This window comes from Photobacterium sp. GB-72, from assembly GCF_003026095.1.
Classification (GTDB): Bacteria; Pseudomonadota; Gammaproteobacteria; order Enterobacterales; family Vibrionaceae; genus Photobacterium.
Genome location: NZ_PYNV01000002.1, coordinates 1 through 461,373 on the forward strand (window position 1 = coordinate 1; position 461,373 = coordinate 461,373).

Annotated in this window: 374 protein-coding genes, 9 tRNA genes, 4 pseudogenes and 1 riboswitch; of the genes and pseudogenes, 220 read left to right on the forward strand and 167 right to left on the reverse strand. The window is 39.9% G+C overall.

Annotated elements, in window-relative coordinates:
* Window positions 1-3: 3 nt before the first annotated feature.
* From C9J40_RS03335 to C9J40_RS03350, 4 genes are all read right to left on the reverse strand, one after another.
* Window positions 4-88, reverse strand: a tRNA-Tyr gene (locus C9J40_RS03335).
* A 68-nt stretch (window positions 89-156) separates the two neighbouring features.
* Window positions 157-241: transfer RNA gene (locus tag C9J40_RS03340), tRNA-Tyr, on the reverse strand.
* A 66-nt stretch (window positions 242-307) separates the two neighbouring features.
* A tRNA-Tyr gene (locus C9J40_RS03345) sits at window positions 308-392 on the reverse strand.
* A 68-nt stretch (window positions 393-460) separates the two neighbouring features.
* Window positions 461-545: transfer RNA gene (locus C9J40_RS03350), tRNA-Tyr, on the reverse strand.
* 180 nt (window positions 546-725) lie between these two features.
* Between C9J40_RS03350 and C9J40_RS03355 the strand changes: the two genes are divergently transcribed.
* The 5 genes from C9J40_RS03355 (at window position 726) to C9J40_RS03375 (ending at window position 7,469) form a co-directional block, all read left to right on the forward strand.
* Entirely contained in the window at window positions 726-1,811 is a 1,086-nt protein-coding gene (locus C9J40_RS03355) for an efflux RND transporter periplasmic adaptor subunit (RefSeq protein WP_107245715.1), read from the forward strand.
* Complete coding sequence (locus tag C9J40_RS03360) at window positions 1,811-4,936, forward strand: multidrug efflux RND transporter permease subunit (RefSeq protein ID WP_107245716.1); 3,126 nt, start codon at window positions 1,811-1,813, stop codon at window positions 4,934-4,936. Before C9J40_RS03355 ends, C9J40_RS03360 begins: the two co-directional genes overlap by 1 nt.
* 225 nt (window positions 4,937-5,161) lie before the next feature.
* Complete coding sequence (gene rluF / locus C9J40_RS03365) at window positions 5,162-6,235, forward strand: 23S rRNA pseudouridine(2604) synthase RluF (RefSeq protein ID WP_107245718.1); 1,074 nt, start codon at window positions 5,162-5,164, stop codon at window positions 6,233-6,235.
* A 121-nt stretch (window positions 6,236-6,356) separates the two neighbouring features.
* Window positions 6,357-6,668 (forward strand): PTS fructose transporter subunit IIB, encoded by a 312-nt coding sequence (locus C9J40_RS03370; protein ID WP_107206025.1) that lies wholly within the window; start codon window positions 6,357-6,359, stop codon window positions 6,666-6,668.
* Window positions 6,669-6,785: 117 nt separating this feature from the next.
* The gene (locus tag C9J40_RS03375) at window positions 6,786-7,469 is read left to right on the forward strand and encodes a PTS sugar transporter subunit IIA (protein ID WP_233220298.1); all 684 of its coding nucleotides are present in this window, start codon (window positions 6,786-6,788) and stop codon (window positions 7,467-7,469) included.
* Here C9J40_RS03375 and C9J40_RS03380 read toward each other — a convergent pair.
* Complete coding sequence (locus tag C9J40_RS03380; protein WP_107206027.1) at window positions 7,466-8,308, reverse strand: helix-turn-helix transcriptional regulator; 843 nt, start codon at window positions 8,306-8,308, stop codon at window positions 7,466-7,468. The two genes, C9J40_RS03375 and C9J40_RS03380, sit on opposite strands and share 4 nt — an antisense overlap.
* 282 nt (window positions 8,309-8,590) lie before the next feature.
* On the opposite strand from C9J40_RS03380, the gene manA reads away from it, so the two are divergent.
* The 3 genes from manA (at window position 8,591) to aroC (ending at window position 13,370) form a co-directional block, all read left to right on the forward strand.
* Window positions 8,591-9,790 carry a mannose-6-phosphate isomerase, class I gene (gene manA / locus C9J40_RS03385; RefSeq protein WP_107245721.1) on the forward strand — a complete coding sequence of 400 codons (1,200 nt, stop codon included), beginning with the start codon at window positions 8,591-8,593 and terminating at the stop codon, window positions 9,788-9,790.
* Window positions 9,791-10,195: 405 nt separating this feature from the next.
* On the forward strand, window positions 10,196-12,100 hold the full coding sequence (locus C9J40_RS03390) for a fructose-specific PTS transporter subunit EIIC (RefSeq protein ID WP_107245723.1): 1,905 nt from the start codon (window positions 10,196-10,198) through the stop codon (window positions 12,098-12,100).
* Between the two features lie 184 nt (window positions 12,101-12,284).
* Entirely contained in the window at window positions 12,285-13,370 is a 1,086-nt protein-coding gene (gene aroC, locus C9J40_RS03395; RefSeq protein ID WP_107245724.1) for a chorismate synthase, read from the forward strand.
* A gap of 80 nt (window positions 13,371-13,450) precedes the next feature.
* Here the strand turns inward: aroC and C9J40_RS03400 are convergent, their stop codons facing one another.
* On the reverse strand, window positions 13,451-14,071 hold the full coding sequence (locus tag C9J40_RS03400) for a trimeric intracellular cation channel family protein (RefSeq protein ID WP_107206460.1): 621 nt from the start codon (window positions 14,069-14,071) through the stop codon (window positions 13,451-13,453).
* A 316-nt stretch (window positions 14,072-14,387) separates the two neighbouring features.
* Here C9J40_RS03400 and C9J40_RS03405 point away from each other — a divergent pair, with 316 nt between their 5' ends.
* The 6 genes from C9J40_RS03405 to C9J40_RS03430 all read left to right on the forward strand — a co-directional run bounded on the left by C9J40_RS03405 (window position 14,388) and on the right by C9J40_RS03430 (window position 20,005).
* Complete coding sequence (locus C9J40_RS03405; RefSeq protein ID WP_107245726.1) at window positions 14,388-14,945, forward strand: elongation factor P hydroxylase; 558 nt, start codon at window positions 14,388-14,390, stop codon at window positions 14,943-14,945.
* An 8-nt stretch (window positions 14,946-14,953) separates the two neighbouring features.
* Complete coding sequence (locus tag C9J40_RS03410; protein ID WP_107245727.1) at window positions 14,954-15,214, forward strand: YfcL family protein; 261 nt, start codon at window positions 14,954-14,956, stop codon at window positions 15,212-15,214.
* Between the two features lie 22 nt (window positions 15,215-15,236).
* Window positions 15,237-16,295 (forward strand): LPS O-antigen chain length determinant protein WzzB, encoded by a 1,059-nt coding sequence (locus C9J40_RS03415; protein WP_107245729.1) that lies wholly within the window; start codon window positions 15,237-15,239, stop codon window positions 16,293-16,295.
* Window positions 16,296-16,404: 109 nt separating this feature from the next.
* A complete protein-coding gene (locus C9J40_RS03420; protein WP_107245730.1) occupies window positions 16,405-16,845 on the forward strand; it encodes a phosphotyrosine protein phosphatase in 441 nt (146 codons plus the stop codon).
* Between the two features lie 177 nt (window positions 16,846-17,022).
* Window positions 17,023-18,396, forward strand: a complete 1,374-nt coding sequence (locus C9J40_RS03425; protein ID WP_107245732.1) for an MBL fold metallo-hydrolase — start codon at window positions 17,023-17,025, stop codon at window positions 18,394-18,396.
* Window positions 18,397-18,706: 310 nt separating this feature from the next.
* The gene (locus tag C9J40_RS03430) at window positions 18,707-20,005 is read left to right on the forward strand and encodes a glycoside hydrolase family 18 protein (protein WP_107245733.1); all 1,299 of its coding nucleotides are present in this window, start codon (window positions 18,707-18,709) and stop codon (window positions 20,003-20,005) included.
* A 72-nt stretch (window positions 20,006-20,077) separates the two neighbouring features.
* Here the strand turns inward: C9J40_RS03430 and mnmC are convergent, their stop codons facing one another.
* Window positions 20,078-22,135, reverse strand: a complete 2,058-nt coding sequence (mnmC, locus tag C9J40_RS03435; protein WP_107245735.1) for a bifunctional tRNA (5-methylaminomethyl-2-thiouridine)(34)-methyltransferase MnmD/FAD-dependent 5-carboxymethylaminomethyl-2-thiouridine(34) oxidoreductase MnmC — start codon at window positions 22,133-22,135, stop codon at window positions 20,078-20,080.
* 332 nt (window positions 22,136-22,467) lie between these two features.
* On the opposite strand from mnmC, the gene fabB reads away from it, so the two are divergent.
* The 11 genes from fabB (at window position 22,468) to purF (ending at window position 38,097) form a co-directional block, all read left to right on the forward strand.
* Complete coding sequence (gene fabB / locus C9J40_RS03440) at window positions 22,468-23,682, forward strand: beta-ketoacyl-ACP synthase I (RefSeq protein ID WP_107245737.1); 1,215 nt, start codon at window positions 22,468-22,470, stop codon at window positions 23,680-23,682.
* Between the two features lie 205 nt (window positions 23,683-23,887).
* Window positions 23,888-25,054, forward strand: a complete 1,167-nt coding sequence (locus C9J40_RS03445) for a nucleotide sugar dehydrogenase (RefSeq protein WP_107206054.1) — start codon at window positions 23,888-23,890, stop codon at window positions 25,052-25,054.
* 19 nt (window positions 25,055-25,073) lie between these two features.
* Window positions 25,074-26,249: a 4-phosphoerythronate dehydrogenase gene (locus C9J40_RS03450; RefSeq protein ID WP_107245738.1), complete on the forward strand. Its 1,176-nt coding sequence runs from the start codon at window positions 25,074-25,076 to the stop codon at window positions 26,247-26,249.
* Window positions 26,246-27,259 (forward strand): aspartate-semialdehyde dehydrogenase, encoded by a 1,014-nt coding sequence (locus C9J40_RS03455; RefSeq protein ID WP_045127745.1) that lies wholly within the window; start codon window positions 26,246-26,248, stop codon window positions 27,257-27,259. The genes C9J40_RS03450 and C9J40_RS03455 overlap by 4 nt, the downstream gene beginning before the upstream one ends.
* Window positions 27,260-27,508: 249 nt before the next feature.
* On the forward strand, window positions 27,509-31,741 hold the full coding sequence (locus C9J40_RS03460; protein WP_107245740.1) for a FimV/HubP family polar landmark protein: 4,233 nt from the start codon (window positions 27,509-27,511) through the stop codon (window positions 31,739-31,741).
* A 195-nt stretch (window positions 31,742-31,936) separates the two neighbouring features.
* Window positions 31,937-32,722 (forward strand): tRNA pseudouridine(38-40) synthase TruA, encoded by a 786-nt coding sequence (gene truA / locus C9J40_RS03465; protein ID WP_107206058.1) that lies wholly within the window; start codon window positions 31,937-31,939, stop codon window positions 32,720-32,722.
* 141 nt (window positions 32,723-32,863) lie between these two features.
* Window positions 32,864-33,793: an acetyl-CoA carboxylase, carboxyltransferase subunit beta gene (gene accD, locus C9J40_RS03470; protein ID WP_107245741.1), complete on the forward strand. Its 930-nt coding sequence runs from the start codon at window positions 32,864-32,866 to the stop codon at window positions 33,791-33,793.
* A gap of 190 nt (window positions 33,794-33,983) precedes the next feature.
* Window positions 33,984-35,243 carry a bifunctional tetrahydrofolate synthase/dihydrofolate synthase gene (gene folC, locus C9J40_RS03475; protein ID WP_107245743.1) on the forward strand — a complete coding sequence of 420 codons (1,260 nt, stop codon included), beginning with the start codon at window positions 33,984-33,986 and terminating at the stop codon, window positions 35,241-35,243.
* Between the two features lie 51 nt (window positions 35,244-35,294).
* Window positions 35,295-35,951 (forward strand): cell division protein DedD, encoded by a 657-nt coding sequence (dedD, locus tag C9J40_RS03480; RefSeq protein WP_107245744.1) that lies wholly within the window; start codon window positions 35,295-35,297, stop codon window positions 35,949-35,951.
* A gap of 62 nt (window positions 35,952-36,013) precedes the next feature.
* The gene (cvpA, locus tag C9J40_RS03485) at window positions 36,014-36,505 is read left to right on the forward strand and encodes a colicin V production protein (protein ID WP_006646399.1); all 492 of its coding nucleotides are present in this window, start codon (window positions 36,014-36,016) and stop codon (window positions 36,503-36,505) included.
* A gap of 74 nt (window positions 36,506-36,579) precedes the next feature.
* Entirely contained in the window at window positions 36,580-38,097 is a 1,518-nt protein-coding gene (purF, locus tag C9J40_RS03490) for an amidophosphoribosyltransferase (RefSeq protein ID WP_107206062.1), read from the forward strand.
* A 414-nt stretch (window positions 38,098-38,511) separates the two neighbouring features.
* Here the strand turns inward: purF and C9J40_RS03500 are convergent, their stop codons facing one another.
* Window positions 38,512-39,396: a LysR family transcriptional regulator gene (locus tag C9J40_RS03500; RefSeq protein ID WP_107206063.1), complete on the reverse strand. Its 885-nt coding sequence runs from the start codon at window positions 39,394-39,396 to the stop codon at window positions 38,512-38,514.
* Window positions 39,397-39,712: 316 nt separating this feature from the next.
* On the opposite strand from C9J40_RS03500, the gene C9J40_RS03505 reads away from it, so the two are divergent.
* The gene (locus C9J40_RS03505) at window positions 39,713-40,765 is read left to right on the forward strand and encodes a response regulator (protein ID WP_107206464.1); all 1,053 of its coding nucleotides are present in this window, start codon (window positions 39,713-39,715) and stop codon (window positions 40,763-40,765) included.
* 53 nt (window positions 40,766-40,818) lie between these two features.
* Here C9J40_RS03505 and C9J40_RS03510 read toward each other — a convergent pair whose 3' ends face one another.
* Window positions 40,819-42,207, reverse strand: a complete 1,389-nt coding sequence (locus C9J40_RS03510) for a peptide MFS transporter (RefSeq protein WP_107245746.1) — start codon at window positions 42,205-42,207, stop codon at window positions 40,819-40,821.
* Between the two features lie 454 nt (window positions 42,208-42,661).
* On the opposite strand from C9J40_RS03510, the gene rfaH reads away from it, so the two are divergent.
* Together rfaH and galU are read left to right on the forward strand one after the other, a co-directional pair.
* Window positions 42,662-43,159: a transcription/translation regulatory transformer protein RfaH gene (gene rfaH, locus C9J40_RS03515; RefSeq protein ID WP_107245748.1), complete on the forward strand. Its 498-nt coding sequence runs from the start codon at window positions 42,662-42,664 to the stop codon at window positions 43,157-43,159.
* Window positions 43,160-43,246: 87 nt separating this feature from the next.
* Complete coding sequence (gene galU / locus C9J40_RS03520; protein ID WP_107206066.1) at window positions 43,247-44,152, forward strand: UTP--glucose-1-phosphate uridylyltransferase GalU; 906 nt, start codon at window positions 43,247-43,249, stop codon at window positions 44,150-44,152.
* Window positions 44,153-44,307: 155 nt separating this feature from the next.
* Here galU and folD read toward each other — a convergent pair whose 3' ends face one another.
* On the reverse strand, window positions 44,308-45,165 hold the full coding sequence (gene folD / locus C9J40_RS03525; protein WP_107245750.1) for a bifunctional methylenetetrahydrofolate dehydrogenase/methenyltetrahydrofolate cyclohydrolase FolD: 858 nt from the start codon (window positions 45,163-45,165) through the stop codon (window positions 44,308-44,310).
* A gap of 296 nt (window positions 45,166-45,461) precedes the next feature.
* Here folD and C9J40_RS03530 point away from each other — a divergent pair.
* The 8 genes from C9J40_RS03530 (at window position 45,462) to C9J40_RS03565 (ending at window position 55,209) form a co-directional block, all read left to right on the forward strand.
* Window positions 45,462-45,538, forward strand: a tRNA-Arg gene (locus C9J40_RS03530).
* 469 nt (window positions 45,539-46,007) lie between these two features.
* Window positions 46,008-47,306, forward strand: coding sequence for a trigger factor (tig, locus tag C9J40_RS03535; protein WP_105059697.1), 1,299 nt, complete (start codon window positions 46,008-46,010; stop codon window positions 47,304-47,306).
* 105 nt (window positions 47,307-47,411) lie between these two features.
* Window positions 47,412-48,035, forward strand: a complete 624-nt coding sequence (gene clpP, locus C9J40_RS03540; protein WP_005369103.1) for an ATP-dependent Clp endopeptidase proteolytic subunit ClpP — start codon at window positions 47,412-47,414, stop codon at window positions 48,033-48,035.
* A 109-nt stretch (window positions 48,036-48,144) separates the two neighbouring features.
* Entirely contained in the window at window positions 48,145-49,425 is a 1,281-nt protein-coding gene (clpX, locus tag C9J40_RS03545) for an ATP-dependent protease ATP-binding subunit ClpX (RefSeq protein WP_107206068.1), read from the forward strand.
* 192 nt (window positions 49,426-49,617) lie between these two features.
* Window positions 49,618-51,981, forward strand: a complete 2,364-nt coding sequence (gene lon / locus C9J40_RS03550) for an endopeptidase La (RefSeq protein ID WP_105061295.1) — start codon at window positions 49,618-49,620, stop codon at window positions 51,979-51,981.
* Window positions 51,982-52,200: 219 nt separating this feature from the next.
* On the forward strand, window positions 52,201-52,473 hold the full coding sequence (locus C9J40_RS03555) for an HU family DNA-binding protein (RefSeq protein WP_005369098.1): 273 nt from the start codon (window positions 52,201-52,203) through the stop codon (window positions 52,471-52,473).
* Between the two features lie 411 nt (window positions 52,474-52,884).
* On the forward strand, window positions 52,885-54,777 hold the full coding sequence (ppiD, locus tag C9J40_RS03560) for a peptidylprolyl isomerase (RefSeq protein WP_107206069.1): 1,893 nt from the start codon (window positions 52,885-52,887) through the stop codon (window positions 54,775-54,777).
* A gap of 138 nt (window positions 54,778-54,915) precedes the next feature.
* The gene (locus tag C9J40_RS03565; protein ID WP_107245752.1) at window positions 54,916-55,209 is read left to right on the forward strand and encodes a ComEA family DNA-binding protein; all 294 of its coding nucleotides are present in this window, start codon (window positions 54,916-54,918) and stop codon (window positions 55,207-55,209) included.
* Between the two features lie 44 nt (window positions 55,210-55,253).
* On the opposite strand, the gene rrtA is transcribed toward C9J40_RS03565, so the two are convergent.
* Entirely contained in the window at window positions 55,254-55,790 is a 537-nt protein-coding gene (gene rrtA / locus C9J40_RS03570) for a rhombosortase (RefSeq protein WP_107206071.1), read from the reverse strand.
* A gap of 46 nt (window positions 55,791-55,836) precedes the next feature.
* Here rrtA and C9J40_RS03575 point away from each other — a divergent pair, with 46 nt between their 5' ends.
* Entirely contained in the window at window positions 55,837-56,448 is a 612-nt protein-coding gene (locus C9J40_RS03575; protein ID WP_107245754.1) for a tRNA-uridine aminocarboxypropyltransferase, read from the forward strand.
* Between the two features lie 50 nt (window positions 56,449-56,498).
* Here the strand turns inward: C9J40_RS03575 and C9J40_RS03580 are convergent, their stop codons facing one another.
* The 3 genes from C9J40_RS03580 to C9J40_RS03590 form a co-directional block, all read right to left on the reverse strand.
* Window positions 56,499-57,866 carry an anti-phage deoxyguanosine triphosphatase gene (locus C9J40_RS03580; protein WP_107245755.1) on the reverse strand — a complete coding sequence of 456 codons (1,368 nt, stop codon included), beginning with the start codon at window positions 57,864-57,866 and terminating at the stop codon, window positions 56,499-56,501.
* Window positions 57,866-58,450, reverse strand: coding sequence for a 5'-deoxynucleotidase (gene yfbR / locus C9J40_RS03585; RefSeq protein WP_107245757.1), 585 nt, complete (start codon window positions 58,448-58,450; stop codon window positions 57,866-57,868). The genes C9J40_RS03580 and yfbR overlap by 1 nt, the downstream gene beginning before the upstream one ends.
* Before the next feature lie 147 nt (window positions 58,451-58,597).
* Entirely contained in the window at window positions 58,598-59,812 is a 1,215-nt protein-coding gene (locus C9J40_RS03590) for a pyridoxal phosphate-dependent aminotransferase (RefSeq protein WP_107206075.1), read from the reverse strand.
* 392 nt (window positions 59,813-60,204) lie between these two features.
* Between C9J40_RS03590 and C9J40_RS03595 the strand changes: the two genes are divergently transcribed.
* The 5 genes from C9J40_RS03595 (at window position 60,205) to menE (ending at window position 66,541) form a co-directional block, all read left to right on the forward strand.
* Window positions 60,205-61,542 carry an isochorismate synthase MenF gene (locus tag C9J40_RS03595; protein ID WP_369918718.1) on the forward strand — a complete coding sequence of 446 codons (1,338 nt, stop codon included), beginning with the start codon at window positions 60,205-60,207 and terminating at the stop codon, window positions 61,540-61,542.
* Complete coding sequence (gene menD, locus C9J40_RS03600) at window positions 61,533-63,260, forward strand: 2-succinyl-5-enolpyruvyl-6-hydroxy-3-cyclohexene-1-carboxylic-acid synthase (protein ID WP_107206077.1); 1,728 nt, start codon at window positions 61,533-61,535, stop codon at window positions 63,258-63,260. The genes C9J40_RS03595 and menD overlap by 10 nt, the downstream gene beginning before the upstream one ends.
* On the forward strand, window positions 63,244-64,053 hold the full coding sequence (gene menH, locus C9J40_RS03605; protein ID WP_107245760.1) for a 2-succinyl-6-hydroxy-2,4-cyclohexadiene-1-carboxylate synthase: 810 nt from the start codon (window positions 63,244-63,246) through the stop codon (window positions 64,051-64,053). Before menD ends, menH begins: the two co-directional genes overlap by 17 nt.
* Window positions 64,054-64,142: 89 nt before the next feature.
* Complete coding sequence (menC, locus tag C9J40_RS03610) at window positions 64,143-65,117, forward strand: o-succinylbenzoate synthase (RefSeq protein WP_107245761.1); 975 nt, start codon at window positions 64,143-64,145, stop codon at window positions 65,115-65,117.
* Window positions 65,105-66,541 (forward strand): o-succinylbenzoate--CoA ligase, encoded by a 1,437-nt coding sequence (gene menE / locus C9J40_RS03615; RefSeq protein ID WP_107245763.1) that lies wholly within the window; start codon window positions 65,105-65,107, stop codon window positions 66,539-66,541. Before menC ends, menE begins: the two co-directional genes overlap by 13 nt.
* A 73-nt stretch (window positions 66,542-66,614) precedes the next feature.
* On the opposite strand, the gene C9J40_RS03620 is transcribed toward menE, so the two are convergent.
* From C9J40_RS03620 to C9J40_RS03630, 3 genes are all read right to left on the reverse strand, one after another.
* Window positions 66,615-68,489, reverse strand: coding sequence for an MFS transporter (locus C9J40_RS03620; protein ID WP_107245765.1), 1,875 nt, complete (start codon window positions 68,487-68,489; stop codon window positions 66,615-66,617).
* Between the two features lie 17 nt (window positions 68,490-68,506).
* Window positions 68,507-69,100, reverse strand: coding sequence for a TetR/AcrR family transcriptional regulator (locus C9J40_RS03625; protein ID WP_107206082.1), 594 nt, complete (start codon window positions 69,098-69,100; stop codon window positions 68,507-68,509).
* Window positions 69,101-69,299: 199 nt separating this feature from the next.
* Window positions 69,300-69,704, reverse strand: coding sequence for an NINE protein (locus C9J40_RS03630; protein WP_107206083.1), 405 nt, complete (start codon window positions 69,702-69,704; stop codon window positions 69,300-69,302).
* 299 nt (window positions 69,705-70,003) lie between these two features.
* Between C9J40_RS03630 and C9J40_RS03635 the strand changes: the two genes are divergently transcribed.
* Window positions 70,004-70,876 carry a Tim44 domain-containing protein gene (locus C9J40_RS03635; protein WP_199188049.1) on the forward strand — a complete coding sequence of 291 codons (873 nt, stop codon included), beginning with the start codon at window positions 70,004-70,006 and terminating at the stop codon, window positions 70,874-70,876.
* Window positions 70,877-71,127: 251 nt separating this feature from the next.
* Entirely contained in the window at window positions 71,128-71,373 is a 246-nt protein-coding gene (locus tag C9J40_RS03640; RefSeq protein ID WP_107206085.1) for a TIGR02647 family protein, read from the forward strand.
* Window positions 71,374-71,399: 26 nt separating this feature from the next.
* On the opposite strand, the gene C9J40_RS03645 is transcribed toward C9J40_RS03640, so the two are convergent.
* Window positions 71,400-71,648, reverse strand: coding sequence for a zinc/iron-chelating domain-containing protein (locus tag C9J40_RS03645; protein ID WP_006646428.1), 249 nt, complete (start codon window positions 71,646-71,648; stop codon window positions 71,400-71,402).
* A 265-nt stretch (window positions 71,649-71,913) separates the two neighbouring features.
* Between C9J40_RS03645 and C9J40_RS03650 the strand changes: the two genes are divergently transcribed.
* Window positions 71,914-72,360, forward strand: a complete 447-nt coding sequence (locus C9J40_RS03650; protein WP_107245768.1) for a YcgN family cysteine cluster protein — start codon at window positions 71,914-71,916, stop codon at window positions 72,358-72,360.
* Between the two features lie 51 nt (window positions 72,361-72,411).
* Here the strand turns inward: C9J40_RS03650 and C9J40_RS21970 are convergent, their stop codons facing one another.
* Window positions 72,412-72,561 carry a hypothetical protein gene (locus tag C9J40_RS21970; protein ID WP_158259539.1) on the reverse strand — a complete coding sequence of 50 codons (150 nt, stop codon included), beginning with the start codon at window positions 72,559-72,561 and terminating at the stop codon, window positions 72,412-72,414.
* An 87-nt stretch (window positions 72,562-72,648) separates the two neighbouring features.
* Here C9J40_RS21970 and C9J40_RS03655 point away from each other — a divergent pair, with 87 nt between their 5' ends.
* The 8 genes from C9J40_RS03655 to C9J40_RS21975 all read left to right on the forward strand — a co-directional run bounded on the left by C9J40_RS03655 (window position 72,649) and on the right by C9J40_RS21975 (window position 82,641).
* Window positions 72,649-73,386, forward strand: a complete 738-nt coding sequence (locus C9J40_RS03655; protein WP_146144953.1) for a hypothetical protein — start codon at window positions 72,649-72,651, stop codon at window positions 73,384-73,386.
* Window positions 73,387-74,337: 951 nt separating this feature from the next.
* Entirely contained in the window at window positions 74,338-75,048 is a 711-nt protein-coding gene (locus tag C9J40_RS03660; protein ID WP_107245771.1) for a hypothetical protein, read from the forward strand.
* A gap of 326 nt (window positions 75,049-75,374) precedes the next feature.
* On the forward strand, window positions 75,375-76,970 hold the full coding sequence (locus C9J40_RS03665) for a tyrosine-type recombinase/integrase (protein WP_107245773.1): 1,596 nt from the start codon (window positions 75,375-75,377) through the stop codon (window positions 76,968-76,970).
* Window positions 76,967-78,829 (forward strand): hypothetical protein, encoded by a 1,863-nt coding sequence (locus tag C9J40_RS03670; RefSeq protein WP_107245775.1) that lies wholly within the window; start codon window positions 76,967-76,969, stop codon window positions 78,827-78,829. Before C9J40_RS03665 ends, C9J40_RS03670 begins: the two co-directional genes overlap by 4 nt.
* A gap of 3 nt (window positions 78,830-78,832) precedes the next feature.
* On the forward strand, window positions 78,833-80,815 hold the full coding sequence (locus C9J40_RS03675; protein ID WP_107245777.1) for a hypothetical protein: 1,983 nt from the start codon (window positions 78,833-78,835) through the stop codon (window positions 80,813-80,815).
* The gene (locus C9J40_RS03680; protein WP_107245778.1) at window positions 80,812-81,270 is read left to right on the forward strand and encodes a hypothetical protein; all 459 of its coding nucleotides are present in this window, start codon (window positions 80,812-80,814) and stop codon (window positions 81,268-81,270) included. Before C9J40_RS03675 ends, C9J40_RS03680 begins: the two co-directional genes overlap by 4 nt.
* A 627-nt stretch (window positions 81,271-81,897) precedes the next feature.
* The gene (locus C9J40_RS03685; protein ID WP_107245780.1) at window positions 81,898-82,275 is read left to right on the forward strand and encodes a hypothetical protein; all 378 of its coding nucleotides are present in this window, start codon (window positions 81,898-81,900) and stop codon (window positions 82,273-82,275) included.
* 189 nt (window positions 82,276-82,464) lie between these two features.
* Window positions 82,465-82,641, forward strand: coding sequence for a hypothetical protein (locus tag C9J40_RS21975; RefSeq protein ID WP_158259540.1), 177 nt, complete (start codon window positions 82,465-82,467; stop codon window positions 82,639-82,641).
* Window positions 82,642-83,843: 1,202 nt separating this feature from the next.
* On the opposite strand, the gene C9J40_RS03700 is transcribed toward C9J40_RS21975, so the two are convergent.
* The 5 genes from C9J40_RS03700 to C9J40_RS03720 form a co-directional block, all read right to left on the reverse strand.
* Complete coding sequence (locus C9J40_RS03700; RefSeq protein ID WP_158259541.1) at window positions 83,844-86,252, reverse strand: AAA family ATPase; 2,409 nt, start codon at window positions 86,250-86,252, stop codon at window positions 83,844-83,846.
* A 561-nt stretch (window positions 86,253-86,813) separates the two neighbouring features.
* Entirely contained in the window at window positions 86,814-87,797 is a 984-nt protein-coding gene (locus C9J40_RS03705; protein WP_107245785.1) for an MBL fold metallo-hydrolase, read from the reverse strand.
* 197 nt (window positions 87,798-87,994) lie between these two features.
* Complete coding sequence (locus C9J40_RS22325) at window positions 87,995-88,120, reverse strand: neutral zinc metallopeptidase (RefSeq protein ID WP_233217760.1); 126 nt, start codon at window positions 88,118-88,120, stop codon at window positions 87,995-87,997.
* A 91-nt stretch (window positions 88,121-88,211) separates the two neighbouring features.
* A complete protein-coding gene (gene dusC / locus C9J40_RS03715; RefSeq protein ID WP_107245787.1) occupies window positions 88,212-89,150 on the reverse strand; it encodes a tRNA dihydrouridine(16) synthase DusC in 939 nt (312 codons plus the stop codon).
* A 79-nt stretch (window positions 89,151-89,229) separates the two neighbouring features.
* Window positions 89,230-89,907: an NAD(P)H-binding protein gene (locus tag C9J40_RS03720; protein WP_107245788.1), complete on the reverse strand. Its 678-nt coding sequence runs from the start codon at window positions 89,905-89,907 to the stop codon at window positions 89,230-89,232.
* Window positions 89,908-90,151: 244 nt separating this feature from the next.
* Between C9J40_RS03720 and C9J40_RS03725 the strand changes: the two genes are divergently transcribed.
* Complete coding sequence (locus C9J40_RS03725; RefSeq protein WP_107245790.1) at window positions 90,152-90,805, forward strand: SEC-C metal-binding domain-containing protein; 654 nt, start codon at window positions 90,152-90,154, stop codon at window positions 90,803-90,805.
* Complete coding sequence (locus C9J40_RS03730; protein WP_107245792.1) at window positions 90,805-91,212, forward strand: (deoxy)nucleoside triphosphate pyrophosphohydrolase; 408 nt, start codon at window positions 90,805-90,807, stop codon at window positions 91,210-91,212. Before C9J40_RS03725 ends, C9J40_RS03730 begins: the two co-directional genes overlap by 1 nt.
* A gap of 69 nt (window positions 91,213-91,281) precedes the next feature.
* On the opposite strand, the gene dsbB is transcribed toward C9J40_RS03730, so the two are convergent.
* Together dsbB and nhaB are read right to left on the reverse strand one after the other, a co-directional pair.
* Window positions 91,282-91,797, reverse strand: coding sequence for a disulfide bond formation protein DsbB (dsbB, locus tag C9J40_RS03735; protein WP_107246047.1), 516 nt, complete (start codon window positions 91,795-91,797; stop codon window positions 91,282-91,284).
* 144 nt (window positions 91,798-91,941) lie between these two features.
* A complete protein-coding gene (gene nhaB, locus C9J40_RS03740) occupies window positions 91,942-93,528 on the reverse strand; it encodes a Na(+)/H(+) antiporter NhaB (RefSeq protein ID WP_107206091.1) in 1,587 nt (528 codons plus the stop codon).
* A 521-nt stretch (window positions 93,529-94,049) separates the two neighbouring features.
* Here nhaB and fadR point away from each other — a divergent pair.
* From fadR to C9J40_RS03760, 4 genes are all read left to right on the forward strand, one after another.
* Entirely contained in the window at window positions 94,050-94,901 is an 852-nt protein-coding gene (gene fadR / locus C9J40_RS03745) for a fatty acid metabolism transcriptional regulator FadR (RefSeq protein ID WP_045084018.1), read from the forward strand.
* Window positions 94,902-95,092: 191 nt separating this feature from the next.
* Window positions 95,093-95,935 carry a winged helix-turn-helix domain-containing protein gene (locus tag C9J40_RS03750; protein ID WP_233217759.1) on the forward strand — a complete coding sequence of 281 codons (843 nt, stop codon included), beginning with the start codon at window positions 95,093-95,095 and terminating at the stop codon, window positions 95,933-95,935.
* A gap of 83 nt (window positions 95,936-96,018) precedes the next feature.
* The gene (locus tag C9J40_RS03755; RefSeq protein WP_233217659.1) at window positions 96,019-96,420 is read left to right on the forward strand and encodes a hypothetical protein; all 402 of its coding nucleotides are present in this window, start codon (window positions 96,019-96,021) and stop codon (window positions 96,418-96,420) included.
* A gap of 146 nt (window positions 96,421-96,566) precedes the next feature.
* Window positions 96,567-97,178, forward strand: a complete 612-nt coding sequence (locus C9J40_RS03760; RefSeq protein ID WP_107245798.1) for an outer membrane protein — start codon at window positions 96,567-96,569, stop codon at window positions 97,176-97,178.
* Window positions 97,179-97,258: 80 nt separating this feature from the next.
* On the opposite strand, the gene C9J40_RS03765 is transcribed toward C9J40_RS03760, so the two are convergent.
* From C9J40_RS03765 to C9J40_RS03775, 3 genes are all read right to left on the reverse strand, one after another.
* Complete coding sequence (locus C9J40_RS03765) at window positions 97,259-98,788, reverse strand: SpoVR family protein (RefSeq protein WP_105059722.1); 1,530 nt, start codon at window positions 98,786-98,788, stop codon at window positions 97,259-97,261.
* A 93-nt stretch (window positions 98,789-98,881) separates the two neighbouring features.
* Window positions 98,882-100,153, reverse strand: coding sequence for a YeaH/YhbH family protein (locus C9J40_RS03770; RefSeq protein WP_105059723.1), 1,272 nt, complete (start codon window positions 100,151-100,153; stop codon window positions 98,882-98,884).
* A 29-nt stretch (window positions 100,154-100,182) separates the two neighbouring features.
* Window positions 100,183-102,117 (reverse strand): PrkA family serine protein kinase, encoded by a 1,935-nt coding sequence (locus tag C9J40_RS03775; RefSeq protein WP_107206095.1) that lies wholly within the window; start codon window positions 102,115-102,117, stop codon window positions 100,183-100,185.
* A 527-nt stretch (window positions 102,118-102,644) separates the two neighbouring features.
* Here C9J40_RS03775 and C9J40_RS03780 point away from each other — a divergent pair.
* Window positions 102,645-103,025, forward strand: a complete 381-nt coding sequence (locus C9J40_RS03780) for a VOC family protein (protein ID WP_107206096.1) — start codon at window positions 102,645-102,647, stop codon at window positions 103,023-103,025.
* Window positions 103,026-103,062: 37 nt separating this feature from the next.
* Here the strand turns inward: C9J40_RS03780 and C9J40_RS03785 are convergent, their stop codons facing one another.
* Window positions 103,063-103,935 (reverse strand): D-hexose-6-phosphate mutarotase, encoded by an 873-nt coding sequence (locus tag C9J40_RS03785; RefSeq protein ID WP_107206097.1) that lies wholly within the window; start codon window positions 103,933-103,935, stop codon window positions 103,063-103,065.
* 240 nt (window positions 103,936-104,175) lie between these two features.
* Window positions 104,176-105,171 carry a type I glyceraldehyde-3-phosphate dehydrogenase gene (gene gap / locus C9J40_RS03790; protein WP_105059727.1) on the reverse strand — a complete coding sequence of 332 codons (996 nt, stop codon included), beginning with the start codon at window positions 105,169-105,171 and terminating at the stop codon, window positions 104,176-104,178.
* Window positions 105,172-105,504: 333 nt separating this feature from the next.
* Here gap and msrB point away from each other — a divergent pair, with 333 nt between their 5' ends.
* Window positions 105,505-105,891 carry a peptide-methionine (R)-S-oxide reductase MsrB gene (gene msrB, locus C9J40_RS03795; RefSeq protein ID WP_107245799.1) on the forward strand — a complete coding sequence of 129 codons (387 nt, stop codon included), beginning with the start codon at window positions 105,505-105,507 and terminating at the stop codon, window positions 105,889-105,891.
* 140 nt (window positions 105,892-106,031) lie between these two features.
* On the opposite strand, the gene C9J40_RS03800 is transcribed toward msrB, so the two are convergent.
* Window positions 106,032-106,805, reverse strand: coding sequence for a DUF2989 domain-containing protein (locus C9J40_RS03800; RefSeq protein ID WP_107245800.1), 774 nt, complete (start codon window positions 106,803-106,805; stop codon window positions 106,032-106,034).
* Between the two features lie 313 nt (window positions 106,806-107,118).
* Here C9J40_RS03800 and C9J40_RS03805 point away from each other — a divergent pair, with 313 nt between their 5' ends.
* Window positions 107,119-107,418, forward strand: a complete 300-nt coding sequence (locus C9J40_RS03805) for a YeaC family protein (RefSeq protein WP_107206100.1) — start codon at window positions 107,119-107,121, stop codon at window positions 107,416-107,418.
* 2 nt (window positions 107,419-107,420) lie between these two features.
* Here C9J40_RS03805 and C9J40_RS03810 read toward each other — a convergent pair whose 3' ends face one another.
* The 3 genes from C9J40_RS03810 to sppA all read right to left on the reverse strand — a co-directional run bounded on the left by C9J40_RS03810 (window position 107,421) and on the right by sppA (window position 111,362).
* Entirely contained in the window at window positions 107,421-108,104 is a 684-nt protein-coding gene (locus C9J40_RS03810; protein ID WP_107245801.1) for a glutathione S-transferase family protein, read from the reverse strand.
* Window positions 108,105-108,250: 146 nt separating this feature from the next.
* A complete protein-coding gene (ansA, locus tag C9J40_RS03815) occupies window positions 108,251-109,264 on the reverse strand; it encodes an asparaginase (protein WP_107206102.1) in 1,014 nt (337 codons plus the stop codon).
* Window positions 109,265-109,514: 250 nt separating this feature from the next.
* Entirely contained in the window at window positions 109,515-111,362 is a 1,848-nt protein-coding gene (sppA, locus tag C9J40_RS03820) for a signal peptide peptidase SppA (RefSeq protein WP_107206103.1), read from the reverse strand.
* A gap of 243 nt (window positions 111,363-111,605) precedes the next feature.
* Here sppA and C9J40_RS03825 point away from each other — a divergent pair, with 243 nt between their 5' ends.
* From C9J40_RS03825 to C9J40_RS03835, 3 genes are all read left to right on the forward strand, one after another.
* Window positions 111,606-113,618: an NADPH-dependent 2,4-dienoyl-CoA reductase gene (locus tag C9J40_RS03825; protein WP_107245802.1), complete on the forward strand. Its 2,013-nt coding sequence runs from the start codon at window positions 111,606-111,608 to the stop codon at window positions 113,616-113,618.
* 274 nt (window positions 113,619-113,892) lie between these two features.
* Window positions 113,893-115,035: a polysaccharide export protein gene (locus tag C9J40_RS03830; protein WP_255418993.1), complete on the forward strand. Its 1,143-nt coding sequence runs from the start codon at window positions 113,893-113,895 to the stop codon at window positions 115,033-115,035.
* A gap of 27 nt (window positions 115,036-115,062) precedes the next feature.
* Complete coding sequence (locus C9J40_RS03835; protein ID WP_107245803.1) at window positions 115,063-117,219, forward strand: polysaccharide biosynthesis tyrosine autokinase; 2,157 nt, start codon at window positions 115,063-115,065, stop codon at window positions 117,217-117,219.
* A 70-nt stretch (window positions 117,220-117,289) separates the two neighbouring features.
* Here C9J40_RS03835 and C9J40_RS03840 read toward each other — a convergent pair whose 3' ends face one another.
* Window positions 117,290-118,483 carry a YjbH domain-containing protein gene (locus C9J40_RS03840; RefSeq protein WP_233220295.1) on the reverse strand — a complete coding sequence of 398 codons (1,194 nt, stop codon included), beginning with the start codon at window positions 118,481-118,483 and terminating at the stop codon, window positions 117,290-117,292.
* Window positions 118,484-118,508: 25 nt separating this feature from the next.
* On the opposite strand from C9J40_RS03840, the pseudogene C9J40_RS03845 reads away from it, so the two are divergent.
* The 24 genes and pseudogenes from C9J40_RS03845 to tsgA form a co-directional block, all read left to right on the forward strand.
* Window positions 118,509-119,405: pseudogene (locus C9J40_RS03845) on the forward strand (polysaccharide export protein); the annotation flags it as partial.
* A gap of 64 nt (window positions 119,406-119,469) precedes the next feature.
* Window positions 119,470-121,637 (forward strand): annotated as a pseudogene (locus C9J40_RS03850) (polysaccharide biosynthesis tyrosine autokinase).
* A 614-nt stretch (window positions 121,638-122,251) separates the two neighbouring features.
* Window positions 122,252-123,340 carry a UDP-N-acetylglucosamine--undecaprenyl-phosphate N-acetylglucosaminephosphotransferase gene (wecA, locus tag C9J40_RS03855; protein WP_107245805.1) on the forward strand — a complete coding sequence of 363 codons (1,089 nt, stop codon included), beginning with the start codon at window positions 122,252-122,254 and terminating at the stop codon, window positions 123,338-123,340.
* 36 nt (window positions 123,341-123,376) lie between these two features.
* Window positions 123,377-124,459, forward strand: a complete 1,083-nt coding sequence (gene rfbB, locus C9J40_RS03860; protein WP_107245806.1) for a dTDP-glucose 4,6-dehydratase — start codon at window positions 123,377-123,379, stop codon at window positions 124,457-124,459.
* On the forward strand, window positions 124,456-125,355 hold the full coding sequence (gene rfbA, locus C9J40_RS03865) for a glucose-1-phosphate thymidylyltransferase RfbA (RefSeq protein WP_107245807.1): 900 nt from the start codon (window positions 124,456-124,458) through the stop codon (window positions 125,353-125,355). The genes rfbB and rfbA overlap by 4 nt, the downstream gene beginning before the upstream one ends.
* Window positions 125,336-126,733 carry an NDP-hexose 2,3-dehydratase family protein gene (locus C9J40_RS03870; protein ID WP_158259542.1) on the forward strand — a complete coding sequence of 466 codons (1,398 nt, stop codon included), beginning with the start codon at window positions 125,336-125,338 and terminating at the stop codon, window positions 126,731-126,733. Before rfbA ends, C9J40_RS03870 begins: the two co-directional genes overlap by 20 nt.
* A gap of 2 nt (window positions 126,734-126,735) precedes the next feature.
* Window positions 126,736-127,710, forward strand: a complete 975-nt coding sequence (locus C9J40_RS03875; RefSeq protein ID WP_107245812.1) for a Gfo/Idh/MocA family protein — start codon at window positions 126,736-126,738, stop codon at window positions 127,708-127,710.
* Window positions 127,697-128,239, forward strand: a complete 543-nt coding sequence (gene rfbC / locus C9J40_RS03880) for a dTDP-4-dehydrorhamnose 3,5-epimerase (protein ID WP_107245813.1) — start codon at window positions 127,697-127,699, stop codon at window positions 128,237-128,239. Before C9J40_RS03875 ends, rfbC begins: the two co-directional genes overlap by 14 nt.
* Window positions 128,240-128,241: 2 nt before the next feature.
* Window positions 128,242-129,153, forward strand: coding sequence for an NAD(P)-dependent oxidoreductase (locus C9J40_RS03885; protein ID WP_107245815.1), 912 nt, complete (start codon window positions 128,242-128,244; stop codon window positions 129,151-129,153).
* Complete coding sequence (glf, locus tag C9J40_RS03890; protein WP_107245817.1) at window positions 129,132-130,340, forward strand: UDP-galactopyranose mutase; 1,209 nt, start codon at window positions 129,132-129,134, stop codon at window positions 130,338-130,340. The genes C9J40_RS03885 and glf overlap by 22 nt, the downstream gene beginning before the upstream one ends.
* Before the next feature lie 38 nt (window positions 130,341-130,378).
* Window positions 130,379-131,716 carry an O-unit flippase-like protein gene (gene wzx, locus C9J40_RS03895; RefSeq protein ID WP_107245818.1) on the forward strand — a complete coding sequence of 446 codons (1,338 nt, stop codon included), beginning with the start codon at window positions 130,379-130,381 and terminating at the stop codon, window positions 131,714-131,716.
* The gene (locus tag C9J40_RS03900; protein ID WP_107245820.1) at window positions 131,706-132,725 is read left to right on the forward strand and encodes a glycosyltransferase family 2 protein; all 1,020 of its coding nucleotides are present in this window, start codon (window positions 131,706-131,708) and stop codon (window positions 132,723-132,725) included. Before wzx ends, C9J40_RS03900 begins: the two co-directional genes overlap by 11 nt.
* Before the next feature lie 807 nt (window positions 132,726-133,532).
* Window positions 133,533-134,540: a hypothetical protein gene (locus tag C9J40_RS03905; protein WP_146144954.1), complete on the forward strand. Its 1,008-nt coding sequence runs from the start codon at window positions 133,533-133,535 to the stop codon at window positions 134,538-134,540.
* Window positions 134,537-135,514 carry a hypothetical protein gene (locus tag C9J40_RS03910; protein ID WP_107245823.1) on the forward strand — a complete coding sequence of 326 codons (978 nt, stop codon included), beginning with the start codon at window positions 134,537-134,539 and terminating at the stop codon, window positions 135,512-135,514. Before C9J40_RS03905 ends, C9J40_RS03910 begins: the two co-directional genes overlap by 4 nt.
* On the forward strand, window positions 135,504-136,373 hold the full coding sequence (locus C9J40_RS03915) for an alpha-1,2-fucosyltransferase (RefSeq protein WP_107245826.1): 870 nt from the start codon (window positions 135,504-135,506) through the stop codon (window positions 136,371-136,373). The genes C9J40_RS03910 and C9J40_RS03915 overlap by 11 nt, the downstream gene beginning before the upstream one ends.
* Complete coding sequence (locus tag C9J40_RS03920; RefSeq protein ID WP_107245827.1) at window positions 136,366-137,112, forward strand: glycosyltransferase; 747 nt, start codon at window positions 136,366-136,368, stop codon at window positions 137,110-137,112. Before C9J40_RS03915 ends, C9J40_RS03920 begins: the two co-directional genes overlap by 8 nt.
* Window position 137,113: 1 nt before the next feature.
* The gene (locus C9J40_RS03925; RefSeq protein ID WP_107245829.1) at window positions 137,114-138,208 is read left to right on the forward strand and encodes a glycosyltransferase; all 1,095 of its coding nucleotides are present in this window, start codon (window positions 137,114-137,116) and stop codon (window positions 138,206-138,208) included.
* A gap of 8 nt (window positions 138,209-138,216) precedes the next feature.
* Window positions 138,217-139,398, forward strand: a complete 1,182-nt coding sequence (gmd, locus tag C9J40_RS03930; RefSeq protein ID WP_107245830.1) for a GDP-mannose 4,6-dehydratase — start codon at window positions 138,217-138,219, stop codon at window positions 139,396-139,398.
* Window positions 139,399-139,403: 5 nt separating this feature from the next.
* On the forward strand, window positions 139,404-140,366 hold the full coding sequence (locus C9J40_RS03935) for a GDP-L-fucose synthase (protein WP_107246051.1): 963 nt from the start codon (window positions 139,404-139,406) through the stop codon (window positions 140,364-140,366).
* 2 nt (window positions 140,367-140,368) lie between these two features.
* Window positions 140,369-140,824, forward strand: a complete 456-nt coding sequence (locus C9J40_RS03940; RefSeq protein WP_107245832.1) for a GDP-mannose mannosyl hydrolase — start codon at window positions 140,369-140,371, stop codon at window positions 140,822-140,824.
* A gap of 18 nt (window positions 140,825-140,842) precedes the next feature.
* Entirely contained in the window at window positions 140,843-142,249 is a 1,407-nt protein-coding gene (locus C9J40_RS03945; RefSeq protein ID WP_107245834.1) for a mannose-1-phosphate guanylyltransferase/mannose-6-phosphate isomerase, read from the forward strand.
* A 2-nt stretch (window positions 142,250-142,251) separates the two neighbouring features.
* On the forward strand, window positions 142,252-143,676 hold the full coding sequence (locus C9J40_RS03950) for a phosphomannomutase (protein WP_304590044.1): 1,425 nt from the start codon (window positions 142,252-142,254) through the stop codon (window positions 143,674-143,676).
* A gap of 200 nt (window positions 143,677-143,876) precedes the next feature.
* Window positions 143,877-144,095: pseudogene (locus C9J40_RS03955) on the forward strand (GDP-mannose 4,6-dehydratase); the annotation flags it as partial.
* 234 nt (window positions 144,096-144,329) lie between these two features.
* Window positions 144,330-145,520 carry an MFS transporter TsgA gene (tsgA, locus tag C9J40_RS03960; RefSeq protein ID WP_107245837.1) on the forward strand — a complete coding sequence of 397 codons (1,191 nt, stop codon included), beginning with the start codon at window positions 144,330-144,332 and terminating at the stop codon, window positions 145,518-145,520.
* A 106-nt stretch (window positions 145,521-145,626) separates the two neighbouring features.
* Here tsgA and C9J40_RS03965 read toward each other — a convergent pair whose 3' ends face one another.
* The 18 genes from C9J40_RS03965 to C9J40_RS04055 form a co-directional block, all read right to left on the reverse strand.
* Window positions 145,627-146,481, reverse strand: a complete 855-nt coding sequence (locus C9J40_RS03965; protein ID WP_107245839.1) for a MurR/RpiR family transcriptional regulator — start codon at window positions 146,479-146,481, stop codon at window positions 145,627-145,629.
* Between the two features lie 37 nt (window positions 146,482-146,518).
* Window positions 146,519-147,208 carry an N-acetylmannosamine-6-phosphate 2-epimerase gene (locus C9J40_RS03970; protein WP_199187017.1) on the reverse strand — a complete coding sequence of 230 codons (690 nt, stop codon included), beginning with the start codon at window positions 147,206-147,208 and terminating at the stop codon, window positions 146,519-146,521.
* 2 nt (window positions 147,209-147,210) lie between these two features.
* Window positions 147,211-148,761 (reverse strand): maltose/glucose-specific PTS transporter subunit IIC, encoded by a 1,551-nt coding sequence (locus C9J40_RS03975; RefSeq protein ID WP_045151991.1) that lies wholly within the window; start codon window positions 148,759-148,761, stop codon window positions 147,211-147,213.
* A 450-nt stretch (window positions 148,762-149,211) separates the two neighbouring features.
* Complete coding sequence (locus C9J40_RS03985) at window positions 149,212-150,468, reverse strand: aromatic amino acid transport family protein (RefSeq protein ID WP_107245842.1); 1,257 nt, start codon at window positions 150,466-150,468, stop codon at window positions 149,212-149,214.
* A gap of 275 nt (window positions 150,469-150,743) precedes the next feature.
* Window positions 150,744-151,859 (reverse strand): alanine dehydrogenase, encoded by a 1,116-nt coding sequence (ald, locus tag C9J40_RS03990; protein ID WP_107245843.1) that lies wholly within the window; start codon window positions 151,857-151,859, stop codon window positions 150,744-150,746.
* 557 nt (window positions 151,860-152,416) lie between these two features.
* Window positions 152,417-153,859, reverse strand: coding sequence for an NADH-quinone oxidoreductase subunit N (locus C9J40_RS03995; RefSeq protein ID WP_107245845.1), 1,443 nt, complete (start codon window positions 153,857-153,859; stop codon window positions 152,417-152,419).
* Window positions 153,846-155,348 carry a NuoM family protein gene (locus C9J40_RS04000; protein WP_107245846.1) on the reverse strand — a complete coding sequence of 501 codons (1,503 nt, stop codon included), beginning with the start codon at window positions 155,346-155,348 and terminating at the stop codon, window positions 153,846-153,848. The genes C9J40_RS03995 and C9J40_RS04000 overlap by 14 nt, the downstream gene beginning before the upstream one ends.
* An 18-nt stretch (window positions 155,349-155,366) precedes the next feature.
* Complete coding sequence (nuoL, locus tag C9J40_RS04005) at window positions 155,367-157,247, reverse strand: NADH-quinone oxidoreductase subunit L (protein WP_107245847.1); 1,881 nt, start codon at window positions 157,245-157,247, stop codon at window positions 155,367-155,369.
* Entirely contained in the window at window positions 157,247-157,570 is a 324-nt protein-coding gene (gene nuoK, locus C9J40_RS04010) for an NADH-quinone oxidoreductase subunit NuoK (RefSeq protein ID WP_005368949.1), read from the reverse strand. Before nuoK ends, nuoL begins: the two co-directional genes overlap by 1 nt.
* The gene (locus C9J40_RS04015) at window positions 157,567-158,100 is read right to left on the reverse strand and encodes an NADH-quinone oxidoreductase subunit J (RefSeq protein ID WP_107245848.1); all 534 of its coding nucleotides are present in this window, start codon (window positions 158,098-158,100) and stop codon (window positions 157,567-157,569) included. Before C9J40_RS04015 ends, nuoK begins: the two co-directional genes overlap by 4 nt.
* A 14-nt stretch (window positions 158,101-158,114) precedes the next feature.
* Entirely contained in the window at window positions 158,115-158,651 is a 537-nt protein-coding gene (gene nuoI / locus C9J40_RS04020) for an NADH-quinone oxidoreductase subunit NuoI (RefSeq protein ID WP_369750685.1), read from the reverse strand.
* Window positions 158,652-158,673: 22 nt separating this feature from the next.
* Window positions 158,674-159,651, reverse strand: a complete 978-nt coding sequence (gene nuoH / locus C9J40_RS04025; RefSeq protein ID WP_045062688.1) for an NADH-quinone oxidoreductase subunit NuoH — start codon at window positions 159,649-159,651, stop codon at window positions 158,674-158,676.
* Entirely contained in the window at window positions 159,651-162,017 is a 2,367-nt protein-coding gene (gene nuoG / locus C9J40_RS04030) for an NADH-quinone oxidoreductase subunit NuoG (protein ID WP_107245850.1), read from the reverse strand. The genes nuoH and nuoG overlap by 1 nt, the downstream gene beginning before the upstream one ends.
* Before the next feature lie 2 nt (window positions 162,018-162,019).
* A complete protein-coding gene (gene nuoF / locus C9J40_RS04035; protein WP_107245851.1) occupies window positions 162,020-163,303 on the reverse strand; it encodes an NADH-quinone oxidoreductase subunit NuoF in 1,284 nt (427 codons plus the stop codon).
* Window positions 163,303-163,869, reverse strand: a complete 567-nt coding sequence (nuoE, locus tag C9J40_RS04040; protein ID WP_107245853.1) for an NADH-quinone oxidoreductase subunit NuoE — start codon at window positions 163,867-163,869, stop codon at window positions 163,303-163,305. Before nuoE ends, nuoF begins: the two co-directional genes overlap by 1 nt.
* An 86-nt stretch (window positions 163,870-163,955) precedes the next feature.
* Window positions 163,956-165,653, reverse strand: a complete 1,698-nt coding sequence (gene nuoD, locus C9J40_RS04045) for an NADH dehydrogenase (quinone) subunit D (protein WP_107245854.1) — start codon at window positions 165,651-165,653, stop codon at window positions 163,956-163,958.
* On the reverse strand, window positions 165,653-166,204 hold the full coding sequence (locus C9J40_RS04050) for an NADH-quinone oxidoreductase subunit B (RefSeq protein WP_105059766.1): 552 nt from the start codon (window positions 166,202-166,204) through the stop codon (window positions 165,653-165,655). Before C9J40_RS04050 ends, nuoD begins: the two co-directional genes overlap by 1 nt.
* Window positions 166,201-166,575: an NADH-quinone oxidoreductase subunit A gene (locus C9J40_RS04055; protein WP_006646494.1), complete on the reverse strand. Its 375-nt coding sequence runs from the start codon at window positions 166,573-166,575 to the stop codon at window positions 166,201-166,203. The genes C9J40_RS04050 and C9J40_RS04055 overlap by 4 nt, the downstream gene beginning before the upstream one ends.
* A gap of 1,114 nt (window positions 166,576-167,689) precedes the next feature.
* Between C9J40_RS04055 and C9J40_RS04060 the strand changes: the two genes are divergently transcribed.
* The 4 genes from C9J40_RS04060 (at window position 167,690) to mnmH (ending at window position 172,344) form a co-directional block, all read left to right on the forward strand.
* A complete protein-coding gene (locus tag C9J40_RS04060; RefSeq protein ID WP_107245856.1) occupies window positions 167,690-169,339 on the forward strand; it encodes an APC family permease in 1,650 nt (549 codons plus the stop codon).
* Between the two features lie 116 nt (window positions 169,340-169,455).
* A complete protein-coding gene (locus tag C9J40_RS04065; RefSeq protein ID WP_107245858.1) occupies window positions 169,456-170,004 on the forward strand; it encodes an NAD(P)H nitroreductase in 549 nt (182 codons plus the stop codon).
* Window positions 170,005-170,218: 214 nt separating this feature from the next.
* Window positions 170,219-171,253, forward strand: coding sequence for a selenide, water dikinase SelD (selD, locus tag C9J40_RS04070; RefSeq protein ID WP_107206122.1), 1,035 nt, complete (start codon window positions 170,219-170,221; stop codon window positions 171,251-171,253).
* On the forward strand, window positions 171,253-172,344 hold the full coding sequence (mnmH, locus tag C9J40_RS04075) for a tRNA 2-selenouridine(34) synthase MnmH (RefSeq protein WP_107245859.1): 1,092 nt from the start codon (window positions 171,253-171,255) through the stop codon (window positions 172,342-172,344). The genes selD and mnmH overlap by 1 nt, the downstream gene beginning before the upstream one ends.
* A 68-nt stretch (window positions 172,345-172,412) precedes the next feature.
* Here the strand turns inward: mnmH and C9J40_RS04080 are convergent, their stop codons facing one another.
* Window positions 172,413-173,192: a glucosaminidase domain-containing protein gene (locus tag C9J40_RS04080; RefSeq protein WP_107245861.1), complete on the reverse strand. Its 780-nt coding sequence runs from the start codon at window positions 173,190-173,192 to the stop codon at window positions 172,413-172,415.
* 166 nt (window positions 173,193-173,358) lie between these two features.
* Between C9J40_RS04080 and C9J40_RS04085 the strand changes: the two genes are divergently transcribed.
* Window positions 173,359-175,344, forward strand: a complete 1,986-nt coding sequence (locus C9J40_RS04085; RefSeq protein WP_107245863.1) for a DNA topoisomerase III — start codon at window positions 173,359-173,361, stop codon at window positions 175,342-175,344.
* 55 nt (window positions 175,345-175,399) lie between these two features.
* Here the strand turns inward: C9J40_RS04085 and C9J40_RS04090 are convergent, their stop codons facing one another.
* Window positions 175,400-177,019 carry a sensor domain-containing diguanylate cyclase gene (locus C9J40_RS04090; RefSeq protein ID WP_107245865.1) on the reverse strand — a complete coding sequence of 540 codons (1,620 nt, stop codon included), beginning with the start codon at window positions 177,017-177,019 and terminating at the stop codon, window positions 175,400-175,402.
* A gap of 280 nt (window positions 177,020-177,299) precedes the next feature.
* Here C9J40_RS04090 and C9J40_RS04095 point away from each other — a divergent pair, with 280 nt between their 5' ends.
* Window positions 177,300-177,575 (forward strand): hypothetical protein, encoded by a 276-nt coding sequence (locus C9J40_RS04095; RefSeq protein WP_107206127.1) that lies wholly within the window; start codon window positions 177,300-177,302, stop codon window positions 177,573-177,575.
* A gap of 58 nt (window positions 177,576-177,633) precedes the next feature.
* On the opposite strand, the gene C9J40_RS04100 is transcribed toward C9J40_RS04095, so the two are convergent.
* Together C9J40_RS04100 and C9J40_RS04105 are read right to left on the reverse strand one after the other, a co-directional pair.
* Window positions 177,634-179,517: a DUF3413 domain-containing protein gene (locus tag C9J40_RS04100; protein WP_107206128.1), complete on the reverse strand. Its 1,884-nt coding sequence runs from the start codon at window positions 179,515-179,517 to the stop codon at window positions 177,634-177,636.
* Between the two features lie 51 nt (window positions 179,518-179,568).
* A complete protein-coding gene (locus C9J40_RS04105) occupies window positions 179,569-179,787 on the reverse strand; it encodes a YejL family protein (RefSeq protein WP_045083319.1) in 219 nt (72 codons plus the stop codon).
* A 75-nt stretch (window positions 179,788-179,862) separates the two neighbouring features.
* On the opposite strand from C9J40_RS04105, the gene yejK reads away from it, so the two are divergent.
* The gene (gene yejK / locus C9J40_RS04110; RefSeq protein WP_107206129.1) at window positions 179,863-180,876 is read left to right on the forward strand and encodes a nucleoid-associated protein YejK; all 1,014 of its coding nucleotides are present in this window, start codon (window positions 179,863-179,865) and stop codon (window positions 180,874-180,876) included.
* Between the two features lie 326 nt (window positions 180,877-181,202).
* Window positions 181,203-183,203: a methyl-accepting chemotaxis protein gene (locus C9J40_RS04115; RefSeq protein WP_107245867.1), complete on the forward strand. Its 2,001-nt coding sequence runs from the start codon at window positions 181,203-181,205 to the stop codon at window positions 183,201-183,203.
* A gap of 51 nt (window positions 183,204-183,254) precedes the next feature.
* On the opposite strand, the gene C9J40_RS04120 is transcribed toward C9J40_RS04115, so the two are convergent.
* Window positions 183,255-183,866 (reverse strand): HAD family hydrolase, encoded by a 612-nt coding sequence (locus tag C9J40_RS04120; RefSeq protein WP_107245868.1) that lies wholly within the window; start codon window positions 183,864-183,866, stop codon window positions 183,255-183,257.
* Between the two features lie 275 nt (window positions 183,867-184,141).
* Here C9J40_RS04120 and C9J40_RS04125 point away from each other — a divergent pair, with 275 nt between their 5' ends.
* Window positions 184,142-184,537 (forward strand): nitrous oxide-stimulated promoter family protein, encoded by a 396-nt coding sequence (locus C9J40_RS04125; protein ID WP_233217614.1) that lies wholly within the window; start codon window positions 184,142-184,144, stop codon window positions 184,535-184,537.
* A gap of 113 nt (window positions 184,538-184,650) precedes the next feature.
* On the opposite strand, the gene C9J40_RS04130 is transcribed toward C9J40_RS04125, so the two are convergent.
* The 3 genes from C9J40_RS04130 to nhaC all read right to left on the reverse strand — a co-directional run bounded on the left by C9J40_RS04130 (window position 184,651) and on the right by nhaC (window position 187,758).
* Entirely contained in the window at window positions 184,651-185,772 is a 1,122-nt protein-coding gene (locus C9J40_RS04130) for a M20 family metallopeptidase (protein WP_107245870.1), read from the reverse strand.
* A 128-nt stretch (window positions 185,773-185,900) separates the two neighbouring features.
* Window positions 185,901-186,152, reverse strand: coding sequence for a hypothetical protein (locus C9J40_RS04135; protein WP_107245871.1), 252 nt, complete (start codon window positions 186,150-186,152; stop codon window positions 185,901-185,903).
* 154 nt (window positions 186,153-186,306) lie between these two features.
* A complete protein-coding gene (gene nhaC / locus C9J40_RS04140) occupies window positions 186,307-187,758 on the reverse strand; it encodes a Na+/H+ antiporter NhaC (RefSeq protein ID WP_107206133.1) in 1,452 nt (483 codons plus the stop codon).
* Between the two features lie 714 nt (window positions 187,759-188,472).
* Between nhaC and asd the strand changes: the two genes are divergently transcribed.
* Complete coding sequence (asd, locus tag C9J40_RS04145) at window positions 188,473-189,588, forward strand: aspartate-semialdehyde dehydrogenase (RefSeq protein ID WP_107246053.1); 1,116 nt, start codon at window positions 188,473-188,475, stop codon at window positions 189,586-189,588.
* A gap of 74 nt (window positions 189,589-189,662) precedes the next feature.
* Here the strand turns inward: asd and C9J40_RS04150 are convergent, their stop codons facing one another.
* From C9J40_RS04150 to sodB, 3 genes are all read right to left on the reverse strand, one after another.
* Complete coding sequence (locus C9J40_RS04150; protein ID WP_107245873.1) at window positions 189,663-192,755, reverse strand: efflux RND transporter permease subunit; 3,093 nt, start codon at window positions 192,753-192,755, stop codon at window positions 189,663-189,665.
* Window positions 192,742-193,899 (reverse strand): efflux RND transporter periplasmic adaptor subunit, encoded by a 1,158-nt coding sequence (locus C9J40_RS04155; protein ID WP_107206135.1) that lies wholly within the window; start codon window positions 193,897-193,899, stop codon window positions 192,742-192,744. The genes C9J40_RS04150 and C9J40_RS04155 overlap by 14 nt, the downstream gene beginning before the upstream one ends.
* 232 nt (window positions 193,900-194,131) lie before the next feature.
* Window positions 194,132-194,716: a superoxide dismutase [Fe] gene (gene sodB / locus C9J40_RS04160; RefSeq protein WP_107206136.1), complete on the reverse strand. Its 585-nt coding sequence runs from the start codon at window positions 194,714-194,716 to the stop codon at window positions 194,132-194,134.
* Between the two features lie 330 nt (window positions 194,717-195,046).
* Between sodB and C9J40_RS04170 the strand changes: the two genes are divergently transcribed.
* Window positions 195,047-195,385, forward strand: coding sequence for a Grx4 family monothiol glutaredoxin (locus C9J40_RS04170; RefSeq protein ID WP_107206138.1), 339 nt, complete (start codon window positions 195,047-195,049; stop codon window positions 195,383-195,385).
* Between the two features lie 109 nt (window positions 195,386-195,494).
* On the opposite strand, the gene C9J40_RS04175 is transcribed toward C9J40_RS04170, so the two are convergent.
* The 4 genes from C9J40_RS04175 to rnt form a co-directional block, all read right to left on the reverse strand.
* A complete protein-coding gene (locus C9J40_RS04175; protein WP_107245877.1) occupies window positions 195,495-196,817 on the reverse strand; it encodes a Na+/H+ antiporter family protein in 1,323 nt (440 codons plus the stop codon).
* Window positions 196,818-197,097: 280 nt separating this feature from the next.
* Entirely contained in the window at window positions 197,098-199,494 is a 2,397-nt protein-coding gene (locus C9J40_RS04180) for a VolA/Pla-1 family phospholipase (protein ID WP_107245878.1), read from the reverse strand.
* Window positions 199,495-199,531: 37 nt separating this feature from the next.
* On the reverse strand, window positions 199,532-200,794 hold the full coding sequence (locus C9J40_RS04185; RefSeq protein WP_107245880.1) for an outer membrane protein transport protein: 1,263 nt from the start codon (window positions 200,792-200,794) through the stop codon (window positions 199,532-199,534).
* Window positions 200,795-201,068: 274 nt separating this feature from the next.
* The gene (rnt, locus tag C9J40_RS04190; RefSeq protein ID WP_107245882.1) at window positions 201,069-201,734 is read right to left on the reverse strand and encodes a ribonuclease T; all 666 of its coding nucleotides are present in this window, start codon (window positions 201,732-201,734) and stop codon (window positions 201,069-201,071) included.
* A 228-nt stretch (window positions 201,735-201,962) separates the two neighbouring features.
* On the opposite strand from rnt, the gene C9J40_RS04195 reads away from it, so the two are divergent.
* Complete coding sequence (locus C9J40_RS04195) at window positions 201,963-202,856, forward strand: OmpA family protein (protein ID WP_107206143.1); 894 nt, start codon at window positions 201,963-201,965, stop codon at window positions 202,854-202,856.
* Between the two features lie 68 nt (window positions 202,857-202,924).
* Here C9J40_RS04195 and C9J40_RS04200 read toward each other — a convergent pair whose 3' ends face one another.
* Entirely contained in the window at window positions 202,925-203,368 is a 444-nt protein-coding gene (locus C9J40_RS04200) for a DUF2753 family protein (protein WP_107206144.1), read from the reverse strand.
* A 34-nt stretch (window positions 203,369-203,402) separates the two neighbouring features.
* Window positions 203,403-204,017 carry a superoxide dismutase gene (locus C9J40_RS04205; protein ID WP_107245884.1) on the reverse strand — a complete coding sequence of 205 codons (615 nt, stop codon included), beginning with the start codon at window positions 204,015-204,017 and terminating at the stop codon, window positions 203,403-203,405.
* 180 nt (window positions 204,018-204,197) lie between these two features.
* Between C9J40_RS04205 and C9J40_RS04210 the strand changes: the two genes are divergently transcribed.
* Complete coding sequence (locus C9J40_RS04210; protein ID WP_107245886.1) at window positions 204,198-204,647, forward strand: hypothetical protein; 450 nt, start codon at window positions 204,198-204,200, stop codon at window positions 204,645-204,647.
* Window positions 204,648-204,713: 66 nt separating this feature from the next.
* Here C9J40_RS04210 and nth read toward each other — a convergent pair whose 3' ends face one another.
* From nth to rsxA, 7 genes are all read right to left on the reverse strand, one after another.
* Entirely contained in the window at window positions 204,714-205,349 is a 636-nt protein-coding gene (nth, locus tag C9J40_RS04215; RefSeq protein WP_107245887.1) for an endonuclease III, read from the reverse strand.
* A gap of 152 nt (window positions 205,350-205,501) precedes the next feature.
* Complete coding sequence (locus tag C9J40_RS04220) at window positions 205,502-206,200, reverse strand: electron transport complex subunit E (protein WP_107206148.1); 699 nt, start codon at window positions 206,198-206,200, stop codon at window positions 205,502-205,504.
* 1 nt (window position 206,201) lies between these two features.
* Window positions 206,202-206,834 carry an electron transport complex subunit RsxG gene (rsxG, locus tag C9J40_RS04225; protein ID WP_107206149.1) on the reverse strand — a complete coding sequence of 211 codons (633 nt, stop codon included), beginning with the start codon at window positions 206,832-206,834 and terminating at the stop codon, window positions 206,202-206,204.
* 14 nt (window positions 206,835-206,848) lie between these two features.
* The gene (gene rsxD, locus C9J40_RS04230; protein WP_107206150.1) at window positions 206,849-207,895 is read right to left on the reverse strand and encodes an electron transport complex subunit RsxD; all 1,047 of its coding nucleotides are present in this window, start codon (window positions 207,893-207,895) and stop codon (window positions 206,849-206,851) included.
* A gap of 2 nt (window positions 207,896-207,897) precedes the next feature.
* Window positions 207,898-210,474 (reverse strand): electron transport complex subunit RsxC, encoded by a 2,577-nt coding sequence (gene rsxC / locus C9J40_RS04235; RefSeq protein ID WP_107245889.1) that lies wholly within the window; start codon window positions 210,472-210,474, stop codon window positions 207,898-207,900.
* A gap of 2 nt (window positions 210,475-210,476) precedes the next feature.
* Window positions 210,477-211,061, reverse strand: coding sequence for an electron transport complex subunit RsxB (rsxB, locus tag C9J40_RS04240; protein WP_105059814.1), 585 nt, complete (start codon window positions 211,059-211,061; stop codon window positions 210,477-210,479).
* Window positions 211,061-211,642: an electron transport complex subunit RsxA gene (rsxA, locus tag C9J40_RS04245; RefSeq protein WP_045083337.1), complete on the reverse strand. Its 582-nt coding sequence runs from the start codon at window positions 211,640-211,642 to the stop codon at window positions 211,061-211,063. The genes rsxB and rsxA overlap by 1 nt, the downstream gene beginning before the upstream one ends.
* Before the next feature lie 395 nt (window positions 211,643-212,037).
* Here rsxA and pepE point away from each other — a divergent pair, with 395 nt between their 5' ends.
* The 4 genes from pepE to C9J40_RS04265 all read left to right on the forward strand — a co-directional run bounded on the left by pepE (window position 212,038) and on the right by C9J40_RS04265 (window position 218,169).
* Complete coding sequence (gene pepE / locus C9J40_RS04250; RefSeq protein ID WP_107245890.1) at window positions 212,038-212,775, forward strand: dipeptidase PepE; 738 nt, start codon at window positions 212,038-212,040, stop codon at window positions 212,773-212,775.
* Between the two features lie 1,161 nt (window positions 212,776-213,936).
* Complete coding sequence (gene uvrB / locus C9J40_RS04255; protein ID WP_107206153.1) at window positions 213,937-215,964, forward strand: excinuclease ABC subunit UvrB; 2,028 nt, start codon at window positions 213,937-213,939, stop codon at window positions 215,962-215,964.
* A gap of 402 nt (window positions 215,965-216,366) precedes the next feature.
* Entirely contained in the window at window positions 216,367-217,809 is a 1,443-nt protein-coding gene (luxO, locus tag C9J40_RS04260) for a quorum-sensing sigma-54 dependent transcriptional regulator LuxO (protein WP_107206154.1), read from the forward strand.
* The gene (locus tag C9J40_RS04265; protein ID WP_107206155.1) at window positions 217,810-218,169 is read left to right on the forward strand and encodes an Hpt domain-containing protein; all 360 of its coding nucleotides are present in this window, start codon (window positions 217,810-217,812) and stop codon (window positions 218,167-218,169) included. It begins immediately after the preceding gene.
* On the opposite strand, the gene yvcK is transcribed toward C9J40_RS04265, so the two are convergent.
* The 3 genes from yvcK to C9J40_RS04280 all read right to left on the reverse strand — a co-directional run bounded on the left by yvcK (window position 218,131) and on the right by C9J40_RS04280 (window position 220,154).
* Window positions 218,131-219,027 carry a uridine diphosphate-N-acetylglucosamine-binding protein YvcK gene (gene yvcK / locus C9J40_RS04270; protein WP_107245893.1) on the reverse strand — a complete coding sequence of 299 codons (897 nt, stop codon included), beginning with the start codon at window positions 219,025-219,027 and terminating at the stop codon, window positions 218,131-218,133. The two genes, C9J40_RS04265 and yvcK, sit on opposite strands and share 39 nt — an antisense overlap.
* A 111-nt stretch (window positions 219,028-219,138) precedes the next feature.
* The gene (locus tag C9J40_RS04275; RefSeq protein WP_107206157.1) at window positions 219,139-219,714 is read right to left on the reverse strand and encodes an LON peptidase substrate-binding domain-containing protein; all 576 of its coding nucleotides are present in this window, start codon (window positions 219,712-219,714) and stop codon (window positions 219,139-219,141) included.
* A 212-nt stretch (window positions 219,715-219,926) separates the two neighbouring features.
* Entirely contained in the window at window positions 219,927-220,154 is a 228-nt protein-coding gene (locus C9J40_RS04280; protein ID WP_107206158.1) for a hypothetical protein, read from the reverse strand.
* Window positions 220,155-220,338: 184 nt separating this feature from the next.
* Window positions 220,339-220,507, forward strand: a riboswitch (molybdenum cofactor riboswitch).
* On the opposite strand from C9J40_RS04280, the gene moaA reads away from it, so the two are divergent.
* The 11 genes from moaA to C9J40_RS22200 all read left to right on the forward strand — a co-directional run bounded on the left by moaA (window position 220,481) and on the right by C9J40_RS22200 (window position 230,095).
* Window positions 220,481-221,485, forward strand: a complete 1,005-nt coding sequence (gene moaA, locus C9J40_RS04285) for a GTP 3',8-cyclase MoaA (RefSeq protein ID WP_158259265.1) — start codon at window positions 220,481-220,483, stop codon at window positions 221,483-221,485. It overlaps the preceding riboswitch by 27 nt.
* A 90-nt stretch (window positions 221,486-221,575) precedes the next feature.
* Window positions 221,576-222,055, forward strand: coding sequence for a cyclic pyranopterin monophosphate synthase MoaC (gene moaC, locus C9J40_RS04290; RefSeq protein ID WP_005368821.1), 480 nt, complete (start codon window positions 221,576-221,578; stop codon window positions 222,053-222,055).
* Window positions 222,052-222,297 (forward strand): molybdopterin synthase sulfur carrier subunit, encoded by a 246-nt coding sequence (gene moaD, locus C9J40_RS04295; protein WP_107206160.1) that lies wholly within the window; start codon window positions 222,052-222,054, stop codon window positions 222,295-222,297. Before moaC ends, moaD begins: the two co-directional genes overlap by 4 nt.
* Window positions 222,298-222,300: 3 nt before the next feature.
* Window positions 222,301-222,744 carry a molybdopterin synthase catalytic subunit MoaE gene (moaE, locus tag C9J40_RS04300; RefSeq protein ID WP_105059821.1) on the forward strand — a complete coding sequence of 148 codons (444 nt, stop codon included), beginning with the start codon at window positions 222,301-222,303 and terminating at the stop codon, window positions 222,742-222,744.
* Between the two features lie 529 nt (window positions 222,745-223,273).
* Window positions 223,274-223,438, forward strand: coding sequence for a hypothetical protein (locus C9J40_RS04305; protein ID WP_199187014.1), 165 nt, complete (start codon window positions 223,274-223,276; stop codon window positions 223,436-223,438).
* Between the two features lie 458 nt (window positions 223,439-223,896).
* Complete coding sequence (locus C9J40_RS04310) at window positions 223,897-225,528, forward strand: ABC transporter substrate-binding protein (RefSeq protein WP_107206162.1); 1,632 nt, start codon at window positions 223,897-223,899, stop codon at window positions 225,526-225,528.
* A gap of 84 nt (window positions 225,529-225,612) precedes the next feature.
* The gene (gene oppB / locus C9J40_RS04315; protein WP_107206163.1) at window positions 225,613-226,533 is read left to right on the forward strand and encodes an oligopeptide ABC transporter permease OppB; all 921 of its coding nucleotides are present in this window, start codon (window positions 225,613-225,615) and stop codon (window positions 226,531-226,533) included.
* A 16-nt stretch (window positions 226,534-226,549) separates the two neighbouring features.
* Window positions 226,550-227,461: an oligopeptide ABC transporter permease OppC gene (gene oppC / locus C9J40_RS04320; protein WP_107246055.1), complete on the forward strand. Its 912-nt coding sequence runs from the start codon at window positions 226,550-226,552 to the stop codon at window positions 227,459-227,461.
* A gap of 76 nt (window positions 227,462-227,537) precedes the next feature.
* Entirely contained in the window at window positions 227,538-228,503 is a 966-nt protein-coding gene (locus C9J40_RS04325) for an ABC transporter ATP-binding protein (protein ID WP_107206164.1), read from the forward strand.
* Window positions 228,503-229,492: a murein tripeptide/oligopeptide ABC transporter ATP binding protein OppF gene (oppF, locus tag C9J40_RS04330; protein ID WP_107206165.1), complete on the forward strand. Its 990-nt coding sequence runs from the start codon at window positions 228,503-228,505 to the stop codon at window positions 229,490-229,492. Before C9J40_RS04325 ends, oppF begins: the two co-directional genes overlap by 1 nt.
* 381 nt (window positions 229,493-229,873) lie before the next feature.
* Window positions 229,874-230,095 (forward strand): OmpA family protein, encoded by a 222-nt coding sequence (locus tag C9J40_RS22200; RefSeq protein WP_255418311.1) that lies wholly within the window; start codon window positions 229,874-229,876, stop codon window positions 230,093-230,095.
* Window positions 230,096-230,169: 74 nt separating this feature from the next.
* Here C9J40_RS22200 and purB read toward each other — a convergent pair whose 3' ends face one another.
* The 4 genes from purB to C9J40_RS04355 all read right to left on the reverse strand — a co-directional run bounded on the left by purB (window position 230,170) and on the right by C9J40_RS04355 (window position 234,393).
* On the reverse strand, window positions 230,170-231,537 hold the full coding sequence (gene purB / locus C9J40_RS04340) for an adenylosuccinate lyase (protein WP_107245897.1): 1,368 nt from the start codon (window positions 231,535-231,537) through the stop codon (window positions 230,170-230,172).
* Window positions 231,538-231,634: 97 nt separating this feature from the next.
* Window positions 231,635-232,252: a high frequency lysogenization protein HflD gene (gene hflD, locus C9J40_RS04345; protein WP_005368793.1), complete on the reverse strand. Its 618-nt coding sequence runs from the start codon at window positions 232,250-232,252 to the stop codon at window positions 231,635-231,637.
* Window positions 232,253-232,264: 12 nt separating this feature from the next.
* A complete protein-coding gene (mnmA, locus tag C9J40_RS04350) occupies window positions 232,265-233,380 on the reverse strand; it encodes a tRNA 2-thiouridine(34) synthase MnmA (RefSeq protein ID WP_107206167.1) in 1,116 nt (371 codons plus the stop codon).
* A gap of 362 nt (window positions 233,381-233,742) precedes the next feature.
* Window positions 233,743-234,393 (reverse strand): pseudouridine synthase, encoded by a 651-nt coding sequence (locus C9J40_RS04355; RefSeq protein ID WP_107206168.1) that lies wholly within the window; start codon window positions 234,391-234,393, stop codon window positions 233,743-233,745.
* Between the two features lie 140 nt (window positions 234,394-234,533).
* On the opposite strand from C9J40_RS04355, the gene icd reads away from it, so the two are divergent.
* A complete protein-coding gene (gene icd / locus C9J40_RS04360) occupies window positions 234,534-235,787 on the forward strand; it encodes an NADP-dependent isocitrate dehydrogenase (protein ID WP_107206169.1) in 1,254 nt (417 codons plus the stop codon).
* A 470-nt stretch (window positions 235,788-236,257) separates the two neighbouring features.
* On the opposite strand, the gene cspD is transcribed toward icd, so the two are convergent.
* Complete coding sequence (cspD, locus tag C9J40_RS04365) at window positions 236,258-236,479, reverse strand: cold shock domain-containing protein CspD (protein ID WP_005368784.1); 222 nt, start codon at window positions 236,477-236,479, stop codon at window positions 236,258-236,260.
* 224 nt (window positions 236,480-236,703) lie between these two features.
* Between cspD and clpS the strand changes: the two genes are divergently transcribed.
* Window positions 236,704-237,024 carry an ATP-dependent Clp protease adapter ClpS gene (clpS, locus tag C9J40_RS04370; RefSeq protein WP_006646582.1) on the forward strand — a complete coding sequence of 107 codons (321 nt, stop codon included), beginning with the start codon at window positions 236,704-236,706 and terminating at the stop codon, window positions 237,022-237,024.
* Between the two features lie 47 nt (window positions 237,025-237,071).
* The gene (gene clpA, locus C9J40_RS04375) at window positions 237,072-239,339 is read left to right on the forward strand and encodes an ATP-dependent Clp protease ATP-binding subunit ClpA (protein WP_105059833.1); all 2,268 of its coding nucleotides are present in this window, start codon (window positions 237,072-237,074) and stop codon (window positions 239,337-239,339) included.
* A gap of 140 nt (window positions 239,340-239,479) precedes the next feature.
* Here clpA and infA read toward each other — a convergent pair whose 3' ends face one another.
* The 6 genes from infA to trxB all read right to left on the reverse strand — a co-directional run bounded on the left by infA (window position 239,480) and on the right by trxB (window position 245,982).
* On the reverse strand, window positions 239,480-239,698 hold the full coding sequence (gene infA / locus C9J40_RS04380) for a translation initiation factor IF-1 (RefSeq protein ID WP_005368778.1): 219 nt from the start codon (window positions 239,696-239,698) through the stop codon (window positions 239,480-239,482).
* 200 nt (window positions 239,699-239,898) lie between these two features.
* Window positions 239,899-240,588 carry an arginyltransferase gene (locus C9J40_RS04385; protein ID WP_107245899.1) on the reverse strand — a complete coding sequence of 230 codons (690 nt, stop codon included), beginning with the start codon at window positions 240,586-240,588 and terminating at the stop codon, window positions 239,899-239,901.
* A 3-nt stretch (window positions 240,589-240,591) separates the two neighbouring features.
* Window positions 240,592-241,305, reverse strand: a complete 714-nt coding sequence (aat, locus tag C9J40_RS04390) for a leucyl/phenylalanyl-tRNA--protein transferase (RefSeq protein WP_107245901.1) — start codon at window positions 241,303-241,305, stop codon at window positions 240,592-240,594.
* Window positions 241,306-241,427: 122 nt separating this feature from the next.
* Window positions 241,428-243,149, reverse strand: coding sequence for a cysteine/glutathione ABC transporter ATP-binding protein/permease CydC (cydC, locus tag C9J40_RS04395; RefSeq protein WP_107245902.1), 1,722 nt, complete (start codon window positions 243,147-243,149; stop codon window positions 241,428-241,430).
* A complete protein-coding gene (gene cydD, locus C9J40_RS04400; protein WP_107206173.1) occupies window positions 243,142-244,914 on the reverse strand; it encodes a cysteine/glutathione ABC transporter permease/ATP-binding protein CydD in 1,773 nt (590 codons plus the stop codon). The genes cydC and cydD overlap by 8 nt, the downstream gene beginning before the upstream one ends.
* Before the next feature lie 117 nt (window positions 244,915-245,031).
* Window positions 245,032-245,982, reverse strand: a complete 951-nt coding sequence (gene trxB, locus C9J40_RS04405) for a thioredoxin-disulfide reductase (protein ID WP_107206174.1) — start codon at window positions 245,980-245,982, stop codon at window positions 245,032-245,034.
* An 885-nt stretch (window positions 245,983-246,867) separates the two neighbouring features.
* Between trxB and lrp the strand changes: the two genes are divergently transcribed.
* The 5 genes from lrp (at window position 246,868) to serS (ending at window position 254,505) form a co-directional block, all read left to right on the forward strand.
* Window positions 246,868-247,362, forward strand: coding sequence for a leucine-responsive transcriptional regulator Lrp (lrp, locus tag C9J40_RS04410; RefSeq protein ID WP_005368765.1), 495 nt, complete (start codon window positions 246,868-246,870; stop codon window positions 247,360-247,362).
* A 427-nt stretch (window positions 247,363-247,789) separates the two neighbouring features.
* Window positions 247,790-250,909 (forward strand): DNA translocase FtsK 4TM domain-containing protein, encoded by a 3,120-nt coding sequence (locus C9J40_RS04415; RefSeq protein ID WP_107245904.1) that lies wholly within the window; start codon window positions 247,790-247,792, stop codon window positions 250,907-250,909.
* A 98-nt stretch (window positions 250,910-251,007) separates the two neighbouring features.
* Window positions 251,008-251,625 carry an outer membrane lipoprotein chaperone LolA gene (gene lolA, locus C9J40_RS04420; protein ID WP_107206176.1) on the forward strand — a complete coding sequence of 206 codons (618 nt, stop codon included), beginning with the start codon at window positions 251,008-251,010 and terminating at the stop codon, window positions 251,623-251,625.
* Window positions 251,626-251,713: 88 nt separating this feature from the next.
* Window positions 251,714-253,069, forward strand: coding sequence for a replication-associated recombination protein A (locus C9J40_RS04425; RefSeq protein ID WP_279615362.1), 1,356 nt, complete (start codon window positions 251,714-251,716; stop codon window positions 253,067-253,069).
* Window positions 253,070-253,197: 128 nt separating this feature from the next.
* Complete coding sequence (gene serS / locus C9J40_RS04430; protein WP_107206177.1) at window positions 253,198-254,505, forward strand: serine--tRNA ligase; 1,308 nt, start codon at window positions 253,198-253,200, stop codon at window positions 254,503-254,505.
* 45 nt (window positions 254,506-254,550) lie between these two features.
* Here the strand turns inward: serS and C9J40_RS04435 are convergent, their stop codons facing one another.
* From C9J40_RS04435 to metG, 3 genes are all read right to left on the reverse strand, one after another.
* A complete protein-coding gene (locus tag C9J40_RS04435; RefSeq protein WP_233217624.1) occupies window positions 254,551-255,444 on the reverse strand; it encodes a hypothetical protein in 894 nt (297 codons plus the stop codon).
* Between the two features lie 150 nt (window positions 255,445-255,594).
* A complete protein-coding gene (locus C9J40_RS04440) occupies window positions 255,595-256,908 on the reverse strand; it encodes a dicarboxylate/amino acid:cation symporter (RefSeq protein WP_107206179.1) in 1,314 nt (437 codons plus the stop codon).
* A 451-nt stretch (window positions 256,909-257,359) separates the two neighbouring features.
* On the reverse strand, window positions 257,360-259,405 hold the full coding sequence (metG, locus tag C9J40_RS04445; protein ID WP_107245905.1) for a methionine--tRNA ligase: 2,046 nt from the start codon (window positions 259,403-259,405) through the stop codon (window positions 257,360-257,362).
* 243 nt (window positions 259,406-259,648) lie between these two features.
* On the opposite strand from metG, the gene apbC reads away from it, so the two are divergent.
* The 5 genes from apbC to yhjD all read left to right on the forward strand — a co-directional run bounded on the left by apbC (window position 259,649) and on the right by yhjD (window position 265,797).
* Window positions 259,649-260,740: an iron-sulfur cluster carrier protein ApbC gene (gene apbC, locus C9J40_RS04450; protein WP_107245907.1), complete on the forward strand. Its 1,092-nt coding sequence runs from the start codon at window positions 259,649-259,651 to the stop codon at window positions 260,738-260,740.
* A gap of 143 nt (window positions 260,741-260,883) precedes the next feature.
* The gene (udk, locus tag C9J40_RS04455) at window positions 260,884-261,528 is read left to right on the forward strand and encodes a uridine kinase (RefSeq protein ID WP_107206182.1); all 645 of its coding nucleotides are present in this window, start codon (window positions 260,884-260,886) and stop codon (window positions 261,526-261,528) included.
* A gap of 124 nt (window positions 261,529-261,652) precedes the next feature.
* Window positions 261,653-262,246, forward strand: coding sequence for a dCTP deaminase (gene dcd, locus C9J40_RS04460; protein WP_107206183.1), 594 nt, complete (start codon window positions 261,653-261,655; stop codon window positions 262,244-262,246).
* A 230-nt stretch (window positions 262,247-262,476) separates the two neighbouring features.
* Entirely contained in the window at window positions 262,477-264,669 is a 2,193-nt protein-coding gene (locus C9J40_RS04465; RefSeq protein ID WP_107245909.1) for an AsmA family protein, read from the forward strand.
* 168 nt (window positions 264,670-264,837) lie between these two features.
* Window positions 264,838-265,797: an inner membrane protein YhjD gene (gene yhjD / locus C9J40_RS04470; protein WP_107245911.1), complete on the forward strand. Its 960-nt coding sequence runs from the start codon at window positions 264,838-264,840 to the stop codon at window positions 265,795-265,797.
* Between the two features lie 42 nt (window positions 265,798-265,839).
* Here the strand turns inward: yhjD and C9J40_RS04475 are convergent, their stop codons facing one another.
* The gene (locus C9J40_RS04475) at window positions 265,840-266,166 is read right to left on the reverse strand and encodes a hypothetical protein (RefSeq protein WP_107206186.1); all 327 of its coding nucleotides are present in this window, start codon (window positions 266,164-266,166) and stop codon (window positions 265,840-265,842) included.
* A 207-nt stretch (window positions 266,167-266,373) separates the two neighbouring features.
* Here C9J40_RS04475 and C9J40_RS04480 point away from each other — a divergent pair, with 207 nt between their 5' ends.
* The 4 genes and pseudogenes from C9J40_RS04480 to C9J40_RS04495 all read left to right on the forward strand — a co-directional run bounded on the left by C9J40_RS04480 (window position 266,374) and on the right by C9J40_RS04495 (window position 270,811).
* Window positions 266,374-267,426 (forward strand): metal-dependent hydrolase, encoded by a 1,053-nt coding sequence (locus tag C9J40_RS04480; RefSeq protein WP_107245912.1) that lies wholly within the window; start codon window positions 266,374-266,376, stop codon window positions 267,424-267,426.
* 59 nt (window positions 267,427-267,485) lie between these two features.
* A pseudogene (locus tag C9J40_RS04485) lies at window positions 267,486-267,897 on the forward strand (anaerobic C4-dicarboxylate transporter family protein); the annotation flags it as partial.
* Between the two features lie 385 nt (window positions 267,898-268,282).
* The gene (gene codB, locus C9J40_RS04490) at window positions 268,283-269,524 is read left to right on the forward strand and encodes a cytosine permease (RefSeq protein WP_107206188.1); all 1,242 of its coding nucleotides are present in this window, start codon (window positions 268,283-268,285) and stop codon (window positions 269,522-269,524) included.
* Window positions 269,525-269,533: 9 nt separating this feature from the next.
* Complete coding sequence (locus C9J40_RS04495; protein WP_107245914.1) at window positions 269,534-270,811, forward strand: cytosine deaminase; 1,278 nt, start codon at window positions 269,534-269,536, stop codon at window positions 270,809-270,811.
* A 67-nt stretch (window positions 270,812-270,878) separates the two neighbouring features.
* On the opposite strand, the gene C9J40_RS04500 is transcribed toward C9J40_RS04495, so the two are convergent.
* The 6 genes from C9J40_RS04500 to rne all read right to left on the reverse strand — a co-directional run bounded on the left by C9J40_RS04500 (window position 270,879) and on the right by rne (window position 279,187).
* Window positions 270,879-271,313: a phosphate-starvation-inducible protein PsiE gene (locus C9J40_RS04500; protein WP_107206190.1), complete on the reverse strand. Its 435-nt coding sequence runs from the start codon at window positions 271,311-271,313 to the stop codon at window positions 270,879-270,881.
* A 154-nt stretch (window positions 271,314-271,467) separates the two neighbouring features.
* Entirely contained in the window at window positions 271,468-272,073 is a 606-nt protein-coding gene (cobO, locus tag C9J40_RS04505; RefSeq protein ID WP_107206191.1) for a cob(I)yrinic acid a,c-diamide adenosyltransferase, read from the reverse strand.
* Window positions 272,074-272,082: 9 nt separating this feature from the next.
* The gene (locus C9J40_RS04510) at window positions 272,083-272,910 is read right to left on the reverse strand and encodes an adenosylcobinamide-GDP ribazoletransferase (RefSeq protein ID WP_107245916.1); all 828 of its coding nucleotides are present in this window, start codon (window positions 272,908-272,910) and stop codon (window positions 272,083-272,085) included.
* On the reverse strand, window positions 272,907-273,935 hold the full coding sequence (cobT, locus tag C9J40_RS04515; protein WP_107245917.1) for a nicotinate-nucleotide--dimethylbenzimidazole phosphoribosyltransferase: 1,029 nt from the start codon (window positions 273,933-273,935) through the stop codon (window positions 272,907-272,909). The genes C9J40_RS04510 and cobT overlap by 4 nt, the downstream gene beginning before the upstream one ends.
* 160 nt (window positions 273,936-274,095) lie before the next feature.
* Window positions 274,096-275,652 (reverse strand): SulP family inorganic anion transporter, encoded by a 1,557-nt coding sequence (locus C9J40_RS04520; protein WP_107206194.1) that lies wholly within the window; start codon window positions 275,650-275,652, stop codon window positions 274,096-274,098.
* A gap of 241 nt (window positions 275,653-275,893) precedes the next feature.
* The gene (gene rne, locus C9J40_RS04525; protein ID WP_107245919.1) at window positions 275,894-279,187 is read right to left on the reverse strand and encodes a ribonuclease E; all 3,294 of its coding nucleotides are present in this window, start codon (window positions 279,185-279,187) and stop codon (window positions 275,894-275,896) included.
* Between the two features lie 436 nt (window positions 279,188-279,623).
* On the opposite strand from rne, the gene rluC reads away from it, so the two are divergent.
* Window positions 279,624-280,568 (forward strand): 23S rRNA pseudouridine(955/2504/2580) synthase RluC, encoded by a 945-nt coding sequence (gene rluC / locus C9J40_RS04530; protein ID WP_107206469.1) that lies wholly within the window; start codon window positions 279,624-279,626, stop codon window positions 280,566-280,568.
* Between the two features lie 77 nt (window positions 280,569-280,645).
* Here the strand turns inward: rluC and C9J40_RS04535 are convergent, their stop codons facing one another.
* A complete protein-coding gene (locus tag C9J40_RS04535) occupies window positions 280,646-281,227 on the reverse strand; it encodes a nucleoside triphosphate pyrophosphatase (protein WP_107206196.1) in 582 nt (193 codons plus the stop codon).
* 459 nt (window positions 281,228-281,686) lie between these two features.
* Here C9J40_RS04535 and yceD point away from each other — a divergent pair, with 459 nt between their 5' ends.
* From yceD to C9J40_RS04615, 16 genes are all read left to right on the forward strand, one after another.
* The gene (gene yceD / locus C9J40_RS04540; protein ID WP_005368721.1) at window positions 281,687-282,205 is read left to right on the forward strand and encodes a 23S rRNA accumulation protein YceD; all 519 of its coding nucleotides are present in this window, start codon (window positions 281,687-281,689) and stop codon (window positions 282,203-282,205) included.
* A 20-nt stretch (window positions 282,206-282,225) separates the two neighbouring features.
* Window positions 282,226-282,396, forward strand: a complete 171-nt coding sequence (gene rpmF / locus C9J40_RS04545; protein ID WP_005368719.1) for a 50S ribosomal protein L32 — start codon at window positions 282,226-282,228, stop codon at window positions 282,394-282,396.
* A 9-nt stretch (window positions 282,397-282,405) separates the two neighbouring features.
* The gene (gene plsX / locus C9J40_RS04550; protein ID WP_199187011.1) at window positions 282,406-283,431 is read left to right on the forward strand and encodes a phosphate acyltransferase PlsX; all 1,026 of its coding nucleotides are present in this window, start codon (window positions 282,406-282,408) and stop codon (window positions 283,429-283,431) included.
* Window positions 283,432-283,436: 5 nt separating this feature from the next.
* Window positions 283,437-284,393 carry a beta-ketoacyl-ACP synthase III gene (locus tag C9J40_RS04555; protein ID WP_107206198.1) on the forward strand — a complete coding sequence of 319 codons (957 nt, stop codon included), beginning with the start codon at window positions 283,437-283,439 and terminating at the stop codon, window positions 284,391-284,393.
* Window positions 284,394-284,513: 120 nt separating this feature from the next.
* Window positions 284,514-285,443, forward strand: coding sequence for an ACP S-malonyltransferase (fabD, locus tag C9J40_RS04560; RefSeq protein WP_107245920.1), 930 nt, complete (start codon window positions 284,514-284,516; stop codon window positions 285,441-285,443).
* 26 nt (window positions 285,444-285,469) lie between these two features.
* On the forward strand, window positions 285,470-286,204 hold the full coding sequence (fabG, locus tag C9J40_RS04565; RefSeq protein WP_107206200.1) for a 3-oxoacyl-ACP reductase FabG: 735 nt from the start codon (window positions 285,470-285,472) through the stop codon (window positions 286,202-286,204).
* Window positions 286,205-286,361: 157 nt separating this feature from the next.
* Window positions 286,362-286,595, forward strand: coding sequence for an acyl carrier protein (acpP, locus tag C9J40_RS04570; protein ID WP_005368712.1), 234 nt, complete (start codon window positions 286,362-286,364; stop codon window positions 286,593-286,595).
* Window positions 286,596-286,684: 89 nt separating this feature from the next.
* Window positions 286,685-287,923 carry a beta-ketoacyl-ACP synthase II gene (gene fabF / locus C9J40_RS04575; protein ID WP_107245922.1) on the forward strand — a complete coding sequence of 413 codons (1,239 nt, stop codon included), beginning with the start codon at window positions 286,685-286,687 and terminating at the stop codon, window positions 287,921-287,923.
* A 111-nt stretch (window positions 287,924-288,034) separates the two neighbouring features.
* On the forward strand, window positions 288,035-288,844 hold the full coding sequence (gene pabC, locus C9J40_RS04580; RefSeq protein ID WP_107206202.1) for an aminodeoxychorismate lyase: 810 nt from the start codon (window positions 288,035-288,037) through the stop codon (window positions 288,842-288,844).
* The gene (mltG, locus tag C9J40_RS04585) at window positions 288,838-289,857 is read left to right on the forward strand and encodes an endolytic transglycosylase MltG (RefSeq protein ID WP_107245924.1); all 1,020 of its coding nucleotides are present in this window, start codon (window positions 288,838-288,840) and stop codon (window positions 289,855-289,857) included. The genes pabC and mltG overlap by 7 nt, the downstream gene beginning before the upstream one ends.
* Complete coding sequence (gene tmk, locus C9J40_RS04590) at window positions 289,854-290,483, forward strand: dTMP kinase (protein WP_107245926.1); 630 nt, start codon at window positions 289,854-289,856, stop codon at window positions 290,481-290,483. The genes mltG and tmk overlap by 4 nt, the downstream gene beginning before the upstream one ends.
* Before the next feature lies 1 nt (window position 290,484).
* Window positions 290,485-291,447: a DNA polymerase III subunit delta' gene (gene holB / locus C9J40_RS04595; protein WP_107206205.1), complete on the forward strand. Its 963-nt coding sequence runs from the start codon at window positions 290,485-290,487 to the stop codon at window positions 291,445-291,447.
* Between the two features lie 56 nt (window positions 291,448-291,503).
* Entirely contained in the window at window positions 291,504-292,280 is a 777-nt protein-coding gene (locus C9J40_RS04600) for a TatD family hydrolase (RefSeq protein ID WP_107245927.1), read from the forward strand.
* A 618-nt stretch (window positions 292,281-292,898) separates the two neighbouring features.
* Entirely contained in the window at window positions 292,899-294,407 is a 1,509-nt protein-coding gene (locus tag C9J40_RS04605; RefSeq protein WP_107206207.1) for a PTS transporter subunit EIIC, read from the forward strand.
* 831 nt (window positions 294,408-295,238) lie between these two features.
* Window positions 295,239-296,855 carry a PTS transporter subunit EIIC gene (locus C9J40_RS04610; RefSeq protein WP_107245929.1) on the forward strand — a complete coding sequence of 539 codons (1,617 nt, stop codon included), beginning with the start codon at window positions 295,239-295,241 and terminating at the stop codon, window positions 296,853-296,855.
* Window positions 296,856-296,877: 22 nt separating this feature from the next.
* Window positions 296,878-297,333, forward strand: a complete 456-nt coding sequence (locus C9J40_RS04615) for an RDD family protein (protein ID WP_233220296.1) — start codon at window positions 296,878-296,880, stop codon at window positions 297,331-297,333.
* 40 nt (window positions 297,334-297,373) lie between these two features.
* Here C9J40_RS04615 and C9J40_RS04620 read toward each other — a convergent pair whose 3' ends face one another.
* The 3 genes from C9J40_RS04620 to C9J40_RS04630 all read right to left on the reverse strand — a co-directional run bounded on the left by C9J40_RS04620 (window position 297,374) and on the right by C9J40_RS04630 (window position 300,132).
* Window positions 297,374-298,273, reverse strand: coding sequence for a lysine exporter LysO family protein (locus tag C9J40_RS04620; RefSeq protein WP_107245933.1), 900 nt, complete (start codon window positions 298,271-298,273; stop codon window positions 297,374-297,376).
* A 223-nt stretch (window positions 298,274-298,496) separates the two neighbouring features.
* Window positions 298,497-299,420 (reverse strand): HDOD domain-containing protein, encoded by a 924-nt coding sequence (locus tag C9J40_RS04625; protein WP_107206211.1) that lies wholly within the window; start codon window positions 299,418-299,420, stop codon window positions 298,497-298,499.
* Between the two features lie 124 nt (window positions 299,421-299,544).
* Window positions 299,545-300,132 (reverse strand): LON peptidase substrate-binding domain-containing protein, encoded by a 588-nt coding sequence (locus C9J40_RS04630; protein WP_107245934.1) that lies wholly within the window; start codon window positions 300,130-300,132, stop codon window positions 299,545-299,547.
* 305 nt (window positions 300,133-300,437) lie between these two features.
* On the opposite strand from C9J40_RS04630, the gene C9J40_RS04635 reads away from it, so the two are divergent.
* Window positions 300,438-301,037 (forward strand): TfoX/Sxy family DNA transformation protein, encoded by a 600-nt coding sequence (locus tag C9J40_RS04635; RefSeq protein ID WP_107206213.1) that lies wholly within the window; start codon window positions 300,438-300,440, stop codon window positions 301,035-301,037.
* An 88-nt stretch (window positions 301,038-301,125) separates the two neighbouring features.
* Window positions 301,126-302,031, forward strand: a complete 906-nt coding sequence (gene dsdC / locus C9J40_RS04640) for a DNA-binding transcriptional regulator DsdC (RefSeq protein ID WP_107245936.1) — start codon at window positions 301,126-301,128, stop codon at window positions 302,029-302,031.
* Between the two features lie 80 nt (window positions 302,032-302,111).
* Here dsdC and C9J40_RS04645 read toward each other — a convergent pair whose 3' ends face one another.
* On the reverse strand, window positions 302,112-303,104 hold the full coding sequence (locus C9J40_RS04645) for a 2-hydroxyacid dehydrogenase (RefSeq protein WP_107206215.1): 993 nt from the start codon (window positions 303,102-303,104) through the stop codon (window positions 302,112-302,114).
* 213 nt (window positions 303,105-303,317) lie between these two features.
* Between C9J40_RS04645 and C9J40_RS04650 the strand changes: the two genes are divergently transcribed.
* From C9J40_RS04650 to udp, 8 genes are all read left to right on the forward strand, one after another.
* On the forward strand, window positions 303,318-304,634 hold the full coding sequence (locus C9J40_RS04650) for a DUF945 family protein (protein ID WP_107245938.1): 1,317 nt from the start codon (window positions 303,318-303,320) through the stop codon (window positions 304,632-304,634).
* A gap of 226 nt (window positions 304,635-304,860) precedes the next feature.
* The gene (locus C9J40_RS04655) at window positions 304,861-305,277 is read left to right on the forward strand and encodes a CBS domain-containing protein (RefSeq protein ID WP_105059872.1); all 417 of its coding nucleotides are present in this window, start codon (window positions 304,861-304,863) and stop codon (window positions 305,275-305,277) included.
* 110 nt (window positions 305,278-305,387) lie between these two features.
* A complete protein-coding gene (locus C9J40_RS04660) occupies window positions 305,388-306,905 on the forward strand; it encodes an MATE family efflux transporter (RefSeq protein WP_107245939.1) in 1,518 nt (505 codons plus the stop codon).
* Between the two features lie 336 nt (window positions 306,906-307,241).
* Complete coding sequence (locus C9J40_RS04665) at window positions 307,242-308,657, forward strand: DASS family sodium-coupled anion symporter (RefSeq protein ID WP_107245941.1); 1,416 nt, start codon at window positions 307,242-307,244, stop codon at window positions 308,655-308,657.
* 36 nt (window positions 308,658-308,693) lie between these two features.
* A complete protein-coding gene (locus C9J40_RS04670) occupies window positions 308,694-310,019 on the forward strand; it encodes an ATP-binding protein (RefSeq protein ID WP_107245942.1) in 1,326 nt (441 codons plus the stop codon).
* Window positions 310,020-310,029: 10 nt separating this feature from the next.
* A complete protein-coding gene (locus C9J40_RS04675) occupies window positions 310,030-310,503 on the forward strand; it encodes a response regulator (protein ID WP_107206220.1) in 474 nt (157 codons plus the stop codon).
* Between the two features lie 130 nt (window positions 310,504-310,633).
* A complete protein-coding gene (locus C9J40_RS04680; protein WP_107245944.1) occupies window positions 310,634-313,213 on the forward strand; it encodes a zinc/cadmium/mercury/lead-transporting ATPase in 2,580 nt (859 codons plus the stop codon).
* Window positions 313,214-313,608: 395 nt separating this feature from the next.
* On the forward strand, window positions 313,609-314,376 hold the full coding sequence (gene udp / locus C9J40_RS04685; RefSeq protein ID WP_005368660.1) for a uridine phosphorylase: 768 nt from the start codon (window positions 313,609-313,611) through the stop codon (window positions 314,374-314,376).
* Window positions 314,377-314,503: 127 nt separating this feature from the next.
* Here the strand turns inward: udp and C9J40_RS04690 are convergent, their stop codons facing one another.
* On the reverse strand, window positions 314,504-314,983 hold the full coding sequence (locus C9J40_RS04690) for a hypothetical protein (protein WP_107206222.1): 480 nt from the start codon (window positions 314,981-314,983) through the stop codon (window positions 314,504-314,506).
* A gap of 292 nt (window positions 314,984-315,275) precedes the next feature.
* Between C9J40_RS04690 and C9J40_RS04695 the strand changes: the two genes are divergently transcribed.
* The 4 genes from C9J40_RS04695 (at window position 315,276) to C9J40_RS04710 (ending at window position 318,348) form a co-directional block, all read left to right on the forward strand.
* Entirely contained in the window at window positions 315,276-316,139 is an 864-nt protein-coding gene (locus C9J40_RS04695) for a hypothetical protein (protein ID WP_107206223.1), read from the forward strand.
* Window positions 316,140-316,241: 102 nt separating this feature from the next.
* On the forward strand, window positions 316,242-316,496 hold the full coding sequence (locus C9J40_RS04700) for a hypothetical protein (RefSeq protein ID WP_107206224.1): 255 nt from the start codon (window positions 316,242-316,244) through the stop codon (window positions 316,494-316,496).
* A 113-nt stretch (window positions 316,497-316,609) separates the two neighbouring features.
* Window positions 316,610-317,269, forward strand: a complete 660-nt coding sequence (locus C9J40_RS04705; protein WP_107206225.1) for a hypothetical protein — start codon at window positions 316,610-316,612, stop codon at window positions 317,267-317,269.
* A 170-nt stretch (window positions 317,270-317,439) separates the two neighbouring features.
* On the forward strand, window positions 317,440-318,348 hold the full coding sequence (locus tag C9J40_RS04710; RefSeq protein WP_107206226.1) for an aldo/keto reductase family oxidoreductase: 909 nt from the start codon (window positions 317,440-317,442) through the stop codon (window positions 318,346-318,348).
* A gap of 65 nt (window positions 318,349-318,413) precedes the next feature.
* Here C9J40_RS04710 and C9J40_RS04715 read toward each other — a convergent pair whose 3' ends face one another.
* Together C9J40_RS04715 and C9J40_RS04720 are read right to left on the reverse strand one after the other, a co-directional pair.
* Complete coding sequence (locus tag C9J40_RS04715; protein ID WP_107206227.1) at window positions 318,414-319,586, reverse strand: Card1-like endonuclease domain-containing protein; 1,173 nt, start codon at window positions 319,584-319,586, stop codon at window positions 318,414-318,416.
* Window positions 319,587-319,862: 276 nt separating this feature from the next.
* A complete protein-coding gene (locus C9J40_RS04720; RefSeq protein ID WP_107206228.1) occupies window positions 319,863-320,513 on the reverse strand; it encodes a LysE family translocator in 651 nt (216 codons plus the stop codon).
* 271 nt (window positions 320,514-320,784) lie between these two features.
* Between C9J40_RS04720 and C9J40_RS04725 the strand changes: the two genes are divergently transcribed.
* The gene (locus tag C9J40_RS04725) at window positions 320,785-333,900 is read left to right on the forward strand and encodes a retention module-containing protein (protein ID WP_107245946.1); all 13,116 of its coding nucleotides are present in this window, start codon (window positions 320,785-320,787) and stop codon (window positions 333,898-333,900) included.
* A gap of 86 nt (window positions 333,901-333,986) precedes the next feature.
* Here C9J40_RS04725 and C9J40_RS04730 read toward each other — a convergent pair whose 3' ends face one another.
* The gene (locus tag C9J40_RS04730; RefSeq protein WP_107206230.1) at window positions 333,987-334,181 is read right to left on the reverse strand and encodes a hypothetical protein; all 195 of its coding nucleotides are present in this window, start codon (window positions 334,179-334,181) and stop codon (window positions 333,987-333,989) included.
* 260 nt (window positions 334,182-334,441) lie between these two features.
* On the opposite strand from C9J40_RS04730, the gene C9J40_RS04735 reads away from it, so the two are divergent.
* The 4 genes from C9J40_RS04735 (at window position 334,442) to C9J40_RS04755 (ending at window position 341,570) form a co-directional block, all read left to right on the forward strand.
* The gene (locus C9J40_RS04735; protein WP_107245947.1) at window positions 334,442-336,715 is read left to right on the forward strand and encodes a peptidase U32 family protein; all 2,274 of its coding nucleotides are present in this window, start codon (window positions 334,442-334,444) and stop codon (window positions 336,713-336,715) included.
* Between the two features lie 21 nt (window positions 336,716-336,736).
* Window positions 336,737-337,159, forward strand: coding sequence for a GNAT family N-acetyltransferase (locus C9J40_RS04740; protein ID WP_107245949.1), 423 nt, complete (start codon window positions 336,737-336,739; stop codon window positions 337,157-337,159).
* A 242-nt stretch (window positions 337,160-337,401) separates the two neighbouring features.
* Entirely contained in the window at window positions 337,402-338,496 is a 1,095-nt protein-coding gene (locus C9J40_RS04750) for an efflux RND transporter periplasmic adaptor subunit (protein ID WP_107245952.1), read from the forward strand.
* The gene (locus tag C9J40_RS04755) at window positions 338,493-341,570 is read left to right on the forward strand and encodes an efflux RND transporter permease subunit (RefSeq protein WP_107206236.1); all 3,078 of its coding nucleotides are present in this window, start codon (window positions 338,493-338,495) and stop codon (window positions 341,568-341,570) included. Before C9J40_RS04750 ends, C9J40_RS04755 begins: the two co-directional genes overlap by 4 nt.
* A 110-nt stretch (window positions 341,571-341,680) precedes the next feature.
* Here the strand turns inward: C9J40_RS04755 and C9J40_RS04760 are convergent, their stop codons facing one another.
* Complete coding sequence (locus tag C9J40_RS04760; protein WP_107206237.1) at window positions 341,681-344,323, reverse strand: molybdopterin-dependent oxidoreductase; 2,643 nt, start codon at window positions 344,321-344,323, stop codon at window positions 341,681-341,683.
* 575 nt (window positions 344,324-344,898) lie between these two features.
* On the opposite strand from C9J40_RS04760, the gene torC (C9J40_RS04765) reads away from it, so the two are divergent.
* Window positions 344,899-346,077: a pentaheme c-type cytochrome TorC gene (gene torC, locus C9J40_RS04765; RefSeq protein WP_107245953.1), complete on the forward strand. Its 1,179-nt coding sequence runs from the start codon at window positions 344,899-344,901 to the stop codon at window positions 346,075-346,077.
* A gap of 311 nt (window positions 346,078-346,388) precedes the next feature.
* On the opposite strand, the gene yccS is transcribed toward torC (C9J40_RS04765), so the two are convergent.
* Window positions 346,389-348,572, reverse strand: coding sequence for a YccS family putative transporter (yccS, locus tag C9J40_RS04770; RefSeq protein ID WP_107245955.1), 2,184 nt, complete (start codon window positions 348,570-348,572; stop codon window positions 346,389-346,391).
* A 470-nt stretch (window positions 348,573-349,042) separates the two neighbouring features.
* Here yccS and helD point away from each other — a divergent pair, with 470 nt between their 5' ends.
* The gene (gene helD / locus C9J40_RS04775) at window positions 349,043-351,124 is read left to right on the forward strand and encodes a DNA helicase IV (RefSeq protein ID WP_107245957.1); all 2,082 of its coding nucleotides are present in this window, start codon (window positions 349,043-349,045) and stop codon (window positions 351,122-351,124) included.
* 80 nt (window positions 351,125-351,204) lie between these two features.
* Here the strand turns inward: helD and glpD are convergent, their stop codons facing one another.
* The 7 genes from glpD to torT all read right to left on the reverse strand — a co-directional run bounded on the left by glpD (window position 351,205) and on the right by torT (window position 359,474).
* On the reverse strand, window positions 351,205-352,749 hold the full coding sequence (glpD, locus tag C9J40_RS04780; RefSeq protein WP_107206241.1) for a glycerol-3-phosphate dehydrogenase: 1,545 nt from the start codon (window positions 352,747-352,749) through the stop codon (window positions 351,205-351,207).
* 175 nt (window positions 352,750-352,924) lie between these two features.
* Window positions 352,925-353,707: a DeoR/GlpR family transcriptional regulator gene (locus C9J40_RS04785; protein ID WP_107206242.1), complete on the reverse strand. Its 783-nt coding sequence runs from the start codon at window positions 353,705-353,707 to the stop codon at window positions 352,925-352,927.
* Window positions 353,708-353,880: 173 nt separating this feature from the next.
* Window positions 353,881-355,398, reverse strand: coding sequence for a glycerol kinase GlpK (glpK, locus tag C9J40_RS04790; protein ID WP_107206243.1), 1,518 nt, complete (start codon window positions 355,396-355,398; stop codon window positions 353,881-353,883).
* A gap of 49 nt (window positions 355,399-355,447) precedes the next feature.
* Window positions 355,448-356,305 carry an MIP/aquaporin family protein gene (locus C9J40_RS04795; protein WP_107245958.1) on the reverse strand — a complete coding sequence of 286 codons (858 nt, stop codon included), beginning with the start codon at window positions 356,303-356,305 and terminating at the stop codon, window positions 355,448-355,450.
* A gap of 312 nt (window positions 356,306-356,617) precedes the next feature.
* The gene (locus C9J40_RS04800; RefSeq protein WP_107206245.1) at window positions 356,618-357,598 is read right to left on the reverse strand and encodes a zinc-binding dehydrogenase; all 981 of its coding nucleotides are present in this window, start codon (window positions 357,596-357,598) and stop codon (window positions 356,618-356,620) included.
* A 182-nt stretch (window positions 357,599-357,780) separates the two neighbouring features.
* On the reverse strand, window positions 357,781-358,239 hold the full coding sequence (locus tag C9J40_RS04805) for a methylglyoxal synthase (RefSeq protein ID WP_107206246.1): 459 nt from the start codon (window positions 358,237-358,239) through the stop codon (window positions 357,781-357,783).
* Window positions 358,240-358,403: 164 nt separating this feature from the next.
* Complete coding sequence (torT, locus tag C9J40_RS04810) at window positions 358,404-359,474, reverse strand: TMAO reductase system periplasmic protein TorT (RefSeq protein WP_107206247.1); 1,071 nt, start codon at window positions 359,472-359,474, stop codon at window positions 358,404-358,406.
* A gap of 221 nt (window positions 359,475-359,695) precedes the next feature.
* Between torT and torS the strand changes: the two genes are divergently transcribed.
* The gene (gene torS / locus C9J40_RS04815) at window positions 359,696-362,611 is read left to right on the forward strand and encodes a TMAO reductase system sensor histidine kinase/response regulator TorS (protein WP_107245960.1); all 2,916 of its coding nucleotides are present in this window, start codon (window positions 359,696-359,698) and stop codon (window positions 362,609-362,611) included.
* Between the two features lie 466 nt (window positions 362,612-363,077).
* Here torS and fusA read toward each other — a convergent pair whose 3' ends face one another.
* On the reverse strand, window positions 363,078-365,165 hold the full coding sequence (fusA, locus tag C9J40_RS04820; protein WP_107206249.1) for an elongation factor G: 2,088 nt from the start codon (window positions 365,163-365,165) through the stop codon (window positions 363,078-363,080).
* A 416-nt stretch (window positions 365,166-365,581) separates the two neighbouring features.
* On the opposite strand from fusA, the gene C9J40_RS04825 reads away from it, so the two are divergent.
* A complete protein-coding gene (locus C9J40_RS04825; protein ID WP_107245962.1) occupies window positions 365,582-366,031 on the forward strand; it encodes an RNA-binding S4 domain-containing protein in 450 nt (149 codons plus the stop codon).
* 67 nt (window positions 366,032-366,098) lie between these two features.
* Entirely contained in the window at window positions 366,099-367,019 is a 921-nt protein-coding gene (locus tag C9J40_RS04830; protein ID WP_107245964.1) for a M15 family metallopeptidase, read from the forward strand.
* On the opposite strand, the gene C9J40_RS04835 is transcribed toward C9J40_RS04830, so the two are convergent.
* The 3 genes from C9J40_RS04835 to C9J40_RS04845 all read right to left on the reverse strand — a co-directional run bounded on the left by C9J40_RS04835 (window position 367,009) and on the right by C9J40_RS04845 (window position 370,749).
* On the reverse strand, window positions 367,009-367,227 hold the full coding sequence (locus C9J40_RS04835; RefSeq protein WP_107245966.1) for a hypothetical protein: 219 nt from the start codon (window positions 367,225-367,227) through the stop codon (window positions 367,009-367,011). The genes C9J40_RS04830 and C9J40_RS04835 overlap by 11 nt on opposite strands.
* 219 nt (window positions 367,228-367,446) lie before the next feature.
* Window positions 367,447-368,715: a rhodanese-like domain-containing protein gene (locus tag C9J40_RS04840; protein ID WP_233217673.1), complete on the reverse strand. Its 1,269-nt coding sequence runs from the start codon at window positions 368,713-368,715 to the stop codon at window positions 367,447-367,449.
* A 243-nt stretch (window positions 368,716-368,958) separates the two neighbouring features.
* Window positions 368,959-370,749 carry an amidohydrolase gene (locus C9J40_RS04845; RefSeq protein ID WP_107206254.1) on the reverse strand — a complete coding sequence of 597 codons (1,791 nt, stop codon included), beginning with the start codon at window positions 370,747-370,749 and terminating at the stop codon, window positions 368,959-368,961.
* A gap of 231 nt (window positions 370,750-370,980) precedes the next feature.
* Between C9J40_RS04845 and C9J40_RS04850 the strand changes: the two genes are divergently transcribed.
* Window positions 370,981-372,180 (forward strand): META domain-containing protein, encoded by a 1,200-nt coding sequence (locus C9J40_RS04850; RefSeq protein ID WP_233218472.1) that lies wholly within the window; start codon window positions 370,981-370,983, stop codon window positions 372,178-372,180.
* A gap of 118 nt (window positions 372,181-372,298) precedes the next feature.
* Here the strand turns inward: C9J40_RS04850 and C9J40_RS22205 are convergent, their stop codons facing one another.
* Window positions 372,299-372,754 carry an NUDIX domain-containing protein gene (locus C9J40_RS22205; RefSeq protein ID WP_304590043.1) on the reverse strand — a complete coding sequence of 152 codons (456 nt, stop codon included), beginning with the start codon at window positions 372,752-372,754 and terminating at the stop codon, window positions 372,299-372,301.
* 4 nt (window positions 372,755-372,758) lie between these two features.
* Window positions 372,759-373,289, reverse strand: a complete 531-nt coding sequence (mobB, locus tag C9J40_RS04860; protein WP_107245969.1) for a molybdopterin-guanine dinucleotide biosynthesis protein B — start codon at window positions 373,287-373,289, stop codon at window positions 372,759-372,761.
* 279 nt (window positions 373,290-373,568) lie between these two features.
* Between mobB and C9J40_RS04865 the strand changes: the two genes are divergently transcribed.
* From C9J40_RS04865 to C9J40_RS04875, 3 genes are all read left to right on the forward strand, one after another.
* Window positions 373,569-374,060 (forward strand): hypothetical protein, encoded by a 492-nt coding sequence (locus C9J40_RS04865; RefSeq protein ID WP_107206258.1) that lies wholly within the window; start codon window positions 373,569-373,571, stop codon window positions 374,058-374,060.
* A 103-nt stretch (window positions 374,061-374,163) separates the two neighbouring features.
* Window positions 374,164-375,303 (forward strand): endonuclease/exonuclease/phosphatase family protein, encoded by a 1,140-nt coding sequence (locus C9J40_RS04870; RefSeq protein ID WP_107245970.1) that lies wholly within the window; start codon window positions 374,164-374,166, stop codon window positions 375,301-375,303.
* A gap of 120 nt (window positions 375,304-375,423) precedes the next feature.
* Window positions 375,424-376,503: a DUF3541 domain-containing protein gene (locus tag C9J40_RS04875; protein WP_107245972.1), complete on the forward strand. Its 1,080-nt coding sequence runs from the start codon at window positions 375,424-375,426 to the stop codon at window positions 376,501-376,503.
* A gap of 136 nt (window positions 376,504-376,639) precedes the next feature.
* Here C9J40_RS04875 and amrA read toward each other — a convergent pair whose 3' ends face one another.
* Complete coding sequence (gene amrA / locus C9J40_RS04880; RefSeq protein ID WP_107206261.1) at window positions 376,640-377,257, reverse strand: AmmeMemoRadiSam system protein A; 618 nt, start codon at window positions 377,255-377,257, stop codon at window positions 376,640-376,642.
* A 445-nt stretch (window positions 377,258-377,702) separates the two neighbouring features.
* On the opposite strand from amrA, the gene C9J40_RS04885 reads away from it, so the two are divergent.
* The 3 genes from C9J40_RS04885 (at window position 377,703) to C9J40_RS04895 (ending at window position 380,410) form a co-directional block, all read left to right on the forward strand.
* Window positions 377,703-378,020: a glutaredoxin domain-containing protein gene (locus tag C9J40_RS04885; RefSeq protein WP_107206262.1), complete on the forward strand. Its 318-nt coding sequence runs from the start codon at window positions 377,703-377,705 to the stop codon at window positions 378,018-378,020.
* Between the two features lie 58 nt (window positions 378,021-378,078).
* A complete protein-coding gene (locus tag C9J40_RS04890) occupies window positions 378,079-378,285 on the forward strand; it encodes a hypothetical protein (protein ID WP_105059910.1) in 207 nt (68 codons plus the stop codon).
* A 550-nt stretch (window positions 378,286-378,835) separates the two neighbouring features.
* Window positions 378,836-380,410: a BCCT family transporter gene (locus tag C9J40_RS04895; RefSeq protein WP_107245973.1), complete on the forward strand. Its 1,575-nt coding sequence runs from the start codon at window positions 378,836-378,838 to the stop codon at window positions 380,408-380,410.
* Between the two features lie 63 nt (window positions 380,411-380,473).
* Here the strand turns inward: C9J40_RS04895 and C9J40_RS04900 are convergent, their stop codons facing one another.
* Both C9J40_RS04900 and C9J40_RS04905 read right to left on the reverse strand, forming a co-directional pair.
* A complete protein-coding gene (locus tag C9J40_RS04900; RefSeq protein ID WP_107245975.1) occupies window positions 380,474-381,223 on the reverse strand; it encodes a 3'-5' exonuclease in 750 nt (249 codons plus the stop codon).
* Between the two features lie 12 nt (window positions 381,224-381,235).
* Complete coding sequence (locus C9J40_RS04905) at window positions 381,236-383,113, reverse strand: DUF294 nucleotidyltransferase-like domain-containing protein (RefSeq protein ID WP_107206265.1); 1,878 nt, start codon at window positions 383,111-383,113, stop codon at window positions 381,236-381,238.
* Window positions 383,114-383,847: 734 nt separating this feature from the next.
* Here C9J40_RS04905 and C9J40_RS04910 point away from each other — a divergent pair.
* The 5 genes from C9J40_RS04910 to C9J40_RS04930 all read left to right on the forward strand — a co-directional run bounded on the left by C9J40_RS04910 (window position 383,848) and on the right by C9J40_RS04930 (window position 385,448).
* The gene (locus C9J40_RS04910) at window positions 383,848-384,762 is read left to right on the forward strand and encodes a PfkB family carbohydrate kinase (protein WP_107245976.1); all 915 of its coding nucleotides are present in this window, start codon (window positions 383,848-383,850) and stop codon (window positions 384,760-384,762) included.
* Window positions 384,763-384,935: 173 nt separating this feature from the next.
* A tRNA-Cys gene (locus C9J40_RS04915) sits at window positions 384,936-385,009 on the forward strand.
* A gap of 20 nt (window positions 385,010-385,029) precedes the next feature.
* Window positions 385,030-385,105, forward strand: a tRNA-Gly gene (locus C9J40_RS04920).
* A gap of 66 nt (window positions 385,106-385,171) precedes the next feature.
* A tRNA-Leu gene (locus C9J40_RS04925) sits at window positions 385,172-385,258 on the forward strand.
* A gap of 103 nt (window positions 385,259-385,361) precedes the next feature.
* Window positions 385,362-385,448: transfer RNA gene (locus C9J40_RS04930), tRNA-Leu, on the forward strand.
* 90 nt (window positions 385,449-385,538) lie between these two features.
* On the opposite strand, the gene C9J40_RS04935 is transcribed toward C9J40_RS04930, so the two are convergent.
* Window positions 385,539-385,721, reverse strand: a complete 183-nt coding sequence (locus C9J40_RS04935; RefSeq protein WP_005368573.1) for a DUF3012 domain-containing protein — start codon at window positions 385,719-385,721, stop codon at window positions 385,539-385,541.
* A 246-nt stretch (window positions 385,722-385,967) separates the two neighbouring features.
* Between C9J40_RS04935 and C9J40_RS04940 the strand changes: the two genes are divergently transcribed.
* From C9J40_RS04940 to C9J40_RS04960, 5 genes are read left to right on the forward strand one after another with little or no spacing between them, the layout of a single operon-like run.
* Complete coding sequence (locus tag C9J40_RS04940) at window positions 385,968-386,723, forward strand: 5-oxoprolinase subunit PxpA (RefSeq protein ID WP_107245978.1); 756 nt, start codon at window positions 385,968-385,970, stop codon at window positions 386,721-386,723.
* A gap of 9 nt (window positions 386,724-386,732) precedes the next feature.
* Window positions 386,733-387,431 (forward strand): 5-oxoprolinase subunit PxpB, encoded by a 699-nt coding sequence (pxpB, locus tag C9J40_RS04945; RefSeq protein WP_107245979.1) that lies wholly within the window; start codon window positions 386,733-386,735, stop codon window positions 387,429-387,431.
* Window positions 387,419-388,384: a biotin-dependent carboxyltransferase family protein gene (locus tag C9J40_RS04950; protein WP_107245981.1), complete on the forward strand. Its 966-nt coding sequence runs from the start codon at window positions 387,419-387,421 to the stop codon at window positions 388,382-388,384. Before pxpB ends, C9J40_RS04950 begins: the two co-directional genes overlap by 13 nt.
* Window positions 388,385-388,388: 4 nt before the next feature.
* Window positions 388,389-388,955: a gamma-glutamylcyclotransferase family protein gene (locus C9J40_RS04955; protein WP_107245983.1), complete on the forward strand. Its 567-nt coding sequence runs from the start codon at window positions 388,389-388,391 to the stop codon at window positions 388,953-388,955.
* Window positions 388,956-388,992: 37 nt separating this feature from the next.
* Window positions 388,993-389,244: a hypothetical protein gene (locus tag C9J40_RS04960; protein WP_107206271.1), complete on the forward strand. Its 252-nt coding sequence runs from the start codon at window positions 388,993-388,995 to the stop codon at window positions 389,242-389,244.
* Window positions 389,245-389,293: 49 nt separating this feature from the next.
* Here the strand turns inward: C9J40_RS04960 and C9J40_RS04965 are convergent, their stop codons facing one another.
* The gene (locus tag C9J40_RS04965; protein WP_107206272.1) at window positions 389,294-390,088 is read right to left on the reverse strand and encodes a DUF3108 domain-containing protein; all 795 of its coding nucleotides are present in this window, start codon (window positions 390,086-390,088) and stop codon (window positions 389,294-389,296) included.
* 400 nt (window positions 390,089-390,488) lie between these two features.
* Here C9J40_RS04965 and C9J40_RS04970 point away from each other — a divergent pair, with 400 nt between their 5' ends.
* Together C9J40_RS04970 and C9J40_RS04975 are read left to right on the forward strand one after the other, a co-directional pair.
* Complete coding sequence (locus tag C9J40_RS04970; protein ID WP_107206273.1) at window positions 390,489-390,710, forward strand: hypothetical protein; 222 nt, start codon at window positions 390,489-390,491, stop codon at window positions 390,708-390,710.
* Between the two features lie 168 nt (window positions 390,711-390,878).
* On the forward strand, window positions 390,879-391,355 hold the full coding sequence (locus tag C9J40_RS04975) for a DUF2947 domain-containing protein (RefSeq protein WP_107206274.1): 477 nt from the start codon (window positions 390,879-390,881) through the stop codon (window positions 391,353-391,355).
* A 53-nt stretch (window positions 391,356-391,408) separates the two neighbouring features.
* On the opposite strand, the gene C9J40_RS04980 is transcribed toward C9J40_RS04975, so the two are convergent.
* Window positions 391,409-392,248: a pirin family protein gene (locus tag C9J40_RS04980; protein WP_107245984.1), complete on the reverse strand. Its 840-nt coding sequence runs from the start codon at window positions 392,246-392,248 to the stop codon at window positions 391,409-391,411.
* Window positions 392,249-392,487: 239 nt separating this feature from the next.
* Between C9J40_RS04980 and C9J40_RS04985 the strand changes: the two genes are divergently transcribed.
* The 3 genes from C9J40_RS04985 to C9J40_RS04995 all read left to right on the forward strand — a co-directional run bounded on the left by C9J40_RS04985 (window position 392,488) and on the right by C9J40_RS04995 (window position 398,822).
* Complete coding sequence (locus C9J40_RS04985) at window positions 392,488-393,936, forward strand: NAD-dependent succinate-semialdehyde dehydrogenase (RefSeq protein WP_107245986.1); 1,449 nt, start codon at window positions 392,488-392,490, stop codon at window positions 393,934-393,936.
* Window positions 393,937-394,030: 94 nt separating this feature from the next.
* Complete coding sequence (locus C9J40_RS04990; protein ID WP_107245987.1) at window positions 394,031-395,545, forward strand: phosphatase PAP2 family protein; 1,515 nt, start codon at window positions 394,031-394,033, stop codon at window positions 395,543-395,545.
* A gap of 214 nt (window positions 395,546-395,759) precedes the next feature.
* A complete protein-coding gene (locus tag C9J40_RS04995; protein WP_107206278.1) occupies window positions 395,760-398,822 on the forward strand; it encodes an FAD-binding and (Fe-S)-binding domain-containing protein in 3,063 nt (1,020 codons plus the stop codon).
* A 72-nt stretch (window positions 398,823-398,894) separates the two neighbouring features.
* Here C9J40_RS04995 and aqpZ read toward each other — a convergent pair whose 3' ends face one another.
* The 3 genes from aqpZ to C9J40_RS05010 all read right to left on the reverse strand — a co-directional run bounded on the left by aqpZ (window position 398,895) and on the right by C9J40_RS05010 (window position 401,566).
* A complete protein-coding gene (aqpZ, locus tag C9J40_RS05000; protein WP_199188050.1) occupies window positions 398,895-399,584 on the reverse strand; it encodes an aquaporin Z in 690 nt (229 codons plus the stop codon).
* Window positions 399,585-400,101: 517 nt separating this feature from the next.
* Window positions 400,102-400,470, reverse strand: coding sequence for a hypothetical protein (locus C9J40_RS22210; protein ID WP_233217618.1), 369 nt, complete (start codon window positions 400,468-400,470; stop codon window positions 400,102-400,104).
* 211 nt (window positions 400,471-400,681) lie between these two features.
* The gene (locus C9J40_RS05010; RefSeq protein ID WP_107206280.1) at window positions 400,682-401,566 is read right to left on the reverse strand and encodes a LysR family transcriptional regulator; all 885 of its coding nucleotides are present in this window, start codon (window positions 401,564-401,566) and stop codon (window positions 400,682-400,684) included.
* A 158-nt stretch (window positions 401,567-401,724) separates the two neighbouring features.
* On the opposite strand from C9J40_RS05010, the gene C9J40_RS05015 reads away from it, so the two are divergent.
* Window positions 401,725-402,405 (forward strand): cation transporter, encoded by a 681-nt coding sequence (locus tag C9J40_RS05015; protein ID WP_107206281.1) that lies wholly within the window; start codon window positions 401,725-401,727, stop codon window positions 402,403-402,405.
* A 71-nt stretch (window positions 402,406-402,476) separates the two neighbouring features.
* On the opposite strand, the gene C9J40_RS05020 is transcribed toward C9J40_RS05015, so the two are convergent.
* Window positions 402,477-402,956, reverse strand: a complete 480-nt coding sequence (locus C9J40_RS05020) for an NYN domain-containing protein (protein WP_005368538.1) — start codon at window positions 402,954-402,956, stop codon at window positions 402,477-402,479.
* Between the two features lie 221 nt (window positions 402,957-403,177).
* Here C9J40_RS05020 and C9J40_RS05025 point away from each other — a divergent pair, with 221 nt between their 5' ends.
* Window positions 403,178-403,921 (forward strand): YggN family protein, encoded by a 744-nt coding sequence (locus C9J40_RS05025; protein WP_233217620.1) that lies wholly within the window; start codon window positions 403,178-403,180, stop codon window positions 403,919-403,921.
* Between the two features lie 176 nt (window positions 403,922-404,097).
* A complete protein-coding gene (locus C9J40_RS22100; protein WP_198038405.1) occupies window positions 404,098-404,253 on the forward strand; it encodes a hypothetical protein in 156 nt (51 codons plus the stop codon).
* 61 nt (window positions 404,254-404,314) lie between these two features.
* On the opposite strand, the gene C9J40_RS05030 is transcribed toward C9J40_RS22100, so the two are convergent.
* Window positions 404,315-405,280, reverse strand: coding sequence for a phospholipase A (locus C9J40_RS05030; protein ID WP_107206471.1), 966 nt, complete (start codon window positions 405,278-405,280; stop codon window positions 404,315-404,317).
* A 211-nt stretch (window positions 405,281-405,491) separates the two neighbouring features.
* Complete coding sequence (locus C9J40_RS05035) at window positions 405,492-407,858, reverse strand: YgiQ family radical SAM protein (RefSeq protein WP_107206282.1); 2,367 nt, start codon at window positions 407,856-407,858, stop codon at window positions 405,492-405,494.
* Between the two features lie 236 nt (window positions 407,859-408,094).
* Between C9J40_RS05035 and C9J40_RS05040 the strand changes: the two genes are divergently transcribed.
* Together C9J40_RS05040 and C9J40_RS05045 are read left to right on the forward strand one after the other, a co-directional pair.
* Window positions 408,095-408,319: a YhfG family protein gene (locus tag C9J40_RS05040; protein WP_233220297.1), complete on the forward strand. Its 225-nt coding sequence runs from the start codon at window positions 408,095-408,097 to the stop codon at window positions 408,317-408,319.
* 2 nt (window positions 408,320-408,321) lie between these two features.
* Window positions 408,322-408,912, forward strand: coding sequence for a putative adenosine monophosphate-protein transferase Fic (locus C9J40_RS05045; RefSeq protein WP_107245991.1), 591 nt, complete (start codon window positions 408,322-408,324; stop codon window positions 408,910-408,912).
* A gap of 86 nt (window positions 408,913-408,998) precedes the next feature.
* Here the strand turns inward: C9J40_RS05045 and C9J40_RS05050 are convergent, their stop codons facing one another.
* Window positions 408,999-410,258: a mechanosensitive ion channel family protein gene (locus C9J40_RS05050; RefSeq protein WP_107206284.1), complete on the reverse strand. Its 1,260-nt coding sequence runs from the start codon at window positions 410,256-410,258 to the stop codon at window positions 408,999-409,001.
* A 118-nt stretch (window positions 410,259-410,376) separates the two neighbouring features.
* Between C9J40_RS05050 and C9J40_RS05055 the strand changes: the two genes are divergently transcribed.
* Window positions 410,377-411,144, forward strand: a complete 768-nt coding sequence (locus C9J40_RS05055; RefSeq protein WP_107245992.1) for a ribonuclease H family protein — start codon at window positions 410,377-410,379, stop codon at window positions 411,142-411,144.
* 13 nt (window positions 411,145-411,157) lie between these two features.
* Here C9J40_RS05055 and C9J40_RS05060 read toward each other — a convergent pair whose 3' ends face one another.
* From C9J40_RS05060 to C9J40_RS05070, 3 genes are all read right to left on the reverse strand, one after another.
* Window positions 411,158-411,496, reverse strand: a complete 339-nt coding sequence (locus C9J40_RS05060) for a hypothetical protein (RefSeq protein WP_107245994.1) — start codon at window positions 411,494-411,496, stop codon at window positions 411,158-411,160.
* A 109-nt stretch (window positions 411,497-411,605) separates the two neighbouring features.
* Window positions 411,606-412,973, reverse strand: a complete 1,368-nt coding sequence (dcuC, locus tag C9J40_RS05065) for an anaerobic C4-dicarboxylate transporter DcuC (RefSeq protein ID WP_107206287.1) — start codon at window positions 412,971-412,973, stop codon at window positions 411,606-411,608.
* 320 nt (window positions 412,974-413,293) lie between these two features.
* Window positions 413,294-414,172: a LysR family transcriptional regulator gene (locus C9J40_RS05070; RefSeq protein WP_107245996.1), complete on the reverse strand. Its 879-nt coding sequence runs from the start codon at window positions 414,170-414,172 to the stop codon at window positions 413,294-413,296.
* Window positions 414,173-414,330: 158 nt separating this feature from the next.
* Here C9J40_RS05070 and C9J40_RS05075 point away from each other — a divergent pair, with 158 nt between their 5' ends.
* Window positions 414,331-415,539: an MFS transporter gene (locus C9J40_RS05075; protein WP_107245998.1), complete on the forward strand. Its 1,209-nt coding sequence runs from the start codon at window positions 414,331-414,333 to the stop codon at window positions 415,537-415,539.
* Between the two features lie 54 nt (window positions 415,540-415,593).
* On the opposite strand, the gene C9J40_RS05080 is transcribed toward C9J40_RS05075, so the two are convergent.
* Window positions 415,594-416,010 carry a hypothetical protein gene (locus C9J40_RS05080; RefSeq protein WP_107206290.1) on the reverse strand — a complete coding sequence of 139 codons (417 nt, stop codon included), beginning with the start codon at window positions 416,008-416,010 and terminating at the stop codon, window positions 415,594-415,596.
* A gap of 178 nt (window positions 416,011-416,188) precedes the next feature.
* Here C9J40_RS05080 and C9J40_RS05085 point away from each other — a divergent pair, with 178 nt between their 5' ends.
* Window positions 416,189-416,371: a hypothetical protein gene (locus C9J40_RS05085; protein WP_107206473.1), complete on the forward strand. Its 183-nt coding sequence runs from the start codon at window positions 416,189-416,191 to the stop codon at window positions 416,369-416,371.
* A 6-nt stretch (window positions 416,372-416,377) separates the two neighbouring features.
* Here the strand turns inward: C9J40_RS05085 and C9J40_RS05090 are convergent, their stop codons facing one another.
* Window positions 416,378-416,734 carry a hypothetical protein gene (locus tag C9J40_RS05090; RefSeq protein ID WP_107246000.1) on the reverse strand — a complete coding sequence of 119 codons (357 nt, stop codon included), beginning with the start codon at window positions 416,732-416,734 and terminating at the stop codon, window positions 416,378-416,380.
* Between the two features lie 289 nt (window positions 416,735-417,023).
* Here C9J40_RS05090 and C9J40_RS05095 point away from each other — a divergent pair, with 289 nt between their 5' ends.
* Together C9J40_RS05095 and C9J40_RS05100 are read left to right on the forward strand one after the other, a co-directional pair.
* Entirely contained in the window at window positions 417,024-417,692 is a 669-nt protein-coding gene (locus tag C9J40_RS05095; protein ID WP_107246001.1) for a hypothetical protein, read from the forward strand.
* Between the two features lie 134 nt (window positions 417,693-417,826).
* Window positions 417,827-418,015 (forward strand): DUF4250 domain-containing protein, encoded by a 189-nt coding sequence (locus C9J40_RS05100; protein WP_005368511.1) that lies wholly within the window; start codon window positions 417,827-417,829, stop codon window positions 418,013-418,015.
* A gap of 51 nt (window positions 418,016-418,066) precedes the next feature.
* Here C9J40_RS05100 and metR read toward each other — a convergent pair whose 3' ends face one another.
* The 9 genes from metR to C9J40_RS05145 form a co-directional block, all read right to left on the reverse strand.
* Window positions 418,067-418,978: an HTH-type transcriptional regulator MetR gene (gene metR / locus C9J40_RS05105; protein WP_107246003.1), complete on the reverse strand. Its 912-nt coding sequence runs from the start codon at window positions 418,976-418,978 to the stop codon at window positions 418,067-418,069.
* Between the two features lie 380 nt (window positions 418,979-419,358).
* The gene (locus tag C9J40_RS05110) at window positions 419,359-419,808 is read right to left on the reverse strand and encodes an META domain-containing protein (RefSeq protein ID WP_107206294.1); all 450 of its coding nucleotides are present in this window, start codon (window positions 419,806-419,808) and stop codon (window positions 419,359-419,361) included.
* 335 nt (window positions 419,809-420,143) lie between these two features.
* A complete protein-coding gene (locus C9J40_RS05115) occupies window positions 420,144-421,796 on the reverse strand; it encodes a mechanosensitive ion channel family protein (RefSeq protein ID WP_107246005.1) in 1,653 nt (550 codons plus the stop codon).
* A gap of 244 nt (window positions 421,797-422,040) precedes the next feature.
* Window positions 422,041-422,376 (reverse strand): DUF1971 domain-containing protein, encoded by a 336-nt coding sequence (locus C9J40_RS05120; protein ID WP_045084364.1) that lies wholly within the window; start codon window positions 422,374-422,376, stop codon window positions 422,041-422,043.
* A gap of 25 nt (window positions 422,377-422,401) precedes the next feature.
* Window positions 422,402-423,037, reverse strand: a complete 636-nt coding sequence (locus tag C9J40_RS05125; RefSeq protein WP_105059943.1) for an alternative oxidase — start codon at window positions 423,035-423,037, stop codon at window positions 422,402-422,404.
* Between the two features lie 177 nt (window positions 423,038-423,214).
* A complete protein-coding gene (gene pstB / locus C9J40_RS05130) occupies window positions 423,215-423,964 on the reverse strand; it encodes a phosphate ABC transporter ATP-binding protein PstB (RefSeq protein WP_107206297.1) in 750 nt (249 codons plus the stop codon).
* 16 nt (window positions 423,965-423,980) lie between these two features.
* A complete protein-coding gene (pstA, locus tag C9J40_RS05135) occupies window positions 423,981-424,868 on the reverse strand; it encodes a phosphate ABC transporter permease PstA (protein ID WP_107206298.1) in 888 nt (295 codons plus the stop codon).
* Between the two features lie 5 nt (window positions 424,869-424,873).
* Complete coding sequence (gene pstC / locus C9J40_RS05140; protein WP_107206299.1) at window positions 424,874-425,785, reverse strand: phosphate ABC transporter permease subunit PstC; 912 nt, start codon at window positions 425,783-425,785, stop codon at window positions 424,874-424,876.
* Between the two features lie 86 nt (window positions 425,786-425,871).
* Window positions 425,872-426,693 carry a phosphate ABC transporter substrate-binding protein gene (locus tag C9J40_RS05145; protein ID WP_107206300.1) on the reverse strand — a complete coding sequence of 274 codons (822 nt, stop codon included), beginning with the start codon at window positions 426,691-426,693 and terminating at the stop codon, window positions 425,872-425,874.
* A gap of 450 nt (window positions 426,694-427,143) precedes the next feature.
* On the opposite strand from C9J40_RS05145, the gene C9J40_RS05150 reads away from it, so the two are divergent.
* The 3 genes from C9J40_RS05150 (at window position 427,144) to C9J40_RS05160 (ending at window position 430,011) form a co-directional block, all read left to right on the forward strand.
* A complete protein-coding gene (locus C9J40_RS05150; protein WP_107246007.1) occupies window positions 427,144-428,058 on the forward strand; it encodes a LysR family transcriptional regulator in 915 nt (304 codons plus the stop codon).
* 310 nt (window positions 428,059-428,368) lie between these two features.
* Complete coding sequence (locus tag C9J40_RS05155) at window positions 428,369-429,634, forward strand: NupC/NupG family nucleoside CNT transporter (protein ID WP_107206302.1); 1,266 nt, start codon at window positions 428,369-428,371, stop codon at window positions 429,632-429,634.
* 101 nt (window positions 429,635-429,735) lie between these two features.
* Window positions 429,736-430,011: a hypothetical protein gene (locus C9J40_RS05160; protein WP_107206303.1), complete on the forward strand. Its 276-nt coding sequence runs from the start codon at window positions 429,736-429,738 to the stop codon at window positions 430,009-430,011.
* 82 nt (window positions 430,012-430,093) lie between these two features.
* Here the strand turns inward: C9J40_RS05160 and C9J40_RS05165 are convergent, their stop codons facing one another.
* On the reverse strand, window positions 430,094-432,634 hold the full coding sequence (locus tag C9J40_RS05165; RefSeq protein WP_107246008.1) for an Ig-like domain-containing protein: 2,541 nt from the start codon (window positions 432,632-432,634) through the stop codon (window positions 430,094-430,096).
* Between the two features lie 270 nt (window positions 432,635-432,904).
* Here C9J40_RS05165 and C9J40_RS05170 point away from each other — a divergent pair, with 270 nt between their 5' ends.
* From C9J40_RS05170 to C9J40_RS05180, 3 genes are all read left to right on the forward strand, one after another.
* Complete coding sequence (locus tag C9J40_RS05170; protein WP_107206305.1) at window positions 432,905-433,288, forward strand: DUF805 domain-containing protein; 384 nt, start codon at window positions 432,905-432,907, stop codon at window positions 433,286-433,288.
* A gap of 186 nt (window positions 433,289-433,474) precedes the next feature.
* Window positions 433,475-433,717, forward strand: coding sequence for a hypothetical protein (locus C9J40_RS05175; RefSeq protein WP_107206306.1), 243 nt, complete (start codon window positions 433,475-433,477; stop codon window positions 433,715-433,717).
* A gap of 416 nt (window positions 433,718-434,133) precedes the next feature.
* A complete protein-coding gene (locus C9J40_RS05180; RefSeq protein ID WP_107206307.1) occupies window positions 434,134-435,309 on the forward strand; it encodes an amino acid permease in 1,176 nt (391 codons plus the stop codon).
* Window positions 435,310-435,595: 286 nt separating this feature from the next.
* On the opposite strand, the gene C9J40_RS05185 is transcribed toward C9J40_RS05180, so the two are convergent.
* Window positions 435,596-436,162, reverse strand: coding sequence for a C40 family peptidase (locus tag C9J40_RS05185; protein WP_107206308.1), 567 nt, complete (start codon window positions 436,160-436,162; stop codon window positions 435,596-435,598).
* 372 nt (window positions 436,163-436,534) lie between these two features.
* Between C9J40_RS05185 and C9J40_RS05190 the strand changes: the two genes are divergently transcribed.
* Window positions 436,535-437,710 (forward strand): extracellular solute-binding protein, encoded by a 1,176-nt coding sequence (locus C9J40_RS05190; RefSeq protein ID WP_233217619.1) that lies wholly within the window; start codon window positions 436,535-436,537, stop codon window positions 437,708-437,710.
* Window positions 437,707-439,773 (forward strand): GGDEF domain-containing protein, encoded by a 2,067-nt coding sequence (locus C9J40_RS05195; protein ID WP_107246010.1) that lies wholly within the window; start codon window positions 437,707-437,709, stop codon window positions 439,771-439,773. The genes C9J40_RS05190 and C9J40_RS05195 overlap by 4 nt, the downstream gene beginning before the upstream one ends.
* 122 nt (window positions 439,774-439,895) lie before the next feature.
* On the opposite strand, the gene C9J40_RS05200 is transcribed toward C9J40_RS05195, so the two are convergent.
* Both C9J40_RS05200 and C9J40_RS05205 read right to left on the reverse strand, forming a co-directional pair.
* A complete protein-coding gene (locus tag C9J40_RS05200; protein ID WP_005368466.1) occupies window positions 439,896-440,363 on the reverse strand; it encodes an RNA methyltransferase in 468 nt (155 codons plus the stop codon).
* A 111-nt stretch (window positions 440,364-440,474) separates the two neighbouring features.
* Window positions 440,475-440,810 carry a PBPRA1643 family SWIM/SEC-C metal-binding motif protein gene (locus tag C9J40_RS05205; protein WP_107246011.1) on the reverse strand — a complete coding sequence of 112 codons (336 nt, stop codon included), beginning with the start codon at window positions 440,808-440,810 and terminating at the stop codon, window positions 440,475-440,477.
* Between the two features lie 604 nt (window positions 440,811-441,414).
* Between C9J40_RS05205 and zwf the strand changes: the two genes are divergently transcribed.
* From zwf to C9J40_RS05225, 4 genes are all read left to right on the forward strand, one after another.
* Window positions 441,415-442,914 (forward strand): glucose-6-phosphate dehydrogenase, encoded by a 1,500-nt coding sequence (zwf, locus tag C9J40_RS05210; protein ID WP_107206311.1) that lies wholly within the window; start codon window positions 441,415-441,417, stop codon window positions 442,912-442,914.
* Window positions 442,915-442,916: 2 nt separating this feature from the next.
* Window positions 442,917-443,642, forward strand: coding sequence for a 6-phosphogluconolactonase (gene pgl, locus C9J40_RS05215; protein ID WP_107206312.1), 726 nt, complete (start codon window positions 442,917-442,919; stop codon window positions 443,640-443,642).
* Between the two features lies 1 nt (window position 443,643).
* Window positions 443,644-445,092 carry a decarboxylating NADP(+)-dependent phosphogluconate dehydrogenase gene (gnd, locus tag C9J40_RS05220; protein WP_107246012.1) on the forward strand — a complete coding sequence of 483 codons (1,449 nt, stop codon included), beginning with the start codon at window positions 443,644-443,646 and terminating at the stop codon, window positions 445,090-445,092.
* 450 nt (window positions 445,093-445,542) lie between these two features.
* Window positions 445,543-446,592, forward strand: a complete 1,050-nt coding sequence (locus tag C9J40_RS05225) for a hypothetical protein (RefSeq protein WP_146144955.1) — start codon at window positions 445,543-445,545, stop codon at window positions 446,590-446,592.
* A 285-nt stretch (window positions 446,593-446,877) separates the two neighbouring features.
* On the opposite strand, the gene torA is transcribed toward C9J40_RS05225, so the two are convergent.
* The 6 genes from torA to C9J40_RS05255 all read right to left on the reverse strand — a co-directional run bounded on the left by torA (window position 446,878) and on the right by C9J40_RS05255 (window position 454,207).
* Window positions 446,878-449,346, reverse strand: coding sequence for a trimethylamine-N-oxide reductase TorA (gene torA, locus C9J40_RS05230; RefSeq protein WP_107246015.1), 2,469 nt, complete (start codon window positions 449,344-449,346; stop codon window positions 446,878-446,880).
* Window positions 449,347-449,369: 23 nt separating this feature from the next.
* Window positions 449,370-450,548, reverse strand: coding sequence for a pentaheme c-type cytochrome TorC (torC, locus tag C9J40_RS05235; RefSeq protein WP_107246017.1), 1,179 nt, complete (start codon window positions 450,546-450,548; stop codon window positions 449,370-449,372).
* A gap of 42 nt (window positions 450,549-450,590) precedes the next feature.
* Window positions 450,591-450,767 carry a trimethylamine N-oxide reductase system protein TorE gene (torE, locus tag C9J40_RS05240; RefSeq protein ID WP_045153582.1) on the reverse strand — a complete coding sequence of 59 codons (177 nt, stop codon included), beginning with the start codon at window positions 450,765-450,767 and terminating at the stop codon, window positions 450,591-450,593.
* Window positions 450,768-451,196: 429 nt separating this feature from the next.
* Complete coding sequence (locus C9J40_RS05245; RefSeq protein ID WP_107246018.1) at window positions 451,197-452,300, reverse strand: phosphoribosylaminoimidazolesuccinocarboxamide synthase; 1,104 nt, start codon at window positions 452,298-452,300, stop codon at window positions 451,197-451,199.
* 198 nt (window positions 452,301-452,498) lie between these two features.
* Window positions 452,499-453,263, reverse strand: a complete 765-nt coding sequence (locus C9J40_RS05250; RefSeq protein ID WP_107206317.1) for a metal-dependent hydrolase — start codon at window positions 453,261-453,263, stop codon at window positions 452,499-452,501.
* A 236-nt stretch (window positions 453,264-453,499) separates the two neighbouring features.
* Window positions 453,500-454,207 (reverse strand): DUF445 domain-containing protein, encoded by a 708-nt coding sequence (locus tag C9J40_RS05255; RefSeq protein WP_107206318.1) that lies wholly within the window; start codon window positions 454,205-454,207, stop codon window positions 453,500-453,502.
* Window positions 454,208-454,451: 244 nt separating this feature from the next.
* Between C9J40_RS05255 and C9J40_RS05260 the strand changes: the two genes are divergently transcribed.
* The gene (locus tag C9J40_RS05260; protein WP_107206319.1) at window positions 454,452-456,773 is read left to right on the forward strand and encodes an ATP-dependent helicase; all 2,322 of its coding nucleotides are present in this window, start codon (window positions 454,452-454,454) and stop codon (window positions 456,771-456,773) included.
* A gap of 174 nt (window positions 456,774-456,947) precedes the next feature.
* Here the strand turns inward: C9J40_RS05260 and C9J40_RS22105 are convergent, their stop codons facing one another.
* The 4 genes from C9J40_RS22105 to gfa form a co-directional block, all read right to left on the reverse strand.
* On the reverse strand, window positions 456,948-457,097 hold the full coding sequence (locus C9J40_RS22105; protein ID WP_199187010.1) for a hypothetical protein: 150 nt from the start codon (window positions 457,095-457,097) through the stop codon (window positions 456,948-456,950).
* Window positions 457,098-457,392: 295 nt separating this feature from the next.
* Window positions 457,393-458,637, reverse strand: coding sequence for a dicarboxylate/amino acid:cation symporter (locus C9J40_RS05265; RefSeq protein WP_107206320.1), 1,245 nt, complete (start codon window positions 458,635-458,637; stop codon window positions 457,393-457,395).
* A gap of 306 nt (window positions 458,638-458,943) precedes the next feature.
* Window positions 458,944-460,074, reverse strand: coding sequence for an S-(hydroxymethyl)glutathione dehydrogenase/class III alcohol dehydrogenase (locus tag C9J40_RS05270; RefSeq protein WP_107206321.1), 1,131 nt, complete (start codon window positions 460,072-460,074; stop codon window positions 458,944-458,946).
* A 618-nt stretch (window positions 460,075-460,692) separates the two neighbouring features.
* Window positions 460,693-461,262 carry an S-(hydroxymethyl)glutathione synthase gene (gene gfa / locus C9J40_RS05275; protein WP_105059970.1) on the reverse strand — a complete coding sequence of 190 codons (570 nt, stop codon included), beginning with the start codon at window positions 461,260-461,262 and terminating at the stop codon, window positions 460,693-460,695.
* Window positions 461,263-461,373 lie beyond the last annotated feature (111 nt).

The window sequence follows — 461,373 nt, forward strand, 5'->3', positions numbered from 1 at the left end:
AGATGGTGGTGGGGGAAGGATTCGAACCTTCGAAGGCAGTGCCGGCAGATTTACAATCTGCTCCCTTTGGCCACTCGGGAACCCCACCACGGGGTATTGCTTATTATTTGGCTTTCGCCAGAAAAGATGTCAGTGGCGACAGCTTTTCAAATTAGATGGTGGTGGGGGAAGGATTCGAACCTTCGAAGGCAGTGCCGGCAGATTTACAATCTGCTCCCTTTGGCCACTCGGGAACCCCACCACGGGGTATTGCTATATTTGGCTTTCGCCAGAAAAGACGTCAGTGGCGACAACTTTTCAAATTAGATGGTGGTGGGGGAAGGATTCGAACCTTCGAAGGCAGTGCCGGCAGATTTACAATCTGCTCCCTTTGGCCACTCGGGAACCCCACCACGGGGTATTGCTTATTATTTGGCTTTCGCCAGAAAAGACGTCAGTGGCGACAGCTTTTCAAATTAGATGGTGGTGGGGGAAGGATTCGAACCTTCGAAGGCAGTGCCGGCAGATTTACAATCTGCTCCCTTTGGCCACTCGGGAACCCCACCACAAGTGCGGGGCGGATAATAGCAAACATTCGGATCCTGTAAAGACTTTTCTTTTAAATACTGAGTGTTTGCCTGAATTTTCATCAGATTACCAATTGTTGCTTATATTTACATTTCTTGACGTTGCTAAACCGTAGATTCAGATATGATTGCGGCAGGATTATTTATGGTGTGTTGATAATGAAAAAAATGGCCGTAGCAGTATTAGTAACTGCAGTGTTATCTGGTGGTTACTTCTACTTTCAGGGAACCTCTCATGCTGCGCAAGAAAAGAAGGATGCGCGATCAAGCCGTGTTGTGAGTGTCACGACGGGAACGGTCTCTTCTATGCCTATCGCTCAATCACTTTCTTTAACTGGAAAGTTGCAAGCTGAGCACTCTGTAAATATTGCAGCAGAAACATCTGCACAGATTAAAAACATCGAGGTTAAACCAAATCAACGTGTTCAAAAAGGCACGCTATTAATTCAACTTAATGATGACAAAGCAAAAGCGGCTTTTGATGAAGCTCTAGCCTATTTCAATGACGAGCAACGTAAATTAAACGAATTTAAACGCTTAGTGAAACGTGGTGCTATCACTCAAACGGAAATTGATGCGCAGACGACCAGTGTCAATATCGCTCAAGCTCGTTTAAAAGCGGCGCGTGCTGAGCTTAATGATCATATGATCCGTGCGCCTTTTAATGGCACAGTTGGACTCTTTGATTTCAGCCAAGGTCATCGTGTTGCTGAAGGCGTGGAACTGTTGACGTTTGACGATCTTTCGACAATGCGATTAGACATTCCTGTTCCTGAACAATATCTCTCACACCTTGTACCGGGAATGAAAGTTGTCGCAACAAGCCAAGCATGGCCTGATCGTGTGTTTAATGGTGAAGTACAAGCGATTGATTCACGTGTTCAAACCGATTCTTTAAATATCAAAGTTCGAGTGGTATTTGATAACAAAGATAATGCACTGAAGCCTGGCATGCTGTTAGCTGCAGATATAGGTTTTGTCCCACAACCTAAAGCGGTAATTCCAGTTCAAGCGATTGAATACTCAGGAACTAAACGCTTTATCTACCTTGTTGACGATAAACAAAAAGTCCATCGAACTGAAGTGGAGCTTGGTGCCCGTATTGATAATACCGTGGTCGTTAATAAGGGGGTAGAGATTGGCGATCGTATTGTTGTTCAAGGATTAGTGAATATGCGAGATGGAATAAAAGTTTCGGATATAACAGCAACAAAGAATGATTCACAGCATGGAGCAAGTAGTTAATGTGGTTATCAGACATTTCGGTTAAACGCCCTGTTGTTGCCATTGTTTTAAGCTTATTGCTGTGTGTGTTTGGTGTGGTGTCTTTCTCTAAATTAGCCATAAGAGAAATGCCTGATGTAGAAAGCCCTGTTGTTACCGTGATGACTACATATGACGGCACATCTGCGACGGTAATGGAAAGCCAAGTTACTACTCCGATCGAAGATGAGTTGTCAGGTATTAGTGGCATTGACAACATCACCTCGATAACACGAAATGGCATGTCACGTATTTCGATTGAATTTTCGATGGATTGGGACCTTACCGAAGGTGTCAGTGATGTGCGTGATGCGGTTGCCCGTGCTCAACGACGTCTACCGGATGATGCGAGCGATCCTATTGTGTCGAAAGACAATGGTTCAGGTGAGCCTGCCGTTTATATCAATTTATCCTCATCAGAGATGGATCGTACGCAGTTAACGGATTACGCCCAGCGAGTATTGGAAGATCGTTTCAGCTTAATTAATGGGGTGAGTTCAGTCAGTTTAAGTGGTGGCCTGTATAAGGTGATGTACATAAAACTGAAACCTGAATTAATGGCAGGTCGCGGTGTTACCACCAAAGATATTATTGACGCGTTACGTGATGAAAACGTTGAATTACCTGGTGGTGAAGTACGTAATGACCAAACTGTGATGGCTGTGCGAACGGCCCGTTTATATCGCACGGCTAATGATTTTAAATACCTGACAGTTAGAACCACAGAAAATGGTACGCCGATTTACTTAAAAGATGTGGCTGATGTTGCGATTGGTGCAGAAAACGAAAATTCAACCTTTAAAAGCAACGGAGTCGTTAACTTAAGTTTGGGTATTGTCACTATGTCTGATGCTAACCCATTAGAAGTGGCAAAAGATGTTCGCGCAGAAGTCGCGCGAATGCAGAAGTTCTTACCTGAAGGGACAAGTTTAACGGTTGATTATGATGCGACGGTATTTATAGATCGCTCAATCAGTGAAGTGTACAGCACATTATTAGTCACGGGTGCTTTGGTTATTTTGGTGCTTTATGTCTTTATTGGACAAGCTCGCGCAACCTTAATTCCAGCGGTAACGGTGCCAGTATCGTTAATTTCAGCGTTTATTACCGCGTATTTCTTTGGCTTTTCAATCAACTTGCTGACCTTAATGGCATTAATTCTTGCTATTGGGTTGGTGGTCGATGATGCCATTGTGGTGGTTGAGAATATTTTCCATCACATGCAGCGCGGTGAATCACCATTGCTTGCCGCTTTTAAAGGTACCCGTGAAGTGGGGTTTGCGGTGATTGCGACCACAGCGGTACTGGTGATGGTGTTCTTACCGATTTCCTTTATGGAAGGCATGGTAGGGCGCTTATTTACTGAGTTCTCAGTATTGCTTGCGATGGCGGTCATCTTCTCTTCATTAATTGCGTTAACTTTAACGCCTGTAATGGGGAGTAAAATCTTAAAAGCCAATGTAAAACCAACTCGCTTTAACCTATGGGTGAATCGTCAGTTTGATAAGCTTGAAAATGTCTACCGCAAAGGTGTTACGTTTGCGGTTAAAAAACGCTTTATCGCACCGATTGTTGTATTAGCGTGTATTGGCGCAAGTGCCGCGTTGATGAAGGTGATCCCTGCTCAATTAGCGCCACAAGAAGATCGCGGTGTATTGTTTGCCTTTGTGAAAGGTGCAGAAGGTACCAGTTATAACCGTATGATCGGCAATATGGATGAAGTTGAAAGCCGTTTGCTGCCAATGTTGGGCAAAGGCGTATTGAAATCTGTCAGTATTCAATCACCCGCGTTTGGTGGTCGAGCAGGAGATCAAACTGGTTTTGTGATCATGCAGTTAGAAGATTGGCAAGATCGCAGTGTGTCGGCACAACAAGCATTAGGCATGGTGAGTAAAGCACTAACGGGGATTCCTGATGTACGTGTTATTCCAATTATGCCAGGCTTTCGCGGTGGTTCTTCTGAGCCAGTTCAATTTGTGCTCGGTGGCTCTGATTATCAAGAGTTGTTTAAGTGGGCTTCGGAGCTAAAACACATTGCAGAAGACAGCCCAATGATGGAAGGGGTTGATTTAGATTACGCAGAAACCACGCCTGAATTGATGGTTAATATTGATCGTCAACGTGCGGCGGATTTAGGTATTCCGGTTTCAGATATTGCAGAAACACTGGAAGTGATGTTGGGCGGACGAAGTGAAACTACTTTTGTTGAGCGTGGTGAAGAATACGATGTTTACCTGCGTGGTGACGAGAATCGTTTTAATAGCTCTGCTGATCTTAGTCAGATTTATTTACGTGCGAAAAATGGTCAACTTGTCACGCTTGATACCGTTGCTTCGATTGATGAAGTCGCCTCAGCGCAGAAGCTTAGCCATAACCAGAAACAGAAATCGATCACGTTAACGGCGAATTTGTCTGAAGGTTACACCTTAGGGGAAGCGTTGGATTTCTTGGATCAACAAGCGATAGAGAAGTTGCCATCGGATATTACGATTAACTATGCGGGAGAGTCGAAAGACTTTAGAGACAATCAAAGCAGCATTGCCATTGTCTTTGGTTTAGCTTTGCTAGTGGCTTACTTAGTTCTTGCTGCGCAGTTTGAAAGCTTTGTAAACCCGCTGGTGGTGATGCTGACGGTTCCTATGGGGATCTTCGGTGGCTTAGCTGGCTTGTGGTTAATGGGGCAAGGGCTCAATATCTACAGTCAAATTGGTATGATCATGCTTATTGGCATGGTAACCAAGAACGGTATTCTGATTGTAGAATTTGCTAACCAATTGCGTGATAAAGGTGTTGAGTTTGAACAAGCGATCATTGATGCGTCAGTACGTCGTCTGCGTCCAATATTAATGACTGCATTTACGACTTTATTTGGCGCAATTCCGCTGATTATCTCAACGGGAGCGGGGGCTGAAAGCCGTATTTCTGTGGGTACTGTGGTGTTCTTCGGTATGGCGTTCGCGACCTTAGTGACCTTGTTTGTTATTCCTGCAATGTACCGTTTAATGGCAGGTAAGACTAAATCACCGGGTTATGTCGAAAGCTTGTTAGAAAAAGAGCTGCAACATGATTACACAGGGCGTATTAGCCATGGTGATTTACCTAAATAGATGAGCTTTTTATAGAAAACGTTATTAAAGAGTTAGCTTAATAAAAGGCGATAAGGATAAACCTTATCGCCTTTTTATTTACCTTTTTATCGGTGCAAGCTTATGGCGACTACCTCTTTAGTGAGCAATCAGTTAAACTTCTGCATAGATAACTATCGAGTAATTAAACTGCACGTTTGCAGCTTTTTACCCTGATCGTCCTAAAGCCCTTTATAGAAGAAAACCATGTCACAGAATCCAACTGAACAGCAGAGCCCAAAAGGGGTTCGTCTTAATAAATTCATTAGTGATACAGGCTATTGCTCACGCCGTGAGGCGGACAAGCTGATTGATCAGGGACGCGTCACTATCAATGGTCAAAAACCAGAGATGGGCGTACGCGTAATGGATAACGATGATGTGCTTATTGATGATAAGCCACTTCGTAGCAAAGAGCGTCCAATTTATATAGCACTAAATAAGCCAACAGGGATCACCTGTACCACTGAACGTCATATCGAAGGTAACATCGTTGATTTTATTGGTCACCGCAAGCGTATTTTCCCTATTGGTCGTTTAGATAAGCCATCAGATGGCTTGATCTTCTTAACGAATGATGGCGACATCGTTAATAAGATCCTACGTGCGGGTAACTCTCACGAAAAAGAATATGTAGTCCGTGTTGATAAAGTGATCACGCCAGAATTCTTAGAGAAAATGGCATCAGGTGTTGAGATCTTAGATACGGTAACCCTACCTTGTAAGGTAACGAAAGAAACGAATTTCTCTTTCCGTATTGTGCTAACTCAAGGTTTGAACCGTCAGATCCGTCGTATGTGTGAAGCGCTTGGTTATGAAGTGTATAAACTTCGCCGTGTACGCATTATGAACATCACGATTGATGGTTTACCTAATGGTAAGTGGCGTTACTTAACTGATGATGAAATCGGTGAAATTAACCGTTTAATTGCACAATCATCAGGTACTGAAGAAGCATCAAAAGTTGATGCTGAAGGTCGTAAAATTGCTAAAGCCACCGATGCGAAACTTTACGATCACCGCCAGCAAGAAGCGCGTAATGAAAAGCGTGCTCAAGAAAAAGCGTTTAAAACCTACAGTGGTACGGGGGAATTTACTCGTCGTCCTGGTGGTCAGCGTCAAAATCGCCGCAATGAAGAAGGTGGTGAATCGCGCCAACAGCGTGGTCAGGGACGTAATGATAATCGTCGTCCAGCGCGTCCTTCAGATCGTGATTCAAAACCAAGTTTTGGTGGTAAAAGTACTGGCATCAAAAAGTGGAAATCTAAAAGAGAAGATTAATACACTTAAATAGATAAATAACGCCCTTTAGTTTTCTATACATTCTCTAGACAGAGTAGATAGTTTAAAGGGCGTTTTTATTTGTAGTCGTTACTCGCGATGATATTGATAAGGAAAGAGCATGAAAATTGTTGCTGTAACAGCTTGTCCTACGGGGATCGCCCATACTTACATGGCAGCAGATGCGCTAAATAAAATGGCTCATAAAATGGGAATTCAGATCCACGTTGAAACCCAAGGTGCGATGGGGATTGAAGATCAGTTAACACTGCAAGATATAGCTAAAGCAGATTTAACCTTGATTGCTTCAGATATTGAAGTAGAGCAGCGTAGCCGATTCACAGGCAGTAAAATCCATTGTGTTACTATTGAAGAGGTCTTGGTTGATCCAGAAGCTGTGCTAAAACGTTGCCAGCAATTAATTACCCAATAGCAGAGCATTACGATGTTGGAAAGGCGCCTTACGTTCTATTGTGGTCATAGTGGATTACCCCTTTATCAGTTAGACAAATTGAAAAAGCTCGCCAGCTATTTTACTGCCGATGTGCAGGTGTTTAACTTGCAATTGTTACGATCTGAATCGGTAACCAAGCCTCTGCGCGTTTCAACGCTTGCAAGTAAGCCTTATCAATTGTGTCAGCTCGTTATTACAGGCGTGGATGCTGAATTAGCCCTATTGGTGCTGACTGATATTATTCACGAACATGCTTGTCCGTTATTGTTGCCATCGAGCGATAGTAAGGGAAATGCTATTTTAAAACAGCGTATGACAATGCTGGATTTTCCTCTGTCTTTTATCACGCCAAAACAGATTCAAGTCGATAATAATAAAGCACAATTATTAGCAACGATGACGCGCTCGCTGGTGGATGAAAAAGTGATTAAAGTCGATGATTATCAAGAGGTGTTAGCTGCGATAGAAAAACGTGAGAGTATTTCTGCTACTGTAATGGGCAATAGTATTGCGATGCCCCATGTGATGATAGAACCTATTACTCAGCCTGCGATGGTGATTTCTTGTTGTCAGCAAATGAATTGGCACAGCGCACGAGGAGATGTAAGCAAGGTATTGATGATGGTATTACCTAAGCCCTTATCGCGTTCTGTACTCATGGCTTTTTCTCGGTTTTCAAAGCGACTACTACAAGATCGTTATGCAGATGCTTTACGCCAAGCTTCTGATAGTAATGTTATACAAGCGCTGATCATTGAGGCGATGCTAGCGTCTGATTAAAGGCTACGATATTCAGTTGGTGTACGGCCTGTTTTGTTTTTAAATACCCGACAGAAGTAATTCATATCTTGAAACCCGCATCGGGTTGCTACTTCCGCTAAACGAAAATTGTATTTCTTGAGCATAAATTTTGCGCGTTCTAACCGTACCCAGCAGATGTAATCTGCTAATCGCATATGTCCCTGTTGTCTGAATAAGCGCGAGAGGTGATTGGGGGTAATGTTAAAACGATGAGCAATAGATTCTCGGCTGATCGCGCGGTGAAAATTTTCTTGAATATAAATACAAATCCCTTGATAAAGATCTTCACAACGATTTTTTTTCACTCTATCTGGGGTATTGAGCATAGAGCGGCTATAGCTGAGGAGCGCTAACAAGAGGTATTCATCCATTGGTTTTTTCGTTGGCTCTTTTGCCAGCATATTCAATGCCGATAAAATAGGATCGATAGCATGTCCTGTCGCGGCTTGGATTGAGTGTTTTTGCACATCAAAAAAGTGAGGATTGTCTTTGCTTTTGCTGACTAAACTGAAACCAATTTGTCTTTTACCAAACAGTAGGCTCAATACCGAGCATTCCGTATCCCAATTGGGTTTATTCCAACAGTTCGGTGGAATATACAGAGCATCACCCAGCATTAAGTTAATATCTCGAATGCCATACTCACCGTCTTCCAATTGATTCACATATTCGCCTTTAAGCACGAGTTCAAGACGAGGGAAATTCACTTGGTAACTAAATTGTGGCGGTGTGGTGTGATCATTAGCAAACCAAATATGGTTAAAGCTTTCTCGTTCTTCGAGAATAGAATCAATAAGATTAAGAAATACGGTATCCATAATTTGCGTTAAGTCGCCCAATGTTGTGAGGAATTGTGAGTTAGCAATAAATATTTATGGCTATTTTTGTTATAGTGCAGAGCAATATTTCGTAAAACATAACTCACTTAATGGATTATATCGAATAAGGGCTTATGGTGATCTGATTGATGTACCACTTTTTGACTTATGTAACATTTAGCATTGCTTAAATGGCATTCCTCTTAGTTCTTTTCAGATTTGCTAAGTGGAATACGATTTTATCTTCATCGATGCACAACGATAATAAATTTAGGAATGAATATGGCTGGAATTCACCGTCCTGTGTTTTTTAAAATGAATAACGTGATTCAAGATTATGCATGGGGAAGTAAAACCTCGATTGAATCTTTGTTTGGTATCGCAAACCCTGAAGCGAAACCACAAGCAGAATTATGGATGGGCGCTCATGCGAATGGCTGCTCTGAAATTGAAATGCAGGGAAAAGCGGTAAAGCTGTCTGACTTTATTGCAACGGAACCGGATGCGATCATTGGTGTGCAAACCCAGCAACAATTTGGTGAGCTGCCGTATTTATTTAAAGTGTTAGCGGCAGAAAAAGCACTGTCTATTCAGGTTCACCCAAATAAGCAGCAAGCAGAAGTCGGCTTTGCGAAAGAAGAGCAAATGGGCATTGCGCGTAATGCGGCGAACCGTAATTACAAAGATCCAAACCACAAGCCAGAGTTAGTCTTTGCGTTAACACCGTACCAAGCGATGAATGGTTTCCGCCAAATTGAAGATATTGCAGCGCAGTTCAATGCACTTGAAATTACGACTATTAGTGAGCTAGTCGCTGCATTTAATGTAAATCAAACGGAAGCGGGCTTACGTGATTTCTTTGCGGCAATGTTATCGCTAGAAGGTGAGCAAAAAGCTTCAGCGGTAAACGCATTATTGGCTTACAGTGAAGCACATAAAGATCAGCCATTGTTTGCTTTATTATCAGAGTTAGCTGAGCAATACCCTGGTGATATTGGTTTATTTGCGCCGTTAATGCTAAATGTATTAACCCTTCAGCCGGGTGAAGCGATGTTCCTTAGTGCTTGTACGCCACATGCCTACATTAAAGGTACTGGTTTAGAGATCATGGCGAACTCCGATAATGTATTGCGCGCTGGTTTAACGCCAAAATACATGGATGTACCTGAGCTCGTTGCAAACACCTATTTCACGCCAATGACGTTTGATTCATTGTTGTTAGCCCCAACACAAGCAGAAAACGGTTTACATTATGCTATCCCAGTTCCTGATTTTAAGTTCAGTGTTTATAAGCAAGTAGACAACATTAATCTTACTGTGAATAGTGCTGAAATCGTCTTTGCCATTGATGCACCAGTAACATTGACCCATAGTAATGGTGATAGTGTCGTGATAGATAAAGGCCAATCAGTATTTATTCCCGCTTATACTGAGCAGTATCAAGTAACTTGTGTTGGTACTTTTGCCCGCGCTTACAACTAAGCAGATCTAACGTCTTAGCACTTATTTAAAGCGACAGAATATTCTGTCGCTTTTTTTATTTTTGATAGTGTGAAGTCTTTCACTAAAAGTAGGCTGAGATGGAATGTTGGATGTGTGTTATTTCTAGTTGATAAAAAATTATAGCTATAGGTTTTTGTATGTGTTTAAACTTCAATTTAATTTTAATTAATTGATATATAATAATTTTAATCTTTCATTTGTCAGTTTAGTTACGTTTAAATAAAGTGTGTGATAGTTCACATCCTTGCTGTTAGGTTACATTTATCCAGTTAAAGCCTTTTCTGTGCTCTATTTTGAAGCAGCCAAACGCTAGACAATATTCCCATACTCAAATCCATCAAACTTAGTGTGATGGGTGATAAAAATAATTCTTGGGGATAGAACATGATCACTTCCTTGATCAACGAAAGCTTAATTAACCTTAATCTTAAGGCGAAAACCAAAGATGACGTGTTTAATGAAATGGCTGAAATATTGGCAGCGCAAGGGCGCGTTGCTGATAAAAAGCAATTCATTGCTGATGTAAAAGCACGTGAAGAATTAGGCAATACAGGATTTGAAGAAGGGATCGCTATCCCTCATGCGAAAAGTGCAGCTGTTGCACAACCTGCGGTAGCGATTGGCGTTAGCCGTACAGGTATCGAATACGGTGCAGAAGATGGCAAACCATCACAACTGTTTTTCATGATTGCATCACCTGATAACGGCGATAACCATCATATTGAAGTATTAGCTGAACTTTCTTCAAAGCTGATTGAAGATGGTTTTGTTGAGAAATTCTTAGCTGCTAAGAATGAAAAAGAAGCCTTAGCCTTATTACTTGAAGAAAAAGAGCAAGCCGTTACGCAAGCTCAAACAAAAGGTTTGATCATTGGTGTGACTGGCTGTCCAGTTGGTATTTCTCATACTTATCTTGCCGCTGAGGCACTAGAAAAAGCTGGTGCCGAGCTTGGTTATGAAATTAAAGTTGAAACTAATGGCTCGATTGGTGTCAAGAATTCCCCAACAGCTGAAGAAATTGCACGTGCAGAAGCGATTGTTGTCAGTTGTGATAAGCAAGTCGACATGGCTCGCTTTGCAGGTAAAAAACTGATTAAGACTGGCGTAAAAGCGCCAATTAAAGATGCCAAAGGTCTTATTCAACAAGCATTAGTGGCGAAAACTTATGAAGCTGATGGTGATGACACCTCAGACTCTAGCGAAAGCAAAGTCGCACAAACTCGTTCGAACTTATATCGCTATTTGATGAACGGTGTATCGCACATGATACCGTTTGTAGTTACCGGTGGTTTGTTAATCGCATTATCACTGGCCATTGGTGGTCAACCCACAGATGCCGGTATGCAGATCCCTGCGGGTAGTTTATGGCAAAAAGTGCTCGATGTTGGTGTTGTTGCGTTTACTTTAATGATCCCAATTCTTGCGGGTTACATTGCTTTTGCGATTGGCGACCGTCCTGCGTTAGCACCGGGTTTTATCGGTGGTTGGATTGCTAATAACGGTTCATTTTATGACGCAAGTGCGGGTACTGGCTTTATTGGTGCCATTGTTGCGGGCTTGCTGGTGGGTTACTTCGTTCGCTGGGTTGCAACACGTAATTATCATAAGATGGTGCAGCCATTAGTGCCGATTCTTATTGCGCCAATTACGGGTACCTTGTTTATCGCTAGCTTATTTATCTTCGTTATTGGTGCGCCAATCGCTGGATTAATGGATAGCATGAACAGCATGCTTACTGAAATGAGCACAGGTAACGTAGTATTACTCGGTATTGTACTGGGTGGTATGGCTGGCTTTGATATGGGCGGTCCCTTTAACAAAGTCGCGTTCTTGTTCTCTGTTGGTATGATTGCAAACGGTCATACACAGTTCATGGGTGCAATGGCATGTGCTATTCCAGTCGCTCCTTTAGGCATGGGCTTAGCAACAGTACTTGGTCGTAAGTTAAATATCTTTGAGCAATCAGAAGTTGAAGCCGGTAAAGCGGCAGGTGCAATGGGCTTAGTAGGTATCTCTGAAGGTGCAATTCCATTTGCAGCGCAAGATCCGCTGTCGGTGATTCCAGCAAACGTGTTAGGTAGTATGGTTGCTGCAGTGATGGCGTTCTCTTTCGGTATTACCAACAGCGTAGCACACGGTGGTCCAGTTGTTGCTCTACTGGGTGCGATGAACAAACCGGTTCTTGCCCTATTATGTATGGCATCAGGTATGGTCGTTACTGCTCTTGTTGCGGTAACACTTAAGAAAGTACGTAAAGCTAAGGCTGAACGAGCATTAGCGACAGCTTAACCTCTAATTTAAAGAGTTAAATAAAAGCGATAGGTGAAAGCCTGTCGCTTTTTTTGTTTTGGAAAGATGGCACTGGCGGCAATTTGTACACTTGTTCTTGCAATCTATCGGACAACTTTGCACTATGTCTGTATTAGTAAAAATTAAAAATGCATGTAAGCATAGAGATATCACAGAGGAAGTAATGGCAGGAAATACGATTGGACAACTATTTCGCGTCACCACATTTGGCGAAAGCCATGGCTTGGCGCTGGGCTGTATTATAGATGGCTGCCCACCGGGACTCGCATTAACTGAAGCTGATATGCAGCATGACTTGGATCGCCGTCGTCCGGGAACATCAAAATATACCACGCAACGTCGCGAACCGGATGAAGTGAAAATTCTATCTGGCGTTTTTGAAGGTGTAACAACGGGCACATCTATCGGTCTCTTGATTGAAAATACCGATCAACGCTCTAAAGATTACTCGAATATTCAAGACTTATTCCGTCCAGGACATGCTGATTACACTTACCATCAAAAATACGGGGTACGAGATTATCGTGGCGGTGGTCGCTCATCTGCTCGTGAAACGGCAATGCGTGTTGCTGCAGGTGCTGTGGCAAAGAAATACCTAAAGCAAGTACATGGCATTGAAGTACGCGCTTACCTATCACAAATGGGTGACGTAAAAATAGATAAAGTAGATTGGGAGCAAATCGAGCAAAACGCCTTTTTCTGCCCTGATATCGATAAAGTTGAAGCTTACGATGAATTGATCCGTAAGCTGAAAAAAGAAGGCGACTCAATCGGCGCGAAAATTACCGTGGTTGCGCAAAATGTCCCTGTTGGTTTAGGTGAACCCGTTTTTGATCGCTTGGATGCCGATATTGCGCACTCTTTAATGAGTATTAATGCGGTAAAAGGTGTTGAAGTTGGTGATGGCTTTGATGTGGTTGAACAACGTGGAAGCGAACACCGTGATGCGATGACACCGGAAGGTTTTAAAACTAATCATGCTGGTGGCATTTTAGGGGGTATTTCATCTGGTCAAGATGTTGTGGCACATATTGCGCTTAAGCCAACATCAAGTATTACGGTTCCGGGTGAAACCATTACTAAGCAGGGTGAATCAGCGGAAGTTGTGACGAAAGGTCGCCACGATCCATGTGTTGGCATTCGTGCGGTACCTATTGCTGAAGCCATGTTAGCGATTACTTTAATGGATCATCTATTACGTCATCGTGGTCAAAACGCAGATGTTGCTACCGATACACCGAAGATTTAACCAAATAAACTAATTGATATATAAAAGCCACGCCTTGATGTATTCACGTGGCTTTGCTTTATCTAATAATACGTTGAGCTTTAGTGAAAGGTTTCTTCTTTAAACTCAAACACAGGTAAGCTCCAGCTAAAATAGACAGCAGCCATGCGTAGACTAAAACCTGTAATTAAAGTAATGAGTGTGGTGATATCAGGATGGATACCTATATACGACATGGCGTAATACATAATACCTGCAATAAATGCGACCGATGCATAAAGCTCTTTATGTAGCACCATAGGTTTACGGCGAGTGATCATATCACGTAGCAGACCACCAAATACGCCTGTCACTACCGCCGCAACAACACAAATAATTGGAGAAAGCCCCATTGTCATTGCAACTTGGCATCCAATGATACTAAAAACGATTAAGCCGATAGCATCGAGCAAGATAAACACTTTATGAAAACGAACTACCCAACGGGCAAAATAGGTAGTTAAGATCCCTGCAACACATGTGATCACTAAATATTGTGGGTGAGCGACCCAACCTAGTGGATAGTGACCGAGTAAAATATCTCGCACCGTGCCGCCACCAATTGCAGTAGCACTTGCAACCAGCATTACCCCAAACCAATCCATGTGGCGTTTACCTGCTGCTAATGCACCGGTCATTGCTTCTGCAGTAATGCCAATAATGTATAAAATTGAAAGCAGCATGATATTCATCGTCCAAAAAGAAATTGAACTGATTGTATTTGTGATAGTCATCTACTTCTAATGAAAAGAAAATGGTTATACATGAATTTAATTCATCCTAAATTAATAGCTGAGTATTTAAGTTTGTTATGCTTTGAGTAGCGTATTCTTATTTTTATTAGAGTAGTTGACTGAAAAGTAAGCAATAATTGTCATATCATTTATAAAATGACAATAACATGACGTTTGTCATAGTCTGTCACCTTAAGAATATTCGCACTTAGATTCACTGCATTGTATAATCGATAAGTTATGTATTTCAGAAGTTACCATTAGAATGAGACATGATTACAACGACTTAATCGTTATTTTCAATGGGTTATTTTTAGACAGTCTCAATACAGAGTTACTTCTAGGCGGTGAAGAGCCAATTTATCTGCCAGCTTCTAGTGAGCGACAGCATAATCAGATAATTTTTGCCCGTGGCTATTTTGCCTCGGCAATGCATGAGTTAGCACACTGGTGTATCGCAGGTGCTGAACGACGAAAATTAGAGGATTATGGTTATTGGTATGAACCTGATGGACGCTCTGAAGCTGTTCAAGCAGCATTCGAGAAAGTAGAGATTAAACCACAGGCCATAGAGTGGATTTTATCAGCAAGTTGCGGATTTAAATTCCAAGTAAGCTGTGACAACTTGAGTGGTGACTGTGAGCCTGATAGGGTAGCGTTCACGTTAAAAGTACGTGAACAAGTGCTAATCTATTTAGAGTGCGGAGTTCCAGAACGAGCAAAAATGCTATCTGATGCATTTCGAGCTTTTTATGGTATTAAACAGTTAACAGAACAGGATTTCATACAACACGTTCGATATAACGAAATGGGTTGTGTATAGGATAGGAAATGACAATTCAAGAATATGAAGAGAGGCTATTGCAGCTTATCGACGATGGGATAGACACTGCAACAGACGATGAGCTGTTTGCTGGTGGTTATTTGCGTGGGCATATTTCATTAGCGGCTGCTGATTGTGAATCAAAGAATGAATTACAACTATCAGTAATGAAGGAAAAAGTAGGGCAAAGTATTGCTGATGCAAAAAGTGAGCTTTCTCCATCAGATTATGTTCTTGTGTGCCAAATGTGGCAAAAATTTTCGGCTTAGTTTTTAGGTTTGTGGAAAAATAATGAGTGATATTCAAGCTGTAAATAACTCTCCAAGTGATGAGATTGATTTAGTTGAGTTAGTCAAAACAATTTGGCAAGGTAAAGTGACAATAGCTTTATGTACAATTGTGTTTACTATTTGTGCGATTGTTTATGCATTCACGGCTCAGCAGTGGTGGACATCGAAAGCTGTTATAACAGAAGGACAGTACCAAAATACCGCTAATATTCGGAGTCAAATAACAAACCTATATGCTGTCATTAATAACCCTTCAAAAATAAATGCAGTTTTGAGTAGTGGTGCTTTATTAAATGATTACATTACTGAGTTTAATGCTTTTGATAATAAAAAAGCATTTATTGAAAATAATGAGATCATGAAGCAATATGCTGATGAAGCAAAGCTTACTGATGAAAAAAAAGCACTGTTTATCACTCGTTGGGCAAAAAGAATTTCAGCATCACAACCAGATAAAAAAAATCAACCAGGCATTTATCAACTTAGCTTTGAAGCAACATCTTCAAAATTAGCACACGATCTTTTAGTTGCGTACTCAGACGCTATTTCAAATAAAGTTCGTAATGATTTAATTGATGAACTTGATGCTAAAATTTCATACCACCAACAAATTTTACAAGCTAACAAAATATCGTTAGAGGCAAATGCTAAGCAACAGCTAGCAAATGAATTAATCAAAACAAATTATGCTTTAGATATGGCTAAATCAGCTGATGTAACTAAACCATTAGCCGATATGAATAATGGTGAGTTATTCCAAATTGAGCTTGGAACAGAAGCTCTAGCTGAAAAAAGTAAGGTTCTTAAAAAAATTACAGATCTTAGTGTGTTCCAGCCTCAGCTTGGAATTATTCAAACTAAATTAGAGTTACTCTCTAAAATTAAAATGGATCATAATCTAGCCTTACAAAGTGTTCGCTATTTACAAAATACTGATTACCCAATCAGTCGTGATAAGCCAAAGCGTCCACTCATTGCTGTATTAGGTTTCTTACTTGGTATGATGCTCGGTGTTGCAATTGTTTTATTAAAGAGTGCGTTTAATAAAAACGTTAAATAAAATAATTTAACGTAGAAGAAAATTAGAAAATAAATGAAAGGCTAAGTACTATATTACTTGGCCTTTTTGTTTACTTTCGATTATTGAATATAATTAAACGGAGTTAACCATGTTCAACAAAATCCTCGCGGTATGTGTTGGCAATATTTGTCGCTCTCCTTCGGGTGAACGTCTTTTGCAGAAAAAGTTGCCAGCGAAACATATCGCCTCTGCGGGTATTGCAACTCAAAAAAGTGGGTTAATTGGCAAGAGTGCTGATGCGATGGCATGTGAGGTGATGGAGCAATATGATGTTGATTTGTCCCATCACCAAGCACAGCAACTAACGCCTGAACTATGTCATGAATATGATTTAATTCTAGTGATGGAAAAAGGCCATATTGAAGCTGTGACCAATATTGCGCCTGAAGCGCGAGGTAAAACCATGCTATTCGGGCAATGGATTGGTCAGCGTGATATTCCTGATCCATACCGTCAAAGTCGTGAAGCGTTTGAGCATTCATTAATGTTAGTTGAACAAGCCTCACAAGCGTGGGTGGCTAAACTTTAATCTTCCGTTTATAAATATGGTTTATTTATTGAGTCAGTAGTGCGTTATTTGCGTGTTACAAGATTGTTTTTCGTTGATTTCGTGAGCCTGATCCGATTCTAGTTGTTAATATTTCTATCATGGTAATGGCTCTGTCATTATCAAAAATTGGACGAAATATAAACACAAGGAATGTTCGTGGATATTATTCACCATGGAGCAAAAACTGGCGTAACAGGATCGTGCCATGAGTTAGTGATTGGTAATAGCAGCCTATTAATTGATTGTGGTCTGTTTCAGGGTGCTGAAAGTAAGAATAATAAGTTTGATATTGAATTCGATGTTAAACGTATTGAAGCGCTCTTGATCACTCATAGCCATATTGATCATATTGGTCGTATACCATGGTTACTTGCCGCTGGTTTTACCGGTCCAATTTATGCGACAGAAGCAACGGCAGCATTATTGCCATTAATGCTTGAAGATGGTTTAAAAATCCAATTAGGTTTTAACTCTCAGCAATGTCAGCAATTTACACAACTTATTCAGCAAAGAATACGTCCTGTTCCTTATGATTGTTGGGCGAAAGTCGTTTTATTAAATGGAGATAGTGTCTCTGTTCGCTTTCGTCAAGCCGGTCATATTCTAGGTTCTGCCTATATAGAAGTCGAGCTTCCAGAACAAAATACTGTAGTATTTAGTGGCGATCTCGGTCCTTGTAATACACCACTATTAACCGATCCTGTTTCTCCTGAAAAAGCCGATGTGCTTGTGATTGAAAGTACTTATGGTGACAAAGCACTACATGATACCCAGCAACGTGAAGCTCATTTGCGGAAAATTATAGAACATTCATTACAAGATGGCGGAGCAATTTTAATTCCTGCTTTTAGTGTAGGTCGTACACAAGAGCTATTATTTGATATTGAGAATATATTAGCCGATGTGTTAACAGGTTCTAGTCATGATAATACCTATCGACGCTGGAAATCGTTACCCGTGATCTTAGATTCACCGTTAGCCTTGAAGGTGACGGAGCAATATCGCCATTTTCAAGAGTTATGGTCAAAAGAAGCAAAAGATCGACGTTATATGGGGCGTCACCCTCTTTCTTTTGAACAGTGTATTACGATAGAAACACATCAAGATCATATCGAGCTAGTTAATCGTTTAAAGCATTCAGGGGAGCCTGCGATTATCGTTGCCGCAAGTGGAATGTGTGCAGGCGGACGGATTGTTAATTACTTAGAAGCGTTATTGCCAGATTCCAGAACGGATGTCATTTTTGCTGGATATCAAGCAGAAGGCACACTGGGGCGAGCGTTATGTAACGGTGATGAAGTGGTTGAAATACATAATAAAGTAATAGATGTTAAAGCCAATATTTATCAAATGTCAGGTTATTCGGCTCATGCTGCGCAAGATGATTTGGTCAAGTTTGTTGCTGGGATCAATGAGGGTCCCTCTGTGATCCGTGTTGTTCATGGTGATGTTGTTGCGCAAACACAACTGGCAAAATGTTTACAAGACTGTAAGCCCGAAGCCCATATCATTATTGCTGCTCATGAATAGCAATATAATTCGATAGTATTTCTAATGTCTTTATTTTGAGAGTGATTACGCTGTTTGCTCTCAATATAATAAGATGCTTTGTATTGAATAAAATTAATGGTTTAAATTTCATTTCAATTATAAATAAGAGCTGAATCTGAAAAATATCTAAAATTTAGTCTTTACGCTTTTTATTTACCCCTTCTTATCAATATTCAAACTAAGGTAGTCATTACTCTATATTGGCTTATTGTTATCTTAGCTGTTGTTCTGTTTTTATTGTGAAGCTAAAAGCATTAGCCGCTAGTTATAATGATAAATAAGGACATTTATGAAAGCGCTTTTACCTCTTACGATAGCCGCTCTATTAAGCTCTTCAGCCGTTGCCGCTGATCCTCCTGTTGTTGCGGGTTACTTTGCCGACTGGCAATACAATAATGAAGCTAATCCTTATACTGTTAAAGATATTCCTGCAGATAAGCTTACTCATGTTATTTATGCTTTTTTAAGCATGTGTGGTCCACATCAAGGTGCGAGTGATGCGGTACAGAAACAAATTGAAGCTGCATGTCAGGGTAAAGAGCCTTTTAGTGCGGTGATAGTTGATCAAGTATCAGCATTACAGAAAGATTTTGGGCCGACGAAAGCTAAGGTTGCTTATAAAGGACATTTTGCTCAGCTTAAAGATTTAAAAAATGAAAAGCCGGAATTAAAAATATTGCCTTCTTTTGGTGGTTGGACAATGTCTGAACCTTTCCATGCAATGGCGAAAGATAAAGCGTCGATTGAACACTTTTCAAAATCAGCCGTTGAACTTATTGCTCAGTATGACTTTTTCGATGGTATTGATTTAGATTGGGAGTACCCAGGTGGTGGCGGTTTAACAACCTCTCCTTGGAACCCTGATACTAAATTATCGGAAGAGCAGAAAGCATCAGAAAAAGAAGCGTATACCCATTTAGTTAAAACACTGCGTTCTGAGTTAGATAACTTAGAGAAAAAAACAGGGCGTGAATATGAGCTTTCTACTGCTGTTGGTGTAGGAAGCAAAGCTGAGTCGATTGATTGGGCTGCTGTTGCGCCGCACTTAACTAATATGTTTGCGATGACGTATGATTATTTAGGTGGCTGGGGAACACAAACAGGGCATTTAACTAATCTTCATGCAACGGATAATGGTTGGTGGGGAATGGGCACCGATGTCTTTGTGAATAAAATGATTTCTCTGGGGATCCCTGCTGATAAATTAGTTGTTGGTGCGGCATTTTATGGTAGAGGCTGGGAAGGAACCAAAGGATTTGATGGCAAAGCCATTCCGAAAGAGCTTTCTTCTACGCAAGGTGCAAGTTTTGGTACCTCAGCACAAGAGCCTGGTTACTTTATGTATTGGGACTTAAAACGTAACTATACAAAAGCACAAGGCTATATCTCAGGTTATGACGAGAAAGCTGAGGCACCTTACTTGTGGAATGAAGAGAAACAAGTCTTTATTAGTTATGATGATTCACGCTCGGTAAAAGCCAAAGCTGATTGGGTGAAGAAAAACAAGCTTGCAGGTCTTTTTGTATGGGATTTATCTGGCGATGAAAATAATGAACTAATGAATGTTATGTCGGCAGAATTGAAGTAACGGTAAAATAAAGAAAGCGCAATAAGTTATCCGCTAGTAATTAGAGGATAGTCATTGCGCTTTTTTATTAATTTATAGTGCCTGAATTGCTTTGCCTTTAAGTAGCTTTCTAACCCACATGCGACCTGGGTGGAGCGCTTCAAGTACGTCAAGTGGTAGTGGTAGTGGGTCACCACAAATTTGCGATGCTAAGAGTTCACCGAGTAATGGCGCTGAGCTTAATCCACGAGAGCCTAAACCAACAATAGCAAAAAGATTGCTATAGATTGGGGCAGCTTTCGCTGACGTTTGATTATCTCTAAGATCATCGTATTGCTGTAATAAATCATCATAACGACAAACATTACCCACATACGGTAAGTGATCTCGTACTGCACAACGAATACCAACACGTGCTCTGTTGTGAACATCAAAGCCATCGATATCAATTTGTTTAGGCCACTCAACATTAGGTAAGCAGTTTACTAACCGTTGCTTGTTATCTTGTTGGTCGTTTTCATTAAAATTAAGATCAATATTACGACGATCGTAACTTGCTCCAATGCAGTGGCTTTGGGTTTCTGGGTTTATTGGAGTGAGATAGCCGTCATAACAAAGCACCGTTTTTAGCTCGCCCAGTGATGGGTTGGTCGGCACGTGGCTGACTTGCCCGCGTACAGAAGAAGCAGGGATCTGCTGGGTTTGAGGATATTGATTAAAGCGGTGACCATTAGCCAAAATAACCGTGCTATGCCGCGTTTCACTACCATCTGTAAAAGTCAGTTGCCATTGAGTTTTGTTAACTTGTTCTAACTGACATAATTCTTTTTGTGTTTGTAGCGTCAGTTTCCCTTCATTAACGGCATGTTCAATTAACGCTGTGGTTAACTCTTTAGGTGATAACCATCCGCCAAGTGGGTAATGAACACTTTCAAAACCGGTTTCAATACCCGTGATTTGTTTGGTTTGTTCCTTATCGAGATGATGAACAAGTTCAGATGCAAAACCACCATTGATGATATTTGCGAGTTTATGGCTTGATTTATCATCCCACGCCAGTTGAGTTACGCCACACCAGTTATGACTAAAATCGCTGTGAATTGCGGCTTGCTCTATAAGTTGTCGTGCATAGATAAAAGCGCTAGAGAAAAAACGGGATAACTTATCATTATTGCCATTCAATAGCGGGTAGACAGCGCCTTGTCGGTTGCCTGATGCACCTTCAGCAAGTTCATTGTCAGCGCAATATAATGTGACATTTTGACCACGACGAAGCAAAGCCAGTGCGGTAGTTGCAGATGCGATACCACCACCAATAATCGCAATATTTGCGTTTGGCTCTGTCTGTGCTTCACGATTATACCAAGGCATAATATTCGTTTTATGCTGACGTTCAACAACGTGACCTACGATCATGTCACGTTTAGTACCAAAGCCCTTGGTTTTGCGCATATCAAAACCGGCTTCTATTAACCCTCGACGAACAAAGCCCGCAGCGGTAAAGGTTGCTACGCTACAATCTTTGCGTGCCATTTTAACCATGCCGTTAAATAAGTTTTGATTCCACATTTCAGGGTTTTTGCTAGGGGCAAAACCATCAAGGAACCATGCATCCACGATACCCTCATCGCCAACCCATACTTGAGGCATACAATCTTTGATATCACCAAACCAGAGGTCTAAGGTGATCATGCCATCTTCTAATACGATACGATGACAGTCTGCAATAGCGGGTGGGTAATGGGCATGAAGTTGCTCTGCAAACTCAGCAAGTTCAGGCCATGCTTGATGGGCTTTAATCAAATCTTGCTGAGTTACCGGGAATTTTTCAAAGCTGATAAAATGTAGCTCAGTGGTTGTGGCATCAGGGTGTTGAGAGCGGTAATCTTTAAATGCTTTCCATACGGCTAAAAAGTTTAATCCGGTACCAAATCCTGTTTCTGCAATAACAAAACGACGACGGTCACCGTCAATCCAGCGCTCAGGTAAGCCATTTTGCTTAATGAAAACATAGCGCGTTTCTTCTAATCCATTAATGTTGGAGAAGTAGACATCATCAAAGTTATTTGAGACGGGGGTTCCCACATCATTCCAATCAAGAACGGCATTTTCAATTTGTAAGGGGGATTTTTCTTGTTGTGAAGAAGACAAAAGGGAAACCTCTTTTATAACGGACAAACGATTATGAAAAACTTGGTTTAAATATCACCACTTTTAGGCGTAATATAGAAAGAAATGGCAATTTTGAACCGATTGTACCCGAATATCAGGAAAGCTGACCACTTTTTACCACTAAAGCCGTTATAGTCGATAGCTCTGTTATCTCGGTATAACAAACGCCAAACCGCTTTAAGATATGATGTTCCGTTAAGACGGTAAAATTGCTGTTATGAACGCGCATCTTAAAGCCGTTTGGGAGAAAATCCACCGTAGAGAAAGTTCACGGTTAGGCTATATCCAATTAATTTTAGTAGGAAGTCATCATGAAACGAGCCGTAATTACAGGCATGGGCATTGTATCTAGTATTGGTAACAACGTTGCAGAAGTACTAGAGTCATTGAAAACAGGCAAGTCAGGCATTAATTTTTCTGAGCAGTTTGCTGAAATGAAACTACGTTCAAATGTTTGGGGTGATTTGAAAATTAACCCAGCAGAACATATTGATCGTAAAAAAATGCGTTTCATGGGTGACGCTGCCGCTTTTGCTTACCTATCAATGGAACAAGCGGTTGCCGATTCAGGCTTAGCTGAAGATCAAGTTTCTAATGAGCGTACTGGTCTTGTGGCAGGTTCAGGTGGCGCGTCTTCGCATAATCAATACATTGCAGTTGATACGCTACGTGAAAAAGGCGTGAAACGTGTGGGTCCTTACATGGTACCCCGTACAATGTCTTCAACGGTTTCTGCGTGTTTAGCTACACCGTTTAAGATCCGTGGTGTTAACTACACCATGAGCTCTGCATGTGCAACATCTGCACACTGTATTGGTCACGCATTAGAGCTAATTCAACTGGGCAAACAAGACATTGTTTTTGCCGGTGGTGGTGAAGAGCTCGATTGGTCATTAACGATGATGTTTGACGCAATGGGCGCACTATCAACCAAATATAATGATGATCCATCAAAAGCATCACGTACTTATGATGCTGATCGCGATGGTTTCGTGATTTCTGGTGGTGGCGGTATGGTTGTGGTTGAAGAGCTAGAACACGCACTAGCACGTGGCGCAAAAATCTACGGTGAGATCGTCGGTTATGGCGCAACATCTGATGGTTACGATATGGTTGCACCTTCAGGTGAAGGCGCAGTTCGTTGTATGAAGATGGCGATGCAAGATCTAGATGCGCCTGTTGATTACATCAATACTCACGGTACATCAACGCCTGTTGGTGATGTGAAAGAGTTAGGTGCAATCCAAGAGCTATTTGGCGAAAACAGCCCTGCAATTTCTGCAACAAAAGCCATGACGGGTCACGCATTGGGTGCGGCGGGTGTGCACGAAGCGATTTATTCAACATTGATGTTAGAGCACGGTTTTGTTGCACCAAGCATCAATATTGATAACCTAGACGAAGCAGCACAAGGTCTTGATATTGTGACTGAGAAGCGTGATGTTGAACTGAAGACTGTTATGTCTAACAGCTTTGGTTTTGGTGGTACTAACGCAACACTAGTGATTAAGAAATACGAAGCGTAATCGTATTTAATTACTCACCGTTTATATTAAGAAAGAGCCATAAGTGATTATGGCTCTTTTTTTATTCACTCTTTTTCAATAATACAGTGAGATAGTTGTTAGTTATTGCTGCTTTTGTTTTTTTAACATGTTTTCAGTTACACTAAAGTCAGTAGGCAAGGGTTGAATTACAGTTACTTGCACATTTATTCATTGAGGTTAGGTAATGAAAATTACTGTGGTGGGAACCGGCTATGTCGGTCTGTCTAATGCGGTGCTGTTATCTCAGCATAATGAGGTTGTTGCACTCGATATTATTGAAGAGAAAGTTGCGTTAATTAATCAAGGTCTCTCTCCAATTGTTGATACGGAAATTGAAGCGTTTTTACAGCATAAAGTATTGAACCTTGTAGCAACAACGGATGCATCACATGCTTATGATGGCGCTGAATTTGTCATTATAGCGACCCCAACTGATTATGATCCGATCACAAATTACTTTAATACCAGCTCAGTAGAAGCCGTTATTAAAGATGTGATCGAGAAAAATCCATCAGCGACCATGGTGATTAAATCAACCGTGCCTGTTGGATATACTGAAAGTATTAAAAAACAGTTCGGCATTACAAATATTATGTTCTCGCCAGAGTTTTTACGTGAAGGTCGTGCACTGTACGATAATTTACATCCTTCTCGTATTATTGTCGGTGAACGTTCAGAGCGAGCTGAGATCTTTGCAGGACTATTAAAACAAGGTGCTGAAAAGCAAGACATTGCCGTTTTATTTACAGATTCTACAGAAGCAGAAGCGGTAAAATTATTTTCCAATACTTACCTTGCGATGCGTGTGGCTTATTTTAATGAACTTGATAGCTATGCGGAAGCATTAGGCTTGGATAGTCGTCAGATTATCGAAGGCGTAGGTTTAGACCCTCGCATTGGCAATCATTATAATAATCCATCCTTTGGTTATGGTGGTTACTGCTTGCCGAAAGATACTAAGCAATTACGCGCGAATTACCGTGACGTGCCGAATAACATTATTGGTGCGATTGTGGATGCGAATACCACACGTAAAGACTTTATTGCAGATTCAATTATTGCCAAACAGCCTAAAGTGGTTGGGGTTTATCGCTTAATAATGAAATCGGGGTCAGATAATTTCCGTGCATCCAGTATTCAAGGCATCATGAAACGTATAAAAGCCAAAGGTATTGAAGTGGTGGTGTTTGAACCCGTACTGGAAGAAGATGAATTCTTTAATTCGAAAGTCATCAAAGATCTTGAAGCATTTAAAGCGATGTCTGATGTGATTGTTTCTAATCGTATGGCGGTTGAACTTCAAGATGTACAAGAAAAAGTATATACCCGAGATTTATTCGGGGCTGATTAAGTAAAGCAGGGAAGCCGAAATGAAAATCCTTATTGATGAAAATATGCCGTATGCGTTGGCGTTGTTTAGTGAGCTTGGTGAGGTCATCGCCAAACCAGGTCGAAATTTAACGGCTGATGATTTGGTAGGGATTGATGCCCTGATGATCCGCTCGGTGACGAAAGTTAATAACGGTCTGTTAGAAAAAGCCGATAAGTTAAAATTTGTGGGAACTGCAACAGCAGGACAAGATCATGTTGATCAACCGCTATTAGCTGAGCGTGGTATTACTTTCACTGCAGCACCAGGCTGTAACAAAGTGGGTGTTGCCGAGTACGTACTGAGTAGCTTAATGGTATTAGGGCAGCAACAAGGCTTTTCTATTTTTGATCGCACTGTTGGGATTATTGGTGCTGGTAATGTTGGCTCATATTTGGCGAAATGTTTAGATGCATTAGGTATTCGTTACCTGCTTAACGATCCGTTAAAGCAAGCGCAAGGCGATGAACGTCAATTTGATTCAGTTGAAACGCTACTTGCTGAGTGTGATGTCATCACAACCCATACCCCGTTAACTCGCTATGTCGAGTTTCCAACTCATCACTTAGTCAACGACGCTTTTCTAAATGCATTAAAACCCAATGCTATTTTAATTAATGCGGCACGTGGTCCTATTGTTGATAATAGTGCTTTAAAAGCGGCCTTAGTGGCTTCTCATAATGGTACAGGGAAGGCACTTACAGCAGTACTTGATGTGTTTGAGCAAGAGCCATTGGTGGATTTAGAGCTACTACCGTATTTAGCTTTTGCGACACCGCATGTGGCTGGATATGGGCTTGAAGGTAAAGCGCGTGGAACAACCATGGTTTTCAACCGCTTTTGTGAGTTTCTAGGTGTTGATAAGCAGGTAGATGCGAGTGAACTATTGCCTGTTGCGCCAATTCCTCAAGTTGAATTAAGTCGTCAATGGGACGAGGCAAGTTTATTTAGCCTTACCCAATTGGTGTATGATGTACGTAAAGATGACGGTATGTTCCGTCGTCAAATGCAGCTAGCTGGTGACGATAACAGCAAAATGGCCACTGCTTTTGATATGATGCGAAAAAACTACTGGGATCGCCGTGAATATAGTGCAATTACAGTAGCAGGCAAGGCCGATTTTGAGGTAGAGTCGCTGGCTAAATTAGGTTTTACAGTAGTAGAGGTCACTCAATGAGTCAGGAATATGATATCGCAATACTAGGCGCAACAGGTGCTGTCGGCGAAGCTATGGTCGAGGTGCTAGAAGAGCGTAATTTTCCTGTTCGCAATCTTTACTTGCTGGCAAGTGATCGTAGCTCTGGCAAAGTGTTACGTTTTAAAGGTAAATCAATCCGTGTGAAGAACGTGGAAGATTTCGATTGGGGCCAAGTTCAAATTGCTTTGTTTTCAGCAGGCGCTGAAGCATCACGTCATTGGGCGCCTATTGCCACAGATTTTGGTGTAGTGGTTATCGATAACACATCTGAATTCCGTTATGAGTATGATGTTCCGTTAGTGATCCCTGAAGTAAACCCTGAAGCGATTGCTGATTACCGCAACCGTAATATTATTGCAAATCCCAATTGCTCTACGATTCAAATGTTAGTTGCTCTTAAGCCAATTCAAGATGCTTATGGTATTGATCGTATTAATGTTGCGACTTATCAATCGGTATCTGGCTCTGGTCGTAAGGGAATTGATGAGCTTGCCGGTCAAACAGCAAAATTGCTAAATGGTTTGCCAGCTGAAAACAGTGCTTATGACAAGCAAATTGCATTTAACTGCATACCTCATATCGATGAGTTTATGGATAACGGTTACACCAAAGAAGAAATGAAAATGGTGTGGGAAACACAAAAAATTCTTGGCGACTCAAGTATTCGTGTTAACCCAACTTGTGTGCGTGTTTCTGCTTTCTTTGGTCATGCAGAAGCGGTTCATGTTGAAACGCATCAACCTGTTGTTATCGAAGATGCAATTAATCTACTTGAAAATACTGATGGTATTGAAGTCTTCCATGGTACTGATTACCCAACACAGGTAACAGATTCAGTAGGTAAAGATCACGTGATGGTAGGTCGCATCCGTGAAGATATTAGTCACCCATGTGGTCTGAATATGTGGGTTGTAGCTGATAACGTTCGTAAAGGTGCGGCAACAAATAGTATTCAGATTGCTGAAAAGCTAATTGAAGAATATTTGTAAAAGAAATAAAAAAAGGAGCAAGAGATTGCTCCTTTCTCATTTCCATGATCTTGCTGGTAAAACCCTAAGTAGTCACTTGACATACATCGTCAGCTAGCAAAAATTAGCCATAACAACCTTAAGATTTTCTTTATGTTGTCGTTATATGTGTAGTTTGTAGAACATATAAGCAACTCGTATTGTTTCGAAATGCGTTCATTGAATTAACGTTTTCGGCTTATTTATCTCTGCCAGAGAGGAACGCAGGCAGTGTCTGATATCCCTAAGATAGTAAAGCGCTTTATTGTACCGGTAGCTTTCGTTACCATTTCTTCTTATTTGCCTGTGGTGAATGCGAATACTGTTCGGATTATTGGCCCGTCGAATGAGGATGGATCCTATTCGCAAGCGAGCCGAGGTATTGATACACCTGATCTGCGTTCAATTTCGCAGTCTAACACTGCACCACTTTCTACTCGTCGTTATGGCCCTACAGGTGAAAAAGAAACCTTGTGGTCAATCGCATCTCGAAATCGTCCTAATGCTTCAGTATCTGTATACCAAGTTATCGGTGCTATTTATCACGTTAATCCACAAGCATTTGAAAACAGCAATATTCATGGATTGATCCCTGGTAGTACCTTGGTTATGCCAACATTAAGCCAGGTTAAGAACGAGAAAGAGAGCTTGATCCGTCGTCAATTAGAAGCGGATAAAAGACGTGCACCCTATATTAAAGCAAAGCCAGCTAGTCAAAAACGTGTTGTAAAATTAAAGCCTAAGCCTGAAGAACTACAAAAAATACAAGCAGAGCAAGCAGCGAAAAAAGACGTAAAAAGCACACAGCCCGCAGAGCCAGTTGTAAAGCCTGTGGCGGTAGTTGATGAAACGGCTAACTCAACAACAAATGTTCCAGCAAAAACAATAGAGAAAGCGGTAGCGGTAGCAACAACTGCTGCTGTGATTAGTGCAGCGACACCAGCTGAATCAACCGCGAATATTTCTGAAACGCCTAAAACTGAAAACGTTGAAGTTGCTGATGTTGATAATGTAGAAAATACGGCTATTCCTGCCAAGCCTGAATTATCAGAACAGCAAAAAGCGATGACAGATGAGCAAATGACAAAGCTGGTGGAAAGTAACCACATGCTTCGTTTACGCTTAGCGGAAATGCAACAAGAAGTTGATGCATTAAAAGATCAAGTTAAAGATAGCGATGATGTACGCCAAGAACTGCTGACTTTCTTAGAGCAACAAAAACAACTGCAAAATGCGCCACAACCTGTGACACCACCTACTTCAACCTGGTTTGATTCACTGGCTAATAACCCTTGGGCATTAGCTGCTGCTGGTATTATTCCTGGCGGTTTACTTGCTGCATTGCTGGCATTCTTCTTATTGCGTCGTAAAGAAGAAGAGCAAGATGAGGTGAAATCATTAAATGCTCCAGAGGTTTCAGCTGCTGAAACGGCACCTGTTGCCATCCCTCCTATTGATGGTGATGAGCAAGCTCTTGATACTTCAGATGACCTAGATGACCTGTTTGCGGATGATGATCTATTCAATGAGCCTGACTTTACGTTAGATATTGATGATAAAAATGATCCGTCAACTAAAAATGAGAAAGAAGAGGTAAAAGAGTCTGTTACTGAATTTAGCGATGACGCTGATACGAAGACTGAATCAGCAGTTGTTAATGATATTGAATTTGATGAAGCTTTTGAAAATAACTTAAGTAGTAGTATTTCAGTTAAAGGTGATGATGCTATTGGTTTAGAAGACATGGAGCGTGCTCTTGATGAAATGGATAATGAGAGCGAGCCAAGTTCAGATGAAGCCTTAGCGTTAATGTGGGAGAAATCTCTCAATGAATCAGCGAAAAATGAAGATTCTGAAAATAGTCTCGATGATTTTGATTTATCTCAGGATGACTTTGATCTTAGTGATAATGACGATGTTAAGCCATTGCCAGCAGATAACGAAGATGAAGAGTTAGATAATGGCTTGTTAGAGCAATCGTTATTAGATGAAATTTTGCAACAAGCAGAAGAGCAAAGCCAAGACCGCGCTACGTCTGAAATTAATGATGAGTCAAAAGATGTTGAAGTTAAAGCCTCTGAGAATATTGACCAAGATGAATTGGATGCATTATTTGGTAGCTTTGGTGCTGATTTACCTGAATTAGATCAAACTGTTTCAGATGAACTGACGGATGAAACACAAGATGATGAACGTGTTTTTGAAGAAGGTAGTACTGCATTACTTGATGAGTTAGTAGAAGATGATGAATTAAGTAGTGATATTGAACTTGAAGAAGACAGTACCGCATTACTTGATGAGTTGATCTTAGATGAAGATGAACCGGAACAGTCTGATTCAACGATAGAAGTGGCTGAAGACAGTACAGCATTGCTTGATGAGTTGATCTTAGATGAAGATGAACCGGAACAATCTGATTCAACGATAGAAGTGGCTGAAGATAGTACTGAATTGCTTGATGAATTATTAAAAGACAATGATGCTGATATCTCATCAAAACAAGATCACATTGCAATTGATGAATCCAGTACTGAATTATTAGATGAAATTTTATCTGAGCAGTTAGCAGCAGTCGATGAACAAGATGCTCCTAATAATGAGAATCAACATCTTGATGAAATTATCGAATCGCCATCATTCGCTTCTGATCTAGAGCAGAAATCACAGGATGTTATTAATCCTGAAAGTGATGTTGAAAAATATGCACAACAGGAAAAAGACATATCTCTTACTGATGAAAGCAATGCTGATACTTTAGAGCCTGATATATTAGGGTCTGAAGTTGTAACTGAATTGCCTAGTGAAGAAGCACCGAATGATGTTTTCACGTCTGAATTTGCGAGTGACACTCGCGATACGCCATCGAAAGAAGTCCTTGAGTCACAAAATACTGAAGAGCTGCAAACTTTATCGCCAAGTAGTGAACAGAAATTCGATGAGATCTTAGATGATGTTTTAGACGAAGACTTTTATCGTCAATCGCTAGACAGTGATGTTAAGCCATTAACCGTTTCAGATCTTGAACGTGAACTAGATGAGCAAGATGCATTAGCGAGTCATGTTGCAGCAGAGCAACATGAACCGCTAAATGTAGACGATCTTCCTTCTTTTGATGAAGAGGATGCATTAAAAGCATTTGCTGATGATGTGTATGAATCACCACAAGAAGATGCTGTTCATCAAGACGTATTATCACTCGATGATTTACCTGAATTTGATGAACAAGCGGCATTGGATGATCCTGATGCTGAGCCTTTTGACGAAACAGAACTTAATAACGACATTGATGAGCAAATCGCACTTGATAATGTTATTCGTCAATTGCAGCAAGCCGCGGAAGCTGCAGATAAGTATTCACCTAAATCTGAATTATCTCCTGAAAATACAGTAGATTTTGTTGCTGAAACCGCTCCTGAATTACCTGATGAGTCATCGTTACCAGCATCAACGGTTGCTAGTGAAAATGAAGTATCGCCATTTGATACCGCTCAAAGGGATGTTTATCCTTTTGAAAAACTCGATCCAACGACCATTCCAGAGTTTGATGAAGGTGAAGCGCTGCAAGCCTCATTGGATGAACAACATGAGCTTGAGCAATATGAAATTGAACAAGGTTTACGTTTACCCAATGAAGAGCCTATTGAGGTAACAGAGAAGCCAGTTGTATTAGATCAGTTGGATCAAACCATGGTTGATTCTGCAGGTCTTGATATGGATGCATTACTGTTTGATGATTCATTAAATGATAATGCAGGTAATGCAGATAATGAAGGCCCATCTCAGTCAATACAGCCACAAGAGGTTAGTGACAACACGACTGATGTTGAGACTGAACCATTATTAATGGATGAATTACCCAAACAGCAAGTGGATCGCTCTGGGCTGGGTTTAGAAGACGGTGAACGTGATGGATTATTAACGCAAACAGAAGATGAGTTAGAAGCAGATTATACTTTTGACGATGAGATGTCTGATGATGATGCTAAAGTATGGCAAACCTCGGTATCTGAGCCTGAGTTAGCTCAAGAAGATTGGACACAACAACCGCATTTGGTAAAAGACGACGTGAAGTCTGTTTCGTTAGAGTCTGACTTCTCATTACATACCAATGATCTGGAAAGCGTAGCAACCAGTGAGTTACTGGCTGAACAATCTATAGCTGAAAAACCATCTTATATTAGTATTGATGAATTAATGAAAGATGACCCATCGCATCAGCAAGTTGATCCCGATACCAATCCTTTAAATTTAGAGGTAGGGCTTGACGAGTATCCTGATATGTTAGCCAGTATTGGTGACTATGATGTTGATACTAATGGTGAGTATGCAAGTAAACTTGATTTGGCTAAAGCTTATTTAGAAATGAATGATAGCGAAGGTGCTGTTGGTTTATTAGAGGATATTGCGAAAAATGCTGAACAAGATCTTCAAGCAGAAGCCAAAAGATTGCTTTTGAAGTTGTAACATCACTCTTGTTTAAGATAGAACAAGCACGGTAGGATAATTCTATCGTGCTTTTTTATTTTTACTTGCTGCATTATGTTATCCCTATCGCGCTATTCTTTCCCTTATCTTGTGAATTACTTATAATTCGGAACAGTTTCGTAAATTACGTGTTAGTGGTTTACATAGGTTTGATTAATCGAAGTTGAATAAATTATGCGAATAGCTTTAGGTGTAGAGTACGATGGTGCTAAGTATTATGGCTGGCAACGCCAACGTGATGTAGATAGCGTACAAGAGCGTTTGGAAAAAGCTCTCTCTAAAGTCGCCAATCAACCAGTAGAAGTCTTCTGTGCTGGACGAACTGATGCTGGCGTTCATGGCACGGGGCAGGTTGTTCACTTCGATATTAATATTGATCGCAAAATGGTGGCGTGGACGATGGGCGCTAATGCTCATCTTCCTAAAGATATTGCGGTACGTTGGGCGACAGAAGTGAATGAGGATTTTCATGCTCGTTTTACTGCGACAGCACGCCGTTATCGTTACATCATTTTTAATAACGCCTTACGTCCCGCTATTTTAGGTAATGGTGTTAGCCATTATCACGGCCATCTTGATGAGAAAAAAATGCATGAGGCTGGTCAGTACTTACTGGGTGAAAATGATTTTACGTCGTTCCGCGCGGTTCACTGTCAATCTCGAAGCCCATGGCGTAATTTAATGCACCTGAATGTCACTCGCCAAGGCGACTTTGTGATCATTGATATCAAAGCGAATGCGTTTGTTCACCATATGGTACGTAACATCACTGGTAGCTTAATTAAAGTCGGCAAAGGTGAAGAAAAACCAGAGTGGATTGAGTGGCTACTTGCGCAAAAAAATCGCACATTAGCAGGAGCAACAGCCAAAGCTGAAGGCTTGTATTTGGTTGATGTTGATTACCCGAAAGAGCACAATTTACCGCGTGTACCATTAGGTCCGTTATTCTTAGCTGATTGAGTTACAAGGGTTAGCTTGATAAGGTAGTACCAGTTTTTTATCTACAGATTAGTAAGATTGTGTTTTAATCTCTGATCGTTATCCAATGAATTTGTATCTTCGGCCATTGACGGCGGAAGCATTAAAGAATAAAGGTCATTCATGAGCTGGCTTGAAAAGATTCTAACTAAAAGCAACATTGTCTCTTCACGAAAAGTGTCGATTCCTGAGGGCGTTTGGACGAAATGTACCTCTTGTGATCAAGTACTGTACCATGCAGATCTTGAGCGCAATCTAGAGGTGTGCCCTAAGTGTGATCATCACATGCGTATGAAAGCACGTCGTCGTCTTGAAACTTTCTTAGACGCAGATACGCAAGTTGAGATTGCCGCAGAGCTAGAGCCGCAAGATAAGCTTAAATTCCGCGATTCTAAAAAGTACAAAGATCGTTTGTATAGCGCGCAAAAAGCCACGGGTGAAAAAGATGCATTAATCGCAATGAAAGGGGAAGTCTTAGGTCTACCTATTGTTGCATGTGCTTTTGAATTCTCTTTTATGGGCGGTTCAATGGGCTCTGTCGTTGGTGCTAAATTTGTACGAGCAGTGGATGCGGCAATTGAAAATAACTGCCCATTGATCTGCTTCTCTGCAAGTGGCGGTGCACGTATGCAAGAAGCGTTGATGTCACTGATGCAAATGGCAAAAACCAGTGCGGCGTTAGAGCGTTTATCAGCGAAAGGCTTACCTTTCTTCTCTGTGTTAACCGATCCAACTATGGGTGGGGTATCAGCATCCCTTGCAATGCTTGGTGACATCAATATTGGTGAACCCAAAGCACTGATCGGTTTTGCAGGTCAACGTGTTATTGAGCAAACCGTACGTGAGAAGCTACCAGAAGGCTTCCAACGTAGTGAGTTCCTCCTTGAACATGGTGCGATTGATATGATTGTTGATCGCCGTGAAATGCGTCAGCGTGTTGCAGGTCTTGTTGCCAAAATGACCAACCAAGCATCACCGTTAGTTGTTTCTGTCGATAGTAAGCCAGAGTCTGTTGAGGCTCCTGTCCAAGCTGAAGATTCAGAAAACACCTAATTGATTATATTGATTGATGAATATAGAAGCCGTTTAGCTAATCGCTAGGCGGTTTTTTTTTGAGTATGTAATAGCGCTATTGCCATTAACGTGGCGTTTAATCGAATTTATATCGTCATAGGTTTAAGTTATTTAAGATTCGATGGTAAATTATGGCTCAAGTAATTTATAAACAAGTGAATGATTTCTCATGTCAGGATTGACTGCACCACAAGCGACAGCCTCGCTTTCAACATGGCTGAAATATCTTGAGCAATTACATACCAGTGCAATCGATCTTGGATTAGATCGTGTTAAAGCTGTGGGTGAAAAAGCAAATCTTCTTAAACCTGCGCCTTGTGTTATTACTGTTGCGGGTACTAATGGTAAAGGTTCAACCTGTGCCATGCTAGAAGCTATCTTAATTGAAGCGGGTTATAAGGTTGGTGTTTATAGTTCTCCCCACCTTGTACGTTATAACGAACGTGTTCGTATCAATAATAAAGAGCTTGACGACGGTGAACATAGCAAAGCATTTGCAAGCGTTGAAGCTGCGCGGGGTGATATAAGTTTAAGCTTATTTGAATTTGGTACGCTTGCTGCGTTAACACTATTTAAAACACATCAAGTGGATGTTGTTGTATTGGAAGTTGGCCTTGGTGGGCGATTAGATGCCACTAATATTGTTGATCATGATGTTAGCGTGATCACCAGTCTTGCAATCGATCATGTCGATTGGCTTGGTGATAATATAGACGTAATTGGTTATGAAAAAGCAGGTATTTTCCGCTCAGGTAAACCGGCTATTTGCGGCCAACCTCATCCGCCAGCTACGGTTCCTGCTCACGCGGATGATATTGGCGCAGAATTACATCAAGTTGGTTATCAATTTGATTATCAAGTAGCCGATGACCATTGGAACTGGCAGTGTGGTGCATTTGATTTATCTCACTTGCCACTACCTAATTTACCGCTCCCTAATGCAGCCACAGCATTAATGGCTTTAGGAACGGCAGAGCTTGATATCTCGGAAGAGAATATTATTCAAGGTTTAAGTAAAGCTCGATTACCAGGACGTATGCAGCGTGTGAGTGATGATCCATTGATCATTATGGATGTCGCACATAATCCCCATTCAGCCGAGTATTTCGCTCAGCAATTAAACCGAATTAAACAAAAAGAAGGTAAGAAGCATATTCATGCTGTCGTTGCGATGCTTCACGATAAAGATATCGCGTCGACTATCGCAATGATGAAAGATGTAGTAGATCATTGGTATCCCGCTTCTTTAACGGGCCCAAGAGCGGCGACTGCCGATGAAATATTGCAGTATTTACCACCAGATTGTATGGGTTTTGATAAGCCAGAGGCTGCATTTGACCAAGCGCTAACACAAGCTAACCGAGATGATATGGTAATCGTCTTTGGCTCGTTTTACACTGTCGGGCAAATAACGAGTCATTTACGTTAATGAGTGAAAAACACTTTTATTATAAAGTGGTTAAATAGTATAGGAGTCCATGTGGCTAGCCAATTTCAAAATCGACTGATTGGTACCATTATTTTGGTAACCGTTGGCGTGATTTTTCTTCCTGATCTTTTTGATGGGCAAAAACAGCACTATAAAGAGCAGTTCGAAAGCATTCCGTTGCAGCCTAAAATGGGTGATCAAAAGGAGTTTACTCAAATACCTAACCCTGAAACGGTAAATTCGGAGCTACCTAAAGATCCTGTCACAGTAACAGTGGATAATGGTAAAGATACGGTTTCAACATCATCAGGTGATAATAATGAAACCTATACCGTTGAAGAAGACAAAGCACCTCAACCTGAACAGCCTGTTGTGCCCGTTGAGCAACCAAAAACTGTCGTAACCCCCCAACCTGTTGTAAAGCCAGAGCCTGCAGTTGTGTCTGAGCAAGGATTAAAAAATAGTGGCTGGATGATCCAATTAGGTACGTTTGGTAATTTTAAGAATGCCAGCGCACTAGTGGCGAAGCTGCGATTAAATGGTTACCAGGCACATTTATTACCTAAAGATGCGCAACCGGGTCAGTATGTAAAAGTTGTTGTGGGACCAGATCTTTCAAAAGATAAGCTTTTGGCTAAGATTGATAACTTGAAAAAATTAACCGGGTTAAGTGGTAAATTGTATCAATTTAGCCCAATAAAACCTTAAGTAAACGTTTGCGTCTTCATTTTTTCTGTTAGAATACGCATCAACAAGACGAAATACACATGATGATCTGGATTGATTATGTAATTTTAGCCGTGATTGGCTTTTCCGCTTTGGTAAGTTTAATCCGTGGTTTTGTTAAAGAAGCACTTTCATTAGTTATCTGGTTTACTGCGTTTTTTGTGGCGAGTAATTTCTACCCACAGCTTGCGGTTTACTTTACAAACTTTCATGATGAAATGCTTCGCAACGGTAGCGCTATTGCCGTTTTATTTATCGCAACGCTGATTGTTGGCGCGGTAGTTAACTATGTTATTGGTCAGTTAGTACAGAAAACAGGTTTATCTGGTACTGATAGAGTTTTGGGCGTAGTTTTTGGTGGGGTTCGCGGCGTGTTAATTGTTGCGGCAGTATTGTTCTTTCTCGATGCCTTTACAGGGTTTGCAAGTGCTGATTGGTGGAAACAGTCAAAACTCATCCCACAGTTTGGCGTTGTCATTGAATGGTTTTTTTCCTATATCAAACACAGTTCAAGCTTCTTACCTAACATGAAATAGCGCCAAATTAATAGCAGTTACCAAATTTATTCGATTTGGTAACTGTATTTTTATGCACGACGAGGATTTTGGAAATGTGTGGTATTGTTGGAATCGTGGGCTCAACCCCGGTAAACCAGTCTATCTATGATGCACTTACTGTGCTGCAACATCGCGGCCAAGATGCTGCGGGTATTTGTACCTTAGAAAGCAATCGTTTCCGTCTGCGTAAAGCGAATGGTTTAGTGCGTGATGTCTTTGAAGCTAAACACATGCAACGCTTACAAGGTAATGTAGGTATCGGACACGTGCGTTATCCAACTGCGGGTAGCTCTAGTGCATCAGAAGCCCAACCGTTTTATGTTAATTCTCCTTACGGTATTTCACTGGCTCATAATGGTAATTTAACCAACGCAGCAGATATTCGTGAGACCTTATTTGAGCAAGCTAAACGTCATGTCAATACAACCTCAGATTCTGAGATTTTACTGAATATTCTGGCAAATCAACTTGAGCATTGTCCAAGTTATCCTATTAGCCCTGAGGAAATTTTTAAAGCAATCAGTGAAGTTCACCGAATTGTAAAAGGTGCGTATGCGGTTGTTGCTATGGTTATCGGTCATGGCTTAATTGCATTTCGTGATCCAAATGGTATTCGCCCTTTATGTATTGGTAAGCGTGAAGAACAAGGTAAAGCCGAATACATGGTAGCTTCAGAATCAGTGGCGCTTGATGCGGTTGGTTTTGATTTTGTCCGTGATATTGCACCTGGTGAAGCCGTTTACATCACTTTTGATGGGCAATTATTTACTCAGCAATGTGCCGATAATCCACAGTTAAATCCATGTGTATTTGAGTTTGTTTATTTTGCTCGTCCTGATTCATTTATTGATAAAGTCTCTGTTTATGGCGCGCGTTTAGCGATGGGCACCAAGCTGGGTGAAAAGATTAAACGAGAATGGGCAGATATTGATATCGATGTTGTTATTCCTATTCCAGAAACTTCTTGTGACAGTGCGCTAGAAATTGCACGTACGTTAGATAAACCATATCGCCAAGGCTTTGTTAAAAACCGTTATGTGGGCCGTACGTTTATCATGCCAGGGCAACAAATGCGTCGTAAGTCTGTGCGTCGTAAACTCAATGCCATTCGCTCTGAATTTAAAGATAAAAATGTACTGTTAGTCGATGACTCTATTGTTCGTGGTACCACATCAGAGCAGATAATCGAAATGGCAAGAGAGGCAGGTGCGAAGAAAGTTTACTTAGCATCAGCAGCACCTGAAATTCGTTTCCCTAATGTCTATGGTATTGATATGCCAAGCGCTAATGAGTTAATTGCTCATGGTCGCGAAGTGGATGAAATTTCAAATATTATCGGTGCCGATGGTCTTATTTTCCAAGATTTACAAGATCTTGTTGATGCCGTCGCTGAAGGAAACCCTGAAATTAAATTATTTGAAACGTCTGTGTTTAATGGTAATTACGTAACCGGTGATGTGAACCAAAAGTACTTAGAGTATTTAGATTCACTACGCAGTGATGACTCGAAAAAGCAGCGTGAGATTCAGCAAGATTTAGCTAATTTAGAGTTACATAACGAAGGCATTTAAGTCTTATATGTGAGCAAATAGAGTTATAAGCCGGAGTGTAAAACTCCGGCTTTTTTATGGATAAACTCAGGCCCCAAACCATGACTCTATAAGATCACTGGCGATGTGATAATCGCCTGTCCTGCAGTAACAATTGAGCATGCATAAATAAATCCACGCTCTTTATGGATGCGCATTAATGGGGACGGCAGTATTAAGTAAATATACAGAATAAGTCAGTTCTACAAGACTTGAGATCATGAGAAAACTGAGATGCGGAAAGAGTACGCCATTCTTGGTTTTTGGGGGAGGGCAAGGTTTGTAACTGTATGTTTTTTTTATGTGGGTGATTGTTCTTAACAGGATAAAAACAAAATGCCATATTAATGGCTAATATGGCATTTTTCTAAAATATTACGTTATTAATAAATGTTTTTAGTGTTTTTCTAAGTCAAAGTAGTGACTTGCAAAATCAATAAATAGACGTAATTTTTCTGGTTGGTAATCACGGTGATTATAAATCAAATATACATCACGTGGGTTTGCTGACCAGTTTTTAAGTACTTGAGTCACCTCACCAGCTGTAATGTATTTTTCCAGCATAACATCAGGCATTAACGTGATCCCTAAGCCTGCACAACACGCTTTACGTACGACGTTAAGTTCGCTTGCTTCAAAGCGACCTCGTTCATTAATCGTAACCGTTTCGCCGTTGTGGTTGTTTAGACGCCAGCGTAGTAAAGGATTACCCTTCAGTAAAACATGGTCGTGAAGATCTTGAGCATGTTTAGGCTCTGGGTTTTTCTTTAAATATTCAGGGCTAGCAACAAGAATATCTTTTACTTCATTGATACGACGAGCGATCAGTGTTGAATCTCGTTGAGGACCAATACGGAACATAACATCCCAGTCCGTCGGATCAAGTTGATCTGGCTCATTGCTCATATATAGCTGAATGCTAATTGCTGGATGTTCCAACATAAAGGCATTCAATAAAGGTTGAAGCATTACCTTGGTAATATTGGTTGGTGCGGCAATACGTAGCTTGCCCGCTGCACCTTTACACTCTTCACTAATATGTTCAGTCGTATCAAGTAACTGTTGTAGTAAAGGCGCACAGTCATGATAGAACTTTTGACCGGCTTCAGTAAGTGACAGTTTACGGGCATGACGATTAAGCAGGCGAATATTAAGGCCTTCTTCAAGTGCTTGAATTCGACGTGTCAGTGTCGCAACTGGTACCTGGGTTTTTCTAGATGCAGCGGTATAACTGCCATTTTCCACAACCATGCGGAATAAGTTTAGATCGTCAAGTTTCATAAAAAAGTCATTATTGAACGCTTATGATGAGCAATTGTATAACAAAATGAGTCAAATGCATCTCTTTTTCTTTGTTTTTCCTACTGAAATAGTATTTTTATCATGTTTATTATGGTCAATTTACCAAAATAAAGGGGTACGATAATTTGAAGTGTATTACATAAATGAATTTATTTTTATTAAATGTTCATGAATACATATTTTTTGTGGTGTTTTTTCTATGCTTAATAGAGTCGCAAAAATTAGACAGTCTTTAAGGCCTTTAATTTCAGTTTGTAATGTGCCTTAAACTAAGTAGGTATTGGTGGAGGTGGTTTTGCTAGAAGGGAAAGATGTTCTCGTTGTAGAAGACGACCCAGTATTTAGAAATATGATTGTTGGCTTTCTTGAGAGCCAAGGATGCTTGGTGCAAGAGGCTGATAATGGTTTAGAAGGGCTACGTGCATTAAAGGAGCATATTCCTGATCTGTTACTCTGCGATCTCGCTATGCCTGTTATGACAGGTATGGAGTTTGTTGAAGAAGTGTCTATTCAATATCCAATGATACCAATTATTGTTATTTCAGGAACGGGAGCAATGACAGATGTCGCTTTAGCGTTGCGACTTGGTGTTAAGGATTTCTTAATAAAGCCATTAGAAAATATTTTAATGCTGAAATCTTCTATGATATCGGTATTGAAGGGGCAAGACAGTGCGACACATCATCGACAAGATTTTTCTAATCGATGGTTTGATACTACAGAAGATACAGAGCCTGTTGAAGAAGAATTGGAATGGCATATTAAAGATTTGCAAAATAACCCTAAAGCGGCACGTGAGCTATTAGTGGGACTAATGCCTGAAACACAATCGACTTATGGACGATGGCAGTTAAATTATTGTGTTTTACAATCCATTGATTCCCTTCCAGTTATTCTTGATTATACTTGGCTATTAGATGGTCAATTAGCCTTTTACCTTCTTGATACCAGTAGTGGTGATCATAATGCGACGGCAACTGCGTTATTAATTCGTGCTTTTTTTAATGATTATTTACGTAATCAAGGTAATTGTTTAGAAAGCTTAAGCCACTTAGTCACATTGATTGAAAAAGGGATGAAGCACTCAGGTTATGCGTCACCTATCAAGGCTTTGTTTGGCGTATTTGATTTGTCTGATAGATGTTTGCATATTCTTCCTGCAGGTATTGAAGCACAACTTCGAACAAGTGATGCCTCTTTTGAAGTCGCATCAGGTGAATGGCTTGGACGAGAAGCAAGGCACAATATGTTATCGAAGCTAGCATTGTCTCCATCAGGTGGGCGTTTATCGCTAAGCCAATTGGGGCATGCTAGTTTTAGTGTGAACTTTAAAAACATTAAGATGTAAAAAAGGGCAGTGTTAGCAACACTACCCTTAAATGGATTATTATCAGTACGGCATTACGCTTCTACTGTTTTAACCTCTGTTGTTTCGTCATTAGATGAAGATTCTGCACCATGCATCCAATTAATTAAGGTATTGGATAGTAACAGCAGTAATACACCGGCAATCACTGCAGTAATTGCAATACCAGAGAAGATTGCTAGAGGACCGGCTTCACCAATACGTGAACCAATCTCACCTGCAATATAGTTAGCAATGGCGTTAGCACCAAACCATGCACCCATCATTAATGATGCTAAGCGAAGAGGTGCAAGTTTTGTCACCATTGATAAACCAATCGGTGATAAACATAACTCACCTATCGTATGGAAGAAGTATGCACCAATCAGCCATAGCATAGAGGTTTTCACTGTCATATCGCCACCTTGCTCAAGCGCAGCACCGATCATACAAGCAAAGCCTACTGCTAACGAGAACATTGCTAGTGCAAATTTCACAGGTGAGTTTGGCTCTTTCTTACCCAATTTTACCCAAAGAGCAGCAAGAATCGGAGCACAAATAATAATGAAAAATGGATTAAGTGATTGGAACCAAGCTGCCGGCACTTCGAAACTACCAATCATACGGTTTGTGTATTCTTGAGAATAGATATTCATTAAGCCGCCAGCTTGTTCAAAGCCTGCCCAGAATACGATAACAAAAGTACACATCACCATAATTACTTTCAGGCGATCACGTTCAATTTTGGTTAGTGGCTCTTTTTTACCGCTTGCGTTGTTTGCTGCATCACGAATTGCAGCTGGAACAGTACCAATATCACCTAGGTAACGTTGTGCGAAAAACAGTTGGATCAATAGGCTGAGTAGCATACCGATACCGGCACATAAGAAACCTGCTTTCCAGCCATAAATGGCAGAAGCTGTACCTGCAATAACACCGGCAAGTAATGAACCTATGTTGATACCCATATAGAAAATAGTAAACGCACCATCACGACGGTTATCGCCTTCTTTGTAGAGATCACCCACCATGGTTGAGATGTTTGGCTTAAATAAACCATTACCAATGATCAGGAAAGTAAGGCCTAAATAGAAAGCGTTTACAGCATGAGGATCCACGACACTGTGCGGGAGTGCGAGAGTAAATTGACCAATAGCCATTAATACGCCGCCAATAATAATTGATCGACGTTGACCTAAGTAGTTATCTGCAATCCATCCACCAATTAAAGGAGTAAAGTAGACAAGACCGGTGTAAATACCATATAGGCTTAATGCTTCTTGAGTGCTCCAGCCTAAGCCGCCATTGATTGTTTTATCTGTTAAGTACAAAACTAAAATAGCGCGCATGGCGTAGTAGGAGAAACGCTCCCATAGCTCAGTTCCAAATAACAGGAACAAGCCTTTTGGGTGGCCCAATAAGGTACCACTACTATTATGACTCATAGGATTCTCTATATTATTGTGATGGTGTGTTTGCTAATACCGGTAGTTTTATAAAGCACAATATATACGACTGCAAGTTTTTACATTTAAAGAACAAATGACAAACATTTCAACCTATTGAAAAACAAATGGTTGTAGATTTTTTAGTCAAAATTGAAAAGTTAATTTTTAGTATGGTAATTATGTTATTGCTTTTGTTATTATTAATTATTTGGTTTTATATTTTGTTTTTTAATCTTTTTATGGTTCTTTTGTCTGTCTATTTGGGTTGTTCATGAATGTTACAAAGTTTGACTGTGGAATTACTGTAAAAGTGGTGACTGTCTTGGTTTCCATAAATGAGTTGAGCAACAATAAGCACTCAATAAATACTTTATATCCCGAATTAGCCGCAATATAAAAAGTAGCTATTTATGTATATAATAGCGATGAATTTTAATGTTTAGGATTGATGATGAAAGATTGGTATTTGCTTTATTGTAAGCGCAGTGAACAAGAGCGTGCAGTGATCAATCTGGATCGTCAAGGTGTGGATTGCTACTACCCTCAGGTAACAGTAAAAAAAGTGAGCAGGGGCAAACGAATAGAGTCAATCGAACCATTATTTCCAAGTTATGTTTTTGTTCAATTTGATCCTGAAACGGTAAGTTATACGTCGGTGCGATCAACACGTGGTGTGGCTGACTTTATTCGCTGTGGTGCAATGCCACAAAAAGTACGTGAAGAACTTATTTATAATTTAATGATGAATGAAGATAATGAAGAGCATCAACGTTTGTTGTCAATGCTTCCTCAGCCCGGTGAAAAATTAAAGTTAGAGCAAGGTAAGTTTCAAGGTCTTGAAGCTATTTACCAAGAGCCTGATGGTGAGAAACGCTCATTTATGCTGATTAATTTGTTAGGTAAGCCTGTAAAAGTAAGCGTAGAGAACATTGATTTACTTAAAAAATGATCTTTTTTCTGTAAGTTAGAACTCTCTTTTGCATATTTGAAAGCCATCTAATACGATGTTTGCAAACATAATATACTGGAAAAAAAATTGAATACTTCATTAGTGCGTAAAGCTGTTATTCCTGTTGCTGGTCTGGGGACTCGAATGTTACCTGCAACCAAAGCTATTCCAAAAGAGATGCTTCCAATTGTTGATAAACCGCTTATTCAGCATGTAGTGAATGAGTGTGTTGCAGCAGGAATTAAAGAAATTATTTTAGTGACGCATTCTTCAAAAAATTCGATTGAGAACCACTTTGATACCTCTTTTGAATTAGAAGCGACATTAGAAGCGCGAGTAAAACGTCAGCTACTTGAAGAAGTACAAGCGATTTGTCCACCTGATGTGACCATTATGCATGTACGTCAAGGTCAAGCTAAAGGTTTGGGTCATGCAGTATTGTGTGCACATCCCCTTGTTGGTGATGCGCCTTTTGCAGTTGTTTTACCTGACGTAATTTTGGATGATGTTGCGAGCGATTTACGTTGCGATAATATGGCTGCCATGGTGAAAATGTTTAACGAGACTAAAGTGAGTCAGGTGATGGTTGAACCTGTTCCTATGTCTGAAGTGTCAAACTATGGTGTTGCGGATATTAATGGTGTGGAATTACATGCTGGCGAATCAGCACCGATGACAAAGGTTGTTGAGAAGCCTTCAGTTGAAGACGCGCCTTCTAATTTAGCTATTGTCGGTCGTTACATACTTCCAGCTGAAATTTGGGCATTATTAGCCCGTACGCCTGTTGGCGCGGGTGATGAAATTCAATTGACCGATGCTATCGATATGCTAATGCAATCTCAACAAGTGAATGCATTTCATATGTCAGGCGTAAGCCATGATTGTGGTAGTAAAATTGGTTACATGAAAGCGTTTGTTGAGTACGGTTTGCGCCATAATCAATTTGGTGAAGAATTTACAGCGTATGTCAAACAACTAGCTAAAAGCTTATAGTCGACGCCATAAATTGTATAATCAAAAGAAAAAGCGATGGTGTTCCATCGCTTTTTTTATTTATTCTATTTGTTAATAAGAAGAGGACTGCTAATTTAAAATAGCATTGTTTTGGAGAATAAAAGAGCAATAGGTATCACTCTTTTTATTACCAATTATTCGCCGTGAAACTGCTCGCAAGCTAACATAGTATTTTCTATTAATGTTGCGACTGTCATTGGGCCGACACCACCAGGGACTGGAGTGATATGTTTTGCTCTTTGGTTGGCAATATCAAATTCAACATCACCACATAATTTACCATTATCTAATCGGTTAATACCCACATCAATGACGGTAGCCCCTTCTTTAATCCAAGCGCCAGGAATAAAGTTAGGTTTACCTACAGCGACGACAAGGATATCTGCACGACGAACATGGCTCTCAAGATCTTGAGTAAAACGGTGACAAGTTGTTGTTGTAGCCCCTGCTAATAATAATTCGAGTGTCATCGGGCGACCTACAATATTAGAAGCGCCAACAATAATCGCTTCTTTCCCTCGTACCGGAATATTGTAACGTTCTAAGAGGGTCATAATACCTTTAGGGGTACAAGAGCGTAGTTTTGGGATACGTTGACTTAAGCGTCCGACATTGTATGGATGGAAGCCATCAACATCTTTTTCAGGATCAATACGCTCTAAAATTCGTGTGCTATCCATACCAGCTGGTAATGGAAGTTGGACTAAAATGCCATCAATCGTTGGATCGAGATTTAATTCGTCAATAAGAAGTAATAATTCTTCTTCTGAGGCTGTTGGTGGTAGATCGAATGATTTAGAGACAAAGCCGACTTCTTCACAGGCTTTTCGCTTACTACCAACATAAATTTGAGAAGCAGGATCTTGACCTACGAGCACAACAGCTAAGCCGGGTGCACGAAGACCAGCATCTTTACGAGCTTTCACTCTAGCGGCAACTTCCTGTCGAACTGTTTGGGATATTAATTTCCCATCAATAATTTGGGCGGTCATGGTAATCCTTTTTATATAGGCTAAGCATGTGGACGCTATTATTGTGTCAGAAAATGATTACTTTAGCTATAACGCAAACGTTTGCTTTTTGTTTGTTTAATAATGGCGAACAATCTTAAGTGTTTATCGTTGAAGGGAATAGGTATCTACAATTGCACTGAAAAAACTGAAAATAAAACAGATTGCTTTAACTTTAATCGCTTGGCGGTTTAAATCATGAAATTTAAAGTAAACGTATTGACCTAAATGATTAGCAACGTATAATCCTGCCTCGTAACGCCATGTTACACAATGATGCGCCCTTAGCTCAGCTGGATAGAGCACGTCCCTTCTAAGGATGTGGTCGCAGGTTCGAATCCTGCAGGGCGTGCCATTCTCTCTTCTTTATATATAAGATCCAAAATCTAATTCATTTCTAAGCTTTTTTAATACAAAAATCACTCTGTAGTTAGTCTTATAACGGCATAAAAAATGCTTTCTCTGTTACGTCATATTTGCGTTAATTCGACTGTTTTTCCAACATTTGAACCCAAAAAACGCAGAGATCTATGATTATTTTCTCCTTACCCCTTGAAATGTTCGTTATAGACCCTATCTTGTGTTTCAGTTGTAGAGCTAGATAGCAGTTTAGTCTATCTCACCTCGACGCCACCTAAGTGTGTCGTTATAATAACGCGCTTTAATTTCTAAGTTGGATGAGCATATCTGACAGTTTAGAAATAAAGTAAAAGAATTGAGGCGTTATGGTTTTCGAGCCGTAACACGAAAAGGATGCCACCGTCAGTAAATGGCTGTTCGGCAACATCACTCAGAAAGCTGAGTAAGTTTTGAGGTTAAATATAATGCAAGTTACCGTTGAAACCACTGAAGGCCTAGAACGCCAACTAACAATCACTGTTCCTGCTGCAAACATCGAAGATGCAGTAACAGCTGAACTAAAGAAAATTGCTAAAACTCGTCGTTTCGACGGTTTCCGCCCTGGTAAAGCACCAATTAAGATGGTTGCTAAAATGTTTGGCGCATCAGTACGTCAAGACATCCTAGGTGAAGTAATGCACCGTCACTTTATCGAAGCTATCGTTAAAGAGAAAATCAATCCAGCAGGCGCGCCAACATTTACTCCAGTAGAAGTTGCTGAAGGTAAAGACCTAGTATTCAAAGCGACTTTCGAAGTATTTCCTGAGATCGCACTTCAAGGTCTAGATAAAGTTGTTGTTGAGAAGCCAGTTGTTGAAGTAACTGAAGCTGACGTTGATACAATGCTTGATACTCTACGTAAGCAACAAGCTACGTGGACTGAAGTAGATGCAGCCGCTGATGCAAACAGCCGTGTAACTATCGACTTCGTTGGTACTATCGACGGTGAAGAGTTCGAGGGCGGTAAAGCTGAAGGTTTCGCACTTGCTATGGGCCAAGGTCGTATGATCCCTGGTTTCGAAGAAGGCGTTGTAGGTAAAAAAGCGGGTGAAGAGTTTACTGTTGAAGTAACGTTCCCTGAAGAATACCACGCTGAAAACCTAAAAGGTAAAGCTGCAGCATTCGCTATTAAACTTCACAAAGTTGAAGCACAAGAGCTTCCTGAACTAACTGAAGAGTTCGTTGCTAAGTTCGGTGTTGAAGACGGTTCTGTTGACGGTCTTAAAGCTGAAGTTCGTAAGAACATGGAGCGTGAACTTAAGCAAGCTGTTAAAGGTCGCATCAAAGATCAAGTTCTTAACGGTCTTGTTGAGCAAAACGACATCACAGTTCCTGCTGCACTTATCGATCAAGAAATCGAAGCACTACGTCAGCAAGCTGCACAACGTTTTGGCGGTGATGCTAAGAATATGCCTGAACTACCACGTGAGTTGTTCGAAGAGCAAGCTAAACGTCGTGTAGTTGTAGGTCTTCTAGTTGGTGAAGTGATCAAGTCAGAAGAGCTAAAAGCAGACGAAGAGCGCGTTAAAGCAATCATCGCTGAAATGGCTTCTGCATACGAAGATCCATCAGAAGTAGTTAAATACTACGAAACTAACGAACAGCTAATGAACAACATGCGTAATGTTGCTCTAGAAGAGCAAGCGATTGACGCACTTCTAGCTAAAGCACAGGTTTCTGATAAAGACGTTAGCTTCAACGAGCTAATGAATCCTGCTGCTTAATTTGCTGAAATTGATGTAGAGATTTGACATTATCTCAAGTCTTCTGCTAACAATGGTCCGTGTGAGTCATTTCATTCGGGCCATTTATTTTAGGGAAATAACGTTATGAGCTACCAAGAAAAAAACGCCATGTCACCAATTTTGGATGCGCTGGTACCTATGGTGGTCGAGCAGACTTCTCGTGGTGAGCGTTCTTATGATATCTATTCTCGTCTCTTAAAAGAGCGTGTGATTTTCTTAACTGGTCAGGTTGAAGATCACATGGCTAATTTAGTAGTAGCACAGCTACTATTTTTAGAGTCAGAAAACCCAGATAAAGACATCTTCCTATACATCAACTCTCCAGGTGGTTCTGTTACTGCGGGTATGTCAATTTATGACACTATGCAGTTCATTAAGCCAAATGTGAGTACTGTATGTATGGGTCAAGCATGTTCAATGGGAGCATTCTTACTTGCTGGTGGTGCGAAAGGTAAGCGTTACTGTCTACCGAACTCACGTGTAATGATTCACCAGCCATTAGGTGGTTTCCAAGGACAAGCATCGGATATTCAAATCCATGCACAAGAAATTCTAACAATCAAACAACGTCTAAACGGTTTATTGGCTGAACATACAGGCCAACCACTAGAGGTTGTTGAGCGTGATACTGACCGTGATAACTTTATGTCTGCAGAACAAGCTGTAGAATATGGTTTAGTGGATGCCGTGTTGAGTCAACGTGACTAAGTACTTATTTAGCTGATTAACTCTAGATAGTTAACGCAGCAAAATAAGCCGACTTGTTATACACTCAAGACAAGGCAATGATGGGAATACCCCAATAAGAGGTTAGCGAATGACAGATAAGCGAAAAGAGAGTGGTAGCAGTAAGCTATTGTATTGCTCTTTCTGCGGTAAAAGTCAGCATGAAGTTCGCAAGCTGATTGCAGGCCCTTCTGTTTATATTTGTGATGAATGCGTTGATTTATGCAACGATATTATTCGCGAAGAAATTAAAGAAGTGATGCCTAAACGCGATGGCGATGAACTGCCGACTCCGCAAGAAATTCGTAACAACCTAGATGATTACGTAATTGGGCAAGCACATGCAAAAAAAGTGCTAGCTGTTGCGGTATATAATCACTACAAACGTCTACGTAATGGCGATACAACTAGTGAAGGTGTTGAACTAGGTAAGAGTAACATCTTACTTATCGGCCCTACTGGTAGTGGTAAAACACTATTAGCTGAAACACTAGCACGAATGTTAGATGTTCCATTTACGATGGCTGACGCAACCACGCTGACTGAAGCGGGTTATGTGGGTGAAGACGTAGAAAATATTATCCAGAAATTGCTACAGAAATGTGATTACGACGTGGCGAAAGCTGAACGTGGTATTGTTTACATTGATGAAATCGATAAGATTTCTCGCAAATCAGATAACCCATCGATTACTCGTGATGTATCTGGTGAAGGTGTACAGCAAGCATTACTGAAGTTGATCGAAGGTACTGTTGCATCTGTGCCACCACAAGGTGGTCGTAAGCATCCTCAACAAGAATTCTTACAGGTTGATACTTCTAAGATCCTATTTATCTGTGGTGGTGCATTTGCAGGCCTAGATAAAGTTGTTGAGCAGCGTGTAGCAACAGGTACTGGTATTGGCTTTGGCGCAGAAGTGCGTTCAAAAGACCAAGCCGACACATTAAGTGATCTGTTTGAAAAAGTTGAGCCTGAAGATCTTGTTAAATACGGCTTAATTCCGGAATTTATCGGTCGTCTACCAGTCACTGCAACATTAGGTGAGCTTGACGAAGAAGCACTAGTTCAGATCCTTCGTGAGCCTAAGAACGCACTAACTAAACAGTATGCTGCGTTATTAGAGCTAGAGAATGTTGAGCTTGAGTTTCGTGATGATGCACTGGTTGCTATTGCACGTAAAGCAATGGAGCGTAAAACAGGTGCTCGTGGCCTACGTTCTATTGTGGAAGCGGTACTGCTTGATACTATGTATGAGCTACCGTCTCAGCAAGGTGTAAGTAAAGTTGTTATCGATGAGTCAGTAATTAAAGGTGAGTCTGAGCCTCTACTGATTTATGAAAACACGGAAGCACCAGCAGCTGCAGCTGAGTAAGTGTCTAATAAGTGCACATAAAGGCTAAAAAAAGGAGGCATAAGCCTCCTTTTTTATTTTCTGTTACTTCTTTCGTTGAATAATCATGTTTCACCCCCATATACTCAATATAAGCTAACTTTCTAGTCGTATTAAGTAAGTGACTCAATCAGTTACTTAATACGATTAGTATTGACAGGAAGAGAGATGAATATGAACCTGGAGCGTTCTGAGCGCCTTGAGATCCCGGTTCTGCCACTACGTGACGTGGTGGTGTACCCTCATATGGTTATTCCATTGTTTGTGGGACGGGAAAAATCTATTCGTTGCCTAGAATCGGCAATGGAGAACAATAAACAGATTCTGTTGGTTGCCCAAAAAGAAGCAGCGACAGATGAACCGTCAATCACTGATCTTTATGATGTCGGTACTGTTGCAACTATTTTACAGCTATTGAAGCTACCTGACGGTACCGTAAAAGTCTTGGTTGAAGGCCAACAACGTGCCAAAGTTGAAGATTTAGCTGATGATGAGTTCTTTACTGCTCATGCTGAATATCTGGTTACGCCTGAAATGGATGAACGCGAACAAGAAGTACTTGTTCGCACCGCTATCAGCCAGTTTGAAGGCTTTATCAAGCTAAATAAAAAGATCCCGCCTGAAGTATTAACTTCACTTAACGGTATCGATGAAGCGGCCCGCCTAGCAGATACCATTGCTGCGCATATGCCGCTGAAACTGGCTGATAAGCAAAAAGTATTAGAAATCGTTGATATTACAGAACGTTTAGAGTTCTTAATGGCAATGATGGAATCCGAGATTGATTTACTTCAAGTTGAAAAGCGTATCCGCGGACGCGTTAAGAAGCAAATGGAAAAATCTCAGCGTGAGTATTACTTAAATGAGCAAATGAAAGCTATCCAAAAAGAATTGGGTGAGCTTGATGATGCGCCAGATGAGTTTGAAGCGCTAAAGAAAAAGATTGAAGAATCTAAAATGCCAGCCGAAGCTCGTGAAAAAACCGAGCAAGAACTGCAAAAGTTAAAAATGATGTCGCCAATGTCAGCGGAAGCAACCGTTGTTCGTGGTTACATTGATTGGATGCTAAGCGTGCCTTGGTATAAGCGCTCTAAAGTGAAGAAGAGCCTTGCAAAAGCCGAAGAAGTGCTTAATGCCGATCATTACGGCCTTGAGCGTGTGAAAGAACGCATTCTTGAGTATCTTGCAGTACAAAGCCGTGTAAACAAGCTAAAAGGCCCAATTCTATGTTTAGTTGGTCCTCCAGGTGTTGGTAAAACCTCTCTAGGTCAATCGATCGCTGCGGCAACGGGCCGTAAGTATGTTCGTATGGCATTAGGTGGTGTACGTGATGAAGCGGAAATTCGTGGTCACCGCCGTACTTATATTGGTTCTATGCCGGGTAAATTGATCCAGAAAATGGCAAAAGTTGAGGTGAAAAACCCACTTTTCCTATTGGATGAAATTGATAAAATGTCATCAGATATGCGAGGCGATCCGGCTTCAGCGTTGCTAGAAGTGCTAGATCCTGAGCAAAACAGTGCATTTAATGATCACTACTTAGAAGTGGATTACGATTTATCTGATGTGATGTTCGTCGCTACATCTAATTCGATGAATATCCCAGGTCCATTGCTTGACCGTATGGAAGTTATTCGTCTATCGGGCTATACCGAAGATGAAAAGCTAAACATTGCTAAGAACCATTTACTTGATAAGCAAATTAAACGTAATGGTTTAAAAGCGGGTGAGTTGACTGTTGATGATTCTGCGATTATTGGCATTATTCGTTACTACACACGTGAAGCGGGTGTTCGTAGCCTTGAGCGTGAAATATCTAAACTTTGCCGTAAAGCAGTGAAAGAAATTTTACTTAATAAAGACATTAAACACGTTGAAATCAGCCAAGATAATTTAAAAGATTACTTAGGTGTTCAGCGTTGCGACTACGGTAAAGCTGACGAAAGTAATCGCATTGGTCAAGTGACAGGACTTGCGTGGACGGAAGTCGGTGGTGACTTATTAACCATTGAAACAGAGTCTATGCCAGGTAAAGGTAAGTTAACTTATACCGGTTCACTCGGCGATGTGATGCAAGAGTCGATTCAAGCGGCAATGACGGTGGTACGTTCTCGTGCTGAGCGTTTAGGTATTGCAGCTGATTTCTACGAAAAACGTGATATTCACGTTCACGTACCTGAAGGTGCGACACCGAAAGATGGCCCAAGTGCGGGTATTGCAATGTGTACAGCACTTGTATCTAGCCTAACGGGTAATCCTGTTCGTGCTGATGTGGCTATGACGGGTGAAATTACACTTCGTGGTGAAGTTTTACCTATCGGTGGTTTGAAAGAAAAACTATTAGCGGCACACCGCGGTGGCATTAAAACAGTGCTTATTCCCAAAGAGAACGAGCGTGATTTGGAAGAGATCCCAGAGAACGTAATCGCCGACTTGGAAGTACGTCCAGTACGTTGGATTGATGAAGTGTTAACTGTTGCACTTCAGAATAATCCAACAGGTATTGAGCTGGTAAATGCTCAAAATAGTGACCTGTAGCAAAATTACCTAAATAAAAAACGCTTTCAAAGACAAAAGTCCTTGTCAGCGTTTTTTTGTCTGGCTATAAGTTAACTCTAATCCGCGCTAAGCGATGTATTATTAAGGCCTGTTAAGTTTTTATCAATACAATCAGGTCTAGAAACAATTTATTGTCTACTATTCACAGCGTCTCAGTGACGAGTTACGGGTAGGCAAGTTCATTAAGGGGATTTAATCGTGAACAAAACTCAACTAGTAGATAAAATCGCAGAAAGCGCAGATATTTCAAAAGCATCAGCGGGTCGTGCTTTAGACGCATTCATCGAAGCGGTATCAGATACATTGAAAGACGGTGAGCAAGTTGCATTGGTTGGTTTTGGTACTTTCTCTGTACGTGAACGTGCAGCTCGTACTGGCCGTAACCCACAGACAGGTGCAGAAATTCAAATTGCAGCTGCAAAAGTACCTGGTTTTAAACCGGGTAAAGCGCTAAAAGACTCTGTTAACTAAGAAATAGTTGGTTTTTTCTGACTGTTTTGTCATGTTATCATGGCTTAAATATTGCTACTGGAAAGGGTATACTGATCCAGTACAACAAAGGCGCATCGGTTGATGCGCTTTTTTTACTTTATAATGATGCCTATTTGACTAGGGATTTATTGTTTTGTTTCTTAACCAATATAAAGATAAAGAACATTTCATTAGTCAAATCGGTATCAAGTTATCATACTATGCGCTTTGTGGCTTATTGTGTTGGTGCTATCTTTAGTTTAAAAACTAATACAACAGGTTATTTACGTTTTAGTCAGTAACGGCTTAATAATATTGAAGGTTCGGCTATCGCGTTGATACCGATATTTTGTGCACACATTTGTAGTTCGAAACCGTGCCAGATCGAACAAGTAGGAGAGACGGCAAATTATGATGGAGCGATTGCGCGAAGGCGCTAACAGCATCTGGGTTAAGATTATTCTTAGCTTAATTATTTTTTCTTTTGTATTTGCTGGTGTCGGCAGTTATCTGGCGGGCGGTAATGAGCAAGTTGCAGCAAAAGTTAATGGTAAAGAAATTAGTCAGCGTGCATTCGAGCAGGCTTATCAAAATCAACGTAACCAAATGCAGCAACGTTTAGGTGATTACTTCTCAACACTAATGGGTGATCCTGCTTACGTACAGCAACTCCGTAATAGCGTGCTTGAGCGTATGGTTAATGATGAGTTGATTGAGCAACGCGCAACAGAGCTAGGCCTGAGTGTGAGCGATGCTCAAGTTAAGCAAGCGATTGTAGCAATGCCTGCTTTCCAAGTTAATGGTGTGTTCAATAATGAACAATATAATTTAACGTTACGTCGTGCTGGAATTTCTCCTGAGCAGTTTGCAGAGTCAATCCGTAAAGACATGCTACGTCAACAATTCTTAAGCGCATTAGAAGGCAGTGACTTCGCACTTAAAAATGAATTGAATGAACTTCGTAAACTTGAATCACAAGAGCGCGTTGTTCGTACTTTGAAGCTAAACCTTGCAGACTTTACCGATAAAGTAACGGTAACGGATGCAGAAGCTAAAGCTTATTATGATGAAAATAAAACGCAGTTTACACGCCCAGCTCAAGTGAAAGTGTCTTACATTGAACTGTCAGATAAAAATCTAGTGAACAATATTAAGATCACTGATAAAGAAGCTGAAGTGTATTACAACGAACATAAGAGCAAATACAGTACTGCTGAGAAGATTCAAGTTAGCCATATCTTAGTAAAAGGTGATAGTGATGCTTCTAAAGCAAAAGCGGAAGCATTACTGGCTGAGTTGAAAGCTGGTGCTAACTTTGCTGATGTTGCGAAAAAATCATCCGATGATACTTTCAGTGCAAAAGATGGCGGTAAGCTTGATTGGTTCGGTAAAGGTGTGATGGATCCTGCGTTTGAAAAAGCAGCATTTTCATTAGCAAAACCAGGTGATATGTCTGGCCTTGTGAAGTCACCTTATGGTTACCACATTATTTTACTGGATGGTATCGAAGAGCCTAAAGTTAAACCTTTTGCTGATGTTAAAGCGAGCATTGTCGCTGAACTTCAAGAGCAGCAAGTAGCAGAGCAATTCTATAAGCTACAAAGCAAGCTAGCTGAGACAGCATTTGAATCACCAGATTCACTAGATGAAGCAGCAGAAGCTGTAAAGGCTAAGATCATTAAAACAGGCTTTATCTCATTACAAGATGAGACCGGTGTGTTAAGTGATAAGAAAGTGCAAGAAGCATTACAAAGCCCTGAGGTTCATGATGACGGTATGAACTCTGATGTAATTGAGATTGCACCAGAGCATGTTGTTGTGGTTCGTGTTGATGATGCACGCCCTGAATCAGTGCTGCCATTTACTGATGTTGAAGCAAAAGTGAAAACACTATTGGCTCAACAAAAAGGTGAGAAGCAAGCAACTGAGAAGGCGGATTCTATCATTGCAGCATTACGTGACGGTAAGTCAGATGTTGTAGCAAAAGATGGCTTAAGTTTCTCTGGCGATCAAACCATAACACGTTCAGGTCCTGATGCTAATGTTGCACGTGTTGCGTTTACATTACCTAAACCAAAAGATGGTAAAGTGTCTTATGGTGTAACACGTGACAACAAAGGTAATGTTGAAATTATTGCATTAGATAAAGTTGTGAATGTTACACCATCGAAAGATGATGTTGATACTCAGTTTGCAACCCAAGTTGAGAATATGTTTGCTCAACAAGATCTATCAACAACACTTCAGACTTTACGTGAGTCGGCGAAAGTGACTTACCCAATGTTGGACAAACCAGCAAATTAATTGAAATTTACATTTCTATTAACGGGCCGCTATTGTGCGGCCCGTCGTTTTTTTATCTTTTATTTTTAAATAATCCCCTCATCGTCCCGCTTTTCTTTTTATCCTTTTTAAACACTCATACCAATAAAGGATAAAAATATGTTGCCATCTCGCTTGTTTAAAGTTATTTCGTTGGCTGGTGGATTAGCACTCGCCTCTTTAAGTTACGCTGCTGACAATACGCATGAAGGTATTGATATCAAAATTAATATTAACACTGCTAATGTTGAGCAATTGGATACATTACTAATCGGCATTGGTGCTGAGAAAGCACAAGCGATAATTAATTATCGAAAAGTGCATGGTAAATTTGCGAGCGTTGATGATCTAACTAAAGTGAAAGGGATCGGTGAGGCGACTGTCGATAAAAATAGAAAGCGTATTGAATTGTAATTATTAACGTTAACGGGAGCGAGCGTGCTCCCGTATATTGATTGTCATTTAAAGCGATTATATTCAACTTGAGCATTGATTTTTTGCTTGATAAGCAAGGCATACAGTATGCCTGTGATTGCGCCAATCAAATGGGCTTCAGTTGCTACACGAACGCCAATCAATTCTTCAGAACTCACAGATCCTCCAAAGTATTGTTCCCAACCTATCTTAATGATTAGCCCGAGGAGTAAGAGCCATCCCCCCCGCGTTTTTGATTGGATATCACGAATACAACCCCAAGCGAAGATGCCATGTAGTACACCTGAAAATCCAGCATACCAAGTAATACTGGTAGCAAAGAGCCCAATACCTATAGTGAACGATAAAATTAAGATCAATAAGCTATAAGACTTAGCATGAAAATGGGCACGGAAAATATAGCTAATGATTGCAAAGGCGCTAGCATTCATTGCAAGATGCACCCAATTGGTATGCGTGAAATTTCCTGATAGGATCCGCCATAATTCGCCATTGATAATGTCTTGGCGATCCCAAACTAATAATGGCTGACATTGTGGTAATTGAGCTATAACCATCATGATTATCGCAATAACAATATAATTTCGAATAGACAAGGCAACCTCAATGAGTCGGTACTGTGATAACTGTGGTAAAGCAAACAAAGCCTGCATTTGCCACTGGATTAAACCTATTGCAACTCAAACAGAGTTATGGATATTACAACATCCATCAGAAGTTAAACGAGCAATTGGTACTGCAAGAATACTATCACTTTCTTTACCCAATAGCCGACTTTGGGTAGGTGAGGATTTTTCGCAGCATGAGGAATTAAATGCAGCTTTAACTGATTCCGAACGTGATATTTATGTAGTTTACCCAGGAGAGCGTGCGATAGCACTGTCTGATGTAGCAGAGCAGGCTCAGCCATCTCGAAACAACGTGATTATTTTACTTGATGGGACTTGGAAGAAAGCCTATAAAATGTGGCAACTATCGACCAATTTACATCACTTACCGTTAGTCCATTTAGATAATGTAGAGACTGGAAACTATCGTATTAGAAAATCGCCAAAAGAGCAGGGAGTATCAACGGTTGAGGCGGGATATTTAGCATTATCAGTGTTAGAGCCAACATCTTTAAATCTTCAGCCATTGCTTGATACATTCGAAAATATGATTAATTTTCAAATTCAACAAATGCCGCCCGGCGTATTTGATAAAAACTATAAGGGTTAGTTGGCACACAAAAGGGAGCATGGGCTCCCTTTATATTCACCGGTTAATGATTAAAAACCATAACCATTATTGCTGATACCTGTTTCAGAGGTAGGTAAGAATAACGTACTATAAAGACGTTGAGAGAACCCATCCGTCATACCTGAAATGTAATCGGCAATGATCCTAAGCTCGTTATCTTCTTGCTCTTTTGCTTCTAACCACCGCATGCGAGTATTATCTGGTAACAATCGTTCTGGATCAGAAGCAAAAGCTTCAAAGAGTTCCATGATCAATTGCTGCCCTTTATATTCTGACAGTTGTATCTCCGGTTTTTTTACCACATAGATACTAACGAACTGTTTAAGTACTTCTAAAGCTCGCTCCATCGGTTCGGATAAAAAGGCATTCCATTGTAATAATGGCTCATCAAAAAAATCAGTACCGTTTTGAATCGTAGGACTAATGGTTATAGAGGTAAGTAAACCATTGACCAGCGCGCCAATGGCATCTTTGCGCTGATGGTGGCTAGCAAACATCAGCTCGCTGATATCACTTATCCGTTCTTCTAGCCATGGGTCACCACATTCTGCTATTTTTGAGGCAACCGCTTCTTGCCAATCATCACGTGTCACAATCCCCATTACGATGGCATCTTCTAAGTCATGGACACCGTATGCAATGTCATCAGCTAATTCCATGATTGAACAATCTAATGATTTAAAACGTGTCTTACAGGGCTCTTTTGGCGATAAACGCTCACAACGCATTTGTGCAAAGAGGGCTTTATCTTTGTCTGATAACGGGCTTAATACCCAGTCAAAGACCTCTTTATCGTCCACATATAAGCCTTTCGCTGGATACCAGTCTTTTGCTTTAAGGTGACGAAAGTTCACGACATCAGGTGCGCGCTCTGGAGCGGTAGTTTCACTGAGTAGAGCTGGATATTTTAGTAAACCAAGCAAGGTACGTCTGGCGAGGTTCATACCGTATCCTTCGGTATAAGGTTCGAGTAAGGTTACAATACGAAAGGTTTGTGCGTTTCCTTCAAAGCCGCCATGATTTCGCATCATGTAATTTAAAGCGACTTCACCGCCATGACCAAATGGTGGGTGACCGATATCATGTGCTAAGCACAAACTTTCCATTAAACTGGTTGAAGGGAGTAATGATTTAAACTCAGGTTGTTTTAATTTGAGTTGTGCAACAATCCCTGTACCGATTTGGGATGCTTCTAGCGAGTGGGTGAGTCGAGTCCGATAGAAGTCGTGATTACCAGCGCCATGGACTTGAGTTTTTGCTTGTAAACGACGAAAGGCGGCAGAATGAAGAATACGGGCTCGATCGCGCTGAAAAGCTGAGCGATGATCATCACGGCGCATTTTTTGTTCGTTATAAAAGCGTTCTTCCCATATAGGTGAGATAGTAAATTCAGTCATTAACTAATGTCGTCCAAAGTAAGATTAAAGCTATCAGCAAATGTCTCAAGAAAATAGGTCATCTCAGGTGTTTTACGTTGCTCAAGGGTTTGTTCCAATCTTTTCTTCGCTCGAGTAAATTCATGGTTCCCTGCACTGAGCTCTTCAAGGCATTTTATATAAGCGCATAATGTATCGGCTTGTTTAACAATAGCTGCATTTTCAGTATCAATTTTATGGCTATCAAGTAGAGAGGCATAATCATCCTGAAATTCTGCAGGAAGCATAGAAATAAGTCGTTGCTCTGCCGCTAATTCGATTTTCTTATATTCTTCAGCAATCGCAGGGTTGTAGTATTTTATTGGGGTTGGCATATCACCTGTGAGTACTTCACTGACATCGTGAAACATACCTTGCAGTGCGATACGTTCAGGGTTTAGGTTCCCACCAAATTTACGATTTTTAATTAACGCAAGTGCATGAGCGACAAAAGCAACTTGAAGGCTGTGCTCGGAGATATTTTCAGTTTCGACACTTCGCATTAATGGCCAGCGTTGAATTAAACGCATACGAGCAAGGTGAGCGAAGAAATGACTTTTTTCCATGATGATCAATTCTCTTAAACTAAATGTGCTGATGAGCAGCATCTATAGACGTTATGCACTAAAGGTAACAGAAGTTAGGGAAATATTGACAGTTTTTAGTTAATAAAAAGCCCCGGTTTACCGAGGCTTAAGAATTGTTTGTAAAGGTTATTGACGATAGCTATGTAAGAAGCGCTCTAAGCGTCCCATTGCCAGTTCAAGATCATCGACATGAGGTAAGGTTACAATGCGGAAGTGATCCGGTTGTTTCCAGTTAAATCCGGTTCCATGCACAACAAGCACTTTCTCTTGTAGTAAAAAGTCCATTGCCATTTTTTGGTCGTCTTGAATATTAAATTTTTTCTGATCTAATTTCGGGAATAGATACAACGCGCCTTTTGGCTTAACACAAGAAATTCCAGGGATTTGAGTTAATAAATCATAAGCTTTATTACGCTGTTCGAGCAGGCGTCCACCCGGCAAGATTAATTCATTAATGCTTTGGTAACCACCTAATGCAGTTTGAATGGCATGCTGCATAGGTACGTTGGCACACAAGCGCATTGATGACAGCATTTCTAACCCTTCGATGTAACCTTTAGCGCGGTGTCTTGGCCCTGAAATAACCATCCAACCTGCACGGAAACCACACACTCGGTATGACTTTGAAAGGCCATTGAAGGTTACACAAACTACATCTTCTGCTAATGGGGCAATAGAGGTATGTTGTGCACCATCGTATAGAATTTTGTCGTAGATCTCATCGGCGAAAATAATCAAATCGTGCTGACGTGCAATTTCAACCACTTCGATCAGAAAATCTCGGCTATATACCGCACCCGTCGGGTTATTCGGATTGATTAAAACAATACCGCGAGTATTTGGCGTGATTTTTTTCTTTATATCATCAAGATCTGGATACCAATCTGATTGTTCATCACATGTGTAGTGAACCGGTGTGCCACCAGATAATGAGACTGCTGCTGTCCATAATGGGTAATCAGGTGATGGAACCAATATTTCATCTTTATGGTTTAGCAGTGCTTGCATTGCCATAACGATTAATTCAGAGACACCGTTACCGATATAAACATCTTCGACATCAAGATCAAGTAAGCCGCGCTTTTGGTAGTGTTGAACAACGGCTTTACGCGCAGAATAAATGCCTTTTGAATCACAGTAACCTTGGGATGTTGGTAGATTACGGATCACATCCACGAGAATTTCATCAGGGGCATCAAAACCAAACGGTGCTGGATTACCGATGTTTAGTTTGAGTATTTTTTGCCCTTCTTCTTCCATACGCTTAGCGTGTTTCAGAACGGGACCACGTATGTCATAGCAAACATTATTAAGCTTGGATGACATCCCGAATTTTTGCATATGAGGCTTTCCTGATGATTATTAGGTATAACCACAAATTACACTATAAAAGAGGGATATAGGAACACCTTTTAGAAGATAATTATGTAAAATAGTGTTTTGTTTTCTTTTGGCAGAATGAAAATGGCGTGTTTAACTAGAATCAGCAAAGTTGAACAGAGGTTTCTGCTAGTCAGATAAGTAATACAAATGTGTTACTTCATTAGTCAGATGCTTTCTTGTGAGGTAGAATAATACATCATTCTTCTTTACTAAGAGAATTAGCAGTTATTCTCTCTCTTTAGGAAATAAGTGTCTATTCTTAGTAAGGAAAATATGTCTAAGAGAGTGACATATGTATCTTTCAGCCAGGGATGAGCCGTATTGGTGTAATAGAGCTGAGCGAGGTTATCTTGACTGCGTTACAACAAGCCGTTGAACGATTAATTGCTAAATTAGAGCAAGCATCTGCAACAACCCAGCGTATATTGGTTAAATTAGATCTATCAAAACATATCGACCTGATTGATTGGATGGATACACAAGCTTTGTATCCCAAATTCTATTGGCAATCGCGTAATTGCCGAGAAGAGGTTGTCGCGCTAGGACAAATAAAAACATTTACTGATCCTAAAGCCGCTGAGAAAGTGATTTCTAATGAGCAGCGAGTGTGGGGCGGGCGATCTTTTGATGGAAGAACAGAGCGAAATAAACGTTGTCTCTCCTCCTTTTTCTTTTTACCGCTGCTTGAATTAAGCCGTCTGGATAATGAATGGCATATTGCTGTTAATGTCGGTGAAGATCGCGCACGTATTTTGACGGCATTACAACAGTTGATGTTTGATACATCGTTGATCAGTGGTATTCACAGTAAAATTTTAAATCGCAGTTATACGCCAGATTTTTCTGGTTGGTCAAACATGCTGACACGAGCATTAGATGCGATTGAACATAAAGAATTTGAAAAAGTGGTGCTTGCTCGACGAACAAAGTTACAGCTTGATAAACCTGTATCACCCGCTCAATTACTGAAAGCGAGTTGCGCTAATAACAGCAATAGTTTTCACTTTTTACTGGCGCTGGATGAAAAGCATGGCTTTATGGGCTCAACGCCAGAACGTTTATTTCAACGCCATGAACATGCGATACAAACTGAAGCGTTGGCAGGTACGATTGGGCGTGGTAAAGATGATGTAGAAGATCAGCAATTAGCACAATGGTTATTATCTGATAATAAAAATCGCTACGAAAATCGTTTAGTGGTTGATGATATTGTTAATCGATTAGTGCCCTGTAGCCAATCGATGAATGTGTCTCAAACTCCTGAGTTGGTTCAACTACGTAAAGTCCAGCATTTAAAGCGAAGTATTGATGCTGAATTAAATAGTGGCGTCTTTAGTGCAGATCTATTAGAAAATTTACAACCAACCGCTGCGATTGCTGGATTACCTCGTGATCCTGCGCTTCATTTTATTGCTGAAAACGAACCTTTTTCTCGCGGTTGGTATAGTGGTGCGGTGGGTTATATTAGCCAGCAGCATAGTGAGTTTTGTGTGGCTATTCGTAGTGCATTAATCATTGAAGGTGAAGTTCATTTATTTGCAGGAGCAGGCATTGTACCGGGCTCAGTAGCAGAAAGTGAATGGAAAGAACTTGATCGAAAAACATCAACACTCTGTAGTTTATTTGAGCAAGAGACGGATAGCTCGTTAGCTGCTGAAATGGAGTATAAAAGCGCATCATGCAATTAACCTTATCGAATAGTCTTTCTTATAGGGCTGCATTAAATAGTTGTTGGGCTGAGCTGATACTTGAAGAGTTAGTCCGACAAGGTGTTCAACATGTTTGTATTGCGCCAGGTTCTCGTTCCACACCATTGACGTTAGCGGCAGCAAAGCAGTCAAAACTGACTATTCACACTCATTTTGATGAACGTGGTTTAGGCTTTCTCGCATTAGGTTTAGCCAAAGCATCACAAACCCCCATTGCGGTGATTGTGACATCAGGTACAGCAGTCGCTAATTTATTACCTGCCGTTGCTGAATCTGGGCTAACAAAAGAAAAATTAGTGCTGTTAACCTCAGATCGTCCTGTTGAATTACTGCAATGTGGCGCAAATCAAGCCATACGCCAGCATGGTATTTTTTCGCAACATGTAACAGAGTTTGTTGATCTACCCGCCCCTACACTTGATATCTCTCCTAATTGGTTATTAGGCGTGGTTGATGAGTTGATGCATCAACAGCAGTTACGTGGCGGAGCCATCCATTTAAATTGTCATTACCCTGAGCCGCTATATGGTGAGGCGATAGATTTTTCGGCCTATCTAGCGCCAGTTAAAAAGTGGCAGGCAACGGTATTACCGTATTGCCAACATCAACAAGCGACTAGCGCTGATATCGTCATTGATTCAGTGCAATGGCAGCGGTTGTGCGACAAAAAAGGCATAATTGTTGCGGGTAAGTTAGCGACCAATGAACTTGCTGATGTGAAAGCGTTAGCAGCCCGATTAGGCTGGCCATTATTGGTCGATCCTCAAGCTGGAGGCTCGAGCGAATATGCGGGGTTTGATGGTTGGTTACAAAATCCAGCCTGTGCCGAAGTTTTGTCTCAAGCACAAGTATTACTGCAATTTAGTGCACGGATTGTTTCTAAACGTTTATTACAGTTTATTGGCGATCAGCCGTGGGATGATTATTGGTTAATCGATCCACAACAAGGACGTTTAGACCCTCATCATCATTCTGGTTCTCGTATTCAAGCGAATGTGAGCGCGTGGACTTGTGCAGCGCTTCTTGATGAAAAAACATCACCACATAGTGGATGGGCATTACCGTTAGTGGGCGCGTCTAAGCGTTATCGTGAAATAGCGAAGCAGCATTGTGACAATTTATCTGAAATGTCATTAGCGACATTATTGAGAGATTGGCTCGCACCTGATTCTGAGTTGTTTCTCGGTAATAGCATGATTGTTCGACTGCTAGATATGTTTGGTGATTTACCAACTACAGCGACATTTACCAACCGTGGTGCATCAGGTATTGATGGATTAATAGCAACAGCGGCTGGTGTGCAACGCGCTAGAAAAGCACCATTAGTGATGCTATTAGGCGATACGTCATTTTTATACGATCTTAATTCTCTCGCATTATTAAAACAAACTGCATTACCTATGGTCGTGGTGGTTACGAATAATGATGGTGGCGGTATTTTTGATATGTTACCAGTACCAGAGCAGCAAAAAGATGATTTTTATCGTATGCCTCATGGTTTTGAATTTAGCCATGCAGCTGCCATGTTTGGATTTAACTATCAAAGCCCAACAACAGTTGCTGAAGCCCAAACTGCGGTAGTGAATGCACAACAAGTTAACCAGACAACGATCATCGAAATTAAAACGCCTGCTGGAGAAGCTGGGCAGATGTTAAAAGAGATCTTTTCTGAGGTAAAACGTGCGTCTTTACTCTGAAGTATTTGGAAAACGCCCGCAAGCAGGCCAACCCGTGATTGTTTTTCTTCATGGGCTATTAGGCTCAGGGCGGGACTGGCGATTAATTACTTCAGCACTAATGCATCACTATTGTTGTGTAACTATCGATCTGCCTGGGCATGGCTTTAGTGCGTCAGTATCTATGCCACTAGATGATTCTGATATTGGCTTTAAACAGAGTTATCAGGCGATACTCAAAACGTTGGAACACCGTGGTATTCAACGTTTCGTTTTGGTGGGGTATTCGTTAGGTGCGCGACTTGCTATGTATCTGGCAACGCAATTATCAAATGAGGATACCACGAAGCGTGGGCCAAGGTTGCAAGGTATCTTTTTAGAAGGTGGGCACTTTGGATTACCGCTTTTAGACCGTGCGGCGCGTCTTGATAATGATAAAACATGGGCTGCACGTTTTTCTCAACAATCTCTAATTTCAGTGCTGAATGATTGGTATCAACAAACTGTTTTTTCATCACTGAACCATGACCAAAGACAAAGCTTAGTCGCTAAACGTAGTGATAACCTTGGCCAAGGTGTCGCGAATATGTTGCTAGCAACGTCATTATCTAAACAACCATTATTACTCACACCGCTACAAAACTTAAAATTACCCGTTCGTTATGTTTGTGGTGAATATGATGCGAAATTTCGTCAGATCGCTATGCAATCAGAGCTAAGCGTAGAAGTGATCCCTGATGCTGGGCATAATATTCATGTAGAACAACCACATGCATTTACATCTGCCTTATCTGCTTTTATTCAAAAGTTGTAACGAGCCATTGTAATTAAAGTGATTTAATATGCCGTTAGACTAAGGTTTAGCGTGTTTTATGCTCTGGTATTAATTAAAGGTTATCAAGAATGCGCAGCGTTAAGTTATATCGATATCAGTTACCGATGGATTCTGGTGTTATTTTACGTAATCAACGTTTAGTAACACGTGAAGGTTTGGTTGTCGAACTTACTCAAGGTGACAAAGTTGGTGTAGGTGAAATTGCGCCACTGCCTGAGTTTAGCAATGAAACGCTAGAGCAAGCGTTAGATCAAACAAAACAACTAGTTGAACATTGGCTTGAAGGGAAAGATATCCATATCAATGATGCTTATCCCTCTGTTGCCTTTGGTTTTAGTTGTGCAATGGCAGAGTTAGCGGGCGAATTACCTCTTACTGCAAACTATGCGGTAGCGCCATTATGCTCCGGTGATCCTGACGAGTTGATTGAGCGTTTAAATACCGAAAATGGCGATAAAGTCGCTAAAATTAAAGTCGGCATGTATGAAGCGGTGCGTGATGGTATTGTCGCTAATATGTTTATTGAAGCGATCCCTGAGGTTCAGTTACGTTTAGATGCTAACCGTAGATGGACACCGCTTAAAGCACAGCAGTTTGCTAAATATGTGAAGCCTGAAAATCGGCAAGGGATCGCGTTTTTAGAAGAGCCTTGTATTGATCCTCAAGACAGCCTGATTTTTGCAGAGCAAACAGGTATTAATATTGCTTGGGATGAAACTGTCCGCGAGCCTCACTTTGAAGTAAAAGCACAACCAGGTGTTGCGGCAATTATTATCAAGCCCACACTAACTGGTAGCTTAGCCCGTTGTATCGAGCTGGTGGAACAAGCTCAAGCGGTAGGGTTAACGGCAGTGATTAGTTCAAGTTTAGAATCAAGCCTAGGATTAAATCAGTTAGCGCGTTTCGCCCAGTGGCAAACACCCAATGTTATCCCCGGTCTAGATACCATGCAGTTGTTTAAAGCACAATTGGTGACACCTTGGCCGGATAGTGAACTTCCAATGATCTCTTTAGCAGAATTAGACCTAGTATGGCAGAAATAAAACACGATTTTCTAACATGGCCTTGGCAGCGATGGGCTGCAGAACGCCCATCAGATATAGCCATCTCTTTAGGTGATAAAACGCGTGATGCACAAACGTACACCTGGGCAGATGTCTCTTCAAACGTTGATGATTATGCACAAGGCCTAGTTGAGCAGGGCGTTAAGCGTGATCAGCTTGTGGCCGCCATCGCTGATAATTCGATCCAAGTATTATGGCTGATGCTTGCAATTTTTCGAGTGGGGGCACGCTATGTAGGGCTTAACCCGAAGTTGTCTTCTACTGAATTGCAGCAACAGCTAGTGATACTCGATAATGACTATATTTGGTCGGATAGTGAACACGATATAACAGCGCTAACTGGGCAAAATATTGTTCTGCAATTCCCCACTGTTGCACGGATGGTACCTGTGACATGGCAAGAGCATCGTCCAATGACACTGACTTTAACATCAGGTTCATCGGGTGTACCCAAGGCAGTGGTTCATAATGCCGAGTCACATTTAGCCAGTGCTTCTGGCTTGCTGAGTCAAATGACATTCACAGCAGAGGATAGTTGGTTATTGTCATTACCGTTATTCCACATTTCGGGTTTAGCGATTGTATGGCGCTGGTTATATCGCGGAGCATGTTTAGTTATTGTCGATAAGGCACAGCAGCAAAAAGCATTGCATTGGGTGACTCACGCATCATTAGTACCAACGCAATTACAACGTCTGCTTGAGAGTATTGATAATACGGCAGCACCATCATCGATGATGCTAAAACAGGTGTTATTAGGTGGTGCACATATCCCAGTTACTCTCACTAATAAAGCGCACAGTGCTGGTATTAGCTGTTGGTGTGGTTACGGTATGACGGAAATGGCATCAACAATATCGGCTAAACAAGCGAATGAGAGTAGTGGTGTCGGTAACGTATTACCGAATAGAGAATTACTTTTACGTGATGGTGAGATCTTAGTTCGAGGCAAAACCTTGTGCTTGGGGTATTACCGCAACCATACTATTTTTTCTATTTTAGATAACCATGGTCACGACGGGGAATGGTTTGCAACTAAAGACATGGGTGAGTGGCATGATGATGAGCTATTTATTCATGGTCGCGCAGATAACATGTTTATTTCTGGTGGAGAGAATGTTCAACCGGAAGATATTGAAGCGGTACTGTTACAGTATCCAGAGATAGAGCAAGCTGTTGTTTTACCCATTGATGATTATGATTTTGGTCAACGACCGGTTGCTATTGTAAAAACAACTTGTCCGGTGGATGCGGTATTTATTGATCATGTGATGACTTATATGGCTGATAAAGTGGCTGCGTTTAAGCGCCCAATTCGTTACCTAGCTTTACCTGATGGCGATATTTATCAAGGGATAAAACTCTCTCGGACGAAATTAGCCAACTGGTTATCTAAGCAATAATAAAAAGGCGAAGCTAATATCTAGCTTCGCCTTTTTAATCTACTTGTTAGTTAAAATCTAACAAAGAAGAGTGCTATTTTCTATCGCCCCGTAATTGCGTTACTTGTTGATATAACAATTGGCTATTTGCCTCTTGGGAAGATAGACACTCCCCAGCGACGATAGTGACTTGTGACCAGAAACGTTTTGGCCATTTTAATAAAGCAACGCCACCCTCTCGACTAAAATAACTTCCCCATAGCCCCTGCAATGCCACAGGGATCACCGTGACATTCGAACGTTTAATGATTAAATCAATGCCACGCATAAACGGGGCTATTTCGCCATCAAAGGTGAGCTGTCCTTCTGGAAAAACACAAACAATATCGCCATTATCCAAATGTTCTGACACTTTTGAAAAAGCATTACGAATAGATGTACGGTCATTCGCATCGACAGGAATCGCCTTACATGCTTTACAGAAGGATTTGACCAATGGCAGGTTATAAATATCACGGTCCATCAAAAAGCGGATAGGGCGTGGGCAGCTGCCTGCTAATAGTAATGCATCCATGTAGCTGACATGATTACAGACAAGTAACACACCACCTTGTTCAGGAATATTATTCAAATTCTGTTTTTTTACACGATACATCGTATGAGTGATCATCCAAACCACAAAGCGCCAAAAAAAATCAGGGGCTTGGAAGTAGATATAGACAACAACTAATGAATTAACCGCCGCTAAGATTAAGAAGAACTCTGGAATGGAAAGCTTTAAAACAGATAAGAAGACAATGGCTGAAATAGCACTGACAACCATAAATACAGCATTCCATATATTATTTGCTGCAATGATTTGTGCACGTTCATCTTCTTTAGAGCGCTGCTGCATTAAGGCATAAAGCGGAACAATAAAAATACCGCCAGCAATACCGAGTAAAAGCAATGACGCAAAGATTGGCCATAGGCTTGGTGCCGTCATAAACGCCATTAGGCTCTGAGTTTGCACTGTAGTTGCTGGGGCGAGGAAATATAAACCTGAACCAAATAACGTGATCCCTAAACTACCAATAGGTACTATTCCTGGGTCTATACGGTGTTGAGATAAGCGATCACAACACATTGAGCCAATAGCAATACCAATAGAAAATAGCATCAGTAAGAAAGAGACCGAAGCGGCATTACCACCAAGGCTGATTTTTGCATAATTAGGGAATTGGGTGAGATAGCAAGCCCCTAAAAACCAAAACCAACTAATCCCCATAATACATTGGAAAATCGTTTTATCTTGTCGTGCAATAGCCATGGTTGAACGAGTTTGTTTAATCGGTTGCCATTTGAACGTTGTTTTCTTTACCGTAGGTGGCGCGCTCGGAATAGCAAGAGATGTGAGATAGCCTAATATCGCAAAAAAGATCACGGCTCCTGCAGCAATATAGTGAGCGTTATGGCTGTCGGCAATAAAACCTGCGAGCAATGTGCCAAGTAAAATAGCTAAAAAGGTCCCTGTTTCAACCAAAGCGTTACCTGATATTAACTCTTCTGATTTTAAGTGCTGGGGAAGTAAGGCATATTTTGCAGGCCCGAAGAAAGCTGATTGGGTTCCCATCAAAAAGAGCAACACCAGAAGGGCGGAATAACTGTGATAGAAAAAGGCTATTGCAGCAAGGCTCATTATCACAATTTCAGCGAGTTTAACTCGGCGCATGATCATTGCTTTATCGTATTGATCGGCAATAACACCAGCAGAGGCTGAAAATAAAAAGAAAGGTAAAATAAATAATCCAGCGGCAATGTTAATCAGTAAATTAGCACTCAGTGGAAGGGTATCAACAGAAGCGTAAGCGATCAGGATTAATAATATATTTTTGTAAACATTATCATTAAATGCCCCAAGTGCCTGCGTTAAAAAATACGGTAAGAAACGCCGTTTGGTTAGAAGACTCGATTGGGGCTTTGTGGTCATTTACGCTATCTCTATTACTAATTCCACTTATTTAGATAAGTATTTAAAAGGTTATCAATAAGTGCTTTGCCGTCAACAGGCGTCGAGGTAAATAGCTTATCATCAACAGTCAGTAGTGTAATACCGTGAACACCAGCCCAAATAACACGGCTTGTTTCCAGTACTTCTTCTTTAGACATGTTACTGCTAACTTGACCAATCAATGATTCCAACATGCCCGTCATGTTATTGATTCGATCTGATTGCCATTCTGGTAAATCTTCACCATTCATGGTGTGTTGGAAGATTAACTGCCAGCGGTATGGATGAGCAATTGCAAAGTCGAGATAACAATATGCGAGACTACGAAGTGCCTGCTCTGGATTGGTTGCACCTGTTAAACACGTTTGTGCTTCTTGAGATAATTCATCAAGTGTTTGGGCAACTGCGTGTAGTAACAGTAAATTATAGTTACCGAATACATTCACTAATGTACTTGGAACATAGCCAATCATTGCGGCGACTTTACGTAAACTTAGCTCATGGTGAGGGTGCTCATTGAGAAAGTTTTTTACCTGCTCCAGTGTCATGCTTACCAACTCTTCACGAGTATGGTCATTTCTTCTTGCCATGGGTATTACTCTTTGATGTGTTTGCTTATCGTATTTTAAAAACTAACGTTATTAATTATAGAACGGTGTTCAATATTGTTATTGTTATTTAATCGAAACCATCGTTGTTAGGAATTCGATGCCAGAACAAGTTGTGACAATTTATTTCTAAAGATTGGAAATGATATCTTGTCACAACAAAAATCACCAATACTAAACGCTATACAGTTTTATTCTTGGTATTTTCTAAAGATACTTGATCGTTTAACGTCCAAAAATCGATAAGAATACCTATTAGGAAGAACCCAAAGGTACAAAGATAAAGTATCCCTGTGATCCATTTACCCATGTACATGCGGTGGACGCCAAACACGCCAAGAAAAGTGAGCAGTAGCCAAGCGATATTATAATCAATCTCACCACTAGCAAAACGCAAGTCAGACTCTCTGTTCATTGATGGAATTAAGAACAAGTCAATTAACCAGCCAATACCGCATAGACCTAAGGTTAAAAACCAAATAGTCCCTGTTACAGGTTTGCCATAATAAAAGCGGTGAGCGCCCGTAAAGCCGAATATCCAGAGTAGATAACCAATGATTTTGCTGTGAGTGTTATTCTCTTGCATAAAAATATCCATGTTAGTGTTGAAAATATCGTAAGATAAAAAACAACAAAGACTTAACGTGTGATTACTTATAAAAGACCACTTTTGATGGGGAAAGTGCCATAAAAAGAAGAACATTTTTATAAGTCGTTTAAATAAAAAACAGTATACAAAAATATTTAGGCGCTGTATTTAAGAATGATGAGATTATCACCGATAAATGTTAAGAAATAGTAACAATTTCGCAGCCGCTTTGAATTGACATTCTCCGTTATATGGCTACGATGCATACAGGACATGGATAAGGTACTTCAACAATGATGAAACGCTTTTTTGCCGTATTTGCTTTAGTGTTTGTGGTCGCATTGTCGGCACCGCATGCTGAAGCAAAGAAATTCGGTGGTGGTAAGTCGTTTGGTAAAAGTTTTAAAACTGCGCCAATGAAAAAACAACAGCCACAACAAACAGATACTATTCGTAAACAAAACTCACCTGCGTCATCGAGCAAGAAAGGCTTAATGGGCGGTCTATTAGGTGGCTTACTTGCAGGTGGCTTACTCGCTGCTTTCTTTGGTGGTTCATTTGATGGTATCCAGTTTATGGATATTCTCATTATCGGTGTGATTGCATTTGTATTGTTTAAATTATTTAAAGCAATGCGTGCAAATAAAGGCACTCCGATGGGGCATCGTGAATCTTATGCAGGAAACTCTCCTCGACAGCAGCCACAACAAGCACAACAGCAATATCGTCAAGCGACAGGTTCGCAATCTCAACCACAAAATGGTGGTTTTGAGTCAACCGATAGTGATGTGCCATTTAATTTGCCGCCTAACTTTAATATGAATGCATTTTTAAGTGGTTCTCGCGATCACTATCGCATTATTCAAGGTGCATGGAATCATAACGAATTAGCGAAAATCAAAGAGTACGTATCACCTGCGTTATTTGCTGATTTACAAGCTGAACGTGCTAAACTTTCAGGTGAGCAACACACCGAAGTGATGTACGTTGATGCTGAACTTGTACGTGCAGACTATGACGCAAATTCAGCACAGCTAAGTATTAAGTTCTCTGGTCGTTATAAAGATACCCAAGAAGGGATTGAAGAAGATATTAATGATGTATGGCATTTAGAGCGAGATTTAAAAACGCCAAATGCACCATGGTTAATTGTCGGTATTCAAGCTTAATTTAAAAGCCGCTTTTATTAGCGGCTTTTTTATATCTCTCAACAGGTTAGGGCGTTTTTTGTACAATTGTAAACATCCGAAAAAAGAGTTCTAAAATTATGAGCGCGATCGCATTTCACTGATATAAAGATCGTAAGATGTTGATCTTGGCACCTAGTTTTATCACCAGTAACCGCTAGTATTAACTCATGATATTAAATAGGTCAGTCGTTAGACATTGAGATCTAAATAGAGACTAATAAGAGGTCGTTATGCCATACACTCAAGATATTGTTGAAGAAATGAATCTATTAGTGAAATTCCCTATTCATAGCAACATGGAAGGGGTAAAAGTTCATAGTGATGCAAATCCAGCATTGGTTTCAGCTGCTCAACGTTTATATGCGAAAGGATTGGTTACTCAACTGGATGGTGGTTATTTAACACATACTGGTCATCAGGTGGCGGAAAGCGCAAAAATTGCGTTACGTATTCTGACGGGGAAAACGACAGAATAACGCCGTCGCAAGATAGTGAGCATTGATCAAGTCATTTGCTCTAATTCTGTAATTATCGTTAAAGCTTGCTCATTGGTTTTTCCACAAATATCAGGGCAAGCTTTAAAGTGGTGGCATACAGCAGGGCGTTCAGCTTTGCCAAAAAGTTTACATAAATTTTGCTCATTGAGTTGAACGCAAGGGACACCTGCAGGCTTGCCGTTGGGCATTCCTGGTATGCTTGATGAGATACTTGGAGCTATACAGCAGGCACCACAGCCAAGACGACATTCCATCAATCACTCTCTTCATTGTTTAAATTGGCTGCGCAAATTACCACTCCTTATTCATAAGATCAAAATTAAAGAACTATTTCAGCGATATATTTACTTTATTTCTATAAATAATAATAGCTCTCATTTCGATGCTGTTGTTGATTAATAGGTAATTTAAATTTGCAGTTTACCGTCAGGATCGCTATAAACACCGCGCTATAATAAAATAGTAAATGGTAATTTAGCGCTGTTATAAAGCGCGTAACGTGAATTCGGTGTAGGTATCATGACGCATTTTTGGCAAGAAAAAGACTTAGCAACAATGACCGATCAGGAGTGGGAATCACTTTGTGACGGTTGTGGTAAGTGCTGTCTGCATAAGCTTATTGATGATGATACAGATGATATCTATTACACCAATGTGGCATGCAGTTTATTAGATAATAAAACATGTTCTTGTAAAGATTATCCTAATCGTTTTGAATCCGGAGAAGAATGCCTAAAGTTGACTCGTGATCGTATTGATGAGTTTGTTTGGCTTCCTGAAACGTGTGCATACCGTTTATTAGCAGAAGGAAAACCATTACCTGAGTGGCATCCACTGCTCACTGGTTCAAAAGAAGCGATGCATAAAGCCAACGAATCGGTACGCGACAAGATTGTGTACGAAATTGATGTGATTGATTGGGAAGATCACATCCAAAACTTACCTGAATGGGCTAAAAAAAGATAAATAACTTTTAAAGTTGAGAATTTTTTAGTGATTCATACATAACATCCTGACTCACGATAGCTCAATACAAATCAAGAATGCCGCCACTAATGCATACCATTGCAACAGTGGCGGCATTTTTATTGGCTCAATTTCGGTGAAGGTACTTGCCAGCCATACCCATAGTTCACCAGAGACAAGTCCCCCCAACATCAAAGCCAATACAAAGCGGTACCATCAAAGGGCATGGCACAGCATCAACTGGATTAAAGGAACGGTTAGACCCTATTACAAAGTAAGATTAATTAGATGTTTTTATTTTCTTTGCATGTAATTTCATGCAGTGACCTTAATGCTGAAAATAGATATAATTATTTTTTATCAGGAGGTTACAGATTGAGCGGCGAAAATAGAGACAATAAAAAAACAGTTGGTTACATTATTATTTTTTTCTTTGCTGTAGCTGCTATTGCTGGCGGTTTAGCACTATTAATAAAAGGGTTGTTTTCAGGGGCTGAGTTTATATCTTATTTTGTCATCGTATTGTTGATTTATATTGTTTATCCCTTTCGTAAAGACATTAAAGAAATCAGTTTTAAAAGTTTCACTTTGAAAATGCGTGAAGCAGATGGTTTGTTGGAACAAGTTCGTCAAACGATGGTTAGAATGTTTAAGTTAGAGCTAAATGTTCTTATGAAAAATAGCCAACAATCCAGCTTTTTAAGTTGGGAACAGCAGTCTGATAAGTATGTCGATGGACGAATTGATAAATTTATACAATGGTTTAATGCAGTAAATAAAGACGCTTTTAAGCAAGAGCTAAATGTAGAAATAAGAGAAGCGGCAGAATTATTGGCGAAGTTTCAAATAGTTAAGGTTAGAACGCAAGTTGAGTGGGATAACCAACAAATACCTGAAAATTTATTGTCGCCAGAAGATTTAAAAACAGAGCTTAGCGGCTACAAAAAAAGAGAGTTTTTTGATGAAGCTATGACTAACTATATTCGTATTTATAATATTTATGATGAAGCTAGAAAAGACCTTTGAAGTTAAGTTAATTCACTAATTCAAATAGAAAGTTGTAACATGCCACCGACACCAATAGACTGTATATATATACAGTCTGTTTTTTATGCGTGATGATAACCGAAATATATTCAGAGATGGACTTTTGTTCAGTATGTAGACTCAACCGTAGCACGATAACAGAAGGGGATAGGCTGTATTGCTTGCCCTGTTAATCACTTCGGTTTAAGCGATACATTAATATAATAGTGTATTCAAAAATGATGTGGTGGTGTGTGGCCTTTGATAGTCGATGCAATCTAAAGGTGATACACAAAACTAAAAGCTACGATGAAATGAAAACCATAGTAAAAGACCAAGAAGCAATAGCATTAGTCAGTCAATCACTTCTTAATCCACCACAAGCACCTGTCTAAGGTGCTTTTCTTTTATCTGTTACCAATCCATCAAATATTCCAACGTCACGCCCACAGAAGCCACACCGAAACAAAAAGGTCACGGAAATCGCACTACTCCTCCCCTCCCGCACGCTGCATTTTAGAAAAATATTTCAGTTTTGGTTTTCTGCATTTTTAAACGATCAATGATCACGCCCAAATGGGGCGAAGCCTTATGGTTGGCGGGGTGTGGAGGTCAATAGTGGCAAGGGGTTGTGGTGTTTTTGTTGTTTGTGAAAATTTCAATTAATGATCCAATTTTCACTGTTTTTCAGTTTAATGATCACGTTTAATGATCTGTTGTTATTGCTAACTGATTGATTCTAATGGTTGCGGTGTGTTTTTCGTGGTGTTTTTTATCAATTTAATGCTCTAGTTAATGAAAAGCCACCGCAAGACAATACCAGTAATGGCAAGGCTTGCAGCGGTATTTGGTCAAAAAAATAAATTGAAATGAAACAAGTAGTTGCGAGGTGTCGATAGTAACGATATAAAGCGTTGGATTTTTACTTTTATTAACCATGTTTAGGACATTATGGACATTTTTAATTCGATACCCAGTTTTGGATCTTTCTTATTGGGAGCTGCAAGTGCAGGTTTAATCTCATATATAACGTCAAGAAATAAAGAGGCTGGAAAAATAGCAGAAATAAATTCAAAACTTGATGATGTAATACAACAAACTACCGCAATATCAAAAGCAAATGAGTCGGGTAAAATTGAAGCTATTGGAATTAAGTTAGATGAAGTAGTAAAACAACAGGGAGAAATAACCAAAGCGACTAAAAAGATTGAATCTGACATTGATATTGATAACTGGACAAAAAAAGAAAATAGGTCATTACGTAGAGAAAAAATTGAGCTACTTTATTTGAAAATAGAAGAATGTTATCAAGTAAGAATTGAGTTTTTAAATCCGCGTATTAAGCTAGGAACAGAAAAAGAACAGATTAGAGAACAAGAAGAAAAGCATATATATTATTATAAATTGAATACTGATATAGAGATGCTTATTCGATTATATTTTAATGCTGATAATAAATTAGAACCTATTTTATGTGAGTTTAAAAAGAACATCGTAAAGACAATTAATTTTGGTATGGAAAAGCTATTGTCACCTGATGTAATGAGTGACCCAAATAAGCGTGAAGAAGAAGGAGCCTTACAAAATGAGTTTTTAGATATTCGCAGTTATATAATTAATTATTTAATTGAAATTATGAAAACTGAAATAGCAGAAGATTAATAAATAACGAATGAATAATGTAATTTATCTAAGAATTATTAAAATTGGGAATCTAAGAATAACACTAAATAAGACAATAAAGTAATATTCTTTTGTCGCCGATTATGGATTTTTTACTTTTAAAGTTGAGACTTTTTTAGTGTTCCATACATTTCATGCTGTCTCACGACTGCTCAATACAAATCAAGAATGCTGCCACTAATGCATACCATTGCAACAGTAGTCGCATTTTTTGATTGCAAAAATGAACACCCTCATAAATAACTTTTCAAGTTGAAAATAAAACATATACTGTATTTATATACAGTTGTTTGTGCGGGGTGTGTATGTCAGAAAATGATGAAAATCAGAAAAAGGTAATACGAAAAGAGGTAGAAATTTCACCTATCCCTAACTTCGTTTATGAGAAACCATTGGTGTCCATTGATGAGAATGGCAAACCTCAAATTATATACCGAGCCAATGGCAATAAAATCCCCATCAAGAAACTTCCCTTACTCTATATCGCTGGATATGACGACAAAGACAACCTAATCAGCTACCAGCCATTAGACATGGTCAATGAGTTCTTATTGTCGAAAGCAATCGATAACTGTGTGCTTGAACTTGGTACAGATGCACAGGGGCTTGCCCATTACTTCAGCTTTGTATTGGACAAACAGGCTGAGTGGGATACTGAATACGATGAAGGTGACTTTGACCCTCTCTACGATGATCCCCGCCCAGAATGGGATGCTTTTCCCCGTAATAAACAAGAGCGGTTAACCTACCAATATCGAGATGGAATCAAGCAGCTCGCTATTGATGGTGTATTGGCTAAAACAACGGCTAGGCAATATATGAGCAGTGTCGTTGGTTTCTATAAACACTGTCTTCGCCAAGGCATCCGCTTTAATAACCCACCCTTCCAGTTTGAGACCGTGAATATCCATTTCGAGGCGTCTGCATCCAGTATGAAAGCTTACCAACGTAAGCAAGTCCACACGACGGATATGCGGATTAAATTTGCTAAGTCATCTCGCAGTGGCGGCGCAAACCTCAGCAACCTACGCCGTGATCTAAAACCGTTTACTAATAATGAATGGAGCATCTTGCAAACTATATTAATGAAATCCCGTAGGGTGGTTCGTCATGGTGATAATAATAAACTGCACTCACTGCCGATTGAGTTTTGCCTGCACCCAATGATTTGCCGTAATACTGGATTGCGGCGTGAGGAAGCAGCGAGCCTGCATTTGGGACAGATTGTTAACCCTGAAACCACGATTCAGGATGGCAAAGAGGTATTTAAAAAGCCTGTGATGGATCTGGGTGTCGGTGATAAGTACCAATCACTCACAAAGACGGCGGAGGGCTTCGCAGAGAAGAATAAAAGCCGCGTTACCATTATCCCCGCCGCATTGATGAAGATGCTTTACGATTACTCGCAGTCTGAAAGGTATCAAAAGCGCCTTGAGAAATTCAAAGCATGGTGCAAGGAGCAGGTTGAAGCAGGTAATACGCATTTCTTTGGGGGTGACGATGCCATTAACCCTGAACTGGAATACCTGTTTATTACCCAGTCTGGAAAACCCATGTTTACACGGCTACAAGACTTTACTGGGCGCTGGGTGGAAATTCGTAACACTGCAAACCTAACTCAAGGTCTCGACAAACCGATAGTCGGCTCCATACATAATTTACGCTCAACGTTTGCTGTGAATATCTTCAGCCACCTTTTAAATAAAAAGGATGAGTATGGCAACCCGTCAATCACACCCGATGAGGCATTGGATAGGGTATCGGCTTTGCTAGGTCATGAAGATAGGGCGACGACCATGGAATACCTGAAAATAGCACAGGACATGCCCTCTGCCGACGAAATCTACGAGGATGTACTGGACTATATTGGCGCTTTTGATGATTTAGAGGGTTTATTGTGATTCAAGGACGAAAGCGTACCAGAATTAAAATAGAGAAGAACAGAGCACCTATTGTCCAATTAAGCTGGAAAGACATGGTTTTACTCTGTGGTGATAGGCGTAAAGCTCATACTTACCGCTTGCGTTACCTTAATGCTCCGACGGTGAAACAAATTGAACTAGGGAGTGAAGTGTTGGCTAATCGGGATGATATTGTTAGAGAAATACATCAAATGTTAGCCCCTCTGCCTGAAAACCAATCAAAGCAACATCATTTTAGTGGGCTTGTTTACTACTTTCGATATCTTGACAACATTGGTTATCAAGGTGACGCTTTCAGTAATGCCGTAATGATTGATTGCATTAAGCACTTCAATCAATTACGTGATAAAGGAGAGCAGGTATCGAAAGCTTTGCAAATTAAGGATAGTTTATCCTTTCTTTTACGGCAGTGGAGCCGAGAGTCTGACCTTAAAACGCTGCCAGAAGTTTCAGCAAAATCTGCTGCTTTGAATAAAGCGTTTCAAGTGGAATTAGAGCTGAAGCCATTATCCAAGGTATTGGTTAAAGGCGCACTGGCCTTTCAGGAAGCGATTGAGAAAAGTAAATTATTAGATATTCACCCGTTCTTTGATGAAGAGATGTTTTCTGAAAGGGCAAAGTCTCATGGATGGACAGCCCACAAAATTGGCACGAATAGACACGGTTTTAGAGCGTGCATGAAACCTCTGGCTGGAACAATAAAGGGTAGCCAACTCTCAAGTGAACGACTTCATAGACAGGTTTTTTATAATCATGCGTCGCGCAATTGGTTTTTCGTGTTTTCAATGCTGACAGGCATGAATAAATCGGTGCTTGCGAATGTGCGACATAAGGATATTGCATTTAAAAGTATTGGTAGCGGACGGTTTGTATTTGATGGTAAAAAGTTTAGGGCAGGCTATAAAAACTTGGACAATAGCTGTGGCTTTAGTAACCGAACCAAAGAGCTGATTACTCGGTGGCTTAAAACATCTAAAGTGATGTACCAATCACTGGGTATCCCATTGTCAAACGAGATGCCGCTCTGCCCTTTCTTTAGTGCCAGTGGGGAGGTTTGGACTTTCAATGTCAAAGGTTCAAACTTAGCCTACATTAATGCACAGCTTGAGAAGGTATTGGGATTAAGGGTTACTACAAGTCGATTTAGGGCAACGAAATCGGATGTGCTTATGCGAGTAACTGAAGATATCTTCCTTGTTTCACAGGGGCTGAACAATACCGTGAATGTTGTCGCCAAACGTTACTCTAGTGGTGTTCAGGCAGACCATGACAATAACCTCAATGCCACGTTTGGCGCGTTAAGTGCTGCGGCCAAGGGTGAGGAAATTGGTAAGGCCATCGAGGATGCAAAGGTGATGCGCAGCGATATTTTATCAGATTATGATTACAAGAATTTGCGCAGCCGTGAAAGCAAAGAGCAGCCATTAATGACAACGCCCAGTGGCATCAAATGCACGGGGGCAACACCAGAGAAGCTCGTTGCTGAGGCGAGGCGCATGAAGCAGCTAGGTATTGATTTTTCAAAAGATACTGGTCGTTGCACGGATTTTCTTGCCTGCTTTGATTGTGACAGCCACAAACTGGTAGCGTCAGAAAATGATATTTGGCTGATGCTGTCATTTTTAGAGCAAATTGAAGATCTCAAAGAGGTGGTCGCGAGTAATTCCTCACCGAAGGATGAGTATTTCGTGGTGGAAGGTATGCTAAAAAAAGTCCTTGTCAGACTGAAACAAAAAGCACCTAAAAACTACGTTCAAGCAAAACAGAAAGTGGATGACGGCGATTACCACCCGCTTTACCAAAACCGAGCCAGCGCAAACGAATTTTTCAAAGGATAGGGTATGTCTGAAAAACTTATACTGTTCTACCAAGATGTTGATCAAAATCCGTATGTGACGTTTAACTCAGACGGTGAGGGGGTATCCCGAATTTTTGATATCGACTGGAATTTTTATGCTTTAAACCAGAACAAAAAAACAATTTCTTTTAGACATATTGATAAAAAGTACCGTCAAGATATTCAGTCTTGCCTTTATATTCTGATGCAATGGCAAAAAAAGAACTCAAGCTCTGATTCCCATGCAGCTATTAGCACTTTGATAAATACTAGGAATAAATTAAACGCCCTTGTGACCCGTTGGGGGAAAAGTGATTTCAGCTTATTTTCGAGTGAACGAGAATGGAAAAGGTGTACAAAAAAGTTAGAAGGGGTTGGATCAGAAAGTACGTGTAAACACATTGCTTCTGTTATTAACGCGCTAAATAAAGCAGGGGGTGTGACACGTTATGTCCATAAACGAGAGTATATCAAGTGGGTTAATCCTGATGCCGCTGAGGGGCAAGCAATTGCATTTCCTGAAGCAATTCATGTCAGTATTTTGAAAACGGTTGTTGAGTTTGTGGAAACCTATCATCCGTATCGCCATCAGATATCAAAGGCGATGGAAAAGCTGTATAAGTATCAGGATGAAATGCTTAATGCTGAACTTAAAGCGTTAGGTGTAAGTGCTCTAACTGAGAGGCAAATGCATACACTTGTCGCGAGAATGTCTCGGAAAACAAGACAATGGCATGAACGAAAAACTATTCCTAATTTCTCTTTCAATAGAAGGGGAGATTGGTTAGGTACATTGCTCAGGATGTGCTTTATCTGTGTGGGTTTGTTTTCTGCTGCCCGAAAGGAAGAGCTGCTCTCAATGAATAAAGAGAGCTATGATGATTCACTGGCTAATGTACCCAAGGTTTCAGGATTTTCTACAAAGGGAAATAAGGGAGAAAGAACTTATACAACTTGGAATACTGCACCTATCGCAAAACTGGCACTGGAACTAGCTTTTGACTCCACGCAAGCGGCGAGGAGTTATTCGTTAGGAATATTGGATGACGGTTATCAAAATGGTCAGCTAGCCAAAGACAAATATAACGCAATGCGACAAGACCTTGAAAGTGCCTTCATTTCCTCTGATATCCCTTATGACAGCTCGGTATTATTAAATAAATTGTCGCTACAGAACAAGCTTGAAGGCGCTGGTGATGCATTGAATATGAAAGAATTCAACATTATTGCGACCGCCGAAGACGTTGACGAGTTCAACCAGTTAAATCCAAGCCGCGCAGGTAGCTTAAAGGTCGGAGGCGGTTTACCTAAGCTTAGCCCTCACGATTTACGGCGGAGTTTTGTGGTATTTATGGTGAAGAACCGACTGGGCAATGCGCTTACAGTCAAATACCAGCTTAAGCACCGCAACATAAACATGTCCAATTGGTACGCAAATTATTCCGAGCTGACGCGTACCAACCAACTATTGATGGATGCTCAGTTAATGAGTGAATTTGATGAAGCTATTGAAAGTTCAGCGGTCGACGCATGGGATGAGATTTACAACGTATCCAACACCTTAAGCGGTGCAGAAGGTGAACGCATTGCCCAGAGTAAAACAGAGAGGCTGGCACAGGGAGAGGAAATTGTTATGTCCCGAAGTGAGTTGCTCGCTTTGGTAAGGTCTGGTGACAAATCCATTGTGTTGCTTCCTACAGGAGGGTACTGCACCAACCGTAATTGTGAGCGCCTTTGCTCACTGATGGATATTGTTGAAGCCCCCTGTAAGCATAAGGTTGTCACGGATAAGGCGGCCAAAAGGCTTTCAAGGGAGCGGGACAACCTCATTGCTTCTTTCCGAGCAATCAATGAATTTGGGGACTTTGCCAATGAGTTGATTCTGGATGCCAGAAAAAAGAAGATTCAGTCTATTGAACCAACATTGGTCAAGCACAGCATCCCATTTGATAGCTTCAATGATGATATTAAGGCGACGTGGTCATGAAAGTACAGTATAAGGCAACCTGCAAGGCAGAGGGGTTACTGGTTAATGCATTTCAGCGCTTATTAGATGGTAAGCCTCTTTATGTTAAGGCGACGGGCAAGCTCACGCTAAACCGAATCAATAAAGAAGCCCAATTTGGTAATAGCTATGTCCATAAGTTCAAAGAGTTCGTGGCATACGCCAAACCTGTTATCGATGAATACAACCTCAACCGCGATAAGGCGATGACAACAGGTTTAGATATTGAGCTAGATGTCCCTTTGTCTGAGCTTGACAGGCTAAAGCATCAGTTAAAGAAAGCTAATGAGTTAAAAGACAAGTATAGGGTTCAACGAGATAATGCTGTGAAGGCTCGAAAGTTGTTAGAGGCTGAAAATGCTAGGCTTCTTTTCAGGGTGTTTGATCTACAACAAGACTTGTTAGATGAAAACTCAATTGTGATACCAATCAAGTAACGTTCTCATTTAAAGTGAGTGAATGAGACTAGCTTAGGGGGAGTAAGATGTTTCTACCCCAATACGCGTATCACTAAAATTGAAGTATCCCAGCATCATTCAACATTCGCTAAAATTATTTTCATGCGTTTAATGGGAAAAACTGACCTGTAAAGTCATGAATAATGATGGGTTAAGTTTTTACCTGAAAAGAAAATAGAGAAAACCCGACTGTTATATATCGGGTTTTTAGATTTTATTTGAACTTGTAATATGCATAGATGGTGCCAGCAATGCCGCCGAGCGCGAACATTGCGTTTAGATAAGCCAAATCAGAAATCATTTATCTTCTCCATTTCAAAAGTAACTTTGATTTTTTAGACTTGCATGACTCCCCTATCAGGATTAGTGACGCCTAAACTCTAACAGTCCATCGAATTATATTTTTCGACCTATACGCTACTCCCACCAATAAAGGATTGTCATATAAAAATGACATCGCCCCCAGAACAATAGGCCTAAATAAAACAGCCTGTGATATCAAAAGCTCTTAGTTTTCCACATAAAATAGAATTATAGAAAATAAATTGATCAATTAGCTGTGTGTATATACAGTTAATTTACGGCTTTCATCATAAGGAATGGCACATGAAAATTGTTTTATTTGATTGTGATTGTGTTGATATGAGAACTCACACTCTTCATCCGACTAATGGTGTTGAATTTATACCCGTGTCCAATCATCCGAACAGTTTACCTAGATGCCCCAAGGGCTTACGTATAGGTAAAACCGCACCCACATTCAAAAATTCATCAGATTTCTTGCTCATATATTTATTAACCAAAAGGCTAACAAAAATGAGTAGATCACGCCGTGGTGGTGAGCAACACGAAATCACTATTGTAACTAAAGATCGAGCCTTAATTGCAGCCATTCACATGGTGGCAAAACTTAGCAATGCGCGGTGCTATAGCTATCCACGATTACAGGATTTAGAGAGGGAATTTTATGGGCAACAATTTTGAACGATTAGTGAGGGCAAAAGCGTTGAGGCTTGGCATAGATGTGAATACGCTGCTGGATGTTCTCGCGGATAAGGTCGTTGTTACTGCTGATTGCGATGATGATCTGGAGGGGGCGCTTCTAGCTATTACTAATAGGGATATTGATGAATATCTAGCCCTATTTGGACGGAAGTGACAAGGAGATGTGACATGGGAAATGATCTGAAGATTACTATTAATGAGTTGTTGGAGGGTGGGCTAGTTGACGAAGATGTGTTTGCAGAGGGTGTCATAAGCACTGATGGACGCATAGTTATAAAATACGGCGGCTCACTAAAAGTCAGAGCATTTAATTCTCAAGATCAATTGCAATTGCGTCAGAGTTGATGCGAGTAATCGCAAAGACAAGCCATTAGGCTTCTAGGCGTCATTTAATAAATCCGAGGGCGATGCAGTTTCGGATTCATTGAGCCTTTTTCAATATTCATCATGATTTAATGAGTTGTACTCAATTTTTAAACAATACAATCAATCAGCACCACATCAAAAAGTTAACTCCTATCATTTAAGATATTCCAACTCTGATGCGACTTATAGGTCGTAAACTCATGATTTATAAAGGGTATTTACTCGTTATGGATGACAGCAAATGCTTAAGTGAGCGGTGTTAGCATCAAAAAGTTATATCTACACGAAAAAAGTTATATTTGACCTACTTAGAACCATAAAAAGTTAAATTTTCGTCGATTATTTAATTTTTTACGTTTTTGATGTATGTCGATATAAGAAAATTCGCAGAGTAACAATACAGCTATCTAAACGCTTTAGGGGAAACTGATTTCTGAAACCAATACTAGGGGGCAATAACTCATTTTTGCCTCAAACGTTGTTATCGAGTGGTTTACTGCGTTTTTCTGGTAACTCATAATGCTATACATGAGCTAATAAAAAGGTCATGTAAAGTGAGGATAAATGAAGAATACAACCCCACAATCTATCACCACTAATTTTGATAAGTTTCCTGTTGGTACGCACGAGCGCCTAATAAATGGGTATTGGGAGTTGGGTATGATGAGATTTCATACCTTCACTAATGGGTGTGGAGAAGATCTCCAGAATACATACAATCGCATCAACAATGGATTAGGGGTTCAAACGATCTATATCGACCTTCGCTCACTTGCAGGTGAGGATTACAGAAACAAGTCGCAAATCATGGATGTCATCCGAAGTGACAAGCCAACGTGGATCTGGTTTACAATTGTGAGGCGCTTCTAAATCGCTCTCTGGCTGGCTGGCTACGATCAATCCTCACCACATACAACACAGATCATATTCGAGTTACCTTTGTGCTTGATAATCAAGAGCAGTTCAGCAATATCTTCCAGTGTTATTCCGCGCCACTATATCAATCGACTATGGCTCTCGATCTTCAGAAGAGTTAGCTCAGAATTGTCCAGAATCTTCTCAGATGGCACTCCTTAACTCAGGAGTGCCCCAAATTTAGTTTTGGGATAACTGCTCAAAGTTGAAGGCGGAAAAAGTTAAAGCCTCCCAATAAAAGAGGCTTTAAAAGGCCACTCTATTTGTTAGCTGGCATTCAACCCATTATATACAACGTCCAGAATATCTCCCGCTAGGGTTCTGGTGTTCTCTAGCGCATCTCCGCCAATTTCATGCATAGGGGTGTTAAGCGTATCTCTAATAGCACTTAATCGAGCTTCAAGCTCTGTGGTCATGATTCCATGATCCCTTAATGCTGCGGTACAAACAGAAAGGTCAGCTTTAGCGTGCCCCAACTCTCCGAGCTGCTTTTTATATCTATACCTGATTTCTTCTTCAAAGAATGGTCGTAAGTTTGTAAGAATATCAACATTTGTCTCCCTATTAACAAATGCCTTAATCCTATCAAAAGCTATATCGTGTTCAGTAGCCATCATATCGTCTAAATCAACCTCTTCAATAGAGCATGTATCAACACCATGAACTAGCTTTACTGACTTAGCACAGCGTCTAAACTTCTTCACAGCCTTAGAAGCCATTCCTTTATAGTGAGTGGTGATAACTAACTGTTTTACGTTTCGTTGAAGCTCATCAAGCTTGTTTAGAATCAGAGCTATTCTTTCATTGTCAAAACTAGTAACAGGGTCATCCATAACTAGAATTGCTTTAGCTTTTTCTTCTGGATCTAGAGACATTATCTTGGCAAGGAAAATACATAGAGCCAATGCTCTTCGGTCAGACTCACTGAATACAGTATTAATTTTATCCGCAGGGATATCCACGCCCTTAAATCGAACTTTCAAGTCATAAATGACCTGCTGCCCTCTGTTGTTAGGTGTTTTGATTATTTCAAAATTGCTAGAACCTAACTGACGGAAAAGGCGATTAATTTGGTCAAAGTAGGTATCTAAGTAAACACTTTGAGATTGGTCGAGGTGTCGTTTCTGCGTTTGATAACCTGTCTCCAAATCGGCGACTTGTGCCTTTTTTCGTCTAAAAGAATCACAAAGCGGTTCTAGGTTAACTCTCTTTAACGATGCGTTGGCTTGAGTTTGCTGTCTGGTGATATCCATCAACTGCGTGTTTAGCTGTGCTACATCAAGTGAATTCTTATAGCCGTTAAATACTGCATTTATTTGTTCAGTAATTTCCCTGTACTCATATATTGCTTGATTGTAAGCCGTTGAGGCTATTAGCAGTTGATCAAAGCCAACGGCTTCCGCTTGCTCATATGGTGTTGCAAACTTATGTTCTAAGCGAGGAAGCCAAAATTCGGTTGCTTCTTGGCTTTGCGCCATTACCGAATCAAACGAGGTTAAGATATCTTCATGTTTTTGTTCTAATGTAGCAGTCAACGGAGCTAAAGCGGGATTGCCAGTTACTTGAGGTTCAACGTACATCTCAAATATTTGGCGATTGGCTAGGTGTTGTTGGCTCAACTGCTCACGGGTATTTAAGGCAGCAAATGGCTGCCGTAAGCCATTAAGAGTGGTTCTAGTCTGAGAATTAAACCTATCGAATTCAGCGTTAAACGCCTGCTGATAAACTGCAATTAGGCCTCTTGCAGTATCAGTTAACTCTTGTCCGCAAAACGGACAGTCATCTTTTATCTGTATTACCCCCTGTGAAGCCCAGCCTTTGAAAGTAGACGCGTTGTTAACATGACTATCCATGTGATTCTGTAAAACATCCAATGAACCTTGGTGCACATTTTGAAGGCTAGATGCTAGCACTGCATTAATACTTTCAATTACAGGAGTATAGTTAACTTGAACTCCTACGGCTGTGAGTACATTTCGACGCTTTATGCTGTCGATATTTTGGATTGTGGTGAATAGTTGTTGCTTGGTGGTTTCTAGTGCACCAAGATTTGCCTCTAATTGTTCTTTTGTCTGAGGAGGCAATGCAGACGCTACGTATTGAGCTACATTCCCATCTACGTGAGTATTAAGTTGGCTTTCTATGTTGTTAAGGTTACGACGCTCATCTCTTAACTGTCTGTTCATGTCCGCAAGTGCAGTGTAAAGAGCTGTATTGCTCTCTCCTAATATAAAGCTTGTCATATTCTCTGAATTTGGACGCTCTTGCTTCTGACCAGTGATGACATTGCGATGAATAAAACTGTGGTCAAAGACATATAGTTTTGAGCATTCAGGAGCTTTTACTTGCCACTGCTCATTTTCAAACTTTGAAGTTACATTACCTGCTGCTGTAGAAAAAAGAAATTCAACTTTAGGTAGCTTTGTGGGATCGTTAGGGATGGTTTTTCGATCTAATATAAATTCAGGCGAGTCTTCAGCTAGGGAGTGTATGACATCACACAAAGTGCTTTTTCCGTAACGGTTTTCTCCATACACAACTGTCACGTCTGTCAACTCTATACCGCTAGCTCTTGTTTGCGTGTAATTCCCCACGCCTTGAATCAATTTTATTCTTTTTAACATATGCCACCTCAGCTTTTTAGTTGAGTAATTATGTATAAAACCAAAATGCATGTAAATGCACATTAAACGACTAAATCTAAGTGTTATTTATTGATTTAGTTTATAAACATCAGGAAGAACCAGAGGGTATGATATGTTCGTTTTTAAAGAAAGAGGCAGACAATGCTCTTCAATTATAGAATTTTAACCAAGTAACTAGACTTGGTTCTGTCCAACAATGAGCTAGCTATTTTGGTTAGATCATTGTGATCACCAAGCGATTCTGTCGTATTGTAATTACCAAGCGAGTGTGTAGTAGTTAGTGTGGTAGTTGTATGATGCAAGGAGTAGATTTTTCTTGTATTGCAGAGCGCTATTTGGCAACAAAAATGTCGAGAATTGGCTTGATGGGACAGTTGAGAAATTCGTGACTATTTTCTCAGGTTCTGCTTAGGAAAAGGACATTTGTTGAAAAAGTTATGAATCCATTGGAATTACTGGCTTCTCTCATTATTCATAAAAACAAAAGTTAATTCTTGCTGATAACAAACCACCCCTTACGTCGTTGATTTTAAAGATATATATTAAAGGCTCGTTAGATAACGAGCCTTTTTTGTTTATTTTTATAATAATCTAAAGCAGCGTTTTATCGCCTTGCTCAGTGAAAATAAAATTAACACCTAGTTTATTATCTGCATTGAGTTCTTGTTCGATAACGGTTTGTGGATTCGTGCCTTTCTTTAAGCTGTGTTTAATGTGTGTGATGATCACATTAAGATCTTTTAATGGTTGTTCACCACCAACATAGCCTGCCAATGAATCTAATTCTGCGAGTAACCATTTTGGTGTTAAGTGACCAAATAGTAATTTATCTGGTGTGCTATTGCTAAAAGAAGTCTCAATGAAGATCCCTTTTAGTTTCTTTTGCTGAATATACGGTGCAATCTGTTGCCAAATAGTATCTAACGCCGTGCTTTTTTCGACCGCGTCAGGACCAGTATCCCCTAAATAAATGACCACTTCGTTGGCGGCATTTTTAAATAAGAATGCGGTAGATTCTGCGCCTGAATGACTTAATGGAAAGGCTTTTACTTTTAATTCGGTATTGGCAACGGGTAACCACTGGTTGATAGTCAGTGGTGCTAACTCATATTTGCCGAGTTTAAAGCCTTCACCTTGGCTCGTAAAATTAGGCCATGCCTTCCAATTAAAATAATCTTGGCTGATAGTTTGATGAACAGACGGAAGGGCATAAATAGGTTTATTGCTGTCATCTGGCGAAGCAATAATAAGTCCTGCAATATGATCAAGGTGGGCATGACTAATAAAGTAGCCCTGAATTTTCTGGGTTAGGATATAACCTTCTTGGGTGTAAGAGCTGGATATCGGTGCCATCATGTCATTGAATGCATCTTTATTGGTCGCAGCGATAAGCCCATTGACAATGCTACCAGCATCTAAGGTTATGTAATTGTTGTCAGTGTTTGATTTCAGCATAAATGCGGTCAGGTTGCCGTCTTGGATCCCACCTTTAGCGCCAAGTGTAATAACATCAAACCCAGCAAAACTGAAAGATGAATAGCAACACAGTGCAGCCATAATTAAATGTTTGTTCATAAAAATCCATACTGATAAGAAATGGTTTTAGTGCTGATAAACGCTAAAACGTAACTTGAAAGAGTCCTAATACAGCGAGATATATACAAAATACACGGTTGAGAGCAAAGTGATTTTTATAAGAAGTGAGAGATAGCTGAAATAAAATATAGTCTAATAAATAAGTATGCTAATTAGGCTGATTAGTGAGGAAGTGATTACAACGTGTTAAAGGAATTGCATTGACGAGGATCGTCAGTTTGTAGCCTTTTCTTAAACCATTTAATACGTTGTGCAGAGGTGCGATGTGTAAAACCGTCAGGTTGAACGGCATGGCCTGCCATTTATGCACAAGTGTGAAGAATGGGGAGTATTCAATGATGGTGGAAGGTAAAAGAAGACAGCCTAATTAGGTTGGGCTGTCCATTGATGCTACTACTGCTGCGCGCGCTGAAGCACTTCGATGATGGGGGGAGCTTTATTTAAGGCACGGATGTCGGTGAATAATAGTTTGGCTTGAGGGTACTCATGACGCAGGTAAGAGAACCATTGCTTTACTCGGTTAGGGTAGTAAAGCCCTTTATCACCTTTGATCTCAAATTGAGAGTAAACTAAAAGTAAGTCGAGTACTTCTTCCCAACTCATATGCGCTTGGTTATGTTTTACGACATTACCTAAATTTGGCAAATTAAGCGCGCCGCGACAGACCATTAATGCATTTGTATTGGTGGCAGATAGGCATGCTTGACCATCCTGATAATTCCAGACCTCGCCATTAGCAATAATAGGGATAGTGACATTTTTCTTAAGCTGCTTAATATAATCCCATTTAATAGTTTCTGCGCGGTAACCATCTTCTTTAGTACGCGCATGGACTACCATTTCATCGGCACCTGCTTGGGCAATAGCATCTGCAATTTCAAAACATTGGGCAGGATCATCCCAGCCTAAACGTACTTTTGCCGTTAAAGGCTTAACGGGATTGACAGCAGCGCGACAAGCTTTAACTATTTGATAAATACGCTCTGGCTCTTTTAGCAAAACAGCACCACCACGGCTTTTATTGACCGCTTTTGCTGGACAACCAAAGTTAATATCAACACCTGCAGAGCCTAGTGAACATGCACGCTGCGCATTTTCAGCCATCCAGTTAGGATCTTGTCCTAAAATTTGTACCCGCACAGGGGTACCTGAGCGTGTTTTTCCACCTTGACGTAACTCGGGACATAGACGATAGAAAACACTGCTAGGCAATAGGCTATCAATGACACGGACAAATTCAGTGACACAAAGATCGTAGTCATTAATTTCAGTCAGCATCTCACGCATTAAATGGTCTAAGACGCCTTCCATCGGGCCTAAAATAACTCGCATAGTGGTTATAGCTCTGCTCGGTAATTACATATAAGGGGCAAGATTCTAGTGCGAGAGGGTTAATTTGTCACCATTGATTTTAAATAGTGCGGAGTTGATGACCCGAAACAATGGTTTTTTGCTCAAGTTGATGTTGTTGACAAGATAGCGCCATTTTCACCATGCTACGTGCCACGCACTCAGCTGGTATTGGGGAGAAATGCTTTAGGGGACCGACAACCAATGGATTGATCACATCAAACACGTGTTGTAATAATTGCTCGTCAGTACGCATTTCACTGCGCTCACCTTTTAAAGGGCCTGGTCGAATAAAAATACAGTGTTCAAATCCCATTTTAGTGATTGCTTGCTCCATTTTTCCTTTGCAGCGTAAGTAGTGGGAAGGAGAGCGGCTCGATGCGCCAAGACTGGATACGACAATAATGTGTCTAACGCCCAGATTTTTCATTGTGGTGGCGACATCTTTTACCAAATCGAGATCAACTGCTGCAAGTGCCGATTTACTGCCCGCCTTACGTTTTGTCGTACCTAAACAAATGAAGCCATATTGCGGCTGAGGCGTTTCGTGCTCCCAGTTATTTATTCGAAGGAGCGGATCAATGATTTGGTGTAATTTACTGCTGTGAAACGGTAATTCACGACGAGATAGAGCATAAATATGTTTAAATTTTTTATTGGCAAGTAACTGGTGTAAGAGTTCATCTCCAACTAAACCACTCGCGCCAGCAATGATTGCATTTAAATCGTGATTATCCATGGCTATTCCCATCGCATAGATTATAAATGATGACATTTATCTGTAATTAAACAGAATATATGTTTAATTTCGCTGAACTGCATCAAATATCAAGTAATTAGCATAATAAATTTTTAATCAGCACGACTTACATTGTTATCAGAAACAATCAATATTGCGATTTATTCTACTCAATAAGTGATGATATGAAGTTAAAGGATGAGTTCAGGTATAATGGCGATAGAAACTTTTATTGGAAATTATCATGAATACATTAATGACACTCCCAACTGGCTGGGATGGCATGTCTGCTCCTTTTATTGAAGGCGCGTTATTTGCTGCAAATGCAAACCCGAAACCTATGGAGCCAGAGATTTGGTTACCTGTGTTATTAACTGGTGTTGCCACAGAAGATAATGATATAGCGCTTTCAGAAACCGATAAAGTTGCCGTATTAAACCACTTTGAAATGCAGTATCGCACAGTAAAAGCGGGTGAATACCAATTACCAGTAGAGCTTAAATGGCAAGAAAGTGGTGATACAAATGAGGCACTTTCACAGTTTGCTCAAGGCTTTTTAGCTGTTTGGTATTACATTGAACCAAACTGGGAAGAGATGTCGATTTCAGATGGCACAATGCGTATGTTATCAGCATTACTGACAACGCTAATGTTATGTGTTGATGAAGCGGGTACTCTGGAACAAATGGAGCAAGCGGGCGTAACAGGAATGCCTGCACCAAGTGAGCTTTATTCGCAACTACCATTGATGCTAACTGAAGTAATGATGGCTGCGGATCAACTTCAAATTGGCACAGGAGCACAAGCGATTAACCCTTATAAAAATATTGGTCGTAATGATCCTTGCCCATGTGATAGTGGTAAGAAATTCAAACAGTGCTGCGGTAAGTCACATTAATGCAAAAGCTTAAAACAATCGTTGTTGTTGCGGGAGTGATTGAAAAAGAAGGTAAGTACCTACTTGCTCAGCGATTAGATAATGCGAGCCAAGGTGGTTTATGGGAATTTCCTGGCGGTAAAGTTGAAGTGGGGGAATTACCAGAGTACGCATTAGAGCGTGAGCTTATGGAAGAGTTAGCGATCACGACTAAAACACAACAATGGTTGGCTGATAGCGTGTTTGATTACGGTGATAAAATCATTGAATTAAAAGGTTATTTAACTCGATGGTGTGAAGGCGATATTGTATTAAATACGCATCAAGCAATGGTGTGGGTGAGTTTAAACGAATTTAAGCGCTATACATTATGTCCTGCTGATTACCCTATTCTAACCGCCTTAGAACAACATGTATTAACGAAGTAACGACTAACAAAAAAGCGAAGCCTAAATTGTTAGTCTTCGCTTTTTCTGTCTTATTTATTCGCTTCGAACTTAAGCTGATTTCTTACCGAAGAACTGCGCGATAACCATGACAGCCCAAACAATGAGGTTTCCAGCAAAAATAACAACCAACCATTGTGGCATCGTAAGTGTTAAGAAATGCCAAACAATTTTTGCACAATCACCGTATGCTTCAAACATCCAAGGAGCCCAATGATTTATTGGCGCCCAGCTTGGAAATCGGACGAATAAATCACAGGTTGCAAATGGTGATGGGTTTAACTGAAAACCCACATGTTGATAGGCCAATACAACACCACGGTATGCACAATATCCCCAACCGGCTAAACCAATCCAACGGAAAAAGGCATTTTGAGGGGCGAGAAGACCAACAAGAGCGGCAAAACCGATCCCCATCATCGCGACACGTTCATAAACACACATCACACACGGTGCAAGGTTCATTACATGTTGAAAGAATAGGGCACAACCTTCAAAGGTAACAATAGAAAGAAGTAGTAGCAGCCATGCTAAACGTGATTTTGAAAAGGTATTGAGGTATTGCATCATCGATACTCTACGTACTAATTAAGATAAAAGAAAACCCTGAACTATCAGGGTTTTTATATACGTTATGACACTAATCTAACACCAATATTCAATCATAGCTTTATAGAGAAGTAAATCATCTGTCAATTTCGCTATTGTGAATTAGTGAGCAAGTGCAGGTATTGTTGCGGCGGCTGATGATGCATCAGTGATCCAGCCCATGGTATAGAACCAATCTGTCATAGGAACTAGCATTAGCTCAATGCCGGCTAAACCTACGGATGCAAGAACAATAGTGTAAGGTAACGCCATGTATACCATACGACCGTAAGAAAGACGGATAAGTGGTGCAATAGCAGAGGTTAAAGCAAACAAGAATGCCGCTTGACCATTTGGCGTTGCTACTGATGGTAAGTTAGTACCTGTATTGATAGCAACGGCTAACATATCAAACTGACTACGGTTAATAACACCGTTTGTTAGCGCGGTTTTTACTTCGTTAATATATACCGTACCAACGAATACATTGTCTGAAACCATAGATAGCAAGCCATTCGCAATGTAGAACATAGTAAGCTGTGAACTACCTTCAAGGCTTAACACCCAATGAATAATAGGTGCGAATAGCTGTTGATCAATGATGACTGCAACGACAGAGAAGAACACAGCAAGTAGTGCGGTAAAGGGCAGTGCTTCTTCAAATGCTTTACCCAAAGCGTGCTCTTCGGTGATACCAGTAAACGACGTTGCCAAAATAATAACGGTTAAACCGATTAGACCAACCGCAGCTAAGTGCATTGCAAGACCGATGATTAGCCATACTGCAATAGCGGCTTGAATAATTAATTTTGCGTAATCAAGATTAGTACGTGATTTACGTTCTTCATTATCAAAGTCGACTAAGATTTGGCGAACATTTTCAGGTAATTCAGCACCATAGCCACAAATTTTAAATTTCTCAACCAGTGCACAGGTTAACAAGCCACAGAAAAAGACAGGGACAGTAACGGGCGCCATACGAATAATAAACTCACCAAAATCCCATCCGGCTTGATCGGCAATAATTAAGTTTTGTGGTTCACCTACCATTGTCATTACGCCACCTAGCGCGGTACCTACACCAGCATGCATTAGCAAACTACGTAGGAAAGCGCGGTAGTTTTCTAAGTCATCGCGGCTGAGCTCTGGAACGTGATTATCATTGGTATGATCATGATTAGAATGAGGATCTTGCCCTGAAGCAACCTTATGATAAATGCTGTAGAAACCTACCGTTACACTGATAACAACCGCAATAACGGTTAGAGCATCAAGGAAAGCGGAAAGAAAAGCGGCCATCACACAAAAAGCGAGAGAAAGTAAAATTTTAGAGCGGATGCCGATTAATATTTTAGTAAACATGAACAACAAAAGCTGTTTCATGAAGTAGATACCCGCGACCATAAAGACCAGTAAGAGTAAAACTTCAATATTTGCAACAAGTTCATGTTTTACTTGATCTGGGCTTGTCATTCCAATAGCAACAGCTTCTATTGCCAATAACCCACCAGGTTGTAATGGGTAACACTTTAATGCCATTGCGAGAGTAAAGATGAATTCAATTACTAACAACCAGCCAGCAACAAACGGATCAATAAGAAAAAAGACAATAGGGTTAATGATCAAAAAAGTAATGATTGCAATTTTGTACCAGTCAGGTGCCTTACCCAAAAAATTTTTGATAAAGGCATTCCCTAGCGATATAGCCATGTGTTGGATCTCTTTATTATTAGCGCAAAATAGTATGGATCTGATGTTGGCTAAATGCCTTGATTGATCAATCAGCAGGGTAATCAGTCGCTTCTTGCAAAAGATTAATGGTCGAGATTGAGGTATCAAAGTTAAACAAGAATATGGTTCTCGGATGTTTTAACTTTCTTAGGCAGCAGCTTCCATTCGCTCCCAGTTCATCTTTATATAACTCTACCGTTTAAGAGATATTAGTCAATAAGTTAAACAATAATGCAATTATTTCGTTACATTTTCATCTTGAAATGGGAGTTGAATATGTCAGTGTTATAAACCGCACAGTATACAGAAAATATGACTGGAATTGTTAGATGCATTCAAATTCCCTTTTTTTTAGTGATCAGTTTAACAATATCGTTGTATTTTTATACTTCTCTTTCATGTTCATGTCAGAGTTAATAGTGAGGTTTCTTCTAATAAGAAACTAGTGGTATGATGAGTGCAATTATAAAAGTGCATGAAGCGAACTGGATTTTACTTAGATGGTCATTAAGGCAGATAGCCCAGCGACATTTGCTGAGAAATATATTATTGAAAGCATTTGGAATAATCACTTTCCTCAGGGGTCGATTCTTCCTGCTGAGCGTGAACTTTCAGAGTTAATTGGCGTAACTCGAACAACATTACGTGAAGTATTGCAGCGTTTAGCACGTGATGGATGGTTAACCATCCAACATGGTAAGCCAACACGTGTTAATAACTACATGGATACTTCAGGTTTAAATATCCTTGATACCTTAGTGACACTAGATGGGCAGGATGTTCAACGAGTATTAACCGATCTTCTTGCTGCTCGAACTGACATTAGTAGCGTATTTATGCGTTATGCTGTAAGAGGTAATGCAGAAGAATCAAGTCTTCTAATTCAGCATGTCATTGACTCAGTTGAAAGACTTCGAAAAGCATCAAGCTTTGCTGAGTTTATTGAAAACAGCGATGATCGTATTGATCTTATTCAAGAAGTTAAAAAAATCGTAGATAAATACGGCAAAGATGATCCACAGCTTTGTGAAGAAATTTGTTTAGCTCGTGCGTTCAACTATTATGATTATCGTCTATTCCAAGGTATGGCGGGTAAGTCTGGTAATACACTTTATGTTTTAACTATTAATGGCTTACGTAAAATTTATACGCGTGTTGGTGGTTATTATTTTATGAAGCCAGAAGCATGTGAATTAGCATTAAACTTCTACCGCGACATGAAATCATACTGTGATGAAAATAAACCAGAGCTAGTTGCTGATCGTATTCGTTTATATGGACGTGAAAGTGGTGCGATCTGGTATAGTCACCGTGTTGAAATTTCAAAATATATGTACGAAGAAGAGCAATAATTTAAAATTACTGCGGCGAATATTAGACCAAGTGTTAAGCACTTGGTTTTTTTATGCCTGTATTTCTGCTGTTTAAATCAGCATCTTGATGTAAATAGGAATGCTTGAAGGTGAATAACTCGATTGTAAGTTGATTGTATAGTTAGCATAACTAATAATTAAGGATTAATTATGTTAATAAAATGGTTAGTATGGCAAGCAGTGAAGTGTACCGAATTGGTTCCGTAACCTACGACAGTTCCACACGAACTCTTACTCATGACAATGGACAGACAGAGTATTTTACGCCTCGTGTGAGTGATGTATTTTTACTTTTACTGGCGCACCAAGGAAAATGTGTAGAAAAAGAGTTTTTATTATCTCAGTGTTGGGGAGATACGATTGTATCTGAGCAGGCCTTAACGAATGTGATTTCTAAACTTAGAAAAGTATTAGCCAATCATGCTTTAGAGATGATTACGATCACAACCGTCAGTAAATCAGGGTATTTACTTGAAATAAAAAAAAGTTTTATAACTCAATGCCACCAAGAAAGTTGCGATATTACACCTGAACCAGTTTCAGAGGATGATGCTATCGAGAAAGGTGATGATAAGATTAAAGAAATAAAACTGTCATTCTATGCTCATAAACGTTTTTTTTATTTGCTACTTTTTCTGACTGTTGTGTTAGTAAGCATATTTATTTATACAAATAATAAAATACATTCATTACCGTATTTTATTGATACTAAAAATTATAGTAATGAACTCAGTATTGGTAGTAATAATATATATTTCAATAATATCGATAAATATAAGGTTGATAAAGTTTTCTTTATTAAAGATATAAAGAAAGGTGTTTCATCAATATGTGACTCTAAGGTTTTTATACAATTTTATTATAATACGAGAATAGCGAACAATACGGCAGTCGTAGTGTTTATAATTACATCAGATGGTAGAACATTTAATTTTAGAATGTCAAAATTTATTAATGGTAGATTTTCTAAACAGTTAAATGACTATTTGAAGAGTAAAAAAGTAGTATGTTGAAGTATATTAATGCAGTATTAATGGTCGTTGTTTTTCTCCTTATATTAGGTCTTTGTTACTTATTTACAAATAAAGATAATTTAGTGTCAACGACATGGGTATGCGACCAAATAAAGTCGGGGTTTATATCAAAATCTTATACTAAATATAGTCATATATCTGAAAGTATGATCTTAACATTTAGCTCTAAAAGAAGCTTTTTGATTAATGAATTTATACAAGCTCAGGAAGGGGATGATGAGTATAAGCTGATGGAGCTTTATTATGAAGGCGACTATATACAAACGAGAGAACATTTAACCTTGAATTTTAATCGTGTTAGAATTTTAAAAGAACATGATGATCCTAATTTAAATAGAGCCTATAAAGATTATGAAGGCTACAGCATCTATTATCGCTATAAGAGAATAGATAATAGATTGTATTTTTTCACTGATAGCAAAAATGAAGCGTTTGATATGGTTTGTTATACCGACAAGCAGTAACCAATTTAAATGTATCATTATGATTTTGTTTGTTTTTTATGTTGATTTATTTTTAGTGTAGTTAAGGTTTGGTTTTCGTTTGTTTTTTTATACATGATTTACTAAGCTGGGCACCTCTTTTGTAAAGCAGTTTAAAACGTAAAAATATGAAAAAATTATTATTAGTGACACTTATTGGCACACTAACTTCATCTTATGCTTCAGCATCTGAAAACCCATCTAATAAATATAATGGTTTTTATATTGGTGCTGGTGTGGGTACTACTGATTTTCATTATGATAAATCACTTACAAACAGTTTTGAAAATAACCACGAAATTAGTTATTCAAATAAAGCTGATGGTGAAAGTTATAAACTAATTACGGGTTATCAGTTTAACCGCGTAGTTGCTTTAGAAGCGCAATACACGACCTATGGTGATATTAAAAATACATTAGAAGTAAAAGGTCACAAGTTCACTGGTAAAACAGAGCATCAATCTTTCAGCCTAGCTGTAAACTTGGGTTATACCTTTGATAATGGTTTACGCCCTTTTGCTCTTGTTGGTTTAGGTCAAATCTCTGTTAAAGAGCCTGGATTTAAAGATGATGGTGGTTTAATTCGCTTAGGTGCAGGTTTAGAATATCAAATTAAGCAAGTTCCAGGATTAGGTATCCGTGCTGCCTATGAAGCTGATTTCTATACCCTAGAAGCGGGCAATAAAGATTTTGAACAATCTATTGGTTCTTGGTATGTAGGCACAACATATAAGTTTTAATTATTAAATTACCCTAATAAATAAAACGCCACTAAAATTAAAAATTTCAGTGGCGTTATTTTTCACGAGAGATAGAAAATTTAAATCTCAGTATTATATTGTGTCTTAATTGGACAAGTCGCAATGATTTGAGTACGTCCGTCCGGTAATTCTTCTTCTAATGTAACATCAAATCCCCAGAGGCGATGCAGATGTTTGATCACTTCTTTATGGCTATCAGCAAGTGGGATCCGATTATGGGGGATATAGCGTAGTGTTAATGAGCGATCACCGCGCAAAGCAACATTCCATACTTGAATATTCGGTTCATTATTACTGAGGTTATATTGTGAAGAGAGTTTTTCTCTTATCGCACGATAACCTTCTTCATTATGTATTGCACTCACTTCAACATAGTTATGACGATCATCATCGTTAACAGCAAAGAGCTTAAAATCCCGCATTAGTTTGGGCGATAAGAATTGGCTAATAAAGCTTTCATCTTTAAAATTTTCCATCGCAAAATGTAGGGTATCAAGCCAATTAGATCCTGCTATATCAGGAAACCAATGCTTATCCTCTTCTGTAGGATTTTCACATATTCGACGTATATCTTGAAACATAGCAAACCCTAAAGCATAAGGGTTTATACCACTGTAATAGGGGCTGTTATATTCAGGCTGGGCAACAACATTAGTGTGACTATGGAGAAATTCCATAATGAAGCGCTCAGTCACCAAGCCTTCATCATAGAGGTGATTAAGAATCGTGTAGTGCCAAAATGTCGCCCAGCCTTCATTCATAACCTGAGTTTGTTTTTGAGGATAAAAATATTGGCTTATCTTACGTACTATCCGGACTAATTCACGTTGCCAAGGTTCAAGCAACGGAGCGTGCTTTTCGAAGAAATAGAGGATATTTTCCTGTGGCTCAGAAGGAAATCGTGTTTCTTCAATCACGGTTTCTTTTTCGGCTTGAACAGGAATGGTGCGCCATAGAGAATTAACTTGCGATTGAAGGTAATCTTCACGGGCTTTTTGACGAGCCTTTTCTTCGACTAATGATATTTTTTGTGGGCGTTTGTAACGATCCACACCGTAGTTCATTAATGCATGGCAGGAATCAATGAGCTTTTCGACGTCATTGACTCCGTATTTCTCCTCACATTCAGTAATGTACTTTCGAGCAAAGAGAAGATAATCGATAATTGAACTTGCATCAGTCCATGTTTTAAACAGGTAATTACCTTTAAAAAATGAATTATGACCATAACAGGCATGTGCCATTACTAAGGCTTGCATTGTGATGGTGTTTTCTTCCATTAAATAAGCGATGCAGGGGTTCGAATTGATAACGATCTCATAGGCGAGTCCCATTTGACCATGCTTATAGCCACGCTCTGTTTCAATAAAACGCTTACCAAAAGACCAATGATGGTAATTGATGGGCATACCGATACTTGAATAGGCATCCATCATTTGTTCGGCAGTAATGATCTCGATTTGGTTTGGATAGGCATCTAGGCGATAGTGCTCTGCAACTCGCTTGATCTCGACATGGTATTGTTCTAGTAAGTCAAAGGTCCAATCCGGTCCATCGCTGAGTGTTTTTGTTTTTGTCTTTGTATTCATGACTAAGATCCCCTTAAAGCGCGTGATACCGGCCAGAAAGAGTAGCGATATTGTTTCAATATCGCTGACTATCGTTTAGTAAGCTTTCAAATATTAACTTACTTGTTTTTTAAATAGCTCTCTAAATACTGGGAAAATATCATCTACAGTCCGTATGTTTTGCATCGCAAAATTATCATGGCTGTTATGTAGCGCTTCATACTCACGCCATAATGTTTGATGTGCTCGTCGTGTGATTTCTATGTATGAGTAATAACGTGAAAATGGCAATATATGCTTATCTAATAGCTCTCGACAACCGGGTGAGTCATCAGCCCAGTTATCGCCATCAGAAGCTTGAGCCGCATAAATATTCCATTCTTCAGGACGATATCTGTCTTTTACAATATCGTTCATCATACGTAGTGCGCTTGACACAATGGTACCGCCGGTTTCCTGTGAATAGAAAAATTCGTGTTCATCCACTTCTTTTGCTTGGGTATGGTGGCGAATAAAAACAACATCCACATTTTTATAGGTACGGTTTAAAAAGAGATAAAGCAAAATATAAAAACGTTTAGCAATATCTTTTGTGGCTTGATCCATTGAGCCTGATACATCCATCAAACAAAACATCACCGCTTGACTTGATGGTTGCGGTCGGCGTTCATAATTTTTATAGCGAAGATCAAAGGTATCAATAAATGGTGTTCTATTTATTTTTTGTTTCAATGACTCGATTTCTTGCTTTATCCTTTCTTCTTCAAAAGGTTGCGCAGGTTCAGTGTTAAATAATAAAGTGAGCGCTTGCTCTAAATCACGCAGTTTTCTTCTTTTTCCTGCGGTCATTGCGGTACGCCTTGCCAATGAGTTTTGCAAGGTTTTCACAATGGCAATATTGGCTGGCACACCTTGTGATTTATAGCCTGAACGGAAGGTTTTCCACTCGACTATTTTGTTCATTTGGTTTTTTTGTAAATTAGGTAATTCAAGATCTTCAAATAAAAGATCAAGATATTCATCTTTAGATATTTGGAAAACAAACTCATCATTGCCTTCGCCATCAGGACTTGCATCTCCTTTACCAGCCCCACCTTGACCAGCGCCACCTGGCGGTCGCTCGATACGATCACCGGGTGTGAATTGGTCGTTGCCAGGGTGGACAACATCACGTTGTCCACCTTTACCTTGATGAAAGCTAGGTTCTCGGATATCACGAGATGGGATAGTGATATCTTCACCACTATCAACATCCGTGATCGAGCGTTTATTTACCGCATCAGCAATAGATTCTTTTATTTGCTGCTTATGGCGGCGTAAAAAGCGCTGGCGATTAACCGTACTTTTATTTTTACCATTGAGCCTGCGGTCGATAAAATATGCCATAGCTCCCCCTTATTTCATTTGCAGCTGGTTTACGACGATTTACGTACGCGTAAATACCATTCAGACAATAAGCGTACTTGCTTGCGGGTATAGCCTTTTTCCATCATACGAGCGACGAAATCATCATGTTTCTTTTGCTCATCTGTTGATGTTTTTGCATTAAATGAAATAACAGGAAGTAGCTCTTCAGTATTTGAGAACATCTTCTTCTCTATGACTGTTCTGAGTTTCTCATAGCTGGTCCAGTTGGGGTTTTTGCCTGCATTGTTTGCTCTAGCACGTAAAACGAAGTTAACAATTTCATTTCGGAAATCTTTAGGGTTACTGATCCCCGCTGGTTTCTCTATTTTCTCTAATTCGTTATTAAGTGCTTCGCGATTAAAGAGCTGTCCAGTTTCAGGATCACGGTACTCTTGGTCTTGAATCCAGAAGTCGGCGTAGCTGACATAGCGGTCAAAAATGTTTTGACCATATTCGGAGTAAGATTCGAGATAAGCGGTTTGGATCTCTTTACCAATGAACTCGACATACTTCGGTGTAAGGAAGCCTTTTAAATGTTCAAGATATTTTTCAGCAATGTCTTGTGGGAATTGTTCACGTTCAATTTGTTGCTCAAGCACATAGAACAAGTGAACAGGGTTTGCTGCAACTTCTGAATGATCGAAGTTAAAGACCCGCGATAAAATCTTAAAGGCGAAACGAGTTGATAACCCATTCATACCTTCATCGACACCGGCATAGTCGCGATATTCTTGGTAAGATTTTGCTTTTGGATCGGTATCTTTTAGTGTTTCACCGTCATAGACTCGCATTTTTGAATACACACTTGAGTTTTCAGGCTCTTTCAAGCGAGACAGAACGGTGAATCGAGCAAGGATCTCAAGCGTACTTGGTGAGCAAGGCGCGGCTGATAGCTCACTATTTTCAAGTAGTTTTTGGTAGATTTTTATTTCTTCAGAAACCCGTAAACAATAAGGGACTTTGACGATGTAAACACGATCTAAGAAAGCCTCATTCGTCTTGTTATTTCTAAAGGTCTGCCATTCTGACTCGTTAGAGTGAGCAAGGATCATTCCATCGAAAGGTAATGCGGATAACCCTTCAGTACCGTTGTAGTTACCCTCTTGTGTTGCGGTAAGAAGTGGGTGAAGTACTTTTAACGGCGCTTTAAACATCTCAACAAACTCCATTAAGCCTTGGTTAGCTTTACATAGAGCACCTGAATAACTATAAGCATCAGGATCGTCTTGAGAATAATGTTCAAGTTGACGTATATCTACCTTACCAACTAGCGATGAAATATCTTGGTTATTTTCATCTCCCGGTTCAGTTTTTGCGATACCGACTTGGTCAAGGATGGACGGACGCACTTTCACCACTTTAAATTGTGTAATATCGCCACCAAATTCATGGAGTCGTTTTGCCGCCCACGGTGACATGATGGTATTTAAATAGCGTGATGGAATATTGTATTCATTGGCAAGTAGATCACCATCTTCTGATTTATCAAATAAACTGAAAGGGTGATCATTAACTGGGCTACGCTCACCATTTGCCGTTAGAATATAAATAGGCATTTTCTGCATTAAGCTTTTTAATTTTTCTGCTAGCGACGATTTACCACCGCCGACAGGGCCTAATAAATAAAGAATTTGCTTACGCTCTTCAAGCCCTTGGGCTGCATGTTTGAGGTAAGAGACGATTTGTTCTATCGCATCTTCCATACCGTAGAAGTCTTCAAACGTTTTATAACGAGAGATGACCCGATTAGAGAAGAGACGGCTAAGATATGGGTCTTGTGCGGTATCAATCATTTCTGGTTCGCCAATCGCCATCAATAGACGCTCTGCGGCGTTGACGTAGGCGCTGCGATCGTTACGACAAATATCAAGGAATTCTTGTAATGAAAGTTCTTCGTCCTTGGATTCTTCATAGCGATGACGATAGTGGTCAAAAATACTCATGGTATGCCCCCTGAATCGTTCTTTGATCATTTAGACAGGACGAAAATCAACCTCTTTTGCATCCCTTACTGTAAGCCTAGACCGAACTAATCAATTTGCTGTACTGAGTTAATGATTTCTAAATAAAAAATAGCTTGTGATAACGGTTTAAAACTGGATGTTTTTTAACCGTATATTTTTACTATCCTCTTATGGGATGGGTTCTGCAAGCGCTTTTGACGCTAAAATGCTTTTGTTTTTTATTGTTAATATGTAAATCTACTGTTAATTATAGTAATTAATGAAGAATCTTGTTTTTGTGGGTTATGTTGAAGTAAAAAACTATAAAACTTTTTTGTGTTGAATTATTGTTTTGGTCTATTGGCTTTGTTTGGTTTTATTTGTTTTTTTTTGAATTATTGATAGAGAAGGACAATTATTGAGAATTTTTTTGTGTATTTGAGCCTAAGATATTTTTTTTCCACGAAACAGCTTTCTCTGACATAAGCTGAAATGAAGTCCTAAAAATTGTATAGGTAGGTGGCTTTATGACAATTTCACGTGTCGATACTGTTTCCATTCCGGTTTCGGATCAAAATCAGGCTTTGAAGTTTTATCGAGATGCACTTGGTTTTGAATTGATCCGAGATCATTGTTCGAATAATAAAAAACGCTGGCTGCAATTAGCACCAAGAGGTGCAGAAACGACAATCAGTTTAGTGACGCCATTTGGCGGAATGGAAGCAGGTACAGTGCAAGGTTTAGTCGTACAAACGGATGATATACAGCTAACACATAAAGAGCTCAAGCAACGTGGTGTATTATTATCAAGTATTGTTAATTTAGTCGGTGGTAAGTTTGCTACGTTTAATGATCCCGATGGAAATGGCTGGGTATTGATTGAAGCTTCTGCAAAAATGTATGCTTGAACCACGAGCAATAATATTGCCCGTGGTTCGTTTCTAATTAACGGCTAGAAATCGTTGTCACTAAAGTATGTGACTGTTCAGGCGCTAGCTCAATACTTGGTTGGTGGATTGTTGATTCCACGCATACCATAGTTTCAAAACTATTATCAGCCATATCACCCATACTAATGGATAGAGCTTGCCAAGGGTTCCAAATTACAGCAGCATTGTGACCTTCGTTAGTGACCAAAATTTCACGATTATTGTTTTTATCATTAATCGTGATAGTGGCTTCTGGCTGAGTATATACACGATCAGTTTCGCTGTTGAAGGTCAGTGTAGAACCACCTTCACACGCTTTACCTTGCTGTGTGCTATCAAGGTAGTTTGGCCCCATTCCTGTAATATCAATATCGTTAATATTGGCAATATCAAAGTAAGTATGCAATGCGCCGCTGTATGACCATGGTTGATTGTCGGTATTAGTCGATGTCAGGCTTACTTTGAGTTCTTGACCGATTTCAAACGTTAAGACGTTTTTAAACTTATGCGGCCAAATCGCATAGGTTTCTTCATTATCTTCCAGTGCTAGGCTGACAATAACGCCGTTTTCATTTTCACGGTGTTCTAATAATGACCACTGCGATGTGCGGGCAAAACCATGAGATGGGGTACCAGCTTGACCAAACCAAGGCCAACAAATTGGAATACCGCCGCGTACCGCTTTTGACTGATCAAAAATGGCTTTTTCACTTAACCAAATAATGTCTTTTTCACCTTGTGGTTTAAACCATAACAGGTGGCCACCATGCAGTGAAATTCCAGCTTCAGCAAGAGGGTGGATCACTCGAATGATATTAATCCCTTGATATTCACAAACTGTGACGTTGTCGGATAAAGCGTTAACAGTAGAAAGTTGACGTAGGTTCATCTTCATTCCTTAAAAGTTAAAAGCAGGAAGTGCTTATTTGTTTAGCGTTTATTCGTGCATTAAACATTAAGCAAAAAAACACTTATTTTTCGCTTTAAAATATCAAAAAATATGAAAATTAATTTGTTAAAGCAGTGAAGAGTTCTGATCGTTTTTTGTATTGTACTAGATATAAAAAAGGCGCCGCAAAATGCGCCGCCTTTTTAATTGCTTTCAAAGAAAGCGAGCTAATTGCTTACATTACTTAGAGATGTGAGCGATTAGGTCTAGAACTTTGTTTGAGTAGCCGATTTCGTTGTCGTACCAAGATACAACTTTAACGAAGTTATCAGTTAGTGCGATACCAGCTTTAGCATCGAATACTGAAGTTTGAGTTTCGCCAATGAAATCTTGAGAAACAACTTGATCTTCAGTGTAACCAAGAACGCCTTTTAGAGCGCCTTCTGATGCTTCTTTCATAGCAGCACAGATAGCTTCGTAAGATGCACCGTTCTTAAGGTTAACTGTTAGGTCAACTACAGAAACGTTAGCAGTTGGTACGCGGAAAGCCATACCAGTTAGTTTGCCGTTTAGCTCAGGAAGAACAACACCTACAGCTTTAGCTGCACCAGTTGATGATGGGATGATGTTCTGAGAAGCACCACGACCGCCACGCCAGTCTTTAGCAGAAGGACCGTCAACAGTCTTCTGAGTAGCTGTAGTTGCGTGAACTGTAGTCATAAGACCAGATTCGATACCGAACTTGTCGTTAAGAACTTTAGCGATAGGCGCTAGACAGTTAGTAGTACAAGAAGCGTTAGAAACGATATCTTGACCTGCGTAAGTGTCTTGGTTAACACCCATAACGAACATTGGAGTTGCGTCTTTAGATGGACCAGTAAGAACAACTTTCTTAGCACCAGCAGTGATGTGCTTACGTGCAGTCTCGTCAGTTAGGAAAAGACCAGTTGCTTCAGCAACAACGTCAACGTTGATTGCATCCCACTTAAGATCTTCTGGGTTACGTTCAGCTGTTACACGAACAGTTTTACCGTTAACGATTAGGTTACCGCCTTCAACTTCAACAGTACCGTTGAAACGGCCGTGAGTTGAATCGTACTTAAGCATGTATGCCATGTACTCAACATCGATAAGGTCGTTGATACCAACAACTTCAATGTCGTTGCGCTCTTGCGCTGCACGGAAAACAAAACGACCGATACGGCCGAAACCGTTAATACCTACTTTAATTGTCATTACAGTTGCTCCACAACTTAATTTCTAATGAAAGATAACTGGTAGTAAAATTACATAATACTACGTGACCCTGCAAGCAAAAAAATCGTTTATATTGCTTAAAATCAAAAAAAAGATCGGATTTAATTTACATTTCGACTACAACGGCGGTAAATCATACAAATACTGTGTGATTTAACAGCGGCGTAATTTTCAATTTTATATCGCTGATAAATACATTAGACGGTTTTTCTTTAAACTGTGAATTTTTAAAACAGCCATATGTGTTACAGTCTTTATAAATAAAAAATATATTTTGAAAAGTAATATTGAGGGAAAGAAGGGAAGGGTGTGATGAAAAATAAACCTGATACTTATTGGCAAGAGAAATTATCAGCAGAGGCTTATCAAGTTTGTCGACAACAGGCAACTGAACCTCCCTTTAGCGGTACGCTTCTTCATAATCATAAAACAGGTATTTATTCATGTGTCTGTTGTGATTCCCCACTGTTTTCTTCAGCGAATAAGTATGACTCAGGGTGCGGTTGGCCTAGCTTTGATGCGCCTATTGATAACGATTGTATCACTTATTTAGAAGATAATAGTCATGGCATGCAGCGCATAGAAATTCGCTGTAAGCATTGTGATAGTCATCTTGGACATGTTTTTACTGATGGCCCGCAAACAACAGGTGAACGTTACTGTGTTAATTCTGTTTCTCTAATTTTTGCAGATGAATAAAACGTATGAGTGACGGTAATATATAATTATTGACCGTCGCTGAAATAAATATCTAAATATAACGCTTAAAATTAAATAAGTTTAATGATTAAATCTTGTATGTATCAATTATAAAATTATTTGATATTTGCAATAAAATTTTAATTAATCATTTTTCGTTCATAGCTGCCATTTTGTAAATTATCTAAAATATTGACTGCTTTTTTATTTAAAACCTTCTGTTCATCTTCTGTTAATAAAAATAGGTTGGCGATATTTTTGGCCTCGACTACAGGCATATTCATATCATTAGCAATTAATACCCAGATATAAGCTTCCTTCAGTTTTTTTTGCTGCTGAGATAAGGTTGCCAATGATTTAATAATATCTTGGTTTACTGTTTCATTTTTCTTATAGAGTGAAAGTGCATGATGCAGTAATTGATAGGTTTTATCCTTATCTTTGCTGATGTAGTAGCTGGCAAGCGCAAGCTGAAGATCCGGGGTTTCTAACTCCTTTTTACCTTCGAGAGCGAGAAATTGTTGTTGTGCTTGTTCATCACCTTGACTCCAACGGTAGTAAATAATCTCTGGATCGGTCGACAACGATAGCTCTTTGTTTAGGCGTGTTACATTGTTATAGCTATCGTAGAGTGCGTTCATACGAATAGTCTTTCGATCTTTTAGCTCTGTTGGTTCAATACGAGCGGCATATTCCAAGCAAAAAATGTACTTTTGCGTCGCTTCAAGCTCTTTAAATTTTTCTTGGTCGGTTGGATTTTTCAACACATCATAACGTTGCCAAATTAATCCTGTTCGTTGAATACGACATTGACCATCATTGACGTTGAGCTGGGTACACAATTCAGGATAACTTTCACATAAGCTATCTGTGGTACGGTGTCGTTCAAAACAGCCAGTTAATAATAAGCTCATACTGATCGTTGTGATAAGACGTTTAGTACTGTTTAAGAGCAACCTTGTCGGCACTACTCTTTTTGATGTTTCTATAATTGCGGAGTAATACGCCATAGTGACCTACATGTTGGTTACGAATAAGGATAAATATAACGATGTCATTTGTTGTTATCGACGGATGATCTCGAAAATGGTGAATTTATTTTGATAGAGCTATCAACCTGTGATCGCTATTACAGTTTGAGGGGAAAGCGTTGACTGTTATTACGTATTTTATAAGCTACAGCGATGTACTTAAACAAGCCTGTTAGTATCAAAATGAGGAGTGGATATGGATGTGTCGCAATTATTGAAGGCTATGACGCCAGAAGTTTTTGAGCGGATATCAACTGCAGTAGAAACCGGAAAGTGGCCTGATGGTTCAGTATTAACGGCTAATCAAAGAGATTCTGCTATGCAGGCTGTGATGCTTTATCAGTCTCGCCATAATAGTGATGCGCAACATATGACGGTTGCAGCCGGTGGCGAAATAAAATTTAAGAGTAAAGCTGAATTAAAACGTGATTTTGCTACTCAAGGGACTCTTGGAAAGTCGCCAGAGATAGCTCGCTTTGAACATGATGATATCTAACATTAGACTTTATCATGCAGGTTAGGCCATATCATAGCTTCGCAATAGAAACTTTGTAATTGATGATCTTCTTCTGACACAATATTGGCTATCCATGGCTCTTGCTCTATACGGTGTAGATAGTGGTGTAGAGTAGGATAATGGGGTTGCAATCGTAGCCCTGCCATCCATCCCGTTCTAAAAATACTCCAGATACTTATTTCAGCCATTGAGAAATGATCGCCAACATACCCTAGCTCGGGGAGTTGCTCTTCAAGGTAATTCAACACATTAGGAAGATGATGAGTAAGGCATTGAGTCACTGCTTCTCCATCACACGACTTATCTTGCATTTTATCGCGCAATACTTTTTGGTAAAACAAAACGCCACCGAGTAATGACGTGACACGCGTTGCAGCATAAGCTTCAAACCAACGAATTTTCGCTCGTTGTTTAGCGTCGCCCGGATAAAGTGGGGGAACGGGGTAGGTATCGTCAAGATAATGGGCAATAACGGTTGAATCAATGATTGTTGTATCGTTATGTTCAAGTACAGGGACTTTTCCCATTGGGTGGCGTTTGTGCGCAAGCTCTTTTTCTAAAAAGGGGTTGAGAGGTTGGAGTTCATAACGTATCCCTTTGTAATTAAGTGCCAACATGATTTTTCTGACGAAGGGCGAAATAGAGGCACCGTGTAAAATCATCATTGTTTCAACCCATGAAGGTAGATTGCTATTAGCTGTAATTGTAGTTCGGTTGGAAAATTTTGGGGGAGTGGTGTTTTATTTTATGATAGCTAAAAATAAAAAAGAGCCCGTTCGGCTCTTTTCGTTATAAAACAAGTACTGCTAACTTACAAGGTTAACTCACCACGGAGATCTTGCTGCATCAGCGTGCGCATTGTTTCTATCGGTAAATCTTGGCTGAGTAAGTAATGTAATTTAGCCAATGCCGCTTCAGGTGTCATATCATAGCCACTTAGCACGCCAGCATCCGCTAGCGCACAACCCGTTGCGTATCCACCCATATTAACTTTACCTGATAAACATTGGGTTAAGTTCATGACAATCACACCGCGACTCGATGCTTCTTTTAACTGATCAAGCAGCTCTTTATTTTGAGGCGCATTACCTACGCCAAAAGTCAGTAGGATCATCGCATTTACAGGTTGGCGTAGGGTATTACGTATAACCTCTGGTGAGATCCCAGGATACATGGTGATCACACCAATAGGCTGTGGCGTAATGGTGTGAACTTTAAATTCACCGTTCGGTTTTTTATTTAATTCCGTTCCGCTATTAACGGTTATGTTAATGCCTGCTTCTAATAATGGTGGCAAGTTTGGTGAGATAAACGCGCCAAAACCATCGGCATGAGCCTTAGTACTGCGGTTACCACGGATCAGTTGGTTGTTGAAAAATACGGTCACTTCATTGATCGGGTAATTAGCCGCAATGTGTAACGCATTCAATAAGTTGCTTTGACCATCAGAGCGAAGTTCAACTAACGGGATTTGAGAACCAGTGACAATGACAGGCTTATCTAAATTTTCGAACATAAAAGATAAAGCAGAAGCGGTGTACGCCATAGTATCTGTGCCATGAAGGATCACAAAACCATCATACTTTTCGTAATTATCTTTTATATCGTCAGCAATGCGTTGCCAATCCGCAGGTGTCATATCTGATGAGTCGATTAAAGGTGAATACTCATGGATAGTGAACTCAGGCATTTCTGGGCGATGGAATTCTGGCATGCTAGCTAATTGCTTTTGCATAAAACCTGATACAGGAATATAGCCATGATCAGATTTTTGCATACCAATGGTGCCGCCAGTGTAGGCGATATAAATATGTTTTCTTTCCATTTTTAAGCACAGAGTTAACGGTTGGTGTGCGCATTATACGCAAACTGTATGAAGATGCGAGTTAAGCGATTTTTAGAGTGATACTTATTGCATTGAAATGTGAACTAAGATTGATGTGCTTATCTTTTGAGTTATTGCGGTTTTTATCACTAATGTTGATTGGCTGGCTTATTTAAGCGTTTTTGCATAATAAAAAGCTCGACATATCGCCGAGCTTTTTAATTATTGGTTGCTGATAACGTTTTTGTTACTAGTTAACGGTGCTGCAATTTAAGCAGAACGCATAACGACCATTAGGATCGTTAAAGTTACTAAGAGAAGTCAGATCTTTTGCAACTTTAGTCACTGGCGCTAATGCATTTGGTGTGTCACCAAGAACCATTGCCACAACCTGTGCTTTTACTTCACCTGACATTTCTTTAAAGAATTGCTGGATAGGAGAAAGAGGCTGTTGCATCCACACCAATTGGTAATCATCTACTTTAGCGAGCGACACCGCTTCCGTTATTGCAGTATCAAAGTCACCGAGTTCATCGACTAAACCACGTTCTTTCGCGTCCTTACCTGTCCATACTCGGCCTTGGGCAATTTTATCTGCTTGCTCAAGTGACATATGGCGGTATTTGCTGACTAAACCAATAAAGCGCTGGTAGCCATTATCAACCCCAAGCTGGAAAACTTTGCCGACATTTTCAGGTAGAGCACGTGTTACGCCGACACCTGAGAAAGGAGTCGTTCCCACCCCATCACTGTAAACGCCTAGCTTTTCTAAGCTTTTTTCAAATGTGGTTAAAATCGCAAAGATACCAATAGAGCCGGTGATCGTTGTTGGTTGTGCGATAATTTTATCGGCACTTGAAGAGATCCAGTAACCACCTGATGCTGCAACACTCGACATCGAAACAACAACAGGTTTCCCCGCCGCTTTTAAGGCATCGACTTCATTACGGATCACTTCAGAAGCAAAGGCGCTGCCTCCTGGGCTATCGACACGTAAGATCACAGATTTAACATCGTTATCAAAGCGAGCTTTGCGAAGTAGTGCTGCAATCGTGTCACCACCTGCTGTACCTTGACTACTCTTGCCATCAACAATGGCGCCACTTGCAACAACGACAGCTACTTTGTTATTGGATGGTTGTTGATCATCAACCAGCATCGATAAGTAATCGTAGTAGCTGATCTGTTTAAAGCTGTGCTCACCGTTATCACCAAATTCTTTGATTAAGATTTGGCTTAATTGAGGACGGGTTACCAACTCATCAACAAGACCCATTTTTTTACTCAGTTGAGCAAAATCGCCATTAACAGCAGTGAGTTGTTCAACAAAGCTGTTCATTTCAGGCGTCAATGATTTAGCATCGATATTGCGGTTTTTCGCCACATCGGAGGTATAAGCATCCCATAATTGATCTAACCAAACCGTATTGGCTTCTTTTGCTGCGGCTGACATGCCATCACGGATATACGGTTCGACAAATGATTTGTAAGTACCGACACGGAAAACGTGAGTAGTGACATCTAGCTTTTCTAATAATGTTTTATAGTAAAGCGTATAGGTGCCATAACCCGTTAACATGATACCGCCATCAGGTGACATAAAGATCTTATCGGCATAACTTGCAAGGTAGTATTGGCTTTGACTGTAATGACCGCCATAAGCATAAACAGGTTTACCGGATGCTTTAAATTCTTGAATGGCTTTTGCAATGTAACGCAGTTTTGTCAGGCTCGTTTCTGGCATGTTTTTAAGATTTAATACAAGGCCAGTGATAGAGCTATCGGTAGTTGCAGTGCGGATGGCTTCGACAATATCGAATAAAACGTTTTGTTCAACAGGTGGTTGCCCCATCACATCACTAATAACGTTATCTAATGGATTATCATAGTTTTTCTGCTCAACAATCGGGCCTGATAGGTTTAGTACCAGCGCCGATGCTTCTGGCTTTTCAGCGTTATCATCGTTATCACTAAAAGCAAAAATAATGGCACCTACAATCAGTAGGAAAATTAAGTTAAGAATAAACTTACGGGCAAAGTTGATTAACTTCCAGATTGTTCTGAAAAACGCTCCAATCCCTTTGAATATGGCTTTCATGGATGCTCTCTTTAATGATTCTTGAGACATATCGTATCGTACTCATTAACTAATTTCAGTAAATTTACTATTAAGAAGAGATATCAAAACAAGGTATTGAATAAATAGCCGTATTGTTAGTCATCCAAGGCATAAGAAAAGTGCGCGAAAGCACAAATGTTAACTTAATGTAAACAAATGTTTGAAATGGCATAACAGGGTTAATATACTGGTCAGACCATAATAAAAAGAGAAGCAAAAGCCATGGACAATAAAGCATACCCTCATTTGTTAGCGCCATTGGATCTTGGTTTTACTACCCTACGAAACCGTGTGTTAATGGGCTCTATGCACACAGGGCTTGAAGAATCACGAGATGGATTTAAAAAATTATCTGCGTTCTATGCCGCACGTGCGCGTGGTGGTGTAGGACTAATTGTCACTGGCGGTTTCTCTCCCAACTTTCGTGGGCGACTACATCCGTTAAGTGCTGAATTTAGTTCATCACGTGCAGCTCGGGCACATAAAAACATTACAGATGCAGTACATAATGAAGGTGGAAAAATAGCGCTTCAGTTATTACATGCAGGGCGCTATGCAATGTCGCCTTTTGCAGTGAGTGCCTCTGCTATTCGTTCTCCAATTTCTAAATTCACCCCAAGTGAAATGTCTGAACGTCAGATTTTAAAAACCATCAATGCTTTTGCAAAAAGCGCCGAGCTTGCTCGCGAAGCTGGCTATGATGGGGTTGAACTGATGGGATCAGAAGGCTATCTGATTAATCAGTTCATCTGCCAGCGTTCGAACTTTCGTTATGACGATTGGGGTGGGAGTTATGAAAATCGAATTCGTTTCCCACTAGAAATTGTGAAAGCGGTTCGCGCGCGAGTTGGACGTGACTTTATTATTATCTTCCGTCTTTCAATGCTGGATTTAGTCGAGCAAGGCAGTACTCATGAAGAAGTAGTAATGCTTGCAAAGGCTCTAGAACAAGCAGGTGTAACCATTTTAAATACCGGCATTGGTTGGCATGAAGCACGTGTTCCGACGATTGCCACGCAAGTCCCACGTGCCGCATTTGCTTGGGTTACAGAAAGGCTTAAACAAGAAGTCTCTATTCCTTTAGTTACCTGTAATCGTATTAATACCCCACAAGTGGCTGAAGATATTCTATCGTCAGGGCAAGCTGATATGGTATCGATGGCACGACCGTTCCTTGCCGATCCTGATTTTGTCGAAAAAGCCGCGCAAGATCGCGCTGATGATATTAATACCTGTATTGGATGTAACCAGGCCTGTTTAGATCATGCTTTTGTTGGTAAACGTGCGAGTTGTTTAGTTAACCCTCAAGCGTGTTATGAGACCGAACTGGTATTAACCCCGGTAGCACAAAATAGAAAAGTGGCGATTGTTGGAGCTGGACCTGCTGGAATGGCGTGCGCTGTTGCTGTTGCAGAGCGAGGTTTTACCGTCGATGTATTTGAGAAAAATGACCATGTTGGTGGGCAATTTAACCTTGCGATGCAAATACCAGGAAAAGAAGAGTTTAAAGAAACGATTCGTTATTTTACTCGTCGTTTAGAACAAACAGGTGTAAACGTAAAACTTGGTTACACTGCAACAGAAAATGATTTAGCTAACTATGATGAAGTGATCATCGCAACTGGGGTTAAACCACGTATTCCACCTATTCCTGGCGTTGATAACCCGAAGGTGATTGATTATCAAACTTTGATTAGAGATAAAGTACAGTTAGGACAAAAAGTCGCTGTTATTGGTGCAGGTGGTATTGGGGTTGATGTATCTACCATGCTAACAGAGCCTGAAAATCAAAATCTTGATCAATGGCTTGAAGAGTGGGGGATTGATAAAACATTGACTCATGAAGGTGGCTTATTACCGCATGATGAATACATTAGCCCGCGACAAGTATGGTTAATGCAGAGAAAACCGGGCAAAGTCGGTAAAGGTCCGGGCAGAACAACAGGCTGGATCCACCGTAGAACATTAGAAAAACGCGGTGTTGAACTGCTTGGTGGGGTTAGTTATGACAAAATCGATGATGCAGGTTTACATATTACTGTTGAAGGACAATCTCGAATATTAGATGCCGATAATATTGTACTTTGTACAGGTCAAACATCGGTTGAAGAACTGTCAGAAAAGCTCACTGAGCAAGGCATTAATGTTCATGTGATTGGCGGTGCGGATGTTGCCGGAGAGGTAGATGCTAAACGTGTAATTCGTCAAGGTGTTGAATTAGCTGCAAAGCTATAAACAGTAATTAAAGCATTATTGCTCCAAAAGGTGAGGTTTATATCTCACCTTTTTTATATTTTAAAAATAAAAAACTGTAAAAAGCTATTTAAATAGATTTATTACTATTTTTATTTAATTGTCATACTTATGTGTTTTTTTTGATTGTGGGTTATATTTCATTAATTATTATGATGTTGGTCATTAAAAACATACATAAAGACTATGCAATGAGTTTTTATGATTCTTATTTGGTATAGTTGTTATCATTTATTGACTTATGAATATTTAAATAATGCCCTTCTATAGATGTAAAGCTTTACAAAACGTATGTTTAGTTGGTTTTTTTTGTCTGTTTTTTCTCTCCGGTTGCAGTATGCCTGGAATGCATTTGAATATAAAAAATAAAGAGATAAAAAACACTAAAAATGAATCTATTTTGAACAAGGTAAATATTTATTATTTAGATAGTAGTGTGATAAACAAAGTAAGAAAAAAAGAAGTAAAAGCTAAGACGAATGAACAGTTACAAACTGATATAAACAATTATAGTTATATTGTTGGCCCCACTGATGTATTAAATATTACCGTTTGGAATCATCCAGAGCTAACAATTCCGCAAGGACCAGATCGTACACCTGAAGAGGCGGGTACTCGCGTGCATGCTGATGGGCGTATTTTTTATCCTTATGTTGGCTTTATTCATGTTGCAGGACACAAATTATCTTATATACAAAGTGTGTTAACAAAGAAGTTAGCTAGATACATTGAAATGCCACAAATTGAAGTTTCAGTCGCTGCCTATAAATCAAAACAAGTTTATGTAACAGGCTCAGTGAAGCTTCCTGGAGAGCAAGCTATTACAGATAAGGCATTAACATTATTGCTTGCTATTAATAAGGCTAGGGGGTTTAGTGCTGATGCCGATTGGCATGATGTTACAGTAACAAGAAATAATAATGTTATTCATTTATCGGCTTACGATCTTATTCAAAATGGCGATTTAACTCAGAATATTTTATTAAAAAATAATGACATTATACATATAGCTAATAATGACGATTTAAAAGTATTCGTAATGGGGGAGGTGAATAACCCTCAAACGCTTCAAATTGACCGTTCAGGAATGAATTTAACTGAGGCGCTCAGTACCGTTGGCGGGATTAATGAAATTAGTGCTGATGCTGAAGGTGTCTTTGTTATTAGAATGAATAAAGAGGATAAAGAGAATAAAGTTGCAGATATTTATCAACTGAATATGAAAAGTGCAGCAGCTATGATTATTGCCAATCAATTCGAATTAAATCCTCAAGATATAATCTATGTTACCGCATCACCAATGGGAGGGTGGAATAGAGTAATGGCGCAGGTTTTACCAACCATTACAAACTTTACCACACTCACTCAAGGTGTGAATTATTATACGGATCTTAAATAACATGATTAAATTAAGGATGAAATAAGAATGGATAGTAACAGTAATTTAAATTATGATGAGCTTGATTTAATAAATTTATTTAAATCGCTACTTGAATCTTGGAAACTGATTTTAAGTATCACGTGTTTTTTTACTATATTAGGTGTGCTCTATGTGAAGTCAACACCTTTAACTTATCAAGCTGTAGCAAGACTACAAGTAGAGACACAGCATCAGCACTTAGATTTTCACGTGAATGATATTTCAAACTTATTTATATCACAGTCTACAGCAAATACAGAAATAGAAATTATTAAATCTCGTATGGTGCTGGGGAGAACTGTTGATAATCTAAATCTAACGTTATATTCCTCACCCATATTTACGCCTATCATAGGTAAAAAGATAGCGTATTTTTTAGGTGATGTACCTGAGATTAAAGTTTCACTATTGATAACACCTGAAAATGATAATAAATCAAGTGGTAATAGAGGTGGTGAGTATATTGTAAAAATAAGTGATGCTAAGAAAGGGTTATACGATTTCTTTAATAAAAATAATGAACTGATTTTCTCCGGTGAAGTTGGAAAACTAGTAAATAAAAATGGATATCAGTTACTTATTTTACAGCTGAATGGTGAGGTTGGGCAGAAGTTTATCATTAAGAAACTTAATCGTTATAATACGGTATCATCTCTTAGAAAAAGCTTATCTATAAAGGAGTCTGGCAAAGACACGGGTATTTTACAGCTCTCATTAGTAGGTAGCAATCCTCTGCGGATGGAGACTATTTTAAATGATATCGCTAATAATGAGTTGGCACAAAATATCGATCATAATGCGCTAGAAGCAGCTAAAAGTTTAGCTTTTATAGAAAATCAGTTACCTGAAGTTAAACAAGAGTTGGATATTGCTGAAAATAAACTAAATGCATTTAAAGTGTCTAGCGATTCTATTGATATGGATTATCAAGCTAAGTCGACACTTAATATTTTAGCATCAGTTGAAAGTAAATTAATTGATTTGGGTTTCAAAGAATCTGAAATATCTAAATTATATACCAAAGAGCATCCTGCATATGTTTCATTATTACAACAACAAAGGACACTACTAAAAAGAAAAGCTGAATTAGAAAATGAAGTTAGCGCTATGCCTAAAACAAATCAAAAAATAATTACGTTAAATCGTGACGTGATGGCAGCTCAACATATATATATATCGCTTATTAATAAAGTTCAGCAATTAAGAATAAGTCAAGAAAGCACAGTTGGTAGTGTAAGATTAATTGACTCAGCAGAAACGTCACCAGTTCCAATTAAACCTAAAAAAGCCCTTATCGTTGTTCTCACTACCTTACTTGGTGGGATGCTTTCTATTGCAATTGTTTTATTAAAGAAAACTGTTATGAGTGGTATTGATGATCCTCGTCAAATATCATCGTTAGGACTTCCTCTTTATGCAACTGTGCCATACTCCGTTAATCAAAGTAAATTACTTAAAAAAAGTAAAAGCAGTCGTGAATTTAATGAAGAGGGGATGTTACTTGCGTGTCTTTATCCTGATGACTTAGCGATAGAGGCAATAAAATCGTTACGAACAAGTTTATATTTTTCAATATCTACTGCGAAAAATAAGATAATAATGATTTCAGGTTCAAGTCCTGATCTTGGTAAGTCATTTTTATCGAAAAATTTAGCCATAGTATTTTCTCAAGCTAAAAAGAAAGTATTATTTATTGATACTGATATGCGAAAAGGAAAGAGTACTAAAGTATTTAATTTAAAAGGTAAAAATGGACTTTCTGAATATTTAAGTTATCAAGGTAATTTAGATGAAATTGTACAAAAAGCTAATATTGATAATTTAGATGTTATTTCTTGTGGTTGTATACCCCCCAATCCTTCTGAGTTACTAATGGGAAATAGGTTGTCTGAATTAATGGAGTGGGCTAATGAAAACTATGATATTGTTATTGTAGATACCCCATCATTATTAGCTGTGACTGATGCAGCATTAGTTGGTAAGTATGCAGGGGCTAATTTCTTAGTTGGTCGATTTAAAAAGACATCTATACATGAAATTGAAGTAGCAAAAGAGCGATTTAATCATGCTGGCGTAGAGATCACCGGCTTTATACTTAACTCGGTAGAGAAAAAAATCAGTAATACCTACGGATATTATAATTATAGTTATGTTGATAAATAAATATTTTTAACTAGCGAAGTCCTAAATATCCTTAATAAAGAATAAGATATTTATCTTATCCTTTATTATGTTACTCTACGGTTACTTTCACATATTTGATGTATGCATTTCTTAAACGTTGAGTGTTTGCTTTGAAGTAAGCAGGAGAAAGTCGGCCACGGTTCTCATATTGACGAACAATATTATGCTGAAGATCCGATGAAGCCCCTAAACCAGAGTTTAAGTTATTGTGGCTTTCACCGACGCGTGTTTGCAATGAGTATACAAACTGATCGATACCACGTACCTGAGCATAGTTAGGCTTCATATCACGCCAAGGTGTTAATGGGATGGCAATACTAACGGCAACAAAGTCTTCATATTCACTACTACCTTTTGCTTTCGAAGTTAGGTAGTTAATACTTAATTTAGTATCTCCTAACCAGTGACTAGAAGTTACACGTGCACCGACATCACTTTGGAAATATTCGCCTGCTTGAAGGCCTAATTGCCAGTTATATTCTGGAAGTGAATAGGTATAGTTAGCTAATACACTTTGTTTATCTGCAATTTTTCTTCCTCGAGCATCATATTCGTCTTTAGATATGAATTTACTCGCTTCAAAACCCAGCATGTGATCGCCTTGTGGTGAGTACCATTGTGTTTCATTTATCCCTCCCCAGTAGCCGCCCATCATGTAGCCACCACTAAATTGAGTAATGATATTTTGTGGCAGTTTAAATGCTTGATGAAGAAGTGCACGGTCAAGCTTGTTTTCAAACGCTTGCTGATGCCATAAGCCACCTTGGTCAAAATCGTCACTATTATCAATAGGTACCATATAACGCAGATCAACAGCGGCACCTTGCCATAGTGGGGTATAAAGGTTGGCAGCAAGTGCGAGAGAATAATCAAAGAAGCCATATTCTGTTGCTGTTCGGTGATTTAATGCGGGAGATAAAATCACTTGGCTACGACCAAAACCGCTATTCATGGTTTGGTATAACCAAGTCGTTTGGTCAAAGTTAGGCTTTGCACTTATGGTGTTAAAGCTAAGTTGCTTACAAGGGATATCTGATTGAATAAATTCACGATAACATTGTGTTTCCGTGTTTACTGCAAACATTGGTAATCCGTTAGTCAGTAAAATTAGCTCAACACTTTGTTCTTGGTTTTGTTGGACAAGAGCCTTGCCATCTGATTTTTTAATGAGTCGAGCAAGATCACTAAAGGCGCCGTCGCCAGCTTTGCTAGTAATAATACCCAGAGCATCAGCGCGTACCAATCAAATGCTTGAGAATGAATTAAAGCATTATGAGTATCACATTGGTCCGGGAGATATTTTAAATGTCACTATTTGGGAGCATCCTGAACTAACGATCCCTGCGGGCTCTTATCGAAGTGCCAGTGAAGCGGGTAACTGGGTACATGCTGATGGCACTATTTTTTATCCTTATATCGGTAAAGTAAAAGTGGCTGGTAAAACCGTTACCAAGGTACGTAAGGAAATTGCCCGTCGATTAGCCGCTTATATTGAAGCACCATAAGTTGATGTAAATGTCGCCTCGTTTCGTTCTAAAAAAACCTATGTTACGGGTGCTGTAAAAAATCCTGGGCCGCAAGCAATAACCAATATTCCATTAACACTACTTGACGCGGTGAATAAATCGGGTGGTTTAGCAAAAGATTCTGATTGGCGTAATGTAACCTTGACGCGAAATGGCAAAGATCAACAAGTCTCTTTGTACGCTTTAATGCAACGTTGTGATTTAACTCAAAACCGTTTATTACAAGATGGCGACATCGTTCATGTGCCAAGAGATGACGCGCAAAAAGTCTTTGTGATGGGTGAAGTGAATAAGCCGCAGTTGTTAAAAATTGATCGTGCAGGCATGAGCTTAACAGAAGCACTCAGTAATGTGGGTGGCATTAATGAATTAGAAGCCGATGCGACTGGGGTCTTTGCTATTCGTTCTAAAGAAACCGCCAAGCCTAATGATCCTATTGCAGACATTTACCAGTTAAATATTAAAGATGCGACTGCACTTGTTATTGGAACTGAGTTTGATTTAAAGCCTTACGATATTGTGTATGTAACGGCAGCGCCAATTGCGCGTTGGAATCGTGTCATTAAACAATTACTACCGACGATTACCGGATTTAATAGCTTAACTGAAGGTGTTAATCGTTTTGTCTATTTGAAGTAGATAAAACGTCGAATTTAAAACAGCAGTTAAATAAACCTATATTGACTCGAATGGAAAATGATTCATGAGTTTAGCTCAAAATTTAACGAACAAAGCGACACCTAATAATAGTGATGAAATAGATCTTGGTAAGCTATTTGGAATATTAGTTGATAACCGTTGGAATATTATTGTTCTCACCTTACTCTTTACTTTTATTGGTATTACTTACGCACTTATTGCAACACCAATTTATAAAGCCGATGCCTTAATTCAAGTGGAACAAAAAAGTACAGGTATGCCAGCCCTTGGTGGCGATATGGCTGATCTTTTTTCTTCCGAATCAACAGCCACCACTGAAATAGAAATTATTAAGTCTCGTATGGTATTAGGCGAAACCGTCGATAAGCTGAACTTAACGATTGTTGCTACGCCTAATTACATGCCCGTTATCGGAAAAGGCTTGGCAAGGCTTACAGGAGACAGCGAATCTATTGCTATTTCTCGATTCCTTTTACCCGATTCAGCGCTACAAAGTGGTTATGTATTAACGGTTACTAACAGTAAAGACGGTGATTACATGTTAGCAAATGCTGATGGCCGAGAAGTACTAAAAGGACAAGTCGGAAAGCTGGCTGAAAATAAAGGTATTAGCTTATTAGTCACCGATGTGAACGCAAAAAATGATGCGACGTTTACTTTAAGCAAAATTAGCCGACTGGATGCGATTCAAAGCTTACAACGTGATTTATCGGTGAGTGAGCGAGGAAAGCAAACAGGTATTCTTCAGCTTTCAATGACAGGGGAGAATCGCACTAAAATAAAAGAAATATTAAATGACATCAGTCAGAATTACTTTTTACAAAATGTAGAGCGTAACTCTGCCGAAGCTGAAAAGAGTTTAGTGTTTTTAAAGAAACATTTACCTGAAATTAAAAGCCAATTAAATAATGCTGAAGACAAACTTAATCATTATCGTCAATTAAATGAATCAGTTGATCTTAATTTAGAAGCAAAATCAGCGTTAGAAGTGATGGTAAATGTTGAGTCACAGTTAAATGAACTTACGTTTAAAGAAAGTGATATTTCACAGCGATTTACGAAAGAGCCCCCAGCATATATTGCTTTATTGGATAAACGTAAAACCTTACTATCAGAAAAAGCACGCTTAAATAAACGTGTAGAGAAATTACCGAAAACACAACAAGAAATTTTACGCTTAACCCGTAACGTTGAAGTTAATCAGCAAATTTACGTTGAATTGCTAAACAAAGTCCAAGAGCTAAGCATTGTAAAAGCGAGTACTGTCGGTAACGTGCGTATTTTAGATTCAGCACAAAGCTATTCACAGGCAGTGAAACCGAAAAAAGCCTTAATTGTGGTTCTTGCAACACTACTAGGCAGCATGTTGTCGGTTGCTATTGCTTTACTTCGTGCAGCGTTCCATAAAGGGGTTGAAACGCCAGATCAAATTGAAGAAATTGGCTTACCTGTTTATGCTTCAATTCCATTATCTGACTCACAAACCGAGCCACTGAAAAACAAAAAGGTAAAAACTTAACGGTAGAGCAAACCTTGTTAAGTGTTTATAACCCCGCCGATTTATCGGTTGAAGCACTACGAAGCTTACGTACAAGCTTGCACTTTGCGATGATGGAAGCAAAAAATAATGTGCTAATGGTATCAGGCCCTAGCCCTAATATTGGTAAATCGTTTGTATCTGTAAACCTTGCCTCAGTGATTGCAAAAGCGGGCCAAAAAGTATTAGTGATTGATGCTGATATGCGAAAGGGCCGAATGGAAACACAATTATGTACAGATAATAAACCAGGCTTGTCTGATTACTTATGTGGCAAACAAGATTTTAGCCATGTTGTTCGTGAAACGGATGTGAACGGTTTAGAATTTATACCTCGTGGTGATACGCCGCCAAATCCATCAGAGTTATTAATGCACCCACGTTTTAAAGCATTAATTGAGTGGGCAGGGCAGCATTACGATATGGTGATTGTAGATACACCGCCTATTTTAGCGGTAACCGATGCTGCTATTGTTGGCGCCCATGTAGGAACCACCTTATTAGTGGGTCGATTTGAGCAAAATACCGTTAAAGAAATCGAGGTTGCCAAACAACGCTTTGAACAAAACGGCATTGAAGTGAAAGGCTTTATACTTAACGCCATTGTTCGTAAAGCAAGCAGCACCTACGGCGGAAATTATGGCTACTATAATTACAGCTACGACAGTAAGTAGCTTTTTAATAGCTTTAGAAAGTCGTAAGTTGTTGTTGTCTTGTTATGATTAATATCCGTTTGAAAAATGAACGTTTAAATAGAGTTCACTAGTGAAAAGAATGACATAACTATCACTTACAGATAGGATACCTTTCCTTATTGGAAATGATATAATACCCTTAAAAATACGACTGGAAAGATTTAGCTGCTAATTGGTAATAGCATATAACCAATGGGCGGTAGCGTGCCTATATCAGGCTAGTTGGTGGTATTTCTACCCTAAAGCGATTTAGTTTGCTATATGAATTAGGTTGTTTATGAAATTTTTAAGGCCTATTCCCCTAAAAGCCCGAAATCTCAGTTTTTAAGTGATTTTTCAAAACATTAGCCGAAATGCTAGTGTTTTTTTATGTCTCAAATTTGGCAAAAAGCGTCTCATAGCCATCAAAAGTCTGACGATGAAGAATGAAAAAATTCAACTATTAAACTGGAATAACGCCCAAGCATAGGCAATAAAGAAAGACTGAAGCGTCTTAAATACGTGAATAAAGGATATGATTATCTCACCACAAATCATCTCACTAACAGTAAAAAACACAAACCATCTCATTACAAATAGAAGTTGGCTGTCATATGAATAGTGCTTACATCGTTGTCTTTATAACGTCATTCCTTACGTTATTTCTTATGCGAAAGGTCGCCAAAAAGATTGGTTTGGTGGATAAACCGAATGCCCGAAAACTCCATCAAGGGGCGGTGCCTTTAGTGGGGGGGATTTCCGTGTTTTTAGCACTGTGTGCTGTTTTTATCATATATCTGCCTATGAACTTAAATCTGGTGCTGTATCTGTCATGTTCAGGGGTGTTAATTGTACTGGGCGCGCTTGATGATAAGTTTGATTTGAGCTTTAAAATTCGTTTGTTTGTTCAAGCGGGTATTTCGCTAGCAATGATCGTCATTGGTGGTCACAGTTTGCATAACCTCGGTTATTTAATGGGCAGTGAAACCATCGCACTTGGTGAAGTTGCAGGCTCTATCATTACCATTATTGCTGTTATTGGTGCCATTAATGCCTTTAATATGGTTGATGGTATCGACGGTTTATTAGGGGGATTGGCATCGGTGACCTTTACGGCGTTAGGCGTCGTGTTCTTTACCAGTGGTAATGAGTATCTCGGTACGTTTTGTTTACTGATTGTTGCAGCACTAATCCCCTATATTTTATTAAATTTAGGTTTCCTGTTCGGCAAACGTTATAAAATCTTTATGGGTGATGCCGGCAGCATGTTCATCGGCTTTTCTGTGGTATGGATGCTTATTCGAGGCACGCAAGAGCCTAGCATTGATGCATTTAAACCGGTCACTGCACTTTGGTTAATTGCGCTACCGTTAATGGACATGGCAACGATCATGATCCGTCGTGTACGTAAAGGGCATTCGCCATTTAAACCCGATCGTGAGCATTTACACCATATTTGTCAGCGAATGGGATTATCACCGTTAATGACGCTATTTGTAATTTGTTTGATGGCAAGTATTTGTGCGGTTGTAGGTCTTTGGGCAGACATGAATGGCGTTGAAGAATCGACCATGTTTATAGCCTTCTTAGGGCTATTTGCTGTTTATTTTACAGTGATTAACCATATTTGGCGTATTACTTCGTGGATTAATAAGTTACTGGGCAGACCAAGTTCGGTAATATCTACTTCATCCAATAATTAATAATATAAATCAACTAATAATCATTAAGGATAAATTGTGAAAATTTTAGTTACAGGTGGCGCTGGTTTTATTGGCTCTGCTGTGATCCGTCATATTATAAATAATACACAAGACGAAGTAGTTAATGTTGATAAGTTGACTTATGCAGGTAACTTAGAATCGTTACAAGAGGTTGAAGATAGTCAACGTTATAAATTTGAACAAGTTGATATTTGTAATCGAACTGAGTTAGATCGCGTATTTGAACAACACAAGCCAGATGCAGTTATGCATTTAGCAGCTGAAAGCCATGTTGATCGTTCTATCGATGGACCAGCAGCCTTTATTGAAACCAATATTATTGGTACTTATACGATGCTTGAGGCAGCTCGCCAATACTGGAATAGTTTAGATGAAATACGTAAATCAGCTTTTCGCTTTCATCATATTTCAACTGATGAAGTGTATGGTGATTTGGAAGGGACAGATGACTTATTCACAGAAACGACATCATATGAACCATCAAGCCCATATTCAGCATCAAAAGCATCAAGTGATCATTTAGTGCGAGCATGGTTACGTACTTATGGCCTGCCAACAATTGTGACTAATTGTTCAAATAACTATGGTCCGTACCACTTTCCAGAAAAACTGATCCCATTGATGATCTTAAATGCTTTAGACGGAAAGAGTTTGCCTGTTTATGGTAATGGTATGCAAATACGTGACTGGTTATATGTCGAAGATCATGCATCAGCACTTTACACCGTCGTGACCAAAGGTGAAGTTGGTGAGACATACAATATCGGTGGTCACAATGAGAAAGCCAATATTGAAGTTGTTAAAACTATTTGTTCTTTGCTTGAAGAGTTTGTACCTAAAAAACCTAATGGTGTTAAGAAGTATCAAGAGTTAATCACGTATGTTACAGACCGTCCAGGCCACGATGTTCGTTATGCCATTGATGCTTCAAAGATTGAGCGTGAGCTAGGTTGGAAACCTGCTGAAACTTTTGAATCGGGAATTCGTAAAAGTGTTGAATGGTATTTGAATAATAAAACATGGTGGAGTCGAGTATTAGATGGTTCATACAGTCTTGAGCGTTTAGGTACAGCGGTTAATAAGGAAGTGAAGAAATGAAAGGGATTATTTTAGCTGGGGGATCTGGTTCTCGTTTATATCCAATAACTCAAGGTGTATCTAAACAGCTTCTTCCAATTTATAATAAACCGATGATTTACTATCCTATTTCAACGCTTATGCTCGCTGGAATTAGAGATATTCTTATTATAACGACTCCTGAAGATAATGATTCATTTAAACGTCTATTGGGTGATGGGTCAAAATTTGGAATTCGGCTCTCTTACGAAATTCAGTCATCACCAGATGGTTTAGCACAGGCTTTTTTGATTGGAGAGCAATTTCTTGATGGAGATAGTTGTTGCTTGATATTAGGTGATAATATTTTCTTTGGCCAGTTCTTTACTCAATTACTACGTAATAGTGTAGAAACAAATGATGGTGCAACAGTTTTTGGCTATAGAGTAAAAGATCCTGAACGATTTGGTGTTGTAGAGTTTGATAGTAAAAAACAAGTACTATCTATTGAAGAAAAACCTGAGCACCCCAAATCGAATTATGCCGTAACTGGTCTCTATTTTTACGACAACAGTGTTGTAGAAATGGCAAAACAGGTTAAACCTTCAGAGCGTGGCGAACTCGAGATAACGACACTTAACCAAATGTATCTTGAACAAGGGAAATTGAAGACGGAAATATTAGGACGCGGATTTGCTTGGTTAGATACGGGAACTTTTGAAAGTCTTCATGAAGCATCTTCATTTGTTAAAACAGTGGAAAATGTACAAGGTCAGGAAATTGCCTGTATTGAAGAAATAGCATGGAAAAATGGTTGGTTATCCAAAGAATCTGTTCGGGAAAGAGGACTGTCAATGTCTAAAAATGGATATGGTCAATATCTTTTGAATTTAGTTAATACAGATGATTCGAGTGACAATGGCTACTATAAAATATGATAAAAACCATTTGACGGAACTACTTTTACGGTCTTGGTCATTAACTGAGACAAAAATGTCCTCTTTGGCTGAACACTTTGATTGGGTACAAAGACTCAATGATGAAACTAAGGTTGTATTGAAACGAACATCGCTTTCAGAATGTGGTGATTGGTATTATGATGTGGATGTTGGGGAGATCCGTAATTCAAGAGGAACTTTCTTTAAAATAACAGGTGTCAGAGAATCCTTGAATGGTAAGACACATACAGAGCAACCGATTATTTTACAACAAGAAATTGGATTTCTTGGTTTTTTGTGCAAAGAAATTGATGGGGAACTGTATTTTCTTGTACAAGCGAAAATTGAACCTGGTAACGTCAATAAAATACAACTATCCCCGACGATACAAGCAACAAGAAGTAATTTCGAGCAAAAGCATGGTGGTAGACAACCGCAATATCTAGAATATTTTGTAAATGCTAATGATGATAGCGTCTTGTATGATCAAATTCAGTCAGAGCAATCATCTCGATTTTATGGTAAACGAAATCGAAATATTATTGTCATTACGCAAGAAGATATTCAAATTAGTGAACGATTTCGATTCATGACCCTAGGTCAGCTCAAAGCTCTGATGGAAGTTGATAATCTTGTTAATATGGATGCTCGTACAGTGATATCGTGCTTACCATATGATGCACAGATAGTGAGTAACTGGCCGTCTATTTTTACAGATAAAGCATTTTATAATTCTTTAGCAAACTCCAACGAGAGTGAATTAAAGCGAGTCATTCGTCTGTTGAATGACAAAAAAATGTACTCAAATCGAACCAAAGCTCTAGTGAAACTGAATAGCTTGAAAGAGTGGCATTTAGACGATTTTAAGGTATATGGTGTTAATAAAGCATTTAAAGTAGGTTTTTTTGAGATTGAAATTGAAGGTCGAGAAGTAACAAGATGGCATCAACCGTTGTTTGAAGCTATTGGAATGGCAACGCTTGGCCTTTTTACTACTGTCATTGGTGAAGAGAGAAAATTTTTAGTCAAGCTTACCGAAGAAGTGGGGTGTTTTGATGAAGTTGAGTTGGGTCCAACAATTCAAATGGAGCCCAATCATCATTTTGATAGAAGTAATGCTGTTGAATTATTGTTTGAGCGTTTATATAAAGCTGGTGACCAAATTTCACATAATGTGATTCTCTCCGAAGAAGGTGGGCGTTTTTATCATGAGCAGAACAGAAATGTGATTATCGATGTTGATACTAAATACTTGTCAATGCTAGAAATCCCTGAGAATTATATTTGGGTGTCGTTTCAAACATTAAATCAACTAGTGAAATTCAATAATATCTTGAATCTTCAATTACGAAACTTGCTCAGCCTATTGAGGATCTAATTATGTCAATTAATATTGCTATATTGGGCGCTGCGAATATAGCTTTAAACCGATTTATGCCTGCTTTAAAAGCAATTAATTCGATTAATTACTTAGGTGTAGCCTCAAATTCGCAAAATAAAGCGGATACTTTTAAGCAAATGTTTGGTGGGAGAATTTTTGCTTCTTACGATGAGGTAATAAATTGTGCTGAAGTTGATGCTGTTTATATCCCATTACCACCAAGTTTGCATTATGTTTGGGCGAAAAAAGCACTCCTAAATAATAAACATGTATTTTTAGAGAAACCTTCGGTTTTAGAGAAAGAGCATGCATTTGAGTTAGTAGATATTGCCAACAAGCGTGGATTGGTGTTAGTTGAAAATTATATGTTTGAATATCATGCACAGCTTACTAACATAAAATCAATTATAAATGAGGGAAGTATTGGTGAACTTAGATTTATCAACAGCCAATTTAGTTTCCCTTTCCGAGGAGCAGAAGATTTTCGCTATTCGAAATCAATGGGGGGGGGAGCATTATATGATTGTGGTGGCTACCCAATTAAACTTTTAAGTTTATTGATGGGCGATAATATTCAGGTTGAGCACAGTAAACTTAATATTGATGAGCGCTTTGGTGTGGATACTAATGGTATTGTATCACTGTCGAATTCAAATGGCGTTTTAGGGCAAGTATATTTTGGTATGGACGATGTGTATAGATGCTCTGTTGAAATTGTGGGGTCAAAGGGACGTATTGTATCTAACCGAATATTTACAGCTCCCGCGGATAGCGATATTTCGGTTGAAGTAACTGTGAATAATGAAATATCTCAACATACTCTCAGAGATACGCAATTTACCAATATTTTGGAATACTTCAATCAAGCTATAAGTCAAGTTTCACTAAGAAAGCATGCATATACTGGGCTGCTTAACCAAGCAACACTTATTTCACAAATTAAAAAGTATCAGGAAGACCATGAAAATTACTAAAACGGAACTCGATGGTGTACTTATTATTGAACCGAAGATCCACAGAGACGATCGAGGTTACTATTCGGAAATTTATTCTGAGCGAAGTCTTTCTGATAAAGGTATTTCTTTTCGTGCGGTACAAGATAATCATATAAAATCAAAGAAAGGTACGTTACGAGCAATTCACTTCCAAAATAACCCTAAAGCACAAGCGAAACTAGTTCGATGTACAAAAGGTAAAGTGAATGACTTCATAGTTGATTTAAGAAAAGACTCACCGACGTTTAAAAAGTGGATAATGGTAGAGCTCAATGCGGAGAATGGACTCCAAGTACTTATCCCGTCAGGTTTTGGTCATGGTGTTCTTGCGTTGGAAGACGATACAGAGGTCATGTATAAAGTCGATGAGTTATACCATCCAGAGCATGATAGAGCTATCTTTTGGGCTGATCCTGAACTAAATATTGAATGGGGAATAGAGTCGCCGTTACTGTCAGAAAAAGACAAAAACGCACCGTATTTGAAAGATAGTGATGTGAATTATTGATTATGAAAACGATTGTTATTACTGGTGCCTCTGGTTTTGTTGGTAAGGCTTTATGTAAAAAAAATTTGTCTGAAGGCAATCGTGTCGTTGCGATAGTAAGAAAGAAAGATAGCCTTAATGAATTTATTGATAGTCCAAATCTTCTTGTGATTGAAGCATCACTAGAAAATTATAAAAGCCTTGAAAATGATGCTCTTTTTTCTGCCGACGTGTTTTATCATATTGCTTGGGATGGTACATGGGGAAGCGCATTTTCTGATTATGAAAAACAACTAAAAAATGCCATATACGCTTGTGATGCTTATCAATTAGCATCGCGTCATAGAGTATCACGATTTATTTTAGTCAGCACAATCAATGCTTACGAAATTCACCACTATTTACACAATCCTACGAAAAATCCACGTATTGCTTGTATTTATGGTACGGCAAAAATTGCAGCTCAATTGATTTGTAAAACACTTGCACAGCAGTCTGACTGCAAGTTTGTGTTGGCCACTTTACCCTCAATCTTTGGTCCTGGTGATTATTCAGGAATGGTACAAAATATATTGATTAGTAACTTTTTGGATAATATTTCTCCGAAGCTAGTCGAGGGTGAGTTTAAATATGATTGGGTCTATATTGATGATGTTGTAGATATGCTAATGCTTCTCTCATTAGAAGATTTGAAAAGTGACTCTTATTATTTAGGAAATAGTGAACCTGGAACGTTTAAAGATGTGGTTACACAAGTTAGAGATGTTTTAAATCCAAGCGTTGAACTTCAATTCGGTTCATTTCCAGATGTCAATGCAATAGATTATAATTTAATAGATACTAACAGAGTCTATAAAGAATTTGGGTATCTTATCCAATCTGACTTTGAACGCTCGATAAGGGAAACAGCGAAATGGTTACAGAAAAAAAAATAAACGTCCAAGATTTTGATGTTGTAGTTGTCGGTAGTGGGTTTTCGGGTGCTATATTTGCGAGAGAATTAGCTGAAAAGCACAATAAGAAAGTACTCGTTGTTGAAAAGCGTCCTCATATTGCTGGTAATATGTATGATGAATATAACGAGCACGGTATTCTAGTGCAGCAATATGGGCCACATTTTTTTAATACAGATAAAGCTTGGGTACTTGAGTTTTTAAAAAAATATTGCGAGCTGATTCCACATGCTGTCACAGGAAGAAGTGAAATTGACGGTAAATATGTTCAATTGCCTTATAACTTTCAGACAATACAAGATTTGCTACCCTTAAATGAAGCTGAAGAGCTTTACAAGTTAATGAGAGAAGAGTTTTCAGGAGAAGATCGAGTTTCAATCTTCTCTCTTCTTGAAAGTAAGAATAAAAAAATCCACGATTTTGCAGAATTACTGTATGAAAAAGCATTTAAGCCATACACAATGAAGCAGTGGAATCTAACAACAGAGCAAATTGACAAGAGTGTCTTAAACCGTGTGAAGTTTGCATTAAACTTTGACTCTAGATACTTAAATAAAGATTTTCAATATTTACCAAAACATGGATTTACAAAGTTATTTGAGTCTATGTTAAATCATCAAAATATAAAGATAATCTGTGATTGTGACGCATTAGCACATATTTCTATTATTGAAGATACTGCTTATTATGATGGAGAGTATGTTGAATCAATAGTTTATACAGGCCCTATTGATGAACTCTTTAATAGAGAGTTTGGGATATTACCTTATCGTTCGTTAGAGTTTACATATGAAAGTGTAAAGACAACGGAACATTTACTACCATCAGATTTTGTATCATATCCTCAAACTAATACTTTTACTAGAAAAACAGAGTATAGAAGGTTTAACTATGAGATAACTGGTCAAGAGTACACAACGATTGCAGCTGAGCATCCTTTAGAATATAACCCAGATGGTCAGGTAGGAAATGTACCTTACTATCCAACGATTACATCTGATAATTTAAAGTTGCTCAAGAAGTATCAAATTAAGGCAGATTCGATAAATAATTTGATTCTTGTAGGTAGATTAGCTGAATATAAATATTTTAATATGGACTTAATTATTGAAAATGCATTCCATAAGTTTGAATTATGTAAAGAAAGATTTGGTTGGCTAAATAAATAGCAATACATTCTACTATCAAGTATCTGCGAGAATAAAAGTTGATAAAAGATGTAACAAAAAAAGATGTAGCAATAGGTTTCTTTTCTCAGTTATTAACTATCGGCTCTGGAATTATTATAATTCCAATTGCCATAAAATACCTGTCAGCACAAGACCTCGGCTTATGGTATGTGTTTACAACTCTCATCTCATTGGCTTATCTACTTGAATTTGGTTTCCTGCCAACTATAAGTCGTATGACATCATATGTGTACGGTGGTGCAAAAGAATTAAGAGCTCAAGGTATCCCAGAACAAGGGAAAAAACTTGAACTACAAATTCTAAAAGATTTGCTAGAAGCATCAAAACAACTCTATGCACTGGTGGCAATATTGGCCTTCATTGTATTGTTTTTTTTGGGGACTACTTATTTAGATAGTTTTCATGAATTTGGTAAGAATCAAGAAATAGCATGGTATGTTTTTCTGTTTATAAGCGTGATAAACCTATACTTTACGTTTTATAATGGAATAATAATTGGTAGGGGAGAGCAGCAAGTAGTCTATTATATAAATGCAAAATCAAAGGTCATAATGTTAGCTGTATCGACAGTGATGCTGATCAATGATTATGGGTTATTATCAATGGCTATTGGTACGCTGTGTTCAACTTTGTATTCTAGATATGAGCTTAATAAGCATTTATATCGTTCTGATGAAATGCTTGAAATTAAATCAACGGGACTAAAAAAGAAAGAAAACTATATAAGAGTATTATTTAGCGCTTCATATAAGTTGGGTTTGACTAGCTTAGGTGGTTTTCTTATATTAAGAAGTAATATGCTCTTGGCTTCATCATTCTTAGGATTGAAAGTTGCAGCAAGCTATGGTTTAACCGTCCAAGCTATTAATATTTTAAGTAGCGTCAGTTCGATGGTTTTTGAGTTAAATCTTCCCAAATTTAATAGCCTTCAATCTTCTGGTAAGCGTACAAAATTAGCAAGTTTAGTTCCAAAAACTATTTTTTTATCATTGTGTTCTTATACATTAGGAGCGGTGGTTTTATTTTTTATCGGAAGTGAAATACTAACGTTCATTTCTTCAAATACTAATATAGTTGAAAGCTCAATATTATTGCTAATGCTAGTTATGTATTTTTTGGAATTATCACATTCGTTGGCTGCGAGATATCTTACCACTCTAAATATAGTTCCATTTTTAAATGCAACAATTATATCTGGAGTCGCAATTGCTATTTTGGGCTACATTGTTGTAACTGAAACTAATTATGGTTTGTTTGGGTTAGTTGGTATACAGACGCTCGTACAATTATCTTTTAATAATTGGTATTGGCCGTTAGTAATGATAAAGCATTTAAGAGGTAAGCGTGAATTTTGATTTAAACCATAAATTTAATACTTTTGAAAACAACGCTGGAATTAAGTCATCTTTAATCATTGAGAATTGTAAAAGGGAAAAATATGATGTTTCGATAATGATACCTACTTATAATAGGCCTGTATTATTGTTAGAAACACTTTTTTCGGCAATTAAACAAAAGACATCACTGTCTTATGAAATAGTAATTATTGATGATACGCCAGAATGTGTAATCAACAATGATATTATCAGTATAATCAATAATGAAAATAATTGTGCCATTCGTTATTTTCATAATGATACTAATATTGGACTTTTTGGTAATTGGAATAGATGTATAGAACTTGCTCGTGCTGAATGGTTCACTATACTCAATGATGATGATATTCTAGCTGACTCATGGTTAGATGATATGATGGCCTTGAAGGATAATAACTCTTTTGTTGGTTGTCGGTGTAAACGATTTACTGATATTAAAGAAATATCTTCCTATTTTCAGAGTGGTTATTTTAGAAAAGAAAAAGTTAGACATAAAATTGTCCCTATTGAACATTTATTTTTTGGTATGTGGACAAACGGTACATTAGGTACATTATTAAATAAAAAGATCGCTCTAGATATCGGTGGCTTTGATGAGAAATTATATCCAATGTCCGATTGGCATTTTTATTTTAAATATGCGAATGTAAAAAAGCTGAAAATAATTAATGAAAATTTGGTATTTAATCGTTGGCTGGAAAATGAGTCGATGAAGTTAGATGTAGTAAAAGGACAAATTAAAACAAATTTAGAGTTTAGAACTTTTCTATTAAGAAGCGATTTATTAAGGTTAAGCCCTATAAAATACATATCTTACAGGTTTATTGGTCATGTAATAATGGCTAAGGCAATGAGAATAGCAGAGAAAGAATACTCTACATTTTCTTTCTCCAAAGAGTCAAAAAGAATTGGTTTTTCATCTTTATATCTCAGGGTTATTTCTTTTTTTCCATATGGGAAAATAAAAAAGATAATGAATATTTTATAAGGAACTCTCTCTATTTTTTAGTGAGTTAGGTCTAATTATAACCATTGTATATTCGCCAATATGAATAAGGAGGGTGTTTATATTTAAATGCCCACTTTAAAAAAGAGGAGTTAAATTAATAAGAACCTCTTTTTTATTGTTTCTCTTTTTGTTAGGATTATATACTCATTAATTTGAAGCTGCTGACTGAATGCTTGAGTTGATTCTTGTGATAAATAACGTTATTAACCACTATTTTAGGTCTTAATTTATTGTCTCGTAGACAATCTTTAATATGTTGACGAACTATTGTTTCATGGTTCAGAAGTAAATATGTAATCTTTTCAAGATACCAGTAATTACTGTCATGAATAAATGCGTTTATATAGTCACGAACATATTTAGCACGAGTTTTGTATAGGCCATTCTTGTTTTGTTGTTTCGTCAGCAATTCTTCATGTTTTAACCATGACCGTTATTCTATAAAAAATCAATTACCTTTGATGAGCAGGGTATATACTTAGTTATTGACTTTTAATATAAAATTACCTGTTAGAATTATGAGTATTTCTTCTTTCTCGGTATCAAAAGTTTTATGATATCCGTGATAAGTGTATTTAAAAGTACTGCGTGTCAAAATAATTTTTCTGTTTTATGATTTGATTTATATCAACTGTACTTATTAATTGTTTGATAAAACTTTATAATTAATAATCTAACTATTTATTTTCTATCGTTATTATTTTATTCATGTGTCATGTAACTATGGTGTTCGGGATAATTATATCTGATAGGAGAATTCACTTTATATTTATTAGAGAAAATAATTTGGAATTTATAACTATTTCTAATTATGTATTAGTTACTCATGAGACTATTCCTGCTTATTTGGTGTTGTTGACTTATTTTGTCTTTTGGGTGTTGTGTGGCTTAATAGCGGAGAAAAGTAGAATAGGTGCAAGCTTACTTTTTTTCGCCTTTTTTTCTTTAATAAGCATTTTTTATTCTAATAACGGACCAGACAAGGGTAGTTATGCGACTATCTTCCTTCATTTGAAGGATTTTTCTGACGTATTTCATTACACTAACACTATTGACTCACCAGTATATTATATTAGTATGGTTTTTACTAAAATGCTGGGGATGTCATATGATACATTCTTTATTTTTCAGAATCTAATAATAACCTTTGTATTGGCTTATGTTATATCGAAACAAAGACAAGGTGTTCACCTTGCTTTTTATCTGATTTTTAGTCATTTTTTGATACCTTTTTCAGTACGAGGCCATCTTTTAGTTTTAACTTTTCTTTTCATAAATACAAAACAGTCGAAGATATTTTGGTCACCTATCTTATTATTTATACACCCTTTAATTTCAATTTTTCCTTTGCTAGCATTGAATTCAGAAAATATATTGAAGTACAGAAAGCTCTTTCTTATCCTTTTTTTATTAGTTGCATTTCTTTGTACTGGATTTTTTTATTCAAAGATGTATGCATATATAATTGAATCAGCCATCTATGCTAACAAAGTAGCAATTATTCCTTTAGGGGTGATACTTGCCTTATTGCAACTTTACGTATTTTATCCGCCTTTAAAAGATCATGTAAACAGCTTAGAAAAAGTACTATTATTTTTACCTTTGGTTTCGTCTTGTTTAGCTATTTTCTTTCCTATGTTTGGACGACTTGTATTCGCTTTTGATGTTGTTTATATCATGTTGGTTATAAAGTACAGCGTAAGATTAAGCTTTATGAAAATATTTTTATTAACGCTATTTGCATTTGTCAGGTTTGCTAAAAATTATTTGATAATGAGTTATTTTATATTATGATATTTACATTTAAAAATCCCAAAAATTTAGAGGGTACTGGGATTAACTTCCTAAGAACTTTAATATACAAATATATAAAAGGCAGTACTCAAACATCTAGCCTTTTACTTTTGAAGCGGAGGTTTACAAAAAATACTGAAAAGGCAATTTTTTGCCCTGTAGGAGTAAAATGTTTTTTGTCTAAACCTGGTGATGTTATTCTTTTACCAGATGATTCATTCAGATCGATATCAAGTGTCGCGAAGGTAAGGTTTTTTAATAAAGAATACGCTAAAGCAGCATATCAATATGTAAGGTTGTTCTTTTATTTTTTATTATTTACTTATCTTAAAGGCAGAAGATTATTGACTGTGTCCAAAGAAGACCAGCAATCACTACAGAAAAGGTTTATCAGGCATGATATTGATTATGTAAATCATCCAATTCAAATGAAAATAAATAAATGTAAGCCAAAGAGCTTATCATCATATGAATTCAATGATATGTTATTCTTAAATTTACAAGACTTTTATACTTGTTCTCCTCAAAGCTTCTTTACTGAAAATCATGATTGCTTATTTAAATTATCTAAGCTAGGTTTTCACGGTTCTAATGCTAAAAATTGGAGAAAAATTGCAAAAATCAAAGGTTATCATAATGTTACTGATTATGATTTCGTAGAAGATTTTCCAGAATTTATTAAGGGATTTGATATTGTTGTTATGCCTCTGATCGCTGGTGCTGGGGTTAAGAATATTATGCTGAATGCGATATACTTAAACGTTATGGTTTTCGGGACGAAAGAGGCGTTTTCAGGTGTTCCAGAGGAGTTATATAAGCCATTTTTAGTTAATAGCATGAATGATATTAATTATAGAATATTGAATAATTCATCATTTGAATTGGAACGCCATTTTAGTAAATTGAGAAGTTTTATAGTTGATGAACATTGCTTAGACAAATTTGTATCAAAGGTTTTAAAAAATGACATGTAAAGTTTATGTTGATGGTGGTCTTGGAAATCAGCTTTTCCAAGTAGCTTTAGCTATATATTTAAATAAAATTAAAAATAAAGATGTCATACTAGATGTTTCGTTACTTGAAGGTAAAAAACAACATGGCGGTATAGACTTTAGATTCCTTATCGATATCGAAGATTCTATAAAAATAGAGACTGGTGATTCATTAGATACTATTTTGGTATCAAAAGGTTGGGGTGCGAAAATGTTTCGTACCTTTCTCAGAGCTTTAAGAGTTAAAAAAATATCAAATTTCCTATTATATGATTTTGATGCTGAATCAAAATTTAGCTCTATAGATTTTAACTCCGCTTCAAATAATTACCTAGGCTACTTTCAATTCCCTGATGCGGCTTTATTAGTTAAAGATATTATGTGCTCTAAAATTGCTGAACTACGTAATAAGGAGTTGTCGAGTGTCAGTTGTAGCAAATATAAAGATAAAGTCGCAATACATATTAGGCGAGGAGATTTTCTAGAGTCTAAATGTAGAAAACACGGTACAGTTGATATTGATTATATTAATAAGGCTATGAGTTTATTTGGCAAAGAACAAGAGTTTATGGTTTTTTCTGATGATATTTCATGGTGTAAAAGTAATATAAATGCACGAAATGTATCTTTCTCCGATGAGAAGTCTGCGTATTGTGATTTTTTAGCTATGACTCTTTGTAGTTCATATATTTTAACAGCGAGTACATTTGGATTTTGGGCTGCTTTTTTTAGTATAAATTCAGAAAATAAAATGAATGTGGTTATATCGAAAGATTTGTCTGCAAATTTTTTATCAAAAGAAAATACTAATAAATTAACTTGGAAATGTGAGTATGTCTAATTTTTTCAGTGTCATTATGTGTGTCAATCGAGATGATGGCTATTTATCTGAAGCTATAGAAAGCATTCTTATGCAAGATTATGAAAATTTTGAGTTTATAATAGTTGCTAATAATTGCTCTGATGATTTGTGGAATAGTCTATTAATACTAGATGATAGAAGAGTCAAAGCCTTCAGAACAAATGTAGGGCAATTAACATTTAACCTGAATTATGCGCTGGATAAAAGTAAAGGTGATTATATCGTTCGTATGGATGCTGATGATATCTCTCTTCCAGATAGATTAAGTTATCTTAATCATTATTTAGGCACAAGTTCGGAAGTTGATATACTTGGAACTTCTGCTTTGTTTGTTAATGAACTTGGCGAGGAGTTATATTCATATTGCCCACCGTTAGATAACATTAAAATGAAAATGTTGTTTAAGAATCCTTTTGTGCATCCAACAGTTGTTATGAAAAAGAGTTTTCTCATGAAATTGAGAGGCTATTCTGGAGGTTTTCAATCAGAGGATTATGACCTTTGGCTACGAGCACGTCGTGATGGGGACGTGGTATTTAAAAATACGGATAAGATTACTTTAAAATATCGTATTAACCAGAATCAGTCTCGTGGTTCAAAGTTAGCATATGCAGAGTCTGCTTCTTACTTGCTTAGAGAGTTCATTATTGAGCCATCATTTATTAAGTTTTTTTCAATATTTGTTTCTACTTTAAAAGCTTTTATAAGAGGTCAATAAGGTGCTGGTGTTTCATGCGATAGTAAATACATTCACATCTAAAAGATTTGTCGAGCCTTTAGTTAAAGCTGAACAATTAAGGGGGTTAGATTCGCAACTAATTATAGACCCAATTGGAGGGGAGAATAAATTTTTAAAAGAGCTTACTGTCCGCTATAAAATCTTAAGTTTTGATTTTACATTAAATCCTGTTTTTTTCTTTTTACGATTATTTAATCTTGTTAAATTTATTCTTTTAAATAAACCTGATGTCATAGTATGTCACATGACGAAAGGTGCTTTTATTCCCCTCATCGCTTCTCATCTTTGTAGGGTTAATAAAAGAATATACTATAATCATGGTGTGCCATACCCTGCTTATAATGGATTTATGAGGTTTGTATTAAAAACAATTGAACGTATCAATTGTTTTAATTCAACAGAAATTATGACAGTTAATGAAAGTCTTAATGATTATATTCGGCCATTAACAAAGAAGAATATATCATCATCTATCCCAGGCTCAGTTAGTGGAGTGCCTAAAGAATTTCATGACTTCAACTATTCTTATGATAATTTTTTGAACGATTTTAATATAACTGAAGGCTGTAAAACCTTTCTTTATGTTGGTCGTCCTCATAAAAGAAAAGGTTTTCATTTACTATTAGATTGCTTTTCAAAAAAAGAACACCGTAATGATTTTATTTTGTTAATTGCAGGTTGCACTCAAAAGGATATAGATGATTACTTTGGACGCAATATAAAAAACGTAATTGCTTTAGGAGTTATATTAGATCTAAGGCCTTTATATGAAATGAGTGATTTCATCTTGTTACCTAGTTATCATGAGGGGTTTGGTCTGTCAATTATAGAAGGTATGACTCTTGGTTGTGTACCTATAGTATCCTCTATTAAAGAACTTGATTTAGTTTGTGAGGGCATAACATCTTTTCGTTTTGATTTAAATTTGGATGACTTTGAAGTTGCGATTGAAAAGGCGCTGGTATTGGAATCAGATCAACTTAATATATTTAAAGAAGAGGCTATTGGTAGTAGCAAAAAATATAGTGAAGAAATAGTCACAAATAATTACATTAGAATTTTGTATGAATCATAGGATACAACATGTTTAAAAAAGCGTTTATAACTGGAATTACAGGACAAGATGGCTCATACCTTGCTGAGTTGCTGTTAGACAAAGGTTATGAAGTTCACGGTCTGATTAGACGTGCATCTTCATTTAATACAGAGCGTATTGACTCTGCAATAGCACATCACGGGAATATTCATCTTCATTATGGTGATTTAACTGATTCATCGAATCTCATTCGATTAATTAAAGAAATTCAGCCTGATGAGGTATACAATCTAGGCGCAATGTCTCATGTAGCTGTATCTTTTGAATCGCCAGAATATGCTGCTGATGTTGATGCAATGGGGACCATTCGTTTACTTGAAGCCATTCGTATCAATGGTCTTGAGAAGAAAACTCGTTTCTACCAAGCTTCAACATCCGAGTTGTACGGTGAAGTACGTGAAATCCCTCAGCGTGAAACTACACCTTTCCACCCGCGATCTCCTTATGCTGTCGCTAAAATGTATGCTTACTGGATTACGGTTAACTACCGTGAATCTTACGGCATGTACGCTTGTAACGGTATTTTATTCAACCATGAGTCACCACGTCGCGGTGAGACCTTTGTAACACGTAAGATTACGAGAACTATAGCTAACATTTCTCAAGGTTTAGAATCGTGTTTATATTTAGGTAATATGGATGCACTTCGTGATTGGGGACATGCAAAAGATTACGTTCGTATGCAATGGATGATGCTACAACAAGATGTGGCCGATGATTTTGTTATTGCGACAGGTAAGCAAATATCAGTGCGTGAGTTTGTTCGTATGTCTGCAAAAGAAGCGGGTATTGAACTTGAGTTTACAGGTGCTGGTGTTGAAGAGATTGCAACTGTTACTGCAGTTGATAGTAAAAAAGCACCAAACGTTACCGTCGGAGATGTGGTTGTTCGTGTGAGTCCTAAGTTCTTCCGTCCTGCAGAAGTTGAAACCTTGCTAGGCGACCCAAGCAAAGCAAAAGAAAAGTTAGGCTGGACACCAGATATTACCGTTGAAGAAATGTGTGCTGAGATGGTAGCAAACGATATTAATAAAGCCAAACAACACGCTCTACTTAAAGCTAATGGCTTTGATGTGGAAATATCTGTTGAGGATTCATCTTCATTTTCGAAAGCGATTGATGAGCTGTTGGTAAAAGCTCATGGTTTAGCGGGTGATGAAAAAAAGTAATGGCCATGAAAAAACGTATTTTTGTTGCTGGTCATCGCGGTATGGTGGGTTCAGCGATTGTTCGTCAATTATCTCAGCGTGACAATGTTGAAATCATTACGCGTACACGTAGCGAGCTCGATTTATTAAATCAACAAGCAGTCAGTGATTTCTTTGCCGAAGCACGTATTGACGAGGTATATCTCGCTGCAGCAAAAGTAGGAGGTATTCATGCTAATAATACTTATCCTGCTGATTTCATTTATGAAAACTTGATGATGGAATGTAATATCATCCATGCTGCTCACCAAAACGATGTTCAGCACCTGCTATTTTTAGGTTCATCGTGCATTTATCCTAAGTTGGCTGAGCAGCCAATGACCGAATCAGCATTACTTACAGGCACGCTAGAAGCGACTAACGAACCGTATGCGGTTGCAAAAATTGCCGGTATTAAGTTATGTGAATCGTACAACCGTCAATACGGTCGTGATTATCGCAGCGTGATGCCAACGAACTTATATGGTGAGAACGATAACTTCCACCCTGATAACTCGCATGTAATTCCAGCCTTAATGCGTCGGTTTCATGAAGCGAAGTTAAACAACGACAACGAAGTGGTCGTGTGGGGTACTGGTACACCAATGCGTGAATTCTTGTTTGTTGATGATATGGCTGCGGCTTCTATCCATGTGATGGAATTAGATAACGAAACTTATCAAGCCAATACTCAACCAATGCTATCACACATTAATGTGGGTACTGGTGTTGACTGTACTATTCGTGAAATGGCAGAGACCATGGCAAAAGTCGTGGGCTTTGACGGTGATGTGATCTTTGATAGCACTAAGCCGGATGGTACACAGCGTAAATTAATGGATGTGAGCCGTCTTGCTGATTTAGGTTGGCGCTATAGCGTGAGCCTAGAAGAAGGTTTAACGCATACCTATCAGTGGTTCTTGGCAAACCAAGATAACTTTAGGAAGTAATGATGACACAACGGTTAGATACACACACATTCCAAACCGTTGTGGCACATACCCCGCTTATTTCGCTTGATTTAATCGTTGAAAATGCAGAGGGTCAGGTGTTGCTTGGGCAGCGCCTGAATAAGCCAGCACAAGGTTATTGGTTCGTCCCTGGTGGGCGCGTATTAAAAGACGAAACCTTGGCAACAGCATTTTCTCGATTAACGAAAGAAGAGTTAGGGGTAGAGCTACAATTGTCTGATACGGCCTTAATTGGTCCATTTGAACACTTTTATGATGATAACTTCTCGGGTGATGATTTCACCACGCATTATGTTGTATTGGGTTACCGTTTAAAGCTTGATGTACCGCTGACGCAATTACCCAAAGAGCAGCATGGCCACTATCAATGGTTTGATGTGACAACTTTACTTGATGCTGACAATGTTCATTGTCATACCAAGCTTTATTTTATCTAAACAAAAGAAGAACGGATTATGCTTCTACCTGTAATCATGGCAGGCGGCTCAGGTAGCCGTCTTTGGCCGTTATCTCGTACCCTTTATCCTAAACAATTCTTAGCGTTAACCTCGAATGCAACCATGTTGCAGGAAACGGTTAAGCGTCTTGATGGTATTGAGCATCAAGCGCCATTACTGATTTGTAATGAAGAGCACCGCTTTATTGTGGCTGAGCAATTGCGCAAAGGCGGAATAGATAATAGTGGGATCATCTTAGAGCCTGTTGGACGTAATACCGCTCCAGCTATCGCCCTTGCAGCACTTAAAGCCGTTGCCAATAATGAAGACCCATTATTATTAGTATTAGCAGCTGACCATGTTATTCAAAACACCGATGCTTTTTTATTGTCAGTCCAACACGCTAAAGCAGAAGCTGAAAAAGGCAAACTCGTCACTTTTGGTATTGTGCCTACACACCCAGAAACAGGCTATGGTTATATTCATCGTGGTGAGGTATTAAATAATAATGCTTATTGTGTGGATGCCTTTGTTGAAAAGCCTCAATTAGAGACGGCGGAAACATATGTTGCCAGCGGTGAGTATTATTGGAACAGCGGTATGTTCTTATTTAAAGCGTCTCGCTACTTAGCTGAGCTTGAAAAATATGCTCCTGAAATATCGGTTGCTTGTAAGGCCGCAATGCATGATACCAAGTCTGATTTAGACTTTACTCGTTTAGATAGAGACATTTTTATGGAATGTCCCGATGACTCTATAGACTATGCAGTGATGGAAAAGACACGAGATGCAGTTGTGGTGCCAATGGATGCGAACTGGAGTGATGTAGGTTCTTGGTCTGCATTGTGGGAAGTCAATGATAAAGATGCGTCAGGCAATGCGACTCGCGGTGATGTGTTGGTTGAAAACACAAATAACAGCTATATCTACTCACAAGATAAGTTAGTTGCCACTGTTGGGGTTGAAGATTTAGTTGTGGTTGAAACTAAAGATGCGGTACTTGTGGCGCACAAAGATAAAGTGCAAGACGTGAAAGGCATTGTTGGTCAGCTTAAACAAGCCAACCGCTATGAATACTTGCAACACCGAGAAGTGTATCGCCCATGGGGAACACATGATGAAATCGCAGAAGGTGACCGATTCCACGTTAAACATGTGATGGTTAAACCGGGTGAGTGTACTGCTACTCAAATGCATTACCACCGTGCTGAGCACTGGGTGGTTGTGAAAGGGACTGCCAAAGTAATCAATGGCGATAAAAGCTATTTACTGACGGAAAATGAATCAACGTATATTCCTATCGGTTCTCCGCATTCGATAGCGAATCCAGGACAAATCCCTTTGGAGTTAATTGAAGTACGTTCTGGTGCGTATTTATCGGAAGATGATGTGGTGCGTGTTGAGGATTATGGAGTAGGGTACTAATGATGTTAGTGTCAAAAGAGGTTATTAAAGAATCGGGTATTCTATTTGGTACCAGTGGTGCTCGAGGATTAGTTGAACAGTTCACCGCTAATGCTTGTGCTGCTTTTACTCATGCATTTATTACATCTATTCAAACACAGTTTGAATTTCAGCAAGTTGCTATAGCGATTGATAATCGACCAAGTAGCCCGGCAATGGCACAAGCGTGTGCCAAAGCGATTGAGCAGTTAGGGCTTGAGGTTATTTATTATGGTGTGGTACCAACCCCCGCATTAGCATACGTGTCAATGCAAGAGAATATCCCTTGTATTATGGTCACAGGTAGTCACATTCCTTTTGACCGTAATGGTTTAAAATTTTACCGTCCCGATGGTGAAATCAGCAAAGCGGATGAGCAGGCTATTTTAAATGCCACGGCTGAATTCGAATCGATTACAGATTTACCAGTCTTAACTGTAAGTAATAAAGCGGTAAGTCAATATATTCAGCGCTACACTTCATTGTTTGACAGCCAAATGCTGGCAGGTAAACGTATTGGTATTTATGAGCATTCAAGTGCAGGTCGCGATTTGTATGGACTACTATTTAAAGCATTAGGTGCTGAAGTCATTGCTTTAGAACGTAGTGATGAGTTTGTACCGATTGATACGGAAGCAGTATCGGATGAAGATAAGCAAAAAGCGAAATTCTGGTCAAAAGAATATAAGCTTGAGTTTATTTTCTCAACCGATGGTGACGGTGACCGACCATTAGTCGCTGATGAGAACGGTGATTGGTTACGTGGTGATATTTTAGGTTTATTGTGTGCTGATACGATGAATATTGATGCACTAGCCATACCTGTTAGCTGTAATACCGCTATTGAAAGCTGTGAGCGTTTTAACCATGTAACGCGTACAAAAATAGGTTCACCTTACGTAATTGCTGAATTTGATGTGTTATCGAAACGATATGACTCAGTGGCGGGCTTTGAAGCTAATGGCGGATTTTTATTAGGCTCAGATGCTTTAGTTAATAATAAAGCGATTAAAGCATTACCAACACGTGATGCAGTCTTACCTGCACTCATGCTGTTAGCTGCAGCAAAAGAAAAGCCAATATACGAGTTAGTTAATGACTTACCTCTTCGTTTTACACACAGTGATCGCATTCAGAATTTTGCGACTGATAAAAGTTTAGATATTTTAAATAAAGCTAAAGATGATACTTCCCATTTTCTGCTGCAATTAAAATGTGATGAAATTGAAGTTGAATCAATTGATACAACAGACGGATTAAGAATTAGTCTTGAGAGTGGGAATATTATTCATTTCCGCCCATCAGGTAATGCCCCAGAACTTCGTTGCTATGCTGAATCGTCTACAGTTGATCATGCCATTTATTTAGTTAATCATGCACTAGAAAACATTCAACGTATATCTTGTTAAATTTTTACCTAAAAAACAGCCCGATATTAAATCTAATATCGGGCTGTTTTTGTTTTGGATGTTAGTCAGGTTTCGCCACGCCACCAGTGCGTATTAAATTAGAAAATAGACAGCCATCGCAGCGATCAGCGTTAAACATAGGAGCGTAAATTTCAAACAGAAATCGTCAGGCTCAGTTCTCGTTAATATGTTGAACTAAAATCTGTGATGTATTGGAGGCCTTAGTGCCTAATAAACCGTAAGGGGTTAAGGCATACCGTAATTTGATCACTTATGTGGATGATCGTCCTGGTCATGATAAACGCTATGCGATTAATGCATCCAAAATTTTTCAAGAACTTGGCTGGACGCCGCAAGAGAGTTTTGAAACGGGTTTAAGAAAAACAGTCGAATGGTATTTAGCTAATCCATCATGGTAGCTAGCAATGTAATAGCAGTCAAAGAGTAAGTTTTAACCAGCAAATAGTTTGAGTAGTTAGATTAATACTCACTCTGTTGTGTATTGATGGCTGAATAAAAACTGAAAAAATTGGTGTTTAATCGGAGTAAAACCCATAATAAATATTCTTTGTGAGTATAATCACAATTAAGAGTAATATGAATTGATAGCATTCATCATATTATTATCTATTAGAACGTTTTCAGGATTTGCAATGACAAACACAAATCGCAACCTCCTGACATGGATTAGTTTTTTATCATATGCGCTAACAGGCTCATTGATTATCGTCACAGGTATCGTGATGGGGGATATTGCTAAGTACTTCAACTTACCAATATCAAGCATGAGTAACACCTTTACCTTTTTAAATACAGGTATCTTAATCTCCATCTTCCTTAATGTATGGTTGATGGAAATTGTGCCGTTAAAACGCCAGCTCATCTTTGGTTTTTGTCTTATGGTCTTGGCGATATTCGGGCTGATGTTTGGGCATAGTATCGCGATTTTCTCTGGCTGCATGTTTGTATTAGGTGTGGTGAGTGGTATCACCATGTCGATTGGTACCTATTTGATTACCCATATCTATGAAGGTAAGCAACGCGGCTCGCGTCTACTGTTTACAGACTCATTTTTTAGTATGGCAGGGATGATTTTCCCAATAATTTCTGCAGCGGTTCTGGCTCATCATCTTCAGTGGTACTGGGTGTATGTGGCTATCGGTATTATTTATCTAGCGATTTTTGTGCTGACGTTATTTGCTGAATTCCCTGTACTGGGTAAAAAAGACGAAGAAGAATTTGAAGTCATCCCTGAAAAAGAGAAATGGGGCTTAGGCGTTGTGTTCTTAGCGATTGCGGCCTTATGCTACATTCTTGGTCAGCTAGGTTTTGTTTCTTGGATCCCTGAATATGCCACTAAAGATTTGGGCATGTCGATCACCGATGCGGGTCATTTAGTCAGTTACTTCTGGGGCGCATACATGGTTGGTATGTGGATCTTCAGTGCTATTTTGAAAAAGTTCGACTTACAGCGTCTTGTCATGGTGTTATCGGCATTAGCGACAGTATTAATGTATTGGTTTAATAAAGATACTGATGCCAAAACATTACTGTATGTGATCTCTATTCTTGGCTTCTTTAGTAGTGCGATTTACACATCTATTATTACGCTAGGCTCACAGCAGACTAAAGCATCATCACCGAAGTTGGTGAACTTCATTTTACTTTGTGGCACCATCGGTACTATGTTGACCTTTGTGGTAACCAGCCCAATCGTAGAGAACTTTGGCACACATGCGGCATTAGTTACCGCGAACGGTTTGTATGCGGTTGTATTCTTGATGTGTTTCTTAGTCGGCTTTGTCACTAAACACCGTATCCATGGTCACGCTGACGCTGAATAAAAACGTACAGTAAAAAGAATATTGAAAGCCATCGTATGTAAGTACGGTGGCTTTTTTTTAATAGCAAGAATAAAAGCCACTATTGCCAGTTTTAAATATTTTTACATTATCCTAATGCTTTAATTGTCTTCATTTTAACGTCTTGTGCTTTTTGAGGTTCGCGTTGAATGAGGAGTGTATAAATAAGATCGATCATAAACAATTGCGACATAACCGTTCCGATAGAGTCCCCCTGAATGAAAGTTTGATCATCACCGGTGATCAATACATGATCTGCCATCTTTGCTACCGTTGATTGATGACAATGTGTGAGTGCTATCGTTATTGCACCTTCTTCCTTAGCTAAGGAAAGTGATTTGATGATTTCTTGTGACTCGCCTTTATGAGAAATAAAAAAAGCAATATCTTCCTTATTTAACAAGCTCGCACGTATATACATCATGTGGTTGTTGTGGAGTGATTCTGCCTTTAATCCAATACGCATTAACTTTGTGTAGGCATAATTGGCAGCAATACCGGATGATCCGATACCAAAAAAGCAAATGTCACGACAGCGAGTGATTTTATCTACAAGTAATTTTATTTCGTTTGGCTTAATAGGTGATATGGTATCGTTTAAAATTGTATTGAGGTTGTTCTTTAACTTACTAGCGACATCAATAACATCATCTGTTGTTGATAATTCAAAAGAGCCAAGATTAGGATCAATACCGTATTCTTGTTGCGTAGCGTCAACAGCAAGCGCTGTTTTGAAATCTTGGAAGCGATGAAATCCTAACTGACGACAAAAACGTGTCACGCTGGCTTCACCAACAGTAGCCTTTAGGGCGAGATCTGAGATGGAAATAGTGACGACATCATCACTATGCATCAGAATATATTCTGCTAGTTTTCGGCCCGATTTAGTAAAGGTTTCTTGGTTTTTTTGAATTTCTTTTAGTAATGATGTTGTTGAAGTCATAAAAAGGCCTAACAAGGTTAGGCCTCATTGTTATGACCTAACACATTTTAATTTCATCAATAAATGCTGTAGTGATCTGCTTTGGTCGAGTGATTGCACCACCAACAACGACGGAGTAGGCACCTAGCTCAAGGCAGCGTTTTGCTTGCGCCGGCGTACCGACATTTCCTTCTGCAATTACCGGAATAGAAACAGCATCAACGACAGCACGTAAGAATGAAAAATCATGGTTGTAAAGTTTCATTCCTTTCGTTTCAGTAGTATACCCATGAAGGGTAGTGGATACACAATCAAATCCTAATTCTTGTGCCGTTAATGCTTCTTCTAATGTGGCGATGTCGGCCATCAATAACACTGATGGATAGCGCTGTCGAATGTTCTTGATCATCTCTTGAAGTGTCATACCGTCAGGACGTAACCCTAATGAGGCATCAAGCGCGATCATGTCAGGATTCGCTACCATGAGTTCATCGATTTCTTTCATCGTTGCGGTAATGTAAATGGACGAATTGTCGTAATCTCGCTTTAAAATACCAATAACAGGTAATTGCGTAACTTGCTTAATTTCAATGATGTCCTGTGGTGAGTTAGCCCGTATTGCACTGGCTCCGCCCTCTTTTGCCGCTAATGCCATCCGACCCATAATGAAACTGCTATGCAGCGGTTCATCTTCTAATGCTTGGCAAGAAACAATCAGATTATTTTTCACGATTGACAACATATTCATACTTAACATCCTACTGCTTCTTCTACTTCAGTTTTAATAATGGTGACTTGTGGTCCATAGACGATTTGGATCCCATTGCCTTTGATGATCACGGCACGTGCGCCCGTCATTTTTAATAGTGCTTCATTGACGTTTTCACCCTTGATGACGGAGATACGTAATCGTGTCGCACAACAATCAACGTCTTTAATGTTGTCGCGGCCACCCAGTCCTTCGATGATTTTTTCAGTACGTTCAGAGCCTGCAATGTTCTCGATGATGGCGCTGTCATCATCCTCACGACCTGGTGTTTTCAGGTTTTTTCGTTTGATAATGAAAGAGAAACTAAAGTAATAAAGTGCAAACCACACACTACCAATCACCGGAACCATGACCCAGTTTGTCTTTGCGTTACCCTGCAAAACACCAAATAAAATGAAGTCAATAAAACCACCTGAGAATGTTTGTCCAATCGTAATATTGAAGATATGAGCCATCATGAAAGCCAGACCGTCAAAGATGGCGTGGATGAAGTACAAGACAGGAGCGACAAACAAGAAAGCGAACTCTAAAGGCTCAGTGATCCCCGTTAAGAAAGAAGTCAGTGCAGCGGTGAACATCAGACTAGCGACGCGTGTTTTATGCTCTTTTTTAGCACACTTATAGATGGCGAATGCGGCACCCAATAGACCAAACATCATGGTAATGAAGCGACCAGACATAAAACGGGCAGTGCCTTCATAAAACTGTTGTGTATTCGGATCGGCGAGTTGGGCAAAGAAAATACGTTGGGTCCCTTCAACTAGCGTGCCGTCAACGATTAAACTGCCACCTAATGCGGTCTGCCAGAATGGAAGGTAAAAAATATGATGAAGACCAAAAGGACCAAGTAAACGAAGCACAAAGCCGTAAATAAACGTGCCGAGGTAACCAGAAGCATCGACGAGTGAACCCAGCGTACCAATGCCGGATTGGACAAACGGCCAAACAATGTACATCAAGACACCCAGCAAAATAGCACTGAATGAGGTGATAATCGGTATAAAGCGAGAGCCGCCAAAGAAGCCAAGAATTTGAGGTAATTCAATTTTGCTAAAACGGTTATGGAGACTGTAAGTCATCAATCCCACGATGACCCCGCCAAAAACCCCAGTATCTAACACTTGCATACCAAGGATCATACCTTGACCGGCATTTCCCAAGTTTTCGGTAAGAAGTTGTCCATTAAGCACCAATAGCGCATTAATGGTCGCGTTCATGACAAAGTAACCTAATAGCGCTGCAAGACCTGCGGTACCTTTATCACTGCGTGCGAGTCCGACGGCTAAACCAACTGCAAAAAGGACCGGTAAATTACCAAAAATAACAGAGCCGGCACTGGCCATGAGCGTGAAGATACATTGCAGTAACCAAATATCGAGAAAAGGATAAGCTTGCAATGTATTTGGGTTAGAAAGTGCGCCCCCAATACCGAGCAATAAGCCTGCTGCGGGTAATACGGCAATGGGTAACATTAAGGATTTTCCGAACTTTTGTGCTTGTTCAAAAAAGCCATTTTTGATGCGGTCTAACATGGTGAAAAACTCCGTAGAATTAGAATTGTCTTTGCATGTTGCGATAAGTGGAGTTTATTTTCATTTTAAGATGGGGAAAGAGGGACAGCTCACAGTTTTATCTGCGCGCAATTTGCAGTGTAAAAACTGTGATGTAAACACACAAAAAAAGGGGGGGATTAATGGGTATAGTGTATGTTGAATTTATTCAACGTTGCCCGTCAGCAATTTTTATCAATACGTCATGCTTTTTGCCTATTTTAAGACACTGCGATGTCATTAATGTCGTCTCATTTTTCCCATTTTTGAATAAAAGCTGTCACCGTAAGATTTTGATTTTATAGTTATAGATTGTTTTTAAAGGGGATGTGGAGGTAGGGGGGGGACGGGGTAATAGCCTAAGTTATTTAATTGATATATTTATCAGTAAAGAAAACAGCTAACGAATTAGCTGTTTTCTTATCGCACGATTTATACCAAATTATATAGAATCGCTGAGATAGCAATTAAGCCGATAACAGTCACGAAAATATTACTTATCTTTCCGCGATATTTCTTCATTGATTCAACATTTCTAATCGCATACATCGGCAGAATAAATAAAATCAGGGCGATCACAGGGCCTGAAAATGTTTCCATAATACCCAGTACACTTGGATTCTTTACTGCGGCATACCATACAGAGAAAAATAAAATACCAATGGTAAGTTTATTAACAACGTTAGGTTTTAGGTTGGTATGTTTGGCAATGATCCCGCTTAAACTTTCTCGTCCACCAAGGAAGTGACCAAAGAACGATGAGATGATAGCAATACAAGCAATGAAGGGACCAAATGACTCAATCAAGCCGCTTCCAGTCACATTTGCAAGGTAAGACAAAATAGAAATGTTTTGTGCCTTAGCTTCGGCTAATTGAGCGGGGGTTAAGCTGAGCGCACAAGAGAAAACGAAGAATAATACAAAGGTGATTAACATCATCGATGTGTGCTTTAAGATAAAGTCGATACGTTTACCTGCCTGCTCTCCGTAATGTCTTTTTTGGGCAACAGAAAAAGTGGAAATCGCAGCGGTGTGGCTGAATGCAAAAATGGTGGTAGGAATAGCGAGCCATAGAGTTTGAGTAAATGTTTTTGCATCTGGCATATCGGTAAAGTTTGGCATTTGCCAATTAGGGATCATATAAACCGAGATCCCAAATAAGATGAAGACTAATGGATAAACAATCACTTCAAAGGCACGTAATACGGTTTTTTCACCGGCTGTCATCACTCCAATTAGGAGGGCAACTAGAACACCAGATAGCAACACCCGCGACGGTGTAGCCATACCCATCTGATTTACCATAAAGCTTTCAACGGTATTGGTTAATCCCACTCCATAAATCATTAAAATCGGAAAAATAGATAAGAAGTAGAGGAGTGAGATCAGAAAACCGAAGCGGTGACCAAAATGTTCTTCGGCCACATCAGTAAACTCAGCTTTCGAGTTATTTGACGATAAAATAAATCGCGCCAAGCCACGGTGGGCCAAAAATGTCATTGGTCCTGCCAGCAAGGCTATAGTGATCAAAGGCCAGAAACCATTTACACCAATATTGATTGGTAAGAATAATATCCCTGCGCCAACGGCTGTGCCAAATAAGCTTATGATCCAAGTTTTATCGTGTTTATTGAGGGTGAGTTTTTGTTCTGCGTGGGTGGATATTTCAATGTTATTGGAAGTCGACATGTGATTGACCTTATTGGTTAATGTATTTGTTATAGGTTTTTTCATATCGAATACAATGTTAACAAATTGGTAATCTTTGCAGCATTCCAAATAGGAATACTTGTTACTTTGATCGCATTAATATTTTGGTTTGTTTAGATTTTATTTGTTTTTATTTTGCTGCGTGTGATTTTAATGGTTTAATATTTTGTGTTAATGGGGTTTTGAGGACGTAAAAACTCCTGCTGGAGGAGTGAATGAGATAACCAGCAGGAGGAGGGGGGGAATGCTATGAATCACGCGATAGCAGAGTCTGCATCAACGTAAGGTAAATCCAATGATGTTGCTACGCTCTCACAAGTGATTTGTCCACGGTAAACATTTAGGCCATTTAATAGGTGCTTATCGTCTTGTAGCGCTTTTTTGTAGCCTTTATTTGCCAGGTTAACAATGTAAGGCAGTGTTACATTGTTTAGTGCCACAGCTGATGTACGAGCAACCGCACCTGGCATGTTTGCAACACAGTAGTGAACCACCTCATCAACAATGTAGGTAGGCTCGCTGTGCGTCGTTGCATGGGATGTTTCTACACAGCCACCTTGGTCGATAGCAACATCGACAATTGCAGCGCCTGGCTTCATCTTCTTGATCATTTCAGCAGTAACCAGTTTCGGAGCCGCAGCACCAACAACTAGCACACCACCGATAACAAGATCTGCTTCAAGCACATGTTTTTCAATTGAGTCATTGGTTGAGTAAACTGTTTTTAGTTTACCGTTGAACTGTGCATCTAGTTGGCGAAGTACATCGATATTACGGTCAATAACTGTGACATCAGCTTGTAGACCTAATGCCATTTGTGCTGCATTTGCACCTACAACACCACCACCAATAATCACAACTTTTGCTGGTTCAACACCCGGTACGCCACCAAGTAGTATGCCACTTCCACCACGTGACTTCTCTAATGCGAATGCGCCAGCTTGAATAGACATGCGACCAGCCACTTCTGACATTGGTGCAAGTAGTGGTAGACGACCGTTTTTATCTGTCACGGTTTCGTAAGCAATACACACGGCTTTGCTATTAATGAGATCATGCGTTTGCTCTGGATCCGGGGCTAGGTGTAGGTAAGTAAATAGAATTTGCCCTTCGCGAAGCATCGCACGCTCAACAGCTTGAGGCTCTTTTACTTTTACAATCATTTCTGCTTTTGCAAAAACATCAGATGCTGTTGCTAGGATTTGTGCACCCGCATCAATGTAGTCTTGATCGCTAAAGCCAATACCTGTGCCTGCGTTGGTTTCGACAAAAACATGATGACCATGAGAGACCACTTCTTTAACTGACGCTGGGATCATACCTACGCGATATTCATGTGTTTTGATTTCTTTAGGGATACCAATGATCATAATTTAAGCCTTAATATCTGTTGTTTTGTTTATTACTTGTTATTGGAATGATTAATAGGTTAAACAAAATAACCTGAAATGTGTCACTGTTTTTTAACTAATAACCAACAAAAGAAACCAGTTTTTCGTTTGTTTTTGGTGTTAAAAACCAAATTAGACATTCGTCACAGTTGATAGTTTTCTTTGGTGGTTATTTCTTGGTTCTAATAACTGGTTTTTATTTGCTATTGTAGCATTTAGGTCTTTTGGTTATTTAAATTTTGGTTTTTATGACTTTTTATTTTTATGTTTCTTGTGTTTTTGATGTCATTTTTTACTTCTAAAGGAGGTTTTGATTTTTAATATCAAAAATCAACGTTAATTAGTTTTATATTCTGCTTGGCTAGATGAGATTTAATTTTTTGTTGATATAGCAGAGGATTGTACTTTTAGTGATGAGCTTTTTCGCAGGGATTTTGTGAGGGATAGGGCTAATTAAATGAGGAAAGTGTAGCTTGAAAGAAATAAAGAGAAGACATGAAGAACCTCGCTGCTTGTACAGCGAGGTTGCTCATTTGTTAAAACATATAAGTAAGCACTGCTTGAGCAAAGATGCCCAATGCGATAGTGGCAAACGCACCGACACTGATCACCACTGTTGAACCAAACTCTACACTTTCAACATTCGCAGATTGGTTGTGGTGGTGATATTCCTCTTTAGCGAAGAAGGCCAGTAGGATACGAAGGTAGTAAAATACGGAGACTGCAGAAGCTAATGCAGCGAGTACAACCATGCCTAAATATCCGTTGCCAAGTACACTTGCGAACAGGAAGAACTTGGCAAAAAAGCCAGCAGTAGGGGGGACGCCCGCCAATGAAAGCACAGCAATCGCCATTGCAACACCAGCGAGTGGGTAACGTCGACCTAAACCGCGATAACCTTTTAATTCACCCGTTGGGTTATGTTTGTTTAACATTGCAATCACAGCAAACGCGACCAGATTCATCACGGCATAGCTCAGTCCGTAATAAGCGGTAGCATGAACCGCTTCTGATAAAGAGGCGCTACTGTTCGGGATCACACTGGTTAGTGCCATGAGTGCGTAGCCGAAGTGGGCAACGGATGAATAAGCCAGAATACGTTTGATATTGGTTTGGCGGAAAGCCAATAGGTTACCAAACACAATGCTAAATAACACAAAGCCCCAAAGTACAAACGAGATTTGATCCCAAATAGGTTCAATTTGAATCACGAAGTGAATAACAAATGTCAGCATTGCAATTTTGGCGATACTACCAATAAATGCCATCACAGGCGCAGGTGAAGCTTGCAGTGTATCAGCCAGCCAGCTATGAAATGGTGCTAAAGCGAGTTCAAAGCATATGCCTACAAATAGCAACATAAAGCCGATCAATGCGACCATCGGCATCGCGTTAGCACTGGTGAGCGCTTTTGGTATTTCACTAATAACGATAGTGCCCGCACCAAAATAGATCAGTGCAATACCAAACATAAAGAATGCTGCAGCAACAGTGGCTGTGACAGCATACTTAAGCCCTCCTTCGATGGCTCCTTTACGTTGAGGGTTCCATGCGATGAGTGCAAACATTGGAATGGCAATGGTTTCCATTCCTAGGAATGCTGCTAACAAGTTACTTGCTGAGGCGAAGATAAATGTACCGAGTACAGCTATCAGTATCAGGGCGTAAAACTCTTCTGCAACATGCTTGTTGAGGGCTGGGTGGTTTTTAGCCAGTAATATGGTTGCCAGTCCTCCTGCTGCGAATAATTCAAAAGCAACGAGTGTGAAATGATCAATAACCACAAAGTTTTCAATATTCGCACTGTGTCCGAATAAAGAAGCCACTGACAACATGGTCGCTAATAGCACCACAATCGTTCCCATATAAGGGAGTTGTTGGTTGTTCTTACCCGGCAGAACACCTAACAGGAGGACACCTAAAGCACCTAGTCCAAGGATGGCAAAGGGTATTGCACTAATTAACTCATGAGATGACATTGATAACCCCTTCAATCAATGAATATGAACCCGAATGAATGGATGCCAGTGTTTTGGTTGATGACATCATAAGTTGCAGTAAATAGTTCGGATCTAAGCCAACCCAGAATAACCCAATGACAATGATGGATGCTGTTAGCTTTTCTCGTGCTGTCAGATCGATTAATTTACGTTGTTCATTGTCGTCAGAGATTGGCCCTAAGAATGCCAGTCCATAGGCTCTTAAGAAGTAAACCACACCTAACACTATCGAGAATGCAGCCAAGCTTGTCCAAAGAGGTGAGACAGAGAAACTACCTGCGAGGAGTAAGATTTCACCTGCAAAGTTGCCTAATCCTGGAATACCAACACTTGCAGCAACAATAAATAGTAGGAAGACGCCAATACCCGGGAGGACTTTATATAAGCCGCCCATTTCATCAAACTTACCGCTAAACCCGCGCGCTTGAAGCATACGTACAACGGCAAACAGACCTGCTACTGAAAGACCGTGAGCAATTAATTGGATCACTGCACCATTCAATGCTTGAAGTTGCCATGCAAAAATCGCTAAGACCACTAAGTTCATGTGACTGATACTTGAGTAAGCAATCACATTACGGAGATCTTTTTGACGGAAAGCGAGTAGGGCGGCGTATAAGCTACCGATTGCACCAAGTGCCATACCGATATACATCATTTGATGCATTGCTTCAGGGAAGATAGCTAAACAGAAACGCAAGATACCGTATGCGCCGACGTTAGCCATAACACCAGATAGCAGTAGTGATACCGCAGGTGCCCCTTCGCGGTAGGTGTCAGGCGCCCAAAAGTGAAATGGGAAACCTGGGATTTTAATTAAGAAGGCAATTAAGAATCCGCATACAACTGGAATAGCCAATTCACCCGTAATTGGATGGGAAGCTAAGTAGAAGTAATCAAATGTCCATACACCTGTGTTGTTACCATTAATGATGTAAAGAGCAACAAGCGATACAAGCATTAATAAAGAGCCTGTGATGGTCACAAGAACAAATTTTAATGCTGCTTGCTTGGTATCTTTACCGCCCCAGAAACTCAACATGAAGTAAATGGGAATTAACATAAGTTCCCAAAATACGTAGAAGAGCATGAGATCAAGAGCAAGAAATGCCCCCATAATGCCACTGAGTGTTAATAGCATTAGTGGGCCAAAAGCCTGCCAACGATTCACTTGGTGCCAAGCAACAAGCATTGCAACGATGAACAAGGTACAGGTTAAACCAATCAGGCTTAAGCTGATCCCATCCATGCTGACTAAATATTTAATGCCGAAGTCAGGGATCCAGTTGAGGCTTTCTGTCATGGAAAAACCATGAACTTGATGGGTGATAAATATCCAAGCTACTAACATTGACTCAATAATGAGTGTGGTTAATGTCATGGAGCGTGCAATAAATGGCAGCTTACGGCAACTTGAGCCGATAAGTAGTGCAGCTACCATGGGTAAGAAAATCAATAAACTAAGCATATATCAAACCTAAATAGCTCAAACCAAGTAAAAAAGCAGAAGAACAGAACCTGCAATCATCATAATGACATAACGAGAAAGCTGGCTGCCTTGTACATCACTAACGGCTTCGCCTGAGAGAGATAACATTGCCGCGATCCCTTTCACAATGGCCTGATTCAGCACCCATCGTTCAATAACCGTTTCTAGCAGCTTGGAAAGACCTTTGAAGCCACGAATAACCGTTAGTTTTGACAGGTCGTCGATATACCATGCTGAGTTCAGGAATTGACAATTACCGATGCCATGCCCCTGTTTAAGCTCTTGTTTTACTAAGATGTATGCAATCCATACCCCAGCAATAGCGACTAATGAGCCAACAACTTGCAGCATAAGACCTGCAGAGGTTGCAATCTCTGGCGCTGTACCTAGTTGACTGTCAATCCACGGGAGGAATAGGTGAGGGCCAAAAGACCATTCGTTAGGAAACTGCATCCAACCAATAGCGATCGAACCAACGGCTAAAATACCCGTTGAAACTTTCATCTGCCAAGGAAGACCATTATTTTTCAGGTAGCGAGGTTCACTAAATGCTGTACGGTTTTCACCATTGAAGACCATAAAGTACATACGGAAGCTGTAAATACTGGTAAATAATGCGCCCGCTAAACCAAGTGCACCCAGTAACCAACCTAAATAGCCTGTTTCCGTTGCTGCTATGATGGCATCTTTTGAGAAGAAGCTTGCAGTGATGACAGGCAGTGCGGCTAAACTTGCAGAGCCTGCTAGGTAAGTCCATTTAAGCCAAGGCAGTCGTTTGCCGAGACCGCCCATTTTGCGAATGTCATGATCGTGATTAAACATATCGATAATGACACCAGAGCTGATAAATAGCAGTGCTTTAAAACACGCATGAACAATGACGTGGAAAATAGCTAAATCATAAGCACCCACACCTAGCGCAGCAAACATATAGCCAATTTGGCTGATGGTTGAGTAGGCGAGAATACGTTTGATGTCGTTCTGCGCCAGCGCACATGTCGCGGCATAAAACGCCGTAAATGCACCCACAAGTGATACCCACCATGTGACATCAGGGACTAAATTAAAGAGCACATGATTACGTGCAATCAAGTACACCCCAGCCGTTACCATGGTTGCTGCGTGGATCAATGCCGATACCGTAGAAGGACCTGCCATTGATTCAGGCAGCCAAACATGGAACGGGAACTGGGCTGATTTGGCCATACCGCCGAACAAGAATAGAAGACAAATCGCGCCAATTAACCATAAGTTCATCGATTGCTGGCTAGCAATAGAATAGATCTCGTTAAGGTTAACGGTTTTGAACACGGTGAATGTCAGTAAGATACCAATCGCAAGTAAGGTATCGCCAATGCGTGTTACGATGAATGCTTTACGTCCTGAGTACACATTCTTTTCTTTGTTGTAGTAATGAGAAATCAGTCCGTATGAACATAGCCCCATGATTTCCCAACCTGTGTATAGCAGGATTAAATTATCCGCCATCACAAAGAACAACATGCCAGCAACGAATAGATTTAAATAGCAAAAGTAGCGTCTTTCACCAAAATCACGGCGCATGAAGGGAACGGAGAACAAGTGGATAAGAAATCCCACCCAGCTTGTCACTGTCATCATTACTAGCGAGAGGCGATCAACCGATAACCCAATGTTGACGTTCCAATCACCAACAGCCATCCACGTCCATAATTGCTGGTGGAAAGCGGGGTTAAAATCACTGGATAGCCATAGCATGCCAGTGAGTACAGCCGACACTAAGACCGAGAGTGAAGCGAGTATACCGCTGGCACGAGTCGGAAAGTGCTTGCCAAATAAGACAATTAAGGCGGCGCTGAAAAGCGGAGCGGCAGGAATTAACCATAACCATGTATTCATTACAGTTCTCCCTTACTAATTAATGTATTGCTAAGCTGGTTAAGTTTGTCGATACGGGTTGTTTTTAGGTGTTTGTACGACAACATGGCGAGCATCAAAACAACAGAAAGCTCACAGCCTGCTGCAATCATCAAAAAGATAGTAATGATTTGTCCTGTTGGATTTCCCCAATGTTGACCTGCTTCAACCGCGGCTAACGCAACGCCATTAAGCATGACTTCGATACCCATAAGTACGAACAACAGCTGTCGGCGAACAACAACAATGAGGAGGCCAATAATGAACATGGCAAAGGATAAAATTAAGATAGTCAGTGGACTCATGCGTGCTCCTCCACTTTATCATCAGTCTCTGAGTGGCGAACTTTCATTTGTGCCGCGAGATAAATCACAGCAACTAACGCACCAAGTAAGAGCGTTGATAGCGCTTCTATCGCGAGTTTGTAATGAGTAAATAAATCCGCACCAACAGCTTTAGGACTGATGGTTTTGATCGTTTCGATTGTATAGAACTGATTACCGTGATGTAGAGCGATGAAAGCCTCAACTAACATAACGGTGAGTAAGATCACCGGTAAAATGACAGTGCGATTGGCCGTGAGTGGGAAGGTGCGGCTTGTCGGACTCAACATAATGAAGAAGACAAACAACACCATGATTGCCCCGACGTACAAAATAATTTGTAACGCGGCAATAAACGGCGCACCCAATAAATAGAAAATAACAGCCAGTGCGAGTAGCGATGTGGTTAAATACACCGCACCATGCATCGGCTCTTTGACAAACAGTAAACTGATTGCTGCCAATAGCATGATGGCACTACTGGCATAGAAAATAATATTCCAAGTTAACATGAATGATGATGTCCTTATGGCAGCAGAGAGTACACATCGATCGGTGGTTTTTCATTTTCACCATCGCCGATAGCTTTACCTGTAATTGCTACACCTGCTTGCTTGTAGTAATTAAAGTCTGGGTGTTTACCTGTGCCATCAATGAGTAAGTCTTCTTTTTCATAAAGCAGCTTGTCACGAGAATATTTACCCATTTCAAAATCAGTGGTGCATTGAATCGATAGGGTTGGACATGCTTCTTCACACATGCCACAGAAAATGCAGCGACTAAAGTCCAGTTCAAATGTTTTGGCATATCGACGCTCATCTTCTCGCTCAGCCCCTTGAATGGTGATTGCATTAGCAGGGCATACTGAAGAGCATAAATAACAAGCAACACAACGTTCATCACCGTCAGGATCGCGCGTTAATACAATGCGACCGCGCCAGCGTTCAGGTAAGTCTGGTTTTACCTCTGGATAACAAACCGTATCGCGTGGTGCCCAAACGTGCTTAATGGTTGCCGCAAAAGCCCCTGTGACCTCTTGTAAAATCTGTATAACTTTCATGATTGTCTCTCTCTAATGTTGGGGGCTACATCCAGAATGTACCGACAAGGGCGGTCACAATGATGTTGACGATGCCGATTGGAAGTAAGAATTTCCAACCGAATGCCATGAGCTGGTCGTAACGTGTTCGCGGTAAGCTGGCACGCATCCATACAAAGAAGAAAACTAACAGGAAGGTTTTCAATACAAACCATAAGACGCCAACAAGCGGATAGGCTTCAGCCCATGGTCCGTGCCATCCGCCGAGGTACAAGGTTGTTGCCATTGCACCAACGAGGATCACACCTAGGTATTCACCAAGGAAAAACATCGCAAAAGGCATACCGCCATATTCAGTATTAAAACCGGCATTAAGCTCGTTTTCGGCTTCAGGCATATCGAATGGCAAGCGGTGAGTTTCTGCAATACCTGCGATTAGGAATACAAGGAAGCCAACCGGTTGAAGGAGGATATACGGTGTCGTTTGTGCATCAACAATTTGCGTTAAGCTAAAGCTGCCAGCAAGCATCACCACACCCAATACCGCCATACCCATTGCTAATTCATAACTGATTAACTGAGCAATAGTACGAATTGCGCCAAGCATGGTGTATTTCGAGCTTGATGCCCATCCGCCTAAAAAGACCCCATAAGCGTGAATGGAGCTTAATCCCATCAAAAAGAGCAGACCGATGTTTAAGTCTGCTGCCCATGAGATATTTTTACCGATAGGCAGTAAAGCAAAGCTAACAAGAATCGATACCACGACAAGGATTGGTGCTAAAGCGTAGAGCTTTTTGTCGACAAACCCGGGCATGAAATATTCTTTTGTTAGCAGTTTTGCTGCATCACATAGTGCTTGGAATAACCCTAATGGACCTGCTCGGTTAGGGCCGTAACGGTCTTGCAATAAGGCAAGACAGCGACGTTCAAATAGAACGGTATAGCCTGCAACTAAAATCAAACCAAAGATAGTGATAACCATACCGACCAGAATAAAAATCCAGTACTGTAATGAATCCATTAGGCTTCTCCCATCATGATGACCGATGCACTACCAATAATGTTTTTGATTTCCTCCTTTTTATCTACATCAATAAAAAGCTCGGAGGTGCGCTCAAGACACAGTGGTGAAGCAATATCAGCCTGAAGTAGGCGTATATCTGCTTGATTTAAAGCAACTGTGAGGTCAGCAACTTGAGAGGAAATCACCGCAGGGCGTACCAACTTCTGATCACCGCAAATAATAATTAATTGATCACCATTGCTAAGGTTTAGCGAGGCAGCCAGTTTGGGATTTATTGAAGCGGAAGATCCTGGCTTGAGAGAGCGGATTTCAGGCGCATGATCGGCAACATATCCTTCACCAAACCATTTACTCAGTGCAACTTGCGGCTGAGTACTTTGAATTGCAGGTGGATTTGTTTTCTGTTCAAGCGGTAATTGTGTGCACTTAAGCTTGTCTTTTTCGATGATGATCCCGTCATCACCAGCTTGAGGTAGCGTCGGTGCGAGCTCAGTTAACCATTGCTCGATTGTCTCAGGTGATTTCATTAAGGTTTCAATCATGTCATGAGCGTCAATCGTGGCTGTTTTTCTCGCGAAAGCCTTGCTAAAACGCTGTAGTCTACCTTCATAGTTAATCGTCATACCGTCCCTTTCTGGCCATGCTGCGAGTGGCAATAAGGTGTCGCTTAAGTGTGCTGTTTTGGTTAAGACTTTATCGATCACAATCAATTGGTCTAGCTTGTCATGCAATGCATGCCAGTGTGGATGATTGGTATTCAGCGGATCGCTGCCGACAACAACCAATGTCTTTATTTTGTCACTCTCTATTTGCGTCATCAGCTCAGCACATGAGTTTTCTTGTGCTGTTAATGCTGCATTAACAGAGCCGGCACTCGGTAAAGCAATCGCCATTTTGGCTGTAGGTGCAAGTGACTCTGTAATAGTATTAAGTAGAGAGATATCTGTAGTATTAAGCAGTTCAGCCACACCAATAATGACGGGTTTTTCCGCCTGTTTTAGTGTATTGGCAACATCTTTAATCCAGAGATCTTCCACAGCACCATCATGAACAGCTGTGTTAATTTGTGTTAAACAGTCTTGCCATTGGCTTGGTGCTAACGCTTTAACATGGCCTCGCTGAAGTTTATTCAAGGCTGTAACGAGGTGAGAAGGTGTTGCATGTAATACATACACATCTTTTTTAGCCTTGATAACTTGGCGTACCGCAAGATCAAGCATAGGCGCATGTTCAGTGAGCTCTCCTACCACGAAAACCGCATCTGATTGCTCTATATCTGATATAGAAGGCGCATTGTGATTCGCTGCTACAGCGGTTTTCGTCAAGGCTTCTTGTTGCGGTGAAATAAATGGTGAGAACGGCGCATTCATCTCTTTTGCAATAGCTTTCAGTGCCAAGTTAGTCGTGAGATCTTCTTCTACGGAACCTAAAATACCCACATGACCTTCAGCTCTAACAAGGGCTATTTTCAGTGCATCTAGAGGTGACGTTTTTACGACTTTGCCTTGCTCTGATACGTATTTAGGTCTTGAGTACGACTCGGTGCCATGAGACCCATAACGACCACGATCACAGATAAAATAAGGATTTACTTTTGATGCTTCGTTGTTAGGTTGAACGCGTCGTAGGGTTCCTTCACGTCCACCGACTTCGATATTACACCCCACACTACAACCTGAGCAGATTGAAGGCGCTTTTTCTAACATCCATATACGGCTGTATTTACGGCGGTAAACCTTATCGGTAAAAACGCCGGTTGGACATACGCTGACTAAATTGCCTGAGAATGGACTATCGAATGCGCCATCTTCTGTTCGGCGGAAAAGTACGTGATTGCTTGACCCCATTGCACCAAAATCATCACCAAGCGCATAGTCTTGATAAAAGCGTACGCAGCGATAACAGGTCACACAGCGGTTCATGGTTTGGTATACCAACGGACCGAGGAATTGATCCGGCATGGTACGTTTTTGTCCATCATAACGGCGGTAAGCATGGCCGACACTGATGGTTGTGTCTTGAAGGTGACAGTCACCGCCTTCATCACAAACAGGGCAATCATTGGGGTGGTTGGTCATATAAAATTCAACCACGGCTTTTTGGATTTGTTTTGCTTTTGGCGATTTAAAACGAAATTGCTGGCCATCTTGTGCTGGAATGCTACAAGTCATCACGGTACGCGGTTTTTCACCTTCTTTTTGTGGTACGGTTTCCATGGCACAAATACGACAAGAGCCTGCGGCACCTAGTGCTGGATGGTAGCAAAAATAAGGCGTATCGATCCCCGCTTTACGCGCAGCGTCTAACACATTCTGTCCTGGCTCAAATTCGACCGCTTTGTCATCTATATAGATAGTTCCCATGATCAACATGCCTCCGCAGTTAGCTGGTGGTTGTGAGTACAGCGTTGCCCTTCAATATGGGATTCAAAAACATGTTTGAAGTGTTTTAATCCAGTCATGATTGGCATCAGCGCCCCCGGTGCAAGCGCACAGAAGGTATTGGGATAGATGGTTTCACAGAGCTCATGAAGAAGATCCAGATCTTTGGAGGTCGCTTCTCCTGTTTCAAATTTTTTCAATACATGCACGACATACGGCAAGCCATCACGGCAAGGTGTGCAGTAGCCACATGATTCTCTTGCGAAAAATTCGGTCAGGTTGATCATGAAGTCTATTGGACAAATCGTATCGTCCATCACAATGATCCCGCCAGTACCTAAACGTGAACCAACAGTCGCTGGGCCGTCCCAATCGAGGGGAACGTCGAGATGTTCAGGGAGCATGAATTGCGTTGAGGCACCACCAGGTAGAAAACCGACAAGCTCACGATCGTCAAGTAATCCACCTGCGTGTTCGAAAATAAGCTCTCTAGCTGTAGTCCCTAATGGCAACTCAAAGAAGCCAGGCTTTTTGACCGGACCAGACACTTGGTAAATATGGCTTCCTGCGGCATCACCTTTACCTTGAGATTTGAACCACTCGGCGCCTTTATGAACGATCCAAGGAATATGACAGATGGATTCCACATTGTTGACTATGGTTGGCTGTCCCCACAGACCTTTTACGATAGGGAAGGGCGGTTTAGAACGCGGGTTACCACGGTAGCCTTCAAGGGCATTGAGTAGGGCGGTTTCTTCACCACAGATATAGCGCCCAGCACTTAAGTGAACGTCAACATCAAGATCCCAGCCAGAGCCCATGACATTTTCACCCACAAGCCCAGCCGCTCGTGCTTCTTGTACCGCTTTCTCAAGACCTTTTGCCCCTTCGCGATATTCTCCACGAATGAAAACAAATGCTTTGTCTGCACCAAGTATGTAACTACTTGCGATAACGCCTTCTAAAATAGTGTGCGGATCGCGATAAAGCACTTGTCTATCTTTAAACGAGCCCGGTTCTGATTCATCTAAATTCACCACCAAGTAAACGGGGTGACTGGCATCTTTTGCAAGGAAGCCCCATTTCACGCCAGTTGGGAAACCACCACCACCACAGCCACGTAGACCAGATGCTTTTAGTTCTGCCAGTAAAGGCTCTCTTGCTTGACCAATAATAGAATTAAGGCTTTGGTAACCACCATTTTCACAGTACTCAGCAAAATTTAATGGTTTTGGGTGATGAAAGTTGCGTGAAAGTACTAAGTCCATTACATCACCTCCTCATTTGGTTTTGCTGGCGCATCTTGAGGAGTCAGCATCGAAATAATATTTTGGTAATCAGGCTTCTCTGATAGCTTGATCTCTTCTTCTGCTAATTCAGTTAAGATCATTCTCATGCGTTCAGGTGTTAGTTCACCTTCAACACGATCATCATTGATTAGAGCGGCGGGAGCGCGATCGCATAGTCCAAGACAAATACTGGGTAGAACGGTAATGCTGCCATCATTAGCGATCTCTCCTAATGCTTTACCTGTTGCATTTTCTGCCGCTTCTAGCACTTTTTTCGCACCTCGGGTATGGCAAGAAATGCTGTCACAGACACGCATGATATTGCGACCAACAGGACGTCGGCGCAAAAGCGTATAAAACGTAATAAGTTCATCTAACTGCGTTGTTGATAGGTCTGTAAGCTCACTAACAAGGTTGATACTTGGTTTCGTGATATAGCCATATTTATCTTGCATAAAATAAAGACAATAGATGGCACCGGCTCTTTTTTCTGGGTAATGAGCAATATGCTCTTCCAGATGAGCTCTTTCTTGATCTGTTAACATGATTTCCTCACATTGCGGACTTTATTTATGACGAGCGACATTCGCTTATTCGTCTCAACATCTACATGGGATGTTGTTTTTATTGTTTAGCGATCAATATCAGCGAGTACGTAATCGATAGAGCCGATTAAACAGATGATATTGCTCAATAAGTCGCCTTTAGAAACGGCTTTAACGGATTGGAAATGTGTAAATGAAGGTGTGCGGATTCGGACACGGTAAGGGCACCCAGTACCATTACTGATGGTGTGGTAGCTTGTGACCCCTTTAGCGGTTTCCGTTGCGTAAAAGGTTTCAGCAACCGGGAAATTAAAGCCTCTGCCGGTATCAACAAAACTGTGGATCAGGGTTTCGATATCGCGTAATGCATTTTGTTTTCTAGGAAAACCAAAGTTAGGCGCATTGTCAGCAAGGATTGGACCTTCAGGCATACGTGCCGCCGCTTGTCGAATGATCTTCAAGCTCTCAACCACTTCTTGCACACGAAGAACGGTACGGGTGTAGGCATCACCATCTTGGCCAACAGGAACGTCAAAGTCGTAATCTTCGTAACCCATGTAAGGGAAATCTTTACGCATATCGAAGTTAATGCCAGTCGCACGCAAGTTTGGTCCTGTTAAGCCCCAATCAAGTGCCATTGACTGACTGTAAACCGCAATATTTTGGGTCCGTACTTTGAAGATCATTGAGTGGGTCATTAACTTTTCAAGATCGGGGACCAGTTGCTCAATACCTTGGCAAGCCTGTTCAACTTTTTCTTCCCAGCCATCAGGTAAATCTTGAGATACACCACCAATTCTGAAGAACGCAGGGTGCATACGACCGCCACAGATTAACTCGATAACATCGAAGATTTTTTCACGCTCGGTGAAAGCATAAAAGGCTGGAGCCATACCCCCTAGGTTATGCGTGATACTTCCAAACCATACAAGATGGCTCGAAATTCGGAATAATTCGCATAACATAATCCGCATGGTCTTGGCGCGTTCAGGGACTTCAATTCCAGTCATTGCTTCAAGCCCTAGTAAATAGGGCAGTTCACCAGCTACACCACCTAAGTAATCGATGCGATCGGTATAAGGGATGTAGTTATGAAAAGTATGACGCTCGGCAATTTTCTCTGCTCCGCGATGGTGGAAGCCAATTTCTTGATCCAAGTCTTCAATGAACTCGCCTTTCATTTTAACTTTTAGGCGGATAACGCCATCGGTACCGGGGTGGTTAGGGCCGATGTTTAGTACCATGCTGCCATCGTCTTGCTTACCTTGAATATCATAGGACTTCATAACATCATCAAAGTCAGATCCTGCAAGATCGAAAGGTTCATCCATTAAGGTGGCACGACAAGGATAAGACTTACGCAGTGGGTGACCTTTCCAAAAATCAAAAGTTAAGATACGACGTAGATCGGGGTGATCAGTGAATTTAATCCCGAACATGTCATAGACTTCACGCTCATACCAATTCGCGTTAGGCCAAAGCCCAACTACAGTAGGTACTTCAATGGTGTCATTAGCAATGTGTGTGCGAATGGAAATAAATTCCTTATTTTTCACACTCAGCAGATAATAAAACACACTGAGTCCGCCACCACGTTCACATTCATCAATTGCTGAAAGGTCGAACAGCATTTCAAATTGTGAAGAAGCCTCATTTTTTAGGAAATGTAAGGTATCGATAAGGTGTTCTTTTTTTACTTCGAAACTTTCACAACCAATGATTTCGTGGTTTGGCGCTTTAGCACCGAAACGCTCAATGAGTATTTGACGATCGTTATTATTCATTATTCGACCCTCAAACCGAGTGGTTTACGGTTTTTACTTAGCACAGATACTGGGTTAGCTTGAACGTGCTCTTGAAGCATGATCAAACCCTCGAGTAGGGCGTCTGGACGAGGCGGGCAACCAGGGACATAGACGTCAACAGGAAGAATTTTATCGACGCCTTGTACAACACTGTAAATGTCATACATACCGCCAGAGTTTGAACAAGACCCCATTGAAATCACCCATTTAGGCTCAAGCATTTGATCATAAATATGCTTCATTAACGGCGCCATTTTCACAAAGCAGGTACCAGCGGTGATAAGCACGTCACTTTGGCGTGGCGAGCCACGAAGTACTTCAGAACCAAACCTTGCCATGTCATAGCGAGGCGTCGCTGCCGTCATCATTTCAACGAAACAGCATGATGTCCCAAAGTTGTAAGGCCAGAGCGAATGCTTCCGACTATAGGAAATAAGATCATCAACCTTACCAACAATATTGGTAATGATGTTGTTGCCTTTTTCATTCGAGGAATTACCGACGTTAACGGTTTGAATTATATCGCTCATGACTCATACACTCCGATTTGAAAGACACCTTTACGTATCATGTAAATGAACCCTAAAAGTAAAATCACCAAAAAGGTGACGCCAGCAATGACACCCGGTATACCGAGTTGCCAATAGTCGACTCCCCATGCAAAAAGGATTGCGGCTTCTAATTCAAAAATGAGAAACGCAACAGCGATGAGGTAATAACTAATAGAGAAGTTATGCTTTGTTGTTCCAGAGGGTAAAAGACCACATTCGAAAGGCTGTTCTTTATCAAAACGACGACCAAATCCACCTATAGACTTACTAATAAATAAAATGGAAGCGATCACCGCAAAGACGAGAAGGCTGAAGACACCGATCATGATTCCTGGGTTGAAATCACTCATTTGCACTCCTTGTCGAATTTGATGCATTAGCCATCAAACACACTTGATAAACCAAGGTGCTAACAGCGTGAGCTTACATCTCATTCGTATTTCAACATTACTTTCAAAAGAGCTTAATTTAATTGGTCGTTAAACTAGCCCTATCGTTATTTTTATACGTTGCATACTTAGTCACTATTTCTTATTTGAGCATTGTTAAAAATAGACAAATAAATGCAACTAATTGAACCTAGCAGTTACTTTCTGAACAACCACTTAACAAAAAAATGCAAAACCTTTTCATATTTGAAATAAAAAAAATCGGTTTTAATTAATGAATTTTTTATAAAAACATTAAAATTAATATATTCATTGATTTATGTTTGATTAAGTAAGATATAAAGATTTTAGGGGGCGTCTATTTTACTTAATATAAAACATTGTTTGTTTTAAAATTAAAGATATATATTGAATGAATGATTTGTTTTTATATTGAATAAAAGTAAGGGTGATAAATATACCTATCGTTAATTGATATAAAAAATATTTAGGAATATTCCACTTTTAAAAATGAAACACATCAGTATATTTACGTAAATATGTGGTGTAGATCTTAATAAAGCGTTGTGCAATTAATTTTTTTAACGTGAATGATGAGATTTTGCTTCTATCTTTATGTTTTTAATATGGATATTTTTTAATGTTTCTTGATGAGAATTGGGGGGGAACTTTTTCTCATTTTTATAATATTAATAATATGTAGCCTAATAAACATTGAAATAGGGTGTAAAATAAAGTGAAAAAATAAATGTGAAATTTATTTTCCTCGCCAGTAGATTCAATGCTCAGAGAATAAAATAGAAATTTTTAGTTAGTAATGTCGTGTTAGTAAAAGATTGTCGTTATTGACCTACGACTTTATGCAATGCTAAAAAATATAGGAATCGATAAAATATATAAGTAAAAACTTCTGCTTAGTTACCTCTGCTACAGCATTATTAATATGACCACTATAAAACCACTTTTTTATTAATGTTAAATTTGAGAATTTTCACGTTGTATAGCACTGGCTGCTTTAAGTTCTAATAAGAGCAGTTTGTAAAGTCGGTATTAATAACAGGAAGGATAACTATAAATGAATAATAATTTAGAGCTAAAGCCTAAAAGGAAGATGGGCTTAGTATCATTAACCATGACAGGTATTGGCTCGATAATTGGTTCGGGTTGGCTTTTTGGTGCCTATCACGCGGCAAAAATTGCAGGACCTGCTTCACTCGTTTCATGGGTGATAGGCGGTATAGCTGTGTTGGTTGTTGCGTTGACTTATACCGAGGTCGCAACCTTATTCCCTAAATCTGGCGGTCCTGTTCGATTTTTAGAGCTGACTCATGGCTCCATTGTCGGCTACATGGCGGCTTGGGCTACTTGGCTTTCAATTGTGACAGTTATTCCTATTGAAGCTGAAGCTTCGGTACAGTACATGCACTCTTGGCAGTGGGAATGGGCTAAACCTATTACATCAACAATATTTAATGCTCAAACACAAAGTTTGTCGTTCGTTGGGTTACTTATTGCGGCGGGACTCATGCTGATTTACTTTCTGCTTAATTACTGGAGTGTCAGTTTGTTTAGTAAATCTCAGACCAGTATTACGATCTTTAAAATAGCGATCCCAATTTTCAGTGTCGCTTCGATTGTCGCGGCAGGCTTTCATCCGCAAAACTTTACTGCTGTTAATCATTCCTTTGCGCCCTATGGATGGGCTGGATCATTAACGGCCGTAGCAACAGCAGGTATCGTCTTTGCTTATAATGGCTTCCAAAGCCCGATGCACTTTGCTGGAGAATCTAAAAATCCTGGTAAAGATTTACCAAGAGCAATCATTCTGACGCTTATCATCGCTGTATTTTTGTATTTAGGATTACAAGCCGCTTTCATTGGTGGTGTTGAACCATCGGAGCTTGCTGTAAAAGGTTGGAGTTTGGATTTCTCATCACCATTTGCTCAATTAGCGATAGCACTAAACCTTAACCTTGTTGTGATGTTGCTTTATGTTGATGCTTTTGTTTCTCCGTCTGGAACTGGTATTACCTATATGGGGACAACAACGCGGATGCTATTTGCGATGAGTGAGTATGGCCACCTACCAAAATCGTGGTCAAAATTACACCCGAAATATCATATTCCCCGTGCAGCATTGTGGGTGAATTTATTTGTTGGCTTTATTTTCTTATACCTATTCCGAGGCTGGGGACAATTAGCTGGGATTATTTCTGCGGCAACGGTTGTAACCTACATTGTAGGTCCGATGGCGGCGATGTCACTGAGAAAGCTTGCTCCAGATGCTGAACGTCCTGTTCGTTTAAAAGCGTTACAAATCATTGCACCATTAGGTTTTGCTATCTCATCTGAAGTGCTTTATTGGTCTCGCTGGCCGTTGACGGGCAAAGTGATCTTTATTCTACTGCTAGGGTTTGTGATTTATGCTTACTTTCAAAATAAACGCGGTTGGAAAAATATTAAACAACACATGAAGTCGAGTGCTTGGTTACTCGGTTACTTTATCACTATGGTTGTTCTTTCGTTTATTGGCAGTGATCAATTTGGTGGGATCAATATTATTCCATTTGGTTATGATATGGCTGTTGTTGCTGTAGTCAGTTTATTTTTCTTTTACTGGGGAGTTAATTCAGCTTGGTTAACACCAAAATTAGAGCATGAGTTAGCGCAATTGGAAGTGAAATCTGAGCCAGCAAAAGCGCTATTGGTTAAGCACTCTATCTGATATTGCTGCGATAGCCCTCTATATTTAGACAGGTTTAAAAATAAAGGGTTAGAACCTTAATCTCTTGTAGTGTCCATGATACATTTAAAAAATAACTATTTTCATTTGAGGTTGTCATGGACGCGTTATCACTGTTACTCAATCGTCGCTCTATTCCTAAACTTGTTGAACCTGCACCTGAAGGGGAAGTATTGGATAATATCTTTCGTGCGGGTCTGCGTGCCCCCGATCACGGTGGTTTAATGCCATGGCGTTTTATTGTTTCTCAAGGTGATGGATTACAACGTCTTGCTGATATTTTAGTTTCAGCGGCTAAAGCTGATGATCTCGAAGAATTTGTAATTGAAAAAGCATCTAAGGCTCCATTTCGTGCACCCATGGTCATTACGGTTGTCAGTAAGGTAACAGAAGGGCATAAAGTCCCTGTGATTGAGCAACATTTATCAGCAGGTTGTGCGGTACAAGCGATGCAGATGGCGGCGGTAGCACAAGGCTTCTCTGGATTTTGGCGCACAGGTTCATGGGCTTATCATCCCGTTGTACGTGAAGCATTAGGCGTACAAGGTGAAGATATGATCGTGGGCTTTTTATATTTAGGTTCGGCGAATTGTCGTGAAGCTAAACTGCATGAGCGTGACTTAAACCAGTTCGTTGAATATCTTTAACGCTAAAGCATTTCAAAACTATATTTTAAAGAGGTGATACCTATTCGGTGAACAATACCGTGAGGGGGGTCACCTTTTTTAGCTCAGATTGATTATTTTTAACGCTATTTTTGATTTATATCAATGGAAAAATAGCATGATATTCGCTCTAAAGATGACAGGTGTTAGGGGCAGGAGTAGAATCCCTGACTCTTTCCCTTTTTTGGAGCGTGTCATGGAAAATGTTCGCCTAACTCAATACAGTCACGGTGCCGGATGTGGTTGTAAAATTTCTCCCCAAGTTCTCGACACCATTTTACGCACCCAGTTAGCCCCATTCTCAGATCCTAACCTTTTGGTGGGTAATGAAAGTAAAGATGATGCTGCCGTTTATGATTTAGGTAATGGTACAGCAGTGATAAGTACTACCGACTTCTTCATGCCAATCGTTGACGACCCATTTGATTTCGGTCGTATTGCCGCAACGAATGCGATCAGCGATGTGTACGCGATGGGTGGTAAGCCTATTATGGCGATTGCTATTTTAGGTTGGCCTGTCAATATCTTAGCCCCTGAAATTGCGCAACAAGTCATTGAAGGCGGTCGCTCTGTATGTCGTGAAGCAGGGATCTCACTTGCTGGCGGTCACTCTATTGATGCCCCTGAGCCAATTTTTGGTCTTGCTGTTACAGGTATTGTTGATACTGCTCGTGTGAAGCGTAATGACAGTGCTGAAGCAGGCTGTAAGCTGTATATCACTAAGCCATTGGGTATTGGTGTATTAACAACAGCAGAAAAGAAATCTAAGTTGGCTGATGAGCACCAAGGATTAGCACGCGATTGGATGTGCAAATTAAATAAACCGGGCGCAGATTTTGCTGACGTTGCGGGTGTTAAAGCCCTAACGGATGTCACAGGTTTTGGCTTAATGGGTCACTTAACAGAGATCTGTGAAGGCAGCAATTTAAAAGCAAAACTGTGGTTTGATAAAGTGCCCACATTGCCTGGTGTGTATGAGTACATTGAGCAAGGTTGTGTACCAGGTGGTACTGAGCGTAACTTTATGAGTTATGGCGATAAACTTGGTGAAATGACCGATCAGCAAAAAGCAGTATTATGCGATCCACAAACATCGGGTGGCTTATTATTAGCAGCAACACCTGATTGTGAAGCTGAATTAATTGAAATTGCGAAAAAATACGACATTTTGCTGGAAGCGATTGGTGAGTTAGAGCCGATGGATGGCGATACCTTAATCGAGGTTTGCTAATGCAACGTCCCAATTGCGAAGATTTTCGCAGTCTTTTTGTTAATGATACACCGTTAATGGATATGCGTGCGCCGGTTGAGTTTACTCAAGGCGCATTTCCTACTTCTGTTAGTCGTCCTTTGATGACGGATGATGAACGTGCAGCAGTAGGTACATGTTATAAAAATCAAGGCCAACAAGCAGCGATTAAACTGGGTCATGAATTAGTCCATGGCGAAGTAAAAGCAGCACGTGTTGCCCAGTGGAAAGCGTTTTGTGAAGCGAATCCTAGCGGGTATTTATATTGTTTTCGTGGTGGATTACGTTCACAAATCACCCAACAGTGGCTTAAAGAAGCGGGGATTGATTTTCCTTTTATTACTGGTGGTTATAAAGCGCTTCGCCGTTTTTTAATCGATACCATTGATGATATCGCACAAAAGCCTACTGTGATTGTGGCGGGTAATACGGGGAATGGTAAAACCATTATGGTCAATGAGCTTACGAATGGTATTGATCTTGAAGGTGCAGCCCATCACCGTGGTTCATCATTTGGTCGGTTTGTTACCCCACAGCGTACGCAAATCGCTTTTGAAAACGATTTAGCGGTACAAATGCTAAAAAAACACGATCGTGGTGTGACACAGTTTATCTATGAAGATGAAAGTAAGAGTATTGGCTGCGTGATGGTGCCATTATCGCTTCAAGCTGCGATGAAACAAGCATCCATCGCCGTTATTGAAGATCCAATAGATGTGCGTTTAGGCCGTTTATTGGATGACTATGTGATCACGATGCAACATGATTATGTTGCCCATTACGGTGAAGAGCAAGGCTGGATCTTGTTTGAAGAATACCTTGAAAAAGGCATGTTTAATATTCGTAAGCGTTTAGGTCTAGAGCGTTATCAAGAAATACTCGATGCGCAGAAACATGCGATTAACGTGATGCAATCAACGGGATCTGTGTCAGATCATGATGGCTGGTTAGTGCCTTTACTTGAACAATATTATGATCCAATGTACACCTATCAGTTAAGTAAAAAGGCAGAACGTATTGTTTTTCGTGGTGATTATCAAACAGTAAAAGCGTGGTTTGAAGCGCAATCATAATGTGATTGAGAACATGAAATAGAAGCTGATCAGTTAATGCCATCATTAACGATCAGCTTTTTTAATATCTATGAAGAAGACGTGGTTGGAATAAGATCTTTATTTGAGTTTATTAGGTCTAATAAGCGTTGGATGTATTGATGCCCAATTTGCGAATATTCGAGTAAGCCATGAACTAATGCTTGTGCGGTGATCGGTTTATTATCCTGTTGCAGTTTTGCACGAATATTACGCAGTTCACTATAAGCATCATTAGTATTGATGTTATTAAAATAAGATTCTACTGCTGCATGGATAGAAGGAAAACTTTTCACTTCATGATAATGTTCAAGATCAATATCTAATGGCGGAATACCGCACCCTTCGGTAAAGCACCATTCGCCAAAATAACTATTTCCTTTTTCAGCAAAGCGTGATGTTCCCCATGATGATTCTAATGCGGCCTGTGCGAGGACTAATTGTGCAGGTATAACATTAACGCGCTTTAATAATTCTGTTAGCCATTGCTGGGTAATTGTTTTTTTTGGTAATGGCAGATCATATTGCTGACTAAGCGTTGTAATTAAGTCGTTATCTAAATCTATCTTGGCTGGATCTTTACTCAGGAGTTCTAGTTGTTGACGATCTTCTAAGATCTGGTGATTAGTTTCTTCAACAAACGGATATAGATAGTCAAAGAAGGCTTTCTTTTTTTCGTCAATGTTGAGGAAGGCACCAAAGTTTGGTTTATCGGGATGGCTGAAATCATTATGTTCAATAAAATCATGCAATGAGTCTCTCCCAACCCAGAGCAAGCCAAGTAGCAATACAACAGCGAATACGGGGGTCAATGTTTTTAAATTAAGCATTTATCTCTCTTATGAATCGACTGTTCAGTATTGATTAAGACGCATTTTATCACATCTAAGAAACAAAATTAGGCGTTGCCAACTGGTTTTATATCCAGTATTTCTTGCTGCACTGCGCTGTTTTAGGTACAGTTTCAGCATTATTCACTGTCATATAAAGATTTTGATGAGCCGTTTATATATTGCAGAAAAACCAAGTTTAGGTCGGGCGATTGCCGCAGTGCTTCCTCGACCTCATAAAAATAATAATGGTTATATCGAAGTCGGTAATGGCGATATTGTTACGTGGTGTATTGGACATCTACTTGAACAAGTCGAGCCTGATGCTTATAACGAGCGCTATAAAAAGTGGAATTTAAATGATTTACCCATCATTCCTGAAAAATGGCAGCTTATTCCTCGTAAAGCGGCGAAACAGCAATTAGCGGTAATTAAAAAGTTAGCTAAATCGGCTTCAGAAATTGTCCATGCTGGCGATCCTGATCGTGAAGGGCAATTGCTGGTGGATGAGGTGATAGATTACGCTAAATTACCTACGACAAAGAAAAAGACCGCATTACGGTTACTTATTTCTGATCTTAACCCAGCCGCAGTTAAAAAAGCGTTATCTTCTATGCGCAGTAATCATGATTTTGTACCATTGTCGGTATCAGCCTTAGCTCGCTCTAGGGCTGATTGGCTTTATGGTATGAACATGACTCGAGCTTATACTTTACTTGGGCAAAAAGGGGGGTATCGGGGGGTATTGTCTGTTGGGCGAGTACAAACACCGATTTTAGGTTTAGTGGTGCGTCGTGATGATGAGATCGCTAATTTTATTCCTAAGCCTTTTTATGATGTGTTTGCACTTATTCCTTATGCAGAGCAAGAGATTCAGGCGCGATGGCTACCAAGTAAAGCTTGCGAGCCTTATCAAGATGAAGAGGGAAGAATACTCAGTCGGCAGCTTTGTGAAAATGTGGTGAGTCGTATAAAAGGACAAGCCGCGGAAGTCACAGAATCTGAGCGTAAAGAAACCAAGCAAGCGGCGCCTTTACCTTACTCTTTATCAGCATTACAAATTGATGCTGCTAAACGCTATGGTATGAGTGCGGCAGATGTTTTAAGTATCTGTCAGTCGTTATATGAAAAGCATAAAGTGATCACTTACCCACGTTCTGATAGTCGCTATTTACCTAACGATCATTTCAAGCAAGCTGGTGAGGTTTGTGGTGCTATTGCCAATACAGACAATAGCTTATCGAATGCGGTATCTGGCGCAAATACAGCATTAAAGTCCAAAGCATGGAATGATAAAAAAGTGGATGCTCACCATGCGATTATCCCTACGCCAAAAGCGGTGAACCCACAAAGCTTAAGTTCCAGTGAAGCGAAGATCTATCAGCTAGTAGCAAGACAATATTTGATGCAATTTTACCCAGCAGCGATTTATGCGGAAGCGAAGTTAGTCTTTACTATCGCTAACGGGCAGTTTGTAGCAAAAGGACGTCAACTAATGGATGCGGGCTGGCGGGTATTATTAGGGCGAGATGATAAAGGTGATGATAACGATTTGGCTGATAAAGTGCCGCCGTTGACAAAAGGTACGGTATTAACTTGTCGAGATGGTGTAATAAAAGACAAAATGACTGAGCCACCCAAAGCGTTTACGGAAGCGACCTTATTGCAAGCAATGACGGGGATTGCTCGCTTTGTTTCTGATCCATCGTTAAAGAAAATTTTACGTGATACCGATGGTTTAGGCACTGAAGCGACACGTGCTGGGATTTTAGAAATTTTATTTAAGCGTCAGCTATTACATCGACAAGGTAAAACCATTCATGCAACCGAGGCAGGGAGAGGCTTGATTTATGCCTTGCCGAATGAAGCAACCTATCCTGATATGACAGCGCATTGGGAACATCAACTACAGGATATGGCAGATAAAAAATATGCTTATCAACCCTTTATGGGCGCACTAGAGGTACAGATAACAGCCCTGATGGAAAAAGTAAAAGTCTCCGATATTCCACAAAGCTTACGCGATCTAAAGTCACCCGAATGGAGTAAGGGGGGAGCGAAGAGTCGATACTCAAAGAAAACGACAAGTGCAAAATCTTCATCTAATACTGCAGGTAAAACAACGCGAAAACGAAAGCCAAAAGAAAAATAGAAGATACAGAGGACACAAAGTGGTTACGTTATTAAGTCGCCACTTTGTATTGAAACTAGAGTAAGAGTCTGTAACAGTTTCGCCCTTCATCTTTTGCGCGGTACAAGGCTTTATCAGCAGTATTAAATAGCATTTTATAACTACTGCCTTGAGTCGGTACCATAGAGCTCACACCAATACTGAGGGTGACTATCGGATTTTTTTTCGTTTCTGACTCTTCGATCTGCGGGAAAGGCAATGCCATTTCATTCATTGTGGTTAAGATCTTTTTCGCAGAAAAAACAGCGGCTTTACTGTCTTGACCTGGAAGTAATAAAACAAACTCTTCACCACCGAAACGAGCAAATAACGCCCCTGCACGTCTTTCAATATCTGCTAGCCCGTGAGCTATTTTCTTTAAGCAGAGGTCACCGGCGTCATGGCCTAAATGATCGTTATATTGCTTGAAGTGGTCAATATCCATGATTAATAAAGAAATAGGCAACTGATGTCTTTCAGCTCGACGCCATTCATCTGCAATCGACTTATCAAATACGCGACGATTAGCGATATTGGTTAATGGATCAAGACGAGAAATTTTTTCCAGCATCTTATTAACGTTATTAAGCTCTTCAGTACGGGTAAGTACGCGCTTTTCGAGATCTCTATTGAGCCGTTTGAGACGATCTTCAGCCTGATGACGAACGAGATGCTGCGAAATGATAAACCCGTATTGTTTTAATAACTGGTGGTGATAAGTACGGAAAGGGCGACCTGTTAACAGATTATCGCAAGCAATCCAACCTATTGGGGTATCTTCATCCCATAAAGCAATATAGGCACTCCAGCCAAAGCCAACCTGCTTTAAATCGTGATAAAGCGGGGTGTTTTCTTGAACCGCGAGGTATTCTTTTTCTTCAAGTGTTCGTGTTGCGTACCATTGTTTTGGGATCACTGACTCAAAATAATATTCATCTATAGTATTACCAGCAATATCAGTACCATAGGTACCATGCATGCGGTATTCTTTATCAAATAGAAAGACTGCCATACGATCGATTTCGAGTTGTTTTTTTCCTTCATCAACGGCAATAAAGAGCATTTCTTTGATTGATTTTGTTCGCCATAGCATGAAAGAAATACTATGCATAGCTTGGAGTTGCTCAAGTAGTAGATCTTGTTCGTATTGGCTGTTTCTTAATTCTTGCTCTACATGTCGGCGAGAGCTATTTTCTGTTTTAATTGTTGGCGATAAAAGGTTGGCATCAATTTCAGTGGCAAGGAGTGTACACAATTGACTAAATGCCCCAATATCTACTTTCACGGTATGAGGAAAATCTATAATTAGCCAGCCGATACGTTGTTCACGACGTTGTAGTGGCAGCCACACTCGATGAAAACCAGAATTAGAAGTAGTGAAAGGTTGTGTGCTGTTTTGCCCTAAAAGTGATTGGTAAATATCGGCATGTGTTTCTTCTGAAATGACAACAGGTGGAAAACTATACTGGATACCGGCTTCATTCTGCTGCACGAGAGACTGCCAATGTCCTTTATAAGCCACAACAAGCTGGCAATGATGGACGTTAAAAAACTCCATAAGATTACGGCAAGTTAGTTCACATATAGTACGTAAGCTATGCGCATTCCCCCATTGCTTTGTAATGTTTTGATAAAAAAGATCAACGTGCTTCTTCATTAAAGGATATATTCCAATTGAGCCTAATTCATTTTTAATATTATTTTTAATATTTATAACAGTTTATATTTTAACGATTCATTGATAAATAGGCGCGATATAACCCACAAAATTGTACTGTTATTGAAATTAAGCGTTAAAAATGCGATCAGATCGAGGCTTAAACTGTCTTTTTATTTAGACATGAAAAAGTGATTTTCACCACTATACTTATGTGAAATGCAATTATATTTATAGTGAATAATTGTGAAGTGTAAACAATATTAGGTGAGTGTTAATAATGAAGTCTTACCCACTTTTCTTTTATGTTTGTTTATATTTTATATTAACGGGATGCACGACAAGTCGTCATCAACAGCTTTCTGAGTTAGGTTTTACACGCCCTTATCTTGATGGTTATCAAGATGGGTGTCACAGCAGAAAGCTTGATGAAATGATGCATAGAGAGGGGTTTAGACGTGATCCTGAACGAATGGCAAAGCAAGGTAAGTATTTTAATGGTTGGCAAGATGGATTTAACCATTGTTATAGTGATGCAAGGGATGATTACCACTGATAAATAAAAAGCAGCGATTAATTAACGCTGCTTTTTATTTTTAGTTTACGATAAATAATTACTTGTCATTATCTTGATTACGGTTCGGTTCATAGAAACGTTTTAATTCATTCATGACCTGCATTAGTGTTGAAAGCTTTGGTTTGCCTTCGTCTTCTAATTGGTAATTTTTATCGTAGACATTGTAATTACCATATTTATCAACCACGGTTGTTTGTTTATTTTGAACAACGACAATATCAGAATCATCTCCAGCTAATAACCAACGACGAGTATTATTGTTATCAAATAAACTCACACCTGAACTGTAATTTGAGCTCGCTGAAGCGACATTAAGTAATGATTCCATCAGTGTCGGTACCAGATCTAAATTACTGGTTAAGCGTGTCACTTCTTGCGCAGAATGATCTGGCCAGTGAATGATCAGCGGTACTTTTATTTGGTATTGGCTGTAGTTACTGCCAGAGCCCCAAGTGTTGTTACCTGTCTCATTAAATTCAGTGCCGTGGTTAGAGGCAATTACCACGATGGTATTTGCCATATCACCTTTTGCTTCTAACTGAGCAAACACTCGTCCGAGCATTTCATCAATATGATACGCCGCATTACGGTAACTATTTTTGAGCAGCAATGTGGAATCGACCCCTTTTTCATTAATGGCATTGCTGCCTAATGACGGAGTGAAGCGAGGTTTATAATGTTCACCTTCTTTAAACTGTTGAACAGAGGTCAATTCAAGGAAGCTAAACCATGGTTGATTTTGTTTTTGTTTATTTAACCAATGATCCCAATCTTTTATTGCATGAGAATCACTTTCAATGTCATGAGAGTGTCGTGAATCTGTTACTGCCAGTTTAGCATTGGCAAAAATAGCTTCACGATAAATCGGTAAATCAAAATTCTCGCCACTGAATAAACCAAAATGATAACCGCGTTCTTGAAGAGTATTGAGTAATACCGGTGATTTTTTCTCAGCGCGAATACTATTGATATAGCCACTTGGTAAGCCATATAGCAGGCCAAATACGCCAGTCGAATTGCTATTACTTGAACTGTAGTTATTGGTGAAATTCAGATTGTTTTGAGCAAATGCCGTTAAGTTAGGCATAACCGTTGATGTCAACATATCACTGCGTAGACTATCAACCATAATGATCAGAAGATTTTGGTCTGTGCCTTGATCATTAAAACTTAACTTACTGATCGGATAGCGAACAAATTCACTGTTTTGCACGCCTTGCTCTGCACGACGTTTAGCATATTCTTGTCGATCTAATAAACCATGCTTTTCCATGAAGGTTTTTGCCGTCATCGGATAAGAAAATGGGAAATTAGAACGTTGCATCGTAACGGGACGGTATAAATTTGCATCCGCCCAGATGTAAATGAGATGGCTACCTAGAAAGCAAACCCCAAAAACAAGGGCGATAGGACCGCCAACATGTTTGCGGGTTAGCTTTCTAAGTTTGCGCCATACCCACTCTGAGCACATTAGCTCAAAGAGGAAGATGACTGGAACAACGACAAATAGATATTGCCAGCTGGCATTTAATTCTGTCTTATCGCCACTTAACAATAAATCCCATACCAATGGGCTTAAATGTAAATCTACTGTTTGATAAGCATAGGTATCAAGCAATAGGGCGGTTAAACCAACGGTGCTGACTAATACCCCAAATAAACGCATTAAACGTTGCGAGGGGATCAAAAAGCTTGCTGGAAATATAATGAGAATATAAATGCCAAAAACAAGAAAACCGAAATGACCAACCCAACTTAATAAAAGGTAAAGTTGCCCGATCAGCGTTGCTGGCCAGTCTGAATGTGTAATATATCGCGTACCCAATAGCATGGCTGCGATGATATTAAAGAAACTGAACCAATGTCCCCAGCTAATTAGCTGTGAGACTTTCTCTTTGTAGGTATTTCCGCTGGCGACCATAAATGTCAATTCTTCTCAGTCTTCAATGCAAGTTTAATATGACTATTAAACTTAGTCTTTTTTAATTGAGGTCTGCAGAGCTTTAGCAAATTTTTCTGCAATCACTGCGCGTTGAGCAGCCGGCACATTCGCGTTAATAATATTGGTTGCAATATCACCAACAACCATCAGTGCTAATTCTGGTGATGTTTTATGTTTTTCAAGTACATCGAACATGTCATCAATGATTTGTTCAACTTGTTTAGTGCTGTATTTTGAAGTAATTGGCATAAGAAATCTTGTTTAATGTTTACATAAGCGACTTATGATAACCTAGAGTTCACTTTTCTTGAAAACCTTTTCATTATGAGCCTAACACTTTCTAATGTCATTCTTCATCAATTGACAAAAAACGACCAAGATGAACTAGAAATACATCTAAGAAATCAGACTCTTGAGAACGATGCATCGACTGAAGATCTCGTGGCTGAACTCCATCGCATTTACAGCAGTAAGGGGGCGAAAGGTTTTGCACTTTTTGCTCAAGACAGTGAGTTTTCTCATTGGCTGAAGCAATTCCGTCAAGGCGAATTAGATTTCTTAACGTTTTCAGATATGGCGGTTAAGCGTTTACAAACAGAATTGGCTAAATATCCTTTTGCTGAAGCGGGTACGGTTGTGATGGCGGAATACCAGTCATTAGCAACAGATTACCTGTTTATTGGTATGTTACCGACCTGTCACAGTATGAAAGTAACGGAGCAATTAAGTATTAGTGCGACTGACTACCTTGATATTGCCAAAATGGATATTGTTGCGCGTATTGATCTGTCTTCATGGGAAACCGATCCTGAATCTAAGCGTTACTTAACGTTCGCGAAAGGGCGTGTGGGGCGAAAAATTGCAGACTTTTTCTTAGACTTTATGCAAGCAGATGTTGGTTTAGATGTGAAAGAGCAAAACCAAGTGCTGATGCAAGCTGTGGAAGATTTCTGTGCTGATTCACGTTTAGATAAAGAAGAAAAACAGCAATACCGTAAGCAGGTTTATGATTACTGTAATAGCCAACTGCAAGCGGGTGATGAAGTCGCGGTAAAAGAACTTGCAGGTGAATTACCGACCTCAGACGACGGTACAAACTTTTATGAATTCACGTCAAAGCAAGGTTATGAGTTAGAAGAAAGCTTTCCTGCCGATCGCACAGCAATGCGTAAACTTACGAAATTTGTTGGCTCTGGCGGTGGTATGACGCTTAATTTCGACAGTATGTTGTTGGGTGAGCGTATTTTCTATGATCCAGAAACAGATACGTTAACCATTAAAGGCACACCGCCGAATTTAAAAGATCAGCTATTACGTCGTTTAAACTCGGATAATTAATCTTTATAAGCGATATCGGCCATACCATTCTCTTTTTCGTTGAAAGTATGGCCGATGTTGAACATGTTACTCTGTTCTCTATTTACTTATCGTAATACTCAAAAACACGTCTTAATTTCTTCTCACGTTTGATTATTTTCTTTAGCCTCAGCATGGCATTGAAGCGTCAAAATTATGGCGCTTTGTTTTTATATAACTCGTTCTATAAAAAAGCAATTTGCAGTAGATCTCTAAATTCGGATAAATGTTAATTATTTTTATTGTTTCATTTAACAATTTGTAAAATTTAGCTATATTTTATTAATATTTTTATCAGGAGTTTATGGATGAAACTTACGATATCAAGGAAGTTACAACTGAGCTTTGCCTTATTGGCATTGCTTTTTATTGTTTCTTCGGTATTTACCTATCGCAATATATCGACGGTTGAACAATATGCATCTTCTTTGCTGACTTCTGATATACCGACCGTCGATACGAGCCGAGGTATACAGCAATCGGTACAAGCATCGCTATCTTCTATCCGTGCTTATATGTTATTGGGAGGTGATGATCAGCATAGCCAACAATTGAATAAGGATGTTCACAAGACGATTGCTTCTATTGATGAGTCTTTGCCAACGCTTCAAACGTTGATTTCAGCACAAAAGTTCAACACCATTCAAGAACAATGGCAATCTGTTAAAAAATCATTGAATCAATTGCTTGTTTTAAGCCATAGCCGTGAAAATTTACCCGCCCATAACCTTTTCATTAATGAAGCGGCACCTATTGCTGAGGTCGCATTAGATCAGATCCAAAGTTTGATTAATGAAGAGTCCAGTAACCCGTTTGGCGGTGAGAGAAAAAGACTCTTTAAGGTTTATGCTGACAGTTATGTATCACTAGCAAATGCATTGGCTTCACTTCGCGATTTTTTGTTATACGGACAACAAGAGTACTTAGATAAGTATCGAGATCTCATTGAGTCACATAAAAAATCAGTGGCTGAAATTGATAAAAAGTTAGATCGATTAACGGAAGAGCATGCATCCTTATGGGCGCTTTTTAAAGAGATGCAGCAACTTTACTTTCCTTTAGCGGAGAATGTAATAGCACTTCGCCTTTCACCAGAATGGAATAAATCAAATCAACTCATGGCAAATGAGCTGTTACCTTCAGCCGTAGCCCTTGAGCTGAGTTTAGAAACGGTAGTGCAAGCACAGCAACAACGTGCAGATCAAAGCGGGCAAGGAATTAATCAATCAATTCAAAATGTACTAACGACTATGTGTATTGCCATTGTATTAATTGTTAGTTCGGCAATTGCTATCTCAAAGTATATGGGAAATACCATTGGTCGCCGTATTTCATTACTGTCTGAGAGAGCAAAGACGATTGCTTTTGGTGATGTATCTCAACCTCCTCTTAAAGTCGTTGGGAATGATGAGTTGGCCGTTTTAACTGAGTCAATAAATAGAATGAATGCTTCACTGTCAGAAATTGTTTCTGGTGTTACTGATAAAGCTCAACAAGTTGATGTAAGCATGGAAGAGTTGCTGACTTCTGCACATGTCACATCATCGAATGTGGTGCACCAACAAGCGAGCATTGAGCAGATGGGAAACCAACTAGAAGAAATCGCTTCTGCCACAGACAATACGTTAGAACAGGTTACGTTATCGGTACAAAAGTTGTCAGATTCCAAAGGAGAAATTGAGTTAGGGCGTGATGCACTTGAGCAAAATAAAATTACAATGGAAACCTTGCACAACAATATTGCTACGGCGAGCACTCAGGTAACGCGATTAAGTAAAGAAAGTGAAGCGATTGGCCGGGTGACGGAAGTGATTGAAGGCTTAGCTGAGCAGACGAATTTACTCGCACTTAATGCCGCTATTGAAGCTGCAAGAGCTGGAGATCAAGGCAGAGGTTTTGCTGTGGTAGCAGACGAAGTTCGAATGTTAGCAACCAGAACAACCCAATCGACGACAGAGATTAACGATATCATTAATGCGATTCGACACTCTACAAACGCTGTGGTTGAAGAAATTGATAGTAGCCAATCTCTTGCCGATCAAGGCGCGGAACATATTGAAAAAGCAGTGTCACGGTTACTTTCGACCACAAAAAAAATTAGCCAATTAAATGGTCAAATGGAAGAGCTTGCCGCAGCCGCAGAGCAGCAATCACATGCAACAAATTCAATTACCGTACTCATGGCAGATATTACTGATTCTGTAATTCAGGTATCCAATCATAGTCAAAGTGCAGCAGAAACGTCTTCTAAGGTAAAAGAACAAGTTACTGAACTTAATCATCAAATGGCAACATTTGTCACCCACTAAGTCGCTGATGATGATAACTGATTTAACAAGACTATCTTTATGATGGTCTTGTTAGTTCTTCTTTACTGATTGAAATTGAACAAGTAAATCGCTTAGCTCATTTAAAGCTAATGACGCTGCATCACTAAACGCTAACGCCTTACCATGATGGACCAAGCAAGACGGCATCCTAGCGTTATAAGCTGCTTGCAAGTCATAAAAATAATCACCAACGTAAAGTATTTCATTACTCATCAGTCCCCAATCCTTTGCTAATGATTCTAAAGAGGCTGGATTGGGTTTCGGTGGAAAACATTCGCGGGTAATTACACGTTCAACACTGATTTGATTCTGAATGAGTTTTCTGTGGGTTGCAGCCAAGCAGTTTCTGGTAATGATTGCTGTTTTAATCTTATTTGTTTGCAAATATATCAGTAGTTCATGGCAGCCAATCATGGGAAAAGAGCTTTCTGCATCAGTAAGCTCATGTTCAAAAACAATATTATTGGCATGCATCTTTTGATCAGCGTTAAGCGTTTCAATATAACTTAATAAATCGATATCTTGAGGACAGCCTAGTTGTTTGCGTAACTGAGAAAAGTTTATGTTTGAAGTAACCAAGGTGTTATCTAAATCAAAAATAACAGCTTTGATTGTTTTTAAATCGAGAGAAAATGGAATCATAGAATCCTCAACAATATTGATTAGCAACAAAGGTGATAAATGATTAAGAGGTATTACTTTAAGCTATGTACTTTTCCGTCAACAGACATAAAAATTGGAGTATAACTCCAGTTTAAGTATTTATGAAAATGCGTAGAAGGTCATTTTCACATTCAGTTCTTTTTTTGAACAATGTATTAAAGTATGTCTTTTAATCAATTTTTTGGCTCGTATTTCGATATTTGCTTATAAATTTACGATTTCTTGAAAAAATTGATCTTTATCATTGGATCTTTATGGCCCCAGTGGATAATAACGCCACTATGATAGTTCAAAACAATCATTCAGTTCGATCGCAACGTGAACTGAACGCAGTGAAAGCGATGATTCGCCTATATTGTAAAACGTTGCACCGTGGGGCAATTATTTGTCCTGAATGTGAAAGTCTTATCGAGTATGTTGAGGAGCGCGTAACAGGTTGTCGACTAGGTGATGATAAGCCAAGTTGTTCGCATTGTATTGGGCATTGCTACCAATCTGCCAAACGATTACAAATGATCCATGTGTTACGTTGGACATTTCCACGTTACTTATGGCGTCATCCAATTAGGGCTATACAATTTAAATTAGACAATTTACATAGTGCCCAGATATCAGCAGGAAAGGCCGAGATATTCACAAAAACGGGCTAAATCAGGAGTGGTTTAGCAAAGAAAACTTGAACGGGTTGTGTTGTTCTCTACGGGTGGAGTTAGCTACATCCAAAGAGAACAAAAGGCTGCATTGATGCAGCCTTTTGTTGTTTTTACGCTGCTAACTTTTCTAAAATACGTTGTAATAAACGGATACGCGGCTCAATCGAAGTGAGATCTAGCCATTCATCAGCACTGTGGAAACCTGCACCAATAGGACCTAGACCATCTAATGTTGGAACACCTAACACTGCAGTTAGGTTTGCATCAGATCCACCACCGACGGCTTGCCATGTAATATCAATACCCAAGTCTTTACCGATCGCTTCAACTTGTGCCATTAATCGCTCTGTTTGTGGGCTTGGCACCATCGATGGTTTATGCGCTTCACGCTCAACAATAACTGTGATGTTCGGAGTAAAAGGAGTATCACACAGTGCACGAATTTTCTGATCTGCGGCTGCATACTCATCGTTGTCCCAGAAACGTACATCAACAATCGCTTCAGCAAAATCAGCCACAATATTGGCACCAGCTCCCCCTTTAACTACACCCACATTAAAAGTAGTACCAGAAACGAAATTGGTTAGCTCATTGATCGCAATGATCCAGTGTGCCATCTCACTGATTGCACTACGGCCATTTTCAGGTTCATTTCCTGCATGTGCTGCTTTACCATGGAAGCTTAAGCGATAGCGTGCCATACCTTTACGGGCTTTAACTAAAGAGCCGTCAGCGCGAGCCGCCTCAGCGACGAAAACATGCTTTGCATTAACGGCGACACTTTTAAGCCATGCTTCAGAATGTAATGAGCCAATTTCTTCATCTGGGTTCATGCATACACAGATAGAAAGTTTATCTAAGATCTGCTGATCTAAACCACGTAGTGCGTAAACAATATTTAATAACCCTGATTTCATATCAGAAACCCCGGGGCCATAAGCTTTTGTTTCATCGGTTGTCATTGGGCGAGCAGCTGCTGTACCAACAGGAAATACGGTATCCATATGGCCGATCAGCATGGCATCAATATGGCCGGCTTCAGGTTTGTTACGAATTTCTAGGCCAGTTCCTGCAATACCACAATCGACACGTTTAATGTGCCATCCCAGATCTTGGTATTTTGTTGCCATGGTCTCAGCAATAGCATTAATACCGTCAACGGTTAGCGTACCGCAGTCAATATTGATTAAAGGACGAAGTTCTTCTAAGTAAGCATCAAGAGAAAAAGACATATAAAGCTCCAAATAAGGGCTGTGTAATGATCAAAAGGTGAAGAATAAAAGCAAATATGCAGCGCTATTATGAAAAGTTCATGCTATGAAAAGGCTTGCCGTGAAAGGGCCCACGGCAAGTTAAATATTCACACTAAGATATTCATCACAAACATAGCAGCGAAGGCATTTAGCACCGAAATTGCAATCATAACTGGGATATAACGACCTTCAGTACCAATAGGCCCCATGATACGTCCCATGTATTGAACTTGTGAACCCATGAGGTAGATAGCAGGCGCCATAATGACAAGATCTAAATCCGTTACGTCACGATGCGCTATTAAGGAAAAGGTATGAGTATGTACCTGTTTATGCACGGTTTTAGTGAATAAAGACAATGACTACACGCAGCGGGAGGAACTCGAGGTTATTATTGATTTTTTTGTAACGGAAGGAAGGGTTGAACGACGAAATGAGTAATAGGTATAGAAACAAATAAGCCCCATTATATTGGCTAATATAATGGGGCTTATTCTTTATGCTTAATAAATATTATGAAGTTAACTGTTTAACAGCAAGTGCTTCTTCTTCATCATCTTGTGCTAATTGGGCTTCTGATGCTGGTGGACAGCGATCCACAAACCACCCCATGAATGAACAGACAATGGTTACGATAATACAAACGAAACTTAACCACATAAATGGTGCGTATGAGAACGTAGCAACACCTAAAATGCTTGCCATATAAATACCGTTATCACTCCACGGCACCATACCTGAGGTCAACGTACCACCAAACTCAGCGTTACGAGAAAGGTTCTTACGTTGGTAGCCTAGACGGTCGTAATTTTTTGCACAAATTTTAGGTGTAAGGATCAGCGAAACATACATCGCAGAACCAAATACGTTACCTAGAAAAGCAGTAGCAATAGTGGAAACGGATAGGCTACCTGCGGAATTTACGCGTTTTTCAAAAAGACGGGCAATAGTTTGCAGTACACCGACCTTATCTAATAGACCACCAAAACCAAGACCGAAGATGATCACGGCGACTGAGCCAAGCATTGACGACATACCACCACGGTTTAGGATCGCATCAATAAACTCAACACCAGAGCTAATAGAAAATGGTGCCCATGCAGTATTAAAGGCAACTAAAGGATCCATACCTTGGATCATCACTGCCCAAATAATACCCAATAGAGAACCTAGTGTAATAACAGGGAATGATGGTAAGCGTAAAGCCAGTAACACCAAGACAATAGCCACAGGAATAAAAGACAATGGTGAGATAACAAATTGCTTATCCATTGCTTGAATCACTGAATCAACTTGCGTCATATCTACATTGCCTGAGTAGTGGTAACCCACAACAGTAAATAGAATGGCCGTGATCACGTAACTGATCAGTGAGATAGGCAGCATACCTTTGATATGTTCCATGATTTCAACGTTAGACATAGAAGATGCCAAGATCACAGAATCTGATAGTGGTGACATTTTATCGCCGAAGTAACAGCCAGAAAGAACAGCACCAGCAGTCATAGGAGCGGGAATACCTAAACCTTGGCCAATCCCCATCATAGCGATACCTGCCGTACCTGCTGCACCCCAAGAAGTACCGGTTGCTAACGCTGTTAATGAACAAATGATCATTGTTGCTAACAAGAAAATGGATGGGTGGATGGCTTTTAGACCGTAGTAAATAATGGTTGGAACAATACCACCTGCAATCCAAGTACCCACAAGCGCACCAACCGCAAGCAGAATTAATACGGCACCGAGACCATTAGCAATACCTTTTGTGGCGGCTTTTTCTAATGATTTGTAATCATGGCCTAGTTTTATACCTAACCCAATGATAATGAACCAGCCGATGTAGAGTGCTAGTTGAATAGGTAAATTTAACTTAGCGGTAAATGAGAATGCTAGTGCAAGGAAAATACCGAGAGCAACAAGAACTTGCATCAACGAGGGTAGTTTCACGACAGTCTGTTTTTCCATACTTCTAACCTTGTTTATCGTACCTGTAAATGAGCTGCTAGCCCAAAGTCAGTAATGAATATTTCTATACTGGTTAATAAATCACATGCATCACAGCTTGTAACAAACTTCGGCTACTGTAGCAGCTAGCCTTAAAACCGCGATAAATAATGTTTCTATATGTGACCTGAGTCTTTTGCTTTAAAAGATGAGCAAAAGTGCTGCTTTTTTTGTGTTTATTTTGTTAAATAATGGTTTTTATTTTGTGTTTGTATATTGGTTTTATTATTCTGGTTATTTATTTCAAAACATAAAGATAATGTTTAAATTAGTTTAAAAAACCAAAATACATTCAGTTTATAAATAATATATCCAATAAAGTTAGGTTAGAGAGATTATCAGGATAGCTGGGGGTTTTCAAAGATATGTATTTAATTGAATTATATGGTCTTGAATGTTTAATTTCATATTTAGAGTTAAAAACATACATTAAGTACTAGTTTTTAAGCCTTTTTGCTGTTTTATTCTTCTTTGCTGTTGCATTTTTGAACTTATAAAAATAACTAATACCAGTAATAAGAAATTCAAATATCGATAAATTAACAAAGATTGTTACTCTTTTTTGCGATAGTATTTTGAAGTGGATATTAAAATTATGCTTGTTTTTAAGCCTTTAAATCTCTATAGATGGAAACAGCAGCCGTTAAATTACGACAGGGAGTGTAGTAGCAAATGATGAAAGTAGGTTTAGTTGGTTGGCGTGGTATGGTCGGTTCTGTACTGATGCAACGTATGGTCGAAGAGGGTGATTTTAAACTAATTGACCCTGTATTCTATTCAACCTCTCAGATTGGTATTCCAGCGCCTAATTTAGGTAAAGATGCAGGCATGCTGCAAGATGCCTTTGATTTAGAAAGCTTAAAAAAACTTGATGCCATTATTACCTGTCAAGGTGGTGGCTACACTGAAAAAGTGTACCCAGCGTTACGTCAAGCAGGCTGGAAAGGTTACTGGATTGATGCGGCATCAACATTACGTATGAAGCCAGAATCAATTATTACACTTGATCCTGTTAACTTTGATCAAATTCAGCAAGGTATTCACAATGGTACCAATACGTATGTTGGTGGTAACTGTACAGTTAGCTTAATGCTGATGGCTGTCGGTGGCCTATATAAGGCAGGACTTGTTGAGTGGATGACGTCACAAACATATCAAGCAGCTTCTGGTGCGGGTGCTAAGAACATGCGTGAGTTGATCAGCCAAATGGGTGTGATTAACGATTCAGTGACAAGCGAGCTCGCGAATCCATCAACATCGATTCTTGATATTGACCGTAAAGTGGCAGATACCTTACGTTCAAGCGATTTCCCATCACAAGAGTTTGGTGTGCCATTAGCCGGTTCTTTGATCCCTTGGATCGATGTGAAGCGTGAAAATGGTCAAAGCAAAGAAGAATGGAAAGCGTCTGTTGAAACGAACAAAATTCTTGGTTTAGAGGATTCTCCAATCCCAATTGATGGTACTTGTGTACGTATTGGTGCGATGCGCTGTCACAGCCAAGCACTAACATTAAAGCTGAAGAAAAATGTACCGCTAGATGAAATCGAAGAAATGATTGCATCACATAATGATTGGGTAAAAGTTATCCCGAATGATCGTGATGTAACAGTGCAAGAGTTAAGCCCTGCTAAAGTAACGGGTACACTATCGGTACCGGTTGGTCGTCTTCGTAAACTTGCGATGGGTGATGATTACCTGAACGCCTTTACTGTTGGTGATCAGCTACTATGGGGTGCTGCTGAGCCACTTCGTCGTACACTGCGTATTATCCTTTCTGAAAAAGCATAATATTCGTTAGTTGAAAATAAAAAAACGCCTGCAGTGATGCAGGCGTTTTTACTTATAGCAACGTTGATTTAGTGTTATTTTCGTTGACGGAAACCACGGCCACTTAAGATGGTTTTTAGTACGTCTTTTTCTCTTAATCTACTCATCCCGACATAAGCAACTGGAACAAGAAATAGTGAGAAAAATGTGCCGGCGGTTAATCCTCCCACTAAGACCAAACCAATATTTACGCGACCTAATGAGCCAGGACCTGATGCAAATGCCAGGGGTAGAGCACCTAAAATCATGGTTAATGATGTCATTAAAATTGGACGTAAACGTGAGCGAGCACTATGGATTGCCGCCTCAATGGCAGTTTTACCATGCTTACGTTGCTCATTGGCAAATTCAACCAGCAAGATCCCATGTTTAGTGACCAATCCGACTAAGGTTAATAAGCCTATTTGTGAGTAAATATTGAGGCTTTGACCAAAGACCCAGAGGGTCAAAACAGCGCCTACAATACACAAAGGAACGGTAAGAAGGATGATCAGTGGATCAACGAAACTTTCAAATTGCGCAGCTAAGATCAGATAGATGAAAATGAGCGCCATTAAGAATAACGTTTGTGTACCATCTTGTGAGTCCATTAATTCTTTAACCACACCGTCGTAGGCATAGCTCTGTGAGTCATCAAGTAGCTCAGGTACATTTTCATCAATGTAATTACGGACATCACTCGCAGTATAACCTGGCATTAATGTCGCTGTGATCTCAGCACTATTTTGTCCCATATAAGTTTTAAAACTGGACTCAGATGTTACTGCTTTAATTGAAACGAATTCAGACAAAGGGATATTTTGTCCCGATTCTGACGCTACATAAAGCTTATCGATAATATCAAAGTTACCCAGATCTTTACGGTTTACTTGAACGCGAATAGGGTAGGTATAGCCGTCATCAGCCTGTAAGTTTGCCGCTTTCAATGAGCCAAGGAAGGTCGATAGTGCATTGGTTACGTCAGTATAAGCCACGCCTGACAAGATGATTGCGTTACGGTCAATGCGTAAGTCATATCGCAGTTGATCTCGAAGTAATGAGCTTTTAACACGAGTTAAGCCTTTATACTCACTTAACTTTTTAACGATACGGTTAGCCGTATCATTGAGCTTTGTATTATCTCGATTAACGGTTTTAAGCTGCAGTTTCAAATTGGTTGCTGCATTTAGACCATCAGCAGAGCGCACACTAAATGACATACTGTATGCAGACAGAGTACTTGCTGCTTTTTCAGTTAACTCAGCTACGATCTCATCTGCCGGTTTAGTACGTTTGCCCCAAGGTTCGAGTAAAATATGATTGGATGGTGTTGCTTCGATATAAGATAAATTCGCAGCAATATCTTTGTTATCTTCCATAACCGTATTTAGCTCAGAGTTATGCTTAATATGATAACGACGACCGACACCGGTCGGTGCTTCTGAACTACCATCAATAAAGCCAGTATCTTCTATTGGCAACAATACTTGTGGCATCGACCATACCGCAACACCCGAAAGTGCGATAAGTGCCAGTGCAATACCCCCCATCAATGCTTTACGATCAAACCATTTAGATAATTGTTTCGTGTAACCTAGTGATAGTTTGTGAATCTGCTTATCAATTGCAGCAAACCATTTAGGTTGTTGTGCTACCGGTTTAATTAAATACGCACACATCATCGGTGACAGTGTTAATGCAACCATACCTGAGATGATCACTGATGCTGCAAGAGTAAAAGCAAATTGGCGGAACAGATCAGCTGTCATACCTGACATTAAACCAATAGGCAGGTAAACCGCTGCAAGGGTCATTGTCATTGCTATTACTGGGAAGATAATTTCATTACTGCCCTTAATGGCGGCATTAAGCGGTGTTTCACCTTCTTCTATATAGCGATAACAATTTTCAACCACCACGATAGCATCATCAACCACAAGGCCGATCGCAAGAATAATGGCTAAAATAGTCAGCACGTTAATGCTGAAACCAAGAAATGACATTACTGCAAAAACACCAATAATACATACAGGGATAGTGATAATTGGGATTGATGCAATACGCAGTGAACCAAGGAAAAGTACCACAATTACGGATACTAAAACGATAGCTTCAAAGAGGGTATGGAAGCCTTGGTCGATAGATTCTTGAATGAAATCGGCTTGGTTATAGACCATCTTCATTTCTAAGCCATCTGGCAAGTGTTGCTGCATCTTGGTGATTTCAGCTTTTACACGAGCAGCTACATCAACCGGGTTCTCACTTTTCAGTGGTAGCACCTGCAGTGACATTGCAGTTTCACCATTCACTTTAAGTTTGCTTGGTGTCAGGCTATTTTCACCCATTTTGACATCAGCCACATCTTTGATGCGAATGATGTTGCCATCATCGACGCGGATAACGAGATCTTGTACATCTTTAACACTGGTTACTTGAGTCACTGGGTTAATTTGGAAATTACGCGCTTCACCAACGATCTGACCAACTGTGAATGATGAACTGTATGCACTGAGTGTTATTACAATATCAGCGGGCTTAACATTGAGTGCCATCATACGGTTTGGGTTCAGCCAAACACGGACAGCTTTTGCTGCACCACCATACGGTCCATATACCCCACCAACACCTTGAATATGTCTAAACTGTGGTTTGATTTGCTGGCCAATGAAGTCGTACATCTCTTGCGAACTCATCTTCCCTTTATTGATAAAGGTAATAATGTTACTAGCTGAGCCCTTATCACCGGAATCATCGGTAACCGTCGGTTTATCAACCATACTTGGTGGAAAATCAACGATAGCTTCAATGCTACTACGTAACTTATTCATTAAGTTCGCATATTCAACATCAGTAATACCATCGCTAAATTTTACATTTAATGTACATTTACCTTGGGTACAGTCAGTCGTCATAATATCGACGCTTTCTAACCCTGTTGCGGCATTAATTAAATGTGTTGCGACATTTCGTGACATGAAGTCTGCGCTAGCGCCATCAATACTGGCGGTAACCGTTGCTTTAGGCGTGTTGTGATCAGGGAAATATTGAATTGCAAGTTTTTGGAAAGAAAACAAACCAATAAGAATAATTGCAATACTTAACACTGAAGCAAAAACAGGATGTTTAATACAGACTTCAGGTAGTCTCATTGCTCTGCTCCTTCACTGATTTAGTTTTTTCCTGTCCTGCTTTTGCTGGATCGGTTGTTTTCTTTTTTTGCTCTTGTGCAGGTGCATCAGCTGTTGATGCTTGAGTCTTGATGATATTTACTAAAGTTTCATCATCGATTTTTTGATGGCCAGTGACAACAACAATGTCATCTACCTTTAAGCCTTTTTCAACAATTACATAGCCATTATTAAGGTTGTTACCTAAAGTTAGGTAACGCTTAGTAGCAACATTATTTTTATCAACGACCCATACGTAACGATCTTCATTATGAGCAAGAATCGCGTTTTGTGGCGCGACAATTCGATTAGTTCGACCATTAACCATTTGGCTCACTTGAGCAAACATACCGGGTGCTAGAATATGATCTGGGTTTTCGATACGAGCATGAATAGCCACACGCCCCGTGTTTTTATTAACGGCTGGTGCGACGTAATCAACAATACCGTTAAATATCATATCCTTGTATGCTTCAACAGTCACAGTGATGGGCTGGCCTTTTACTGCTTTACCAAGATCGTTTTGGCTAATGGTGTAGGAGACTTCAACAGGGTTGAGGTTATAAATACTTACCAGAGGTGTTGTTGCATCAATCATACTTCCTGCTGATTTAGTGAAGTTGGTCAGTTCACCATCAAAAGGAGCGGTAATGGCATAATCTTTCAAAATGGCTTGTTGCTGGCGGTAATCGGCCGCTGCAAGGTTCGCGGCATCTTGAAGCTCTTCAAAATCTTGCTTAGATAATGCGCCAGGTTGTTTTCTATTTAACTCAGCAACACGTTTTACTTTGTTTCTTGCTGTAGTTAAAGAACTTGCCGCTTTATCTAAATCAGCTTTTGCTTTACTACTATCTAGTTTTGCGATTAGTTGACCTTTTTTAACCACATCACCATCTTTAAAGTTTATGGCAACAAGTTTACCGGGAGTACTGAATGTGAGTTCAGCAAAATCAATCGCATTGATTTTACCTACTTCATTTAATGTAGCGACAAACTCTTTGGTAGAGATAGGCTCGACAGTAACAGGAACTGCTTGTTGTTTCTCGTCATCTTTTGCGTGAGCAAAGTTCGATATTGTTAAAGCCATAAGGGTAAATAGGAGTGGGGATAACTTTTTGTAGTGCACGTCGTATAACTCTCTTATTTCAGGATAAGGGTGTCAATCTTAGTTAATTTATATTAAATAGCCATATGAATTGTCAGTAAATGGTTAGCTTATTATTGCATCTTGGTGCATATCTATTTGGATGTCGGTTATATTTCTAATTTAGCTGATAGGAATTCAGATACAAAAAAGCCGTAAATAGATGCTTCTATTTACGGCTTTAATTTTGGGTTTGCGCTTATTTTATGAGCAATTATGCTGCTAGGTTTTTAGCAACGAAATCCCAGTTTACTAGTGACCAGAAACCATCCATGTAGCTTGGACGTAGGTTGCGGTAGTCGATGTAGTAAGCGTGTTCCCATAGATCAACAGTTAGTAGCGGTGTTACGCCTTCTTCTGTGATTGGGCAACCAGCGTTAGAAGTGTTAACGATAGCTAGAGAGCCGTCAGCGTTCTTCACTAACCAAGTCCAAGAAGAACCGAAGTTGTTGATTGCTGAATCTGTGAATTTAGCTTTGAACTCAGCGAAAGAACCGAATGCTTTTTCGATTGCTGCTGCTACTTCACCTGTCGGTTCGCCGCCAGCGTTAGGCGCTAAACAGTTCCAGTAGAACGTGTGGTTCCAAACTTGAGCCGCATTGTTAAATACACCGCCAGTTGAAGTTTTAATGATGTCTTCAAGTGACTTTTCAGCAAGCTCTGTACCTTCAACAAGGCCGTTAAGCTTAACAACGTAAGTGTTGTGGTGCTTACCGTAGTGGTACTCTAGAGTTTCTTGAGAAATGTGTGGCTCAAGAGCGTTCATTGCGAAAGGTAGAGCTGGTAATTCAAATGCCATTGCTCAATTCTCCATATTGGTTTGGTGGCGTTTGCCACGACATTATTGCTTCCAGTAAGCATCGAGGCTTACTTAATTTATTTTTTGAATCTGACCGTTTTATTTTAGCAAGTTTTTTCTTTATTAAAAGACTTGGCTATAAAAAAAATACCCTATACCTCGTTAGAGGAATCGTCAATAACCTTTTAATTATAAAGGTTAAATGATGCTCTGATTAAAGATTGGATTAAAAGCCGTCGGTTAGGTGCGGGAAAGTATTTTTATTGGTGACGATAACCAAGTAGAATGGTAGGGTTTAAGTAATTACTATTAAAGTTGTACGAGGAAGCTATGGAAACTATCGACAAGATCAAGCAGCAGATCGCTGAAAACCCAATTCTACTTTACATGAAAGGTTCACCTAAGCTACCAAGCTGTGGTTTCTCATCTCAAGCGTCTCAAGCGCTAATGGGCTGTGGCGAAAAGTTTGCATACGTTGATATTCTGCAAAATCCAGATATCCGTGCAGAACTTCCAATTTACGCACAGTGGCCAACATTCCCACAATTATGGATTGAAGGTGAGTTGATCGGTGGTTGTGACATCATTCTTGAGATGTTCCAAAAAGGTGAGCTTCAGCCACTAATTAAAGAAGCAGCAGCACGTCGCGACGCAGCTTCAGCAGAGTAATTCTTCTGTAACGTCAATTGTTTTAAGGTGATATGACTTTGAAGTCTTTCACTTTTAGGCAATAAAAAAACCGCCAAATTCGGCGGTTTTTTTGTCGCTAAGGAAAGGCTTATAGCACCATAGATGCTAACCAACCAAACCCAATTAATGGCAAGTTATAGTGGATGAATGTTGGTACAACCGAATCCCAAATATGATCGTGCTGACCATCCGCATTCAAACCTGATGTTGGACCTAAGGTTGAATCTGATGCTGGAGAGCCCGCATCACCTAATGCCGCTGCAGTACCTACTATCGCAATGGTTGCCATTGGTGAGAAACCAAAAGATAGACAAAGCGGTACGTAAATTGTGGCTAGAATTGGAATGGTGGAGAACGAAGAACCGATCCCCATGGTGACTAATAAGCCCACAACCAGCATTAGCAGTGAAGCAAGAGGTTTGTTATTACCAATCACAGCTTCAAGAGAATTCACTAAGGTTTCAACCCCGCCAGTTGCTTTCATGACGGCTGCAAACCCTGCTGCTGCAATCATAATAAAGCCGATCATCGCCATCATATGAACACCTTTGGTAAACACATCATGGGTTTCTTTCCACTTAATGACGCCCGTGAAAGTAAACACCATAAAGCCAACAAGGCCACCGATGATCATCGAGCCACTGTATAATTGTGCGCCCAGTGCAGCAAAAATAGCGGCAACTGCGACATAGACATGACGCATGTCGATTTCTTTTTTCTCGGGCTCACTGGCAAGAATTTTCTCAACAGAATATTCGCGAGGTTTACGGTAGCTGACAAAGGTTGCAAGAAGTAAACCAAATAGCATGCCACATGCAGGTAGGATCATTGCGACAGGTACTTGACTTGCTACGACATCTAAACCGTTATCGTGTAGGTTTTTTAATAAGATGTTATTTAAGAAAATACCGCCGAAGCCAACTGGCAGCACCATGTATGGCGTAACTAGACCAAATGTCAGTACACAAGCAATTAGACGACGATCTAGCTTCAGTTTGGCAAAGACATGCAGTAGTGGCGGAATAACAATTGGGATGAAAGCAATATGAACCGGAATAACGTTCTGAGAAGAAATGGCAAGTAAGACTAGAATGATAAGAACGCTGTATTTGACGCCTGTTGCAGCCGCGGCGTTATCATGCCCACTGATTTTCTTGATCACTTTTTGTGCTAAGATATCAGTAATACCAGAGCGTGAGATTGCAACGGCAAACGTACCGAGCATGGCATAACTTAGCGCTGTGGTTGCACCGCCACCAAGACCACCTTCAAAGGCTGATACCGCATCAGTGAGAGACATTCCACCAATAAGGCCGCCAACAATGGCACTAAAGGTTAGCGCGACCACCACATTCACTCGCATTAATGCGAGTATCAGCATGATACATACCGCTATAACTACAGGGTTCATAAAGCTTTGATCCATCCGTTTTATTGGGTAATTGTGAACTACACGAGTTTGACTGTTTCAAAGTGAGCACATAATCACAGAAATAGAGGGGTGAAATAACACCGTTTTTATCAGTTTGCTTAATTTTTTGCACATGTCGAGGACAAAATGTGTTTTGCTGCACATTTTATTGAGGTTGTATGATTTTAAATCACTTAAAAGGAGGTTCTAGAATGGATTATCAGGCAATAAAAAGGCTAGCAGAATGCTAGCCTTTGGTGATTTTTGGTAGGTGTATAAGTTAAGGTTGTGAACTTAAAACAGACGTATCTGTGATAGTTAATGTTTTGCCATCACCATTAATAAATGAATGCATTTCTGATTGCATTTCAGTTGTTACAGCAGTATCCGATGATTGATCGAGTAATGATGAATGACTTCCTGCGTTAAATAACACCGCATTCTTCACTAGTGTGCCATTAATCGATGCGGTTGTTGGTGCCAATTGCATCGTTTTTAGCAGAGGCGTAGTGCCTGTAAACGGTGAATAAGGAACAGGAATTTCTGTGCCCGTTACTGTTGTGCCAGGTGGTGTGAGATTAGGGATCGTTTGATCATTTTGTACTTGGGTTAGGTAAACAGAAGCCGTGCTTGGCACTAATAACGAATGGTTAATAGGATCGACACTATCCAGCACTGTTTGTGCGGCATAAGCAAACTGTGTAAATGAGTCATAAATTGTGCTTAGCGTTGCTAATGAGGTTTCACTACCATCACTAATTAATCCCGCTTCATAACCTTGATAACAAAGTGGTATCGGCGCATCACCACATTGGTTTTTAAAGTCAGCATTAGCACTGGCTAAAATATTCCCTTTGATGAGATTGCCAAAACTTCCTGAATTTAAGAGTAAGTAAGGGATCTCAGCGCCAGGATTTGCAAGGGCAAATTGATCAATCGCGAAGAGCTGATCAGCGGCGTCGTTGCCAGTTGGACGATTGGTCACATTTGCCACATTAATCCCAGTCATTGCGCCTAATGAATGACCAACAAAATTAACACTAGCTGTCGGTTTTAATCTTGCTAATGGGCCAAGTGCTGCAAATTGCTCAGGTGTAAGTGATGAAAATTGACTAAATAATCGGGTTATTGATGCTTTTAGATTGATCACATCAATCGTACTTTGACGTAAATTATCACGGGCAACCGTTAGTGCACCAAGGTTTAAATAAATAGATGGATTGTCCGCTGCGGTCACGCCACCGATATCTCGATCACCATGCAATGGAAGGTTAATCGCAAAGATCGCACGGCATTGATCACCTATGATAGTGTCAGCAAGTGCTGATTGAGTTAGGGTATCTTTACTACTTGTTACTCCATGTTGGTAAATGGTAACGCTGTTTGAAGGACAGTTTGTACTATCTGACGGTAATACTAAAGTGTACTCGATTGAGGCAATCGAGCGCAGTTTAGGCACTGGGCTGTAACGGGTGATCAGTCTTGCTTCATCTAACTGTTTACCATCTGGCAGTATGATTTCTGAGCCGAGTAGTGCTGCTAATACACGTTGCTGTGCCGCAGGATCGGTGGCGACATTTGCAAAGTCGGTTGGATCGATGTTGAGCTCTGTAATTTTGGTTTGAACGGCAAGTTTTTCAGCATCTGTACCATTGGTTAGAATATATTGAATTCTTGCAATGCTAGGCAGGCCACTTTGCCAAGGTGTAGTTAAGAATTTATTTGGATCGTTGCTTAAGAAGTAAGGTAAGTGAATCGTACCTGTGAATACTTCCCCTTTACCTAATGGTGTCGGAGTACCAGGAGTGGTAGGTGGATCAATATTAAATAAAGAGGCATCTAAAACCGTTGTATCAAGACTGCTGTCGATTGCTGTGCCTTTCCAAATATCAGACGGTTTACTATTTATCGCTAATGCTGTTGCGGATTTAGCGGCAAAAAGCACATCACCAACAGAGGCTGTAGTAAACCACGATGAGAAAATAATGTTGTCTTTATCAACCCCTACTTGTGCAAAAGCAGCTTCGGTTGCTTGGGTCACTGCTTGAGCGGGAAGTAAGGCTGGAGATGGCGGTGTTGCCGTTGATTTTAATGTGGCGTAAGAGCCGCTGGTACCAACTGGGTTGTTTTGATCATCTTCCAGTGAGTTTGTTACTGCAAACATATAATTGCTCGCAGGATTTAAGGGCTTAAGTAAGACTGCTGTCAATGTATCACCAGAGGCTTGAACAATATAATCTTGCCCTTCAACCAGCTTTATAGGGGCTGTACTATCTGAGGTGTCAGTAGGATCGCCTGATTTTATCAGATAGAAACTTCCAGCCGCACTGTCTGGGTTTAATGGATTACCTGTAAAGTTTACCAAAATCGGTTGACTGGTACTCCAACCATCGGTTGCACCCATAGCAACGACAGGATTAGAGATATCTGTTGGATCTGTTGCGGTACTCTCAATACTTAATGTGCCGTCTTCTTGATCCATCGCTAAATAGGTCGGCGTGACAATAACTGGCGAGCTTGGATTTGAGATAATATCAAAGTTGACTTTTGTTTCTGCATTTAGGCTGTCAGCAGTATCGGGATCAATCGTAGGGGCGCCCGTTGTTTTGCTGTCGCCACCACATCCTGTTAGTCCCAAGCTAGCAGCTATAATGATCGATAAAAAATGCTTGTTCATAGTATTCCTTACTTTCAATTCTTAGTTCAGTCTTGGGTTAAAAAGTGTAATTAGCTTGCGCGGCACCGATGAAAGCATCGCTGGTTGCGGTGAAGCTATCACCTGCTTCAGTAAATGTGCCGTCTTTGCCGTAGACATAACTAACGCCTAGATCAAAACTCAATTGGTCGCTGTATTTATAGCTTGCTCCTGCTGAGTACCAGAAGCGGTCAGTATCTGGAATACTCAATGTTGCTTTACCGCCTTGCTCATCGTAAGCAAAGCCGGCACGTAACGTGATTTGTGGATTAAGATTGTATGTACTACCAATAGCCCAGCGGAATGCATCGTCATATTTTTCTTCTTTCAATAAACAGACACCGGGTAGTTGTCCCCCAAAGTTACATTCACTGCTGGTCGCTTTTAGCTCAGTGAATTTACTCCATTGGGTCCAAAATATACTGTAGTGCAAAGCGAATTGGTTATTGAGTTGGTGAAAGCCTGAAAACTCAGCGGTAGCAGGGAGGGGGGCTGCAAGTTTTGCGTCGATGGTTGAACCACGGCGATTGGCACCGAGAACTTGTCCTGAGTAATCAGTAAAGTCACCGTCAAAATCAAGGTCAACTTGTGAACGGTAAGCTAAGCCAAAACGGTTATTCTCATCAATTTCAAATAGCGTGCCTATATTCCAGCCAAATGCCCATGTCTCTCCTTCCATATTAATGGTTTTGTCGCTGGGTTTTATTGCAGGATAAAACGGTAGTGCATTCTTACCGTAATGGCGGTAAAGCTCAGCATGTGCATAAACAGCACTAACACCAACACCGATACTCCATTGGTCATTGAGTTTATAGGCAACACTTGGGTTTAAGTTTATGGTGAGCAGTGAGGTTTTACCTGCGGATGTGCCGTCATAAAAATCATCAGGGTAATCGGTTGTAACCCCGTAATTAGAGAATAAAGACATCCCCCAAGACAAACGATCATTCAGTGGTTGAACAAAGTAAGTTGAAGGTACAAATGCCAGAGGTGCGACATCTTCGGCTGTTTGTTCACCTACTGGGGCATCATGTGCAGTGACATCAATATTAGGTAAAACAAGACTTCCTTGTGCAGAAATAGCCATTTTATCGAACTTTGTCATGCTTGCAGGGTTACGTGCAAGAACACCAGGGTTATCAGCAATAGCAGCTTCACCTGCAAATGCACGCCCTAAACCCGTTGCAGATTGTTCTGAAACTTGGAAACCAGCCGAGTAAGCCTGCGATGAAAATAATGCAGTGGTTACGGCAATGGTGAGATAACGTTTTTTTACGGACATTATACTGCCTCTCTATATGTTGTTATTTAGCTTCTTATTCGTCCCTGAAAGGAAAAACAAAGATTAAGTACAAGAGTGAGTATAAGACCGGATTTCATTTATGTTAACTAAATGTTACGTGAAAATTAATGCTAATTTCATGTATTTAACATATTTTTAAATTGAGCGTTTAAAACGTTTAATTTAAAAATCTATAAATAAAAAAAGCATAAAAAAAAAGCTCATAAAAATATGAGCTTAGAGAAGAATGTTGCGGTTTAGATGGGCGATAGATTTAGTTGCTATCCATGTCTTCTGTTTGAGGTGCCATTAAAGGCCAGCCACCTAACTTTTTCCATTTGTTAACTATTTCACAAAATAGCTCAGCGGTACGTTCTGTATCATACAGCGCAGAATGTGCTTCACGATTGTCAAATGGGATATTTGCTGTTTGACATGCTTTCGCTAATACCGTTTGACCAAATGCAAGCCCACTTAATGCGGCGGTATCAAACGTTGCAAACGGGTGGAAAGGATTACGCTTTAATTTTGCACGCTCAGATGCCGCCATAACAAAGCTGTGATCAAACGTTGCATTGTGCGCAACCATAATGGCGCGAGAACAATCAGAGGCTTTTTGTTCTTTACGGATCTGCTTATAGATTTCTTTTAAAGCGTGCTCTTCAGATACTGCACCACGTAATGGACTAAAAGGATCACGGATCCCATTAAAATCCAACGCTTCTTTATGTAAAATCGCGCCTTCAAAAGGAGATACATGGAAGTGGATGGTTGTTGCTGGCTTTAGCCACCCATCTTCATCCATTTGTAATGTAACGGCGCAGATTTCAAGTAATGCATCTGTTTTAGCGTTAAATCCCGCGGTTTCTACATCAATGACGACGGGAAAGTAGCCGCGAAAGCGACTTTTTAATGTATTGAATTCGTTATCTTGGCTCATAACACTGCTGTCAAAATAAAGGAATGGGCTATTATGTCAGATCCATCCCTTGATACCAATTTGATCTGATGTATAAACAAAAATGGTCTGTCTCTTTTTTCTTAATGTGAAACGGGTTCTGAATTGTTAAAGCAATGGATGTTATGGTCGATATAAAGAAAGGTTTAATTAGTATCAATTAAAAGTCAGCCTTTATATTTCGAGACGTTAGATTAAGACATTTGGATAATGACATTTCTTATTTTTAAAATATGGCCTAGGTCATTGTATATATTGATTTTATTGTTTTCATTGCCAAGTTTGGCGGGGAAGCAATATATCGCATCGCCTAATCAGTCACAGTGGAATGTTATTGTTGATACGCCGCTAGAGTGTCGCTTGTCACATCATATACCGGGTTACGGTGACGGTGAGTTCGTAGCACGTTCCAGCAAAAAACAATCTGTTGCCTTTGAATTAAAAATGTATCGTCCGATGGGAGAAACACGAAACGTCCGTCTAACTTCTATGCCTGCTCGTTGGATGCCTGGTGATTCAGCCAATACCATGACACGACTTAAATTTTTTAAGCAGTTTGATGGCTATATTCAAGGGAAAACGGTGTGGAATATGCTTGCTGAATTAGAAGATGGGCGAAATCCTACATTTATGTATCAAGATTGGCAGCGACAAAATCGCCCATTAGAGGTTGGATTATCTGCCGTTTCGTTTCAAAAAGGTTATCAATCATTTAGCCAATGTCTGAGTAAGCTATTACCTTATGGATTTGAAGATATCGCATTTTCTGTCCTCCACTATAGTGAAAATAGCGACACATTAAATAAAATATCACAACAACGTCTGGCTCAAATTGCCGACTTTGTTCGCTATTCTGACGATATTGATTTGGTTTTAGTTGCCGCGTTTAATGATTCGATTGCCGGTACTACGGAAAGCCAAGAGATGTCAGAGCGACGAGCTGACAAACTGCGTCAGTATTTTCAATCGTTAGGGTTACCTGCCGAGCGTGTTCAAGTAGAAGCGTACGGAAAGCGGCGTCCTATTGCTGATAACTCAACCCCTATCGGACGAAACTTAAATCGTCGAGTTGTGATTTCATTAGGACAAAGTCCGATTTATTAATCAGTAATGGAAAACTGGATGGGATGGGGCTCGTTATTATTGAATGATGTAACGAGCCTTATTTTTTATTAATGCAGTTTAAAGGAAGCGATGAGCTCACAACTTGAATAGTTGTTAATGGCTTTAACTTGATTCGCAATAGCAGGGTTAGGATGTCGTTTTAAAAAGCTAATCAATGCAGATTGGCAACACCCCAAAGAATTTATATAGCTGTGGCATTGCGTTTGTTTACACTGTGGGATCAATGCAATAACTTGTTCAGAGGCAAGTTGTAAATACTTTAACTCGTAGTCTGGATCGCCATGTTGTCGCCAAAAATTAGCCATGTTATGGCAAGAAACGACTTTCATCGTTAAGAGATCCGTTAGTTGCTCGGTGTCAGTTGAATCTGCCGTGATTTCCTGAGCAATAGATAGCGCGAGTTGATAATGAACAATAGACATCAAAGGGTTATTGTTAGTCTTAGCATCATCAGCCATTAAGGTGTGTCTTTCCCACTCTGAAATATCCATGTCATTATCCTTTGTAAGTGGTAGTGTTTTGCGGTTAGAAAGCCTGTAACGCGCTAAGGTAGTTCATCTCAACTTGTTCCCAATCGACTAAGTGCCACCATGCGTCAATGTAATCAGGACGGACGTTTTGGTAACTCAAGTAGTAAGCATGTTCCCATACATCAAGCGCAAGAATTGGAGTCCCTTGTACTGTTACTGTATCCATTAACGGGTTGTCTTGGTTCGGCGTTGCTGAGATCTCGAGTCGTCCATCCACGACAGAGAGCCAAATAAATCCGGCACCAAAATGATTGGCAGCTAATGTTGAAAATGTCTCTTTAAACTTAGCAAAACTTTCAAAATGGGCATTAATTGCTTCTGCAAGCAAACCTGATGGATGGCGAACGCCTTCGGGTGACATACATTGCCAATAGAGGTTGTGATTATAGAAACCACCGCCATTATTACGCACTGCTGCAGGGTATTGAGATATATTGCTTAAAATGGTCTCAATGGGCTGGTCAGTAAGATCTGTATTTTCAATTGCAGCGATAAACTTATCAAAATAACCTCTATGGTGTTTGCTATAGTGGATCTCAACAGTTTTTGCATCAAGATAAGGTTCTAGTGCATTAAAGCCATAGGGTAGTTTTGGGAATAGATGTTTCATAAATTATACCTAGTAAAAAACGTCAAATAGATACTAATGATAACTATTATCATTATCAACCGCTGTTTTGTATGGATATTAATGAATTTTTAGCTGTGAAATTATGAATTTGATGATTAGTTAACAAAGAATTTATGGTTTTTGGTTATGATTTACATTGTTTAGATAAGGATTTTCGTTATGAATAAAGTTGTTTTAATAGCTGTTGTTGTATTAGTTGCAGTAGGTGTGGGGATTTTCAGTGTGGGTAAATTGACTGAAAAAGCAGCGAATGAGACGACAAAAAAAGTATTAAAAGAAGTAGTGAGTGCTGATTTAGCACCTGTCGCAAAAGCGATTGGTAAGCTAGAAGCCTGTGAATCTGGTGCAACTGCAGAGTTAGAAGCCTTAGGCCATACCGCAACACCATTAGGTCGGAGTTTGGCTTATATTGCTTTAGCACAAAATAGTTATTTGATGGATGATAAAGATAAAGCGCGCGTGGAACTGCAACAAGCGATTGATGCGAGTACTGATAAACCCTCAGCCGAAGAGCGTAATGAGATGTTTACTAAGTTGGGTGAAGGCGCAAAACAAATGGCAGAAAAGCGTAAAGCATTCGGTTTTAAAGTAAACTGTGAACCACTTTAATTGCTGATGATAGCAGTGAAAAGGAGCGATTAAGCTCCTTTTTTATTGAATTAAATTTGTTATTAATCAGATGTCTACCTTATCTTTATACTCACAGAGGTCCTCGATTAGGCAGCTGCCACAGCGCGGTTTTCTTGCAATGCAGGTATAGCGTCCGTGTAAAATTAACCAATGGTGAACATCAACTTTAAATTCTTTTGGCACAACCTTTAAGAGTTTCTCTTCAACTTGGTCGACGTTTTTCCCCATGGCAAATTTAGTTCGATTACAAACTCGGAAGATGTGAGTATCTACTGCAATTGTCGGCCATCTAAATGCCGTATTTAAAACAACATTTGCGGTCTTTCGACCAACTCCAGGTAGTGCTTCTAATGCTTCTCGGTTTTCTGGGATCTCGCCATTATGTTTATCTAAGAGAATACGGCAGGTTTTAATGACATTTTCTGCTTTAGAATTAAATAACCCAATGGTTTTTATATATTCTTTAACGCCGTCAACGCCTAAGTCGTAAATAGCTTGAGGGGTATTAGCAACAGGATAAAGCTTGTCGGTTGCTTTATTTACGCTGACATCGGTAGCTTGAGCTGAGAGTAATACCGCAATCAATAACTCGAAAGGCGTGCTCCAATGAAGCTCTGTTTCCGGGTGTGGGTTTTCAGCGCGTAAACGTTCAAGAATTTGGACGCGTTTTTGATTATTCATTTTCTATTCCAAATAAGGCTTATTGCAATATAAGTAGGGAGTGACAGAGTGAGCATCTGTCATTGCAATTAAGCATTTTACTATTCCATTATTTTGTCGCGATATGTAATAAAAAGAAACCCAATAAGTATGATACTTATTGGGTTTGATCTTTAGTCTACGCTAGTGACGCGAGCACGTTCAACCGTTGGCTTTGATGCTTCTTTAGGCTGTTTTTGTTGACGGCGTTTATCAATTACATTTTTGGCCGCAATCATCAAACCGACACCAAGAAAGGCACCCGGTGGTAACATTGCAAGCAAGAACCCTGAATCAAAATGGAATACTTGGATTCGTAAAACTGATGCCCAGCTACCTAGTAGGCGATCAGCACCATCAAATAAGGTTCCTTTGCTCAATAGTTCTCGCATTGCGCCCAGAATGAATAGCGCAGATGTCATGCCTAACCCCATCCATAAACCATCGAGTACTGCTGGTAATGGTGCATTTTTAGAGGCAAAGGCTTCAGCGCGACCAATGATAATACAGTTGGTTACAATCAAGGCGATGAAGATCCCTAATGATTTGTATAAACCAAAAGTAAAGGCATTCATCAATAACTGTACGCAGGTTACGAGTGAGGCAATGATCATTACAAACACTGGAATACGGATCTCAGAGGGTACCCAGTGACGAATTAAAGACACAATTAAGTTTGAGCCTATCAGTACTAAAGTCGTCGCAAGTCCCAAACCTAAAGCATTTGTCACCGTTGATGAAACGGCAAGTAAAGGGCATAGGCCGAGAAGCTGAACAATGGTCGGGTTATTTAGCCATAAGCCATTTGCCATTAACTCTTTATTAGTTGTCATATCACTCACCTGCACAATCAAGTGGTTGGTTGATGATTTTATCCTGGTTTTGATCCCAGTATAACGAAATATTTTTTACTGCTTTGACGACGGCTCGCGGTGTTATGGTCGCACCTGTGAATTGATCAAATTCACCACCATCTTTACGTACTTTAAATGATGGGTCGTTATCACCATTTACCCGCTTACCATTAAAGCTGTAAATCCAGTTACTAACAGTGGTTTCAATTTTATCACCCAATCCTGGAGTTTCGTTTTGTTGTAATACACGAACGCCAGTGATCACGCCATTCATGTCTAAACCAACAATAATTTTAATTGCGCCGCTATAACCGTCAGGCGCAATCCCTTCAATTGCCACACCAACAGGCTTATTATCTTTTTTAGCGATATAAGCAGGCATCTGAGCCAATGTACCTAAACGCTTATGATCTCTTACTAAAGTACAACTTTTGTAGAGTAAGTTATCGTGGCTTGCTACGGGAATCACTTGGTTTAGAGTATCCAGTAACTGTACCCGCTGCTGCTCTGCTATACGATCTTCTGTTAGGTAGTTCGTCAGGGCTACTAGCGCTGTCGCTAAACACGCAAAAGTGGCAAGAATAGCACCGTTTTTTTTCATTGCATTAAACATGGCTGCTCTCTTAATTAGTGCCCGTAAGTACGAGGACGAGTGTAGTAATCAATAAGTGGTACACATAAGTTACCCAGTAAAACGGCAAAGGCAACGCCATCTGGGAAGCCACCCCATGTGCGGATCAGATAAATCATGACACCGATAAAGCTACCAAAAATTAAACGGCCTTTTACCGTCGTTGATGCTGTTACTGGATCGGTGGCAATAAAGAAAGCACCTAACATGGTTGCACCTGAGAATAGGTGCAACAACGGAGAGCCAGTCGTATCAGGATGAACAATGTAAACAAGGCTACTGATCACAAATAGTGACGTTAGCATAGCAACAGGGATATGCCATTGAATAACACGAAGCTTTAATAAGATTAAACCACCAACAAGGAAGCCCATGTTAATCCACTCCCAGCCAATACCTGCAATCGCGCCGTAAACAGGTTTTGTCATTGTTTCAGCCGTTGTAAACCCTGTGTGTAACGCTGTTTTTAGTGTATCTAGCGGTGTTGCCATCGTGTAACCATCAACTGACATTTTCAGTTGTGGAACACTAAATCCATCTTGAGTAAAGCCAGTAAAGATTGCATAAATACTATCCATAAAGTTAGCTGGTTGTGCACTCAATGATGCTGGTGGTAACCAGGTTGTCATCTGTACTGGGAATGAAATGAGCAGTACGACATAAGCAATCATCGCGGGGTTAAAGAGGTTTTGTCCCATACCGCCATAAAGGTGTTTTGCAATGACTATCGCAAAGAAAACACCAATAACCGTTAACCACCAAGGTGCTAATGGTGGGATTGATAAACCAATTAATACGCCAGTAAGCAGAGCTGTATTATCCCTTAAATAAGGTACAACAGGACGTTTACGCAGTTTTACAATAATCGCTTCAAATATGATTGCAGAAATAGATGCTAATACAATTTGGATCAGAGTACCGAAACCAAAGAAGTAGCATTGAGCAATAACGCCAAATACCGAGCATAATATAACTGTACGCATAATAGCGCTGGTGCTTCGGCGGTTATGGTCATGGGGTGAACTGGCAATATTAAACGCCACGGTTAATCTTCCTCAATGTTTTGTTGTTCTTTGGCGGCTTGTTGTGCCGCTTTTCTTGCTTTAGCGCGAGCGACGGCAGCAGCAACAGCGGCTTTTTTCGGATCAACGTTTTCAGCTTCAACTACAGGTTCTGGTGTTGATTCTGCTTGTGCCTCTGCTTGTTGTGCGGCTTTTCTTGCTTTAGCACGAGCGACGGCAGCAGCAACAGCGGCTTTTTTCGGATCAACGTTTTCAGCTTCAACTATAGATTCTGGTGCTGATTCTGCTTGTGCTTCTGTTTGTTGTGCGGCTTTTCTTGCTTTAGCACGAGCGACGGCAGCAGCAACAGCGGCTTTTTTTGGATCAACGTTTTCAGCTTCAACTACAGGTTCAGGTGCTGATTCTGCTTGTGCCTCTGCTTGTTGTGCGGCTTTTCTTGCTTTAGCACGAGCCACGGCAGCAGCAACAGCGGCTTTTTTCGGATCAACGCTTTCAGCTTCAACTTCAGATTCTGGTGTTGATTCCGCTTGTGCTTCTGTTTGTTGTGCGGCTTTTCTTGCTTTAGCGCGAGCCACGGCAGCAGCAACAGCGGCTTTTTTCGGATCAACGTTTTCAGCTTCAACTACAGGTTCAGGAGCTGATTCTGCTTGTGCCTCTGCTTGTTGTGCGGCTTTTCTTGCTTTAGCACGAGCGACGGCAGCAGCAACAGCGGCTTTTTTCGGATCAACGTTTTCAGCTTCAACTTCAGATTCTGGTGTTGATTCCGCTTGTGCTTCTGTTTGTTGTGCGGCTTTTCTTGCTTTAGCGCGGGCGACGGCAGCTGCGACAGCATCTTTTTTACTGTCATTTTCAGCAGCGGTTTGGTTATTTGCTGTAGCTTCTTTTTCAGCCTTACGTTCACGAGCTTGACGCTTACGCTCTTCACGTAATTTCGCCATTTCACTGTTATCTGGCAGGCTTTCTGAAGTTGCACCTTGTGCTGAAGCTGCTTGTTTTGCTTTTGCTTTTGCAATCGCTGCTGCAACAGCCGGTTTCACTTCTGCTGTATCTGCTTTAGCGGCTGCTGCTTGTTTGGCTTTTACGCGGGCAATAGCGGCAGCGACTGCATCATCACCCCCAGTTTTCGCCATTTCATCACGACGAGAATCAGCCGCTTTTTTAAAGCGGTTTTCACGTTCAGCCTTATCACGTTCCATGCGTGCTTGTTTGGCTTCAAAGCGTTGGCGAGCTCGTTCTGCATTCATTTCATCTTGGCTACGTGCCCAGATCTCAGCTTTTGCTTGGCGATAGTACTGAACAAGAGGGATCTCACTTGGACAGACATATGCACAAGCACCGCACTCAATACAATCTTGCAGATTATATTCTTCACACTTGTCGTAATTTTGATCCTTGGCGTACCACTGTAATTGCTGTGGGAGCAATGATGATGGGCAAACATCCGCACAAGCAGAACAACGGATACATGCCATTTCATAGGTATGTAATGGGAGTTCTTTGCGTTTTGGTGCCAAAATACAGTTTGTTATTTTGGTGATCGGTACATTGGAATGTGGGAGTGTAAATCCCATTAACGACCCACCAATGATCACACGAGGATGTTTTTTATCGGCTTTATAACCAAACTTATCTAACAAGTAGGCAATCGGCGTACCTAACATAGCAAAAACATTACCACGTTTCTTAAAGGCTTCACCGGTTAGCGTAACAACACGCTCAATTAGTGGTTCACCGTCGATAATGGCGCGTTTAATTGCAAAAGCAGTACCTATGTTTTGCATGATAACGCCAACAGAAGTTGAACGTGACTGACTTGGTACTTCTCTGCCTGTTAAAATTTTAACTAACTGCTTTGAGCTACCAGATGGATATTTTGTTGGTACAACACGTATCAGAATGTTGTCTGCTTCGGTGACATGCTGCTCAAGGGCTTTAATCGCTTCAGGTTTGTTATCTTCAATACCGATGATTGTTAGCTTTGGGCTAATAATATGGCGAAGAATACGAACCCCTTCGATCACTTCTTCAGCATAATCGCGCATGAGTCGGTCATCGGCAGTAATATATGGCTCACACTCAGCCGCGTTGATAATTAAAATATCAACATTACCTAAACCGCCTTGAAGTTTTCTTGCGGTAGGGAAACCAGCACCACCTAATCCAGCGATACCACTCAAACGGATTGTTTCGATCAGTTCTGCGGGATCACGATCTTGATAATCGGCATAGGTTTTTTTCTCTCCCCAAGTATCGGTGTGATCTGGGTGAAGAACGATACATAAATCGCTTAAACCTGAAGGGTGAGCAGTCGTACGTTGTTCAATGGCTATTACTGTACCAGATGTAGGCGCATGAACAGGGACACACATTGCAATGTCACCTTGTGTTAGAGCTTGACCTTTTTGTACTTTGTCACCAACAGCAACAATAATGTCACCTTTAGAACCAATATGCTGCTTAAGTGGTAAAACGAGTTCTTGTGGAATGCCAGCACTAACGATAGGTGCTTGATTTGAGATTTTTTTATTTTCAGCGGGATGAATACCGCCGTGGAAATCCCACAACTTACCTTGTTTAATTTGCTCAATGATAGATAGCATAACTACGACTCTACCTTTTCTGTACTCGGTGCATCACTGATATTTACGATTGGAATTTGGTTTAGTTGCCATTTCCAATTATCAGGCGTTTCTTTAACTGGGATCATTTCGATACAGTCAGTAGGGCAGGGAGCAACACAGAGATCGCAACCTGTACATTCGTCTTTGATAACCGTATGCATAGATTTAGTGCCGCCAACAATGGCATCGACAGGGCACGCTTGAATACATTTAGTACAGCCAATGCACATATCTTCATGAATAAATGCGACTTTTTTAATGTTTTCTTCTGTACCTTGGGTTGAATCAGGAACATCAACACCCATCAAGTCAGCTAATTTTTCAATAGTAACTTGACCGCCAGGAGGACACTTATTGATCACATCGCCATTGGCAATCGCTTCTGCGTAAGGGCGACAGCCAGGATAGCCACATTGACCACATTGGGTTTGCGGAAGAATACTGTCGATTTGTTCAACAATAGGATCGGCTTCAACTTTAAATTTAACCGAAGCAAACCCAAGAATTAGTCCGAAAATGGCAGCCAGAATAACGATGGCAATGACTGCGATAAGGATCCCACTCATTACAATTTCACCAATCCAGTAAAGCCCATAAATGCAAGAGACATTAGCCCCGCGGTGATCATCGCAATGGATGCGCCTTTGAATGGCTCAGGTACATCAGCGGCAGCAATGCGTTCACGCATAGAAGCAAATAAAACAAGCACAAGTGAGAAACCCACTGCAGCACCAAAACCATAAATAACGGATTCAATAAAGTTATGACGCTCATTTACGTTTAATAAGGCGACACCTAACACCGCACAGTTAGTGGTGATAAGTGGTAAGAAAATACCTAATAAACGATAAAGCGTTGGGCTTGTTTTATGTACGACCATTTCTGTGAATTGCACAACAACGGCAATGACTAGAATAAAGCTTAGTGTGCGTAGGTACTGAATCCCTAATGGATCCAAAATGTAAGTTTCAACAAGATAAGCACAAACAGAAGCAAGCGTCAGCACAAAAGTGGTTGCTAAGCCCATTCCAATAGCTGTTTCTAATTTTTTAGATACGCCCATAAATGGACATAAGCCTAAAAATTTAACGAGTACAAAGTTGTTAACCAACACAGTACCAATAAGTAATAGGAGGTATTCAGTCATACCGGCTTCATTATTATTAAAAGAGATCTAAACATTATCTGATTTTGTTGGCGTTATAACAACTCCTGTGGTGTAGGGTTTTAGTGATTATTGTGTTTTTCATAAAGATAGATCATGAAATATAAGTTTTTAATTTAGTTACTACGGCTTTGTTTAGCTGTGCGATCAAAAAACACCCACTGCATATGATGTAGAAGTTATCAGTTTTTGGTTTTGTGTTTATTAATTGTTATTTGACTGTATGCCTTAGCCAGAAAGCTTGTGATGATGAGTTAAGTTTTCGCAAAATATGTTTGGATAGCTTGTAAAGCCGTTTTAAACCTCGTTTTATGTAAGGGCACTTGTGATCATCGTGTGAGATGATGGCATCATTGAATGAGCATAGGATAGATGTGATGGATATTTTATTATTGAGTAACGGTAAAATTGCAGGTAATACCCATGTAATGGAATTTGCGGGTGATGCAATTGTTGAGCAAGTTAAGCGAACTGGCGCTAAACATTTTCTTGTTATTCCTTATGCTGTGATTCGATCGAGTCATGATGATCGTGTGGCGATGGTACAAGCGACATTTGATCGTTTAGGTATTGATTGTGTTGCAACAGGTATTCATCAAGCAGCCGATCCAGTTAAAGCCATTGAGGAAGCTGAAGGAATTATTGTAAGTGGTGGTAATACATGGGTTTTAAATAAAAAGCTTCATGACTTAGGTTTAGTTGGACCGTTACGTAAGGCGGTATTAGCGAAAGGTATTCCCTATATTGGTTGGAGTGCAGGTACCAATATTGGTTGCCCAACTATTCGTACCACTAACGATATGCCGATTGTCACCAGTGCAGTGCTAAGCTCACTTAACTTTGTTCCTTTCCAAATAAACCCGCATTATCTAGAAGCGTCGGTTGAAGGTCATATGGGAGAAACCCGTGATGAGCGTATTCAAGAGTTTTTAGAAGTGAATAAGCATGAGCCGGTTGTGGGGATTCCAGAAGGAACATGGCTGCAGTTATTAGATGGAAAGTTAAGCTACCACACAGCAAATGGTAAGCCATTAAAGCTATTCCAGTATGGCGTTGAGCCTGTTTATTTTGAGGAAGGGCAAGATATTCAATTTATGATGGAATATAGCTGTTAATACATCAGACAATATTCTACTAAAGAAAAGCCAGCGTTATGCTGGTTTTTTTATAGTGGTTATGTGGAAGGCTTTCATTTTACAAAATTGCTCCCAGATGCTTATAAAATAATTCTTGATTTTTAGAATAGTAGATTTGACCAGTGTTTAACTTAGTTATCCACAAAAACTGTGGATAAGTGTGTTGATTTCATCTTGTAAACGTATTGGAGAGTGGTAGTTTGCATTCATCACTTTGTTATGTTTGAGAGGGATGATGATAAAAAGGTACTAATTTCAAATACTATTATTGACTAGATGCATATCTATAAGAGCTATTGTTAAGCAGACAGATATTACTGATGGTTGCTTTTCATTGAGCTAAAAAATTGAACAGAATAGGTATAAGCTGTGGATGTAAACGTTAATGTTTAATTGTTTTTTAAAGGTTAACGGTATGAAGCTTAGATGTTTCTTTGAAGGGGAGAGCATAATACGTGTTACAACATGGTCGGTCAATTGATCTGGATTCATTTTTCTGCTTTATATTAATATTTAGGTAATAATTTCATAAAAAGAGATAAAAAAAATCATATATTTTTTAATTTTTTTGCTCATTGTGAAATTCACCATTTAATAATATTAAATACAATATTGTTATTAATTAATGAGTTATGGTTTTATTTCTGCGGTGGTAAACATCAAGATTCTGAAATTCAGAACGACATATAAGCCTGGCTTATTTATCCTTCATTTATATTCACGTGGTAACTTTTACCTTGCCCGCCCTTCGCTTTATGATTCATTCCACATTAAGTTCCTGGATTCGAGTCAGGCATTTAAACTTATGATTTAAGATAAGGGTACTTAATGCCTACACGTCAAATTTAGCTTAACGTTTTGCTTATAAGTTGAGTTAGCTTTTTACAATATAATGTTGTTTGCTTCAATATTAGTTAGTTAAGACCCAAAGGGGGCTATTTACAGACTGTTGTAAATAGTTGTGGTCTTTTATTCTGTGAGTCATGTTTGGTGTTCAAACTCTTAGTATTCACTTAACTAATATTGAAGCTATTTTTTTATCTGCAATTTAGTTTCTTCATCTCAAGTATTTCCAGTAGTTGACATTACTAATGGTCTATCCACAATGTAAACAGTAATTTATTGCTGGATATGTAATTTATGAGCGACTTATTTTCTCTTGCTTCTGAATATTCACCATCAGGCGATCAACCTACCGCTATTGCTCAATTGGTTGATGGTTTAGATTCAGGACTAGCGCACCAAACGTTACTTGGCGTAACAGGTTCAGGTAAAACTTTTACCGTGGCTAATGTTATTGCCCAAGCTAATCGACCGACTTTGATCCTTGCACCAAATAAAACGTTGGCAGCACAGTTATATGGTGAGATGAAAGAGTTCTTTCCAAATAGTGCTGTAGAATACTTTGTATCCTACTATGACTATTACCAGCCCGAAGCGTATGTGCCTACAACGGACACATTCATTGAAAAGGATGCGTCGGTTAATGCGCATATTGAGCAGATGCGACTATCAGCAACCAAAGCATTAATGGAACGACGCGATGTTATTATTATCGCTTCTGTGTCTGCGATCTATGGTTTGGGTGATCCTGATTCTTACCTAAAAATGATGCTACATGTTCGGCGTGGTGATTTTCTTGATCAGCGTGACATTCTTCGTCGTCTGGCTGAGTTGCAATATACCCGTAATGATATGGCCTTTGAGCGCGGTACTTTTCGAGTTCGTGGGGAAGTGATTGATATTTTCCCTGCAGAGTCAGAAAAAGAAGCGATTCGTCTTGAGTTATTTGATGATGAAGTGGAATGTATTTCATCCTTTGATCCCCTGACTGGCAGTATCACGCATCGTGATATGCCGCGTACTACTATTTACCCTAAAACACACTATGTGACGCCACGAGAGAAAATCTTAGACGCGATTGAAGGGATAAAAAAAGAACTGGTTTTGCGCAAAGAGCAGTTTTTAGGAAACAATAAACTCGTCGAAGAGCAGAGAATTAGTCAGCGCACACAATTCGATATTGAAATGATGAATGAGCTAGGTTTTTGCTCTGGTATTGAAAACTACTCACGTTATCTTAGTGGGCGTGCTGAGGGTGAGCCACCACCAACATTGTTTGATTACTTACCTGCTGATGGCTTACTGATCATTGATGAATCACACGTAACTGTGTCGCAAATTGGCGCGATGTACCGTGGTGATCGCTCTCGTAAGGAAAACTTAGTTGAATATGGATTCCGTCTTCCTTCTGCGCTTGATAACCGACCGATGAAGTTTGAAGAGTTTGAATCGTTAGCGCCTCAAACGATTTATGTGTCAGCCACACCGGGTAATTATGAGATTGAAAAGTCGGGTAATGATATAGCAGAGCAGGTGGTACGCCCAACGGGATTACTTGATCCTGAAATTGAAGTACGCCCTGTTGGTACACAAGTGGATGATTTGCTTTCTGAAATACATATTAGAGAGAAAAAAGGTGAGCGAGTATTAGTTACAACCCTTACTAAGCGTATGGCAGAAGATCTCACTGAGTACCTTACAGAGCATGGTGTGAAGGTGCGTTACTTACACTCTGATATTGATACCGTAGAGCGGGTGGAAATTATTCGCGATTTACGATTAGGTGAGTTTGATGTGCTAGTGGGCATTAACTTATTGCGCGAAGGGTTAGACATGCCCGAAGTGTCATTAGTTGCGATTCTAGACGCTGATAAAGAAGGTTTTTTGCGATCTGAACGTTCATTAATACAGACGATTGGTCGAGCTGCTCGTAATATAGAGGGTAGAGCGATTCTGTATGGTGACCGTATTACAGGTTCAATGGCGCGTGCAATTAACGAAACCCAGCGACGTCGTGAAAAGCAAATTGAATATAACCTTGAGCACGGTATTACACCTCAAAAGTTGAATAAGAAAATTGGTGACATTCTTGAATTAGGCGCTCCAAGTTCACGAGGAAAGTCGCGAAATAGAGCGGCAGATCTTCACAAAGTGGCAGAAAGCAAAGGAACGTATTCAGCGCTTTCGCCACAAGAGCTCGAATCACAAATTCAAGTACTGGAAAAACAAATGTACGACTTTGCACAAAATCTTGAATTTGAACAAGCGGCAGAAACACGCGATAAGATCCATAAACTAAGGCAGCAATTTATCGCCAATAGTTAATTGGTTATTGGCTATTTTTCTTGTGGATCTTGAATTTTAGGTAAAAAAAAGCCAACCGATAAAAAAGGTTCGGTTGGCGTCATTGTTTTAGTGAAAAAAATCCACAAACAACGTCAGTTGGCTAGGTTGACTCTTAAATTAAGAGTCACGTTATATAAAGCATGTAGTGTGCCAACTTTTAAAAGTCGTATTTTTTTATACAATCCAGCGTGTTTTCTGTCTTTGGGTAGCACTTATTTGCTTGCGCCACAGCACAAATAAAAACAAATATTCGCAATTTGCGAATCAATTTGCGAGTCAATATGAGATAATTGAAAAAAAAGAAATCTATCCCCCATATTTTTTTCTATTGATTACAATTAGTTTAAGGGGCTTGTTTTAGGAGGAGCAATGGAGAGCAGAATGCAGCAACGCCAAGTATTAATGGTTGAAGATACAGCGTCAGTTGCGGCCTTGTACAAATCTTACTTAAACCCTCTTGGACTTAATGTAAGCATTGTTGGTACAGGGAAGGAAGCACTGAGCTTTATTCAAGATATAATTCCTGATCTAATTTTATTAGATCTCCGTTTACCTGATATGACGGGAATGGAAGTGCTTGAACGTGTGAGAAAAGAGCACGGTAATGTTCCTGTTGTAATAATGACTGCACATGGTTCGATTGATATAGCGGTTGAAGCTATTCGTTATGGCGCACAAGACTTTTTAATTAAACCTTGTGAGGCTGATCGATTACGAATTACGGTAAACAAAGCGCTTAAAGCCGAAAGTAAATCGAATACCAGTACTCAATCCAAGCAATCAGATGGAGCACAATACCAAGGATTTATTGGTAATAGTTTACCAATGCAGGCGGTATATCGCGTTATTGAATCTGCAGCTTCAAGTAAAGCGACGGTATTTATCACGGGTGAAAGTGGTACGGGTAAAGAAGTGTGTGCAGAAGCGATTCATGCAGCCAGCCCACGTCATGATAAACCGTTTATTGCTCTAAACTGTGCTGCTATACCTAAAGATCTCATTGAAAGTGAATTGTTTGGCCATGTAAAAGGTGCCTTTACAGGAGCTTCAACGGAGCGACAAGGTGCCGTTGAAATGGCACATCATGGTACGCTAATGCTTGATGAGCTATGCGAAATGGATCTTGATTTGCAAAGTAAATTGCTACGATTTATTCAAACTGGAACCTATCAAAAAGTCGGTTCATCAAAAATGAGTAGTGTTGATGTCCGTTTTGTTTGTGCAACTAACCGAAACCCTTGGGAGGAAGTGCAAGAAGGCAGATTTCGAGAAGATCTTTACTACCGTTTACATGTTATTCCTATCTCTTTACCGCCGTTACGGGAGCGTGGCGGAGATATTATAGAGATTGCTCATGCATTATTAGGTTTGATGTCGTTGGAAGAAGGTAAAAGCTTTAGTCGTTTTTCTGAGCCAGTTTTACGGTTATTTGAGTCCTACTCTTGGCCTGGTAATGTACGTGAATTACAAAATGTGATCCGTAATATTGTGGTTTTAAATACTGATGATGAAGTCAAACTTGAAATGGTTCCGCCGCCTATTAATTCAATTAACGGTGTAGAAATTGCATCTTATCCTAAGGCTCTACCTGAGAAAGTACAGAGAGAAAGCCTTGCTGATGAATCTATTTATTCACATGATCATCATAAAAATAAAATTGAGCCGCTCTGGGTTGTAGAAAAAAGAGCGATACAATGGGCGATTGATGCTTGCGATGGCAATATTCCAAGAGCCGCAGGCTTACTAGAAGTCAGTCCATCAACGATATATCGTAAATTGCAATCTTGGCAAGACACTAATACCAGTGCTAGGGAGATGGATTAAATGCCAACAACGATAAATTCTGAGACAATTAAACGCCTTGCTGATGAAGTTGGTGAGGACACCGTGTCATTGCTATTAAATGTTTTCAGTGATGAATTAGAACAGTATTCAAAGCAATTATCGGCACATCCTTCCGTTGATCAAATTGGCGAAATTAGCCATGCAATAAAAAGTAGCGCCGCAAGTTTTGGCGCGGACGATTTAGCATTAATGGCACAAGAATGTGAATATCGAGTAAAACAAGGACAAGATGATTGGATGATTGACCATTTGCCTGAATTTAGACAAATGGTCGAAGGTATGGTGGTTGAATATAAGCAACTAGCAGGAAACAATGAGCTTATCAACCGCATGCTTTAACTTGTCTCGGTCATGTCTCCACTCATGATTACTGGATGCAAGATCTTCAATTTGCAGATTAAATTTATTGTTTAAATCTGTATGAAGTTTATCGGTCAAGATTGTATCTATCTTGCGTCCATTCATTGCTCTTTCACACCAATGTAACATGGTCTCTAGTGACATTTTCCCAGCAGGACCATGTTCCTTATCTAGGTTAGTAATAAACACGATTTGTGCGTTACTGTTTTTTAACGCGATACCTAAATCACGTAACAGTAAGATAGGCATAACGCTTGTTAAGAAACTACCAGGGCCGAGTAATATCAAATCAGCTTGATTGATTGCGTTTAAAGCTTCTTTTGTTGCCGGCACTGCGGGCTCAAGATAAAGACGTTTAGGTACTTCTTGTAATTCATCAACACTGGTTTCACCATTTATAATCTCGCCACTGTAGGTAATGGCAGCGAGATCTGATGGGTGTTCTGACATTGGAATGATCTGAGTTTCAACATTTAGCATATCTCGGATCAGATTAATGGCATCAAGTGGGCGAATCGAGAGGTTATCTAATGCTGTAAGCATTAAGTTACCGAGGTTATGACCATTCAACTCACCATTACCTTTAAAACGGTATTCAAAAATCATCGAACCAATCGATGGCTCTGTAATTAATTGATTAATACAGTTACGCATATCGCCCCAAGCAATACCGCCTTGGCAAGCTCTAATACGACCCGTTGAACCACCATTATCGGTTGTTGCGACAATACCCGTTACTTTTGAACCGTAACAAGAAAGCGAGGATAAGATCCGTCCTAGGCCATGACCGCCACCGATGGCAACAATATTCTTTTTCAATTTATCTGCCTTAAGTATAGTGTTGGCTTTTTAATATTGCTTATAAGCGTTCAGGTTATCAAAAAATGTATTGTATTGTATTGCATTTTTTGCTGTGTAAATTACCTGTGGTATCTCACTTAAAATAGATTAGTGGCTTGTTTTAATCATACTCATTAAATAATCGTAAGTATTCAAACAGGTTGGCTTATTGAGTAAATGCTGCTTATCGATAGTAGGTAACGGTAATATTTCTAACCAACGTTGACATAACCAGCTGAGGTTATTGAAGTCTTTGGATTTGTATAGCTCATCAAGATCAGGGAATTTTTCAAACATTTTCTTCAGCCGAATCGCAAGTAATTGTTGCTCTTTATTGATTGCGATTTCTTCCCAGCAGGGTAAAGGCGTCGTTTCTCCCCAAAAAACACCATCGGTTGTTTGTTTTATCGACTGGATCTTAAAGTTATTATGACCTGAAACGGTGAGTTTTATAAACGGGGAGCCTTGCTCTTGGTTGAAATCATCAATCGTGACACGAGTACCGATATGAAATAAATGTTGAGCTTCCTTTCGATTGCTATACATACAAATACCTAACCCATCTTTTGAAGCGAGTGCCGCTTTCAAGGTAGGTGTTTGATCGACTGGCGAGATATAGATTTGCATCCGACCAGTAGGAAGAACATGGCGCTTTTGAAAAAGTAGCGGTAATACTTTAGCCATAAGGAACTCCATAGTAAGATTAGCAATGCCTAGCTATGTAGACAATGCAAAACTAATGCCGACTAAAAGTTAAGGCGTTCACGTGGCTTTATCATTGAGTTCATGAGCTTTTAATCAAAGTGTGTCTGCTCTTGACTTAATTTTAAGTTAATCAAGCTTAATGTTGATTGCAGTTTGAAAATCAACATTTGCAAAATAACATTAGTTCAGTGTTATTTTTGACGCTCAATTATTGATAATGCCGTGTCGGTAGGAAGCAGTTCTAAATGCCCTAACTCATCAAAATACCAACCTTTTATGAGCCCTTTATCACGCATATCTATAAAACCATCAATGACTTGCTGAGCAGCATTTTGTGCTGACTCTGCATCAATACCGTCTTCTCGCTGTAAATAGAGAGCGATATCTTCGATTGAAGCCGATTCCATTATATTTGCCATAATACCCTCACTTTTATTGGTAAATTGTGGCTTAAATTATTAACTAGTATTGTCGTGATCTTACTCGAAAGGTAGAATACAGAGTGTTTTTTTCCAATATTTGTCAAATACGGAAAAACTCTGATACTTTTATATTAAGAAATGCTGTTGTGTAATATTATTTCAAGGAATGATTTGCTTTGCATAACTGCCATAACTCCGAGCATTTTTCACTAAGTTACTAAGTGATGTTGGACATTATATATACGTCCAAAAGTTGATAGGTGATTAATGCCAGTGACGATTTGTCACCAGGGTTTATTTAGAAATGAATTGACCTCCCGTATTTGGAAAGGTGTTCCGTGGCGAAACAATTAGAAGATAGTTTCCATCGTAAGTTTTACTACTTGCGACTCTCTGTTACAGATGTCTGTAACTTCAAATGTACCTATTGCTTGCCAGATGGCTATCATCCAACAGAAAAGAAAAAACCTTCTTTTCTAACATTGGATGAGATTCAGCGAGTTGCATCAGCGTTTGCTGAGTGTGGCACCAGTAAAATACGTATCACAGGTGGTGAGCCGAGTTTACGTCGTGATTTTACTGATATCATCAAAACGGTAGCTGAAATTCCTGGGATCAATAAAGTAGCGACAACCACTAATGGTTATCGTATGGCTAAGCACGTCCACGAATGGCGCGATGCTGGCTTAACGCATATCAATGTGAGTGTTGATAGTCTTGATCCTAAAATGTTTTATCAAATTACCGGTGAGAATATGTTCCATCAGGTAATGGATGGCATTGATGCGGCTTTTGATGCTGGCTTTGAGCAAGTTAAAATCAATACGGTACTTCTTAAAGACCTTAATTCACAAGAGTTACCTAAGTTTTTAGAGTGGATTAAAACTCGCCCAATTCAATTACGTTTTATTGAATTGATGCAAACTGGCGAAATGGACAGTCTTTTTCAAAATCATCACCTTTCAGGGGTGAGTATTCGTAATCATTTGATCGCTAATGGTTGGCTACTGAAAATAAAAGGTAGTAATGATGGCCCAGCACAAGTTTTTTGTCACCCCGATTATATGGGCGAAATTGGCTTGATCATGCCTTACGAAAAGAATTTCTGTCAAAGCTGCAACCGTTTACGAATTTCTGCGAAAGGCAAATTACATCTTTGTTTGTTTGGTGAACAAGGTGTTGAGTTGCGTGATTTACTGGCAAGTGATGATCAAAAAGAATTATTAATTGCACGTATTCAAGCAGGGCTAGGTGAAAAAGCGGTAAGCCATTTCTTGGATGAAGGCAAAACAGGTATGACGCCAAACCTAGCATCCATTGGCGGTTAATTCTGTCTACTTTTCCTAATTTTAGAGAACCTAGTTGAGATAAATATCTCTACTAGGCTTCGTATCGCTTCGTTGAGGAACGATTAAATAATGAATCAATTTACACACATTAATGCATCAGGTGAAGCCAACATGGTTGATGTTTCTGCTAAAGCGGAAACCGTTCGTGAAGCACGTGCAGAAGCTTTTGTTCATATGGCAGCAGAAACGTTAGAGCTGATTGTGTCAGGTCAGCATCATAAAGGTGATGTGTTCGCAACAGCGCGCATTGCTGGCATTCAAGCGGCCAAAAAAACATGGGATCTGATCCCACTTTGTCATCCGTTGCTACTTTCGAAAGTTGAAGTACAGTTAGAAGCGATTCCAGCTGAAAACAAAGTCCGTATTGAGTCTTGCTGTAAGCTAGCGGGTAAAACGGGTGTAGAGATGGAGGCATTAACTGCTGCTTCTGTTGCTGCATTAACGATTTATGATATGTGTAAAGCGGTACAAAAAGATATGGTGATTAGCCAAGTGCGTCTGCTAGAAAAAACAGGCGGTAAATCAGGTCACTTTAAGGTAGAAGCATGATTAAGGTTCTCTTTTTTGCTCAAGTAAAAGAGCTTGTAGGTACAGATAGCCTTGAAATTGATATGGTTTATTCTACAGCTGATGCGCTACGTGAAGCATTGGCAACACGTGGCGATAAATGGCAATTGGCATTAGAATCAGGCAAGTTACTTGTTGCTGTCAATCAAACTATTTGTTCACTAGATACGCCATTAACTGATGGTGATGAAGTCGCATTTTTTCCACCAGTAACAGGGGGATAAGTGATGATTTCTGTTCAGTTTGATGATTTCTCGGTTGCTGATGAATACGAAAAGTTAGCAGAAGGCACAGAAGCTGGTGCCGTTGTAACTTTTATCGGTAAAGTACGTGATTTTAATCAAGGTGATGCTGTGACGGGACTATCTTTAGAGCATTATCCTGGAATGACGGAAAAATCGCTTCAAGAGATCGTTGATCAAGCACACCAACGTTGGCCATTGCTTAAAACACGTGTCATTCACCGTGTAGGTGATTTGGCATTAGGTGATCAGATTGTGTTTGTGGGTGTAACAAGTGCTCACCGTGGCGCAGCTTTTGAAGCGTGTGAGTTCATCATGGATTTTTTAAAAACCCGTGCACCTTTTTGGAAAAAAGAACAAACACCAGAGCAAAGCCGTTGGGTGGATGCTCGAGAAACGGATACATCAGCCGCTGATCGCTGGAAATAGCAAATGAATAAAAGAAAGGAGCCGCAAGGCTCCTTTTTTTTACTTATAAAGCAGTAGATGGTTCTAGGTTATTGCGATTGATCATTCTTCTTGTTTTTATCACGTGTTATCACGCTAGATGGTACATAATTAGGGCGAAAACGTGATGGGCTTGGGCGTGACGCACAACCTACTGGTCTCATAGAATACTCTTTAAAATGGAATTAAGTGGGTTATTCTTTAATATTTTTTAAATAAAGCATAAATACTTTACATTAATAATATTACCCCTCTTTTTTATGTTTTGTATGTAAAATCATGGATAAACATGTCGATATAATAAAACTATCTATCAGTGAAATTGTTAATCATTTTTAGTTATTTAAAAATAAGAAATAAAGTTTTATGGCAGATTAGAGGCGAACTGTGTAGATGTGTGCCATATTTTAAATGCGGTTAGTTATTAAATAGAAATTAGTTGCTGGTGTTAGACCAAGCAGGATAAGTGGTAATTGAGGTCTACTGGCATAGCTTGACAGCGGAGGGTTCAATGAAGCACAGACGCGTATCTAATAAAAAAATGAAACAAATTATGCATGATATTGGTATGACAGATCAGCCAGAGGATAATGAGTCGCAATTGTTATTAGAGCAAAGAGAGCAATCAGTAAGTGACGATAAACAATTGATTCAGTTAGATAGCGAAAATAAGTAATTTCCCCATATTTCCTATAATAGTTGAATAAAAAAGCATCGATAGTATCGATGCTTTTTTGTGCGTGAAACAAAAATGTAAATATAATGTTGCTTTAGTGTTTAGTTTTTTAGGTTTCATAAGCTGCATTTTGGGTTTTTATTGAGTTTATTTACTGCTTATTTGGTTATATGTTGGTTTTATATAGTGTTATTTTCTATTTTTTGAGTGTTTATAGAAATGAAACGTTAATTACATTGTTATTAATAGTATTAAAAACTAATGAATAGTGATCTTATTAGCATAAAGAAGCTTTTAATTGTTAAAATATGGTAAATATATTTATATTCTGGTAACGTTTTGAATAATTCTTCGGTTTGATCGGCCTGTTTTAGGATAAAAACTAGCCAATAAAGCTATTTAGAGTAGCCAAATGAAGAACGTCACGGACGTAATAAACTGATGTATTGGAGTAATGCATGTACAAGAATAAAATCACTCAAGCACTCATGATGAGTGCAAGTTTTGCCGTAGCCGCCACTTCTTTTTCTTCTTTTGCGGCACAAGTACCCTCTGATGTAAAACTTGCTGATAAGCAAGAGCTTGTTCGCGGTAATGGAACCGAGCCAGAATCGCTAGATCCGCAAAAAGTATCAGGTGTACCTGAATCAAATGTTATTCGTGATTTACTTGAAGGGTTAGTAAACCAAGATAGTAAAGGTAACTTAGTACCAGGTGCCGCTAAGTCGTGGGATACAACAGATAATAAAACTTGGATCTTCCACCTTCGTGAAGATGCAAAATGGTCTAATGGTGATCCTGTTACGGCGGATGATTTTGTTTATACATGGCGCCGTTTAGCGGATCCAAAAACAGCATCTCCTTACGCGTCATATATTCAAATGACAACAATGGCAAACGCTGAAGATATCATTGCAGGGAAAAAACCAGCAGATACATTAGGCGTTGAAGCGGTTGATACACATACTTTAAAAGTAACATTGGATAAGCCAGTGTCTTACTTCGCATCCATGCTTGTTCATACTTCAATGAAACCTGTAAATCAAAAAGCAGTGGAAAAGTTTGGCGATGATTGGACGAAAGTAGGTAACTATGTATCTAACGGTGCATACAAGTTAGATAAGTGGGTGGTTAACGAGCGTATTGTACTGACTCGTAATGAGAATTACTGGGATAACAAAGATACCGTTATTAACAAAGTAACGTTCTTACCGATTGAAAACCAAGTTGCTGCAATGAACCGCTTCTTAGCGGGTGAGCTAGATATGACGTACGAAATGCCAAACGAGCACTTTAAACGTCTGCAAAAAGAATACCCACAAAATGTGAAAGTTACGCCATATCTATGTTCGTACTACTACGAATTTAATATGACACGTAAACCTTTTGATGATGCAAACGTACGTAAAGCACTGTCATATGCCATTGATCGTGATGTATTGGCGAAATTTATCGTAGGTAAAGGAGAAACGCCGGCTTACAACTTTACACCATTGGCAACCAATGGCTTAGACGTTGATATGCCTGAGTACTCGAAGCTTGATCCAAAGCAACGCTTAGCGAAAGCAAAAGAGTTATTGAAAGCGGCGGGTTACGACCAAAATAATCCTCTGAAATTTAGCCTGCTTTACAATACATCTGAAAACCACAAGAAAGTGGCTGTTGCGATAGCTTCAATGTGGAAAAAAGGCTTAGGCGTTAGTGCAACGCTAGAAAACCAAGAGTGGAAGAGCTACCTCGATGCTAAACGTCAGGGGAACTTTGATGTTTCACGTGCAGGCTGGTGTGGTGACTACAATGAAGCATCAACATTCCTAGCTATTATGCGAAGTGATCATTCACAAAACTACCCGAAATATTCAAGTGCTGATTACGATAAAGCGATTGATGATGCGGTACTAGCAACAACAGATGCACAGCGTTCTGCTGATTATAAACAAGCTGAAGCAAAACTTGCTGCAGATATGCCTATCATGCCTATCTACCATTATGTCAATGCGCGCTTGGTTAACCCTCAATTAGGCGGTTACCCAATGGAAAACCCAGAAGATAATATCTACTCAAAAGATATGTACTTCACAGCGAAATAATTCGCGCTAAATAAAAATAATAATATGCAGCCTTCGGGGAATGAAGGCTGCTTTTGCACTCACAGCAATTACACGGTAGCGTTTATGTTTAAATTCATAGCTAAACGGATTTTAGAAGCCATACCGACTTTATTGGTATTGATCACAATTTCTTTCTTCTTGATGCGCTTTGCACCAGGTAATCCTTTTTCAAGTGATCGTCCTCTTCCACCTGAGGTTATGGCAAATATCGAAGCGAAATACGGCTTAGATAAACCAGTTTTAGAGCAATACACCACCTATCTTGGCAATATTGTCCAAGGTGATTTTGGTCCGTCTTTTAAATACAAAGATTTCACTGTTAACGAGTTGGTGGCAAAAGCCTTACCTGTATCGGCAAAAATTGGCTTCTTCGCCTTTATTTTTGCGTTAGTGATGGGGGTAGCTGTTGGCACTATTGCGGCGTTGAAACAAAATACCTGGCTCGATTATACAATTATGTCGACAGCGATGGCGGGGGTGGTTATGCCGTCCTTCATTCTCGCACCGGTTCTTATCTACATATTCTCGATTAAGCTGCAGTGGCTACCTGCGGGTGGTTGGCAAGACGGCTCTACAAAATTTGTATTGTTACCGATGTTTGGTATGGCGCTTCTCTACGTCGCCACGTTTGCCCGTATTACTCGTGGTAGCATGATTGAAACGTTAAACAGTAACTTCATTCGTACTGCGCGTGCGAAAGGGTTAAGCTACCCTTACATCGTCATTAAACACGCTTTAAGGCCTGCACTTCTTCCTGTTGTTTCTTATATGGGGCCTGCTTTCGTTGGCATCATTACGGGTTCTGTCGTTATCGAAACCATTTTTGGTTTACCGGGTATTGGTAAGCTATTCGTAAATGCAGCGTTTAACCGTGATTATTCGTTAGTACTTGGTATTACTATTTTGATTGGTTCATTAACCATTATCTTTAACGCCATTGTGGATATTGTTCTCGCAACAATTGACCCTAAGATCCGTTACTAAGAGGCTAATAATTATGATGTTAATGAAAAAAGATAGTGTAGAAGCCTTAGAGAACTTTTCAGAAAACTTGGAAATTGAAGGCCGTAGTCTTTGGCAAGATGCGCGTGTGCGTTTCATGCGAAATAAAGCGGCAATGATTTCTTTAGCGATTTTATTGTTAATTACCTTTGCTGTTATTTTCGGTCCAATGTTTAGCCAGTATGCGTTTGATGATACTGACTGGTATGCGCTACATGCCGCGCCATCACTCGGTGCTGAAGGGCACTTTTTTGGTACTGATAGTTTAGGCCGTGACTTATATACTCGAACCCTGATTGGTGGGCGGATCTCACTGATGGTCGGTATTTTAGGTGCATTAGTCGCGGTGGTGATTGGTACGCTATATGGTGCCGCATCGGGATTCATAGGCGGTCGAACTGACCGTGTGATGATGCGTATTCTAGAGATTTTATATTCAATCCCATTTATGTTCTTCGTGATTGTTTTAGTGACGTTTTTTGGTCGTAACATCATGTTGATATTTATTGCGATTGGTGCCATTTCATGGCTCGACATGGCCCGTATTGTTCGCGGTCAAACCCTGTCTTTACGTGGTAAAGAGTTTATTGAAGCAGCCCATGTTTGTGGCGTGAGTCGCTGGCGTATTATCACTCGCCATATTGTGCCTAACGTCTTAGGTATTGTGGCGGTTTACTCAACGTTACTTGTTCCGTCAATGATTCTGACTGAATCTTTCCTTAGCTTCCTAGGCTTAGGGGTACAGGAACCAATGACAAGTTGGGGTGCTTTACTACAAGAAGGTTCACAAACAATGGAAGTGGCTATTTGGCAGTTGATATTCCCTGCAAGTTTCATGGTTGTGACACTGTTCTGTTTTAACTACGTGGGTGACGGCCTACGTGACGCATTGGATCCAAAAGATAGATAACTGGATGAAGCTGGTTGGCAACACATGCTGCTAGAACAATAAAGTTGATCAGCTTGCTTCATTATAAGGACGTAATATGAGCTTATTAGATGTAAAAGATCTGCGTGTCGAATTTACCACGCCTGACGGTATTGTTACTGCGGTTAACGATCTTAATTTCTCGCTGAACCTTGGAGAAACCTTGGGTATTGTAGGTGAATCAGGTTCAGGTAAAAGCCAAACCGTTTTTGCCATCATGGGGTTACTGGCGAAGAACGGTAAGATCAGTGGTAGTGCTAAATTTGAAGGTAATGAAATTTTAAATATGCCTGAAAAGGCGCTGAATAAAATTCGTGCAGAACAAATCGCGATGATTTTTCAAGACCCGATGACATCGCTAAATCCCTATATGAAAGTGAGCGATCAGCTCATGGAAGTATTAATGCTGCACAAAAACATGAGTAAGTCTGAAGCGTTTGAAGAGTCTGTTCGCATGTTGGATGCGGTTAAGATCCCAGAAGCACGTAAACGGATTGGCATGTACCCGCATGAATTTTCAGGCGGTATGCGCCAGCGTGTGATGATCGCAATGGCGTTATTGTGTCGTCCTAAGTTGTTGATTGCTGATGAGCCGACAACAGCACTTGATGTAACCGTTCAAGCACAGATCATGGAATTACTGAATGATTTGAAGAAAGATTTTAATACTTCAATCATAATGATCACTCACGATCTTGGTGTCGTCGCGGGGAGCTGTGACAAAGTACTTGTGATGTATGCCGGTCGAACGATGGAATACGGTAAGATCAATGATATCTACTATCAACCAAGCCATCCTTATACCGAAGGTTTATTGCGTGCTATCCCTCGTTTAGATACTGAAGGGGAGGAGTTACCAACTATTCCTGGAAATCCGCCGAATTTATTACGTTTACCTACGGGGTGTCCATATCAAGATCGATGTCATCGTGTATCAGCACGTTGTAAACAAGAGTCGCCGATCTTAACTCCGTTCGATGATGGTCGTTTACGCGCGTGTTTTTCTGATATGAGGGCATGGTAATGAGCACAGAAAAGAAATTATTATTAGATGTAAATGATCTTAAAGTTCACTTCAACATTGCAGCAAAATCTGCTTGGCCATGGACACCGCCACTTAAATTAAAAGCCGTTGATGGCATTAATATCCGTATTTATGAAGGTGAAACACTCGGTGTAGTGGGTGAGTCTGGCTGTGGTAAATCCACTTTTGCTCGTGCTGTTATTGGTTTAGTTGAAGCAACGGATGGGCAAGTGGTCTGGCTTGGTCAAGATTTGACAAAGTTGAAGCGTGAAGCTTTGCGAGAGAAGCGTAAAGAAATTCAAATGATTTTTCAAGATCCATTAGCATCATTAAACCCACGTATGACGGTGGGTGAAATTATTGCAGAGCCATTAAAAGCGTTTTATCCAAAGCTTTCAGCTGATGATGTAAAGCAGCAAGTACAAGCGATGATGACTAAAGTGGGTTTATTACCTAACGTGATTAACCGTTATCCTCATGAATTTTCTGGCGGGCAGTGTCAACGTATTGGTATTGCGCGGGCATTGATCTTAAAACCTAAAATGATCATTTGTGACGAGCCGGTATCAGCACTTGATGTATCGATTCAGGCTCAGGTAGTTAATCTACTTAAATCACTACAAAAAGAGATGGGTCTTAGTTTGATTTTTATTGCTCATGATCTTTCGGTTGTGAAGCATATCTCTGATCGTGTGTTGGTGATGTACTTAGGTAATGCGGTTGAAATGGGGGAAAGTGAAGCCCTGTTTGCCGAGCCTCAGCACCCTTATACCAAGGCATTAATGTCTGCTGTGCCAATCCCAGATCCAGAATTGGAACGTAACAAGCATATCGAATTGCTTGAAGGGGATTTACCGTCACCAATGAACCCCCCTTCAGGCTGTGTATTTAGAACCCGTTGCCCAAATGCCACATCATTGTGTGCAGAGCAACAGCCGCAACTAAAAGGTAATGATGTTCATGCGGTGTCATGCTTACATGTAGCGTAAATTGTGTTTAATTACAAAAAGCGGCTTTCTATATAGAAGCCCTTTTTTTATTGGTAATTTTTCAGTTGCTCTGTGATGTTCTTATTTTGATACAGAATATACACAGCGCGTTTTAACGCATTGTTTACGCTTTCATTCTTTGTGACTTCAATGCAATCTGCCGTGATATTCTTCTGTACATTATGCTCGCAAACACGACGTTGATTGATAGTAATGAAAACCGATTGGCCATTAAATTTCAGTACTTAAACCGCAAGCAATAGCGGAAGATAAGAAAATATATTTGTCTTTGATCTCGCTAAAGCGGTTTTAAAATCAGAAGACATTAAATAGTTAGATGTTTTTTTTACTAAAATTCAGTCACTTTAAGAAGATATTTTAATTACAGGTCATACCGATTATCAAGGGAGTGATAGCTATAATGAAGCTTTATCGCTGCGTCGTTCACATGCGATTGAAAGCTATATAAAAGTGCGAATTGATGAAAGTCATTATCAGTTTGAAGTGAAATATTTTGGTGAGAAGAATCCCATCGTGAAAGGACACTGCTTAAAAGCTAATGCATTGAACCGACGTGGTTTGGTGATGTTCACGGAAGTCTAATTGATTAATTCGAGATAAAGAAAAGGCGAGAAAGGTCACCCTTCTCGCCTTTTTTAATCCCGTTTAGAACGACATTATAGCTTGTCAGTTAGCTTAACAGCATCACCAATGTAGTTTGCTGGTGTTAGCTCTTTTAGACGTGCTTTTTCATGCTCAGGTAGGTCAAGACCATCGATGAATACACGCATACCTTCGCCATCAACACGCTTACCACGAGTTAGCTCTTTTAGCTTCTCGTATGGCTTTTCGATACCGTAACGACGCATTACTGTTTGTACAGGCTCTGCCAATACTTCCCAGTTCTTATCAAGCTCTGCTGCTAACGCATCAGCGTTAACTTCTAGCTTGCTAATGCCTTTCAGTGTTGATGTGTAAGCAATAATTGCATAACCACAACCTACCCCTAGGTTACGAAGTACTGTTGAGTCAGTTAGGTCGCGCTGCCAGCGAGAAACAGGCAGTTTTTGTGCTAGGTGACTGAAGATAGCATTCGCTAGGCCAAGGTTACCTTCAGAGTTTTCAAAGTCGATTGGGTTAACTTTGTGCGGCATGGTTGATGAACCGATTTCACCTGCAATCGTCTTCTGCTTGAAGTGACCTAGTGCAATGTAGCCCCAAACGTCACGGTCAAAGTCTAGAAGAATTGTGTTGAATCGTGCGAATGCATCGAATAGCTCTGCGATGTAATCGTGTGGTTCAATCTGTGTTGTGTAAGGGTTCCAAGTGATACCTAGAGAGGTCACGAACTCTTCACTGTATTGGTGCCAATCGATTTCAGGGTAAGCTGAAAGGTGAGCGTTGTAGTTACCTACAGCGCCGTTGATCTTACCAAGAATTTCAACGTTTTCGATTTGCTTGTATTGACGTTCCATACGATACGCCACGTTAGCCATTTCTTTACCCATTGTAGATGGAGAAGCTGGCTGACCGTGAGTACGAGTAAGCATTGGAATATCACGGAATTGATTTGCTAGATCTTTGATCGCATCAATCACGTTACGTACTTCTGGTAGCATCACTTTTTCACGTGCTTCTGTCAGCATAAGCGCGTGAGAAAGGTTGTTAATATCTTCTGAAGTACATGCAAAGTGGATGAATTCGTTAACAGCGTGAAGCTCTGGCACTTCAGCTACTTTTTCTTTTAAGAAGTATTCAACCGCTTTAACATCGTGGTTTGTTGTACGCTCAATCGTTTTAATGCGTAATGCATCTTCTTCACTAAACTCAGCGGCAACACGATCTAAGAATGCGTTAGCTTCAGGGCTGAATGCAGGAACTTCCACAATAGCGTCAGTAGCGGCTAATTTTTGTAACCAACGGATTTCAACGATTGTGCGGTACTTTAGCAGACCAAATTCACTGAAAATGCTGCGTAGTGCGCTTGTTTTACTTCCGTATCGGCCATCTACTGGGGAAACAGCAGTCAATGCTGACAGTTCCATATTGGGTCTCTCCTGATTTATAAGGGTTAAAACAATTTGTTCATCTAGCTAAGGGATTAGCCAAAGCTAGATGTTATGAATATTTACATCGTCGCTTTTAGTTACGCGCAAGCAAGATTTTTGCTTGCTCGATCATTTGCTTACGACCAAACAATAAATGTCGACGCTTACCGCCAACCTGACGCCACAGTACCGCACCACGAACAGCCGCTAGTAATAACGCACGGACTTTATGCTGTACGTGAGATTGTTGTAATTGCGCAGGTGTGCCTGATACTTGGATACGAGGGCCAAGTGGGCTAATAATATCGAGGTAAACACTCGCGATATTACTGAGCATTTGCTCGTCAAGTAGCTCGAAGTGATCACGCTGGCGTTTAAGCATATCAATGCGATCACCAAGCTGAGACATACTATCTCGACGACTTTCCAACTTACGTTCTAATGCCATCACACTGACTAAGTAGCGAGTAATTTCACTACCTGACGTGCTATTGTCGATATCACGCACCATGGACTCTAAGCCCATGCGTAGGTTTTCTTCATTTCCATAGACAGCAATAGTATTGTTTGGTGTTGTTTCAACAATACTATTTAATGTTGCGGCTAGAATATCGTTGTCACAGCTACCATTCTTGGCAACTTCCTGAACCAGTTTTACCGCTTGGCAAATACCAGCAAAGGCGATTGTTCGATCATAAACAGTGTAAGCCACGGTGAAACTCCTTTAAATTCGCTCTTCAATAATGCCGCCACCTAGGCAGATTTCACCGTTGTAAAATACCGCGGATTGACCTGGAGTAACTGCAATTTGAGGCTCATCAAAAATCACTTTAATGGTTTCATCATCCACAGGAATGATGGTGCAAGGAATGTCTTGCTGGCGGTAACGTGTTTTCACCGTACAAGCCATTGTTTCACGAATTGGTTGACGATCAACCCAGTGCAATTGCTTCGCAATTAAACCGTTTGACTTTAGGCGCGGGTGATCTTTGCCTTGGCCAACAATCAATAGGTTGTTTTTAACATCTTTATCAACCACATACCATGCATCTTCGTGACCATTACCACCTTTTTGACCACCAATATGTAAGCCTTTACGTTGGCCTAGGGTGTGGTACATCAAGCCTTGGTGTTCACCAATTTCTTTCCCTTCGTCAGCGGTAACAATTTTACCTGGCTGAGCGGGTAGATATTTGCCTAAGAACTCAGTGAATTTACGCTCACCGATAAAACAGATACCTGTTGAATCTTTTTTCTTCGCTGTAATTAAGCCTTGCTCTTCTGCAATGCGACGAACTTCTGGTTTCTCGAGTTCACCAACAGGGAATAAGCTACGTGCGATCTGCTCGTGACTTAAGGTGTACAAGAAGTAGCTTTGGTCTTTGTTGTTATCTACACCACGTAACATTTGTGGTTTATCGCCTTCCGCTGTCGGGAAGCTACGACGGGTGTAGTGACCCATAGCAATGTAATCAGCTTCGAGTACTTCGTCTGCAAATTCAAGGAATGCCTTAAATTTGATTTCCTTATTACATAGAATATCTGGGTTTGGTGTACGACCGGCTTTGTATTCAGCTAGGAAGTACTCGAAAACGTTATCCCAGTATTCTGCTGCAAAGTTAATGGTGTGCAGAGGAATACCCAGCTTGTCACATACAGCTTGTGCATCAGCGAGATCTTCTGCAGCAGAGCAGTATTCGTCGTTATCGTCTTCTTCCCAGTTTTTCATAAATAAGCCTTCAACTTGATAACCCTGTTGAAGGAGTAGGTAAGCGGATACCGATGAATCTACGCCGCCGGACATGCCGACAATGACTTTCTTTTGGCTGTTATCTGACATATTTCTCTTCAGTCGCTAATTTAGTGTTAAGAGCGTAATTCTAACAGAAAGCATTGAGCTGAAACAGATCGAGAGCAGAATCACACTTCAATAAATAAGTGACATAGCGCAATGCGCTGTCTTGTATCATTGCTGAAATTAAAAAATTACTACTAATACAATGGGTAATAGCCAAATAAGCCGTGAATATAAAGTATAAGTAGACTGTTTTTCTAGTTGCGCAAACGTTTGCTATTTAGGTCGATAATAATAGATATAGTGATGAATGTGTAGTTTTTTTGAAGAGAAAGAGTGTTTTACATTTTAGTTGGTAATCTGTGTGATTTGAGAGAAGAAACAATCACACAGATAAATAGCAGCGTTTACAATTGTTCACTGGTGGCTAATGTGACCTCTCGCCACTCACCAGGTGCAAGATCATTGACCGTCCATTGTGCCATTTGATGGCGAATTAGGCGTAATGTTGGATGGCCGATATGCGCGGTCATACGGCGAACTTGGCGATTACGCCCTTCTTTTAGTGTAATAGCAAGCCATGTCGTTGGAATGTTTTTACGTTCGCGAATGGGGGGATTACGATCCCATACCATTGGTGATTCAATGACTTCAACACCTGCAGGCAGTGTCATGCCGTCTTTTAATTCTACGCCATCACGTAAAGCTTGCAGATTAGCTTCTGTTGGTGCGCCTTCAACTTGTACCCAATACACTTTTGCTTGCTTTGATTTGGGCTGCGTTAACCTAGCTTGTAACACACCATCATTGGTTAAAACTAACAAACCTTCACTGTCTTTATCTAAGCGTCCAGCAGGGTAAACATCTTTTACTGGAATAAAGTCTGCAAGTGTACTGTCACCCGGTTCACCAGAAAACTGGGTCAAAGTGTTAAAGGGTTTGTTAAATAAAATGATCTTTTGTGGACCGCGAGCTCGCTTCGGTTTATTTAATTTTCTTGATGCCCTGCGCTCATTATTGGCACGTTTAGGTTGACGAATCATGGTATTTGGCTTCATAAATACTGCCGTAATGGAGATTTGTAGTATAGACAGGTCTATTATACGTGAAAATAACACAATTGGCGTACCGTTAAAATTTCAAGTATGATTTGCTCGCATCTTACAAAAAGATAACAAATGGACGCTAGGAGATTAAAATGGATAGTAAAGTAGTTGTACCAGTTGAAGGTCAGAAAATTACCCTAGATTCTGATGGTAAATTGGTCGTTCCTAACAACCCAGTCATTCCTTACATTGAAGGTGATGGTATTGGTGTTGATGTAAGCCCTGCAATGATTAAAGTTGTCGATGCAGCTGTAAAGAAAGCCTACGCTGGCGATCGTAAAATTGAGTGGATGGAAATCTACACAGGTGAAAAGTCTACACAGATTTACGGTGAAGATGCTTGGTTACCTCAAGAAACATTAGACTTTATCCGTGAATATAAAGTAGCGATCAAAGGCCCACTGACAACACCTGTCGGCGGTGGTATTCGCTCACTGAATGTAGCATTACGTCAAGAGCTAGATTTATACATCTGTGCTCGTCCTGTTCGTTACTTTGATGGTGTTCCAAGCCCACTTAAGCAACCAGAGCTAACTGACATGGTTATTTACCGTGAAAACTCTGAAGATATCTATGCGGGTGTTGAATTCCAAGCGGGTACTGCTGAAGCGGATAAAGTAATTAAATTCCTACAAGAAGAAATGGGTGCAACTAAAATCCGTTTCCCACAACAATGTGGTGTAGGTATCAAGCCTGTATCTGAAGAAGGCACTAAGCGTTTAGTTCGTGCTGCAATTCAATACACAATCGATAACGATCGTGACTCACTAACGTTGGTACACAAAGGTAACATCATGAAGTTTACCGAAGGTGCCTTCAAAGATTGGGGTTACGAAGTTGCGCTACAAGAGTTCGGTGCTGAACTACTTGATGGTGGCCCATGGATGACTCTAAAGAATCCAAATACGGGTAAAGAAATCATCGTTAAAGATTGTATTGCTGATGCATTCTTGCAACAAATCCTACTTCGCCCTGCTGAATACGATGTTATTGCAACGATGAACCTAAACGGTGATTACGTTTCTGATGCACTTGCAGCACAGGTTGGTGGTATTGGTATCGCACCTGGCGCAAATATTGGTGATGGCATTGCATTATTTGAAGCAACGCACGGTACTGCACCTAAGTACGCAGGTCAGGATAAAGTAAACCCTGGTTCACTTATCCTTTCTGCAGAAATGATGCTGCGTCACCTAGGTTGGGTTGAAGCTGCAGATCTAATTATTAGTTCAATGGAAGCTGCGATTAGCAACAAAACAGTGACTTATGATTTCGAGCGTCTAATGGATGGCGCAACATTACGTAAGTGTTCTGAATTTGCTGATGATATGATTGAACAAATGTAATTTAATCATTACATATAGATATGAGCCCAGCACTGCTGGGCTTTTTTGTATGCAAAAAACACAGTTTGTCTGCTTGTTAGGCATTCAGAGTAATGGTTCGTGCTTAACTTCTCAAAGGTGATATTTGGCTATGAGTCAATGGTTTTCATCGCTGATTATTTCGCATATGATGAAAACAGAGCAGGAAAATTGTTAAAAATATGTTTGTATTTGAGCGGTGGGGAGTGCTTTTTTAGTCATGCACTTTTTATTCATAATATGTTGGTATATTTCTCTGGTACAGAACAAGATTAGCGAATAACCATGTGGTGGGTGTACTTTTAATGTCCATTGAGGCATTGGATCATAGACAAGTAAACACATTATTATTATTGTCTGTTAATAATGCGGTAGATGTTGAGATAGAAGGGACTAAAAATTAAAGGCGAGAGAAACTCACCTTTATTATACACAATGTGGTAGATACAAGATTACTTAGCTTCATCACCTTCAGCGAGGATGATTTCGCTAGCATGATAGCCTTTGGGGCCTGTTTGCACTTCATAGTTAACTTGTTGTCCCGCCTTAAGTGTTCTATATCCTTCCATCTGGATTGTAGAGTAGTGGGCGAAGATATCATCTTCTCCATCCTCAGGGCAGATGAAACCAAAGCCTTTGGCGTTATTGAACCATTTCACTGTACCTGTTGCCATGCTATTACATCCCTCTTGCATTCAACTTCCATTTGGCATTAGCTATATACCAATACATTTGAACATTTGCATACTAATGCGTTTTGATGCAGATTATATCTACTACAGGTAACACTTTAGTAAAAAGAGCAAGTCAGTCAAGTGTTCTTTGTAACATTTTGATAAAATCTTTTTTGTTGGCTTCTCTATAGCCAGCTTGTGAACTAATGAACTAAGATGAAACTATGAGTAAGTTATACGAATGGATTAGCCCTGACTCCGATATTTTAGAAGAGGAAGAGATTCAGGTTAAGCCACCATCGATGTACAAAGTAATTTTGAATAATGATGATTACACACCGATGGATTTTGTGATAGAAGTGTTACAAACTTTCTTCTCCATGGATCTGGAGAAAGCTGCTCAGTTAATGCTAGCTGTACATTATGAAGGCAAAGCTATTTGCGGAACTTTCACGGCAGAGGTAGCAGAAACAAAAGTAGCGCAAGTAATGATGTACGCACGCGAACATGAACATCCGCTGTTGTGTACTATGGAAAAAGCATAATCTTTTTCCGGCACGCCATTTTTAGTGGTTTTTAGGGGAGGTGCCTTATGCTAAACAAAGAACTTGAAGCGAGCCTAAACGGTGCATTCGCCCGTGCGCGAGAAAAGCGCCATGAGTTTATGACTGTAGAACATCTATTGATGGCTCTATTAGAAAATGTAGCAGCTCAAGAGGCTTTATTAGCGTGCCGCGCTGATTTAGACCAATTGCGTCGTGAACTTGATTCCTTTATTGAACAAACTACGCCATTAATTCCGGTTGATGACGAAAGCCGTGAAACACAACCTACGCTAAGTTTCCAGCGTGTCTTACAACGTGCAGTTTTCCATGTTCAATCATCCGGACGTAGTGAAGTTACGGGTGCTAATGTTCTTGTTGCTATTTTTAGTGAGCAAGAATCTCACGCCGCTTACCTACTTAAGAAAAGTGATATTAGTCGTCTAGATGTCGTTAACTTTATCTCTCATGGCACTGTAAAAGACAGTGACAACGATGATGTTAATTCATCAGATATGGGAAATAACGAAGAGCAGCGCGCAGAAGCAAATTCTGAAGATAAGCTAGAGAACTTTGCAACTAACCTTAATCAGCTTGCAAAAGCGGGCGGTATTGATCCATTGATCGGGCGAGATAAAGAGCTGGAACGCACCGTTCAAGTGTTATGCCGTCGTCGTAAAAATAACCCATTATTGGTTGGTGAAGCTGGGGTCGGTAAAACAGCGATAGCAGAAGGGTTAGCATGGCGTATTGTTGAAGGACAGGTGCCAGAAATTATCAAAGATTGCGTGATCTATTCCCTGGATATTGGCTCGCTACTCGCGGGAACTAAGTATCGTGGTGACTTTGAAAAACGTTTTAAAGGAATTTTAAAGCAGTTAGAAAAAGAAGATCATGCAGTGCTATTTATCGATGAGATCCACACTATTATCGGTGCGGGTGCGGCATCAGGTGGTCAAGTTGATGCTGCAAATTTAATTAAGCCGTTGCTAAGTAGTGGCAAGTTACGTTGTATGGGATCAACCACGTACCAAGAGTACAGCAATATTTTTGAGAAAGAGCGCGCACTTTCACGCCGCTTCCAAAAGATTGATGTGATTGAACCATCTCTTGATGATACAACCAAGATATTAATGGGCTTGAAGCCGAAATATGAAGCGCACCATGAAGTACGTTTTACCAATAAAGCAATTCGTGCAGCGGTAGAGCTTTCAGCTAAATACATCAATGAGCGCCATTTGCCAGATAAGGCGATTGATGTGATTGATGAAGCGGGAGCTCGTTGTCGTCTCGCTCCAGCTAATCGCCGTAAGAAAACGGTGAACGTGGGTGATATTGAAGCCATGATTGCAAAGATGGCACGTATCCCTGAGAAGTCGATTTCATCAAGCGATCGAGATGTACTTCAGCATCTTGATGACAAACTGAAGATGCTAGTCTTTGGTCAAGATAACGCCATTGATGTACTCACAGAGGCCATTAAGCTCAGTCGTGCAGGCTTAGGTGCTGAGAATAAACCTGTTGGTTCTTTCTTGTTTGCAGGCCCTACAGGTGTTGGTAAAACAGAAGTGACCGTACAACTTGCACGTACGCTAGGCATTGAACTATTACGTTTTGATATGTCAGAGTACATGGAGCGTCATACTGTTAGCCGTTTAATCGGTGCTCCTCCTGGTTATGTGGGTTATGACCAAGGTGGTTTATTAACGGACGCTGTGATCAAAAATCCACATTCAGTAGTGCTACTGGATGAGATTGAAAAAGCGCACCCTGATGTATTTAATCTACTACTACAAGTAATGGATAACGGTACGTTAACAGATAACAATGGTCGTAAAGCGGATTTCCGTAACGTGATTTTTGTTATGACGACCAATGCGGGTGTGACCGAGACAGTACGTAAATCGATTGGCCTTATTCAACAAGATCATAGCCATGATGCGATGACTGAAATCAAACGTGTATTTACACCGGAATTCAGAAACCGTTTAGACAATATCATTTGGTTTAACCACCTAGAGAAAGATGTTATTGGTCAAGTGGTAGATAAGTTTATTGTTGAACTGCAAGCCCAACTTGATGCGCGTGGTGTATCGATGGAAGTCTCTGAGCGTGCACGTAACTGGATGTCAGATAAAGGTTACGATAAATCAATGGGTGCTCGTCCGATGGCGCGTGTAATTCAAGATAACTTGAAAAAGCCTTTGGCGAATGAATTACTGTTTGGTTGTTTAGTGAATGGTGGTTCTGTACGTGTTGACTTTATCAATGATGAGCTTGATTTCCAATTCAGTAGTGAGATGGAACCTGCGCATTAGTGATTAAATGCGATAAAACTAGAACGCCGCAGGCTACTAAGTCTGCGGCGTTTTTTATCTACGCAAAAAGATTATTTGATAGATAAAATAAAACCCAGCATTTAGCTGGGTTTCACTGCATCGTTAATTTTGAAAGAAAATTAACGTGCGCGGAAGACGATGCGACCTTTAGTTAGATCGTAAGGAGTCAGTTCCACAGTTACTTTGTCACCAGTAAGAATACGGATGTAGTTTTTACGCATTTTACCAGAGATGTGAGCAGTAACAACGTGACCGTTTTCCAGCTCAACACGGAACATTGTATTAGGTAGTGTATCTAGTACAGTACCTGCCATTTCAATTACGTCTTCTTTTGCCATTGAATCCTCTTAGGCTACCAGCCATTCATCTTGATCGGGCTGGATAATGCCTCGAAACTGTTTAAGTGTAAAGTTTAGGTGCTAATTTTACCCTTGCCAGTTGTCTTTGTCAGCTTTTGTTCGCGATTAATACGTATTTTCTACGTAAATTGACTTTTGTTTGATGTGTTCAGTTTGTATTGCTTTAGATTTAAGCAAACTTACTGCCATATACCATCGATAAATTTTTGATGAGGGACAAAACGTGTTTTGTAATTCATTGCCTTACAAGCATCGATTTGAAATCCAGGATATAGCCATTGACGTTTTGATTGACGACAGAACGCTATTTGAAAAAGTACACATAAGGTTCCGAGTGAGAGAGAGTGCTCTGGTTCAAAAAAGCTATACACTGCGCTCAATGCGTCAGGAAATACATCCGTTACAGCAATGGCGATAAGTTTTTCATCTTCATAAACATGTAAAAACGCGGTTGCCATCCAAGGTGCTGTTACAAATTCAAAAAATTGTTCTTTATTGGCTGGAAACATGGATCCTGTGGAATGACGAAGACGGATGTATTTTTCATATAATACAAACCAGTTTTCATCTAGCTCTGTTTTAAATTCAAAGCGAAGCTTTCGCATTTGAGCTTGCTGACGCTTTTGACTTCTTGATGGTGTGAACCTTTGGCAATCAATACGTAAAGGTGTACAAGCTGAGCAAGCAGCACACATAGGTTTGTAAATGGCACGACTACTGCGACGGTAACCTGAGGCTATTAATACGTCGTAGCCTTCGGGTGATAGCCACTGTGGCTCTATTACTACCCCTAAACGTTCTGTTTGATTAGGTAAGTAACTGCAATTAGATTCTGGTGTTAGACCTATTTGTAGTGATAACTGATCCATTGGTTAGGCCTGTGCAATCGGTAAAACGTGAGAAAGATAGGTTTCTACTGGAAGTATAATATCTCGCTGCTGGTAAAGATGGTCTAAAAATAGCGAACGCTCAAAGGTTTCTGCGCCTAAGGATTCAAGGTGTGGATTCATCATCTGGCAATCAATTAATGTACCGCCAAGCTCAGAGAAATAACGACAAAACTGCCATAATGCAATTTTAGATGCATTATCCGCCAATGAAAACATCGACTCACCACAAAAAACAGTTCCTATTGCAACACCATAAAAACCACCTATAAGTTTTTCATTAGACCAGACTTCCACGGAATGACAAATACCTAATGTATGTAGTTTTTGATAGGCTGAAATCATTTCTTCGGTGATCCATGTTTGTTCAGGCCCTCGGCAACTTGCACAGTGGCGAATCACATCATGGCATGCCTTGTTAATCGTGACGGTATAGCCTGATTTACGGAAAAACTTTTTCAGGCTCTTACTTGGCATAAAGGCATGTGGATGAAAAACGCCACGAGGGGTAGGACTCCACCAGAGAAGAGGTTCACCTTCCGAAAACCAAGGGAAAATACCTTCACGATAGGCGGTTTGTAAGCGTTTGGGGCTGAGATCTCCTCCCATTGCCAATAACCCATTAGGTTCTGATAAGGCGTTTGACGGGTGAGGAAACTGGTAAGTGCTGCTATCGATCTCTGGTAAATAAATAGTCATACTTTACTGATAGTAGTGGTAAATCTTAAATGATTATATCGCAGTTGATGGTGAGATGAGACAGATAATAAAAAGGCGATACAGTCAGATATCGCCTTTATTTATTTTAGCTATTACAGTACTTAGATACGATTACACAATTCTGCATAACGACCGTTTTGTGCCAGTAATGCTTGGTGTTTACCGCGTTCGATGATCTCACCTTCATCCATTAAACAGATTTGATCCATTTGATCGAGTCCCACTAATCGGTGGGTGATAAAGAGTACGGTTTTATCTTTTGCATGTTCGAGTAACAAGGCTAATATTTGCTGCTCAGTTCGGCGATCAAGACCTTCTGTTGGCTCATCCATTAGTAGGATAGGCGCATCATGAAGTAGTGCGCGAGCGATACCTAAGCGGCGTCTTTCACCACCAGAGATTTGACGTCCACCTTCACCTAACCAAGTATCTAATCCTTTCTCTTCAAGTAGGGTTGATAGGCCGACTTGAATTAATGCCTCGGTAAATTCAGCATCAGTGCCGTTGGGTTTTGCTAACACAAGGTTTTCACGTAATGAACCATTGAAGATATCAACACGTTGGTTAACCACGGTAATTGCTTTACGTAGAGCACTTTCACTCCATGTTGGAAGTGGTTTGCCATCAATGGAAATTTGACCTTGTTGAGGATCCCAACTACGCGTGAGCAGTTGAAGTAAGGTTGATTTACCACAACCTGTTCGCCCTAGTAATGCCAGTTTTTCACCTTGTTTTAAGTCTATTGATACATTCTTCACAACAGTCTGAGTGCTACCGTAATAGGTGTAGCTGACATTTTCAATCTTTAGCTCACCTTGTGCATCACCGTGGTAACCGTTTGGATCAAAGATCGTATCAGGTGTCGCTTCAATGATTTCATTTAAGCGTTTTGCTGACGTTATGGTTTGCCCTAGGTATTGGAAAGCACCAGCAACTGGCATCATCATCTCAAAGCTTGCCATGGTTGCAAATGCGACCATAGCTACAAATGGATCGGGCGCATGGCCACCAATACCATCAGCAGCAATCCACAGAATGACCACTAAGGTCCAGCCTGTGGCTGCCATCAACATACCATTCGCTAAGCCTGTTAAACTCGCCATTTTGCGTTGAGCTGCAAGCAGTTGGTCTTGCTCTGCTTCTGCTTGTTGGCGGTAACGAGGTTCTGCATTAAACAGCAAGAGTTCTGCATGGCCTTGCAACCAATCGAGTAGTTTTACACGGTAGTTCGCTTTTGCAACTGTCAGTTGCTCACCGTTACGTTTACCTAAGTGGTAAAACAAAATAGGCAATATAAACATTAATGAGAGCAAGATCCCACCAAGCGTTAAGCCAATCGTTGGATCAAACCATGATAAAAATGCGGTAATTGCAGCGATACCTAATACGCCAATCACTAAAGGACTAACCAATCTTAGATAGATGTGATCCATCGCATCAACATCAGCAACTAAACGGTTCAGCAAATCAGCATCACGTAGGTTCGCTTGACGGCCAGGGATCAGTGGTGTGAGTTTCCTAAAGAAAAATAAACGTAGATCAGCAAGGAGCTTAAACGTTGCATTGTGGCTAACAACGCGTTCCCCCCAGCGCCCTGCGGTACGAGCCATAGAGAAACCACGAACCCCAGCCCCTGGTAACATGTAGTTGAATGTTTCTCTCGCTATGGTTAAACCCGCAACAGCAGAAGCGGCAATAAACCAGCCGGATAGGGTTAATAGACTAATAGCGGCAAGAATTGTAGCTAAACCTAAGAGCATACCGAGTGTTAAGCCAAACCAGTGCTTACGGTAAAGTTTTAGGTAAGGGATTAAATCACGCATCGAGATCCCTCTTATCTGTATGGCTTAGCATATCTGCCAGTAAGCCATGTTGACTGATTTCTACGAACGAACCGTTTTGAACAAGTTGGCCATTCTCCATTACAAGAACACGATCCATAGCATGTAGTTGATCTAAACGGTGGCTAACCATCAATGTGGTGTGTTGCTCAACAGCACGACCTAAACTTTCAAGGACTAAGCGTTCACTGTTAGCATCAAGGCTGGCTGTGGGCTCATCTAAAATCCAAAACGCACCTTGTTGTAACATGGCGCGAGCAACAGCAATACGCTGCGCTTGACCTACAGATAAACCACCGGAACGATCACCGACATGATGTTGATAACCTTTTTCTAAGCGATTAATGAATTCGTCAGCGTAAGCTTCTTTTGCTACTTGAGTCACTTTGGCTTGTTCCGCGAATTGATCACCTAATGTGATGTTTTCATAAATCGTACCGTGAACAAGTAACGGGTTTTGACCAACCCAGCTAATCGCTTGACGCCATTCACTGTGGTTAAGCTCTTTCAATTCAATCCCATTAACTTTTATACTGCCGCGATAGGGTAGGAACCCCAATAAGGCGTTTAATAAACTGGTTTTACCTGCACCACTAGGGCCAACCAATGCCACATGCTCATTGGCATTAATATCAAATGTCAGTGGACCTGCAAGCTTTTGACCTTCAGGACTTAATACTTCTAATTCGGTCACTGATATTTGTATTTTCTCTGGCGTTGTTAATGTTTTAGTGCCATCCGTCATTTCGTCTGCTTCAATATTTAGAAACTCAACGATAGATTCTGCCGCACCAATAGCTTGTGCCTTGGCATGATAGAAAGTACCAAGATCACGTAGCGGTTGGTAAAACTCGGGCGCAAGAACCAGAATGAACAAACCAGTAAATAAAGTAATAGGGATACCGTAGTTACCGAAATTTAATTCACCGATAAAAGCAAAACCGAAGTAAACCGCAACAATAGCAACAGAAATAGCAGAGAAGAACTCTAATACTGCTGAAGATAAGAAAGCAAGACGAAGGACTTCCATTGTTCGTTTACGAAGTACGTGTGAAGCGGCATTCAGGTTCTCTGCTTCAGCCTCTGCACGATCAAATAAACGCAGGGTAGATAGCCCTTGAAGACGGTCGTAAAAGTGACCAGATAAGCGTTGTAATGCCTTAAAATTTCGGCGGTTAGCATCTGCAGCACCTAAGCCAACCAGTGCCATAAATAAAGGAACAAGTGGTGCGGTGAGTAAGAATATTAACCCCGCTGCCCAGTTTAAGGGGAAAACGACAAATAAAATAACGACAGGAATAAGAACGGATAGTGACATCTGGGGTAGATAGCGAGCAAAGAAATCTTGCATTTCTTCTACTTGCTCAAGAACAAGACTTGCCCATGTGCCAGCAGGTTTCCCTTTAATATAAGCGGGGCCTAAGTTTTGTAAGCGGTTAAGAATTAATTGGCGTATATGTAACCGTATTTGTTCGCCGCAACGGTAACCAAAAATTTCTCTTCCCCAACTGCATAGGGAACGCAAACCGATAATAACAAATAAACCAATAAATTGATTAATAAGAGAGTATTTATCAGTATGTTCAATAATCAGTTGATGCAGAATACTTGCAAGTAATGCTGCTTGTCCAACAAGCAGTAAACCAGACAAAAAGCCTAATCCAATACTTAGCATAAGCCAGCGTTTTGCTAACTTGCTTTGGGATTTAAGCCATTTGGTTAAATCGCGATGTAATTGTTTATCCATATAAGGGTTTCATTACGGTATTAACGGTGGGTAGCTCATAGTTAAATGGTGAGCATACATTTAACTATGAGATAAACAAACCGCGACTTCATGAGTGGCGGTTTGGACGTTTACTGATTATTGGGCGTCAAGGTAACGTTCTGCATCAAGCGCAGCCATACAACCAGTTCCTGCAGAGGTAATTGCTTGGCGGTAGTTATGATCCATAACGTCACCTGCTGCAAAAATACCTTCAATGCTTGTCTGTGTTGCATTACCATTTAAGCCTGACTGCACTTTAATATAGCCATTTTCCATGTCTAATTGACCTTCAAAAATAGCGGTATTTGGCTGGTGGCCAATTGCAATGAACACACCCATAACCTCTAACTCTTCAGTGGCGTTAGAATGAGTATCTTTAAGACGAAGACCAGTAACCCCCATATCATCACCAAGTACTTCGTCTAAAGTACGATCTGTATGCAGTATGATATTGCCATTAGCGACTTTATCCATGAGACGATCAATCAGAATTTTTTCTGAGCGGAAAGAATCACGACGGTGGATAAGGTGAACTTCAGAGGCGATATTTGATAGATAAAGCGCCTCTTCAACAGCTGTATTACCGCCACCGACAACTGCTACTTTTTGACTGCGATAAAAGAAACCGTCACAAGTCGCACATGCAGAAACGCCACGGCCTTTAAATGCTTCCTCTGATTCTAAGCCAATGTATTTTGCTGAAGCGCCTGTTGAGATAATTAGCGCATTACACGTGTAAGTATTGCTTTCACCTTTTAATAAAAAAGGACGTTGGCTGAAATCCGTTTCAACAATGTAGTCGGTGATAATTTCCGTATTGAATTTTTCTGCGTGTGCTTTCATGCGATCCATTAGCGCAGGACCGGTGAGATCATCAGCATCTCCAGGCCAGTTTTCCACTTCTGTCGTCGTAGTTAATTGACCGCCTTGCTGCATACCAGTGATCATCACAGGGTTTAAATTTGCACGTGCTGCATATACTGCAGCGGTGTAGCCCGCAGGACCAGAACCAAGGATGAGCAGTTCACAATGTTTTACGTTACTCATTTCTTCTCCAGGCTGAATGAGATTATTGTTATTGAGAATTGATTGTAGGTAAATTGCAGACGTAAAGGAAGAGTCGAATTAAGAATAGGTTATTGCTAATTTGTCGTTATATATGAAAAAAAAACGTTAAGTAAAGACAAAGAGGTTAATAAATAAAACGTTACATAGGTCACAAAAAAATACGAAAGAAAATGAATAAGTAAAAAACATAAAATTGAAAAATCAGATTATATTTTTATCGCGTCATTTTTTTATTATCAATTGTTTTATATTTAACCGCGTTAGCTATGTCGAATGTACAGGTTGATGCATAATTTGTTTTTAATCGTTTGATTTTTAATGATAATTTTATTGTTTTTTATTGAGAATAAAAGAAAGAACGTTAGCAAAGAAACATTGATTAAAAAATGGTCGACTAGATATTAGGTGTTTTTATATGGTTAATTATTCATATGATAATGCTCTTTGTCGCAAATAGAATGGAGTCAAAGATACATGTTTTAGGTGTTTTTTATGCGTTTTCGTAGTGATTAATACGAATTTTACTGCTGTTTTACTTTGACAATCATTTCTTATCTGGTAAAAATTTCTATAACTACATAACGATGCGCACCTGAAATTATAGGATAGGCGGGTGATAAATATTCAATTTTTAGCATGCGGCAAGACTGTAGCTGGCAATATTGTGCAAGGAACATGAGCGGGTAGTGAATTATAAAGCTCAAACTGCCATGAAAATAATGTTAAGCAGTCAATTTGTCTAGGTTACATGTCAATTTATAGGTGATTATTGATCATTAATTTTGACTTTTGGCTTATTTGATTCTAAAAATAGATAAAATGTAGTATATTTTTTTGCAAGGAAGTAAGAAGGTGGAATAAAAAATGGTAGATACCAAAAAGAAACCATCCAAGGAATTGGATCGCATTGACCGTAATATTTTGAATGAACTTCAAAAAGACGGCAGAATTTCAAATGTTGAGCTATCAAAGCGTGTTGGTTTATCCCCAACACCTTGTCTTGAGCGTGTACGTCGTTTAGAGCGTCAAGGTTATATCAGTGGTTATACTGCATTGCTTAACCCACAGTTTCTTGATGCTTCATTATTAGTGTTTGTAGAAATCACACTAAATCGCGGTGCACCAGATGTATTTGAACAGTTCAATAAATCAGTTCAAGAGCTTGAAGATATTCAAGAATGTCATCTTGTTTCTGGTGATTTTGACTACTTATTAAAAACACGTGTATCTGATATGTCAGCATACCGTAAGCTTCTTGGTGAAACCTTGTTGCGTCTACCGGGTGTAAATGACACGCGTACGTACGTTGTAATGGAAGAAGTTAAACAGTCAAATAATCTAGTGATTAAAACACGATAAGTGTATTTCTGAGTATAAGCAGAATAAATAAACGAGCGGCTATTTAGCCGCTCGTTTTGTTTGTACGATATGTTAATTTATTCATAGTGGTGGTTAATTGGACAAAAAGTGAATCAAATTGACATAGTGATGAATTTTTTTATCTATTGGGCGTCTAAAATAGCTATCTGTACCTTATTATCTGGGGCGAGAGAAAATTTTTCACTAAAAGCTTTTTCGGTACACAGACAATGCACGCATTTAGTATAGAATAGTAGCATTGAGACAATGACATTGTATTTCTTATATTTAGCTAAACTTTATAGCGCATTTGGCTATAGATATTAGTATTATTCGATGAATGTCTTAGATTTCTGGCAAAATTTTGAGTTTTATAGAGACATCGGAGTTATCCTTGAGGAAAATTAAAGGTAAAAAACTGTCCCAGATGCGTTTGTCAGGTACACAACGCATTGTTGAAGGTTTTTTAATCATCAGTATTTTAGCTGCTATTTATATTATGGTGGCATTGGTAACATTTAACCCTGCAGATCCATCATGGTCACAAACTGCTTGGGAAGGGGTTGTTCAGAATAAAGCTGGCGCGTTTGGCGCTTTAGTCGCTGATACATTCTTCTTCAGTTTTGGTTCATTAGCCTATGTTTTTCCTGCCTTAATAGTCTTACTTGGCTATTATTTATTTCGTCGCCGTTCAAAAAGTTTATCTCACGATTATATGGTTTACGGCACTCGTCTTTTAGGTCTAATTTTATTGCTATTAACTAGCTGTGGTCTTGCGGATTTAAACTTTGACGATATTTGGTACTTTTCATCGGGTGGAGTCGTGGGAGATGTTGTTTCAAACATCTCTATGCCATTGCTTAATGTGCTTGGTACAACATTAGTATTAATGTTTATTTGGGCTATTGGCTTTACATTGTTCTCGGGTATTTCATGGATATCAATTGTTGATACATTAGGTGAGAAGACGCTTGCTTCGTTAACATGGTTTTTAAATAAATTCCGCTCAGATAAACATGAGGTTATGCGACCTTTTGCAACCGAAATCCCTGATGAATCAGAAATGCCTTACATGGCACACATAAGTGACGTTGATGATGAAGATGACCCGTTATTATCATCTTATGTTAATAACGAACCATTAGATAATAATGCAAAAGAAGTCGAATCTTCACCTTATAAGATTGTTCGACCGAATTCTGATGTGACACGTGACCCGTTGTTAGAAACGAGTGAACCTGTTGTCAGCCCGCCCGCGGCACAACCGCAACCAGCTGTTCAACAACCTGTTGTAAGTCAGCCAGTGGTACAACCGCAAACTGCTGTTCAACAACCTGTTGTAAGTCAGCCCGCGGCACAACCGCAACCAGCTGTTCAACAACCTGTTGTAAGTCAGCCAGTGGCACAACCGCAAACTGCTGTTCAACAACCTGTTGTAAGTCAGCCAGTGGTACAACCACAAGCAGCTGTTCAACAACCTGTTGTAAGTCAGCCAGTGGTACAACCGCAAGCTGCTGTTCAACAACCTGTGGTAAGTCAGCCTGTTCAACAGCAACAAGAGACAGTTCAGCAGCCAGCTACTCAGCCTCGTGGTCTTTCGATTGAGGATTTAGAACGTGAACTGGATAAAAATGAAGATTTTACTGTTCCAGTGGATGAGTATACGCAAAGTGCAATTGAAGCGGCTGAATCAGCAGTAACTGCTGCTCCTGCTTATCATTCTTCACAGCAGAATGTTGCTGAACTAAGTCAAGCTGAAGAATCTATGGCTGTTCAACAGACAACACCAGTAGCGTCGCAAGTTGTCGCTCCACAACCAACAACATCACAGCCAGTTCCTGGAAGTGATATTGAAATTGGTGTGCAAGATGGTATGTCTGAACTAGAGCGTGGTGAAGCGGTAGCGTTAACACCAGAACAAAAAGAAAAAGCCGATCAGGAAGCGTTTTTACAAAATATTCGTGATTTACAAAAAGAACAAGCGCATTTGGCTGGATTAGATAATCCGTTTTTAATGCAAACAGAAGTTGATCTTCCGGCGCCAACGTCACCAATGCCGACATTAGATTTATTGCAACCAGCGCGTCGCACTGTGGAGCCTGCTTCTGAAGAAGAGCTGCAAGCGACAGCTGCGTTAATTGAATCTAAGTTAGTTGATTATAAAATTAAAGCGCAGGTGAAAGGGATTTATCCGGGGCCAGTTATTACCCGCTTTGAATTAGATTTAGCGCCAGGTGTGAAAGTCAGTCGCATCTCTGGTTTAGCAAAAGACTTAGCGCGTGCGTTGTCTGTGATGGCTGTACGTGTCGTTGAGGCTATTCCGGGTAAACCATATATTGGTTTAGAGCTGCCGAACAAAGGTCGAGAAACGGTATACATGTCTGAAGTGGTCGCCAGTGAGCGTTTTCAGAATATGGATGGTCCATTACCGATTGTTTTAGGTAGCGATATCGCTGGTGAAGCTGTTGTGGCTGATCTAAGTAAAATGCCTCACTTACTGGTTGCGGGTACGACGGGATCGGGTAAATCAGTTGGTGTAAACGTCATGATCTTGAGCTTACTATACAAGTGTAAGCCTGAAGATTGTCGCTTTATTATGATCGATCCAAAGATGTTGGAATTATCTATTTATGAAGGTATACCGCATCTATTAACGGAAGTCGTAACTGACATGAAAGATGCCGGCAATGCCTTGCGTTGGTGTGTTGGGGAAATGGAACGTCGTTATAAGCTCATGGCGAAATGTGGAGTACGTAACCTAGCGGGCTTCAACGATAAGTTAGAGGAAGCGGCAGCGGCGGGTTTCCCTATTCATGATCCATTATGGCAGCCAGGCGATACCATGGATGAATACCCACCATTACTTGAAAAAATGCCGAGTATTGTGGTTATCATCGATGAATTTGCTGACTTGATGATGGTTGTTGGTAAGAAAGTTGAAGAGCTTATCGCGCGTCTCGCTCAAAAAGCACGTGCGGCAGGTATCCACTTAGTACTTGCTACTCAGCGCCCATCTGTAGATGTTATTACCGGCTTAATTAAAGCAAATATTCCTACGCGTATGGCATTTACGGTATCGACCAAAACAGATTCACGTACCATTCTTGATCAAGGTGGTGCAGAATCCTTGCTTGGTATGGGTGATATGCTGTACTTACCACCAGGTCAAAGCCATACAACACGTGTTCACGGTGCATTTGCATCGGATGATGATGTACATAACGTGGTGAATGATTGGAAAGCGCGTGGTAAACCACAATATATAGATAGTATTCTAAGCTCAGACCAAGGTTCAGAAAGTCTATTGCCGGGTGAAACATCCACTGGTGGTGATGATGATATCGATCAACTGTTTGATGAAGTAGCTGCATTTGTCACTGAAACGCGTCGCGCATCAGTATCGGGTGTTCAGCGCCGCTTTAAAATTGGTTATAACCGCGCAGCGCGAATTGTTGAGCAATTAGAAGCGCATGGCATTGTTAGTCCACCGGGGCACAATTCAAACCGAGAAGTACTAGCACCTGCGCCAGTACAGATCCACGATTAATGAATAAACCGACACCTTGCTGTCAGTAAATTTATAGCGTAATTTAAACCGCTGCGCATAGTATGTTCGGCGGTTTACTTTAATAGAGGTAAGCGAATATGATGAAAAAGTTATGGCTAAGTATATTAGTTGCCGTTCCAATGCTTGCAACAACAAGTGCTTGGGCTACGCCACAACAAGCATTAAGTAGCCGACTTGATAAAGTTAATGCCTTTAGTGCTAACTTTACTCAGAAAGTGATAAGTCCTGACGGTGAAATATTGGTTGATGGGACTGGCGATTTATCCATTAAGCGCCCTAATTTATTCCGTTGGGATACTAAAACACCGGATGCAAGCTTGTTAGTCTCCGATGGTAAAACAGTATGGTATTACAGCCCATTCGTTGAACAGGTCACGGCAATGTGGCTAAAAGATGCAACAGAACAAACACCGTTTGTTTTGTTAACACGTAATAATGAAAAAGACTGGTCGCGTTATAATGTGAAGCAATTAGTAGATACTTTTACCTTAACGCCGAAAGATAAAACCTCTTCGATGAAAGAGTTTATCGTGACAGTATCTAAAGATGGTCAAGTGCGTAATTTCTCTGTAGTTGAGAGTGACGGGCAACGCAGTAACTACACATTATCTAAATTTACACGTACTACACCAGCGGCAGACTTATTTAAGTTTACGCCACCGAAAGGGGTAGAACTGGATGACCAACGTCAATGAAAAAACAATCGATATGATGCTATGAGTTAGCGTGTATGTATTGTTTATCTAAATTGTATAGGTGGCTGTTAGCCACCTTTTTCTGTTTATGGGAGTGGTTATTTTGAATAACTTCAGCCTTGATTTTTCTTCTGATTTCAGGCCGCTAGCCGCAAGAATGCGACCTCGAACAGTAGAAGAATATATCGGTCAGCAACATATTTTGGGGCAAGGAAAACCCTTACGTCGAGCCTTAGAAGGCGGGCAACTACATTCAATGATTTTGTGGGGGCCACCGGGTACAGGAAAAACGACATTAGCAGAAGTCGCTGCACATTATGCCAACGCTGAAGTAGAGCGTGTGTCTGCTGTAACATCCGGTATTAAAGATATTCGAGCTGCAATTGATAAGGCTCGTGACAATAAAATGGCGGGACGTCGCACTATTTTATTTGTTGATGAGGTGCATCGTTTTAATAAAAGTCAGCAAGATGCGTTTTTACCGCATATTGAAGACGGTACTGTAACATTTATTGGTGCAACGACGGAAAACCCATCGTTTGAGCTGAATAATGCATTACTCTCTCGCGCTCGAGTTTATAAGTTAAAGTCACTTGAGGATGATGAGATCTTGCAAGTGATTGAACAAGCATTAACGGATAAAGAGCGAGGGGTAACTGAAACGAATTTACACTTTGCGGATGATATTAAAGAAAAATTAGCTGAGTTTGTTCGTGGTGACGCGCGTATGTCTTTAAATTATCTTGAGCAGCTTATTGATATGGCTGAAGAAGATGATGAAGGCATTAAGCAAATAACGGTCGAATTATTGGCGGAAGTCACAGGCGAAAAGGTTGCGCGCTTTGATAACAAAGGTGATCTTTGGTACGACATGATCTCAGCGGTGCATAAATCAATTCGAGGTTCTAATCCTGATGGTGCTTTGTATTGGTTTGCACGTATGCTCCAAGCAGGCTGTGATCCGCTATATGTGGCTCGTCGCCTATTAGCTATTGCTTCAGAAGATATTGGTAATGCTGATCCTCGTGCGATGCAAGTCGCGGTTTCTGCGTGGGACTGTTACACCCGTGTTGGCGCTTATGAAGGTGAGCGAGCCATAGCACAAGCGATTGTGTACTTAGCATGTGCGGCGAAAAGTAATGCGGTTTACGTAGCGTTTAATCTTGCCAAAGCTGATGCGCGCGAATTTCCCGATTTTGAAGTCCCTCATCATTTACGTAATGCGCCGACCAAGTTAATGAAAGAATTAGGTTATGGTGAAGGATATCGTTATGCCCATGATGAAGCAGGGGCTTATGCGGCAGGTGAAGTGTATCTACCGCGTGAAATCCGTGATCGGGTTTATTACCAACCATCAAACCGTGGTTTAGAAATGAAAATATCCGAAAAGTTGGATTATCTTGCTTCATTAGATGCAAAAAGCCCGTTAAAGCGCTACCAATAATAAGGCTTTTTGGGTATCGTTAAACGACTGGCAGTTCCATGTGAGAACTGCCTTCCTAATTACAGACTATTTTGATAAAAATCGTCTAAATAACGTGCATTTCAGAATATTAAGAGCACAGGATTAGCATGCTAGATTCTAAATTACTTCGAACAGAGCTGGATGAAACAGCTGAAAAACTCGCGCGTCGTGGTTTTAACCTTGATGTAGAAACTTTACGTAACCTTGAAGAGAAGCGTAAATCCCTTCAAGTGAAGACAGAAGAGCTTCAAGCTCAACGTAACTCGCGATCGAAGTCGATTGGTCAGGCAAAAGCGAAAGGTGATCACGAAGAAGCCGAGCGTATTATGGCTGAAGTGGGTAACCTAGGTTCTGAGCTTGATGACGCGAAAAAAGCGTTAGCTGAGTTACAAGCGGAGCTTGATGTTATTACACAATCTGTACCAAACATCCCAGATGATTCTGTACCTGTTGGTAAAGACGAGTCTGAAAACGTAGAAATTTCTCGTTGGGGTGAGCCAAAAGCTTATGACTTCGATGTGAAAGATCACGTAGATCTGGGTGAAATGGCGGGTGGTCTTGATTTTGCGAGTGCTGTAAAAATTACCGGCGCACGCTTTATCGTTATGAAAGGTCAATTTGCGCGCTTACACCGTGCAATTGCACAGTTTATGCTTGATCTTCATACCGAAGAGCACGGCTATACAGAAATGTATGTACCGTACCTAGTAAATGCAGATAGCTTATTTGGCACAGGTCAGCTTCCGAAGTTCGGTGAAGACTTGTTCCATACACAGCCTTTAACTGAAAAAGTAAATGATGAAGAACCTCGCGTTCTATCATTGATCCCAACAGCTGAAGTACCTGTAACAAACATGATGCGTGATACCATCACTGATGAAGCGGATCTTCCTGTTAAGATGACGGCACATACACCATGTTTCCGTTCTGAAGCAGGTTCTTACGGTCGTGATACTCGTGGCCTTATTCGTATGCACCAGTTCGATAAAGTTGAGCTTGTACAAATTACGAAACCTGAAGATTCAATGGCTGCACTAGAAGAGTTAACAGGTCACGCTGAGAAAGTACTACAGCTTCTAGAGCTTCCATACCGTAAAGTGGTTCTTTGTACTGGCGATATGGGCTTTGGCTCATGTAAAACCTATGATCTTGAAGTATGGGTTCCTGCTCAAGAAACGTACCGTGAAATTTCTTCTTGTTCTAACATGTGGGATTTCCAAGCTCGTCGTATGCAAGCACGTTTCCGTCGTAAAGGTGAGAAGAAGCCTGAGCTTCTACACACATTAAACGGTTCTGGTCTTGCTGTTGGTCGTACAATGGTTGCTATTTTAGAAAATAATCAGCAGGCTGACGGTCGTATCGAGATCCCTGAAGTACTTCGTAAGTACATGAACGGTATGACTCACATCGGTTAATCACTGATTTGTCGTTTGAAAACCCAGCCATCGTGCTGGGTTTTTTTATGTCTGCTTGTTGTGATCAAAATTAATGGCACATGTCGTTATGTTTGGAACTGTTATAGCAAGATCATCAGCAATATCATTGATAATAAGATCGAAGAACTGGAAAATAGTGTCTGAGATCTGAATTGAATAAAGATAAAGCTCTTCTTTAAGTTTATTTTTATCTTGGTTATGAAATTGTATTTCATGAAATTTTTGTAGGAGCTTTTCAATAGGCCAAACAGGTGGCGTCTGTTGGCTTATCATCGATATCTGCCCAAGCCTTCGTTGGATCATTTTTACATGCATTTCTAACTCGCGCGCATAGCTTTTGCTTTCTAAAGGACAGTGTTCAATCGTCCAGCGGAATCTATTTAAACTATCCAGTGAATTTAATGTAATAGGCCAAGCGGTTTGATAATGTTCGAAAGTGGTGTCTTTTTCGGCTGTAAGCAAGCTAGAACTAATAACATCATCAATCAGATACATAATGTGTCGAATAATTCTGCCATGTACGGCTTGGCTGCGCTGTAAAGAGTAGTGAGGACAATCTGTAAATAAACGCTGTATTTCTTGTCTCAATATCCGAAACATCGGTTTGTGATTGGTGTCAGCTTGATAAATTAATATTGAGAGTGTTTGCTTTAAAGCATGCCTTTTACGCTTAACAGATTCATGGATCTTATTATCCATATTGTTACTTATAATTTTTTGATGGCAATAGCGGCGGTGATAACGAATGAATTGTATCAGTTCTCTGAGCTGCATTATTTGATCAAATTGTAGTTGTAATTGGGTGTTATTTTTATTTGTTTTCCAAGTGATATATCCAATCGTTAATAGTGAAATAATGGCAGCTATGATCAACCACATAAATAGCCCTTTAATTACTCTTATTCTTTTAGTAAGCAAGCAATCGTCATGCCGTTAATATATTTTAATTAAAACAACAAGTTAAATATGGTGTAACGGTGTCTTGTGAGCTAACTTGGTTCAAGTGCACCAAAATAGTGAAATAAAAAAGGCGCCATAAAGGCGCCTTATACAATGAGAATTACCGAATTATGAGCTTTGCTTTAGAGGATGAAATTTAACTTCTTCATCTTTAACTGCAGCAGCAGGATCATTGAAGCGTTCAATATCAATCTCGTTTTCACTCTTAGCAACAATACATGTTACTACAGAGTCACCAGTAATATTGACAGCGGTACGGATCATATCAAGTAGGCGGTCAACACCCATGATGATTGCAATACCTTCAACCGGAAGACCGACTTGGTTTAGTACCATGGCCAGCATGATCAAGCCGACACCAGGAACACCCGCAGTACCAATAGAGGCTAGTGTTGCAGTTACAATAACGGCAATGTAGTCACCCATGCTTAGGTCAATGTTGAACGCTTGAGCAATAAATACTGTCGCGACACCTTGCATGATAGCCGTGCCATCCATATTAATGGTTGCACCTAGCGGTACTGTAAATGAAGCAATCTTATTATTTACGCCAAGACGTTTGGTTGCTGTTTCCATGGTAACTGGAATCGTTGCATTTGATGATGCCGTTGAGAAAGCAAACATCACCGCATCTTCCATTTTCTTTAGGAAAGTAATAGGGCTTAGACCGGTAAAGATCTTTAGCATCGCACTGTATGTTACTAAACCGTGGATAAGTAGCGCTGCAACAAGGACTAAGAAGTAGTTAATTAGGTTAAAGATTGCATCTAGACCTAATCCTGTAAATAGCTTAGCCATTAGGAAGAACACACCGAATGGTGCAATGTTCATTAGCAACGCTACAAGCTTCATGATCACTTCATTAAGATCTTTGAAAACTTCAGCAATACGTTCACCTGGTTTACCCGCAGCGCTAATTGCGATACCGAATAATACGGCAAAGACAATAATTTGCAGAGTATTACCATTTGCCATAGAGCTTATTGGGTTAGTTGGGAACATACCGACAATAACGCTACCTAGCGTTGGTGCTTCTTTTGCGGCAAATGTTGTTGCTGCGCTTAAATCTGCACCAGCGCCTGGTTGGAAAACATTAGCAAGGAAAAGCGCTAGGGTAATAGCAATGGCAGTTGTTGCAAGATAGAACAAGACTGTTTTACCACCAAGGCGGCCTAATGTTGCAATATCTTTTAATGAGCTAGTACCACAAACCAGTGATACAAAGACAAGAGGTACTACAAGCATCTTTAAGCTGGCAATGAAAATTTTGCCACCTACATCAAACAAACCGTTAACGATGTATTCGTGGATAAAAGAGATATCAGCTAAAAAGGTGCGAATTAAAAATCCTGTTAGAATACCCAGTACCATACCGAGGATCACTCGGGAGGTGAGGGACATTTTTTTCTTTGTCGTTGACATTGAATTTTCCTTATAATTATTCACTCTGTCCATCTATATATCAGAGCCACAAAGAGACTATCAGCACTTCAATGTTTCAACCAAAGCAAAAATACGATCAAATATTAACTATATGGCTTGAGTCACGTTTTTTATATTTATTTAAAGTTAAATAAGGGTAATATTAACTATATTTTAACATTTGAGTGGTTTTTATATCGGGTTGGTCACGCTTTTATCTTATATATAACTCTACCTAGTGGGCGTTGTTTACTCTCATTCTGTAAGAAAATAGTACTACTTCAGAGGATTAAGCTATTTCACTAATATTTATTTTATAAAATTAAAATGTTTTATTGGCTCTTGTTTGAATTTTTATTCTAAAAATATGAGTTTATATCCAGTAGTAATGGGGCGGCGACAATAAAAAAGGGCACATACAGTGCCCTTCTATATATAGGTGAGGTGTAAATTACATTACACGCATACCTGGCTGTGCACCTTCATGTGGCTCTAGGATCCAAAGATCTTTACCACCAGGGCCCGCTGCTAGGATCATGCCTTCAGACATGCCGAACTTCATTTTGCGAGGCTTCAGGTTAGCTACCATAACAGTCATTTTGCCCACTAACTCTTCTGGTGTGTAAGCTGACTTAATACCAGAGAATACTTGGCGCATTTCACCGCCAATATCTAATTGGAATTTAAGCAGTTTGTTTGCCTTTGGTACTTCTTCACAAGATACAATCTTAGCGATACGCATATCAACTTTAGCAAAATCGTCAAATTCGATTTCAGCTTCAATTGGTTCATCAGCTAAAGGGCTTGCTGGCTTTGCAGCGGCTTCAGCAGCGGCTTTATCTGCTGCAGCTTCTTCTTTCGATGATTCAACCATTGCTGCAACGTGTGCAGGATCGATACGATTAAATAGAGCTTTAAACTTCGTTACTTCGTGAGCTGTTAGCGGCTTGGCAATTGTTTCCCAAGTTAGTGTTTCGTTTAGGAATGCTTCACTACGCTCAGTCAGTTTTGGCATGACGGGCTTCAGATAAGCCATTAGCACGCGGAATAGGTTGATACCCACAGTACAAATTTCTTGTAACTCTTGGTCTTTACCTTCTTGTTTCGCAACAACCCAAGGTGCTTTTTCATCAACATATTGGTTTGCTTTATCAGCAAGTGCTGTGATTTCACGAATTGCACGACCGTATTCACGGCTTTCGTATAGTTCACCGATACGATCAGCGGCTTCAACGAATTCTGCATATAGCTCAGGTTCAACGAAATTATCAGATAACTTGCCATCGAAACGTTTAGCGATGAAGCCTGCATTACGAGATGCAAGGTTAACAATCTTGTTTACTACATCACTGTTAACACGCTGTGTGAAGTCTTCTAGATTTAAATCCAGATCATCAATACGGCTGTTTAGTTTGGCAGCGTAATAGTAGCGTAGACATTCTGGATCTAGGTGTTTTAGATAAGTGCCGGCTTTGATGAACGTGCCTTTAGACTTAGACATTTTCGCACCGTTTACTGTTACGTAGCCGTGTACGAATACATTGTTTGGTTTACGGAACCCTGCACCATCTAGCATCGCAGGCCAGAATAGGCTGTGGAAGTAAACAATGTCTTTACCGATGAAGTGGTATAGCTCTGTTGAGCTATCTTTATTCCAGAACTCATCGAAGTTTAGATCGTCGCGCTTGTCACATAGGTTTTTAAATGAACCCATATAGCCAATTGGTGCGTCCAGCCATACATAGAAGTATTTGCCAGTCTCACCTGGAATTTCAAAGCCGAAGTAAGGAGCGTCACGAGAAATATCCCACTGTTGCAGTCCTGACTCGAACCACTCTTGCATCTTGTTCGAGGTTTCTTCTTGAAGAGCACCAGATTTAGTCCATTCTTTTAACATGCTTTCAAATTGAGGCAGGTCGAAGAAGAAGTGCTCAGAATCTTTCATGACTGGTGTAGCACCAGAAACGGCTGATTTTGGATTGATTAAATCTGTTGGGCTGTATGTTTCACCACAGTTATCGCAGTTGTCACCGTATTGGTCTTCGGCTTTACACTTAGGGCATGTACCTTTTACGAAACGATCAGGGAGGAACATTTCTTTCTCAGGATCAAAAAGCTGAGAAATAGTACGGCTAGTAATAAAGCCATTGTCTTTTAGCTGGGTATATACAAAAGATGCTAACTCACGGTTTTCTGGTGAGTGTGTGCTGTGGTAGTTGCTAAAATCAATATCAAAGCCAGCAAAATCAGCTTGGTGCTCTTTGCTCACTTCGGCAATCATTTGCTCAGGTTCCATACCCATCTGCTGGGCCTTAAGCATGATTGGAGTTCCGTGTGCATCGTCGGCACAAATGAAATGAACTTCGTTGCCGCGTAGGCGCTGATAGCGAACCCAAATATCCGCTTGTACATGCTCAAGCATGTGACCTAAGTGGATAGAACCGTTAGCATACGGTAGGGCACAGGTAACCAGAATTTTTCTTGGATTGGCAGCCATAATTACTTATTTCGCTCATGATGGGTAAAAAACGTAGCTGTAAATACTACCTGATGGTTGTCGTTATTCCTAGCATCAGATACGGTTTTATCTGCTTAAAAGCTTGTGAAATCGGGCAGTTTTTATGCTTTGGTGGTAGCATTAAGTAAAACAAGTAAAATTAGCGCAGCAACAAGCTCTTAAATGACTAACTAAAGGTTAAATTGTTGCTCGTTTGATAATAATTATGTGGAGCGTTAACTTATGACTAACGATGTAACTCATCGTTTTCAGAATGTTGCTGATATATGCCAATGGCTAAATCATTTTGAGCATTCTCTTTTGAATTCAGAGTGGGCGGATATGCCCAATGTTGTCTCTATCTCTGCAGATGGTTTAATTACCATCACGATTCCTTTTGCTGCGGCTACATTGGTTAATGAGCTTGAACAGTGGATTGCCAGCGAGCAACATACTGGTGTTATTCCTTCAAATGCGACGTTTAATGTACGCGCAAAAGTGGCTACCTTGGCTGTTGAGAACAAGCAACCATTACGTGGTGTGAAAAATATTATCGTAGTAAGTTCGGCGAAAGGTGGTGTGGGTAAATCAACAACGTCAGTTAATTTAGCTTTAGGTCTTCAGCAACAAGGAGCTAAAGTTGGATTACTTGATGCAGATATCTATGGCCCATCTGTTCCTATGATGTTAGGCACCATGGATCAAAAGCCACAATCGCCAGATGGCAAAATGATGCTGCCAATTGAATCATGCGGGTTATATACCAATTCAGTGGGTTACCTTGTACCTGCGGAAAGTGCAACTATTTGGCGTGGTCCTATGGCCTCAAAAGCGTTAGCACAAATTATTAATGAGACATGGTGGCCTGATCTTGATTATCTTGTGATTGATATGCCACCGGGTACCGGTGATATTCAACTGACGTTATCTCAGCAAATTCCTGTTACAGGGGCGTTAGTGGTTACTACACCACAAGATTTAGCCCTAGCTGATGCCATTAAAGGTATTAGTATGTTCAATAAAGTGGATGTGCCAGTACTGGGTATTGTTGAGAATATGAGTTACCACGTTTGTAGTAACTGTGGTCATCAAGAGCATATTTTCGGTACTGGTGGTGCAGCAAAAATGGCACAAGAATATTCAGTGCCATTATTAGCGCAGCTACCACTTGATATTAAGGTACGTCAAGATATTGATAACGGTAAACCAACTGTGGCAGTATCTCCTAACTCTGAGCAAGCGATGGCTTATATTGAATTAGCCGCGACTGTTGCGAGTCGTTTGTACTGGCAAGGTGAAACGGCGGTAGAGCAGATTACAATTCGTACTATGTAACAAAAATATGAGACGGTCTTTGTCCGTTCTCTGTTCAAACGTGCTAGATGTCTCATTTTTGTTGGCATCTGGCATAACAACGGCTTATAATCAGGCGGTTTAATTATTTATCTCGCCACGTGGTCTAACAGGTGCCTTCTGATATGTCTGAAAATTCACACCAATGCGTTATTATTGGTATTGCAGGTGCTTCTGCATCCGGTAAAAGTCTGATTGCCAGTACTGTATACAAAGAGCTAAAAGAAAAAGTAGGCGATCATCAGATCGGTGTTATTACGGAAGATTGTTATTATAACGATCAAAGCCACCTGACCATGGATGAGCGGGTCAAAACTAACTATGATCATCCGAATGCGCTTGATCATGATTTACTTTGTGATCACCTAGAGCAATTAATAAAGGGTGAAGCAGTAGAAGTACCTCAGTATAGCTATAGCGAACATACTCGCCTGAAAGAAACCACGCAAATGACACCAAAGAAGGTGATCATTTTAGAAGGTATCTTACTGCTTACAGATCCACGCCTTCGTGAGATCATGCACGCTAGCGTATTTATGGATACACCACTTGATATCTGTCTACTTCGTCGTCTACAGCGTGATGTTGCAGAGCGTGGTCGTACTATGGAATCAGTACTCGTTCAGTATCAAAAGACGGTACGCCCTATGTTCATGCAATTTATTGAACCGTCAAAACAATATGCTGATATCATCGTTCCTCGCGGTGGTAAAAACCGAATTGCTATCGACGTACTTAAAGCGCATATAGCGAAGTTGTTACGTTCTTAATTTTTTATAAGGCTGGCCTTTGCCAGCCTTATTTTTATCTTTCGGGAAACCCTGTTAAGATTTGCCTACACAGGTATTATTTTATTGATAATACGTGTGTTTTGTTATTCAGGAGAAAGCTCAAATGAGACTTTGTGACAAGGATATCAAGGCGTACCTTGATGAAGGAAAAATCAATATCGAGCCACGTCCAGCAGATGACTGTATTAGTGGTTTAACGGTTGATGTGACCCTTGGTAATAACTTCCGTATTTTTAATGATCATGGTGCACCCTTTATCGACCTTTCTGGAAAGAAAGAAGATGTAGCAACGCAACTTGATAAAGTTATGAGTGATGAAATTGTTGTTGAGGAAGGAGAAGCCTTTTTCCTTCATCCAGGACAACTCGCTTTAGCTGTAACGCATGAATCAGTGACATTACCTGCCAATATCGTAGGTTGGTTGGATGGACGATCATCATTAGCACGTTTAGGTCTAATGGTACACGTTACTGCACACCGTATCGATCCAGGTTGGTCTGGTCGTATCGTACTTGAATTTTATAATTCAGGACGCTTACCACTGGCATTGCGTCCACATATGCCAATTGGTGCGTTAAGTTTTGAAACCTTATCTGGTGAAGCTGAAAAACCGTATAATAAACGTGTTGACGCTAAATATAAATATCAGCAAGGTGCAGTAGCTAGTCGTATTAATGAAGATGATAAAGAGAGTTAATTTCAATCATCAATAATCTATATTTTAAGAGGCAATCCATAGTGATTGCCTTTTTGTTATGTGTGATATTTTATCGCCTGATGGTATTACTATGATGTTTAGGGCGAAACTATCATTATAAATCATTGTCATAACGCAGAGCTTAATAACATTAAGCTTATATTTTAATTGTTTATATTTCTTATGCAGATTCCTCATAGTGATAATGGGTGCAAGGGAAAGAGGGTAGTATGAAAAAATTACTGTATGTTTTAATCGGTATTATTATCGTCGTTGTACTTGGGATCACAGCCCTTGTCACGTTAGTCAATCCCAATCAGTTTAAAACTGTGATTGCAGAGCAAGTAAAAAAGCAAACTGGGCGTGAATTGGATATTCGCGGCGATATTAACTGGCGTTTTTTCCCAACATTAGGCTTAAGTGTGGGGGAAACAACGTTAAATAACCCTCAAGGCTTTGCTCAGCCAAACCTGATTCAATTTAAGCAAGCTGAGTTGTCTGTTTCCGTATTACCGCTTTTATCTCATGAGCTTGATATTGGTAAAGTGCGTTTAGATGGTGCGCATGTTTTTGTGCAAACATTGAAAGATGGTCGTAGTAATTTAGATGGCTTAACTGAAAAGTCATCAACTAAAGAAGTGAATGACTCTACATCATCAAAAGCTAATAAAGATGCTGTTAGTAATGTTCAGGATGAGAAGTCCACTGCATCAAAGGTAACGACACAGCCGTGGAAAATATCTCTTGCTGGGGTTGAACTTATCAATGCTAGTGTTGATATTATTAATGACAAAACCGGTTCGAATATCGCGTTAAATAAGGTGAATTTCACCTTAGATAAACTGACACCAAATACATGGACGAAAGCGACATTTGATATTTCGGGCAGTGCAAATGCGCTAAAATTTGCAGCTAAAGGCAGTACCGAGTTGAATCTGTCTTCTGCATATCAATTAGCTGAATTAAAAAATCTAGATGTATCTCTGACGGCCCAAGATGGAAAAACAGAGATAAAACATGCTCAAGTAACGCTGGATCATTTTCAGTATGGTCAATGGGCAACGGTTAATTTAAATATAGATGGTCAATTACCTGAGTTGGCTTTTGTTACCAAAGGGCAGACCCAGTTTAAATTATCGTCGGATAGAAATATTCTAACGTTAGAGAATCTTTCAATAGATAATGCATTGTCAGGAAAAGCGTTACCTCGCCCTAAGATGCAGGTAAACATAAAAACCAATGCTAGTTATGATATAACGACAAAAACAGCGACGTTATCAAAACTCAATGCAAATGCAGATGAACTAGCGTTAATGGGAGATGTATCTTTTATCAACCGTGATGTTCCTGTGATCCGTTTTAATTTATCTAGCGATAATATTAATCTTGATAACTGGCTAAATAAGCAGCACGGCCAGGTTTCATCGGAAAAGCCTGCAGTATCAGATCAAGCTGCGAATAACACATCAACCGAAGTTGCTGCGTCAACGTCACAACAAACCTCTTCACCATCGGTATCAAATACTTCCTCTGCAATACAAGAGCCGGATCTTTCAGTACTAAAAGGTATTGATGTTGACGGAACGATAATGGCGAAAAAGTTCACTATCTCACATGCACACTTGTCTGATGTGAAACTGTCGGTTGTGATTCAAAATGGGATTGCAAAGTTAAATTCGTTCACGGCAAATTTATATAAAGGCACTGTGAGTGGAACAGCACAATTGAACGTTAATACACCTTTAGCGAGTTATCAATTACATAATCAAATAAAAGGCGTTGAAATCCAGCCATTATTGGAAGATGTTGCTAATAATAAGCAGTTAGCAGGACGTGCAAATATTATCGCCAATCTTGCAGGTAAAGGCTTATCTTCACAACATTTGAAAAATAACAGTACAGGTACGATTAATGTGAATTTAACCGATGGCGCTGTTTATGGAGTGAATATATCAGAGATGATCCGTTCAGCAAAAGCCCGTCTAAAAGGTGAAAAGTTATCTGATAGTCAGAAGCAAAAGAAAACAGATTTTTCTTCTTTAACGGCATTGTTGCAATTAGGGCAAGGCCAAGCAAAGATCGACAATCTTCACCTTGTTTCACCATTACTTGATATCAATGGTCGTGGTACGACTAATTTAAATAATGAGTCATTAAACTTTTCTGTTGATACTGCTATTGTAGCAAGTGGTAAAGGGTTAGATGAATTGAAAGGGATTACTGTTCCTATTAAAATAAAAGGCACATGGCAGCAGCCTAAATACCAATTAGATTTAAAAAATCTCTTTAAGCAAAATAGCGAATTAGAGCAAAAAGCGAAGAAAGAGCTAAACCGAGGTCTTGAAAAGCTATTGGGTGATAAAGCCAAAGACGAGAAGATTAAAAATGTAGCGGATCAATTGCTTAAAGGTTTGTTTAATTAACAATATTTTTATATTGGTCACGTTATTATTGAAAAGGTTTGCTTATTAAGGCAAGCCTTTTCTATTTTATATGTATTTGATACTAAAAAGTAAATGGCGACTTTATAGTAAGACGGTGAGCAGTGATTACTGTCACTTGATAAATGAATGACGCCATGATGATGAATTATGATAGATAAACCGACGTCGACAGATGAAAAAACAACCTTGATATCAAAAGTAATGGCGATTGTTACTTTTGTGGTCGATAAAATAAAAGCCTTGCCTCCTATTGATCACTTGATCCGTGCTGCGGATCGCTTTAATGATCGTTTGGGGAGTCAGTTTGGTGCAGCAATCACTTATTTCTCTTTTTTATCCCTTATCCCTATTTTAATGGTGTTGTTTGCAGCAGCGGGTTTTATATTGGCCTCTAATGCCTCATTACTAAATAGCATTATTGATAAAATAGTTGCAGGTGTTACTGATCCAAGCTTAGCAACGACATTAAAAAACACTGTTAATATTGCTATTAGTCAGCGTACAACTGTCGGTTTAAGTGGTTTAGCCATTGCTTTGTATTCTGGTATTAGTTGGATGGGGAATTTACGTGAAGCCATTCGAGCACAAACCCGTGATGTATGGGAACGCAAACCTGAAGATAAAGATCATTTTTTACTGCAATATGTGAAAGATTTTGTCGCACTGACAGGGTTAGTGGGCGCATTAATTTTTACTGTTGTACTAACGTCAGTGGCAGGCTCTGCACAAGCAACAATTGTTAATGCGCTAGGTTTAGAAAATATTACTTGGTTACGCCCTGCTCTTACCGCAACAGCTTTAACAATATCGATCTGTGCTAACTATCTTATGTTTTTATGGATCTTTTGGATGTTACCTAAGCGTCGTTTTAATCGTAGGGCACTGATGAAAGGAACATTACTTGCCGCGATAGGCTTTGAAGCAATTAAGTTTGCTATGACATTCATGTTACCTAAACTGGCAAGCTCACCATCAGGTGCCGCGTTTGGTTCAATTATAGGCTTAATGGCATTTTTCTATTTCTTTGCGCGTTTGACATTATTTTGTGCCGCTTGGATTGCGACAGCGAATGAACATCGTATTACGCCGATCACTGATGAAGAATAACGGCTTTATTCTGTGATGAATACAAGAAAGGATGACGCTATGTCATCCTTTTTTATTACATTGTGCAATATTGAGTTGTTTTAGGAAATGACTGATTTGGCTAACTTGAAGACCAATTCTTGGTTCAATGAACTTACGGCGGATCATGGCATAGCTGACTGTTGCAGTAGCGATGGCAATAAAGGCATTGATATTGAGTATAAGTAAAACAAGGCTAACAATACCAATATATGCGATGCTATAGCCGAACACTTGGTTTTCATTATGTTGTAGATGGATGCCACAGCTCTCACAGGTAAAAGAGAGGGTATCTTGGTTGAGTGTTGGTACTGAGGTTTTATGCTGACAGCAAGGACAAGTTTTTTTCATTTTATTACCTTTAATAGACTGACAACGCCAGATATGCGAACTACATCCCTGTCTATATCAGTAGTGTCATATTACTGAAGGTAGAAGTACCGTTTGACTGCGTAATGTAATAACTTTGTCATGGTATAGTTAACTGATTAATATATTAATAATGATTATGTATTTATATTTCATGCTAGATATGAAGCTAAATACAAAGGAGTGTATGTGGATTCAATAACTCAAGCTGCACTAGGGGCATCTGTTGCAGCGGTTGTGGCAGGACGCCACTGTAAGCCTAAAACATTATTGATTGGTGCTGCGTTAGGGACGTTACCTGATTTAGATGTTTTTATTGATTATGGTGATCCTATTTCAGATACGGTGAAGCATCGTGGCTTTAGCCATTCACTTTTTGTGTTGTTACCGTTCTCTTTATTACTCACTACATTATGGCATCACTATCGACCTACGGTATTATCATTTGGTCGATTATGGCTCTTAGTTGCCGCATGTTTGATCACTCATCCATTACTTGATTCATTTACTACCTATGGCACGCAACTGTTTTGGCCTTTAGATAACAGCGTTGCGGTATCGAGTCTTTTTATTATCGATCCACTCTATACATTGCCTTTGCTTATCATGCTGATTGCAAGCTTGATGTGGCGAGAGAAAATGGCAAAACTCTGTAGTATTGGACTAATCGTTTCAACGATTTACTTAGCATGGTCAGTCGTTGCTTATAAGGTTATTGAGCACCGTATTGAACAAGAGTTAAAGCATACTCCGTTAGCCAATCAGCCCATGTTTATCAGCCCAACCCCGTTTAATACGGTATTGTGGCGGTTTATTATCCTTGATGATGATAAATATTATGAGGGCTTTTCATCTTTGCTCGATCCAAAAGATGATGATGGTTACCCTATACAATGGGTGCAACGAGAGCGAGGCAGGTTACCGTTAAAACAGCCCTCAGAGCATGTTGCAATGCTAACTAAGTTTGCTAGTGATTTTGTTCAGTATCAAACGATTGATGATCAATTAGTGGTGACAGATCTGCGGTTAGGATTAATCGAATATTTGCCATTTCGTTTTATCGTTGCCAAGCAGTCACCGCAGCAAGGTTGGCAATTAATAGCACCGATAAAAATGGAGGAGCGAAAAGTGCAACCCAAACACCTTTCTGCATTATGGTTACGGCTATTAGGCAGCCAAGATGTGAATGCCGATCTATGCCAGATCAATGAATGCCCCAGTAACACTGTTATAAAAACGTAACTATAACGTTTCTTTCACTGTTTTCTTATGTGTTTATGTAGTAATGCTAATCGGCTTTTTTCGCTGTGCGAGTTACAGAGCGTATTCTACGTAGCAATCCAAAGCGTGTGACTATCGTAGGTCTATTAGTCTCTTACGTGATGACATTCATGCTAGGTATTGGTTACGCAGTGTACTCATTATGCCAATCATTGGTGATGTTGCCTTGAAAGATGGCATTCGTCCTGAGCGACCTTGGTCGGTACGTTATTACTGTCACTGCATAGCTTGCGTCGAGGTAAAGAAATCGCTGATGATCCTGAGTATCAACGTCGTTTAAACGATCCTGTTTGGCGCGATCAAATTCTTCATACGACTTCAACATCATTAAATGAAGAGTTACCTAAAACTGCAATGCATGCGGTGATACTTTTAATTTTAGTGTTAATCATGATTGTCATTGTCGCGATGGTGTCGGAAATTCGTACTATTGGTGTTGTATCAGCTTGCTGTATTGGTTATGCCATTGCACAAGTGCTTATTTAATAAGAGGTTATGATATTTTAAAGGTATCCGATGGGTCCCTTTTTTTATTAAAGATTGCCTTAAAATATTACCGCTGAATTATAGATTCCCATAAAGCATGATTAATTTGTAAATTGAATAATTAATGTTGAGCTGATAATTAAGTGTTTCAAATTGTACGATCTAATTCTTATGTTTTGTATTTAACTTTTTGTATTTAAATGTTTTTATTGTTTATTAGTTATTTTTCGATTGTTTGTTTGAATTTATTGTTCTTGATTGCTTTTTTATTATCAGCATAATGCGCGCCGTTTAACTTGGATTTACGAATTTATTCATATCGGAGATGAAAATGGCTGCTGATAATAATTACAGTTTAGGGCCTGTACCCCTTACTGCTCGAAAGGGTGTCGCTTCACTGACAATGGTCATGTTAGGTCTCACTTTTTTCTCCGCCAGTATGTGGACAGGTGGTTCACTTGGTACTGGACTTTCATTTGACGACTTCTTCCTTGCTGTTCTCATCGGCAATCTTATCCTCGGTATTTACACTTCTTTTCTTGGCTATATCGGTGCTTCCACCGGACTCTCTACTCATCTTCTTGCTCGTTTTTCTTTTGGTACTAAAGGCTCATGGCTACCGTCTGCATTGCTTGGCGGTACACAAGTTGGCTGGTTCGGTGTGGGGGTTGCAATGTTTGCGATCCCTGTTCATAAAGCCACTGGCATTGATACCAATGTATTAATTGTCGTATCCGGTATATTGATGACGGTTACTGTGTACTTTGGTATGTCGGCATTAATGATCCTATCAGCCATTGCTGTACCTGCAATTGCAGTGTTAGGTAGTTATTCTGTAGCTGGGGCTGTTGAAAGTATTGGTGGTGTTGATCAATTAAAGATGATGAAGCCTGTCGATCCTATCGATTTTCCGGTTGCACTGGCGATGGTTGTTGGCTCGTTTGTGAGTGCGGGAACGTTAACCGCAGATTTTGTTCGCTTTGGTAAGAAGCCTAAATCAGCAGTACTCGTGACCATGGTTGCTTTCTTCTTAGGTAATTCTCTGATGTTTATCTTTGGCGCAGCAGGTGCTGCAGTAACAGGGCATTCTGATATTTCTGAAGTGATGATTGCACAAGGGTTGTTGATCCCTGCCATTATCGTATTAGGTCTTAATATTTGGACGACTAATGATAATGCGCTTTATGCTTCAGGCTTAGGCTTTGCAAATATCACTGGATTGCCGAGTAAGTATTTGTCAGTCGTGAATGGTTTGATCGGCACACTTTGTGCGCTATGGCTTTATAACAATTTTGTGGGTTGGCTAACATTCCTATCCTTAGCGATTCCACCGATTGGCGGCGTGATCATTGCGGATTTCTTTATCAATCGTAAGCGCTACCAAGATTTTACTAAAGCAGAGTTTAAAACGGTTAATTGGGCTGGCATGTTAGCGATTACTGTCGGTGTTGCGGCAGGGCATTTCTTGCCAGGTATCGTACCTGTGAATGCGGTGTTAGGTGGTGCGATAAGCTACGTGCTATTAAACACAGTAATGAATAAAAAGACACATGCAGTAAAGCAAGTGGCGTAAGGGAAAATGATGACAAGTTTATTGATTAATAATGCGACGTTGCAAAATGAAACAGGCTTAAAGCAAATTCTGATTGAGAATGGTGTTTTTACACAAATTGTAGATAACCATACCATCACAGATCACCAAGGTGAGACGCTAGATGCTGCTGGTGGCTTAGTGGTAACGCCATTTTGTGAGCCACATATTCATTTAGATACCACGCAAACAGCAGGTGAGCCGAGCTGGAATATTTCAGGAACCTTATTCGAGGGCATTGAGCGTTGGGCTGAGCGTAAGCAGTTACTTTCGATTGAAGATGTAAAAACACGTGCTAAGCAGACCTTGAAGTGGCAAATCGCTAACGGTGTTCAGCATGTACGTACTCATGTGGATGTTTCCGATCCGACGTTGATTGCATTAAAAGCGATGCTTGAAGTACGTGAAGAAATGAAGCCTTGGGTGGATATTCAGATTGTCGCTTTCCCACAAGAAGGGATTTTGTCTTACCCCAACGGTAAAGAGCTACTTGAACAAGCAGTACAACTTGGTGCTGATGTTATCGGTGCTATTCCACACTTTGAATTTACTCGTGAATACGGTGTGGAATCGCTGCATTACGTGTTTGAATTAGCACGTAAATATGATCGATTGATCGATGTGCATTGTGATGAAATTGATGATGAACAGTCACGTTTTGTTGAAACAGTAGCCGCACTGGCACATAAATATAATATGGGCGAGAAAGTCACAGCAAGCCATACCACTGCAATGGGGTCTTATAATGGTGCTTACGCATCACGCTTGTTCCGCTTATTACGTATGTCAGGGATTAACTTTGTTGCTAACCCATTAGTGAATATTCACCTACAAGGGCGTTTTGATGATTATCCTAAACGTCGTGGTGTAACACGTGTTAAAGAGATGCTAGGGGCTGATATCAACGTATGCTTTGGTCATGATGATGTGTTTGATCCTTGGTATCCGCTAGGTACAGCCAACATGCTACAAGTGCTTCATATGGGTCTGCATGTATGCCAAGTGATGGGGTATGAGCAAATCAATCAATCGTTAGATTTGATCAGCAAAAACTCAGCACGCACCTTAAACATTCAAGATAATTACGGCATTGAAGTGGGTAAGCCGGGCAGTTTATTGGTTTTACCTGCAGAGAATGGTTTTGATGCGGTGCGTCGCCAAGTGCCAGTTCAATACTCAGTGCGTCACGGTAAAGTGATCGCCCAAACTCAACCTGCAGAAACGCAAATTCATTTAGATGAAACAGAACGTGTTACCTTTAAACGCTAATTAGTTTAAAAGATAGCAATAGAGAAAAGGCACGATAGAGTGCCTTTTTGATATTCAAATTATAATATTAGCTATCTGCTTGTTTTTTGCTTGGATCCTCTGGCGTGTCATAAGGCCAGTAATGATGGCCGATACGAATAAGTACTGTTGCTGCAGCTAACACAAATGCAGCTAGCGATAGCCAAATAATAACCGTGCCATCTAATTCTTTCATTCCCAGGGTGATGTAGCGAGCAATCGCCATTATTGCAATATAGATAGGATAACGAACTGGAATTTTACCATTAACAACAAATTGTTGAACCATGGCTAATATTTCCAAATAGATGAACATTAAAAGAATGTCCGTTAGTAGAATATTTCTCTCTACGATGACATGTATAAATTCATTAAACATGGCAACGACGGTAGAAAGTGTTATCCCCACCAAAAGAATGGCTTCTAAGGTATGAAATATTTTAAGAAAAGGTTTGCTAAACGCTTTTGGTAAATGGGACGGCATAATTGCTCCAAAAATAGCATTACTGGCTGATAAGCATGTGGCTATTATATGAAGCTATAGACTCTGTGATAGTAATAAATGTAAAAAATTAATTGGTTGTTGGTTATTTAGCCATTAAAAGTAAGGTTTATTACTTTTAATGGCTTATTCGCATTTACCAATCAATCCCTTTTCGCGCTTTTATTCCGCTTTCAAAGGCATGCTTAACATTACGCACTTCTGAGACAGTATCGGCAATTTCGAGTAATTGTCGGTGTGCAGCTCGTCCTGTAATGATCACCGATTGTGTTGTAGGACGCTTTTCTATAGCCTCAATTACGTCATCTAACGCAATATAATCATAGGTAATCATATAAGTCAGCTCATCGAGTAATACAACATCATAGCTATCATCAGCTAGCATTGCTTTACATTGTTGCCATGTTTCTTTTGCAGCGGCGGTATCGGCTGCTTTATTTTGGGTTTCCCATGTAAATCCAGTCGCCATGACTGCAAAGTTGACACCGTGTTGCGCTAGTAAATTACGCTCACCACAATCCCATGTGCCTTTTATAAATTGTCCGACACCACAGCGCTGACCATGACCGACGGCTCGCGCAATCATGCCAAACCCTGAAGTAGATTTTCCTTTACCATTGCCAGTGATTACCAGAACCAGTCCTTTTTCGTGTTGGGCGGCATCAATACGAGCATCGACTTGCTCTTTTAATTTTTGCTGACGCGCCTTATGGCGATCATCCTTGTTGGTTGTATCTATCATCTGAAATCCTTAAAAATGATAATGGTTCGCAAAGGTTAATAATGTCAGGTATCCGGCTATCTCTGCAAGTTGTTGTGTCGCTCCTAAACAATCACCGGTATATCCACCGAGTTGATGGTTGAACCAATAGCCACAACTTTGGCGAATCAAGATGGTTGTTATAAGACAACTTAATGCAAGAGATAGCGGTAATATTGAAAGTACTAGTATTGCTGTTGTTAGTAATATCCCAATATCGAGTAAAGATTGCTGATTGGCTAAAGGTTTAACCTTACTATCCTGATCTGCGCGAACATAAGGGTAAGAGAAGATAATACTTGCTGCAGCGACTCGGCTTATACAATGAATAACAATGAAGGCATAAACAGGGAAGTAGAGGTTTATATCAGCCAATGAGACCAGTGCAATCCATTTTAAACCTAATGCCATGACTAGTGCAGAAGCGCCATATGTACCTAGGCGAGAATCTTTCATTATGTTGAGCTTTGATTCAACCGTCCAACCACCACCAAAGCCGTCAAATACATCAGCCAGTCCATCTTCATGGAAAGCTCCCGTGATTAACAGACCTGAAATCATTGCAATACCAATCGCAATTGTAGGGGGAAAAAGCAGAATAAATAATAGGTATATTAAGCTACATATTGCTCCCACAATAAGACCAATAACACCAAAGTAGCGATTGGCATGATTTAATCGCTCAGTACTAAATGGAGTACTGGTTGGTATAGGAATACGAGTGAAAAAGGCTAATGCGACTAAAAAGAGTTGCCATTGATATCGATAGCCACTTTCCGTGAGTGATGCTTTGCTCTGTGTTTGATGATCGGTGCTCACACAGTAACTCCTGCATCATCAAAACTCGCCATATCATTGTAAAAGGCACACGCAGCGTTAATTAAAGGCAATGCTAATACAGCACCAGTCCCTTCACCTAAACGTAAGCCTAAGTTAAGTAATGGCGAGGCATTAAGATGTTGAAGCATACGATGATGTCCGGCTTCCTCTGAATGATGACAGAAAACAAGGTAATCGATAACATTAGGGTTAATTGCAACAGCCAGCAAGGCTGCTGCTGTTACAATGAAGCCATCAACCAATACAATCATTCGGTTTTCAGCCGCTTGTAGTATACCGCCTGTGATTTGTGCAACTTCAAACCCACCAACAGCGGATAACACTTTTAACGGATCGCCTGTCGCACTATAGTGATGTTTGCAGGCAAGACGAATAAGCGCTAATTTTTTTTGATATTGGCTGTCATCAATACCTGTACCATGCCCTGTGCATGCATCAGCAGGAAGATTAAGCAGCAATGCCATAATTGCGGCAGCACTACTGGTATTGCCTATCCCCATTTCCCCAAACGCAACAAGGTTGGTACCTGATTGATGCAGCGAATCAACAACGCTCGCTCCTGCGGATATTCCTTGTTGCACGGTATCAAGCGACATTGCATTCTGAGTGGTAAAATCTTGAGTGCCTTTGCCTAATGGCTGTCTGATTAAATCTGGATGGTCATTAACATCGCCTAAAATCCCGGCGTCAACAATTTTAAGCGCCATATTATTGCTATGACAAAAACAGTTCGCTGCCGCACCGCCGGCTAAAAAATTATGGACCATTTGGGTGGTGACTTCTGCGGAAGCAATACTTATTCCATGTTGTGAAATGCCATGATCTGCCGCGAAAATAAGTAGATGAGGATTATCGATGGTCAGTCTATCGCTTTGTTGTATTAATGCGAGTTGTTCAGCAAGTGGTTCTAATTGGCCTAACGCACCAATGGGCTTCGTTTTATTATCAATGCGTTTTTTAATGTGGACAGATTGAGTTTTATCTACAGGATAAATGGTAAACACAGTGCGAATCCTTTGCCGAATGTTTGAAATATTAATCACTTAATACAGTGATTGTTTCAGAAAACCTGACATAAGGGGAGCCGGAATGAGAAAAACAAACGTAAAATATGATCTACAGGTAGAAAAAAGCCCACCTTGTCAGTGGGCTTGTTAATATCTCTTAGCCGAGTACGTCAGAAGCAACTTTATAGGTTGGATCTTCAAGAACATTCACTTCAACCAACGTTCCTGCTTTTTTCAGCAGCTTACTGCACTCAGGGCTTAAGTGACGCAAATGAATGGTTTTATTACGATTAGCATAACGTTCTGCAATCGTATCTATCGCTTCGATAGCGGAATGATCGGCAACACGTGATTTAGCAAAATCAATGATCACTTCTTTTGGATCATTTTGAGCATCAAATAACTCAAGAAAATGTGATACTGAACCAAAGAAAAGTGGACCATTTACTTGGTAAACTTTTGCACCATTATCATCAATGTGGCTTGCGGCATAAATTTCTTTAGCGTGATTCCAAGCAAATACGAGTGCAGAGTAAATAACACCGACAAGTACAGCAACCGCGAGATCTGCAATTACCGTCACGCAAGTTACTAAGATAATGGTAAAGAAATCGTGCTTTGGCACTTTACGCATCATTTTGAAACTTGCCCATTCAAACGTCCCGATCACAACCATAAACATTACGCCAACAAGCGCAGCAAGTGGGATCATTTCAATAAATGATGAACCGAATAAGATGAACAGTAGAAGGCCAATGGCTGCTGTAATACCGGATAAACGACCACGACCACCTGAGTTAATATTGATCATTGATTGACCAATCATGGCACAACCACCCATCGCACCGAATACTGAACAAGTAACGTTTGCAACACCTTGACCAACACACTCACGGTTACCATGACCACGTGTATTTGTCATTTCATCAATCACAGTTAGCGTTAGTAATGATTCGATTAAACCAACCGCAGCAAGGATTAATGAGTAAGGCAAAATAATTTTTAGGGTTTCTAGGTTAAAGCCAACATCCGGTAAAGCGAATGTTGGTAAAGAGCCTGCCAGTGTTGCATTTGCGTCACCACTCATGGTACGAACAAAATCGACGACAGTGCGAGAGTCTAAACCTAAGACATGAACTAATGCTGTAACAGTTAAAATGGCAACAAGTGAAGAGGGAACTGCTTTAGTTAGTTTTGGTAAAAAATGAATGATAAACATGGTTAACGCAACCAAGCCTAACATGATGTAAAGCTGTGTGCCGTGCATCCATTCTAAGCCACCATTAAGAGCCGGAACTTTGAACTGACCTAACTGAGCTAAGAAAATTACAATCGCAAGACCGTTAACAAAACCGATCATGACAGGGTGAGGAACCATTCGAATAAATTTACCAAGACGGAACACCCCCGCTAGGATCTGAAGTAAACCTGCAAGCATGACGGCAGCAAAAAGATATTGAATACCGTGCTGGGCAACAAGGCTAACCATCACAACGGCCATTGCACCTGTAGCACCAGAAATCATACCTGGGCGACCACCGAAAACGGCAGTAATTAAACCGACAATGAAGGCTGCGTATAAGCCAACCATCGGGTCAACGCCAGCAACGAATGCGAAAGCAACGGCTTCAGGAACCAGTGCAAGTGCAACGGTTAAACCTGAAAGTACGTCGTTCTTGACGGATTGATGAGTTTTTTGGGGAAAATCTAACATGTTAGTTGAGGATTCTTCTATTATTTGCTGTATTTAAAGCGCATTTTGGTTAACAGAATGCTACAGAAAGTTGTAATTAGCTTCAACTTTTGTTGGCTAATAACGGCATTTACTCCGCTTACAAGTGAAAAATTAGAGCTATATGTAATTATTAAACATAAAGTGCGCTGGTTTTGACTCATAATTAGATAATAAAAAAAGCCATGCAAGAGCATGGCTTTTTCATTGCTAAACTTAACTTTTAGTCAAAAGAGGGTTTAGTCATTGGTGCTGTAGCACTGTTTGTTGCTGTTTGGCTACCCGCTGCACGTGTATTGGTACGCTCGCGTAATGGTGCCGCTTGAACAACAGAGCCTGAAACATGCTCTTCAGGTGCTGGCGCTTTTGTCATTGCAGAAGCAGCATGGAAACCACGAGGTGAGGTTGCCATTACCGCCGTTGCTACAGCAGGTAAATCAACAACTGGAGTTACAGGTGATTTCATTTCAACTGTCTCTTCTGTTTTGATCACCGGAGCTGCGACTTCTTCGACAATAATAGGTTGCTCGATCACTTGTTCTTCAGCAGGCTCAGACTTTATTTCTACTGTTGTTTCTTCTGCTGTAAAGCGTGGGAAGACTTTACCCATCGCCATTTCAGGAATAGCAACACCAGAAAGTGTCGTTGTTTCAACTGCAACTACTTCAGATTTAGCTTCTACTACTGGTGCATTAATGATGATGTCATTTGTTTCAACTTCATCAATCACATCTGCAGCATCGACTTTCTCTTCTGTGATGTTTTTCTCAACAGGTGCTTCAACGGCTGGTTTGATACGAGACCAAACTTTGCCCATTGCCATTTCAGGAATTGCAACCCCTGAAGTAGGACGCATTGTTTTTGGTTTCTCAACGATAGAAACAACATTGACCATCTCGCTAATACTATCAGCAGCATCAATAGCTGCCTGCTCAATAGCATTTGCTTCTTCATTGGTAACAAAGTCAGATTTCTCTACGCGTGTATCACGCATACGGCGACGGCGTTGACCACTTGCACGTAAGTGACGTGGTGAGCGGCGATTACGGCGTTGAGTGCCTTCTTGCTCTTCATTATCAGCTTGCTCGTCAGTCACACCCTGAGTTTGTTCAGGTTTGTCTTGTGCTTCTTTAGCAATGCTAGTTCCCAATGCCATTAATGGTGATGGTGTTTGCTCTACAGCAGTTTCAACAGCTTCAACTTTTTCGACAGCATCAACGGTTGCATTTTGTTGTTCAACTGATTTTTCAACATTATCTGTGATACGTACTTTTTTACGAAGTTGACGACGCTGGCGGCGTTGTTTCACTTTTACCGCTTTTTCTTCGCTATCACGTTGTGCATCAACAGGCTGTTCAGTTGTTGCTTTTGCTGTTTGCTCGTCTTGTTGTTGACGTTGCTGTTTTTGCGCTTGAATTTCTTCTTTACGAGACTGACGCTTCTGCTCTTTCACTTCATCGTTATTACGGTTTTGGCGAGGAGCTTTGGCAGCCTTATCGTTTTGCTGTTGACGGTTTTTGTCATTACGGTCATTGCGGCGACGATTTTGGCGTTGCTCGTTATTACGTTCTTGACGCTCGTCATTGTTCTCAACATCGTTGTTATCACGACTGTTGTCACGGTTATTACGACGGTTGTTATCACGACTGTTGTCACGGTTATTACGACGGTTGTCAGAACGATCGTTGCGACGATTATTGTTGCGACGATTATTTTGATTGTTGTTTTGTTCTGTTTTTGCTTCAACAGGTTTCTCTTGTTGCTGTTCAGGGCTACCAGAGAAGAATGACGCTAATACAGAGAAGAAGCGGCTCAACAGACCAGGTTTATTGGCTGATGCAGTGGCAGGCTTAGCCGTTACTTTTGGTGTCGGCTTAGTGGCAGGCGTTGCAACAGGTGCTGGTTGTTTTGGTGCAGTGAACCCTTGAAGTATTGGCTCTTCACGCTTTTTGATGACGCGCTCAGGTTGTGGTGCTTCAATGGCTTCTGCTTCTTTTAACGCTTCTAACGTTTTCGGAATATGGTAAGAAAGGGTGTCTTGCTCTTCACCTTCACGAATACGCAGAACTTCAAAGTGCGGCGTTTCCATATCAGAGTTAGGAACGATAACAACACGTACACCATGATACTTTTCAATGTGTTGAACTGATCGACGCTTCTCGTTTAAAAGGTACGAGGCAACAGGTACAGGTACAATAGCAAGTACTTGTGAGCTGTTATCTTTAAGCGCTTCTTCTTCAATCAGTCGTAAGATTGATAGTGATAGTGATTCATTGTCACGTACAACACCAGTACCTGAACAACGAGGACAAACATGGTGGCTTGCTTCTGCAAGAGAAGGGCTTAAACGTTGACGAGACATTTCAAGTAGACCAAAACGTGAGATTCGACCGATTTGAACTCGTGCGCGATCCATACGAACAGCTTCACGTAAACGGTTTTCAACTTCACGTTGGTGGCGAACAGGTGTCATATCAATAAAATCGATAACAACCAGACCACCTAAGTCACGTAGACGTAATTGACGCGCAATTTCATCAGCAGCTTCTAAGTTTGTCTGTAATGCTGTTTCTTCAATATCGCCGCCCTTCGTTGCGCGAGCAGAGTTGATATCGATAGACGTTAATGCTTCTGTTGGATCAATAACAACAGAGCCACCTGAAGGTAAACGAACTTCGCGCTGGAACGCAGAGTCAATTTGGCTTTCAATTTGGTAGTGGCTAAATAGTGGAACTTCCCCCTCGTAACGCTTCACGCGAGACAAGAAATCAGGACGAATTAATTTAATATGATCACGTGCGCGGTCAAAAATTTTCGGGCTATCGATAAGAATTTCACCGATGTCACGACGTAAATAATCGCGGATTGCACGAACAATCACATTACTTTCTTGGTGAATAAGAAACGGAGCTGATTGTGAATCGGCTGCTTCTTTTACTGCATTCCAGTGGTTTAGTAGAACGTTTAAATCCCACTCAAGCTCTTCACCTGATTTACCCACACCAGCTGTACGTACAATCAGACCCATACCTTGGGGTAAGTCTAATGTGCTTAATGCAGCTTTAAGTTGGGTACGCTCTTCACCTTCGATACGGCGAGAAATACCGCCAGCACGAGGGTTGTTAGGCATTAAAACAAGATAACTGCCAGCTAGAGAGATAAAAGTAGTAAGGGCTGCGCCTTTGTTTCCGCGTTCTTCTTTATCAACTTGAACGATAACTTCTTGGCCTTCTTTTAGGACTTCCTTGATATTAGGACGACCTTGGTAAGAATAATTGGCAGGGAAGTAATCTTTCGCAACTTCTTTAAGAGGAAGGAAACCATGACGCTCAGCACCATAATCAACGAACGCTGCTTCCAGACTTGGTTCGATGCGTGTGATGCGGCCTTTGTAGATATTTGCTTTTTTAGATTCGTGACCAGGGCTTTCGATATCAAGATCAAATAGCTTTTGGCCATCAACTAATGCGACGCGCAACTCTTCCTTCTGAGTTGCGTTAATCAACATTCTTTTCATTATATTGTACTCATTTATTGTCGTTGTATTAGTACGCTAGTTACATCTGTTTTTTGATGGCGCCGGACTCCAAGTCTGATGTACGGTTGCAACCTCACGGTTGGAATGCAGGAGTGCTTTCTGGCCACACTTATCAGCCAACTGTATGTGAGATGGTTAGATCTAAAAAATACAGCTGGTATCACCACATTGAAGTGGTTGTATCTGTCACATCAAAAAAAAATGTAATTTGACGCACTAAAAAAAACTCCGATAACCCTAACGTCTTACGCCATTTGCTGCGTTGATTATCTGAGTTGTATAAAAAATAGCCATAAAGATGATTATATGCTCATCTTGTCAATGAAGTAGACAAAAAAACCTACCTCAGCACACAATGATAGCAGGCTCACTTTTTTGCGGCAATCTGCTTTATTTGCATGATACAATCAAACCTATGACAGAAGATAAACCTAAAGTGCAATTCATCGACATTAGCGATGACTTTGCAGGCCAGCGGATTGATAATTTTCTCCGCGCTAGGCTTAAAAACGTACCAAAAAGTATGATTTACCGCATTTTGCGTAAAGGCGAGGTGCGAGTAAACAAAAAACGTATTAAACCTGAATATAAATTGCAGGATGGTGATCTAGTACGCGTACCGCCGGTTTTTGTTCCTGAAAAAGAAGAACAAGCGCCAGTCAGTACCAAGTTGAATAAAGTCGCTGAATTAGAGCATTGCATCATCTATGAAGATGATCATATGTTAATTCTGAATAAACCATCAGGGACAGCAGTTCATGGCGGCAGTGGCTTAAAATTTGGGGCTATTGAAGCATTACGAGCGTTACGCCCTGATGCGCGATTTTTGGAACTCGTTCACCGAATTGACCGTGATACCTCGGGCATTTTGTTAGTGGCAAAGAAGCGTTCAGCTCTTCGTCAATTGCAAGAGCAATTTAGAAATAAAACGGTGCAGAAATATTACTTCGCTTTAGTAATGGGGGAATGGAAAGCGAATTGCCGAAAAGTCACTGCACCTTTGTTAAAAAATGAAGTAAACAGCATTGTACGTGTTAACCCACAAGGTAAAGCATCCGATACGCGTTTTAAAGTATTAGAGCGATTCTCACAGGCAACATTGGTACAAGCTAGCCCTGTAACGGGTCGTACGCATCAGATCCGTGTGCATTGTCAGTATGAAGGCCATCCTATTGCTTGGGATGATCGATATGGTGATCCACGTTTTGATGCTTACACTAAAAAAACAGGTTTAGGGCGTTTGTTCCTTCATGCTGCAAATATCAAATTTACGCATCCAAGTACGGATGAAGCGATGGATATTAGCGCGCCAATGGAACCGGTTTTAGAACGTTGTTTGGAAAAGCTACGTCAAATGTAACCAAAGTGAAAGGCGAGGAAATCGTCTCGCCTTTTGTTTTGCACGACTTTTTTTTCACGAATGTTAGTGAGTAAGTCTTATAAGACCGAAACGCCCTCATTAGCTAACATCTCAGTTAATGCAATTAAAGGTAATCCTACGAGCGTGTTAGGGTCACGCCCTTCAAGTTTATCAAATAGTGCAATTCCTAAACCTTCACTTTTAAAACTCCCTGCACAATACAAAGGTTGCTCTTTCCTCACGTAATTTTCAATTTGTTGTGGCGTAAGTGTTTTAAAGTGAACATGAAAAGGTTCACAAATGACTTGTGTTGATTGTGTTTTTGCATTGTAAACACATAGCCCTGTGTAAAAGGTAATGGTTTTTCCACTTGCGGCTTGTAATTGCTTACAAGCATTTTCTTCAGTATGGGGTTTGCCTAAGATTTTCCCATCAATCACACAAACTTGATCTGATCCTATAATAAGAGAATCTGGGTAAGTGCTGGCACAAGCTTTGGCTTTTAATTGTGCAAGTCGACAGACTAACTCTTGGGCAGATTCTGTGGCTAATGCCGTCTCATCAGTTTCAGGGCTTGCTGTTTCAAAAGGGATCGCTAACTTTTCGAGTAGCATTTTTCGGTAAGGGGAGGTTGATGCCAGTAATAATGGTTGTGTCATAACAATGTTCTACACATCTAGAATGAATTTTAATACAGCAATGATATAGCAAGTTTCACTATGATTGCTGCAACTTTTATTAGGATTATATTGAATTGAGATTGTTGTATTACGGTTGTTTCATTCCACAATTCGGTGTATGTTCCGCATAATTTGTTAGATCCCCAACGTGGCCAATGACGAGACTTATATTGATCAAAATATATGTGAGTTATTGACAGCGACTGCATATGATCATACGGCTATGTTAGTTGCTTTGTGCGTTATATTGGGTGTTATTTCATCGATTGTTCCGACACGATCAAGTGATTGAGTAGCAGACATTTAAACTTTTATTACTGAGATGTGGTGTCGAAGCGTTTTGTAATTTTCATCACAGCATGAGAATTGGTCAAAAGCTGTTAAATCACACACATTTCCTTTGACTCAAACAGACTATAAGGCTAATATTCGCGCCCTATGCAAAAGGTAAAATTGCCGCTAAAGGTAGATCCAGTACGTACAGCACAAAAAAGACTCGATTATGATGGCATCATCAAAGCCGATCTTTTGTCTCGCCTAGCTGAATCAACCCAGAGCGTAATAAGTGATGCAAACGTCAACTTGTCTTTTGACCTTGACCAACGTCGTATTCCTTTCATCCGCGGTATCGCAGATGTAGACGTGATGTTGACCTGCCAGCGATGTCAGGGAGAATTTCCACACCATATTCATGTGGAATTCTGTTATAGTCCGGTTCGCAACGAAGAAGCCGTAGATGAGTTACCGGAAGCCTATGAGCCGACAATCGTCGACGAAAATGGCGAGATCAACCTGATTCAACTTGTTGAAGACGAATTGATTCTGGAATTACCACAAGTCGCAATGCACGACGATGCTGATTGTAAAATTGGCTCGAAGAACATGTCTTTTGGTGAGATCCCCGTTGCTGATGAGCGTCCGAATCCGTTTGCAGTATTGAAAAATCTTAAGAGTTAAATTTAACAGGAGTAGGGTTAATGGCCGTACAAAAGAGCAAAAAATCACGTGCAGCACGTGGTATGCGTCGTTCACACGATGCCCTAACTACAGCAGCAGTTTCTGTAGATAAAGCATCTGGTGAGACTCACCTACGTCACCACGTGACAGCTGACGGTTTCTACCGTGGCCGCAAGGTTATCAACAAGTAAGGTTGAACCTTGATGGGTCTTACCGTTGCACTTGATGCAATGGGCGGGGATTTCGGTCCTCAAGTAACAGTGCCTGCCGCCGTGCAGGCACTGTTGCATTCGCCTGAGCTCAAACTTATTCTTTTTGGTGATCTAAGTGCAATCACTGCGCAGTTAACTCTCCTTAATAAGCTTAACCATCCTAGGCTAACGATCGTGCATTGCGATACCGTTATCGCTAACGAAACACGCCCATCACAAGCCCTTCGACATAGTAAAGGCTCATCTATGCGTATGGCATTAGATGCAGTTGCAGCAGGCCAAGCAGATGCATGTGTCAGTGCCGGTAATACTGGCGCCCTCATGGCATTATCACGCTTTGTGTTGAAACAACTTCCGGGGGTTGAGCGTCCTGCATTAATTTCAGCGATACCCAATCGTGGTGCAAATCCAACATGGCTCCTTGATCTTGGCGCGAATGTGTCTTGTGATGCTGATACTTTATTCCAGTTTGCAGTTATGGGCTCTGTTCTTGCTGAACAAACCTTAGGTACTACACCGCGTGTCGCATTATTAAATATTGGTGAAGAAGAGATCAAAGGTAATGATTTGGTTAAACGTTGTGCTGAAATGTTGATTCAATCTCCGGATATCAATTATGTTGGCTACGTTGAAGGTCACCAACTTTATTCAGATAAAGCCGATGTTATTGTGTGTGATGGTTTCGTTGGAAATGTGAGTTTAAAGACCAGTGAAGGGGTCGCAAACTTATTTATTGAACGGATAAAACATGCAATAGGTCGTAACCCTATTCGACGCATTATTGCTAAATGGCTGTTTAGTGAGCTCTTTGAAGGCTTGCAACAGTTGAACCCCGACCAGTATAACGGTGCAAGTCTGTTAGGATTGCGCGGTATTGTGGTGAAAAGCCATGGAAGTGCTGATACTGTCGCTTTTGCCAACGCGATAAGCGAAGCGGTTTACGAAGTTAAACGACAAATACCGAATAAAATCAGTGACCGTTTAGAAGAGGTCCTACTCGAGAGGCACTATTAGTCTTCATGAATAGCAAAATTCTAGGAACTGGCAGCTACCTGCCACAACAAGTACGCTCGAATGCGGACTTAGAAAAAATGGTAGAAACAAGCGATGAGTGGATTGTGACACGAACAGGTATTCGTGAGCGCCGTATTTCGTCTGAAGATGAAACTGTTGCCGTAATGGGCTACCAAGCCTCGTTAAAGGCAATTGAGATGGCGGGGATTGATAAAGAAGATATCGATCTGATCATTGTTGCCACCTCTAGCGCCAGTCACACATTTCCATCAGCAGCTTGCCAAGTGCAAGGTATGCTAGATATTAAAGGCTGTCCTGCATTTGATTTATCAGCGGCATGTACAGGCTTTGTTTATGCGTTAAGTGTTGCTGATCAGCATATCAAAACGGGTATGGCGAAAAATGTACTTGTTATCGGTTCTGATGCACTTTCTCATTGCTGTGATCCAGAGGATCGCTCAACCATTATTTTATTTGGTGATGCGGCGGGTGCGGTTGTGATTGGTGCGAGTGAAGAGCCTGGCATTATTTCAACGCATTTATATGCTGATGGCCATTTTGGTGGTTTATTAAGTCTCGCAGTACCAGAATATGGTAAAGATTTTGATGCTAACAAGTGGCTTTACATGGCAGGTAACGAAGTCTTTAAAGTAGCGGTAACCCAGTTATCGAACTTAGTGAAAAGTACGCTGGCTGAAAATAACATGGATAAGTCTGAGTTAGATTGGCTTGTACCTCACCAAGCAAATATGCGTATTATCTCAGCGACGGCGAAAAAATTATCAATGTCGATGGATCAAGTTGTGGTTACGCTTGATCGTCATGGTAATACGTCGGCTGCAACAGTCCCAACAGCATTAGATGAAGCGGTTCGTGATGGCCGTATTCAACGCGGTCAAACATTATTACTCGAAGCGTTTGGTGGCGGTTTTACTTGGGGCTCAGCATTAGTGAAGTTTTAATCAAGTGATTAAACATTACTGATTTGCTTTTATTTTTAGTGCATTAAAACTAATAAGCAATATATTAGTTTTAATGCATATTAATCGACTAATGATTAGTCAATAAAGAAGGATTCTCGAATGTCTAAGTTCGCGATTGTTTTCCCAGGTCAGGGCTCTCAAACCGTTGGTATGCTAGCTGAATTAGCAGAACAATTTGATGTGGTTAAAGAAACGTTCTCTGAGGCATCTGATGCGCTAGGTTACGATCTTTGGGCGTTAGTTCAAAACGGTCCAGCAGAAGATTTAAACCAAACACAACGCACTCAGCCTGCATTGTTAACAGCATCTGTTGCAATCTGGCGTGTATGGCAGCAGCAAGGTGGTGAACAACCAACGGTTCTTGCAGGTCACAGCCTAGGTGAATACTCAGCACTCGTATGTGCTGGTGTTATCGATTTTAAAGCAGCGGTTAAACTGGTTGAGCTACGCGGCCAACTTATGCAGGAAGCAGTACCGGCTGGTGTTGGTGCTATGTCTGCAATTATCGGCCTTGATAACGATGCAATTGCGAAAGCATGTGAGGAAGCGGCACAAGGTGAAGTTTGTTCTCCTGTCAACTTCAACTCACCAGGTCAAGTTGTTATTGCGGGTAATAAAGAAGCGGTAGAGCGTGCAAACGTATTATGTAAAGAAGCGGGCGCTAAACGTGCACTTCCTCTTCCTGTATCTGTGCCTTCTCACTGCGCATTGATGAAACCTGCGGCGGATAAACTTGCAGTAGCATTAGAAACTATCGCATTTAATGCACCGTCTGTACCTGTTATTAACAATGCTGACGTGGCAACAGAAACTGATCCTGCAGCAATCAAGTTTGCACTTGTTAAACAGCTATACAGCCCGGTACGTTGGACTGAATCAGTTGAGCGCATGGCTGCTGAAGGTATCGAAGAATTATTAGAAATGGGGCCTGGTAAAGTATTAACTGGTCTAACCAAGCGTATTGATCGCGCACTTAGCGGTGCTGCAGTTAATGATATTGCTTCATTAGAAGCGGCTGTGGCTAAGTAGTCATTAAGCTTTAAAGAGGATTTACAATGAGCCTGGAAGGTAAAGTTGCACTAGTTACAGGTGCAAGCCGTGGTATCGGCCGTGCAATTGCTGAAATTTTAGTAGAGCGTGGCGCAACAGTTATTGGTACTGCAACATCTGAAAGTGGTGCTGAAGCTATCAGTGCATATCTTGGTGATAAAGGTAAAGGTCTTGCTCTAAATGTGACGTCACCTGAGTCTATTGAATCAGTTTTAAAACAGATTAAAGCAGATTTTGGCGATGTTGACATTTTGGTGAACAATGCTGGTATCACTCGTGATAATCTATTGATGCGCATGAAAGATGATGAATGGCAAGATATCCTTGATACGAACCTAACATCTATCTTCCGCCTTTCTAAAGCGGTACTGCGTGCAATGATGAAAAAACGTAATGGTCGTATCATCAGTATTGGCTCTGTTGTGGGTACTATGGGTAATGCGGGTCAAACGAACTACGCAGCAGCAAAAGCTGGCCTATTAGGTTTCACAAAATCCATGGCACGCGAGGTAGCTTCTCGTGGTATTACAGTTAACGCAGTCGCTCCAGGTTTTATCGAAACAGATATGACTAAAGCGTTAAATGATGACCAACGAGCAGCAACACTTGCAAATGTACCTGCTGGTCGTTTAGGTGATCCGCGCGAAATTGCAGCAGCGGTTGCATTTTTAGCCTCAGATGATGCTGCTTACGTAACGGGCGAAACTTTGCACGTTAACGGCGGTATGTACATGATTTAATCAAAAGATTTGCAATACTTAATGACGCAAGTCAAACTGACCTAGTTTTATGATAAAATCGTGGTTTGACCAGCACTATGAGTGTTGCAACTTTTGTCGTAATGAATAAACTACAGCAAATCGCATTAGCGAATTCTTGTTAAGGAAATATATTAGTATGAGCAACATCGAAGAACGCGTAAAAAAAATCATCGTTGAGCAACTAGGCGTAGACGAAGCTGAAGTTAAAAACGAATCATCTTTCGTTGACGATCTAGGTGCAGACTCACTAGATACAGTTGAACTAGTAATGGCACTTGAAGAAGAATTCGATACAGAGATTCCAGACGAAGAAGCTGAAAAAATTACTACTGTTCAAGCTGCAATCGACTACGTAAACAGCGCACAGTAATATAAAAATGAATATATCCAGGCGGTCTTTATGACCGCCTGTTTTTTTTTAATTTCCTGTTTTATCCTCAATTCCCGGAGAAATTAATCGTGTCTAAGCGTCGTGTAGTTGTAACTGGCATGGGTATGCTTACCCCGGTTGGTAATTCTGTTGAATCTTCTTGGAAAGCTTTACAGTCAGGCACTAGTGGTATTAGTACTATCCAACATTTTGATGCAAGCGCATTTGCTACTCAATTTGCCGGCATGATCAAAGACTTCAATTGCGAAGATTACATGTCCAAGAAAGATGCACGCAAAATGGATTTATTCATTCAGTATGGCATTGCTGCTGGCGTACAAGCTTTCAAAGATTCAGGTATTGAAGTTACTGAAGAAAATGCAGCACGCATTGGCGTTGCTATCGGTTCTGGTATTGGTGGCTTAGGTCTAATTGAAGTTGGCCATCAAGCTTTAATGGAAAAAGGTCCGCGCAAAATTAGCCCGTTCTTTGTTCCTTCAACAATTGTAAATATGATCGCTGGACACATGTCTATCATGTACGGTCTACGTGGTCCAAATATCGCAATCTCTACCGCATGTACGACTGGCCTTCATAACATTGGTCATGCAGCGCGTATGATCGCTTACGGCGATGCAGATGCGATGGTTGCTGGTGGTGCAGAAAAAGCATCAACGCCATTAGGTATGGGCGGTTTCGCAGCAGCAAAAGCACTATCTACGCGTAACGACGATCCTCAAGCGGCTTCTCGTCCATGGGACCAAGATCGCGACGGTTTCGTACTAGGTGATGGTGCGGGTGTTATCGTGCTAGAAGAGTATGAACACGCAAAAGCACGTGGCGCTAAAATTTATGCTGAGCTTGTAGGCTTTGGTATGAGTGGTGACGCTTACCACATGACTTCACCAAGTGCAGATGGTTCAGGTGGCGCGCTAGCAATGGAAGCATGTATCCGTGATGCGGGTATTAATGCAGACCAAATTAGCTATATTAATGCGCATGGCACATCGACACCAGCAGGTGACGTTGCTGAAACATTAGGTATCAAGCGTGCTATGGGTAGCGCAGTTGATAACGTTATGGTTTCTTCAACAAAATCAATGACAGGTCATCTATTGGGTGCTGCAGGTTCTGTAGAATCAATCATCACTATTCTAAGCTTAGTAGATCAAGTGGTTCCACCAACAATTAACTTGGATAATCCAGGTGAAGGTTGTGATCTTGACTATGTTCCAGGTGAAGCCCGCCAAGCAAATCTAGAGTACGCATTGTGTAACTCATTTGGTTTTGGTGGTACTAACGGTTCTCTACTATTTAAGAAAATGTAGTTACATTTGCCTCTAAATAGCATCAGGAAAATCGCTTGATAACCTGATATGATTAGCAGCCCGATATCTTTGTAGGTATTGGGCTGTTTTTTATCATAAAAAGGATAATCGATGGCGTTTATTAACAGTCAGAAACAACGAGAGTTAGCAATAACGGATCGTGCTATACAATATGGAGATGGCTGTTTTTCGACAATAGGCGTTAAACAGGGAAAGCTGTTGTTATGGCGGTTTCATCTTGAACGATTACAACAAACGTTGCGCAGGTTAGCGATTAATGAACCTGATTGGGATCAAGTCTTTCTACAGGCTAAAAAACTCGCTCAATCTTTCACTGATCGTGGTGGGATAAAAATATTAATCAGCCGAGGTGGCGGCGGTAGGGGGTATAGCCCAACGGGCTGCGATGACACGACAGTTATTTTTAGTGCTTTCAATTGGCCTACCCATTATAAGCAATGGCAGAAAGATGGCATCATACTGGGGGTTTGTCAGCAGCAACTGGGTTACAGTCCAATGCTTGCGGGGATGAAGCACTTAAATCGATTAGAACAGGTACTCTTAAAACAAGAAGTCGAACATAAACAATGGTTGGATGCTGTGGTGCTCAATACCAATGATCATGTTATTGAAACAACAGCATCTAATATCTTCTGGCGTAAAGGGCGTGTTGTTTATACGCCAGAATTAATAGGATCTGGAGTTGAAGGTGTCATGCGTCGACATGTCATTACATTGCTTTCAACGTTGCCATATACGTTAGAATTAGGTGATTATTCTCTGGCAGATTTGCTTTGTGCTGATGAAGTATTTATAACCAATGCGTTAATGGAGTTAGTGCCAATAATGGCGATTGACTCTACCTATTATCAACAACAGTCACTACTCGACGTATTACAAAAGAGGCTATATACGTGTTAAAGAAGTTGATTCTTATTGTTTTCATTCTTGCTGCCCTAGCGGCAGGTGCTGCTGGTTGGGCGTATACTCAAGTGAAGAACGAGCTAAATCTGCCCGTTATTAATACTGAGCAGGTAATGATAACAGTTAAACCAGGGACATCGTTTAGAGGGTTAATCAATCAGCTTGTACAAGATAAAGTGATCAAGGCATCACAATGGACGCGCTGGGTGGGAAAGTTAGATCCCTCTTTAACGGATATTAAGGCAGGAACTTACGGTCTAGAGCCACATAAAACATTGCAAGAAGTCTTGGCATTGATTGCTTCTGGCAAGGAGTTTCAATATTCAATCACCTTGGTTGAAGGTGAGCGTTTTAGTGAATGGTTAAAAAAAATCCAAGCTGCGCCTGAATTAAAGCATATTACTGATGGCATGACAGAGCCACAAATTGCGAAAGCGATCGGCATTGATAACGTTAAAATTGAAGGTTATTTACTGCCTGATACGTATCATTACACTGCGGGTACTACCGATATTGCAGTACTGAAACGTGCTTATCTAGCGATGAATAAAGAGTTAGCCACTGCGTGGGAGCGACGTGAGAAAGATCTGCCTTTAAAAGATCCTTATCAAGTATTGATCATGGCTTCTATTATTGAAAAAGAAACCGCTGTGCCAGCAGAACGAGGTTTGGTTGCGTCTGTCTTTATGAATCGTTTGCGCAAAGGGATGCCTTTACAAACCGACCCAACCGTTATTTATGGCATGGGTGATAAATATAAAGGCAATATTAGTAAAAAAGATCTTAGAACCCCAACGCCTTATAACACCTATACCATGAAAGGTTTACCACCAACACCGATAGCAATGCCAAGTAAAGCATCAGTATTAGCAGCCGTTAATCCTGATAAGAGCAATTACTATTATTTCGTGGCCGATGGTAAAGGCGGGCACAAATTCTCTACAACTTTGGTTGAGCACAACCGTGCGGTTCGTGCATACCTGAAAACATTAAGAAAACAGTCACAATGATCGGTAAATTTATTGTCATCGAAGGTCTTGAAGGGGCCGGTAAAAGTACTGCGATTAAGCAAGTTATCGCGACCTTGGCACAGCATGGTATTCATGATCCAGCATCAACGCGAGAGCCTGGTGGTACACCTTTAGCAGAGCAAATGCGGGCACTGGTTAAAGAAGGGCATCCTGATGAGCCATTAACCGATATGGCTGAATTATTACTGCTTTATGCGGCACGTATTCAATTGGTTGATAACGTGATTAAACCTGCATTGAACCAAGGTCAGTGGGTTGTTGGCGACCGTCATGATATGTCATCCCAAGCATACCAAGGTGGCGGACGTGGTTTTGATAAAGCATTAATGGAAAATCTACGTGATACGGTATTGGGTGATTTTCGTCCTGATTTGACGATTTATATGGATATCGAGCCTGAACTGGGGTTACAACGTGCCCGTGGTCGTGGTGCGCTAGATCGTATCGAACAAATGAATGTCGATTTCTTCCATCGTGCGCGTGCGCGTTTTCTTGAATTATCAGAGAATCAACCAAACGTCATTATTATCGATGCAAGTCAGCGTTTAGAAAAAGTGACTGAAGATCTACAGTCTGCGCTGAATGCATGGTTGGAGCAGCAATAACATGTTGTATCCGTGGCAAGAATCGTTATGGCAGAATTGGCAACAGTTGTTAGAGCAAAAGCGGCTTCATCATGCCATTTTGTTGTTGGCGGTAAAAGGCAGTGGCCGTGATGTCCTCGCGCGCCAGTTAGCTAAAACCGTTTTATGTCAAAACAATGAAACAGAACCATGTGATGTTTGCCATAGCTGTAAATTATTTGAAGCTAACAGCCATCCTGATTTTCATGTTATTAAGCCTGAACAAGAAGGAAAACAAATCGGTGTTGATGCGGTTCGACAATGTAACCGCTGGGCAACGGAAACCTCTCACTTAAATGGTCAGCGTGTTATTTTAATTGAACATGCCGATGCAATGGGAGAAGCGGGCTCGAATGCGATTTTAAAAACGCTTGAAGAGCCACCGCAAGGTTGTCAGTTTATTCTAACGGCGCAAAGTTTAGATAGTTTATTACCGACTATTGTTAGTCGTTGTAATAAATGGCGTTTGCCAATACCTGCTGAGTCAAATGTAAAGCAGTGGGTTGAGCATAAATTAATGCAATCGATTAACGTTGAATCTATTCGCCTTAATAGTGGGGCGCCATTGTCAACGTTAGCGTTTGTTGAAAGTGGTATGAATATTCGTCATGCTAATTTGATCAAAGCTTTTGCCGAGTTTTTACAGCCACCAAATATTGGTATCTATGATGTTACCGCGATGTGTACTGCAGACGGTATTGTTACATTAAAATGGCTAAGCTATTTTTTAGTCGACTGTATTAAGTATCAGCAAGGTGTAAGCAATAGTTTTGTGCACAACGAATCTTTAGTGGCAGTACAACAGGTTGCTACACAGGTTTCGGGGGCTTTGTTACTTGAGCAATCAAGAAAAATTAATACGCTATACCGTAAATTAGAGCAGCATACAGGATTGAATATTGAGCTGTTAGTTGTAGAGTGGCTAACTGGTTTTATTCAAGATTAAGCGTAGTATTGAGATTTGTATTTATAGTCATATTCAGAGATAAAAGAGGAACGCCCGTGTTAGTTGATTCACATTGTCATCTCGACAAACTTGATTACGATAAGTTACATACAGGGATTGATGATGTACTTAATAAAGCCAAAGAAAGAGGTGTAGAGTACTTTCTTTCTGTTGGTGTAACGTTGGCCGCTTTTCCTAAAATGATGGAAATGATCGCCCCTTACGAAAATATTTTTGCTTCTTGTGGTATTCACCCTTTAGATGTTGAGTCTGGTTATAACTACAAACAGTTTAAGGCTTTTGCGCAACATGAAAGAGTTGTGGCTATTGGTGAAACGGGGTTAGATTACCATTACCAGCCTGATACGGCAGAGCTTCAGCAAGAGATCTTTCGCCAACAGGTTCGTGTCGCGGTTGAATTGAATAAGCCACTTATTATCCATACTCGTATGGCACGTGAAGATACAATGCGTATTCTTCGTGAAGAAGGGGCTCAAAAATGTGGCGGTGTTTTACACTGTTTCACTGAATCGCTTGAAATGGCATTAGATGCGATTGAACTTGGTTTTTATATTTCGATTTCAGGGATTGTAACATTTAATACAGCAAGCGATCTGAAAAATGTGGTGAGCCAATTGCCACTGGATCGTTTGTTAGTTGAAACGGATTCACCGTTCCTTGCGCCAATGCCATACCGAGGTAAGCAAAATCAGCCTGCGTATACACGTGAAGTTGCTCAATATATTGCGTTGCTAAAAGGTGTTTCCGTTGAAGAGGTTGAACGAGCAACCACTGAAAATTTCTTTACGCTATTTCCTTTAGCGAAGAAATAACTTTGATAGATTGGTCGTGAAAAAAGAGAAGCGCTGGCTTCTCTTTTTTTTGGTTAGAAGTGTTGGCGAGAGTAAATATATATAAATCGTCACTTTTAATTATTACAAAAGTAACAAAGGTAACTGAGTATATATTCAGCATAGAATGAAACGTAATTAATAGTACTTATATGGATATATAGAAGTAGGATATTTTATTGATTGATAAATATCACAGATCTTTTAATGATGACTATTGGTTAAAGCATTGTATCCATCCCGTTTTAAATTTGTCATTGAAACTTAATAAAAAGTGAATTTTTATCTTTACTATCAGCAATTTAATGCTTTTTCTTTAATTAATGTGATCAATGTTCTATATTTTTGATGTTATTTAAGTATATTCTGGCGAAAATGGGTAAAAACGCGCAATATTGATTATGGGGGGTAATGCTTTCAAGGAATGCTTTAATCAGTTTATTATTAGAAGATGCTAAAGATAAATTAATTAAAGCAGACAGCATTTATTATTGAATCCTAATTATACCAATTAAATTAATGAGTTATTACAGGTGTCTCTGTCGGTGTCAATGACATTCTGCAGTTATACATTTGGATATATCAAAGGGTAAAAAAATTATGTCGAATGGCAATAAGTCTTCAGCAGAGAAGATCCTTGAAGGAGTTGGTGGTGCAGGCAATATAAAATTCTTGTCTTGCTGCGCAACTCGCTTACGTTTTGAATTAAATGATAATTCTATTGTTGATAAAGCAGCATTAGATGCCATTCCTGATGTGATGGGGTGTATTCCTCAAAGCGGTGATCGCTACCAAATTGTTATCGGTGGTGGTGTTGCGACTATGCATAGCGCATTACAGCAACTGATGGAAAGTCAAACGGGTAGTGGTACAGCAAGCACGAATGAAGTGAAAGCTGATAATGCATCAAATGATGATATTAAAGCTTCTATGCGCTCTAGTGGTGTAAGAGGGAAAGTTGCTTGGGTTGATGGTTTTTTTGAATACCTTTCAGATTCGTTCCGTCCAATTTTAGGTATTTTATTAGGTGCGTCGTTAATTATTGCACTATGTGCAGTATTAGACGCCCTTCATATTGTTGACTTTAGAGGTGATAAGTCTGCAGGTTGGGTTTTTGTTGACTCAATGTGGCATACAGTATTTTACTTCTTGCCTATTATGGTTGCTTACAATGCCTCGAAAAAACTGAAGGTTGATCCTTGGTTGGGCGCTGCAATCATGGGCGCACTTATGACGCCTGATTTCCAAAAACTAACCTCACTTGCATCAACAACATCGATTAAAGATACGACCTTAGGGACTGTCTCTCATGTTGCCCATGTGTTTGGTTTACCAATGCAGCTTAATGATTATTCTGGTAACGTATTTGTACCGCTAATCATGGTTGCTGTATTAGCTGTGGTTTATCGCTTCCTGAAGAAGATTGTTCCAGATAATTTGCACATGGTATTTGTGCCGTTCTTATCTTTGATTATCATGATTCCACTTACAGCGTTCCTAATTGGCCCTCTAGGTGTTTGGATTGGTACTTACTTAGGTCTTGGTTTAGCTTGGCTTAATACACATGCACCATTTGTGTTCGCGATTCTAATTCCATTACTGTACCCATTCCTTGTACCTCTTGGTCTTCACTGGCCTCTAAATGCATTGATGCTAATGAATATTCAAACATTGGGTTATGACTTCATTCAAGGTCCTATGGGTGTTTGGAACTTTGCATGTTTCGGTGCAACAGCGGGTGTACTACTAATTTCATTACGTGAAAAAGATAAAACCATGCGTCAGACAGCTTCTGGTGCGTTAGCTGCTGGTTTATTCGGTGGTATTTCGGAGCCTTCACTATACGGTATACACTTACGATTTAAGAAAGTTTACTCACGTATGCTTCCTGGTTGTCTAGCTGGTGGTTTAACAATTGCAATTCTAGGTTCTCAATACGGTGGTATTAAAACTAAGGCGTTTGCATTTACTTCGTTACTAACCATCCCAGTATTCCACCCAATGTGGGTATATGCAGTATCAATTGCAGTGGCATTCATTGTGCCAATGCTACTTATTTTCTTCTTTGACTATCGTACTCCAGAAGAAAAAGCGGCTCATAAAGAATAAGTTTATTCTTATTCGTTGAATGCTCATAATCCCGTAATGAAAATTACGGGATTTTTTTTAACCGTTTTGAAATAATTAGGTGTTATTTCATTTAATTTAAAATTGTGATAAAGATCTGCACGTGAAATCGCTTAGCTATAAAGTGGACTGTATATCAAAAACAAGAACCTCTCAATCATCCACAACACTGGTATTTTTCTCATTTACATTACTTTTAATGAAAATAGTCGTTTAATCTCATTTTTATTTATAAATAATCATATTAGGCTATTCTAATTAAAATAGGTGTGCGAAATACTCAACCCATATTAACTTATGCTAACGATAAATAGTTTTATTTACTTAACGAATGTTACATTGGTTACATAAGTTACTTTTTAGAGATTAATCTATTGGCATTAATAGATTAATTGGTTTAAAAGTTATTTATTATCAATTGGTTATTGGCTTGTTTCTGCTTTTTAATATATTTATTTTGATGTGATCGCCATTATATATTCTGAATCTTTCATCACTATCTTTTAGTAAATATGACAATCATCAAGTTATATTAATTATCGAAATTTATACTTATGCCGAAATAACAAGGAATGAATACTAACATTATGACTACGGGGGTATGTCGTTAGTGTTTATGTTATTTCAGGTAAATATAGTACTCAGGAGCTAAATGTTCACTATCACAATCAATTACCTCGGTAATTTGAGCTTGTCTCGTGTGAGTGTGCATTACTACGCTTATTGAATTAATAAAAATAATGGTTACAAAGACAAATAAAGTCTGAATTATTTTTGATACAAGTTTAGATCCCATATCGAGGAGATAAGGTAATGAAAGCCTTCTTTAGTAAACTATCGCAAGCAGTAATGCTACCGATAGCGCTATTACCAGCTGCTGGTATTATGCTTGGTCTTGGTGGTAGCTTTACCAACCAAAGTATGATTGATGCGTACAACATTGGTATTTTGCAAGACGGAACACTTTTAAATAGTTTCTTACAGGTTATGACTGCAGCGGGCGGTATCGTTTTTGCAAACCTACCATTAATGTTCGCATTAGCGATTGCTATTGGTTTTGCGCGTGCTGAAAAAGGTGCAGCAGCACTAGCAGCAACAATTTCATACTTAGTAATGAATGTTGCAATTGCGAAAACGCTTTCTGTTGCTGGCATGGTAGATACCACTAACAACACCGTTGTGTTAATGGGTAACCATTACGCTGGTGTGTTAGCAGACGTACTAGGCATTCAAAATACGCTAAGTATGGGTGTATTTGGTGGTCTGATCGCTGGTGGTATCACTGTTATTCTGCATAACAAATACCATGACGTTAAACTGCCTGAATTTCTAGGTTTCTTCGGTGGCGCGCGTTTCGTTCCTATCGTAAGTGCATTCTCTGCATTGTTCTACGGTATTGCGCTAGTATTTATTTGGCCTTACATCGGTGCAGCATTTGGTTCTATCGGGGCAACACTGGGTGAAATGACTGCATCTGGTCACGGTTATATTGCCTCTTTCATCTTCGGTATTATTGAACGTGCGCTTATCCCTGTTGGTCTACACCACGTATTCTACCTTCCACTATGGCAGACAGAGATTGGCGGTACTGTAGAAATTGCAGGTCATGTTTATAAAGGGACACAAAATATCTTCTTTGGCTCTTTAGCTAACGGTGATTATTCTCAGTTCTCTTCAACTAACTTCATGACAGGTAAATTCCCATTCATGATGTTTGGTCTACCTGCTGCTGCATACGCGATGTATACATTGGCAGATAAAGAGAATAAGAAAGAGGTTGGCGGTTTATTGTTCTCTGTTGCGCTAACAGCGTTCCTAACGGGTATTACCGAGCCGATTGAATTTACATTCCTTTTCCTATCTGCGCCGCTTTACTACTTTATTCACGTACCACTAGCTGGTCTATCGTTCATGATCATGGACTTGCTAAATGTGAAAGTGGGCATGACGTTCAGTGGTGGTTTCATTGACTTTGCACTGTTTGGTATGCTTCCTGGCCTAACCGGAACTGAAAACCACTGGTACTACATCCCACTACTAGGTTTAATTTATGGTCCTGTATACTTCTTGTTATTCCGCTGGTTTATTCTGAAGTTTGATATCAAGACACCGGGTCGTAAAGGGAGCGCTGTTGCGGTTGTACGTAAGAAAGATTACCAAGCAGCAAAAGCGAATGGTTCTGATGACAGCCAAATCGATGAAATGATCGAAGCGCTAGGCGGTAAAGATAACATCGTTGACGTTGATGCATGTATTACGCGTTTACGTATCACAGTTAAAGACGGTGAGCTTGTTAAAGATAATAAATACTGGACTGAGAACTTAGGTGCTAAAGGTTTAGTAAAAGTCGGTGGTACGGGTATCCAAGCTATCTACGGTGCACAAGCGGCTGGATTTAAAGCTCAAATCAATTCAAAACTTGGTAAGTAATTAGGCAATGAGCAGCTTTTCGTTGAAATACAGACGTGTCGGTACATTTATGATTGATATGGCTATCGTGCAGATGTTTGCAATGATCGTCAAAGATATCTTCCTTGCAGTGGTTGGTTATATTACCAATGGTGCAGGAGTATCGTTATCACTTAACGATACGATGGCGCTACCAGTATTGTTACTGTTAATTATCGGCATCATGGCTTTATTTATTGGTGTCTTTATGGGGTATCACTGGTTGTGTTATCGGTTACTCGGCACTTCACTATCACGTGCTTTGTTAAGTGTGAAAGTGATATCTAGCGATGATGAGCTGCTAACAAAGCAACGTTATTTAAAGCGTGAGTTTAATAAGATTTATCTATGTATTGCCACATTAGGATTATATCCCCTCTATGCTGGTGTGCAATATCTTACGTTTACTAATCCACCTTGGCATGACAAAAAAAATCATACAACAGTGGTAGAGCGATAAATAAAAACCGCAGTGAAAACTGCGGTTTTTTTTATCACAGTTATAGTGATAAGAAGAATAAAATGAAAACGGGGACTAACAGGCTAAGAATAAAGCCACTGACAATAGCGATAGGTACACAGCGCACACCTCCTGTACTTTGAATGACGGGGAGGGTGAAATCCATAGCAGTTGCCCCAGCATAACCAATAGCTGTATTGGGATAACGATGGATAAGGAGTGGGATTAATATTAGCGCAAGTATTTCACGTAGTAGCTCGTTAAGAAAAGCGGCACCACCAAATACACTTCCTAAACCGTCGCCAATTAAAATACCCGCGAGAGAATACCAACCAAATCCCGATGCCATAGCCAAGCCATGGTTAAGTGGAATATCGAGAATAAATGCAGCGATGATCCCACCAAGAAAAGATGTGCTAATAATAACCGCAGCTATAATCATCCCTTTTTTATTGAGCACTATTTGTTTTAAGGTCATACCACTATTACGTAATTGGATGCCAATAAAAAACAGTAATAGTAATAAAATAGCTTCACTAGCTTGATCAACCCATGACAAATCGACATTGAGTAATAGACCTACGATCAACCCTGCTGCAACAACAAAAACCAATTTAACCGATTCCATCATCATTTTTGCCATCGGTAAATGATGGTGTCCATCAAACGTTTGTGTTGGCCATAAACGGTCTAAAAAAGGGAGTGCAGCAAGGTTACATACACTGATTGAGATGAAAAATGTCATGGTGTAGATAAGGATTTGGTTTAAGTTTTGGCTGAGATTATCTAGCGCAGCTAAGCTTAATCCCATTAATGTCAAAATGACCAAGACTAAGCGGCTAGTTTGAGCATTAATAAAATCGAGGTGCTTTTTATTATGAATAGGGATGAGGTAGCCAATAATAAGCGGCAAAAAGATAAGTAAAATCCCAGACAACATATTAGTCCTTAAATATATTCAGAGGGTGAGTAATTTATTTGCTAGAGGATTTGGTTCAATAACACAAAATAACCAGCAATAATGAATTCATTTATTTATATTTTTAACAGAAAGTGAATGTAACACAGCGATAAAGAAGGAGTATATAGGCAAGTGGGGGGCTTATAGATGGATGTTTCCCCTTCTTTTTAAGTAAGAAAAAAAGAAGGGGGTGGGGATTAGGTCAGAATCCACTTTCACGAACGATGTTTTTCACTCGTTGATTAAATTCGTGAGTAGGTAAATTAGTCAATTCATACATAACTTCAGCTCCTACAAGGTCAAGCTCAACATCATTTTCGTCGATAGCATCATCGTTATTCTTAAATAACAATAAATGGTGTGCCATACGGGCGATATCAAGATAACTCAACGTATCGTTATTCTCTCCATAAGGCTGTCGTTTATTAGAGGCGATTTCAAGATAATCATTATCAAATCCCCATTCTTTTAATACGATCAAACTTGTTTTCATGCAGGTTTCTTTGAAAATATATTTGGCAATATCGATATCTAGGTAATTATCGTTTTCAATATAATTAAGATATTCGTAGATTAAACTAAAGATACCAATATCAGCGAGCAAGCCTGTTAATAACGCTTTTTCTGGTTCTATTTTTAAGGGGGTGTCACTGTGCTTTATCAAGCTTTGACAAATCAGAGCCATCGTACCTGCAAATTGGCGTGAGCGAATCGCACTTTGGCTGAGCAGTTGATTACACGCGAAGTTTTCAGTTTTTACTTTTCGTAATTCGGCAACTGCTTGAGCGGTGGCGATATCACGGACCCGTAACAATCCAAGGCGAGAGACCGCAGTAAGAAGATCGTTACAGACAACATTACGGCGGTTAAATAATACCGTATTAGATGTTCGAATAATGGTAGCGGTTAAAACGGGATCATCAAGTAGTAAATCAGCCACGTCATGAATGGTGCTTTCATCATCATTACATAACTGATGTAGCTTCATTAGCACATCAGGGATTGGAGGAAGCTCCAGCTTATTTTGCTGCGCAGATTGTTTTACTAAGTTACAAAACTCAGATTCCAACGCTTTTATTTGATGATCACGGCTATGTTTTAACCAAAAAAAAGATAAATGCGACATGTAAAACTAATCTTATAAAGTAATAATCAAATTCTATCGTTTCATAGCCTTATCGAGTAGTTTATCACGTAATTTATTTGAAGTGAGTAGGTTATAAATTAATAAAGAACTGATATTAATCCCACTAATGGTTTAAATTTTTATCTTGAAGTAACTTTATTAAAAAACGAATGGCCAGATTAGGCGTTTTTTGATGAATCAGCATTTGCTTATATTTTACTTCTATTGGTAGAACTTCTAACCAGCGTTGACAGACCCACGTCATATCATCAAACAATGGTGTTGGATATAAATTTTCCATTTCTGGTTGAGAAGAATAAAGTTGCTTTAATCGTTGAGCTAAACACTGGTTACTCGTTGTCGTTTTAGAGGGAGCCCAAGTGCTAACAGGCATACATTCAGCAACCAAAAGCTTATCATCCTCAATCTTAATTTGTTCTATTTTTAGAAGATCGATACCTTCTACCGTAATACCCAATAAATCGCCTTCGAGTCGGTTGAAGTCAATAATTTTAACGTGCGTACTTAATGCAGGAACATCTTTAATTTCACTGTGCTCACGTTCGTTATCTATCATTGCCATGACAAACCCTTTTTTAGAAATAAGGGCTTCTTTCACCATACGAATATGACGAGCTTGTGCAATTTTTAGTTGCGTCCTTCCATCGGGAAGAATGTGGTTTGCATATGGGAACAATGGGATTTTTTTCATATCTCCAGAGCATACTCTTTTTGCTGTAAATACCTTAAAGATAGTCGGTGCTGATAATAATGATGATAGATATGCAATTCATTATTGATTCTTGCGTGATAAATGCTGCAAATCTAGTTTGATTACATTATTTTGCGACAAAAAATATGCGAGTAATCTCATCTTTGGCTGCTGCTTATTTAATCTACAATGCTTAAGAGCATACAATTGCTCTGTCGAATAATTAACAATCTAATCTATTGTTTGGCTAGGTTATTTGACGTGTTTGGAATAATTGATTATCACCACATTATGGAGAATTAGTTGTGACATCACCAAAGGAAGATTATTTAAATTATTTAAACAAATTCGGAGAACAAGAAAAACGATCCATGTTTGGTGGAACTGGAGTATTTATAGACGGTGCGATGTTTGCGATAGTTACACCGGCGTCTATGTATATTCGAGGTGGCGAAAAACTGGATCCTGAGTTAATAAAGTTAGGTTGTGCGAAATTTAAACATATAAAGAAAAGCAAAACGGCAACAGTTAATTATTACGAAATAAGAGATCTTTTTGAAAAAGATCCGCAGGTTTGTAATCAATTGGTCGCTAAATCGATTGAGTTTTCATGTAAAGATAAGGCATTTAAACAGTCTGGTGCGAATAAACGTTTACGTGATTTACCCAATATGCGATTAACGCTTGAAAGAATGGTGAAACGAACGGGTGTATTAGATGTATCTACTTTTTTAGAGTTGGGTGCAGTCAATGTTTATCGCAAAGTATGCGAACACCATGGAGAAGAAGTCAATCGTAATTTGTTATGGATTTTTGCTGGTGCTGTCAAAGGATGTCACTGGCAGTTATTAACTGACGAGTATAAATCAGGCTTGCTTGAGCAATACCGTAGTACAACTAATTAATTGACGTTATTCGGGGAGTAGTATTTATAGCTGAGCCCCGATCATTTTCTTGTTATGCTTGCTACTAGATTTTTAATGTGGCGGTATTATGCAACTATCTAACCTTTCTGGTTCTGTACTTTCAGGTTTACACTGTTTTCTTATCGCAGCTGAACAAATGAGCTTCACACGTGCTGCTGAAGTTCTATTTTTAACTCAAAGTGCAGTTAGCCATAAAATTAAAAACCTTGAAGAAGCATTAGGCGTCCAGCTGTTTATTCGCCAGCCCCGCAAGCTCATCCTCACAGATGAGGGATTTCGTTTAAAACAAGTGCTAGCTGCGAACTTTGGCGATATTGCACACGAAATACGTGATTTGAAAAATGTTGAGTTAAGCGGCGATATAAATATTTCTGTACCCCCAACGTTTGCTCAAACTTGGTTATTACCCCGCTTAAAATCCTTTATAGATCTTTATCCCATGCTACGTATTCATTTGCGAACCCGTAATGAACTTGTTGATTTTCAAACGGAAAGTTTTGATTGCGCGATTTATTTTGGTAAAGGGGAATATCAAGGTTTGCATTCGTGTAAATTAATGGATGAAGCGATGCAGCCCGTTTGTAGCCATGATTATGCTATTACAAATGATCTTTATGATAACCCTGAAGGTTTAATGGAATGTTTATTACTCCATGATGCTGCGCCGTGGGCTAGAGCTGGGCGGAATGATGAATGGCAGCTATGGGCAGAGCAATACGGTACGCAATTACCTGAATCGGAATGTACATTTGATCGTTCCGATTTGGCTTTACAAGCGGCTGAATGCGGGATCGGTGTTGCCATGGGGAGGCACTCATTTATTGCTGAAAGGTTAGTGGAAAAACGGCTAGTTACACCTTTTGATATGATGGCACCTTCACCTTTTAGTTATTATGTCGTGTGTCGACATAACATGCAAAATACCCCTAAAATAAAAGCTTTTAGTGATTGGTTATTCAGTGAGATTGGTTAAGATCATCTAAATATTATTTATTTAAATCAATTTCATAAATAAAAATGCCGCTAAATTTTTATATTTAGCGGCATTATTTATTAATCTAACACTTCATTTCCTGATACTTTACCTTGATCAAAATCAGACAGATTTTGCAGCGTAGTTTCAGCAATATTACCCAAAGCTTCTTCTGTTAAAAAGGCTTGGTGTCCAGTGAAAAGTACGTTGTGGCAAGATGATAAACGACGAAATACATCATCTTGAATCACATCATTCGACTTATCTTGGAAGAATAAATCTTTCTCATTTTCATATACATCGACACCCAACGCACCAATACGTTGTGATTTTAACGCTTCAATAGCATCACTTGATTTAATTAAACCACCACGACTGGTATTAATGATCATTACGCCATCTTTCATTTTGTCAAAGGCGTGTTGATTTAACATATGATAGTTTTCCTTCGACATCGGACAGTGCAGAGTAATAACATCCGATAAACGATAGATTTCATCAAGGCTAGTATAAGTTACCCCTAATTCAATCGCAGCAGGATTTGGGTATGGGTCAAAGGCAAGAATATTCATGCCAAACCCTTTTAAAATACGAATCGTTGCTAAGCCAATTTTCCCCGTACCTACAACACCAACGGTTTTACCGTGGAAGTTATAACCTGTTAGGCCATCAAGCGAAAAATTGGCATCACGCGTGCGTTGATAAGCACGATGAATATGGCGATTAAGGCTCAACATTAAGCCCAAGGTATGTTCCGCAATAGACTCGGGTGAATAAGCGGGAACACGTACAATTTGTAGCCCTAACTTTTTGGCTTCCTCTAAATCAACAAGATCGTAGCCTGCACAGCGCATCGCAATGACTTTAACCCCTTGCTTGGCTAAACACTTTAAGACTGGCGCACTAAGATCATCATTAACAAATGCACAAACAGCATCAAACCCTTCACTCATTTTCGCTGTTTGTAGATTCAGCGGGAAATCGAAGTAAGTAATATCATGGCTAAAGGATTTATTTACTTTAGAAAAAGATTCTTGGTCGTACTTTTTTGAGCTAAATAGAGCTATTTTCATAAGACTAAATTACCTTATTTATTCATTATTATATTCTGTGCTGTTAATACCATATCAAAATACTCTGGTATTGATAGGAAAAGTATCAAAAATAGACATTGCAAGGATGATCTGTTTTTTTCGTTATCAGTGAGTTCTAGTTGACGTCAACCCTTTAAAAAGTTGATGATATAGTCATATGTTTGCACTTAAATTTATTAATTAGGATTCAATATGTTGTTGAAGAACGTTGCAGCAGGAGCGGGTGCGGTTGCCGTGATCCTTTGTTGGCCATTAGCCACAGGACAAATAGGTCAAAGTTTATATATGGGGGCGATTAAAAATTATCACAGCCCTTATATGACCATTACGAATCAAAGTTTTGAACGCGGTTATCTTTCTTCTGATGCAGTTTCTCGTATTGAATTAAAAGATAGCTTAAAAGCAACATTTGAAGAAGAAGGCTTACCCACCACGTGGTTAGTTAAGCATCATATTCAAAACGGATTTTTAGGCGTTAAGTCGAGCAGTGAATTAGAAATTGATAAACAAGTCGCGCCGTTGATCAGTAGTATTTGGGGCAAAAATGTTCAACCGGTAACCTTAGTGACAGACTCCTCTTTAACGGGAAATACCGATTTTACGATGACGATTAATCCGATTAATTATAATCAGTCTGGCGCATTTGTAAAAAGCCAAGCTTTTGTGTTGACGGGGAGTGCAAATGCGGATGGTGCAGGTGATTTCAACTATACGTTACCCTCTTTAGATGTGAAAACTGATAGTGGCGAAACTATGCAAGTGAATACCTTTGCAGGTCAAGGTAGTGGTCAAATGCAGGGTAGTTTCTGGATTGGTGATCAGACATTCAATTTAGGTAAAGCAAATTTCGCATCGGCAGATAATCAGCATCATGTTGAGTTAGAAGGCATGAGTGTGATGATGAAAAATGCGTTAAGTCAGCCGAAAGATGAAAAAACACCGACAGACGAAACACAGCAAGTAACGAATACGAATAATATTTCAATTAAGAAAATTGTGACCCTTGATGGTCAGCAATATACAGATTTCAATTTTGCACTGGCATTGAAAGATCTTAACTATAAAGCGATTAGTCGTTTAGCTGTCATGGAAGAGTCTACAACAGCAGAGCAGCAACAAGCGCAGATGCAAGATGCAATGCTTGCTCTAGATTTATTAGTCGCTAAAGGTGCTACTGTTGATTTATCTGATCTCAGCATGATGACCGAGCAAGGCAAAGTGAATGCCTCTCTTTTACTTGAGCTTAAACCGGGCTTAGCACGTGCGTCAGAAAACTTAGCAGCATTACCAAGCAAATTAGTGGGTAACATTAATATCTCAATGCCAAAAGCTTTTGTGTCTAATGAACCACAGCTTGCAGCGAAAGTGCCAGAGTTACTGCAACAGAAGATTATTACAGAAGATCAAAATAGCTATAAATTAACTGTAAAAGTGGAAGGCTCACAGCTTGTCTTTGGTTCAGGCTTGAAAATCCCGCTAGCAATGCTGTCTATGCTGATGATGCATTAATCAGAAACATTGGCTTAATGTGAAAGCGTCTCTAATTTTGAGGCGCTTTTTTGTATCAATGTATTAATTATGAGTCAAATACCCTTAACCGTTGATAAAAATATAAATTCTAATTTAGTAAATTTGAAGAAATAGACTTAACTTTAATAAGGGACAGGTTTTTAGCTATCAACAATAACCATAAAGCTTGTCAGGTGAATATACTCAAAGGTAATTTGGGGGATACATGGAATCATTAAAAGTAAAAGATTATATGAACGTCCGCCCAGTGACATTCAGTGAATCAATGTCATTATCTGTAGCGCTAGACAAGTTGTTGACAGCAAAGCAAATTGGTGGGCCTGTTATCAATGAATACAAGCAGGTTATCGGTTTTTTATCTGAACAAGATATGATCCATACATTATTGAAAGTCGGTTATCACTGCCAAGACTCTCATACTGTCAAAGATTGTATGCGAGATGATGTATTAACGGTATCAAGTGATGATTCAATTATTGAGTTAGCACAAATTATGACGGGGCAAAAACCTAAGATTTATCCCGTGGTTGATAATGGGCAATTACTGGGTGTGATAACCCGTCGTGATGTACTTACCGCTATCAGTACTCAAATAGGGGATAGCTTTAAACATCCACTTTAATGCTATATATTTAAGTATTATTCGATTATGTAGAGGCGCTAATTAGCGCCTTTATTTTTTTGGTTGTAAATATGGATATTCGAGCCGTTTTATAAGGTATAGAGGTTTTAGTGAAACAGCACTCATCAACAGAAATAACAGAAAACCAACAAGCTAAATTTGTTACAGGCTCACCAATGCGTCACATTGTTGTGATGTCTGGAACGGGTGCAATCGGCTTGATGGCGCTGTTTTTGGTTGATTTATTAGATATGTTTTTCATTAGCCTGTTGGGTGAAGTGGAACTGGCAGCGGCTATTGGTTTTGCTGGTACGTTAGTCTTCTTTTCTACCTCTATATCGATAGGGACATCCATTGCAGCTGGCGCACTTGTCTCGCGTGCTTTAGGTAAAAATGATCGAGAGCAAGCCAAAAACATGGCGACGAATGTCATGTTGTTTGCTGTCTTTATTAGTATTGTAATGGTTGCAGCGATGCTGTGGAATTTGCCGCTATTACTTGATGCAATTGGTGCAAAAGGACATGTCGCAGAAGCCGCTAGCCAGTATCTGGTTATTCTACTGCCAAGCGCACCGTTAATGGCGGTATCTATGGCGGCAGGCGCTGCAATGCGTGGTGTGGGTGATGCTCGTCGTTCAATGATGGCAACGCTGATTGGTGGTGGTGTCAATGCAGTACTTGATCCATTATTTATTTTTGGCTTTTCAATGGGGATGCAAGGGGCTGCGATATCTTCAGTTATTGCGCGCCTAGCTGTGACCCTTTTCTCGTTATATGTTGTAATTTATAAACATCAATTATTAGCTAAGCCTGATTTTTCTCAGTTTAAACTGGCGATGCCAACCATTGCTAAAATTGCGTTTCCTGCCATCTTAACTAATACTGCGACGCCTATCGGTAATGCGGTCGTTACCAGTAATATCGCGCAATTTGGCGAGAGCTTTGTGGCAGGTTATGCCGTTATTGGGCGTATTATGCCAGTTTGCTTTGCTTTAATCTTTTCGTTATCAGGTGCCGTTGGCCCTATCATTGGGCAAAACTTTGGTGCGGAACGCTGGGATCGTATTCAACAAATTCTACGTGATGCAATGCTCTTTACGGCGATATATTGCGTTTTCGTGTCTATCGTTTTATGGCTAGGGCAAAACCAGCTCATTGCTATCTTTAGTTTAACGGGAGATGCCGCAGAAATTGTTGGTGTGTTCTGTACCTTCATCGCGGTGACCTTTATTTTTAATGGCGCACTCTTTGTTGCCAATGCGGCATTTAATAACCTTAATCGCCCTACATGGTCAACGGCATTGAACATGGGGAAAGCAACAATAGGTACGATCCCGTTTGTACTTATTGGCGGACACCTTGCAGGTGCGAGCGGGGTGTTAATCGGTCAAGCGGTTGGCTCTGTTGTCTTTGGTTTACTGGGTTTTTACTTGGTATTAAAACAAGTGAAGAAAATGGGTTTAGCGCATGAACATCAAGACGTGGCCGATAATGAAATATTAACGCCATCTGTGCCAGTGACACCGTTCTGCTCATCTCGTACATATATGGGAACCGAAGGGGTACTGGAAGAAGCACTGAATAGTGAGCACCTCGATGATGATGTAAAAGCTGATAAAAACAAATAATAAATACGTCCTGCATCACATCATTTGAGTATCTGTGATTCAGGGCATAGTTTACGCATTGTCTTGTTTGATTGGGGCTATAATACGTCGCATTTAGCCGTTGAATTTTCTGTAAGAAAACTTTAATTTTATCGCTTTATTGATCTAACGCTGTGAAATTAACCGATTAGCATTACAAAATAACCTTACATCTAATCAGGGTGTTATATCGAGATGTTCAATCTTTATCTCGCAAAGTTACAAAGAATAGCATCTTGATTAAGACACTCAACTTCATCTTTTATATTCGGAATAAAAAAGGTGATGGCGTAGTTATTGTTAAGGGAATAATGCTATATGCGTCAAAGTCTTCGTTACATCATACCGATTTTACTGCCTTTAATTATTTTATTATTACCGGCTTCTGCGTTTCCCATTGAAGGGTTAACTGTGATTCAGCAACGGGTTATTGCTATCTTTCTATTAGCAGCACTGTGTTGGGTGCTCGAACCTATCCCCATTTATGCTACCTCTGTTGTGATCATTGTTTTAGAGCTGTTATTGCTTTCAAATAAAGGACTATATCTGTTTCGTATTGATCATGGTCAGCCACACTTTGGTGAGTTACTGGATTACAACGCCATTATGGCTACCTTTGCTAGCCCAATCATCATGTTGTTTTTGGGGGGCTTCTTCCTTGCAATGGCGGCAACTAAATACCGTTTAGATGTAAACTTAGCGCGAGTATTACTTAAGCCGTTTGGACATCAACCTAAATATGTGATGTTTGGTTTAATGCTAATCACTGCCACTTTCTCAATGTTCATGTCAAATACCGCCACGACAGCGATGATGCTTTCTATATTAGCGCCAGTCATTGCACTTTTTGGAGCGAAAGATCCGGGTAAAATTGCGTTTGCATTATGTGTACCTGTTGCTGCCAATATTGGTGGCATTGGTACCCCAATCGGTACACCGCCGAATGCGATTGCACTTAAATATCTATCAGAAGATAACATGATCACTTTTGGTGAGTGGATGTTTTTTGGCGTGCCATTTGTTGCGGTTTTGTTGGTTTTTTCATGGTTTTTAATTAATGCAATTTATCCAGCAAAACAGGACCAAATTGAATTAACGATCCAAGGTAAGTTTCTTAAAACACCAAAAGCAATCACGGTTTACATCACTTTTGCATTAACGATAGTACTTTGGTTAATGGGATCAGTACATGGTATGAACTCGTATACTGTGGCACTTATTCCTGTCGCTATTTTCTCGTTAACCGGCATTATCAATAAAGAAGATTTGAAAAAGATTTCTTGGGATGTGCTGTGGTTAGTCTCTGGCGGTATTGCGCTGGGTTTAGCACTTGATAAAACGGGGCTGGCTCAACTGGTGGTCAATAGCATTCCGTTTGATAGCTTCTCGCCGTACTTGGTGCTGGTGGGCGCGGCGATGTTATGTTTAGTGATGGCGAATTTTATGTCTCATACCGCAACTGCGAATTTACTGATGCCTATTATGGCTGCACTGGGTATGTCCATGTCGTCATTGGTACCACTTGGTGGTGAGGTCACATTGATTCTTGTGGTGACGTTTGCTGCATCGCTAGGGATGTCGCTACCAATTAGTACGCCGCCCAACGCATTAGCTCATGCAACGGGGCATGTTGAAAGTAATCAAATGGCAAAAGTGGGGGGGATTATTGGTGTAGTCGGTGTTGTACTTAGCTTTGTTATGATTGGGTTATTGCATGTGATTGACCACATTTAAGCAATAATGCTATTGCCGATAGACAAGGACACGGTCATGGTTCAACCAAAAGCCTTAAAGCGGATTATTGATACGTATTTTCGCGATTCTGAGCGTACGATGTCTGTTACATCAGGTACGCATGTGCTGCGCCAGAATGACTATAACGACAAACTTTACTGGGTAAAAAGTGGTGAATTGTCTGGGTATCTTAAAAATAAAGAGAATGGCTTAAGTGCAAAAGTGTTTGTCGTCAAAGAAGGCATGTTCTTTGGCGTGCATAGTTTTTTTGCGCAGACATTAATGGCATCAACGACGGTGGTCGCAGAAAAAGACAGTGAAATTGCTTGGATTGATTTGCTAACCCCAGTGGAAGATCCAGAAACATATGGCTCTATGACTGAGCAGTTTATGCCTGTCATGGTTCATGAACTTGCTCGTCGACAAATGCTTACTGGTATGGAAGCGCTTGAAAAAGAAAAAGCACTGCAAAAGCTTTATGCCACTGAACAGATGACAACTCTTGGACAACTTGCGGCGGGTATTGCCCATGAACTGAATAATGCGATAGGCGTTCTCAGTAGCAAAACAGAAAATCTTCAAACCAATATTATTGATTCTATTTCAACAAGCAAACCCGAGATGCTTGAATTTATGCTCCAAGGAATTAACGTTGGGCAAACCACGGGATCGCAACAGGTACGAGAACGGGCAAAGGTGTTAATCAAGCAACATAATTTGACTCGTGAGCAAGCCAAAACATTAGCGAAAGCTATTCCGCAAGGTGATGTTCCTAAGCAATGGTTCACTCAATTAGATGAAGCATTACGCTATTGGGACTATGGGCGTGATTTACGCGATATGCGCTTAGCTGCCAAACATTCTGCCAGCATCGTCAAATCGGTAAAGCAATTAGGGGGCAGCGATCATGTGCGGCAAAACGATGTTGATATCAATGAAACCTTACACAAATCGCTAGCTTTACTACAGAGCAATCTACGCCCTGTTGAAATGGTATTGCGCCCCGCAGTCTTGCCACCGATTAATGCGAGTTCAACAGAGTTAGTGCAGGTATGGATTAATCTGATTAAAAATGCCTGTGATGCTATGGAGAATACAGCATCACCGAAAATTGAAATTGTGACTCGACATGTAAAGCAAAAAATCTTAGTCACTATTACTAATAATGGGCCGATGATTGATGAGCCGACACGACGAAAAATATTTCAACCTAATTTTACGACCAAAAAAGGGGGATTATCGTTTGGCTTAGGTTTGGGCTTATCAATTGTACAACGGATCATACAAAGTTATGACGGTACGGTCGTGGTTAAAAGTGATGAAGAACGCACCACGTTTAGGATCAAGTTACCGACACTCTAAGGGATGAGTTATGGAAAAAATAGTCGTTATCTGTGTTGATGATCAACCAGAAGTGTTAAATGCGGTATTAAAAGATCTGTCACCATTACAATCGGCTTTTATGATAGAAGAGTGTGATTCTGGTGATGAAGCCTTAGTTTTGATGGATGAGTTAGATGCTGAAGGGCATTATATTGGTGTCGTTATTTCAGATCATATCATGCCGGGTAAAAATGGCGTAGAGCTACTGACTGATGTGACCCACGATAGCCGTTTCATCAAAACTAAAAAAGTATTACTGACAGGGCAAGCAACTCATCAAGATACTATTGCCGCGATTAACCAAGCACGTATTGAAAGTTACTTTGACAAGCCGTGGGATGCAGACTCGTTGGTTAATTGCGTTAGAACATTGCTTACGGAATACATTTTCGATATGGGGTTCGATTACCAAGCCTGGGGTGAGGTGTTAGACAACACAACGGTACTACGTCGATTACGTTAGGTATGCTATGCGTAGTAGAAATTGATTGCCAAAGCCAAACGATAAAAGTTTGGCTTTTTTTATTGACCTTAGACATTACTCCAAGGTTTATATTAGTTACAGATAATCAAAGCACTCAAGGAGAATGATTATGTGTGCTCAATGTAATAATAAAAAAATGCATGTTCATGCTGCAAAACCAACGGCAGTAACCAAAGCCACAGTGACAGTTGAATCTTGTGAGTCAGCGACATGCTGTTCATCAACCCCTTCTGAGAGTGTGCAAAAACACACCGAAGGGTGTGGTGAATCTGATACCGACGGCCCTGCTTCCTGCTGCTCATCTAAAAGTGACACAGCACTTAACGCTGCAAAACTATCAGCAATAGATGCCATCTATCCAAATAAAAAACCATCAACCTTTACAGTATCTTCTATTGGTCCATCAGACACTGAAATCGCTTCTCAACACGCGCACGTAGAGTCAGAGCACCAGCATTCAGGACATGACGATTCAAGTCATTCATCTTCAGTAAAAAGTTGTTGTTCAACGTCAACCTCATCAAAAGAACAAGATCAAGCGATTGAAGCGTCTTTAGCACAATCGGCTCATGGTCAAACATTTAGCTGGAAAGTGATTGGCATGGATTGTCCAAGCTGCGCGGCTAAATTGGAAAAATCAATTTCAAGTCTTGCTGAAGTTGAAACGGCAAAAGTGATGTTTGCGACGGAAAAGCTCATCGTCAACATGCAAGCCAATCAGCAAGCTGATAACAATAAATTAAAAAAACAGATTGAAGATAAAGCACAGGCAACGGGTTTTACCTTAGTTTCTAATGCTGCTGCGGCTGAAGCGTTACCAAAAAAATCATTTATTCAAGAACACTTAGAAGTCCTTGTGATTGCGGCAATGATGATTGCCTCTTTCTTAATTGATAAAGTGTCACATTCATGGGGTTTAGCGGCATTTACTTTAACCACAATTGTTGGCTTAGTACCGATTGTGAAAAAAGCCATTAGCTTAGGTAAATCAGGTTCACCATTCTCGATTGAAACCCTAATGAGTATTGCGGCTATTGGTGCATTGTACTTAGGGGAAACCGCAGAAGCGGCAATGGTGATTTTACTGTTTTTAATTGGTGAGCAATTAGAAGGGTATGCCGCATCACGTGCACGAAGTGGTGTAAAAGCATTAATGGACTTGGTACCTGAAGATGCCAATGTTGTGCTGCCAAACGGCGAGAAGAAAAAAGTTCCAGCAAGCGAGTTAAAACCCGGTGATGTGATTGAAGTCGTACCCGGCGAGCGTTTACCTGCTGACGGTCAAGTTTTAGATGTGGTTGCGAGTTTTGATGAAAGCGCACTAACAGGGGAATCTGTGCCTGTTGAAAGAACACCGGGCCAGAAAGTCATGGCTGGTAGCATGGCATCAGACAAAGTGGTTCGATTAACGATTGTGTCTGCGCAAGGTGAAAATGCGATCGACCGTATTCTTCATCTCATTGAAGATGCAGAATCACGTAAAGCACCGCTCGAGCGTTTTATTGATAAATTCAGCCGCTGGTACACTCCGGCAATGATGCTACTAGCAACACTTGTTATCATTATACCGCCGCTTGTTTTTGGCCAGTCATGGGATGAGTGGATTTATAAAGGTCTAGCGTTATTACTTATTGCTTGTCCTTGTGCACTTGTTATTTCAACGCCAGCAGCGATCACTTCAGGTTTAGCGGCAGCAGCGCGTCGCGGTGCATTAATCAAAGGTGGTGCTGCACTAGAACAACTTGGTCATGTTGAAACTGTCGCGTTTGATAAAACCGGTACGCTAACGGAAGGTAAACCTGTCGTGACGGATTTAATTAGCTGGGATAACAATCCCGAACAATTATTACGTCAAGCAGCCGCTGTTGAATCCGGTTCGTTACACCCACTAGCAACGGCTGTGGTTAACCTTGCTCGAGAAAAATCATTATCTGTTGTTGAAGCAGAAAATCGTGAAGCACTAGCTGGCCGCGGTATTCAAGGTGTTACCGAAGGCGATAACTTTATGTTATGTGCTGCCGATCGCCTACCAGAGCACATTGTGCTAACGGATAACCAGCAACAGCAAGCGTTAGATCTAGAAAGCGAAGGGAAAACGCTGGTGGTTGCCGTTCGTAATCAGCAAGCGGTGGGTTTAGTTGCATGGCGTGATAATTTACGCAGTGATGCTTTAGAAGCGATCACTAAGCTGAAAAGCATTGGCGTGAACTCAGTGATGCTGACGGGTGATAACCCACGAGCAGCAGCTGCGATTGCTAAAGAAATTAATATTGATTTTCGTGCAGGGCTATTACCTGAAGATAAAGTGACAGAAGTACGCAAGTTAAGTGAGCTACATTCTGTTGCCATGGTGGGTGATGGTATTAACGATGCACCAGCAATGAAAACAGCAACAATTGGTGTGGCGATGGGCGGTGGTACAGATGTAGCATTAGAAACTGCCGATGCAGCAATTACCCATAACCGAGTTTCAGAATTGCCAGTGATGATTGAATTGTCTCGTGCGACATTGAGTAATATTCGTCAAAACATCAGCTTAGCATTAGGTTTAAAAGCGGTGTTCCTTGTTACAACCTTATTTGGTTTTACAGGGCTTTGGGTTGCAGTACTTGCAGACAGTGGCGCAACAGCGTTAGTAACACTGAATGCATTACGTTTATTACGCTTTAAACCGCAAAGCGAAAAGTAAAAACTAATCGCTCTGAGCATTAGTGATTAGTCTAAACGGCATGATACGAACAATGATGTATTGTTTATCATGCCGTTTTTTTTCGCTATAAGGCAGGTAAACAGAGTAAAGAGTACATGCGCGAGAAAACGAATTTTTGTGATTCCGGCAATAAGATATCGTTTTCGCGTGATTAATATCAGACTTTTATGTAACATATTTTTCAATTGCTTTTTATTGATGTGACCATGCTCACTAAAAGTAATTGAATCATTGGTTATTGTTACCACATGTTTTTGATAGAGCATGTTGCAGTATGTTTGACTCTTTCTATCAAAAAATTGATTAAAATAGTAATAACTCATAAGAATCACTCTGAACCTACAACAGAGCTGTTTAAATTAAAGGGTAACATTATGTCTGATAATAAAGTCTTCCACTTAGGTGTTAATAAAGCTGATCTTAATGGTGCAGAATTAGCGATTATTCCCGGTGATCCAGCACGTGTTGAGAAAATTGCAAACTTAATGGATAACCCTGAGTTTTTAGCAAGCTCTCGTGAGTACACTGTATTTCGCGCTAAATTAGACGGTAAATCAGTGGTTGTGTGTTCAACGGGTATCGGTGGTCCATCAACCTCTATTGCTGTTGAAGAATTAGCACAGTTAGGTGTAACAACTTTCCTACGTGTAGGTACTACAGGTGCAATTCAGCCTAACATTAACCCTGGCGATATGATTGTAACGACAGGCTCAGTACGTTTAGATGGTGCAAGTCTGCATTTCGCACCAATGGAGTTCCCAGCTGTTGCTGATTTTGGTGTTGCAACTGCAATGAAGCAAGCATGTGATGATGAGCATGCTGTAGTACACACGGGTGTAACAGCATCAAGTGATACGTTCTACCCAGGTCAAGAGCGTTACGACACATTCTCAGGTCGCGTAGTTCGTCGTTTCCAAGGCTCAATGAAAGAGTGGCAAGAAATGGGCGTGCTTAACTTTGAAATGGAATCAGCAACGCTATTAACCATGTGTGCAAGTTCTGGTTTACGTGCAGGTTGTGTGGCAGGTGTTATTATTAACCGTACACAAAAAGAGATCCCTGATCACGCAACGCTAAAAGAAACTGAAGCGAAATCAATTAAGATCGTGGTAGAAGCGGCACGTAAAATGCTGGCTGAATAAGATTTAAGTCTTAAATGTTTATATTAGAAAGCCGCTCTTAGGAGCGGCTTTTTATTTGTCTAAAAGGTCATGAATAAAAAGGTTTAAATAAAAAGGGTTATGACATGACCAGTAAATTATTTTTAGATTAAACGGCAAAGTCTAGAGAAATATAAACAGTATCAAGTTGCGACATATTACGCTCTTTCCAAACACTTCTTGTATCATGAACTCTGTACCCCAATTCAGTATTAAAGTTCTTATTGATTCGATAATTAATCCCTGTTTGCGCGCCTAAAATAAGATCATCTTTGCTCGATTCTGCAATTTGTATTCCTGAGCTGGCTCCAATAAAGAAACGCCAATTCTTACTATTAGTTAGCGGTATAAAGTAATCATAAGAAGCGACAAAATTGTATGCATCCTTTTGAAATTCCAGGTAGCTGTATAGTCTATGATAATCGTTAAAGTTAGCACCGATCCTTACACTTGGATTAAATTCCCAACGATTATTGATACTACTGACACCGTCATTGATACCGACACCAATAAAGGCTTGTGGCTCTGAGGCCTGGGCAGACAGACTGGCAAATAAGCCAAATAATACAGGTGCAAATTTTAATTTCATTTATCCTCCAAATTGTTTCGTGGACAATACATTATTCTCTAAAGGGATGTTGGAGGTTTCTGTAAGATAATGTTAATGCAATGAATTTCAGAACAGTATTTAGATTGTTTAACTACTTGTTATTTCAGGTAACCTTGTAGTCTGTTGTAATCGTTCGCTTTTATCGTGTTATCTGGATTGATTCGGTAGTATTAAATATTCGTTTGACCTCAATATAACTTGAGGTTTTATCCTTGCATTATATCAATCTCGTTGGTGACGAAATTACAGAAATTAAAGCAAGGAGAAAACAATGGAACAGTTTATTGATAAAGGGATGTTAGCGTTAGCCAATGTGGTGGAAGTTGACAGTACCGCATGGTTTCAAGGGCATACGGGGGCGGCATTATTGGCAGGTGATGCATTACTTAATGGCGGAGCACTCAACAATGTATCTAAAAAGAGTTTACAAGCAATGTTAGTGCAGTTTACCGATGATAATCAGCATTTAATGAATCCATTATCCAATAGCCCTGAAACAACCGATTATAGTGAAGTTGTAAATGCTATAGCACTTAACGCGCAGCAATTATGTCATTCAGGTCATGGGATCATATATGGTGCATTATTTTTAAATGCTGTCGCTAATAATAACGTTGTTGTTACTCAGCGTATGGTTTCGAATATCGCTAAGCTAATTGTTAATTGTATGGATGATAATTGGGGACGTTATTACGGTTTAGCTGATTATCGTCAATATCAGCCATCCAGTTTATTAAATAAAGGTGAGATAGATATTCAGCAACATTGTGTTATTGCTGTTGAGCGAAGTACACAAGATATTTACCATAATAATGATGAGCATTTTTTCGCTGGCGATAAACTTCATGGTATTACTCATGCCCATGCAATATCTTTACTCGATAAACTGGGCCATAAAAAATTAGCGCAACAAGCGGCACAACAATCGCTTATTCAGTTAGAGCTTAATGATCGCAAACCCGAGTCAGGACTAAAAAAGGTAATACCCCAACATTTTGACTTATCAGATCCAAATATTTGGGGACATGACTTTAATGAGCACAAAATTAAGCTGGTACACAGTTATGTGGAATTATCGGCACAGAGTCATCAACCATTAGCGAAATTAGATAATTTATGGGGGGCAGTGGTGTAGCTTCATTGCTTTTACTTACACATTCCCCAACCACAATGTATTGGCGCAAATCTTGTTCAGAGCTATGATGTAATGCTTACGGATTAAAGAAAGGGATTGATTATGTTGTGGTTTTTAATGATTACGTTACCACTGATTTTGGTGGTAGCGCATGTGGTGTTACTGGCTACTAATCTTTATTCTTCAGTAAAACCTGCCTTGATTATTCCTGCCATTATTGTGGTGTACTGTGGGTATTCCATCATCAGTGTGTCCGATCGTGATGCATTACCTGCCATTGTGTTAGCGGCATATTATTTAGCGTTAACCATGTTTACACTGCGACGTACTTACCGTTGGTATCATCAATTGAGTTGAAAATACGACGTAGTAAAGTTGTTACTGTTATGATAATTATCACTTAAATATTTTTTTCTCTATGTTAACTTGCTTGCTCTATTTTGCTTGTAAATCTAAGGATGGAAGTTGACATGATTAAAATGAAGCACTTTTTGTTATTATTGGTAACGTTCTTTATTACTGGCTGTGTAAGTCCTATTCCCTTACATGAACAAGCGCCAGATACTAACTATAACGTTACGAAGAAAGTATTAATTTCTGTCAATGACCAACGTGAGCGAGTAAAAGAAGGTAAGCCAGAAGATTTTGTTGGTGTAGCTCATGCGACTTTTGGGATTCCCGTGGATTGGCATGTATCTCAAGTTTTAGCGACTGAAGAAGGCGATAAAGAGAAAACATTAGCAGATTTTCTTGAGCATCGAATTTTACATGGCTTACAAAAACAGGGTTGGAATGTTGAAGCTGTTAAGGTTCCTTCGGGTGCAAGTGATAGTGATATCATGGTGTTATTAGCTGATAATCAAGCAGATAAACTAATGCAATTAAACATTAATGAATGGTTTTTCAGTATTAATTTAAACTGGGTGTCTGCTTTTAATTTTGATACTGATACGTTAGTTAAAATTTATGAAGTAAATGATGGGCAGATCTTAGAAAAACAAATTGCAGGGCGTGATGTAATTGAAGAAAAAAGTGATGAGTCACCACAGAATAATGTACTTCGAGCCTACCGAGAGCAATTAGTTGAAATCTTCAGTGATCCTGAAGTGAAAAGTAAATTAACGGATTAATTTGCGAGTTAGATAGTTATGAAAAAGCACTGTTATCAGTGCTTTTTCTCTATTAACTGCATGTCGAACTATTCTCATTCTTTGAAACCTGTCACTTTAGTCATTGTATCCCTGTGTTACGTTCGGTGAGCGCAAATTGTGCTGACGATAAATACAAGATGGATGTAAAGATGACTGAGAAGAACCAACAACCACTTAATGACGCTTTGTTCTCTAACTTTATTCAAGGTTACTGGCGAATGGCTGAGTGGGGAATGACGGCGCAGCAGCGATTATCATTTATCAAGCAACATGTAGCACTTGGTGTAACGTCTGTTGATCATGCGCCTGTTTATGGCGCCTCAGCGTGTGAATCTTTATTTGGTGAAGCATTACAATTACAGCCAAGTATTCGTGATGAATTAACGATTATTTCTAAATGCGGCATCGTTGGCGGTAAAGAGGTCAACGGTACGTCGCAAGTGGCGTATTACGATAGCCGAGCAAGCCATATTCTTGCTTCAGTCGAGGGGTCTTTACAGCGTTTAGGTATCGAGCAACTGGATATATTGCTGATTCACCGTCCTGATCTATTAATGGATGCTGATGAGATCAATAGCGCTTTTGAGCAACTGCATCAGACGGGAAAAGTAAAACATTTTGGGGTGTCGAATTTCTCAAAAGATGAATTTTCATTGTTGCAATCTCGGGTAGAGTTTCCACTGATCACTAATCAAATTGAAATTAATCCATTACATACTGATGCGATTGAAGACGGTACATTAGCGCAGCTACAGCAGCATAGAGTACGACCAATGGCGTGGTCTTGCTTAGCTGGGGGTGATATTTATAACAGGACTTCAGAACAGGCTCATCGAGTACGTGAAACATTAAATGTATTAAAGCAAGAGCTCAATGCTGATTCTATTGATCAGGTGATTTATGCTTGGTTAATGCGTCTGCCTACACGTCCTGCTTTGCTATTGGGCACGGGTAAAATTGAGCGAGTGAAAACGGCAGTTGCTGCCGAGCAGTTACAATTAACTCATGAACAATGGTATCGCTTGTTAGAAGCGTCTAAAGGGCATGGTGTGGCGTAACCGTGTTATAAACAGAGAATAAAAAAGACCTCAATTGAGGTCTTTTTAAATAGTAACGTTATGCTTTAGGCTGGGTTATGAGAGTGATCTTCACCACCCGCACCTTTTAGCCACTCGTACAGATGGATGCGTAAGTCACCTAACTGATCAGGGCCAATAATCGCGAGGCCTAAATCTTGTGCTCGAACTAAATCGTGATGACGCAGGGGACGGAAACTGACAAGCATCGCACGTGCTTGTAAGCCACCTAATAAGTCACGTAGTGATTCTAGTTTGTAGAGTGTATCGTCACCATCATCACGCATACCTTTCGTCTTACATTCAATGATATGCAGCTTATTATTAACGATAGTTGCAACATCCAATTCATTACGTACCTCACGCTCACCAATTTTACGGTAAACCTGCACACCTAATGAGTGATCTTGAATTGTAGGCAGTTCATTTTGAATAGCGCGAACGGTGCTATGAACAAGGTTTTCTAACCATTCCCCATTTGCAAAACGGCGAGCTTCTTCGTGTTTAAAGGTTAAAACACCGTCATGGTACGTTGCTAAACCTGTTTCTTCTAAGTCTGATAGCAATGTGCCGAGCTCTTTGTAGCCTTGCTGTTTATCACTCAGCTCAACATGAAGAACTTGTTCTTTACGGCACGTGGTCGCGAGGTAATTCAAGGTTGCGAGGCCTGGACCTAATTCAAGTGCAGAACTTGCCCAGCGTTGACCTAACTCCCAAAGCTGATCGTTAAGTGATTCAGGCATAGGATTATCAGAAAGCTCGCAACGGGCACCGAAAATAGTTAAATAGTCGGTAATTTGGATCCGGTCTTGAACCTGTTGTTGCTCACGGTCAGCTGGGAACAACCAGCACATTTCATCACTGTAAGGTTCGATAACATAAATTGGCCAGTGATAAGAGCGGAAAACTTCGTAAGCAGAAAGAAGACGGTGACGTAAACCACAACTTGCGTTAAACCAAACTTCGCAGCCTGTTGCTTTAATATCTTCTGCGAGTTGATGAATCTCGCTTCTAATCAGCGTGATATTAATGCTGTCAGGGATCACAAAAAAATCAACATCTATGTTACGTGGCGTCAAAATAGACGCTAGGCGGTCATACTGTTCTCGCTGAAGCTCAGTACCAATAAATATCATTTTTGTAGCCGGAACGGCTTCATCTAGTAAAGGGGTGATCAAACGGACAGGGTCCTGATCGATAATACCAACATGAATAATCATAATAATCCTTAATGCGCCAAATTTGTTATGGGGCATATTATGTCTGCGCATTAATTAATAAGAAGTGAATCAAAGAGTGTACGCAACACTTATTATTAAGATATATGAGGATATTTAGGGTGAAATTCAAGGTGAAAATGGTGAGGGATTTTATATTTCACTATTAGATAGACATAAATGAGAGGTGTATTTTCATTATTGATAGTTAACAGACAAATACTTTTAAAATGATGATAGCGTCACTAAAATAGGTAACGCTACTAAACAGGGGGGGAATTAGTGTGTTACAGGTGTTGGAAGTTGGGATGCTAATAGCCAAATGGCTAAAACAAAGAAGATCAAACCCATAAATTTATGCTGATTTGCACGGAATTTTTCACTTTTCAATAGTGATTTACCAAACGTGCCAACAGTGGTGACCAAGAATAAATTAAACAGTAAACCTAATACATTTAGTAACAAACCAAGCACTAACATTTGTTGGCCAGATGTTGCAGCAACGTGAGTCGAAACAAATTGAGGCAAGAATAGAACAAAGAAAATAAGTGCTTTTGGGTTAAGTAAATTAGTGAACACGGCACGACGGTATAGCGTTGCTGCCATTTTATTACTTTTAGTGAGCTCTTCCGGCGCATCGGCAGGTTGTGTTCGCATGCAGTCCCATCCCATCTTTAATAGATAAGCGCCACCAAGTAAGCGAAGAATTTGCAATGCTATAGGGTTAACGGCAATTAAGGCTGAGACACCTAAAGCTGCCAAAATAGTTAATAAAATACCCGATGTAGCATTACCTAAACTTGCAAAAATACCCACCTTGCGACCGTAACTGAGGCTTGAACTGGCAATCAGTAACATATCTGGCCCTGGAATTAATAATAAAGCGATAACAGCAGTGAGGTAGAGAGGTAATACATTTAAATCAATCATGGTTCTTTAACTAAATAGAGCAGAGAGGATGTGTATTTTACCTACTGAGTAATATTAAATCATTCATTTTGTATCTTTATTGGTTTATATCTCTGTAATGTTATTGCTTTGTAATTGTTATGTTCTGTACTTTGTAGTTTGTTTTAATGCTTTGTTTCTTGGGGCAAGGTGAAAAATACACAACATTCTTATATTTAAGACGCCCAGACGTGCCGAAATTTATACCGTTGATTAATACTTAAGGCATCCTTTTTGCTGAGGGGAAGAGGCTGTGTTTAAGATTTATGTGGATCAAGCCATTGTCGTTGAACAAGTAAAAGGGCAGGTGTTTGTTCTTATGCCGGTAGGGGAATATTTTCCTGTTAAGGTAGGTGATGATCTTGCGATAGGAACAACGTTACTTTTTACTGATCGTAGTGAAGTGTTAGTGCATGTCGATGGTACGAATATATGGCTTAATCAACATTGTAAGGCATGCCTTTCTAATAATAAATTGGTTCATTTGCCCTTACCTGAATTGGATTTAGAGCCCAGTATTGCAGCTTTACAAGCAGCAATATTATCAGGTGAAGATCCGACTAAAATTCAAAAAGCAACAGCGGCTGGTATTACAACGGCTGGTATTAAGGATATTAGTTCATCAATTACTGATGGCTTAGTTATTCTTTATGACAATGACCAATTACTTGCAACCGCGGGTTTTAACACGACATATAATCCAGAAATTAGACGACAAGACGATATCTCGCTTCCTATTTTATCGCCAGACGGTGGTGAATTTTATAATGATGTTTACTTTGTTGAAGGCGATCTGGTTCCTATTACTTATCCCGTTTCTGCTAGTGGTAGCGTTTCAGTTGAAGCTGCCACACTGCCACTTGATAGCAACACGGTAGCATTCGATAGTTTACAAATTGATAGTTTACTCGCCACGATGAATCGTGAATTATCATCTAACGATCGCCCCATTATTTTTAGTTACGATATTGAAACGAATCAAATCATTGGTCGAAGTGATAAAGGCATTAGCCGTAGCGATGAAAGCATTGTTTTAACCATTGGATTAAGTGCTGAATTATTCAATGGTCGAGATGCTAATGTGATAATGACAGTGACACAGTTTCTTCCTTTAGATCATTTTGCAGGGGAATCTAACCGTGCACCGATTGTGATTAACGGAGAACAAATCCGCCTATCGCTTCCTGTTCAAATTGCAGATACCAACGGTAATCTAACCCAAACCCCAATTAATTTTTTAGCCGTGATAGAAGATGGAAAAATTCCTGGTTTAGGCATTGATAACGGCACTGAATTTACAGAACAAGATAGTGATATTACTACGCCACAAAGTGTTACTGGTGATATTCCTGTTTTTATCGGAAGTGATGAAATTGGTGTAATGACATTCGCCGAGCAGCAACCGTCATTGATTGGACTATTAAGTAATGACGTAGCAACAAGCTTTGCAGTACTAGGGAATAAAATCACAGTAATCAGAGTTGATGATCAGTCACCGGTTTTAGCAATAGAAGTCAGTACTAATGGTCAATATCGTGTGACTCAATATCAAGCACTCAATCAAGATAACGCGCTAGATCAAACACAATTATCCTTATTATTAACGACGACGGATCGAGATGGTGATATCAGTAATGAGGGTGAATTAGTCATTAAGATTAATGATGGTGTTGATCCTGTTTTAGGCATTGATAGCGGTACTACGATCATTGAACAAGACAAAGATATTGCTACGCCCCAAACCGTTTTAGGCAGCATTCCTATCAACGTGGGAAGTGATCAAATCAAGGCGATGTTTTTTGAACCTCAACAGCCTACCCTTGATGGGTTATTGAGTAATAGTAAACCGACTGTCTATCGCATTGAAGGTAATAAAATCATCTTGCAGTTGGCAGATGCACCACAGACTGAAGTATTAACGATTGAGATTAATACGTCTGGCGAGTATAGCGTTACCCAGTATCAGGCACTAAACCAACCTGTTAAAACGAATATAGATAAACTGACTTTAGGCGTTATTGCGATTGATACCGATGGCGATAAAAGTAATGTCGGTGAATTAAATATTACCATTGTTGATGGCCCAGATCCCATTTTAGGTAAGGATATTGCTACTAGTTTTATTGAAACCATGTCACCACAAACCTTTACCGGACAAATTACGGTCGATGTGGGTAGTGATGATATTGCTAGTGCAACTTTCAACCTCGAACAAACCACACTAAACGGTCTAACCAGCAATGGACAAGCAACGAATTATAGTACTGTTGGTAACAAGTTGGAGTTGTTTGTTCCTGCGCAAGGATCATCACCAAAACAACCCGTATTAACTGTGGTATTTGAAATTGATGGTCGTTACACAATAGAACAAAGCCAACCACTAGATCAGAATTTTACGACTAATGTAAATAATCTCGCTCTTGCTGTTATGGTCACGGATGCTGATGGTGATAACAGTAACGTAGGACAACTCATTATTAATATCACTGATGGTGAAAACCCAACAGGCGCGGGCATTACAGCACAAGTAAGTTTAACTGAAGGGGATCTGTCTCCTAAAAATATCGCTGATGCCTACCCTGTTGATGCTTCAAGCTCGTTTACTATCCCTGCGGTGAATGATGATTTGGTTGCGTCAAGTTTGAATATATCATCACGTGTACAAACACAATTAATCAGTGAGTTAGAGCAACTCACGGCGACTGGATTAAACCTAAGTTTTACTCTTACAACCAGTAGCGTTGGCCTTGTTACGCTTATAGGGAAAGACAGTATTAATGCGGATGTGTTAGTTGTTACTTTCTCACCAACGCAAGACAGCCATAACGTTACTGTCACTATGGATGTCGAGCAGTTAAAGCCGTTAGATCATGATCCAACGGTGTATTCAGGGGGAGAGTACGTCTCTCTTACAAGTAACGGGATCAATATTCGCTTACCACTGGAAATGCATGATAGCGATTTTGATCCTTTAGTCGAACCTGTGAATGCCTTAGTGATATTAGAAGACGGTAAGGCCCCCGTTATCGAAAGCCAAACCAAAACATGGACGGAAGCTTTTTCAGGTACCGTGGCAGAGCCACAATTTATTTCGGGGCAATTAGAGTTTGATGTAAATAGTGATGTGATCAAACAGGTTGTCATTGGTGATATTACAACAGCTTTTGCTGGCTTAACCAGTGATAGTATCGCGCTTGATGCGAAATTTGATGATGGTAAATCCAATCAAACAACGTTATTTTTAACTGGCACGACAACCCCAGTTTTATCGCTGTCTATAGCCACTGACGGGCACTATAACATCACGCAATATTTACCGATTGATCAACCTGTCACACCTAATACCAATACGATTAGTCTGCCATTTCATGTGGTGGATTTTGATAACGATAGCAGCAATGATGCAACGTTAACTTTAGTGATTACTGATGGTCAAAATCCGACCGGTGCGAATATTACTCTTGAAACGGTTGAAGGGGATCTCGCTCTACCTATCCGTGAACCGTCAACTTCGTTATACCCGGTTGAAAGTGACAAAGCCTTATCAATCATTGCGGCAAACGACAGTTTAGTCGCAACATCATTGGTGATATTACCCGATGTATTAACGGCATTAATCACGGAGTTATCGAGTTTAACGTCATCTGACCAAGCACTAGAAATCAGCCACATCGCAGATCCTATCACTGCGGCGCAAACCATCACCGCAATAGATTCAGTTACTAAGCAAGATGTTTTTATCATCACCCTGACGCCAGCACAAATGGGGCGTGATGTTGATGTGAAAATAGCATGGCAGCAATTACTGCCGCTTGATCATCAAATTGATAGTGGTGGAACATACGTCTTACTCAATAATGATAAGCTTGCTATCGACATCCCATTGATGATGAATGACGGGGATGACGATCCGTTTTCTCAACCCGCCATCGTCACTATCCATGTTGAAGATGGTGCCGATCCGCTATTTGAAATCGATACTGGAACAACGATAACCGATCCTAAAAAAGGCGCGGTAGCAACAGTGGCAGAAGGTGAAATAGGCTTAGAACTCGGTAGTGATGAGATTAAAACACTCACTTTTGATAGTACGCAAACAGGATTAATCGGTTGGTTAAGTAATAGCGCACCTACCTACGTGGAAGTGCTCGGTAATGAGCTAAATATACGTTTATCTAGCGATGATTCAGTGGTACTGAATGTTGTTATTGAGCTTGATGGTAAATATACCGTCACTCAGCATTTACCTTTAAATCAACCCATCGTATCAAACGAAGATCGCTTAACGTTAGCCGTTACCGCGCAAGATTATGATGGTGATAAAGCGCAAGGTGAGTTGCTTATTATCGTTAAAGACGGTGTTGATCCTGTGTTAGGCACAGATACCGGCACTGATTATACCGAGATCATGACAACCCAAATAGAGCAGGGGCACATTCCTGTTGATGTCGGCAGTGATGATATTGCTAATGCTTATTTTGCTATTGAACAACCTAGCTTGGCTGGCTTAACCAGTAATGCCGAAGCAACAGACTATCGCTTTAACGGAAATGTTTTACAGCTTTATGTTCCGGCTATTGGCAGTACACCTGAGCAAAATGTATTAACCATAACCTTGGATATAAATGGAAGTTATACCGTCGAGCAAAATAGACCTTTAGATCAGAACTTTACAACCAACGTTAATAATCTCGCTCTTGACGTTTTTGTCGTCGATAAAGATGGTGACGACAGTAATATTGGCCAGCTGATTGTCGATATTAATGATGGTGAGAACCCTACTGGTCAAGGTGTCATTGCAGAACTCGATATTATCGAGGGAGATTTAAACCCACCTGTGGGTGGGCAAGGTTATCCTGTTTCATCATCAAGTAATTTTGTTGTTACTGCTGTTAATGATGCTTTGGTTGCTAGTAGTTTAAATTTAACTGATGCCGTGTTTTTTAAATTAGGGGCAGAGCTGCTCAAGCTTACGACAGGTGGAAAAGGCGTTAGATTTGATATCACTAATGCACTGAGTGGTTTAATGACTTTAGAAGTAAAAGAAGCATCAAATAGCGCTGAGGTATTTGAGTTAGTGCTCACACCGATTCAACAAGATGATGATGTCAAAGTAGAAATGACCTTAACTCAATTTCAACCTTTAGACCATGATCCTTCTCATTTTGTCAGTGGAGAATATATTTCATTAGATGACGGAAAAATGGACATTACCATTCCGATCATTATGCATGACACTGACTTTGATCAATTAGTGGATCCTGTTGAAGTAAAGTTGGTTTTTGAAGATGGTGTTATCCCTATTATTAATGAGCAATCCATAACATGGACTGAAGGGTTTGATGGTGCCATTACAGCGCCTCAAGAGGTAACGGGAAGTTTAGTCTATGGCAGTCATAGTGATGAAATAAAACAGGTTCAGTTTATCGAACCAAGTCAGGCGTTTACAGGGATAACCAGTAATGGCACAGCATTAGAAGTGGTATTTGATCCGTCCATACCGAATCAATTTGATGTTCAGTTAGCAGGAACATCAACCCAAGTGTTAAGTATCGCTATAGATCCTGATGGGCAATATACGATTCAGCAATATTTGCCGATTGATCAGCCGCTATTGCCGAATCAAAATGTGGTGAATCTTGATGTCCAATTGATGGATTTTGATGGTGATAAAAGTAATGTTGCGAATCTGCAATTAATCATCAAAGATGGGCTCGATCCTAATGGAATTAATGCTGAATTTAATGTGGTTGAAGGTGACTTAGTCCCACCGACTATTGGGCCATCAACATCGGGAAACCCTGTTACTACAAGTAATACCACAACCATTCCTGCAACTAACGATATATTACTGGCCGATAGTGTATTACTGAGTAGTGACAATATAACGGCAATCAAAACGGCGTTAGAGCAAGTCACATCACAAGGTGATAATACACTTGCTACTATTGTCCAAGATCCCACCAGTAAGATAATTTCAATTACGCTGATTAAAGATAATCTTGCCAAAGACACCATTTTTGAGCTGACTATTACACCTAGTCAAAATGGCCGAAATGTTGAATTACAATCGCAATTAGTTGAATCATTACCCATTGATCACCTTAACGGAGTACTGACAGCAGGGGTAGTGACGATGACCCAAGCTAATTTAGCGATAGGGATTCCGCTTCAGATGCATGATGCCGATGATGATCCATTATTAAGTCCTGCAATATTTACCGTGAATATTGCAGACGGTGATTTACCTAGTTTTGATATTGATGTTGGAATTGAATTTACTGAAATTGATAGCGACAGCGGAAAAATAGCAACCAACATTGGTAGTGATGAAATTATCCACATTGATTTAACAGCGCTTCAGCCAAATTTAACCCACTTAACCAGTAATGGTTACGCAACGGAATATAGCGTAGTCGGCAATACGGTTACTGTGGTAAGGCAAGATGATCCTACGCTTGAAGTATTAACTATTGAATTACTACAAAGTGGTGATTACAACGTCGTGCAATCACAGCCGTTGGATCAGTCTGACACCACCAATAAATTAGCGATTACCTTAGCTGTCACTGCAACCGATCAAGATTTAGATATAAGTCCAACCGATGGTGAAATTAATATCACTATTATTGATGGACTCGATCCTACGGGGAATTTTACCGGCATAACTGATTTAGATGTGATTGAAGGTGATATTAGTGCACCAACAGGTTCGCTTACTGGCTATCCAGTTTCTGATTCGACAACCTTTACATTAACCGCAGGTGTTGATCGTCTAGATCCCGATAAAGTTGGTTTTAGTGCTAATTATCTTACTGATTTACTCGCAGAGTTACGTGCAGAAATCACAGCATTGGGGGGACAGACACTCGATTATAATTTTGATCCTAGTACCCATGTTTTAACGGCTTCGTATAACAGCCAGACTTATTTCACACTAACCTTATCAGCCGTTAATGTCTTGAATTCTAAAGATGCTGATGTGACGGTAACGTATGAGCAATTCTTATCACTTGATCACAATAGTGGAGGAAATAGTAGTGGCTATATCAATGTTTCAGGTGCTCTCATTAGTATTGATCTCGAAGTCCAAATCCAAGATACCGATGGTGATTATTTAGAAACCCCAGTGGCCGTTACGCTGAATATCAGTGATGGGTTTGATCCGGTAATTATTAATACACAAGATATCACTGTTGAAGAAAGTGATATTCGTGCCGATGGCCCTAATCATCAAGGCTCAACACCTGATGAAGATGGTGACCGCGCAACAGGCACATTAACGATTGATGAAGGCAGTGATTTAGTTCATCAGTACCGTTTAGATACCACGCAATTTACCACTTTAAATTCTACTTTAACGAGCCAAGGACAGGCGGTTACCTTATTTGAGCATTCTGTCGGAACGTACTCAGCGTTTGCTGATTCTCGTACGATTTTTACTGTGGTATTTACGGCGGCGGGTGAATATACCGTAAACCTCTTTGGTGCAATTGATCACCCCGATCCCGGTAAAGACAGTAAAGATATTTTTTTACCCGTGATTGCGATTGATGATGATGGTGATGAAAGTACATTTTCAACCATTAAGCTAACCATTGTTGATGATATTGCCGATGGTCGAAATATCATTATTCAAGCTGATGAAGGACAAGCAAATGTCGTTGGAGAGTCGTTACTGACACAAGCATTAGAAGGTGCAGATGGTGCGACTGTAGTGAGTGTTGTTGATCTTGCAGTAGAGCAACCATTAGTGGGTAACGGTTTTACGGTTATTCCAATTCATCAAGGAGGAGATACCATTTCTCCTGGCCAGCTATTAGGCGAGTTATCGATTAAGCCTAATGGTGAGGTTTCTTTCTCGGCAGCCACTGAAATAACACAGACAGATGAGGTACTGGAATATACGTTTAACTATCGGGTCACAGATGGTGATGATGATACTGAATTACGGACGATTACATTACAAATTGATGATCAAGAAGCCAAGATCATTATCGAGCCCGATCCGATTGTCACTTATGAAGATGTAGGACGAGTAGAAGATCCTGATGAAACGATCATTGCTCCACCAAGTGGGGCGCGTGTATCACTTAAAATTGATATTGGTGATGATGATCGCGGTGAGTTTTTACAACAAGTATTGATCACGATTCCGACAGAGGTACACGGTTCATTTTATTTAAACGGTACCGCACTTGCGACCAGTGGAGATGGGTTATCTTATGTTGTGCCTGTCGGCGATTTCACCACGACAGATAATGTAGTACACGAGTTAGTGGGACTCACTTTTATTCCCGATGCTGATTTCTCTACGGCAAATGGCAATTTAGTGTTTGAAGTTAAAGCGCAAGTTGGTGTGACTAGTGGTGCTCCATTGCCTGAAGCGATCACGTCGTTTGAAATTATTGTGGAAGGGATTGCTGATATCCCAACGTGGGATGATACTCAAACGCAAGTACATTACACCATTGATGAAGATTCAACAGGTGTTGATTTGCAGCTTAAAGCCGATCTTAATGATATCGATGGCTCTGAAACATTATCTTATATTATTACGCTAGAGCCAGATGCTGGTGGCAAGATCAATGGTGAGTTGAAAGGAAATAATCTTGTTGATCTTGGTGGTGATCAATATCAAGTATCAGCGGCAGATGTGGGGAGTTTATCTGTCACACCGACAGCGAATTACAGTGGTGACATAAAACTCACGGCCGTGGCGCAAAGTAAAGAAGACGTGGTTTTTGTGACGGGCAAGCAAACCGCTGATTCTGTTGAGCGTGAAATCATTATTAATGTTGAACCTGTTGCTGATGAAACCACATTAAAAGTTACCCGAATTAGTTCTGATGAAGATGTGTTAATTAATCTAAGCGATCACGTGACGTTAACAGAAACTGTAGATAAGGACGGCTCAGAAATAGAATGTGTTCGTTTTTCTAATTTACCCGTGGGGGCACAAATACTACTCAATGGCGCTGTTGTAGTTGAAAGCCCGTCAGGCTCCGGTGTGTATGAGGTTAACTATGCAGATATTGCTAATGTTCAGCTAAAACCAACACCTGAAAACAATGTTGATTTTGAAATTACAGTGCAAGGTGTTGTGAAAGATAGCGCGAGTTTTACCAATAGCAGTAATGTCGTGGTTAACGCTAATGATGAATATGTCACGGCAACGCAACAGCTTGAAGTAAGCTTAAAAGGCGTGGCTGACGTACCGATATTTGATATCGATATTGATAGTAATGGTAATGGTGTGTTAGATGTCGGTGAGTGGGCTTATATCAACAACGATCCGACACAAGGTATTGAAACCTTAATAGATGAAGACAGTTCAGTCATTTCTGGAATCAGTATTATTAGTGGTGAAACGCCTTTAAAGCAATTAGATGATAACTCTGAAACGTTAAGTGTAGTGTTATCGGGTATTCCCGCAGGGGTCACATTAAAAGACGCTGAAGGTAATGATCAAAGTTTAGTGTTTACTGGTTATGATACTGAAGGTAAGCCTGTTTATGAGATTGAACTTTCGTCATTAAAAAATATTGAAATAATACCACCATTAAACAGCACTCAAGATATTGAACTAGAAGCTAAAATATTAGTCACTGAAAATGATGGTGATGTACATAGTTTTGATCGAAAAATTCTGATCAATATTCAGCCTGTTATTGATGCAGATAATTACACCTTAGTCAGTGATAACAATATATTAGAAGATCAAAATAATACGGTGCAATGGCGACCAACTGCAGCACAAGGATTTACTGATAGCAGCGAAACGATTACTCAGATACGTTTTGGTGGTATTCCTTCCGATTACACCTTATTGATTGATGGCATTCCTTTAACATTGGTCGCTGGAGAGATCACATTAACGGATAGTCAACGTGATGAGTTACTTGCTGGTAAACCATTACAACTTCGCGCGCCTCAAAATTCTGATCGTGATTTAACCTTTCAATCTTATTTAACGGTAGCGCAGACGGATAGTGATGGTGAAAATACTGCGATTAAAGAAATCACAGGACAGCTCGTTGTTGATATTCAAGCCGTGGTTGAACCTGATGGTATTCTTGCTGTTCGAGACTCAAGTGACGCGGTCTTAACCATGTTAACCAGTACCACAGGTGGCGTGATTGATCTATCAACAGATGCAGCATCGCTTGGACGTGTCTCCTTTACAGGAGAGAATACCCCAGTTGCTATTGATCATAGTGATGAAGTGATACGGCGTATTGTGGTGAAGTTTCCTCAATCAGTAGCAGAGCCTGGTGATTTTGTTGTGATAGGTGGTATCAGTGATGGAGCTGGGGCATGGACAATACCTGAATCGCAACTCGATAACTTGAAAATCACCGCACCAACGGGCTTTAACTCCACTATCGATATTACCATTAGCGCTGAAGTACAAGATTTAGGTGATAACGGTGAAGGTGATGTCAGTGCACTTGTGCCATTTACCACACCCATCACATTAGATTTTACCCCGAATACCAGCATGATCACTGAGCTTGCAGGGGATATTGTTTTCAATCCTGACGTGGTAACTGGCACTGAAGATAATGTCATTAATCTTGGTGACCAAATTGAAGATGATATCGTTATTGGCTCTGTTAATGGCGAACAAAATCATGACTCAGTGACGATTGTAATTAAAGCGGCGGATCTGCCTAGCGGGGTCACCATCTTAGGGACTAATTTTGACTTCATCGATGGTGAATACGTCATGATAGTACCTGTCGATGGGGCAGGAAAAGTTGATGTAAGTGGTATCTCATTAAACCCTGCAACCGACTTCGCGGGTGATTTTCAATTTGATCTTCACATTGTCAACACCGATACCACCAGTGGTAATACTAAAAATCTTATTAAGCCCGTTACAGTTCGTATAGAGCCTGTAGTTGATGTCCCACCTCATGGCGATCCGACGTTATCACTGGAAGTACTGCGCACAGAGAAACTCGGTGATGACGATCAACCGATTACCAATACAGGTAAGCCTGAAGTCATTAAAAATAATCATGCCTATGAAGATGGCTCGGTTATTTTAGGAATATCAGCGTCGTTAAAAGATATCAGTACCTCATTGACATCAGGGCTTGAAAGCCTAAAACAAGTCGAGTTAACCGTCGATGCTAGCCAAGGTTCCTTCATTCAAGCAGATGGAACGGCAGTACAAACGATCACCGTTGATAAAACGGAATTGGATAATATTCCATTTCAACCGGTAAAAGATTTTAGCGGTAATGTATCAATATCAGCGGTTGCTACCGTTGAAGATGATGTGACCTATACCTTAACGACACCAGCAACCGCGCAAGCGACAGGTACGTTTACTGCAACAGTCGATTTTGATGTGATCCCAGTCGATGACCCGGTCAAATTTACAGGTGTTGATACCACCATTAAAGGTAATGAAGATCAGGCGGGTGGTATCAGCCTTGGTAGCATCAGTTTTGATGTCGGAGATACTGATGGCTCAGAGCAAATTATTTCAGCCAAGATCACCAACGTACCTGATGGCTTTGTCTTAACAGGGCCTGTAGGTAATTTAGGGAATGGCGAGTGGAGTGTTACGTTACCTGTCGGTATGCAAACAGGCAGTCTTACTGGGGTTAATATTGTACCTGCTGAAAATTACAGTGGTACATTAGCATTGGGAGTGTTGGTCTTTACCAAAGAGGATTTATTGGATGATATTGCACAAAATACCGCAACCATAAATGTTGATATTCTACCTGTAGGCGACAAAATTGATTCTGATGTAACAACCTCTTATACAGGACAAGAAGATCAGCCTATTACACTGACACTCGATTTAGCAGTACGAGATAATACGGATAGTATTGTACCGTCACATTCAAATGCAACAGAAAATGCCCCAGAAAAATTGCATGTAGTCGTCACTGATGTGCCTGATTCCAGCCTTTTTGATGCACCAGTCGGCGGCAGTGCAGAAAAGCAACCTGATGGCTCATGGATTATTATTTCAGGTGGTACAACGTTAGATACTTTGGTGTTTCACCCCGGTGATGCGAACGGTAATTTCACCATGAACTTTGACATGCGCTCATCTGATAATGGTGTGCTTGCGACCAATAGTCTTGCTGTGATTCAAACCCTGTCATTTGATGTAGCTGCCGTTAATGATGCGCCAGTAAATACGTTGCCTGCTGGTATTAGTGCCGAAGAGGATATAGGCGTTATTATTTCGGGGATCAGTGTAAAAGATGTCGATGCAACGGAAGATAATGGCAATATGACAGTTAACTTATCGGTTAATCATGGTGCATTGAATGTATTGAGTACCACAGGGGTCACGGTTGATAACAACAATACATCGGATGTTATGTTAACGGGTAAATTAGATGACCTTAATGCAGCATTAGCGGCTGGAATCCATTATCAAAGCGATCCTAACTTTTACGGCGATGATACGTTAAGTATGTTAACCAACGATAACGGTAATTCAGGCTCGGGAGGGGCTAAAACAGACAGTACCCAAACCAGTATTACTGTTGCGCCCAAACCGGATGTACCGATTATTGAGCTTGATAGGCCGCAAACTTCCTCTATTCATACCGTACTTGGAACCATGCTGCCATTAATTGGCATTATGGCGTCGGTGGTTAACCCCGCACCTAATGAACTTTCAATTGTGGTGAGTGGCTTAAATGATGGCGATCTTGTTGATAGTAATGGCACAATCGTTGGCGATCTAATGGCAGCTGGCACCTATCGTGTGCCTGTTAGCCAATTAGATGATTTGTATCTCACTGGGTTATCAACGGGCAGCACCAGTTTAATTGTTGAAGCAGAATCGACCATCGACAGTAATAGTGTTTTATCAGCAACCTCTATTACACTTAATATCAATGTTGGTGAAGATACAACAACTGAGATTGATGCCAGCATTTCACCTAGTGGTAGCGGTGAATTGATTGTTGATGATGATCAAGACCGTACGCTTATCGGCAGTGATGATGATGATATATTTTATGCTGGTGGCGGTAATGATATTTTAACTGGTAATGCAGGGGATGATTTGTTCATCTGGGAGCTGGATAATATTGATGGCAGTATCGATGTCATCACCGACTTTGCATTAGGTGAAGATAAAATAGACTTAACGGATGTACTGGATGATAGTGCTGGTGATGGGTTAAAACTCGACGATTTATTAGCAGGTATTAGTGCTGATGCTTCAAGTGGCAAACTAGAATTGATGATCACCGCATCTAACAGCAATACGCAAACCATCACCTTAGATAATATTCAAGCTGCCGATCTTGGTTTAGCGAGCTCAGCATCAAGTACTCAATTGGTGACGGAATTGTTTAACCAATCAGGGTTTACCACAAGCTAAAAGATAATCCCGTTTTCTTATTTTAAAAAAGAAAAAGACCACTATAACGAGTGATCCTTTTTGAAATTCAATAACAAATAGACGTTTTATGCTTTATTGCTGTGAAAATGAAAACGCTTATGAAAATATTCTTTTAGGTGTTCTTCCATTTCATGTACTTTTGCATCAATCGCATCACACAAGACTTTATCGTTATTCATGGCATTAATACGATCAGTTACCATTGCTTCAATCGCTTCTTTTTGCGCATCTGTTAGTTCTACTGGGTTTGCATTTGTCATTATTTTTTATCCTAGTTATAGCTCGATAGAGCGATAGCAGAAGGGCTAAGTTGCCAAATTTTATTCATAATAGCGATATTGGTCTGGGGTTGGAATAACTGTAATCAGAAATTGCTTATCTGTACATTTCGATTAGTTGTGATTTCAATATCCTCTCAATCCATTGTGTGATTTAACTCTCACTATTGGACTTTATTGAAAGCTTGCGCGTAAAATAGCCGTCCTCACATTTAATGCGGTTATACAAGGTACAATTGTTGATGAGCAATGTTGCGAAAACTAAGAATTTTGAGTTATTGGCACCCGGTGGCGATATCGAATCTATTAAAGCTGCCATTGCTGCTGGCGCTGATGCAATTTACTGTGGTTTAGATAGCTTCAACGCTCGAAATCGAGCCACTAACCTTACCTTTGATGTATTAAGTGGCATTATTCGTTTAGCACATCAGAACAATTGTAAGATTTTTCTTACCTTAAATATCGTCGTATTAGATAGTGAAATTCCTGCGGTTATTCGCTTATTGAATAAGTTGGTGAACACCAAAGTTGATGGTGTGATTTTGCAAGATTTAGGCTTGTTCCACATCATTAAAGAATATTTTCCAACTTTAGATGTCCATGCTTCAACTCAAATCAATACCCATAACGACGGTCAAATTCTGTTTTTAAAACAGCTTCAAGCAAGCCGTGTTAACTTATCTCGTGAATTGAACATTCGTGAAATTAAGCATCTGGCTCAATTTGGACATCAACATGATGTCCTTATGGAGGTGTTTGTTCATGGTTCTTACTGTATCGGTTTCTCTGGTTTGTGTTACATCAGCTCAGTGAAAAATGGTAACTCGGGTAACCGTGGGCGTTGTAGTCAACCATGCCGTGATCAATACCAAACCACTGCCGCTGGTAAAGATTTCCCATTAAATATGAAAGATAACTCAGCTTTTTCGAATATGGTTGAGCTGGCTGATGCTGGGGTATATTCACTGAAAGTGGAAGGGCGAATTAAAAAATCACACTACGTGTATACCGTGGTCGATCAATGGCGTCAGCAAATCGATCGTTACTGTGAGCAAAAGCCGTTACTAACTGATACAACGTCACTGTTTACGGTCTTTAACCGCGATTTTTCTAACTCGTATCTCCAAGGTGATATCAATAAGAGCATGTTTATTGATAACCCTCGTGATAACTCTGTGAGTCATTTTACTCAGGTCTATCAAGCAACCACAATTGATGCAGTAAATGGCGTAAAACAGAAATTGTACGATGACAAAACAGCGATTATTAATACCGTTGAAGATGTCACGAAAGCCATGGATGTTAGCTCGCTACCCATGACCATGATTTTTAGCGGTAAAGAAGGTCAATGTTTAACGGTAATAGTGACAACGCCTGATCAAACGATAGAGTTACAATCAGAGTCAGCACTTATTGGTGCACAAAAACACGTATTAACTCATGAGTTATTAGAAAAACGTTTTCAAAGTTTGGCTAATGAAGGTGAGTATCAGATCACCCATGTTGATATTTCAGGATTAGCCGAAAATACGTCAGTTCCTTTTACGGAATTAGCACAATTAAAAGAACAAATTGGTTATCAGTTAAATGGTGAAAAAGCGTTAGTAGCGCCGATTGATACGCCAAAACCACGTAATAGTATCAATCACCGTAAACCAACAGGGATCACGCCAGAGCTGGCGATATTGATTTCTGATCCAAGTGATGTGGTATTAAATCAAGATAATAATGCCGTGCTGTATTATACCATTCCTGAAGGTTTAGCGATGGAATTGGAAAAAACGGTAGCATTATTTGAAGCACATCCTCATCTTGTGCCATGGTTCCCTGCGATCTTAATTGGTGAAAATTACCAAGCGGCAGTGGCGTTTATTGAGCGTGTGAAACCTAATTGTATTGTGACGAATAACAGTGGTATTGCGCATGTGGCTTATCAGCAGGGTATTGATTGGATTGCAGGGCCTTACTTGAACTTAACTAACTCATTTAGCCTACAGTGCATTGCTGATGAATTTAATGCGAAGGGGGCATTCGTTTCTAACGAGATCAATCGTAAGCAAATTAACCCAATGGTATGCCCTGAAAACTTTGAATTACATTACAGTATTTATCATCCATTAATGATGTTAATGAGCCGCCAGTGTTTATTCCATCAAACCGTAGGTTGTAAGAAAAAGCATTTTGATAATAAGTGTCTACGTAAGTGTGATAAGTCAGCGTCTATCTTGAGTTTAAAAGACGCCTCGTTTGTATTGGATAAACAAAGAGGCGCGCATAATGCGCTATATAGCCAGCAAAACTATATGAATTTACAGGCGGTTACAGATTTTCCTGATAAGTTTACTCGCTTTATGATCGATCTCCGTGATATTAAAACGGAAACGGAAGTAAATGCTGATAAAGCAATGTTAGTCTCTTTGTTTAATGCGTATATTCATGGTGATATCAATGCGAGAGCAACATTAGAGCAAACCATTATTGGCACTATTTCTCAGCAATATAAAAAAGGTCTGTGATTCAGATAAATAGGATATTTCATGGTAGATGTAAAAATTGTTGCTTTTGATGATGCGAATAAAGAGAGTATTCGCTTAGTACGTGAGCAGGTGTTTATTAAAGAGCAGCAAATTGATCCTGAAATTGAGTTTGATGGCTTAGATACACAAGCGGTGCATGTACTTGTGGTCGATGGTGAACAGCCATTAGGCACGGGGCGCATTCTTGCTGATGGTCATATCGGTCGTATTGCTATCATGAAGGCTGCACGTGGGCAAGGCTTAGGTGTCAAAGTCGTCCAAGCTTTAGTGAACTATGCTAAACAGCAAGGTTATCCCCGAGTAGACTTAGGCGCGCAAACCCATGCTGTCGATTTTTACCGTAAACTGGGTTTCACTCCATACGGTGATGAATTTATGGAAGCCAATATTCCTCATCAGGCAATGGAAATGCTATTTTCTTAGCCATAAATAGATATAGTGATGATCAAATAAATATAAAGGGTTGCGATTTATCGCCACCCTTTGTTTTTGTTTTTTATATTATCATTCAGCTGAATGTAAATAACTGTAAAGCAACATAGCTCTGACTTACCCTCACAAATATCCTTGTTAATATATAATTCTTTATAGGTATGTTTAGAGGTGCTGGCAATTAAGATAAGCGCCTTGCTTATATTGTTTAATTTCCAGATAAGTAGATGATAATGAAACATAAATACATTCCAGTCATAGTCTTCGCTGCTGTAAGTATTATGCTTATTGGTTGTAACCAAGAGATCCTGTCCGACTCTTCTCCTCATAAACAGCATTCATCGAAGGTCGTTCAAGTAGAGACCCAGCCCGTAACAGCTCGCACGTTGACGGAGCAGGTCATGGGCTATGGGGTAGTGAAAAGCCATAATTCGGTTGCGCTAAAAAGTTTAGAGACGAGTCAAATAACCGCTATCTACTTCAAGGCTGGGGAAGCAGTTAAGAAAGGCCAGCTATTAGTGCAGTTTGATCCTTCGTCGGCTAAAGCAAAAGTTGCACGAGATCAGGCACAACTTAACGCCACTAAACAAACATGGCTACGACAAAAAGAGTTAGTGAACAAAGGTGTCGTTGCGCGAAGTACTTATGATGACAGCGAAAGTGATTATAAACAGGCCTTAGCGCAACTAGAGCAAGATGAATCTCAACTTACAGAGTTGGCAATCAAAGCGCCATTTGATGGTGTGATCAGTCAAACTGATTTTCATGTTGGCGACGTGGTAACTGTGGGTAATACCCTTGCAACCTTATACACCCCAGATCAATTGTCGATTGAATATCAACTGCCAGCAGCACAAAAACAAGATTACCGTCTTGATCAAACAGTGACGGTTTATTCAGAGCTTACACCTTCTAAATATGCTCACGGCACGGTAAGTTACGTGTCTCCAAATATTGCAATGGGCCTTGTGACTTTAAAAGCGCAGTTACCTGACGCGAAACAGTTTTCACCAGGGCAAAACGTGAAAGTTGTTCAGCAAACACGACAATTACTTCAGCAAGTTACGATTCCCACCTCATCACTTATCACCAATATTCAAGGCGCACAGGTATTTATTGTTGTGAACAATAAAGCCAGATTACGCGATGTTAAAGTCGGTCAGTACTACGACGGTTATGTACAGATTCTGTCTGGGTTAGCGGTAGGAGATCAATTAGTGATTAATGGACAAAACTACCTACGAACTGACCAAAAAGTGGAAGTCACGTCCGCGCAACAGCCAACGACACAATCATCATTACAGTCAGTAACGGCAGGTAAAAAATGAAATTAACGGAGCTGTGTTTACGCCGTCCGGTGTTATGTACTGTATTGTGGTTGATCCCTGTATTCATTGGTCTGATTTTTTGTCAAAAGTTGCCTTGGCGCTATACCCCACAAATTAGCCAATCCAAAATTCAAGTGACCGTCCATGATAGTGCGTTAGCGGCACAAAATATGATGACTGAAGTGTTGATCCCGATTCAAAATGCTATTGCTGGTACAGAGGGAATCAGCCATTTATCAGCGACTGCACGTCAAGGGCGAGGCAATATCATTATCGATGTCGCATCGAGTGTTGATGACAGTGAAATCGATACCTTAGTCAGTGAAATTCATAATGATATTGGTAATATTGAAAACAAGTTACCTGATGATATTTCGCCGAAAGTGACCAAATCAGACGATCAGGGAATGCCTGCGATGTTGATTGGTTTAACACCTGGCCCCCATCAAGCGGAATATGAATTTCACCAGTATGGTATTGATACGCTATTACCACAGTTAGAACAATTACCTGCCGCAGGCGCGGTAAGTGTAGCGCCAAGCTCTAGTCAATCAGTGTTGATCACCCTAAATCCCGATAAAGTGTATTACTATGGTTTGACGCTGAATAATGTGATTAACAAAATCACTGACGTAAACAGCATTACAGCGATCAGCGGAAAAACATCCGGTACAGAAAGCCAGTATCAGTTGGTCTCAACTGGGGCGATTTCAAGTCTTGATGATATTAAAAAGACCATTATTGCGACTTATCAGCAGCAACCTATTCGATTAGATCAAGTGGCAGATATCACGATTGGTACACCAAGCAGCCAACGTGAAGTGAAACCGCTGGTGGATTTCTCGAAGAAAAATGCCATGCTGTTTGTGTTAAATCCTCAGTACACCGCAACGGCAAACCCACTGGTACTCTCTGAACAAGTTCACGGCTTGTTAGATTCAATGACCTTACCAAGCGGCATGCAAGCGAAAGTCTTGCTGGATAAATCGACCTTTATTATTACCGCACTAGAAGATGTGTATATTGCGATCGGTCTAGCGGTAATACTGGTTGCGGGTGTTATCTGGTTATTCCTTGGTAATTTGCGTATTGCCTTGATTCCAATTGTGACTATTCCTGTCTGTTTATCCTGTTCGTTCATCATTCTTAAATTGGCAGGTTTTAGCATTAACTCTTTGACACTCCTTGCGATGCTATTGGCGGTAGGGCTGGTGGTGGACGACGCTATCGTAGTGGTCGAAAATGTCCACCGTCAATTACGTTTCCATGATTCCGTATTTAAGGCAACAGCCATTGCTTGTCGCCAAATCGGTTTCGCTATTATTGCAACAACCTTAACCCTAGCTGCGGTTTATATACCGGTAGGTTTAGTCGATGGGATTACTGGACAATTGTTCCAGCAGTTCGCTTTTACTTTAGCGGGAACGGTGATTATTTCTGGTATTGTAGCGCTGACATTATCACCCATGATGTGCAGCAAAATGATGAATCATAAACCTGCAGGGCGTTTTGAAAATGGAGTGAATAAACAATTAGATCGCTTATCTAATGCTTATCATCGAATGTTATCAGTCACCATTGATTGGCGAAAAACGACCTTATTAGTGATGGTCGTTGTTTTGGCTAGTAGCTATTGGCCATTTACCCAAACGCCATCAGAAATGCTACCAGATGAGGATTCAGGGCAAATATTTTTATTTCAGCCCTTGGTGGGAAGTAGCGACGACACCAGTCAGCAAAAAATGATCGATAACATGAATACGCAGCTTAAGCATATTCCTGATATTGCGCATGTTGCGATTCTTGCTAGTACTGATTTTATTCGTGGTTTTGTGACCTTAAAACCGTGGCAAGAACGTGATTTATCAGCACAGAAAATCAGTGAAATGATCAATGCGCGATTAAAAGCAGGTGGCAACCGTGTTTATACCGGCGTTATTCCTGCAATTGAAACAGGTGGTGGCCGTCGTGGTAACAGTGGCGGTATCGATATCAATGTCAGTAGTAGTGTTGATGAGCAAGTGCTGGCAAAAGAGCTGACCGAAGTGACTTATAAAATCCAACAGTCACCGTTATTTTCTAATGCGCGTAGTAATCTTAAATTCGATCAGAACCAATTTAAGATTAATATTAATCGCGTATTAGCTTCACAATATGATGTGCCGCTCCGCAATATTCAGCAAATCCTCAAGTTGGCAATGAGTGGTAAGAGTTTCAGTAATGATATGAGCTATCAAGGAACCAATTATCCGCTGCATGTACAGTTGGAATCCTTGTTTACTCTGACGCCTGATTCATTAAAACAGCTGATGATTGCTAATAAGAAAGGGCAATTAGTGCCGATGTCTGCGTTGATTAGTATAGAGAATGAAGTAGGGCCACGCTCACTTGAGCAATATGACAGGGCGACCTCTGCCTCACTGGCTATTCGATTGGCTGATGGTGTCAGCATGGGCGAGGGCATTGCTGCCTTAAACCGTATGCTGCCAGATATTTTACCCACGAATGCTAATTACACCTATGTGGACGAAGCCAAACAGTACCTTGATGCAAACCAACAAATGCTGTTTGTATTTATCGCTGCATTAATCTTCATCTATATGGTATTGAGTGCGCAATTTGAGAGTGTCGTCGATGCGTTAGTGGTCATGCTATCACTCCCCATTACATTATCAGTGGCGCTATGGGCGTTGTATTTTAGTGATTTCACCTTAAATGTGTATTCACAAATAGGCTTAGTGACACTGATAGGTTTGATTTGTAAGCACGGTATATTAATCACTGAGTTTGCTAATGAATTACAAGCCGAAGGGTTAGCACCGCGAGAAGCGATCCTCAAAGCGACCAAAACCCGTTTGCGTCCAATATTAATGACTTCACTGACAATGATATTAGGCTCGTTACCATTATTGTGGGAATCAGGGCCGGGAGCTAATGCGATGGGCTCACTGGGGATCATTATTATCGCTGGTATGGCACTAGGTATTGTTGATCCATTATTTGTCGTGCCAAGTGTGTATTTGATGGTGCAAAAATTAAAGCGCAAAAAGAACATTAACGCTCACGAATCTTAACGCATCAGTGGTGCGTTAGAGATAAAGAAAAACGCAGCCAAGTTGGCTGCGTTTTGTTTTTATTATCTTGTCACCGAAAATATTTCAGCGTTTAAAGTGAATGGGTTCAATCACTCTTTTTTTGCATTCTCTTTTAAGAAATCAAGTACAAGCTTACGGTCTTTATCGTTTAGACCTGCGCGTGGGAACATACTTGTTGTAATACCTTTCCACTGCTTGTAAGTGAAGTCACTTGGGTGTGGTGCTGCGTGACATAGAGTACAGCTACCGTAGAACAGTTTCTCACCCGGTGATTGCTGTGGACCTTGCTCTGCTGCAACCGCTTTTAAGCGCTTACCTAATTGTAGTGACCAAATATCCACTTGGAATTTAGACTTAACAATTTGCGGTGGCTCATACGCTTTGTTTGGTGTTAGTACATCAGTACATTTCTTGAAGTAAGCCAAACAGGTATTAGCACTGGTTGCCTGTGCTAAACCACTACTTGTTTTACTGCTGGTTAGCATGTTGATAGAGCCGGAGTTACAACGGCCTTTCTCATCAAGCTGTAGCCATGCACCTTCGTGAATGTAAATAACACCTGGCATTGCTTCATCAGTAATGCGTGCACCCGCAAGTAGCGCACCACGGTCGTTGTACACTTCAATCACATCGCCATCTTTCACGCCACGTGCTGCCGCATCATCTTTGTTGATAAGCACAATCTGACGACCATCAACAGACTCGTAGCTATTCACATCAGCGTTAGCCATTTGTGAGTGTAGACGCATCCATGGGTGTGGGCTTAGTACGTGAACCTGATCTTTCTTCGCATTACCTAACCATTCAAATGGGGGCATCCATTGTGGCATGGGTGGACACTCAAAGGCTTTAAACTTCGCAAGTGTTTCACTGTAAAGTTCGATCTTACCACTTGGCGTATGAAGTGGGTTTTTCTCAGGATCGGCGTAGAAATCACCATGACGAACAAAGCTGTTAGCATCAGCAGGTGTTGATAGGTGAGTAATGCCGTTTTGCCAGAATGTTTTGAAGTCATCTGTCGCATCAGAAGCTTCGTAAGAGGCTCTAATGTGTTGGTACATGGTTTTACCGTCAGTAAACTCTTTATGTACGTTAAACATGAAGGCAAGACGAGAGAAGATTTCGTAATCGTCTAGGCTTTCACCTACAGGCTCAACCACTTTACGCATCGCATAAATTTTGTTGTTGCTGTAAGTACCACCAGAAGTGATGTCGTCACGCTCTAGTGTTGTTGTTGTTGGGAGCACGATATCTGAGTATTTCGCCGTTGCACACCACCAAGGGTCTTGACAGATAATGGTGTCAATATTCTCGTTAAGCGCTTGGATTAACTCATTAGTATCTTGCTGGTGCGAAAGAAGGTTGTTACCTGCGTTATAGATCAATTTCGCTTTTGGTAACGTTAGGTTCGCGCCATCACGGGTGTAGGCTTTACCTGGGTTTTTCAACATATCTGAAATCATAACAACCGGACATGTTTTAGTGATTGGGTTACGACCTTGAGATAGACCGATAGGCATACGCTTACCAGACGTTGGCATACCACCGTTACCATAGTGCCAGCTAAAGCCTGTCCCTTCACCCGGCTTACCAATCTTACCTGCAATCGCAGCAAAGTTGATGATAGACCAGTGGATCATTTCACCGTGATCAGCACGTTGTAGTGCCCAACCCGCTGCGATTTGAGTACGTTTAGTTACACAAAGCTCTGCAATTTCAACGATTTTAGCGGCAGGAAGACCAGTGATCTTTTCTGCCCACTCTGGTGTTTTCTCAATACCGTCTTCTTTACCCATTAGGTAATCAAGGTACTTATCAAAACCTACAGTGTACTTATCTAAATAAGCTTGATCGTTCTTACCTGTTTTACATAGGTGGTAAGACATCGCAGTAAATAGCGCAGTATCCGTGTTAGGACGGATATTGATCATTTCACTGTCAAGAGCTTTGTCCGTTTGGGTTTTCTGAGGGTTAATAGAGATAAACTTAATGCCTTTCTCTTTAAACGCTTCCCAGTGCTTTTGCATTGAGTGGTCTGCAACACGGAATTCAACACGGTTTGTTTTCCAAGGATCACAACCAATGAATAGAACAGCTTCTGTATTATCTTCTATGATTTTCCACGCGGTTTGTGGTGAGTACACTTCCATATCACCAATAACGTGAGGAAGAATAACTTCAGATGCACCAGCTGAGTAGTCACCCGCACAGATACTTTGACCGCCAATAAGGTTAAAGAAACGGCCTTGTAGGGTTTGTGGACGGTTAAGGCCACTGTGAGACCAACCACCGTAAGAAGAACTGAATACCGCTTCATTACCGTGATTTTCGATTGTACGCGCAATACAGAAAGCCGCTAGGGCAATTGCCGTGTCCCAATCAACACGAACAAACGGTTCTTTACCACGTAAATGCGGATTGTGATTGCCTAATGGATCTTCAAGCAGAGACTTACGCACCATAGGGTATTTAATACGTGTGTCAGAATAAGTACGGCTTAACACACCTTTAGTCAACATTTCTGTTGGGAATGGGTCAACGTCGTTCAGTGGTTGAACGCCAATTAACTTACCTTCTTTAACAACCGCTTTAAAAGGACCATAGTGAGATGCAGATGGAATAACTTGCGTGTCAGCCGCAAATACCTTGCCTGCAGGAAAAAGTGTGAGTCCGTTGGCAGCAATTGCGGTTGCTACCGAACCTTTTAAAAAGTTTCGACGTGATAGGGTCATGATTATATTCCGAAGACAGTCCGAGTTATAAAAAATTAAGGCAAAATATGCGCCCAATATTTATTCGGTATTGATGCCTATTTTTTTAATAATTCTTGATAGGCTACACGGAAATGAGAAATATATTATAGGGCCAAATGGAAAGTAAGTTTTCAAAAAAGATCACCTAAGTTTAATATGTTTAATGGTCGATATAAATCCTAGAATATTTAGCGCATTAAGCAAAGATTAATTGAAAATCATTATCAATAGCGACCTTGTTAAGATGGTATAATAATAATTGTGACAAGCATTAACCTGATAATTAGTTGATTATTAATAGATAAATGTGATTTTGTTTCAATAATTCTTGATTGTGTTACAAATAGTAAAAGACTATTGACAGATAAAAAACATTTAGAGCTCTAAATAATTTAGGTTAATAATCAATCACAAAATCAACGTAATGAATTATATTAATAAAAATTTATTTTTTATTAATAACTCGCATTGCCGTATTCATATTCGACTGCTATTTTTGTACGTAACATTTTCTTTTAACGTCATTTTGACGTTTAATTCATTTTGGAACATCAATGAAGAAGCTCTGGCACTTTCTTATAAAGCCAAGCAGTCGCTATTCCGTTTTAGCAATTGCTGTTGTTTGTGTATTAATTACACTTGCAGGCGTATTTACTTTCCACAAATCGATTGAATTCACTTCTACTAACGAGTTTTGTACTGCTTGTCACTCGATGAAGGAAAACTACAACGAATATAAAACAAGCATTCACTTCAAGAACGCTTATGGTGTTCGTGCACAGTGTCGTGATTGTCATATTCCTGAAAATAACCCAATTGCTTTCATGAAGGCGAAATTGGGCGGTATTGGTGATATCTATAGTGAGTTCATTAGTAAAGATATCGATACACCGAAGAAATTCGAAGAAAATCGTCTACGCATGGCACAGAATGTTTGGAAGATGATGAAAGAGACCAATTCAGCGACGTGTAAGAGCTGTCACTCTTACACTGCGATGGATCATGCTAAGCAATCACCAGCAGCAGCGGCTGCAATGACAGGCGCTGCAGCGAAAGATATGAACTGTATCGAGTGTCACAAAGGTATTGCTCACCAGTTGCCACATATCAACAACGATTTCCAAGCAACGTTTAAGCAATTAAGCATTAATGCAGCGAAAGCGCCTGAAGCGACAACACTTTACTCTCTAACATCTAAGCAGTTGTTTGTGAAAGATGCAGCTTCTGATGATGCACAAGGTCAATTGTACCCAGCATCAGAAGTGAAAGTTGTTGGCCAAAGCGGTGACATGCTAAAAGTTGAACTAACCGGTTGGGAAATCAAAGGTTCAACAACTGGTATGTTAGTTCAAGATATGGCGAAACAAATCCAAACCGCGTCTATTGATCCTGAACTACAAAAAACACAGAAAGTGTTGAACACACAAACAGCGACTGATGGTCAAGTATGGCAGCAAGTACAAGTTGAAGCGTGGATGACACAACGTGATATGCTTGCAAGCATCAAGCCTATTTGGGGTTACGGTAAAGAAATCCTAGATGCAAGCTGTAACCAGTGTCACGCAACGCCAGAACCAAAACACCTAACTGCAAACGCATGGGTTGATGGCCTAAAAGCAATGCAACAGTACTACACACTTGATAAGAACGAAGAGCGTGTATTACTTAAATATCTACAAGCTCACGCTAAAGATGCACCAGCAGAATCAGCGGCAGAGCAAGCAACTGAGTAAGATCACTTGCTAAAAAATAGATAGCTTGCGGTAACGCAACACCGAAAGGGAACCTGAGAAATCAGGTTCCCTTTTTTAATATATTGATTATTTTCTCTGTTGACCTTGTCTCTTGAGACAATACTTTTATTTTTAGTGTTAAGCCTTTTGTTTCCTCAACAACACTAAATTGAATTTAGTGCCTATAGGGCTTCTTATTAAGCATGTGTACAAACGTTAACGCTGGCTTGAGAGTTGAATAAATAGTAAACATTAAAAAAGGACTGAATGTTTCCACTCAGTCCTTTTTGTGTTTTTCACAATATTAAATACTACGCAGGCACTTCTTGTTTTTTCTCTTTAGGTGCTAGCTGCTCCGCCAGTTTGTGCATTTCAGGGAGCATACGGTGGATCAAGTGAAGTTGCTGTAACACCATACGTACCGAGGTGCAGTCTTCATCACGCCATTGTCCTAAACGCTGATCCAAATCGAGATCTAATGCGGGTGCCTTTTGACATGTGTTACCTGTCAGTTGTGCCGCTAAACATTCTAAGTGAGCATGAATAATACGGTGCGCTTCAGACACTAACTGATGGGTTTTATCGTCATCGAGCTGTGTTCGGTGTGCACCTAATGCCGAGATATAACTGAGCATGGCATGGTTTAAGGTTAAGAATCGGAAACTTTCATTAGCATCAATTTGGTAACGCTCAGGCTCTGCTAACATATTACTGATCGCCGTATTTAAATGGGCATCAGTATTGTGAGCGTCACGACGGGCAATACGGTAGCTTAAACTGTCTTTTTTACCGATTCGGTACTGACCAATAATTTGTGCTAAGTAATCTTTATTGGCATTGATAGCGCCTGACATCGATTTGTGTAATCGCTTAGATTCCCAATCTGGCAAAATAAAGGTAACGGCTAAAACGGCTAATAAACAGCCAATTAAGGTATCGCCTAAACGCGGCAGAATAACAGCATACCCTTCACCTAATTGGTTAAAACAGAATAAGACGAGTAAGGTAATAAATGCCGTTGCCCAGCCGTATTTCACCATTCTAAAGGCAAAGAAAAGCACGCCTGCAGCAACCATCAATACCAGTTGACCTTCTTGTCCTGGGAATAAATAAAGCAGCGGAATACCTGCGAAGATACCTGCCAAAGTGCCAATAACACGTTGGCGTAGTTTTTGGCGAGTCGCACTGTAGTTTGGCTGACAGACAAAAAGGGTGGTCAGTAATATCCAATAACCCCGTTGCAGATCGAGTGCTTGAATACAGCCGTAGCCCACTGTTAAGGCTATGGCCATACGTATCGCATGACGAAAAAGTATGGAGTCGGTATTGAACTGGGCGCTGATACGTTTACCTAATTCTTTAAAGCCATGCGCTTCGTTATCTGATAACTGAATTTCGTCACTGTCTTCGTTATAGCTTGCATCAGGGTTATTGATGTTCATTAACTGACGTTCAACCGTGGCGAGGTTGTTGAATAGGAAATCGAGTTGGATTAACAACATGTTCCATTCTGGTTTATTTTGGCTATGAAGGTACTGTAATGAATCTTGCAGTTCATTTAAGGCTTTCATGCTTTTTTCATCGTGGGTGTACGATTTCCCCATTGCTAATGCAGTTGAAATATCACGGCAAGCAACGGCTTGAGAACGTAATAAACGTTGGAAACGAAATAGCACATCACTACGGTTAAAGTTGGCTGCTAAATCTTGGTAACGATAATGCGAAGAACTGGCACGTTCATGAATATCTTGTGCCATAAAATAAATCGTTAAGAATCTATCGCCTGTCGTGTTGGGTTGTCCGCGTCTTGCTCGATGTAACAGGGTGGCTTTTGCTGAATTTAGCGCGTTAACGACTCGTGCGTTTTGGCTTGCAGCTTTTAATCGAAGAGGTTGCGGCACTAAGTCGGCAACAGGTTCAAAGAGTTGGCTTTTATGATCTAAATAATCGGCAAACTCGCTAAACACATTAGCAAGGCTGCGTTGTACGGGTTGGTTAGGCCAAAGGATGTGCCATGCTAAGGATAAACAGCCATACCAAAATGCACCGCCTAGTAACAACATCGGCTGGGACCATAAATCGACACTATGATCAGCACCTAGCATGGTGTAAACCGCCAGCAATAATGAAGCAAATGCAATACTTGCGTAGCGTGATCCCATTGCACCTAACATGATGAAACAAAATGTTGACGTGAACAGTCCTAATGCAAAAAAGAGAGGATAAGGGAATAGGACTTCAATCGAAACAGATGCAATTAAAAAACAAAGTAAAGTGAGCGAAAGCGCTTTAATTCTACCGAGAAAATTGTCATCAGTTTCAGCTAGCGCAGCAGCAATAACCCCTAGTACTAACGGTGTCACCTCGCTATTAGAATTGTAATACCAGCAAGGGAGTACGACGCCAACTAACGCAATGAGAACACGAATTGAGTAGTTTATTCTATCGTTCACCCAGTAACGGCGAAAATTTAGATGTAACTTGTTAGTTTGCATATAGATATTAACAATCTTCTGATAAATAATTACAGCGAACGGCTAGAATAACCTTGCCGTAAATTTGATCCAATGGAAGTTCTATAAAGACTTAAATTATTGGGTTATGTAGCTTAGAAATCGGCTTAACGATAACAGAATTTGGTGATAGATACTGCATCGACATCTCATGAAAGAACGTTCGTTTGATAAAAACGAGCAAGTTTTGTTCATTGGTTGAACTTTACTATTGAAGCTGAATCCAAAAATACATTTGTTTGTTCTGCTAGTGGAATTAATAAGTAAATAAATCTTAGAACGCTATGGCATAACAGGAGTTATTGGTACTCTATAGCGATATAAACCCAAGAAACTTGGGTAGACATCCGATCATAGGGTGATTGGACCTTTTCTATTTTAGCTGCATGTTTTTTTAAGCGGCTATGTTCAATATTACGCCCATATAAGAATATGGAAAAGTTGGTGAGATAATGCAATTAAGTGCCAGTTGGTTAGCACAATGGTTAGTGCAGGGTGATTATTACAGTATCGCTTTAGATGACAATGCATTGGTTTTAGATAGCCAAGTTGGCTCAGAAGTGATCTCGTTTGACGATTGGGATGGCTCAATTGAAATACATCGTGGTGTGTTATGGGGAGCGTTAGAGCTAACTTCTTCTGATCAGCAATATTGCTGGACTATTCATGGTTTGCCTTGGAGCGAATGTAAGCCGTTTGCCGCTTTTCTTATCCGCACGTATCAAGATTGGGCAAGAAATCGCGTTGATAAATTAGACGCTGTTTTACCTGAAATCTTACAGCGTATTGGCAAATTTTCATCACAACCGGGCTATTTACGTGGCTCTGAGCATGAATCGTTACATACTTTCCTTCATCAATCGCTTGCTGATACAGATTTAACACCAGAGTTAGCGGCATCATTCCGTCCTCGTAGCTTTGAAAAAATTTCGCCTTGGCTAGAAGAACATCAAGATTGGGTTGAAGAACACAATAAGACTTGGATTAAGCAGCAATCTGAAAAATGGGGATCATGGTTTGATAGTTTTGAGCGTTCACCATTAAATGACTCTCAACGAGAAGCGGCGTTAATCAACCAAGATCATAACTTAGTACTTGCCGGTGCAGGTACGGGTAAAACCAGTGTTTTGGTGGCTCGTGCAGGCTACTTAATTGCGAGTCAGCAAGCCGTACCTGAAGATATTTTGATGCTGGCATTTGGCCGAAAAGCGGCAGAAGAAATGTCGGAGCGTATGGGGGAGAAAGTCAGCGATCGCGTGAAAGTTGCTACCTTCCATAGCTTAGGTTCGCAAATCATCGCAGAAGTAGAAAAAGAAAAGCCTAATGTCGCCGGTATCGCTATTGATGCACGTGTTCGTTCAGCATGGATTGCCCGTATGTTGATTGAACAATGGAATAAATCAGCGTCAGCGAGCAAATGGCAACGTCACCTTACGCAATGGCGAGTTCCGGGTTTTAGCAAAGAAAACACGATGGAACAGCAGGCTGAAAATGAGCAATTGCAAGCTTGGGTTTGGCGCCATATTGAATTATTAGGTCAATCGACATTGTCGAAAGAAGCGCTAATAGAAGAAATTCAAAATAACAATAACCCAGCGATGCGCCCACGTATGAAGAGCGAATTAGAGTTATTGTGGCCTTGCTATCAAGCTTATCAGCAGTACTTAAAATCAAAGAAACAAATCGACTTTAACAGCATGATTGATGTGGCAACTCAATATGTTAAAGAAGGTAAGTTTGTGTCACCTTGGCGCTTTATTATGGTGGATGAGTACCAAGATATTTCGCCACAACGTTTAGCGCTAATTGAAGCATTATGCGGCCAGAAAATAGAAGGTAAGTCGACACCAACCTTGTTTGCCGTTGGGGATGATTGGCAGGCTATTTACCGCTTTGCGGGGGCTGATGTTAACCTAACGACTGACTTTGAAGGGCGTTTTGGTTCATCTCATATCACTGAGCTATCAACAACGTATCGCTTTAATAGCATGATTGGTGAAGTGGCAAACTTATTTATTCAACAAAACCCAAGCCAAATTAAAAAGCAGTTAACCAGCTTTACGAAACAAAATAAGAAAGCGGTTACCTTGCTTGATAGTGATTTAATGCTGCAAGATTTAACCCGTGTAGCCAAACTTTATGATAATAAAGAAACGAGCGTGATGATCTTGGGTCGTAATAATAAGCAGAAACCAGCTAAGTTTGAGGACTGGAAAGCACAGTGGCCACAACTAAACTTGAAATACATGACATGCCACGCGAGTAAAGGGCGTGAAGCTGATTATGTCTTTATTGTTGATGTTAACAAAGGTATTTTCCCATCTCCAGATCGTGAAACAGGTTTAGCTGCTGTGTTGCAACCACGTACTGAAAACTATACTGATGCTGAAGAGCGCCGTTTGTTTTATGTGGCGTTAACACGTGCGCGTAAACATGTATGGGTATGTGCTGGTTCACATAATACATCTTCTTTTATCAATGAGTTAATTGAAGATAAGTACCCTGTAAATAATAAGATTAAACGCATTAAGTAATTATGTAATTGTTAAAAAACCGACCTATTAAAGGTCGGTTTTTTTATTTCTATAAAAGTAAGTTATGGCTTTTATCGTTATTAGCCGACTTTATGAAAACTCACGATATTGTTTGATGGAGCATTGGCATCGATATACTCTTTGACCTGTAATTGCTGCTCATCGGTTAGATATAACCCTAATTTAGTTCGGCGCCATAAGAAGTCTTCGACCGTTTTCACATGTTCATGTGCAATAACATAATCAATTTCTTTTTGGTAAACGCCATCAGCAAATTGAATGCCCATATCGTCAATACAAGTTACGTCTGCCAGCATCTTAAAGCAGTAACTTCCAAATTGTTTTACATAACGAAGTGCTTGTTTATCACTTAGCCATGGGTAACGGTTTTGTAAGCTTTCAGCAAGTTGTTTTCGTGAACAGCTAAAGTTTCCACCTGGTAGGGATTGATTGGCTGTCCATGATTTGCCCATTTGTGGGAAGAAAGGTTCTAGGTGTTTCATCGCCGATTCTGACAGCTTTCTGTAGGTCGTCAATTTGCCACCAAAAATTGAAAGCAAAGGTGCTTGGTCGAGTTCTTGCTCAAGTTCTAATGTGTAATCACGTGTGATTGCTTGTGGTGAATTTGATTCATCATCACATAGCGGGCGAACGCCACTAAACGTCCACACCACATCTTCTCGGTCGAGTTGATCAACAAAGTGTTGGTTTACAATATCAATGAGGTAGTCGATTTCAGTCTCATCAATCGCGACATGACGAGGATCGCCTTTGTATTCCAGATCAGTAGTGCCAATGATTGAAAAGTCGTCAAGATAGGGAATGACAAAAACAATTCGGTTATCTTTGTTCTGAAGAATATAGGCTTGCTCTTCATTATGAATTTTTGGTACGACAATGTGAGAGCCCTTGATCAAACGAATGTTACGAGGCGATGGCGTTTCTAAACCGTTATCAAAAAATTGTTTAACCCAAGGTCCTGCCGCATTAACAAGCGCTTTGGTTCGTCGCTCAAAGCGCTCACCTGTACGTTGATCAACCATGGTAACGCGCCAAATATCCCCTTCTCGTACCGCGCTTTCAACTTTGCAGTAGTTAGCAACCTCGCCGCCATTTTCTTCAATAGCCATAATGTTTAATAGCACTAAACGCGCGTCATCAACCCAGCAATCAGAGTACTCAAACCCCACTTTCATTTCTGGTTTAAGTAAACCAGATTGTGCCAGATTAATTTTTTTACTCGCAGGTAAGGTGGTTCGTTTGCCTAAATTATCATAAAGAAATAGACCACTGCGGATCATCCAAGCTGGGCGTAAAAAAGGACGGTGAGGAAGGCGGAATCGCATCGGCTCGGCAACATGAGGCGCTTTTTTTAAGAGCACCTCACGTTCAGCGAGTGCTTCGGAAACAAGGCGAAATTCATAATGTTCAAGGTAGCGTAGACCACCATGGATGAGCTTTGAACTTGCAGATGATGTGGCAGAGGCAAAATCATTTGCTTCGTATAAAGCAACATTTAAGCCTCGACCAGCCGCATCTGCTGCAATACCAGCACCATTAATACCGCCACCGATGACGATGATATCGAGAAGAGGGGTTGCGCTATTGTTTTTAGTGATATCCATAAAACGACCTTAAAAAATGAGCAAACGAACATAAGAGAGCATAATGTAAGCATAACTTAAGTTTCGTTTGTGATCATTTATTGTTTTCGTTTGTTGTTCGTTTTTGCTCGTTTATGTGATTTGTATAAAAAAATGCGCTTTTATATTGAATGAGTTTTGCGATTGTTAGCATGTTTTACTCATTATGGTCATGCTCTGAAACCACCTCAATTTGTAATTGATGTTCATTAATAATTGAAAGAATATTTTCAGGTGGTTGCTGATCGGTAAAGAGTGCATCCACTTGCGAAATACAGCCCAGTTTGACCATCGCATTACGTCCAAATTTAGAGTGATCCACAGCAAGAAATACTCGGCGGCTATTTTCAATAATGGCTTGCTTTACGCGCACTTCATGATAATCAAAATCAAGTAACGAGCCGTCATTATCGATACCACTTATGCCTAAGATGCCGAAATCTAAGCGAAATTGTTGGATGAAATCGAGCGTGGCTTCTCCAATGATACCGCCATCATGATCACGAACTTCACCGCCGGCGAGAATCACTTTAATTTCTGGGTTTGATAACAAAATCGTGGCAGCATTTAAGTTGTTGGTTACAACACGTAGTTGTTTGTGTTGGACACACAACGCACGTGCGACAGCTTCAGGTGTAGTGCCGATATCAATAAACAGCGATGCACCATCAGGGATATGTTTAACAAGACTTGCAGCGATTAAGTCTTTCTCGCTGAAATTAAGTGATTTACGGGTAATGTAAGAGGTATTTTCAGAGCTAAGTGGCGTCGTAGCTCCACCGTGATAGCGACGAATTTTATTAGCGTCGGCGAGTTCGTTCAGATCGCGGCGAATCGTTTGAGGGCTGACGTTAAAACGTTCGACTAACTCTTCTGTACTGACATAGCCTTGTTTTTTCACCAACTCTATAATTTCTTGGTGTCTTGGTATTTGTTTCACTAAAAATTTCCCTGTCTTACTTGGCATTGCCAGATATACATTTAAATATAATGCTATCTATTGTGCTTTAATTTTCCTTTCCATAGAAGTGATTCAATTCTCTTATCTGTATTCAAATAAAAAAGAGCGTTACAAAGAACGCTCTTTTTCTCTTTTATTCGTTTTATGAATAATTAATCTTCGCAATCATGCATTTCTGCCCATGTTTGCGCGCATTTAACTGCGCGTTTCCAACCTTTATAGCGTCGCTCACGCTTATCATCACAAGCGTGGGGACTGAAAGTGCGGTTAATTACGGCTTTATCTTTAAGCTCATCAATATTACTCCAGAATCCGACAGCTAAGCCTGCAAGATAAGCGGCACCTAATGCAGTGACTTCGGTGACTTCTGGGCGCTGAACTTCGGTATCTAATACATCAGACTGGAATTGCATTAGGAAGTTATTGGCTACGGCGCCACCGTCAACTTTCAATGTGGCAAGCTGAATACCTGAATCCGCTTTCATGGCGTCAATAACATCACGGGTTTGATAAGCAATACTTTCAAGCGTCGCACGAATAATATGGTTTGAGTTCACACCTCGGGTTAAGCCAACAATTGTGCCGCGTGCGTAAGCATCCCAATATGGCGCACCTAACCCCGTAAAGGCCGGTACGACATAAACACCGTTTGAAGTATCAACCTTAGTGGCAAAGTACTCGGAGTCTTTGGCATCAGCTAATAGTTTCATTTCATCACGTAGCCATTGAATGGATGCGCCCCCCATAAATACAGCACCTTCAAGTGCGTAGGATGCTTCACCTGATGGGCCACAGGCTAATGTAGTGAGTAGACCATGAGTTGATGATACTTTTTCTTGTCCTGTATTCATTAACAAGAAACAGCCCGTTCCGTAGGTGTTTTTAGCTTGCCCTGGCTCAACACACATCTGACCGTAGAGAGCGGCTTGTTGATCTCCGGCAATACCCGCAATTGGAATACGTGTGCCGCCTTTACCACCAATATTGGTTTTACCGTAGACTTCCGATGAGCGTTTTACTTCTGGCATCATAGAGGCAGGAATACCTAACTCATCGAGCAGCTTTTGATCCCACTCAAGGGTATTGATATTAAATAACATGGTACGAGAGGCGTTGGTGTAATCTGTTACGTGAACGCGGCCTTGAGTCATTTTCCATACTAGCCAAGTATCAACAGTACCAAACAGTAATTTACCAGCCTCAGCATCTTCTCGCGCGCCATCAACATTATCTAAAATCCATTTTACTTTGGTACCAGAGAAATAAGGGTCAAGGACAAGACCTGTATTCTCGCGTACATATTCTTCTAATCCACGTTGTTTTAATTCTTCACAGATCTCTGCGGTACGACGACACTGCCATACAATGGCGTTATAAACTGGCTTACCTGTTTCTTTATTCCAAACAATAGTAGTTTCACGTTGGTTTGTAATACCGATCGCTGCAATTTGATCGCTACGAATACCTGACTGGCCTAATACTTCGACTAAGGTTGAACTTTGGGTGGCATAGATCTCTAGTGGATCATGTTCAACCCAACCCGCTTGAGGATAAATTTGGGTAAATTCTCTTTGTGCGACACTTACGATATTGGCATCGTGGTCAAGAATAACTGCACGAGAGCTTGTTGTGCCTTGGTCTAACGCTACGATGTATTTTGGATCGTTCATGTTTTTGTCCTTTGTTTCAAACTATTATAATTATACTAGGTAGTAGAGGTTAAGCTTGCGTGCGAGCTTCTTCTTCTGTGTTTTTGTCACATTGATTTGGAATTGTACAACCTTGTCCTTGTTGAGGCAGATGCGCTGCAACAACTTTAGGGTATAACCAGCCACCAAAACAGGCGCCAGCAATGGGAGCTAAAATCGGCACAATAAAGTAAGGAATATCAAGGCCACCTGTCAGTGCTTTATCCCAACCGGCGAAATAGGCGAACAACTTAGGGCCAAAATCACGCGCTGGATTCATAGCAAAACCTGTTAATGGACCTAAAGAGCTACCAATTACGGCAATTAAAATTCCGATAAGTAATGGATTTAAAGCACCACGGGATGCGCCATTATTTTCATCACCAAGGGCTAAGATGGCGAACATCAATACTGCTGTGATCACAAACTCGACAGCAAATGCGCCGAAAAATGACAGACTGGCATGTGGGTAAGTCGAGAAGATCCCTGCGGTTGCCAATGCTTCATTACTGCTTCGTACAAATTGATGGGTAATTTCATATTGGGTAAAGAGGTTGCTATATAGGGCATAGATAAGCGCAGCAGAGCAGAAAGCACCAAGAAGTTGACTAATAATGTAAGGTGCGACTTTCTTTTTATCAAAACCGTGAAATGCAGCAAGAGCAATAGTAACGGCTGGGTTAATGTGAGCGCCAGACACGCCTGCAGTACAATATATGGCTATAGTGACACCTAATCCCCAGATAATACTGACTTCCCATTGACCAAAGTCAGCGCCTGTTAATACTAAAGCGGCGACACAGCCGACACCAAAAAAGATTAACAAGCCTGTACCGATAAATTCAGCGATACATTCGCCGAGTAGTGAGGGGGCTTTCGTTATTGTCATTTTAATTATCCTTATTATTCACATCGAATGTTATTGTCTGGGAGCACGGCATATCTTCTACAATATTCGACATTTCGAAAACAAAGAAACATTAAAAGTGAGCGTTCGAGCATTAAATGAAAATAAAATGTATTTGTTTTGTTAAATGGCTCATATTTTTTAAACGAATAAATCCATATAAAAATATAAAACGAAAGGTGTCATGCGTATTTATATCTTTTATGAAGGTATGAAGTGGCGAGTATTGATGAGTTGTCGTCATAAAAAAGGACTCATATGAGTCCTTCGTTTTTGTTCTATTTGAAAGCTTAGTTAGGGATTAACATACACAATCACTTTACCGCTATGTTTTTTATTTTGAATATTAGTGAGTGCGTCAGGAAGTTTGGGAAAAGGGACGATTTTTTCTACCATACTTTTAAGCTCACCGTCAGCAACAAGTTCACTGAGTTTATTACCAATATCTGCAAGATGAGCAATATGTTCTGGTGCTCCGTGGGCATAGGTGCCATGTAAAGCCACTTCATGGATACTTAATGCTTTAGTCGTCGCTAATAGCGGCACTTGAGTAAACTGATCGGCGACCATCACAATATGTCCGTTATAACGGATTAGCGCGCTCATAAGGCTACCGGAACGTGCAGAGACACAGTCGATGACACCATGCAGCATTTGATCTTCAGTTAGATTGATTATCTCGAGGGCAATATTTTGCTCTGGCGAGAGTACTGCATCAAGTCCATAGCTTAATAAGCGTTGGTGGTGTTGACGTTCAGCAATCGCATAAACTGTCGCCCCTGCTTTTTTTGCAAGTTGCGCTGCAAATCCACCGACTCCGCCACCGGCTCCTGTAATAGCAATACGTTGGCCTTTCTGGACTTGTAATTTGTCGTGAACGGCTATCCATGCACTATATCCAGCACAGGGTAAAGCGGCGGCGTCAGTGAAAGATAAGGTAATAGGAATACGACTTGCGGCAGAGGCTTTGATGCAGGCATATTCGGCAAATCCACCTGCAGTTCGAGGATCGGCAAAGAAGATGACCCTGTCACCGATTGAAAATTGTTTTACATTCTCGCCTATACTTTCAACCGTTCCCGCAACATCTAATCCGATTATCTGAGGATAATTCCATGTTGCGTAACCCCATTCTGTTAATTTGTAATCCATGGGGTTTAACCCTACAGCCGCGACTTTTATGCAAATTTCGTCTGCGCTAGGAGTAGGCTTATCGGTTTCTTCGAGAGATAGTGCGCTTATTCCATTTGGCTGTTTTAACATCCACGCTTGCATTGGCAACTTCCTCTACTACATATAATCTATTTAACAATATAACGCATTACATGTATTTTCGTCATTTAGTTGAAGCAATTGTGCCAAAACGGAAGGGATTTCAATTAATTGTTACTTTCTCGCAAAGGTGAGGCTAATTGAGCCTTTTACGATGAAGGCAAAAGGCTAAAAGTAACCAAGGATTAATTGATACGCTCTGCTAGGTAAGCATCGTAATCAGGAACTTCAATACTGACTTCTTGATCGAGAAGCGGTGAGGTGATCATGAAGTTTGCGCTAGCACGGTTAGTCGCAACAGGGATATTCCATACTGCTGAAATACGGAGTAACGCTTTTACATCTGGGTCATGAGGAACGGAATTGAGTGGGTCCCAAAAGAAAATCATCATATCGATTTTTCCTTCAGAAATCAGTGCGCCTAATTGTTGGTCTCCTCCCATTGGACCACTGATTAAGCAAGTGATCGGTAAACCTATTTCTTTTGATAAGAGGTGTCCTGTTGTACCTGTAGCGTATAGCTCGTGAGATGCCAGTTTATCTTTATGTTCTTTAACCCAACGAAGTAGATCAACTTTACAGTTATCGTGTGCAACGAGGGCGATATGTTTAGAGGATGCCATTGTGCGGGTTGTTCTGTGCATCATATTTCCTTGCTAAGATGTTCTGATCGTAATGATGAAATAAATAGATATCAGAACCTTATAAATGAGTAAAACACAATAATCTAATTCTTAGCGGTGATACAAATATTATATTTGAGAACAAAATATCCTGCGTCAAAGAACCTAGGACGCAGGACAAAGCATTATTGTTTTACATGGTGGTCTTTAACATAAAAAGAAGGGCGGAACTCAGCGGGTGATAACGACTCTGCAATCACTTTTTTAGGTAAATATTCTGGTGTGAGATTGACAATTGAAGGTGCAATATCGAGTACGACTGGCTTATGTTCAAGATAACGAACAGCTTGGTCGATAGATAGCATGGCTTGTTCCGCCATTTTATCGGTAGGGGCAAATAATATGCGATGACGTCTTAAGCCTCGATAAACACCATGACTGAGGTAAGTTGATACAATTTTTATGTTGTGAATATCGTGAGTACGTAACTCACTTATTGCTACTTCTGCCGCCACAGCGCCACCAACAATGTAGTTAATATCTTCTTTCGATGCGAGGATTTGCTGAATCAAATTTCGTTGTAATTCTTTACTGTTATCGGCCCATAAGGTTGTCACAATTTCTACATCGCTGTTTTTAATCGCGTCTTTAAAACCACGAGATACAGGTTTGGTACCACCTTGGAGTTGAGGGCCTGGTAGCCAAGCGACTTTTACCACACCTGAACCTTTCGGGTGACGTTTAGCCAGGTATTCACCTGCAACTTTACCCATGTCATACCAATTTACGCCTACTTTGGCTTTCACATGTTGGCGAATATCAGGATCGGTAAAATCAATATTGTTCGTCATTAAAAATACAGGCGTATTACCAATAAGTTTAGAGAGTATTCCGTTATAGGCTTCGTCATCTACAGTGCCTAGAATAATCGCATCTGCACCCCATTGATGGCATTTTTGTAGCTGCAATGTTTGCTTATCTAAATTGGGATAACCGCCAGCTTCCATCACTTTTAATGTAATGCCTAATTTTTTTGCTTGTTTAACCATTCCATAATTGATCGATAACCAATATGAATCTTTTAAATGCGGGTAAACTGCACAGATCTTCCATGGCTTAGTAACGGAAGTTAAAAAATTATATTGGACTTCAGTTGCTTTTTTATCTGCCTGAAAAGGAGGTTGATAGGAGATCACTTCTTGTGCAGAAGCTGTTTGGATGGAAAGTAAAAACAAAACAAAACAAAAAATGCGCATTTATACCAACATTATTTTAGGTTTAAAGTCATATCGCTGGCAAAATAGTAGCGCTTTATTTTCTCTTGTGAAATAGCGAGCATACTGAGCAACGACAGATATACGATATTATATACCTAAGTAACCTTGAGATGTTCAATTGAGTGACAACACGCGGCATTAAATGCTTGAAGTCACTTTGGTATATATGGGTTGCAAACATTTTGATGTAGAGATTATTTATGACGTTTACCCTAAAAGGTATCGGAACGAAATTGTTAATAGCCTTTTCAGCAATGGCTAGCTTGATGATTATTGCAGTAATGATTGGTGTCGCAGGTTTTTCATTAGTGGCTAAAACTGAGCGTACGGTAATTAATTCTGCCGTGCCTGCATTAGCAGAAGCGCGTCAGTTATCAGATTTAAGTTCTCGTATTATTTTTAATGCACAAGTATTGGCAAAATCTAAAGCAGAATCTGAACGTATGCGACAAGGGCGTGCGTTAACCATTCATATTGAAGCATTAAATCGAAGCTTGCATTCACTTGAACAATTTTCTTTTGATCAACCGTTAATGGTGAAATTAGAAGAAGATGTAAAGCGCATTGTTGATAATTTAGCATTATTAGGTTTACTAGTAGGGCGTCAGATCGATCTTCAAAGTCAGTTAGATAAGCTAACAACAGAGATGACGAAAGCCACCCATCAAATTGATAATTTATCTCAATCTCAGGTTTCAAATGCCAATACCATTGCAGTGGCTAACGTGTCTCGCATCTATGATTTAGTTGCAGATGGAAATAAATCTGCTGTCTATAAAGCATTAGATAGTCTCGTTGAAGTGGATATGGACTTATCTGAACGTTTATTTGAACTGCGATTTTTATCGTTACAAGTGATCAATATGCTGGATGATTCTAGTCGTATTGTTGATATTAAATCTCTCGTGGCGCTTAAAAAACGCTATAACGACGCGGTAGGTATCATGAGTCAGCGAGTTAAATCCGTAGAAGATCCTAGCCGTTCAGAACAATTAGTTGAGCTAACTACTCAGCTTAATCGTGGCCGTTTGTTGTTTGGGGTTATTGAGCAACTAATTTATGCAAAGCAAGATGTCGAGCGCCTTGATCAACAAAATTTGGTGTTATTCCAGCAGTTAAATAATACCGTTGATGACATTATTGATGTTGCTAATGTGAATACTCAGCAAGCGGTTAAACGTGTTGATCATACTTTAACACTTGCCCGAAATACGTTAATAGTGATCTCTGCAATTGGTTTATTGGCGTTAGTACTCATTATGTGGCGATTTGTTTATGCAAGGGTGATTTGCCGTATTAACGAATATAGCCGTGCGTTATCAGCTTTAACCCGAGGCGATTTAGGGGTCAGAATTAACGTCAAAGGGGATGATGAATTAGCGCAAATGGGGCGAGCTATTTTAGTGGCTCGTGACACCGCTAATGAGCGATATCGTTTGGCGCAAGCAGAGTCAAAAGCTCGGCAAGAATTACAAGAGCATAAAGCTAGCCTTGAACGATTAGTTGCAAAACGTACTGGCGAGCTTGAGAAAATAAACAGTCGCTTAAATGAAGAAGTTTATAATCATTATAAAGCGCGCGATGAAGCCGAAAAAGCAAACCGCGCGAAGTCTTCATTTCTTGCAACTATGAGCCATGAGATCCGAACACCAATGAATGGTGTCTTAGGTACTGCATCGTTATTAGCAGATACACAATTAACATCACAACAGAAACGCTATCTCGATGTGATAAACCGCAGTGGTGAAACCTTACTTGATATTTTAAATGACATTCTTGATTACTCGAAAATTGAAGCTGGGCATTTAGATATAAGGCCAAGTAACTTTTCCGTTGTTCGGATGGTTACTGATGTGTCTAATATGTTAGAAGGGCGAGCGTTTGCAAAACGTATTGGTCTTGAGTGCCATATTTCACCACAAGTTGAAGGAATATGGTTTGGTGACGAGAGTCGCATACGTCAAGTGCTAGTAAATCTCGTAGGTAATGCGATTAAGTTTACAGATACGGGCAAAGTTTCAATTTTTGTAGAGCCTCATCCCGACATGCCAGATGAATTGCTGTTTTCTGTAAAAGATACGGGTATTGGTATTGATGAAGAAGAGCAAAACCTTTTATTTAGTGCTTTCCAGCAAGCAGAAGCAGGACGAAAATCCATTGAAGGTACAGGTCTAGGCTTAGCAATTAGCAAACACATTGTAGCGGCAATGGATGGTGAAATTGGTTTAGAATCAGTAGTTGGTGAAGGGAGTTGTTTTTGGTTTGCATTGCCTCTTGAGCATGGCGAAGGGAATTTAGAAACCGATGATAAAAGAGTGATTATGCGTTCTGCTCATATTTTGCTGGTAGAAGATAACCCAGTAAACAGTATGGTTGCTGAAGGTTTCTTAACTCGTTTAGGCCATACTGTTGTCACGGCTGCTGATGGTGCTGAAGCTGAAGAAATATACAAAAAACAACGTTTTGATATCGCGTTATTAGATATTAACTTACCTGATACTGACGGTGTTCAGTTACTCAGTCGTTTACGCCGCTTAGAAGATAATAGCCATGAAGCATGGGAAGAGCCGACGCCGATGGTTGCGTTTTCTGCTCATGTTTTTCGTGAAGAAGTGGAGTTATATTTAAATGCTGGTTTTGCAGGATTCTTACCTAAACCGTTAGTTGAAAAGCAGTTGATTGATACAATGAGCAGTATCTTAAAAGGTGAGAAACGCGTGATTATCGAAAAAGGTATTGGAGAAGAGAGCGTGGAAGTGAAGCCAACAGAGAATACGATTCCACTATTAAAAGAGTCCGTATTAGGCAGTGATCTTCAAGTATTGGGCGAAGCGCAAGTGAAGCAGCTTATTCACTTATTTGGAGAATCATCGAGCTTAACGTTATCAAAACTACATCAGGCTATTGATGATAAGAATTTATCTGAAGTGGCTAAACAAGCGCATACCTTAAAAGGTGCAGCTGGAACCATGGGGCTAATGCAACTTCATCATATTTGCTCTGAATTTGAAAAAAATGCGAAAGAAGGTTCAATTAAAAGTTTAGATCTGAGCTCGCTACAAAAAGTCTTTGATCAATCTGTCGCGATATTAGAAACCACCTTTATCAGTGCATAATCAAAGCTATTTAGATGAGAAAAGGGCATATACAGTGCCCTTTTTTAATGTCTATGAAACGTTCAGTACTATTTAGTTCCTATTTGAAACGATATCTAGATCAGAAGAGATAGCAGCGCTAGCTGATCAGCATCTTCAACAAGGTCAGACAGAATGTTATACCTGTAGCGGAAACAGCGGTTATTGCGACACCGACAATAGTGAGAGATCGCGATAGGTGGTGTTGAGAGAATAATCGTAACTATTCTAATTAGAGTAAAGTTATAGCCTTGCTGTTTTTCATACACGATTACTTGTGATTGTTATCAATAGCGTTACAAGGTGTGCAAGATGCTCAACCTTTAAAGACGAGGAAAGATGAAATGATAGGAGGTGTATAGTGATGTGGAATGATTTTTACGTGATAAAAAATAACCCCGAGAGCAAAGCCCTCGGGGTTAAAAAGATTACTTAGAGTAATTAAAAATTACTTCTTAGCGTTCTTTTCTTTCTGCTCAGCGATTACTTTTTCAGCAACGTTTGCAGGACATGGTGCGTAGTGTGCGAACTCCATAGAGAACTGACCACGACCAGAAGTCATTGTACGTAGAGAACCGATGTAACCAAACATTTCTGAAAGAGGTACATCAGCCTTGATACGAACGCCAGTTGTACCAGCCATTTGGTCTTTGATCATACCACGACGACGGTTAAGGTCACCGATAACATCACCAACGTGATCTTCAGGAGTGAACACGTCAACGTGCATGATTGGCTCAAGAAGCTGTGCACCAGCTTTAGGCATAGATTGACGGAATGCGCCTTTCGCTGCGATTTCAAATGCTACAGCAGATGAGTCAACTGCGTGGAATGCACCATCAACAAGCTCAACTTCAACATCAAGAACAGGGAAACCAGCAAGAACACCAGTATCCATCATGCCTTTGAAGCCTTTTTCGATTGCAGGCCAGAATTCTTTAGGAACGTTACCACCGATTACAGATGATGAGAACGTAAAGCCTGAACCTACTTCACCTGGCTTCATGATGTAGTCGATCTTACCGAACTGACCAGAACCACCAGACTGTTTCTTATGCGTGTAGCTATCTTCAACAGGTTTAGTGATAGTTTCACGGTAAGCAACCTGAGGTTGACCAACGATAAGGTCTACACCGTATGTACGCTTAAGGATATCAACCTTAATGTCTAGGTGAAGCTCACCCATACCTTTAAGGATTGTTTCACCTGAATCTTCATCAGTCTCAACTTGGAATGATGGATCTTCTGCAACCATCTTACCGATCGCGATACCCATTTTCTCAGAACCGCCTTTATCTTTTGGAGATACAGCGATTGAGATAACTGGTGTTGGGAAGATCATTGGCTCAAGAGTACACTCGTGCTTAACATCACATAGAGTGTGACCAGTTTGAACGTTCTTCATACCAACGATAGCGATGATGTCACCAGCTTGCGCGTAAGTAAGTTCGTTACGATCGTTAGCTTGCATCTCAACCATACGGCCGATACGCTCAGTCTTACCAGTTGCACTGTTAAGAACTGTGTCACCTTTGTTCAGTTTACCAGAGTAAATACGAACGAAAGTTAGGGCACCAAAACGGTCATCCATGATTTTGAATGCTAGCGCTTTGAATGGTTCGTCAACAGAAACTGTTGCAACTTCACCAGTTGGCTCACCAGTTTCTGGATCTGTTAGTGGCTGTGGATCTACTTCTGTTGGAGAAGGTAGGTAATCAACAACAGCATCTAGTACAAGCTGCATACCTTTGTTTTTGAATGCAGAACCACAGAATGTTGGGAAGAAATCACAAGTACGAGTACCTTTACGGATACAACGCTTGATGTCTTCGATAGAAGGCTCTTCACCTTCCATGTAAGCTTCCATTAGGTCGTCATCTTGCTCAACAGCAGTTTCAACAAGCTCTTCACGGTAAGCTTCAACATCATCAACCATGTCAGCTGGGACGTCTGTGATTTCGTAGTTTTCTGGAAGACCAGTGTCATCCCAAACGTACGCTTGACGGTTTAGAACGTCAACAACACCAACGAAATCATCTTCACGACCGATTGGAAGTGTCATGATTAGCGGCGTTGCGCCAAGTACACTTTTAACTTGGTCTGTAACGCGGAAGAAATCTGCGCCCATACGGTCTAGTTTGTTAACGAAGATGATACGTGCAACTTCAGATTCGTTAGCGTAACGCCAGTTTGTTTCAGACTGAGGCTCAACACCACCAGAACCACAGAATACACCGATACCACCATCAAGTACTTTAAGAGAACGGTAAACTTCAACTGTGAAGTCAACGTGTCCAGGAGTATCGATAACGTTGAAACGGTGATCTTTCCAGAAACAACTTACAGCTGCTGACTGGATAGTAATACCGCGCTCAGCTTCCTGTTCCATGAAGTCAGTAGTAGATTCACCATCGTGAACCTCACCAGTTTTATGGATTTGACCAGTTAGCTTAAGGATACGCTCGGTAGTAGTAGTTTTACCCGCATCAACGTGGGCGAAAATACCAATGTTTCTGTATTTAGATAAATCTGTCATTGTTTTTCTCTATCAACAATTACGGTCACATGTGAGGTCGCGGATTATAGCACTACTTATATCAACCAGAACATAGCTATGCGTAATAAAATCGTTATTCGCTTGCTTTTTACTCTAGCTGTTAGGCTTGTTGCCCATTTACACAGCAAATCAAGCTACAAAAAACAAGGTTAGTTCAGGTTTTTAGGAATTGTAAGTTGCTAAAGTTATATTTTTGTCATGTTTTTTGGGATGAGATTCTTATTCTTTATTTTCTTTTCTTTCAGAATTTGTGAACATTTAGATCTTTACTATCAATGATTTTTATCACTTTTTTACGAAGTACTGTTCTATTCGCTCATTTTTTTCCTTCATATTGTAATGTGGGGTAGAATTAGAAATATATTCCTTTTTGTTCTCTTATTTGAGTTATCGACATGTCTGAAGAAATTGAAGTTGAAGCAATTGGTGTTGAAGTTTCAGCTCAACCTATCGAATTATATAAAGTGTTAAAGATAGCCAACTTAGTCAGTGGTGGCGGTGAAGCAAAATATGCCATCTCTGAAGGTTATGTTGCAGTAAACGGTGAGCTTGAATTACGTAAACGTTGCAAGATATATGACGGTGATGTGATTGAGTTTAATGGTGAGTTTTACGTTGTGTTGTGCGACCAGCCAGTACAAGAAAAAATGATGCGTGTTGCCGAGGAAAAACCAAAAGCATCTCCTAAAGCGGCGTCAAAAAAAGCAAATAAAGCTGCTGATAAGAAAAAGAGTACTAGCAAACCGAATACTGCAGGAAATCGTTCTGTTACCAAAAAAGCGGCTAACAAAGCTGCTGATGTAAAACCAGATACAGCGACTGGTCGTAAGCCAATTAGTTTTTAAACTAAAACATTCTTATAAACAAGGCGCGCAATGACGCGTCTTTTTCTTGCCTGATTAATGAGAAGGGATGATGAATAAACAATTTATTACGCTAGGTTTAGTGATTAGTTTTAGCTGTTTTAGTGGAAGTGTGTTGGCTGCAACTGTTTCATCGCTAACAACAGCTGAATGTCAGGCAATGTCAAAAGTTGGCGTGATGTCGAGCTCGGCACCAGTACAGTGCCAACGTTTGAAAAAAGTGACATTTAAATATCGTGATTTTTCTAATCGTGTTCACACTAATGGTCAAATTATTGTAATGGATGCAACAGCGCCTTATGTGGGTAAAATTTTCGATGAATTATATCAACAAGGATTTCCAATTCATAAAGCGGTTCCGATTGAAAAATATCGCGGTGATGACACGGTATCGATGACAGATAATAATACTTCTGCTTTTAACTATCGCCCAGTAGAAGGGACGAGTAGTTTATCGCTTCACGCCTATGGTGCAGCGATTGATTTAAATCCGGTGCAAAACCCATTTGTGACTTTTGCGCGCGCAGGTCAGGCAAAATATAGCCCCGTAGAAGGGACAAAATATGCTAACCGTGAAATCTATCGTTATGGTAAACCAGATAGAAAAGGGATGGCTGAAACAGTCGTCGATATTTTTGCACGTAATGGCTTTTTATATTGGGGCGGTTTTTGGAATTCGCCAATTGATTATCAGCATTTCCAATTATCTAAAGATATGGCAATAATGATGTCGCAGATGACAGCACAGCAAGCAACACTGTTCTTTAAACGTTATGTTGAGTGGTATAACAGTTGTAGTCGTATGTACCCCAAAGCCTATAGCCAGTATAAGTTTAATGATTACACTAATTACCTGAAACATAAGCTGGGTGTGTCTTCGATAAGTAAAGCGTATCAGGCTAACCCAAGTAAGGTTATGGCGCAGATTGAGCAAGTCCCTTTGCGTTCAGAGATTTGTGTTAAACGTTAATATTAATCGTACAGCCTTTAGTTGGCGCTTTAGGCTGTATTTCTCCACGATTATCGTAACCACTGAAAGTCATAATGGTAGAGATTTTTTTCTCTGAGTTTTCTTGGTTAACCCGAGGTTGGGTCGGCGGTATTTCGGCTTGCGCATAACGCATTTTTTTTGCGTTATTATTTACTAAATATACGGGAGCGATAGTAAACGTTGACATATGGCCTCCACAACTTAGTTTTATTTAAGATGTGCAAGGTTAATAGGTGGTTAGATGTCATTCAACGTAGTGGCTGTTAGGATATGGTCATTTGTTGGTCAGAGGAATGTTAGCTTCTTGTTCTTTAAGTAAATTAGTTTAACTTTGTGAATGTCATTACAGTTTGAATAAGTAAACGGCAGCTAAGAGCCACCGTTTTATGTCAGAGCTTTAACTATGTTATTTAGGTAAGCCTTCTGCAATAGGGTTGTTTTTATCTGCGCTCCATTGATACCACCCACCATCAAAGACACTGATATCTTTCCATCCCATAACATAAGCATAGAAAAATGCCTCAGATGCTCGCCAACCAGTACCACAGAAAAAGGCGACTTGTTGGTTTGGTTTAATATTCCATTTCGCCCATTGTTTCGCGATGAGGTAACCACTTTTCATTGTGCCATCTGGGTTATTAAAATCTTGCATATGGTAAGAGTCACTACCAGCGTGTCCCCATTTAGCCCCTTTGATACGACCTTTAGGCTTGATGTAATCATAGCCACTGGTTTTTCCAATATATTCTTGCCAAGTACGAATACTTACGAGTGAATGGGTACTTTGGGGTTCTTTTAGTATTGTTTTTGCTTGCTGGAGATCCGTCAGGTATTGAGGGTTTGCTGGAATCGTTTTACCAAAACTCACATCGTCGTGGTTTTCATTAATGAAAGCTTGGGTCGGGTAATGTGCGTTTTCCCACGCATTCCAGCCGCCATTGAGTAGTCTTACATCCTCAACGCCAGCATACATTAGAAAGTTAGCAAAGCGTGCTGCTGACATATTATTACGAGCATAGACAATGACAGTGGTGTTATAACGAATGCCTAAATCAGTAATGACTTTTTTAAGATCATTATTACTGACTTTATTCCACCAAGGCTTGCTTTCAATATCATTGGTATTGACATACAGCGAGTTGGGGATATGTGAAAGTAAATATGTGGACGGTGGACCCCATTCAACTTCAACAATTTTATAGCCGTGCTGTGGTGCGTACAATGGCTGCTGGTGATTGATTAGCTGATCTAACCATTGTGCAGATACTAAGTGTTTAAAGTTTTTAAGTGCTTTCAGTTTGCCTACATAGTCCGTAACGGGCTGATTAATTGTAGATATAGCGCTAAAACCTTGTTGTTTGAGTGCTTCACTCATTGCCGTCGTTGAGGTTTTATCGCCATACAGGACGGTTGGTACTTTCGGAGATAGCTGACGATTTTTAAGTAAGCTTGATAGCTGAATCGGTGTTAAAAGAGTGAGCCATTGACTATCAATATTGACAGCGTTAGGGATATGACCACCTCGAGTTGCATTTCGCTTTGGCCAACCGTTGAAGTAATTGCTGTCTCGACAATCAATAATTTGTATTGCTTGTTTCGTCTGCTGAGCTTGAGCTAGTTGCTCAAAGGTTTGAATAGGAGGTGTGACAGTGTTTGCTGCCGCTAAACATGGCATGCTAATCACAAAAAGGCACGTAATAAAAATTTGATTTAAAGAGCGCATATAGAACCTGTTTGATCTGCCATCAGGGCAAACGAGGCGACATTCTAGCGAAAATAATTTGTAAGACAATTGATGGCGATTAATTAAATCATCATCTGATTATAAAAATAGATGATGATGGGATAAAAAGTAAGTGGAATATAGAACAAAGCGAAGACACCAGTTCTAGTTTCAATTAAAGCTGGTGTGCATGAATTACTGAGTTATTTGGTACACTGTTTTGCCATCGTTAATCGTAGCTTGGATTTTAATATCTTCGATTTTTAATGGATCTATTTTCAGCGGATTATCTGATAATATAACGAAATCAGCTTCTTTCCCTACTTCAATTGAGCCTTTTTTATCTTCTTCAAAGTGTTGGTATGCAGGCCAAATTGTCATCGCTTTCAATCCAATTAATGGGCTTACACGTTCTGTAGGACCAATAATATCGCCTGTACGAGAACGACGATTAACTGTTGCAGATAATACGCGCATTGAATCAGGCAGAGCGACTGGCGCGTCATGATGTGACGAGAATTTAATTCCTTTATCGTAGACCGTTTTTGTCGGTGAAATAAATTCAGCGCGCTCAGGACCTAAAACAGAATCTCGGTGCCAGTCTCCCCAGTAATAAGTATGCATTGGGAATAACGATGGGAAAATTCCTAGCTCTTTTAAGCTATTGATTTGATCTGGACGAATGGTTTGTCCATGGATTAGGACTGGGCGACGATCTTTCTTGCCGTATTTATCTTCAGCTTGTTTTACTGCGGCGATAAAAACATCAATGGCAGCATCGCCATTGGCGTGAGCAAGTATTTGCCAGTTATTTTCAAAGGCTTGATCGACGTATTTGAAGGTATCGTTATTTGAAATAGCAGAATAACCGACGTAAGAGCCATCTTTGCCTTTAGGAGGCTCAAAGTAAGGCTGAGTTAACCATGCTGTTTTACCTTGTGGTGATCCATCAATCGTGAGTTTTGCACCACCGATACGGAAGTTATTCTTGTAGTCATTACTTAGGTAAGGGCCAGAAATGGTTTGGCTTGCGATCACGATATCAGGATAGGCAACGACATCAATTGGGGAATTACCTTCTTCCGAGACTTTTTGCATGATCGGCATAATGTTAGGAAATGCACGTCCTTCTTGGCCTGTGGTATAGCCAAATTGACTATAGAGTTCCATTCCCGCTTTGAAGATTTTTTCATTATCTTCATTACTCATATTAGCAAGTACTTTACCTAATACATAATAGAACGCATTTTCTTCTAACGTCCCATTAGGTTGTTGAGATCCTTTTTTACGTACAAAAACACCACCTTCAGGATCTTCAGTTTTATCCGTGACACCAGCAACTTCCAGCGCTTTATTATTTACTGCTGCAAGGTGGCCTGATTGGTGGATCAGAATAACGGGTAATTCTGTTGAGATTTTATCTAAATCTTCAGCTGTAGGGTGACGTTTTTCGGTTAGTTGTGAATCATCATAGCCAAAGCCAATAATCCAGCCTACTTTATCACTACGCTCAGGAAAGTCTTTATGCCATTGATTGGTTAATTCAATCAGGCTATTAATGTCACGACCTTCACCATCTGGTGGGGGTAGTAAGTTAGCGGATAATGCTTGTAAGCCTACATTGAAGACATGACCGTGTGCATCAACAAACCCTGGAATTAGTGTATTACCCTTTAAATCAACAATATTTGTTTCTGCATTCTTGTGCTTTTCAATATCAGAAAGACTACCTGTCGCCAGTATTTTTCCATTTTTAACTGCAACGGCTTCAACTTCAGGCTGTTTATCATTGATTGTAATAATATCGCCGCCGGAGTAAATCGTATCGGCATGATGCACTAATTTTGCTGGTAAAGTGGTTACAGCAGCAGAGGTAGGTTTAGTAACTTGCTGTGGTTCAATACTTTCAGTTTTAGTTTTTTGGTCGCATCCAGAAAGTGCCAAAATAGCTGGGATTGCCAAGCTGAGATAAGAGCGTTTAAACATATAATTTCCTTATAATTATCCGCAAAATAAAGTTTTTTTTACTTTAGGATGCAAGCATAGACGATGAGGTTACTGATTTCACAATTAATGTAACAATTCGTGATGTTATTATTTATTTAGTAACTTATTGAGAGTAAGGAACTAATTAATAAAATGTCGGTCGAATTAATCCAGTAACTGTTTATCTGATAACAGTAAGTGGAAAATAGAGGAATGAAAATGAGATGTTTGGTGCTCTTATTTGTAGGAGCTATCGCAACATTTAGTACAACGCTCATGGCAGCCGATAATGCCGGCTCAGATTGCCATTTAGTGACCTCTAATGTTGATATATTAATTTGTAAAGATCCTAAATTATCACTGTTACATAAGCTGATGGTAGACATGTATCAGCAAGTTTTAACCCAGTCGATGGTAAGCGAAGCTTCTGTGATAAAGGAAACACAGAAAAACTGGTTAGAAACAAGAAAAGGTTGTTTACATCAATCTGATGCTCAACGTTGTTTAGTGTCAACTTATCATTCTCGCTTAGATAATCTTACCGCTATTAATGCCACCGTTCTGGCACCACTTGCCACATATAGTTTTCACGATTTAAAAGATGCTCGCTATAACGGTATCGAAGATATTGGTACACCGATTAAATTACAGCATGGTTTATGGGCAGGAGAACCGTATCAACCTGGTGGTTCAGTCATGCCACAAGTCATACTGCTTGATGATATTAAAGCTGTGGGTTCACTGACGGAAAGTAATAACAAAATGGCAGTGGTTTTATTAAATTACTCACCGGGTGGAACAGGGCAATATTTGTATATAGCTGTTGTTGACAAAGAAAGTGGCCATTTAAAAAATATTGCGACTCAGTTTGTCGGCGATCGTTTTCGAGTTAAAGATCTAAAAATATTGAATAAGAAAATTATTTTAGATGTTATTCAGCCGGGTAAAAACGATTCAGCTTGTTGTCCTGGTGATGTGGTTCAACATGTCTGGCATTTAGATAGTCATAATCAATTAATAGAAGAGCCGAACACACGAAAAATTGTTCGTTTAACCCCAGATATTTTATCTAATACTGAATGGAGACTAGAAAGCTGGCGTTATGGCGATCCGGTGAGTGCCGAAAACGATATTCGATTACGTTATATTAATGGACATTTTACTGGTTCAGTTGCCTGTAATAATTATACGGTTTCCGTTACATCAGAGCCGCGTCCGGGCTTTATTAATGTATTAAAGCAGCATACATTGGTGACTGAAAAACAGTGCAATAATCCTTTAGCTGCAGAACAACAACAACGATATTTAGAGCAATTAGGTGGGGTGAGTCAATTCACTTATTTCGCGGGTAAATTAGCGCTTTCATATCAAGTCAACGGCCAGTTGGGGGTAATGATCTTCTCCAAAGAGCCATCCTCATATAATCAATAATCTTTTGTAACCCATTGATAAGAAGTATCAATAGACGTTGATACTTCTTATTTTATAACTTATTAATTATTCAACCATAACTCAACAGCGCGTTGCGTTGAGGGAAAAGCAAAATTTTCTAGTTTGATATCTTGTTTTTTACCCACAGAATATCAGCAACATCATCCTGTACCGTTAGTGTTGGTTTATCTAATAATTGATGACTAAAAAAAGTATCACAGGTTTTATATTCAATATTTTTGTAGCAATACGTATTACTGAATGAGCCTTGGTATGTGAAATCAGTCAGCGTTAAGTTGAGTTCTTCCTGTATTTCTCGTATTGCTGCTTGCTCTAAGGATTCATTAGGGTCAACAAATCCGCCAGGTAAATCCCATAATCCTAATCCTGGATTTCTACCTCTTATTGCTACCAGTAACTCATCTTCATATGACAGCGCAACCATAACAGCAGCCGCTGGGTTGTGAAAATAGGTAAAATTACAGGCGCTACAAGTAAATTGCTTATCGGTTAAACGGGTTAAGCTTGATTTGCCACACTGCGGACAAAAACGGGCTGTATTTATACTGGTCATCTTTCTAGTGACCATCTTTTTCTAACCAAGTAAGAATAAATTGCGCAATAGACTCAGGATCATTGATATTTAGCTGCGGTAGCGGACATAGTTGAGTATCTGCGTCAGTAGCAAATGCGATAATGTAAGGATCGTTAGGATACAATAAGGGTTTATTGTAAGACGGACGATGAATTTCTATTTTAGGAAAAGCTTGCTCTCTGAACCCCTCAATTAATACAAGATCGAGCTTGCTGTGATCGAGTTGCTCTAAACAGTCGTTAAGTTCAGGATCTTTACGTTCATCTTCTGGGTATTCAAAATAAAGCATGTGGCGTGATTTTGTTGCCAGTAATGTTTGCCCGCAACCCGCATGACGTAATCGATAAGAGTCCTTACCTGGTACATCAGGTTCAATGTCATGATGACTATGTTTTATTAGACCTAATCGAATACCACGTTGCTTGAGTAACGGGATTACTTTTTCTAATAACGTTGTTTTTCCTGAGCCACTAAAGCCCGCAAAGCCAATCAGAGGAGTGGGAGAAGTAATCATAACTATTTTTAGGTCAAAATACAGTGTCAGTAATTATATCGTTAAATGATGGGGAAATGCAGCAATGCGCTGTATTTACTAACGATTAATTAAAGTAAGTCTTTTATTACTTATGTGTAGTGTGTCTTAAAAGTAATCCTTATCTATGAAAGTTTTGTTGTGTTATGAGTGACGGTCTAAAGTTAAAAGGTGTGGGCATTCTTTAAATAGTTATTGGGTTGTTGTCACAGTAGGGACATTGATGATTAACAGCATAGTTATAAAGACAGGGAGTGTGAAATGTGGGCAATACTTGATTTTGAGGCATCAGGTTTATCTGAACATTCATATCCGATTGAGGTTGGGTATTCTTTACCAGATGGAACAAACAGTAGCATGTTAATTAATCCGCTATCTGCATCCGATAACTGGTCTCATTGGGATAAAGATGTTCAACACAATATCCATAAGATATCTCGGTCAATGATTGAAGAGACTGGGATGCAAGTAGTGGATGTTTGCCAACATTTAAATACGACTTTAGGTCAATATGATTTGGTTTTATGTGACAGTGAATGGGATCTATTCTGGCTGGGGCGTTTATACCATGCAGCACATATGCGTCCATCTTTTGTGCTTACAGAGGTAAGCCATTGGTTAAAAAATCAAAATGGACTGGGTCAGGTACACTTTAAATTGGCTTTAGATAACTTAGGGGCGATGAGGCATCAAGCAGGATATGATGCAAAACAAATCCGCTTAGCGATAGATACATTGGTTAAGTCATCTTAATTAAAATTTTATCTTTAGAAAAATTAAGTTACGAGGTTTGTATTTGTAAACATGGGTTGGATGTTTACAATGCCGTTTTCAATGATTGATAACGAGATAACGTGTGGCAGAGTTTTTATCAACCGTTTTAGAAACAAAACAATCCTTACGTGTGGCTATGTTTAATGTCGCGATGTCTGAGCCAGAACAAGGGCGTATTTTTCAGCAAACATCGGGTTTAACTAATAAAAGATTTCAGCGACTCGCCGCTATTATCCAGCATGTTAATGCTGATGTTTTGTTACTGTGTGAATTTGATCACCCTGGTAATGGGGGCGATGATGGTAGCCTTGATAATTTTTGTCAGCATTATTTATCTCATTCTCAATATCAACAATCTGCGATTGATTACCCTTATCGCTATTGCCCTTCATCCAATACCGGCCTAATAACCGAAATAGATCTAAACGGTGATGGTCTCTGCACGTTACCAGAAGATGCCCAAGGTTACGGTGAATTTCATGGTCATTTTGGTTTTGTTATTTTATCTAAATGTCCACTGCAGCAAGAGAATATTCGAACGTGGCAGCACTTTCTTTGGAAGGATATGCCGAATAACTTAATGCCTGTCGATTATTATTCAAAAGAAGCTCAGCATATATTACGTTTATCTTCTAAAAATCATGTTGTTGTGCCTATTGTTGTTGAAGATAAAGAAATTAATTTACTGTGTTGTCATCCAACCCCTCCTGTGTTTGACGGTAACGAACGTCGAAATGCAAAACGTAATCATGATGAAATCCAGCTTTTAATCGACATCATTAATGATGAATCCTATTTAGTTGACGATAATGATCAAGTTGGTGGGTTAAAACCTGATGATGCCTTTATTGTAATGGGGGATTTAAATGCTGATTTAGATGATGGCGACGGATTTAAGGACGCGATTAAACACCTACTGAAACTCGATAAAATAAATACAAGGGTTAGTAGTGGTAAGCAGACGCCTAAAAGTGAAGGTGCAAGGCATTATTATCCTTGGCAAAAGCGTACTGGCCGTAAAAATGAGTGGACGCATTTAGCTGGGTTGCGGTTAGATTATGTGTTGCCGTCAAGAAATTTAGATGTGATAAAAACGGGGGTTTTTTGGCCGGATAAACATGATTTATTACGTGAACTTATTTTAGATTGTAAAGGTAGAGAAAAGCCTTCTGCAGGATCAGATCATCGAATGGTGTGGGTTGATATTAATATTGCGGACTAAATGACGATGTGATCATGTTGGCATATTTATATTATAACAATTATTCAGAGATAAAAGTTAACAGAGATAGTAATACCTAATGTTACTCTTCACCCTGGTTATTTTTCGGGGGGAGTCATTATGCGTTTGGTACTTAGCCGCTATTGGTTTTTCTGCCTTTTATTTTGTTGGTCTGTTGCGGCAAATAGTTTACAGTTTAATCCGACATATCAACAAAGCGCTAATCAGATCCGCCAAACCTTTGAGCCTCAGTTATATACAATGCCAGCCTATACAGCGGGGCATTATGGCTTACGTATGTATCGGCAGTCGTTAGATCCTAAATACGCAGCCGCGATATGGCAGGATATGGCGCGAGTTGCGAGTAACTTAAATCGCTATTCAACAGAAGTTGTGACACCTGAGCAAGTACAGCGATACAGTTTAGCGCGATTAGCGAATTATAAAACATCACCTAAAGAGCGTAGCCAACGTCGATATAAAGCGACTCAAACGATGCCTGAATATGTATATTTAGGCGTTGGGTTGCTCGGCTCAATGGCGCGTGCCGATGAGTATGGGTTAAAGCATCAAAATGATGCGCAATTAAGGCAGGTTCTTCGCCGTTATGATTTTAAAAAATATGTTACTGATCCTGAAATGATCCAAGCGTGGGCAGCACAACTTGCAAATCAAGTCTATTGGTTAAGACAACTGGGTGAACAAGATGTGGTGAATGATTTCATTATTGCTTTTCGTGAAACTTATCCTGATAGTCAAGACAATCAATTATCTTCTCTGCAATACAGCAATAAAATTTATGGGTTAACGCATATTATTTTTGCGGCATCGAAATACTATCAATTACCGATCCATGAAAAAGATCATCAATGGATTTTTGATTACTACCGCAAAAATATCGATAAGATTATTGCTGAAACGAAAGAGGATGTTATTGCAGAGGTCGGGATTAACTTTTTATTGGCGGGGTTAGAGGCAGATCCCGTAGTAGAGAAAACCCGCAAGGTGATTCAGCAAGCAATAAATCCTCAGCATGGAATGATCCCATCAGTAACGGGTGATATAGATTTAGTCTCTGGTGAGCACCGCAATGTACTTGCGATAATGTTACTCGATTGGAAAGAAACGCATTTAGCGCCGACGCTAAGCGACCATCCTCAAATGTTCAAGCATATACCGTATGGATTGATTGCAAAATAGCATAGGAAGGGTAAAGGTATATTTACGCATAATAGAATTGATTGAGAATCAAACAATATCAATTAAATATTTTGACAAAGTACCGGAAAGGTTTGAATAAGCAAGCAACAGCAGTTACTGCTGCTTGCGTAGGCTGTTAGAAATATTTACTACGAATTTTGGCGTATTTTTCTTTCAGTGCGCTAGTTGTGAAGGTTTTAACAACCATATTGGGTGACCAATAGCTTGGTGACCACCCCGCTTTTTGTTTCAATTGCTGAATAAAATGATCTGGTGTGATCCCTTTTCTCCACGCACTTGGTAGCATTGTTGTTTGCGTGTAGCGATCAATTAATACAATACCTTGGCGATTGCTAGGTATTTGTAAGTGTTCGACTAAGGCCTGATGAGAGTGAATTGGCAACGTTTCAAGTGGCGATAATACTTCGATTTCGATTGTTAATTCATCAAGTTGTTCTTCAGAAAGAGGCATAAAGCGACGGTCTTCGTATGCACTAGCCACGGCTTTATTATGAACTTCTATGACTAATGGACGCGAAGCAATAGTTGTCCCCATAGAGCCTTGCAATGCATTATTCACCTCTAAGGTAACAAAACATGCTGCATGTTGTTGCATCTTTCGCGTGTAATGATTAAGCCGAGGTGCATTTATCGGACGATCAGAAAAATGGTCATGAATAGCATTGCGTGCAATATCCAGTAATTGAGTTAACTCACCTTTATTATATGTTTGTGGTGTAGCTATTATATCCACAACTCTCTCCTTAACTCTGTAATGACAGAGCAGTTAAATTCCGTGATAAAAGCGATTTATTATTGTTCATTGGGCTGCTTTTGATTATCCGTTAGTGTTTGAATGCAAAAGGACTGACGAAACAGTTAACGGTAGTGAGGTAATTAATATCATCTATTTTCGATGAATGTTCAACATGTGAAAGGTTAAAATTTGTTAACTTTTCTATCGTTATTTTATTCAGTATTTGTATTTTAATTTCTTATAAAACAAATTGTTATATTTTATCTGTTGAAAAGAGGGGGTTACTAATTGACTATCAATGAGTAATTGCGAATAGAAAGTGAACAGTGCAACTAAAATTAAATATTGTTTAGATCGTAAACAGGTGTGAAGTAGATGTTTTACTATTAAGCAAGTTTCAATTATCTTGACCAACTTATCTTATAGAAGAAGTGGCATTGTGATGACTGAAGTAAAAAATCTAACAATCGAACAGCTTGAGCAATACGACAATTTAGTAATTACGCAGCCGAATTGTCCGTTTTGTGTGAAAGCAAAAGCACTACTTGATGAGCGTGGTATCGAGTATACAACACTTGTTTTAGGGCTAAATTTATCAAAATTAGTGATGGTTGATTTCATCGAACAAAAGGCAGGGCTAACGGTTCGTACTGTACCTCAAATTATTTTAGATGATAAATATATTGGCGGTCATGACGATTTAGTCGCTTTTCTTGAGCGTCAAGTTGAAGCAACTGAGTTTGATGATTTTGAATTATAAAAATGGGCTGAAAAGCCCTTTTTTATATCTATTACTAGTACATATATGAGCTGACCTTATGAAACTCGATTTTTCTCAATTAAACAAACAGGCCAAACAATCGTTTGGTGACCAACAAGCTATTATTAAAAAAGTGATGCAAGGTAAAGTAGTTAACTGTAAAGAATGCGATCAATCATTATTCTTAGTTCCACCTGAAAAAAGCGAACAACCAGGGATTGCATGTAAAAAAGGCTGTACTCATATTCATTTAGATTTCGCCTAGTTAAGGGGATATTTTAATTGTAGGGTGTATAAAAAAGCACCATTGAATTGTTTTTTTTAGATAAGTATTCCCACATTACTGATAACGAGTGTTACGGAGTTGCACACTATTTCTGGCAAATCGGCATTCTCAATTTCTATTTTTATATTGCTAGTTAATGCAGTGATTAATAATAAAAAGCTATTTACGGAAGTGAGATAACTTTGATAGCTGATAATTTTATAAATTTAAGCTTAAGTTATAACATCATGAATTAAAGTATAAAAATAACTACGATGATAAAATTATATTTATCAGCCAACGATAAAAAAACAGTCTAAAGTTGATAGGGTAGTAGTTAGAGTACAATGAAAAGCATTATTAATTTTACACACTGATATCATTATTTTTTATGGGATATGGTGTTTTTTATAACAAATGAATTGTTTTTAGACGATTAAGCCATCTATTGACAGTTATTATGATGAAATGGTTATATATTGCCGCTCAGATTTTATTTACAGGACTAAGTATTGATGGTTTGAGTTGTAATCATAACGGGACTTTATAAATGAGTAAGCACGATAAATATAGTATTCATAATACCGACTATACAATTGGACAAGATAATGTCCAAAAATGGGGCTTTGATGTCCATAATGCGGTATTTGGCGTTAGTGCAGGATTAATTGTTCTCTTTTTAGCAGCAATTCTTATCAGCGATCCTGCAACAGCAAAAGCAGCGTTAGATAGTGTTAAAAATGCTATCGTAAATAAATTCGATACCATGTTTCTTTTAGCGGGAAACTTTTTTGTTATTTTTTGTTTAGGGCTCATCATTTCTCCTTACGGGCGTATTCGCCTTGGCGGTAAAGAAGCTGAATCTGAACATACAACCTTATCTTGGTTATCCATGCTGTTTGCTGCAGGTATGGGGATTGGTTTAATGTTTTGGAGTGTTGCCGAGCCTGCCGCGTATTATACCGGATGGGGTGGTTCAACACCGCTAAGTGTGACACCTGAAACGCCAGAGGCTTTTAAAGTCGCGATGGGTGCAACTATGTACCATTGGGGTTTACACCCATGGGCTATTTACGGTGTTGTTGCGCTTTCAATGGCATTTTTTGCTTATAATAAAGGTTTACCACTTTCTATTCGTTCGGTGTTTTATCCTATTCTTGGCGATCGTACTTGGGGTTGGGCTGGGCATATTGTTGATATTCTTGCTGTGCTTGCGACGCTATTCGGTTTAGCGACATCATTAGGACTAGGGGCTCAGCAGGCGGCAAGTGGTATCAACCACGTATTTGGTACTCATGGTGGTTTGGGATTACAGATTGGTATTATTATTGTCGTTACTTTAATTGCCATCTACTCAGTAGCACAAGGTATTGATTCTGGCGTTAAATTGCTAAGCAATATCAATATGCTGGTAGCATTAGTTCTTCTTGTTTTTGTCGGCGCCGTTGGTTTTACTGTTTCTATGCATACAATCCCAACAACGATTGTGGGGTATGTAGAGAACTTCATTCCACTCAGTAACCCATTTGGACGTACAGACCAAGCATGGTTACACGGTTGGACAATTGTATACTGGGCATGGTGGATTTCATGGTCACCATTTGTAGGTTCATTTATTGCACGTATCTCAAAAGGTCGTACTGTTCGTGAGTTCTTAATTGCTGTCTTGATTGTGCCGACTGTGGTTACAACTGTTTGGATGTCAGTATTCGGCGGTCAAGCCATTCACCAAGTGATGGATGGCATTGGATCGTTAGGAAAAAATGGTATTACTGAAGTGCCACTGGCGATGTTCCAGATGTTTGATGCACTACCTTTTGGTACTATCTTATCAGTTATTGCCGTTTGTCTTGTTTTAGTATTCTTTATTACTTCATCAGATTCAGGCTCATTGGTTATCGATAGTATTACTGCAGGTGGTAAAATTGATAACCCTGTGGCACAACGCGTATTTTGGGCTGTTATTGAAGGTTTAATTGCGATTGCATTGTTGTGGGTAGGTGGTACTCAAGCAATTCAAGCGCTTCAAGCTGGCACTATTTCAACGGCACTTCCGTTTACTATTATATTATTGCTAATGTGTGTAAGCCTATTGCTTGGCTTTAGAACAGAAAAGTACAAGTAAAATTATAAGGGCAATTTAGCCTAAAATGGTAATAAAAACCGCAGTATTAATACTGCGGTTTTTTTATTCCCAAATTTGCTCAATTGGCGTATCAGGTGTGAAGTGATATGCGATTTGTGCTTGTAATAATTCAGCTGTTGCTAATGCATCTGTTAACGCGTGATGAGGTTGATAAGCGGGTAATCCATATCGAATTCTACATTTCCCTAATCGAACGGAGCCTGGCTTTTTCCCTTTGAATCTCGCCAAAATACCACTGTACTGCTGGGTTTGGATATATAATTCAAGCGCTAAAGTATCAACAACAGGAAATTGGATGCCTTCGTTTAATCGCACTCGTAATGCCTTATCCATAAACTGTCGCTCGATGGCTTTGTAATGCACCACTACGACTTTACCAGCTAAAGAGTCTAATACAGCTTCTAAAATTCGACGTATATCAGGCGCCGTTTGTACATCTGAGTGTGTAATACCATGAATGATGACGGAGTCTTCATCTAGTTTTGCTTTTGGCTTTACTACCCAATGCTGTGACTGTTTGCAAAAAATACGATTGATGTTGAAGGGAACAAGCCCGACACTAATAATGTCATCTTTGTTAGCATTAAGCCCTGTTGTTTCAAAATCTAAAGCAACAAATTCAATGTCCTTTAATGGGGTATCACCACTAAAAATACCATGTTGATAATATTGTTTAATTCTTTGGTCTTTAGCATCATTGGCAAGTTCCGCAAACTTTGTTTGCCAATCCACTATCGGAGTATTACGAATGAAGTGGGTTGATGTTGTTTTTTTGAATATTTCTCTAAACATGCTTCGTTACCCTTATCGTGTTGCTTGATAGCGATATTTCACGAAGTTTTGGGCTTTACTTAAAATTTGGAAAGCATCTTTAAGATTACGGCGTTCAAAATCGGACATATTTTCAGGCTCAATACTATTATCAGGCTCTTGCCCTTCTTCAACATCCAACGCTTGATGGCGAATACGGACTAATGAAATATATTCCATGGCATCGCGAAGATCTTGAGCACGTCCCGGTGGTAAAATTCCACTTTCAATAATATCGTCCAAACGTTCGAGCGAATTTTGTGAACGTGAGCCTACCGCAAGGGCATGGACACGAATCAAATCTGCTAATGGCGCTGTACCACGACGTTTTAGATTAATCGAGTTATTATGACGTCCATCTTTTTCCATTACGAAATCTTTAAAGAAGCCTAATGGTGGCGTGCGATTGATTGCGTTGCGTGCAAGGCAAGCTAAAAAGCGAGGGCTGTTACGGGCACGACGAACAATAAAGCCATTAAGTTGTTTAGCCCAACGTAATCTGCCCCAAACACCGCCTAAGTCAAAAAAGATAGAGCTATTTAATAACGCTTGAGGTTTTGGATTATCAATCCAATCAGCAAAACATTGTTCCCATTCATGTCGGGTTTTTCGCCATTCTGGATTTGTCGCCATAATGCCGCCAGTACAATAGGCATAACCACATGCAGCAAGGCCATCACAAACAAAAGTCGCAAGTGCTTCAAAGTACGCATTATGTTTATCATGATCGAAGGAATTATCTAAAATAATGGCGTTATCTTGGTCTGTGACGATGAGTTGTTCATCTCGTGCCATAGAGCCTAAGGCCAAGAAACAGTATTGAATAGGTGGTGGACCGAGCTTTTCTTCTGCTAATTCTAATAAACGCTGTTTAAAGCTGCGCCCAATTTCTGCCATTGCGCTGCCAATCATGTGCGAGTTAGCGTCTTCATTAACCATGCGCACAAAGCAGTCTTTAACTTGTGCTGATAATTGAATGAGCTCTTCTACAGATTGCTGCTGATAAATACTACTAACGAGAAGTAAGCTATTTTGCGATTCATAGCGAACAATATCAGAAACGCTAATCACACCTATTGGTTGTTTGTTTCTAAGCACAGGCAAATGGTGAATGTTATAACGTAGCATAGTCAGCATCGCTTCAAATACATAGGCATTATGATCGAGTGTAATGGGTTCTGCTGTCATGACTGAAGAAACTGGCTTTGAGGTTGAAATACCTTCGGCTAATACTCGAGTACATAAATCACGATCAGTAATAATTCCCGTGACATAATCGTTTTCATCATCGTCATCGGTAGCATTACTGTCACTGAGTAATAATGCAGAAACGCCTTCTTCAGCCATTGTTTGTGCTGCCGTTTGAATGGTTTCGTTTTGATCAATGATGACGGCATCACGAGTGATCAAAGTTCTTAGTTTTGATGTCGTCAGATCATTTTCATCATGTTGGCTTGATACGGCATGACGTAAACGAGCCCCATCTTCAACTTCAACGAAATCCGCAAAGCTATCGTATTTATCGCAAAGTTCAATAAATAGAGTATTGGGAATACAGTAGAGTAGAGTATCTTCTAGCGCTTTTGCTGGCATTCGGACTCGGTTGTTCATCAACAAGCCCATTTGGCCGAAAATATCACCTTCATCAAGACGATTGTAGAGCTCGCCCTTACGGCGGTATATTTCAACAGCACCACTTCGAATTAAAAACAGATCATGAATGCTATCGCCAGTATTCAATATCATGGTGCTCGCACGGTAATAAGCGACTTCGACTTCAAGAGCAAGTTGATGAAGTTGCTCTTCTGGCAAAGTATCAAAAGGCGGATACTGTGAGATAAAATTGAGAATTTCTATTTGTTCCGCTTCCATTACATCTTCCGTTATTTAAGGCAAGTATTTAGTTGGCGTTGGGTATTCAATGATCTATTGCTTATTAAAGCTAAGAAAGCGATTAAGTAATAGATAGATGAAAGTTTAACGTATAAATGAGGTTAAAGCATACGGAAGAGGAATTAAACGCTTGTCACGGCTACAAGCGTAAAAGATAGGTCAAATTATTCTGAAAATTGAATTACATCAAGAGATAAGCAATACAGCCGCTACCGATAAGGCGCGCCCCAGAGAAAAAACACGCTTCAATTTTGCTTTCAATTACCTCATCAATCTCATCATATTTTACTGTTAGAAACGAAACGGCAAAACCTACCGACATTGCAAAAAGAAGAACAGCAAGATCAAATAAAAAGGCTTGAATCCATGTACATTACATACCTTAGTTAAATAACGTAATAATATATAATGATGAGATCTTGCCGACAAAAATAGCATAGATAATCATCAGTATTTAAGTCGTTTCTTTTAAATAATGAGACAAAAGTATCTTCGCAGTAGCTATCTATTTTCATCGAAGAGAGCTGATAAAACGTCATTAATAACGTTAATCATGGAGATTGCATTTATGCCATATAATGAACTGAAAATACTTTAAATCTAGATGATTGTATTATCAATATTCGTCGTATTTGTATTAGGCTTTAATAAACAACATAACGATGAATATGAATGGAAGCATAATCTTAGATATCTGACGATGGGGTATCCGTGTGAGAATTGTTTTCTTTGGTGAAGCGCTTGTTGAAATAAATAACACGACTAAGTATGCAACGTATGGTGGAGATGTACCCAATACAGCCTTGTATTTGTCTCGGCTTGGACAATCTCGAGCTATTTCTGTCAGTTATGCGACTGCCGTAGGGACTGATAAGTTATCACTATCATTATTATCGTGTTGGCAGCAAGAAGGCATTGATACGAGTTTAGTTCGGTATCTTTCGACTAAATTCCCTGATCTTTGTTATATCGAGACAGATAGAGAAGGGCACTGTTACCGCCATTTTTGGAATAAAGATAATGCTGCTCGTTATTACTTTTCAAGGGAGTCATCACCACTTGAAATAGCATTAAGTAACTATAACTATCATGCTATTTATATCAGTGCAGTAAGCTTTGCATTATTAACCGATGAAGCAAAAGCAGCGTTATTGGTACTGTTAGAAAAATATAAAATAGATGGCGGAAAAGTCTATTTTGATAATCGATATCGGCCTCATATGTGGACACCACAGCAAGCAAGATACTGGATATGTCAGTTATTACCATATATAGACATTGCTTTCATTGAGATAAAAGACGAACAACGAATCTGGGGCACTAGCTTTGGTATTATTGAACGCTATAGTCACTCGAACTGCTGTGAATTAGTTATTAAACAATATAGCGACCACCCGATAAGCGATCTTAAAGCCCTTCATACTCAAATGAAGATATCTGTGATCCAACCAATAGGGCAGACGACGGATTATATTGCAGATAATGCGTTTATTGCAGGATATCTGGCCGGAAGGATTAGCGGTAAAAGCATTCGCCATTCACTTAATCTTGGAAAAGAGCTGACTTTAAAAGTACAGACTCATTCTAAAGCAGTGATCCCTGCTGCAGCAATGCGAGATATGATGTAACGCAATGATGTTTTTACATCTTATGATGACCAAATCACAGGCTGAATCATATAATTTGGTTGTAAAATAATCGCTTAGCATTATTTTTTAAAAAATAGTATTGACTCAAAAGCTACATTACGTAGAATGCACCCCATACCGAAGAGCAACTCACTTCTCGGTGTGAACAAAATGGCGCGTTGGCAGAGTGGCTATGCAGCGGATTGCAAATCCGTGGACCTCGGTTCGACTCCGGGACGCGCCTCCATTCTCTTTTGAGAATATTATGCGACACTAGCTCAGCTGGTAGAGCGCAACCTTGCCAAGGTTGAGGTCACGAGTTCGAACCTCGTGTGTCGCTCCAAATTAAAAGATATGGCGAATAAGCGGTATCTATAGATGGTGTCTTACCCATCGCAAGTAATTGCGTGCCCTGGTGGTGGAATTGGTAGACACAAGGGATTTAAAATCCCTCGGCGTTCGCGCTGTGCCGGTTCAAGTCCGGCCCGGGGCACCATCTTTATTTTACCTATTAGGTAAAAAAGAAAAAATAGAATTAAAAGATATAGCGAATAAGCGATATCTACAGATGGTGTCTTACCCATCGCAAGTAATTGCGTGCCCTGGTGGTGGAATTGGTAGACACAAGGGATTTAAAATCCCTCGGCGTTCGCGCTGTGCCGGTTCAAGTCCGGCCCGGGGCACCATCTATAAAGAAAGCTCATCATTAGATGAGCTTTTTTTTCGTCTGTAATGTGAGTACATCAAATAAAAAAGAGCCGAAAGGCTCTTTTTTGTTATTTATCGCTATCAGTGCCGAAACGAATGATGCAACTTTTAGCAAATTCGGTTGCTTCGTTCGCTGTCCAATCACCTTTTGGTTTTTCTTTTAATTGGTTACACCAATCTTCACTGCCCACTTCCGGTGTACATGCAGAAAGTAATGTTACAGCACCTAATAAAATAAATAACTTCTTCATAAACATCCTTTATTACTGATTAATTATCAGCTTCAGCGTTAAATTTCTGCGATTACTCACAATGCCGTAAGAATGGCTGAAAGGTCACGTATTAGCAAATTTTAAAAAGTGTTTTATGTGATAATTATGTAATATTTCAATAACAAAGGAAAAGGCTGGTTTGCTAAATACCAATACTCTGATGCTTCGGAGGGCTAAAATAATTATTGATAGTCCATGATTTGGCATGATTGTAAGGAGGGCATGATGAAATTAAATTGTGATATGGGCGAAAGTTTTGGTGCTTGGAATATGGGAGATGATGCAGCAGTGATGCCATGGATCAATATGGCGAATATTGCGTGCGGTTTTCATGCATCCGATCCGACAGTGATGGCAAGAACGATTGCTTTAGCTAAACATCATGATGTGATCATAGGTGCTCACCCTGGCTATAATGATAAAGAAGGGTTTGGACGACGGCCTATTCCCCATACGTTGGATGAAATCAGTCATAGTGTGGCTTACCAAGTCGGGGCGCTAGATGCGTTATGTCGGCTGAATGCTGTATCTATTACGTATGTGAAGCCTCATGGCGCGTTATATAACCAAATGATGCAAGATCCTGAAATTTTCGAAGTCATTGTTTCAACGATCGCAAAACTTAATACTTCCCGTGTTCTTCCTCTTTCTCTTATGGTCCTGTCACGAGCAAATAATGAGGCATATATTCAAATAGCCAGACAAAAAGGTGTTTCTTTACTTTTTGAAGCGTTTGCAGATAGAGCTTATACAGCCGATGGATTATTAGTTCCACGACATGAAGCTGGTGCAGTACATCACCATCCTGATTTGATAAAAGCGCAAGTATTACAACTCGCTCAAGGTAAAGTGAGAACCCAGAGTGGGAAATTATTAACATTACAGGTTGATACCATTTGTGTGCATGGTGATAACCCTGAATCAATTGCAACAATTAAAGAGATCGCCCTGTTATTGCAGTCAGCAAATGATAATAAATAGGACGTTATTATGCTTATTAGTCGGTTAACTGAATCAGCCATGATGGTGGAATTTGGGCAGAAAATTACCGCTGAAACAACAGCCATGATTGCTGATTACGTGACGTTTATTAAAACACAATATAGTCGTGAATTAATCGATGTTACTCCCTCGTATACTAAAGTGATGTTACATTTTCGGCTGGACTGTAATTGTTATTCTTTATTGGTTGCGGCAAGTGAGCAATGGTTTGCTGATCATCGACTAAGTTATAAAGGCTCTCGCCATTCAACATCAAAACTGCACCAATTACCTGTTTATTATCATTCAGATGTTGCGCCAGATTTAGCTACTGTCGCCGCTCATAGCCAGTTAACAGAGCAACAAGTCATTACTCGACATAGTGATAAAATCTATCAGGTAGGTGCAATAGGTTTTACTGCTGGGTTTGCTTTTTTATCTTCGGTGGATGCTGAAATCGCAATGCCTAGACTGTTGTCACCTCGGCTTCAAATACCAGCAGGAAGCGTCGGTATTGCCGATAACCAAACCGCAATATATCCCGATCAAAGTCCAGGAGGTTGGCATATTATTGGTAATTGTCCGCAATCCTTATTTTTAGCTGATCAGTACCCGTTATCTATTTTTTCAATTGGCGATCAGGTGCAATTTTTTGCGATCACCAAACAAGAATTTTTAGATCTAGGAGGGCAGTTATGGAAGCGTTAGAGATCATTGAATCAGGGATGCTAATGCAGTTGCAAGATCTCGGTCGATATGGTGTGGCAGAGCATGGATTAAGCCAAGGTGGCGCAATGGATCTTCATGCTTTCTGCTGGGGGAATTTATTGTTAAATAATGATCCTAATGCAGCTCAAATAGAGATCACATTAGGGCAAGTCAGTTTTAACGTTCTTACCGATTGTACTATCGCTCTCACTGGTGCTGATATGCAAGCCAAGATTGATGGGAAAAAGGTTATGCCTTGGCAAACAGTACGCTTATTGCGTGGGCAAGTATTGCAGTTAGGCTATGCACGTCAGGGGTTAAGAGCATATTTAGCCATTGACGGTGGATTTTGTGTTAAAGAAAGTCTAGGTAGTGTATCGACAGTCGCTAGGAATCATCTGGGCGGTTTTGATGGTACGGGGCAGTCACTAAAAGAGGGGCAACGACTTTCTAAATATGGTGGAAATAACGTTTATCATTTTCAAGCAGTACCCGCACGCTATATACCCCATTATGCCGAAAAGTTAACGGTATCTATTATTGAATCATATCAAGCAGAGTGGTTTTCTTCACAGCAAAAGCAGCAGTTTTATCAGTCAGAATATCAAGTGAGTCAACATAGTGATCGCATGGGCTATCGGCTTGTAGGGGAAAAGATCCTCCCCAATAAGACGACATTGATCTCTCAACCTATAGCAAAGGGAGCGGTTCAATTTCCTGCATCAGGAGAGCCCATTATTTTACTCAATGATCGACAAACGTTGGGAGGATATCCTATTTTAGGTTGCATTACTCAGCGCGATCTTAATTTGGTTAGTCAAATAAAACCGGGAGATTCAATCCGATTTTCACCATTAAGCCCAGAGCGATTTGAACTTGAGTTACAGAAATGGTTTACTTTCTGTCGATTCTTTAATGTTTTCAATTGTGGTAACGAAAAGAAAGAAAGGTGATTGGATGTATATTTTCGGCTATGGAAGCCTGATCAATAAATACTCGCGAAACCGTACAGGTAATACTGGTAAATCTTATCCTGCATTAGTGCATGGTTTACAGCGTTCATGGGGTAATGTTGATGGCAGTTATCCTATCGCACCTTTAGTCGTAAAGCCGGGACAAGGTGTCTGTAATGGCGTGTTAATTGAAGTTGATGAAAAAGGTTTGAGAGACTTTGACCAAAGAGAACATGGTTATCAACGTATTCAAATTACTGCACAACAAATTGAATTGTTAGAAAATACGAAGCTCACATTATCAGAACCAGTTTGGGTGTATATCAATAATAGTGCTTTACCACCTTGTCAGCAGTTTCCTATTACACAAACCTATGTTGATACGGTTTTAGCGGGATGTTTATCTATTTCACATCAATTTGCAGAGATGTTTATCGCAACGACGACAGGCTGGCAATACCCTTATCAAAATGATCGTCATTCGCCTAAATACGGCAACTTAGCTGGCGTTTATGATGTTGATAGAAAGCAGATTGATATACTCATTGAAAATACGATTTCAGGTAATTAACGATCTGCTTATCGTTATCATTTAAGCGAGATCTACGGTGGCAAAACCGAATAAAAAAGGGCCGACAAAAACAGTTGATATCTTTTGTGCTAAATGTAAAACGCTCTTATTTAAATATCGAAAAGGTGGAAAAGGGGCGTTAGTAAAATGTTTTAAAGAAAGAATTGTAAAAGATTTTACGATTGAATCTGCAACATGCCCTGAATGTGGTGTGGTATTCGCACGAGATGCATTAGTAAGAGGTACACCTGCATTTAAAATCATTGGTGGCAAAGTGACGATGAAATAAATAAGAAGCCGAGTTATAAGTCAACTCGGCTTCTTGCTACCAATGAGGATTACTTTTTGAATAACTGCTTTGGTGGGCAATCAATCTTTTTACTCATAAGTACCGCTTCTAAATCGACAATTTTACGGTGATAAGTTGCCTTTACGAGTTGATAATCAAGTGATGGCGCAAACCATAATGAAAGTTGGCGATCGCTTTTTCTCGTTTGATTAACCCTAATGGTATTTAGAGTACCAAAATTAGTATCGATTGTTTCATTACCCACGACTGCAAAGTAGTAGTGGCTAGTTTCGTCACTATTTTGCATGATGAAATCAAAGTTCTTTTTACCTTCAATTAAATCAAGACGCATTTGGCTACCAATTGTGTCTCCATCAAGAATAGGCGCGAAAGCATTGGTATATTTCTGCGTTTTTCCATCATCAGTCACTGTAGAGTTATGGCCATCGTTACTAAACGTTACACTGACATTTCCTGCCATTAGTCCAGTGATCGTTCGTTGAAATTTATCCGTGATAAAGCGTTGAGCAGCATCTGACCAATGTAATTGAGTATGAGAGTGCATTTTTGATTTAGTGATTAAAACATCAACCTCACTGTTGGTATAAATATCAGCGTTATCACCTTTCCAAACAATGTGACGTTGATAATGACCAATTTTCTGACCTTTAAAAAAGATATTGTAATTTAATGTCTTTTTACATTGATGAAATTGGTTCGGAAAAGAATAGGTGGCATGACTTACTTTTTGTAGTGCTGTTGAAGGATTACTTGTCGGTGCTGCAATGGCTGTTACACTCAATAAAGATAAAACCGACGTAGTAAATAAAGACAATAAACGCACAGGTACTCCTAAACATTTAGATATAACGAACATTAGCGTTTTATAGTTTAACAGGTTTGGTAACAAGATGATCAAGTAGCATGTGTTTTATGCACCAAGCCACTTCGATTATATAGATCATTCTGCAAATGTCTTTTTCAGCGTAATAATTAATAATAGGACTGAAATGAAATAAAAAATTAATCTATTATTAACTCCTTTTAAATCATGTGGTTATGATTTTGATTGTAAACGGTCGTAAAGATCATCTTTTAATTAAAAAATAACGTGTTGTTATTTAAGAAATTTTATCTCGAGGTCTATACCTGTCTGTTGTGACACTAGTAATACAGTTATTTGACGTTTAGTGTTAGCGCGCCTATTTTTTATACGTTTATGTCTAAAGAAAGAGGAGTGTGTGATGAAAAAAATGAACTCGTCATATCGATTACAAATTATCAAAGAAGTTGCAACTCGGCATCAAATGAAATCGACAGGTGATCCTATGGCGATGCACATATCACAGCTACTAGAAAGTCATAATAATGAACACCCCATAAAGCCAATAACAACATTTGATGATAGTCATTATGATGACAATGCGGGCGGTTGGGTAAGCAATTTATGGGGTAACGAAAAATAAAACAGGATAATTATAATCACGGGAAGTGATGGATGAAGTACGATGATGATCGTAGCTTTTTTGATACATTAAGATCATCGATGAAGAATGCTTTTTTCTTAGCCTGTAACTGGAACAAATTTTGTGTCTGATGTACATTGCGGTGTCATTATATATTTAGGCTAATTGATGAATTACACCGAACTTGATAATTACACGCGTAAGTGGATTTTTACCCATGCTTCGATGCCTGTTCCTACGACAGATCTTGAGCAAATAAAACCGTTAACCCAAGCGCGTTCTTCGCAATTGTGGCAGGAACATATTAGTAAACAGAGTCCGGATTCTGATCACTTTGAGCACGGTGATTGGGCGGCAGATACAAAAAACTGGTCAGAGCCTGAAGATTGGCAAGATGCTTGGGATAACGATGATGATGCATCATTGCCAGCTGCTATTTTGACAGCTTTGCAATGGGAAGATAATACAACGATTTATTTTTGCTACGAAAAGTACAATATTGTAGAAACTAAATGGGGTGTATTTAAACGTAACTGGAAAAACTTTTTGTTTTTTGATGATGGTCCAATTCTATTGGGTCGCAAACAAAAACAAGCGCTGTGGTTTCAATCCAATGGTACTTATCAGTTAGCATTACGCCCATAATTTTCTAACGCCCTGTAATATTTATTTCTTTTTAAATTACAGGGCGTTGTTATTTATGTTTTTTCTTCAATGGGCTGTAATTGTTTTATGATCTGTTGAATATTTTTTAATGCGATGTGTAAATTATTGCTTGAAGAATGAACCGAGCCTTCTTTTGTTATTAAAGGTTGGTTTAATGGCTCGCCTAACGCAATAAAAAAACGTGCACTGTGGTTTGTGGTTGTGACGGTAATGGGTAATTGCGAGTGAGCAAAAATTCCCATTTGATTCGGATGTAGTTGATTATTTGCGATATAGGCGTGACCTGAGCGTAAATAAATAAAACCTGCAACATGGGTCTCTGGTGGTGTAAATGTCCAACTACCGTATGACGTGACAATAATATCAAGATAGATAATATTGCAGTTGTGTTTTATTGGGCTTTCAACACCATTGTAGTGACCAATGAGTACTTTTGTTGTCGCGTGTGTGCCTTCAACGAGAGGTAGTTTTTTACTGGCAATATGAGTGCTTGATGGCGCAGTCATTTCTCCTTCTTTCTCTGAAGGCGAAGCGGTCCACATTTGAAACGCTTCTGCGATCCCATTGTGTGGTTTCATCAGTGATTTATGTGCCATACCATAACCACAGGTGGTGAGGTGAATATCACCCGTTTGAATGTGATTTTTACCGTTAATACTGTCATCGTTTTGGATTGATCCGATAACGGGATAGCTGACAGCATCGATACCTGAGTGGCCATGAAAACCTAGTTCATTATGTGCTCGGTTAGTAGATAAATAATGATCCCAAAGGATAAAGGGGTTGGTATCAGGAAGATGCGGGGTATCGATATAGGTGACGATGGCACCGTGTTTTATGCCGTGCCGAATTACTGCAATTTTTCTAGTCATTGCTATTGTTACCTGTTTTCGTAAGGCTAGAAAACAAGCCTATGTATCATGCCATTACAAATTAATATTCAACTCTTCTTTAGCCTAGTTGCTTACTCGCCGATCTGCCGCATTATTAGCAACAAAAATTTGGTTACTGGTAAAATGAAAGTTGAATATTAAACGTTTAACATTTATTTGTATTACAATAATCAACATTAAATAGATACTCAATATTGACGAAATAATAGGAAACACGAATGACTTTTTCTTTTGGTGGCTTGTTTAAACAGCAAGCATTTATTAATGGCCAATGGAGTGACGCCTTTTCTGGTAAAACGGTAAATATTACTAATCCGGCGACAAATGAAGTTATTGGTCATGTTCCACTTATGGGTGTAGAAGAAACCAATATTGCGATTGATGCGGCAGATAAAGCGTATCGATTGTGGTCAAAAACAACAGCGAAACACCGTTCGATGATCTTACGTCAGTGGTATGAGTTAATTGTTTCACACCGTGATGAATTAGCTCATATTCTTACTGCCGAACAAGGTAAGCCACTGGCTGAAGCGAAAGGTGAAATTGCCTATGCGGCGAGTTTTGTTGAATGGTATGCCGAAGAAGCTAAGCGTCTAAACGGTGAGATCATTCCAAGCCATAAAGAAGACGCCCGTATTTTAGTTTCTCGCCAGCCTGTTGGTGTGGTTGCTGCCATAACACCCTGGAACTTTCCTGCAGCAATGATCACACGTAAATGTGGTCCAGCTTTTGCTGCGGGTTGCTCCGTGGTATTAAAACCAGCCCCTGATACCCCTTATACTGCATTCGCCTTTGCAGAGCTCGCGCATCGGGCGGGCATTCCTGCTGGGTTGTTTAATGTTATTACGGGAGATGCCGTTAAAATTGGCGCAGAGCTTATGAGCAATAAGCGAGTTCGCAAAGTTTCATTCACAGGCTCAACGGCAATAGGTAAGCTTTTGATGGCACAATCAGCCGCTACTGTTAAGAAAGTGTCTTTAGAGTTAGGGGGGAACGCGCCATTTATTGTGTTTGATGATGCTGACTTATCTCGCGCGATTGATGGGGTAATGGTTTCTAAGTTTCGTAATGCAGGGCAGACATGTGTGTGCACTAACCGTATTTATGTTCATAGTGATGTGTATCTGCAATTTGTAGAAAAGCTAGCTGAAAAAGTGTCAGCACTAACGGTTGGCAATGGTGTTGATAATGGCGTAACTATTGGCCCGTTGATAAACCGAGCTGCGGTTGAGAAAGTCGAAAAACACATTAACGACGCCATAATGAAAGGGGCAAACTTAGTTATAGGTACACGAGAGCCTTCAACAAGCTGCTTTGTTCAGCCTACGGTGCTAAGTAATGTAACCGATAATATGTTAGTGGCGAGTGAAGAAACCTTTGGTCCGTTAGCTGCTGTGTTTAAGTTTACGGATGAGCAAGATGTTATTGCACGCGCTAATAATACCGATTCTGGGCTTGCAGCTTACGTTTATACTCAATCATTATCACGCGCTTTTCGTGTTAGTGAAGCGCTGGAATATGGCATGGTCGGAGTTAATGAAGGGGTAATTTCTACTGAACTCGCGCCATTTGGTGGGGTAAAAGAATCAGGTATTGGCCGAGAAGGTGCGCATCAAGGTTTAGAAGAATATACTGAGATGAAATACACCTTAATGGGTGGCTTATAGCATTTTGTTATTCTTTTAGCGTTATGTCTAGCGAGCTGAGTTACACTGCGTTTCTCAGCTTTCTTCTTTCTATTCTTCTTGGATACTATTTTCCATGGTACGTATTAGTACGACGCCTTCATTGTCTGCAATAAAGCCTTACAGGATTATTTTCACTTTATTTCTTATTCTCTTTTTTTCGTTCCCAGCTCAGGCTGTTCCATTGGTTGGCTCAGCATGTTTGATCCGTCACGGTAATAAAGTTGTCGTTATAAAAGAAGAAATATCAGGGAAATTGGCTTTACCTGGTGGTCGAATTGATCCTATGAATAGCCCTGAGCAGGCTGCTGTACGTGAAGTCTATGAAGAAACTGGCATTCATGTTGACGCGGTGAAGTTGCTAAAATTACGGGGTAACACAACGTTATTTGCGTGTGTAGCGAAGCAGCCCATTCCAACAACAGTGATCTCGCCTTATACCCAACCGTTAACAACGACAGAAAATGATGATTTGTTAATTAGTACTTGGCAAGCGAAGCATTTTACCAAAGAGGTGAAGTGTGCATATTTACTGTCAGCTGAAAACATTACGCCAAAAGATTATCGCTATCCTAATGATGTTCCACTGATCCAACACTTATTATCACAAGTACCCAATAGTGAAATTACGACCAATGCCGCAGATTACCAAGCGGTGAGTAGGTTACATCAATGGGAGCTGACACAGATTCAGTCATTTCAACAAGAAATCAAATCGCTGCCTGATAGTTACCAATCACTTTTTCAACGAGTGCTATCTGTGTTTAACTTACCCGGTGAAAAGCTGTTTATTGGCTTGTTATTGCTCGTTGTTACCGTCGGTTTTGGTGTCACAGCAATGTTGTATTTATCAAGCGTTCTTGTGACTGTCACTTTTATTGCTTCGGTAATGAAATTAGCGCTAGCATCACCTCGTCCATTTTATATTTGGCCAGAGTTACAACAAACAGCAGCCAGTGGCTTTGGTTTGCCGAGCGGCCATACATTAATGGCAACGGTACTATGGGGATTGCTTTGGTACAATTTGCCGTTGTTGATTCATCGCTATCGACCCCACTTGACTTCAAACCTAACAACGTTTCGCTTTAAGACACTGCCGCTGTTGATTATTGCGATTAGTTTACAAGCTATCGCAAGGGTTTGGCTCGGTGTGCATTTTATCTCAGATACCGTACTTGGCTTGAGTGTTGGGATAATGCTTTTAGCTTTGTTTATTTGGTGGCAACGTTCAGGCTCAGCCTATCTGCATGTGCGTAATTGGCGGTTTTGGGCGCTACTTAGCGTGATAATTGCTGTGGGTGTGAGCTATTTTCAAGTCCCTCAGCAAGTGTATTTATTAGCCTGTACGCTTGCAATGAGTGCCGCTGTCTTTATTGATAGAGGTCGATCACGACAGACAATTACTTATACTCAAAAATTGAAATTAGCAGTGATGCTACTTGGTTCTGTATTGGCGATTGGATTTTTGAGCTCATTATGGGTAGAGATCGTAATAAGTACAGTCGCTATATTATTGATAAAAACATTAGCTATTGTCGTCATGGTTATGGCGTGCGTATTGATAACTGCGCATAGCTATCGTTTGAAATAAGCACCTTCAAGGCGGAAGCGGAAGTGACAAGCAAGGATTGTTTGTTTTGTTCTATCGCGTTGTAAGGTAAAGTAAAGTGATAATAATATCTACAATTGATGTGCCGATGATCGAATTTATAACGATCAGGCTATAAATATTAAATGAGAGAAGGCCAGTAGTCGTAGGACACGACTCCGCTATAAGTGATAGCGTACACTGGAGAAGGAGCACAATGTTACCAGCATTAACCCATCAGCACAGTATCGAGCAACTGGTGCTTTCATTCCTTGACGATTTATCCGCGGCCGGTTTTCGAGGCGAGATAGAGAAAACCTATGCGAGTCGACTCGCTGTTGCAACAGATAATAGCGTTTATCAAGTTATTCCTCAGGCGGTTATCTTACCTAAAGATATCGATGATCTGGTGTTAATTGGTCAAATTGGTCAACAGAAAAACTATCAAAAAATCACCTTTTCTCCTCGTGGGGGCGGTACGGGAACCAATGGCCAATCATTAACGCCTGGTGTGGTTGTCGATATTTCACGCCATATGAATAAGGTACTGGAAGTTAATCCTGAACAAGGTTGGGTTCGAGTACAAACAGGTGTCGTAAAAGATCAACTTAACGATGCGTTACGTCCTCACGGTTATTTTTTCTCTCCTGATTTATCGACCAGTAACCGCGCTACCGTGGGCGGTATGATTAACACTGATGCCTCGGGTCAAGGGTCGTTAAAATACGGAAAAACGTCTGATCATGTATTGTCGTTAACGGCAGTCCTTGTTGATGGTTCAGTATTAAAAACCGAAGCGTTAGATGAAACGCAAATAGAGTCGATATCAGGTGATGATCTCGCTGCAAAAGTGGTTAAAACCTCTGCACAAATATGTCGTGAAAAACGCCAACAAATTATCGATAAGTTTCCCCCTCTTAACCGCTTTTTAACGGGTTATGATTTAAAAAATGTTTATGACGATGAACTAACACAATTTGATATTGGTCGTTTGTTGTGTGGGGCGGAAGGTTCGCTTGCGTTTATTGCAGAAGCGAAACTGAATATTACGCCGATCCCGAAATCACGAACGCTTGTAAATATTAAATACGATAGTTTTGATTCAGCGCTACGCAATGCGCCAATGATGGTTGAAGCTAAAGCGTTATCGGTAGAAACCATCGATTCCAAAGTATTGAATCTCGCAAAACAAGACATTGTTTGGAACACTGTTAGTGATTTATTAACCGATGTCCCTGGCAAAGAAATGCTTGGGATTAATATGGTTGAGTATGCAAGCAACGATATTGCCGAGAACCAACAACAAGTAAAAGCACTATGCGAACGACTTGATGCCATGATAACGGCAAATGAAGCAGGCATTATTGGCTATCAAGTTTGTGAAGAGTTGGCGAGCATCCAAAAAATTTACACCATGCGTAAAAAAGCCGTGGGTTTATTGGGGGCGGCAAAAGGGAGTCAAAAACCTATCGCATTTGCTGAAGATACCTGTGTACCTCCTGAAAACTTAGCTGATTTTATTGCTGAATTCCGTCAGTTGCTTGATGATAAACAATTAAATTATGGCATGTTTGGTCACGTTGATGCGGGGGTTTTACACGTTCGTCCGGCACTTGATATGTGCGATCCAGAGCAAGAGCGCTTGATGAAAGAAGTCTCTGATCAAGTTGTTGAGCTGGTGGCAAAATATGGCGGATTGATGTGGGGCGAGCACGGTAAAGGCTTCCGCTCTGAATATGGTCCGGCTTTCTTTGGTGATGAGCTATTCACAGAATTACGTCGAATAAAATCAGCGTTTGATCCCCACAATCGTTTAAACCCAGGAAAAATTTGTACGCCATTAGAGAGCGATGATCAATTAGTGAAGGTTGATGATCGAAAGCGAGGTTTTTTTGATCGTCAGATCCCTATAACAACGCGAGATAGCTTTAAACAAGCGATGGAATGTAATGGTAATGGCTTGTGTTTTAACTATGACACCAGCTCACCTATGTGCCCATCGATGAAGATCACCGCAGATCGTCGCCATTCACCGAAAGGGCGAGCAGGACTGGTTCGTGAATGGCTACGTCAATTAGCAGAGCAGGGCGTTAATGCAGACGAGTTAGAACATAAGTTATTGACCACGACACCAACGATTAAACAGATCATCGATCGTCTCAAAAATACCTATGGCGAACGTCGTAAGCAATATGATTACTCTCATGAAGTGATGGAAGCGATGAATGGCTGTTTGGCATGTAAAGCTTGTGCAAGCCAATGTCCAATCAAAGTGGATGTTCCAAGCTTCCGCTCTCGCTTTATGAATATCTATTACAGTCGCTATCAACGACCAGCGAAAGATTATTTAGTCGCGTATGTTGAAAACTATTTACCGTTAATGGCTAAAGCGCCAGGGGTGATGAATGCCTTAACACGTCCGGAGTGGTCGAAAAAACTCACTGAAAAAGCGATTGGGTATGTTGATATGCCGTTATTGTCCTTGCCGACATTAACCGAGAAACTTGATGGACACCATGCGCTGCGTTTTGATCTGCAATGGTTACAAGCGCTGTCAGAGCAAGAGCGTCAGAATTATGTGCTGATTGTTCAAGATCCGTTTACCAGCTTCTATGATGCTGAAGTGGTAAAAGATTTCATTATTTTGGCTGAAAAACTGGGTAAAAAGCCAATTTTGGTGCCATTTAAACCAAATGGTAAAGCGCAGCATGTAAAAGGTTTCTTGCGTCAGTTTGCGAAAACCGCTCGTAACACGGCTGATTTCTTGAATCAATTAGCCGTGCTCAATATTCCAATGGTGGGTGTCGATCCAGCGCTTGTACTTTGTTACCGCGATGAATACGCTGAAGTATTAAAAGAAACCCGTGGTAACTTTGAAGTGTTAACCGCACATGAGTGGTTATTACCCTTATTGCCAGAGTTAAAGCAATATAAAGCAACAGAAGAACAACCTTGGTATTTATTTGCTCATTGTACTGAAAAAACCAAGATGCCTAATGCTGAAAAGCAATGGGAGACGATATTTAGTCACTTTGGTATAGCGCTTCAATCTGTTGCGGTGGGTTGTTGTGGTATGGCTGGTACATTTGGTCATGAAAAAGATAAGTTAGAGACCTCTAAAGGGGTGTATAACCTAAGCTGGAAACCCAATATCGATAAATTAGATCCTTCACGTTGTCTGGCTACGGGATACTCTTGTCGAAGCCAAGTGAAGCGCTTTGAGCACATTAAATTTCAGCACCCTGTACAAGTGTTATTAAAAACGGTGCAAGAAGCTTAATTATTGATAAAGCGAAGACACTAAAAAAGCGAGCTGATGCTCGCTTTTTTAGTGTCTGATGTAATAATGATATTAGTCGTTATTTGGTGCTAACCAACGGTATACCCAACCAGCTAGAACCGCACCGATAAGAGGCGCAACCCAAAACATCCAAAGTTGAGATGTTGCCCAGTCGCCAACGAACAAAGCAGGACCTGTACTACGTGCAGGATTAACCGATGTGTTTGTTACAGGAATACTGACTAGGTGAATAAGTGTTAGCGCAAGACCAATAACTAAACCTGACATTTGTGGTGATGCTAGCTTGTGGGTCGCACCTAAAATCACAAACAGGAACATAAATGTCATCACTACTTCAGTAACGAAAGAAGATAATAATGAGTAGTGACCAGGTGAATGCTCGCCATAACCGTTTGATGCGAAACCGCCAGCGAGATTGAAACCAGCGTGGCCACTTGCGATAACGTAAAGGACAGCAGCACCAGCGATAGCACCAAGTACTTGAGAAATAATATAAGGGATAACTTCACCTGCAGGGAAGCGATTACCCGCCCATAGGCCAACAGTTACTGCTGGGTTTAAATGGCAGCCAGAAATATGACCTATCGCGTATGCCATAGTTACAACAGTCAAACCGAATGCTAATGCTACACCGAGAAAACCGATGCCTAAGTCAGGATAAGCAGCAGCCAAAACCGCACTACCACAACCACCAAGCACTAACCAGAATGTACCGATAAACTCGGCAACCAACTTTCTCATCATATTTCTGTTCCAGATATTATAAAAACGACGCACATAATGGATTAAAAACACCGTTCTATCTAGCGGTGTCCATTTAATTTAAAGATAAATTATCATTATTTATCTGAATTCACAGAAGTGAATGACTAACTATAAGTGTAATTAAGTGTAGTGATTGATTTGTGATTAAACATTACAAATCAATGAGTTAGTTGCTAGTTGTAGCATTGATTACTATGCGGTATTTTTTAAGTGGCTGTGTTTTATTCTGATTAAATAAGTTACGACTATCAGCAATTAATTCACAATGGGTCTCTGTCCAGTGTCGTCATTTAATTACACCATCATGAGTTTCAGTTAAAAGGGGGGAATTTTCGCCTCAGTCACCGCAATGGGCATACATAATACCGTCACAATATTGAAGATCTGGCTGGTGGATATGGCCGCATATAATTCTATCAACCGGATTGTTTATTGCGTGACTAATCGCAGCTTGACGAAAACGAGCAATAGCTTGGTGCGCTTTATCGATCCTTTACTTTAAATATGTAGCTAAGGACCAATAAGGTTTATTTAATTGACAGCGACTATGGTGTAGCCAGCGATTGAGAAAAAGCATGAAGTCATAGCCTTTATCTCCTAAATAATTATGAAAGCGATGAATGGTGATCAAATCATCAAATTCATCACCGTGTAACGCCAGTCTTTTGTTTCCAGTCGCTGTGGTATGAGTGTATTGGCGTTCGAGTTGTATATGACCAAAATCGTAGTGAAGAAAGTCACGGATTTTTTCATCGTGATTGGCTGGAATGTAGATGATCTTACAATCGTGGTGTGCTTTATCGAGTAATAGGTTTAGTAATGCATGGTCAATAAGAGCGATTTCTTTGAGGCCATAAATCAATAATATCACCCACTAAAATAATGGTTTCAGCTTGGTTATGTTTAAAAAGTTGAGGAGGTAATCAATTTTACAATCACGGTTACCTAAATAGAGATCAGATAGCCATAAGGTGCGATAGCTATTGATATTCATGATTCCTCAACACTCTGTTTAGGATGAATTTTAACGCTATCGCGGTTTTATGACTTTTAAGTGGCTATTTAATTAATTTCTAATCACTTTCATCAAACAAGTAAGCTTCTATTTGCTCTGAAAGCCATTTAATGACAGGTGTTCGGCGCGATTCGGTTTCTACAACCTCACCATAAGCTTGCCAGTTCATTGCTCGGTTATACTTGATGACTTTAAGTGTGCCGTCGCGCAAGTAATGATTAATTAGAATCGCAGGTAAATAAGACCAACCGGTTTGATCTAGCACCGCATCACGAAGGTGTTCGTAAAATGATAATGCAATGTATTTACCAGCCTTCGGCGTAACAATTTTCAGGTTTTCTTCGTCGATGTATGCTACGGCAATTTCAGTGAAACGCTCAAGATCGGCTGCTGTCACTTTACGTAATTGACTAAGCGGATGATCTTTATGGGCAACGGACATCATGCGAATTTGACCTAAATCGATCTGATTGACGCGTGACAGCTGATGGGTATCTGGTAATAATCCATAGGCGACATCAACAAGATTTTGGGTCACCATTTCTTCTAGTTCTTGTGGCGGAGCACTATAAATAGAGACACTGGTTTGGGGAAATTGTTTACGAATATCACGCAGTAGTTTACGCCACACAGCTTCTGGTAATGAATCATCACGTGCGATACGAATGCTGGATTCAACACCGGCTAAATGCTGATCACAGCGGGTTTCAATATCACGGGCAATGAGTAGCATTCTTTCGAAATCATTAGCAATTGCATCACCGATACTGGTGGGAATTATTTGGTTTCCTGTTCGATTTAAAAGCGCAATACCGAGTTCATCTTCCAGCGCACTTAAAGCGGCACTGACGGTAGTACGGCTTTTTCCTAATTTTCGTGCGGCTTCTGCAATAGACCCTGTCTTAATTGCATACAAATACATCTCAATTTGATTGGTTCTCATGCAGAATTTTGCCCGTTAAATATACAAACCTATATGCTCATATTAGCGACGAATAACTTGTCGCTCAGAGATTATATTATTAATCTAAGTCACAGTATTATGTACCTAGGATAATTCAACAACAAAAAACGACGAATAATTTGTCGATTGAGGTATATATGTCTAGCAAGATACAACAAGAGCGTGGATTGCTATTGTTGTCAACAATATCATCATTTTCATTTGCAGTAATAGGGATTGTTTTAGGGTCTATTGTTGGCTCGTTAGTAATTGTGTTTGATGGTGCCTATTCACTCGTCAGCTTAGCGTTAACCATGTTATCACTGGGTGCTGCGCATTATATTCATAAGCCTGAAGTGGATAAGACAACCCCTCAATTTGCGATGATTGAGCCTGCTGTTATTGCGATTAAAGGTTCTGTTATTGCCATTATGTGTTTATGGTCTTTTTATTCAGCCGTTGAAGCAATTTTAGCGGGTGGTCGTGATATTAATGCGGGCGTTGCACTTGCATTTGGTATGGTAAGTGTTACTGGCTGTTATGCGACTTACCGTTATATTAAGTTGAAGAGCGAGAATATTGAATCAGCGTTAGCCGATGCTGAAGCAAAACAGTGGATTATGGACACGGTGATCAGTGTTGCTGTACTTGCTGGTTTCTTTATCGCTAAATTATTAATGATGACGCAGTATGCTGGATATGCAGTCTATGCCGATCCAACAATGGTTGTATTAGCGTCGATTTATTTCATTATTGTTCCTGTAAAAATGGTATGGCTTTCAGTACACGAACTACTAGAAATTCATGGTCAGCCAATGGCACATGTAATGAGTAAATAAAGAGAGTAAACGAGATAAGGCCAGCTTTATTGTTTGATAGAGCTGGCCTTATTTATTATGCTATACAACGACTAACGTCCCAGTAAAAGGGTATCTTCAATTTCGCGGTAATGTGTAGCGGTATTGATAAGTGATGTTGCTGTTAAGCCCGGTACGCCATACACTTCAACCTTGGTATTATATTTGGTCTGTACTTTATCAACTAACAAATCAAAGTCACCATCGCCTGAAAGTAAAATAATACGATCAGCATCTTGTGCATGTTCGATAACATCTAGTGTAATACCCACATCCCAATCTCCCTTAGCAGAGCCATCACTGCGTTGGATAAATGGTTTTAGTTTTACTTCAAAGCCAATCGCTCGCAGAATATTTTGAAATTGTCTTTGCTTTTCATCTCCTTTATGGATGGCATAAGCGTAAGCTGCGATGATTTCTCTATCTTGTGAAACTTCCGCCCAAAAAGCATTGTAGTCGAAGTTAGCACGATACTTTTCTTTGACGGTGTAGTAGATGTTTTGTACATCAACAAATATTGCCACTTTTTCCACGAGAATTCCAAATTGGTTGAATTTAAAAGCTATGTTGAAGAAATGACGAGGATAATTCAACTGTTATTGAACAATGTGTTGTTATTGTTGGTTTTTTATTCAAAGAAACATAACGAGTCGTTACAAGCAACAAATCGCGATGGAATATGGAGTAAAATTGGAAAACTATGGTCTTAATAAAAAGGCAATCACTCGCCGAGATAATTTTAAGAGATAAAGTGATGAACAAGATATTGATCGGCACACTGTTATTAAGTTCAAGCTCAGTATTGGCACAGAGTTGCCCTGTAGATGTGCCACATCCAATTCACATTGATAAGGGGAATATTTCTGTTTATGAGCAAGGTAAGCCTAAGTTACTGATTGATAAAAATAATGAAGTTTATATTAATGGTGAAAAAATTGATTTAACGGCAATGCAGCAAAAAGCAGTCGAGGCCTATAGCCACAATGTTCAGACTTACCTACCGCAGATGGCACAACTAGCACAAGAAGGTGTTGGGATGGCAACGGATGTATTGGGTGAAGTAGCCAATAGTTTTGATTCACAAGATGCTTTTAAAAACGTTGAAACGTTAATTGCTCAGTTTGGTCAGCAGGCTAATGAGAAATTTTATAATCAGCAGGGTGAGTTTGTTATGCCTGCTGATGTGTTTTCTAATATGGATACTAATTGGAAAACCGAGTTTGAATCGGCAATGAAACAAGTCAGTGTTCAATCAATAGCGAGTTTATTTGCGGCGCTTTCTGATGAAATGAAAAACGGTGATGTAGATTTTACGCAGCTTCAATCAAAATTTTCCGAATTAAAAGCACGCTTAGGCGAACAAATGGCCCAACGTAGTCAGCAAATGAAAGTAAAAGCAGATAGTTTATGTGGTTCTATTGAAGGTCTGGCTGAGCAAGAAAAACAACTTCAACAGGTGATACCGCAATTGAAAGGCATTCCAATGTTTGAGATTTAATTCTTTTTATTATTTACTTAAATAGCGCAGTTCTGCGCTATTTTTGTTTGTATGTTTTTTGTCCTAAAGATGAACTATGTGTTAAGCTAAAAAGAGAAAATAAGTAATAATATCGTGTATTTAAAGGAAGATTTTTACATCATTAAATAACGCACTTTGACCAATAGGGGATAAATATGTTGAAGATTGCTGTGATAATTGGTCTGTTACTGTTTGCTTATTGGGTTATGCGCTATATGTCGCCTACGAACCAAAGAAAGGTTGTTGTTGGTCTTTTTTCCATATTAGGTAGCGCTGCAATTATCTTTATGGGGTTCGAGCTGTTCCGCTAGAGCAGCATGACGCTTATTTATTTAAATATGAAAACACTAAGCGTCATGATAGATCCAATCATTACAAAATATCAGTTAGAGCAATACCCACACCAATACGTTGCTGCTTGTGGTTATAATCAATCAGATTTTCACCGTAGCCTGTTGAGTATTTAGTATAGCCGCGCAGTTTACCCCAGAGCGGGAAAGTTAAACCAACTTCACCATAGCCTTTATGAGAGGCAAAGTTTTCACGTCCAACAAAGCTGAATTCATAGTCATCCCATTTGTAAACCACACCGACTTGGTAATGCCCCATGTAATGTTCGATATCAGGGTTGTCATCACCAGATGGAGAGGTGGGTTCTTTTTTCTTATCTTCAGGAATACGCCACCATGGTCTAAATGAGAAGGCAAAATTTCCCTTTTCAAAGATGAAGTCGGTATATACACGGTTCCAACTACGAGATAACCCTTGAGTTCGACCATTTGATTGATGTTCGATACCTATTGTTGCCCATGTATTACCACCAAGAGGTTTCCATGGTGTAGGCGCTAAGTAAAACATTTCAGGGCGATAGTTGGTTTCTCTAAATGGGCGTGAAATGTCACTAGCATATACCTGCCAGTAAGAATTTAATGTGAAAGCAAGAAATACGCCATCGCCATCAATGAGTAAATCATCGTAGTTTAATGGTGTTTTAAAACTTATCTGGAATTCAGCTTCAGCATTCTTTAAGTGATTATCCCATTCTGTACCGTTATAAGCATCACGATTAATACTGTCAGTGAGGGTAACAGGAAGGAAGTAGTTCATACGGTGAGGTGTAATAACAAACGGATCAAACGTAGTCTCACGTTCACGTTGTAAACGCTGTGAGATCATAGGCTCGTTACTGATTTTTTTAGCCTCAGCTATTAATTTTTCACAACGACTACGGATTTGGCTAAGTTTTAAATCACCGCTTTGATTTTTTACAGCATCCAATAAGCATGCCTCATAGTCGTCATTAGGTGCCGCTGTCACAACACAAGGGGCTGTAAACATCGCTAATAAACAGAAATTATATACTGGTTTCACAAGTAATTGACGTCCCTAATTATAAGTGCAGGCAAGTTACATAACAGTTAAGCAAGCTGATTTTAACAGTTTGTTTTGTATCAATTACTATCTATTATACATACCAAATGTCAATATTTGGTTAAATAAAACGCCACATAGAAGTGGCGTTTTTTGTAACGGGCTATGTTAATGAATATTAAGCGCCAGCTCGACTGCGTGTCGGTTTATTTGGTCGACCTGCCTTTCCGTTGCGATTTTTATTACCTGCAGGTTTGCCATTACGGGCACCTGCATTGTTGCCGTTATTTGGGCGCTTATTGCCGTTTGTCTCACTTCGGTTACCTGTCCCTTCAGGTTTACCATTAGCCGTAGGTCTTCCATTGGCTGAAGGTTTACCTTTTACTGTTGGCTTTCCGTTACGGGTTGTTGGGCTGCGCTTTCCATCTTTACGGATATCTGGTTGATTTGGATGCTTAGTCGCAAATCGCTTAGAACCATGGCGACCTGAGCCACGACGCTCTGCTGGGGTTAGCTCAGCTTCAGTTCCTGGTGGTGGAACTAAACAGCTTGAACGATTACCGATTAAGTGCTTTTTGCCCATCGAAATGAGTGCATCACGGATCAATGCCCAGTTAGCTGGATCATGATAACGTAATAGTGCTTTGTGTAAGCGACGTTGACGTTCACCTTTAGCAACAGATAAATCTTCGCGGCCTTTATATTTTACTTTTTTCAGTGGGTTTGTTTCAGAGTGATACATCGCCGTTGCATTACACATTGGTGACGGATAGAAGTTCTGAACCTGATCACACTGGTAATCATTTTGCTTTAACCATAATGCAAGGTTAAGCATGTCTTCATCTGTGGAGCCCGGGTGTGCTGAAATAAAGTAAGGGATCAGGTATTGCTTCTTGCCTGCTTCCTGGCTGTATTGTTCAAACATTTCTTTAAAGCGATCAAAGGTACCCATGCCTGGCTTCATCATCAGATCAAGGGTGCCTTTTTCGGTATGCTCTGGGGCAATTTTTAAGTAGCCACCAACATGGTGAGTCACAAGTTCTCGAACATACTCTGGTGATTCAACCGCTAAGTCATAACGCACGCCTGACGCAATCATAATCTTCTTAATGCCTTTTAGATTACGTGCTTCACGATACAGATCGATAGTATGTTTATGGTCAGTATTCAGCTTTTCACAGATCTTAGGGAAGATACATGATGGACGACGACAGTTGGCTTCTGCACGTTCATCAGAGCAGCCTAAACGATACATGTTTGCTGTTGGGCCACCAAGATCCGAAATAGTACCCGTAAAGCCCGGCACTTTTTCTTGAATATCTTTAATTTCATTCAAAATCGATTCTTTTGAACGGTTTTGGATGATTCGACCTTCATGCTCAGTGATTGAACAGAAAGAACACCCGCCAAAACAACCACGCATGATATTCACTGAGGTTTTGATCATGTCATAAGCTGGGATCTTTGCTTTGCCGTAGCTTGGGTGCGGAACACGTGCAAACGGTAAGCCGAAAACAAAATCCATCTCTTCCGTTGAGAGTGGGATCGGTGCACGGTTTACCCAAAGCTCTCGATCAGCATGTTTTTGAATTAGAGCACGGCCAGAGTAGGGGTTGGTTTCTAAATGCATCACACGGCTAGCGTGGGCATAGAGAATACGGTCATTAGCTAATTTTTCATATGACGGTAAACGAACAACTGTTGTTTTTGCATCGTGACGTGACGGCTGTACACGTACTACTTTGGCTTCGTTTTTTTGTTCTTGTTTATTAGTGTCACAGTTTTCTTCGGTTGCGTATGGGTTTGGCATTACCATTGCGCGGCCGGGCTTTTCAATACGTGAAGAGTCAATTTCTTTATACTCTTCAGGAACTTCTTTCACCATTACCGCAGTACCAGCGATACGCGTTAATGATTTAATATCTTCGCCATTGCCTAAACGGTGCGCAACTTCAACCAGTGCACGTTCAGCGTTACCAAACAATAAAATGTCGGCTTTTGCATCCATTAATACTGAACGACGGACTTTGTCAGACCAGTAATCATAGTGTGCAAGACGGCGAAGGCTCGCTTCAATACCACCTAATACAATAGGAACGTCTTTAAATGCTTCACGGCAGCGCTGAGAATATACGAGTACTGCGCGATCGGGACGTTTGCCCCCTTCATTGTTCGGGGTGTAAGCATCATCATGACGAAGCTTACGATCGGCGGTATAGCGGTTGATCATCGAATCCATGTTACCGGCGGTAATACCAAAAAAGAGATTTGGTTTACCCAGTTTCATGAACTCATCTTTATTGTCCCATTTAGGTTGGGAAATAATACCAACGCGGAAACCTTGGGCTTCTAATAGGCGACCAATGACCGCCATACCAAAGCTAGGATGGTCAACATAGGCATCACCAGTAACAATAATAATGTCACAGCTATCCCAACCTAACGCATCCATTTCTTTACGAGATGTCGGTAAAAATGGTGCTGTGCCATAGCATTCAGCCCAATACTTAGGATAGCTATCAATAGGTGTTACTTTCGTGTGCATGTTTTGACCTCTATATTTTGAGGCGGGAATTATAACGGTTAGCGGTATCACTGACTAGCCCCTATAAAACCAGAGAATTTTTATGGATAAATCATTACTGAAACATCATTTTTATAATAGCTAACTATGCTAAAAATATTTCATATAGGGCGTTAAATTAGATGTATTAAATGAACTATGAATCATAAAACATAAAAATGTTTACAATGGACGAAAAAAGAGAAGTGAGAAAATGGATGAAGACTAATGAGCAGGAGAATAAATCGCTGCCGATATTAACAAGCTTTGAAGATAAGCATGCCTATTGTGAGCAAGTTAAAATGGCTAACTTTACGCAAAGTATGCGGTTAGAAGGCTATGACATTCGTGTGCCTTCACCGATAAAAAATATGCGAGAGCGTAATGCATTGCGCCTGCAACTGATTAGGTATTATCAACAAGAGAACACTGAAAAGGTGTGAATGTGGACGATAAGTACGGTACAGATCAAGATCCTTATACTTACGAAAATTCTTATGTATTGATTAATAAGCTCAATATTAGAGATGAAGCTTTATTTGATGAGGCAGAAACTCAATTTAATATATTGGCGGCGATGGGAATTGAATTTGACTCACCACCTTATGATTTCGCGTATTTTTGTCAGCTACACAAATGGCTTTTTGATGATTTGTTTGAGTGGGCGGGTCAGTGTCGTACGATTGATATATCAAAAGACGATACACGTTTTTGTCACGTGAGTCGTTTACCGCAAGAAACCACTCGTTTATTCAACCAACTTGAAGCTGAACGTTATCTGGTCGGGTTACCCTTTGAAGAGTTGATTGAGCGATTGGCACAATATTATTGCGATATCAATGTATTACATCCTTTTCGAGAGGGAAATGGGCGGACACAGCGAATACTGTTTGAACACATAGTAATTAATTGTGGCTATAACATTAATTTTAGTGGCGTAACCGCAGAGCAGTGGCTTAATGCGAATATTCAAGGGGTCGTGTGCAATTATAAGCCGATGCAGGATTTATTTAGGCGCTGTGTGGTAACGCCTTAATGTATTTGTAACTGTCGGAGTAAAACAGCAAGCTATAAACGCTGAGAGTATAGCGTTATATCGCTTGCCATTTCTAAGTTCGATAATTAAAAGTTTTGTTTTTCAGCGATAGACTGTTGTTCAATTGCCGTAAGTGGTTGCAAACTTCTAACATCTGATGCTGCTGGGCTTTGGTAAACCGCTAGACCGAACTTAGGGATCATTGCAAAGATATGGTCAAAAATATCTGATTGCACATCTTCATAAAAAGCCCATCGCGTATCATTCACAAAAACATAAATTTGGATTGGTAATCCATTGGGGGTCGGCTCTAATTCACGTACAAGAAAAGTCATATCTTGACGTATTTGAGGATGTTGTTTGAGATATACATCAAGATAACCACGAAATATCGCAACATTGGTTAAGCCAGTATTTGGTGGTAGGTTTTGCTTTTTCTTTGTCAGAATTGCAGGTACAAAATTTATTGTTGCTAACTGTGCTTCATCATTGCTGTCGATAAACTTGATGGTATCAATATCGATTAACACAGAGCGCTTAATGCGACGACCACCTGATTCTTGCATTTGGCGCCAGTTAATAAAAGAATCTTGAACCAGCGCATAAGCGGGAACATTGGTTACGGTGTTATCCCAGTTTTTCACTTTTACCGTGGTTAATGAGACTTCTTCAATACTGCCATTAGCACCATATTTATCCATTTGGATCCAGTCACCTACTTTTACCATTTGGTTTGCTGATAACTGGATACCAGCAACAAAGCCTAAGATAGTATCGCGGAAGACTAATAACACTAAACCTGTCGCAACACCTAAACCACTTAAGAAATAAACGGGAGAGCGATTGGCGAGTACTGAAATAGCAATGATAAAACCAATTAAAAAGATGATTAACTTAAATAATTGAACAAAACTTTTTATGGGCAGATCACGGCTCATTAATTTGATATCGGCAATATCATTACTGGCATCTAAAAAAGCATAACTACTTCGAATAAGAGCCAAAATAAGCCATAAACTTAGAAGACGGTCTATTAATCCACTAAGAATAATATGTTTATCAAGTACTAGTGGGATGAGTAAGTTAAGCACAACGGCAGGAATGATCAGTGACAGTTTTTCAAACACCGCATGTTTGACGATTACTGAACCCCATGAGGCCTTTGATCGCCTGAGCATGGTATTGACAATTTTCAGTAATCCCCAGCGAACGATCACATAAGTAAAAAAAGCGACTCCAACACATAACACTAAGAAAAATACTGTTGATATATTGTCATGCGGTTCAATATTGACACCAATTTCGGATAAAATGTGCGCGATATCAACTCTAACTTCTTTGCTCACAGACTCACTCCATTTGATTACATTTAATAATAAACTATTAGCGCATCATACCTGAAAAAAATAGCTAATGACTGTTAGTATATAACTGAATATTCAATGATGTGTGTTGGAGATTGACGTGGCGAAAAAGTTTTATGTTGTATGGCAAGGACGAGAGCCGGGAATATATACCGATTGGGCGAGTTGTAAACAGCAAGTGGACAAGTTCACTGGTGCTAAATACAAGTCATTTCCTAGCCAAGAAGAAGCGCAAGTTGCTTTTGGTGGTAAAGTTCCCACATATAGAGCATCCGCTGCCACAAAAAATACCGCAAAAGCCGTTAAAACGAGTAAAGGCTCTTTGACCGCAGAGCAAGTACTTGCAGTAAAAGCAGAGATTAAAATCTTTACTGATGGCGGTTGTGATCCTAATCCCGGTAAAGCAGGTTCAGGTTTAGCTCTGTATCGAGAAAACCAATTAAATGAATTGTGGTTTGGTTTATATAACCCGCAAGGCACCAATAATACCGCTGAGCTAAATGCGTTATATCAAGCCTTACTCCAAGCTGAAAAGTATATTGCAGGTGGCATAAGTGTCGCGATATTTTGTGATTCACGTTATTCGATTCAGTGTATTACTCAATGGGCGGTATCGTGGAAAAATAATGGTTGGAAAAAAGCAGGGGGGGAGATCAAAAATCTAGATTTGATCCAACCAATGTTTGAGCGCTATCAGACAATTAAAGATATGATCCAAATTTACCATGTGAATGGACACGTCGGCATCGAAGGCAATGAATTAGCTGATAGGATGTCTATTCTCGCAGTAGATGAGCGCGAGGTTGCGTTTTCACTATATCAGCAACCCTTAGATATTAAAGTGATTTTAGCCCTAAGAGCGGGCTAAAATCGGTGATAAATTATTCTTGATAACTGAGTAAAGCGAGCATACGTTCAATGTTCGCTTTTTTATTTCCGTGATTTCCCATCATTTCTTGATTGCCTAACGCAAAGAGCCAATCTTCAATCGCATCGCCATCAATATCGTCACGAAAATTGATCAAATTCGCCCATTGTTCAAGATCGTCATCATCAATCTCTTGCGTTAAGTATTTATTCAGTACTTGAATGAGCAAAGATTTAGTAACAATAAATGGTGTGTCTTGAGCCGATGACTCTGCATTAAGGTAGACAGAAAAGGCATTGTCACGTTCAGGGCCAAAACTCATAATTTGATAAATAGCTTGTTGTTTATCCACTGTAGTTAACTTTAATCGATGGTTGAGTGGTTATTCTGCCGTTTTAGAAGCAATAAAAAAAGCCTGTAGAGCGCTCTACAGGCTTGAGTATTTATCATATTAATTTCGATTAAGCGTACATAGGTACAAGCACGACAGTACCTAAAATGACAGTAATTAAGCCACACACCACAGGTACAACAGTACGTTTAACCACATCGAATGGGCTGATTTTCGCCATACCAGAGGTTGCAACAATAACACCTGATACCGGTGAGATAGTACGACCTAAGTTTGATGCTTGAAGCATAGGGATGATAAGGAATGCAGGGTTTAAACCTAACTTACCCGCAAGTTGAGGTGCAAGTTCAACAAAGGCATAGAAAGGCGCATTACCTGAGCCTGTTGCAATAGCAGCGGCAACCGTTAGTGCTGTTAGTAATAGCATTAGCGCGACGCCACCGGCACCCGCTTTATCAGCCAATGCGAGTAGGTTATCAATGGCACCAACAGACATTAAGCCTTGCGCAAACACACCAGCTGCGACCAATAGCATCACTACGCCTTTGAATGCATCACCCATACCTGCGTAGCAAGATTCTAGATTTTCAAGTGTAACTTTGCCGTTTAAGCGATTAGTCAGAAAATCGACAATTGCACCAATGGTAATAGATAACACAACAATGGTGTAAATATCGATTTTTAGGCCAGGGATAGTTTCACCATTAAATAGGAATACCCCAATGATTGGCATGAAAGGTAAAATTGAGTAATACCCAGGCGCTGTCACTTCCATTTCAGAAATATCAACACGCTCCATTGGTGTGTTGTTTTTCTTATCAAGATATTTGTTCCAGAAGAAAGCAGCGACCGCCATTACAATAATGGCACTGATAGAAACTGGTAATACGGTTTCAACGGCAAACACGTGTAATGGTAAACCTGCTTTTTCCGCAGCAACCACCACATCACCTGACGTTGGCGATAGGATGATCGCAGCAGGGGAGGCACAGACTGCCGCTGCCGCTGGGCGAGAAATACCCATAGCAGTCATCATTGGGAATAGTGTCGCCATTAATAGCACACCAAGACCAGTTGCAGAGCTCACGGCAAGAGACATTAAACAAGCAACAATATAAGCAGCAACTAATAGTACGTAAGGCGATTTAATTAATGACAAAGGTTTTGAAAATTGTTTTACCACGACATTATTAGCACCAATGTGGGTCATGTATGATGCGAAACCGCATAACAACATGATTTGTAGACCTAAGCCGCCACCACGGTACTGCAGCATGTATTTTACATACTCAAGAGAATCGGTGAATAAATTACCTGTTGATGCAACTTTTGCAGGTAAAACAGAATGACCTAATAAGCCTGCAATAATTAATAACGAAACTCCCGCGGTGAGTAATACTCCTGCAGCTTTATATCCTTTAACAATGTAATAGCCAACGGCGATGGTGATCACCAAGCCTATTAATAGCTCCGTCATGAAGACTCCTTATTTCATTTTAAATCTAATTGTAAAAAGTTGTTACTATGCGGTGGTATTTGCTGCTAGTAATGTAACTAAAAATAAAATTATTAACGAGATTTAATCAGATAAGTTATGATCTAAAACAGTATTTACTGTTGATTGTTAATTTTATGATAAATAATATAGTGATTAATTGAATGTTGTTACTATCTAACTGTTAAATAACAATATTCATATTGTTTTCTATTAAGAGATAATAAGATTTAATATCAACTCGATTAATAAGATAAAGCGACTTAACTATTGCAGTGTTGAATGATATTTATAGAATGCAATTATTGTTGGCAGCAGTGCTGCTTTACATAATCAATAAATGCTTGATCAGCTAATGATAAATATCCTGTCTTACGCCATGCCATCACGATATCAAGTAAGATCGGTTGTTCAAAAGGAATTGGGACAAGCTTTGGTTCATACTCTGTCACCATCTCTAGTAATGTAGTGATGGCGAAATCTTGTCTCACGATTTTAAAAATCATCGCCAGTAAGTTAGTTTCAAATGAAATGTTAGGTGTGAAATGGTATTTCTCACAGATGCTATCGATTGTTTCTCGATGAAAATAGCCATGTTTAAACATGACTAGCTCTTGGTTGAAAAAATCAGAAAAAGAAAGGGATTTATATTTTGAGAATTCATGATTCTCTGAAACTACAGCAACCATTTGTGATTTCAATAGCGGCTCTGGATGCAATGAATCAGGCAGTTCATGATTAATGATCACACCAAAATCTAACTCACTATCAATGATCATCTTTCTGATTGATTGAGTGCCAGCCTCTACAATACTCAGTTTTAAATGTGGATATTGACTCTTAAAGCCCATAATTATTTCTGGAAAGAAATATGAGCCTAACATGCTTGGAATACCGACACGCACTTCTCCTTTTTCTAATCCTCGTAATTCAGCCATTGCGGTTTGTGCATCATTAATTTTCTGAATAATCGCTTTGGCGTGAAGAAGTAATACTTTTCCTTCATCGGTTAATTCTACTTTGCGTTCATTACGTGAAAATAAGCACAAGCCCAGTTGTTGCTCTAGTTTTTTGATTGTCATGCTGAGCGCGGGTTGAGCAATGTGTAACTTTTCAGCTGCTCGCGTAAAATTATTTGTTTCTGCTAGTGCGACAAAATAGGTAAGTTGTCGAGAATCCATAGCTATAAACCAAAGTTATTATGATTATATATATTATATATTTTCATTATTACATAGCAATTGATACCGTAACTGCTCTTTGATAGATAATTCTTCCCACGTTAATGCTTATCTCAATGATATGGGTAATGTATTGAGCATTATTTTCTGGTGAATATATGATTGAACTCCATTCGTCTCATTATAAAAAAGCTTGTTTTGCATTGGCATTAGGTTCTTTTATTGTGTTTTGTAACCTTTATTTATTTCAGCCTATGCTGCCACTTATGGCACAAGAATTTGGTGTGAGTGCGACAGCTATTAATTGGATACTAGCGGCAACGACATTAATGTTAGCCGTGTGCTTGATCCCTTGGGCGATTGCTTCTGAAATTGTCGGACGGCGTGTGATTATGTTAGTGAGTTTGTCATTATTACCCGTCGTTGGAAGCATCATGGCTTTTAGCAATAGTTTAATCACTCTTACCATTTTAAGAGCTGTAATGGGGATTTCTGTTGCTGGCTTTATTGCTGTTGCTGTTGCTTATATGGCTGAAGAATTTACACCTAAAGCACTTATGGTTGCGGTGGGAAGCTATATTAGTGCGAATTCACTAGGGGGGATCGTTGGGCGATTATATGGCGGTATTGTCAGTGAGCACTATAGCTGGCATCTCGCCGTATTAGGATTGGCTGGTTTTAGTTTGGTTGGTGCAATCATTGTAATCAAGTTATTACCTAAACAGCAACACTTTAAGCCTAATCGCCAAGGCTTTCGCGTTCATGGCAAGCATTTGGTACAGCATATAAAGCAACCTATATTATGGATCGCTATGTTGATTGGCGGTATTAACTTTGCGCTATTTGTTAACCTTTATTCGGTATCTGGTTTTAGATTGGTCGCGGCACCGTTTAATTTACCATTGAGCTGGGCTGCTTTAATCTTCCTTTGCTATTTAAGTGGCACATTTACATCAAGATTCAGCGGTAAATGGGCTAACAGATTTAGTCCTGTGAGTGGCATATTATTAGGTGGAGTGATTAGTTTTCTAGGAATGTGGTTAGGTCTAATTGAATCACGTCCAATGATCATCATTAGCTTGTTACTGATTAGTTCTGGCGCTTTCTTTACTCATTCACTTGCTTATGCATGGGTCAGTAAACACGCACAAGTTGCTAAAGCTACAGCAACAGCGATGTATTTAGTGCATTACTATGTGGGCGGTAGTGTAGGGGGCTTCTTATTAATTTACTGTTGGCAGCATGGCCGATGGGAAAGTGTCGTTGCTGGTGGAACGGTACTTTATAGTGTAATGTTTATTTTATGTGGATTATTAGCCCGAGAAGCCGGAAAAAGTAAAGCGCAAATAATAGAACAACTTGGATAATGATCTAGTGGATATTGATAGTACGTTATAGACAGGATCTATAACGTACTTTAACTATTTTATTTCAATCAATAACGTGAAATCACTGTGCTCACCACGACGAGCAAAAGCACGATATTGACCAACTCGAATGGTGTATTTACCGCTGTATGGCAGAATATAAGCGCCTTGTTTATTGAGTGCTTCAGAGTATTCACTGAGATCAACGCCTGATTCTAAGTGCTTATTAGATAGGTTAATCCACAACTTCGTACTTTTTGTCAGAAGTTTTGCCGTTAGTGCCTGCCCTTTTTTTGCATAAAAAACATAATCGTTAAAATCGTAACCTTTTATTTTTGCAGGATATTCAGCGCTAGTTGCACCTTTTTGAAAATGTACGTCCTGTGTTTTATTTGCAGCCAAAGCAAGAGATGAAAATAAGCTGATACATAAAATACAAATAGTGAGTGATAAGCGGGAAAAGAATTTCATAGCCTTGTCCAGTAAAGTAAAGAGAGATAGACCTTATTTTATTAGTATATCAGGCTATTAGAATGATGATAAATCCATTCATAGTCAGTGATGCTGATATTTAAAGTTTTATATATATTTTATACGTGATTTAAGGTATCCTATATAAAACCTGATGTATATGGATGGTGCATTAAAAATGGAAAATAAAATAAAAGATCTAACCGTAAAGCAGCGCTTGCTACTGGCTAAGCAAGGACGATTTATTCACATTTTATCGACAGATCCTGATCGCCGAGTTAGAGCCGCAGCAACAGAATATAATCTTGATATATTGATTGATGATGATGCTGCTTTTGATGCGCTTATGGAGTTAGATTAAAAACGATCATTTTATTTTCTCAATGACTGAATCTAATAATGTTGAACCATGATATATTTTAAAACTGAGAAAATTAACAAAAGGATATTGTTTATTTAAAATCGCTTTATCTGAGTGCATATTTTTTATCATTTCTTTCGCTAAACCATGCAACTGTTCTGAATTAAAAGAAGTTGGGTTATATTGGTAACTATAGGTTAAGGTTTGATCAGAACAATTAATGACATAAAAGGCATTAATTTCTGAGTTATTGGTTTCTAAGGTATTTCTTCCTGATGGTATGTCAGCACAAGAATAAATAGCGGAAAATACGGGTGAACTGCTAAGTAGCAATAACAGTGGGAGAAGTTGTGATTTTCTCATATAAACCTCCTGCAGTTTGAATAATTATGATGATTAGAAGTTAAAGGCTAAATAGATAAACTTCTTTTTAATTTTATCGCTTTCACTATGAAAGGTGGCTTAATTATTAAAAATTCTTATAGTTAAGAAGTTTTTAATAAAATATGCAAAATGCGTCTCAAATAGAATAAATGACATTATTGGTTTATTTTAAAATGTAGCCTCAATTTAGAAAATCTAGCCATATATTCACATCACAGAATAACTCGGTATAATCGCTGTACTTTTTATCTACTCAATGACGTTTATTATGGCAGGCTACTTAACCTTTCTTGTGCCCGCGCTACTTGGTGCGCAACTTATCCTTACCATTGTTTTGATGAAGGGCGAAATTTGCCCAGGTCAACGTGGTCGTGTTCATAAAATGTTACCAGTATTGCTTGTTGGTTGGTTACTCGCCGCTATAGCACAGCCTTTAGCCGTGTTACCTTTACTGTCATTAGCGTTCTTTACGATGAAAGTGAAAACAGGGAAAACACGTGATGCTGGGCCTATTAAAGTTTTATATGGCAGTGATGTATTAGCCTTTATTTGTTGGCTTGTGTTATTACCCACCTTAAATATGCCTGAAATTGCGATTAGCCTAGTTGCTATCGCATTATATGGTAGTGCATTAGCCCATGTTTTACTGACTTTTGCGCGTACGCGTTTACAGGCATTTCATCGTATATTGCCGTTTGCTGGTTTCATCAGTGCAATATTAACGATTTTATTTATGATCTGGCAGATCATGGCTCTCGGTCAGGTAACTACAAGCCACCATATAATAGAAATTATTACGGCGTTAGCATTAATGGTGATTGGCTTGGTTATTTGGTCAGGTCACATCTTATTAAATAAAAAAGCGAACAATTGGCAATTAGTGATTGCGCTTGTAGTGTTGATGTTTTCTGCGGGCTTACAGTTAGTTTTGTTTTAAAACTATCGATATTAAAAACAATGAAATAGAGCCGCTTTTATAGCGGCTTTTTTGTATTGGTTATCTACGTCTATGCTTAATGAGTAACATGAACACTTTTTAATTAAGCCATTATGTAGGGAGCTGGAAGGTGTATGGAAATTAATAATCTACTGAGTATGGATGGCAATATTGTCATTGGGATAGTGAATGAACGCTTACGTTTAGAGTGCAGTAGCATGTCTGAATTATTAAGTCGTTATGAACTAGATGAAGGCGAATTGACAGATAAGTTGGCACAGCTAGGCTATCAGTATGATCCAATAACCAATCAATTCCGATAATACATTAATCTATAAATTAGCCTCATAAGTGAGGCTTTTGTTTTGTCTAAATTATGCCGACTTAATACCTTCTAAATGGAGCTGGCATTGTTGCCTTGCCGTTGCGAAAAAAGCTTGTAGATAGTGACGTTGCTGTTCTGATGCTCTAATCGCAGCAAATAAACGTCGCCATAAACCTTGCTCTAACGGCTTACTTACGACTAACCCCTGTTGCGCAAAATCATGAATAGCCCAATTAGGTAGTACGGCAACGCCTAATCCAGCCGACACCATTTGCACAAGCATCAAAGTATTATCCGCCTGTTTCCAAGCTTTCGGCTCTATGCCAGCAGGTTGTAGGAAATGTTTCACGACATCTAAACGATTTTTTTGTACGGGATAACTCAGCATGGTGTGAGCGGCAATATCTTGCGGTGTGATAAAAGGCTTTTCTGCTAAAGGGGAATTAACACTAACGATTAATCGCATTTCAAAATCAAATAAAGGTTCATAATGGATCTCGCTACGTGGCTGAATATCAGACGTGATCACTAAATCTAGCTCACCGCAAGCAAGAGCAGGTAATGGTTCGAAGCCAAAGCCTGATGAGAAGTCTAGTGTTACAGCTGGCCACTGTCCCTGATATTCCTTCAATGCAGGCATTAGCCATTGAAAACAGGAATGGCATTCAATCGCCATATGTAAGCGACCATTCGCATCTTGTTTTATGTTAGCAAGTTCATGTTCTGCATGAGTGATTTGCGGAATAATTGTATCTGCAAGGTTTAATAAAATATCACCTTCTGCAGTAAATTTTACAGGTCGAGTTTTTCGTAAAAATAGCTGACCACCAAGACGTTGTTCCAGATCTTTTAATTGATGAGAAAGAGCCGATTGGGTCAAACACAATGTATTAGCTGTCGCTGTTAATGAGCCAGTATCTCGTAATACTGATAATGTTCTAAGATGTTTTAATTCAATCATGCTTGTCTACGTCCTTGTGAAAGCGTGTTCTTTTATCAACTTATCGTTTTTTGCTATAACCCAAACATCTAGATGGCTACACGTCCATATTAGCGTGGATGAGTTTATATCGCCATACAATCAACATGAGAAATATTCATAATCAAAGTGAATATTTGGATGTCAACGTGTAGACAACAGAAAGCAAATCAAAAATTTTGCAACTCTGATTGTGGTTTGAAAACACATAACTAGGTTGAAACGGATGCAGCACTTGAAAATATGGTCAGTACAGAAATTACTACGTCAATAGTTTATTAAAACAGTAGGATAAATAAGTAAAAGAGAGAAATAAAAAAGGCAGCTTCAAGGCTGCCTGTCTGTTTTTCTAAAGTAAATGCTTATTTAGTATCAGCAACTTTTTTCGTGAACGTTAATGTGTGTTTTGCATTTGTTAGTGTCAGCGTGTCGCCAGAAATAGCAACTTTGTTCCAGTCTGATAATGATTTTGAAAATGTTTGCTCAACTTTCATTGCATCGTCAGGACAAAGCATCATTGTCATCCCCATTTTTTCAATGCGTAGTTGTCCATCTTTAAGCTCTGCTTGACCAAAGTAACGGTTGCACCCTGCGTTACCGTTAGCGGCAAGATCCGAAGATAGTTCTAGACTAGGGGCTTGGAAAGGTGCTTGTAATGCAAGAGCTTTGTGATCGATTTGAACTAATTCCCAGTTGCCATTGCTGATTTCGTTTGCAGTGACTTTATGTGGCGCTGAGTTCATAGCACTGTTACCTGCACAAGCGGTTAGCATCAAAGGAAGTACCAAAACTGATAAAAGACGCTTTTTCATAATAATCATTCCTGAATAAATTCTATTTTTAAGTCGGCGTTATTGTACACTGTTTCATTATATAAATAACTATAGCTTACATTACTCTACCAGAGTATTACTTTACATTTATTTACGTAACCAAATGTAATTCGTTATGCTAAGTATAAGATTATTTGAAGATTTAATTATTCCAAATCTCTCATATTGTAACGTGTTATCGCTGATGAATCATGTTTTAAGAGAGAAGGCATGGATATAACGTGATGGTTATAAAATGACGAATATAGCTAGCGCTAAAAAGGGCAGGTATTACAGAGATGAGGTAATACCTTGCCCATACTTATTTGGTCTATTTAAGCTTTTTTAGATTCAATTGCTTTTTCAACCATATGCAGGTGTACATCTTGCTGTGGGAATGGGATTGAAATACCTTCACGATCAAAGCGCATCTTCACTTCACGTGTGATATCCCAGTATACATCCCAGTAATCGTCTGTTTTCACCCAAGGGCGTACGATAAAATCAACAGATGAAGAGTTTAGAGTGTGTAATTTAATTGTTGGCTCCGGGCTACGTAGTACTGCCGGATGCTCAGAAACAATGTCATTTAACACACGTTCTGTTTTTTCAATGTCATCGCTGTAACCAATACCAAAGATCATGTCTACACGACGTACTTTTTCGTGCGTTACGTTCTTTATGATATCACCCCAAATTTTACTATTTGGGATCATTAGCATCTCGTTACTGAATGTTTTGATTGTGGTGTTTACAAGACTCATATGGCTTACTTTACCCGTAATACCACCAGCTTCAACCAGATCACCGACATCAAATGGACGGTAAATCAGTAGCATCATACCTGCAGCGAAGTTTGATAGCGTATCTTGTAATGCGAAACCAACAATAATACCGGCAACACCGAAACCCGTTAGAATAGGGGCTAGGTTTAGGCCAATTTGAGATAAAGCAATAAGTAAACCAATAGCAAAAACGGCTTTCCCTGACATAGAGATAAAGAACTCTTGCATCAAGATAGACATGTTTAAGTTCTTTGTAGAAACTGCACGCTTTACCATTTTTCTTACAATGTTTTTCAATGTTTTGAATGCAAAGATGATCAAAACAAAAATAAACACTTTAAATAGCATTTGTGGCAGGTTGCTTAGTAACCAATCTTTTAGATCTGTTGTCCAACCCGATGCGATAGACCAAATAACTTTGCTATTTAGCAAATCATCAGTAACGTTACCGGTTTGTTCGAATAGTTGTTTTTTGTACTCAGCAGTATCAATACCTACCGTATCTGCAATCTCAATCAGATTTTCTAAGTTAGTCGTATCATTATCAACTTGACGTTGAGCTAGGATCTGGGAAAGTTGAAGTGTACTTTTTTCACTTTCACTGGCTGATTTTAATTGCTTATTAGCAACATCTAATGCTTGGCTATCAAAAGTTAGAGATGTTGAAGTAAATGCTAGGCGGTGCTCAATTTTGTCGGTTAATTCTTTTACAGCTTGTGGGGCTGGTTTTCCTAGCTTTTCTAGCCACTGATAATTTTGCCATTCTTCTTTTAGAATTGAAGTTGAAAACTGACGTGTTTCAGCTATTGTTTTTAAAGCAACAAGTTTGTCAGCATCTTTAGCTTTATCGAGAACTTCCTGATCTCGTGTTAATTTTTCATCAAGAAATTTATTGGCTTCTCTAACAAATACAACTTGTTTATCTACTTGTGTTAACAGCAACTTTTTATCGACATCGTTGCTTTTAATCATACTCGCGAGAATATCACGAAGTTCGTTATTTTTATTTAGTATTTGTAAGCGGACTACATCGAGAGAAGATCCCGTTAATGTAGTTGTCTCCTTAGATAAGGTTACTATTTCACTATTGAGTTGAAGTAGTTGCTCTACTTTAGGATTAACGGTTTGCTTGGACGTATCGGTCTTACTCTCGGCAAAGCTAAGAGAAGACATAAGTAATAATATTAATACCAGAAAGCGCATAATGCGGTTAACTCCTACTGGTGTAAACATAATCAAAGAAAAGCCATATATACAATTCAATTAATGCATATTTTTGCTGGCTAGAGAAAATAGGCGCAGATTATATATTAGTTTTAAAGCGGAAAGTTAGAAATTTGCAAGTAATCAACAAGAAGAATGGGTGGTACAAATAATCGTTTAAGTTGATATGAAAAATAGAAAACCACGACAATTTAGTGACTTGTCGTGGTTTATTGTAACTTTATTATGAACGTTCATTTAAGTTTTGGCGCGCTATCTCACTGTCTTTGTCTGCATAGAAATGGACTTGAAATTGAGTATCAGGTGTCATTAATTCAACTTTATGCCAGTATTGAGGCGGGCTGATGAGTGAGTCATTTGCCTGAATAACAACCTCTTGTTCGATTTCTCCTCGTCTTTCTGTAAAGCCATAAAATTTCAGAGTCCCAGATATAACACTAATTTTTCCGTATACACCTTCACGGGTGTTGTGCTCATGAACTAACATTTTCGGCACAGTGTCACGATTAAATACTGAGGTTGATTTGTAGTTAATAAAGCTATTAGGAATAGATGCCATAAGTTCTCTCCAATATTATTTTTGATTAGGCTTGGTGAGCTGGTAAATCCTTGTTTTGATAACAATCAGCAAAGTTATGATTACGATCGCGATGTTTAGCTTCATCTTCTCTGATTCTTAATACAACATCTCGCAGTTTTGCATCATCATGTAACTCATAGTAGTTAATTGCAATTTGTGGCGCTGCGACATTTTCAAGTTCACCACTATCAATTTTTTCTAAAAATTCGGTATAGCTTTTACAAGCTTCCTCTTCAAAGTAACCCACGACACGGTGCGCAATCTTTGATGAAGTGAGGTAAATAATACTGTATACACAGATGAAAACGGCTTGCCCTAATAAGACAAGTCCACGTTCAACCCAGCTTGGTTTAGCGATATCTAAAAAGATCATTAAGTGCATACGTTCATTATCTGCTTCACTTAATAACTCTTTGATCCACCCCTCATCATCTTTCATTCGGCGAAGGGCTTTTAAATGGTTAAACATACCGGCAACCATACCTGGTACGGCAGCAATGGTTTCTAAAATCACAGCACGTTTAGCGTATTTTTTGCCATAGAAAATATTAAGAGAATACTTGAGAAGCTGTGTGATTTTATACGCTAGGCGCTCAGAAAATTTAGTGGTTTCTCTGTGTGTTAAAGCAAAATCTGACATTGGACTACTCGCTCTTTCTTAAACATGTATTAATAATACATGTTTAAATTATTAAAACAAGTATTTAAAATGCAACATATATAAAAAAGCCTCTTCACAAGGAAGAGGCAAAAAGTACCATCGCTATTATTATTCTAAAAAATGCGAAGAGGAAGAACGTTAATTAACTTCTATTAATTAACCAAAATCACCATTTACATAACCACGAGTGCGTTCATCTTGAGGGTTATTAAATAGGTTTTGCGTTTCATCATGTTCTACTAATTCACCCATAAGGAAAAATGCAGTACGGTCAGAGATACGACGTGCTTGCTGCATTGAGTGAGTAACGATAACAATGGTGAAATCTTTCTTCAGTGACTCCATTAAATCTTCAATTTTTTTGGTCGCAATAGGATCAAGTGCAGATGTTGGTTCATCCATCAAAATAACTTCAGGTTTCATTGCGATTGTACGTGCAATACATAAACGTTGCTGCTGACCACCTGATAGGCCAAATGCGTGTGATTTCAAACGATCTTTTACTTCGTCCCATAATGCGGCACCACGAAGAGATTGTTCGACAATCTCATCAAGGGTCTTTTTATCTTTAACCCCTTGTGCACGTAGACCATAAGCAACGTTTTCGTAAATGCTCATTGGGAATGGATTTGGTTTTTGGAATACCATGCCGACTTTAATACGTAGCTGAGCGACATCAATATTGCCATAAACATCTTCACTATCCATGGTCAATGATCCTTTGATGTTTACGCCTTCAATAAGATCATTCATGCGGTTAAGGCAACGAAGTAGGGTAGATTTACCACAACCTGATGGACCAATAAGAGCCGTTACCTGACGATTAGGAATCGGTAAGTTAATTTGTTTTAGCGCTTGGTTCTGACCGTAGTAAAGATCTAGGTTTTCAATATTAAATTTATTCATTTTATCTTCCTCAAAATTAGTAAGTCGCAGTGTTGAAACGGCTCGCAATTAGTTTGGTAATTAAGTTAATGATAAGAACAATCACAATAAGAACAGTGGCAGTACCGTATGCCTGATTCCATTCATGAACGGTGTAAAGTTCTTGGGTTAACTTATAAAGGTGCACGGTAAGCGTTCGACCAGAGTCAAAAACACTTTCAGGTATACGTGCAACCATACCTGCGGTCATAAATACCGGTGCGGATTCGCCAATAACACGACCGACACTGAGGATGATAGCTGTTACAATTCCTGGCATTGCACTAGGAAGAATAAGTCGCCAGATGGTGTAAATTTTAGATGCGCCTAAACCATAAGAACCTTCACGGTAGGTTTGAGGAACAGCCATTAGTGCTTCTTCTGTGGTTCGAATAATAACAGGCAGAATCAAAATACTGAGTGTTAATGCACCCGATAAAATTGAATAGCCAAAACCCATAACAACCACGAAGAATGTCATACCGAATAAACCATAAATAATTGATGGAATACCAGCGAGTGATTCTGTACAGAATCGAATAACTTTAACTAAACGACTGCCTACTTTTGCGTATTCAGTTAAGTAGATAGCCGTCATAATACCTAACGGTGCTGCAACTGAGATAGAAGCAATAACCATATAGATAGTTGAGACGATCATTGGCCAAATTCCTGACTCTTGACCAATAGTGGTATAGCCAGAAGTAATAAAGGACCAATTAACATGGGCTAGACCATTACTTAAAATGTACCAAATCACCCAAAGTAAAAAACCAACCGTGATACCTGCTGATAACCAAATTAAAAATAAAGCGATCTGATCTTTACGTTTTTGTGCTTGCGGGTTGGCTTTGGCCAATACCGATGTATTTGCTGTTAATGACATAACTTTTACCTCGCACGCTCACGGTTTAAAAACAAAAGCGCGCCGTTTAGCATCATGATGAAAACCAGAAGGACAATACCTGTAGCGTACAATGCACTGGCGTGAATACCGGTTGCGTAAGACATTTCGATAGCAATATTTGCCGTTAGTGTACGTGCCGACTCTAATAGACCATCAGGCATAGCAGGGGAGTTACCCATCACCATAATAATTGCCATCGTTTCACCTAGAGCACGAGCAACACCTAAGATGACGCCAGTCATGATGCCTGAGCGAGCTGCCGGAACCAGTAGTTTGAAAATGGTGAACATCGATGATGCTCCCAATGCTAAAGACCCTTCTTTATACGCACGAGGTACAGCGCGAATAGAGGTTTCAGATACCGTAATAACTGTTGGTAAGATCATGACGGCAAGCACGATGATACCCGCCAGAATAGTGTTACCAGCAGGGACATTAAACACTTCTTGGATAAGCGGCACGATAATAACTAAGCCAAAGAAACCATAAACGACAGAAGGAATACCAGCTAATAGTTCGATCATTGGACGAATTAAATCGGCTAGACGTTTTGGGGCTACTTCTGCAATAAAAATAGCAGTTAAAACACCAATGGGTACACCTAACACAACAGCACCAGCCGTTGAAACCAGTGATGCAACGATCATTGGTGCAATGCCGTATAGCGCTGGTGGTAACCAATCAGTACCAAGGACGATACCAGCTACACCAGCTTGCGCAAAGGCAGCATAACCTTCGCGGAAAATAAAGTAGCCAATGGTAATAAGAGATAAAATGCCGATAGCGGCACTTAGCATAAATAGATTTTTAAAGACTATTTCTCGCCAATCAATTCGTTTTTTTGATTTTAGCGAAGAAGTGCTCTTTGCTGTTTTTTCAATATTCGCGATGGTCATTACTTACTCCAGAACCAGTACAAAAGTGACCGGTTACTGACAAACAAAAAACGCTCAGCCCTAATGAGCTGAGCGTAAAATACTAATTAATGTGTAGAAATGAAGCCTTTGTTTTCAACAATTTTCTGTGCGTCTGCTGATTTCATCCAAGATAGGAATTTTAGCGCTTCAGCAGATGGACGGCCTTCTTTGAACACAACAAGGAATGGACGCTGTACTGTGTAGTCACCAGACTTAATTGCAGCAACAGAAGGTTTGTGACCGTCGATCGCTAGCGGTTTAACAGTATTATCTACTGAACCTAAAGAGATATAACCAATAGCAAATGGGTTGTTTGCAACGGTTGTTTTCAGCTGACCATTACCACTAGCAACTTGTGCTTTCTGTGAAATAGCTGAAACTTTAACGCCATTGATTTTTTTCTTTAGTTTCATGATGTCTTCAAAAGCACCACGAGTACCTGATGCTGTATCACGTGTAGCAACAACGATTGGCTTATCTTCACCGCCAACTTGTTTCCAGTTAGTTACTTCACCTTTATAGATTTTTGCAACTTGCTCTTTTGTTAGGTCAGAAACCGGGTTGTTGTTATTAACAACAACAGCGATACCGTCACGAGCAATAACCACTTCTTGTACTTCAGGCGATTCTTCTGATGCTTTAAGTGCACGAGAAGACATACCAAAATCGGCTGAGCCATCGTGTGCAGTACGAATGCCAGCTGATGAACCTGGGCCTTGAACCTCTACTGTTACATCGTTTCCTTTCGCGTAAGTCTCACCAAAAACTTCCATAAGCGGTGTTACTGAGCTTGAACCTACAACAGAGATAGTTTCACCTGCAATTGCTGCAGTGCTAGCTACCATTGTTCCTGCTAAAGCGATTGCACCGATAATCTTTGTTTTCATTTTCCTAGTCCTTCGTGGTTGCTTATTACTGTAGATATAAATGAACGTGACAAAGATTAGGAAAGTTGTGTGACACTTATGTTTCAGAACTTTGAACACTCTATGAATGTTGTCACAAATACTTAATAGGGATTAATTGAGGCGTTAATTGAATGTTATTAAAGCGATAAGTGTGCTTTATCGCTATTTGGTATCTTGTTTTTATGGGGTAATTTATATAGTTACAGCTGCTTGTGAGCGATTTTTCACCTATTTATATGCTCAAAGATTGAATGTTACGATGCGTAGAACTTAATCGTTGTTAGATGAAAGCTTATTTACGATATGAATATGAGCCTCTATATCAGACAGTTGTTTGACACTTTATCTATAGTAAAATGAACGGTTGTAATGGATAGTTAAATTGTAATGACTTCCTAACCAGACTTTTTATGTTAATAAAGGCTATCGATGTTAAAAAAAGCGCAGCAAATGGTGGTGTTTAATGCTCTAACCAAGCAGAAGAGTTTTACAAAGGCTGCTCAATTACTGGAAATTTCGCGTACTCAAGTGAGTAAACTGGTTCAACAATTAGAAGAACGTCTAGGTGTACAACTCGTACAGCGAACAACACGGTCTTTTGCGTTAACAGAATCAGGGCGAATTTTTGCGAAACATTGCGAAGTTGTTGTCGATGAAATTAATGAAGCTGAGAGTGAGCTGTTGATTTTTGGTGATAGCCAGCAAGGATCATTACGGGTGGGTATTGCCCAGTCATTTGCTTCAAATCATGTGGCGCCTTTCATCAATGAATTTCATGAACAAAACCCATTAGTTAATCTTGAACTCAGCTTATTTGATCATCGTGTTGATTTGATCTCAGAGCAATTAGACTTATGGATAGGTTTTATGGATTCTCCTCCTGAAGGTTTTGTTGCTCGTCACTTAACAAATTGTGACTTTGTTCTAGTCGCTAGCCCTGATTATTTAGCAAAATATGGTGTGCCTTATCATCCTGATGATTTACAACATCACAATTGTATTACGTATTTTAGTCGTGAGCGTAAAGACAATATTTGGAATTTCAGCTTAGGTAATGAAGAACAACAGGTGAAGGTAACGGGCAATTATCGAGTGGATTCTGCTGATGCAATACGCGATGCAACCATTTCTGGTAATGGAGTAGGGTACTTAGCGACGTATTTATTAAAAGATGAAATCCGCCAAGGTAAATTAATTCGGTTAATGCCTGATTGGCAGTTAACACAACATATGCCATTGTATGCAGTTTATCCTCGCCATAAGTATTTACCCTCGAAGGTGAATCTTTTTATTGAGTTTATTCGTGAACATATCGCGTTAGGGAATATCTCATGTCAGGTATAGTGAGCCATTAAACTTTTCATGTTGGTAAGTCTTTATTTTCATCAATCATATGATGTAAAAAACAGCAGCGTGACGCAAACGGTTAGCTAAACGCTGTTTTAAATGTTTCTAATTGTAAATTATGGGAACAATACTATCCCATATAAGAACCAATCAAACGCTTTTCGTTTGCTTAGCTTGAAAAGTAGCCGTTTCCTGTGTTTTTTGTTTCTCGATTGTTAATTGTAATAACAATTTGATCCTTGTCACGTTTTTATTTCTCAATAGAATCCCCCCGCAATCGTTTACTACTACACATTGGAGATTGACCATGCATTATTTGGTCGGCATCTTAGGCATTATTGTTATTTTTGCCGTTGGTTTTTCATTTTCAGAAAATCGTCGTGCAATTAATTGGCGTAGCGTGTTGGGTGCATTTTGTATTCAAGTTATTTTTGCGGGCTTCATTTTATACATTCCTATTGGTCGTGTAGTTTTAAACAGCATATCTGGTGCCGTATCCGGTATTCTTGAATATGGCCATGAAGGTACGGAATTTCTGTTCGGTCAATTAGCACAATTTAAATTAGGTTTCATTTTCGCTGTTAACGTTTTGCCTTCAATTGTGTTTTTCTCTGCGCTAATTTCTGTACTGTATTACTTAGGCGTTATGAAATGGGTGATCAGTACGATTGGTGGCATATTACAAAAGCTACTGGGTACAACACGTACAGAGTCAATGTCTGCAACGGCTAATATTTTTGTCGGTTCAGTGGAAGCGCCTTTAGTTGTTCGACCATTTTTGGCTCGAATGACACGTTCAGAATTATTCGCAGTAATGGTTGGCGGTTTAGCATCTGTTGCTGGTGGTACCATGGTGGGATATGCGGGATTAGGTGTTCAGCTTAAGTACCTTATCGCAGCAAGCTTTATGTCTGCTCCTGCAGGTTTGATGATGGCAAAGTTGCTTGTTCCTCAGACTGAAGGTGTTCACACCATGGAAGAAGAAGACGATGGTGAAGAAGACGAACCAGTTAATATGGTTGATGCCGCTTCTCGTGGTGCGTTAAGTGGTTTACAAATAGCTATGGCAGTCGGCGCAAGTTTACTGGCGGTTATCAGTTTAATCGCGCTTGTGAATGGCGGCTTAGGTCATATTGGTAACTGGTTAGCCTCTTTGGGTCAGTGGTTAGGTTTTAACTGGGATGGTTTACATCATTTAAGCCTTGATATGATCTTTGGCTATCTATTTGCGCCTGTTGCATGGTTAATTGGTGTGCCATGGTCAGAAGCAACAACCGCTGCAAGTTTGATCGGTACTAAAATTGCCGTTAATGAATTTATTGCATTCGCTGATTTAATGAAGCCAGAAACTGTCGCTAAATTAAGTGAGCACTCCCAAGCGATTGTGACCTTTGCATTGTGTGGTTTTGCTAACTTAACCTCTATTGCAATGTTAATGGGCGGTTTAGGTGGTATTGTCCCACAACGTCGTCCTGAGATTGCACGTTTAGGTATGAAAGCTATTTTTGCTGCAACACTTGCTAATTTAATGAGTGCGACATTGGCAGGTTTATTTATTCCTCTTTCACTGTAGTATAGAAAGCAGAATAAAATACAAAAACAGAGAGCCTCGGCTCTCTGTTTTTGTATATGTGTTTCAAGTCGCGATTAAATAACAAAAAGGAAACGAATATCATGAAATCTGATGTGGATAAGCTTGTAGCAAAACATGCTGAACTCATTCATAGCGATGGATTGAAAGTTCGCTCACATACTCAGCGAGAAGACGGTGAGTGGATCCTGCATACGTTGATGATTGAAGGTTACGACGTCCCATTTAAATTTAAACGAAAGAAAAAATATCAAAGTTTAAATGGCTGTAAGGTGAATATGACCTATTACCCTGAAGTGATAATGGTGGCAGGGTTTGAAGTTGAAACGATGAAAGTGGTTCGAATTAAGCGCTATTAATGATTTTCCTTATTTCAAAGAAAAACGCCAAGATGCATAAATAGCAACCTTGGCGTTTTTTTATCACGTATATGGATACGGGTTAACGTTGACTATTCATTTGTTGAAGCTTATCTCCGATAGGACCTGAGAAATTAAAGCCATCATGAACATCCCAGTTAATTGACCACGTCATTACACCGCCAAAGTTAGGATACAGTTTAGTCGGTACGACCGAGCCACAGCTACTGCCTTTGGTGACACAATCTAGTGCATCAATAATATTTTGTGTTGGTGCTTGTCCAGAGTTCGCAGAACTTGGTCCTGACGGCAAGCCAATCGCAACTTGATCATCGCGAAGTGGTGCAAATTGACTGCCATCTGCCAGTTCAAACCCTTCTACTAACATTTTGACTGATGCCACCATCATATCAACCGATCCTTCAGGGGCGACTCCTGACGTATATGGATTTGCTAAACCACCGTTGTTATATAGTTGTACATGCAGCAGATTTAGCATGTCACGTAACTCATTTATCATCGGGATGTAAGCGCCCCAAATTCCTGAGTAAGCAATCATGCCGCCTTGAACATAAGGGTGTTCTGGTGCCATGGTTAAATACATATCACCACCAATGTTGGCTTCGATTTGTTTTAACGCAACGGGTAAACGGGCTTGGATCTCTGTGCCATGGAGTAAGTTTGACCCACTTTCTAAGTCAATATCGAGTCCGTCAAATCCCCACTCATTAATAATATCAGTCAAGCTTGAAACAAAGTTTGCTTGGTCGGCATCGTTATTTAAAGTGATAGTACCCTCAGCACCACCCAGTGAAAGAACGATGATTTTACCTTGTGCGCGTAATTCACGAACATCATCTTTAAATTGTTGTGGATCAAGCGGCTCACAACTACTGCGAATGTCACCGTTGTATAAATTAAAGTGAACAGTACCGTCGCTGTTGCGATCATTATCAGCAAATGCGATATCGATAATATCCCAAGCGGGTGAAATATCACGAAGACGTATTGGACAGCCAGAGCCATTAACGAAGTTATGCCAATAGCCAATTAAGTTATGTTGAGTCTCAATCGGTTCTTGAACTTTTACACTGGCTGCGGTTGATAGTGCGGTTTCACCGTTACCATTCGTAGCGAGGGCTGTGACAGTGTAATTACCTGCAGATTGCGCCGTCCAAGAACTGCTATAAGGTGCAGTTTTATCGGTTGCAACAACATTGCCGTTAATAATGAAATCAACTTGTCGAACATCACTGGCTAGTGCTGTCGCTGTTGCTGAAAGGGTGAGTGCTTTACCTAGTGTGACAACAGAGCCACTACTTGGAGATGTTAAGCTAGTAACAAGAGCCTGATCGCTTACAGTAACCGTAGCGCTAGCTTCATTCGTGTTCGCTTCATTATCAGTGGCAACGGCTTTAATCGTGGTATTACCTAAATCTGATGCTAACCACTGTGTGCTATAAGGAGCTGTGAGAACGGTGTCAATAAGTTGTTCGTTAGCATAGAAACTGACTTGTTCGATAGTACCATCGGCATCAGTAGCATCAGCATCAATCATCAGAGTCGTTCCTGCTAATACCGTTTGTTGATCACTAAGAGAGGTGATCTTAACGTCAGGAGCAATGGCGCAAATTCCTAAATCTGTCCATGCATCTGTCCAATACTGTCCCTCACCAGGCTTATAAGCCCAATCAGATGATGATGAACACCAACCTGCGATGTCACAACGGTATTTATGATTATTACTTTCTACCAAATCACCTGCTAGATAATCAGTACCAGATTTAAAGGTTGGAATATCACCACAACCACCACCAACAATAACGTCATCAACAGTAAGAGTTATCGCACTTGATGTGGTTGTACTATTTTCATTGTCTGTTGCTTTGGCTGTAATTTGATGATTACCAGCCGTTGATGTCCATTGTGCAGTGAATGGGGCTGAAGAACTTGTTGCGATTAGTTGGTTATCAACAAAGAACGCTACCTGAGTGACGGAGCCATCTTTATCTTCGGCATTGGCTGTGATCGTTACCGTATCGCCTTCAGAAATAGGAGTATCAGATGTTGGTGAACTAATTGAAATACTTGGCGCAAGGTTTTCACTCGCTGAAACGACACTAATATTCACAACATCTGTTTTAGTGGCATTTTCATTATCCGTTGCTGTGGCTGTAATGGTGTAGTTACCAAGCACCGTTGTCCAATTAATTTGGTATGGGGCTGTATCGACAACTGCAATAGATTGTTGGTTTATGAAAAACTCAACATGTTGAATAGAACCGTCTTTATCACTTGCGTTGGCAGCTAACGTAATATCTGTTTGCGCGGTTAATTGTGCATTATTAAGCGGTGAGATCAGTGTTACGGATGGATCTTGATTCCCACTGCTCATGCAGCTGTCTACTAATGTCCATTCTTGCCAAGGGCCTGAGTGATTTGAAGGCTGATTGCCTTGAGACCACCAATTTGCATTATAGATGTTGTTGTCTTGTTGGACTTGGCTACCGCCATTATAGGCTATATTTGCTTGCCATTTGGCGATATTAGAACAATCTGCCGCGTAAGCATGTGATGTGCTAAAGGCGACGGCTAACGCACAGGTAAGAAGTGTCTTTTGCATTGTCTATCCCTATTGCAGTTAAAATTCCTCGAAAGTGAGTAGAATAATAATGCGAGAGAAAGTGAATAAATGTTAAAAACAAGACACATATTTTTTAGGCTTTATTAAGTCACTCACAGTGTAAATAGAATACAAAGTGAATGTCATTTTTATTTTTGAGCGGTCTCACAACAAAGAGATAGTTAAAATTGCTTGGCTATGATTGTAAAAAGGAATACATTTTGTGTAACAGGCTTATTAGCCTAGAAATATCGGACTAAAGGAAGAAAAATGGATTGGTATCTTGCTGTTTTAAAAAAATATGCACAGTTTAATGGTCGTTCTCGTCGTAAAGAGTTTTGGTTTTTTACGCTTTTTAGCGCTTTGATCAGTATGGCACTAGGGTTTGCTGATAGTCTTTTAGGTTTACCAACCATTGGGGATGACTATGGCGTATTAGCGGCATTATATTCACTGTTTATTGTTATCCCTAATATTGCCGTGATTGTCCGTCGTTTACATGATCAAGATCGTACCGGTTGGTGGGCACTGATCATGTTTGTTCCGATTGTTGGTATCTTAGTGCTGATCTATTTTATGGTACAAGACAGCAAGCCAGGTGATAACCGATTTGGTCCCAACCCAAAACAAAATGAAGGTTCATTCACGGTATAAATACCAATTAATCATTATATTGAACGTAAAGCTCAGACAAAAGTTCTGGGCTTTTTTATGTGTGAAATTTAAGCAGCCAATGAAAAAAAGTATAAATTGATAAACGTTCCCTTGCATATCTTAGTGTGTTTGGTAAAAAGAAATGAGCGAATATGGAAAGCGCGGTTATTTTTGTAGGAGGCAACGATGCTTATTGCTGATAAATTATTAAGTAAAGCAATTCAAGAGCAAGTAAAGCGTGAAGGTGCGTTGAACGCTTTAGAAACCGTATATTCAAAAGCGCGTTATGCACACTTTAAGCGTGTGAAATGGGGTACTCAGTTCTTTGATGGTATTCAGTTTGGCGACGGTAGCTTAATTGCTGTAAAACCAGGTTCATTTAACCGCTTAACTCTCGTTAGTCTTGCTTCAGAAAAGCACGTGGGGTGATAACCCATTATTCTGAGTAGTGCTCTCGTTAAAGCATTCTATAAGCCTATTGGTGGCAAGCCCTGAAGGCTTATATAAGCAGATTGCTGGTCTGAGGATATAATCTATTATTTCATTCTTTAGAAATGTGTTTTAGTATTGCAACAGATGAGTGATGTTCGTTTTGACCGAAATGAAACATCATGACCACTCATCATTATTAATATCGTTTTTGGAGTACGATTAATGTTGTGTAACTTTTCTATTCATCAAGTTCAACGACAATGCTCGTTGGCTGTCTTTTCGAACCTATCTTTATATTCATCTCGATTTAGTCACGGCTATTAATTAGCCGACAATCTAAAGATTAAAATCATTTGATAATACGCAGCCATAAGCTGAGGCTTTGTGTTGCATATATAAAGTAAGGGTATTGTGTGAATTTAAAATTAATAGGTAGCTCGCTGATTATTGCGGGTACAGCACTCGGTGCAGGAATGCTCGCTATTCCAATGGTATTGGCTCAGTTTGGCTTATTGTCAGGCACAATTTTAATGTTGATTATTTGGAGTGGTACTACGTATTCAGCATTATTATTACTTGAAGCCAGTATTAAAGTTCGCGGTGGTTTAGGTATGAACACTATCGCGAAACAATCATTAGGAAAGGGTGGACAGTTAATCACTAATGGCTTGTTATACGCACTATTAATATGTTTATTAATGGCTTACATCATTGGTGCCGGCGACTTAGTGCATAAAATGGTACTGAATTTAGATTTAGATATCTCGTTAGTTCAAAGTCAAATTTTGTTTGCTGTTATTGCTGGTGGTATTGTCGCGGCTGGTACTGGTGTGATTGACAAGCTTAATCGTGTGTTATTTCTCTTAATGTTAGCAGTGCTTATTATTACGCTCTTTGCCTTAGTGCCAAATATGTCACTAGCACACTTTTTCACTGCAACAAATGACAGTAGTATTGATCTAATCAAAACCAGTGCTGTGTTATTTACCAGTTTTGGATTTTTTCCTGTTATTCCATCATTAGTGTCTTATAACGACAAAGCGACACATGCGCAATTACGCAATATGGTTTTACTAGGCTCGTTTATTCCACTTGTGTGCTACTTATTGTGGCTTTACGCTGTTGTGGGAAGTTTATCGTACGAGCAATTAACACAGTTCAATAATGTTTCCGAGCTAATTAATGTGCTGGCCACTCGATTTGAAGGAATCCATGTCATTCTTTCATTATTTACGGGACTAGCGTTGCTGACTTCATTCTTTGGTGTGGCTCTTTCATTATTTGACCAAAATATTGATTTATTTAAACAAAATCGTGCGGTGACGTATGTTTTAACCTTTATTCTTCCATTATTAGGCGCCATATTTGCTGCAGATAAATTTTTAGCAGTATTAAGTTATGCGGGCTTAATTATGGTGTTTATTGCAGTGTTTATCCCTATGATGATGGCTCTTAACTTAAGAAAAGCAGAGGGTAAGACACAAACAGCAATAAGTAATGATGCGTATTACGAAGTTGGAGGTGGGCAAATTGCAATGATGGTTTGTTTTGGCTTTGGTTTATTCTTGATTGGAGCGCAAGTTATTTAAACTAAGCGTAATAGTAAAAGTGTGGGGCTGATAGATTGACCGATCTATCAGCCCCTTATTCTAGGTATGTATTAAGTGACCGACTTAGACATACCAAACAGAGAGTGACTATTGGAGTGCGATAGGAGTATCGCTAGCACACACTGTTATTTTTCCAAATAATACAAAGTTTCTGGTAGTAGGGCTAGATGATGAGAATTTTAGGAAATCTTACAGTGTAAAGAAATGATTACAGATAAAGGGAGCATGGTGCTCATTTTATCGCTAAATTGCTCGATTATCTGTGCTACATTTTGATTACTGTTAAGTAACGCTTTGGATAACCACTTTTGTAATAGTCGGTTTCAGTCACACCAAAATGCTTTTTAGATGAAGAGCTATGAACAAATTTCAATGTGTTTTTACCCACTTCAGTAATAATACCAGCATGACCTGGTTTACGAATCTTCGGATTTGTTCCTGTGAAAACAATAAGATCACCTACTTTGGCATTTTTTAGTGATACTTTTTTATCATAAAGATTAGGGTAAGCCGCTGTTGTACGAGGTATTGAAATATCGTACTTGTTATAAACATATTTAATGAAACCTGAGCAATCAAAACCTTTAGGCGTTGTCCCACCCCACACATACTTTGTACCAAGATACTTACGTGCGAAGTTGATCATGTCTTGTTCTTTTTTTAACTCAGTGTTTGAGATAGGGGTAACGGATGGCTTAATAACTGTTTTAGCTACCACAGGTTGTTTTGAGAGCGCTTCGGGCTGTGGTGATGCATTTACCGTTGATTCACAAGCAGTAAGAAAAAAAAGAGAACAGGTGATAAGTGCCACTGAGGATTTAGGTAATGTCATAACTTTATGTGCGCTTGCTGTTTAAAAAAGGAAAAGATAGCTCATCATAACGGTTAGATGAAAGTTGTGTTAATTTTTTACTTGAATCCCTTCACATTAAGGTGATTAAGTTATCGATGATCAACAAAAAATAAAAATTAATTATGTAACTTATTGTATTTTATATAAATATTAGTGCTTTTAGGGAGTAAAACGAAATGCATAATCCGTTTTGTTACTATAAGTTATTGATATGTCACATAAGGTTTTACTGGTAGGTGTTTGATTCTTTTTGGGAATACTCTATCATACCGATTATATCGATAGGTGTGTATTATATTTATAATATTGTTCGCGCTTTATCGATATCCTAAAAAGGTATTTGGTGTGGTTATGTTAAGAAGTGTAGTATTTTTTCTGATGATGTTTCTTTCTTTATCTGCGAAAGCTGAAGAGAGATTAACGCTTTGGTATTCGCATCAAGATAATAGTTTTATTGAATTATTGGTAAGTGAATTTCAAAAAGAAAATAATATAAATATCTCTCTTGTTCAATTTGATCCTGAGAAGATAAAAGCTGAAATTTTACTGGGCGCACAATATGGTGGTTTACCTGATCTTGTCATTTTTCCCTCTGATTTTGTTGGCCTACATAGTTTAATGAAACTATCAAGTATTCCTAAAAGTTGGTTATCACCAGAGCTTTCTCGAACGGCGATGATGACAGCGTACGTTGATGATAAATATTGGGGAGTTCCTGTTATTCAAGGAAATAACCTATTGTTATATTATAATAAAAAGCTAGTTTCTCAGCCAGTGAGTAGTTGGCATGACATTATCGATACCAAGCAAAAGTGGCTTGATAAAAATATTTTGCCTATTGGGTGGAATTACCTCGATATGTATTACTTTATACCATTTTTATCTGCGTTTAATGGTTGGCCCATTATTGATGGTGAAATATCACTTAATACACCAGAAATGGTTAAGGCTTTAAAATATTATCGTTATTTATCAGAGCAAAAAATTGTAAATCCTGAATGTAATTATACTTGTTCACAAAGTGATTTTATTCAAGGTAAAGAGGCGTATGCGATTAATGGTGATTGGGCATATCAAGATTTAAAGAAGGCAATGGGCAATGCTCTAGGCGTAGCCTTATTACCTACTGTTGATGGTAATGTAATGCACCCAATGAGTAGCACATTTCTTCTGTCATTACCTAATTACAATAACCACACGGTACATAAAAAAGCCTTAATTAAAAAGTTTGCTAAGTTTATTCAACGCTTAAGTATTCAACAATTGGTCTATAAAGAGACACGTTTATTACCTACGTCAGAGAAATTATTGAATCGCTATCAGCAGCAGGCTACAGGTGATGAGCAAATATTGTTTAAGCAATTTGAATTATCTAAACCAATGCCATCAACAATAAAAATGTCGATAGCATGGCAAGCGATGGCTATTGGCTTTAAGCGTTATGAAGATGGACTATCAGCAGAAAAAACGGCTGAATTTATGCAGCGTATCGCTATTCAGCAATGGAAGCGGTTGAGTAAAAAATGAAACTAAAATTAAAGTCATCACTGGCGCTATTAATGGTTTTCGTTGCGGTTTTACCAGCATCTATTATTGGCGGTTTATTAATAAAGCAGCAAACAGAAGTTGAAACTAATTACCGAATTGATCTCATAGAGCGTTTATCCACAACGTTAGCACAAGAGTTTAATTATCGCTTTTATCTATTATCTACTGCGCTAGATGTGTTATCACGAGATAGGTTGTTAGTGCAGGGCATTGATGACTTCTTTCTGACTAGCCATGTCGATGCCACATTAGCAAATTTAGTTGATAACACGCCATTAGCACAAGCGGCTTATTTGGTTGATGCTAACTGGGATGAGGTAGAAAATTATAATGGTATTAATGGAGTAAAATCCTTCTCCAGTTTGAAAACCTTGTTGAGTAAGAGTGTGGGTACGAGTAAAAGTACAGGCAATCAATGGGTGTTTAATTATGGTGATGAACATTTGATGCCTGATAAATTTAACCCTAGTCATAAAGGCGTTGCCATAGGTGTACCTATATATCAGTCAACGCTGACGGAAGGGCTAAAGCGTAAACCGTTAGGTTATTTAATTGTTATAGTGCCTGTGGAAAATATTGTTAAGGTTCTTCGCCCTTATTTAAAAGATGGCGAGCACGTTATTTTTCATCATAATGGCATGGATAATATTGCGGTTTATAAAGGTAAACTTGATCCCTTAATGCCGACGGTATCAAAAACGGCTGAAGTGACGATAGATAATAAATATATTGCAGAGCCAATGTCTTATGAAGCTCAAGTCTTCATGAATAAATATTTGGGAGAGAATCCCTTTACTAATTCATTAAAGATATTAACTATTGTCGCTATTATTGTAATTATGTTTACGTTATTAACGGCGACAATATCGTATCGTTGGTTCGCAAAACCTTTAACCTATCTTATGGACAGTGTAAGGGGGTGTTTAGGTGGCAATTATAATATATTAGATAAAGATTTAAGATTTTCTGAATTAATCATGGTGAATAATCTTATTCAGAAAATGTCGACCACAATAAAAGCCCAGCTTAGTGACTTAGAAGATAAAAATGTAAAGTTGATGACTTTTAATGATCAACTAGAGCAGAAAGTACATGAAAAGACGTTAGAGTTAACTCACTCATTACAGCGCGAAGAAAAACGTCGAACCATGCTTCAGTCACTCTTGTTATTTAGTAATAAATTACAACATGGTGATATTCACTCTACGGTTATGACGCAGTTAGTGAGTCTGTATCCTTATTCAGGATGGGGGATGCAGTTATTTATAAACAAGAATACAAATTGGTTTAGTGAAGGCTTGTCTAACATTAATTTAGACAGTATTGATGCAGATGCGCATTGCAGTGATTACTTTCGTATTAATAGTGGCGATAAAGCGCTTCAATGTTTCAAAATTGTCGATACACATGGTGTGTTATTGGGGATTATTGTGATGGAGCACCCTAATATTGCACGAGATGACTATGAAATTATTTCATTATTTATTCGTCAATTATCTGCAGAACTTGAAGGTCGATTACTGAATGAAGAGTTGGAAAGAAGCGCAATCACAGACCCATTAACGGGGCTAAGTAATCGTAAAGCGTTTGATGTTGATCTTGATGAGTGGATAAAAATTGCACATCGATATCCAGAACAATACTTTGGTTTGTTTATGATCGATGTGAATGGTTTAAAGCAAGCCAATGATGAATATGGGCATCATATGGGTGATCAGCTGTTAATCGAAACGGGCAGGCTTATTCAAAGTGTTTGTCGTAGTACCGACAAGGTATATCGTCTCGGTGGAGATGAATATGCGATTATTATCAAAGGTGGTGATAATGTAGGCTGTGATAAGTTAACGTTGCGTTTACAACAGTTAGTTATAGATAAGCATTATGCACGCCTAGCTTCAGGAGAGAAAGTGGCTATTCACTTTGCTATGGGCTGTGCTAGCACTGAAAATATTGATGCACGTGCACTTTATCAAGTAGCAGATAAAGCAATGTATTTAGATAAAAAAGCATATTACGAACAAATTGGTAAAATGCCAAGGTAGCTTTAGATCACTCTAATAAAAAGAGTAATGAAAAAAACAAGGAAGCTAACATCAGAAAATGCATAAAATTAAGCCACGATAGCTGATGATTCAGTTATCGTGGCTTTTTATGATTAATCGCGTTATTTGTGATTTGAAAAGTTATCGCCTTTAGCTAAACGATCATAAAGAATCACATTAACGGCAGCGGCAAGATTCATTGAACCATTCGTTGGTACATAAATCGTTTCACGACAAAAATCAGTAATTTCTTTTTTTAAGGTGCCGTCTTCAGGGCCAAAGATATAGAAAGCACGTTTTGGATGCTTATAGTCAGGTAATGCTTTTGCACCTTCGATTAAATCAACAGCAACGGGTACACAGCCGATAGGAATGATTTTCTTTAAGTCTTCAACACCTATTAACGGTATATCAAGTGATGCTTTTTTTGTATCAGTACAAAACTGTGCGGCATGATCATAACGCGTTCCCGTATAAAACACCGAGTTAACACCATAACAGCCAGCTGCGCGCATAACAGATCCAACATTCTCCGGTGTTTTGGGATTAAATAGGCCAATACAAGAATAGCCTTGGCTTTTTTTGCTCATACTTCTATCTACTTTAAATTACAGATAAATAAATGTTTAACCGGTGTCAGTTAGACATGTATTTGAAGCTAAAAACAAAGCAGGTACGAATACCTGCTTTTTTATTTGTTACTACTTACCACAGCACTTTTTGTATTTTTTACCGCTACCGCATGAACATGGGTCATTACGGTTGGGTGTTTTTTCAAAAACAGTGGTTTTTGGTTTATTTAAAATACCGTCTAGCTCAGTAATATTTTCTGCAATGTCAGCGTTGATCGTGATATTTGCAAACAGTTGGTTGTCATTAACTTGCTGCTGTACTTCTTGTTGACGTTCTTCGCTGTTCACAATCAATGTGAGTGGGTTGGTTTCCGTGCCCAGTTTGGTTTCGCGTTTCGTGTTGTAACCAAAGCTTTCATATTTTGGTTTCTTTTCGATACGACCTTTGAAGAAGAATTTAGACATGGGATAACCTATTTACCATGAATTAACCCAAACCATAATCGTGGGTTAATTGTTACGAATAAAAAACCACCGCGTGGGTGGTTGAAATTGCGGGCATAATAACCGCCATTAGTGAGCTTATCAATAGTAACCCATATGCGGTATAAGGTATTTTGAACGGCTAAGTGAGAGATGAAGTATGATTGAGAATGTGAATTGGTGAACGTTTAAACGTTTGCGTCAGTCTGGGTATCTTTTAGATTGACGATCGTTTCTAATAATGAGTACTTTAAGGAAAAGCGCAAGAAGAAACCGCGCTCAAAGGCTTAGCCTATTGGCATAATAGAAAATTTCGACTGGTACTGATAACAAATGTTGTTAACATAAGCCGTAATAATTTTCTGTATTAGTGATTTATCGCTGTCTAGTCAGCGAGTTATGCATCGAGTTGGTGTTAATAGTCATTATACTTTTTAACAAAAATAATAAGGTATAACGAAATTTTTTTATTTTTTTCATATTTATTCGTAACGAATGAAAAAAATACGGCATAATAAGGCCCCGTTATACCAAGCAATTGATTGCTGTCGCAGGTCTGAAGATCTGAAATTAATGGGAAAATGATATGGTTCAACCAGAAAATAACTCAATTGTAATTTTTGGTGCGTCAGGTGATTTGACACACCGAAAGTTAATACCTGCGTTTTATCACCTTTATGCTAATGGTTTATTGCCTGAAGACTTTGCAATTTTAGGGGTAAGTCGTACATCATATAGCGATCAAGAATTTCGTGATAAGTTAAAGCAATCTTTGACAGAAAATGAAAAAACCGATGACGAAACATTGGTTAATTTTTGTCAGCATCTTTACTACCAAGCATTAAATACGTCTGATAAAGATGAATATGCAGTCTTGAAAGAACGCTTAGATACTTTCAAAGTAACGCACAATACCCAAGGTAACGCTGTTTTCTACCTCGCGACACCACCAAGCCTTTACGGCGTGATCCCAGAATGTCTAGCCGCTCATGGCCTAAATGATGAGACAGAAGGTTGGAAAAACCTGATTGTTGAAAAACCATTTGGTTATGATCTAGCGTCAGCGATCTCATTAGACAAGCAAATTCATGCTTGTTTTCAAGAGCACCAAATCTACCGTATCGATCACTACTTAGGCAAAGAAACGGTACAGAACCTGCTTGTATTCCGCTTTGCAAATGGCATGTTTGAGCCGCTTTGGAATCGTAACTTTATTGATTACGTTGAAATCACTGCGTCTGAATCATTAGGCGTTGAAGATCGTGGTGGCTACTACGACGGTGCCGGTGCTGTTCGAGATATGTTCCAAAACCATTTGCTGCAAGTATTGGCAATGGTTGGTATGGAATCGCCTGCTGCAATTAATGCTGATTCTATCCGTGATGAAGTGGTTAAAGTGATGCAAAGCTTTAAACCATTATCAGATGATGATCTTAAAAATAACTTAGTGTTGGGTCAGTACACGGAATCAGATGCTCGTGGTAAGCATTTGTTAGGTTATCGCCAAGAGCCAGGTGTAGCGGAAGACTCACGTACTGAAACTTACGTTGGTATGAAAATGTTTATTCAAAACTGGCGTTGGAATGGTGTGCCATTCTACGTTCGTACAGGTAAACGACTACCAACACGTGTGACGGAAGTGGTTATTCACTTTAAGAAAACACCGCACCCAGTGTTTGGTGAAAATGCACCTGAGAACAAGCTAATTATCCGTATTCAGCCTGATGAAGGGATTCTAATGAGCTTTGGTCTTAAAAAACCAGGGGCAGGTTTTGAATCTCAAGAAGTATCAATGGACTTCCATTACGACAAGCTTGAAGAAACCCATATGCTGACAGCGTACGAACGTTTACTTCTTGATTGTATGAAGCAAGATGCAACCTTGTTTGCACGTACAGATGCTGTTCGCGCTTGTTGGAAATTTGTTCAACCAATTCTTGAATACAAAGAAAACCCAGAACACTTATTTGGTTATGCCGCAGGTACGTGGGGACCAAAACAAGCTGATGACTTACTTGCATCAAGTAATCGTGAGTGGCGTTTTCCTTGTAAGAATTTAGCAAACACTGACTATTGTGAGCTATAAGCATGATTAATTATCGCGTATTTGAAACACCGCAGGATGTTGTCGTTTCATTAGCTGACACCATGATGGCAATGAGCAAGCAGGTGAAGCCTGTCCATATATCGCTTTCTGGTGGGAGTACACCAAAACTGTTGTTTAAAACATTAGCGCAAGCACCTTATGCGAAAGATGTTAATTGGAGCAACTTACACTTTTGGTGGGGCGATGAGCGTTGTGTTGAGCCAACCGACCCGGAAAGTAACTTCGGTGAAGCAAACGAGTTATTGTTCCAACAAATCGATATTCCAGCTGGCAATATTCACCGTATTAAAGGTGAAGATGATCCTGCTGTAGAAGTGGTTCGATTTGCAGAGGAAATGGATGCAGAAATTCCACTTAAAAATGGCTTACCTGCATTTGATTGGATTTTATTGGGTATGGGAACCGATGGGCATACAGCATCATTATTCCCGAACCAAACAGACTTTGACGATCCTGAGCTTTCTGTGATTGCAACACATCCAGATAGCGGTCAAAAACGCATTTCAAAAACAGCGCGCTTACTTGAAAATGCGGATCGTATTACCTACCTGGTGTTAGGTGAAAGCAAAGCTGAAGTATTGCAAGAAATTAATAATACGCCTGCAGAAGCTCTTGCTTATCCTGCAGCGAAAATTAAAGCCGTAAATGGCAAAACAGAATGGTTTTTAGATTCAGCAGCGGCAAAACTGCTGGCGCAAGGAGAATAATATGAAAGGCGATATCGGTGTAATTGGCTTGGCAGTAATGGGCCAAAACCTGATCCTAAACATGAATGACCACGGCTTTAACGTTGTTGCTTACAACCGTACTGTAGCAAAAGTGGAAGAATTCCTTGAAGGCCCAGCAAAAGGCACAAACATCGTTGGCGCAACGTCTCTTGAAGATCTTGTTGCTAAGTTAGAAGCACCACGTAAAGTGATGCTAATGGTTCGTGCTGGTGATGTTGTTGATGCATTCATTGATCAACTAATTCCACTATTAGATGAAGGCGATATCATTATCGACGGTGGTAACACTAACTACCCAGATACTAACCGTCGCGTAGCGCATTGTCGTGAGAAAGGCATCTACTTTATCGGTACTGGTGTATCTGGTGGTGAAGAGGGCGCTCGTTTCGGTCCTTCAATCATGCCTGGCGGCGCAGCTGAAGCTTGGGAAGCAGTTAAGCCAATTTTCCAAGGTATCTCTGCTAAAACTGATGCTGGTGAGCCTTGTTGTGACTGGGTTGGTAACGACGGTGCTGGTCACTTTGTTAAGATGGTTCATAACGGCATTGAATACGGTGACATGCAGCTTATCACTGAAGCATACCAGTTCATGAAAGATGGTCTAGGTATGAGTGCTGATGAGATGCAAGCAGTATTCGCTGACTGGAACAAAACTGAGCTAGACAGCTACCTAGTTGAAATCACAGCTGATATTCTTGGCTACAAAGATGAAGATGGTGAAGCACTAGTTGAGAAGATCCTAGACACTGCTGGCCAAAAAGGTACGGGTAAGTGGACTGGTATCAACGCACTAGACCTAGGTATTCCACTAACGCTTATCTCTGAGTCTGTATTCTCTCGTTGCCTGTCTGCACTGAAAGACCAACGTGTTGAAGCTTCAACGTTATTCGGCAAGACAATCACGCCAGTTGAAGGTGATAAGCAAGAGTGGGTTGATGCACTTCGTCAAGCACTACTAGCATCTAAGATCATCTCTTACGCGCAAGGTTTCATGCTAATGCGTGAAGCATCGAACGAAAACGGTTGGGATCTAAACTACGGTAACGTAGCACTAATGTGGCGTGGTGGTTGTATCATCCGCTCTGCGTTCCTAGGTAACATCCGTGATGCGTATGAAGCGAACCCAGATATCGCATTCCTAGGTTCTGACGAGTACTTCAAAAACATCCTACAAGGCAGCCTAGCAGCATGGCGTAAAGTAGCAGCGAAATCTCTAGAGTCTGGCATCCCAATGCCATGTACGATTTCTGCGCTATCTTTCCTAGACGGTTACACAACAGCTCGTCTACCTGCTAACTTGCTTCAAGCTCAACGTGACTACTTCGGCGCTCACACTTATGAGCGTACTGATCGTCCACGTGGTGAGTTCTTCCACACAAACTGGACTGGTACAGGCGGCAACACTGCCTCTACTACTTACGACGTTTAATACCTAAATAACGTAAGCAAAAAAACCACCGTTCGCGGTGGTTTTTTTATATCTGATTTTTAAGTGTATGTTTTTTTGTTCTTTTTTTTTGTTCTTTTTTTATTTGAACTAATGATATTGATAGCTTAGTCTGAAATCGGATTTCATTGAAAGGGGATATGGATCACTTTTACCATCTCGAAACAACAAGTAAAGAGATTGGGGGTGTTGAAGAATATGTTTCAGAAAGTATAGACAGGAATAAACAGTAAGCTATCTGTTCACTGCTGCTGATGACTGTCTATGTTCTACTTAACTTGAAAGTTTAGCTTTAAACTTTTATGGCTATGAGACTAGGACGCTATGAAAATATTAAAAAAAACAGGACTTACTCTTTTTGTTTTACTCTCGTCTGGTTCTGTATTTTCTGCTGATGACTCATCATTTTGGAATCAAGAACTCACGAATTTGATGAGAAGTTCAAAAGAAAATACGTTTGCAAACTGGAGTAACGATCCTTCCATTCAAGTTGGTGCTATTGGTTATTTAAACTATCTCACCGGTGAATTTACTTTAGTTAGTACAGATATGGTTGATGACCCTGTTTATTTTCTGACTAAACGTAAAGATGAAAAATGGGAGTTCTCATCAAAAAACACATCTAAAAATAGTGGTGAAGTAAAAGTTGACGGTGGGTACTTAGATCCAAACTCAGGGGTTAAAGTAGACGTTGGAATGGAACACTCTTGGTTTTTTTCAAAAGCGAAAAGTTTAGCTGCGACGTATATTATTGCGGTAGAAGCATATACTAATAACCCTTATGGTTTAGTTGCTGATAAATGGGATATTATAAAAAGTGCAGCCGAAAAAACACCGTATATTGACCATGAAACCGGAGATATATCTCAAGGGTTTGGCTATATCAGTGGGGTAAAATGGGCGAGTCGTGGTGTTGCTATTGCAAGCAACGACGACGAAGGTCAGTACAGTATCGTAACCTCGGTGAATGTGGCCTCACCAAAGAAAGATCAAATAGGTCTTACTCCAAAATTAATTTCTGAAAAAGGCAGTAATTCTGTTACTGCAACTAAATTCCCAGCAACAAGAGATGAAATCGGTGATCTGGTTCCTGTTGCTTTTACGTTTACTTCAATTGACGGTAAACGTCCAATCAATAATTGGACTCAACCAATTAATCAGTTAGAACTCATCATCAATAGTAAGCCCGGTAGTACGTATATAACCAAGTGGCAATTAGCATATAAGACAGTAACGAATAAAAATATTCAGCACAAATCTGGTGCCTTCCCTGCACCACAAAGTGCTTCAGTTTATTTGCCTAAAGATGCCGTAGATGTTCAGTTATCTATTAAGTTACTCGGTGTTTTTTCAAGTAATAGATGTGAAGTCGTTTGGAAAGATCCTATTAATCAGTGGAATAAAGGTAAAAAAGAAGTTCAGACGTACGGTATATGGCCTGCAAATGCATGGTGTACAGAGCTGAAATCTTCTATTGGATAAGATGCTGCTATGACCCGCCCTAAGCTGACGGGTCTTTTTGTAGTGTTGCCTTTTTTCTTCTTTACTATTACTCATTACAAAATAACAACGTCACTTATTTACCGCTTTATCCGATAGAGCCTCTCAAAATGCCCGTTATACTACCTGAATTGAATAAACTATGACTGCGTTGTTTTTCTCTTTCAAGAATAAGTATCCCCAATAGTAAAGTTTTACCAAATTTAAGAGTAAAAAAAGCCCTAACAGATAGGTTAGGGCTTAATATTATTCAGACACTAATTTTAATTAGCTGACTTCAATTGGACCACCGAACGAGGTGACAGGTGGCAGTTCACCTTTAAACTTCTCGAAGTTCACAATACAGGTTTGTGCGCTTGTTGCCTGCGCTAACTCTGATGTTGGAATATCGATAGTAAGAGTGTTTGGATCGCCATAAGTGTCGATCGCACCAATTTTTTCGTTAAGAGGGCCATACCATGCCCCTTCTTCGATACGAACAATACCGCGAGGGTAGCTGTCAGTCAGCACTGCACCTGCTAATAGCTGTCCACGGTCATTAAATACACGTACCACATCACCATCTTTGACGCCTTTTTCAGCCGCATCTTGAGGGTTAATGTAAATAGGTTCACGACCTTGTACAGTGTAAGTTGCACGGAACTCTTCCGATTCACACATTTGTGAGTGCAAACGCTTATCTGGGTGACAAGACTGCAGCCAGAACGGGTGTTTATCAGAGCCCGGACCACCGTGAGAACGTTCTGTTTTTTCAAACCACATTGGGTGTTCTTGACAGTGTTCGTATTTGTAACGGCCAATCTTACGACTTGTGATTTCAATAAAGCCTGATGGTGTACCTAGCGCGTTAATTTCAGGATCTTGACGGAAGTCAGCATGACGTACCCAAGGCTTACCTGTACCAAAGTCTAAGAAACCTTGTTGCCAGAACACATCAAACTCAGGCATATCAAACTTGCCTTTGTTCGCTTTACGACAATCGTTATAAAGCATGCGAACCCATTGCATTTCATCCATGCCACGAGTGTATTCGCTGTTCTTACCAAAGCGACGTGTTAGCTCTGTAAAGATCTCAAAGTCAGTTTTAGATTGGTAAAGCGGGTCAACCAGTTTATGCATAGCCAGTAAACCACGACCACTGTATGAGCCCATAACGTCAATATCATTTCGTTCAAATTGGGTACATGCTGGCAGTACAATATCGGAGAAACGACAGGTTGCAGTCCAAGCAAAATCAATTGTTACAACGGTTTGTAGTTTCTGGAACGCTTTCTTCATGCGGTTACGATCTTGGTGGTGATGCCAAGGGTTGTTACCACTGATCACCATCATTTTGTAATCAGGAAGAATAACTTTTGAACCGTTGTACTTAATCTCTTTACCCGGCTCTAAAATACAGTCAACAAAACGTGCAACAGGGATAGTGCGGCTGTAACCGTTAAAATCATTGTTATCCCACTTTGGCTTTTGACCTTCATCGACGTTACGAGGGAAGCCGCCTGGTGCTGCAAAGCCGGTTGAAGGTACACCGATACCAGAGTAGTGGTGACCATACGAAATACCACCACCAGGTAGACCAATTTGACCAACCATAGCGGCAATAACTGCCCCCATCCAGTAAGGTTGCTCACCGTGCTCTTGACGTTGAATACACCAACCAAACAGAATTTGTGTACGCTCTTTAACCAGCATACGGGCAAAGTCTTTAATTTGATCGGCGGGCACACCACAGATCTCAGCAGCCCATTCAGGCGTTTTTTCCACTTTGTCTTTGGTTTCGCCTTTTACGTAACCAATGAACTCATCGAAACCAAGGCAGTACATCTTGATGAACTCTTTATCGTAAAGGTTCTCGTTGTACAGGGTATGCGCCACACCTAACATAAATGCCACATCGGTTTGCGGATTAATGTATAGGTGTTTGTTGTTTAGGTAACGTTGGGTCTTGTTCTTAACTGGATCGACAGAGATCACATTGATCTCACCGTTATCAACTTTCTCTTTTAGCTGAGCTAAATATGGGAAAGATTCGTGGGTTTCACAGTTCCAACCAACCTGTAGGTTTTTCACCGGATCGTTTGCCCATAGCACCACATTTTTACTGTGATCAAGGATTTCAGACCAAGAAGTACCTTGTGCGTAAACTTCTGTTGAGCCAAGCACGTATGGCATGATGGTTTGACCTGCACCTGTTGAGTAGTCGCCTACTTTGGTGATGTAGTTACCATGCATACCCACAGCACGTTGCATGTGGCTGGTACAACTGTGGAACTGACCCGTTTGACGCCAGCCAGTTTGACCAGCATGTAACGCCCATGGACCATAATCTTTTTGAATACGTTCCAGTTCACGATAGAACAAATCTAATGCTTCATCCCATGTAACACGGATGAAACGGTTATTACCGCGAGTCTCACCACTAAATTTGTGTTTCTTAAGCCAATCTAAACGCACCATAGGGTAGCGTACACGCGATGGGTTGTAGATTACGCCCTTAATGCCTTTTAGCATCTCGGTTGGGTTTTTATCTATTTCAATCGCTTCTATTTCTTGTACTTTACCGGCATAGATGTGGGCGCGGAATGCGCCCCAGTGTGAGCCGGAGTAACGCCATGTACCTTGACCAATTTGATCGTCTGCAAACACCTTTGATGATGCGAGTAGGCTAGGACCGATAACAGAAGCAGCACTTGTTGTTGCAAGGCCTTTAAGAAAACTTCTTCTTGATACAGACATATTTATTTTAACTCCATCAATACTTAGTGTTGTGCGTCAGAAAAATCAGAAGAGTGTTTCTGAAGGTATTTACGCACCACGGCTTCACTATCACGGTCAAAGTTAACGAACGCTAACATACCGTTGAACATTCCAGGCCAAGTATTGGCATCGAAGTGGCTTTCAGCAGGTTGAGTGTGACAAACTGAACAGTTAGTGGTGTAAGCTGATTTCGCTTTTTCCCAAACTGGCGTGATGTCATTAACAAGCGAGTCTTTTGGCATCCAGACTTTTGCTGTTACACGTTGCCAAGGAAGACCTGTTAGGTCGTCAACTTTCTCTTCATATTTATCAACAACATTGTCGTTTTGTGCAGATTCTTTTAGGAGCGATGCAACAGGAATATTCATACCGAAGTCTTCTTGAATCACTCGGCCATAGCCCTTGTCTTTACGCCAACCTGCAATTTCAACTTCAACTGCATTGTCAGTTTCATCGATCACTTTTACGCCTGAAGCAGGGTTTAATAGGCCAGCTTCTACCTTCATGTCTTTATCTTCATAAACAGGAAGGAAACGCACGCTATATACTTCTTCGCCTTTGTTGTACTTAGTATCGTGAGATAGCTGTACTAACTCAGATATCATGCCACCACTGGTATCCATATCTTTCGGTAAGTGGTGAGCAATACCTTTGTGACAGTCGACACAGCTTTGATCACGCTCTGCTGCATTCTTCATTTGAACGCGAGCAACAGGAGACATCTTGGTGAAGTCCATTCCTTTATAGTCATGACAGTCTCGACATTCTTGAGAGCCATTCGCTTTAAAGCGTTCCCACTCATGTTGAGCCAGTACAATGCGGCGGTCTTCAAATTTTTCAGGAGTATCAATGAAGCCAGCTACGTGGGCGAAGACTTCTTTACTTGCTTGAATTTTACGCGCGATTTTATCTGTCCAGTCGTGTGGAACGTGACAGTCAGGACAAGTTGCACGAACACCAGAACGGTTTTTGTCATGAATAGTGTTGGCGTATTCAGGTGCAACGTTGTCAGCGTGGCAACTAACACAGAACTCTTCGGTATTGGTTGCTTCTAGTGCAGTATTAAAACCACCCCAGAAAATAACGCCAGCAATAAAGCCACCAAGGGTTAGTACACCTAGGCTAATATGAACGCTTGGACGTGATAGGGTCTGCCAAGCTTTAAGCAAAAATGATTTCATTATAGATTCTCTTATATGATGCTAACGGTGATTAATTAGGGATTAACCGCCATGTCCTGGTGGACCAAATACGAAGAGTTGAAGCATCCAAACGGTAAAGCCGTAGCCCCCGACAAAAATGACGCTGAGAATTGGAAATAAAAAGACGACGATAAAAATGAACATCTTCCATTCTCGGCTACGAGTTTGCTTGGTTTCTTGATCAGTCGCACTGCTCATACAACCTCCTAATTTGTAAAAATGAGTAGTTATAAATATTTTTATTAAATCTATTTATATTGCGATCATAAATTAACCACTACATGCAGTTCAATTAATACTTTAGAGTTAACCCTATGTTTTACAGTGTTTTTTGATTTTGACCCTATACTGTAATAATAAAAGACATAATAAGTAGAAAAGTTAAAGTTTATGACAGTATGTTTTAATTTGAAGGAGGGGGGATTATTCGCGATTGTATTATTGGTTGTTTGATTGTAATAAAATAAAAGTAAAGTTGTATTAATCGTTATTTGAATGTGTAGGTGTAATTGTGTTATAGCAATTAATTGCTGCTTAAAATATGAATAGCATGAATAACATTACTGATGAAAAAATAGGCATTATATGAATGCCTATTTTTTTATTGATAATTACAGCGCTTAAGCTTTAATCAATAAGCTGATAGTGATTACGTAAAATATTAATAATTTCAGCTTTAGGGTTTTTGCTTAATGTGATCTTTTTTCCGGTGATTTTTTCGGCAATACCCGTATAAACACGCGATATTTGCATGAGTACTTCTTGTGGTAACTCGTTGTCACGAGCAAGAGCAAAGCGTTCTTCCATGCGATCTTTATTTAATAAAATATCGGGCTCTGGAAAAGTGTTAAGTAGTACTTGGCGAAAATCTTCTTTTGAGTTTTCGACGATTTGACCGTCGCGGTAAGCTGCGCCATCCCAGATACGAGAAGAATCGGGTGTTCCCACCTCATCCATATAAATCAGTTTTTCGTTACCACTAGCATCTGTTACATAGCCAAACTCAAATTTGGTATCAACAAAGATTTGATCAATATTTGCGAGTGCATTACTGATAACATTAAATCCTTCTGCCAATAACTTTTCATACTGGGTAATGTCATCAGTATTGCGGAAGTTGAATGCAGCGAAATTATTGACGAGATCATCACGAGTGACATTGACATCATCTGCTTCAGGAACATTCGGAATGCCTTTTAGAATCCCTTTGGTTGATGGTGTCATGAGTAGTTCAGGGAGCTTTTGATCTTTTTCTAGCCCTTCTGGTAATTCTATACCGCAGAAATGACGTTCACCTTTGCTGTATGCACGCCACATTGAACCTGTAATGTATTGGCGACAAATAGCTTCAACCATCACAGGTTTTGCTTTTTGTACAATCCAAACAAAAGGGTGGGGGATATCAAGGATATGGCTATCCGCTAATCCATTATCTTTAAATAATTGAAACCAGTGATTAGATATCGCATTTAACGCAGCACCTTTCCCTGGGACTCCTTTAAGCCCTCCTTCACCGTGCCAGATACAATCAAAAGCAGAAATACGGTCGCTGATCACCATAATAGCGAGCGGTGCGTCGGGTTGAACGTTATAGCCTTTTTCTTTAATCAAACGTTGACTGTCAGCTTCTGTAAGCCAGTAAACAGAGCGTACCTTACCGCTATGAACGGGTTTATCAGTACGGATAGGGAGATCATCATTAACAGCTAAAACTTGATCGGCAAGGCTCATCGTGAAAGTCCTATTCAAAGATTACGCAGAAATGCAGAAGGATAATGACATGAATAAAATCACATCGTTATCAATCATCGTAATCGCATAATACAAGGTTAAGTAAGTCACTGCCAGTAAAATAGCAAACGTTTGCCTTTGGTTTGATTAAAACAAAAAAGGCGATAGACATTGGAATGTTTATCGCCTTGGCTATGTTTAAAATAGCTGGTGGATACTGCTTAATTTTTGTGGTGTTTGATGGATGAAGTGGGTTACCCATACTTGAATATCAGTCCAGTTTAGCCATACGGGACTAAACCGAAAGTGATGCCAATTGGTTAAAATATGCAATGTCTTATGATAAGACGGTGCGGTCGCAAAAAGTAAAACAATTGCCACTATTTGCGCCAAGCTAATGAGAGGGTTCCTAACGGAAAAGGGTTTTAATGCTGTTCCAAATGACTTTTTTAGACGTTGGTTGGAAAGATCAACACTATAAATTTCATCTAACAACAAGTGAACAAAACCACCAAAAAGAACAAAGCTACCTGCTAGCCAGCTGGTTTCGGCGGTATGTCCAATGATAGAGCTTACATGAACGCAACATAGGGCAATGAGCAGAACAAACGCAATTGAATGGCAGCAACCACGGTGGACAGTACGGCGTTCAAAAACCGCTTTTCCCATATAGCGGATAGTAATAAACAGTGCTGCGCTATAGAGTAGTAACTCAAGCATCGTCACTTGAGTATAAATATGACTAATTAAAATGAAGCAGCAAAAACCAGCCAAGATATTAAACAAGGCTTTCATCGATGTTGAATGATCTGAATCTATGTCAGGTAATAGGCCACCAATAGTGCCAAGAAATGTCATCCAAATTGCCGCCGAAGGCGAAATATGATCAGCCGATAAGAAGGCGGTGGCCGTTAAACCACTAGCAACGGCTGCAACACTAAAGTGAGTAGAAAAGTTTGCCAAGAAGAAAGTTCCAACTGGGTTTATATACAGTTGTGTTTATCATTATATGGTCATAAATTTCAACCAATATCACAATTCTAGCATGTACTTTATGTTTGTTCGGATAAATAAACAACGAAACGGAGTATTTATCTGTTAAGTGTGTTAGAGCGTTGATGGGGAGAAAAAGAGATAAAAAAGCCTTAGTAAAGTTGGAGTAACTTAACTAAGGCGCTAATTCACAGGGAGAGAAAAAGTTATGCAGCGATAAATGCTGAGATAATGCCGATCACACCACCAAAGACACCGCCCCAAACGACTAACCAGCCTAAGTGTTCACTGATCATCTTTTGCACCATTTCTTTGACCATTTTTGGGGTTAATTCATTCAGGCGCTGATCGATAATTTCTTCAATCGTCTCTTCGATATCATTGAGTGATTCAGGCTTAGCTAGTTGATCTTTAAGTGCTGCTTTAAAGTCATCTTGTTGGCTAATTTCGTTAACAGAATCCTGCATTTTTTCAATGAAAGGTTCGCGTAGTGGTTGGAGTGCTTCTACGCCACCCATCATGGTTAGCATGCCACCAAATTGTGAATTCATGATCACATCAAGTAACGAATCGTAAGCTGGCGCAAAATCAATTTTTTGGATCACAGGCTGCAAGTTTAAATTGGTTGAGCTTGTCATTTCTTTATTAAGAAAGCGGCTAATGTTTTCTTGAGTAAAGAATTGCTCCATCATGAGATTTTTAATGGCTGTTTTAAATTCTTCAAAACGAGCAGGAATAACACCTGAGCCGTAGAGTCCGGGCACCTTTTCAAATAGCATATGAATAGCAAGCCAGTTTGTTAATGCGCCAGAAAATGCGAATAAGCCACAATAAAGGATAACTTGCTGATTAGTAAGGTAACCAATAGCTAGCAAGATAAGTGAAATAAGGTTGGTGAGTAAGCTTTTATTCATACGGGGTTATTCTCGGTGTGGAGTACACAGCTAATTTTAAAAGAGGTGAGCCAAGTCTTTATGGCTTATTGTGGACAGATTTTAACAACAGACTATGCGCAATGCCACAATTAGCAGATTGATAGGTAATCGTTAGGTATATGTTATGCTCAACTGCTGTATATATCACCAGCAATGAATGTAAACCTAATTAAGGAATTGTTATACTCGCGCATTCACTTATCTATCATCACGTGGTGTTGTCATGACAAGCTTTACAGCTGAACAAACGGCTTTTATTAATCACCTATCTGGTAATGCATTATGTGTTGCAGGAGCGGGGACGGGTAAAACCACCACTTTGGTAGGGCTAGTTGAGAAAAAATTAGCGACAATTGCACCACAAAATATGTTGGTGTTGATGTTTAACCGTGATATTCGCACCGATTTTAAAGCTAAATTAGAGCGAAATAGTCATGGGGTGAATGTTCCCGTGCATACATTTCACAGTTTTTGTTATCAATTATTACGTCAATCAGGCTATTTAGCTGAGACGGGTTATCAAATTGATTTCAATAATGGTGAAAGTGATAAAATCATTGCGAAACAAATTTTGCGTCAAATGGCAGCGCAAGAGAAGTCGTATCAAAAGCAACAAACATTCAAAGATCCGCGCACCATTGAATTATTGATGAGTTTTATTGGCTTGGTAAAAGCGCATATGTTACCGCCAAAGGAAGTGTTTGAGCTGTCTGATATTAGTGATGAATACCATTTTATCATTGAAGCGTATTGGAATTTTGAAACTATTCGTAAAGAGCGTAAACAGTTATTCTTCGATGATTGGTTGGTAGAAACGGTTAATTTACTGACTGATAATGAGGCGTTACGTGCTTATTATCATCAACAAATCCAATTTATGGTTGTTGATGAATTTCAGGATATAAATACCGCGCAATATCGATTGTTAAAACTGTTACTCGGGGAGCAAGCGCAATTAGTGGCTGTCGGTGATGTCGATCAGTGTATTTATAAATGGCGTGGCAGCGCTCCCCAATTTATGCTGAACTTTGAACAAGATTTTACGCCTGCAACCACCTATAGCCTGTCACATACATTTCGTTTTGGCCACAGCTTAGCGTTAGCTGCGAGTCACTTGATTGCCAATAACAAGCAACGTTTCCACGATTTTCAAACGATCTCTCATCAGTCAGTTGCTGATACCCCCGTTGAAGTGATAGGAACTGCGCGCCAAGTCGGCGAGATCGCACAATCTATTGCTGAATATATCGAACAAGGTGGAACACCTTCTGATGTTGCGATTTTAGTTCGTCGTTGGTCACAAACTATGTTGTTTGAATTAGCGTTTTTAACTAAAAATATTCCTTTTTATATGCCTGTTGGCTCGGTGTTATCAAATAGTCGAGAAGTGAAATTATTGCTTGATGTGATGCGATTTGCCACTGGGCGCTACAATCAGTTTCAACCATATGAGAAAGCGACACTCGTCTTTAATATGATGTCTTTTCCACACTGTTATGTGCCAAATGCCAGTTTGCGACCGTTATGTGATGAGCTTGCTAATACGCCAATTGAGCAGTGGTTAGAGGTTGTGAAGAAAACGGAAAAGTTACAGCCAGCATTAAATCTTGATAATTTTACATCACGAGTAGAATTATTAATGATGCTTCGCCGTAAAGGGGGCTTTAAAGCATTAGATGTTTATCGTCAGTATCGTCGTGATAGCGAGTTAGATAATTGGATTTGGAAAACAGAAGCGACTGCATCAGAAATAGAAGAAGCGGTTGAACGACTTGATAGTGTTGAAACGGTATTGGCTTCGATGGATCAAGATTGTGAAAAAGCACTTCAGTATTTTGAGTATTATACGCAACGTTCTGATTCGTTACGCCAATCAGAATCCACCACAAGCAATGTGCAATTAACCACGATATTCAGAGCGAAAGGTTGTGAGTATAGCCAAGTACATTTACCGTATTGGGATAAAGATGCTTTTCCTTACGTTAATCGATCTTCTGTCGGTATTTCAGCAGATACTGAAGAAGAACGACGCTTGGCGTATGTCGCGATAACGCGTGCGAAACATAAAGCTAAAATTTACTATTCAGTTGAGAACAGTAAAAAAGATACTTATGTTCGCAAAGATAAAAACGCGAGTCAGTTTATTCTTGAATCGAAGGCGACACTTGCACAAGAAATTGGTCCTCAGCTTTATCTGGAAGGGACGTTACCCTTTAATAAATCGCCGATTGTTCAAGGGTATTACCAACGCTTAGGACGGTTTGAGCAGATGCAAGCAGCGCCAGAGCCTGTAGAAATAGAGCAGCCAGCAGTTGGTAAGGATGGACAATTAAACTACAGTTTTTTGTGGGCAGTTGAACAACCGTTACCAAATAATGCAGAAAAGCTTGTTCGTTCAATGGTGAAAACTAAAACAGCAAAATATTTAGAAACAGAGTTAAATAGAATTTTACGAGAATTAAAAAAAGCAGATTTGACGAAAGAAAAAGTATTGGTGAATCGGCTTATCGTAATCGCTAAAGCAAAAGCGAGAAGGTATAGCTAAATAGATATGTCATTCATAATTTCACGTTATCAACATGCTATTTATGGCTTTGGCTTGTTTTAGGACCGATTTTTTGTTGAAACTCGTAATTAATTTACTATTTTAATTATTTCAATCGTATTGTTTTTATTTGATGATATTTACATGATAAACGTTTCATTATTATATCTATCATTAATCAACAAAATAACGTTGTTCTCTATTATATCGAGCTTCGCGTTGGCCTAAATTTTGTTGAATAACAAATTCAAGACGAGAGCGTAATTGTTGCGACTTATTAATTTTTCGTCTATGAAAAACAGAGTGAAGTAATTGTTTTAACATTCTAAACCTACTTGTTTTTTTAGCTACACAATAAAAAGATTTGTTAGTTATTCAAAAACATCGTATTCCAGCTTCCCTATACAACTCAATATATCAAACCGTTTCTGAACCTACGTTGTATTAAATAACATAGGTGCTGACTTCTTCATTCAACAGAGAATGTTAAGAATGATAAATATAAAGGGAGATTAACATCAATAGTGATTATGTTAAGTAACGAGAGTTACCCTGTCAAAATCGAAAAATGCATCATAATATTGTGCAATTATGATGCATTTCCATGCTTAAGTTAAGGTTACTTATTTTGCCATTTATCAACAACAAGTGCTGCAATCAAATCACCTTCAACGTTAACGGCTGTTCTAAAGGTATCTAACGGACGTTCAATAACCAATAAAATTGCGATTGCCTCTAAAGGGATACCGACAGCCAGCATGACTAACTGCATACCTGACATAGAACCTGACGGCATACCTGGTGCGCCAATAGAAGAGACCATTGCCATGATGAAAATCATGATTAGACCACCAGTACCTAAGTCGATACCGTAAAGCTGTGCTAGGAAGATAGCTGCTACGCCTTCAAAAAGGGCTGTACCATCCATATTCATAATAGAGCCAAGCGGCAATACCATACTGCTGGTTGATTGTGAAATGTTAAGCTCTTCTTCCGCTGTTTGCATTGAAAGTGGTAGCGTTGCTGAACTTGATGATGTTGCAAATGCCATGGCCATTGGTGCTGATAGCGCTCTAAATAAGTCTTTGAACTTAATACCTGTCACGACTTTTGCGATGATAGGTAAGACAAAACCACCGTGAATAAAGGTTAGAGTAAATACCAGTAACGCAAAGCGGGCGAGTTCACCAAAAATGGCATTACCGCTTTGAAGAGTAAATTGGAAAACAATCGCAAATACAGCCAGTGGTGCTAGTTTGATGATCCACGATACCACACGGTTAACGGCAGTATTGAGTCCATCGATAACCTCAAATACAGGGTGCTTTTCCGGTAAGCTTGCCAGCAGTGCAATGCCAAGTAATAGCGCAAATACAACAATCGCTAATAAGTTAGTTGTTGCCATTGCTTGAAAAGGGTTTACCAATGCCATGTTAAATAGCTTTTCAACAATAGCGCCACCGGAGGCGGAGGTTTGATCGATTAATTGAACATGGCTGCTGACATGAACTTTTGAAGTATCGACTAATTGTGGCCATTTAGGCAGTGACAGTGAAACACCTAAGGCTAATGCAATCGCAAGCGTTGAAGTAAAGGCATAAAACGAAACTGTTTTTAAACCAAGCTCTTTTAATCGAATTATTGAGCCGATACTGGTGATACCACGTAGCAATGAAAATAGCACTACGGCACCAACAAGCATTTTTAGTAAACCAATATAAGTGGTTTTTAATAACATAAGGAGCTTGAAGGTTGTGCTTGTTTCAAACCCTGACGATAGTGGTAGCAGTGTTGCTAACGCCCATGCTAACAAGCCAGCAATAAGTAATTGAAATGGTAATGATTTTAATAAACGGCGATGCATGAGAGTCTCTTGTAACGTTCGTTGAGAATAAAATTAAAAAATAAAAATGAGCGTTGTTATAATTTTTTATAAGAAAAAGCGCTCTGACACAGAGTACCAGAGCGTGGCAAATGCCAATTCTCAATTAACGATAAGTCGGTTGTCTTTACGACTGACAGAAAAATTTGGTTTATTATTACTTTCGCTAAAAGAGGAAGTGCTGATCCGTAGCAGGTTTTGAACAAAGGTGTGAGATAAAATCTCGCCTGTCTTCGTAACAGACAGTAGTCGTTACGAAGACAGGATGTAGCTTAAATAAGAGGAAAATTACTTATCAAAGTGAATGATAGTACGAATGCTCTTACCTTCGTGCAGCAGATCGAATGCTTCGTTGATCTTGTCTAGGCCCATGTTGAATGAGATGAAGTCATCTAACTGGAACTCACCTGCCATGTAACGATCTACGATACCTGGAAGTTCTGAACGGCCTTTAACACCACCGAATGCAGAACCACGCCATACGCGACCTGTTACTAGTTGGAATGGACGAGTTGAGATCTCTTGACCTGCACCTGCAACACCGATGATTACAGACTCACCCCAGCCTTTGTGACAGCACTCAAGCGCAGAACGCATCACGTTTACGTTACCGATACATTCGAAAGAGTAATCAACACCACCGTCAGTCATCTCAACGATCACTTCTTGGATAGGCTTATCGAACTTAGTAGGGTTAACACACTCAGTTGCACCTAGTTTACGAGCAAGGTCGAACTTGTCTTCGTTGATGTCGATAGCAATGATGCGGCTTGCTTTAGCCATTGTTGCACCAATGATAGCTGCTAGACCGATACCACCAAGGCCGAATACAGCAACAGTGCTACCTTCTTCAACTTTCGCTGTATTAAGTACCGCACCCATACCTGTAGTAACACCACAACCTAGTAGACATACTTCTTCTAGCGGTGCTTCTTTGTTGATTTTCGCTAGTGAAATCTCAGGAAGAACAGTGTATTCAGAGAATGTTGAACAACCCATGTAGTGGAAGATAGGTTGACCATCTTTATAGAAACGTGTTGTACCGTCTGGCATTAGACCTTTACCTTGTGTCTCACGTACTGCTTGACATAGGTTTGTTTTGCCAGATAGACAGTATTTACACTTGCCACATTCTGCAGTGTAAAGTGGAATAACGTGGTCGCCTACTTGAAGATCGGTAACGCCTTCACCAACCATTTCAACAATACCACCACCTTCGTGACCAAGAATTGCAGGGAAGATACCTTCTGGATCATCACCTGATAGTGTGAAAGCATCAGTGTGACATACGCCTGTTGCTACGATGCGAACGAGAACTTCACCTGCACGAGGTAACATTACATCTACTTCTTCAATTGAAAGTGGTTGTTTTGGACCCCATGCAATCGCAGCTTTTGATTTGATAAATTTATCAGTCATCGTTAAATCACTCTGTTAAGCCAACTTGATTGGCGATAATTATTATTAAAATACGACAATTAAACGATATTACTCATGTCGTCTTGATGGAACTATTATATTTATTTCTTAGCAAATGATAATCCCTTGATATGGAAAATGATTATTACCAAATAGTAATAGTAAAAATTATCATTTCCGTTAAAAGCATAAAATTAACTTTAAATATTAGTAAAGAACTATACGCTATTGTAGCTTATGTTTTAAAGGAATTTTCAGGTATTCCATTTTTAATGTTATAAACACTCAAGAGGAAAAGTGTATCTTGCTGATTTTATAGTTTATTTTGACTTTTAAGAGTGGGTTTATTGAGTGTGCTTGAACAGCGTGATTAGGTTGAATGAGTAAAAGGTATAAGTGTTATTTGTCGCTATGGGAGAGCGGTTTATTTTAAAAACGTTATGAAGTTGCTGTTTGGGATGGGATTTAAAAAAACAATAGGTGTGATTGTTATCGTGTGGAAGACGGCAATAATGCAGTATTGTGTCATTCATGTATTTTATTTAACGTAAATAAAAAAGCACATGCAACCCGAATGGTTTACATGTGCTTTAAACGTTATTGGATTTATTTTATCGCTTATGCACTTTTATGGTTTTGTGCGTAAACGTGAGTTGCGATAGCATCCATTAGTGCTGGAGATAGGCAATCGTATGGCTTAAGGCCTAGTTCGTTTAGACGCGCACGGATTGCATCCATATCTTTTGGATCAGTACCCGTTTCGATGATAGAAGAAACAAATGCTGCAAATTCAGGAGCAGACCAACCTTCGTCAGTTGATAGTTCAGTGTGAACAAAGTCTAAACCGTGGAATGGGTGGTTAGTATCTTCGATACGGCCGTACATGTGAACACCACATTCTTTACAAGCGTGACGTTTGATTGCTGCATTTTGGTCAACGACAACGAGTTTGTCTGCATTTGCAATCACTTCAACGTTGTCACGAGAAATAACAGCGATTTGAGAGAAAACTGCGCCTTCAGGCTTCCAGCATTTAGAACAACCACAAGCGTGGTTATGTGCTGTTTGACCAGAAAGTTTAACTCGAACTGTATTTGTGTCACATTTACAGCTTAATACGCCACCAACAAAGTTTTCTTTAGTTGCAATAAAGCCATTATCAATTGATGGGTGTAATTTAATAGACATAAAGATGCTCTTATATTATTTATAATTAAATGTAGAGTTAGAGTGTTATTTTTAGTTTTCTATTCGTTAATTAAATATTAATTAGCGAATAGAAGTATTCTAAAGTTTAAT

Bases quoted from the DNA above. Each gene is read 5' to 3' on its own strand.
- C9J40_RS04975 (WP_107206274.1), top strand. From the start codon at position 390,879: ATGAATTACACCGAACTTGATAATTACACGCGTAAGTGGATTTTTACC.
- C9J40_RS04065 (WP_107245858.1), top strand. From the start codon at position 169,456: ATGGACGCGTTATCACTGTTACTCAATCGTCGCTCTATTCCTAAACTT.
- rnt (WP_107245882.1), bottom strand. From the start codon at position 201,734: ATGAGCCAAGATAACGAATTCAATACATTAAAAAGTCGCTTTCGCGGC.
- sppA (WP_107206103.1), bottom strand. From the start codon at position 111,362: ATGAAAGCCATATTCAAAGGGATTGGAGCGTTTTTCAGAACAATCTGG.
- C9J40_RS04125 (WP_233217614.1), top strand. From the start codon at position 184,142: ATGGCCCCAGTGGATAATAACGCCACTATGATAGTTCAAAACAATCAT.
- C9J40_RS04705 (WP_107206225.1), top strand. From the start codon at position 316,610: ATGATTAAAATGAAGCACTTTTTGTTATTATTGGTAACGTTCTTTATT.
- C9J40_RS04195 (WP_107206143.1), top strand. From the start codon at position 201,963: ATGACATTTCTTATTTTTAAAATATGGCCTAGGTCATTGTATATATTG.
- C9J40_RS05095 (WP_107246001.1), top strand. From the start codon at position 417,024: ATGGCAGGCTACTTAACCTTTCTTGTGCCCGCGCTACTTGGTGCGCAA.
- dsbB (WP_107246047.1), bottom strand. From the start codon at position 91,797: ATGCAATACCTCAATACCTTTTCAAAATCACGTTTAGCATGGCTGCTA.
- C9J40_RS03430 (WP_107245733.1), top strand. From the start codon at position 18,707: ATGAAAGCGCTTTTACCTCTTACGATAGCCGCTCTATTAAGCTCTTCA.
- fabG (WP_107206200.1), top strand. From the start codon at position 285,470: ATGAGCCTGGAAGGTAAAGTTGCACTAGTTACAGGTGCAAGCCGTGGT.
- C9J40_RS05010 (WP_107206280.1), bottom strand. From the start codon at position 401,566: ATGAGAACCAATCAAATTGAGATGTATTTGTATGCAATTAAGACAGGG.
- C9J40_RS04120 (WP_107245868.1), bottom strand. From the start codon at position 183,866: ATGATTCCATTTTCTCTCGATTTAAAAACAATCAAAGCTGTTATTTTT.
- C9J40_RS03950 (WP_304590044.1), top strand. From the start codon at position 142,252: ATGTTAGTGTCAAAAGAGGTTATTAAAGAATCGGGTATTCTATTTGGT.
- C9J40_RS05160 (WP_107206303.1), top strand. From the start codon at position 429,736: ATGAAATCTGATGTGGATAAGCTTGTAGCAAAACATGCTGAACTCATT.
- C9J40_RS03655 (WP_146144953.1), top strand. From the start codon at position 72,649: ATGTTTTTATTTTCTTTGCATGTAATTTCATGCAGTGACCTTAATGCT.
- manA (WP_107245721.1), top strand. From the start codon at position 8,591: ATGGCTGGAATTCACCGTCCTGTGTTTTTTAAAATGAATAACGTGATT.
- C9J40_RS05175 (WP_107206306.1), top strand. From the start codon at position 433,475: ATGCTTATTGCTGATAAATTATTAAGTAAAGCAATTCAAGAGCAAGTA.
- C9J40_RS04610 (WP_107245929.1), top strand. From the start codon at position 295,239: ATGAAAGCCTTCTTTAGTAAACTATCGCAAGCAGTAATGCTACCGATA.
- C9J40_RS03800 (WP_107245800.1), bottom strand. From the start codon at position 106,805: ATGAGCTTATTATTAACTGGCTGTTTTGAACGACACCGTACCACAGAT.
- C9J40_RS03775 (WP_107206095.1), bottom strand. From the start codon at position 102,117: ATGAGTATTTTTGACCACTATCGTCATCGCTATGAAGAATCCAAGGAC.
- C9J40_RS04630 (WP_107245934.1), bottom strand. From the start codon at position 300,132: ATGAAAAAAATCCCATTGTTCCCATATGCAAACCACATTCTTCCCGAT.
- tsgA (WP_107245837.1), top strand. From the start codon at position 144,330: ATGACAAACACAAATCGCAACCTCCTGACATGGATTAGTTTTTTATCA.
- accD (WP_107245741.1), top strand. From the start codon at position 32,864: ATGAGCTGGCTTGAAAAGATTCTAACTAAAAGCAACATTGTCTCTTCA.
- cobO (WP_107206191.1), bottom strand. From the start codon at position 272,073: ATGATAGATACAACCAACAAGGATGATCGCCATAAGGCGCGTCAGCAA.
- C9J40_RS04760 (WP_107206237.1), bottom strand. From the start codon at position 344,323: ATGACCCTATCACGTCGAAACTTTTTAAAAGGTTCGGTAGCAACCGCA.
- C9J40_RS05255 (WP_107206318.1), bottom strand. From the start codon at position 454,207: ATGAATAAAAGCTTACTCACCAACCTTATTTCACTTATCTTGCTAGCT.
- oppC (WP_107246055.1), top strand. From the start codon at position 226,550: ATGTTAATGAAAAAAGATAGTGTAGAAGCCTTAGAGAACTTTTCAGAA.
- C9J40_RS04700 (WP_107206224.1), top strand. From the start codon at position 316,242: ATGTTGTGGTTTTTAATGATTACGTTACCACTGATTTTGGTGGTAGCG.
- oppF (WP_107206165.1), top strand. From the start codon at position 228,503: ATGAGCACAGAAAAGAAATTATTATTAGATGTAAATGATCTTAAAGTT.
- gfa (WP_105059970.1), bottom strand. From the start codon at position 461,262: ATGTCTATTAAATTACACCCATCAATTGATAATGGCTTTATTGCAACT.
- aat (WP_107245901.1), bottom strand. From the start codon at position 241,305: ATGACTATTTATTTACCAGAGATCGATAGCAGCACTTACCAGTTTCCT.
- C9J40_RS03450 (WP_107245738.1), top strand. From the start codon at position 25,074: ATGAAAATCCTTATTGATGAAAATATGCCGTATGCGTTGGCGTTGTTT.
- C9J40_RS03390 (WP_107245723.1), top strand. From the start codon at position 10,196: ATGATCACTTCCTTGATCAACGAAAGCTTAATTAACCTTAATCTTAAG.
- C9J40_RS04825 (WP_107245962.1), top strand. From the start codon at position 365,582: ATGTCTGAAGAAATTGAAGTTGAAGCAATTGGTGTTGAAGTTTCAGCT.
- C9J40_RS05205 (WP_107246011.1), bottom strand. From the start codon at position 440,810: ATGTCTAAATTCTTCTTCAAAGGTCGTATCGAAAAGAAACCAAAATAT.
- pstC (WP_107206299.1), bottom strand. From the start codon at position 425,785: ATGACCATCGCGAATATTGAAAAAACAGCAAAGAGCACTTCTTCGCTA.
- C9J40_RS03875 (WP_107245812.1), top strand. From the start codon at position 126,736: ATGTCAATTAATATTGCTATATTGGGCGCTGCGAATATAGCTTTAAAC.
- C9J40_RS05035 (WP_107206282.1), bottom strand. From the start codon at position 407,858: ATGCACACGAAAGTAACACCTATTGATAGCTATCCTAAGTATTGGGCT.
- C9J40_RS04385 (WP_107245899.1), bottom strand. From the start codon at position 240,588: ATGGATCAGTTATCACTACAAATAGGTCTAACACCAGAATCTAATTGC.
- C9J40_RS04150 (WP_107245873.1), bottom strand. From the start codon at position 192,755: ATGAGACTACCTGAAGTCTGTATTAAACATCCTGTTTTTGCTTCAGTG.
- oppB (WP_107206163.1), top strand. From the start codon at position 225,613: ATGTTTAAATTCATAGCTAAACGGATTTTAGAAGCCATACCGACTTTA.
- C9J40_RS04845 (WP_107206254.1), bottom strand. From the start codon at position 370,749: ATGTTTAAACGCTCTTATCTCAGCTTGGCAATCCCAGCTATTTTGGCA.
- C9J40_RS03750 (WP_233217759.1), top strand. From the start codon at position 95,093: ATGGCAAGCAGTGAAGTGTACCGAATTGGTTCCGTAACCTACGACAGT.
- nuoD (WP_107245854.1), bottom strand. From the start codon at position 165,653: ATGAATAATAACGATCGTCAAATACTCATTGAGCGTTTCGGTGCTAAA.
- dcuC (WP_107206287.1), bottom strand. From the start codon at position 412,973: ATGACGGAGCTATTAATAGGCTTGGTGATCACCATCGCCGTTGGCTAT.
- moaE (WP_105059821.1), top strand. From the start codon at position 222,301: ATGATTTCTGTTCAGTTTGATGATTTCTCGGTTGCTGATGAATACGAA.
- C9J40_RS04085 (WP_107245863.1), top strand. From the start codon at position 173,359: ATGAGCCGTTTATATATTGCAGAAAAACCAAGTTTAGGTCGGGCGATT.
- C9J40_RS04275 (WP_107206157.1), bottom strand. From the start codon at position 219,714: ATGGCTAAAGTATTACCGCTACTTTTTCAAAAGCGCCATGTTCTTCCT.
- C9J40_RS03940 (WP_107245832.1), top strand. From the start codon at position 140,369: ATGACACAACGGTTAGATACACACACATTCCAAACCGTTGTGGCACAT.
- C9J40_RS05170 (WP_107206305.1), top strand. From the start codon at position 432,905: ATGGATTGGTATCTTGCTGTTTTAAAAAAATATGCACAGTTTAATGGT.
- C9J40_RS04740 (WP_107245949.1), top strand. From the start codon at position 336,737: ATGGTAGATGTAAAAATTGTTGCTTTTGATGATGCGAATAAAGAGAGT.
- C9J40_RS05115 (WP_107246005.1), bottom strand. From the start codon at position 421,796: ATGCGCTTTCTGGTATTAATATTATTACTTATGTCTTCTCTTAGCTTT.
- torT (WP_107206247.1), bottom strand. From the start codon at position 359,474: ATGCGCATTTTTTGTTTTGTTTTGTTTTTACTTTCCATCCAAACAGCT.
- C9J40_RS04865 (WP_107206258.1), top strand. From the start codon at position 373,569: ATGTGGGCAATACTTGATTTTGAGGCATCAGGTTTATCTGAACATTCA.
- icd (WP_107206169.1), top strand. From the start codon at position 234,534: ATGGATAGTAAAGTAGTTGTACCAGTTGAAGGTCAGAAAATTACCCTA.
- C9J40_RS05040 (WP_233220297.1), top strand. From the start codon at position 408,095: ATGAAGACTAATGAGCAGGAGAATAAATCGCTGCCGATATTAACAAGC.
- torE (WP_045153582.1), bottom strand. From the start codon at position 450,767: ATGAGCAGTGCGACTGATCAAGAAACCAAGCAAACTCGTAGCCGAGAA.
- menD (WP_107206077.1), top strand. From the start codon at position 61,533: ATGCAATTAACCTTATCGAATAGTCTTTCTTATAGGGCTGCATTAAAT.
- C9J40_RS04795 (WP_107245958.1), bottom strand. From the start codon at position 356,305: ATGACAATAACGAAAGCCCCCTCACTACTCGGCGAATGTATCGCTGAA.
- pxpB (WP_107245979.1), top strand. From the start codon at position 386,733: ATGCTTATTAGTCGGTTAACTGAATCAGCCATGATGGTGGAATTTGGG.
- udk (WP_107206182.1), top strand. From the start codon at position 260,884: ATGTCTGAAAATTCACACCAATGCGTTATTATTGGTATTGCAGGTGCT.
- C9J40_RS05030 (WP_107206471.1), bottom strand. From the start codon at position 405,280: ATGTTTACAGCCCCTTGTGTTGTGACAGCGGCACCTAATGACGACTAT.
- rrtA (WP_107206071.1), bottom strand. From the start codon at position 55,790: ATGATGGTTATAGCTCAATTACCACAATGTCAGCCATTATTAGTTTGG.
- C9J40_RS04220 (WP_107206148.1), bottom strand. From the start codon at position 206,200: ATGACAACTAATAAAGAGTTAATGGCAAATGGCTTATGGCTAAATAAC.
- C9J40_RS04055 (WP_006646494.1), bottom strand. From the start codon at position 166,575: ATGAGTGATTTCAACCCAGGAATCATGATCGGTGTCTTCAGCCTTCTC.
- mnmA (WP_107206167.1), bottom strand. From the start codon at position 233,380: ATGTCAGATAACAGCCAAAAGAAAGTCATTGTCGGCATGTCCGGCGGC.
- C9J40_RS03455 (WP_045127745.1), top strand. From the start codon at position 26,246: ATGAGTCAGGAATATGATATCGCAATACTAGGCGCAACAGGTGCTGTC.
- C9J40_RS04605 (WP_107206207.1), top strand. From the start codon at position 292,899: ATGTCGAATGGCAATAAGTCTTCAGCAGAGAAGATCCTTGAAGGAGTT.
- C9J40_RS04950 (WP_107245981.1), top strand. From the start codon at position 387,419: ATGGAAGCGTTAGAGATCATTGAATCAGGGATGCTAATGCAGTTGCAA.
- C9J40_RS03400 (WP_107206460.1), bottom strand. From the start codon at position 14,071: ATGCTGCTTTCAATTTTATACATTATTGGCATTACTGCAGAAGCAATG.
- C9J40_RS04465 (WP_107245909.1), top strand. From the start codon at position 262,477: ATGAAAAAATTACTGTATGTTTTAATCGGTATTATTATCGTCGTTGTA.
- dusC (WP_107245787.1), bottom strand. From the start codon at position 89,150: ATGCGAGTTATTTTAGGCCCGATGGAAGGCGTCTTAGACCATTTAATG.
- C9J40_RS04940 (WP_107245978.1), top strand. From the start codon at position 385,968: ATGAAATTAAATTGTGATATGGGCGAAAGTTTTGGTGCTTGGAATATG.
- C9J40_RS04750 (WP_107245952.1), top strand. From the start codon at position 337,402: ATGAAACATAAATACATTCCAGTCATAGTCTTCGCTGCTGTAAGTATT.
- C9J40_RS03730 (WP_107245792.1), top strand. From the start codon at position 90,805: ATGCAAAAGCTTAAAACAATCGTTGTTGTTGCGGGAGTGATTGAAAAA.
- C9J40_RS04625 (WP_107206211.1), bottom strand. From the start codon at position 299,420: ATGTCGCATTTATCTTTTTTTTGGTTAAAACATAGCCGTGATCATCAA.
- yceD (WP_005368721.1), top strand. From the start codon at position 281,687: ATGCAAAAGGTAAAATTGCCGCTAAAGGTAGATCCAGTACGTACAGCA.
- metG (WP_107245905.1), bottom strand. From the start codon at position 259,405: ATGGCTGCCAATCCAAGAAAAATTCTGGTTACCTGTGCCCTACCGTAT.
- C9J40_RS05025 (WP_233217620.1), top strand. From the start codon at position 403,178: ATGAACAAGATATTGATCGGCACACTGTTATTAAGTTCAAGCTCAGTA.
- C9J40_RS04200 (WP_107206144.1), bottom strand. From the start codon at position 203,368: ATGGATATTTCAGAGTGGGAAAGACACACCTTAATGGCTGATGATGCT.
- nhaB (WP_107206091.1), bottom strand. From the start codon at position 93,528: ATGGCTATATCGCTAGGGAATGCCTTTATCAAAAATTTTTTGGGTAAG.
- purF (WP_107206062.1), top strand. From the start codon at position 36,580: ATGTGTGGTATTGTTGGAATCGTGGGCTCAACCCCGGTAAACCAGTCT.
- C9J40_RS04905 (WP_107206265.1), bottom strand. From the start codon at position 383,113: ATGGAAGCGGAACAAATAGAAATTCTCAATTTTATCTCACAGTATCCG.
- C9J40_RS03975 (WP_045151991.1), bottom strand. From the start codon at position 148,761: ATGTTAGACCGCATCAAAAATGGCTTTTTTGAACAAGCACAAAAGTTC.
- C9J40_RS05265 (WP_107206320.1), bottom strand. From the start codon at position 458,637: ATGCATCGCCGTTTATTAAAATCATTACCATTTCAATTACTTATTGCT.
- menC (WP_107245761.1), top strand. From the start codon at position 64,143: ATGCGCAGCGTTAAGTTATATCGATATCAGTTACCGATGGATTCTGGT.
- C9J40_RS04710 (WP_107206226.1), top strand. From the start codon at position 317,440: ATGACTGAGAAGAACCAACAACCACTTAATGACGCTTTGTTCTCTAAC.
- C9J40_RS03870 (WP_158259542.1), top strand. From the start codon at position 125,336: ATGGCTACTATAAAATATGATAAAAACCATTTGACGGAACTACTTTTA.
- C9J40_RS04690 (WP_107206222.1), bottom strand. From the start codon at position 314,983: ATGAAATTAAAATTTGCACCTGTATTATTTGGCTTATTTGCCAGTCTG.
- C9J40_RS05190 (WP_233217619.1), top strand. From the start codon at position 436,535: ATGTTAAGAAGTGTAGTATTTTTTCTGATGATGTTTCTTTCTTTATCT.
- torC (WP_107246017.1), bottom strand. From the start codon at position 450,548: ATGAAATCATTTTTGCTTAAAGCTTGGCAGACCCTATCACGTCCAAGC.
- torC (WP_107245953.1), top strand. From the start codon at position 344,899: ATGAAGAAGCTCTGGCACTTTCTTATAAAGCCAAGCAGTCGCTATTCC.
- lrp (WP_005368765.1), top strand. From the start codon at position 246,868: ATGGTAGATACCAAAAAGAAACCATCCAAGGAATTGGATCGCATTGAC.
- yccS (WP_107245955.1), bottom strand. From the start codon at position 348,572: ATGCAAACTAACAAGTTACATCTAAATTTTCGCCGTTACTGGGTGAAC.
- rsxG (WP_107206149.1), bottom strand. From the start codon at position 206,834: ATGTTTAATGCAATGAAAAAAAACGGTGCTATTCTTGCCACTTTTGCG.
- C9J40_RS04695 (WP_107206223.1), top strand. From the start codon at position 315,276: ATGGAACAGTTTATTGATAAAGGGATGTTAGCGTTAGCCAATGTGGTG.
- nuoK (WP_005368949.1), bottom strand. From the start codon at position 157,570: ATGAGTCCACTGACTATCTTAATTTTATCCTTTGCCATGTTCATTATT.
- pstB (WP_107206297.1), bottom strand. From the start codon at position 423,964: ATGAATAAATTTAATATTGAAAACCTAGATCTTTACTACGGTCAGAAC.
- C9J40_RS05245 (WP_107246018.1), bottom strand. From the start codon at position 452,300: ATGAGCCTTGCCGATCAAGTTTTAGCTGTTAATGATGATCTCCCTATC.
- metR (WP_107246003.1), bottom strand. From the start codon at position 418,978: ATGATTGAATTAAAACATCTTAGAACATTATCAGTATTACGAGATACT.
- C9J40_RS03765 (WP_105059722.1), bottom strand. From the start codon at position 98,788: ATGAATACAAAGACAAAAACAAAAACACTCAGCGATGGACCGGATTGG.
- C9J40_RS03650 (WP_107245768.1), top strand. From the start codon at position 71,914: ATGACGCATTTTTGGCAAGAAAAAGACTTAGCAACAATGACCGATCAG.
- C9J40_RS03630 (WP_107206083.1), bottom strand. From the start codon at position 69,704: ATGCAAGAGAATAACACTCACAGCAAAATCATTGGTTATCTACTCTGG.
- C9J40_RS03640 (WP_107206085.1), top strand. From the start codon at position 71,128: ATGCCATACACTCAAGATATTGTTGAAGAAATGAATCTATTAGTGAAA.
- C9J40_RS04170 (WP_107206138.1), top strand. From the start codon at position 195,047: ATGGAAACTATCGACAAGATCAAGCAGCAGATCGCTGAAAACCCAATT.
- C9J40_RS05165 (WP_107246008.1), bottom strand. From the start codon at position 432,634: ATGCAAAAGACACTTCTTACCTGTGCGTTAGCCGTCGCCTTTAGCACA.
- C9J40_RS03920 (WP_107245827.1), top strand. From the start codon at position 136,366: ATGTCTAATTTTTTCAGTGTCATTATGTGTGTCAATCGAGATGATGGC.
- C9J40_RS03705 (WP_107245785.1), bottom strand. From the start codon at position 87,797: ATGAACAAACATTTAATTATGGCTGCACTGTGTTGCTATTCATCTTTC.
- C9J40_RS05120 (WP_045084364.1), bottom strand. From the start codon at position 422,376: ATGGCATCTATTCCTAATAGCTTTATTAACTACAAATCAACCTCAGTA.
- C9J40_RS04665 (WP_107245941.1), top strand. From the start codon at position 307,242: ATGCGTCAAAGTCTTCGTTACATCATACCGATTTTACTGCCTTTAATT.
- C9J40_RS04050 (WP_105059766.1), bottom strand. From the start codon at position 166,204: ATGAGCGATATAATTCAAACCGTTAACGTCGGTAATTCCTCGAATGAA.
- C9J40_RS04015 (WP_107245848.1), bottom strand. From the start codon at position 158,100: ATGTTAACTTGGAATATTATTTTCTATGCCAGTAGTGCCATCATGCTA.
- C9J40_RS03970 (WP_199187017.1), bottom strand. From the start codon at position 147,208: ATGAATATGTTGTCAATCGTGAAAAATAATCTGATTGTTTCTTGCCAA.
- rsxA (WP_045083337.1), bottom strand. From the start codon at position 211,642: ATGACTGAATACCTCCTATTACTTATTGGTACTGTGTTGGTTAACAAC.
- C9J40_RS05225 (WP_146144955.1), top strand. From the start codon at position 445,543: ATGAGAAGTTCAAAAGAAAATACGTTTGCAAACTGGAGTAACGATCCT.
- rpmF (WP_005368719.1), top strand. From the start codon at position 282,226: ATGGCCGTACAAAAGAGCAAAAAATCACGTGCAGCACGTGGTATGCGT.
- C9J40_RS03445 (WP_107206054.1), top strand. From the start codon at position 23,888: ATGAAAATTACTGTGGTGGGAACCGGCTATGTCGGTCTGTCTAATGCG.
- C9J40_RS05015 (WP_107206281.1), top strand. From the start codon at position 401,725: ATGTCTAGCAAGATACAACAAGAGCGTGGATTGCTATTGTTGTCAACA.
- asd (WP_107246053.1), top strand. From the start codon at position 188,473: ATGAAAGTAGGTTTAGTTGGTTGGCGTGGTATGGTCGGTTCTGTACTG.
- C9J40_RS04415 (WP_107245904.1), top strand. From the start codon at position 247,790: ATGCGTTTGTCAGGTACACAACGCATTGTTGAAGGTTTTTTAATCATC.
- C9J40_RS05100 (WP_005368511.1), top strand. From the start codon at position 417,827: ATGGAAATTAATAATCTACTGAGTATGGATGGCAATATTGTCATTGGG.
- C9J40_RS03760 (WP_107245798.1), top strand. From the start codon at position 96,567: ATGAAAAAATTATTATTAGTGACACTTATTGGCACACTAACTTCATCT.
- dsdC (WP_107245936.1), top strand. From the start codon at position 301,126: ATGCAACTATCTAACCTTTCTGGTTCTGTACTTTCAGGTTTACACTGT.
- C9J40_RS03590 (WP_107206075.1), bottom strand. From the start codon at position 59,812: ATGCAAAAATTCGGGATGTCATCCAAGCTTAATAATGTTTGCTATGAC.
- C9J40_RS04995 (WP_107206278.1), top strand. From the start codon at position 395,760: ATGTTACCAGCATTAACCCATCAGCACAGTATCGAGCAACTGGTGCTT.
- C9J40_RS04130 (WP_107245870.1), bottom strand. From the start codon at position 185,772: ATGTCTTTTTCTCTTGATGCTTACTTAGAAGAACTTCGTCCTTTAATC.
- C9J40_RS04265 (WP_107206155.1), top strand. From the start codon at position 217,810: ATGCCAACAACGATAAATTCTGAGACAATTAAACGCCTTGCTGATGAA.
- C9J40_RS03660 (WP_107245771.1), top strand. From the start codon at position 74,338: ATGGACATTTTTAATTCGATACCCAGTTTTGGATCTTTCTTATTGGGA.
- C9J40_RS03355 (WP_107245715.1), top strand. From the start codon at position 726: ATGAAAAAAATGGCCGTAGCAGTATTAGTAACTGCAGTGTTATCTGGT.
- rfaH (WP_107245748.1), top strand. From the start codon at position 42,662: ATGAAAGATTGGTATTTGCTTTATTGTAAGCGCAGTGAACAAGAGCGT.
- nuoL (WP_107245847.1), bottom strand. From the start codon at position 157,247: ATGAATACATGGTTATGGTTAATTCCTGCCGCTCCGCTTTTCAGCGCC.
- C9J40_RS03680 (WP_107245778.1), top strand. From the start codon at position 80,812: ATGAAAGTACAGTATAAGGCAACCTGCAAGGCAGAGGGGTTACTGGTT.
- gnd (WP_107246012.1), top strand. From the start codon at position 443,644: ATGAAAGGCGATATCGGTGTAATTGGCTTGGCAGTAATGGGCCAAAAC.
- serS (WP_107206177.1), top strand. From the start codon at position 253,198: ATGCTAGATTCTAAATTACTTCGAACAGAGCTGGATGAAACAGCTGAA.
- ansA (WP_107206102.1), bottom strand. From the start codon at position 109,264: ATGGAAAGAAAACATATTTATATCGCCTACACTGGCGGCACCATTGGT.
- C9J40_RS03415 (WP_107245729.1), top strand. From the start codon at position 15,237: ATGAGTGATATTCAAGCTGTAAATAACTCTCCAAGTGATGAGATTGAT.
- C9J40_RS04735 (WP_107245947.1), top strand. From the start codon at position 334,442: ATGAGCAATGTTGCGAAAACTAAGAATTTTGAGTTATTGGCACCCGGT.
- wecA (WP_107245805.1), top strand. From the start codon at position 122,252: ATGAATAGTGCTTACATCGTTGTCTTTATAACGTCATTCCTTACGTTA.
- C9J40_RS03985 (WP_107245842.1), bottom strand. From the start codon at position 150,468: ATGTCGACTTCCAATAACATTGAAATATCCACCCACGCAGAACAAAAA.
- C9J40_RS04000 (WP_107245846.1), bottom strand. From the start codon at position 155,348: ATGCTTAGTTTATTGATTTTCTTACCCATGGTAGCTGCACTACTTATC.
- dcd (WP_107206183.1), top strand. From the start codon at position 261,653: ATGAGACTTTGTGACAAGGATATCAAGGCGTACCTTGATGAAGGAAAA.
- mobB (WP_107245969.1), bottom strand. From the start codon at position 373,289: ATGATTACTTCTCCCACTCCTCTGATTGGCTTTGCGGGCTTTAGTGGC.
- mnmH (WP_107245859.1), top strand. From the start codon at position 171,253: ATGCAACGTCCCAATTGCGAAGATTTTCGCAGTCTTTTTGTTAATGAT.
- C9J40_RS05195 (WP_107246010.1), top strand. From the start codon at position 437,707: ATGAAACTAAAATTAAAGTCATCACTGGCGCTATTAATGGTTTTCGTT.
- luxO (WP_107206154.1), top strand. From the start codon at position 216,367: ATGCAGCAACGCCAAGTATTAATGGTTGAAGATACAGCGTCAGTTGCG.
- C9J40_RS04090 (WP_107245865.1), bottom strand. From the start codon at position 177,019: ATGAAGAAGCACGTTGATCTTTTTTATCAAAACATTACAAAGCAATGG.
- C9J40_RS04280 (WP_107206158.1), bottom strand. From the start codon at position 220,154: ATGGCAAATATAATGGAATCGGCTTCAATCGAAGATATCGCTCTCTAT.
- clpX (WP_107206068.1), top strand. From the start codon at position 48,145: ATGACAGATAAGCGAAAAGAGAGTGGTAGCAGTAAGCTATTGTATTGC.
- C9J40_RS04875 (WP_107245972.1), top strand. From the start codon at position 375,424: ATGCGTTTGGTACTTAGCCGCTATTGGTTTTTCTGCCTTTTATTTTGT.
- C9J40_RS04425 (WP_279615362.1), top strand. From the start codon at position 251,714: ATGGGAGTGGTTATTTTGAATAACTTCAGCCTTGATTTTTCTTCTGAT.
- codB (WP_107206188.1), top strand. From the start codon at position 268,283: ATGGCTGCTGATAATAATTACAGTTTAGGGCCTGTACCCCTTACTGCT.
- nuoG (WP_107245850.1), bottom strand. From the start codon at position 162,017: ATGGGAACTATCTATATAGATGACAAAGCGGTCGAATTTGAGCCAGGA.
- nuoH (WP_045062688.1), bottom strand. From the start codon at position 159,651: ATGGATTCATTACAGTACTGGATTTTTATTCTGGTCGGTATGGTTATC.
- fabD (WP_107245920.1), top strand. From the start codon at position 284,514: ATGTCTAAGTTCGCGATTGTTTTCCCAGGTCAGGGCTCTCAAACCGTT.
- C9J40_RS03725 (WP_107245790.1), top strand. From the start codon at position 90,152: ATGAATACATTAATGACACTCCCAACTGGCTGGGATGGCATGTCTGCT.
- C9J40_RS04935 (WP_005368573.1), bottom strand. From the start codon at position 385,721: ATGAAGAAGTTATTTATTTTATTAGGTGCTGTAACATTACTTTCTGCA.
- C9J40_RS04830 (WP_107245964.1), top strand. From the start codon at position 366,099: ATGATGAATAAACAATTTATTACGCTAGGTTTAGTGATTAGTTTTAGC.
- tig (WP_105059697.1), top strand. From the start codon at position 46,008: ATGCAAGTTACCGTTGAAACCACTGAAGGCCTAGAACGCCAACTAACA.
- C9J40_RS03785 (WP_107206097.1), bottom strand. From the start codon at position 103,935: ATGAACCTACGTCAACTTTCTACTGTTAACGCTTTATCCGACAACGTC.
- rluC (WP_107206469.1), top strand. From the start codon at position 279,624: ATGACAGAAGATAAACCTAAAGTGCAATTCATCGACATTAGCGATGAC.
- yfbR (WP_107245757.1), bottom strand. From the start codon at position 58,450: ATGGAAAAAAGTCATTTCTTCGCTCACCTTGCTCGTATGCGTTTAATT.
- C9J40_RS04555 (WP_107206198.1), top strand. From the start codon at position 283,437: ATGAATAGCAAAATTCTAGGAACTGGCAGCTACCTGCCACAACAAGTA.
- fusA (WP_107206249.1), bottom strand. From the start codon at position 365,165: ATGACAGATTTATCTAAATACAGAAACATTGGTATTTTCGCCCACGTT.
- C9J40_RS04840 (WP_233217673.1), bottom strand. From the start codon at position 368,715: ATGCCATGTTTAGCGGCAGCAAACACTGTCACACCTCCTATTCAAACC.
- C9J40_RS04900 (WP_107245975.1), bottom strand. From the start codon at position 381,223: ATGTTTAGAGAAATATTCAAAAAAACAACATCAACCCACTTCATTCGT.
- C9J40_RS03830 (WP_255418993.1), top strand. From the start codon at position 113,893: ATGCCCTTCTATAGATGTAAAGCTTTACAAAACGTATGTTTAGTTGGT.
- C9J40_RS04720 (WP_107206228.1), bottom strand. From the start codon at position 320,513: ATGATTGATTTAAATGTATTACCTCTCTACCTCACTGCTGTTATCGCT.
- C9J40_RS04095 (WP_107206127.1), top strand. From the start codon at position 177,300: ATGAAGTCTTACCCACTTTTCTTTTATGTTTGTTTATATTTTATATTA.
- C9J40_RS03965 (WP_107245839.1), bottom strand. From the start codon at position 146,481: ATGACTTCAACAACATCATTACTAAAAGAAATTCAAAAAAACCAAGAA.
- C9J40_RS03945 (WP_107245834.1), top strand. From the start codon at position 140,843: ATGCTTCTACCTGTAATCATGGCAGGCGGCTCAGGTAGCCGTCTTTGG.
- C9J40_RS03770 (WP_105059723.1), bottom strand. From the start codon at position 100,153: ATGGCATATTTTATCGACCGCAGGCTCAATGGTAAAAATAAAAGTACG.
- C9J40_RS03565 (WP_107245752.1), top strand. From the start codon at position 54,916: ATGTTGCCATCTCGCTTGTTTAAAGTTATTTCGTTGGCTGGTGGATTA.
- glpK (WP_107206243.1), bottom strand. From the start codon at position 355,398: ATGAACGATCCAAAATACATCGTAGCGTTAGACCAAGGCACAACAAGC.
- C9J40_RS04655 (WP_105059872.1), top strand. From the start codon at position 304,861: ATGGAATCATTAAAAGTAAAAGATTATATGAACGTCCGCCCAGTGACA.
- C9J40_RS04680 (WP_107245944.1), top strand. From the start codon at position 310,634: ATGTGTGCTCAATGTAATAATAAAAAAATGCATGTTCATGCTGCAAAA.
- C9J40_RS03380 (WP_107206027.1), bottom strand. From the start codon at position 8,308: ATGGATACCGTATTTCTTAATCTTATTGATTCTATTCTCGAAGAACGA.
- C9J40_RS03410 (WP_107245727.1), top strand. From the start codon at position 14,954: ATGACAATTCAAGAATATGAAGAGAGGCTATTGCAGCTTATCGACGAT.
- C9J40_RS03370 (WP_107206025.1), top strand. From the start codon at position 6,357: ATGAAAATTGTTGCTGTAACAGCTTGTCCTACGGGGATCGCCCATACT.
- C9J40_RS04210 (WP_107245886.1), top strand. From the start codon at position 204,198: ATGAATAAAGTTGTTTTAATAGCTGTTGTTGTATTAGTTGCAGTAGGT.
- C9J40_RS05070 (WP_107245996.1), bottom strand. From the start codon at position 414,172: ATGGATTCTCGACAACTTACCTATTTTGTCGCACTAGCAGAAACAAAT.
- C9J40_RS03810 (WP_107245801.1), bottom strand. From the start codon at position 108,104: ATGATGATTTTACACGGTGCCTCTATTTCGCCCTTCGTCAGAAAAATC.
- C9J40_RS03675 (WP_107245777.1), top strand. From the start codon at position 78,833: ATGTCTGAAAAACTTATACTGTTCTACCAAGATGTTGATCAAAATCCG.
- nth (WP_107245887.1), bottom strand. From the start codon at position 205,349: ATGAATAATCAAAAACGCGTCCAAATTCTTGAACGTTTACGCGCTGAA.
- C9J40_RS05090 (WP_107246000.1), bottom strand. From the start codon at position 416,734: ATGAGAAAATCACAACTTCTCCCACTGTTATTGCTACTTAGCAGTTCA.
- lolA (WP_107206176.1), top strand. From the start codon at position 251,008: ATGATGAAAAAGTTATGGCTAAGTATATTAGTTGCCGTTCCAATGCTT.
- C9J40_RS04440 (WP_107206179.1), bottom strand. From the start codon at position 256,908: ATGTCAACGACAAAGAAAAAAATGTCCCTCACCTCCCGAGTGATCCTC.
- yhjD (WP_107245911.1), top strand. From the start codon at position 264,838: ATGATAGATAAACCGACGTCGACAGATGAAAAAACAACCTTGATATCA.
- acpP (WP_005368712.1), top strand. From the start codon at position 286,362: ATGAGCAACATCGAAGAACGCGTAAAAAAAATCATCGTTGAGCAACTA.
- C9J40_RS03825 (WP_107245802.1), top strand. From the start codon at position 111,606: ATGGACAATAAAGCATACCCTCATTTGTTAGCGCCATTGGATCTTGGT.
- C9J40_RS05260 (WP_107206319.1), top strand. From the start codon at position 454,452: ATGACAAGCTTTACAGCTGAACAAACGGCTTTTATTAATCACCTATCT.
- folD (WP_107245750.1), bottom strand. From the start codon at position 45,165: ATGACCGCCCAAATTATTGATGGGAAATTAATATCCCAAACAGTTCGA.
- rfbA (WP_107245807.1), top strand. From the start codon at position 124,456: ATGAAAGGGATTATTTTAGCTGGGGGATCTGGTTCTCGTTTATATCCA.
- C9J40_RS04205 (WP_107245884.1), bottom strand. From the start codon at position 204,017: ATGAAACATCTATTCCCAAAACTACCCTATGGCTTTAATGCACTAGAA.
- msrB (WP_107245799.1), top strand. From the start codon at position 105,505: ATGAAAAATAAACCTGATACTTATTGGCAAGAGAAATTATCAGCAGAG.
- aqpZ (WP_199188050.1), bottom strand. From the start codon at position 399,584: ATGAGAAAGTTGGTTGCCGAGTTTATCGGTACATTCTGGTTAGTGCTT.
- C9J40_RS05270 (WP_107206321.1), bottom strand. From the start codon at position 460,074: ATGACTGATAAATTTATCAAATCAAAAGCTGCGATTGCATGGGGTCCA.
- C9J40_RS03935 (WP_107246051.1), top strand. From the start codon at position 139,404: ATGAAAAAACGTATTTTTGTTGCTGGTCATCGCGGTATGGTGGGTTCA.
- C9J40_RS04650 (WP_107245938.1), top strand. From the start codon at position 303,318: ATGTTGTTGAAGAACGTTGCAGCAGGAGCGGGTGCGGTTGCCGTGATC.
- C9J40_RS03420 (WP_107245730.1), top strand. From the start codon at position 16,405: ATGTTCAACAAAATCCTCGCGGTATGTGTTGGCAATATTTGTCGCTCT.
- C9J40_RS03915 (WP_107245826.1), top strand. From the start codon at position 135,504: ATGACATGTAAAGTTTATGTTGATGGTGGTCTTGGAAATCAGCTTTTC.
- gap (WP_105059727.1), bottom strand. From the start codon at position 105,171: ATGACAATTAAAGTAGGTATTAACGGTTTCGGCCGTATCGGTCGTTTT.
- C9J40_RS03500 (WP_107206063.1), bottom strand. From the start codon at position 39,396: ATGAAACTTGACGATCTAAACTTATTCCGCATGGTTGTGGAAAATGGC.
- fadR (WP_045084018.1), top strand. From the start codon at position 94,050: ATGGTCATTAAGGCAGATAGCCCAGCGACATTTGCTGAGAAATATATT.
- nhaC (WP_107206133.1), bottom strand. From the start codon at position 187,758: ATGGAAAAACAGACTGTCGTGAAACTACCCTCGTTGATGCAAGTTCTT.
- C9J40_RS04800 (WP_107206245.1), bottom strand. From the start codon at position 357,598: ATGCAAGCGTGGATGTTAAAACAGCCAAATGGAATAAGCGCACTATCT.
- C9J40_RS04730 (WP_107206230.1), bottom strand. From the start codon at position 334,181: ATGACAAATGCAAACCCAGTAGAACTAACAGATGCGCAAAAAGAAGCG.
- C9J40_RS22205 (WP_304590043.1), bottom strand. From the start codon at position 372,754: ATGACCAGTATAAATACAGCCCGTTTTTGTCCGCAGTGTGGCAAATCA.
- C9J40_RS04500 (WP_107206190.1), bottom strand. From the start codon at position 271,313: ATGCCGTCCCATTTACCAAAAGCGTTTAGCAAACCTTTTCTTAAAATA.
- clpS (WP_006646582.1), top strand. From the start codon at position 236,704: ATGAGTAAGTTATACGAATGGATTAGCCCTGACTCCGATATTTTAGAA.
- C9J40_RS04675 (WP_107206220.1), top strand. From the start codon at position 310,030: ATGGAAAAAATAGTCGTTATCTGTGTTGATGATCAACCAGAAGTGTTA.
- uvrB (WP_107206153.1), top strand. From the start codon at position 213,937: ATGAGCGACTTATTTTCTCTTGCTTCTGAATATTCACCATCAGGCGAT.
- rsxB (WP_105059814.1), bottom strand. From the start codon at position 211,061: ATGAGTGGGATCCTTATCGCAGTCATTGCCATCGTTATTCTGGCTGCC.
- C9J40_RS03805 (WP_107206100.1), top strand. From the start codon at position 107,119: ATGGATGTGTCGCAATTATTGAAGGCTATGACGCCAGAAGTTTTTGAG.
- fabB (WP_107245737.1), top strand. From the start codon at position 22,468: ATGAAACGAGCCGTAATTACAGGCATGGGCATTGTATCTAGTATTGGT.
- C9J40_RS04535 (WP_107206196.1), bottom strand. From the start codon at position 281,227: ATGACACAACCATTATTACTGGCATCAACCTCCCCTTACCGAAAAATG.
- tmk (WP_107245926.1), top strand. From the start codon at position 289,854: ATGATCGGTAAATTTATTGTCATCGAAGGTCTTGAAGGGGCCGGTAAA.
- C9J40_RS03625 (WP_107206082.1), bottom strand. From the start codon at position 69,100: ATGGCAAGAAGAAATGACCATACTCGTGAAGAGTTGGTAAGCATGACA.
- rsxC (WP_107245889.1), bottom strand. From the start codon at position 210,474: ATGCTATCTATCATTGAGCAAATTAAACAAGGTAAGTTGTGGGATTTC.
- C9J40_RS04835 (WP_107245966.1), bottom strand. From the start codon at position 367,227: ATGTCAACGTTTACTATCGCTCCCGTATATTTAGTAAATAATAACGCA.
- glpD (WP_107206241.1), bottom strand. From the start codon at position 352,749: ATGGATATCACTAAAAACAATAGCGCAACCCCTCTTCTCGATATCATC.
- C9J40_RS04475 (WP_107206186.1), bottom strand. From the start codon at position 266,166: ATGAAAAAAACTTGTCCTTGCTGTCAGCATAAAACCTCAGTACCAACA.
- menE (WP_107245763.1), top strand. From the start codon at position 65,105: ATGGCAGAAATAAAACACGATTTTCTAACATGGCCTTGGCAGCGATGG.
- C9J40_RS03910 (WP_107245823.1), top strand. From the start codon at position 134,537: ATGATATTTACATTTAAAAATCCCAAAAATTTAGAGGGTACTGGGATT.
- C9J40_RS03510 (WP_107245746.1), bottom strand. From the start codon at position 42,207: ATGAGTCATAATAGTAGTGGTACCTTATTGGGCCACCCAAAAGGCTTG.
- C9J40_RS05155 (WP_107206302.1), top strand. From the start codon at position 428,369: ATGCATTATTTGGTCGGCATCTTAGGCATTATTGTTATTTTTGCCGTT.
- udp (WP_005368660.1), top strand. From the start codon at position 313,609: ATGTCTGATAATAAAGTCTTCCACTTAGGTGTTAATAAAGCTGATCTT.
- C9J40_RS03360 (WP_107245716.1), top strand. From the start codon at position 1,811: ATGTGGTTATCAGACATTTCGGTTAAACGCCCTGTTGTTGCCATTGTT.
- C9J40_RS04990 (WP_107245987.1), top strand. From the start codon at position 394,031: ATGGTACGTATTAGTACGACGCCTTCATTGTCTGCAATAAAGCCTTAC.
- cspD (WP_005368784.1), bottom strand. From the start codon at position 236,479: ATGGCAACAGGTACAGTGAAATGGTTCAATAACGCCAAAGGCTTTGGT.
- C9J40_RS04080 (WP_107245861.1), bottom strand. From the start codon at position 173,192: ATGCTTAATTTAAAAACATTGACCCCCGTATTCGCTGTTGTATTGCTA.
- C9J40_RS04325 (WP_107206164.1), top strand. From the start codon at position 227,538: ATGAGCTTATTAGATGTAAAAGATCTGCGTGTCGAATTTACCACGCCT.
- C9J40_RS04115 (WP_107245867.1), top strand. From the start codon at position 181,203: ATGAAACTTACGATATCAAGGAAGTTACAACTGAGCTTTGCCTTATTG.
- pstA (WP_107206298.1), bottom strand. From the start codon at position 424,868: ATGTCATTAACAGCAAATACATCGGTATTGGCCAAAGCCAACCCGCAA.
- C9J40_RS04805 (WP_107206246.1), bottom strand. From the start codon at position 358,239: ATGCACAGAACAACCCGCACAATGGCATCCTCTAAACATATCGCCCTC.
- truA (WP_107206058.1), top strand. From the start codon at position 31,937: ATGCGAATAGCTTTAGGTGTAGAGTACGATGGTGCTAAGTATTATGGC.
- C9J40_RS22100 (WP_198038405.1), top strand. From the start codon at position 404,098: ATGTTGAAGATTGCTGTGATAATTGGTCTGTTACTGTTTGCTTATTGG.
- clpP (WP_005369103.1), top strand. From the start codon at position 47,412: ATGAGCTACCAAGAAAAAAACGCCATGTCACCAATTTTGGATGCGCTG.
- C9J40_RS05075 (WP_107245998.1), top strand. From the start codon at position 414,331: ATGATTGAACTCCATTCGTCTCATTATAAAAAAGCTTGTTTTGCATTG.
- moaC (WP_005368821.1), top strand. From the start codon at position 221,576: ATGAATCAATTTACACACATTAATGCATCAGGTGAAGCCAACATGGTT.
- C9J40_RS04185 (WP_107245880.1), bottom strand. From the start codon at position 200,794: ATGTCCGTAAAAAAACGTTATCTCACCATTGCCGTAACCACTGCATTA.
- C9J40_RS04885 (WP_107206262.1), top strand. From the start codon at position 377,703: ATGACTGAAGTAAAAAATCTAACAATCGAACAGCTTGAGCAATACGAC.
- C9J40_RS04980 (WP_107245984.1), bottom strand. From the start codon at position 392,248: ATGACTAGAAAAATTGCAGTAATTCGGCACGGCATAAAACACGGTGCC.
- C9J40_RS05085 (WP_107206473.1), top strand. From the start codon at position 416,189: ATGGAAAATAAAATAAAAGATCTAACCGTAAAGCAGCGCTTGCTACTG.
- C9J40_RS04620 (WP_107245933.1), bottom strand. From the start codon at position 298,273: ATGTTGTCTGGGATTTTACTTATCTTTTTGCCGCTTATTATTGGCTAC.
- moaD (WP_107206160.1), top strand. From the start codon at position 222,052: ATGATTAAGGTTCTCTTTTTTGCTCAAGTAAAAGAGCTTGTAGGTACA.
- C9J40_RS03575 (WP_107245754.1), top strand. From the start codon at position 55,837: ATGAGTCGGTACTGTGATAACTGTGGTAAAGCAAACAAAGCCTGCATT.
- C9J40_RS22105 (WP_199187010.1), bottom strand. From the start codon at position 457,097: ATGTTAAAACAATTACTTCACTCTGTTTTTCATAGACGAAAAATTAAT.
- C9J40_RS04100 (WP_107206128.1), bottom strand. From the start codon at position 179,517: ATGGTCGCCAGCGGAAATACCTACAAAGAGAAAGTCTCACAGCTAATT.
- cydD (WP_107206173.1), bottom strand. From the start codon at position 244,914: ATGGATAAACAATTACATCGCGATTTAACCAAATGGCTTAAATCCCAA.
- C9J40_RS04060 (WP_107245856.1), top strand. From the start codon at position 167,690: ATGAATAATAATTTAGAGCTAAAGCCTAAAAGGAAGATGGGCTTAGTA.
- C9J40_RS04520 (WP_107206194.1), bottom strand. From the start codon at position 275,652: ATGTTAGATTTTCCCCAAAAAACTCATCAATCCGTCAAGAACGACGTA.
- C9J40_RS05080 (WP_107206290.1), bottom strand. From the start codon at position 416,010: ATGAAATTCTTTTCCCGCTTATCACTCACTATTTGTATTTTATGTATC.
- C9J40_RS05150 (WP_107246007.1), top strand. From the start codon at position 427,144: ATGTTAAAAAAAGCGCAGCAAATGGTGGTGTTTAATGCTCTAACCAAG.
- C9J40_RS03700 (WP_158259541.1), bottom strand. From the start codon at position 86,252: ATGCATTTTGGTTTTATACATAATTACTCAACTAAAAAGCTGAGGTGG.
- clpA (WP_105059833.1), top strand. From the start codon at position 237,072: ATGCTAAACAAAGAACTTGAAGCGAGCCTAAACGGTGCATTCGCCCGT.
- C9J40_RS04175 (WP_107245877.1), bottom strand. From the start codon at position 196,817: ATGAACCCTGTAGTTATAGCGGTATGTATCATGCTGATACTCGCATTA.
- C9J40_RS04755 (WP_107206236.1), top strand. From the start codon at position 338,493: ATGAAATTAACGGAGCTGTGTTTACGCCGTCCGGTGTTATGTACTGTA.
- C9J40_RS21975 (WP_158259540.1), top strand. From the start codon at position 82,465: ATGGGAAATGATCTGAAGATTACTATTAATGAGTTGTTGGAGGGTGGG.
- helD (WP_107245957.1), top strand. From the start codon at position 349,043: ATGCAATTAAGTGCCAGTTGGTTAGCACAATGGTTAGTGCAGGGTGAT.
- nuoE (WP_107245853.1), bottom strand. From the start codon at position 163,869: ATGTTAACAGATCAAGAAAGAGCTCATCTGGAAGAGCATATTGCTCAT.
- C9J40_RS03635 (WP_199188049.1), top strand. From the start codon at position 70,004: ATGAAACGCTTTTTTGCCGTATTTGCTTTAGTGTTTGTGGTCGCATTG.
- cydC (WP_107245902.1), bottom strand. From the start codon at position 243,149: ATGCGTGATTTAATCCCTTACCTAAAACTTTACCGTAAGCACTGGTTT.
- trxB (WP_107206174.1), bottom strand. From the start codon at position 245,982: ATGAGTAACGTAAAACATTGTGAACTGCTCATCCTTGGTTCTGGTCCT.
- C9J40_RS05185 (WP_107206308.1), bottom strand. From the start codon at position 436,162: ATGACATTACCTAAATCCTCAGTGGCACTTATCACCTGTTCTCTTTTT.
- nuoF (WP_107245851.1), bottom strand. From the start codon at position 163,303: ATGGACTTAGTACTTTCACGCAACTTTCATCACCCAAAACCATTAAAT.
- rne (WP_107245919.1), bottom strand. From the start codon at position 279,187: ATGAAAAGAATGTTGATTAACGCAACTCAGAAGGAAGAGTTGCGCGTC.
- C9J40_RS03580 (WP_107245755.1), bottom strand. From the start codon at position 57,866: ATGACTGAATTTACTATCTCACCTATATGGGAAGAACGCTTTTATAAC.
- C9J40_RS03835 (WP_107245803.1), top strand. From the start codon at position 115,063: ATGGATAGTAACAGTAATTTAAATTATGATGAGCTTGATTTAATAAAT.
- ppiD (WP_107206069.1), top strand. From the start codon at position 52,885: ATGATGGAGCGATTGCGCGAAGGCGCTAACAGCATCTGGGTTAAGATT.
- C9J40_RS04985 (WP_107245986.1), top strand. From the start codon at position 392,488: ATGACTTTTTCTTTTGGTGGCTTGTTTAAACAGCAAGCATTTATTAAT.
- C9J40_RS04955 (WP_107245983.1), top strand. From the start codon at position 388,389: ATGTATATTTTCGGCTATGGAAGCCTGATCAATAAATACTCGCGAAAC.
- zwf (WP_107206311.1), top strand. From the start codon at position 441,415: ATGGTTCAACCAGAAAATAACTCAATTGTAATTTTTGGTGCGTCAGGT.
- sodB (WP_107206136.1), bottom strand. From the start codon at position 194,716: ATGGCATTTGAATTACCAGCTCTACCTTTCGCAATGAACGCTCTTGAG.
- C9J40_RS04895 (WP_107245973.1), top strand. From the start codon at position 378,836: ATGAGTAAGCACGATAAATATAGTATTCATAATACCGACTATACAATT.
- C9J40_RS04105 (WP_045083319.1), bottom strand. From the start codon at position 179,787: ATGCCAATTACTTCAAAATACAGCACTAAACAAGTTGAACAAATCATT.
- purB (WP_107245897.1), bottom strand. From the start codon at position 231,537: ATGGAACTGTCAGCATTGACTGCTGTTTCCCCAGTAGATGGCCGATAC.
- C9J40_RS22325 (WP_233217760.1), bottom strand. From the start codon at position 88,120: ATGGCAGGCCATGCCGTTCAACCTGACGGTTTTACACATCGCACCTCT.
- selD (WP_107206122.1), top strand. From the start codon at position 170,219: ATGGAAAATGTTCGCCTAACTCAATACAGTCACGGTGCCGGATGTGGT.
- aroC (WP_107245724.1), top strand. From the start codon at position 12,285: ATGGCAGGAAATACGATTGGACAACTATTTCGCGTCACCACATTTGGC.
- C9J40_RS04670 (WP_107245942.1), top strand. From the start codon at position 308,694: ATGGTTCAACCAAAAGCCTTAAAGCGGATTATTGATACGTATTTTCGC.
- C9J40_RS03405 (WP_107245726.1), top strand. From the start codon at position 14,388: ATGAGACATGATTACAACGACTTAATCGTTATTTTCAATGGGTTATTT.
- infA (WP_005368778.1), bottom strand. From the start codon at position 239,698: ATGGCAAAAGAAGACGTAATTGAAATGGCAGGTACTGTACTAGATACA.
- C9J40_RS04495 (WP_107245914.1), top strand. From the start codon at position 269,534: ATGACAAGTTTATTGATTAATAATGCGACGTTGCAAAATGAAACAGGC.
- C9J40_RS04645 (WP_107206215.1), bottom strand. From the start codon at position 303,104: ATGAAAATAGCTCTATTTAGCTCAAAAAAGTACGACCAAGAATCTTTT.
- rfbC (WP_107245813.1), top strand. From the start codon at position 127,697: ATGAAAATTACTAAAACGGAACTCGATGGTGTACTTATTATTGAACCG.
- C9J40_RS05125 (WP_105059943.1), bottom strand. From the start codon at position 423,037: ATGTCAGATTTTGCTTTAACACACAGAGAAACCACTAAATTTTCTGAG.
- C9J40_RS03685 (WP_107245780.1), top strand. From the start codon at position 81,898: ATGAAAATTGTTTTATTTGATTGTGATTGTGTTGATATGAGAACTCAC.
- lon (WP_105061295.1), top strand. From the start codon at position 49,618: ATGAACCTGGAGCGTTCTGAGCGCCTTGAGATCCCGGTTCTGCCACTA.
- C9J40_RS04970 (WP_107206273.1), top strand. From the start codon at position 390,489: ATGAAAAAAATGAACTCGTCATATCGATTACAAATTATCAAAGAAGTT.
- C9J40_RS04305 (WP_199187014.1), top strand. From the start codon at position 223,274: ATGAAGCACAGACGCGTATCTAATAAAAAAATGAAACAAATTATGCAT.
- C9J40_RS05200 (WP_005368466.1), bottom strand. From the start codon at position 440,363: ATGAGCAAAAAAAGCCAAGGCTATTCTTGTATTGGCCTATTTAATCCC.
- torA (WP_107246015.1), bottom strand. From the start codon at position 449,346: ATGTCTGTATCAAGAAGAAGTTTTCTTAAAGGCCTTGCAACAACAAGT.
- holB (WP_107206205.1), top strand. From the start codon at position 290,485: ATGTTGTATCCGTGGCAAGAATCGTTATGGCAGAATTGGCAACAGTTG.
- C9J40_RS05145 (WP_107206300.1), bottom strand. From the start codon at position 426,693: ATGAAAACAAAGATTATCGGTGCAATCGCTTTAGCAGGAACAATGGTA.
- C9J40_RS03720 (WP_107245788.1), bottom strand. From the start codon at position 89,907: ATGGATAATCACGATTTAAATGCAATCATTGCTGGCGCGAGTGGTTTA.
- C9J40_RS03995 (WP_107245845.1), bottom strand. From the start codon at position 153,859: ATGTCATCTCATGAGTTAATTAGTGCAATACCCTTTGCCATCCTTGGA.
- C9J40_RS03620 (WP_107245765.1), bottom strand. From the start codon at position 68,489: ATGACCACAAAGCCCCAATCGAGTCTTCTAACCAAACGGCGTTTCTTA.
- C9J40_RS03645 (WP_006646428.1), bottom strand. From the start codon at position 71,648: ATGGAATGTCGTCTTGGCTGTGGTGCCTGCTGTATAGCTCCAAGTATC.
- glf (WP_107245817.1), top strand. From the start codon at position 129,132: ATGGTTACAGAAAAAAAAATAAACGTCCAAGATTTTGATGTTGTAGTT.
- ald (WP_107245843.1), bottom strand. From the start codon at position 151,859: ATGATCATTGGTATCCCTAAAGAAATCAAAACACATGAATATCGCGTA.
- pgl (WP_107206312.1), top strand. From the start codon at position 442,917: ATGATTAATTATCGCGTATTTGAAACACCGCAGGATGTTGTCGTTTCA.
- C9J40_RS05110 (WP_107206294.1), bottom strand. From the start codon at position 419,808: ATGAAAAAGCGTCTTTTATCAGTTTTGGTACTTCCTTTGATGCTAACC.
- C9J40_RS04355 (WP_107206168.1), bottom strand. From the start codon at position 234,393: ATGAAGCCAAATACCATGATTCGTCAACCTAAACGTGCCAATAATGAG.
- rluF (WP_107245718.1), top strand. From the start codon at position 5,162: ATGTCACAGAATCCAACTGAACAGCAGAGCCCAAAAGGGGTTCGTCTT.
- gmd (WP_107245830.1), top strand. From the start codon at position 138,217: ATGTTTAAAAAAGCGTTTATAACTGGAATTACAGGACAAGATGGCTCA.
- C9J40_RS03885 (WP_107245815.1), top strand. From the start codon at position 128,242: ATGAAAACGATTGTTATTACTGGTGCCTCTGGTTTTGTTGGTAAGGCT.
- folC (WP_107245743.1), top strand. From the start codon at position 33,984: ATGTCAGGATTGACTGCACCACAAGCGACAGCCTCGCTTTCAACATGG.
- pabC (WP_107206202.1), top strand. From the start codon at position 288,035: ATGGCGTTTATTAACAGTCAGAAACAACGAGAGTTAGCAATAACGGAT.
- yejK (WP_107206129.1), top strand. From the start codon at position 179,863: ATGAGCCTAACACTTTCTAATGTCATTCTTCATCAATTGACAAAAAAC.
- torS (WP_107245960.1), top strand. From the start codon at position 359,696: ATGACGTTTACCCTAAAAGGTATCGGAACGAAATTGTTAATAGCCTTT.
- C9J40_RS04890 (WP_105059910.1), top strand. From the start codon at position 378,079: ATGAAACTCGATTTTTCTCAATTAAACAAACAGGCCAAACAATCGTTT.
- C9J40_RS04310 (WP_107206162.1), top strand. From the start codon at position 223,897: ATGTACAAGAATAAAATCACTCAAGCACTCATGATGAGTGCAAGTTTT.
- C9J40_RS04715 (WP_107206227.1), bottom strand. From the start codon at position 319,586: ATGATTATTCATGTTGGTATTATCGATCAGGACCCTGTCCGTTTGATC.
- pepE (WP_107245890.1), top strand. From the start codon at position 212,038: ATGGATATTTTATTATTGAGTAACGGTAAAATTGCAGGTAATACCCAT.
- C9J40_RS04180 (WP_107245878.1), bottom strand. From the start codon at position 199,494: ATGAACAAGCATTTTTTATCGATCATTATAGCTGCTAGCTTGGGACTA.
- C9J40_RS03780 (WP_107206096.1), top strand. From the start codon at position 102,645: ATGACAATTTCACGTGTCGATACTGTTTCCATTCCGGTTTCGGATCAA.
- cvpA (WP_006646399.1), top strand. From the start codon at position 36,014: ATGATCTGGATTGATTATGTAATTTTAGCCGTGATTGGCTTTTCCGCT.
- C9J40_RS03665 (WP_107245773.1), top strand. From the start codon at position 75,375: ATGTCAGAAAATGATGAAAATCAGAAAAAGGTAATACGAAAAGAGGTA.
- apbC (WP_107245907.1), top strand. From the start codon at position 259,649: ATGACTAACGATGTAACTCATCGTTTTCAGAATGTTGCTGATATATGC.